Origin of the sequence: Phytohabitans sp. LJ34 (genome assembly GCF_052068095.1) — a bacterium.
Taxonomy (GTDB): Bacteria; Actinomycetota; Actinomycetes; order Mycobacteriales; family Micromonosporaceae; genus Phytohabitans.
In genome coordinates this window covers 1-455,406 of record NZ_JBQHDG010000001.1, presented here as the reverse complement: position 1 = coordinate 455,406, position 455,406 = coordinate 1, and the positions used below count along the sequence as shown (strand labels likewise).

Annotated in this window: 416 protein-coding genes, 6 tRNA genes, 5 pseudogenes and 2 riboswitches (1 of these 429 only partly in view); of the genes and pseudogenes, 145 read left to right on the top strand and 282 right to left on the bottom strand. The window is 70.8% G+C overall.

The window, feature by feature from the left end:
• Positions 1-3,345, bottom strand: partial view of a transcription-repair coupling factor gene (mfd, locus tag ACTMTJ_RS02135; protein WP_441214284.1) — the 5' portion only. Its footprint begins 285 nt before the window's first position; 3,345 of the gene's 3,630 nt are visible here — the first part of the coding sequence; its start codon is at positions 3,343-3,345; the stop codon falls past the left edge of the window.
• A 225-nt stretch (positions 3,346-3,570) separates the two neighbouring features.
• On the opposite strand from mfd, the gene ACTMTJ_RS02130 reads away from it, so the two are divergent.
• Positions 3,571-4,533 (top strand): hypothetical protein, encoded by a 963-nt coding sequence (locus ACTMTJ_RS02130; RefSeq protein WP_441214283.1) that lies wholly within the window; start codon positions 3,571-3,573, stop codon positions 4,531-4,533.
• Positions 4,534-4,609: 76 nt separating this feature from the next.
• Positions 4,610-7,396, top strand: coding sequence for a phosphoenolpyruvate carboxylase (gene ppc / locus ACTMTJ_RS02125; protein ID WP_441214282.1), 2,787 nt, complete (start codon positions 4,610-4,612; stop codon positions 7,394-7,396).
• A gap of 12 nt (positions 7,397-7,408) precedes the next feature.
• On the opposite strand, the gene ACTMTJ_RS02120 is transcribed toward ppc, so the two are convergent.
• From ACTMTJ_RS02120 to ACTMTJ_RS02105, 4 genes are read right to left on the bottom strand one after another with little or no spacing between them, the layout of a single operon-like run.
• Entirely contained in the window at positions 7,409-7,612 is a 204-nt protein-coding gene (locus ACTMTJ_RS02120; protein ID WP_441214487.1) for a helix-turn-helix domain-containing protein, read from the bottom strand.
• A 22-nt stretch (positions 7,613-7,634) separates the two neighbouring features.
• Entirely contained in the window at positions 7,635-9,140 is a 1,506-nt protein-coding gene (locus ACTMTJ_RS02115) for a tripartite tricarboxylate transporter permease (RefSeq protein WP_441214281.1), read from the bottom strand.
• 7 nt (positions 9,141-9,147) lie between these two features.
• Entirely contained in the window at positions 9,148-9,609 is a 462-nt protein-coding gene (locus tag ACTMTJ_RS02110) for a tripartite tricarboxylate transporter TctB family protein (RefSeq protein ID WP_441214280.1), read from the bottom strand.
• Position 9,610: 1 nt separating this feature from the next.
• Complete coding sequence (locus ACTMTJ_RS02105) at positions 9,611-10,615, bottom strand: tripartite tricarboxylate transporter substrate-binding protein (RefSeq protein ID WP_441214279.1); 1,005 nt, start codon at positions 10,613-10,615, stop codon at positions 9,611-9,613.
• A 161-nt stretch (positions 10,616-10,776) separates the two neighbouring features.
• Here ACTMTJ_RS02105 and ACTMTJ_RS02100 point away from each other — a divergent pair, with 161 nt between their 5' ends.
• The gene (locus ACTMTJ_RS02100; protein ID WP_441214278.1) at positions 10,777-11,460 is read left to right on the top strand and encodes a response regulator transcription factor; all 684 of its coding nucleotides are present in this window, start codon (positions 10,777-10,779) and stop codon (positions 11,458-11,460) included.
• Between the two features lie 6 nt (positions 11,461-11,466).
• Positions 11,467-12,876, top strand: a complete 1,410-nt coding sequence (locus ACTMTJ_RS02095) for an ATP-binding protein (protein WP_441214277.1) — start codon at positions 11,467-11,469, stop codon at positions 12,874-12,876.
• Between the two features lie 615 nt (positions 12,877-13,491).
• On the opposite strand, the gene ACTMTJ_RS02090 is transcribed toward ACTMTJ_RS02095, so the two are convergent.
• The 7 genes from ACTMTJ_RS02090 to ACTMTJ_RS02060 all read right to left on the bottom strand — a co-directional run bounded on the left by ACTMTJ_RS02090 (position 13,492) and on the right by ACTMTJ_RS02060 (position 20,011).
• Positions 13,492-14,451 carry a TAXI family TRAP transporter solute-binding subunit gene (locus tag ACTMTJ_RS02090; protein ID WP_441214276.1) on the bottom strand — a complete coding sequence of 320 codons (960 nt, stop codon included), beginning with the start codon at positions 14,449-14,451 and terminating at the stop codon, positions 13,492-13,494.
• Positions 14,452-14,473: 22 nt separating this feature from the next.
• Positions 14,474-15,754: a pectate lyase family protein gene (locus ACTMTJ_RS02085; protein ID WP_441214275.1), complete on the bottom strand. Its 1,281-nt coding sequence runs from the start codon at positions 15,752-15,754 to the stop codon at positions 14,474-14,476.
• A gap of 87 nt (positions 15,755-15,841) precedes the next feature.
• Positions 15,842-16,558 carry an ABC transporter permease subunit gene (locus tag ACTMTJ_RS02080; protein ID WP_441214274.1) on the bottom strand — a complete coding sequence of 239 codons (717 nt, stop codon included), beginning with the start codon at positions 16,556-16,558 and terminating at the stop codon, positions 15,842-15,844.
• Positions 16,559-17,470 carry an ABC transporter ATP-binding protein gene (locus tag ACTMTJ_RS02075; protein ID WP_441214273.1) on the bottom strand — a complete coding sequence of 304 codons (912 nt, stop codon included), beginning with the start codon at positions 17,468-17,470 and terminating at the stop codon, positions 16,559-16,561.
• Positions 17,467-18,330, bottom strand: coding sequence for an ABC transporter permease subunit (locus tag ACTMTJ_RS02070; RefSeq protein ID WP_441214272.1), 864 nt, complete (start codon positions 18,328-18,330; stop codon positions 17,467-17,469). The genes ACTMTJ_RS02075 and ACTMTJ_RS02070 overlap by 4 nt, the downstream gene beginning before the upstream one ends.
• Positions 18,323-19,237, bottom strand: a complete 915-nt coding sequence (locus ACTMTJ_RS02065) for an ABC transporter ATP-binding protein (RefSeq protein WP_441214271.1) — start codon at positions 19,235-19,237, stop codon at positions 18,323-18,325. Before ACTMTJ_RS02065 ends, ACTMTJ_RS02070 begins: the two co-directional genes overlap by 8 nt.
• Positions 19,238-19,318: 81 nt before the next feature.
• Positions 19,319-20,011: a B3/B4 domain-containing protein gene (locus ACTMTJ_RS02060; protein WP_441214270.1), complete on the bottom strand. Its 693-nt coding sequence runs from the start codon at positions 20,009-20,011 to the stop codon at positions 19,319-19,321.
• 75 nt (positions 20,012-20,086) lie between these two features.
• Between ACTMTJ_RS02060 and ACTMTJ_RS02055 the strand changes: the two genes are divergently transcribed.
• Positions 20,087-20,623, top strand: coding sequence for a DM13 domain-containing protein (locus tag ACTMTJ_RS02055; RefSeq protein ID WP_441214269.1), 537 nt, complete (start codon positions 20,087-20,089; stop codon positions 20,621-20,623).
• 1 nt (position 20,624) lies between these two features.
• On the opposite strand, the gene ACTMTJ_RS02050 is transcribed toward ACTMTJ_RS02055, so the two are convergent.
• On the bottom strand, positions 20,625-21,836 hold the full coding sequence (locus ACTMTJ_RS02050) for a choice-of-anchor tandem repeat GloVer-containing protein (RefSeq protein WP_441214268.1): 1,212 nt from the start codon (positions 21,834-21,836) through the stop codon (positions 20,625-20,627).
• 279 nt (positions 21,837-22,115) lie between these two features.
• On the opposite strand from ACTMTJ_RS02050, the gene cysC reads away from it, so the two are divergent.
• Entirely contained in the window at positions 22,116-23,645 is a 1,530-nt protein-coding gene (gene cysC / locus ACTMTJ_RS02045) for an adenylyl-sulfate kinase (RefSeq protein WP_441214267.1), read from the top strand.
• Here cysC and ACTMTJ_RS02040 read toward each other — a convergent pair.
• Positions 23,602-25,575, bottom strand: coding sequence for a CBM96 family carbohydrate-binding protein (locus tag ACTMTJ_RS02040; RefSeq protein WP_441214266.1), 1,974 nt, complete (start codon positions 25,573-25,575; stop codon positions 23,602-23,604). The two genes, cysC and ACTMTJ_RS02040, sit on opposite strands and share 44 nt — an antisense overlap.
• A 200-nt stretch (positions 25,576-25,775) precedes the next feature.
• On the opposite strand from ACTMTJ_RS02040, the gene ACTMTJ_RS02035 reads away from it, so the two are divergent.
• The 9 genes from ACTMTJ_RS02035 (at position 25,776) to ACTMTJ_RS01995 (ending at position 37,897) form a co-directional block, all read left to right on the top strand.
• A complete protein-coding gene (locus ACTMTJ_RS02035) occupies positions 25,776-27,455 on the top strand; it encodes a Wzz/FepE/Etk N-terminal domain-containing protein (RefSeq protein WP_441214265.1) in 1,680 nt (559 codons plus the stop codon).
• Positions 27,452-28,801 (top strand): O-antigen ligase family protein, encoded by a 1,350-nt coding sequence (locus ACTMTJ_RS02030; protein ID WP_441214264.1) that lies wholly within the window; start codon positions 27,452-27,454, stop codon positions 28,799-28,801. The genes ACTMTJ_RS02035 and ACTMTJ_RS02030 overlap by 4 nt, the downstream gene beginning before the upstream one ends.
• The gene (locus ACTMTJ_RS02025) at positions 28,791-30,017 is read left to right on the top strand and encodes a hypothetical protein (RefSeq protein ID WP_441214263.1); all 1,227 of its coding nucleotides are present in this window, start codon (positions 28,791-28,793) and stop codon (positions 30,015-30,017) included. The genes ACTMTJ_RS02030 and ACTMTJ_RS02025 overlap by 11 nt, the downstream gene beginning before the upstream one ends.
• A 38-nt stretch (positions 30,018-30,055) precedes the next feature.
• Complete coding sequence (locus ACTMTJ_RS02020; protein WP_441214486.1) at positions 30,056-30,892, top strand: sulfotransferase domain-containing protein; 837 nt, start codon at positions 30,056-30,058, stop codon at positions 30,890-30,892.
• Positions 30,880-32,349 carry a lipopolysaccharide biosynthesis protein gene (locus tag ACTMTJ_RS02015; RefSeq protein ID WP_441214262.1) on the top strand — a complete coding sequence of 490 codons (1,470 nt, stop codon included), beginning with the start codon at positions 30,880-30,882 and terminating at the stop codon, positions 32,347-32,349. The genes ACTMTJ_RS02020 and ACTMTJ_RS02015 overlap by 13 nt, the downstream gene beginning before the upstream one ends.
• A complete protein-coding gene (locus ACTMTJ_RS02010; RefSeq protein ID WP_441214261.1) occupies positions 32,346-33,308 on the top strand; it encodes a glycoside hydrolase family 26 protein in 963 nt (320 codons plus the stop codon). Before ACTMTJ_RS02015 ends, ACTMTJ_RS02010 begins: the two co-directional genes overlap by 4 nt.
• Positions 33,309-33,459: 151 nt before the next feature.
• On the top strand, positions 33,460-34,056 hold the full coding sequence (gene hisB / locus ACTMTJ_RS02005; RefSeq protein WP_441214260.1) for an imidazoleglycerol-phosphate dehydratase HisB: 597 nt from the start codon (positions 33,460-33,462) through the stop codon (positions 34,054-34,056).
• Complete coding sequence (gene hisD, locus ACTMTJ_RS02000; protein ID WP_441214259.1) at positions 34,053-35,390, top strand: histidinol dehydrogenase; 1,338 nt, start codon at positions 34,053-34,055, stop codon at positions 35,388-35,390. Before hisB ends, hisD begins: the two co-directional genes overlap by 4 nt.
• A 32-nt stretch (positions 35,391-35,422) precedes the next feature.
• Positions 35,423-37,897 (top strand): ATP-binding protein, encoded by a 2,475-nt coding sequence (locus tag ACTMTJ_RS01995; RefSeq protein ID WP_441214258.1) that lies wholly within the window; start codon positions 35,423-35,425, stop codon positions 37,895-37,897.
• Between the two features lie 5 nt (positions 37,898-37,902).
• Here ACTMTJ_RS01995 and ACTMTJ_RS01990 read toward each other — a convergent pair whose 3' ends face one another.
• Complete coding sequence (locus ACTMTJ_RS01990) at positions 37,903-39,141, bottom strand: hypothetical protein (RefSeq protein ID WP_441214257.1); 1,239 nt, start codon at positions 39,139-39,141, stop codon at positions 37,903-37,905.
• Positions 39,142-39,348: 207 nt separating this feature from the next.
• Positions 39,349-40,119, bottom strand: a complete 771-nt coding sequence (locus ACTMTJ_RS01985) for a WecB/TagA/CpsF family glycosyltransferase (protein ID WP_441214256.1) — start codon at positions 40,117-40,119, stop codon at positions 39,349-39,351.
• Positions 40,120-40,176: 57 nt separating this feature from the next.
• On the opposite strand from ACTMTJ_RS01985, the gene ACTMTJ_RS01980 reads away from it, so the two are divergent.
• Positions 40,177-41,118: a sulfotransferase gene (locus tag ACTMTJ_RS01980; RefSeq protein ID WP_441214255.1), complete on the top strand. Its 942-nt coding sequence runs from the start codon at positions 40,177-40,179 to the stop codon at positions 41,116-41,118.
• Positions 41,115-42,020 carry a glycosyltransferase family 2 protein gene (locus ACTMTJ_RS01975; protein WP_441214254.1) on the top strand — a complete coding sequence of 302 codons (906 nt, stop codon included), beginning with the start codon at positions 41,115-41,117 and terminating at the stop codon, positions 42,018-42,020. Before ACTMTJ_RS01980 ends, ACTMTJ_RS01975 begins: the two co-directional genes overlap by 4 nt.
• A 4-nt stretch (positions 42,021-42,024) precedes the next feature.
• Here the strand turns inward: ACTMTJ_RS01975 and ACTMTJ_RS01970 are convergent, their stop codons facing one another.
• The 6 genes from ACTMTJ_RS01970 to ACTMTJ_RS01945 are packed head-to-tail and all read right to left on the bottom strand — an operon-like array spanning position 42,025 to position 46,859.
• A complete protein-coding gene (locus ACTMTJ_RS01970; RefSeq protein WP_441214253.1) occupies positions 42,025-42,930 on the bottom strand; it encodes a CU044_5270 family protein in 906 nt (301 codons plus the stop codon).
• A 1-nt stretch (position 42,931) separates the two neighbouring features.
• Positions 42,932-43,534, bottom strand: coding sequence for an RNA polymerase sigma factor (locus ACTMTJ_RS01965; RefSeq protein WP_441214252.1), 603 nt, complete (start codon positions 43,532-43,534; stop codon positions 42,932-42,934).
• Between the two features lie 40 nt (positions 43,535-43,574).
• The gene (locus tag ACTMTJ_RS01960) at positions 43,575-44,390 is read right to left on the bottom strand and encodes an ABC transporter permease (protein ID WP_441214251.1); all 816 of its coding nucleotides are present in this window, start codon (positions 44,388-44,390) and stop codon (positions 43,575-43,577) included.
• Complete coding sequence (locus ACTMTJ_RS01955; protein ID WP_441214250.1) at positions 44,387-45,106, bottom strand: ABC transporter ATP-binding protein; 720 nt, start codon at positions 45,104-45,106, stop codon at positions 44,387-44,389. The genes ACTMTJ_RS01960 and ACTMTJ_RS01955 overlap by 4 nt, the downstream gene beginning before the upstream one ends.
• A 41-nt stretch (positions 45,107-45,147) precedes the next feature.
• A complete protein-coding gene (locus tag ACTMTJ_RS01950; RefSeq protein ID WP_441214249.1) occupies positions 45,148-46,170 on the bottom strand; it encodes an S-adenosylmethionine:tRNA ribosyltransferase-isomerase in 1,023 nt (340 codons plus the stop codon).
• Positions 46,167-46,859 (bottom strand): SDR family NAD(P)-dependent oxidoreductase, encoded by a 693-nt coding sequence (locus tag ACTMTJ_RS01945; protein WP_441214248.1) that lies wholly within the window; start codon positions 46,857-46,859, stop codon positions 46,167-46,169. The genes ACTMTJ_RS01950 and ACTMTJ_RS01945 overlap by 4 nt, the downstream gene beginning before the upstream one ends.
• Positions 46,860-47,008: 149 nt before the next feature.
• On the opposite strand from ACTMTJ_RS01945, the gene ACTMTJ_RS01940 reads away from it, so the two are divergent.
• Positions 47,009-48,109 carry a GAF domain-containing sensor histidine kinase gene (locus ACTMTJ_RS01940; protein ID WP_441214247.1) on the top strand — a complete coding sequence of 367 codons (1,101 nt, stop codon included), beginning with the start codon at positions 47,009-47,011 and terminating at the stop codon, positions 48,107-48,109.
• Positions 48,102-48,728, top strand: coding sequence for a response regulator (locus tag ACTMTJ_RS01935; RefSeq protein WP_441214246.1), 627 nt, complete (start codon positions 48,102-48,104; stop codon positions 48,726-48,728). Before ACTMTJ_RS01940 ends, ACTMTJ_RS01935 begins: the two co-directional genes overlap by 8 nt.
• A 722-nt stretch (positions 48,729-49,450) precedes the next feature.
• Here the strand turns inward: ACTMTJ_RS01935 and ACTMTJ_RS01930 are convergent.
• From ACTMTJ_RS01930 to ACTMTJ_RS01910, 5 genes are read right to left on the bottom strand one after another with little or no spacing between them, the layout of a single operon-like run.
• Complete coding sequence (locus ACTMTJ_RS01930; protein WP_441214245.1) at positions 49,451-50,683, bottom strand: Type 1 glutamine amidotransferase-like domain-containing protein; 1,233 nt, start codon at positions 50,681-50,683, stop codon at positions 49,451-49,453.
• A complete protein-coding gene (locus ACTMTJ_RS01925; protein WP_441214244.1) occupies positions 50,680-51,510 on the bottom strand; it encodes an alpha/beta fold hydrolase in 831 nt (276 codons plus the stop codon). The genes ACTMTJ_RS01930 and ACTMTJ_RS01925 overlap by 4 nt, the downstream gene beginning before the upstream one ends.
• A 39-nt stretch (positions 51,511-51,549) precedes the next feature.
• Positions 51,550-52,596 (bottom strand): galactose-1-phosphate uridylyltransferase, encoded by a 1,047-nt coding sequence (galT, locus tag ACTMTJ_RS01920; RefSeq protein ID WP_441214243.1) that lies wholly within the window; start codon positions 52,594-52,596, stop codon positions 51,550-51,552.
• Positions 52,593-53,363: a DeoR/GlpR family DNA-binding transcription regulator gene (locus ACTMTJ_RS01915; RefSeq protein WP_441214242.1), complete on the bottom strand. Its 771-nt coding sequence runs from the start codon at positions 53,361-53,363 to the stop codon at positions 52,593-52,595. Before ACTMTJ_RS01915 ends, galT begins: the two co-directional genes overlap by 4 nt.
• Positions 53,363-55,324, bottom strand: a complete 1,962-nt coding sequence (locus tag ACTMTJ_RS01910) for a beta-galactosidase (protein ID WP_441214241.1) — start codon at positions 55,322-55,324, stop codon at positions 53,363-53,365. Before ACTMTJ_RS01910 ends, ACTMTJ_RS01915 begins: the two co-directional genes overlap by 1 nt.
• A gap of 77 nt (positions 55,325-55,401) precedes the next feature.
• On the opposite strand from ACTMTJ_RS01910, the gene ACTMTJ_RS01905 reads away from it, so the two are divergent.
• A complete protein-coding gene (locus ACTMTJ_RS01905; protein WP_441214240.1) occupies positions 55,402-56,730 on the top strand; it encodes a glycoside hydrolase family 36 protein in 1,329 nt (442 codons plus the stop codon).
• Positions 56,731-57,017: 287 nt separating this feature from the next.
• Here ACTMTJ_RS01905 and ACTMTJ_RS01900 read toward each other — a convergent pair whose 3' ends face one another.
• The gene (locus ACTMTJ_RS01900; protein WP_441214239.1) at positions 57,018-58,232 is read right to left on the bottom strand and encodes an NADP-dependent isocitrate dehydrogenase; all 1,215 of its coding nucleotides are present in this window, start codon (positions 58,230-58,232) and stop codon (positions 57,018-57,020) included.
• A 70-nt stretch (positions 58,233-58,302) separates the two neighbouring features.
• On the opposite strand from ACTMTJ_RS01900, the gene ACTMTJ_RS01895 reads away from it, so the two are divergent.
• Both ACTMTJ_RS01895 and ACTMTJ_RS01890 read left to right on the top strand, forming a co-directional pair.
• Positions 58,303-59,070 carry an MBL fold metallo-hydrolase gene (locus tag ACTMTJ_RS01895; protein WP_441214238.1) on the top strand — a complete coding sequence of 256 codons (768 nt, stop codon included), beginning with the start codon at positions 58,303-58,305 and terminating at the stop codon, positions 59,068-59,070.
• A gap of 103 nt (positions 59,071-59,173) precedes the next feature.
• The gene (locus ACTMTJ_RS01890) at positions 59,174-60,673 is read left to right on the top strand and encodes an alkaline phosphatase D family protein (protein WP_441214237.1); all 1,500 of its coding nucleotides are present in this window, start codon (positions 59,174-59,176) and stop codon (positions 60,671-60,673) included.
• A 55-nt stretch (positions 60,674-60,728) separates the two neighbouring features.
• Here the strand turns inward: ACTMTJ_RS01890 and mdh are convergent, their stop codons facing one another.
• Positions 60,729-61,679, bottom strand: coding sequence for a malate dehydrogenase (mdh, locus tag ACTMTJ_RS01885; RefSeq protein ID WP_441214236.1), 951 nt, complete (start codon positions 61,677-61,679; stop codon positions 60,729-60,731).
• Positions 61,680-61,734: 55 nt separating this feature from the next.
• Positions 61,735-62,847 carry a peptidoglycan DD-metalloendopeptidase family protein gene (locus tag ACTMTJ_RS01880; protein ID WP_441214235.1) on the bottom strand — a complete coding sequence of 371 codons (1,113 nt, stop codon included), beginning with the start codon at positions 62,845-62,847 and terminating at the stop codon, positions 61,735-61,737.
• Between the two features lie 389 nt (positions 62,848-63,236).
• On the opposite strand from ACTMTJ_RS01880, the gene ACTMTJ_RS01875 reads away from it, so the two are divergent.
• Positions 63,237-64,205, top strand: a complete 969-nt coding sequence (locus ACTMTJ_RS01875) for an alpha/beta fold hydrolase (RefSeq protein WP_441214234.1) — start codon at positions 63,237-63,239, stop codon at positions 64,203-64,205.
• Here the strand turns inward: ACTMTJ_RS01875 and fxsT are convergent.
• The 5 genes from fxsT to ACTMTJ_RS01850 form a co-directional block, all read right to left on the bottom strand.
• Positions 64,185-68,096 carry an FxSxx-COOH system tetratricopeptide repeat protein gene (gene fxsT / locus ACTMTJ_RS01870; RefSeq protein WP_441214233.1) on the bottom strand — a complete coding sequence of 1,304 codons (3,912 nt, stop codon included), beginning with the start codon at positions 68,094-68,096 and terminating at the stop codon, positions 64,185-64,187. The two genes, ACTMTJ_RS01875 and fxsT, sit on opposite strands and share 21 nt — an antisense overlap.
• Positions 68,093-69,292, bottom strand: coding sequence for a TIR-like protein FxsC (locus tag ACTMTJ_RS01865; protein WP_441214232.1), 1,200 nt, complete (start codon positions 69,290-69,292; stop codon positions 68,093-68,095). The genes fxsT and ACTMTJ_RS01865 overlap by 4 nt, the downstream gene beginning before the upstream one ends.
• Positions 69,289-69,933, bottom strand: coding sequence for a TIR-like protein FxsC (locus tag ACTMTJ_RS01860; RefSeq protein ID WP_441214231.1), 645 nt, complete (start codon positions 69,931-69,933; stop codon positions 69,289-69,291). The genes ACTMTJ_RS01865 and ACTMTJ_RS01860 overlap by 4 nt, the downstream gene beginning before the upstream one ends.
• 122 nt (positions 69,934-70,055) lie before the next feature.
• Entirely contained in the window at positions 70,056-72,332 is a 2,277-nt protein-coding gene (locus ACTMTJ_RS01855) for an FxsB family cyclophane-forming radical SAM/SPASM peptide maturase (RefSeq protein WP_441214230.1), read from the bottom strand.
• Between the two features lie 368 nt (positions 72,333-72,700).
• Entirely contained in the window at positions 72,701-73,567 is an 867-nt protein-coding gene (locus ACTMTJ_RS01850) for a bifunctional methylenetetrahydrofolate dehydrogenase/methenyltetrahydrofolate cyclohydrolase (protein WP_441214229.1), read from the bottom strand.
• Positions 73,568-73,616: 49 nt separating this feature from the next.
• Between ACTMTJ_RS01850 and ACTMTJ_RS01845 the strand changes: the two genes are divergently transcribed.
• Positions 73,617-75,248 carry a peptide ABC transporter substrate-binding protein gene (locus ACTMTJ_RS01845; protein ID WP_441214485.1) on the top strand — a complete coding sequence of 544 codons (1,632 nt, stop codon included), beginning with the start codon at positions 73,617-73,619 and terminating at the stop codon, positions 75,246-75,248.
• 96 nt (positions 75,249-75,344) lie between these two features.
• On the opposite strand, the gene purH is transcribed toward ACTMTJ_RS01845, so the two are convergent.
• The gene (gene purH / locus ACTMTJ_RS01840) at positions 75,345-76,874 is read right to left on the bottom strand and encodes a bifunctional phosphoribosylaminoimidazolecarboxamide formyltransferase/IMP cyclohydrolase (RefSeq protein WP_441214484.1); all 1,530 of its coding nucleotides are present in this window, start codon (positions 76,872-76,874) and stop codon (positions 75,345-75,347) included.
• Positions 76,875-76,972: 98 nt separating this feature from the next.
• Entirely contained in the window at positions 76,973-77,584 is a 612-nt protein-coding gene (gene purN / locus ACTMTJ_RS01835) for a phosphoribosylglycinamide formyltransferase (RefSeq protein WP_441214228.1), read from the bottom strand.
• Positions 77,585-77,692: 108 nt separating this feature from the next.
• Here purN and ACTMTJ_RS01830 point away from each other — a divergent pair, with 108 nt between their 5' ends.
• Entirely contained in the window at positions 77,693-78,268 is a 576-nt protein-coding gene (locus ACTMTJ_RS01830; protein ID WP_441214227.1) for a DUF4190 domain-containing protein, read from the top strand.
• Positions 78,269-78,369: 101 nt separating this feature from the next.
• Positions 78,370-78,600, top strand: coding sequence for a hypothetical protein (locus ACTMTJ_RS01825; RefSeq protein ID WP_441214226.1), 231 nt, complete (start codon positions 78,370-78,372; stop codon positions 78,598-78,600).
• A 53-nt stretch (positions 78,601-78,653) separates the two neighbouring features.
• Here ACTMTJ_RS01825 and ACTMTJ_RS01820 read toward each other — a convergent pair whose 3' ends face one another.
• Positions 78,654-79,955 carry a cell division protein PerM gene (locus ACTMTJ_RS01820; RefSeq protein WP_441214225.1) on the bottom strand — a complete coding sequence of 434 codons (1,302 nt, stop codon included), beginning with the start codon at positions 79,953-79,955 and terminating at the stop codon, positions 78,654-78,656.
• Positions 79,956-80,117: 162 nt separating this feature from the next.
• Here ACTMTJ_RS01820 and ACTMTJ_RS01815 point away from each other — a divergent pair, with 162 nt between their 5' ends.
• Positions 80,118-80,354: a hypothetical protein gene (locus ACTMTJ_RS01815; RefSeq protein ID WP_441214224.1), complete on the top strand. Its 237-nt coding sequence runs from the start codon at positions 80,118-80,120 to the stop codon at positions 80,352-80,354.
• A 312-nt stretch (positions 80,355-80,666) separates the two neighbouring features.
• Here the strand turns inward: ACTMTJ_RS01815 and sucD are convergent, their stop codons facing one another.
• From sucD to ACTMTJ_RS01795, 4 genes are all read right to left on the bottom strand, one after another.
• Positions 80,667-81,548 (bottom strand): succinate--CoA ligase subunit alpha, encoded by an 882-nt coding sequence (gene sucD, locus ACTMTJ_RS01810; protein WP_441214223.1) that lies wholly within the window; start codon positions 81,546-81,548, stop codon positions 80,667-80,669.
• A 2-nt stretch (positions 81,549-81,550) separates the two neighbouring features.
• On the bottom strand, positions 81,551-82,729 hold the full coding sequence (sucC, locus tag ACTMTJ_RS01805; RefSeq protein WP_441214222.1) for an ADP-forming succinate--CoA ligase subunit beta: 1,179 nt from the start codon (positions 82,727-82,729) through the stop codon (positions 81,551-81,553).
• Positions 82,730-82,865: 136 nt separating this feature from the next.
• Positions 82,866-83,606, bottom strand: coding sequence for a hypothetical protein (locus ACTMTJ_RS01800; protein WP_441214221.1), 741 nt, complete (start codon positions 83,604-83,606; stop codon positions 82,866-82,868).
• Between the two features lie 210 nt (positions 83,607-83,816).
• On the bottom strand, positions 83,817-84,221 hold the full coding sequence (locus tag ACTMTJ_RS01795) for a cobalamin B12-binding domain-containing protein (RefSeq protein WP_441214220.1): 405 nt from the start codon (positions 84,219-84,221) through the stop codon (positions 83,817-83,819).
• A gap of 413 nt (positions 84,222-84,634) precedes the next feature.
• Here ACTMTJ_RS01795 and ACTMTJ_RS01790 point away from each other — a divergent pair, with 413 nt between their 5' ends.
• Positions 84,635-85,348 (top strand): M23 family metallopeptidase, encoded by a 714-nt coding sequence (locus ACTMTJ_RS01790; protein WP_441214219.1) that lies wholly within the window; start codon positions 84,635-84,637, stop codon positions 85,346-85,348.
• A 269-nt stretch (positions 85,349-85,617) separates the two neighbouring features.
• A complete protein-coding gene (locus ACTMTJ_RS01785; protein WP_441214218.1) occupies positions 85,618-86,397 on the top strand; it encodes a M23 family metallopeptidase in 780 nt (259 codons plus the stop codon).
• An 829-nt stretch (positions 86,398-87,226) separates the two neighbouring features.
• On the opposite strand, the gene pcrA is transcribed toward ACTMTJ_RS01785, so the two are convergent.
• Positions 87,227-89,650 carry a DNA helicase PcrA gene (gene pcrA, locus ACTMTJ_RS01780; protein ID WP_441214217.1) on the bottom strand — a complete coding sequence of 808 codons (2,424 nt, stop codon included), beginning with the start codon at positions 89,648-89,650 and terminating at the stop codon, positions 87,227-87,229.
• Positions 89,651-89,874: 224 nt separating this feature from the next.
• Between pcrA and ACTMTJ_RS01775 the strand changes: the two genes are divergently transcribed.
• Both ACTMTJ_RS01775 and ACTMTJ_RS01770 read left to right on the top strand, forming a co-directional pair.
• Positions 89,875-91,743: a bifunctional metallophosphatase/5'-nucleotidase gene (locus tag ACTMTJ_RS01775; RefSeq protein ID WP_441214216.1), complete on the top strand. Its 1,869-nt coding sequence runs from the start codon at positions 89,875-89,877 to the stop codon at positions 91,741-91,743.
• A gap of 238 nt (positions 91,744-91,981) precedes the next feature.
• Positions 91,982-92,296, top strand: a complete 315-nt coding sequence (locus ACTMTJ_RS01770; protein WP_441214215.1) for a chorismate mutase — start codon at positions 91,982-91,984, stop codon at positions 92,294-92,296.
• A gap of 235 nt (positions 92,297-92,531) precedes the next feature.
• Here ACTMTJ_RS01770 and ACTMTJ_RS01765 read toward each other — a convergent pair whose 3' ends face one another.
• The 5 genes from ACTMTJ_RS01765 to ACTMTJ_RS01745 form a co-directional block, all read right to left on the bottom strand.
• Positions 92,532-93,578, bottom strand: coding sequence for an ABC transporter ATP-binding protein (locus tag ACTMTJ_RS01765; RefSeq protein ID WP_441214214.1), 1,047 nt, complete (start codon positions 93,576-93,578; stop codon positions 92,532-92,534).
• Positions 93,571-94,608 (bottom strand): ABC transporter ATP-binding protein, encoded by a 1,038-nt coding sequence (locus ACTMTJ_RS01760; RefSeq protein ID WP_441214213.1) that lies wholly within the window; start codon positions 94,606-94,608, stop codon positions 93,571-93,573. The genes ACTMTJ_RS01765 and ACTMTJ_RS01760 overlap by 8 nt, the downstream gene beginning before the upstream one ends.
• Before the next feature lie 9 nt (positions 94,609-94,617).
• Positions 94,618-95,595 carry an ABC transporter permease gene (locus ACTMTJ_RS01755; protein WP_441214212.1) on the bottom strand — a complete coding sequence of 326 codons (978 nt, stop codon included), beginning with the start codon at positions 95,593-95,595 and terminating at the stop codon, positions 94,618-94,620.
• Entirely contained in the window at positions 95,588-96,514 is a 927-nt protein-coding gene (locus tag ACTMTJ_RS01750; protein ID WP_441214211.1) for an ABC transporter permease, read from the bottom strand. The genes ACTMTJ_RS01755 and ACTMTJ_RS01750 overlap by 8 nt, the downstream gene beginning before the upstream one ends.
• Positions 96,515-96,656: 142 nt before the next feature.
• The gene (locus ACTMTJ_RS01745) at positions 96,657-98,144 is read right to left on the bottom strand and encodes a peptide ABC transporter substrate-binding protein (protein ID WP_441214210.1); all 1,488 of its coding nucleotides are present in this window, start codon (positions 98,142-98,144) and stop codon (positions 96,657-96,659) included.
• A gap of 608 nt (positions 98,145-98,752) precedes the next feature.
• Here ACTMTJ_RS01745 and ACTMTJ_RS01740 point away from each other — a divergent pair.
• The gene (locus ACTMTJ_RS01740; protein WP_441214209.1) at positions 98,753-99,490 is read left to right on the top strand and encodes a PIG-L deacetylase family protein; all 738 of its coding nucleotides are present in this window, start codon (positions 98,753-98,755) and stop codon (positions 99,488-99,490) included.
• Between the two features lie 439 nt (positions 99,491-99,929).
• Here the strand turns inward: ACTMTJ_RS01740 and ACTMTJ_RS01735 are convergent, their stop codons facing one another.
• A complete protein-coding gene (locus ACTMTJ_RS01735) occupies positions 99,930-100,592 on the bottom strand; it encodes a response regulator (protein ID WP_441214208.1) in 663 nt (220 codons plus the stop codon).
• Positions 100,589-101,851, bottom strand: coding sequence for a PspC domain-containing protein (locus ACTMTJ_RS01730; RefSeq protein ID WP_441214483.1), 1,263 nt, complete (start codon positions 101,849-101,851; stop codon positions 100,589-100,591). The genes ACTMTJ_RS01735 and ACTMTJ_RS01730 overlap by 4 nt, the downstream gene beginning before the upstream one ends.
• Positions 101,852-102,013: 162 nt before the next feature.
• Between ACTMTJ_RS01730 and ACTMTJ_RS01725 the strand changes: the two genes are divergently transcribed.
• From ACTMTJ_RS01725 to ACTMTJ_RS01715, 3 genes are all read left to right on the top strand, one after another.
• Complete coding sequence (locus ACTMTJ_RS01725; protein WP_441214207.1) at positions 102,014-103,828, top strand: PspC domain-containing protein; 1,815 nt, start codon at positions 102,014-102,016, stop codon at positions 103,826-103,828.
• Positions 103,825-104,208 carry a hypothetical protein gene (locus ACTMTJ_RS01720; protein WP_441214206.1) on the top strand — a complete coding sequence of 128 codons (384 nt, stop codon included), beginning with the start codon at positions 103,825-103,827 and terminating at the stop codon, positions 104,206-104,208. Before ACTMTJ_RS01725 ends, ACTMTJ_RS01720 begins: the two co-directional genes overlap by 4 nt.
• 79 nt (positions 104,209-104,287) lie before the next feature.
• Complete coding sequence (locus tag ACTMTJ_RS01715; RefSeq protein ID WP_441214205.1) at positions 104,288-105,493, top strand: phosphatidylserine decarboxylase; 1,206 nt, start codon at positions 104,288-104,290, stop codon at positions 105,491-105,493.
• Between the two features lie 122 nt (positions 105,494-105,615).
• Here the strand turns inward: ACTMTJ_RS01715 and ACTMTJ_RS01710 are convergent, their stop codons facing one another.
• The 3 genes from ACTMTJ_RS01710 to ACTMTJ_RS01700 all read right to left on the bottom strand — a co-directional run bounded on the left by ACTMTJ_RS01710 (position 105,616) and on the right by ACTMTJ_RS01700 (position 108,553).
• Complete coding sequence (locus tag ACTMTJ_RS01710; protein ID WP_441214204.1) at positions 105,616-106,491, bottom strand: CDP-alcohol phosphatidyltransferase family protein; 876 nt, start codon at positions 106,489-106,491, stop codon at positions 105,616-105,618.
• A 224-nt stretch (positions 106,492-106,715) separates the two neighbouring features.
• Positions 106,716-107,612 (bottom strand): NUDIX hydrolase, encoded by an 897-nt coding sequence (locus tag ACTMTJ_RS01705; protein WP_441214203.1) that lies wholly within the window; start codon positions 107,610-107,612, stop codon positions 106,716-106,718.
• Positions 107,609-108,553: an NUDIX domain-containing protein gene (locus tag ACTMTJ_RS01700; RefSeq protein WP_441214202.1), complete on the bottom strand. Its 945-nt coding sequence runs from the start codon at positions 108,551-108,553 to the stop codon at positions 107,609-107,611. The genes ACTMTJ_RS01705 and ACTMTJ_RS01700 overlap by 4 nt, the downstream gene beginning before the upstream one ends.
• A 213-nt stretch (positions 108,554-108,766) precedes the next feature.
• Between ACTMTJ_RS01700 and ACTMTJ_RS01695 the strand changes: the two are divergent.
• Positions 108,767-109,098 (top strand): annotated as a pseudogene (locus ACTMTJ_RS01695) (PspC domain-containing protein).
• Here ACTMTJ_RS01695 and guaA read toward each other — a convergent pair.
• Together guaA and ACTMTJ_RS01685 are read right to left on the bottom strand one after the other, a co-directional pair.
• Entirely contained in the window at positions 109,019-110,572 is a 1,554-nt protein-coding gene (gene guaA / locus ACTMTJ_RS01690; RefSeq protein ID WP_441214201.1) for a glutamine-hydrolyzing GMP synthase, read from the bottom strand. The pseudogene ACTMTJ_RS01695 and the gene guaA overlap by 80 nt on opposite strands.
• A gap of 91 nt (positions 110,573-110,663) precedes the next feature.
• On the bottom strand, positions 110,664-112,346 hold the full coding sequence (locus tag ACTMTJ_RS01685) for an FAD-dependent oxidoreductase (RefSeq protein ID WP_441214482.1): 1,683 nt from the start codon (positions 112,344-112,346) through the stop codon (positions 110,664-110,666).
• Positions 112,347-112,410: 64 nt separating this feature from the next.
• On the opposite strand from ACTMTJ_RS01685, the gene ACTMTJ_RS01680 reads away from it, so the two are divergent.
• Positions 112,411-113,511, top strand: a complete 1,101-nt coding sequence (locus ACTMTJ_RS01680; RefSeq protein ID WP_441214200.1) for an LCP family protein — start codon at positions 112,411-112,413, stop codon at positions 113,509-113,511.
• A 6-nt stretch (positions 113,512-113,517) separates the two neighbouring features.
• Here the strand turns inward: ACTMTJ_RS01680 and ACTMTJ_RS01675 are convergent, their stop codons facing one another.
• The 3 genes from ACTMTJ_RS01675 to guaB form a co-directional block, all read right to left on the bottom strand.
• A complete protein-coding gene (locus ACTMTJ_RS01675) occupies positions 113,518-114,939 on the bottom strand; it encodes a M1 family metallopeptidase (protein ID WP_441214199.1) in 1,422 nt (473 codons plus the stop codon).
• 79 nt (positions 114,940-115,018) lie between these two features.
• Positions 115,019-116,137, bottom strand: a complete 1,119-nt coding sequence (locus ACTMTJ_RS01670) for a GuaB3 family IMP dehydrogenase-related protein (protein WP_441214198.1) — start codon at positions 116,135-116,137, stop codon at positions 115,019-115,021.
• A gap of 9 nt (positions 116,138-116,146) precedes the next feature.
• On the bottom strand, positions 116,147-117,640 hold the full coding sequence (gene guaB, locus ACTMTJ_RS01665; RefSeq protein ID WP_441214197.1) for an IMP dehydrogenase: 1,494 nt from the start codon (positions 117,638-117,640) through the stop codon (positions 116,147-116,149).
• A gap of 166 nt (positions 117,641-117,806) precedes the next feature.
• Here guaB and ACTMTJ_RS01660 point away from each other — a divergent pair, with 166 nt between their 5' ends.
• On the top strand, positions 117,807-118,250 hold the full coding sequence (locus tag ACTMTJ_RS01660) for a DUF5319 domain-containing protein (protein WP_441214196.1): 444 nt from the start codon (positions 117,807-117,809) through the stop codon (positions 118,248-118,250).
• A 3-nt stretch (positions 118,251-118,253) separates the two neighbouring features.
• On the opposite strand, the gene ACTMTJ_RS01655 is transcribed toward ACTMTJ_RS01660, so the two are convergent.
• The gene (locus ACTMTJ_RS01655; protein WP_441214195.1) at positions 118,254-119,117 is read right to left on the bottom strand and encodes a response regulator transcription factor; all 864 of its coding nucleotides are present in this window, start codon (positions 119,115-119,117) and stop codon (positions 118,254-118,256) included.
• A 170-nt stretch (positions 119,118-119,287) separates the two neighbouring features.
• On the opposite strand from ACTMTJ_RS01655, the gene ACTMTJ_RS01650 reads away from it, so the two are divergent.
• Complete coding sequence (locus tag ACTMTJ_RS01650) at positions 119,288-119,689, top strand: WhiB family transcriptional regulator (RefSeq protein ID WP_441214194.1); 402 nt, start codon at positions 119,288-119,290, stop codon at positions 119,687-119,689.
• Here ACTMTJ_RS01650 and ACTMTJ_RS01645 read toward each other — a convergent pair.
• The 3 genes from ACTMTJ_RS01645 to groES form a co-directional block, all read right to left on the bottom strand.
• The gene (locus ACTMTJ_RS01645) at positions 119,652-121,166 is read right to left on the bottom strand and encodes a molybdopterin-dependent oxidoreductase (protein WP_441214193.1); all 1,515 of its coding nucleotides are present in this window, start codon (positions 121,164-121,166) and stop codon (positions 119,652-119,654) included. The two genes, ACTMTJ_RS01650 and ACTMTJ_RS01645, sit on opposite strands and share 38 nt — an antisense overlap.
• A 100-nt stretch (positions 121,167-121,266) precedes the next feature.
• A complete protein-coding gene (groL, locus tag ACTMTJ_RS01640) occupies positions 121,267-122,907 on the bottom strand; it encodes a chaperonin GroEL (protein ID WP_441214192.1) in 1,641 nt (546 codons plus the stop codon).
• 67 nt (positions 122,908-122,974) lie between these two features.
• Complete coding sequence (gene groES / locus ACTMTJ_RS01635; RefSeq protein ID WP_089012574.1) at positions 122,975-123,289, bottom strand: co-chaperone GroES; 315 nt, start codon at positions 123,287-123,289, stop codon at positions 122,975-122,977.
• A gap of 273 nt (positions 123,290-123,562) precedes the next feature.
• On the opposite strand from groES, the gene ACTMTJ_RS01630 reads away from it, so the two are divergent.
• The 9 genes from ACTMTJ_RS01630 (at position 123,563) to ACTMTJ_RS01590 (ending at position 130,635) form a co-directional block, all read left to right on the top strand.
• Positions 123,563-123,751, top strand: a complete 189-nt coding sequence (locus tag ACTMTJ_RS01630) for a DUF1918 domain-containing protein (RefSeq protein WP_441214191.1) — start codon at positions 123,563-123,565, stop codon at positions 123,749-123,751.
• A gap of 56 nt (positions 123,752-123,807) precedes the next feature.
• A complete protein-coding gene (locus ACTMTJ_RS01625) occupies positions 123,808-125,028 on the top strand; it encodes a THUMP-like domain-containing protein (RefSeq protein ID WP_441214190.1) in 1,221 nt (406 codons plus the stop codon).
• Between the two features lie 92 nt (positions 125,029-125,120).
• Positions 125,121-125,219, top strand: a complete 99-nt coding sequence (locus tag ACTMTJ_RS01620) for a hypothetical protein (RefSeq protein WP_441214189.1) — start codon at positions 125,121-125,123, stop codon at positions 125,217-125,219.
• Positions 125,220-125,230: 11 nt separating this feature from the next.
• Entirely contained in the window at positions 125,231-125,707 is a 477-nt protein-coding gene (gene ybaK, locus ACTMTJ_RS01615; RefSeq protein WP_441214188.1) for a Cys-tRNA(Pro) deacylase, read from the top strand.
• Between the two features lie 260 nt (positions 125,708-125,967).
• Entirely contained in the window at positions 125,968-127,074 is a 1,107-nt protein-coding gene (locus ACTMTJ_RS01610; protein ID WP_441214187.1) for a sugar ABC transporter substrate-binding protein, read from the top strand.
• Between the two features lie 87 nt (positions 127,075-127,161).
• Positions 127,162-127,965: an ATP-binding cassette domain-containing protein gene (locus ACTMTJ_RS01605; protein ID WP_441214186.1), complete on the top strand. Its 804-nt coding sequence runs from the start codon at positions 127,162-127,164 to the stop codon at positions 127,963-127,965.
• A complete protein-coding gene (locus ACTMTJ_RS01600; protein WP_441214185.1) occupies positions 127,962-129,107 on the top strand; it encodes a sugar ABC transporter permease in 1,146 nt (381 codons plus the stop codon). The genes ACTMTJ_RS01605 and ACTMTJ_RS01600 overlap by 4 nt, the downstream gene beginning before the upstream one ends.
• A 32-nt stretch (positions 129,108-129,139) precedes the next feature.
• Positions 129,140-130,324, top strand: a complete 1,185-nt coding sequence (locus ACTMTJ_RS01595) for an ROK family transcriptional regulator (RefSeq protein WP_441214184.1) — start codon at positions 129,140-129,142, stop codon at positions 130,322-130,324.
• A gap of 20 nt (positions 130,325-130,344) precedes the next feature.
• Complete coding sequence (locus ACTMTJ_RS01590; protein ID WP_441214183.1) at positions 130,345-130,635, top strand: DUF1707 SHOCT-like domain-containing protein; 291 nt, start codon at positions 130,345-130,347, stop codon at positions 130,633-130,635.
• A 15-nt stretch (positions 130,636-130,650) separates the two neighbouring features.
• Here the strand turns inward: ACTMTJ_RS01590 and ACTMTJ_RS01585 are convergent.
• The 5 genes and pseudogenes from ACTMTJ_RS01585 to ACTMTJ_RS01565 all read right to left on the bottom strand — a co-directional run.
• Positions 130,651-131,823: pseudogene (locus ACTMTJ_RS01585) on the bottom strand (MFS transporter); the annotation flags it as partial.
• Positions 131,820-132,395, bottom strand: coding sequence for an ArsR/SmtB family transcription factor (locus tag ACTMTJ_RS01580; protein ID WP_441214182.1), 576 nt, complete (start codon positions 132,393-132,395; stop codon positions 131,820-131,822). The pseudogene ACTMTJ_RS01585 and the gene ACTMTJ_RS01580, both read right to left, overlap by 4 nt.
• 45 nt (positions 132,396-132,440) lie before the next feature.
• Positions 132,441-134,180: an ABC transporter ATP-binding protein gene (locus ACTMTJ_RS01575; protein ID WP_441214181.1), complete on the bottom strand. Its 1,740-nt coding sequence runs from the start codon at positions 134,178-134,180 to the stop codon at positions 132,441-132,443.
• Complete coding sequence (locus tag ACTMTJ_RS01570) at positions 134,177-135,871, bottom strand: ABC transporter ATP-binding protein (protein WP_441214180.1); 1,695 nt, start codon at positions 135,869-135,871, stop codon at positions 134,177-134,179. The genes ACTMTJ_RS01575 and ACTMTJ_RS01570 overlap by 4 nt, the downstream gene beginning before the upstream one ends.
• A gap of 66 nt (positions 135,872-135,937) precedes the next feature.
• Positions 135,938-137,335 carry a DUF6318 family protein gene (locus tag ACTMTJ_RS01565; RefSeq protein WP_441214179.1) on the bottom strand — a complete coding sequence of 466 codons (1,398 nt, stop codon included), beginning with the start codon at positions 137,333-137,335 and terminating at the stop codon, positions 135,938-135,940.
• A gap of 221 nt (positions 137,336-137,556) precedes the next feature.
• On the opposite strand from ACTMTJ_RS01565, the gene ACTMTJ_RS01560 reads away from it, so the two are divergent.
• On the top strand, positions 137,557-139,326 hold the full coding sequence (locus tag ACTMTJ_RS01560) for a substrate-binding and VWA domain-containing protein (protein WP_441214178.1): 1,770 nt from the start codon (positions 137,557-137,559) through the stop codon (positions 139,324-139,326).
• A gap of 220 nt (positions 139,327-139,546) precedes the next feature.
• Here ACTMTJ_RS01560 and ACTMTJ_RS01555 read toward each other — a convergent pair whose 3' ends face one another.
• Genes ACTMTJ_RS01555 through alr form a run of 8 tightly spaced genes read right to left on the bottom strand, consistent with a single transcriptional unit; the run spans position 139,547 to position 145,433 of the window.
• Entirely contained in the window at positions 139,547-139,804 is a 258-nt protein-coding gene (locus tag ACTMTJ_RS01555; RefSeq protein WP_441214177.1) for a hypothetical protein, read from the bottom strand.
• A gap of 11 nt (positions 139,805-139,815) precedes the next feature.
• The gene (tsaD, locus tag ACTMTJ_RS01550; RefSeq protein WP_441214176.1) at positions 139,816-140,859 is read right to left on the bottom strand and encodes a tRNA (adenosine(37)-N6)-threonylcarbamoyltransferase complex transferase subunit TsaD; all 1,044 of its coding nucleotides are present in this window, start codon (positions 140,857-140,859) and stop codon (positions 139,816-139,818) included.
• Positions 140,852-141,295: a ribosomal protein S18-alanine N-acetyltransferase gene (rimI, locus tag ACTMTJ_RS01545; RefSeq protein ID WP_441214175.1), complete on the bottom strand. Its 444-nt coding sequence runs from the start codon at positions 141,293-141,295 to the stop codon at positions 140,852-140,854. Before rimI ends, tsaD begins: the two co-directional genes overlap by 8 nt.
• Positions 141,292-142,020 (bottom strand): tRNA (adenosine(37)-N6)-threonylcarbamoyltransferase complex dimerization subunit type 1 TsaB, encoded by a 729-nt coding sequence (tsaB, locus tag ACTMTJ_RS01540; protein WP_441214174.1) that lies wholly within the window; start codon positions 142,018-142,020, stop codon positions 141,292-141,294. Before tsaB ends, rimI begins: the two co-directional genes overlap by 4 nt.
• A gap of 29 nt (positions 142,021-142,049) precedes the next feature.
• Entirely contained in the window at positions 142,050-142,715 is a 666-nt protein-coding gene (ung, locus tag ACTMTJ_RS01535; RefSeq protein ID WP_441214481.1) for a uracil-DNA glycosylase, read from the bottom strand.
• An 11-nt stretch (positions 142,716-142,726) separates the two neighbouring features.
• A complete protein-coding gene (tsaE, locus tag ACTMTJ_RS01530; RefSeq protein ID WP_441214173.1) occupies positions 142,727-143,197 on the bottom strand; it encodes a tRNA (adenosine(37)-N6)-threonylcarbamoyltransferase complex ATPase subunit type 1 TsaE in 471 nt (156 codons plus the stop codon).
• Positions 143,194-144,318, bottom strand: a complete 1,125-nt coding sequence (locus ACTMTJ_RS01525; RefSeq protein WP_441214172.1) for an alpha/beta fold hydrolase — start codon at positions 144,316-144,318, stop codon at positions 143,194-143,196. The genes tsaE and ACTMTJ_RS01525 overlap by 4 nt, the downstream gene beginning before the upstream one ends.
• Positions 144,315-145,433, bottom strand: coding sequence for an alanine racemase (alr, locus tag ACTMTJ_RS01520; protein ID WP_441214171.1), 1,119 nt, complete (start codon positions 145,431-145,433; stop codon positions 144,315-144,317). The genes ACTMTJ_RS01525 and alr overlap by 4 nt, the downstream gene beginning before the upstream one ends.
• 42 nt (positions 145,434-145,475) lie before the next feature.
• On the opposite strand from alr, the gene ACTMTJ_RS01515 reads away from it, so the two are divergent.
• The 3 genes from ACTMTJ_RS01515 to ACTMTJ_RS01505 all read left to right on the top strand — a co-directional run bounded on the left by ACTMTJ_RS01515 (position 145,476) and on the right by ACTMTJ_RS01505 (position 147,390).
• The gene (locus tag ACTMTJ_RS01515; RefSeq protein WP_441214170.1) at positions 145,476-146,447 is read left to right on the top strand and encodes a glycosyltransferase family 2 protein; all 972 of its coding nucleotides are present in this window, start codon (positions 145,476-145,478) and stop codon (positions 146,445-146,447) included.
• Between the two features lie 99 nt (positions 146,448-146,546).
• Entirely contained in the window at positions 146,547-146,972 is a 426-nt protein-coding gene (locus ACTMTJ_RS01510; protein ID WP_441214169.1) for an ester cyclase, read from the top strand.
• A 55-nt stretch (positions 146,973-147,027) separates the two neighbouring features.
• The gene (locus ACTMTJ_RS01505; RefSeq protein WP_441214168.1) at positions 147,028-147,390 is read left to right on the top strand and encodes a cupin domain-containing protein; all 363 of its coding nucleotides are present in this window, start codon (positions 147,028-147,030) and stop codon (positions 147,388-147,390) included.
• Positions 147,391-147,395: 5 nt separating this feature from the next.
• On the opposite strand, the gene ACTMTJ_RS01500 is transcribed toward ACTMTJ_RS01505, so the two are convergent.
• The 3 genes from ACTMTJ_RS01500 to glmS are packed head-to-tail and all read right to left on the bottom strand — an operon-like array spanning position 147,396 to position 151,114.
• On the bottom strand, positions 147,396-148,829 hold the full coding sequence (locus tag ACTMTJ_RS01500; RefSeq protein ID WP_441214167.1) for an NAD(P)H-hydrate dehydratase: 1,434 nt from the start codon (positions 148,827-148,829) through the stop codon (positions 147,396-147,398).
• Positions 148,826-149,218 (bottom strand): holo-ACP synthase, encoded by a 393-nt coding sequence (locus tag ACTMTJ_RS01495; RefSeq protein WP_441214166.1) that lies wholly within the window; start codon positions 149,216-149,218, stop codon positions 148,826-148,828. The genes ACTMTJ_RS01500 and ACTMTJ_RS01495 overlap by 4 nt, the downstream gene beginning before the upstream one ends.
• Before the next feature lie 24 nt (positions 149,219-149,242).
• The gene (glmS, locus tag ACTMTJ_RS01490; protein WP_441214165.1) at positions 149,243-151,114 is read right to left on the bottom strand and encodes a glutamine--fructose-6-phosphate transaminase (isomerizing); all 1,872 of its coding nucleotides are present in this window, start codon (positions 151,112-151,114) and stop codon (positions 149,243-149,245) included.
• Positions 151,115-151,289: 175 nt separating this feature from the next.
• Here glmS and ACTMTJ_RS01485 point away from each other — a divergent pair, with 175 nt between their 5' ends.
• Together ACTMTJ_RS01485 and ACTMTJ_RS01480 are read left to right on the top strand one after the other, a co-directional pair.
• Positions 151,290-151,910 (top strand): MmpS family transport accessory protein, encoded by a 621-nt coding sequence (locus ACTMTJ_RS01485; RefSeq protein ID WP_441214164.1) that lies wholly within the window; start codon positions 151,290-151,292, stop codon positions 151,908-151,910.
• 237 nt (positions 151,911-152,147) lie between these two features.
• Positions 152,148-153,326: a pyridoxal phosphate-dependent aminotransferase gene (locus tag ACTMTJ_RS01480; protein WP_441214163.1), complete on the top strand. Its 1,179-nt coding sequence runs from the start codon at positions 152,148-152,150 to the stop codon at positions 153,324-153,326.
• A 33-nt stretch (positions 153,327-153,359) separates the two neighbouring features.
• Here ACTMTJ_RS01480 and glmM read toward each other — a convergent pair whose 3' ends face one another.
• The 3 genes from glmM to rplM form a co-directional block, all read right to left on the bottom strand.
• Positions 153,360-154,706, bottom strand: coding sequence for a phosphoglucosamine mutase (gene glmM, locus ACTMTJ_RS01475; RefSeq protein WP_441214162.1), 1,347 nt, complete (start codon positions 154,704-154,706; stop codon positions 153,360-153,362).
• A 96-nt stretch (positions 154,707-154,802) separates the two neighbouring features.
• Positions 154,803-155,273, bottom strand: coding sequence for a 30S ribosomal protein S9 (gene rpsI, locus ACTMTJ_RS01470; RefSeq protein WP_441214161.1), 471 nt, complete (start codon positions 155,271-155,273; stop codon positions 154,803-154,805).
• A gap of 20 nt (positions 155,274-155,293) precedes the next feature.
• A complete protein-coding gene (rplM, locus tag ACTMTJ_RS01465) occupies positions 155,294-155,737 on the bottom strand; it encodes a 50S ribosomal protein L13 (RefSeq protein WP_441214160.1) in 444 nt (147 codons plus the stop codon).
• 231 nt (positions 155,738-155,968) lie between these two features.
• Here rplM and ACTMTJ_RS01460 point away from each other — a divergent pair, with 231 nt between their 5' ends.
• Entirely contained in the window at positions 155,969-157,333 is a 1,365-nt protein-coding gene (locus ACTMTJ_RS01460; protein ID WP_441214159.1) for an MFS transporter, read from the top strand.
• Positions 157,334-157,434: 101 nt separating this feature from the next.
• On the opposite strand, the gene ACTMTJ_RS01455 is transcribed toward ACTMTJ_RS01460, so the two are convergent.
• Complete coding sequence (locus tag ACTMTJ_RS01455) at positions 157,435-157,728, bottom strand: type II toxin-antitoxin system PemK/MazF family toxin (RefSeq protein WP_441214158.1); 294 nt, start codon at positions 157,726-157,728, stop codon at positions 157,435-157,437.
• Positions 157,718-157,963 carry a hypothetical protein gene (locus ACTMTJ_RS01450; RefSeq protein WP_308710614.1) on the bottom strand — a complete coding sequence of 82 codons (246 nt, stop codon included), beginning with the start codon at positions 157,961-157,963 and terminating at the stop codon, positions 157,718-157,720. Before ACTMTJ_RS01450 ends, ACTMTJ_RS01455 begins: the two co-directional genes overlap by 11 nt.
• A gap of 190 nt (positions 157,964-158,153) precedes the next feature.
• On the opposite strand from ACTMTJ_RS01450, the gene ACTMTJ_RS01445 reads away from it, so the two are divergent.
• The 5 genes from ACTMTJ_RS01445 to ACTMTJ_RS01425 are packed head-to-tail and all read left to right on the top strand — an operon-like array spanning position 158,154 to position 165,604.
• Positions 158,154-160,235, top strand: a complete 2,082-nt coding sequence (locus tag ACTMTJ_RS01445; RefSeq protein ID WP_441214157.1) for a molybdopterin oxidoreductase family protein — start codon at positions 158,154-158,156, stop codon at positions 160,233-160,235.
• Positions 160,232-161,665: an FAD-dependent oxidoreductase gene (locus ACTMTJ_RS01440; RefSeq protein WP_441214156.1), complete on the top strand. Its 1,434-nt coding sequence runs from the start codon at positions 160,232-160,234 to the stop codon at positions 161,663-161,665. Before ACTMTJ_RS01445 ends, ACTMTJ_RS01440 begins: the two co-directional genes overlap by 4 nt.
• Positions 161,662-164,178 (top strand): nitrite reductase large subunit NirB, encoded by a 2,517-nt coding sequence (nirB, locus tag ACTMTJ_RS01435; protein WP_441214155.1) that lies wholly within the window; start codon positions 161,662-161,664, stop codon positions 164,176-164,178. The genes ACTMTJ_RS01440 and nirB overlap by 4 nt, the downstream gene beginning before the upstream one ends.
• Positions 164,175-164,516: a nitrite reductase small subunit NirD gene (gene nirD, locus ACTMTJ_RS01430; RefSeq protein ID WP_441214154.1), complete on the top strand. Its 342-nt coding sequence runs from the start codon at positions 164,175-164,177 to the stop codon at positions 164,514-164,516. Before nirB ends, nirD begins: the two co-directional genes overlap by 4 nt.
• On the top strand, positions 164,516-165,604 hold the full coding sequence (locus tag ACTMTJ_RS01425) for a uroporphyrinogen-III synthase (protein ID WP_441214153.1): 1,089 nt from the start codon (positions 164,516-164,518) through the stop codon (positions 165,602-165,604). The genes nirD and ACTMTJ_RS01425 overlap by 1 nt, the downstream gene beginning before the upstream one ends.
• 192 nt (positions 165,605-165,796) lie before the next feature.
• Here the strand turns inward: ACTMTJ_RS01425 and ACTMTJ_RS01420 are convergent, their stop codons facing one another.
• Genes ACTMTJ_RS01420 through ACTMTJ_RS01405 form a run of 4 tightly spaced genes read right to left on the bottom strand, consistent with a single transcriptional unit; the run spans position 165,797 to position 170,398 of the window.
• Positions 165,797-166,423, bottom strand: coding sequence for a GTP-binding protein (locus ACTMTJ_RS01420; RefSeq protein WP_441214152.1), 627 nt, complete (start codon positions 166,421-166,423; stop codon positions 165,797-165,799).
• The gene (locus ACTMTJ_RS01415) at positions 166,404-166,772 is read right to left on the bottom strand and encodes a DUF742 domain-containing protein (RefSeq protein WP_377307454.1); all 369 of its coding nucleotides are present in this window, start codon (positions 166,770-166,772) and stop codon (positions 166,404-166,406) included. Before ACTMTJ_RS01415 ends, ACTMTJ_RS01420 begins: the two co-directional genes overlap by 20 nt.
• 57 nt (positions 166,773-166,829) lie before the next feature.
• On the bottom strand, positions 166,830-167,237 hold the full coding sequence (locus ACTMTJ_RS01410) for a roadblock/LC7 domain-containing protein (RefSeq protein ID WP_441214151.1): 408 nt from the start codon (positions 167,235-167,237) through the stop codon (positions 166,830-166,832).
• Positions 167,237-170,398, bottom strand: a complete 3,162-nt coding sequence (locus ACTMTJ_RS01405) for a nitrate- and nitrite sensing domain-containing protein (protein ID WP_441214150.1) — start codon at positions 170,396-170,398, stop codon at positions 167,237-167,239. The genes ACTMTJ_RS01410 and ACTMTJ_RS01405 overlap by 1 nt, the downstream gene beginning before the upstream one ends.
• A gap of 470 nt (positions 170,399-170,868) precedes the next feature.
• On the opposite strand from ACTMTJ_RS01405, the gene ACTMTJ_RS01400 reads away from it, so the two are divergent.
• Positions 170,869-172,050 carry an ABC transporter substrate-binding protein gene (locus ACTMTJ_RS01400; protein ID WP_441214149.1) on the top strand — a complete coding sequence of 394 codons (1,182 nt, stop codon included), beginning with the start codon at positions 170,869-170,871 and terminating at the stop codon, positions 172,048-172,050.
• A 359-nt stretch (positions 172,051-172,409) separates the two neighbouring features.
• Here ACTMTJ_RS01400 and ACTMTJ_RS01395 read toward each other — a convergent pair whose 3' ends face one another.
• A complete protein-coding gene (locus tag ACTMTJ_RS01395; protein ID WP_441214148.1) occupies positions 172,410-173,234 on the bottom strand; it encodes an ABC transporter permease in 825 nt (274 codons plus the stop codon).
• 71 nt (positions 173,235-173,305) lie between these two features.
• Complete coding sequence (locus ACTMTJ_RS01390) at positions 173,306-174,334, bottom strand: ABC transporter substrate-binding protein (protein ID WP_441214147.1); 1,029 nt, start codon at positions 174,332-174,334, stop codon at positions 173,306-173,308.
• A 229-nt stretch (positions 174,335-174,563) separates the two neighbouring features.
• On the opposite strand from ACTMTJ_RS01390, the gene ACTMTJ_RS01385 reads away from it, so the two are divergent.
• From ACTMTJ_RS01385 to ACTMTJ_RS01375, 3 genes are all read left to right on the top strand, one after another.
• Positions 174,564-175,511, top strand: coding sequence for an LLM class F420-dependent oxidoreductase (locus tag ACTMTJ_RS01385; RefSeq protein WP_441214146.1), 948 nt, complete (start codon positions 174,564-174,566; stop codon positions 175,509-175,511).
• A gap of 123 nt (positions 175,512-175,634) precedes the next feature.
• On the top strand, positions 175,635-176,456 hold the full coding sequence (locus tag ACTMTJ_RS01380) for an ABC transporter ATP-binding protein (RefSeq protein WP_441214145.1): 822 nt from the start codon (positions 175,635-175,637) through the stop codon (positions 176,454-176,456).
• 93 nt (positions 176,457-176,549) lie between these two features.
• Positions 176,550-178,244: a hypothetical protein gene (locus tag ACTMTJ_RS01375; RefSeq protein ID WP_441214144.1), complete on the top strand. Its 1,695-nt coding sequence runs from the start codon at positions 176,550-176,552 to the stop codon at positions 178,242-178,244.
• Positions 178,245-178,250: 6 nt separating this feature from the next.
• On the opposite strand, the gene ACTMTJ_RS01370 is transcribed toward ACTMTJ_RS01375, so the two are convergent.
• The 11 genes from ACTMTJ_RS01370 to ACTMTJ_RS01320 all read right to left on the bottom strand — a co-directional run bounded on the left by ACTMTJ_RS01370 (position 178,251) and on the right by ACTMTJ_RS01320 (position 189,448).
• Entirely contained in the window at positions 178,251-179,267 is a 1,017-nt protein-coding gene (locus ACTMTJ_RS01370; RefSeq protein ID WP_441214143.1) for a methyltransferase, read from the bottom strand.
• Positions 179,268-179,330: 63 nt separating this feature from the next.
• Positions 179,331-180,914, bottom strand: a complete 1,584-nt coding sequence (thiC, locus tag ACTMTJ_RS01365; RefSeq protein ID WP_441214142.1) for a phosphomethylpyrimidine synthase ThiC — start codon at positions 180,912-180,914, stop codon at positions 179,331-179,333.
• 9 nt (positions 180,915-180,923) lie between these two features.
• Positions 180,924-181,715, bottom strand: coding sequence for a bifunctional hydroxymethylpyrimidine kinase/phosphomethylpyrimidine kinase (gene thiD, locus ACTMTJ_RS01360; protein WP_441214141.1), 792 nt, complete (start codon positions 181,713-181,715; stop codon positions 180,924-180,926).
• Positions 181,712-182,314, bottom strand: coding sequence for a thiamine phosphate synthase (locus ACTMTJ_RS01355; protein WP_441214480.1), 603 nt, complete (start codon positions 182,312-182,314; stop codon positions 181,712-181,714). Before ACTMTJ_RS01355 ends, thiD begins: the two co-directional genes overlap by 4 nt.
• Positions 182,314-183,078: a thiazole synthase gene (locus ACTMTJ_RS01350; RefSeq protein WP_441214140.1), complete on the bottom strand. Its 765-nt coding sequence runs from the start codon at positions 183,076-183,078 to the stop codon at positions 182,314-182,316. The genes ACTMTJ_RS01355 and ACTMTJ_RS01350 overlap by 1 nt, the downstream gene beginning before the upstream one ends.
• Positions 183,079-183,080: 2 nt before the next feature.
• Positions 183,081-183,281, bottom strand: coding sequence for a sulfur carrier protein ThiS (thiS, locus tag ACTMTJ_RS01345; RefSeq protein ID WP_441214139.1), 201 nt, complete (start codon positions 183,279-183,281; stop codon positions 183,081-183,083).
• Positions 183,278-184,303: a glycine oxidase ThiO gene (gene thiO / locus ACTMTJ_RS01340; RefSeq protein WP_441214138.1), complete on the bottom strand. Its 1,026-nt coding sequence runs from the start codon at positions 184,301-184,303 to the stop codon at positions 183,278-183,280. The genes thiS and thiO overlap by 4 nt, the downstream gene beginning before the upstream one ends.
• Positions 184,300-184,923, bottom strand: coding sequence for a thiamine phosphate synthase (gene thiE / locus ACTMTJ_RS01335; RefSeq protein WP_441214137.1), 624 nt, complete (start codon positions 184,921-184,923; stop codon positions 184,300-184,302). The genes thiO and thiE overlap by 4 nt, the downstream gene beginning before the upstream one ends.
• Positions 184,917-185,025, bottom strand: a riboswitch (TPP riboswitch). It overlaps the preceding gene by 7 nt.
• Positions 185,026-185,433: 408 nt before the next feature.
• Positions 185,434-187,143: a copper resistance CopC/CopD family protein gene (locus ACTMTJ_RS01330; protein ID WP_441214136.1), complete on the bottom strand. Its 1,710-nt coding sequence runs from the start codon at positions 187,141-187,143 to the stop codon at positions 185,434-185,436.
• Between the two features lie 32 nt (positions 187,144-187,175).
• Complete coding sequence (locus ACTMTJ_RS01325) at positions 187,176-188,816, bottom strand: ABC-F family ATP-binding cassette domain-containing protein (protein ID WP_441214135.1); 1,641 nt, start codon at positions 188,814-188,816, stop codon at positions 187,176-187,178.
• 32 nt (positions 188,817-188,848) lie between these two features.
• The gene (locus ACTMTJ_RS01320; RefSeq protein WP_441214134.1) at positions 188,849-189,448 is read right to left on the bottom strand and encodes a class I SAM-dependent methyltransferase; all 600 of its coding nucleotides are present in this window, start codon (positions 189,446-189,448) and stop codon (positions 188,849-188,851) included.
• A gap of 108 nt (positions 189,449-189,556) precedes the next feature.
• Between ACTMTJ_RS01320 and ACTMTJ_RS01315 the strand changes: the two genes are divergently transcribed.
• Positions 189,557-190,357, top strand: a complete 801-nt coding sequence (locus tag ACTMTJ_RS01315; protein WP_441214133.1) for a hypothetical protein — start codon at positions 189,557-189,559, stop codon at positions 190,355-190,357.
• Here the strand turns inward: ACTMTJ_RS01315 and truA are convergent.
• The 56 genes from truA to ACTMTJ_RS01035 form a co-directional block, all read right to left on the bottom strand.
• Positions 190,346-191,155 carry a tRNA pseudouridine(38-40) synthase TruA gene (truA, locus tag ACTMTJ_RS01310; RefSeq protein ID WP_441214132.1) on the bottom strand — a complete coding sequence of 270 codons (810 nt, stop codon included), beginning with the start codon at positions 191,153-191,155 and terminating at the stop codon, positions 190,346-190,348. The genes ACTMTJ_RS01315 and truA overlap by 12 nt on opposite strands.
• Before the next feature lie 67 nt (positions 191,156-191,222).
• Positions 191,223-191,783, bottom strand: a complete 561-nt coding sequence (gene rplQ, locus ACTMTJ_RS01305) for a 50S ribosomal protein L17 (protein ID WP_441214131.1) — start codon at positions 191,781-191,783, stop codon at positions 191,223-191,225.
• A gap of 32 nt (positions 191,784-191,815) precedes the next feature.
• Complete coding sequence (locus ACTMTJ_RS01300; RefSeq protein WP_173056640.1) at positions 191,816-192,838, bottom strand: DNA-directed RNA polymerase subunit alpha; 1,023 nt, start codon at positions 192,836-192,838, stop codon at positions 191,816-191,818.
• 90 nt (positions 192,839-192,928) lie between these two features.
• Complete coding sequence (rpsD, locus tag ACTMTJ_RS01295; protein WP_441214130.1) at positions 192,929-193,555, bottom strand: 30S ribosomal protein S4; 627 nt, start codon at positions 193,553-193,555, stop codon at positions 192,929-192,931.
• A gap of 16 nt (positions 193,556-193,571) precedes the next feature.
• The gene (rpsK, locus tag ACTMTJ_RS01290) at positions 193,572-193,979 is read right to left on the bottom strand and encodes a 30S ribosomal protein S11 (RefSeq protein WP_030329919.1); all 408 of its coding nucleotides are present in this window, start codon (positions 193,977-193,979) and stop codon (positions 193,572-193,574) included.
• Positions 193,980-193,997: 18 nt separating this feature from the next.
• A complete protein-coding gene (gene rpsM / locus ACTMTJ_RS01285) occupies positions 193,998-194,378 on the bottom strand; it encodes a 30S ribosomal protein S13 (RefSeq protein ID WP_173056641.1) in 381 nt (126 codons plus the stop codon).
• 158 nt (positions 194,379-194,536) lie between these two features.
• Complete coding sequence (rpmJ, locus tag ACTMTJ_RS01280; RefSeq protein ID WP_043965539.1) at positions 194,537-194,650, bottom strand: 50S ribosomal protein L36; 114 nt, start codon at positions 194,648-194,650, stop codon at positions 194,537-194,539.
• A gap of 28 nt (positions 194,651-194,678) precedes the next feature.
• Positions 194,679-194,900, bottom strand: a complete 222-nt coding sequence (gene infA / locus ACTMTJ_RS01275) for a translation initiation factor IF-1 (RefSeq protein WP_007073013.1) — start codon at positions 194,898-194,900, stop codon at positions 194,679-194,681.
• Between the two features lie 185 nt (positions 194,901-195,085).
• Positions 195,086-195,595 carry a DUF1707 SHOCT-like domain-containing protein gene (locus ACTMTJ_RS01270; protein ID WP_441214129.1) on the bottom strand — a complete coding sequence of 170 codons (510 nt, stop codon included), beginning with the start codon at positions 195,593-195,595 and terminating at the stop codon, positions 195,086-195,088.
• A gap of 86 nt (positions 195,596-195,681) precedes the next feature.
• The gene (gene map / locus ACTMTJ_RS01265; protein WP_441214128.1) at positions 195,682-196,524 is read right to left on the bottom strand and encodes a type I methionyl aminopeptidase; all 843 of its coding nucleotides are present in this window, start codon (positions 196,522-196,524) and stop codon (positions 195,682-195,684) included.
• Positions 196,525-196,569: 45 nt separating this feature from the next.
• The gene (locus ACTMTJ_RS01260) at positions 196,570-197,223 is read right to left on the bottom strand and encodes an adenylate kinase (protein ID WP_308710657.1); all 654 of its coding nucleotides are present in this window, start codon (positions 197,221-197,223) and stop codon (positions 196,570-196,572) included.
• A complete protein-coding gene (secY, locus tag ACTMTJ_RS01255; RefSeq protein WP_441214127.1) occupies positions 197,224-198,552 on the bottom strand; it encodes a preprotein translocase subunit SecY in 1,329 nt (442 codons plus the stop codon).
• A gap of 248 nt (positions 198,553-198,800) precedes the next feature.
• Positions 198,801-199,244: a 50S ribosomal protein L15 gene (gene rplO, locus ACTMTJ_RS01250; RefSeq protein WP_441214126.1), complete on the bottom strand. Its 444-nt coding sequence runs from the start codon at positions 199,242-199,244 to the stop codon at positions 198,801-198,803.
• Positions 199,244-199,426, bottom strand: a complete 183-nt coding sequence (rpmD, locus tag ACTMTJ_RS01245) for a 50S ribosomal protein L30 (protein ID WP_173158455.1) — start codon at positions 199,424-199,426, stop codon at positions 199,244-199,246. Before rpmD ends, rplO begins: the two co-directional genes overlap by 1 nt.
• Positions 199,426-200,046 (bottom strand): 30S ribosomal protein S5, encoded by a 621-nt coding sequence (gene rpsE / locus ACTMTJ_RS01240; protein WP_441214125.1) that lies wholly within the window; start codon positions 200,044-200,046, stop codon positions 199,426-199,428. The genes rpmD and rpsE overlap by 1 nt, the downstream gene beginning before the upstream one ends.
• 13 nt (positions 200,047-200,059) lie before the next feature.
• The gene (rplR, locus tag ACTMTJ_RS01235) at positions 200,060-200,449 is read right to left on the bottom strand and encodes a 50S ribosomal protein L18 (protein WP_441214124.1); all 390 of its coding nucleotides are present in this window, start codon (positions 200,447-200,449) and stop codon (positions 200,060-200,062) included.
• Positions 200,446-200,988: a 50S ribosomal protein L6 gene (gene rplF, locus ACTMTJ_RS01230; protein ID WP_441214123.1), complete on the bottom strand. Its 543-nt coding sequence runs from the start codon at positions 200,986-200,988 to the stop codon at positions 200,446-200,448. Before rplF ends, rplR begins: the two co-directional genes overlap by 4 nt.
• A gap of 16 nt (positions 200,989-201,004) precedes the next feature.
• A complete protein-coding gene (gene rpsH / locus ACTMTJ_RS01225) occupies positions 201,005-201,412 on the bottom strand; it encodes a 30S ribosomal protein S8 (RefSeq protein WP_441214122.1) in 408 nt (135 codons plus the stop codon).
• 70 nt (positions 201,413-201,482) lie between these two features.
• The gene (locus ACTMTJ_RS01220) at positions 201,483-201,668 is read right to left on the bottom strand and encodes a type Z 30S ribosomal protein S14 (RefSeq protein ID WP_173041252.1); all 186 of its coding nucleotides are present in this window, start codon (positions 201,666-201,668) and stop codon (positions 201,483-201,485) included.
• A gap of 4 nt (positions 201,669-201,672) precedes the next feature.
• Positions 201,673-202,242 (bottom strand): 50S ribosomal protein L5, encoded by a 570-nt coding sequence (rplE, locus tag ACTMTJ_RS01215; protein ID WP_441214121.1) that lies wholly within the window; start codon positions 202,240-202,242, stop codon positions 201,673-201,675.
• On the bottom strand, positions 202,242-202,556 hold the full coding sequence (gene rplX, locus ACTMTJ_RS01210; RefSeq protein ID WP_441214120.1) for a 50S ribosomal protein L24: 315 nt from the start codon (positions 202,554-202,556) through the stop codon (positions 202,242-202,244). Before rplX ends, rplE begins: the two co-directional genes overlap by 1 nt.
• A gap of 2 nt (positions 202,557-202,558) precedes the next feature.
• Positions 202,559-202,927 carry a 50S ribosomal protein L14 gene (rplN, locus tag ACTMTJ_RS01205; protein WP_441214119.1) on the bottom strand — a complete coding sequence of 123 codons (369 nt, stop codon included), beginning with the start codon at positions 202,925-202,927 and terminating at the stop codon, positions 202,559-202,561.
• 68 nt (positions 202,928-202,995) lie between these two features.
• On the bottom strand, positions 202,996-203,277 hold the full coding sequence (gene rpsQ / locus ACTMTJ_RS01200; RefSeq protein WP_441214118.1) for a 30S ribosomal protein S17: 282 nt from the start codon (positions 203,275-203,277) through the stop codon (positions 202,996-202,998).
• On the bottom strand, positions 203,274-203,510 hold the full coding sequence (gene rpmC / locus ACTMTJ_RS01195; RefSeq protein WP_441214117.1) for a 50S ribosomal protein L29: 237 nt from the start codon (positions 203,508-203,510) through the stop codon (positions 203,274-203,276). Before rpmC ends, rpsQ begins: the two co-directional genes overlap by 4 nt.
• Positions 203,510-203,935, bottom strand: coding sequence for a 50S ribosomal protein L16 (gene rplP / locus ACTMTJ_RS01190; protein ID WP_441214116.1), 426 nt, complete (start codon positions 203,933-203,935; stop codon positions 203,510-203,512). Before rplP ends, rpmC begins: the two co-directional genes overlap by 1 nt.
• Before the next feature lie 3 nt (positions 203,936-203,938).
• Positions 203,939-204,805 (bottom strand): 30S ribosomal protein S3, encoded by an 867-nt coding sequence (gene rpsC / locus ACTMTJ_RS01185; RefSeq protein WP_441214115.1) that lies wholly within the window; start codon positions 204,803-204,805, stop codon positions 203,939-203,941.
• Positions 204,805-205,290 (bottom strand): 50S ribosomal protein L22, encoded by a 486-nt coding sequence (gene rplV, locus ACTMTJ_RS01180; RefSeq protein WP_441214114.1) that lies wholly within the window; start codon positions 205,288-205,290, stop codon positions 204,805-204,807. The genes rpsC and rplV overlap by 1 nt, the downstream gene beginning before the upstream one ends.
• A 40-nt stretch (positions 205,291-205,330) precedes the next feature.
• Positions 205,331-205,612, bottom strand: coding sequence for a 30S ribosomal protein S19 (gene rpsS, locus ACTMTJ_RS01175; protein ID WP_173041244.1), 282 nt, complete (start codon positions 205,610-205,612; stop codon positions 205,331-205,333).
• Positions 205,613-205,618: 6 nt separating this feature from the next.
• A complete protein-coding gene (rplB, locus tag ACTMTJ_RS01170; RefSeq protein ID WP_377244461.1) occupies positions 205,619-206,458 on the bottom strand; it encodes a 50S ribosomal protein L2 in 840 nt (279 codons plus the stop codon).
• Positions 206,459-206,472: 14 nt separating this feature from the next.
• A complete protein-coding gene (gene rplW, locus ACTMTJ_RS01165) occupies positions 206,473-206,775 on the bottom strand; it encodes a 50S ribosomal protein L23 (protein WP_173056658.1) in 303 nt (100 codons plus the stop codon).
• Positions 206,772-207,428, bottom strand: a complete 657-nt coding sequence (gene rplD, locus ACTMTJ_RS01160; RefSeq protein ID WP_441214113.1) for a 50S ribosomal protein L4 — start codon at positions 207,426-207,428, stop codon at positions 206,772-206,774. Before rplD ends, rplW begins: the two co-directional genes overlap by 4 nt.
• Complete coding sequence (gene rplC, locus ACTMTJ_RS01155; protein WP_441214112.1) at positions 207,425-208,087, bottom strand: 50S ribosomal protein L3; 663 nt, start codon at positions 208,085-208,087, stop codon at positions 207,425-207,427. Before rplC ends, rplD begins: the two co-directional genes overlap by 4 nt.
• Positions 208,088-208,100: 13 nt before the next feature.
• A complete protein-coding gene (gene rpsJ / locus ACTMTJ_RS01150; protein WP_018347762.1) occupies positions 208,101-208,409 on the bottom strand; it encodes a 30S ribosomal protein S10 in 309 nt (102 codons plus the stop codon).
• A gap of 285 nt (positions 208,410-208,694) precedes the next feature.
• Positions 208,695-209,888: an elongation factor Tu gene (gene tuf / locus ACTMTJ_RS01145; RefSeq protein WP_173056661.1), complete on the bottom strand. Its 1,194-nt coding sequence runs from the start codon at positions 209,886-209,888 to the stop codon at positions 208,695-208,697.
• Between the two features lie 82 nt (positions 209,889-209,970).
• Positions 209,971-212,076: an elongation factor G gene (gene fusA / locus ACTMTJ_RS01140; RefSeq protein ID WP_441214479.1), complete on the bottom strand. Its 2,106-nt coding sequence runs from the start codon at positions 212,074-212,076 to the stop codon at positions 209,971-209,973.
• Between the two features lie 38 nt (positions 212,077-212,114).
• The gene (rpsG, locus tag ACTMTJ_RS01135; protein ID WP_173158438.1) at positions 212,115-212,585 is read right to left on the bottom strand and encodes a 30S ribosomal protein S7; all 471 of its coding nucleotides are present in this window, start codon (positions 212,583-212,585) and stop codon (positions 212,115-212,117) included.
• Position 212,586: 1 nt separating this feature from the next.
• The gene (gene rpsL / locus ACTMTJ_RS01130; protein ID WP_014440718.1) at positions 212,587-212,961 is read right to left on the bottom strand and encodes a 30S ribosomal protein S12; all 375 of its coding nucleotides are present in this window, start codon (positions 212,959-212,961) and stop codon (positions 212,587-212,589) included.
• Positions 212,962-213,333: 372 nt separating this feature from the next.
• Entirely contained in the window at positions 213,334-214,410 is a 1,077-nt protein-coding gene (locus ACTMTJ_RS01125) for a hypothetical protein (RefSeq protein WP_441214111.1), read from the bottom strand.
• A 90-nt stretch (positions 214,411-214,500) separates the two neighbouring features.
• A complete protein-coding gene (locus tag ACTMTJ_RS01120) occupies positions 214,501-214,848 on the bottom strand; it encodes a hypothetical protein (protein ID WP_441214110.1) in 348 nt (115 codons plus the stop codon).
• A 148-nt stretch (positions 214,849-214,996) separates the two neighbouring features.
• Positions 214,997-218,884, bottom strand: coding sequence for a DNA-directed RNA polymerase subunit beta' (locus ACTMTJ_RS01115; RefSeq protein ID WP_441214109.1), 3,888 nt, complete (start codon positions 218,882-218,884; stop codon positions 214,997-214,999).
• Between the two features lie 80 nt (positions 218,885-218,964).
• Positions 218,965-222,396 carry a DNA-directed RNA polymerase subunit beta gene (rpoB, locus tag ACTMTJ_RS01110; protein ID WP_441214108.1) on the bottom strand — a complete coding sequence of 1,144 codons (3,432 nt, stop codon included), beginning with the start codon at positions 222,394-222,396 and terminating at the stop codon, positions 218,965-218,967.
• Positions 222,397-222,895: 499 nt separating this feature from the next.
• Positions 222,896-223,279 (bottom strand): 50S ribosomal protein L7/L12, encoded by a 384-nt coding sequence (gene rplL / locus ACTMTJ_RS01105; protein ID WP_441214107.1) that lies wholly within the window; start codon positions 223,277-223,279, stop codon positions 222,896-222,898.
• A gap of 44 nt (positions 223,280-223,323) precedes the next feature.
• Positions 223,324-223,863 (bottom strand): 50S ribosomal protein L10, encoded by a 540-nt coding sequence (rplJ, locus tag ACTMTJ_RS01100; RefSeq protein WP_441214106.1) that lies wholly within the window; start codon positions 223,861-223,863, stop codon positions 223,324-223,326.
• Between the two features lie 275 nt (positions 223,864-224,138).
• Complete coding sequence (rplA, locus tag ACTMTJ_RS01095; protein WP_441214105.1) at positions 224,139-224,855, bottom strand: 50S ribosomal protein L1; 717 nt, start codon at positions 224,853-224,855, stop codon at positions 224,139-224,141.
• A gap of 79 nt (positions 224,856-224,934) precedes the next feature.
• Positions 224,935-225,366 (bottom strand): 50S ribosomal protein L11, encoded by a 432-nt coding sequence (rplK, locus tag ACTMTJ_RS01090; RefSeq protein WP_441214104.1) that lies wholly within the window; start codon positions 225,364-225,366, stop codon positions 224,935-224,937.
• A 143-nt stretch (positions 225,367-225,509) separates the two neighbouring features.
• Positions 225,510-226,229: a transcription termination/antitermination protein NusG gene (gene nusG, locus ACTMTJ_RS01085; RefSeq protein ID WP_441214103.1), complete on the bottom strand. Its 720-nt coding sequence runs from the start codon at positions 226,227-226,229 to the stop codon at positions 225,510-225,512.
• 22 nt (positions 226,230-226,251) lie between these two features.
• Positions 226,252-226,656: a preprotein translocase subunit SecE gene (gene secE, locus ACTMTJ_RS01080; RefSeq protein WP_441214102.1), complete on the bottom strand. Its 405-nt coding sequence runs from the start codon at positions 226,654-226,656 to the stop codon at positions 226,252-226,254.
• Positions 226,657-226,766: 110 nt separating this feature from the next.
• A tRNA-Trp gene (locus ACTMTJ_RS01075) sits at positions 226,767-226,839 on the bottom strand.
• Positions 226,840-226,943: 104 nt separating this feature from the next.
• Positions 226,944-227,342, bottom strand: a complete 399-nt coding sequence (locus ACTMTJ_RS01070) for a MaoC family dehydratase (RefSeq protein ID WP_441214101.1) — start codon at positions 227,340-227,342, stop codon at positions 226,944-226,946.
• 1 nt (position 227,343) lies between these two features.
• Entirely contained in the window at positions 227,344-227,790 is a 447-nt protein-coding gene (locus tag ACTMTJ_RS01065; RefSeq protein WP_441214100.1) for a MaoC family dehydratase N-terminal domain-containing protein, read from the bottom strand.
• A gap of 41 nt (positions 227,791-227,831) precedes the next feature.
• Positions 227,832-227,999 carry a 50S ribosomal protein L33 gene (gene rpmG / locus ACTMTJ_RS01060; RefSeq protein ID WP_167925014.1) on the bottom strand — a complete coding sequence of 56 codons (168 nt, stop codon included), beginning with the start codon at positions 227,997-227,999 and terminating at the stop codon, positions 227,832-227,834.
• A 98-nt stretch (positions 228,000-228,097) separates the two neighbouring features.
• A tRNA-Met gene (locus ACTMTJ_RS01055) sits at positions 228,098-228,170 on the bottom strand.
• Positions 228,171-228,195: 25 nt separating this feature from the next.
• Positions 228,196-228,268 (bottom strand) — tRNA-Thr (locus ACTMTJ_RS01050).
• Between the two features lie 64 nt (positions 228,269-228,332).
• A complete protein-coding gene (locus tag ACTMTJ_RS01045; RefSeq protein WP_441214099.1) occupies positions 228,333-230,870 on the bottom strand; it encodes a putative bifunctional diguanylate cyclase/phosphodiesterase in 2,538 nt (845 codons plus the stop codon).
• 44 nt (positions 230,871-230,914) lie between these two features.
• Positions 230,915-231,085 carry a hypothetical protein gene (locus ACTMTJ_RS01040; RefSeq protein WP_441214098.1) on the bottom strand — a complete coding sequence of 57 codons (171 nt, stop codon included), beginning with the start codon at positions 231,083-231,085 and terminating at the stop codon, positions 230,915-230,917.
• A gap of 1,436 nt (positions 231,086-232,521) precedes the next feature.
• Positions 232,522-232,602, bottom strand: a tRNA-Tyr gene (locus tag ACTMTJ_RS01035).
• A 137-nt stretch (positions 232,603-232,739) separates the two neighbouring features.
• On the opposite strand from ACTMTJ_RS01035, the gene ACTMTJ_RS01030 reads away from it, so the two are divergent.
• A complete protein-coding gene (locus tag ACTMTJ_RS01030; protein WP_441214097.1) occupies positions 232,740-233,234 on the top strand; it encodes a YajQ family cyclic di-GMP-binding protein in 495 nt (164 codons plus the stop codon).
• Here the strand turns inward: ACTMTJ_RS01030 and ACTMTJ_RS01025 are convergent.
• From ACTMTJ_RS01025 to ACTMTJ_RS00975, 11 genes and pseudogenes are all read right to left on the bottom strand, one after another.
• Positions 233,218-234,489: an MFS transporter gene (locus tag ACTMTJ_RS01025; protein WP_441214096.1), complete on the bottom strand. Its 1,272-nt coding sequence runs from the start codon at positions 234,487-234,489 to the stop codon at positions 233,218-233,220. The two genes, ACTMTJ_RS01030 and ACTMTJ_RS01025, sit on opposite strands and share 17 nt — an antisense overlap.
• A 118-nt stretch (positions 234,490-234,607) precedes the next feature.
• The gene (gene htpX, locus ACTMTJ_RS01020; RefSeq protein ID WP_441214095.1) at positions 234,608-235,489 is read right to left on the bottom strand and encodes a zinc metalloprotease HtpX; all 882 of its coding nucleotides are present in this window, start codon (positions 235,487-235,489) and stop codon (positions 234,608-234,610) included.
• Positions 235,490-235,606: 117 nt separating this feature from the next.
• The gene (locus tag ACTMTJ_RS01015) at positions 235,607-237,040 is read right to left on the bottom strand and encodes an NADH-quinone oxidoreductase subunit N (protein WP_441214094.1); all 1,434 of its coding nucleotides are present in this window, start codon (positions 237,038-237,040) and stop codon (positions 235,607-235,609) included.
• Positions 237,037-238,515: a complex I subunit 4 family protein gene (locus ACTMTJ_RS01010; RefSeq protein ID WP_441214093.1), complete on the bottom strand. Its 1,479-nt coding sequence runs from the start codon at positions 238,513-238,515 to the stop codon at positions 237,037-237,039. Before ACTMTJ_RS01010 ends, ACTMTJ_RS01015 begins: the two co-directional genes overlap by 4 nt.
• Positions 238,512-240,257 (bottom strand): NADH-quinone oxidoreductase subunit 5 family protein, encoded by a 1,746-nt coding sequence (locus ACTMTJ_RS01005; protein WP_441214092.1) that lies wholly within the window; start codon positions 240,255-240,257, stop codon positions 238,512-238,514. Before ACTMTJ_RS01005 ends, ACTMTJ_RS01010 begins: the two co-directional genes overlap by 4 nt.
• Positions 240,254-240,568, bottom strand: coding sequence for an NADH-quinone oxidoreductase subunit NuoK (gene nuoK, locus ACTMTJ_RS01000; RefSeq protein WP_441214091.1), 315 nt, complete (start codon positions 240,566-240,568; stop codon positions 240,254-240,256). Before nuoK ends, ACTMTJ_RS01005 begins: the two co-directional genes overlap by 4 nt.
• A complete protein-coding gene (locus ACTMTJ_RS00995; RefSeq protein ID WP_441214090.1) occupies positions 240,565-241,068 on the bottom strand; it encodes an NADH-quinone oxidoreductase subunit J family protein in 504 nt (167 codons plus the stop codon). Before ACTMTJ_RS00995 ends, nuoK begins: the two co-directional genes overlap by 4 nt.
• Before the next feature lie 5 nt (positions 241,069-241,073).
• Positions 241,074-241,571 (bottom strand): annotated as a pseudogene (locus ACTMTJ_RS00990) (NuoI/complex I 23 kDa subunit family protein); the annotation flags it as partial.
• A 251-nt stretch (positions 241,572-241,822) separates the two neighbouring features.
• On the bottom strand, positions 241,823-242,242 hold the full coding sequence (locus ACTMTJ_RS00985; RefSeq protein ID WP_441214089.1) for an ester cyclase: 420 nt from the start codon (positions 242,240-242,242) through the stop codon (positions 241,823-241,825).
• Between the two features lie 20 nt (positions 242,243-242,262).
• Positions 242,263-243,225 carry an NADH-quinone oxidoreductase subunit NuoH gene (gene nuoH, locus ACTMTJ_RS00980; RefSeq protein ID WP_441214088.1) on the bottom strand — a complete coding sequence of 321 codons (963 nt, stop codon included), beginning with the start codon at positions 243,223-243,225 and terminating at the stop codon, positions 242,263-242,265.
• Entirely contained in the window at positions 243,225-243,851 is a 627-nt protein-coding gene (locus ACTMTJ_RS00975) for an NADH-quinone oxidoreductase subunit C (RefSeq protein ID WP_441214087.1), read from the bottom strand. Before ACTMTJ_RS00975 ends, nuoH begins: the two co-directional genes overlap by 1 nt.
• A gap of 155 nt (positions 243,852-244,006) precedes the next feature.
• Between ACTMTJ_RS00975 and ACTMTJ_RS00970 the strand changes: the two genes are divergently transcribed.
• Positions 244,007-244,432: an ester cyclase gene (locus ACTMTJ_RS00970; protein WP_441214086.1), complete on the top strand. Its 426-nt coding sequence runs from the start codon at positions 244,007-244,009 to the stop codon at positions 244,430-244,432.
• Between the two features lie 112 nt (positions 244,433-244,544).
• Here ACTMTJ_RS00970 and ACTMTJ_RS00965 read toward each other — a convergent pair whose 3' ends face one another.
• Positions 244,545-245,453: a carbohydrate kinase family protein gene (locus tag ACTMTJ_RS00965; RefSeq protein ID WP_441214085.1), complete on the bottom strand. Its 909-nt coding sequence runs from the start codon at positions 245,451-245,453 to the stop codon at positions 244,545-244,547.
• 17 nt (positions 245,454-245,470) lie between these two features.
• Between ACTMTJ_RS00965 and ACTMTJ_RS00960 the strand changes: the two genes are divergently transcribed.
• On the top strand, positions 245,471-246,442 hold the full coding sequence (locus ACTMTJ_RS00960) for an isopenicillin N synthase family dioxygenase (RefSeq protein WP_441214084.1): 972 nt from the start codon (positions 245,471-245,473) through the stop codon (positions 246,440-246,442).
• A gap of 114 nt (positions 246,443-246,556) precedes the next feature.
• Here the strand turns inward: ACTMTJ_RS00960 and ACTMTJ_RS00955 are convergent, their stop codons facing one another.
• Positions 246,557-247,468, bottom strand: a complete 912-nt coding sequence (locus tag ACTMTJ_RS00955) for a bifunctional helix-turn-helix transcriptional regulator/GNAT family N-acetyltransferase (RefSeq protein WP_441214083.1) — start codon at positions 247,466-247,468, stop codon at positions 246,557-246,559.
• An 82-nt stretch (positions 247,469-247,550) separates the two neighbouring features.
• Here ACTMTJ_RS00955 and ACTMTJ_RS00950 point away from each other — a divergent pair, with 82 nt between their 5' ends.
• Positions 247,551-248,591: a glucose 1-dehydrogenase gene (locus tag ACTMTJ_RS00950; protein ID WP_441214082.1), complete on the top strand. Its 1,041-nt coding sequence runs from the start codon at positions 247,551-247,553 to the stop codon at positions 248,589-248,591.
• Here ACTMTJ_RS00950 and ACTMTJ_RS00945 read toward each other — a convergent pair.
• The gene (locus tag ACTMTJ_RS00945) at positions 248,580-249,569 is read right to left on the bottom strand and encodes a medium chain dehydrogenase/reductase family protein (RefSeq protein WP_441214081.1); all 990 of its coding nucleotides are present in this window, start codon (positions 249,567-249,569) and stop codon (positions 248,580-248,582) included. The genes ACTMTJ_RS00950 and ACTMTJ_RS00945 overlap by 12 nt on opposite strands.
• 54 nt (positions 249,570-249,623) lie before the next feature.
• Here ACTMTJ_RS00945 and ACTMTJ_RS00940 point away from each other — a divergent pair, with 54 nt between their 5' ends.
• Positions 249,624-250,301: a TetR/AcrR family transcriptional regulator gene (locus ACTMTJ_RS00940; RefSeq protein WP_441214080.1), complete on the top strand. Its 678-nt coding sequence runs from the start codon at positions 249,624-249,626 to the stop codon at positions 250,299-250,301.
• Here the strand turns inward: ACTMTJ_RS00940 and ACTMTJ_RS00935 are convergent.
• Genes ACTMTJ_RS00935 through proB form a run of 3 tightly spaced genes read right to left on the bottom strand, consistent with a single transcriptional unit; the run spans position 250,287 to position 253,998 of the window.
• Positions 250,287-251,597, bottom strand: coding sequence for a DUF2252 domain-containing protein (locus ACTMTJ_RS00935; RefSeq protein ID WP_441214079.1), 1,311 nt, complete (start codon positions 251,595-251,597; stop codon positions 250,287-250,289). The two genes, ACTMTJ_RS00940 and ACTMTJ_RS00935, sit on opposite strands and share 15 nt — an antisense overlap.
• 32 nt (positions 251,598-251,629) lie before the next feature.
• The gene (locus ACTMTJ_RS00930; RefSeq protein WP_441214077.1) at positions 251,630-252,874 is read right to left on the bottom strand and encodes a glutamate-5-semialdehyde dehydrogenase; all 1,245 of its coding nucleotides are present in this window, start codon (positions 252,872-252,874) and stop codon (positions 251,630-251,632) included.
• 14 nt (positions 252,875-252,888) lie between these two features.
• A complete protein-coding gene (proB, locus tag ACTMTJ_RS00925; RefSeq protein ID WP_441214075.1) occupies positions 252,889-253,998 on the bottom strand; it encodes a glutamate 5-kinase in 1,110 nt (369 codons plus the stop codon).
• Between the two features lie 28 nt (positions 253,999-254,026).
• On the opposite strand from proB, the gene ACTMTJ_RS00920 reads away from it, so the two are divergent.
• Positions 254,027-254,332: an MGMT family protein gene (locus ACTMTJ_RS00920; RefSeq protein ID WP_441214073.1), complete on the top strand. Its 306-nt coding sequence runs from the start codon at positions 254,027-254,029 to the stop codon at positions 254,330-254,332.
• A gap of 84 nt (positions 254,333-254,416) precedes the next feature.
• Here ACTMTJ_RS00920 and ACTMTJ_RS00915 read toward each other — a convergent pair whose 3' ends face one another.
• A complete protein-coding gene (locus ACTMTJ_RS00915) occupies positions 254,417-255,871 on the bottom strand; it encodes a gamma-glutamyltransferase (protein ID WP_441214071.1) in 1,455 nt (484 codons plus the stop codon).
• Positions 255,872-255,930: 59 nt separating this feature from the next.
• Between ACTMTJ_RS00915 and ACTMTJ_RS00910 the strand changes: the two genes are divergently transcribed.
• Together ACTMTJ_RS00910 and ACTMTJ_RS00905 are read left to right on the top strand one after the other, a co-directional pair.
• A complete protein-coding gene (locus ACTMTJ_RS00910; RefSeq protein WP_441214070.1) occupies positions 255,931-257,277 on the top strand; it encodes an MFS transporter in 1,347 nt (448 codons plus the stop codon).
• Positions 257,246-258,649, top strand: coding sequence for a pyridoxal phosphate-dependent decarboxylase family protein (locus tag ACTMTJ_RS00905; protein ID WP_441214068.1), 1,404 nt, complete (start codon positions 257,246-257,248; stop codon positions 258,647-258,649). The genes ACTMTJ_RS00910 and ACTMTJ_RS00905 overlap by 32 nt, the downstream gene beginning before the upstream one ends.
• Here the strand turns inward: ACTMTJ_RS00905 and ACTMTJ_RS00900 are convergent.
• The gene (locus tag ACTMTJ_RS00900; protein WP_441214066.1) at positions 258,646-259,833 is read right to left on the bottom strand and encodes a hypothetical protein; all 1,188 of its coding nucleotides are present in this window, start codon (positions 259,831-259,833) and stop codon (positions 258,646-258,648) included. The two genes, ACTMTJ_RS00905 and ACTMTJ_RS00900, sit on opposite strands and share 4 nt — an antisense overlap.
• Positions 259,826-260,374 carry a SigE family RNA polymerase sigma factor gene (locus tag ACTMTJ_RS00895; RefSeq protein ID WP_441214064.1) on the bottom strand — a complete coding sequence of 183 codons (549 nt, stop codon included), beginning with the start codon at positions 260,372-260,374 and terminating at the stop codon, positions 259,826-259,828. The genes ACTMTJ_RS00900 and ACTMTJ_RS00895 overlap by 8 nt, the downstream gene beginning before the upstream one ends.
• A gap of 107 nt (positions 260,375-260,481) precedes the next feature.
• Here ACTMTJ_RS00895 and ACTMTJ_RS00890 point away from each other — a divergent pair.
• Both ACTMTJ_RS00890 and ACTMTJ_RS00885 read left to right on the top strand, forming a co-directional pair.
• A pseudogene (locus tag ACTMTJ_RS00890) lies at positions 260,482-261,018 on the top strand (NADH-quinone oxidoreductase subunit B); the annotation flags it as partial.
• A 402-nt stretch (positions 261,019-261,420) separates the two neighbouring features.
• The gene (locus ACTMTJ_RS00885; RefSeq protein WP_441214062.1) at positions 261,421-261,696 is read left to right on the top strand and encodes a hypothetical protein; all 276 of its coding nucleotides are present in this window, start codon (positions 261,421-261,423) and stop codon (positions 261,694-261,696) included.
• Between the two features lie 154 nt (positions 261,697-261,850).
• Here the strand turns inward: ACTMTJ_RS00885 and ACTMTJ_RS00880 are convergent, their stop codons facing one another.
• From ACTMTJ_RS00880 to ACTMTJ_RS00855, 6 genes are all read right to left on the bottom strand, one after another.
• Positions 261,851-262,597 carry a squalene--hopene cyclase gene (locus tag ACTMTJ_RS00880; RefSeq protein ID WP_441214060.1) on the bottom strand — a complete coding sequence of 249 codons (747 nt, stop codon included), beginning with the start codon at positions 262,595-262,597 and terminating at the stop codon, positions 261,851-261,853.
• 111 nt (positions 262,598-262,708) lie between these two features.
• Entirely contained in the window at positions 262,709-263,890 is a 1,182-nt protein-coding gene (gene moeZ, locus ACTMTJ_RS00875) for an adenylyltransferase/sulfurtransferase MoeZ (protein ID WP_441214058.1), read from the bottom strand.
• A 101-nt stretch (positions 263,891-263,991) separates the two neighbouring features.
• Positions 263,992-264,909: a DUF3152 domain-containing protein gene (locus ACTMTJ_RS00870; RefSeq protein WP_441214057.1), complete on the bottom strand. Its 918-nt coding sequence runs from the start codon at positions 264,907-264,909 to the stop codon at positions 263,992-263,994.
• Positions 264,910-265,013: 104 nt separating this feature from the next.
• Entirely contained in the window at positions 265,014-265,817 is an 804-nt protein-coding gene (locus ACTMTJ_RS00865; RefSeq protein ID WP_441214056.1) for a DUF3152 domain-containing protein, read from the bottom strand.
• Positions 265,814-266,824: an alpha/beta fold hydrolase gene (locus ACTMTJ_RS00860; RefSeq protein ID WP_441214054.1), complete on the bottom strand. Its 1,011-nt coding sequence runs from the start codon at positions 266,822-266,824 to the stop codon at positions 265,814-265,816. The genes ACTMTJ_RS00865 and ACTMTJ_RS00860 overlap by 4 nt, the downstream gene beginning before the upstream one ends.
• 40 nt (positions 266,825-266,864) lie before the next feature.
• Entirely contained in the window at positions 266,865-268,913 is a 2,049-nt protein-coding gene (locus tag ACTMTJ_RS00855) for a hypothetical protein (protein WP_441214053.1), read from the bottom strand.
• A 153-nt stretch (positions 268,914-269,066) separates the two neighbouring features.
• Here ACTMTJ_RS00855 and ACTMTJ_RS00850 point away from each other — a divergent pair, with 153 nt between their 5' ends.
• Positions 269,067-269,705, top strand: a complete 639-nt coding sequence (locus tag ACTMTJ_RS00850; RefSeq protein WP_441214051.1) for a TetR/AcrR family transcriptional regulator — start codon at positions 269,067-269,069, stop codon at positions 269,703-269,705.
• A 112-nt stretch (positions 269,706-269,817) separates the two neighbouring features.
• A complete protein-coding gene (locus tag ACTMTJ_RS00845) occupies positions 269,818-270,045 on the top strand; it encodes a DUF3107 domain-containing protein (protein WP_441214050.1) in 228 nt (75 codons plus the stop codon).
• A gap of 4 nt (positions 270,046-270,049) precedes the next feature.
• On the opposite strand, the gene ACTMTJ_RS00840 is transcribed toward ACTMTJ_RS00845, so the two are convergent.
• Positions 270,050-270,727 (bottom strand): ferritin-like fold-containing protein, encoded by a 678-nt coding sequence (locus ACTMTJ_RS00840; protein WP_441214049.1) that lies wholly within the window; start codon positions 270,725-270,727, stop codon positions 270,050-270,052.
• Positions 270,728-270,993: 266 nt separating this feature from the next.
• Between ACTMTJ_RS00840 and ACTMTJ_RS00835 the strand changes: the two genes are divergently transcribed.
• Complete coding sequence (locus ACTMTJ_RS00835) at positions 270,994-272,580, top strand: DEAD/DEAH box helicase (protein WP_441214047.1); 1,587 nt, start codon at positions 270,994-270,996, stop codon at positions 272,578-272,580.
• Between the two features lie 118 nt (positions 272,581-272,698).
• Here the strand turns inward: ACTMTJ_RS00835 and ACTMTJ_RS00830 are convergent, their stop codons facing one another.
• Complete coding sequence (locus ACTMTJ_RS00830) at positions 272,699-273,517, bottom strand: hypothetical protein (RefSeq protein ID WP_441214046.1); 819 nt, start codon at positions 273,515-273,517, stop codon at positions 272,699-272,701.
• Between the two features lie 132 nt (positions 273,518-273,649).
• Between ACTMTJ_RS00830 and ACTMTJ_RS00825 the strand changes: the two genes are divergently transcribed.
• On the top strand, positions 273,650-274,792 hold the full coding sequence (locus tag ACTMTJ_RS00825) for a class I SAM-dependent methyltransferase (RefSeq protein WP_441214045.1): 1,143 nt from the start codon (positions 273,650-273,652) through the stop codon (positions 274,790-274,792).
• On the opposite strand, the gene ACTMTJ_RS00820 is transcribed toward ACTMTJ_RS00825, so the two are convergent.
• Entirely contained in the window at positions 274,776-275,627 is an 852-nt protein-coding gene (locus ACTMTJ_RS00820) for a hypothetical protein (RefSeq protein ID WP_441214044.1), read from the bottom strand. The two genes, ACTMTJ_RS00825 and ACTMTJ_RS00820, sit on opposite strands and share 17 nt — an antisense overlap.
• A gap of 83 nt (positions 275,628-275,710) precedes the next feature.
• Between ACTMTJ_RS00820 and ACTMTJ_RS00815 the strand changes: the two genes are divergently transcribed.
• Entirely contained in the window at positions 275,711-276,652 is a 942-nt protein-coding gene (locus tag ACTMTJ_RS00815) for a C40 family peptidase (protein ID WP_441214043.1), read from the top strand.
• A 504-nt stretch (positions 276,653-277,156) separates the two neighbouring features.
• Here the strand turns inward: ACTMTJ_RS00815 and ACTMTJ_RS00810 are convergent.
• A complete protein-coding gene (locus tag ACTMTJ_RS00810; RefSeq protein ID WP_441214042.1) occupies positions 277,157-279,238 on the bottom strand; it encodes a RecQ family ATP-dependent DNA helicase in 2,082 nt (693 codons plus the stop codon).
• Between the two features lie 160 nt (positions 279,239-279,398).
• Here ACTMTJ_RS00810 and ACTMTJ_RS00805 point away from each other — a divergent pair, with 160 nt between their 5' ends.
• Entirely contained in the window at positions 279,399-280,343 is a 945-nt protein-coding gene (locus ACTMTJ_RS00805; protein ID WP_441214041.1) for a hypothetical protein, read from the top strand.
• Between the two features lie 10 nt (positions 280,344-280,353).
• Here ACTMTJ_RS00805 and ACTMTJ_RS00800 read toward each other — a convergent pair whose 3' ends face one another.
• Positions 280,354-281,406: a glycerophosphodiester phosphodiesterase gene (locus ACTMTJ_RS00800; RefSeq protein ID WP_441214478.1), complete on the bottom strand. Its 1,053-nt coding sequence runs from the start codon at positions 281,404-281,406 to the stop codon at positions 280,354-280,356.
• 107 nt (positions 281,407-281,513) lie between these two features.
• On the opposite strand from ACTMTJ_RS00800, the gene ACTMTJ_RS00795 reads away from it, so the two are divergent.
• Both ACTMTJ_RS00795 and ACTMTJ_RS00790 read left to right on the top strand, forming a co-directional pair.
• Positions 281,514-282,851: a TrkH family potassium uptake protein gene (locus tag ACTMTJ_RS00795; RefSeq protein ID WP_441214040.1), complete on the top strand. Its 1,338-nt coding sequence runs from the start codon at positions 281,514-281,516 to the stop codon at positions 282,849-282,851.
• The gene (locus ACTMTJ_RS00790) at positions 282,844-283,521 is read left to right on the top strand and encodes a potassium channel family protein (RefSeq protein WP_441214039.1); all 678 of its coding nucleotides are present in this window, start codon (positions 282,844-282,846) and stop codon (positions 283,519-283,521) included. The genes ACTMTJ_RS00795 and ACTMTJ_RS00790 overlap by 8 nt, the downstream gene beginning before the upstream one ends.
• Here ACTMTJ_RS00790 and ACTMTJ_RS00785 read toward each other — a convergent pair.
• Entirely contained in the window at positions 283,518-284,369 is an 852-nt protein-coding gene (locus ACTMTJ_RS00785; protein ID WP_441214038.1) for a helix-turn-helix transcriptional regulator, read from the bottom strand. The genes ACTMTJ_RS00790 and ACTMTJ_RS00785 overlap by 4 nt on opposite strands.
• A 103-nt stretch (positions 284,370-284,472) precedes the next feature.
• Between ACTMTJ_RS00785 and ACTMTJ_RS00780 the strand changes: the two genes are divergently transcribed.
• The 5 genes from ACTMTJ_RS00780 to ACTMTJ_RS00760 all read left to right on the top strand — a co-directional run bounded on the left by ACTMTJ_RS00780 (position 284,473) and on the right by ACTMTJ_RS00760 (position 290,212).
• Positions 284,473-285,204: an SDR family oxidoreductase gene (locus ACTMTJ_RS00780; RefSeq protein ID WP_441214037.1), complete on the top strand. Its 732-nt coding sequence runs from the start codon at positions 284,473-284,475 to the stop codon at positions 285,202-285,204.
• Between the two features lie 22 nt (positions 285,205-285,226).
• Positions 285,227-286,000 (top strand): SDR family NAD(P)-dependent oxidoreductase, encoded by a 774-nt coding sequence (locus ACTMTJ_RS00775; protein ID WP_441214036.1) that lies wholly within the window; start codon positions 285,227-285,229, stop codon positions 285,998-286,000.
• A gap of 127 nt (positions 286,001-286,127) precedes the next feature.
• A complete protein-coding gene (locus tag ACTMTJ_RS00770) occupies positions 286,128-287,090 on the top strand; it encodes a coiled-coil domain-containing protein (protein WP_441214477.1) in 963 nt (320 codons plus the stop codon).
• Positions 287,091-287,105: 15 nt separating this feature from the next.
• Complete coding sequence (locus tag ACTMTJ_RS00765; RefSeq protein WP_441214035.1) at positions 287,106-288,605, top strand: fused MFS/spermidine synthase; 1,500 nt, start codon at positions 287,106-287,108, stop codon at positions 288,603-288,605.
• Positions 288,606-288,640: 35 nt separating this feature from the next.
• A complete protein-coding gene (locus tag ACTMTJ_RS00760; protein ID WP_441214034.1) occupies positions 288,641-290,212 on the top strand; it encodes a serine/threonine-protein kinase in 1,572 nt (523 codons plus the stop codon).
• 737 nt (positions 290,213-290,949) lie between these two features.
• On the opposite strand, the gene ACTMTJ_RS00755 is transcribed toward ACTMTJ_RS00760, so the two are convergent.
• The 5 genes from ACTMTJ_RS00755 to ACTMTJ_RS00735 all read right to left on the bottom strand — a co-directional run bounded on the left by ACTMTJ_RS00755 (position 290,950) and on the right by ACTMTJ_RS00735 (position 295,787).
• Positions 290,950-291,504, bottom strand: coding sequence for a hypothetical protein (locus ACTMTJ_RS00755; RefSeq protein WP_441214033.1), 555 nt, complete (start codon positions 291,502-291,504; stop codon positions 290,950-290,952).
• Positions 291,505-291,741: 237 nt separating this feature from the next.
• Entirely contained in the window at positions 291,742-292,539 is a 798-nt protein-coding gene (locus ACTMTJ_RS00750; protein WP_441214032.1) for an inositol monophosphatase family protein, read from the bottom strand.
• The gene (locus tag ACTMTJ_RS00745; RefSeq protein ID WP_441214031.1) at positions 292,532-292,984 is read right to left on the bottom strand and encodes a response regulator; all 453 of its coding nucleotides are present in this window, start codon (positions 292,982-292,984) and stop codon (positions 292,532-292,534) included. The genes ACTMTJ_RS00750 and ACTMTJ_RS00745 overlap by 8 nt, the downstream gene beginning before the upstream one ends.
• On the bottom strand, positions 292,981-294,573 hold the full coding sequence (locus ACTMTJ_RS00740) for a sensor histidine kinase (protein WP_441214476.1): 1,593 nt from the start codon (positions 294,571-294,573) through the stop codon (positions 292,981-292,983). The genes ACTMTJ_RS00745 and ACTMTJ_RS00740 overlap by 4 nt, the downstream gene beginning before the upstream one ends.
• A complete protein-coding gene (locus tag ACTMTJ_RS00735) occupies positions 294,573-295,787 on the bottom strand; it encodes a PP2C family protein-serine/threonine phosphatase (RefSeq protein ID WP_441214030.1) in 1,215 nt (404 codons plus the stop codon). Before ACTMTJ_RS00735 ends, ACTMTJ_RS00740 begins: the two co-directional genes overlap by 1 nt.
• 136 nt (positions 295,788-295,923) lie before the next feature.
• On the opposite strand from ACTMTJ_RS00735, the gene ACTMTJ_RS00730 reads away from it, so the two are divergent.
• Positions 295,924-298,302 carry a M28 family peptidase gene (locus ACTMTJ_RS00730; protein WP_441214029.1) on the top strand — a complete coding sequence of 793 codons (2,379 nt, stop codon included), beginning with the start codon at positions 295,924-295,926 and terminating at the stop codon, positions 298,300-298,302.
• A gap of 240 nt (positions 298,303-298,542) precedes the next feature.
• Here ACTMTJ_RS00730 and ACTMTJ_RS00725 read toward each other — a convergent pair whose 3' ends face one another.
• Genes ACTMTJ_RS00725 through ACTMTJ_RS00710 form a run of 4 tightly spaced genes read right to left on the bottom strand, consistent with a single transcriptional unit; the run spans position 298,543 to position 302,596 of the window.
• The gene (locus tag ACTMTJ_RS00725; RefSeq protein WP_441214028.1) at positions 298,543-300,798 is read right to left on the bottom strand and encodes a glycoside hydrolase family 9 protein; all 2,256 of its coding nucleotides are present in this window, start codon (positions 300,796-300,798) and stop codon (positions 298,543-298,545) included.
• A gap of 57 nt (positions 300,799-300,855) precedes the next feature.
• Positions 300,856-301,596, bottom strand: a complete 741-nt coding sequence (locus ACTMTJ_RS00720) for a ZIP family metal transporter (RefSeq protein ID WP_441214027.1) — start codon at positions 301,594-301,596, stop codon at positions 300,856-300,858.
• Between the two features lie 41 nt (positions 301,597-301,637).
• Positions 301,638-301,892 carry a Smr/MutS family protein gene (locus ACTMTJ_RS00715; protein WP_441214026.1) on the bottom strand — a complete coding sequence of 85 codons (255 nt, stop codon included), beginning with the start codon at positions 301,890-301,892 and terminating at the stop codon, positions 301,638-301,640.
• 11 nt (positions 301,893-301,903) lie between these two features.
• Positions 301,904-302,596 carry an ArsR/SmtB family transcription factor gene (locus ACTMTJ_RS00710; RefSeq protein WP_441214025.1) on the bottom strand — a complete coding sequence of 231 codons (693 nt, stop codon included), beginning with the start codon at positions 302,594-302,596 and terminating at the stop codon, positions 301,904-301,906.
• Between the two features lie 83 nt (positions 302,597-302,679).
• Here ACTMTJ_RS00710 and ACTMTJ_RS00705 point away from each other — a divergent pair, with 83 nt between their 5' ends.
• Positions 302,680-303,312, top strand: a complete 633-nt coding sequence (locus ACTMTJ_RS00705; protein ID WP_441214023.1) for a DedA family protein — start codon at positions 302,680-302,682, stop codon at positions 303,310-303,312.
• Here ACTMTJ_RS00705 and ACTMTJ_RS00700 read toward each other — a convergent pair.
• From ACTMTJ_RS00700 to ACTMTJ_RS00680, 5 genes are read right to left on the bottom strand one after another with little or no spacing between them, the layout of a single operon-like run.
• The gene (locus ACTMTJ_RS00700; RefSeq protein ID WP_441214022.1) at positions 303,293-303,937 is read right to left on the bottom strand and encodes a response regulator; all 645 of its coding nucleotides are present in this window, start codon (positions 303,935-303,937) and stop codon (positions 303,293-303,295) included. The two genes, ACTMTJ_RS00705 and ACTMTJ_RS00700, sit on opposite strands and share 20 nt — an antisense overlap.
• Positions 303,928-305,043, bottom strand: a complete 1,116-nt coding sequence (locus tag ACTMTJ_RS00695) for a sensor histidine kinase (RefSeq protein ID WP_441214021.1) — start codon at positions 305,041-305,043, stop codon at positions 303,928-303,930. Before ACTMTJ_RS00695 ends, ACTMTJ_RS00700 begins: the two co-directional genes overlap by 10 nt.
• Before the next feature lie 58 nt (positions 305,044-305,101).
• The gene (locus ACTMTJ_RS00690; RefSeq protein WP_441214020.1) at positions 305,102-306,013 is read right to left on the bottom strand and encodes a GlxA family transcriptional regulator; all 912 of its coding nucleotides are present in this window, start codon (positions 306,011-306,013) and stop codon (positions 305,102-305,104) included.
• On the bottom strand, positions 306,010-306,555 hold the full coding sequence (locus tag ACTMTJ_RS00685; RefSeq protein WP_441214019.1) for a cysteine hydrolase family protein: 546 nt from the start codon (positions 306,553-306,555) through the stop codon (positions 306,010-306,012). The genes ACTMTJ_RS00690 and ACTMTJ_RS00685 overlap by 4 nt, the downstream gene beginning before the upstream one ends.
• 43 nt (positions 306,556-306,598) lie before the next feature.
• Positions 306,599-307,699: a LysR family transcriptional regulator gene (locus ACTMTJ_RS00680; RefSeq protein ID WP_441214018.1), complete on the bottom strand. Its 1,101-nt coding sequence runs from the start codon at positions 307,697-307,699 to the stop codon at positions 306,599-306,601.
• Between the two features lie 75 nt (positions 307,700-307,774).
• Here ACTMTJ_RS00680 and ACTMTJ_RS00675 point away from each other — a divergent pair, with 75 nt between their 5' ends.
• The gene (locus ACTMTJ_RS00675) at positions 307,775-308,473 is read left to right on the top strand and encodes a CTP synthase C-terminal region-related (seleno)protein (RefSeq protein WP_441214017.1); all 699 of its coding nucleotides are present in this window, start codon (positions 307,775-307,777) and stop codon (positions 308,471-308,473) included.
• 16 nt (positions 308,474-308,489) lie between these two features.
• Here the strand turns inward: ACTMTJ_RS00675 and ACTMTJ_RS00670 are convergent, their stop codons facing one another.
• Positions 308,490-308,936: a macro domain-containing protein gene (locus tag ACTMTJ_RS00670; protein ID WP_441214016.1), complete on the bottom strand. Its 447-nt coding sequence runs from the start codon at positions 308,934-308,936 to the stop codon at positions 308,490-308,492.
• A gap of 153 nt (positions 308,937-309,089) precedes the next feature.
• Between ACTMTJ_RS00670 and ACTMTJ_RS00665 the strand changes: the two genes are divergently transcribed.
• Both ACTMTJ_RS00665 and ACTMTJ_RS00660 read left to right on the top strand, forming a co-directional pair.
• Complete coding sequence (locus tag ACTMTJ_RS00665) at positions 309,090-310,499, top strand: plasmid pRiA4b ORF-3 family protein (RefSeq protein WP_441214015.1); 1,410 nt, start codon at positions 309,090-309,092, stop codon at positions 310,497-310,499.
• Positions 310,500-310,652: 153 nt separating this feature from the next.
• On the top strand, positions 310,653-310,979 hold the full coding sequence (locus ACTMTJ_RS00660) for a UPF0158 family protein (protein ID WP_441214475.1): 327 nt from the start codon (positions 310,653-310,655) through the stop codon (positions 310,977-310,979).
• Here ACTMTJ_RS00660 and ACTMTJ_RS00655 read toward each other — a convergent pair.
• A tRNA-Arg gene (locus ACTMTJ_RS00655) sits at positions 310,941-311,013 on the bottom strand. The two genes, ACTMTJ_RS00660 and ACTMTJ_RS00655, sit on opposite strands and share 39 nt — an antisense overlap.
• Positions 311,014-311,338: 325 nt before the next feature.
• Between ACTMTJ_RS00655 and ACTMTJ_RS00650 the strand changes: the two genes are divergently transcribed.
• Positions 311,339-312,286, top strand: coding sequence for an HNH endonuclease (locus ACTMTJ_RS00650; protein WP_441214014.1), 948 nt, complete (start codon positions 311,339-311,341; stop codon positions 312,284-312,286).
• A 139-nt stretch (positions 312,287-312,425) separates the two neighbouring features.
• Here the strand turns inward: ACTMTJ_RS00650 and ACTMTJ_RS00645 are convergent, their stop codons facing one another.
• Entirely contained in the window at positions 312,426-313,676 is a 1,251-nt protein-coding gene (locus ACTMTJ_RS00645; RefSeq protein WP_441214013.1) for a 5'-methylthioadenosine/S-adenosylhomocysteine nucleosidase family protein, read from the bottom strand.
• Positions 313,677-313,901: 225 nt separating this feature from the next.
• Between ACTMTJ_RS00645 and ACTMTJ_RS00640 the strand changes: the two genes are divergently transcribed.
• From ACTMTJ_RS00640 to ACTMTJ_RS00625, 4 genes are read left to right on the top strand one after another with little or no spacing between them, the layout of a single operon-like run.
• Complete coding sequence (locus ACTMTJ_RS00640) at positions 313,902-316,064, top strand: hypothetical protein (protein WP_441214012.1); 2,163 nt, start codon at positions 313,902-313,904, stop codon at positions 316,062-316,064.
• Positions 316,064-317,119 (top strand): DUF559 domain-containing protein, encoded by a 1,056-nt coding sequence (locus tag ACTMTJ_RS00635; protein WP_441214011.1) that lies wholly within the window; start codon positions 316,064-316,066, stop codon positions 317,117-317,119. Before ACTMTJ_RS00640 ends, ACTMTJ_RS00635 begins: the two co-directional genes overlap by 1 nt.
• Positions 317,112-317,762, top strand: a complete 651-nt coding sequence (locus tag ACTMTJ_RS00630) for a hypothetical protein (protein WP_441214010.1) — start codon at positions 317,112-317,114, stop codon at positions 317,760-317,762. The genes ACTMTJ_RS00635 and ACTMTJ_RS00630 overlap by 8 nt, the downstream gene beginning before the upstream one ends.
• Positions 317,759-320,917 carry a helicase HerA domain-containing protein gene (locus ACTMTJ_RS00625; protein ID WP_441214009.1) on the top strand — a complete coding sequence of 1,053 codons (3,159 nt, stop codon included), beginning with the start codon at positions 317,759-317,761 and terminating at the stop codon, positions 320,915-320,917. Before ACTMTJ_RS00630 ends, ACTMTJ_RS00625 begins: the two co-directional genes overlap by 4 nt.
• 68 nt (positions 320,918-320,985) lie before the next feature.
• Here the strand turns inward: ACTMTJ_RS00625 and ACTMTJ_RS00620 are convergent, their stop codons facing one another.
• From ACTMTJ_RS00620 to ACTMTJ_RS00610, 3 genes are all read right to left on the bottom strand, one after another.
• A complete protein-coding gene (locus ACTMTJ_RS00620; protein WP_441214007.1) occupies positions 320,986-323,307 on the bottom strand; it encodes a PKD domain-containing protein in 2,322 nt (773 codons plus the stop codon).
• Positions 323,308-323,379: 72 nt separating this feature from the next.
• Complete coding sequence (locus ACTMTJ_RS00615; protein ID WP_441214005.1) at positions 323,380-324,051, bottom strand: response regulator; 672 nt, start codon at positions 324,049-324,051, stop codon at positions 323,380-323,382.
• Complete coding sequence (locus ACTMTJ_RS00610) at positions 324,051-325,676, bottom strand: ATP-binding protein (protein ID WP_441214003.1); 1,626 nt, start codon at positions 325,674-325,676, stop codon at positions 324,051-324,053. Before ACTMTJ_RS00610 ends, ACTMTJ_RS00615 begins: the two co-directional genes overlap by 1 nt.
• Before the next feature lie 106 nt (positions 325,677-325,782).
• Between ACTMTJ_RS00610 and ACTMTJ_RS00605 the strand changes: the two genes are divergently transcribed.
• Genes ACTMTJ_RS00605 through ACTMTJ_RS00595 form a run of 3 tightly spaced genes read left to right on the top strand, consistent with a single transcriptional unit; the run spans position 325,783 to position 328,840 of the window.
• A complete protein-coding gene (locus ACTMTJ_RS00605; protein WP_441214001.1) occupies positions 325,783-326,790 on the top strand; it encodes a Bug family tripartite tricarboxylate transporter substrate binding protein in 1,008 nt (335 codons plus the stop codon).
• Positions 326,787-327,317: a tripartite tricarboxylate transporter TctB family protein gene (locus ACTMTJ_RS00600; RefSeq protein ID WP_441213999.1), complete on the top strand. Its 531-nt coding sequence runs from the start codon at positions 326,787-326,789 to the stop codon at positions 327,315-327,317. Before ACTMTJ_RS00605 ends, ACTMTJ_RS00600 begins: the two co-directional genes overlap by 4 nt.
• Complete coding sequence (locus ACTMTJ_RS00595) at positions 327,314-328,840, top strand: tripartite tricarboxylate transporter permease (protein WP_441213998.1); 1,527 nt, start codon at positions 327,314-327,316, stop codon at positions 328,838-328,840. Before ACTMTJ_RS00600 ends, ACTMTJ_RS00595 begins: the two co-directional genes overlap by 4 nt.
• Positions 328,841-328,928: 88 nt before the next feature.
• On the opposite strand, the gene rraA is transcribed toward ACTMTJ_RS00595, so the two are convergent.
• Together rraA and ctaD are read right to left on the bottom strand one after the other, a co-directional pair.
• Positions 328,929-329,396 carry a ribonuclease E activity regulator RraA gene (gene rraA, locus ACTMTJ_RS00590; protein WP_441213997.1) on the bottom strand — a complete coding sequence of 156 codons (468 nt, stop codon included), beginning with the start codon at positions 329,394-329,396 and terminating at the stop codon, positions 328,929-328,931.
• 29 nt (positions 329,397-329,425) lie between these two features.
• Positions 329,426-331,153 carry an aa3-type cytochrome oxidase subunit I gene (ctaD, locus tag ACTMTJ_RS00585; RefSeq protein WP_441214474.1) on the bottom strand — a complete coding sequence of 576 codons (1,728 nt, stop codon included), beginning with the start codon at positions 331,151-331,153 and terminating at the stop codon, positions 329,426-329,428.
• A 129-nt stretch (positions 331,154-331,282) separates the two neighbouring features.
• Here ctaD and ACTMTJ_RS00580 point away from each other — a divergent pair, with 129 nt between their 5' ends.
• Positions 331,283-332,887 (top strand): FAD-dependent monooxygenase, encoded by a 1,605-nt coding sequence (locus ACTMTJ_RS00580; RefSeq protein ID WP_441213995.1) that lies wholly within the window; start codon positions 331,283-331,285, stop codon positions 332,885-332,887.
• Here the strand turns inward: ACTMTJ_RS00580 and ACTMTJ_RS00575 are convergent.
• Positions 332,884-333,726 carry an LLM class flavin-dependent oxidoreductase gene (locus ACTMTJ_RS00575; RefSeq protein ID WP_441213993.1) on the bottom strand — a complete coding sequence of 281 codons (843 nt, stop codon included), beginning with the start codon at positions 333,724-333,726 and terminating at the stop codon, positions 332,884-332,886. The two genes, ACTMTJ_RS00580 and ACTMTJ_RS00575, sit on opposite strands and share 4 nt — an antisense overlap.
• Before the next feature lie 126 nt (positions 333,727-333,852).
• On the opposite strand from ACTMTJ_RS00575, the gene ACTMTJ_RS00570 reads away from it, so the two are divergent.
• The 3 genes from ACTMTJ_RS00570 to ACTMTJ_RS00560 are packed head-to-tail and all read left to right on the top strand — an operon-like array spanning position 333,853 to position 335,875.
• Positions 333,853-334,503, top strand: a complete 651-nt coding sequence (locus ACTMTJ_RS00570; protein WP_441213992.1) for a hypothetical protein — start codon at positions 333,853-333,855, stop codon at positions 334,501-334,503.
• 2 nt (positions 334,504-334,505) lie between these two features.
• Positions 334,506-334,895 (top strand): DUF1801 domain-containing protein, encoded by a 390-nt coding sequence (locus ACTMTJ_RS00565; protein WP_441213990.1) that lies wholly within the window; start codon positions 334,506-334,508, stop codon positions 334,893-334,895.
• Positions 334,892-335,875 (top strand): nucleotidyltransferase domain-containing protein, encoded by a 984-nt coding sequence (locus ACTMTJ_RS00560; protein ID WP_441213988.1) that lies wholly within the window; start codon positions 334,892-334,894, stop codon positions 335,873-335,875. The genes ACTMTJ_RS00565 and ACTMTJ_RS00560 overlap by 4 nt, the downstream gene beginning before the upstream one ends.
• On the opposite strand, the gene ACTMTJ_RS00555 is transcribed toward ACTMTJ_RS00560, so the two are convergent.
• Positions 335,859-336,278 (bottom strand): helix-turn-helix transcriptional regulator, encoded by a 420-nt coding sequence (locus tag ACTMTJ_RS00555; RefSeq protein WP_441213986.1) that lies wholly within the window; start codon positions 336,276-336,278, stop codon positions 335,859-335,861. The two genes, ACTMTJ_RS00560 and ACTMTJ_RS00555, sit on opposite strands and share 17 nt — an antisense overlap.
• Positions 336,279-336,469: 191 nt before the next feature.
• On the opposite strand from ACTMTJ_RS00555, the gene ACTMTJ_RS00550 reads away from it, so the two are divergent.
• Together ACTMTJ_RS00550 and ACTMTJ_RS00545 are read left to right on the top strand one after the other, a co-directional pair.
• Positions 336,470-337,573, top strand: a complete 1,104-nt coding sequence (locus ACTMTJ_RS00550; RefSeq protein ID WP_441213984.1) for a trypsin-like serine peptidase — start codon at positions 336,470-336,472, stop codon at positions 337,571-337,573.
• A 24-nt stretch (positions 337,574-337,597) separates the two neighbouring features.
• Complete coding sequence (locus ACTMTJ_RS00545) at positions 337,598-339,268, top strand: phospholipase D-like domain-containing protein (protein WP_441213983.1); 1,671 nt, start codon at positions 337,598-337,600, stop codon at positions 339,266-339,268.
• Positions 339,269-339,271: 3 nt separating this feature from the next.
• Here the strand turns inward: ACTMTJ_RS00545 and ACTMTJ_RS00540 are convergent, their stop codons facing one another.
• The gene (locus ACTMTJ_RS00540; RefSeq protein ID WP_441213982.1) at positions 339,272-340,561 is read right to left on the bottom strand and encodes a serine hydrolase domain-containing protein; all 1,290 of its coding nucleotides are present in this window, start codon (positions 340,559-340,561) and stop codon (positions 339,272-339,274) included.
• A gap of 65 nt (positions 340,562-340,626) precedes the next feature.
• Positions 340,627-343,914 (bottom strand): S8 family peptidase, encoded by a 3,288-nt coding sequence (locus ACTMTJ_RS00535; protein WP_441213981.1) that lies wholly within the window; start codon positions 343,912-343,914, stop codon positions 340,627-340,629.
• Positions 343,915-344,018: 104 nt separating this feature from the next.
• Here ACTMTJ_RS00535 and ACTMTJ_RS00530 point away from each other — a divergent pair, with 104 nt between their 5' ends.
• Positions 344,019-345,551, top strand: a complete 1,533-nt coding sequence (locus ACTMTJ_RS00530) for a glycoside hydrolase family 10 protein (RefSeq protein WP_441213979.1) — start codon at positions 344,019-344,021, stop codon at positions 345,549-345,551.
• Positions 345,552-345,662: 111 nt separating this feature from the next.
• A riboswitch (cyclic di-AMP (ydaO/yuaA leader) is annotated at positions 345,663-345,797 on the top strand.
• Between the two features lie 4 nt (positions 345,798-345,801).
• The gene (locus tag ACTMTJ_RS00525) at positions 345,802-346,836 is read left to right on the top strand and encodes a coiled-coil domain-containing protein (RefSeq protein WP_441213978.1); all 1,035 of its coding nucleotides are present in this window, start codon (positions 345,802-345,804) and stop codon (positions 346,834-346,836) included.
• Positions 346,837-346,896: 60 nt separating this feature from the next.
• On the opposite strand, the gene ACTMTJ_RS00520 is transcribed toward ACTMTJ_RS00525, so the two are convergent.
• From ACTMTJ_RS00520 to ACTMTJ_RS00510, 3 genes are read right to left on the bottom strand one after another with little or no spacing between them, the layout of a single operon-like run.
• The gene (locus ACTMTJ_RS00520) at positions 346,897-349,266 is read right to left on the bottom strand and encodes a glycoside hydrolase family 65 protein (protein ID WP_441213976.1); all 2,370 of its coding nucleotides are present in this window, start codon (positions 349,264-349,266) and stop codon (positions 346,897-346,899) included.
• Positions 349,263-350,006: a beta-phosphoglucomutase family hydrolase gene (locus ACTMTJ_RS00515; protein ID WP_441213974.1), complete on the bottom strand. Its 744-nt coding sequence runs from the start codon at positions 350,004-350,006 to the stop codon at positions 349,263-349,265. Before ACTMTJ_RS00515 ends, ACTMTJ_RS00520 begins: the two co-directional genes overlap by 4 nt.
• A gap of 41 nt (positions 350,007-350,047) precedes the next feature.
• Entirely contained in the window at positions 350,048-351,532 is a 1,485-nt protein-coding gene (locus ACTMTJ_RS00510) for a multicopper oxidase family protein (RefSeq protein WP_441213972.1), read from the bottom strand.
• Positions 351,533-351,645: 113 nt separating this feature from the next.
• On the opposite strand from ACTMTJ_RS00510, the gene ACTMTJ_RS00505 reads away from it, so the two are divergent.
• Both ACTMTJ_RS00505 and ACTMTJ_RS00500 read left to right on the top strand, forming a co-directional pair.
• A complete protein-coding gene (locus ACTMTJ_RS00505; RefSeq protein ID WP_441213970.1) occupies positions 351,646-352,113 on the top strand; it encodes a DUF4442 domain-containing protein in 468 nt (155 codons plus the stop codon).
• Between the two features lie 13 nt (positions 352,114-352,126).
• Positions 352,127-353,107: an acyl-CoA dehydrogenase family protein gene (locus tag ACTMTJ_RS00500; RefSeq protein ID WP_441213968.1), complete on the top strand. Its 981-nt coding sequence runs from the start codon at positions 352,127-352,129 to the stop codon at positions 353,105-353,107.
• 594 nt (positions 353,108-353,701) lie between these two features.
• Here ACTMTJ_RS00500 and ACTMTJ_RS00495 read toward each other — a convergent pair.
• The 3 genes from ACTMTJ_RS00495 to ACTMTJ_RS00485 form a co-directional block, all read right to left on the bottom strand.
• Entirely contained in the window at positions 353,702-354,658 is a 957-nt protein-coding gene (locus ACTMTJ_RS00495) for a hypothetical protein (protein ID WP_441213966.1), read from the bottom strand.
• A 53-nt stretch (positions 354,659-354,711) separates the two neighbouring features.
• Entirely contained in the window at positions 354,712-356,025 is a 1,314-nt protein-coding gene (locus ACTMTJ_RS00490; RefSeq protein WP_441213965.1) for an ABC transporter ATP-binding protein, read from the bottom strand.
• A gap of 179 nt (positions 356,026-356,204) precedes the next feature.
• Entirely contained in the window at positions 356,205-358,004 is a 1,800-nt protein-coding gene (locus tag ACTMTJ_RS00485) for a CDP-alcohol phosphatidyltransferase family protein (protein ID WP_441213963.1), read from the bottom strand.
• A gap of 143 nt (positions 358,005-358,147) precedes the next feature.
• Here ACTMTJ_RS00485 and ACTMTJ_RS00480 point away from each other — a divergent pair, with 143 nt between their 5' ends.
• Positions 358,148-358,351: a PspC domain-containing protein gene (locus tag ACTMTJ_RS00480; protein ID WP_441213961.1), complete on the top strand. Its 204-nt coding sequence runs from the start codon at positions 358,148-358,150 to the stop codon at positions 358,349-358,351.
• Between the two features lie 142 nt (positions 358,352-358,493).
• On the opposite strand, the gene ACTMTJ_RS00475 is transcribed toward ACTMTJ_RS00480, so the two are convergent.
• The 10 genes from ACTMTJ_RS00475 to pdxH form a co-directional block, all read right to left on the bottom strand.
• Positions 358,494-359,414, bottom strand: a complete 921-nt coding sequence (locus tag ACTMTJ_RS00475) for a nucleotidyl transferase AbiEii/AbiGii toxin family protein (RefSeq protein ID WP_441213960.1) — start codon at positions 359,412-359,414, stop codon at positions 358,494-358,496.
• Entirely contained in the window at positions 359,411-360,061 is a 651-nt protein-coding gene (locus tag ACTMTJ_RS00470) for a type IV toxin-antitoxin system AbiEi family antitoxin domain-containing protein (RefSeq protein WP_441213959.1), read from the bottom strand. Before ACTMTJ_RS00470 ends, ACTMTJ_RS00475 begins: the two co-directional genes overlap by 4 nt.
• Before the next feature lie 63 nt (positions 360,062-360,124).
• Complete coding sequence (locus ACTMTJ_RS00465; protein ID WP_441213958.1) at positions 360,125-361,354, bottom strand: glycosyltransferase family 2 protein; 1,230 nt, start codon at positions 361,352-361,354, stop codon at positions 360,125-360,127.
• A 145-nt stretch (positions 361,355-361,499) separates the two neighbouring features.
• Complete coding sequence (locus tag ACTMTJ_RS00460; RefSeq protein WP_441213956.1) at positions 361,500-362,258, bottom strand: DUF4230 domain-containing protein; 759 nt, start codon at positions 362,256-362,258, stop codon at positions 361,500-361,502.
• Positions 362,259-362,338: 80 nt separating this feature from the next.
• Positions 362,339-363,505 (bottom strand): acyl-CoA dehydrogenase family protein, encoded by a 1,167-nt coding sequence (locus tag ACTMTJ_RS00455; RefSeq protein WP_441213955.1) that lies wholly within the window; start codon positions 363,503-363,505, stop codon positions 362,339-362,341.
• Positions 363,505-363,798 (bottom strand): type II toxin-antitoxin system VapB family antitoxin, encoded by a 294-nt coding sequence (locus ACTMTJ_RS00450; protein ID WP_441213953.1) that lies wholly within the window; start codon positions 363,796-363,798, stop codon positions 363,505-363,507. Before ACTMTJ_RS00450 ends, ACTMTJ_RS00455 begins: the two co-directional genes overlap by 1 nt.
• A 120-nt stretch (positions 363,799-363,918) precedes the next feature.
• On the bottom strand, positions 363,919-364,536 hold the full coding sequence (locus tag ACTMTJ_RS00445) for a nitroreductase family protein (RefSeq protein ID WP_441213952.1): 618 nt from the start codon (positions 364,534-364,536) through the stop codon (positions 363,919-363,921).
• Positions 364,537-364,542: 6 nt separating this feature from the next.
• Positions 364,543-365,475: an aldose 1-epimerase family protein gene (locus ACTMTJ_RS00440; protein ID WP_441213951.1), complete on the bottom strand. Its 933-nt coding sequence runs from the start codon at positions 365,473-365,475 to the stop codon at positions 364,543-364,545.
• Positions 365,462-366,691, bottom strand: a complete 1,230-nt coding sequence (locus ACTMTJ_RS00435; protein ID WP_441214473.1) for an MFS transporter — start codon at positions 366,689-366,691, stop codon at positions 365,462-365,464. The genes ACTMTJ_RS00440 and ACTMTJ_RS00435 overlap by 14 nt, the downstream gene beginning before the upstream one ends.
• Before the next feature lie 128 nt (positions 366,692-366,819).
• Positions 366,820-367,443 carry a pyridoxamine 5'-phosphate oxidase gene (gene pdxH, locus ACTMTJ_RS00430; protein ID WP_441214472.1) on the bottom strand — a complete coding sequence of 208 codons (624 nt, stop codon included), beginning with the start codon at positions 367,441-367,443 and terminating at the stop codon, positions 366,820-366,822.
• A gap of 204 nt (positions 367,444-367,647) precedes the next feature.
• On the opposite strand from pdxH, the gene ACTMTJ_RS00425 reads away from it, so the two are divergent.
• The 4 genes from ACTMTJ_RS00425 (at position 367,648) to ACTMTJ_RS00410 (ending at position 372,187) form a co-directional block, all read left to right on the top strand.
• Positions 367,648-368,754, top strand: coding sequence for a citrate synthase 2 (locus tag ACTMTJ_RS00425; RefSeq protein ID WP_441213950.1), 1,107 nt, complete (start codon positions 367,648-367,650; stop codon positions 368,752-368,754).
• A gap of 82 nt (positions 368,755-368,836) precedes the next feature.
• Positions 368,837-369,964 carry a phosphoserine transaminase gene (gene serC, locus ACTMTJ_RS00420; RefSeq protein ID WP_441213949.1) on the top strand — a complete coding sequence of 376 codons (1,128 nt, stop codon included), beginning with the start codon at positions 368,837-368,839 and terminating at the stop codon, positions 369,962-369,964.
• Between the two features lie 137 nt (positions 369,965-370,101).
• On the top strand, positions 370,102-371,169 hold the full coding sequence (sepH, locus tag ACTMTJ_RS00415; RefSeq protein WP_441213948.1) for a septation protein SepH: 1,068 nt from the start codon (positions 370,102-370,104) through the stop codon (positions 371,167-371,169).
• Positions 371,170-371,200: 31 nt separating this feature from the next.
• A complete protein-coding gene (locus tag ACTMTJ_RS00410) occupies positions 371,201-372,187 on the top strand; it encodes an aldo/keto reductase (protein WP_441213947.1) in 987 nt (328 codons plus the stop codon).
• Positions 372,188-372,782: 595 nt separating this feature from the next.
• On the opposite strand, the gene thpR is transcribed toward ACTMTJ_RS00410, so the two are convergent.
• The 6 genes from thpR to ACTMTJ_RS00380 all read right to left on the bottom strand — a co-directional run bounded on the left by thpR (position 372,783) and on the right by ACTMTJ_RS00380 (position 377,948).
• Positions 372,783-373,346 carry an RNA 2',3'-cyclic phosphodiesterase gene (gene thpR / locus ACTMTJ_RS00405; RefSeq protein WP_441213946.1) on the bottom strand — a complete coding sequence of 188 codons (564 nt, stop codon included), beginning with the start codon at positions 373,344-373,346 and terminating at the stop codon, positions 372,783-372,785.
• A 4-nt stretch (positions 373,347-373,350) separates the two neighbouring features.
• Positions 373,351-373,818, bottom strand: a complete 468-nt coding sequence (locus ACTMTJ_RS00400) for a hypothetical protein (protein ID WP_441214471.1) — start codon at positions 373,816-373,818, stop codon at positions 373,351-373,353.
• A 72-nt stretch (positions 373,819-373,890) separates the two neighbouring features.
• Positions 373,891-374,637, bottom strand: coding sequence for a maleylpyruvate isomerase family mycothiol-dependent enzyme (locus ACTMTJ_RS00395; protein ID WP_441213945.1), 747 nt, complete (start codon positions 374,635-374,637; stop codon positions 373,891-373,893).
• Positions 374,638-374,658: 21 nt separating this feature from the next.
• Positions 374,659-375,945 (bottom strand): MFS transporter, encoded by a 1,287-nt coding sequence (locus tag ACTMTJ_RS00390; RefSeq protein WP_441213944.1) that lies wholly within the window; start codon positions 375,943-375,945, stop codon positions 374,659-374,661.
• Positions 375,946-376,015: 70 nt separating this feature from the next.
• Positions 376,016-376,465 carry a MarR family transcriptional regulator gene (locus tag ACTMTJ_RS00385; protein WP_441213943.1) on the bottom strand — a complete coding sequence of 150 codons (450 nt, stop codon included), beginning with the start codon at positions 376,463-376,465 and terminating at the stop codon, positions 376,016-376,018.
• 70 nt (positions 376,466-376,535) lie between these two features.
• Positions 376,536-377,948, bottom strand: a complete 1,413-nt coding sequence (locus ACTMTJ_RS00380) for an NCS2 family permease (protein ID WP_441213942.1) — start codon at positions 377,946-377,948, stop codon at positions 376,536-376,538.
• Between the two features lie 150 nt (positions 377,949-378,098).
• On the opposite strand from ACTMTJ_RS00380, the gene ACTMTJ_RS00375 reads away from it, so the two are divergent.
• On the top strand, positions 378,099-378,299 hold the full coding sequence (locus ACTMTJ_RS00375; protein WP_441214470.1) for a DUF2530 domain-containing protein: 201 nt from the start codon (positions 378,099-378,101) through the stop codon (positions 378,297-378,299).
• A gap of 3 nt (positions 378,300-378,302) precedes the next feature.
• On the opposite strand, the gene ACTMTJ_RS00370 is transcribed toward ACTMTJ_RS00375, so the two are convergent.
• A complete protein-coding gene (locus ACTMTJ_RS00370) occupies positions 378,303-379,145 on the bottom strand; it encodes a DUF3027 domain-containing protein (RefSeq protein ID WP_441213941.1) in 843 nt (280 codons plus the stop codon).
• 9 nt (positions 379,146-379,154) lie between these two features.
• Here ACTMTJ_RS00370 and ACTMTJ_RS00365 point away from each other — a divergent pair, with 9 nt between their 5' ends.
• Together ACTMTJ_RS00365 and ACTMTJ_RS00360 are read left to right on the top strand one after the other, a co-directional pair.
• Positions 379,155-380,723, top strand: a complete 1,569-nt coding sequence (locus ACTMTJ_RS00365) for an MFS transporter (protein ID WP_441213940.1) — start codon at positions 379,155-379,157, stop codon at positions 380,721-380,723.
• Positions 380,720-381,346, top strand: a complete 627-nt coding sequence (locus ACTMTJ_RS00360; RefSeq protein ID WP_441213939.1) for a futalosine hydrolase — start codon at positions 380,720-380,722, stop codon at positions 381,344-381,346. The genes ACTMTJ_RS00365 and ACTMTJ_RS00360 overlap by 4 nt, the downstream gene beginning before the upstream one ends.
• 52 nt (positions 381,347-381,398) lie before the next feature.
• Here the strand turns inward: ACTMTJ_RS00360 and ACTMTJ_RS00355 are convergent, their stop codons facing one another.
• Positions 381,399-382,259: a GNAT family N-acetyltransferase gene (locus ACTMTJ_RS00355; protein ID WP_441213938.1), complete on the bottom strand. Its 861-nt coding sequence runs from the start codon at positions 382,257-382,259 to the stop codon at positions 381,399-381,401.
• A 377-nt stretch (positions 382,260-382,636) separates the two neighbouring features.
• Between ACTMTJ_RS00355 and ACTMTJ_RS00350 the strand changes: the two are divergent.
• Positions 382,637-383,398 (top strand): annotated as a pseudogene (locus tag ACTMTJ_RS00350) (1,4-dihydroxy-6-naphthoate synthase); the annotation flags it as partial.
• Here ACTMTJ_RS00350 and ACTMTJ_RS00345 read toward each other — a convergent pair.
• Both ACTMTJ_RS00345 and ACTMTJ_RS00340 read right to left on the bottom strand, forming a co-directional pair.
• Complete coding sequence (locus tag ACTMTJ_RS00345; protein ID WP_441213937.1) at positions 383,397-383,783, bottom strand: cold-shock protein; 387 nt, start codon at positions 383,781-383,783, stop codon at positions 383,397-383,399. The pseudogene ACTMTJ_RS00350 and the gene ACTMTJ_RS00345 overlap by 2 nt on opposite strands.
• A gap of 36 nt (positions 383,784-383,819) precedes the next feature.
• Entirely contained in the window at positions 383,820-384,404 is a 585-nt protein-coding gene (locus tag ACTMTJ_RS00340) for an HAD family hydrolase (RefSeq protein ID WP_441214469.1), read from the bottom strand.
• 172 nt (positions 384,405-384,576) lie between these two features.
• On the opposite strand from ACTMTJ_RS00340, the gene ACTMTJ_RS00335 reads away from it, so the two are divergent.
• On the top strand, positions 384,577-386,937 hold the full coding sequence (locus ACTMTJ_RS00335; RefSeq protein ID WP_441213936.1) for a helicase-associated domain-containing protein: 2,361 nt from the start codon (positions 384,577-384,579) through the stop codon (positions 386,935-386,937).
• A 163-nt stretch (positions 386,938-387,100) separates the two neighbouring features.
• Positions 387,101-388,141: a S1 family peptidase gene (locus ACTMTJ_RS00330; RefSeq protein ID WP_441213934.1), complete on the top strand. Its 1,041-nt coding sequence runs from the start codon at positions 387,101-387,103 to the stop codon at positions 388,139-388,141.
• A 35-nt stretch (positions 388,142-388,176) separates the two neighbouring features.
• Here ACTMTJ_RS00330 and ACTMTJ_RS00325 read toward each other — a convergent pair whose 3' ends face one another.
• Entirely contained in the window at positions 388,177-389,031 is an 855-nt protein-coding gene (locus ACTMTJ_RS00325) for a L,D-transpeptidase family protein (RefSeq protein WP_441213933.1), read from the bottom strand.
• A gap of 152 nt (positions 389,032-389,183) precedes the next feature.
• Here ACTMTJ_RS00325 and ACTMTJ_RS00320 point away from each other — a divergent pair, with 152 nt between their 5' ends.
• Entirely contained in the window at positions 389,184-390,824 is a 1,641-nt protein-coding gene (locus ACTMTJ_RS00320) for a DNA repair helicase XPB (protein WP_441213932.1), read from the top strand.
• Here the strand turns inward: ACTMTJ_RS00320 and ACTMTJ_RS00315 are convergent.
• From ACTMTJ_RS00315 to ligD (ACTMTJ_RS00300), 4 genes are read right to left on the bottom strand one after another with little or no spacing between them, the layout of a single operon-like run.
• Positions 390,788-392,239 carry a DHA2 family efflux MFS transporter permease subunit gene (locus tag ACTMTJ_RS00315; RefSeq protein ID WP_441213931.1) on the bottom strand — a complete coding sequence of 484 codons (1,452 nt, stop codon included), beginning with the start codon at positions 392,237-392,239 and terminating at the stop codon, positions 390,788-390,790. The two genes, ACTMTJ_RS00320 and ACTMTJ_RS00315, sit on opposite strands and share 37 nt — an antisense overlap.
• A 33-nt stretch (positions 392,240-392,272) precedes the next feature.
• Positions 392,273-392,806: a TetR/AcrR family transcriptional regulator gene (locus tag ACTMTJ_RS00310; protein ID WP_441213930.1), complete on the bottom strand. Its 534-nt coding sequence runs from the start codon at positions 392,804-392,806 to the stop codon at positions 392,273-392,275.
• A gap of 25 nt (positions 392,807-392,831) precedes the next feature.
• Entirely contained in the window at positions 392,832-393,731 is a 900-nt protein-coding gene (ligD, locus tag ACTMTJ_RS00305; RefSeq protein ID WP_441213929.1) for a non-homologous end-joining DNA ligase, read from the bottom strand.
• Positions 393,721-394,665: a non-homologous end-joining DNA ligase gene (gene ligD / locus ACTMTJ_RS00300; protein ID WP_441213928.1), complete on the bottom strand. Its 945-nt coding sequence runs from the start codon at positions 394,663-394,665 to the stop codon at positions 393,721-393,723. The genes ligD (ACTMTJ_RS00305) and ligD (ACTMTJ_RS00300) overlap by 11 nt, the downstream gene beginning before the upstream one ends.
• A 130-nt stretch (positions 394,666-394,795) precedes the next feature.
• On the opposite strand from ligD (ACTMTJ_RS00300), the gene ku reads away from it, so the two are divergent.
• A complete protein-coding gene (gene ku / locus ACTMTJ_RS00295; protein ID WP_441213927.1) occupies positions 394,796-395,764 on the top strand; it encodes a non-homologous end joining protein Ku in 969 nt (322 codons plus the stop codon).
• A 39-nt stretch (positions 395,765-395,803) separates the two neighbouring features.
• On the opposite strand, the gene ACTMTJ_RS00290 is transcribed toward ku, so the two are convergent.
• A complete protein-coding gene (locus ACTMTJ_RS00290) occupies positions 395,804-397,435 on the bottom strand; it encodes a fatty acid--CoA ligase (protein ID WP_441213926.1) in 1,632 nt (543 codons plus the stop codon).
• Positions 397,436-397,502: 67 nt separating this feature from the next.
• On the opposite strand from ACTMTJ_RS00290, the gene ACTMTJ_RS00285 reads away from it, so the two are divergent.
• Complete coding sequence (locus tag ACTMTJ_RS00285; RefSeq protein ID WP_441213925.1) at positions 397,503-397,997, top strand: NUDIX domain-containing protein; 495 nt, start codon at positions 397,503-397,505, stop codon at positions 397,995-397,997.
• Here the strand turns inward: ACTMTJ_RS00285 and ACTMTJ_RS00280 are convergent.
• The 4 genes from ACTMTJ_RS00280 to ACTMTJ_RS00265 all read right to left on the bottom strand — a co-directional run bounded on the left by ACTMTJ_RS00280 (position 397,990) and on the right by ACTMTJ_RS00265 (position 400,955).
• Positions 397,990-398,313, bottom strand: a complete 324-nt coding sequence (locus ACTMTJ_RS00280; RefSeq protein WP_441213924.1) for a type II toxin-antitoxin system PemK/MazF family toxin — start codon at positions 398,311-398,313, stop codon at positions 397,990-397,992. The two genes, ACTMTJ_RS00285 and ACTMTJ_RS00280, sit on opposite strands and share 8 nt — an antisense overlap.
• Complete coding sequence (locus ACTMTJ_RS00275) at positions 398,310-398,663, bottom strand: hypothetical protein (RefSeq protein ID WP_441213923.1); 354 nt, start codon at positions 398,661-398,663, stop codon at positions 398,310-398,312. Before ACTMTJ_RS00275 ends, ACTMTJ_RS00280 begins: the two co-directional genes overlap by 4 nt.
• A 57-nt stretch (positions 398,664-398,720) precedes the next feature.
• The gene (locus tag ACTMTJ_RS00270; protein WP_441213922.1) at positions 398,721-400,328 is read right to left on the bottom strand and encodes an MDR family MFS transporter; all 1,608 of its coding nucleotides are present in this window, start codon (positions 400,326-400,328) and stop codon (positions 398,721-398,723) included.
• 78 nt (positions 400,329-400,406) lie between these two features.
• Positions 400,407-400,955 carry a type 1 glutamine amidotransferase domain-containing protein gene (locus ACTMTJ_RS00265; protein WP_441213921.1) on the bottom strand — a complete coding sequence of 183 codons (549 nt, stop codon included), beginning with the start codon at positions 400,953-400,955 and terminating at the stop codon, positions 400,407-400,409.
• A gap of 69 nt (positions 400,956-401,024) precedes the next feature.
• Here ACTMTJ_RS00265 and ACTMTJ_RS00260 point away from each other — a divergent pair, with 69 nt between their 5' ends.
• A complete protein-coding gene (locus ACTMTJ_RS00260) occupies positions 401,025-401,363 on the top strand; it encodes a PadR family transcriptional regulator (protein WP_441213920.1) in 339 nt (112 codons plus the stop codon).
• On the top strand, positions 401,360-402,340 hold the full coding sequence (locus tag ACTMTJ_RS00255; RefSeq protein WP_441213918.1) for a hypothetical protein: 981 nt from the start codon (positions 401,360-401,362) through the stop codon (positions 402,338-402,340). The genes ACTMTJ_RS00260 and ACTMTJ_RS00255 overlap by 4 nt, the downstream gene beginning before the upstream one ends.
• Positions 402,341-402,633: 293 nt before the next feature.
• Here ACTMTJ_RS00255 and ACTMTJ_RS00250 read toward each other — a convergent pair whose 3' ends face one another.
• Positions 402,634-403,149, bottom strand: a complete 516-nt coding sequence (locus ACTMTJ_RS00250) for a DUF2231 domain-containing protein (RefSeq protein ID WP_441213917.1) — start codon at positions 403,147-403,149, stop codon at positions 402,634-402,636.
• A 141-nt stretch (positions 403,150-403,290) separates the two neighbouring features.
• Entirely contained in the window at positions 403,291-405,000 is a 1,710-nt protein-coding gene (locus tag ACTMTJ_RS00245; RefSeq protein ID WP_441214468.1) for a metallophosphoesterase, read from the bottom strand.
• A 97-nt stretch (positions 405,001-405,097) separates the two neighbouring features.
• Here ACTMTJ_RS00245 and ACTMTJ_RS00240 point away from each other — a divergent pair.
• Positions 405,098-405,170, top strand: a tRNA-Thr gene (locus tag ACTMTJ_RS00240).
• 41 nt (positions 405,171-405,211) lie between these two features.
• Here the strand turns inward: ACTMTJ_RS00240 and ACTMTJ_RS00235 are convergent.
• Positions 405,212-406,054: a PSP1 domain-containing protein gene (locus ACTMTJ_RS00235; RefSeq protein WP_441213916.1), complete on the bottom strand. Its 843-nt coding sequence runs from the start codon at positions 406,052-406,054 to the stop codon at positions 405,212-405,214.
• 158 nt (positions 406,055-406,212) lie between these two features.
• Between ACTMTJ_RS00235 and ACTMTJ_RS00230 the strand changes: the two genes are divergently transcribed.
• On the top strand, positions 406,213-407,499 hold the full coding sequence (locus tag ACTMTJ_RS00230) for an LPXTG cell wall anchor domain-containing protein (protein WP_441213914.1): 1,287 nt from the start codon (positions 406,213-406,215) through the stop codon (positions 407,497-407,499).
• A gap of 164 nt (positions 407,500-407,663) precedes the next feature.
• On the opposite strand, the gene ACTMTJ_RS00225 is transcribed toward ACTMTJ_RS00230, so the two are convergent.
• From ACTMTJ_RS00225 to tmk, 5 genes are all read right to left on the bottom strand, one after another.
• Positions 407,664-408,302 carry a hypothetical protein gene (locus tag ACTMTJ_RS00225; protein ID WP_441213913.1) on the bottom strand — a complete coding sequence of 213 codons (639 nt, stop codon included), beginning with the start codon at positions 408,300-408,302 and terminating at the stop codon, positions 407,664-407,666.
• A complete protein-coding gene (locus ACTMTJ_RS00220; protein ID WP_441213911.1) occupies positions 408,302-408,604 on the bottom strand; it encodes a hypothetical protein in 303 nt (100 codons plus the stop codon). Before ACTMTJ_RS00220 ends, ACTMTJ_RS00225 begins: the two co-directional genes overlap by 1 nt.
• A gap of 1 nt (position 408,605) precedes the next feature.
• Positions 408,606-408,932, bottom strand: coding sequence for a YbaB/EbfC family nucleoid-associated protein (locus ACTMTJ_RS00215; protein ID WP_441213910.1), 327 nt, complete (start codon positions 408,930-408,932; stop codon positions 408,606-408,608).
• Between the two features lie 106 nt (positions 408,933-409,038).
• A complete protein-coding gene (locus ACTMTJ_RS00210; RefSeq protein ID WP_441213908.1) occupies positions 409,039-410,223 on the bottom strand; it encodes a DNA polymerase III subunit delta' in 1,185 nt (394 codons plus the stop codon).
• Positions 410,220-412,232, bottom strand: coding sequence for a dTMP kinase (gene tmk / locus ACTMTJ_RS00205; protein ID WP_441214467.1), 2,013 nt, complete (start codon positions 412,230-412,232; stop codon positions 410,220-410,222). The genes ACTMTJ_RS00210 and tmk overlap by 4 nt, the downstream gene beginning before the upstream one ends.
• 283 nt (positions 412,233-412,515) lie before the next feature.
• Here tmk and ACTMTJ_RS00200 point away from each other — a divergent pair, with 283 nt between their 5' ends.
• Positions 412,516-413,721 (top strand): amino acid deaminase/aldolase, encoded by a 1,206-nt coding sequence (locus ACTMTJ_RS00200; RefSeq protein WP_441213907.1) that lies wholly within the window; start codon positions 412,516-412,518, stop codon positions 413,719-413,721.
• A gap of 8 nt (positions 413,722-413,729) precedes the next feature.
• Here ACTMTJ_RS00200 and ACTMTJ_RS00195 read toward each other — a convergent pair whose 3' ends face one another.
• Positions 413,730-414,281 carry a TetR/AcrR family transcriptional regulator gene (locus tag ACTMTJ_RS00195; protein ID WP_441214466.1) on the bottom strand — a complete coding sequence of 184 codons (552 nt, stop codon included), beginning with the start codon at positions 414,279-414,281 and terminating at the stop codon, positions 413,730-413,732.
• A gap of 225 nt (positions 414,282-414,506) precedes the next feature.
• On the opposite strand from ACTMTJ_RS00195, the gene ACTMTJ_RS00190 reads away from it, so the two are divergent.
• Positions 414,507-415,814: a D-arabinono-1,4-lactone oxidase gene (locus ACTMTJ_RS00190; protein ID WP_441213905.1), complete on the top strand. Its 1,308-nt coding sequence runs from the start codon at positions 414,507-414,509 to the stop codon at positions 415,812-415,814.
• A gap of 131 nt (positions 415,815-415,945) precedes the next feature.
• Here ACTMTJ_RS00190 and ACTMTJ_RS00185 read toward each other — a convergent pair whose 3' ends face one another.
• The 7 genes from ACTMTJ_RS00185 to ACTMTJ_RS00155 form a co-directional block, all read right to left on the bottom strand.
• On the bottom strand, positions 415,946-416,254 hold the full coding sequence (locus tag ACTMTJ_RS00185) for a hypothetical protein (protein ID WP_441213904.1): 309 nt from the start codon (positions 416,252-416,254) through the stop codon (positions 415,946-415,948).
• A 25-nt stretch (positions 416,255-416,279) separates the two neighbouring features.
• Positions 416,280-419,090 carry a type I DNA topoisomerase gene (gene topA / locus ACTMTJ_RS00180; protein ID WP_441213902.1) on the bottom strand — a complete coding sequence of 937 codons (2,811 nt, stop codon included), beginning with the start codon at positions 419,088-419,090 and terminating at the stop codon, positions 416,280-416,282.
• Between the two features lie 175 nt (positions 419,091-419,265).
• Positions 419,266-419,874, bottom strand: coding sequence for a hypothetical protein (locus ACTMTJ_RS00175; RefSeq protein ID WP_441213901.1), 609 nt, complete (start codon positions 419,872-419,874; stop codon positions 419,266-419,268).
• Positions 419,865-420,395: a hypothetical protein gene (locus tag ACTMTJ_RS00170; RefSeq protein WP_441213900.1), complete on the bottom strand. Its 531-nt coding sequence runs from the start codon at positions 420,393-420,395 to the stop codon at positions 419,865-419,867. Before ACTMTJ_RS00170 ends, ACTMTJ_RS00175 begins: the two co-directional genes overlap by 10 nt.
• A gap of 76 nt (positions 420,396-420,471) precedes the next feature.
• Positions 420,472-422,832 carry a sodium-translocating pyrophosphatase gene (locus ACTMTJ_RS00165; RefSeq protein WP_441213898.1) on the bottom strand — a complete coding sequence of 787 codons (2,361 nt, stop codon included), beginning with the start codon at positions 422,830-422,832 and terminating at the stop codon, positions 420,472-420,474.
• Between the two features lie 203 nt (positions 422,833-423,035).
• A complete protein-coding gene (locus ACTMTJ_RS00160; RefSeq protein ID WP_441213896.1) occupies positions 423,036-423,473 on the bottom strand; it encodes an ATP-binding protein in 438 nt (145 codons plus the stop codon).
• On the bottom strand, positions 423,470-423,820 hold the full coding sequence (locus ACTMTJ_RS00155; RefSeq protein WP_441213894.1) for an STAS domain-containing protein: 351 nt from the start codon (positions 423,818-423,820) through the stop codon (positions 423,470-423,472). The genes ACTMTJ_RS00160 and ACTMTJ_RS00155 overlap by 4 nt, the downstream gene beginning before the upstream one ends.
• A gap of 136 nt (positions 423,821-423,956) precedes the next feature.
• Here ACTMTJ_RS00155 and ACTMTJ_RS00150 point away from each other — a divergent pair, with 136 nt between their 5' ends.
• Together ACTMTJ_RS00150 and ACTMTJ_RS00145 are read left to right on the top strand one after the other, a co-directional pair.
• Positions 423,957-426,236 (top strand): DEAD/DEAH box helicase, encoded by a 2,280-nt coding sequence (locus ACTMTJ_RS00150; RefSeq protein WP_441213893.1) that lies wholly within the window; start codon positions 423,957-423,959, stop codon positions 426,234-426,236.
• Between the two features lie 50 nt (positions 426,237-426,286).
• On the top strand, positions 426,287-426,484 hold the full coding sequence (locus ACTMTJ_RS00145) for a hypothetical protein (RefSeq protein ID WP_441213891.1): 198 nt from the start codon (positions 426,287-426,289) through the stop codon (positions 426,482-426,484).
• Positions 426,485-426,584: 100 nt separating this feature from the next.
• Here ACTMTJ_RS00145 and ACTMTJ_RS00140 read toward each other — a convergent pair whose 3' ends face one another.
• The 7 genes from ACTMTJ_RS00140 to ssd form a co-directional block, all read right to left on the bottom strand.
• On the bottom strand, positions 426,585-426,998 hold the full coding sequence (locus ACTMTJ_RS00140; RefSeq protein WP_441213890.1) for an Rv3654c family TadE-like protein: 414 nt from the start codon (positions 426,996-426,998) through the stop codon (positions 426,585-426,587).
• Positions 426,995-427,399: a TadE family type IV pilus minor pilin gene (locus ACTMTJ_RS00135; RefSeq protein ID WP_441213888.1), complete on the bottom strand. Its 405-nt coding sequence runs from the start codon at positions 427,397-427,399 to the stop codon at positions 426,995-426,997. Before ACTMTJ_RS00135 ends, ACTMTJ_RS00140 begins: the two co-directional genes overlap by 4 nt.
• Entirely contained in the window at positions 427,396-427,614 is a 219-nt protein-coding gene (locus ACTMTJ_RS00130; protein WP_441214465.1) for a DUF4244 domain-containing protein, read from the bottom strand. Before ACTMTJ_RS00130 ends, ACTMTJ_RS00135 begins: the two co-directional genes overlap by 4 nt.
• Before the next feature lie 415 nt (positions 427,615-428,029).
• Positions 428,030-428,740, bottom strand: coding sequence for a type II secretion system F family protein (locus ACTMTJ_RS00125; RefSeq protein ID WP_441213886.1), 711 nt, complete (start codon positions 428,738-428,740; stop codon positions 428,030-428,032).
• Positions 428,741-428,914: 174 nt separating this feature from the next.
• The gene (locus ACTMTJ_RS00120) at positions 428,915-429,529 is read right to left on the bottom strand and encodes a hypothetical protein (protein ID WP_441213884.1); all 615 of its coding nucleotides are present in this window, start codon (positions 429,527-429,529) and stop codon (positions 428,915-428,917) included.
• 679 nt (positions 429,530-430,208) lie between these two features.
• Complete coding sequence (locus ACTMTJ_RS00115) at positions 430,209-431,399, bottom strand: TadA family conjugal transfer-associated ATPase (protein WP_441213883.1); 1,191 nt, start codon at positions 431,397-431,399, stop codon at positions 430,209-430,211.
• The gene (gene ssd / locus ACTMTJ_RS00110) at positions 431,396-432,490 is read right to left on the bottom strand and encodes a septum site-determining protein Ssd (RefSeq protein ID WP_441213881.1); all 1,095 of its coding nucleotides are present in this window, start codon (positions 432,488-432,490) and stop codon (positions 431,396-431,398) included. The genes ACTMTJ_RS00115 and ssd overlap by 4 nt, the downstream gene beginning before the upstream one ends.
• A gap of 144 nt (positions 432,491-432,634) precedes the next feature.
• Between ssd and ACTMTJ_RS00105 the strand changes: the two genes are divergently transcribed.
• Together ACTMTJ_RS00105 and ACTMTJ_RS00100 are read left to right on the top strand one after the other, a co-directional pair.
• A complete protein-coding gene (locus ACTMTJ_RS00105; protein ID WP_441213880.1) occupies positions 432,635-433,513 on the top strand; it encodes a 1-aminocyclopropane-1-carboxylate deaminase/D-cysteine desulfhydrase in 879 nt (292 codons plus the stop codon).
• Positions 433,514-434,545: 1,032 nt separating this feature from the next.
• Positions 434,546-435,142, top strand: a complete 597-nt coding sequence (locus ACTMTJ_RS00100; protein ID WP_441213878.1) for a hypothetical protein — start codon at positions 434,546-434,548, stop codon at positions 435,140-435,142.
• A gap of 1,206 nt (positions 435,143-436,348) precedes the next feature.
• Here ACTMTJ_RS00100 and ACTMTJ_RS00095 read toward each other — a convergent pair.
• The gene (locus tag ACTMTJ_RS00095) at positions 436,349-436,570 is read right to left on the bottom strand and encodes a hypothetical protein (RefSeq protein ID WP_441213876.1); all 222 of its coding nucleotides are present in this window, start codon (positions 436,568-436,570) and stop codon (positions 436,349-436,351) included.
• Between ACTMTJ_RS00095 and ACTMTJ_RS00090 the strand changes: the two genes are divergently transcribed.
• Positions 436,538-437,281, top strand: coding sequence for a tyrosine-type recombinase/integrase (locus ACTMTJ_RS00090; RefSeq protein WP_441213875.1), 744 nt, complete (start codon positions 436,538-436,540; stop codon positions 437,279-437,281). The two genes, ACTMTJ_RS00095 and ACTMTJ_RS00090, sit on opposite strands and share 33 nt — an antisense overlap.
• 211 nt (positions 437,282-437,492) lie before the next feature.
• Positions 437,493-438,302: an HAD family hydrolase gene (locus tag ACTMTJ_RS00085; RefSeq protein WP_441213873.1), complete on the top strand. Its 810-nt coding sequence runs from the start codon at positions 437,493-437,495 to the stop codon at positions 438,300-438,302.
• A gap of 372 nt (positions 438,303-438,674) precedes the next feature.
• Here ACTMTJ_RS00085 and ACTMTJ_RS00080 read toward each other — a convergent pair whose 3' ends face one another.
• Positions 438,675-439,160 (bottom strand): PH domain-containing protein, encoded by a 486-nt coding sequence (locus ACTMTJ_RS00080; RefSeq protein WP_441213871.1) that lies wholly within the window; start codon positions 439,158-439,160, stop codon positions 438,675-438,677.
• Positions 439,161-439,182: 22 nt separating this feature from the next.
• On the opposite strand from ACTMTJ_RS00080, the gene ACTMTJ_RS00075 reads away from it, so the two are divergent.
• The gene (locus ACTMTJ_RS00075; protein WP_441213869.1) at positions 439,183-440,025 is read left to right on the top strand and encodes a DUF1932 domain-containing protein; all 843 of its coding nucleotides are present in this window, start codon (positions 439,183-439,185) and stop codon (positions 440,023-440,025) included.
• On the opposite strand, the gene ACTMTJ_RS00070 is transcribed toward ACTMTJ_RS00075, so the two are convergent.
• Positions 440,015-440,752 carry an oxidoreductase gene (locus ACTMTJ_RS00070; protein ID WP_441213868.1) on the bottom strand — a complete coding sequence of 246 codons (738 nt, stop codon included), beginning with the start codon at positions 440,750-440,752 and terminating at the stop codon, positions 440,015-440,017. The genes ACTMTJ_RS00075 and ACTMTJ_RS00070 overlap by 11 nt on opposite strands.
• Positions 440,753-440,975: 223 nt before the next feature.
• On the opposite strand from ACTMTJ_RS00070, the gene acs reads away from it, so the two are divergent.
• The 3 genes from acs to ACTMTJ_RS00055 all read left to right on the top strand — a co-directional run bounded on the left by acs (position 440,976) and on the right by ACTMTJ_RS00055 (position 446,035).
• A complete protein-coding gene (gene acs, locus ACTMTJ_RS00065; RefSeq protein ID WP_441213867.1) occupies positions 440,976-442,937 on the top strand; it encodes an acetate--CoA ligase in 1,962 nt (653 codons plus the stop codon).
• Positions 442,938-443,169: 232 nt separating this feature from the next.
• Positions 443,170-445,551, top strand: a complete 2,382-nt coding sequence (locus tag ACTMTJ_RS00060) for an immune inhibitor A domain-containing protein (protein WP_441214464.1) — start codon at positions 443,170-443,172, stop codon at positions 445,549-445,551.
• A 94-nt stretch (positions 445,552-445,645) separates the two neighbouring features.
• Entirely contained in the window at positions 445,646-446,035 is a 390-nt protein-coding gene (locus tag ACTMTJ_RS00055; protein WP_441213865.1) for a hypothetical protein, read from the top strand.
• Here the strand turns inward: ACTMTJ_RS00055 and ACTMTJ_RS00050 are convergent.
• Entirely contained in the window at positions 446,013-447,131 is a 1,119-nt protein-coding gene (locus ACTMTJ_RS00050; protein WP_441213864.1) for a C45 family autoproteolytic acyltransferase/hydolase, read from the bottom strand. The two genes, ACTMTJ_RS00055 and ACTMTJ_RS00050, sit on opposite strands and share 23 nt — an antisense overlap.
• A 254-nt stretch (positions 447,132-447,385) precedes the next feature.
• Between ACTMTJ_RS00050 and ACTMTJ_RS00045 the strand changes: the two genes are divergently transcribed.
• Complete coding sequence (locus ACTMTJ_RS00045) at positions 447,386-448,294, top strand: alpha/beta fold hydrolase (RefSeq protein ID WP_441213862.1); 909 nt, start codon at positions 447,386-447,388, stop codon at positions 448,292-448,294.
• On the opposite strand, the gene ACTMTJ_RS00040 is transcribed toward ACTMTJ_RS00045, so the two are convergent.
• The 5 genes from ACTMTJ_RS00040 to eccB form a co-directional block, all read right to left on the bottom strand.
• A complete protein-coding gene (locus ACTMTJ_RS00040) occupies positions 448,291-448,656 on the bottom strand; it encodes a hypothetical protein (protein WP_441213861.1) in 366 nt (121 codons plus the stop codon). The genes ACTMTJ_RS00045 and ACTMTJ_RS00040 overlap by 4 nt on opposite strands.
• Positions 448,653-451,244: an SseB family protein gene (locus ACTMTJ_RS00035; protein WP_441213860.1), complete on the bottom strand. Its 2,592-nt coding sequence runs from the start codon at positions 451,242-451,244 to the stop codon at positions 448,653-448,655. Before ACTMTJ_RS00035 ends, ACTMTJ_RS00040 begins: the two co-directional genes overlap by 4 nt.
• A 201-nt stretch (positions 451,245-451,445) precedes the next feature.
• Entirely contained in the window at positions 451,446-451,736 is a 291-nt protein-coding gene (locus ACTMTJ_RS00030) for a WXG100 family type VII secretion target (protein ID WP_441213858.1), read from the bottom strand.
• Between the two features lie 14 nt (positions 451,737-451,750).
• A complete protein-coding gene (locus ACTMTJ_RS00025) occupies positions 451,751-452,068 on the bottom strand; it encodes a WXG100 family type VII secretion target (protein ID WP_441213856.1) in 318 nt (105 codons plus the stop codon).
• A 78-nt stretch (positions 452,069-452,146) separates the two neighbouring features.
• Entirely contained in the window at positions 452,147-453,451 is a 1,305-nt protein-coding gene (gene eccB / locus ACTMTJ_RS00020; protein WP_441213855.1) for a type VII secretion protein EccB, read from the bottom strand.
• Positions 453,452-453,500: 49 nt separating this feature from the next.
• On the opposite strand from eccB, the gene ACTMTJ_RS00015 reads away from it, so the two are divergent.
• The 3 genes from ACTMTJ_RS00015 to rarD are packed head-to-tail and all read left to right on the top strand — an operon-like array spanning position 453,501 to position 455,294.
• Complete coding sequence (locus ACTMTJ_RS00015; RefSeq protein ID WP_441213854.1) at positions 453,501-453,878, top strand: phage holin family protein; 378 nt, start codon at positions 453,501-453,503, stop codon at positions 453,876-453,878.
• Between the two features lie 57 nt (positions 453,879-453,935).
• Positions 453,936-454,364: a GNAT family N-acetyltransferase gene (locus ACTMTJ_RS00010; RefSeq protein ID WP_441213852.1), complete on the top strand. Its 429-nt coding sequence runs from the start codon at positions 453,936-453,938 to the stop codon at positions 454,362-454,364.
• A 21-nt stretch (positions 454,365-454,385) separates the two neighbouring features.
• Entirely contained in the window at positions 454,386-455,294 is a 909-nt protein-coding gene (gene rarD, locus ACTMTJ_RS00005; protein ID WP_441213850.1) for an EamA family transporter RarD, read from the top strand.
• Positions 455,295-455,406: the final 112 nt, after the last annotated feature.

Genomic DNA, 455,406 nt, shown 5'->3' with positions numbered 1-455,406 from the left:
CCTGGCCACCGCGACCAGGTTGGCCACCGCCGCGGGCGGCTCGCCGTAGCGGTCGCGCATCTCCACGACCGCCTCGTCCAGCTCCGCGGCGGTGCGGGCGGAGGCGAGCTTGCGGTACATCTCCAGGCGCAGCCGCTCCACGCCGATGTAGTCGTGCGGCAGGTGCGCGTCGACCGGCAGGTCGATCTTGACGTCGACCTCCTCCTCGGCCGGCCGCTCCCCCTTGAACTGCTGCACCGCCTCGCCGACCATCCGCACGTACAGGTCGAAGCCCACACCCTCGATGTGCCCGGACTGCTCGCCGCCGAGCAGGTTGCCGGCACCGCGGATCTCCAGGTCCTTCATCGCCACGTACATGCCGGCGCCCAGCTCGGTGTGCTGCGCGATCGTGGCCAGCCGCTCGTGCGCGTGCTCGGTGAGCGGCTTGTCGCGGGGGTAGAGGAAGTAGGCGTACGCCCGCTCGCGGCCACGCCCCACCCGACCCCGGATCTGGTGCAGCTGGGCGAGGCCGAGCAGGTCGGCCCGCTCCACGATCAGCGTGTTGGCGTTCGGGATGTCGATGCCCGACTCGACGATCGTGGTGCAGACCAGGACGTCGTACTCCTTCTCCCAGAAGCCGACCATGACCTTCTCCAGCGCGTCTTCGCCCATCTGGCCGTGGGCGACCGCCACCCGCGCCTCGGGTACCAGCTCGCGGATGCGGCGCGCCGCCCGGTCGATCGACTCGACCCTGTTGTGCAGGTAGAAGACCTGGCCGTCGCGGAGCAGCTCGCGGTGGATGGCGGCGGCGACCTGCTTGTCGTCGTGCGCCCCCACGAACGTCAGCACCGGGTGCCGCTCCTCCGGCGGCGTGGCGATCGTCGACATCTCCCGGATGCCGGTGATCGCCATCTCCAGCGTGCGCGGGATCGGGGTGGCCGACATCGTGAGCACGTCGACGGCGGTGCGGAGCTGCTTCAGGTACTCCTTGTGCTCCACCCCGAAGCGCTGCTCCTCGTCGACGACCACCATGCCGAGGTTCTTGAACCGGGTGGAGGTCTGTAGCAGCCGGTGGGTGCCGATCACGATGTCGGCGGTGCCGTCGGCGGCCTTGGCCAGCGTCTGCTCGGACTCCTTGGGCGTCTGGAAGCGGGACAGCTGCCGAATCTCCAGCGGAAACTGGCCCATCCGCTCGGTGAACGTGTTGTAGTGCTGCTGCGCGAGCAGCGTGGTGGGCACGAGCACGGCCACCTGCTTGCCGTCCTGCACCGCTTTGAAGGCCGCGCGTACCGCGATCTCGGTCTTGCCGTAGCCGACGTCGCCACAGATCAGCCGGTCCATCGGGATCGGCTGCTCCATGTCCTGCTTGACCTCTTCGATGGCGGCCAGCTGGTCGGGCGTCTCGGTGTACGGGAACGCGTCCTCCAGCTCCCGCTGCCACGGCGTGTCCGGCCCGAACGCGTGCCCCTTCGACGCCTTGCGCGCGGCGTAGAGCTGGATCAGCTGGGCGGCGATCTCGCGCACCGCCTTGCGCGCCCGCGCCTTCGCCTTCTGCCATTCGGCGCCGCCCATCTTGTGCAGCGCCGGATTTTCCCCGCCCACGTAGCGGGAGAGCTGGTCGAGCTGGTCGGTCGGCACGAAGAGGCGGTCGCCGGGCTGGCCGCGCTTGCTCGGCGCGTACTCGATGACCAGGTACTCCCGCGAGGCGCCGTTGACCGTGCGCTGCACGAGCTCGACGTACTTGCCGATGCCGTGCTGCTCGTGCACGACGAAGTCGCCGGCCCGCAGCTCCAGCGGGTCGATGGTGTTGCGCCGCCGGCTGGGCATCTTGCGCATGTCGCGGGTGGAGGCGCCACGGCCGCCGGTGATGTCGTTGCCGGTGATCACCGCGAGCCGGGACGCCTGGTCGAGGAAGCCGTGGTTGAGCGCACCGCAACTCACCAGCAGCTGCCCCGGCTGCGGCGGCGCGTCGATCGACTCGACCATCGTGGCGCCGACACCCGCGTCGTGCAGCACCTCGACCGCGCGCTGGGCCGGTCCGTGCCCCTCGAAGACGAGCGCCACCGCCCAGCCGTCGCCAGACCACCGCTTGAGGTCGTCGACCACCCGCGCGGTCTCACCGTGGTAGAGCGGCACCGCCTGGGCGGTCACCGTGACCGCGTCGCCGCTGTCCGGGGTCACCGTCACCTCGGGCAGCGGGTCTTCCCACGGCTGTGCCTCCGGTGCGTGTGCCTCGGGTGCGTCCGCCTCGGCCAGGCCGAAGGGCGACACACTCCACCAGGGCAGCCCGAGGTCGCCGGCGACCGCGCGTACCTCGGCAAGGGTCTTGAACGCGGCGGCGCCGAGGTCGACCGGCGCCTGGCCCCCGACGGCGGCCGCGGCCCAGCTGGCCTCCAGAAACTCCGCCGAGGTACGCACCAGGTCGTGTGCCCGCGTGCGGATCCGTTCCGGGTCGCAGAGCAGCACGTGCGTGCCGGCCGGCATGGTGTTGACCAGCAGCTCCATGCTGTCGGTGCCGTCGAGCAGCGCCGGCGCGAGCGACTCCATCCCCTCGACCGGGATGCCCTCGGCCAGCTTTTCGAGGATCTCCTCCAGCTCCGGATGCTTCTGTGCCAGCTCACTGGCCCGTTCCCGGACGTCGGGGGTGAGTAGCAGCTCACGGCACGGCGGCGCCCACAGCTGCTGGACCGCCTCGATCGTGCGCTGGTCGGCGACCGCAAAGGTGCGGATCTCCTCGACCTCGTCGCCCCAGAACTCCACCCGCGACGGATGCTCGTCCGTCGGCGGGAAGACGTCGAGGATGCCACCGCGGACCGCGAACTCGCCGCGCTTGGTCACCAGGTCGACCCGGGCGTACGCCATGTCGGTGAGCCGCCGCGCCACGCCTTCCAGGGCCGCCTCGCCACCCGGCCGCAGCTCGACCGGCTCCAGGTCGCCGAGCCCCTTGAGCATCGGCTGAAGCACCGACCGCACCGGCGCCACGACCACCCGCAGCGGACTCCCCTCCGGGTGCGCCAGCCGCCGCAACACCGCCAGCCGCCGCCCGACCGTGTCGGAACGCGGCGAGAGCCGCTCGTGCGGCAGCGTCTCCCAGGCGTGGAAGACGGCCACCTCGTCGCCCGGGATCAGGCTGCCCAGTGCCAGCGCGAGGTCGTCGGCCTCCCGGCTGGTAGCGGTGACCGCGAGGACCGGCTTGTGCGCACCTTGCGCTTTCGCGTCCGCCGCCATCGCCGCCACGACGAACGGCCGCAACGCGGCGGGCGCGGTCAGGTCGAGCCCGTCGGACCCGGTGCCCCGAGCCCGGTCGCGGACGCGGGCCAGCGCCGGATCGCCGAGGGCGGCAGGCAGCAGACCGGCGAGCTTCATGGGAGGCCTCCCCTTAACGGGCACGCGCGAAAGCCCCGCGCCCGAACCGGACGGGGGGTGTCGCTTTCCACCCTAGCTCTCCCACAGCCCCTCCATGACGAGCGTCATCGTCTACATCGACGGGCTCGACCTCTACCACGGGCTGAAGGCCAAGCACGGCGATCCGCCACTTCGGCGCTCGTGATCTGGTATGAGTCATGCGTGGGCAAATGGAGCAAAACGGGCGTGCTGTTGCTTGGCACGCTGGCGCTGGCCGTGGCGTTCGTGTGGGCGTACGCCGGGGCGTTGCACCAGCCCGCGCCGCGGGACGTGCCGGTCGGTGTGGTGCGGGGTGACAGCGCCGCCGCCACGTTGCTCTCCGCGCTGCGCCCGCAGCTCAAGTCCATCGAGTACGCCGACGGCGGTGCCGCCGCCGACGCGCTGACCCGCCGCACGGTGTACGCGGTGCTGGCCGCCACCGACGCGGGCGGCGCGACAGGTCTCACGCTCACCACCGCCGGCGCCTCCTCGCCGATGGCCACCGACCTGATCACGCAGGCCACGACCGGCGCGGCGGCTACCGCCGAGGTGCCGATCACGGTGGCGGACGCGGTACCCACGTCTGACGGCGACCCGCGCGGCCTCGTCCCCTTCTATCTGGTCGTGGGGTGCGTGCTGGGCGGCTACCTGGTCGCCACCGTGCTGGGCCTCGCCTCCGGCACCACACCGGCCGACCTCGACGACGCGGCGCTGCGGATCGGGATCCTCGCGGTGTTCGCGGCGCTGCAAGGCACGGCTGCCGCGATCATCACCGGACCCGTGCTGGACGTCTTCACCGCGCACCGGCCGGGCATCGCGATCGCCGGTGCACTGATCACGTTCGCGTCAGGGCTGGTGGCCTCCGCGGTGCAAGGGTGGCTCGGCCTGTTCGGGACCGGGTTGGTGATCTTTCTCTTCGTCGTGCTCGGCAACCCGGGCTCGGGTGGCATCTACCCGCCGGAGTTCCTCCCGGCGTTCTTCCGCGGCATGCACCGGTGGAACCTGCCCGGACTCGGCACCGACCTCGTCAAGTCCGTGGTGTACTTCGACCGCAAGGCCGCGGGCTGGCCGGTCACCGCGCTGGCCATCTGGGCCGCGGCGGGCGTGGGAGTGTTGCTCGCGGCGGCCGCGATACGTGGTCGCACTCTGAGACATGACTCACCAGTTTGAGCAGGTGGCAACGTGGCGTCGGTAACATCCTGTTGTCGGACAGCGCCGTCCTTCGTACTCACGTAAGGAGCGCACGGTGAGCGAGCAGGCCGACCGCGACGACCCCAACCTGGCGCTGCGGGCGGATATCCGCCGCCTCGGCACCCTTCTCGGCCAGACCCTCGCCCGGCAGGAGGGTCCGCCGCTGCTCGACCTCGTCGAGGAGATCCGCGCCCTGGTCCGCACCGACGCCGAGCGGGCGGCGACCCGGCTGGGCGCGATGGACGTCACCACGGGCACCCAGCTGGCCCGCGCCTTCTCCACCTACTTCCACCTAGCCAACATCACCGAGCAGGTGCACCGCGCCCGCGACCTGCGCCGCCAGCGGGCCACCCAGGGAGGGTGGCTCGACCAGGCGGCCAAGCTGATCGCCGAGCGGGGCGTGCCGACCGACGAGATCGCGGCCGCGGCGCGGCGGCTGGCGGTGCGGCCGGTGTTCACCGCGCACCCCACCGAGGCGGCGCGCCGCTCGATCCTCTCCAAGCTCCGCGCGGTCGCCGACGAGCTCGACGCCGAGGCGGCCGCCGCGATCCTGTACGGCGCGACCGAGTCCCCGCAGACGGAGCGCCGGCTGGCCGAGCTGATCGACATGCTGTGGCAGACCGACGAGCTGCGTCTGGACCGGCCCGACCCGACCGACGAGGCGCGCAACGCGGTCTACTACCTGCGCGACCTGTACTCGGACGCGGCGCCCCAGGTGCTCGACCACCTCACCGACACGCTCCGCACGCTGGGCGTGGAGACGGCACCCACGTCGCGGCCGCTCACGTTCGGCACGTGGATCGGCGGCGACCGCGACGGCAACCCGTTCGTCACGCCGAGGGTGACCCGCGACGTGCTGATGATCCAGCACGAGCACGGCATCCAGGCCACCGAGGCGGCCATGGACTCGCTGATCAACGAGATCTCGGTGTCCCGCCGCCTGCGCGGCGTCTCGCTCGACCTCTCCGCCAGCCTGGCCAAGGATCTCGACGCGCTGCCCGAGGTGCCACAGCGCTTCCGGCGTACCAACGCGGAGGAGCCCTACCGCCTCAAGGCCCGCTGCATCAAGGCAAAGCTGGCCAACACGCGGCGACGGCTCGGTCAGGGCACGGCACACGTGCCGGGCCGCGACTACCGCGGCTCCGACGAGCTGCTGGCCGACCTCGAGCTGCTGCGCGCGTCGCTGGCCCGCAACTCCGGCCAGCTGACGGCGGTGGGCCGCCTCGCCTCGGTGATCCGCACGGTGGCCTCGTTCGGCCTCCATCTGGCCACGATGGACGTTCGCGAGCACGCCGAGGCGCACCACGTGGTGCTCGCCCAGATGTACGCGCGGATCGGCGAGGTGGCCGACTACAACACCCTTTCCCGCGCCGAGCGCACCAAGCTCCTCTCCGACGAGCTGACCGGCCGCCGTCCACTGTCCAGCCTGGACACTCCGCTCACCGAGTCGGCGAAGCGCACGTTCGAGGTCTTCACCACCATCCGCGAGGCGCAGCAGCGCTTCGGCCCGGACGTCATCGAGTCGTACATCATCTCGATGACCCTCGGCGTCGACGACGTGCTGGCGGCGGCGGTGCTGGCCCGCGAGGCCGGCCTGATCGACGTGCACAGCCACAAGGCCCGCATCGGCTTCGTGCCGCTGCTGGAGACGCCCGCCGAGCTCGACGCGGGTGGCGAGCTGCTCGACGAGATGCTGTCGCTGCCCGCCTACCGGGCGCTGGTCGCGGCTCGCGGCGACGTGCAGGAGGTCATGCTCGGCTACTCCGACTCCAACAAGGAAGCCGGCATCACCACCTCACAGTGGTCGATCCACCGCGCCCAGCGCGCGCTCCGCGACGTCGCCGCCCGCCACGGCGTGCGGCTGCGCCTCTTCCACGGCCGCGGCGGCACCGTGGGTCGCGGTGGCGGCCCCACGCACGAGGCGATCCTGGCCCAGCCGTACAACACGCTCGACGGCGCCATCAAGGTCACCGAGCAGGGCGAGGTCATCTCCGACAAGTACACGATCCCGGCGCTCGCCCGCGAAAACCTGGAGCTGACGGTCGCCGCCGTCCTCCAGGCCACGCTGCTGCACACCACCTCGCGGGTATCCACCGACGCGCTGGCGCGGTGGGACTCGGCGATGGACACCACGTCGGCGGCCGCCTTCACGGCATACCGCGAGCTTGTCGAAGACCCGGACCTGCCCTCGTACTTCTGGGCTTCCACACCCACCGAGCTGCTCGGCGCGCTCAACATCGGCTCCCGCCCGGCCAAACGCCCCAACACGGGTGCCGGCTTGAGTGGGCTGCGCGCGATCCCGTGGGTGTTCGGCTGGACTCAGTCGCGCCAGATCGTGCCGGGTTGGTACGGCGTGGGCACCGGCTTGGCCGCCGCCCGCGAGGCCGGCCTGTCGGAGGTGCTGGCCGAGATGCACGGCAGCTGGCAGTTCTTCCGCACGTTCCTGTCCAATGTGGAGATGATGCTCTACAAGACCGACCTGTCGATCGCGCGACGCTACGTCGAGACGCTCGTGCCCGAAGAGCTGCGGCCGATCTTCACGAAGATCGAGGAGGAGTACGCCCGCACCGTCCGCGAGGTCATGGCCATCACCGGCGAGTCGGAGCTGCTGGACCGGCAGCCGGTGCTGGAGCGCACGCTGGCGGTCCGCGATACCTACCTGGAGCCGCTGCACCACCTCCAGGTCGCCCTGCTTCGGCAGTACCGGGACTCGGGCGCGGCGGCCCGCGCGGTGGCGACAGCCCCCGGCGCACGGCGGGCGCCCGGCGACGGGACGGCGCTGGAGCGCGCCCTGCTGACGACGGTCAACGGCATCGCGGCAGGGATGCGCAACACGGGCTGAAGCCCGTCGCCGCTACACGGCGGCGGGCTTGGGCATAAACCGCACTGCCAGATCGACGTCGAGCGCTCGGGCCAGTCGTTCTAGGACGGTAAGGGTGGGCACGGTCCCGCCCGCCTCGAACCGGGCGACGGCGGACTGCGTCATGCCGGCTATCTCGGCAAGCTGGGACTGGCTCCAGCCGTGCTGCTCCCGCAGCTCCCGCACCGCACGGCCCAGCTCGAACGCCAGGCGCGCCGCCTTAGTCGTCTTCGGCGAATACCTGCTCCCTGCGTTTGCGGATCGTGGGCAGGACGGCGATGACGAGCGCGGCCACCGCCAACGCCAAAAACGCCGCGGAGATCGGTCGGGTGAGGAAGACCGACGCGTCGCCGCGGGAGATGATGAGGGCGCGGCGGAGGTTCTCTTCGAGCAGGGGGCCGAGGACGAAGCCGAGCAGCAGTGGTGCGGGCTCGCAGCCGCATTTGATGAGGATGTAGCCCAGGACGCCGAAGAACACGATCGCGTATACGTCGTAGGCGTTGAAGCCCAGGGAGTACGTACCGATCGCCGCGAACAGCATGATCATCGGAAACAGCACCTCGTACGGGATGCGCAGCATGCGCACCCAGATGCCGATCAGCGGCAGGTTGAGCAGCAGGAGCAGCGCGTTGCCGATCCACATCGAGGCGATCAGGCCCCAGAAGAGCTCGGGTTCGTCGTTGATGACGTTCGGCCCTGGGGTGATGCCGTGCACGATGAACGCGCCGATCATCAGCGCCATCACCGGGTGGGCGGGCAGGCCCAGGGTGAGCAGCGGGATGAAGCTCGTCTGCGCGGCGGCGTTGTTCGCCGACTCGGGGCCGGCGACGCCCTCGATCGCGCCGTGCCCGAACTCCCGCTGCCGCCGGGAGATCCGCTTCTCGACGGCGTACGAGGTGAACGACGCCAGCACGTGACCGCCGCCGGGCAGTACGCCGAGCGCGGAGCCGAGACCTGTGCCGCGGGCGATCGGGCCGACCATCCGGCGCCGGTCCTCGCGGGTCGGCCAGAGGTTTCTCACCTTGCTGACGATGGCGGTGCGGCCGTGCTCGTTCTCCAGGTTGCGCAGGATTTCCGCCACGCCGAACATGCCGACGGCGACCGACACGAAGTCGATGCCGCCGTACAGTTCGCGCTGGTCGAACACGAACCTGGGCGTGCCGGTGTAGATGTCCTGGCCCACGGTGCCGAACGCGACGCCGAGCGCGATCATCGCCAGCGCCTTGAGCGCGGTGCCGCGGGCCAGCGCGATCGACACGATCAGGCCGAAGAGAACCAGCGAGAAGTACTCGGCCGGACCGAACTCAAGCGCGATGCTGGCCAGCGGTGGAGCCGCGACGGCCAGGACGACGGTGGCCACGGTGCCGGCGATGAAGGACCCGATCGCGGCAGTGGCCAGGGCGGGGCCGGCGCGGCCCTGGCGGGCCATCTCGTGACCGTCGAGCGCGGTGACCGCGGCCGACGACTCGCCCGGCAGGTTGATCAGGATGGCCGTCGTCGAGCCGCCGTACTGCGCGCCGTAGTAGATGCCGGCCAGCATGATCAACGCTGTCACGGGCTCGAAGCTGAAGGTGATCGGCAGCAGCATCGCCACCGTCGCCGTCGGCCCGATGCCGGGCAGCACGCCGACCGCGGTCCCGAGCAGCACACCCACGAAGCAGTACAGGATGTTCTGGATCAGGAGGGCGGTCGAGAAGCCCAGCGCGAGGTTGTCGAAGAGTTCCATGTGCGCGTCAGAACTCCAGCCACGGGCCGAGCAGCGGGATCCTCAGTTGGAGTGCGACGACGAAGATCAGCGTGCTGGCCAGGGTCAGCCCGGCGGCGACCGCCAGCGCCGTGAGGAGCCGCACGCGCGAGCTGGCCAGGGTGGTCAGCAGGGCGGTCACCGCCGACGTCGGCACGAAACCGAGGCGCCGGACGGTGAACCCGAAGAACAGGACCGCGAGCGTGATCGCGGCGACCGCGCGCCACGGTATCGATCCGAACGTGAGCACCTCGCCGGCGACGAGTCCTTTGAGGACGATCGCCAGGCCGAGAGCGGCCAGGATCCCGCCGACCAGCAGCGGAAAGTAGCCCGGCCCCATTCGTAGTGGGGTGCCCAGCTCGTAGCTGAGCGACCCCACCACGAATGCCCCCCCGATCAGGACGAAGACTCCGCCCGCGAGGACGTCCGGAAAGGACCGTCGGCGTTCCACCTCAGGAGGCCTCGACCCCGGCGTCGGCGATGATCTTCGCCCAGGTCTTGAGCTGCTCGTCGAGGTGCGCCCGGTGCGCCTGCGGGGTCGCGTCCTCCGCCGGGACCGGCGCGGTGCCGAGCTTGGCCATCTGGTCGATCACGCCCTGGTCGGTCAGTGCCTTCTGGAGCGCGCCGGTGAGCTTCTGGACAGCCGCCTGCGGGGTACCGGCCGGGACGTAGAGCCCGTGCCACACGCTGACCTGGAGTTGGGGCAGCCCGGCCTCGGTCGTGGTGGGCAGATCGGGCAGGCTCTTCACCCGCTCCGGCGTGGTGACCGCGTACGCCTTCACCTTGCCCGCGGAGATCTGGCCGCTGGTGTTCGTCGTCTGGTCGCACATGAAGTCCACCTGGCCGCCGACGAGGTCGGTCAGCGCCGGGCCGGTGCCTTCGTACGGCACCTCCTGGACCTTGACGCCGGCCGCGGTCTGGAACAGCAGGCCGCACAGGTGGGACGCGGCCCCGATGCCCGCGTTGGCTAGCGTGACCTTGCTGGCGTTCGCCTTCACGTGGGCCACGAGCTCTTGGAGCGTGGTGGGCGCGAAGTCCTTGCGGGCCACGATCGTCATCGGCACCTCGGTGACGAGCCCGACCATCTCGAAGTCTTCGAGCGGCTTGTAGCCCAGGCTCTTGTACAGGGCCGGCGCCGTGGACATGCCGATGTGGTGCATGAGCACGGTGTAGCCGTCGGGCTGGGCCCGCGCGACCTCGCCGGCGCCGACCGTGCCGCCCGCGCCCTCCACGTTCTGGACGACGATCTTGGTGCCGAGTTCCTTGGACATCGGATCGGCGATCATGCGGGTGACGGTGTCCGTCGGGCCGCCCGCGCTGAAGGGCACGACGATCGTGATGTTCTGGTCCGGGTAGCCCTCGGCCGTACCGCCGCTGCCGCCGCCACTGTCGGAACACGCGGCGACGAGCGACAAGGCGGCGATCGCGGCTACCCGGTGCCTGCCGGTGGTTCTCATATCGCGGCCTCCTCGTCATTCGAGTGCGTGCACGGCCCAGTCTCGGCTGGCCGGGACGCCGCTGGTGTCAGAGAAATCCCAAGGAATGCCGGCGATGTCAGAGGAATCCCAAGAAGACGAGGACTACATGAGCGTCGATCCGAGCCGTACAATCCGCCGGTATGCGGATCACCGTCATCGAGGATGACGACCGCGTAGCGCGAGGTCTGGTGACCGTCCTGGCCCAGGCGGGCTTCGAGGTGCACCGCATCGCCACCGCCGCGGAGGCGGTGCGCGCCGCCCCGTCCGACGTGGTCCTCGTCGACCTGGGCCTGCCCGACGGTGACGGGCTCGACGTGATCCGCAGGCTGCGCGACCGGCCGGAGACCGCGGTCATCGCGGTGACGGCGCGGTCCGAGGAGCACGAGCGGGTACGCGGCCTGCGCGCCGGCGCGGACGACTACATCGTGAAGCCGTTCGGCATCCCCGAGCTGCTGGCCCGGATCGACGCAGTGCTGCGGCGCACGCGGGCGGTTCGTGGCCTGAGCCGCCCGGACGAGCCGCTCGTCCTCGGCCCGATGCGGATCGCGGTCGGCACCCGCGAGGTCAGCGTCGACGGCGTGCCGGTGACGCTGACCCGCAAGGAGTTCGAGCTGCTGCTGCTCCTGGCCCGCCGGGCGCCAAACGTGGTCAGCCGCGACGTCATCCTCGACCAGATCTGGGGCGCGACCTGGGAGTCGTCGAGTCGCACCCTGGACACCCACATCGCGGCACTGCGGCACAAGCTCGGTGAGGATGTCGTCATCCGCACGATCCACGGGGTCGGCTATCGGCTCCTGGCCGACCAGCCGGAGCTGATCGGCTAGCCTGCCGTGCACCGCCGCCTGCTCGTCGTCCTGGTGCCCCTCGCGGTGTTGTTCGCGGCGGCGCTCGGTGTGCCGCTCGGCATCACCGTGGCCGAGCGGGAGATGCAGGAGACGTACGTCGACCGGCTCAACGACGTCGGCCGGTTCGCGTCGCTGGCCGAGACGGCGCTGTCGACCGGGCGGACCGAGGCGCTCGGCCAGGAGCTGGCCCGCTACCACGCGCTGTACGGCATCCCGATCGCGGTGATCGACGCGTCGGGGACGGTGCTGCTCGAACCCGCCGGCGCGTACCAGCGGGCGGCGCGCGAGGAGCCGGCGTTGCCCCGGATCGTGGCCGCGGCGCTGGCCGGGGCGAGGTCCGAGCCGTCCGGGAAGTGGGCGCCGTGGGACGACTCGGCACTCGTCGTCGCGGAACCGGTGGGCCGGGACAGCGAGGTCGTCGGCGCCGTCGTCACGATCTCCGACCTCTCGAAGACGCGCGACCGCATCCTCGTCCGCTGGGCTCAGCTCGCCGGGATCGGGCTGCTGCCGTTGATCGCGCTGGTGGCCGTCGCGTGGCCGGTGTCGGCGTGGGTGCTGCGGCCGGTGCGAAAGCTCGACGCGGCGACGTCGCGGATCTCCGAGGGCGACCTCACGATCCGCGCCGACGCCGAGGCCGGCCCGGTGGAGCTGCGGCGGCTGGCGGCGTCGTTCAACATCATGATGGAGTCGGTCGAAAACGCCGTGCAGCGGCAGCGCGCGTTCGTGTCCGACGCGTCGCACCAGCTGCGCAACCCGCTGACCAGCCTCCGGCTCGCGGTGGAAAGCCTCGCACCGCACCTGTCACCGGCCGGTGGCGGGCGGCAGGTGTACGACATCGCCGTCGATGAGCTGAAGGCGATGCAGCGGCTGCTGAACGCCCTACAGGCGAGCGCACGGATGGAGAGCATGCGCACGACGTCACCGGTGGATCTGGACGCGGTGCTGGCCACCCGCCTGGACCGGTGGCGGGCGCTGACCGCGACGGCGGGGCAGACGCTCGCGGTCGACGTGCCGCCGGGGCTGCGCCTGCTGGAGCCGCCGGGCGGGCTGGGCAGCATCCTGGACGAGCTGATGAGCAACGCGTTGCGGCTCTCGGACGCCCGTCTCGTGGAAGTGACCGGCTCCACTGTGGACGGCGTGGTCAGGATCGCCGTCCGCGACGACGGCCAGGGCATCGACGCGTCCGACCGGGCCCAGGCGCTGCGGCGGTTCTGGCGCTCGCCCCGCCACCAGAACGTGCCTGGCACCGGCCTGGGCCTCGCCATCTGCGCCGACCTCGTCGGGGCGGCCGGCGGCGAGCTGCGGCTCGAGGAGGGCCTGCCGCGTCCGGACGGTTCGGGGCACGGGTTTGCCGCGGTGGTCGTGCTGCCCGTCGTCGATCCGTCGCGGACCTAGACCCTCCGGGGTCTGGGTGGCTCTGGCCTCCGCGTCTCGAACCCTGGATTTCCAGACAAAGATATGAGCTGCCGCGATGTCCGTCGTGGTCCAGACCGTTGCTCCCGCGGCCTCACCCGTCCGCTGCTGGTCGCACTCACCCCACCGGCTGCGCCGGCCCTGCGGGCCGCGCAAGGTGGTACGCGCGCGGTGCATTTGCTCTGCTTCCCCGGGGTGGGCACCCCGGGGAGGGGCCTTTGCCCACTGCCCTGCACCCGACGGTGTGGCCCGTTGATGCGAGCAGCTCGACAGCCTTCCCGACAGACCAGCCGCACCGGGGTCGCGGAGGTCTCCAACCTGTGCCCTTGGACCGCGGACCCGGCCGCGGAGCGTCGGGTTTCGGCGAGCGCCAGCGACGCCGACCCCGACCGGAGCGGTGCCCGCGGGAGCAAACGGTCCACAGCTTCTGGTGGTCGCGGTCGCTTCGAGGCCGCACGGCGGCTGCCTCGCCGCCTCCTGCCGGAGGCAACGAAGTAGCCGTGACCAACAGCGGACGGGTGAGGCCGCGGGAGCAACGGTCTGGACCACGACGGAGATCGCGGTAGCCCAAAATCTCCATTTCTTGGAATAGATCGTCTAGCGCTTGCGGTCGCGAAACCAGTCGACCGCGCCCGGATGCAGCGGGATCGACGACGTGGAGATCCCGGTACGCACGTTGATCCGCCACGCTTCGGGAACGTCTTCGGCGTCGTCGCGGCCGGCCGAGGCGATCGTGCCGGTGTAGGTGAAGACCGTGTCGGTGATGGCGTAGACGAGGTCGTCGGGAAGGTCGTTGCGCACGAGAAGCACGTTTGGCACGGCGACGGTCCGGGTGCCCGCGATGCCGGCGTACGCGGTCGCCGGGATCATGGCCGGCGCGTACGGGGCGGGGTATGCGGTGACCAGCGCGTCGGCCTGAGCGTCCAGCGGCACGAGGCGGATCGGATACCGCTGCGCCAGTTCGGTGATGGCCGGCGTCGGGACGCCGGTCAGGGAGAACATCGCGTCGATCTCGCCATCGCGCAGCGCGTCCGCCGACTCGGCCTGGCTGGAGTACCGGCCGTCGACCTTCGTCGAGGCGAGCCGGAGCACCCGCAGCGACGTGAACTCCGTGCCCGAGTCGCGGGCACCGAGGGAGACGCGCTTTCCCGCCAGGTCTCGAAACTCCTCGATCGGCGAGCCCGCCATGACCACCAGGTGCAGGTGGCTGTCGTAGAGCCGGCATATCGCCGAGATCCCGGCCGGCACGCTGCCGTCGGCCGTGATCAGCGCGTCGAGGCTGGACAGCCCGAGCTGCACCTCGCCACCCCGCAGCATCCGGATGTTGTCGCTGGACGCCCGGCTCGCCACGGTGGTCACCGTGGCGCCCGGCACCTGCTCGGTGATGTGCTCGGCCAGCGCACCGCCGATGCGCCGGTATACCGCCCCGGCCGGGCCGGTGGCCAGTCGGAGGTGGACCGCGTCGACCTCGGCCCGCCGGGAGCAGCCGGCGAGCAGCCCTCCCGCGGCCAGGAGGACGGCCCGCCGGCTGGGCCGGAGCTCCCGGCGCACCACCATGCCGCGATGATACGGACGCCGGTCAGCGCGCCAAGCTGTTCAGGTACCGCTCGACGTTGGTGTAGCCGTCGGAGCCGTAGTCGTCGCCGTCGGCGGCGTTCGCCGGGTTGAGCCCGTTGGCCCGCTCCCAGGTGTCCGGCATGCCGTCGCGGTCGCCGTCGGCCGGCGCCGTGCCCCCGTTGAGCGTGCCGAAGCCACCGACGACCGCCGGGTCGGTGATGATCGCGCCGCGCTGGCCGGTTAGCTCGCCGATCAGCCGGCGGTCGACCGGGTCACGCCGCAGGGAGGCACCGGCCTGTTCGACGACCGTCTGGTACGCGGCCGCGGCCGACAGCGCCGACAGCGTCGGGAAGGCGAACGGAGTCGGCTCGACGACCACGGTGCCCAGGTCGGCCGTTGTCGTGGCCCGCCCGTCCAGGACGCCGTCCTTGTCCGGGTCGTAGTAGTTGCCGGCGGCGTAGATGTGGAAGTTGAGGTTGCCCCGGGTGAACGGGCCGGCGGAGCCGGTCGACGGGCCCTTGACGAAGTAGTTGCCGATCACGTTGGCGTCGCTGCGTCCGGCGGAGTCGCCCTCGATGTAGGCGTCAGAACCCCAGTTGTAGACCACGTTGTTGACGAACTCGTTGCGCCCCTTGACCTTGGGGTTGCGGGTCTTGTTGTGGGCGTACAGGTTGCGCAGGAGGGACACGCCGTCGCTCTGCACCAGGCCACCGCAGGAGTGCGGGTCGAGGCCTTCGGAAATGATCGAGTTCTGCACCGTGATGTTGGTGCTGCTGTTGATCGAGAAGTTTTCGTCCCGGCCCCAGGACACCGACACGTGGTCGAAGATCTGGTTGCTGCCCTCGTTGATGGTGATGCCGTCGCGGTTCTGGTTGGGCGTCAGCCCGTGCCGAAAGCGCATGTACCGCACGATCACGTTGGTGGCGTTGGAGAGCGAGACCTGGTATCCCCGGGTGGCGACGCCGTCGCCCGGCGCGGTCTGCCCGGCGACGGTGATGTTGCTCTTGATGCTGAGCGGCGAGGCGAGGTTGATGTATCCGCCTACGTCGAACACCACGATCCGGGGTCCTTGGCTGACCGCGTCGCGGAAGGATCCGGCACCGGAATCGTTGAGGTTCGTCACGTGGTACACGGCACCGCCGCGCCCGCCGGTGGCCGCGGCGCCGAAGCCGGCCGCGCCGGGAAACGCCGGTGCGGCGGCCAGCTGGACCGCCGGCTCGTCCGACCCGGCGGTGGCCGGCGCGGCGAGCGGGACGAGGGAGGCGGCTGCGGCGAGGGCGACCAGGGCGGGCAACGGGCGCATCAGCCAACCATAGACCACTGTCACTGTCTCGGGAAAGCCCTTACCTCAGGGCTGGGCGCGCCGACCCAGCCCTGAGGACGGTCGGAGCTACGAGGTCTCCCCCGCGACCGAGAAGGAGCGCAGCCGGTCGATCGCGAGCACCGTGAAGCCGACCGCGAAGATCGCGGACATGATGATCGCGACCGGCAAGGACACCTTCGACTGGAGCAGGCCCGTCGGGGCGACCTTGTCGGCGATCGTCAGCACGTACTGCTGGACCGACAGCACCCGGGTGCCGGAGACGAAGTTGCCCAGCAGGCCTTCCCACACCAGCACGTACACCAGGCCCAGCAGGACCGGCCGCCGGGTGAACAGGCTCATCGCCAGGAACAGCGCCGAATACACCACCGAACCCACCAGGCCGGCCAGCGCGAGGCCAAGGCCCAGCCGCACCGAGTCGGCGAGCACGCCGGCCACGTACAGCGAGACGGAGACGGTGACCGTCGTGACCGCGGCCGCCACGACGAGCTTGGGCAGCACGATCTGCCAGCGGGGCAGCGGCTTGGTCAGGATGTGCACGATGGTGCCGTCGTCGATCTCCGAGCCCAGCACGCCCGTGCCCACGATGAGCGCGATGACCGGCAGCACCACGGCCAGGCCGAGGCCGACCAGGACCGGCTGGGCCCAGTTTTCCGGTGCCACGCCAAAGCCGCGGCTGAGGATGGCGAGCCCGACCACCAGCAGCGGCAGCGGGATGAGCAGGAGGAACCGGCGGCGGCCGAAGAGGCCACGAGCGGTGATCCACGCGATCGTCTGGGGTACCACCTAAGCCTCCACCAGGTAGGAGAAGACGCTCTCCAGGGACTCGTCCGAAGGGAGCAGCCGGCGTACCCGGATGCCCTCGGCGAGCGCGATTTTGGGCAGTGCGCGGGTGAAGCTGCCGTAGTCGCCGGCGCGCACGGTCAGGCCCGCGCGGTCGATCTCGACGCCGGTCACCGACGCCTGCCCCATCAGGGCCACCGCGAGCCGGCGGTCGTCCGTGGAGTGGACGGCGAAGACGTGTGGCCGGTTGGACATGAGGCGGCGGATCGCGCGGTAGTCGCCGGAGGCGGCGAGCCGGCCGGCCACGATCACCTGCACGGTGCCGGAGACCTGCTCGACCTCTTCGAGGATGTGCGAGCTGAAGAGGATCGTGCGGCCGGTCGAGCCGAGGCGGTGCAGCAGCTCCATCATGTGCAGCCGCTGGCGCGGGTCCATGCCGTTGAACGGCTCGTCCAGCAGCAGCACCTGCGGGTCGTGCACCAGCGCGGCGGCCACGCGGGTGCGCTGGCGCATGCCCTTGGAGTACGTCCCGATGCGGCGGTCCTGCGCGTCGGTCATCTCGACCAGCTCGAGGGCCCGCTGCGCGGCCGCCTCCGGGTCGGGCAGGCGGTGCAGCCGGGCGCTGACGAGCAGGAACTCGCGGGCGGTCAGGAAGTCGTGCACCGCCTCGCGCTCGCTGACCAACCCGAGTCGCTTGTAGACGGACGGGTTGCGCCAGGTGGGTTCGCCGTCGATCGTGACCGTGCCCCGCGAGGGGGCGAGGAAGCCGGCCATCATGTGGAGCACGGTGGTCTTGCCGGCTCCGTTCGGCCCGAGCAGGCCGGTCACCCCGGGGCCGAGCGTCATGGTGACGTCGTTGACGGCCACCACGTTGCCGTACCAGCGGGAGACGCCGGCGAGCGTGACGTCACTCATGTCGAGGCGACCTTCCGGTAGCGGGCCTGGAGGAGGGCGACGCAGCCGGCCACGAGGCCGATCATCACCGCCAGGTAGAGCGGGCCGAACGGGCCGATGTCGTCGTTGCCGTCGGGCGAGCCGAACATCCACACGCCGACGCCGAAGACCAGGCTGGCCGGGCTGAAGAGCAGCGCCAGGTCGTTCATGGTCTCCGACGGCATGACCGACACCACCCCGACGATCGGCGTGGTCATCAGGAACACCCCGACGATCCCGCCGGCCGCGAACGCCCGCTTGCCGGTCAGCGACGCGACCAGCAGGCCGATCCCGGCGAAGACGGACGCCCACATCGCCGCGTAGAGCAGCCCGGGGCCGACGTCGCCGACCTCGGTCCAGAACTGGCTCATGCTGTCGACCGAGAACGCGGCGATCAGGAACATCACGATCTGCGGCGCGCCGAGCAGCAGCCACACCGCGGTGGCCAGGGCGGCCAGCTTCGCGTACGCGTAGTCGCTGCGGCGCAGCGGCCGGGAGAAGTACAGCGGCAGCACGCCCGCCCGCAGGTCGCGGGAGACGAGCTCGGGCGCGACGACGGCCACGAAGAAGACCACCAGCCAGGCCATCATGTCGGCGAACGCCGTGTAGGTGACCCCCGCGTCCGGGATCTGGGTGCGGACCGCGGCGAGGATGACGCCGGTCAGGAAAACCACGCCGAGCACGAACCACGGGAAGATCTTGGCCTTCGCGCTCCGGCCGAGGCCGAACGCGGTGCGCAGCCCGTGCACGTACAGCGAGGTGAACACGTACCCCCGGCCGAGGCGTGGGCCGGCGTAGCGCTGGTAACCGATGTCGTGGATGACACCCGCGGCCTCAGACATGGGTCACCTCCCGGGTCGCGAAGAGCTCGGCGACGCGGTGGCGCCGCTGGTCGAGACGGTGCAGCGGCAGGTCGAGCTCGGCCACCGCGGCCAGGATGCGGTCGTACGTGGCGTCGTCCTCAAGCGGCACGAGCAGCAGCCGGCCGTCGCGCCGGACGCTGAGGCCGAGCAGGTCGAGCCGGGCGGCGAGCAGGTCGGTGCCCTCGCTCACCTCCACCGCCAGGACGTCGGTGACCGTGGTCATCGCGGAGATGTTGTCCGAGCGCAGCAGCCGCCCGCCGTCGATCGCGATCAGCGAGTCGCAGATCCGCTCGACCTCGCCGAGCAGGTGCGAGCAGACCACCACCGAGATGCCGAACTCGTTGCCGATCCGGTGGATCAGCGCGAGCATGGCGTCGCGGCCGGCCGGGTCGAGGCCGTTTGTCGGCTCGTCGAGCAGCAGCAGGTCGGGGTCGTGCACGAGCGCCTGGGCGAGCTTCACACGCTGCTTCATGCCGGTCGAGTAGCCACCGATCTGGCGGTAGCGCTCCTCGTACAGGCCGACGTGGCGCAGCGCCTCCGAGGCCCGCTCGCGCGCCGCGGTACGCGGTAGGCCGCTCATCCGCCCCAGATGGGTGACGAACTCGGCGGCGGACAGGTCGGGCGAGAGCGACTCGTGCTCCGGCATGTAGCCGACCCGGGCCCGCACCGCGGCCGCGTCGACGGTGGGATCGAGATCGAGCACGCGCACCCGACCGCTGGTGGGGGCGAGCAAGCCCAGGAGGATCTTTATCAGCGTGGACTTGCCCGCGCCGTTGGCTCCGACCAGCCCGACGATGCCGGGTTCGACGCTGACCGTCAGGTCAGACAGCGCCGTCACCCGGCCCCCGTAGGTCTTGGTGAGCGATTCGGTCGCTATGAGGGTCACGCGGTCAGCGTAGGTAACGGGGAGTGTTCGGAGGTATCAGGCGTAACCCTGGACCTGCCCTCAGGGTCTCCCCCGGCGGGCCTATGTCGCCGGTTGTAGGGTACGGCTCTCGATCTGTACCCCCGGGCTGGTGGCGCGGAGCGCGTCGACGAGCGCCGATCCGGCCTGGGCCAGCGCCTCGTCGCTCATCGGCCCGAGCGCGTCGAGGATGAACACCGCCTTCGTCGTGGTGGGGCCGAGCCGGGTGCGCACGCACTGGCGCCAGTTCCACCGCCGGCAGGTGACACCCTCGTCGTCGCGCCAGACCACCTCGCCGGGGCTGGGGTGCTCGACGGCCGACGCACCGTCCACGATGGTGTCGAACGGCTCGTCGCCGGTGGCCCGCACCAGCCGCAGCGGCCCGCGGTACCGGTCCACGTCCTCGCCGCCGATCGGCACCGCGTGCAGCACGGACACCGCGTTGTACGCGTCCGTGAGGCGGTCGACCCGCGGCAGGCCCTGCGGCGCGCGGCGCACCAGCGCGTCGACGCTCGGCCGGGTGCGCTGCGGCTTGGCGCCGAACGCCCGGAACGCCTCCCGCCACGCCTCCACGTGCGGGTGGTCGACCGGTGCCCCGTCCTCGGCCGCGCGGAGCAGCTTCTCCGTGACGCCGTCGCTCGGGCCGGGCACCAGCCCGTCGGCCAGGATCAGGAAGGCGCGGTAGTCCGGGCGGAGCGCGAACACCGATGGGTCGACGTACGCCTCCGCGAACCACTGGTCACCGTGATGCACCATGCGGTCATGATACTGACCGCAGCGGTAACCGTTTCATAAGGGTCACCGGGCCTGCGCGGGCGGTCTACTGAGGGGGTGTTGCGCAGGCCGGTGATCTGGATCGTCGTCGTGGCCGTCTTCGCCGTGGGCGGGGTATTCGGCCTCTACTGGTTTCAGCCGTGGAAGCTCGTCACCGACAAGGAGGTGAGCGAGACCCTCGCCGCCGTCGAGACGACGCCGCCCGCGGCGGCTCCGGCGGCGACCGGGAGCGCCGCGCCCAAGGCCCCGACCGTCGTCCGGCAGGGCACGTTCATCACCCACGAGCACGAGACCACCGGCACCGCCCGGATCATCCGGAACGCCGACGGCTCGCACCGCCTCGAGCTCGTCGACCTCGACACCTCGAACGGACCCGACCTGCGGGTGTGGCTGACTGATCAGCCGGTCAAGAAGGGCACCGCGGGCTGGCGCGTCTTCGACGATGGCACCTGGCTGGAGCTTGGCCGCCTCAAGGGCAACAAGGGTGACCAGGCGTACGCGATTCCCGCGGATACCGACCTCGACCGGCTGCACAGCGTTTCTATTTGGTGCAAGCGCTTCTCGGTCTCGTTCGGCGCCGCCGCGCTGAGCTAGGTCAGGGCGTCACTTTGAACACCTGTCCGGCGGAGCTGGGGCCGCCGCTCGCGTTGGTGCCGTACAGGTTGCCGCCCGAGTCGCGGACCAGGCCGCCGTAGGAGCCGGTGCCGGCGCCGCTGAAGGTGTAGAGCACGCTCTGCGTCCAGCTCGCGCCCGAGGGCGCCAGCTTGTACACGACGCCGCCCGCGCCGAAGACGCCGCCGACGGTCGTGCCGTAGAGGTCGCCCGCGGGATCGGCGATCACGCCGGCGAACGGCGAGTGACCGCTGGCACCGCCGGGGAAGTTGAAGATGACGCTCTTGGTCCACGTGGACCCGGAGCCGGTCAGCTTGTACACGGTCCCGTTGCTACTGGTGCCACCCTCCGACGTGGTGCCGTAGATGTTGCCGGAGGCGTCCAGCAGGACGCTGCCAAGCGGGTTGGCGCCGTCGGTGCCGCCGGCGAAGTGGTGCAGCACCGTCTCGGTCCACGTCGACCCGCTCGGCGACAGCCGGAAGACGGTGCCGGCGTTGGCGGACCCGCCGTCGACCGTGGCGCCGTACAGGTTGCCGGACTGGTCGAAGACCAGCGCTCCCCGGCCACCCGGGTGCCTGCCGTCCGTGCCGGAGCCGAAGTGGTGCAGCACGGTCTGGGTCCAGCCACCGCCGCCGTTGGGCGACAGCTTGTAGGCGATGCCCTGGCCCCACACTCCGCCGCCGCCCGTCGTGCCGTAGATGTTGCCGCTCGCGTCCAGCGTCACGCCGCCGGTGGGCAGCTGGCCGCCGTTGCCGCCGGGAAAGCTGAACAGCACGCTCTGCGTCCAGGTGCCGCCCGCGCCCGGCGACAGCCGGAACACGGCGCCGATACCGCTCGCGCCGCCCTGGTAGGTGGTGCCGTAGAGGTTGCCGGCGGAGTCGAGGGTCAGCGGACCCTGCGGGAGCCGGCCGTTCGAGGGCTGGAAGGTGTGGATCGTGGTCTTGGTCCAGCCCGACCCGCTGGACGTCAGCTTGTAGGCCGTGCCGTCGCCGGACCCCCCGAAGGTGGTCGTGCCGTACAGGTTGCCGGCGGAGTCGAAGACGACCGGGCCTTGCGGGCTTTCACCGTCGCTGCCGCCGGCGAAGTTGTACAGCACCGTCCCCGTCGCCGCCCAGGCCGGGGCCGCCGACACCGTCACCGCCGCGAGCGCCACCGCTACCGCTGCGGAGATGACCACTGGATACCGGACTCTCACAGAGAACTCCCCTCTTACTGTGAGTGAAAAGCTCGTCTCCGAACGTGAGCGAGCCGCCGCCAACCTAACACGATCAATCGACGCCCATGCATTGATCGGACCGTCGCCTGGGTCACAACGACGACGCTTCTTGTCGATGCGCGCCGCCGGTGCGGGCGAACCGGGTCACGTACCGGTATCGTCGCTGCGTTCCGGTAGCAGACACCGGGGAGCCGTGGCACTCTCGACCGATGAGCGGACGGCTGCGAAACTGTGAGCCGATTCGCCGTTGGGGGTGGGATGAGCAACGGGTGGGTGATGCCCGACGAGGTGCTGCGCGACGCGCCGGCCTACACGCCGCGCTCCTTTGAGCTGGCCGACCTCGAGCTGCTGCTCTCTGGGGCATACACGCCACTGACCGGCTTCCTGGGCAGGGCGGATCTGGCCGGTCTGGCCCGCCGCGGGCGGCTGGCCGACGGCACGCCCTGGCCCGTGCCGGTGACGCTCGAGATCCCCGGCGACCTCGTCTCCGACCTCGACCTGGAAAACCCGCTCCAGCGCGCACTCGTGCTCACCGACTTCGAGGGCGCCCCGGTGGCCGCCGTCGACGTCACCGACGTGTGGCCGACCCGCGAGGGGCGCTACGGCGTGGGCGGTGCCGTGCGGCGGCTGGGCGACGGCGGGCACGGCCCGTTCCAGCGGCTGCGGCGCACGCCCGAGGAGGTCAAGTCGCTGCTGCCGCCGGGCCGCGTGCTCGGCGTGATCGCCGACCGGCCGCTGCACCGTCCACAGTTGGCGCAGATCGCGCACGCCGCCCGTACCCTCGCGGCCCACCTGCTGATCCTCATCCCGGTCGCCGGGCCGAGCCTCGACGGGCTGCCGCCCGAGGTGCTGGTCCGGGCCGTGTTCGCTGCCCGCGACCGGATGCCGCCGGCCACGCTCGTGGCGGTGCCGCTGGCCCGGCGCGGCGACGAGATCCGCGACGCGCTGCTACGCGCCCGGGTCGCCGCGGCGTACGGGGTGACTCACCTGCTCTCCACCGGCGAAATGCTCTCCGGCGGTGGCCCGCGCGTGCTGGTGCCCCGCGAGCTGGCGTACGACAACCGCGACGGCCAGTGGCGCTGGCGCGACGACATCCCTCCGCGCAACAGGCGGTTGGCCCTGCGTCCGGAAGAGATCGAAGACCTGCTCGACCGCGGCTTCCCGCTGCCCGAGTGGCACACGCCGCCGGCGGTCGCCAAAGAGCTGGCCCGGGCCCGCCCGCCCCGCCGCCACCGCGGGCTCGTCGTCTTCTTCACCGGGCTCTCCGGCTCCGGCAAGTCGACCATCGCGCGCGGCGTCGCCGACGCGCTCCGGGAGAGCGGCGACCGCAGCATCACCCTCCTCGACGGCGACGTGGTGCGGCGCGAGCTGACCAAGGGCCTCGGCTTCACCAAGGAAGACCGCGACACCAACGTGCGCCGCATCGGCTGGGTCGCCGCCGAGGTGGCCCGCCACCGCGGGATGGCCCTGTGCTGCCCGATCGCCCCCTACGCCAAGGCCCGAGCCACCGCCCGTGCCCTGGCCCAGGAGGCGGGCGCGGGCTTCCTCCTCGTGTACGTGTCGACGCCGCTGGCCGTCTGCGAGCGGCGCGACCGCAAGGGCCTGTACGCCAAGGCCCGCGCCGGCCAGCTTCGGGGGATGACCGGGATCGACGACCCGTACGAGGTGCCCACCGACGCCGACCTGGTCGTCGACACCAGCGAGATGCCGGTCGACGAGGCGGTGCAGGTGGTGCTTCAGCACCTCACGGAGACGGGGTGGGTCGAGTCGCGCCTCCAGCCGGCCTGACCCGCACCTGGAAGGTGCGCTCCAGCCCGAGCTCGCGGTAGGCGGCCAGCCCGTCCCGCGTGCGGTCCACCCGCGAGTCGCGGCCCCGCTGGTCGCTGGGCGTGTCGAAGTACACCATCGCCTTGACCCGCGGGAAGAGCGGCATCTGGCGGCTGACCGAGCCGTAGAAGCCGGCCCGGTGGCCGGGGTTGCCGTCGTCGTGCCACACGCCCCACTCGCCGAGCATCAGCGGCTTGTCCGGGTGCCGCTCGGCGGCCCAGTTGTAGAACCCGGGCCAGGACGGCTTGCTACTGGACCGGCGGTTCATCATCTCGGCGAAGTCGCCGAAGCCGTACCCGCCGCGCTCGCTGTAGGCGTAGGCGTCCCAGGCGATCCAGTCGATCACGTCGTCGCCCGGGTAGAGGCTCTCGAACCAGGGCTGGGTGTTCAGCGGCACGTACGCCATGTAGTTCATCACCGAGACCAGGTTGGACACTCCCCGCTCGCGGAGCCCCACGAGCACGTGGCGCACCATGGCCGCGTAGTCGGTCGCGGTGCGGCCGGAGCCGGGGCGCGGGTCGACGTCGTTTTCCGGCTCGTGGTGCACGGTGAAGAAGAACGGCTCGGTGAGCGAGCTCTTCAGGCGGGCGGCGAGCTTGTCCAGGTACGCCTCCGTGGCCCGGTCACCCTTGGCGATCTGCGCCCAGGTGGCGCCCAGCGGCTTCCAGTTGAGGAAGAGCACCCGCTCGCGGGCGATCTCGATCTCGTCCGCGGTCGGGAAGTTTTCCTGGCCACGGTGGTACGCGTGGTAGATCGCCTGCTGGCGCCCGGTCTTCTGCTCGAAGTCGCGCAGCGCCCGCGCCCGCGGCGTTTCGGTGTGCGCGCCCGGCGCCACGCCCCACAGCACTCCGCAGCTCGGCACGAGCTTGCTGTCGGTGGTGCAGTTGGGGTCGGGGTTGGTGGGCGGCGGCGTGGGGCTGGGCGGCATCGTCGGCGGCGTGGTCGGCGGCAGCGTCGGCGTGGGCGGGAGGGTCGGCGTGGGCGGGAGGGTCGGCGTGGGCGGCAGGGTCGGCAGTGTCGGGAGATCCGGCATGCCCGGCAGGGTCGGCAGGGTCGGCATGCCCGGCATCGACGGGAGGGTCGGCAGGGTCGGCATCCCCGGTAGGGATGGCAGGGCCGGCAGGTCGTCCGGGTCGGTCTCGTCCGCCGGCAGCCCGGCGGCCGGCGGGGAGCCCGCCGTTGGGGCGCCGCTGGGCGGCAGCCCGCCGGGCAGCCCGGGGATGGCCGGCGTGGAGATGGTCGGCACCGGCACCGACGGCGGGCTCGGCGGCGTGACCGTGCCCCAGGGCAGCACCTTGCCAAACCAGGAGAGCCACAGGGTGGGCTTGACCAGCGAATCGATCGGCGGCACGCCCTCGTTGGCCCAGAAGGTCGCGTAGCCGTCGCCGGCCGGCGCGGTGACCGCGAACGCGTACGTGCCCTCGCGCTGGATCACCCGGCTCACGTCGAAGACCACGCTCTCGTCGTGCGGCCGGGGCGCGGCGCTCGCCACGACGGTGCCGAGCTGGGGCGCGGAACGGGCGTTGAGCGCGCGCTCCCGCCAGTCGGTCGCCGGCACCCGGGTCAGCTCCATGCGGCCGGGCAGCTCGCCTGAGCGGCGGCTCAGCCGCACCTCGGCCCGGACCGGCGCCTTGCCGCCGCGCAGTCCCTTCACGGCGAACTTCAGGTAGGTCACCGCCGCTCCGCCGCCCATCCCGCCGGCGACGAGCTCGGCACCGCCGCCGCTCTCGCGGTGCGGGTCGCTGGTGCTGGCGAACGTGTCCTCAGCAGCCGCGATGCGCTGGTCGGGGGCCCGGCCCAGCTGCCCGCCGGCATAGCCGAGCAGGACGGCCAGGGCAGTCGCGCCGACCGCGATGCCTGCGGTAGCGCCGACGATCTTCGCTTTCGCCATGGGAATACCTCCCGTGCCGCGTGGCGGGTGTGCGGGGTGGTGCCGTCGTGACGGCTGGTGCCCACAGATACGCTATATGGCTTTAGCCCGTTTCACACCTTTTATTTGGATACACGGACCGACACGCCGGGAGTTACGAACTCGGCCGGCCGGCCGTTGAGCCCTGAGACCGAAACCTGCCGAAAGGTCCCTCCCCACCCATGGACTCCTCGACCGACGTCTCCGACTACCTCGGCATGCTCCGGCGGCACTGGTGGGTGGTACTCCTTCTCGCGCTCGCCGGCCTCGGTGGCGCGGTCCTCGTCACCCACGTCCAGCCCAAGGTCTACGAGTCGGCCACCTCGGTGCTCGTCCAGCCGGCCGGCCAGGACACGAACGTCGTCGGCGGGCGGACCAAGGGCGACATCAACCTGGACACCGAGGCCCAGCTGGTCCGCTCGACGGCGGTGGCCGTGGGCGCCGCCGAGCTGCTGCGGTCGGACACCCCGCCGGACGAGCTGGCGCACCAGGTGGCCGTGGAGGTGCCGGCGAACACCGCCGTCCTCGTGGTCGCCTTCACCGCCGGCGACCCGGAGTCGGCGCGGGCCGGCTCGCACGCGTTCGCGGAGGCGTACCTGCGCAATCGGGAGGAGAGCGCGAAGGCCGACCTGAACGCGCAGATCTCCGCCCTCAACGCCAAGGTCAAGCAGCTCAGCAAGACCCTTTCCCAGGTGAACGGCCGCCTCGCGCCCCTGCCCGACGGCAGCCCGCTGCGCCCCAACCTGGAGAGCCAGCGGACTACCACGCAAAACCAGCTCAACAACCTCAGCGGCAAGCTGAACGACCTGACCACCGCCACCGTGACCGGCGGAAAGATCATCAGCGACGCCCGGTTGCCCGAGACGCCGATCAAGCCGGACCCGATGCTCAACCTGGCCACCGGCGCGATGGTCGGCCTCCTGCTCGGTCTCGGCGTGGCCCTGCTGCGCGAGCGGCTGGACCGCCGGGTGCGCACCGCCGCCGACGTGTCCCGGCGCACCCGGGTGCCGGTGCTGGCCGAGCTCACCGCCCCCGCCCACCTCGACGGGGTGCTGCCGCCGCACGAGCCCGGCGGCCGCACGTTCAACCGGCTGCGCAACGAAGTGGTGGCCAGCCTGGGGCCGGACGACAAGGTCGTCGTGGTGGCCGGCGCAAGCCGGGGCGTCGCCTCCACGCTCGTCGCGGCGAACCTGGCCGCCGCCCTCGCCCGCACCGGCAGCGACGTCACCCTGGTCGGGGCCCACCTGCCGGACAGCGTCGCGGACGCCGCGCCGCTCGCCACGATCTTCGGCGTCGCCGCCACGCCCGGCCTCTCGGACGTGCTCGCCGGGCGGGTGGGGCTCGCGGCCGCCGTACAGCACGCGCCGCGCATCCCGTCGCTGCGCGTGATCACCACCGGCAGCACCGCCAGCGCCGCCGGGCTCATGCAGTCGCAGGGCCTGAGCGACGCGCTGGACCTGCTCAGCGCGCGTCCCGGGTACGTGGTGATCGAGGCGCCCGCCACCTCCAGCAGCGCCGACGCGCAGAGCCTCGCCAGCCTCGCCGACGCCGCGATCATCGTGGTCGAGCTGCGCCGCACCCGCCGGCCGGAGGTGACCGACGCGGCTGAGCAGCTGCGCCGGGTCGGTACACCGGTGCTGGGCACGGTGGTGGTGCCCCGGATGGCCGGCGGCTCGACCCCTGGCCCGCGCCCGGCCGCACCGGCCCGCGCCCTGCCGGCGGCGCCCGCGCCCCTTCCCGCGCCCCTTCCCGCTCCCCTGCCCACGGACGAGCCCGCCGACCTCAGCTCCGCCGGGCTCGCCGAGGTGGACCTGACCACGTCTACCGCCGTGATCCGCCTGCCTCCGGGCAACCTCAGATGACCGTCACACTCGCCGCCCCGGAGGTGCCGCGCGCCGCCACGGGACGGCCCCTGCCCGCCTGGCCGGTCGCCGGCGTGCTCCTGCTCTACCCACTGTGGTGGGCGCTCGGCCTCGGCGTACTGATCTTCCCGCTCGTCGCCGTACCGATGGCCGCCCTGCTGCTCCGGGCGCACGTGGCCGGCCGGCCGGTGCGCCTGCCGCCCGGCTTCGCGCTGTGGGCGGTGTTTCTGGCGGCGGTGCTCGTCGGCGTCGCCGTGCTCGGCGCCGAACCGGCCGGCGCGGTCGACGAGCACGCCAGCGGCCGGCTGATCGGCGCCGGCTATCGCGTGATCCAGTACGCGGCGCTGACCGTCCTGCTGATCTACGCGGGAAACCTCACCGAGGCCGAGCTCTCCCGCCGCCGCCTGGTCGGCCTCCTCGCCTGGCTCTTCGCGATCACGGTGGCCGGCGGGCTGCTCGGCATCTTCGCCGGCCACTTCGAGTTCACCTCCCCGGTCGAGCTGCTCCTCCCCTCGCACGTGCGCGACAAGGGTTTCGTCCAGTCGCTGGTGCACCCGTACGCGGCGCAGATCATGGACGTGGTCCGCGACGCGCATCCGCGGCCGGCCGCGCCCTGGGGGTACACGAACACCTGGGGCAACAACTTCTGCCTGCTCGTGGTCTGGTTCGCCGCCTGGGCGTGGGGGTACCCGGCCCGCCGCCGCACCCGGTTGCTCGCGCTGGCCTGCCTCGCCGTCTCCGTGGTGCCGGTCGTCCACTCCCTCAACCGCGGCCTGTGGATCGGGCTCGGTGTCTCGGCCGTGTACGTGGCCGTCCGCCTGGCCCTCGCCGGCCGCACCTGGGCGATCGGCGGCCTGGCCGCCGCCGCGGCCGCGCTGGCCGCCGCGCTCGCGCTCACCCCGCTGGGTGGCGTGGTCGGCGCGCGGCTGGACGACGGCCACTCCAACGGCGTGCGCTCGTTCCTGACGGAACGGGCGGTCACCGGGATGGCCGAGTCGCCGGTGGTCGGCTTCGGGTCGACGCGCACCACGATGGGTGGGCGCAACTCGATCACCGTGGGCGAGAGCGCGGCCTGCGAACGCTGCGGCAACTTCACCGTCGGCGGCAACGGCCAGCTCTGGCAGCTCCTCTTCGCGCACGGCCTGGTCGGCACCGCCGCCTACCTGGGCTTCTTCGGCTACGGGCTGTGGCGCTTCCGGCGCGACCGCGGCCCGATCGGCATCGCCGGCGGCTGCGCCATCTTCGGCGGCTTCGCCGCGATGCTCTGGTACAACGCGCTCGTCACGCCCCTGGCCTTCATGTTTCTCGCGTACACCCTGCTGTGGAGGAACTCCCTTGCCCGTTAAGACCGCACCCGCGCGGCTGACCGCGGGTGACGCGGACCTGCGCGCCCAGTTCCTGGAAGAAGTGCTCCGGCTGCTCTATCCCGAGCCGTGCACCACTCGCGGGAAGTCGCCGGTGGTCACCGAGTACGTCGTCGTGCCGGACGCCCGCCGCCCGCGGCTGCTCGTGCCCACGCGCTCGCGCCGGGTCGCCGCCGCGGCCGTGCGCCGCTACGCCGAGCCGCAGTCGCGGGTCGCCCGCCTCAAGCGCGACGCGGTGGTCGCCGCCCTGCGCACGCCCGGCGCCGCGTCGGTGCTGCTCCGCCATCGGGTACGCATCTGCGGGCCGGCCGGCGAGACCATCGACGGCTACCTGCGCGCGGCACTCGGCACCGACCTGGCCCTCAGCGTCCACATCGGACCGGCACGGGCCAACCGCAAGCCCGTGCTCCAGCTGATCGCGCCGGACGGCGAGACGCTCGGGTTCGCCAAGCTCGGCACCGGCCCGCTGACCCGCCGCCTGGTGCGGGCCGAGACGACCGCGCTCAGCGCCCTCTCCCACGTGGGCATCCGCGACGTGACGGTGCCGCGGGTGCTGCACACCGGCGAGTGGCGGGGGCACCAGGTGCTGGTCCAGTCGCCGCTGCCGGTGTGGCGCCCGCGCGCCCCGCTGGCAGCGGATCGGCTCGCGGCCGCCATGCGCGAGGTCGCCGGCTGCTGCGGCACCTCCCGGAGCTGGCTCGCCACCAGCCCGTACTGGGCGGAGCTGCGGGACCGGCTGGACGCGGTCGCCGACCGGCCGGAGGGCGCCGCGCTGGGCACCGCCGCGCGAACGCTGGTCGAGCGGGGTGGGGACGTCGACCTGCGGTACGGCGCGTGGCACGGCGACTGGTCGCCCTGGAACATGGCAACGCTCGCCGACACGCTGCTGGTCTGGGACTGGGAGCGGTTCACCACCGGCGTGCCGCTCGGCTTCGACGCGGTCCACTACGACCTCCAGCGCCGGATCCAGTCCACATCGGACGCGGAGGCGGCGGTGGAGGCCACGCTCGGTGTCGCGGCGGCGCTGCTCCGGCCGTTCGAGGTGACCGGCGCCGCGGCCCGGCTGACCGCCCTGCTCTACCTCGTCGACCTCGCCGCCCGCTACCTGGCCGATCGCCAGGCCGAGGCCGGCGCCCGGCTCGGCGTGCTCGGCACCTGGCTGCTGCCCGTGCTCGTCCGGCGGGTGGCGGCACTGTGACCGGGCGTGGCGCGCGGGTGCCCGCGCCGGTCAAGCGAATGGTCCACTTCGGATCGAGGTCGTACGGCCGGGTCACCGCGCCGGCCCGGATGCTGCCGTCGTTTCTCATCTGCGGCGGCCAGCGCTGCGGCACCACGTCGCTCTACCGGGCGCTGGCCGCCCATCCGGCGGTGCTGAAAGCGGTGCTGCACAAGGGCGTGCACTACTTCGACACCTCGTACCACCGGGGCATGGCCTGGTATCGCGGCCACTTCCCGCTGCGGCGGACGGCGGTCAAGGTGGAGCAGCGCTTCGGCGTGCCGGCGCAGACGTTCGAGTCCAGCCCGTACTACCTCTACCACCCGCAGGCGCCGGCCCGGATCGCCCGCGACCTGCCCGGCGTGCGGCTCGTCGCACTGGTCCGCGACCCGGTCGAGCGGGCGTACTCCCAGCACGCGCACGAGTTCGCCCGCGGCTTCGAGCCGGAGGCGTCGTTCGCCAAGGCGCTGGCGCTGGAGCCGGCCCGGCTCGCCGGCGAGGAGGAGCGGCTCGCCGCCAACCCGCGCGCGTACAGCTTCGCCCACCAGCACCACGCGTACCGGGCCCGCGGCGAGTACGCCACGTACCTCTCCCGGATGGCGGCCCGCGTCGGGCGCGGCTGGATCCACGTGGTGGAGAGCGAGCGGTTCTTCACCGAACCGTCCACCGTCTACCGCGAGGTCCTGGACTTCCTCGGGCTGCCGCATCTCGGCGACCCACCGTTCGAGCGGCACAACGCGCGGCCCCGTCCGTCCGAAATGGATCCAGGCCTCCGCCGGGAGCTCGCCGCGTACTACGAGCCGCACGACACCGCCCTGACCACGTGGCTCGGCGCCGTCCCGGGATGGCGACGGTGACCGCCGTCCTCGCCCCGGCCAAGCGGCGGGCGACCGGGGGGATGGCCCGCCGCGGGCTCGCCGGGATGGCCGGCGCCGGGTTCAGCGGAGTGGCCGGCGTCGCGGTCACCTGGCTCGTCGCCCGTTCGCTCGGCGCCGAACAGGCCGGCGCGTTCTTCGCCGCCACCGCCGGCTTCGTGCTCGCCGGCGGCGTGGCCCGGCTCGGCACCCAGACCGGCCTCGTGTACTGGGTCGCGCGGCTGCGCATGCAGGAGCGCACCCGCCTGCTCGGCGCGTGCCTGCGGATCGGCCTGGTCCCGGTCGCCGCCGCGTCAGTGGCGCTGGCCGCGGTGCTGTGGTTCGCCGCGCCGGCACCGCTCGACTCGCTCGCGCTCTTCCTGCCGCTCGCCGCGCTCTCCGACGCCGCGCTCGCCGGCACCCGCGGCTACCGCCAGCTCCGCCCCACGCTCCTGCTGGAACGGGTGGCGCGGCCGGCCATGCAGGTGCTGACCATCGGCGCGCTGGCGGTCGCCGCCGTCTCGACGCCCGGCGCGTACGCGGCCGCCTGGGTCGGGCCGTACCTGCCGGTCGCGCTCCTCGCCGGGTACGCGCTGCGCCGCGCCTACCTCTCCGTGCCGACGCCGGTGCGGCGGCCGGGGCACAAGACATATCTGGCGCTGCGCGCGCAGTTCTGGCGGTACACCGGGCCAAGATCGGTCGCCAGCGTCGCCCAGCTGGCCCTCCAGCGGGTCGACGTGCTGCTCGTCGCCACGCTGGGCGGTCTGGCGGCGGCCGCCGTGTACGCGGTCGCCAGCCGCTTCGTCGTGCTGGGTCAACTCGCCAACCAGGGCATCTCGCAGAGCGTCCAGCCCCGACTCGCCGAAGCACTGTCCATAGGGGACAGGCTCGCGGCCAACCACCTGTACCAGACGGCTACCGGCTGGCTCGTGCTGGTCACCTGGCCGCTCTACCTGATGGTCATCACGTACGCGCCGGTCTACCTGGGGCTCTTCGGCGACGGTTACCGCGCCGGCGGCCCCGTGGTGGTCATCCTCGCGAGCGCGATGCTCGTCGCGACCGGCTGCGGCATGGTCGACGTGGTCCTGTCGATGGCCGGCCGCACCCGCTGGAACCTCGCCAACGTCACCGCCGCACTCGCCCTCATGGTCGCGCTCGACCTCGCGCTCATCCCCGCCTTCGGCGCGGTCGGCGCCGCGGTCGGCCTGGCCGCCGCCGTGCTGGTCAACAACATCGTGCCGCTGGTCCAGGTGGGCCGGGCGCTGGGCGTACACCCCTTCGGCCCCGGCACGGTGGCCGCGGGTGGCCTGGCGGTCGCCTGCTTCGGTGTACTCCCGCAGGTGCTCGCGGCCACGGCCGGGACGGGCCCGGTAGCCGTGCTCACCGCCGCGGCCCTGGCCTTCGCCGCCTATGGCGGGGGTGTGTGGCGGATGCGCCGCCGGCTGGGCATCCTCCGGTGAGGCGCGCGCTCCTGGCGGCGGTGCTCGCCCTGGCGGCCTGCGGCGGTCCGCCGCCGCCCGCCGAGCCTCCACTCCCGACGGTCGCGGCGACCCATGCCGGCCCGTACGACGCCGGCCCGGTCGACCCACCGGCCCGCGGCGCGCTGCTGGGCGCGTGGGTGAAGCCGAAGAGCTACAGCCAGTCCGGCAGGCTGGCCGCGATCGAGAGCCTCCAGCACGACCTGGGGCGCCGGCTGGACATCGTGAACACGTACCGGCGCTTCGACGAGGATTTCGGCACCGAGTCGGACGAGGAGTTCATCCGGCAGGGCCTGACCATCATGCTGAGCTGGGCCTCCGGCGACACGCGGTCGATCACGTCCGGGCGCCACGACGACCTGATCCGGGCGCAGGCGAGACGCGTGCGCAAGGCCCGCGTGCCGGTGCTGCTCCGCTTCCGGTGGGAGATGGACCGCCCCAACCTGCGGGCCACGATGTGGTCGGGCGAGGACTTCGTCGCCGCCTGGCGGTACGTCCGCGAAATCTTCGACGAGGAACGCGTCCGCAACGCCTCCTGGGTGTGGTGCCCGACGGCCGAGGGCTTCGCCCGCGGCGAGGCCCCCGCCTTCTACCCCGGCGACGACGCGGTGGACTGGACCTGCGTCGACGTGTACGCGAGCAGCGAGCTGAGGCCGATCGGCGAGCTGATGGCACCGTTTCTGCGCTGGGCCGCCGGCCACGACAAGCCCATCATCGTGGGCGAGTTCGGCGTGGCGGGAGCGTGGGGGTCGGCGGCGCGGGCTTCCTGGCTGCGGGACGCCGCCCGCACTTTTAAGGCCAACCCGCAGATCAAGGCCGTCAGCTACTTCGAGTCGGACGACGACAAGGGCCCGACCGGCCACTTCACCCTGACGAACGACTTGCCGGCTTTCGCGGCCTTCGTCGAGCTGGGCAGAGATCGTTGGTTCAACGCACGGTAGTCGTATCACGGACACCAATTGCTTTCGCGAGATCGCCAACGTGTGGCTGAACTGGGATGCAAGAAAATCAGCACACCCAATGATCAAATGCGTCGAAGCATTGATCTCTCGTGTCCACTACACTAGCCGCCAACCGAATAAGGAGAGCGAAGTGAATCCCTCCCGGGTAGCTCGAGTCGAGCGGAAGACGAAGGAAACCAGCGTTCTTGTCGAGGTCGACATCGACGGGCGCGGCCGGGTTGATGTCAACACCGGCGTCGGTTTTTTCGATCACATGCTGAGCCAGTTGGGCAAGCATGGGTTGTTCGACCTGACGGTCAAGACCGAAGGCGATCTCCACATTGACGCCCACCACACCGTCGAAGACACCGCTTTGGCTCTTGGCGAGGCGTATCGGCAGGCCCTCGGCACAAAGGAAGGGATTCGCCGCTTCGGTCACGCGTGGGTTCCGCTCGACGAGGCTCTCGCGCAGGCGACAGTGGATCTTTCGGGGCGCCCCTACGTCATCCACAACGAGCCGGCGGGGATGGCTCCGATGATCGGCGAGTACGACACGACGTTGACCCGACACATCGTCGAGTCATTCTCGGCCCAAGCGCAGATTTGCATTCACCTGCACGTTCCTTACGGACGCAACGCGCATCACATCGTCGAGGCCCAGTTCAAGGCGCTGGCCCAGGCGATGCGCGACGCGTGTGCCTTCGACCCGCGAATCGTCGGGGTCCCGAGCACAAAGGGTGTCTTGTGACCGAGGGTTTTGCGGTGGAGATCAATCGATACGACTTGACGAAGTTGTCTCCAGAGGATCGGCTACGCCTGCTGCGGCGCGCACAGACAAATGTGGAAGCCGCACAAGAGGACGCCCGGCGCATTATCGAGGACGTTCGACACCGGGGAGACGACGCGCTTGTCGAGTACGCTCAGCAGTTCGACGGCGCACGACTCAGCCCCACGGCCCTCGCGGTGACCGAAGACGAGTTCACGCGGGCGGAAGAGGAGCTGAGCCCGATCCTCCTGGAGACCATGCGGCAGGCCGTCACAAACGTGCGTCGGCATCACCAGGCCCAACTCCCACAACCGACCTGGATGATCGAGCCGACCCCTGGGGTGATCACGGGCGAACGCATCACGCCCATCGAATCCGTGGGGCTTTATGTGCCGCGGGGCAAGGGATCATTTCCCTCGGTAATGATGATGCTTTCCGTCCCGGCGGTCCTCGCCGGAGTCCAGACGATCGTGATCTGCACGCCGCCGGGTCCGGACGGCACCGTCGACTCGGCCAGCCTCGTGATGGCAAAGCTGTGCGGAGTTTCGACCGTATTGAAGGTCGGCGGCGCTCAGGCCGTCGCGGCGTTGGCATACGGCACCAAGACAGTTCCCCGAGTCAGCAAAATCATTGGTCCCGGCAATCCGTACGTTGCCGCTGCGAAGCAACTCGTCTACGGCGTCGTGGATCCGGGCCTGCCGGCGGGTCCCAGCGAGTCCTTGGTCCTCTGCGACGATCGCGCCAACCCGGCTGTCGCGGCTCGTGAGCTCATCGTCGAGGCCGAACACGGACCGGATTCCGCGGCGGTGCTGGTCACCACATCACAGACGCTTGCCGACGAAGTGGCGACACTGGTCGGCGAACTGGTCCAGCGGCTGCCGTCGCCACGACGGGAGTTCTGCGAGAAGGTCTTTTCGGGATACGGCGGCATCGTCGTCGCTCCAGACCTTTCCGATGCCATCGACTTCGTCAACGAGTACGCACCCGAGCACCTACGGGTCCTGGTTGAGGACCCCTTCTCGGTGCTCAATAGGATCAGAAACGCCGGCGAGGTGCTGCTCGGCGAATACGCATCCATTCCGTATGGAAACTTCGCCCTCGGAGTCAACGCCATCCTGCCCACCGGAGGAAACGCGCGCTCCTACTCCTGCGTGAGCGTCTACGACTTCCTCAAGAGGTCGTCGTTCAGCTATGTCTCGCCCGCCGGTGCTCGGGCGGTAGGGCCGATCGCGGTGGCCTTGGCCGATTACGAAGGCTTTCCCGCGCACTCGGAAGCCGCACGGTTCGTGCTCGACCGTGCGACCGAAGAGCCTTAGGAGCTCGCGCTGTCGACGAGGGGAGGACGGCCGTGCGAAAGCGCCCGACGATCGCAATCGCGCTGCCGCCGATCGTCCTCTTCCTGCTCCTGCCGGTAGCGACAAATGTCGCCACCACCGGCATTCCGGAGGGGCTCGCACCATACCTGTGGCTTGCCTGGCCGATCGCCCTGCTGCTGGCGACACCGGTCGTGGTGAGTGAGGTTCGCAACCGGCGACTCAGGACTCTCTGGGGAGGTGCCGCGGCGGGTGGCGGGCCTGCGCCGGAAGCGGAGGGAGTCACGCCCCGCAACCTCCCCCGCGACATCCCAGACTTCACCGGACGCGGTCAGCACGTCGATATGATCGCGCGGCACATCGGGGCGTCGGTGATGTCTCCGACCGTCACGATCGCGGCGATCCACGGCATGCCGGGGGTTGGCAAGACGTCACTTGCCGTGCACGTCGGTCACCGCATCCAGGGCCGCTTCCCCGACGGGCAACTGTTCATCGATCTACGCGGGTTCGCGCCCGGCGTCGTCGCGGCCGAGCCGACAGATGCCCTGGAAAGCCTGCTCCACCAGCTAGGGGTCCCAGCCGGCAAGATTCCACCGACCCTCGACGAGCGGGTGAGCCATTTTCGGACCCGGATCGCCGGCCGGCGCCTGCTCATCCTCCTGGACAACGCCAAGAGTGAGCACCAGGTCCGGCAGCTGCTGCCCGGGTCACCTGGCACGGCCGTGATCGTCACGAGCCGGTCACGCCTGGGAGGCCTCGAGGGAGCGCAGCAAATCAGCCTGGAAACGATGCGGGACAACGAGGCCATCGCGCTCCTCACCAAAATCGTCGGGACGGGGCGTCTCGCGGATCGGACCACCCAAGCGTCGGAGATCGCTGGTCTCTGTGGCCATCTGCCTCTGGCCATCCGCCTCGCCGGCGCTCGTATGGCGAGCCGACCCAACTGGTCGGCTTCCACCCTCGCCGACCGGCTCAGATCGCAGCGTCGCCGGATCGAGCAGTTGCGAGCAGGCGACATGAGTGTGGTGGCCGCGTTCGCCGTCTCCTACGAAAATCTCGACCTGCGAGGACGGCTTGTCTTCCGGGCGCTGGGGCTGAGCACGGGCGGCGACATCGACGTCACAGCCGTCGCGGCGTTGGCCGGCATCGACGCCACGGAGGCCGCGGAGTCGCTCGACGAGCTTGTCGACGGGCATCTGGTCGACGAGTCGCCCGACGCCCGCTACCGGATGCACGACTTGTTGCGCCAGCATGCCCGCGACGTAGCTGTCCGGATCGACCCGCCCGAGCTACGCCGGCAAGCGCAGATCCGGATGCTGACGCACTACCTCGCCAAGGCGAGCAAGGCCTGTGCGACTTTGGACCCTACGTGCCGCAGGATCGAGATACCCGGATCCCCGTCCGAGCCTGACCAGGCTTCGATTTCCTACGCGGAGGCCCTGAGATGGTTCGAGGTCGAACGGTCGAATCTTGTCGCCGCGATAAGCCTGGCTGTCGAGATGAGGGCGGACGAATACGTCTGGCGTTTGGCCCTTGCGTTACATCCGTACTTCCTCCTACGTGGTGGCATGGACGACTGGGTCAGCACCAAAAAGCTGGCCGTAGACGCTGCTCGCCGGTTGGACGACGCGGTTGCCGAGGCTGACGCGCTCCTGTCCCTGGGCATCGCTTCGCGCCGGCTCGGCCGCTGTCAGGACGGCGTAAAGTACCAGCTGCTCGCCTTGGAGCGTTACCGGTCGGTCGACGACAAGGTCGGCGAAATGAACTCGCTCGTCAATCTCGGGATCGTCTATCGCCGGCTTGGCCGATATCGAGACGCGGTCGAAGTGCAGGAAGCAGCCATCGAGCTACACGAAGCCCTGCGGGATCAGGTCGGCGAAGCCTCCGCACTGACCAACCTCGGCCTCGTGTATCAACGCCTGGGGCAGTATCCCGAGTCGTTGGCATGCCATCAGAAAGCCTACGAGATGGCGCGCCGCATCAAGGAGCACCACTGCGTCGCCATGGCCGCCACCAACATCGGCATCGTCTACGAGCGGATGAGCCGCCTCGACGAGGCGTTCGCCCAGCACGAGCTGGCCCTGGGCATAGCTCAGGAGATCGGCGACCAGCACGTCGAGGGACACACGCTCAACAACCTCGGCGTCGTACTGTCGCGGTCCGGCAAGCACGACGACGCCATCAAATACCATCGCAGCGGGTTGGAGCTCCTACGGCAGACCGGCAGTCGTGGAGACGAGTGTGAGGCCCTGAACGACATTGGCTACGCGCTGTACGGACGCGGTGACTATCGTGGAGCGAAGACGAACTTCGATGACGCCTTGAAAATGGCGCAACAGATCGGAGACAGATATCTCGAGGCGCGAGCGTTGTACGGCCGCGCACTCGTCCTGCGCCGCAAAGACAGGTCGGGGGCGAGCCGGTCCTACCGGGAGGCCATCGCAATCTTCTCCGAACTCGGTGTGCCAGAGGCGGCCGAGCTGCGCGAGCCGTCCTTCGAGCTGCACTGAACGCGTCAGGCTACTTGCCGCTCGATGTCGTCGAGGCACCGGTCTATCAGGCTCCGCCTCGCCCCGCTCTCCGCACCCATCTCCACGGCCATCGCGAACCCGAGCGCTCTGATCTCCGGCGGAAAAGCCGATCCGTCCGCGAGGTTTTTCGTAAGCAATGGGCAGCAGAACAATGCGGCTTTGAACCGCGCCCGCCAATCCTTCGGGAGCCATCCTCGGCCGCGCAGCTCTGTCAAGATGGGGGTCAGGGTGTGCTGAAGCTTGCTGTGGAGAAACATGTGGCGGATCGGTGGCAGCTCAAAGTCATGGGTGACCACGATGGCCTCGTCGGTGATGTCCAAGGTCAACGTCAGGTCGGCGTTCTTGAGCTCTGGATAATACATCCACATCGCGAAGGTGTTGTGGAAGATCGGCTTCGCAAGATCGAGAAATGGGTCGTGTCGACCACCGAAAGCCGGGTCGAAATAGACGAGCTGCCGCTCGTGCTCGACGAAGAAGATATTGCCGTTATGCGCGTCCCCATGCCCGATCACGGATGCTCCCGGGCGGGACGGCTGGAGCAGTCGATCCGCGTCGGCGATCAAGGATCCTAGACTGCATTTGTATCGCTGGCCATTAACCGACCAGCTCTTGCGGAAGACCTCGGCTATCGGGAGCTTCGCCCCGGGGAGCGACAGCATCTGGCCGGAGCCGTAGTAAGACCTGAAACGGGTGCCGGCGAGGCGGTGATGAAAGAGCTGGTGCACCGGGGCGACAGCCGCAGAATCCGGATCTTGCCACTCGAGACTGCGGACGTAGATCTCGAAGAGCTGGCGGTCGCTGCGGATCTGTGCCTCGGTCAGCGCGCCCAGGCTTCCCACCGGCGCGCTGTCGATCTCGATCTGCCACGCGATGTCGAAAACGGACGGCTCGTCGACAACCTCGTAAATGAGCAGCTGTCGACCGGCCGTGACGGAGCTATGCACCGGCTCAAGCGTCGGGTAGCCCACCTTCGCGAGGAGGGCGGAGTTGTAGAACTCACTTATGACGGCGTGCGGCTCGGTATGGGTCTTGAAGAAGAGCCGGTGACCGTCAGCGAGCGTCAGGAACCCGTTGAACGAGTTGAGCGAAACGGCCAAGGGACGCAGCTCGACGGCCGAAACGTTGAGCGGAAATGTGTCTTGGATGAAGTCGCGAAGTAGCTGCTCGGCACCCGACCTGTCGGTGTGCTGCCGCCGCTGTATTTCGATCAGCACCTCAGTCATGCAACCCCCTGGGTCCTGTCCCCGATGTCAGGATCGCAGAGTCTCGAAGTGAGATCACGGGAAGCCCAAGACGTGGAACGCGGCCCGGATCGGTAGTCTCGATATCGTCGTCGATCTTTGTATTGGTACTCGCACACCACATGAGTTGACTTTCGTACCACCGCTCTCTTGCGCGATGCCATAAACCTTCACGGTGAGGCCTCCGCGCTAGCGGCGTACGGCGTTGCTGGCGAGCAGGCGCAGGGCGTACGGGGCGTCGTGGCGCAAGTAGCGGCTCGCCAGCCGCCGCGGTTCGTTGCCTAGCCGGTGGGCCCACTCCAGGCCCGACTTCTGCATCCACTCCGGGGCCCGCTCGCGATCCCCCGCCACGAAGTTGATCGCCGCGCCGCAGCCGAGGAACCAGCTGAACGGCAGCTCCGGCCTTAGCAGCGACACGAGCCACTCCTGCTTGGGAAAGCCCACGCCGACGTACACCAGGTCGGGCTTCGCCTCCACGACCTCGCGGAGTACCGACGCGAGCAGGTGCGGGTCGTGCTCGAAGCCGTACTCCGGGCTGCGCCAGCCGGCGATGCGCAGGCCGGCGCATTCGGCGGCCAGGCGGGCGGCGGCCCGGCCGGCACCGTCCACCCAGCCCGGGTCCTCGGGCTCGCCGCCGAGCAGGTACACCGAGCGGCCGTCCAGCCCGAGGCCCGCGGAGAGCGACCAGATCAGGTCCGAACCGGTGACCCGCTCCGGCAGCGGCGTGCCGGCCAGGCGGCTGGCCCACACCAGCGGTGTGCCGTCCGCGACGACGAGCGTGGCGTCCTCGAGGTAGGCGCGGATTTCGGGGGCGAGGCGGGCCCGGCGCAGGATGTCGACGTTGGGTGTGACGATCCGCCCACCTTCGCCCCGGTCGAGCGCGGCGCGGACCGTGGCCACCACCTCCGCCTCGGTGATGGCGTCCACGGAGACGCCGTCAAGCAGTATTCGTTCCGACATTGCGGTCCTATGGCTTGATCGTTCGTTATTAGGACAGAACGAGCGAAGGTGGGGAAAGTGGCACAGGTCCTGTTTCTTGGCGGTCTGGGGCGCAGCGGGACCACGCTGGTCGAACGCCTCCTGGGCGAGCTGCCCGGGGTGTGTGCGCTGGGCGAGATCGTGCACCTGTGGCAGCGCGACGTACGCGACGACGAGCGCTGCGGCTGCGGCGCGCGCTTCTCGTCGTGCGACTTCTGGGACGCGGTCGGCGAGCGGGCCTTCGGCGGCTGGCACCAGGTGGACGTGTACCGCGTGCTGGCGCTCCAGAACGCGGTCGAGCGCACCCGCTACATCCCCCGCCTCGCCGCGTCCCGGCTGCCCGAGGAGCACGTGGCACTGATCGAGGAGTACGCCGGCTACTACGCGGCGATCTACGAGGCGGCCGCCGTCGTCTCCGGCGCCCAGGTGGTGGTCGACTCCTCCAAGCACAGTGCGCTCGCCCACTGCCTGCGCTGGTGGCCCGGCCTCGACCTGCGGGTGGTGCACGTCGTCCGGGACGCGCGCGGCGTCGCGTACTCGTGGACCAAGACCGTGGTGCGCCCGGAGGCCGAGGTGCCGTCGGAGATGACGCGCTACTCGCCGGCGCGGTCCGCTCTTCTCTGGAATGCCCACAACGCCGCCTTCGCCCTCCTCGGGCGCCGCGGCATACCGGTGCGGCGGATCCGGTACGAGGAGTTCGTGGCGGACCCGCGGACCGGGCTGCTCGACCTCGCCGCGTTCGCCGGGCTGGACGTCACGGTGGCGGACCTGACGTTCATCGACGGCGAGGAGGCCGAGCTGCGCCCCGGGCACAGCGCGGCGGGCAACCCGATGCGCTTCACCGTCGGCCGGATGCCGCTGCGCCGCGACGACGACTGGCGCGACGCCCTGCCGCCGGTGCAGCGCCGCCTGGTCGGCACGGTCTGCGCGCCGCTGCTGCGCGCCTACGGGTACCCGCTGCGCAGCCGGAGCCTGCCGTGACGCCCTCGGTCGGCGTCGTGATCCCCACCCGGGACCGTCCCGAGCTGCTGCGGCGGGCCATCCAGAGCGTGCGCGAGCAGGACTACCCCGGGCCGGTGCGGATCGTCGTCGTCTTCGACCGCAGCGAGCCGGACCTGCTGCTGGCCACCACCGAGGGCGTACCCGTGATGGTGGTGGCCAACTGGCGCACACCCGGCCTGGCCGGCGCGCGCAACACCGGGATCCTGGCGCTGGACAGCGACCTTGTGGCGTTCTGCGACGACGACGACCGGTGGGCGCCACAAAAGCTGAGCCGGCAGGTTGCGGCGCTCGACAAGGGCGACTTCGCCACGTGCGCGATCGAGGTGGAGTTTCGCGACCGGTGTACGCCGCGCCTCGCCGGCTGCGACAAGGTCACGGTGGAGCAGCTGGCGCGTTCCCGGATGGCGATGCTGCACTCGTCGAGCTTCCTCATCCGGCGCACCGCGCTCGTCGACTCGGGCCGGTTGGGGCTCGTCGCCGAGGACGCGCCTGGCAGCCAGAACGAGGACTGGGACCTGCTCTTCCGCGCCGCCCGCCGCTCACCGATCGTCCACGTCGACGAGCCGCTGGTGCGCGTGCTGTGGGGCCGCACCTCCCACTACGCGTACGAGTACGACACGAAGATCTCCTCACTGCGCTGGATGATGTCCCGCCACCCGGAGATCCACGGCTGCGCGCCCGGCGCCGCCCGCGTGTACGGGCAGCTCGCCTGCTGGTCCGCGGCGACCGGCAACCGGGGCGACGCGTGGCGGTGGACCCGCGAGGCGGTACGCGCCAACTGGAAGGAGCCGCGCGCCGCGATCGCACTGGCCGCGATGAGCGGCGCCGTCAAGGTGGAGAACGTGCTGGCCGCCCTCCACCGCCGCGGCCGCGGGATCTGAGCCGCTAGGGCAGCTGCCCGGGGCGGTCCACGATCGCCACCCGGAGCTGGGCGGACTCGCGCACCACCTGCTCACCGCGGACCACTCGCTCGCCGAGGTACTTGTACGTGGTCGCGTCGAAGACCAGCTCGGTGCGGACGCCGTCGCGCGAGACGCCGACTGACACGCCTCGGCGGCCGGCTGCGTCCGTGACGCCGTCGTCCGCGGTGACGCCTGGCTGCCGGCCCAAAACCTGGAAGAGCGCCACCTGCGACTCGGGGCGCAGGTAGCTGTCCCGGAGCAGGTCGCGGGCGGCCGTGAAGACGTCGCCGCCACGGTCGCGCAGGTACCCCTCCATCGCCGTGGCGTCCGCGGGTGCGGCGGAGCGGTCGGCGCCCCCGGTGGCCGAACGCTCGCAGGCGATCGGGGTGCCCTGCCGGGCGGTGCGCCACACGCCGCCGGGGCAGTCCTCGAGGCTCGTCTGCCACCACCCGCTCTTCGACCCGCGCGGCTGGACGTGCAGCAGCCCGGCCCGCCGGCCGTCCGCGGAGAGCCAGATCCGCCGGCTCATGCCCGCCGTCCCCGGCGTGTCCACCTGGATCGACTCGACGAAGATGAACTGGTCGGGACGGACCGCCATGCCCTGCTGGGCGGCGAGTGCGGCGCCCGCCAGCACCTCGGCGGCGGATCGCGGCGGTGCCGCCACCGGCTCGTCGCGGCTAGCGGTCCACGGTGCGGCGGCCAGCACCAGCACGGTGGCGACGGCCGCGGCGGCCAGGCTCGGCACCGCCGCGAAACGCCACAGCCGGCGAGTCCGGTGGGCCGGCCGGTGTGCCTCGCGCACCAGCCCCGAACGGATCCGCTCCAGCGTGGCGTCGTCCGCCAGTGGGAGGTCGCGGCGCAGGTCACGCACGTAGTCGAGGTCGTTCACGTCAGTACTCCTCATGTGGGTCGAGGTCGGCGAGCGCGCGGCGCAGGCGCTGGCGCGCGCTGTGCAGGCGGGACCGCACGGTGCCGGCGGGGATGTCGAGGGCGCGTGCGACGTCGACGAGGCTGAGCTCCTCGCGGGCGACCAGCAGCAGCACGTCCCGCTCCTTGGCGGGCAGCTTCGCCAGCACCGCGGCCAGCCGGCGGCTCGCCGAAGTCGCCACCACCCGGTCCACCACCTCGGCGTGCGGCTCGGCGACCGGGTCGACGCCGGTACGCGCGAACGCCCGGTACTGGCGCACCTCGGTCCGCCGGTGCCGGTGCACAAGGTTGGTGGCGAGACCGAAGAGCCACGGCCGGGCGTCACGCTGGCTGGTGTCGTAGCGCCCGCGCAGCCGGAAGGCCAGCAGGAACGTCTCGCTGGTCAGGTCGTCGGCCAGTGAGCGGCCGACCCGGCGGGCGAGGTAGCGGTGCACCGCACGCCCGTGCCGATCGAAGACAGCGGCGAAGTCTTCCCCGGCGGCCAGCGACCGCCGGATCAGCTCGCCGTCGCTCGGCTCCGGCGGCGCCACCGTCTCGGGTGCCGCCGCCGTGGTCGCGTCGCTCATACCCGCTATTGCCCGGACCCCCGCTGAGCGTTCGGAAAAGCTACGAGCCGAACCTCGACAGCTTGCCCTTCAGGCGGGCGTAGCGCAGCGAGTAGAGCAGGAAGCCGAGCGCGGCCGCGACGTACACGAGGTCGAGCAGCGCGGCCACGGCAAGGCCACCCCACGACACGCCGCCGCCGGTGAGCACCGCGCGCATCCCTTCGAAGACGTGGCTGGCGGGCACGAGTGCGGCGACCGCCTCCGCCGGAGCGGGCAGCACCGACAGCGGGTAGAAGACCGCCGCGAACGGCTGGAACACGAACACCAGGATGAACGCGACGATCTGAGCGCTCTGCCCGAACCGGATCACGGCACCGATCGCCACCACGCCGAGGGCCCAGCCCATGACCATCAGCACCGCCATGAACGGCACGAGCGCCGGACCGATCGTGAGCACGCCGAAGCCGTAGAAGATGAACGCGAGCACCGACATCACGCCGATCGTCACCGTCACCTTGACCACGCTGGCGAGCAGCAGGCCCGCGACGTACTCGATGGTGGACAGCGGTGAGACGAAGACGTTGAGCAGGTTGCTGCTCCACACGTCGAAGAGGAAGCCGAAGGTCACCTCGCCCTGCGCCCGGTGTAGCACCTGCCACAGCAGCACGGCGCCAAGCAGCATCGCCACCGCGATGTGCACGCGGTTTTGCTGAAGGTAGAGCGAGACGAGGCCCCACAGCACCAGCTCCGCGGTAGGCCAGAACGCCATGTCGATCATGCGGGGCGGGTCGCGGCGCAGCGAGAAGAAGTCGCGGCGGATCACGCTCACTATCCGCCGGCGCCGCGCCGCGGGCCCGTCGAGAAGTAGGGAAGTCATCCTCGTGCCACCCTCAGAAACACCGCTTCCAGATCGTCTACCCCGTACGCCCCGGCCAGCTCCACCGCGCTGCCGGTCGCGACGATCTGGCCGCCCGAGACGAAGTGGATGCGGCTGCACATCCGCTCGACCTCCGGCATGTTGTGCGACGTGATCAGCATCGCCCGCCCGGTGCGGTGGGCCTCGCGAAGCAGCAGCTCGCGGATCCGGTCGCCGACGTCCGGGTCGAGGTTGGCCGTCGGCTCGTCGAGCACCAGCAGCCCCGGCTCGTTGAGCAACGCCTTGGCCAGCTGCACCCGGGTCTGCTGCCCGGACGAGAGCCGCCCGTAGCGCCGGTCGCGCAGCTCACCGAGGTCGAGCAGCTCTATCAGCTGGGCCACCCGGCGGCGCGGCTCGCGCAGCCCGTACATGTGGGCGAAGACGTCGAGGATCTCGCCGACGCGCAGCACCCAGGGCAGGCTCACGTAGCTGGCCGCGAAGTTGACCCGGGACAGCGCCCAGGTGCGGTGCTTGGCCAGGTCGCGCCCGAACATCCGGACCGTGCCGGTATCCGGCGTGGTCAGGCCGAGCACCATGTGCAGTGTGGTGGTCTTGCCGGCGCCGTTGGGCCCCAGCAGCCCCACGATCTCTCCCTCGCCGACGCTGAAGCTCACCCCGTCGACGGCCGTCACGGGGCCGAACCGCTTGGTCAGCGAAACAGCCTCGAGCACGGTCATGACATCGATGCTCCGAGCAATGCCCCGGCCGGGCAACGCATTTACGGGAGGATCAGGTTGACGTCGCCGAACTCGTGCCACAGGTAGCGGGCCTCGATCGCCTCGGCGTAGACGCGGTCCAGCAGCGGGCGTCCGGCGATCGTCTCCAGCAGGTCGAGGTGCGACGCGCGCGGCTCGTGAAAGCCGGTGAGCAGGCCGTCCACGACGCGTACGCCGCGCTCGGGCGTCACCACCAGCTCGGTCCAGCCGCTCGCCGCGGCCACCACGCCGTCCCCGGTCGCCGCGGTCTCCAGCGCGCGCACCGCGGTCGTGCCGACCGCGATCACTCGACCGCCGCCGGCCCTGGCCTGGGTGACGAGCCGCGCGGTGGTCTCCGGCACCACAAACCTCTCCGGGTACGGGCGCTCGTGCGCTTCCGGCGACGCCACACCCGTGTGCAGGACTATCGGCGCGATCAGCACGCCGGCGGCGACGAGCCGGGTCACCACCCGTTCGCTGAACGGGCGGGCCGCGCTCGGCATCTCCGCGCTGCCCGGCTCGGTGGCGAAGACCGTCTGGTAGTAGGACAGCGGCCACGGGCGGGGCACGTAGGAGTACCGGATCGGCTGCCCGTAGGCCCGCAGGTAACCCTCGACCGGCCCGCCGGCGTCCACTGTGGCCGTCCACAGTCGACCCCTCGAGTACTCCTCGCGCAGGCGCACCGACCCGCCGCCGGGCAACGGATACCGCTGCCCGGCGACGCCCCCGTCGTACGGCCGGGTCGCCTTGCCCGCCGCCGCGCGCAGCTCGACGAGCCACTCCCCGCGTTGGAGCTCCGTGCTGAAGTGGACAGTCAGGGCCGCACCCACCACGGGCACCGCCGCGGGGAGCGTGCCCGAGGTGTTCACCACGAGCACGTCCCCGGCGCGGAGCAGGCGCGGCAGGTCCGTGAAGCGACGGTGGGCGATCACGCCGGTGGACACCTCACCGGCGAGCAGCCGCACACCGTCCCGGGCCAGGCCGCGCGCTTCCGGCGGCTCGTGCGCCTCCAGCTCGGCGGGAAGTGTGAACGTCGGCACGGTCATGCCGGCGCCCCGGCCAGCAGGTCGGCGAGGCGGATCCGCCCGGACGGCGGCCGGCTCTCGACCAGCCGCCGGAACGCCGGCACGACGGTGTGCGGCTCGGGGCGGTCGCTGATGTCCTCGCCCGGAAACGCCTCCTGGTGCATGCGGGTGCGCAGGTCGCCCGGGTCCACCCACCACACGCGTACCCCCGGCTCCTCGGCGGCGAGGATGCGGCTGGCCTGCTCGACCGCCGCCTTGGCCGAGCCGTAGCCACCCCATCCCTCGTACGCCTCGACGGCCGCGTCGGAGGTGACGTTGACCAGCGCGCCGCCGCGGGCCCGCAGGCCGGGCAGGGCGAGCTGGGCCAGCGCGAGCGGGGCGACGACGTTCACCTCGTACACCTCGCGGAGCGCGTCCAGCGGGTAGTCGGCGAGCGCCGGCTGCGGGCTGGGACCGAGGATGCCCGCGTTGTTGACCAGCAGGTCGGCGCCGCCCAGCCGGTCCGCGGCGGCGACCAGCGCCAGCCGGTGCGCCGGGTCGGTGACGTCGCCGGCCAGCGCGGTGACGTCCCGCGGCACGGCGGCGGCTGCTTCGGCGAGCGCGGCGGCGTCCCGGCCGTCGACCACGAGGTCCCAGCCGGCTCCGGCGAGTCCGTGCGTGAGCGCCAGCCCGAGCCCCCGGGAGGCGCCGGTGATGATTGCGACAGGCATGGCATTGACGCTAGGTAGCGGCGGGCGGCCTGCCATCGGGCCGCAGCCGGTCCGGTCCTCGGTCTTTGGACCTAGGACCACGGCCCGATCCGGATCGGCGTCACCGTGGGTAGCCTGAGAGTGTGTGCGATCGTGGTGAGCTGCGCGACGTGAGCGCTGCGGTCCTGGCCGTCACCGCGCACCTGTCCGTGCGCGAGGTGCTCCAGACGATCCTCACGTCGGCCCGCCGCCTGCTCGGCGCCAGGTACGCGGCGCTCGGCGTGCCGGACAGCGACGGCGGCTTCGCCGAGTTTCTCGCCGACGGCGTCAGCGACGAGCAGTGGCGGGCGATCGGCCCGCTCCCGCGCCAGCACGGCGTACTCGGCGAGATGCTCCGCTCCCCGCACGCGGTGCGGATGGACGACATCCGCGAGCATCCCCGCTTCGGCTGGTGGCCGAAGGCGCACCCGGTGCTCAAGGACTTCCTCGGCATGCCGATCATCGACGGCGACGAGATCCTCGGCGAGCTCTACCTGGCCAACAAGATCGAGCCGGGCGGCTTCACCGCCGACGACGAGGAGCTGCTCCGGCTGCTCGCCGCGCACGCCGCCATCGCGTTGGTCAACGCCCGCCTGTACGAGCGCAGCCGCGAGCTGTCCATCGTGGAGGAACGCAACCGGATCGCCCGCGAGCTGCACGACGCGGTGACGCAAAAGCTCTTCAGCCTGCGGCTGACGGCGGACGCCGCGGCGACCCTCGTCGACCGCGACCCGGCCGCGGCCGCCGCGCAGCTGGAGACGGTACGCCACCTGGCCGCCGACGCGGCCGGCGAGCTGCGCTCCATTGTGGACGGCCTCCGCCCGGTGGACCTGTCCGGCGACGGCCTCGACGTGGCGCTGCGCAAGCAGGCGGAGCTGCTCGACCGGGTGCACGCCGCGACCGTCCGCTTCACCGGCTCGGCGGTGCCCCGGCTCACCGCCGCACGGGAGGAGGCGGTCTACCGCACCGCGCAGGAGGCGCTGCACAACGCGCTCCGGCACGGCCAGCCGAAGTCGGTGACCGTGGAGCTGCGCGCCGAGGGCGGCAAGGTGGTGCTGCGGGTCGACGACGACGGCAGGGGCTTCGACGCCGCCGCACCGGCGCTCGCGGCCCGCAAGCTGGGCCTCGCCTCGATGCGCGAGCGCGCCTCGGCCGTCGGCGGCACGCTCAAGGTCACGTCGGCGCCGGGCGCCGGCACGAGCGTACGGCTGGAGGTGCCCACCGGTGGCTGAGCCGATCCGCGTGCTGGTCGTCGACGACCACCCGGTCGTGCGGCAGGGCCTGCGCACATTTCTGGACGTGCAAGAGGGCATCGCCGTTGTGGGCGAGGCCGAAGACGGCGCCGCCTGCGTCACCGAGGCCCAACGCCTCCGCCCCGACGTGGTCCTGCTCGACCTGCGCATGCCCGGCGCCGACGGCATCGTGGCTCTGCACGGCCTGCGCGAGCTGGACGACCCGCCGCGCGTCCTGGTGATCACCAGCTTCACCGAGCCGACCGCGGTCCTCCCGGCCGTACGCGCCGGCGCCGCCGGCTACGTCTACAAGGACGTCGACCCGCCCGCGCTGGCCGCCGCCATCCGCGCCGTACACGCCGGCCACGTGCTCCTCCACCCGGACGTGGCGCGCCTGCTCGCGGCCGGCGACACCCCATCGACCGCCCCGCCACTGACCGCGCGGGAACGCGAGGTGCTGATCGAGGTAGCCCGCGGCCGCTCCAACCGCGAGATCGCGAAGGCGCTGGCCGTGTCGGAGAAGACCGTCAAGACCCACGTCAGCGCCATCCTCGGCAAGCTCGCCGTGCAAGACCGCACCCAAGCCGCCCTCTACGCCGTCCGCGCCGGCCTGGTCTAGAAATGGCTTCTTAGAGGCCTTTCGGAGTCGAGGTGGCTTGCCTCTAGTCCCTTTAGGACGGGGATTTTGAGCTACCGCGACGTCCGTCGTGGTCCAGACCGCTGCTCCCGCGGCCTCACCCGTCCGCCGCTGGTCGCGCTCACCCCCTTGCGCGCAACCGGCGGGGCGGATTGAGCTCACGCCAGGCGGTGGTCGACGTTTGTCCACAATGCCCGTTCCCGGATCGGCGATCCGGGAAAGCAACAGGGTTCTCGGCGCCGCGAGTAACCGCCGCGGCGGTGTGAGCGGCGCGAGATTCCAGATCTAGGAGAGTTAGGGCTGAAATAGCGCGCCCTAACTCTCCTAGATCTGGACGTCCCGACCCAGGGCTGGTGACGCTGCGTCAGGATGGCGCAGGTAGCGCCCGCGCGAAGACCCCCGCCGGGGGCTTGTCCCGCGGACCTGCGGTGGACAACCGGAGATTTCGGCCGAGCTGAGCGCACCGATGCGTTCACGCCATCGTGCGTACGGCGGTGGGCCGACCGGGGGTGGCCACTCTAGGGAACGCATCCCGCGCGCACCTACCTCCCGGCCGAGGCCGTAAGGCCCGGCGCAGCCGCCGGGGTGAGCGCGACCAGCGGCGGACGGGCGAGGCCGCGGGAGCAACGGCACGGACCACGACGGGCATCGCGGTAGCTCACATCTAAATAGGGGTCGAAGGCTACCCCGACTCCGAAAGGTCGCTAGATCGTCCACTCCGGACCCGCCGGGGTGTCGCGGACCTCTACGCCCGCGGCGGTGAGGCGGTCGCGGATCTCGTCGGAGGTGGCGAAGTCGCGGGCGGCGCGGGCCTTGGTGCGCAGGTCGAGCAGCAGTGAGACGTAGGGGCCGAGCACTTCGCGGGGGTCGCGGGCGCCGCCGTGGGCCAGCTCGCCGAGGCGCACGACCATCGAGCGGAGCACCGCGCGGGCCTGCTCGCCCTCGTCGGAGATGTTGGTGTCGGCGGACCAGTCGACGATGATCTGCTCGAGGTCGAGGATGGCGGCCACGCAGGCGTCGACGTCTCGGGCGGCCAGCGCGATGTCGAAGCGGGCCTCGAGCGCGTCGGCGGCGGCCTTGAGCGACGACTCGGGCAGCGGCTGGGCCGGCGCTTTGTCGGGTGGCGCGCCGGCTGGCACCGGGACCACCGCGGAACCGCCGGAGGCAAGTGTCGCGATGGCGACCACCGAGCCGGGCGGGTGGATCGTGCTCTGGCCGCCGTGGCGGATCGTGAACTGCCCATTGCCCAGCACCGCGGCCGTGCCCGCGGTGAGGTCGAAGAGCACCGCCGTGTGCTCGTCGACGCCGAGGATCAGCGTCTCCTCCGGCAGCTCGGCCTCCATCGCGCACAGCCGGCCCTCGCCGAGGTAGCAGTAGCGGGTGTCGTGGTGGCCGCCCTCGGCGTTGTCGTAGTGCGGGATGATCACGGCGGGAAAGCCGAGCAGTGGCGAGACAAGGTCGAGGCCGGGCACCCAGTGTGGCTCGACGCCGGCCTTGTAGATCTCGTAGACCGGGATGGCGTGGCTGCCGAGCGTCAGCGCCGCGGCGCTCGCGAAGCAGACCACGCCGCCGTCGCGCAGCTTGCCCGCGATCAGGTCGGGCACGGGGGTGTCTCGCCACTGGCGCAGCGCGTAGGTGGGGCTGCCCGGACCGGCGAACACCCAGCCGGCCTCGCGGAGCGTGGTCAGTGCCCGCTCCCGCTCCAGCGTGTCGGTGGGTGGGCGGCGCCAGGAGAGCACGTCGATCTGCCGCCCCACGCTGGCCGCGAAGTAGCCGACGGCGCGCGCCGAGATGTCGTCGGCGTTGGACTGAAAACCATACGGCGTGTCGAGCAGCACCGCGCGCCGCTCGCCGACCTGCTCCAGGATCGCCCGGTGCGGCTTGACCATCGTCGGCGCGGTCTCGCCCGAGCCCATGATGACCAGGACGCCACTCATGCCAGCCTCAGTAGGTCGGCCGCCAACTCGCGCGGGTGCTGCGCGTGCAGGTCGTGGTCGCCTCCCGGGTACTCCCGGATGGTGGCGTCGGCCAGCGCCCGCGCCGCGGCCTCGACCCGCGCCCGGCTCCGCGCGGCCCGCTCCTGGTCGTCGGGGAGCGCCGGCACGAGCAGCACCGGCATGGCCAGCGCGGGGTAGAAACGCCGCGGCGGGTCGTCCCACATGTCGCGGACGATCTCCATGTGTCGCGGGATGGGCAGCCGCCGCTCAAGCGTGCCGTCGGGCCGGACCCGCAGGTTGGCCACCGTGGCCTCGACCGCCGCGGGCGACCAGTCGGGGTGGGCCCGCCGCAGAAACCCGCGCATCTGGTCGACCCGCAGCCCGTCGAGGTCGGGCGGGCGCAGCGCCTTCGCACATTCCTCCCAGGTGTCGAACTGGGAGGACAGGTCGATCCACCCGCCATCGACGAGCGCGAGGGCCTTGACCAGCGCGGGGTGCTCGGCGGCGAGCCGGACCACGACATTGCCACCCCACGACTGCCCGGCCACCACGACATCGTGCAGCTCCAGCGCGGTGGCCACGGCCGCCAGATCGGCGGCGGCGGTGCCCGCGTCGTAGCCGGTGTCGGGCAGGTCGGACTCGCCGTGACCACGCAGGTCGACGGCATACGACCCGTGGCCGGCTTCCGCCAGCGCGGCGGCCACCTCGTCCCAGAGGAGCGCATTGGACGCGAGGCCGTGCACCAGCAGGAACGACGGCTCGCGCTCGCCGTCGTGCCGGCGCACGCGCAGATGAACGCCCTCACCCACCGCTACGCGCAGATCCACGCCCTGAATCTAGGCGCAGGGTGGGACAAGATTCCAGCGTTACCCGGCTTCGCGCAGGAGGTGGGCGGCTTCTTCGGGGACCACGTCGTTGATGAATACGCCCATCGCGGACTCGGAGCCGGCCAGGTACTTCAGCTTGTTGGCGGCCCGGCGGATGCTGAAGAGCTGGAGGTGCAGGTGGCTCTCCTCGCGGCCGCTGTGCACCGGGGCCTGGTGCCACGCGGAGATGTACGGCATCGGCACGCCGAAGAGGGCGTCGAAGCGGCGCAGCACATCCAGGTAGAGCGGGCCGAAGGCGTCGCGCTCGGCGTCGTCGAGGGCGGGCATGTCGGGTACCCGGCGGTGCGGCGCGACGTGCACCTCGAACGGCCACCGCGCGGCCACCGGCACGAAGGCGGTCCAGTGCTCGTTGGAGGCCACGACGCGTACGCCGGCCGCGCGCTCGCTGGCCAGCAGCTCCGAGTACACCGGACGGCCGCGGGAGGCCGCCAGCATCGCGCGGGTGCGTGGGGTGACGAAGGGGTAAGCGTAGATCTGGCCGTGCGGGTGGTGCAGGGTGACACCGATCTCGACGCCCCGGTTTTCGAAGCAGAACACCTGCTCGACCCCGTCCATCGCGGACAGTGCCAGGGTGCGGTCGATCTGCGCCTCCAGCACCGTGCGCACGCGGGACGGCGGCAGCGTGGCGAACGAGGCGTTGTGGTCGGACGTGAAGCAGACCACCTCGCACCGGCCGTGCGCCGGGCGGGCCACGACGCCCTCGGGGAGCTCGACCGGGCGGTCGCTGAAGGACGGGAAGCGGTTTTCGAAGACCACCACGTCGTAGTCGGACGCGGGGATCTCGGTCTCCTTCCCGTCGCGCGACGGGTCGAGCGGGCACTCGTCGGCCGGTGGCAGAAACGTGCGGGTCTGCCGGTGCGCGGCGATCGCCACCCACTCGTCGACGAGCGCGTCGTACCGCAGCTGGGACGCCGGCGGTGGCGGTGGCAGGTCACGCTTGTCGACCGCGTCGCGTTCGACGTCGTCGCGCTCGTCGAAGTAGATCAGTTCGCGGCCATCGGCCAGTGTGGTGGATGTCTTCCTCACGGGACGATCACCAGCTCCTCGACGTGCTCGGTCAGGGTGGCCTGGGCGGCCTCGGGCAGGGCGGCGTCGCTCACCACGACGTGCGCTTCGGACAGCTCGGCGATGGAGGAGATGCCGACCGTGCCCCACTTGGTGTGGTCGGCGAGCACCACGAGGCGTTCGGCGGCGGCGACCAGCGCCCGGTTGGTGTCCGCCTCCATCAGGTTGGGCGTGGTGAAGCCGGCCCGCTCGCTCATCCCGTGTACCCCCAGGAAGAGCACGTCCAGGTGGAGCGAGCGGATCGCGGTCAGCGCGACCGGGCCGACCAGCGCGTCGGAAGGGGTACGCACCCCGCCGGTCAGCACCACCGTCTGGTCGGGCCGGCCGGCGCGGTAGAAGACGTCGGCGACCGGGATCGAGTTGGTCACCACGGTCAGCTCCGGCACGTCGACGAGCCGCTGGGCCAGCTCGGCCGTCGTGGTGCCCGCGGACAGGGCCACCGCCGTGCCGGGGCTGACCAGCTGCGCGGCCCGGATCGCGATGGCGGCCTTCTCCGCCCGCTGGCGGATCGACTTGGCCGCGAAGCCCGGCTCGTCGGTGGAGCCGGGATGCATGGACGTGGCGCCACCGTGCACCTTGGACAGCAGGCCGCGATCGGCGAGCGCCTCCAGGTCGCGGCGGATCGTCATGTCGGACACGCCGAACTCGGCGGCCAGCTCGGTGACCCGTACCCCGCCGGCGGCTCTGACTCTGTCCAGGATCGCGGCCTGGCGCTGTGGTGCGAGCATCAGTCCTCCCGCAGGACGGCGACGCCACCCGGGTCGAGCCGGCCGGTCCAGGCCGCGCCGGTCAGCAGGTCGGTGCCGGCGGCCTCGACCGCGGCGGGGGTGTCGGTGTGGTTCATCAGGAAGAGGTACGTGCGGCCGTCGGCGTGCCGGCGCCGGACCGCCTCGACGCCGGCCGGCACCGGATGAGTGGGCGCCACGCCGGCCGTCTCCGCCACCGCGCCGAGCCAGCGGGCCAGGTCGGGGTCGGCGAGGCGGGTGCTGGTGTACCAGGCGGTGCCGTGGCGGGTCAGTGCCGGGGCACCGGCGAGCGGACCGGCCGCGTACCGCGCGACGACGTCGGCGCCGTCGCTCTCCAGCGCCTCCGTCCACAGTGTCCCGGTCGAGCCGTCGTCGAGCGGCACGGGCTCGGCCGTCGGGTAGAACTCATCGACGCGGACGCCGAGCAGGCCGGCGAGCGCGCCGGGCAGCGGCGCCGGGTGCACGCGGTCGTGCTCGTCGACGAGCCCGCTGTAGGGCCCGACGGCGAGCGTGCCACCGCCCTCCACATAGGAGCGCAGGTTGTCCGCGGCCTCGGTCGAGAGCAGATACAGTGCGGGTGCGAGCACCAGCCGGTACCCGGAAATGTCGGCACCGGGGTGGGCGAGGTCGGCGGTGACGCCGGCCCGCCACAACGCCGCGTGCCACCGCATGATCTCGGTGAATGCGGTCATGTCGACGCTCGGCTGGTTACGCGCCTCCTGCGCCCACGCACTCGGGTAGTCGAGCAGCAGGGCGACGTCGGCGACCGTGCGCGCACCCTCCACTTCGGACAGCTGCCGCAGATGCGAGCCGAGCCGCACCACCTCGCGCCAGATCTTCGAGTCGGTGCCGGCGTGGGGCAGCATCGCCGAGTGCCACTTTTCCGAGCCGGCGCGGCTGGCCCGCCATTGGAAGAACATCGCGCCCTCGGAGCCGCGCGCCACGTTGCCCAGGCTCTCCCGGATCAGCTGGCCGGGGCGCTTGGCGAAGTTACGTGGCTGCCAGTTGACCGCGCTGGTGGAGTGCTCCATCAGCAGCCACGGCGCGCCGCCACCGAGCGAGCGGGACAGGTCGGCCGCGTACGCGGACTGGGCCGGCGCCTCGCGCGGGTCGTCGCCGACGAGGTAGTGGTCGTTGGAGACGAGCCGGTCGGGGCCGGTCATCTCCCGCCCCCAGGCCCAGTAGTCGAGGTCGAAGCAGGCGGCGGTCATGAGGTTGGTGGTGACCGGCACGCCCGGCGAGAGCTTGTGCAGCAGGTCGCGCTCGGCGGTGAAGTTGGCCAGGTGCTCGTCCGAGCTGAACCGCTTGAAGTCGAGCACCTGCCCTGGGTTGGACGAGGTGACCGTCGCGCGGGGCGGCTGCACCTGGGCCCAGTCGGTGTAGGTCTGCGACCAGAAGGTGGTGCCCCACGCCTCGTTGAGCGCGTCGAGGTCGCCGTACCGCACGCGGAGCCAGTCGCGGAACGCCTCCGCGGAGACCTCGCAGTAGCAGTGGGCGTTGTGGCAGCCGTACTCGTTGTGGACGTGCCACATGGCAAGCGCGGGGTGGCCGTGGTAGCGGCGGGCGATCTGCTCGGCCAGCCGCGCCGCCGCCTGGCGGTAGCGGGGTGAGCTGGGGCAGAACGCCTGGCGGCTGCCGTAGGTCAGGCGCCGGCCGCCGGCGTCGACCGGGAGGATCTCCGGGTACGCGTGGGAGAACCAGGCCGGCGGCGAGGCGGTGGCGGTGGCGAGGTCGACAGATATGCCGCCGGCGTGCAGGCCGTCGAGGATACGGTCGAGGCGGTCGAAGGTGTAGACGCCCTCGGCCGGCTCCAGCCAGGCCCAGGCGAAGACGCCGACCGTGGCCAGGTTGACGCCGGCCTCGCGCATCAGCCGCACGTCTTCCGGCCACACGCTCTCCGGCCACTGCTCGGGGTTGTAGTCGCCGCCGTACCAGAGCGCCACTCGCCGCACCTCCTCCTAACTTAAGTCAACAGAATCGAACACTACCGCACGCCCACCTCGTGTGACATCCTGTGCCCGTGCTCTTCGAGATCGTCGACGAGATCCGGATCGCCGCGGGGACGGCCCGGGTCTACGAGGAGGGCTGGCAGTCCTGGTCACCCACCTCCTGGTACCCCGTCGACGCGCCGCCACCCCGCCCGGCGGCGGAGTGGCGGCGGCGGGGCAACTACCGGCCGGAGATCGCCGCGCCGGACGACGGCTTTCAGGGCGAGGGGCTGCTGGCGGTCGACCCCGGCGACGGCGGGCCGCTGCGCCTGTACACCGCGCCCGACCCGCTGACCGTCCCCTCGATCCGCGCCACGCTCGTCGACGGCCGGCTCGTGGTCACGGCGGACGGGCCGGTCACCGCGCACACCGGCGTGCCGCTGGGCGACTGGGCGTCGGGCTTCGCCCGCACGGCGGGAGCGGACCTGCCCCGGGAGGCACCGACCGCCTGGTGCTCCTGGTACCACTACTTCGACCGGGTCACCGAGGCCGACATCGCCGAGAACATCGCCGTCATCCGCGAGCGCGACCTGCCGGTCGACGTGGTCCAGGTGGACGCCGGCTGGCAGCGCGCGGTGGGCGACTGGCTGCGGCTCTCCGACCGGTTCGACTCGCTGGCGGGCGTGGCCGCACGGATCCGGGACGCGGGACTGCGGGCCGGGATCTGGGTGGCCCCGTTTTGGGTCGAGGAGGGCAGCTGGCTCGCCACCGAGCACCCGGAGTGGCTGATCGCCGGCCCCGACGGCCTGCCGGTCTCGGCCGGCGAGCACTGGGCCGGCCCGTCGTACGGCCTGGACACCACCAACCCGGACGCCGCCGACTACCTGCGCGAGGTCTTCTCGTGGCTGGCCGGACTCGGCTTCGACTACTTCAAGATCGATTTTGCGTACGCCGCCGCCCTCTCCGGCTCGCGCCACACCGGTGTCGAGCCGCTGGCCGCGTACCGCAGCGGCGTCGCCCTGCTCCGCGAGATGATCGGCCCGGACGCGTACCTGCTCGGCTGCGGCGCGCCGATCCTGCCGAGCGTCGGCCTCTACGACGCGATGCGGGTATCGGCCGACACCAGCCCCACGTACGAGCCGCCGGACGGTGACCTCTCCCAGCCGTCCCAGCGCGGCGCCGCGCTCTCCACGGCGGCGCGGGCCTGGCAGCACGGCCGCTTCTGGGTGAACGACCCGGACTGCCTCATCGCCCGCCCGGACGTGGAGCGCCGCGAGGAGTGGGCGTCGGTGGTCGAGCGGTACGGCGGCCTGCGGGTCAGCTCCGACCGCATCTCGGCGCTCGACGAGTGGGGCCTGGAGACCACCCGCCGCCTCCTCGGCGACCCACCGCCACCGACTCCTTTCCCTGAACGAGCGTGACCGTCACCGGCGATCGAGGAGGTCGTTAGCACTAGTGGACGTGGTGCCAGTCACGTCCAGTGAGATCGCCGGTCATGGCCGCCCACCGCGCCGGCCGTCGGTCTTACGGCTATGGCGAACAGCCTGCCGTCCCTTCCCTGCGGGGGGCCCTGTCCCGGGCCCCCCGCGCCCCATATCTCGCGAGATGCGCGATGCCCCTCCCCAGCCGCGCTAAACGGCCGAAGAGGGGCATTTCCAAAGCTCTTTGAGTCCGGGTGGGCGGCGCGAGCGCCACCCACCCGGCCCGGTCAGGCGAGCTTCTTGGACAGGTTCTGGTCCAGCGCGTTCATGAACTCGTCGGTGGTCAGCCACGGCGCCTCGCGCGAGATGAGCAGCGCCAGGTCCTTGGTCATCTGGCCGCCCTCGACGGTCTCGACGCAGACCTGCTCCAGCTTGTCGGCGAACTCGCTCACCGCCGGCGTGCCGTCGAGCTTGCCCCGGTGGGCCAGGCCGCGGGTCCAGGCGAAGATCGAGGCGATCGGGTTGGTCGAGGTCTTCTCGCCCTTCTGCCACTGCCGGTAGTGCCGGGTGACCGTGCCGTGCGCCGCCTCAGCCTCGACGGTCTTGCCGTCGGGCGTCATGAGCACCGAGGTCATCAGGCCCAGCGAGCCGAAGCCCTGCGCCACCGTGTCGGACTGCACGTCGCCGTCGTAGTTCTTGGCGGCCCACACGAAGCCGCCCTCCCACTTCAGGGCGGCGGCCACCATGTCGTCGATCAGCCGGTGCTCGTAGGTGAGCCCGGCCGCGGCGAACTGGTCCTTGAACTCCGCCTCGAACACCTCGGCGAACAGGTCCTTGAAGCGGCCGTCGTACGCCTTGAGGATCGTGTTCTTGGTGGACAGGTAGACCGGGTAGCCGCGGTCCAGGCCGTACCGGAACGACGCGCGGGCGAAGTCACGGATCGAGTCGTCGAAGTTGTACATGCCCATCGCGATGCCGCCGCCGGGAAACTTCGCCACCTCGAGCTCGATCGGCGCGCTGCCGTCCGTGGGCGTGTACGTGATGGTCACCGTGCCAGGGCCGGGCACCACGAAGTCGGTCGCCTTGTACTGGTCGCCGTGGGCGTGACGGCCGATGATGATGGGCTTGGTCCAGCCGGGCACGAGCCGCGGCACGTTGGACATGATGATCGGCTCGCGGAAGACGACACCGCCGAGGATGTTGCGGATCGTGCCGTTGGGCGAGCGCCACATCTTCTTCAGGCCGAACTCCTCCACCCGCGCCTCGTCGGGCGTGATGGTGGCGCACTTGACGCCCACGCCGTGGCGCTTGATGGCGTTGGCCGCGTCGACGGTGACCTGGTCGTCGGTCTCGTCGCGGTACTGGATCGAGAGGTCGTAGTACTCGAGCTCGACATCGAGGTAGGGCAGGATCAGCTGCTCCCGGATCTGCTTCCAGATGATCCGGGTCATCTCGTCGCCGTCGAGCTCGACAACGGGTTTCGCTACTTTGATCTTCGCCATCGAGCCGGCGCTCCTCTCCGGGACTTCTAATTAGCAGTACGAGCGTACTGCACAGCCTAGACTGCCCAGCATGCCACTCACCCGCACCCTCGGCCCAACGACGGTCGTCGCTCTGCACGACGGCGAAGGCACCTTCTTCGAGCCGCGCGAAGAGGCGTTTCCGCAGGTCAGCGCCGAGTTGTGGGCGCGGGCCGACGAGCGGGACCCGGGCGCGGTGACAGCTGACGGACAGTGGCTGCTGCGCTTCCGGTGCTTCGCGGTCCGCCACGGCGACCACATCACGCTCGTCGACACCGGCATCGGGCCGGCCGACTCGCTCGCGGCGAGCTGGGCGCCCGTGCCCGGCCGCCTGCCGGACGAGCTCGCCGCCGCCGGCATCGACCCCGCCGACGTCGACACGGTCGTGCTCAGCCACCTGCACACCGACCACATCGGCTGGGCGGTCGTGGGCACGCCGTACTTCTCCAACGCCACGTACCTCGTCCAGCGGGCCGACGCCGAGGCCTTCCGCGCGGATCGGGAGAGCGTCCTGGGTCCGCTTCGCGAGGCCGGCCAGCTCAGGCTCGTCGAGGGCGATGTCCCGATCGCCGCCGGGGTCACCGCGATCGCGACGCCCGGCCACACGCCGGGCCACCAGTCGGTGCTCGTCGAGTACGGGCAGGAGCAGCTCCTCGTCACCGGCGACCTCCTGGTGCACGCGGTACAACTCGTCGCCCCGGAGACGGCGTACTCGCACGAGGCGGACCCGTCGGCGGCGAGGGAGTCCCGGACGAAGCTGTTGAAAGCCGGCATCACCCTCGCCACACCTCACCTGACCGAGCCGTTCGTTCGGGCGTAAGGGGCGATTCACCGCCATCCACGAGTGTCAGTGCATGGCTAACCCGTACCCCCTAAGCCGGCGACGCTTCGTCGCCGCAGGCGCTGGCCTCGTGGTCGGACCCATGTTGCTCTCCCCCGACGGCCGAACCGAGGCGCACATCCCCTCGACCGCCGGTGGCTCTCTCCCGTCCGGCCTCTTCACCCTCGGCGTGGCCTCCGGCGATCCGCTGCCCGAGGCGGTCGTCATCTGGACCCGCCTCGCCCCGCGGCCGCTCGACGGCGGCGGCATGCCCGACCGCCCCGTGCGCGTGCGGTGGGAGGTCGCCGAGGACGAGCGCTTCCACCGCGTGGTCCGGCGCGGCGTGGCGCTCGCCCATCCCCTGGTCGGGCACTCGGTACACGTGGACGTGCAAGGTCTGCGCCCGGACAGCGTGTACCACTACCGCTTCCGCGCCGGCGACGAGATCTCGCCGGTCGGCCGCACCCGTACCGCCCCCACGCCACACTCGCGTCCGCGGCTGCTGCGCTTCGCGTTCGCCAGCTGCCAGGACTACCAGGCGGGCTTCTACACGGCCCACCGCCACCTCGCCGCGGAAGACCTGGCGTTCGTGGCGTTCCTCGGCGACTACATCTACGAGGGCCCGGCCAACCCGGCCGCCCTCCGGCAGCACGAGGGCACCGGCGAGCCGATGACGCTGGCGCAGTACCGCAACCGGCACGCGCAGTACCGGAGCGACCCCGACCTGCAAAGCTCGCACGCGGCGTTTCCGTGGATCGTCACGTTCGACGACCACGAGGTCGACAACAACTGGGCCGACGAGATCCCGCAGGACCCCGCCCTACAGACGCCGGAGGCGTTTCGGGAGCGGCGCAAGGCGGCGTTCCAGGCGTACTACGAGCACATGCCGCTGCGCCGCGAATCCACACCACGCGGGCTGGACATGCGCCTGTACCGGCGGCTGCGCTTCGGCCGGCTGGCCAGCGTGCACGTGCTGGACACCCGGCAGTACCGCAGCGACCAGCCGGCCACGATCGAGGCGGCCAACGACCCCGCGCTCAGCATGACCGGCGCCGAGCAGGAGCAGTGGCTGGTGCACGGCATGCGCACCTCGGGCAGCCGCTGGAACGTGCTGGCCAACCAGGTCATGTGGGCGTCCAACGACCGCCGGGCCGGGCCGGAGAAGGTCTACGACCTGGACAACTGGGACGGGTACCGGGTACAGCGGCGGCGGCTGCTGGAGTTCTTCGGCTCGGGGCAGGTGGACAACCCCGTCGTGCTCACGGGCGACCGCCACTGCACGTGGGTGTGCGACCTCAAGCCAGACTTCGACGACCCGGCGTCGCCGGTGGTGGCCGCCGAGATCACCGGCACGTCGATCACGTCGGGCGGCAACGCGGACCCGGTGGCGTTCCACAACACGTACGACCCGATCATGGCGGAGAGCCCGCACTGGAAGTACATCGACAACCAGCGCGGCTACGTGGTCTGCGACGTCACCCGCGAGCGCATGCTCAGCTCGCTCCGCCTGGTCAGCACGGTCCGGGCCCAGGAGTCGACCGTCCGGACAGCAGCCCAGTTTCTCGTGGAATCCGGCCGCCCCGGCATCTCGGTCGCCGGGTAACGACCGTGACTCCGGGCCCGCCCGTGCGCGCGGGTGGACCCGGAGTCCTTCACGGCTACAGGGTCGCTACGTCGGCCTGCTTGGCGCGGACCGCCTCGGCGGCCTCCTTGAGACCGGCCAGCTCCGACTCCGTCAGGTCGGTCTCGACGACCCGGTTGACGCCGTTGGCGCCGATCGCGGCCTCGACACCGAGGTAGACGCCGGAGATGCCGTACTCGCCGTCGACCCACGCGCAGACGGGCAGCACGGCGCCGGAGTCTTCGGCGACGGCGCGGGCCATACGGGCGGCGGCCGCGGACGGCGCGTAGTAGGCCGAGCCGGTCTTCAGCAGCGCCACGACCTCGGCACCGCCGTTGCGGGTGCGGACGACCAGCTCCTCGATCTTGTCGGCGGGCAGCAGCTCGGCGAGCGGCTTGCCGTTGACCGTGCACTTCGAGGGCACCGGCACCATCGTGTCGCCGTGCGAGCCGAGCGTCAGCGTCTTCACCGAGCCGACCGGCACGGCCAGCGCCTCGGCGACGAAGTGGGTGAAGCGGGCGGTGTCGAGCATGCCGGCCTGGCCGAGCACCCTGTTCTTCGGGAAGCCGGTGGCGAGCTGGGCGAGCGCGGTCATCTCGTCGAGCGGGTTGGAGACGACGATGACGACGGCGTTGGGCGCGTACTTCGCGACGTTTTCCGCGACCTGCCGCACGATCTTGGCGTTGACGCCGAGCAGGTCCATCCGGCTCATGCCGGGCTTGCGGGGCAGGCCGGCGGTGACCACGACGACGTCCGAGCCCTCGATCACCTCGTAGCCCTCGCCGTTGGGGCCGGTCGTCTGCCCGACGACCTTGGTCTCGAAGCCCTCGATCGGCCGCGACTGGTTGAGGTCGAGCGCGAGACCCTCGGGCTTGCCCTCCACGATGTCGGTGAGCACAACCGTGTCGAAGATGTCGTATTCGGCTAGCCGCTGCGCCGTCGTCGAGCCGTAGAAGCCGGCGCCGACGACGGTGACCTTCTTGCCCATGGTCGTCTCACTCCCTGATACGGACGGCACTCTTTTCCGGACCGTATCAGCCGGCTCAGGTGCAGAGTCCGTTGACCGGGGCGCCTGTGCCGGTCCACACGTACGCGTCGCTCACCCAGCTCCCGTCGGCCAGCTTGTTCCACAGGTCCGTGACGTAGCTGTTGCGGCCGGCGTGCTTGGTACCCCGGGCCGAGCAGGTGATCGTCACCGTGTCGCCGTCGGTCAGCTTGCCCACCACCGGGTTGGCCGTGCCGGGGCCGGAGCGGCGGTTGAGCGTGGTGCCGCCGTCGGTGTCGACCACGCCCTGGGTGAGGCCGAGCGCCCCGTAGTTGTAGAGGCCGCCGCCGACCGCGACCCGCTTCGAGCCGTGCAGCGCGGCGCCGTCGTACGCGCCGCCGGTCGCGACGATCACCCACTTGCCGAACGAGTACTTGTCGATCGGCGTGTACGCCCCGTCGCGCCGCAGCGAGAAGTGCACGTGCTTGCCGGTGGAGCGGCCGCCGCAGGAGACGTCGTTGCCGATGTTGCCAAGGAACGCACCCTCGGCCACCCGCTTGCCGTCCACTTTGATGTTGCCTTCGAGGTGGTAGTAGTCGGTGGCGAAGCCGCGGTCGTGTACCACGCGCACCCAGCCCCGACCGGATTTGCACATCGTGTACGCCAGCCCGGCCCGCGCCGCGAGCACCTTGCCGTCGCCGCCGGCCAGGTCGACCGAGCTGCGCGCGCCGCCGCTCATCGGGTGCGGCCCGCCGGTGTACCGCCAGGTCTGCCCGACCGCGAACGGCAGTCGCATCCCGGTGCGCCGGTCGGTGGTGGACTCGGGCCCGCGCGTGCGCGCCCTCGTCGCACCGAGGGCGCGGCGCTCGTCGCCGGTCAGGATCACGGACGCGGCGCTGAGCGTGGCGAACTCCGCCTCGCCCTCCAGCGCGACCCGCCAGACGCCGGTCTCCCGCCGCGCGACGAAGAGCCACCCCTCCGGGTACGCGGCGGTCGGCCGCACGGCGGTGCCGAAGCCCCACCGGTCGGTGGTGCGGGGAGCGATGTTCACCTGCACGGTCGGGCCGAGCCGCGCGACAACAGCCGCCTCAAGACCCCCGACGGACGCCGCGGCCGCCGGCGTGCCAGCACCTACGAGGGAAAGGGCCAGAAGCGCAATGGGTAGTCGCATAACTCGATCTTGAACAAAAGATACAATTTGGTCACGGTGCCGCGCCGACGCCAGCACCAGCGAACCAACATCGAGCGGGTCTCGAACGGTGGGCCGGATTCGGGCAGGACGCGGTCGAACCGCCCGAGGCATCGGCGCCCACCGATTTACACCTCATCGACCGGTACGCCGGGCACTCCCTGAGGGTCAGGCTACTGGGTTGGCACTTTCAACTGGCATATGTGGCCGAAATGGATCTCCCCGTGGCGCTTCCGTGCCAACAATTTGCCTGACAGGGCTACCGAACGCAACGATGACTGAACGGGCCTTGGCGCCTTAACCTGGTAGATTGAGAGGGGCATCTGCCGTTCGAGGCGGTCCCCCCTTTCTGTCCCCGAAAGGAAGCGCGAGTGGCCTCGGCGCAGTTGTCCCCACCGCTGGTGGTGGTCACGACCCGTGACGGCCGGCGACTTGCCGTCGAAGTCACGGGCGCACCGGATGGTTTGCCGGTCTTCCTCCTGCACGGCACGCCCGGGAGCCGGAGCGGTCCCAAACCGCGGGGCATCGTTCTGTACCGGATGGGCATTCGCCTCATCTCATACGACCGCCCGGGATATGGCGACTCCGATCGCCACGAGGGCCGCAGCGTGGCCGACGTGGCTGGCGACATCGAGGCGATCGCCGACCACTTGAATCTCGACCGTTTCGCGGTCGTCGGCCGCTCCGGCGGTGGCCCTCATGCCCTGGCCTGTGCCGCGCTCCTGTCTGACCGGGTCACGCGGGCCGCGGCGCTGGTCAGCATCGCACCCGCCGACGCGCCGGACCTCGACTGGCACCATGGCATGACCCACCTCAACGTCAACGAGTATCGGTCGGTCGACGCCTCCGGTACGGCATACGCCGCCGAGCTGGCCGCGCGTACGGAGGAAACACACAACAAGCCGGAGAGTCTCGTCGACCACCTGCGTCCGGCGTTGTGCGAAAGAGACCACCGCGTGGTCGACGACATCGCGATGAGAAAGCTCCTCACCGCCAGCTACAGGGAGGCGACCCGATCCGGCCCCGGGGGCTGGATCGACGATGTCACGGCGTTTCGCAAGAGCTGGGGCTTCGAACTCTCGACGATCAGGCCCCCGGTCCTGCTCTGGCACGGCGACGCCGACACATTTTCACCGCTCCAGCACACCAGATGGCTGGCGAAGCAGATTCCCAGTGCCAAGCTGCTGGTCAAAGAAGGCGCGGGTCATTTCGCCGCGGTCGAGATCCTGCCACTGACGTTGATGTGGCTCAGCGGCGTCCGGCAGGCCGCCGCGGACGACGTCCTGCCGGGGCCAGATTGGATGGCTGAGGCGTTTCCGTCAGAATGGGTGCGGATCTAGCACCCGATGCACAAGCCTCTCCGCCTGAAGCGTCTTGACCACCGGATGGTGGCGGCCGATCGCGTCGATCAGACGCCGCACTGATCCCGTCGGGTCGGCGCCCTGATCGGTCCGGCCGAGCCACCTGCCGGTGATCGCCACATGCGACTGACAGCAAAGGGTGTCCGGATGCTCCGGGCCGAGCGCCTCCGCCATCCGCGCCGCCACCTCCTGCATGCGGACGTGTGCCTCCTCGACCTCACCCTGCTCGGCCCGGCAGCTCGCCAGGTTCATCGCCGCCGCCAGGCTGTACGGGTGGTCGGGTCCGAGCGTGTGCTCGAACTCCTCGCTGGCCCGCTGTGCCAGCTCCACGGCCCGCTCAACCTGACGCGCCGCGCTGGCGGCCGCCGAGAGGTTGGTGAAACACACGAGCGTGTGGGGATGGCTAGGGCCGAGGAACTTTTCGTAGGCCTCGGTCACCTCCTCCATCTCCGCCATGGCCTGCGCCAGCGATCCGGTCGCCAGCAGGTTGGCCGACCGGCTCAGCCGGCAGGCGAGCGTGTCCGGGTTGCCGGGACCAAACCGTTGCTGGAGCCGGTCGTAGGCCTCGTCCAGGAGGGGCGCGGCGTCGGCCGCCTTGCCGGCGCTGCGCATCGAAACGGCGAGGTTTGCCTGCGTTTTCAGCGAGTCTGCCGCCTCCTTCCCCAGCACCGAGTGCAGGCTGCTCAACACGTTTTGGAGAAGCAGCACCGATTCCTCGTATTCACCGGCCTCGCGGAGATCACGGCCCAGGCAGGACGCCGATGCCAAGGTGCTGGGGTGGTCGGTGCCACGCACGATCTGAAGCCGGGCATAGACCTTCTCGTCGCGGCTGCGGGCGTCGCGGAAGTTGCCCACCGCGCGGAACGAGACAGCGAGGTTGTTGGCGGTGACCAGGGTTTGCGGGTGCAACTCGCCGAACACCTCCGCCCACACGCGATAGGCGTTCTCGTCCATTTCCAGCGCCTCCGCGTACATGCCGAGCCCGCGGAGGTCGGCGGCCAGGCCGCGGGCGGTCATCAGCGTGTGCGGATGCTCCGCGCCGAGCAGCGCTTGCTGCGCCGCGTGGACCTCCTCGTTGATCTGCCTCGCTTCCTCGAAACGACCCTGCGAGCGCAGGATGTTGGCGAGGTTGAACCGGAGGTGGAGCAGGTGCCGGCGCAGCGCGTCGGCCTCGTCCTCGTCCGACATGGAGTTCAGCTGCTCGAGCCAGGCTGCCTCGACCTGACGGCCGAACTTCTCGCCCTCGCTGAAGTCGCCGCCGAGCCAGAGATATCGCAGGCGGCTGACGATCAGCTGCCACATCTTCTCGTCGGTGCTGTGCAGGGCATGTGAGACCTCGAGGTGGGGCCAGAGCGTCCGGTAGCGGGCCCAGGTGGCCGGACTGTCGACCTCGCCGTCCGGCCGAGACCCGCAGAGCACTCGGTGGACCTGCTGGCGCACCTCCGCCAGCTCCTCGTCCGTCATCCGCGCGCGGACGACGGCCTGCAACAGGCGGTGGATGGCAACCTGCTGGTTGTGGGGGTCGAGCTTGACCAAGGCGAGCCGATTGGTGCGCTGGATCAGCGCGGACCGCACCATGGGCTCGATGACGGTCGCGTCGTACGGCTTGAGTGCGGCGGCCATCTCGTCGCTGTAGACCAGGCTCAGCGCGATTTCGGGGGCCAGCACCGAGCAGAGTTGGAGCAGGCGGTACGCGGCCTCGGACTGGCTCCGCAGGCGGGTGAGCGAAAGGTCCCACGTCGCCTCCACCGCGGCGCCGCTTCCCTTGTCGTCCGAGCCGGACAGCGCGCGTGGACCGTGGCGTTCGATCTCGCGCAGGTACTCGGGCACCGAGGTGAGGGTCTCCGCGAGCCACGCACCGGCCGCGGCGATCGCGATCGGCAGGTCACCGAGGATCTCCGCCACCTGGTCGGCCTCTTGCGCCGTCATCTCGGTCACGCGCTGGCGAAGGTGCGCGACGCTTTCCGCCCGCCGGAACACATCGACGGACATCCCCTTGGCATAGTCAGCCCACGCCTGGTTTCGGGACGTGATGATGATGTGGCCGTTTCCCTCCGGCATGAACCGCATGACCTGCTCCAAGTCCTCGGCGTTGTCGAGGACCACAAGCCAGCGACCGAACGGCTCGCCTCGGCGCAACGCCTGTAGCGCCCAGCGCGCCTTGTCGATGGTCTTGGACTCGGGTGGCACGGCGAGGCGGTCGGCCAGGTCGGCCAGCGCCGTGTCGATGAACTGGGGCAGTTCGGCGTTGACCCACCAAACGATGTCGTACGCGTTTCGGAACCGGTGGACATACTCCAAAGCGACCTGGGTCTTGCCCACGCCGCCCATCCCTTGCAGCGCCACCGGGAGTGCGGATGTCTTGGGCAGCACGATCGCCGTGCGATCCGACTGTAGGTGGGCACGGAGGCGCACGAGCTCCTCTTCCCGTCCCGTGAACATCGCGTTGCGGGTCGGCGCGGAGAAGATCCTCGGCTCCGCGCCCGGGAAGCGGGCCAGGTGGGGAGGTCGCTCCTTTATGGCCGAACCTTGGCGCCCGAGCAGCCGGAGGACGCGTTCCTCGGCGCTCTGCTCCGAAAGCCCGACGATGGTGGCTGACGTATCGCTCGGAAACGCGGGCAGCGGACGCAGCTCGCCGACATAGATCGCCAGCGGCGGTCGTGTGCTGACCTCCTCCCGCGGAGAGGTCGCCAGGGCGTCCGCCGCCACGTACGCACCGGAAACGACGGCCAGCCGGCGCGGCTTGACCCGGCGCCCCTCCGCGGTGAGGTGGACACCTCCGCTCGCGTGGACGCGTATGTCCGCGCTTTGCAGGACCGCCCCGATCCACTCCGCCCACAGCTGATCGGCCGGTGCGTACTCGAGGACGACGTCCTTTTCGATGTACTCGGGCACCTTGCGGATGAAGCGTGCCTTCTGGTGCAGGCGGGTGGCTTCGTCCATCGGCGGCAGCGCCCGGACCTCGCCGCCGGTGATGTAGTGGGTCAACGTCTCGAACGCGGCCAGCAACGAGGTGCGCGACCCCGGCTCGTCGCCGAATGTGGCGAGCGTCTCCTCGTAGGCGTAGTACGGCTTGTACGGCACCTCCACGGCGGCCCAGTACGCGTCGCGCTCCTCGTCGCTCATCCGCGCCGGCAGCGAGCCGAAACTCCGCTTGGCGAAGGCGCGGCCGGCGTCGACCTTCTCCTTTTCCGCGGCGTCGACGCGCATCGGCACGGGCAGGATCTGGATCTCGCGTTTGATGTAGTTGCGGACCCGGCGAGCGACCCATGCCGCCCCCTCGATGCCCTGGTCGCTGAGTGTGAAGCAGTCGACCAGGAGATCGGGAAGGTGCATCGTGCAGATGTCCGCGACGTCGCTCAGCCCGGTACGGCTGTCGATCAGCGTGTAGTCGTACCGGCGTTTCATGTCGTCGCGCAGTGCGTCGAAGAACGCGGCGCCGTCGAGCCGGTCGTAGAAATTGTCCCAGTCGAGGCCGCTGAGGGTGGCGGCGTAGTGGTCACTCTGGCGTCCGGCGGAGAGAAAGGCGAGCGAGCCGCCACTGGGAAATTGCCAGCCCACCGTGAAGGCACCGCCGACCTTGACGTACTCCTTCTGCCAGCCGTCGTCGCGATGCCGGTTTTTGATCGCCTCGTCCTCGTAGGCCCGGACAAGGTCGATGATCCCTTCGGTGCCGCCGATCACATCGGGATCGAGAAACGGCTTGTAGAACCGATGCAGGCCGGGCGACTCGAGATCCCAGTCGGTGACCAGCACGCGCTTGCCGCTGGCCGCCAGGATCCACGCGACATTCGCGACCGCCATCGTACGCCCGGTGCCACCCTTGTATGAGTAGAACGTGACGATCTGACCCACACGTGTGTCTGTCATGGTCTTTCCTCAACCGGCAGAGTTTCGGCATCCGGATCGATCAGCTTCGGACGCTTGACCGACTTGGTCGACGTGGGAACGGGCACATTCTTCAGGTACTGACGGCGTGCCTTGGCGATGAGACTGGGCATGATGCGAACGAACTCGCTCAGCTGACCCACCCGCTCCGGACGCCGACCGCCTTCCGCATAGAGGATATCCGCCGCTGTGCCTGCGAGTTTCGCGCCCCGCGCCAGATACTCGGGATCTTCTTCGTCCGCCACGATGAGCGGAATCACCCACTCGGGGAGCTCCCGCGCGAGGTCGCTCAACACCCGCGCGCCGTCTCGCGCGGCAATCACCCATGGATCGATGAGCAGCACGGCCGGACGCCCCGGCATCGGCCCGCCCGCGTCGGCGTAGTCGCTGACCTTGGTGGACAGCCCGAGCCGCTGCGCCGTGTTCGCGGCGTCGTCCGCGACCGGCAACGCCTGGCGGTTGCCAAACGGCCGCCACAGCACACTCGTCTCGCCGTAGCCGTCCGTGGCACGCTCCGGTGGCAGGTCCACAGTGGCGGGTGCGAGGACGGCCACCTCGAAAGCCGCGTCGACTCCGACACCCTGGTACGGGTCGGGTGTTGGCGACGGCCGCAGTGGGGCCCGTTCGGCCAGGTCCACGATGCCGCCGGCGATACGCCCCAGGACCGCTCGGTACTGGTCCTCGAAGTAGCTCAGCATTCGCAGCCCGCGCATGCCGTTCTCCAGGTACTCCGGAACGTCGTGCGCCAGCTTTCGGGCACGGCGAATCTGCGCCACGTGCGCCTCTCCGGGGTCCTCCCAGGACATGAACGGCACCCAGAGCACCGGAAGGAGCCGATCCGAAGGCGATCGTTGCTCGGCCACCCGCGCCCCGAACGCCTCCTGCTCCCTCGCCGACCAGGAGTTGCGGATGTAGCCCGGCGAGTACAGCGCCACGAACACCTGTGCCGAGCCGAGCGCCCGGAGGAGCGCGGTCCGAGCGTCGGCCGCGGGAGAGACCTCCAGGTCCAGAAAGCCGACCTCGGCGCCCACGTCGTGGCGGGCCCGCCGTCGTACCTCGAGGGACAGGTCCCGGAAGAACTCACGGACCCATGAGTCGGCGTCCGTACGCGCGCTGTCTGTCGGCGGTGCCACACGCGCATGGCTGAGGAAGAAGTACGTTTCCGGCGTCGGACTCATGGCACCCCCCGGTCACGGAAGACGTTGCGTAGCTCCTCCGGGCCTTCGGGAATCAACGAAGTCACCCAGTGGGACCGGAAAATCGACATCACGTGCTGCGCGAGCCGCCAGACGACCGCGCGATATTCCTTTTCCATGCCGAGCCGGAGCAGCCCCAGGAGACCCTCCCGCTCGTACGCCTCGACGATCTTCTGATCGGGTAGGCGTGCCGGAGTGAACCATTGGATCCCGCGGACGACATCGGGAAGATCGCCTGGCTCGATCGGCGACCACCGGACCGGCACGATCCCGGTCGCGTTGTCGGGCCGGCCGTCCGCACGCCGCACCCTCGTCCTGCGAGCGAAGGCGTGCCACTCCATGCCGCACCAGTCGCTCGTGATCAGCGAGGCGGAGAGCAACGGCACGAAGACCTGGCAGGTGCCGGCGGCCCTCAACAGCTCCGGACTCCACCGCTCGCCGCCGCCCATGACGGTGTCCATGAATCCGGGATACGCGCCCACCACACGGCCGAGGAGCTCGCTGATATCCGTCGAGAAGTCTTCGAAGAAGCGGGCGACCTCGTCGCGCGTCGCGGTGATATGCGCGTAGCTCATGAAGAACAGCGGCTCCCCCGGCTCGAGCTCGAACACGGGGCCGTCCATGGCGCTGCTCTCCCTGCCGACCGGGCGTGCCGTCCGCCACCATGGTAGGTATCCCTCCAAACCTCGGCGCGAAACGTGCTTTCTGATCGACTGTCAGCTATCCGACCACGTATTGAAGATCGCTACCAGCCATCCGCGCGCTGAAGCATTCGGCCGACGAATCGTTCGCCTTCGACCGTAAGCGCACCGGTGCCGACGAGCTGATCGATCGCCGCGTGCACCCAGTCTCGGTAGCGTCGAAAGGTCGCGCTCGCCCGGTCGCGGGTGCGCCAGATCTCGGCGACCGCCAGGTGCGCATAGGTCCCTTGCAGCACGGCTTCGAGCGGCCGCGGGTCCGAACGCCATCCCACCCGAAGGCGCAGATCGCGGGTGGTGTCGACAAGATCGCACAGATCCAGCACGGCGCCGAGCTTGAGATGCTGGATCTCATGCACCAGCAGGACGGCCAGCGCGTCGCCGTCCGGGACTTCCGCCACTCCCACGGCGCCGAACGCCAGTCTGCTGGTCGCGCTGCGCTGGAGACCACCTTCGCCGGGCAGCAGCGGGGTCAGCGCACGCAACCCGACACGCAGGGCGGGCATGTGCCCAGGCGCGTACTCCCGGATGCTCTTCCAGGCGACGTCCTGCAACCGCTGCCAGGAGTCCACCGCGGTGCCGTCCAGTCGGGTGGCCACCGGCGCGCCGTAGCAGTCGCGGTAGGGATCGGTGTCTTCGAGCTCGACCACCAGCCCATCCCCATCGAGCCGCCGGACCGGATGCCAGTTCGTGAGGCGCGGAGCCGCACCCACGACGGGTGCCGTGTGGACGGTGCCGCCCGCCCGAACCTCGAACCCGCCGGTGACGGACCGGAGCGTCGCTACCTCACCGACGCCGGGGCCGAGCACCAACCGGCCGAGCGTCGGCAGATACACCATCTCGTCGTGCACCGGCAACGCGATCTCGACAAGCTCGCCGGCCCGCACCGCGGCGGCCGCGGCCAGACAAGCCAGGTAGGCCGGATCCGCCTCTCGTCTCAGGCACCGCACCGCCCATGCCTTCACGTACGGATGGGCCAGCACCTGCTCGACTGCCCGTGGACGCTCGCCGTCGAGCCGGCCGAGCAGATCCCATCCGTCGACCGCCACCTGGTTGTCCGTCGTCGCGCCGAGCACCGCCAGCAGCGCTCGGGTGATGGAGAGTTGGGAAGCGGCCAGATACCTCATGGTGGCCGCGTCGCCGTAACCAGAGCCCAACTCGTCCAGGACGGTCTCGGGCACCGAAGTGCTTGCCCGCGCAGGTGTGCTGTCCATACGGGAGATGAACTCCTTGAGGTCGGAGCAGTAGACCGAGGGATTGTCGTACCCGTTGGCGGACCGGAACCGGTGGGCGTACAACCCACCGCCGCACCGGTGCACCACCTCGCAGTCGCGGCACGTCTCGCACACGCCCCTGATCCCCGACTGGCGGACGGCGATACCCGGGTGCCGGGCCGTGTCGTCGACCGTGTGCCGAAACACGTCGAGGCCGGTCGCCGCCGCTCCGTCGTAGGCCGTCTTCAGCGAGTCCGCCTGCTCCCAGGTCCCGTCAGTCTCGATGACGGCGACGTCGGCCGGGTCGAGGCCGACCGCTTCGGTAAAGCTGGGGCCGCCGCCGGCCGTCGACAGCAAAGAGTCGAAGAGGCGAATCGGAACCGGCCGCCCGTCGCGTATCCAGCGTTCGTAGATCCTGCCGAGCCAGGTCGCGTACGGCGTAGGATCGGCGTGCGGCCGTGGCGGAGGGTGATCCCACGTGGCATGCGGCAGCAGCAGGTCGATGCGGGGCGGATCCTCGGCCAGCAACGCCTCGTACACCTGGATCGGATCGCTTTCGGCGTCGACGGTGCAGAGAATGCCGCCATAGATCTGTCGGTGCTTTCGCAGCAACGCGAGCGCGCGGAGTGTCTGTCGATGACTGCTCGCGCCGTTGGCGAATCGGCGGTGCCGGTCATTGGCCACGCGATCGCCGTCCAATGAGACTCCCACGTGGACGCGGAAGTCGGCGAGGATCGCACAGAATCGTTGCGAGAGCAGCACGCCATTGGTCTGAAGGTGCAGCCGCAGGTCGGTGACGGGCGCAATCGTGGCGTGGAGCACCGTGAGTACGTCACGTAATCTGGCCGGCCCCAGGAGGAGCGGCTCGCCGCCGTGGAGCACGACATGCACCTGGCCGAGCCGGTGGGAGCGCACGTGTTCGGCGATCCGCCTCGCCGCAGCCTTTACCGTGCGGAGGTCGATCGCGTGGGGACGTTTGCGCCAGCTGTGGTCGCCGTGCTCGTAGACGTAGCAATGGTCACAGGCAAGATCGCAACGGCTGTGGACCTTGAGTACGTAGTTGGTCAGGGCAGGGGTCGGCGACGGCTGGACAGCGTCCGCGATCGACACGACGGAGACTAGATGGCGGACTGGAACCGCGTGGGATCATGATCCGGTAAGACCCGACGACAGACCGCCGCCACCAATCCAGGGTGCTGGTCGAATATCGCGTCCAACCGGGTGAGCTGAAGGTCCTTCAACTCAGTGGGATCGAGACCTGGTGGGCCGGTGTCCGGCAAACGCGCTCCGACTTGGTTCACGACGGTTTCCCCTTAGTTCAAGCAACATCGATCCCCCTGGTTAGGATAGGCAATACTCGCCGTGATGTCACGGTTGCGGGAGAGTCAACTTCGACATCCGCCGATGCGAGAAAAATCGAGTATTCGGCCGATTCCCAGAGTTCCGGAGGCCAGGCGGCGTGCGGGCGGCGCGTGAGCTTAGCCGGCGTCCCGCTCCGCGCGTTCGACCACATTGGTCAGCAGCATCGCGCGGGTCATCGGGCCGATCCCGCCCGGCACCGGGGCGAGCGCGCCGGCCACCTCGGCCACGTCTGGGGCCACGTCGCCGGTGTAGACACCCTTGCCGTCCTCGCCGACCACGCGGGTGATGCCGACGTCGATTACGACCGCGCCGGGGCGCACCATGTCGGCGGTGACCAGCCCGGGCACGCCAGCCGCGGCGATCACGATGTCGGCGCTGCGGGTGTGCGTGCCCAGGTCGCGTGTGCCCGTGTGGCACAGGGTCACGGTCGCGTTTTCGCTCCGGCGGGTGAGCAGCAGCCCGAGCGGGCGCCCGACCGTCGTGCCGCGGCCGACCACGGTGACCTCGGCGCCGCGCAGCTCCACCCCGTATCGCCGGAGGATCTCCACGATCCCGCGGGGCGTGCAGGGCAGCGGCGCCGGGTAGCCGAGCACGAGCCGGCCCAGGTTGACCGGGTGCAGGCCGTCGGCGTCCTTGTCCGGATCGATCAGCTCCAGCACCCGCTGGGTGTCGATCTGCGGCGGCAGCGGCAGCTGCACGATGTAGCCGTGGCAGGCCGGGTCGGCGTTGAGCTCCGCGACGACGGCCTCGACCTGCTCCTGCGTGGCGTCGGCGGGCAGCTCGCGCTGGATCGAGGCGATGCCCACCTCGGCGCTGTCGCGGTGCTTGCCCCGCACGTACGCATGTGACCCCGGGTCGTCGCCCACCAGCACGGTGCCGAGCCCTGGAATGATGCCTCTTTCGGCGAGAGCCTTGACCCGCGCCCGCAGGTCGTCCTTGATTGCGGACGCTGTTGCCTTACCGTCCAGGAGTGTCGCGGTCACGCCGCAAATGGTCTCATAAGGAGCCGACGAGAAACTGATGAGGGATGTCATGCAGCTACGCGCGATCGCCGTCTGTGCGATCCTCCCGGCGCTGGCCCTGACGGCGTGCGACCCGCTCGGCGGCGAGTCGGCCAGCGGCACCGGCCCGCGCTCGGTGAGCGTGCAGATCGCCCAGCCGCGACACCTGCTGCCGACGAACACGAACGACCCGGACGGCGCCCAGGTGCTCTCCGCGCTGTTCGCCCCGCTGGTCACCTACGACGGCGACCACCGCCCGCGCGAGCTGGCCGCCGAGTCGATCAAGTCGACCGACCGCCGGGTCTGGACCATCACGCTCAAGGACGGCTACACGTTCCACAATGGCGAGAAGGTGACCGCCGACAGCTACATCAACGCGTGGAACTACGGCGCCTACGCGCCCAACAGGCAGAGCAACGGCTACTTCTTCGCCAAGATCGGTGGGTACGCGGACACCCAGCCCACCGACCCCGACGGTGCCGGCCCGCAGCCGGTCGCCGAGCCGAAAGCCAAGACCCTCTCCGGCCTCAAGAAGCTTGACGACCGCACCTTCCAGGTCACGCTCTCCACGCCGTTCACCGAGTTCAAGGCGATGCTCGGCGACACCGCTTTCTACCCGCTCCCCACCTCCGCGTGGAAGGAGCCGGGCGTGCTGGCCGACGGCTTCGAGGACGCGATCGTGGGGCAGGGGCCGTTCAAGCTCAAGGGCGGCTGGCGAGACAAGTCGGCGATCGAGGTCGAGCGCTTCGACGCGTACCCGGGCGACAAGCCCAGCGTCGAGAGCGCCGCATTCCGGGTCTACGACAACCTCGCCAAGGCGTACGAAGACGTCCGCGACGGCGACCTCGACGTGATCCGCACGATCCCCGCCGAGCAGGTGACCAGCGCGGCCAAAGACCTCGACGGCCGGGCCGGCAGCAGCCCCGACTCGACGATCCAGTTCCTCGCGTTCCCGGCGTACCGGCCCGAGTTCTTCAAGGGAAGCGTGCGGCGCGCGGTCTCGATGGCGATCGACCGGGACGCGATCGTCACGTCGGTGTTCCACGGCGCGCAGCGGCCCGCCCGCTCGTTCGTCGCGCCCGTCGTGACCGGCTACCGCGAAAACAGCTGCGGCGCCGCCTGCGAGTTCGACCCCGCCGAGGCCAAGCGCCTCTACACCGAGGCGGAAGGCCCCGCCACGCTCCAGATCAGCTACAACGACGACGGCGGCCACAGGGCCTGGGTAGAGGCGACCTGCGCGCAACTCCAGGCCAACCTGGGCGTCCAGTGCACGGCGGTGGCCGAGCCACGCTTCGGCGACCTGCTCGCCAAGGTCGAGCAGCACAAGGCGGTCGGCCTGTTTCGGATGGGGTGGCCGATGGACTACCCCTCGATGGAGAGCTACCTCGCCCCGCTCTACTCCACCGCCGGCTCGTCCAACTACGCCGGCTACCGCAACGCCCGCTTCGACACCCTCGTCAACGACGCGATGCAGGCGCCCGACGAGGCGGCGACGATCAAGAAGTACCAGGAGGCCGAGGACATCCTCGCCCGGGACATGCCGGTGGTCCCGCTCCGCTTCGGCCAGAACAACTACGGCTACTCAGCCCGCGTCGGGGGTGTCGAGCTCGACATCTTCGGCCGGGTGAGCCTCACGAAGATCACCGTCAGCGCCGCCGCTTGATCGAAGAAGATTCGAGCTACCGCGACGTCCTCGCCTGCGGCCTCCGCGGACGTGGCGGTAGCTCGAATATCGATGTCGCGGTAGCTCGGATATCGATCAGTGGAAGAAGTGGCGTGTCCCGGTCAGGTACATGCTTATGCCGGCCGCGTTGGCGGCGGCGATGACCTCTTCGTCGCGGACCGAGCCGCCCGGCTGCACGACCGCGCGGACGCCCGCCTCGGCCAGCACCTCCAGCCCGTCGGGAAACGGGAAGAACGCGTCCGAGGCGGCCACCGCGCCGGCCGCCCGGCCGCTGGAGCGGGTCACCGCCAGGCGTGCGGAGTCGACGCGGTTGACCTGGCCCATGCCGACGCCCACGGCGGCGCCGTCGGCGGCGATCAGGATCGCGTTGGACTTCACGGAGCGCACCGCGCGCCAGGCGAACGCGAGGTCACGCAGGTCGTCGACCGGCTCGCCGGCCACGAGGCGCCAGGTGGCGGGGTCGTCGCCGGGCGCGCCGATGCGGTCGCTGATCTGGACCAGGACGCCGCCGCCGACGGGGCGCCACTCCGCGGGCAGCGGCTGCCACGGCGGGGCGACGAGGATGCGCAGGCTTTTCTTGGCGGACAGCAACTGCACCGCACCGTCCTCGTAGGACGGTGCCACGATCACCTCGGTGAAGACGTCGGCCACCTGCTTGGCCATCTCGACCGACACCGGGCGGTTGACCGCGATCACGCCGCCGAACGCCGACACCGGGTCGCACGCGTGCGCCTTGCGGTGGGCCTCCGCGACGTCGGCCGCGATCGCGATCCCGCACGGGTTGGCGTGCTTGATGATCGCCACGGCCGGGTCGCCGAAGTCGTTGGCGGCGCGCCAGGCCGCCTCGGCGTCGACGTAGTTGTTGTACGACATTTCCTTGCCGTGCAGCTGCTCGGCCTGCGCCAGCCCGGGCGGCGAGTCCGGGTTGAGGTAGAGCGCGGCCTCCTGGTGCGGGTTTTCGCCGTAGCGCAGCACGTCCGCCCGGCGCAGCGCCAGCCCGGCGAAGGCCGGCCAGCCGCGCGGGTCGGGGTCGAGCACGGCCGCCGTCCACTGGGCCACCGCGATGTCGTATTCCGCGATGTCCGCGAACGCGCGAGCCGCGAGCGACTTGCGCTGCGCCAGCGTGAAGCCGCCGCCGTCGAGGGCCTCCAGGAGCATTGGGTACAGGGAAACGGAGGTCACCACGGCGACCGAGGCGTGGTTTTTCGCGGCGGCGCGCACCATCGCCGGCCCGCCGATGTCGATCTGCTCGACGCAATCGTCTTCGCTCGCGCCCGAGTCGACCGTCTCGCGAAACGGGTAGAGGCTGGAGACCAGCAGGTCGAACGGGCGCACGCCCAGCTCCGCCAGCTGCGCCTCGTGGGCCGGGAGTCGCAGGTCGGCCAGCAGGCCCGCGTGGATCGCCGGGTGCAGCGTCTTCACCCGGCCGTCGAGGGTCTCCGGAAAGCCGGTCACGTCTTCGACCCGGGTCACCGGCGCACCGGCCGCCTCGATCGCCGCGGCGGTGGAGCCTGTGGACACCAGCTCGACGCCGGCCTCGTGCAGCGCCTTGGCCAGCTCCGGCAGGCCGGTCTTGTCGTACACGCTGATGAGGGCGCGCCGGATCGGACGCCGCCCCTCCGCGGAGCGCTGTGCCTGCCGCGCTCCGTCGCTCGGCGCTCGTCCTCCGTCGTGCCCAAGGCCCGTAGCCTCGCGACTCCCGCTCATGGGATCGTGACCTTTCTTCCCGTGATGGTCCAGCCCTCGCGGACCAGGCGGCCGACCGACTCGACGAGCTGGCGCCGCTCGGCCTCCTTGATCCGCTCGGTGAGCGTCTCCTCCGTGTCTTCGGGCAGCACGGGCACCGCGACCTGGGCGATGATCGGCCCGGTGTCGACGCCGGCGTCCACGAAGAACAGCGTCGCGCCGGTCACCCGCACCCCGTAGGCGAGCGCGTCGCGCGGGCCGTGCATGCCGGGAAACGCGGGGAGCAGCGAGTTGTGCGTGTTGATGTAGCGGTCGCCGAAAGCCTCGAGGAACGCGGCGCCGACGAGCTTGAGGAAGCCCGCGGAGATGACCAGGTCGGGCTTGTACTCGGCGACGTGCGCGGTGAGCGCGGCGTCCCACTGCTCGCGCGTGGGGTAGGCGCGGACGGAGTCGACGAAGGTGGGCACACCCGCCGCGGCCGCCCGGTCGAGGCCGGCGATGGCGTCACGGTCGGCACCCACGGCCACCACCCGGGCCCCGTACGCCGGGTCGCCGGCGGCGTCGAGCAGGGCCTGGAGATTGCTGCCCGAGCCGGATACCAGGACCACGAGACGAGCGGGATCACGCACGTCGAAACCCTACCGGGACCTCGCGGAGTGGCGATGACCAGGTACGCTGCCGGTCGCCGTGGGTCACCCGGCAGGAGGACCCAGCACCCTCGTCATCAAGGAGCTCCGATGCAGCCCGGCTATCCAGGCCAGGACCCGTACGGCCAGCAGCCTCAGGACCCTAACGCGCAGCCACCCTACGGCCAGCCCCAGTACGGTCAGCCGCCCACCTCTGGCCAGCCTTACGGTCAGCCGACCTCTGGCCAGCCGAGCTCCGGGCAGCCGTACCAGGACCCTTACTCCGCGCCGCAGCAGCCCTACCAGGACCCGTACGCCGCTCAGCAGCCGTACCAGGATCCGTACGGGCAGCAGCCCACCTCGGGCCAGCCGTACCCGCAGGCGCCGATCTACCCGGGCACGGGCTACGGCCCGCCGGCGCCCACGGGGCAGAACAACACGCAGGGCCTGCTCGCCATGATCTTCGGCATCGCGTCGATCCCGCTGGCCCTCTGCTGCGCCCTCCTCGGCCTGGGCCTCGGCATCGCCGGCGCGGTGCTCGGCCACCTGGGCCGCAACAAGGCCGACCAGGGCCTGGCGAGCAACCGCGGGCAGGCGCAGGCCGGTTTCATCACCGGCATCATCGGCGCCGTCATCGGCGTGGCCAACGGCATCCTCGGGCTGGTGCTCAACATCAGCTACTACTAGCGACTCGCCCAGGCGGCGGGGCTTGACGAGCATGTGATCAAACGCGAGCATCGTCCAGCCACGTCTATCCATCGGAGAAAGAAATTGGGGAGGAACAGAAAGTGACATACCCGCCACCCGCCGCGCAGCCGGCCAACGACAAGACGACCCTCTGGGGCGTTCTGGGCATCGTCCTCGGCCTCATCTGCTGCTGGCCCGCCGGCGTCGTTTTCGGCATCCTGGCTCTCCAGGAGGCGAAGAAGGCCGGCAAGCCGCCGACGCTGGCCTACCTCGCGTTCGCCGCGAGCGCGCTCAACCTGATCGTCGGCATCATCTACATCGCCGGTCGCTGACCTCAGGCGACCGCGTCGGGGCGTTCCGGGTGCACCGGGGCGCCCCGAGCTGTTTATGGCCCGGTGAACGCCCTCGTGCCGGCCGCGCCGATCACCGCGCCGACCGCCACGACCACCGCGGACATGACCACCACCTGCCACGCGACCGGCCCGATCTCCGCCATCCGCCCGCCGCCGAGCGAGCCGCCGGAGACGAGTGCACCCGCGCCTAGCACCAGGCCGGCGACCGGCCCGGACAGCAGCGCCGCGCCGAGGACCGCCCGCCAGCGGGCCGACCGGTCCGCCCGCAGCATGCGACGGGCGAGCAGCCAGCCGGCGGCCATCCCGGCCACGACCGGCACCGCGAGCAGGGCCGCGCCGGCACCGCCCAACGGGCCCTCCGGCAGCCCGGCCAGCAGCGGCACGGCGGGCAGCGCGCCGATCGACACCTCGGTGGTCCGCACGACCGTGTCGGTGCCGACCGCGAACCCGGGGCCGAGCAGGTAGGCGGCGGACCAGACCGCGGCGTTCGGCGCGTAGGCGACGCAGACGAGCGTGATGCCGGCCTGGCCGGTGACCCCGGTGCGGTACGCGCCGAGCATCTCGCTCGCGTCGCCCCCGCCCAGCGCCACGGCGAGCCCGGCCGCGCCCGCGCCCGCGCCGAACACCAGGAACGCGGCCACCACACCGGTGCGCAGCCCGTCGCGCAGCACGCCCGGCATCCGGCGGGCCACCAGCCGGAGCGCGCCGGTCGTGCGGAGCGCGCCGACCAGCGCGGCGGCGGCCCCGAACGCGGCGAGCGTCAGCCCGGCCCGGAGTGGCGAGGCGGAGACGTTTCCGGTGTTGAGGATGACGGCGGCGAGCAGGCCGATCACCCCGTACGCGAGGCCGACCGCGCCCGCGACGGAGAGCGCCTGAACCGGCGTGCCGCGGTGACGCGCGCCGATGGCCCGGCTGACGTGCACCCCCGCGCGGGATACCCGCCACGCCGCGAGCGCGGCCAGCGCCAGCGGGGCGAGGCCGATCGGCCCGGTGGGGGTGTCCAGCGGTACGCCGTGCCCGAGCAGCCAGCCGGCCAGGCCGAGGCGGGCCGCGCCGGGCGGTGAGCCGGCGTCCTCGGCGAACTGGGCCATGCCCAGCACGACGGCCACCGGCAGGTACGAGATGAGGGCGGCCCAGAGCGTCGCCACGGCGACGGCCACCGGGAGCGGGGCACGGCGGGCTCGCCGGACGGGGCGGCCAGGGTGGGCGCCGCGGCCCGGGCCAGAGCGCTGGCTAGGCAGCCGGACGGTTTCCTGCTCCCGGACCGTGATGCGCACAGTCTCCCTGTTGGCCGGGTTTTCCGGCTCGGGCTGGTCAGGGGTGGTGGCGGACATCAGGCCCTACTCTGACACGCGGCGGGCCCCGCTCGATGGCGACACCACCGTCGATCATGGTGTTCTCGGGGCAATATGCGGGCATATCAGGACGTTTTCGCGCTAGCCTCTGCCCAGGACCGCGATCATCGGGGGTCGCGGACGTGACCCGCGGAGATCAGCATGAGCGAACCATATCCGCCACCCGCGGCGGCTCCGTCCAACGACCGCACGACGCTCTGGGGCGTGCTCGGCATCGTCATCGGCCTGATCTGCTGCTGGCCGGCCGGTCTCGTCTTCGCGTTCCTCTCCTTCCGCGAGGCACGGAAGGTGGGCAAGCCGCCGACGCTGGCCTACATCGCGTTCGCCTGCTGCGCGATAGGCATCATCTGGAACATCATCTACGCCGCCACCCGCTAGCCGGCCACGAGAAAGTCCAAACCCAAGAAGCTTTGGGCTACCGCGATATCCGTCGTGGTCCAGACCGTTGCTCCCGCGGCCTCACCCGTCCGCTGTTGGTCGAGGTGTCGTTTTCGCGACGCCTGGCGGGTTGGGCTTGTCGCGCGGACCCGGCAGCGGAGGTCGGGGGTTTCGGCTCGCCCCGCGAGCCGCCGACCTCCGCGGTCTCCGGCGGGAGCGGCGGTCCGCAGCTGACGCGGCCCGGGACATGGGTTCTCGCAAACGATCAGGCCCGGACCGCTGTCGCGGGCCGGGCCTGAGGCGGTTCTGAGATCAGCTCATCAGCTCGCGCATGAGGCGGGCTGTCTCGCTCGGGGTCTTGCCGACCTTGACGCCGGCGGCCTCGAGCGCGACCTTCTTGGCGTCGGCCGTGCCGGACGAGCCGGAGATGATCGCGCCCGCGTGGCCCATGGTCTTGCCGGGCGGCGCGGTGAAGCCGGCGATGTAGCCGACCACCGGCTTGGTCACGTTGGCCTTGATGAACTCGGCGGCCCGCTCCTCCGCGTCGCCACCGATCTCACCGATCATCACGATCGCGTCGGTGTCGGGGTCGTCCTGGAACGCGGCCAGCGCGTCGATGTGCGTCGTGCCGATCACCGGGTCGCCACCGATGCCCACGCAGGTGGAGAAGCCGATGTCGTTCAGCTCGTACATCATCTGGTAGGTGAGCGTGCCGCTCTTGCTCACCAGGCCGATGCGGCCGGCCCCGGTGATGTCGGCCGGGATGATGCCGGCGTTGGAGGCGCCCGGCGAGGCGATGCCGGGGCAGTTGGGCCCGACGATGCGGGTCTTCTTGCCCTTCGAGACGTTGTACGCCCAGAAGGCCGCCGTGTCGTGCACCGGGATGCCCTCGGTGATCACCACGGCGAGCGGGATCTCGGCGTCGATCGCCTCGATGACCGCCGACTTGGCGAACGCCGGTGGCACGAAGATGACCGTGACGTCGGCGCCGGTCTCCTTCATCGCGTCGGACACGGTCGCGAAGACCGGCAGCGCGGTGCCGTCGAAGTCGACCGTCTGCCCGGCCTTGCGCGGGTTGGTGCCGCCGACCACGTGGGTGCCCGCGGCGAGCATCCGCCGGGTGTGCTTGGAGCCCTCGGAACCGGTGATGCCCTGGACGATGACCTTCGAGTCCTTGGTCAGCCAGATTGCCATGATCAGACTCCTGCCGCGGCGAGCTCGGCGGCGCGCTTGGCCGCCCCATCCATAGTGTCCACCCGCTCGACCAGCGGGTTGTCCGCGCCGTCGAGGATGGCTCGACCCGCCTCCGCGTTGTTGCCGTCGAGGCGGACGACAAGCGGCTTGGTGACCCGCTCGCCGCGCTGCTCGAGCAGGGCGAGCGCCTGCACGATGCCGTTGGCCACCTCGTCGCAGGCGGTGATGCCGCCGAAGACGTTGACGAACACGCTCTTGACGGCCGGGTCGGAGAGCACGATCTCCAAGCCGTTGGCCATGACGGACGCGCTCGCGCCGCCGCCGATGTCGAGGAAGTTGGCCGGCTTGGCGCCGCCGTACGCCTCACCCGCGTAGGCGACCACGTCGAGAGTGGACATGACCAGGCCCGCGCCGTTGCCGATGATGCCGACCTCGCCGTCGAGCTTGACGTAGTTGAGGTCCTTCTCCTTGGCGCGCTGCTCCAGCGGGTCGACCGACGCCTGGTCGACCAGCGCCTCGTGCTCCGGGTGGCGGAAGTCCGCGTTGCCGTCGAGCGTCACCTTGGCGTCGAGGCACAGCACCTGCCCGCTGTCGGTCTTCGCCAACGGGTTGACCTCGACCAGCGTCGCGTCTTCGGAGACGAACGTCTGCCAGAGCCTCACCGCGATGTCGACGACCTGGTCGGCCACGTCGGCCGGGAAGCCCGCCTGCGCGACGATCTCGCGCGCCTTGGCCTCGGTGACGCCTTCGACCGCGTCGATGGCGACCTTGGCCACCTTCTCCGGCGACTCTTCGGCCACCTGCTCGATCTCCATGCCGCCGGCGACGCTGGCGATGCAGAGGAAGGTGCGGTTGGCGCGGTCGAGCAGGTAGGAGAAGTAGTACTCCTCGGCGATGTCCGCGGTCACCGTCAGCATGACCTTGTGGACCGTGTGACCCTTGATGTCCATGCCGAGGATGTTCGTGGCGTGGGCCACCGCCTCCTCGGCGCCATCGGCGAGCTTGACCCCGCCGGCCTTGCCCCGGCCCCCGACCTTCACCTGGGCCTTGACGACTACGCGTCCGCCAAGGCGCTCGGCGATCGCGCGGGCCTCCTCCGGGGTCGTGGCGACGCCACCGGCCAGCACGGGCAGCCCGTGCCGGTCGAACAGCTCGCGCCCCTGGTACTCGTACAGGTCCACGTAGCACCCTCAGCGTGAGAAAACGGTTTGACGCCTGTCATCGGAAAGAAACAGGCCATTGGGCGCAGCCTAGCGACAGCCGAACAGCTGGCAACCGAACGGGTGACCGGTGTGCGGTACTGCACAGCAGCGGGGTTCAGGTGACGTGCATCCGGCCGCCGGAGAAGTGCGCGACCGCCGCGATGATCTCGGCTTCGGGGCGGTCGGCGAAGTTGAGCGGCGCGGTGAAGCCGGTGCCGAAGACCATCTGCTGCATGCCCGAGTCGAGCGCGGTGAAGGCGCCGAGGTTGGCGCCGGTACGCGGGTCGCGCGGCTTGACGCAGAGGTTCTTGTCGAACGCCCACCGCCGCTGGTAGACCCGCTCGATCGCCTCCCACGGCAGCCAGATCGCCTGCCCGCGAGTGGGACGCGTCTTTATCCAGAGGCCGGCCGGGCCGATCGCGAGCACCGGGCCGCCGGAGGCGAGCAGCCAGATCTGTAGGCCGAAGACGAGCCCGAAGAAGGCCGCGAAGCAGCCGAACGTGGCGAGCGCGACGAGCGCCTCTCCGGACGAGACGCCGATGCACGCGGCGAGGACGAAGGCGATGCCGCCGAAGATGCCGCCGACCAGGAGCACCCGCTTTTTGACGCTGTGCCGGGCGACGAAGGGCTGGTCCTCGGGGATCCGCTTGGTCACCGGCGGCGGTGGGGGCTGCTGGTGCCACGCCTGCGGCTGTTGGGGGTAGCCCTGCGGTGGCTGCTGTGGATACGGCTGCTGGTGCGGGTGGCCCTGCGGCTGTTGTGGGTAAGGCTGCTGCGGGTATGGCTGCTGAGGCGGGTATCCGCCTGGCTGCGGCGGCTGCCAGCCGCCGGGAGGGGGCTGCGGAGGGACGGTCACGAGCGCACACGTTACGCGGGAATCTTTTTGCGACGGCCGCGTAACCCCCTGTGAAGGGCGTCGTTGATTCAAGTGTCTGAGCGATACAGCGACGACGAAGACGGCCGATGCCCTGTCGGTCGAGGGGTGGCGGCGGGGCATCGTGCATAGAGAGGCCGGACGTGTGAGGGGTGCGTCCGGCCTCTCCCTTTTCGTCTACAGCGTGTGATGCTATCCCACTGGCTGAGTAACGTTCGCCCGTACCCATTCGACGATGGACTGTGTCGTGGCACCGGGCGTAAATATCTTCGCTACACCGAGTCGCTCAAGTTCTGGAATGTCGGCGTCAGGAATGATGCCGCCACCGAAGACGACGATGTCGCTCGCATCCCGCTCGGCCAGCAGCTCCAGCACCCGCCGGAAGAGCGTCATGTGCGCCCCGGAGAGCACCGAGAGGCCGACGGCGTCGGCGTCCTCCTGGATGGCGGTCTCCACGATCTGCTCCGGCGTCTGGTGCAGCCCGGTGTAGACGACCTCCATGCCCGCGTCGCGCAGTGCTCGCGCGACAACCTTCGCACCGCGGTCGTGCCCGTCAAGACCCGGCTTGGCGACGACGACCCGTATCCGAGAACTCATCAGCACTGCACCTTCCCCGACCGCATGCTCGGCCCTGACCGCATTGCTCACCTGAACGAACGGTAACCCCTCGGACGCGCAGCGAAGCAGCAGGGGCCGCGAACGTCCTATGAGGAGGGCAAGCATTTACGACTGTTGAATGGGTCACATAACTATCAGTATTATTCGATGTGACGGAACGCTACTAACGAGCCGGCTCGCAAATAGTAACGAATTCCGGCATTCCACAACGGACAGTACGCAGTTCTGTAGCGAATTTGCCTGTTCGGGTTGTGACACGCCCACTCGCTTAGTTACGGTGTCCCACGGCTGTCATCCCGGCCCCCACGAGATGACAGCGCGGCGACCGAGCGTTCACCCCCCTCATTTGAGACGCTCGTCAGCCGCCAGCCTATGGATCACGGAGGATGTGCGTGCGCCAGCGCTTGTCGTCTGAGCCCGACCGCTACCGCGGTCGACGGCGCGTCCCCACACCCCCGCGCAGCCGCTACGCGGCAGTTGTCACGACCGCGTTTGTCGGCGCTGGGATCGTGGCGCTCGGTGCGGGCGCCATGCCGGACGCGAAGACCGTCGACCCGTCGGCGATCGCCGACCTCGACCAGGCATCGACCCAGCAGGATCTCGCCGAGCGCGCCGAGGACGCCAATCGCGCGTCCCGCGACGGGCGGTCCGACACAGCCGCCCAGCCGGCCTCTGACGACGTGTGGCGGCTTCCGCTGCACGGCTACGAGTTCACCTCGGCCTACGGCATGCGCTGGGGCCAGCTGCACGCTGGCGTCGACCTGGCCGCCCCGGAGGGCACGCCGTACGTCGCGGTGCACGCCGGCACGGTCAAGCTCGCCGGTTACTACGGCGGCTACGGCTACGCGGTGATCGTCGACCACGGCAATGGCATCGAGACCATCTACGGCCACTCGTCGCAGGTCGCGGTGCAGGCCGGCGAGCAGGTGAAGGCGGGCGACACGCTCGGATACGTGGGCAGCACGGGCCACGCCTACGGCAACCACCTCCACCTCGAGGTGCATGTCAACGGCCAGCCGCGCGACCCGATCCCGTGGTTCCGCGACCGCGGAGCGGACATCAAGCTAGAAGTCGAGGCAATTTCCACCGACGTAGCGGCCTCCTGACCCTGCGTATTGTGCCTCCAACCGCCCACGCCTGCCGGTGTGGGCGGTTTTTTCATGCCCTCGACCACGCAAAGTTTCCCTGGTCACAGCCTTGATTGTGACCGACGCCACCGCTGAGCCCAAGGGAATTACCGGGTAGTAACCCGCAAATCCGGGCAAAGTGGCGTACCCTCCGGCGAACTCCTGTCGATGGCTCCTCCCACCCCTTCCCGTGGTGAACGGCCGGCAAACAAACATTTCCCGGTCCGACAAACCACGGAGGTCCCCCCGTGCAAAGCACGTCCCCCCATGTACCAACCCACGCCCGCCCCCGCGGTCGTGAGGTCATCCGGCACCGGGTACGCACCCGGCTCAGCGGTCGCGGCCGCTTCGTCGTGCCCGCCGCGATCCTGCTCCTCGGCCTGCCCGTCGCCGCCGTCTCCGCGGCCGTGAGCGGCGGCGAGCCCGAACCGGCCAGCACGCTCGCGGTCGCCGCCGGCCAGCAGGCCCGCGCCGAAGCAGCCGACCGCGCGGACCGCGCCGAACGCCCCCCGGCGTCCGCGTCGCCCTCGGCCTCCACCCAGGCTCCGGCCAAGGCAGCACCCCCGAAGGCCGCCGCCCCCGCCGCGCCCGCCCCGAAGGCGACGACGGCCAAGCCGAAGGCCGCCATCCCCGCCTGGGTCACCCCGATGCCCGGAGCCGAGATCACGTCGTGCTTCGGGCAGCGGTGGGGCGTACTGCACGCGGGCATCGACCTCGCCGCCGACGAAGGCACTCCGATCCACGCGGCCGCCGCCGGCACGGTACTCGCGGCCGGCTGGGTCTACGCCGGGTACGGCATCTCGGTGATGATCGACCACGGCGGCGGTGTACAGACCCACTACGCCCACCAGTCGCGCACCGTCGTGCAGCCCGGCCAGAAGGTCAAGGCCGGCCAGGTCATCGGCTACGAGGGCTCCACCGGCGACTCGACCGGCCCGCACCTGCACTTCGAGGTGCACCAGGGCCTCTGGAACCAGATCAACCCCGCACCGTTCCTGCGCTCCCAAGGGGTCAATCTGGGCTGCTGAGCAAAAGCGGATCTGCCCGCGTCCGCGTCACCTGCGGACCGCATGCTCCCGCGGGCCGCCGGGTCCGCGGGTCAAGCCCAGGCCGGAGCTGGTCCGGCCTCGCCCGATTGGCGAAGATGCGCGTTGCTGTCGCCCGCGACGTGTCAATCGCCCTTCCATCAACGGATCGTGGTACCGAACTGCCCCTGGAGGGGCAGGAAAGTACCACGATCCGTTCGCGCGACGCCCTTTCTCCCGCCGATCAAGGAATCCTGCCGCAGCGTCGTCCTGGTCAGGACTCGACGTGGCATTCACTCGCGGCGACCACGCCTCCATGGCTACCCTCGCCGCGTATCCGCCAGGAACATTGTGGACAAAACGTCTACCGCCCACCGGGAGCCGCGAGTCAAGCCTTCAGGCCCTACGGTCACCAACCCCGGGCCGCCCGCGGCTGCCTCTCGCCGTGGCCTGAGGCCGGCCTCGCCGGCCACCGTTCGTGACGCGGCGTCAGCAGGCTAAGGCAAGAAACTTCGAGATCTAGGAGGGTTAGGGTTGATATGGCGCCCGAACTCTCCTAGATCTCGAGTCTCGGACCGCACGCACAGCGACGATGGTTACTCAGGGCGACGAAGTCCTCGTTTGCGATCTCGCCGCATGTTCGGCGACGGGCATTGTGGACAAACACCGCCGCACCGCAGGCCGCGCATCCGCCGGGCCAAAGGGGTGACCGCGACCACACGCGAGGGTGAGGCCGCGGGAGCAGCGGTCTGGGCCACGACGGACGTCGGCGCAATTCGGGTCAGGGTCTGTGGCCGCCGCCCACCGAAGCCACCGCGACCCCGGAAGCGCTCTAGATCTTTTCGATCGGAGCGTGCCGGAGCACGATCCACATGATCTGGTCGCCGAAGTCGACCTTTGCCTGGGCCCTGGCGCCGTAGCCCTCGACCTCGACGACGCGGCCCATGCCATAGCGCTGGTGGTTGATGCGGTCGCCGGCGGCGACGCTGGGCACCTGGGGCAGGTCGCTGGCGGTGGCGAGCTTGGCGCCGTCGACGCCCAGGCGCTCGGCCAGGCGGGCGGCCTTGGCGGTGCCGCCGGTGAAGGTGCCACGGCTCGCCCCGGCGCCGGACGACCGGCCGCCGATGCCGCCGCCGGTGCCGGACCACGACGTGTACGCCGCGTCGGTGCGCTCCCACCGCACCAGGTCGCCGGGCAGCTCGGCGAGGAAGCGGGAGGCCGGGTTGTATTGCGGCTGGCCCCACGCGCCCCGGGTCATCGCGCGGGAGATGTAGAGGCGCTGGCGGGCGCGGGTGATGCCGACGTACGCGAGGCGGCGCTCCTCCTCCAGCTCGCGGGTGTCGCCCAGCGAGCGCAGGTGTGGGAAGACGCCGTCTTCGAGCCCGGTCAGGAACACCACCGGAAACTCCAGGCCCTTGGCGGTGTGCAGCGTCATCAGCGTGACCACGCCCTGGTGGTCGGGGTCGTCGGAGGGCACCTGGTCGGCGTCGGCGACGAGCGCCACCTGCTCCAGGAAGCCAGCCAACGTGGCCCCCTCGCCGCCCTCTTCGGCCTGGGCCTCGGCACGCTCGGTGTACTCCCGGGCGACGCTCACGAGCTCCTGGAGGTTTTCCACCCGGCCGGCGTCTTGCGGGTCGAGGCTCTCCTCCAGCTCGGCGAGGTATCCCGAACGCTGGAGCACCGCCTCCAGCACCTCCTCGGGCGGCGCGGTCTCGGCCAGCTCGCGCACGGTGTCGAGGAGGGCCACGAAGTCGGCGATGCCGTTGGCCGCGCGGGTGGAGATGCCGGGCGCCTCGGCGGCGCGGCGCAGCGCGGCACCGAACGAGACGCGGTCGCGGCTGGAAAGGGCCTCGACGCACGCCTCGGCGCGGTCGCCGATGCCCCGGCGCGGGGTGTTGAGGATGCGCCGGATGCTCACCGTGTCGTCGTCGTTGACTACCGCGCGCAGGTAGGCCAGCGCGTCGCGGACCTCTTTGCGCTCGTAGAAGCGCACGCCGCCGACCACCTTGTAGGGCAGGCCGACCCGGATGAAGACCTCTTCGAACACACGCGACTGGGCGTTGGTCCGGTAGAACACCGCGACGTCGCCGGGGCGGGCCTCGCTCGCGTCGCAGAGGCGGTCGATCTCGCGGGCCACCCAGTCGGCCTCGGCGTGCTCGGTGTCCGCGACGTATCCGACGATCTGCTCGCCCTGCCCCTGCTCGCTCCAGAGACGCTTGGGCTTGCGTGAGCTATTGCGGTCGATGACGGCGTTGGCCGCGTTGAGGATGGTCTGGGTGGAGCGGTAATTCTGCTCCAGCAGGATCGTGCGCGCGTCGGTGAAGTCGCGCTCGAACTCCAGGATGTTGCGGATCGTGGCGCCGCGAAACGCGTAGATCGACTGGTCGGCGTCGCCGACGACACATAGCTCCGCCGGCTCCAACCCCGGCGTGCCCGAGACCAGCTCTTTGATCAGCACGTACTGCGCGTGGTTGGTGTCCTGGTACTCGTCGACGAGCACGTGCCGGAAGCGCCGCCGGTAGGTCTCGGCCACGTGCGGGTGTGACTGGAGCAAGTGGACGGTGGTCATGATGAGGTCGTCGAAGTCGAGCGCGTGGGCCTCCTTGAGGCGCCGCTGGTAGAGCGTGTATGCCTCGGAGATCGCCCGCTCGGCCGGACCCTTGGCGCGCTCGGCGAAGCTCTCCGGGTCGATCAGCTCGTTTTTCAGGTTGGAGATCTGGTGGGCCAGGCCACGCGCCGGGTAGCGCTTGGGGTCGAGGTCGAGCTCACGGGCCACCATCTGCATCAGCCGGCGGGAGTCGTCGGCGTCGTAGATCGAGAACGTCGACTTGAGCCCGGCGTGCTCGTGCTCGGCCCGCAGGATGCGCACACAGGCGGAGTGGAAGGTCGACACCCACATGAGCCGCGCCCGGCCGCCGACCAGCGCGGCCACCCGCTCCTTCATCTCACCGGCGGCCTTGTTGGTAAACGTGATCGCGATGATCTGGCCCGGGTGCACGTCACGGGCGGCCAGCAGATAGGCGATCCGGTTGGTGAGCACGCGGGTCTTGCCCGAGCCGGCACCCGCCACGATCAGGAGGGGCGAGCCGGCGTGGACCACCGCGTCCCGCTGCGGCCCATTGAGCCCCTCCAGCAGCTTTTCCGGCTCGAGCCGAGGCCGCCTGGGCCGCTTGGGCTGCGCCTCCGGCTCCTGAGCGGCGGAATCGCCGCCCTCCGCCTGGGCGTCCGTCTGGGGGGTGTCGAAGAGAGCATGCATCGCTCAGCGAGTCTATGCCGCCCCTCCGTCAGTTTCGGGCGCTGGTTGTCGCGTCGCGGGTCCGCGACGCGACAACCAGCGCCAAGTAGCAAGGTCACATCCCGTTCGCGCGCCGTATGGCTACTAAACCGTCACCCGGGGGCCCTGGTGCGATCATGCCGCGACGAGAAATATGGCCTCTGTTGTTCTCGCACATGCACATATGCACATTAGGGAGAGACACCATGACCCCATCGCGCTCGCGCGGCTGGGGGGTGCTGCGTAACCTCGCCGTACCCGCCCTCGCGCTGGCCGTTGTCGCAACAGTGCCGTTCAGTTCTCCCGACTCCGCCGAGTCCGACCAGGCGGCCGCCGCCTGGACCCCGATGTCCCCGGTCTCCGTGTCGTACGAGCTGGCCGGCCACGGCAAGGGCGACCGGACCGCCAAGGGCAACCTGCTGGGCTTCAACGACTTCCACGGCGCGATCGACCCGCCCACCGGCAGCGGCGGCCTGGTCAACGGCACCCCGGCCGGCGGCGTGGAGTACCTGACCACCTGGATCAAAAAGCTGCGCGCCGAGGCCACGGCCGAGCGGCGCACCTCGCTGACCGTCGGCGCGGGTGACCTGGTCGGCGCGACGCCGCTGGTCAGCGCGGCGTTCCACGACGAGCCCGCGGTCGAGCTGCTCAACAACGCGGGCCTCCAGATCAGCTCGGTGGGTAACCACGAGTTCGACGAGGGCACCACCGAGCTGCGCCGCCTCCAGCGCGGGGGCTGTCACCCGGTCGACGGGTGCCAGGACGGCGACGGCTTCAAGGGCGCGAAGTACAACTACCTCGCCGCCAACGTGGTGAAAAAGGACTCCGGCCTTCCACTGCTGCTGCCGGTCGACATCCGCATCGTCGACGGCGTCCCGGTCGGCTTCGTGGGCATGACGCTCAAGGGCACGCCCTCGATCGTCAACCCGGCGGGCATCACGTCCGTCGAGTTCCGCGACGAGATCGAGACCGCCAACAAGTGGGCCACCCTGCTCCGCTTCGTCGGCGTGAAGTCGATGGTGCTGCTGATCCACGAGGGTGGCGCCCAGTCGGCCCCGCCTACTCCCCAGCCCGTCGACGGGTGCGCCAACTTCGCCGGCCCGATCACCAACATCGTGGCGGGGCTGCGTCCCGAGTTCGGCATCGTGGTCTCCGGCCACACGCACCGCTTCTACTCGTGCCAGCTGCCGAACTCGTCGGGTGCCCCGACGGTGGTGACGAGTGCCGGCAGCAACGGCGTGCTGGTGACCGACATCGACTTCACGCTCGACAGGCGCAGCGGCAAGTTCGCCGAGATCGCCGCCCGCAACGTCATCGTGGAAAACGGCGTCCGCAACCCGGACGGCAGCTGGCAGACCGACGCGGGCGGCGCGTTCGTGCGCAACCCCGCCCTCGTCGACGCGAGCGCGAAGAAGATCGCCGACAAGTACCGCACGGCGGTCGCGCCCATCGCCAACCGTGTGGTGGGCAAGATCACGGCAGACATCACCAACACCGCCAACGCGGCCGGCGAGAGCGCGCTCGGTGACGTGATCGCCGACGCCCAGCTCGGTTACACCGCCGCGGCCGGCGCCCAGATCGCCCTGATGAACCCGGGCGGCATCCGCGCGTCGATGACGTTCGCCAACTCGCCCGGCGGCGAGGCACCCGGCGACGTCACGTACGGCGAATGCTTCACGGTGCAGCCGTTCAACAACCTGGTGGTCACCCAGACACTCACGGGTGCCCAGCTCAAGGAGGTGCTGGAGCAGCAGTTCGTCGGGTTCGGCGGGCAGACGGTGCAGCGCATCCTCCAGGTTTCGGCCGGCTTCACGTACTCGTACAACTCCACACAGGCGCCCGGCTCCAAGGTGAGCAACCTGGCGCTCAACGGCACGCCGATCGACCCGGCGGCCACCTACCGCGTCACGACGAACGACTTCCTGGCCAACGGCGGCGACGGGTTCTCCCGGCTCACCGCGGGCACGGATCGGGCCACCGCGCCCGGGTTCGACATCGACGCGCTGGTGGCACACCTCGGCGCCGGCGCTCCGGTGGCGCCCGGCCCGCAAAACCGGATCACGAAGACCGCCTGAAAACGGGTAGGAGCGGCCTCGCCCACGCGGGGCCGTTCCTTGCACCCGGCCAGAGCCGCTGGCATACTTCAGCGCGTGATCCAGCAGGTGCGGCGTTACTTTAGCTACGGCTCCGGGAGTCCGGCAGCCGTAGGTCGCGCCTGATCACAAGACCTACCAAAAGCCCCGGGCTCCTGGAGCCCGGGGCTTTTGGCGCTCTGGGCACCAGCTGACCGGACAAACACCCAGGGAGTACCCGATGGCCACCGACGTGGCGGAACAGCCCGGCACCCCGGCGAGCAACGGCGATACGGGCACGAACGCCCCAGACGCGGCGGAGAGCATCCTCGCCATGCGTGAACGCATCGACGAGATCGACAGCCAGCTCATCGCCCTCTGGCAGGAGCGCGCGCGCCTCTCCCAACGCGTGGGCGCCACCCGCCTGGCCTCCGGCGGCACGCGGCTCGTCCTCTCCCGCGAACGCGAGATCGTCGACCGCTTCCGCTCCGCCCTGGGCGCCGACGGCACCCAGCTCGCCCTCCTCATCCTCCGCGCTGGCCGAGGGCCTCTGTAGGCCTGATCGGGGGCTCAGGCGACACAACCCCGATGGTCTCGGTGGCGGGCCGGATCCTCGCCGCCGTAGGGGCGGGGTGGGTTGTGAACCGCGGAGGGTGAGGCCGCGGGAGCAGCGGTCCGGACCACGACGGACATCGCGGTAGCTCAAATCTTCTGGATCGGGCTTTGCGGCCGCTCGACTGGCGCGGTTCGAGACTGCTGGGGCCGTGGGGTAACCCCGCGGCCCCAGAACCTCACAGCGTGCGAGTCGGAAGCTCCGTCAGGTCGCTCGCCTCGTGCGACACCACGATCTCGCGCTTTTCGGCGAAGTGGCAGGCGCTCGGGTGGTCGGAGCCGGGGCGGGCCACGAGCTGCGGCACCTCGACGGCGCAGATCTCCTGGGCCTTCCAGCAGCGCGTGCGGAAACGGCAGCCGGACGGCGGGTTGGTGGGGCTCGGCACGTCGCCGGTAAGCCGGATGATCGCCTTGCTCTTTCGGCTGTTGGGGTCGGGCACCGGCACCGCCGAGAGCAGGGCCTGGGTGTACGGGTGGGTCGGGCGCTCGTAGATCTCGTCTTCGGTGCCGAGCTCGACGATCTTGCCGAGGTACATCACCGCGACGCGGTCGGCGAGGTGGCGGACCACGGACAGGTCGTGCGCGATGAAGATGTACGACAGGCCGAACTCGTTCTGGAGCTTCTCCAGCAGGTTCATCACCTGGGCCTGGATCGACACGTCCAGGGCGCTCACCGGCTCGTCACAGACGATGATCTCGGGCCGCAGCGCCAGCGCGCGGGCGATGCCGATGCGCTGCCGCTGGCCGCCGGAGAACTGGTGCGGGTAGCGGTTGATGTGCTCGGGGTTGAGCCCGACCACCTCCAGCAGCTCCTGCACCTTCTGGCGCCGGCTGCCCTTGGGCGCCACCTCAGGGTGGATCTCGTAGGGCTCGCCGACCAGGTCGCCGACCGTCATGCGCGGGTTGAGCGAGGTGTACGGGTCCTGCATCACCAGCTGGATGTTGCGGCGCAGCCGGCGCAGGCCGCCGGCGCCCAGTTTGTAGATGTCCTGGCCGTTGAAGGTGACGCCGCCGCTCGTCGGCTTTTCCAGGTGCATCAGCACCTTGGCCAGGGTCGACTTGCCACAGCCGGACTCGCCCACGATGCCGAGCGTCTCGCCCTTGTGCAGGTCGAACGAGACGCCGTCGACCGCCTGCACGTGGCCGACCGTCTTCTTGAACACCACGCCGCGGGTGACCGGGTAGTACTTGACCAGGTCGCGGGCCTCGAGGATGGTCTCAGTCACGTTTCACAAGCTCCTCGGCGAAGTGGCAGGCGCTGGCCCGGGTCGGGCCGAGCTGGAGCAGCGGCGGCACCTTCTCCTGGCAGACCGGCTGCGCCATCGGGCAGCGCGGGTGGAAGGGGCAGCCGGGCGGGATCTTCAGCAGGCTCGGTGGGAGCCCGCGGATGGTCCGGAGCTGCTGCCCCTTTTCGTCGATGCGCGGGATCGACTCCAGCAGGCCCAGTGTGTAGGGATGCGCCGGCTTCGCGTACAGCTCGTGGACGTTGGCCTCTTCGACGATGCGGCCCGCGTACATCACCGCGATGCGGTCGGCCACGTCGGCCACGACACCGAGGTCGTGCGTGATCAGGATCAGGCCCATGTGGCGCTCGCGCTGGAGGTCGGCGAGCAGGTCCATGATCTGGGCCTGCACGGTGACGTCGAGCGCGGTGGTGGGCTCGTCGGCGATCAGCACCTCGGGGTCGAGGGCCAGCGACATCGCGATCATGACGCGCTGCCGCATGCCGCCCGAGAACTGGTGTGGGTACTCGTTGACCCGCTGCTTCGCGTTGGGGATCTTGACCTGGTCGAGCATCTCGGCCGCGCGCTTTTTGGCGTCCTTGCGGCTCATGCCGCGCCGGATCCGGAACTGCTCGGCGATCTGGAACCCGACGCTGAAGACCGGGTTGAGCGCGGACAAGGCATCCTGGAACACCATCGCGATGCCCTCGCCCCGGATGCGGCGCCGCTCCTCGGTCGACATCTTGAGCATGTCTTTGCCGTGGAAGCGGATCTCGCCGCCGGTGACGAACCCGGGCGGCGTGTCCAGGATGCCCATGATCGTCTGGGCGGTCACGCTCTTTCCGGAGCCGGACTCGCCCAGCACGGCGAGCGTCTCACCCGCGTCGACGTGGTAGGTGACACCGTTGATGACCTTGGCAACGCCGTCGCGCGTGCGGAACTCGACGCGCAGATCCTCGACCTCGAGCAGGCGCCCGGTCGGGTGCCCCACGGTCGCGGCTTCGGGCTGGTCGGCCACGTACAAATCGGACAACTGGGTCTCCTACCGCATCTTCGGGTCGAGAGCCTCGCGCACCGCTTCGCCCAGCATGACGAAGCTGAGCACGGCGAGGACGAGGGCCGCGGCCGGGAACAGCAGCATGTACGGCGAGACCCGGATGAGGTTCTGCGCGTCACTGATCATGACGCCCCAGGACACCACCGGTGTCTGTAGCCCGACGCCGAGATACGACAGCGCGGCCTCGGCGCTGATGAACGCCCCGACCAGGATCGTCGCGTACACCAGCACGGGTGCCAGGCAGTTGGGGATCAGGTGCCGGAAGATGATCCGGGTGTTGCTGGCCCCGAGCGCCCGCGCCGCGATGATGTAGTCCGCGTTTTTCGTGGCGAGCACCGTCGACCGCATGATCCGCATGGACACCGGCCACGCCAGCACGATCAGCGCGAGGATCACCATGCCCATGATCGACCACTCACCACGGTGGGCACCCGGCCCGTTGAACGTGCTGAGGATGACGATCGCGCCGAGGATGAACGGAAGGCCGAAGAACACGTCGGCGATCCGGGACAGGAGCTGGTCGATCCAGCCGCCGCGGAACCCGGCGATGACTCCGACGGTCGCCCCGATCAGGACCGTGCCGAGCGTCGCGGTGAGCGCGACGATGATCGACGCGCGGCTGCCGTAGATCACCCGGGCGTAGATGTCTCGCCCCTGGATGTCGGTGCCGAACCAGGCGTCGCCGGATGGCCCCTGGCGGCTGCGCGACAACGTGCCGAAGTCGGGATCGGTCTGGGTGAACAGCCACGGGAAGGCGGCCATCACCACGAAGAACAAGATGAACCCGGCCGAGATCCAGAAGAGCGGCTTGTGCCGCAGGTCGTACCAGGCGTCACCGAGCAGGCCGCGAGGCTTTTCCTTGCGGTCGCCGGGCTTGCCGGCGTCGGGTGGGGTGGTCTCGCTGACCGGACCGGGTAGCTCGGCCTGCGGTGCCGTGACCATCGCAGCAGTGGGGTCACTCATAGCGGATCCTCGGGTCCAGGGCGGCGTAGAGGAGGTCGACCAGCAGGTTCATCAGCAAGTAAACCATCACCAGGACCACCACGATGCCGACCACGGTAGCGCTTTCCTTGGTGACGATCGCCCGGTAGACCGCGCCGCCGATGCCGTTGATCCGGAAGATGCCCTCGGTGATGATCGCGCCGCCCATGAGCGAGCCGAGGTCGGTGCCGAGGAACGTGACTACGGGGATCAGCGAGTTGCGCAGCAGGTGCACACCGACCACGCGGCGCATCGGCAGCCCCTTGGCGATGGCCGTGCGCACGTAATCGGCCCGCCGGTTTTCCGCGATGCTCGTGCGGGTGAGCCGGGCGACGTACGCCATGGAGCCGCTGCCGAGCACGAAGCCGGGGACGATGAGGTCTACCCAGGGCGCCCCGTCGCGGACCGTCGGCTCGATGATGCCCAGCTCGACGCCGAGCAGGAACTGGAGCACGAAGCCGAGGACGAAAACCGGGATCGCGAGCAGGAAGAGCGTGGAGACCAGGACCAGGTTGTCCAGGAAGCCGTTGCGCCGCAGCCCGGTGAGCACGCCCGCGGTGAGCCCGATCACGGCCTCGATGGTGAGCGCCATGGCCGCGAGCTTCAGCGTATTCGGATACGCCTGAATGATGATGTCCGAGATGGGCCGCTGACCGAACGTTTCGCCGAAATCGCCGGTGAGCAGGTTGCCCATGTAGTGCAGGTACTGCAACGGCAACGGGTCGTCTAGGTGGTACTTCTCAGTCATGCTCGCGATGAATCCGGGCGAGCACGGTCGTTCGCCGCATTTGCCGGCAAACGGGTCACCGGGTACGGACCACACAAGCCAGTAGATGAGCAGCGTTGTTCCGAAGAACACGGGGATGAGTTGGAGCAGCCGCCTCAACACGTAACGGCCCATGGGTTCCTCCAGGACGGGGGCGCCGCGCCGGCGCCCGACACGGTGTGGGTCACACGCCGGGGGTGATGACGCGCTTCCACGTGTGAACTACCCCAGGTCCGGCCCGCAAACGCGGCGAGCCGGACCCGGGGCTGAGCCGCCGTTACGCGATTTCGACCTTGGAGAGGTCGAGCTCGCCCACGTTGGTGGTCTCAACGTTCTTGAGCTTGGTGGAGTAGCCGGACTGCTCCTCGACCGTCACGATCGGCATGGACGGGGCGTCCGCGTCGATCAACTTCGTGGCCTCGGCGAACTTGGCGTGCGCCGCGTCCACGTTCGCCGCGCCGACACCCTCCTTGAAGAGCGCGTCGACCTGCGGGTTGCTGTAGCCACCGTCGTTGGAGGAACCACCGGTGACGTACAGCGGGCCGACCCAGTTCTCCACGTCCGGGTAGTCCTGCTGCCAGGCCGCACGGTACGGGCCGTCCATCTTCTTCGCGTTGATCCGCTCACGGAGCGCGGCGAAGGTCGGGATGCCCGTGGCGACCGCGTCGATGCCAAGAACGTTCTTCACGCTGTTGGCGACGGCCTCCATCCAGGCCTTGTGGCTGGCGTCGGCGTTGTAGTAGAAGGTCATCTTGCCCTGGAAGCCACCGGCCTTCTGGTAGAGCTCCTTGGCCTGCGCCTCGTTGAACGTGCAGATCGTGCAGTCGTTCGCGCCGTTGCCCGGAGCGAGGGGGTTCGACCACGTCGTCGCCGGCTTGCGCGAGTTGAAGAAGATCTTCTCCGCGATCTCCTGCCGGTTGATCGCGAGCGATACCGCCTTGCGCAGGTCGGGGTTCTGGAAACGCTTGTCGTACAGGGGGAAGGAGATGATCTGGGTCACCGGGGTGGCCTTGCTGATCGCCCGCTCGCCCAGGTCGGTCTTCCACTGGTCACCGGCCAGCGCCGTGACCGGGACCTGCTGCATGAAGTCCAGGTTGTTGGCAAGCAGGTCGTTGTAGGCCGCGTCGTCCGACTGGTACAGCTTGACCTTGACGTCCTTGATCTTGACCTTGTCCGACAGGTTGTAGTCGTCGAAGCGGGTCAGGTTGATCTCGACGTCGTTGGTCCAGCTGACGAACTTCACGGCGCCGTTGCCGATCGGCTTCTTGCCCCACTCGGCCTTGTCCGCCGCGGCGAAGAAGGCGTCCGGCATCGGCACGAACGCGCTGTAGCCCAGCTTGACCGGCCAGATCGAGAACGGCTCGGAGAGCGTCACGGTGAACGTGTGGTCGTCCACGACCGCCAGGCCGGACATCGTCTTGGCCTTGGGCTCCGGCGCCTTCTGCGGGCCGTCGTCGTCCGGGTCGGCACTCGTGACGTCCTGGTAGCCCTGGATCTCAGCGAAGAAGCTGGCACCCTGCGCGCCGTTCGGCGTGTATGCCGCCCAGTTCCACGCGTCGACGAAGTTCTTCGCCTTCACCTCGGTGCCGTCGTGGAACTTGGTGCCCTTCTTGATCTTGATCGTGTAGACCTTGGAGTCGGTCGTGTCGATCGACTCGGCAAGCAGGTTGCTCGACTCACCAGTGGTGTTGTCGTACTGAGTCAGACCGCTCCACAGGTAGTCGACGACCTTGCCGCCACCGGTCTCAGTGGTGTTCGCCGGCACCAGCGGAACCTCTGGCTCGGTGCCATTGATCGTGATAGCGGCGTTGGCGTTCTTGTCGCTGCCTGTGTCCTCGCCGCTATCGTCTCCGCCACTGCAACCTGCCGCGACGAGCGCGAGGGCAGCCACTGCCGCGGCCGCACTCGCACGCCTCGAGACTCTCATTTCTCAGGGCCTCCCTTGTGTCATTGCTGTTGTTCCTCGGTATTCGCACAGCTACGGGTCGGTGCCGGCCGATGGTCCGCGGCAAATCGTGCTGCCAGCACGCTACCGCCGGGGATCGGCGGGGCCCTGACAGGTCGATGATCCGCCGAGATCGGCCGCCACCACCGCTGACGCGCGGAACGCCGCGGAGGCTCCTGAGTCGCGGACAGCCTTGGGTGCGGCGTCTGCGTGCATGACCTTGCCTCCTGGGCGCGGTGCTGGGCGGGTGAGGTGCTGACACTGTGACACCACGCGCCCACGAACGTGAAGGAGCGTTATCAACCCGATATTCGGCCGGGACGCTGCCGATACGGTGTAGAGATCGTTTTGGGGCCCGAAAAGTGGCCTCTGACCTGCCCTTTTTCCGACGAACGGCCAGACTTGTCGCCGACGTACCATGGGTTGTCGTGACGTTTCCACCCTCCGCTCCCGCACTCTCCGACGTTCGACGCGCACTTGCCGTGTTCGCTCATCCCGACGATGTCGACTTCGGTGCGGCGGGCACCGTGGCCGGATGGGTCGACAGCGGGATCGAGGTCGCCTACCTGATCGTCACCCGCGGCGACGCCGGTGGCTTCGACGACACCCCGAGGGGACAGATCCCCATAATTCGACAAAAGGAGCAGGAAGCAGCGGCGGCCGCCGTCGGAGTCGGGCAGGTCGACTTCCTCGACGGGTATGCCGACGGCGCCGTCACGCCCAGCCTGGCGCTCCGGCGGGACATCACGGCGGCGATCCGCCGGTGGCGGCCGGACCGGATCCTCACCAGCGCGCCGCTCCGTCGCTGGGAGCGGCTGGCTGGCCCGAGCCACCCGGACCACCTCGCGGTGGGGGAGGCCACGACGTGCGCCATCTACCCGGACGCACGCAACCCGTTCGCCTACCCGGAGCTGCTCCGGGACGAAGGGTTGGAGCCGTGGGTGGTGCGGGAGGTGTGGTTCTCGGGCGGACCGGACCCTGACCATGCCGTCGACGTCACGGAGGCGTACCCGAAGAAGATCGCGGCGCTGCACGCACACGCATCGCAAACCTCCCATCTGGACCTTGACGCCCTGCTGCGCGATCGACTGGCCGCCGTCGCGAAGGCCGCCGGGCTGCCCGCCGGCCGGCTCGCCGAAGCGTTCACGGTCCTACGTACGGAATAGAACGCCGACCCAGGCACAGATGGTTGTCGTTGAAATGAGGCTCTGTTTCCCAAAAGGTTCGTCGAGGCGAGCCGGTCTCCGGCGGTGAGTCACGCGGGAGGGGTCGGGGTCCGTTCGAGACAGGTTTCCCGGATCCGCGTCAGCTGCGGACCGCCGCTCCCGCCGGAGACCGCTACGGCCGGCGGCTCGCCAGGGCTCGCCGAAACCCCGGCCTCCGCTGCCACGCCCGCGCGGCAAGCCCTGGCGAGGAGATCGTTGTCCTTGAGACCCCAGCCGGGGCCGTAAGGGCCCGGCGCAGCCGCCGGGTTGAGCGCGACCAGCGGCGGACGGGTGAGGCCGCGGGAGCAACGGCACGGACCACAACGGGCATCGCGGTAGCTCACATCTTTTGTCCAAGCAGGGATCCAGAGGCCGAAGCCACCCCGACCCCGAAAGGTCTCTAGACGAGGCGGCGGTCGGCGGCCCAGCGCGAGAGCTCGTAGCGGTTGGACATCTGGAGCTTGCGCAGCACGTTCGAGACGTGGGTCTCCACCGTCTTGATGGAGATGAAGAGCTCCTTGGCGATCTCCTTGTAGGCGTAGCCCCGGGCGAGCAGGCGCAGCACCTCGCGCTCGCGGTTGGTGAGCTGGTCGAGCTCGGGGTCGGCCACCGGAGCGTCCGGCCGCGCGGCGAACGCGTCCAGCACGAACCCGGCCAGCCGGGGGCTGAACACCGCGTCGCCATCCGCCACCCGGCGGATCGCCGCGGCGAGCTCGTCGGGCGAGATGGTCTTGGTGACGTAGCCGCGCGCGCCGGCCCGGATCAGGCCGATGACGTCTTCGGCCGCGTCGGAGACGGAGAGGGCGAGGAAGCGGACCTGCGGGTGGGTGCGGCGCATCGCCTCGAGCACGGCGCGGCCACCGCCCTCGGGCATGTGCACGTCGAGCAGCACCACGTCGGGCTCGAGCGCGGCGATCCGGGAGACCGCCTCGGTCACGGTGCTCGCCTCGCCGATCACCTCTACGTGCACGCCGAGCTCGGCGCGGACGCCGGCCCGAAACATCGCGTGGTCGTCGACGAGGAACACCCGCAGCCGCCGCTGCTGCTCGGTCTGGTCGGTCATGATCCGTCCTTCCCAGTGGTGACGGTCTCTCGGCTCGTCGGCATGAACAAGCGCACCTCGGTGCCGTCGCCGGGCTCGCTAATGATCTTCGCGCGCCCGCCGTGCCGCTGCATCCGCCCGATGATGGAGCCGCGGACGCCATGCCGATGATCCTCCACCGTGGACGGGTCGAAGCCGGCGCCCCGGTCGCGCACGAACACGCTCACCTGGTCGGGCTCCACCTCCGCGTAGAGGGAAACGGTCTGCACCTTGGCGTGACGGGCCGCGTTGACCAGGGCCTCGCGGGCGGCGGCGACCAGCGCGCCGACCTTCTCGTCGGTCTCCCGGTCGCCCACCACGACGGTCTCCACCGTGATCGCGTACGTATCTTCGACCTCGGCCGCCACCTGCTCCAGCGCGGCGGAGAAGCGCTCGTTGGGCGAGGCGATCGGCTTGTACAGCCAGTTGCGCAAGCTCCGCTCCTGCCCGCGGGCCAGCCGCTGCACCGCCTTGACGTCGCCGGCGTTGCGCTGGATGAGGGCGAGCGTGTGCAGCACCTGGTCGTGCACCATCGCGGCCAGCTCGGCCCGCTCCATCTCCCGGATGCGCCCCTCGCGCTCGGTGCGCAGCTGGTTGTACGTACGCCACAGCACCGGACCGGCCACCACCGCCACGCCGGCGAGGCCCACCAGCGCGAAGATGATGCCGTTGATCACGGCGCCGAAGTTTTCGGTCGGCGAGTAGACCGCGATGACCCCGATGATGCCCACCGAGACGAGCACGCCGCCGCCGATGAAGCGGAGCAGGAACGCCCGCCGGTCGCTCTCGTCGACCACCGCGCCCAGCCACGGCACGCGCGGCAGCGTCTCGCTCCACTGGCGGCGCCGCTCCGGGTCGGACTCGTGCCAGATCACGCCGGCGCCGACCGCGATGATCGCGACGAGCCAGCCGGCCAGGCCGGTGACGCCGAGCGCGCCGAAGCCGAACACGAGCGTCTGCACCAGGATGAGGCCAAGCCCGATCGCGACGAACGGCAGCAGGTGCATGAAGTTACGCCGCGGCGGGGCCTCGGCCGTGCGCACCTGGAGGGGCAGCACCGCCCAGAACGCCGCATATAGAAGCAGCCCCAGGCCGCTGAGCGGGAGGAGGACCACGAAGGCGATGCGCACCCGCACCGGGGGGATGCCCAGGTGGCGCGCGATGCCCGAAGCCACACCCGCGACCACCCGCTGGTCGCGGGAGCGGGTGAGGCGGGGCTGCTGGGTCCCGACGGTGACGATCGCTCTGCTCCCTCGCTGCTCGATGCCTGTTCACCGATCGTCACACGCCGGACAGGCCCCTGGCCACGGGGACGCCCCGGACATTGGCCACGAAGATCTCAGGGTGGCGTCAGGGTTGCCGCCTGAGGCTGTTCGGGTGGGGTAGCGGCGAGGATCGAACACATGACGGATGAAGGTGCCCAGGCCCGCCGACCGGAGGGCGACGACACGACCAAGCCCTCGCCCGGGACGCCCGCGCCTTCGGAGGCCGGAGCCTCGGCGGGTGCCGCCTCCACGGCGGGCGACGAGCCCACAGCCGAGGTGCGGCCGGACGAGCCGACAGCCGAAGTGCGGCCGGACGAGCCCACAGCCGAGGTGCCGGCGGGCGACCGCTGGGCGGCTGACCCGACGCTCAAGGACACGCCCGTCGGGGCCGAGCCGCCGGGCGCGGGCCGGCAGGCGCCGCCACCTCCCGGCGCGGCCACTCCGCCGCCGCCACCACCGCCACCGCCGGGCGCGGGCCGGCAGGCACCGCCACCTCCCGGCGCTGCCACTCCGCCGCCGCCACCGCCGGGCGCCGCCTTCACTTCGCGGTACGGGCTGGTCCGGCCACGCCAGGGCCGCTACGTGGCCGGTGTGTGCGCGGCGATCGCCCGGGCCACCAACACCGACCCGGTGCTGTGGCGGGTGCTCCTCGCCGTGCTGGGCTTCTTCGGCGGCATCGGCATCCTCGTCTACCTCGCCGCGTGGCTCATCATCCCGGCCGAGGGCGACACGGCCTCGCCGGTGGAGTCGATGCTGGGCCGCGGCCGGTCGAGCATGTCACCGATCATGGTGATCATCCTCGGCATCCTGGTCGTGGTGATGTTCGGCCTGATCGTGACGGACGGCTTCCGGGCGGTGGTGCTGGGCGCCGCGGCGCTCATCGGTGGGGCACTGCTGCTCAACCGGAAGCCCGGCCGCTCCGCCCCGGCGGCACCCGGCGGGGGTGGGGTGCCGTTCGGGGCGGGGCGGCCATGGCAGCCGACCCCTCCGCCGTACCCGCCGCCGCACGGTCCCGGCGCTCCCGCGCCGGCCGCCGCCGGGCCGTACCCGTCGACGGCCACCTTCCCTCCCCCGCCCTCGGCGCCGTATCCGCCGGTGCCTCCGAACCCTCCGGTGCCGCCAATGCAGCCTCCAAGCCCGCCGCCGATGTCGCCGCCCCCGCCGCACCGGTCGGGCCCGTATCCGCCGGCACCGCCCCGCCCGCCCGGACCGCCCGGGCCCCCGCCGGGTGGCTACCGCCCGCCGTTCGCCCCGCACGGGCCGTACGGCGGACCCGGTCCCTACCCGCCCAGCTACAGCGGGCCGCCGGCGCCACCGCCCAAGCCGCCCAAGCCACCGAAGGAGCGCTCGCCGCTCGGCGCCGCGACATTCTCGATGATCTTCGTGGCGCTCGGCGTGGTGGCCGCGTTCGATCTGGCCAACGTCATGCCCATCAAGCCCTCGACGTACTTCTTCGGCGTGCTCCTGACGATCGCGCTCGGCCTGCTGGTCGGGGTCTGGTTCGGCCGGGCCCGCTGGCTGATCGCGCTCGGCTTCATCGCCGCGGCCGCGCTCGGCATATCCACGATCGCGGAGTCACAGGTCGGCCAGTACCAGGCCACCGGTGGCGACCAGTACTGGCAGCCGGTCAGCGCGCAGGACATGCCCACGCGGTACGAGCACAACTTCGGCAACGCGGTGCTCGACCTGTCCAAGGTGGACTTCACCGACCAGGACAAGGTGCTGAGCGTGCACCTGAGCTTCGGCGACCTCGAGGTCATCCTGCCGCCCGACGTGGACGCCACCGTGCGCGCCGAGGTCAACGCGGGTGACGCGGACATCTTCGACAGCAAGACGAGCGGCTTCCAGAACTCGCCCACCGACATCGTCGACCTCGGTGCCGACGGCGAGGGCGGCGGCAAGCTCAACATCACCCTCAAGGTCAACGCGGGCTCGGCGGAGGTGCACCGATGAAGCCGCACCGTACCGATGGCGTCTCCCTGACGTTCGCTCTGGTATTCCTCTTCATCGCCGGCTGGTGGTTCATCGCCCAGCTTTTCCACCTGCCGCTGCCGGCCGTGGGGTGGTTCGTGGCCACCGCGCTCATCCTCCTCGGGGCGCTGGGGCTGATGGGCGCGCTCCGCTCCGGCAAGGGTGAGCCACCGCCGCCGGCCGAGCCGCCCGCGCCGGAGCCGGCGCTCGTCCCGGTCAGCGGCCTACCCGCCGAGCTGCACGCCGACATCGTGCGGGAGCTGCTGGCCGGCCCGCAGGTGCCCTACCTGCCGCCGGTCAGCGCGGCCCCGGCTCCGGAATCGGCTCCCGAGGCACCGAAGCGCGACAAAAACCCGGGCTGACGGACCATCACGATCATCAGGGCGTCTCACACATGTGGGACGCCCTGATGGCGTAAGGAATGCCGCCTATGCTGGGCGCGTGACTCAGACCCGCACCGCCGCCCGCGCCGCCCGCACCCTCGCCTCCGAGCTGGCCCGGCACAACGGTCCGAAGACCGGCCTCGTGGTCGGCGCGCACGGCCGCTCCGCCGTGCTGACCGCCGCCATCGAGGGCATGTTGCCCGGCGACACGCTCACCGTCGTGCCGGCGGAGGCATCCGGGGTGGGCGCCCTCCGCGACCACGTCGCGGCGCAGAGCCGGTGGGTGACCGAGCGGGTACGCGTCGCGGACTCGCTCGCCGAGGCCGACCCGGCCCACGTCGTGATCGTCGCCGAGCCGCTGGAGGGCTCCGCCGAGGAGGCGCGGGCGTCCATCGAGGGCCTCACCAAGTACCTCGTGGAGGGCGGTGTGCTGGCGGTGGCCACCGGGCTCACCGGGAGCGCCGCCGCCGAGCTGGGCCGGCAGGCCGCGCTCTTCGGCGTCGGTTCCGACCTCGTGGTGCGCAACAACCCGCCGCTGCGCGTCCACCGCCTGCGCTTCACCACCGCGGAGACGGCACTGGCCAGCCACCTCGCGCCCGCGTACCGGCCGTCGAGCGTGCCGATGAGCCGCGCCATGCACATCGACTCCAACGGCGTGGCCGCCGCCGGCATCGCGCTCGGCCTGGCCGCGCTGACCCGGGTCGCCCGCCCCAAGTCACGGCTGTGGCTGGTGCCGGCCCTGGCCGCCGCGCCGGTGGCCGCGTTCTTCCGCGACCCGCAGCGCGACGTGCCCGAAGACCTGTCGGCGGTCGTGGCGGCCAGCGACGGCAAGGTGCTCTCCGTCGAGCGGATGCGCGACGACCGGTTCGGGCCGGACGAGTTCCTGCGGGTGGCGGTCTTCCTGTCGGTGTTCGACGTGCACGTCAACCGCGCCCCGGTGGCCGGCCGGGTGGTCGACTACTTCGTCACTGACGGCGGCTTCGCCGCGGCCATGCGGCCGGAGGCCGAGCACAACGTCGCGGCGTACACGGTGCTGGACACCGCCCGCGGCACCGTGGTGGTGGCCCAGCGCACCGGGCTGGTGGCACGCCGGATCGTGCAGCGCGCGCCGGTGGGCGCACTACTGGCGAAGGGCGAGCGGTTCGGCCTGATCCGCTTTGGCTCCCGGACCGACGTCTACCTGCCCGCCGAAGCCGCCGAGCCGCTGGTTGCACCCGGCGACCGCGTACTGGGCGGCGCCTCGGTGATCGCCCGCTGGCTCTGACCCTTCGCCGCCACGGGGGATGAGCAGCACGGCAGGTCTCCGCGCTGCCGACCACTCGCGGGGCGAATCATCGGCAAAGCCGGCTGGTGCGGGGGCCAGCCGGCCTCGACGAGCTTGTGGCGCTACGCGGCGTGGCGGTGGCGGAGCCAGAGCACGGGGCCGCTGAGCAGGTAGCCGACCACGATCGCGGCGAAGGTCAGGCGTGGGTCGACGAGCGCGCCGACCACCGGCAGCAGCCAGAGCCACGGTGGCAGCCGGAACAGGCGGCCGATCTTGGCGTACGGGAAGCTGGACACCATCGCGAACGCCAGCAGTGCCACGCCGGCCAGCTGGGCCGGACCGGACAGGGGCAGCTCGATGAGCACCCCGACGGCGAGCACCGCCGCGACCATCGTGGTGGGCACGCCGCAGAAGAAGCGGCCGTCCTTGGGTGAGACGTTGAAGCGGGCCAGCCGGATCGCGGCGCATCCGGCGACGAGCGTGCAGCCGGCGGCGGCGGCCGCGGTGGGCACCGTGCCGGCCAGTGACGCGTACACCACCACGGGCGCGGCCAGGCCGAACGAGCACATGTCGGCGAGCGAGTCCATCTGCGCGCCGAACGGGCTGACCACGCCGAAGCGGCGGGCGAGCGCGCCGTCGAGGCCGTCGAACGCCACGCAGGCGACGAGGCACACGGCGCCGGCCCGCACGTCGCCGCGCATGGCCAGGAAGATGGCGAGCAGGCCGAGCGTGAGGCTGCTAAGGGTGCAGGCGTTGACCAGCGCGAACATGGCCCGCCGGGCCGGCGTGTGCTCGCCAGGGAGGAGCGGGATCGGGCCGCCGCTGACGGCCGCACCCGCGGGAGCCGGGCTCACCGGCAGAAGCGACTCGATCTCGTCGTCGGTCACCGACTCGTAGTGGGCCGGCACGACAACCGTGGAGCCTGCGCTCGACTGCGGCCGGCGCCGGCCGACGCGGACCAGCAGGACCTGCCGGGCGAACGAGCCGCTGCGGCGCAAACGCCCTGCCCAGCGGCGCCCTCCAGGGCGTGGACTGTCCGTCGCACGACGCCGGCGCCAAGGGGCTCTCGGCACGTATCCCTCCATGACCGGATCGGTCTCTCCGCCGCCTCGGCGGCCGTCCGGTCGCATGCGGCCTACACCATCGCACAGTCCGGATGGGCTTGGCGATAGCCTCGCCAGCGTGCCTGGCGGGCCGCTGACTACGAACGCAGCCACATATTCTAGCCGGTGCCGCCCAAACCGGCCGTCAGGTGCGATAACCCGGCAGCCGCGACGTCGGTCAACGGCAGCCGCGCCGCCTCGGCCACGCTCCACCAGGCCGCCCGCGCGGTCGACCCGCCGGCCGCCTCGGTCACACGGGGCTCGGTGGGCGTGTCGACCCGTACCCGATAGGTGGCCCGCACGGCGTGCCAGTCGATCGGGTAGCCCTCGGGGCCCAGCGCACGCGGATTGCGGTGGTGGGTCACGTCGAGCAGGTCGGTTACCCGACCGACCTGGTCGGTCTCCTCGGCGAGCTCACGCAGCAGCGCGGCGGCCGGCTGCTCGCCGTGGTCGGTCCCGCCGCCGGGCAGGTGCCACTTTCCGGCGCCCGGGTACCCGTCGGCGATCAGCGTGAGCAGCAGGCGGCCGGCCGGGTCGGTGGCGACCCCGTACGCCGCGAACCGCTGACCCTGTGACGGTCGCGGGTCCACCGGCGGCGGGGTGGCACGCGCGGGGGCCGTGACCGGCTCCGGGGGCTGGCCGAGCAGCTCGGCCGAGAACGGCAGCAGGGGCAGGCCGGGCAGCTCCGCCGGAGCGATCCAGGCCGCCAGGTCGGTGGTGCCGTCCGGCTCGTCGCGCAGTGTGCCGCCACGCACGGCCACGTCGTAGACCACGCGGTCGGTGTGCTTGTCCCACAGCACGTCGGAGACGACGGCGCGCAGCCCGGTGACGGTCACGGTGAGGCCGGTCTCCTCGGCGAACTCGCGTACCACCGCGTCGGCCGGGTGCTCGCCGTGGTCGATGCCGCCGCCCGGAATCTGCCAGACCCCCGGCAGGTCGGCGGCCGACGAACCGCGGACCAGCAGCACTCGCCCCTCGCCGTCCCGGCAGACGCCGTAGGCGGCGATCCGTCTCAAAGGCGCGCCGCGCGCATGGCTTCGGCCGTGACCTCGGTCAGCTCGTGTGCGGCCAGCGCGTACAGCTCGTCGGGGCGGAACCAGCGGGCCTCGGACGTGGAGCCGCCGACGTCGCCCACGCTCGGCGGGGCCGGCGCCTCGACCTCCACGCGGTAGAACGCGCGCACGCCGTGCCAGTCGATCGGGTAGCCCTCCGGGCCGAGCGAGGCGGCGTCGCGGTGGCTCGCCACGCCCAGCAGCTCGACGAGCCGCCCGCGCTGCCCGGTCTCTTCCAGCAGCTCGCGGATGAGCGCCGCGCCGGGCTGCTCTCCGTAGTCGGTGCCGCCGCCGGGCAGGTGCCAGCAGCCCGCGCCCGGGTAGCCGTCGGCGACCTTGGTGAGCAGCACACGGCCGGCGGGGTCGGTGGCCACCGCGTACGCCGCGAAGCGCTGCGCCCGGTGCAGCCCGTCGGGCCCGGGCACGGCGTAGAACGAGGGGAAGTCGGGTGCCTCGTCGGGGCGCACGTCGACCGCGGCGGCGGGGAGCCCCAGCGCGCTTGCCGTGAACGGCCGCAGCGGCAGCCTCCCCGCGGCGTCGATCGTGTGCCAGCGGGCCAGGTCGGTGGGCTGGCCGACGCGGTCGCAGAGCGTGCCGCCACGCACCGCCACGTTGTAGATCAGCCGGTCGGTGTGGATCGTGATGCCGCGGTGCGGCAGCGCCCGCATGTCGGCCAGCACGTCGCGCAGCCCGGTGACGCTCACCGAGAGGCCGGTCTCGGCCGCGGTCTCGCGGACCACCGTGTGGTTGGGGTCTTCACCGTGGTCGACCGCCCCGCCCGGCAGCGACCAGACGCCCGGCGTGCCGGAGCGCGGGGAGGCGCGCACGAGCAGCACCTGACCGTCGGAATCGGACACGACGGCATAGGCCGCGATCCTGCGGAGCGGCTCGAGCGCGGGGGTCACAGGGGGGCATTCTTCCCGAATGAGGTGACAAGTCTATGACCACAGTCAGATTCCTGACAGAAGGCTAAACCGGAATTCGGGTCCAGCACCGTCGTGCTCACCCGCGGCCCCCATCCCTTTCGATAGGTAACGTCAGCCCGTCGGGGACGTTTCAGGGTAGTCATCCGGGCGCTCACCGAGGTCGCCGAGCGGCCCGGCGCGGACCGTTGAGACATGACCGAAAACCCTCCCTACAAGCAGCTCAGGCGGCCCACCACCGACCGCATCATCGCGGGCGTGGCGAGCGGCCTCGGCCGTTACTTCAACGTCGATCCGGTGCTCGTTCGCGTCATCTTCGCGGTGGCCGCGCTGCTCACCGCCGGGGTGGCCGCGCTCGCGTACCCGGTGATGTGGTTTCTGATGCCGGAAGAGCCCGCGGACGCGCCCGCCTGGCCGGTGCACCCGCCGACCGGCCCGAGCGCCTAGCTACTCCCACTCGATCGTGCCCGGGGGCTTGCTGGTCACGTCCAGCACCACGCGGTTTACCTCGGGCACCTCGTTGGTGACGCGGGTGGAGATCTTGGCGATCACCTCGTACGGCAGGCGCGACCAGTCGGCCGTCATGGCGTCTTCGCTGGAGACCGGGCGCAGGACGATCGGATGGCCGTACGTACGGCCGTCGCCCTGCACGCCCACCGACCGCACGTCGGCGAGCAGCACGACCGGAAACTGCCAGACGTCGCGGTCGAGCCCCGCGGCGGTGAGCTCCTCGCGGGCGATCAGATCGGCGGCGCGCAGCACGGCAAGCCGGTCGGCGGAGACGGCGCCGATGATGCGGATGGCCAGCCCCGGCCCCGGGAATGGGTGGCGCCACACCATCGCCTCGGGCAGGCCGAGCGAGAGGCCCAGCTGGCGCACCTCGTCTTTGAAGAGCGTGCGCAGCGGCTCGACCAGCGAAAACTTGAGGTCGTCGGGCAGACCGCCGACGTTGTGATGTGACTTGATGTTGGCGGTGCCGGTGCCGCCGCCGGACTCCACCACGTCGGGGTAGAGCGTCCCCTGCACCAGGAACTCCACGTCGCCCGCCGCCGCGACCTCCCGCGCGGCGGCCTCGAACACCCGGATGAACTCACGCCCGATGATCTTGCGCTTGTCTTCCGGGTCGGTGACCCCGTCGAGCGCCGTGAGGAAACGGTCGGCCGCGTCGACCACCTTGAGCTTGATGCCGGTCGCCGCGACGTAATCCTGCTCGACCTGCTCGGCCTCGCCCGCGCGCAGCAGCCCGTGGTCGACGAAGACGCAGGTGAGCTGGTCGCCGACGGCCTTGTGGACGAGCGCGGCGGCCACCGCGCTGTCGACGCCGCCGGAGAGCGCGCAGATGACCTCCTTGTCGCCCACCTTCTCGCGGATCGCGGCCACCTGGTCGTCGATGATGTTGCCCATCGTCCAGGTCGGCTCGATGCCGGCGATGTCGTACAGGAAACGGGTGAGCATCGCCTGCCCGTGCGCCGTGTGCGCCACCTCCGGGTGGAACTGCACGCCGGCACGCCGGCCGGCCACGTCTTCGAAGGCGGCCACCGGCGCGCCCGGCGACCCGGCGGTGACCGTGAACCCGGTGGGTGCCTCGGTCACGCAGTCGCCGTGGCTCATCCACACCGACAGCTCGGCGGGCAGGTCACGCAGCAGCACGCCGGCCTCGGGACGGGCGGCGAGCGCCGTGCCGCCGAACTCACGCCGGCCGGTGTGCGCCACCGTGCCGCCGAGCGCCTGCGCCATCGCCTGGAACCCGTAGCAGATGCCGAAGACCGGCACGCCCGCGTCGAAAAGCTTGGCGTCGATCTGCGGCGCGCCCGGCTCGTACACGCTGGAGGGCCCGCCGGACAGGATGATCGCGGCGGGGTCTTTGGCCAGCATCTCGGCGACCGGCATCGAGTGCGGCACGATCTCGGAGTAGACCTTCGCCTCGCGCACCCGGCGGGCGATCAGCTGGGCGTACTGGGCCCCGAAGTCGACGACCAGGACCGGGCGCGGTGTGCTCATGCCCGTCCTCGCTTCGCTGCGGGCGGGCACGAGACTCCCCACGCGCTGAGTTTGATGATTCGCTCGCTCCGCTCGCTCATGTGCGTGAAGCCTACCGGCGCAGTGCCGCCGGGGCGTGTGGCGGCACGGCTGGTGTCGCGGGCGCCACTGGGGCGATCCGCGCGTAGGGCGAGCCGAGCGGTGGTCGGGGATCGATGCCGCCGCGGTTGGGCCAGAAGGACATGGCGCGCTCGGCCTGGGCCGTGATCGTGAGCGACGGGTTGACGCCGAGGTTGGCCGTCACCGCCGCGCCGTCGACCACGTGCAGGCCGGCATGGCCGTAGACCCGGTGGTACGCGTCCACGACGCCGTCCTCCGGGGTGGCGCCGATCGCCGCGCCGCCGAGGATGTGTGCGGTCATGGGCACGTTGAACGCGTCGGTCACCGCGCCGCCGGGCAGGCCGCCGATCTCCTCGGCGAGCAGTCGCACCGCCTCGTTGCCGGCCGGGATCCAGGTCGGGTTGGGCGCGCCGTGGCCCTGGGTCGTGCGCAGCCTGCCGCGCTTGTACAGCGTGGTCAGCGAGTTGTCGACCGACTGCATGACGAGCGCGATCACCGTGCGCCTGGACCAGTCGCGCACCGAAAGCAGCCGCAGGTAGGTGAGCGGGCGGCCGGCGATCGTGCCCAGCCAGCGCAGCGGGCGGCGCGGCCCGCCGTCGACGAGGGCGGACTGGAGCAGCCCCATCACGTTCGAGCCGCGGCCGTAGCGCACGGGCTCGATGTGCGTGTGCTCGTCGGGGTGGAAGGAGCTGGTGATGGCCACGCCCTCGGTGAAGTCGAGCCCGCGCCGGCGCGCGTCCGGGCGCAGCACGCCGGCGCCGAGGATCGCCTCGGAGTTGGTGCGGGTGAGCGCGCCGACCCGGTCGGAGAGGTGGGGCAGCGTGCCGGACGCCTTCATCGCGTGCAGCAGTCGCTGGGTGCCGAGCGCGCCGGCGGCGAACACCACCTGGTCGGCCTCGAAGACCCGCCGGGAACGGCGGAACCACGCACCGGTGCGGGCCGTCTCCACGCTATAGCCCGATCCCGCCGGGCGCACCGCGACCGCCGTGGTCAGCGGGTGCACCTCGACGCCGAGCCGCTCGGCGAGCCAGAGGTAGTTCTTCACCAGCGTGTTCTTGGCGCCGTGGCGGCAGCCGGTCATGCACGACCCGCAGTGCAGGCAGCCGGTGCGCTCCGGCCCGGCACCGCCGAAGTACGGGTCGGCGACCCGCTCACCCGGCCGCCCGATGTGGACACCGACGGGCGTGGAGTGGAACGTGTGCCCGACACCCATCCGCTCGGCCACCGCGCGCATCGCCCGGTCCGCGGCGGTGTCATGGGGGTACGTGGTGACGCCGAGCATCCGCTTGGCCTGGTCGTAGTGCGGGGCCAGCTCCGCGCGCCAGTCGGTGATGTCGCGCCACTGCGGGTCGGCGTAGAACGGTGGCATCGGCTCGTAGAGCGTGTTGGCGTAGTTGAGCGAGCCGCCGCCCACCCCGGCGCCGGAGAGCACGAGCACACCCGCGCCGGCCTCGCCGCGCGCCGAGCGGAGCAGCGTGATCCGCTGGATGCCGAAGCAGCCCAGCTTGGGTGCCCAGAGAAAACGCCGGGTGCGCCACGAGGTCTCTGGAAACTCGCTGTCCGCGAAGCGCCGCCCCGCCTCCAGCACAGCGACCGAGTAGCCCTTTTCGGCCAGCCGCAGCGCGGCCACGCTCCCACCGAAGCCAGACCCGATCACCACGACGTCGTAGCGCATATCAGCCATCATTACTCACCAGTAGCTAGCACACCAGAGCACCGACCGGGCACGATGCCACTCTATGACTCGGCGACGATGGATCATCTTGGGCGCGGCGGCGCTGGCCGCGATCGTGCTGCTGGGTGGCGGCGCGGTGGCGGTGGGGTACGCGCTGCGCGACCGGTACGAGATCGGCACCGCCGACCTCTTCGGCACCGCCAGCCCGTCTCCATCGGCAACCCCCAGCCCCACGCCACCGCCCGGCGCCGACATCACCGGCCCGCTCAACATGCTCATCGTCGGCGTGGACACGCGCGAGGACGATCCGACCTGGGAGCCGCACGCCGACGCGGTGACGATCCTGCACGTGGAGCGCGGGCTGAAGACCGGGTACATGGTCTCGCTCCCCCGCGACCTGCTCGTCGACGTCCCGGCCTTTCCCAAGTCGAGGTACCGGGGCGGGCGCACGAAGCTCACCGAGGCGATGAGCAACGGCAGCCGGCGGGGCGACGCCAGGCCCGACGTGGCGCAGGGGTTCCAGCTGTTGGCCCAGACGATCAGCCGGTACACCGGGATCAAGCGGTTCGACGCGGGTGCGGTGCTGACGTTCACCGGCTTCCGCAAGCTCGTCGACGCGCTGGGCGGGGTGGACATCTACGTCGACCAGCGCACCCCGTCCCAACACCTGCGCCCGGACGGGCGCGGCCGCTCGGCCGGCGGCGGGCCGGCCGGCTACGGCGGCCCGCAGATGGTGTACGAGGTGGGCATGCGCCATCTGGTCGGCTGGCAGGCGCTGGACTTCTCGCGGCAGCGCTACCTGCCCGGCGGCGACTACACCCGGCAGCGGCACCACCAGCAGCTCGTCCGTGCGGTCCTGGCCAAGGCGCTCAGCCTCGACGTCGCCCGCAACCCGCTGGAGTTCGACCGGGTGCTGCGCGCGCTCGGCAAGACCCTGACCTTCGACGGGCGGGGTCGGCCGGCACTCGACTACGCGTCCGCGCTCAGCGGCCTGCGCCCGGAAGGGCTGAAGCTTGTGGTGCTGCCCGGCGCCGGCGTGGGGCGCGGCTCGGGCTACCGGGGCGAGCAGCTCACCGCGGAGGGCCGAAAGTTCTTCCCCGCGCTGGTGGCCGGCCGAGCGGACGCGTACCTGCGCACCCACCCGGCCGTGGTAACCAAGAAATAGCGCGCCCTACCCGGGGATCTCCGGGGGTGACTGGCCGATCAGCCATGCGTCGAAGAGGCGGTCCAGCGACTCGCCGGAGACCCGCTCGGCGACCGTGATGAAGTCGGCGGTGGTGACGTTGCCGTTGCGCTTTTCCGCCGTCCACGTCTTGAGGATGCGGAAGAAGTCGGTGTCGCCGACCTCCAGCCGCAGCGCGTGCACGGCCAGCGCGCCGCGCTTGTACACCGCCCGGCCGAAGAGGCCCGCCCGGCCCGGGTCGGCGGTGGGGTTCTTCCAGTCGGTGTCGGCGTACTCGCGCTGGAAGCTCTCCTGCACCGAGAGGCCGCCCTCCTCCTCGGTCCACAGCCACTCGGCGTAGCTGGCGAAGCCCTCGTTGAGCCAGATGTCCCGCCACTGCGCGACCGAGACGCTGTCGCCGAACCACTGGTGGGCCAGCTCGTGCGCGACCACCTCGGTGAACGGGCCCTGCTTGAAGAACAGGCCCCCGTAGACCGGCCGCGACTGGGTCTCCAGCGCGTACCGGATGCGGTCGTCGTCGACCACCACGCCGCCGTACGCCTGGAACGGGTACGGGCCGAACTGGGTCTCCAGGAAGTCGGCGATCTCGGTGGTCTGTGCCATCGCCTGGTCGGCCGGGCTGCCCGGTCTCAGCTTCGAGTCGATGGCGGTGAACACCGGCTTGCCCTTGTGCTCGCCGGTCTCCACCCGAAACTTGCCGATCACCAGGAACGCCAGGTAGCTGGCCATCGGCACCTTCTCCGACCACTTCCAGGTGGTCCAGCCGCCGCTGTCGGCGTCGCCGCCCGGCACGCCGTTGCTGAGCGCGGCCAGCCCTTCCGGCACGGTCGCCTCGACGTCGTACGTGGCCTTGTCGATCGGGTGGTCGTTGACCGGAAACCAGGTGCTGGCCGACTCGGGCTGGCCGAGCGCGATCGCACCGTCGTCGGTGTGCAGGAACCCGCCTTCGCCGAAGTCAGGGCTCTTGATCGGCACCGGCTTGCCCGAGTATCCGATCTCGACGGTGAACTCGGCGTCCTTGGCGATCCCGCCGGACGGCGTGACGACGAGCTCGGCGTCTTCGCGCTTGTCCTCGGCGTCCGCGCCGTCGACCTTCACCGAGCTGACCGACATGCCGACGAAGTCGAGGTTGAACCTGGACAGGTCTTCCGTCGCGGCCGCCGTGATCGTGGCGGTGCCGGTGAGCTCGTCGGTGCTCGGGTCGTACTTGACGACGAGCTTGTAGTGGCGCACGTCGTAGCCGCCGTTGCCGTACGTCGGGAAGTACGGGTCGCCGACGCCGTCCTCGCCCGGCTTGAAGTCGCGCTTGGCCGCCTGAGGCGAACTCGGCGGCGATTCGGGAGCGGAGTCGGTGCAGCCGCCGGCGGCCAGCGCTACGACGGCCGCGGCGGCCAGGATCCTGCGATTCACGTAGGGAGCGTCCTCTCTCGCGCCGAAAGCGACAAGAAAGTCCATCGTCTCGTCGCGGGCAGGCGCCGCGACGATATCGCTACCTGTCGAGGACCAGGCCGACCCGCTGGAACTCCTTGACGTCGCGGTAGCCGCACTTGGCCATCGCCCGCTTGAGGCCGCCGAAGAGGTTGAGCTGCCCGTCCGGCGCGTCGGCCGGCCCGTACAGCACCTTTTCCAGGCTGCCGAGCGGCTCGTCGGCCACCCCGAACGCCCCGCGCGGCAGGTTGGGGTGGCTGGCGGCCGAGTGCCACCACGCGCCCATCCCCGGCGCCTCCTCGCTGAGCGAGAGCGGCTCGCCGAGCATCACCGCGTCGGCGCCGCAGCCGAGCGCCTTGGCGATGTCGCCCGATGTCTGGATGTCGCCGTCGGCGATCAGGTGCACGTAGCGGCCACCGGTCTCGTCGAGGTAGTCGCGGCGGGCGGCCGCCGCGTCGGCGATCGCGGTGGCCATCGGCACCCGGATGCCCAGCACGGTGTCGGTCGTGGACCACTCGTCGGCGCCCACGCCCACGATCACGCCGGCCGCGCCGGTGCGCATGAGGTGCAGCGCCGTCTTGTAGTCGGTGCAGCCACCCGCGATCACCGGCAGGTCGAGGTCGGCGATGAACTCCTTGAGGTTGAGCGGCTCGTCCGTGGTGGAGACGTGCTCGGCGGAGACGAGCGTGCCCTGGATGACCAGGATGTCGACTCCGGCATCGAGGATCACCGGGGCGAGCGCGAGCGTGTGCTGCGGCGAGACCCGCACGGCGACGGTCACCCCACCCTCGCGGATCGCACGCACGCGCTCGGCGATCAGCTCGGGGCGGATCGGCTCGGCGTACGCCTCCTGGAGGCGCCGCGTCGCGGGTGCGTCCTCGTCGAGCGAGGCGAGCTCTTCGAGGACCTTCGTCGGGTCTTCGTAGCGGGTCCACAGGCCCTCGACATTGAGCACGCCGAGGCCGCCGAGGCGCCCGAGGGCCACGGCCGTCGCCGGGCTCATGGTGGCGTCGGAGGGGTGGGCCACGCACGGGATGTCAAACGGGTACGCGTCGAGCTGCCAGCCCGTGGACACGTCGTCGACGTCCCGCGTGCGGCGGCTCGGCACGATCGCAATATCGTCGAGGTGGTATCCGCGCTGCGCGGTCTTACCCAACCCGATCTCCACCACGTCACGCACGGGTCGCTCCTATCGCGTGTGGTAGTTGGGCGCCTCGACGGTCATCTGGATGTCGTGCGGGTGGCTCTCCTTGAGCCCGGCCGCGGTGATCCGGATGAGCTGACCGCGACTGTGTAGCTCGGGGATGCTCTCCGCGCCGACGTATCCCATGGCCAGCCGGAGGCCGCCGATCAGCTGGTGGGCGACCTGCGACAGCGGCCCGCGGTAGGGCACCTGGCCCTCGACGCCCTCGGGCACCAGCTTTTCCTCGCTGAGCACGTCGTCCTGGAAGTAGCGGTCCTTGGAGTAGGACCGGGCCTGCCCGCGCGACTGCATCGCGCCGAGCGACCCCATCCCCCGGTATGCCTTGAACTGCTTGCCGTTGATGAACAGCAGCTCGCCCGGGCTCTCCTCGCAGCCGGCGAGGAGGCTGCCGAGCATTACCGTGTCGGCGCCGGCCACCAGGGCCTTGGCGATGTCCCCGGAGTACTGGATGCCGCCGTCCGCGATCACCGGAACGCCGGACGGACGGCAGGCCCGGGTGGCCTCCATCACCGCGGTGATCTGCGGCACGCCGACACCGGCCACCACCCGCGTGGTGCAGATCGCGCCCGGCCCCACGCCGACCTTGACCGCGTCGGCACCGGCGTCGACCAGCGCCTTCGCACCCGCGAACGTCGCCACGTTGCCACCGACCACGTCGACCGTGGTGTCCTTCTTCAGCCGGGCGACCATCTCCAGCACCGCGCGCTGGTGACCGTGTGCCGTGTCGACGATCAGCACGTCGACGGCGGCCTCGACGAGAGTCCGGGCCCGCTTGTACGCGTCTTCGCCCACGCCGACCGCGGCGGCCACGCGCAGCCGGCCGGCCGGGTCCTTGGTGGCGTCCGGGTACTGCTCGCTCTTGGTGAAGTCCTTTACCGTGATCAGCCCGCGCAGCCGGCCGCCGTCGTCGACGATCGGCAGCTTTTCCACCTTGTGCTGGCGCAGCAGGGCGAGTGCCTCGTCCTTGGAGACCCCGACCCGCGCGGTGACCAGCGGCATCCGGGTCATGATCTCGTGGACCGGCGTGCCGCCGTCGGTCACGAAACGCATGTCGCGGTTGGTGACGATGCCGAGCAACGTGCCGTTGGCGTCGGTGACCGGCACGCCGGAGATCCGGTATCGGCCGCAAAGGGCGTCGACGTCGCGGAGCGTGTCGTCCGGGCTGCACGTGATCGGGTTGGTCACCATGCCCGCCTCGGAGCGCTTGACCTGGTCGACCTGGAGCGCCTGGTCTTCGATCGAGAGGTTGCGGTGGAGCACGCCCAGACCGCCCTGACGCGCCATCGCGATCGCCATCCGCGCTTCGGTCACCGTGTCCATGGGACTCGACATCAGCGGGATTGCCACGCTGACGTTGCGACTCACCTGGGTAGCGGTGTGCACCCGGCTCGGGATGATCTCGGATTCGGCGGGCTGGAGCAGCACGTCGTCGAACGTCAGCCCGATCGGCACAGCCTCGGCGGAAGGCAGGTTATCCACAATTGGGTCCTCTCGGTGGCACGATGGTTCATCGTACCCATCGCCCGGTCCGCCCCTCCGCGCCTACCTGCGGCTCGTCGGGTTACGACGCCGTCTGATCGTGCGGCCAGCGCCGCGTGTCATCACTGAGCCTGATGGTTGTGCTCGCAAGCTCGCACAACTCAGCATGCGCGGCACACGCGGAGAGCTGGGTTGCGACTACGGTGGAGGGGTGCAGCACGACGAGCCGATCGACCCGTTCAACGGCGATCCCGCTGACCCGTCCGCGGGCCTGGAGGACCTCGGTGAGGACCCCCAGCTCGACCCGCTGTCCGACGCGGAGCGGCAGGACGTGCTGGAGGACCTGGCCGACCTCGAGATCTACCAGGCTCTGCTGAGCCCCATCGGCATCCGCGGGCTCGTGATCGAGTGCGAAGACTGCCACGAGCCGCACTACTTCGACTGGGACCTGCTCCGGGGCAACCTGCGCCATCTGCTCAACTCGGGCCGCCCGAGGGTGCACGAGCCGGCGTACGACCCGGATCCAGACCACTACGTGACCTGGGAGTACGCCCGGGGGTACGCCGACGGCGTGCACGACACCCTCTCCGAGGGCACCGACGAAGACTAGGGGCTAGGCGACCAGGCCGGCGCGAAACCCGGCCGCCACGGCGTGGGCGCGGTCGCGCGCGCCCAGCTTGCGAAACAACCGCCGGGCGTGGGTCTTGACCGTGTCTTCGGAGACGAAGAGCTCGCGCCCGATCTCGGCGTTGCTCTTGCCGTCGGCCATGCCGCGCAGCACCTGGAGCTCGCGCTCGGTGAGCGTCATGCGCCGAGCCACCACCTCGGGCCGGTCGCCGGCGCGCGGGCCGACCCGCCAGCTCGGGCCGGTGTTGGGGCTGCCACCGGGCGGCCGGCCGGGGCCGCCGGGGCCTACGTCGAGCTGGTCACCGCGCTGCACCGGCACCATCGAGGGCGGTGGCTGGGTGCGCGAGAGCGGGCCGTTGGTGGGGCGGGCGGCGGGGGCGCCCGCGGCGGGTATCGCCTGGTCGGCAGGGGGTTCGCCAGCCACGGCCACCGCTTCGCCGGACCGTGACACGGCGGGACGGGTGGCGGCTGGTCGGGCCGGCTCGGGCAGGCAGAGCAGCAGCGCCTTGGCGACGATGCTCACCAGGTCGTGGTCACCACCGCCGCGGAGCACGCCACGGGCGCCGGCGGCGATCGTGGCTGCCGCCACGCGGGGATCTTCGGCGCCAAAGAGGATGATCACCGCCCCGGGCGCCCGTACTAAGGCCCGCCGGGTGAAGCCGACGCTGTCCCGCCGGGTCAGCGCGGTATCCGCGAGGATTATGTCGGCGGGGCGCTCGGCCAACCGCATTAAGGCTTCGGTCTCCGACACGGCCGTTCGCACGGCGCCGCTCATCCCGAGACGGGCGGCGGCGGACGCGACGGTCTGGGCCGCGAGCGGTGTCCGGACACACACGAGGACGGTACGCACTGTGATCCTCCTCTTCCTCTGAGGAGGAGACCACGGAAGCAACTGATCATTACGGGCTTTCGGACGAAAGAAGTTGAAAGTTCCCGACAGTAGACACGCCGGTTTCCCTACGCGCGCGGGCGGGTAATCCGTGATTCGCGTGGCCGGAGCGCCTCGTGGGAGGAGTGTCGATGTCCAACGTGAGCAGATTGCCCGGTCCCATCTCTGACATCTGGGACTGGCAGCGGCTTGGCGCCTGCCGGGGTAGAGACAGCGCGCAGTTTTTCCACCCCGACGGTGAGCGCGGTTCCTCGCGCAACCGTCGTGAGGCGAAGGCGAAGTCGTTCTGCCACTCCTGCCCGGTACGCCCGGAGTGTGCCGCGCACGCGCTGTCGGTACGGGAGCCGTACGGCGTGTGGGGCGGCTTCAGCGAGTCCGAGCGGCTGCGGCTGCTCGCGGTGGGCTGGGAAGACCTGGCCGACCGCCACCAGAGCCGCGTCGACGTGACCCGGCTCGAAGCGCGGCTGGGCAAGCCGCACAAGTCCGTGCCGTCGGTTATCCCACCTCAACGTCAACCGAGTGCCACCCGGTAGCACCGTCCGGGTCCGGCGGCCGCTCCTCCTCCGGCTGCACCGCTCCGGTCGCGTCGGTGGCGCGTACCTGTAGGCGGTGCATGCCCCGTGTCGCGTCCCATCGCCACGACCACTGCACCCACGTGTCGATCGACACCGTGCGGGCCAGCGTGGCCTCCTGCCACGGCCCGCCGTCGACGCGTACCTCCACCTTGCGGATGCCGCGGTGTTGCGCCCACGCGACCCCGGCCACCGTGACGGCGCCGGCGGTGAGGTTGTTGCGTGAGCGGGGCGCGTCGATCCGGGACTGGGTCTTGATCGGCGCCTGCTGCGACCAGCCGCGCGGAATCCAGTACGCGTCGAAGTCGGCGAAGCTGGTCAGCTCCATCTCCACGATCCACTTGCACGCGGACACGTACCCGTAGAGCCCCGGCACCACCATCCGCGCCGGGAAGCCGTGCTGGATGGGGAGCGGCTCGCCGTTCATGCCGACGGCCAGCAGCGCGTCGCGGCCGTCGCGGAGCACGGCGGTGGGTGTACCGCAGGTCCAGCCGTCGGCCGAGCGGCCCACGACCTGGTCCGCGCCGTCGAGCGGGCCGGCCTCGTCGAGCAGGTCCTTCAGCGGTACGCCGAGCCAGCGCGCGTTGCCGATCAGGTCGCCGCCCACCTCGTTGGAAACGCAGGCGAGCGTGACGTACCGCTCGACCATGGGCCGGGCCAGCAACTGCTCGAAGGTGAGCGTGATCGGGTTGCGCACCCGGCCGTGGATCTTCAGCGTCCACGAGTCCGGGTCGACCTGCGGCAGCACGAGCGCGGTGTCGATGCGGTAGAAGGCCCGGTTCGAGGTGACGTACGGCGCGAGCTGGGTGATCTCGAGATCCGACCCGGCGGGCACGGCCGGCGCGGGACTGGCCGGCGCGGGCAGCCGCACCGCCCTGCGCGCCTCCGAGACGGTGCGGCGGGTGGCCAGCCAGCGCCCAGCGAGCCCGCTCGCGGCGGCCGCGCCGGCCACGACGGCGGCCTGGGTGAGAAAGCGCCGGCGGTCGGCGGAGTCCATCTCGGCGGGCTCGGCGGATGAGCGCGGTGGGACCAGCCGCCACAGCACGACACCGGCCACCGCCGCGCCGAGCACGGACGGCACCGCCGCCTCCGCACCGGCGTCCGGCCTGGTCAGCGCCGCCGCGACACCGATCACGCCGAAGAGGGCGATGCCGGCCACGCCGTACCAGATATTGCGGAGGCTGAGCCAGCCGATAAGCGCGGCGAACGCGGCGAGCAGCACCACCGTGCCGGTCAGGAGGGCGGTCTTGTCGTGGGTGCCGAAGGTGTCGATCGCGAACTGCTTGAGCGGTTCGGGCACGTGATCTACGACAAACCCGCCGACCGCCACGAGCGGGGCCGAGCGGGCGCCGGTGAACACCGCGACGAACTCCGCCAGCCCGAGGGCCACCGCGGCGGCGGCGATCCCCGCCAACGCACCGCGCACGCCATTTCGCATGGGCCCAAGTGTGCCGCGCCGGATGCCCCGGCGAGCAGCGCCGTAAGGCGCCTGTAATGAGAAGGGGCGCTCCCGAAGGAGCGCCCCCGTCAAACGCGAGCTAGAACCCGGGTCCGTGCTGGTGACCGTGGCCGTGGCCGTGGCCACCGGCGGGTGCCGGCTCGGGCTTCTCCGGCTTTTCCACGATCAGGCTCTCCGTGGTGAGCAGGAGACCGGCGATCGACGCCGCGTTGGTGACCGCGTTGCGGGTCACCTTGACCGGGTCGATGATGCCGGATCCGGCCAGGTCGACGTAGTCGCCGATGGCCGCGTCGAGGCCGAAGCCCCAGTCGTTGGCGCGCACCTTGTTCACCACGACGTAGCCGTCGTGGCCGGCGTTCTGCGCGATCCAGCGCAGCGGCTCGTCGAGCGCCTTGCGGACGATCGACACGCCGGTCGCCTCGTCGCCGGTGTGGCCCAGCCCGCCGTCGAGGGTCGCGGCCACCTGCACCAGCGCGGCGCCGCCGCCCGGCACGGTGCCCTCCTCGACCGCGGCCTTGGTCGCCGAGATGGCGTCCTCGATGCGGTGCTTGCGCTCCTTGAGCTCGACCTCGGTCGCGCCGCCGGCCTTGATCACCGCGATGCCGCCGGAGAGCTTGGCCAGCCGCTCGGCGAGCTTCTCCCGGTCCCAGTCGGAGTCCGAGGCCTCGATCTCCTTGCGGATCTGCGAGACCCGGTCGGCGACCTCGACGTCGTTGCCGCCGCCCTCGATGATCGTGGTGTTGTCCTTGTCGACGACGATGCGCCGGGCCGAGCCGAGCACCTCCAGGCCGACCGAGTCGAGCTTGTAGCCGAGCTCGGGCGCGACCACCTCACCGCCGGTGAGGATGGCCATGTCCTGGAGCATCGCCTTGCGGCGGTCGCCGAAGCCGGGCGCCTTGACCGCGCAGACCTTGAACGTCTTGCGGATCGCGTTGACCACCAGCGTGGCCAGCGCCTGCCCCTCGACGTCTTCCGCGATGATCAGGAGCGGCTTGCTGGCCTGGAGCACCTTCTCCAGCAGCGGCAGCAGCTCCTCGACCGCGGAGATCTTCTGCGTGGTGATCAGCACGTAGGCGTCTTCGAGCACCGCCTCCTGCGCGTCCGGGTCGGTCACGAAGTGCGGTGACACGAAGCCCTTGTCGAACTGGAGGCCCTCGGTGACCTCGAGCTCGGTCGCGAGGGTGGAGCCTTCCTCGACGGTGATGACGCCGTCGCGGCCGACCTTCTCCATCGCCTCGGCGATCAGGTCACCGATGGTGGCGTCCTGGGCCGAGATCGTGGCGACGTGCGCGATCGACTTCTTGTCGGCGACCTCGACCGCCTTCTCCAGCAGCGCCTTCGACACGGCCTCGGCCGCGGCGTCGATGCCCCGCTTGAGGCCGGCCGGGTTGGCGCCGGCGGCAACGTTGCGCAGGCCCTCGCGCACCATGGCCTGGGCGAGCACGGTGGCGGTGGTGGTGCCGTCGCCGGCGACGTCGTTGGTCTTGGTCGCCACCTCCTTGACCAGCTGCGCGCCGAGGTTTTCGTAGGGGTTGGCGAGCTCGATCTCCTTGGCGATCGTCACGCCGTCGTTTGTGATCGTCGGGGCGCCGAACTTCTTGTCCAGCACGACGTTGCGCCCGCGCGGACCGAGAGTGACCTTGACCGCGTCCGCCAGCGCGTTGACGCCGTGCTCGAGCTGGTGCCGGGCGTCATCCGAGAAACTCAGGATCTTCGCCATGTAAGTCCCTTCAGGCAGTACGCCCCGGACCGTGGTTCCGGCCCGGGGCGTATCAGCGTTCAGTCAGTCACTTCTCGATGACGGCGAGGACGTCGCGGGCGGAGAGCACCAGGTACTCCTCACCGGCGTACTTGACCTCGGTGCCACCGTACTTCGAGTAGATGACCGTGTCGCCGACCTTCACGTCAACCGGGATCCGGTTGCCCTTGTCGTCGACGCGGCCGGGGCCGACAGCGAGGACGGTGCCCTCCTGCGGCTTCTCCTTGGCGGTGTCGGGAATCACGATGCCCGACGCCGTGGTGGTCTCAGCCTCATTTGCCTGGACCAGAATCCGGTCCTCGAGCGGCTTGATCGCAACCTTGGTCGCGGTAGTCACGGGCATACCCTCCTGGGGTACTGGTCTGGTAGCCACCCGGATCGCTCCGGACGGCGGTCATACTGCTGCCTCATGCCACCGGGCGATGCCGTCGTCGCGGGTGCCGGCGTGCCCGAGAGCTAGCACCCTCGGTTTGAGAGTGCTAACCCGCAGGTTATGCCGGCCGCTAGCACTCCGTCAAGGAGAGTGCCAGCGTGCCCCGAACCGATGGCGCGCCGGAAGGTTTTGCGGGATCGTCAGAGGGAGTACCCCGCAGCCCATTCGCGCGGAGGCGATGACATGCAGGCCACAGTTGGTGACCGCTTGCACGTGCACAGCAATACGGTCGGCGCCCGCGATCGGATCGCCGAGATCGTCGAGGTCCGCGGGGCCGACGGCCATCCGCCCTACCTCGTCCGCTTCCCAGACGGCCACGAAAGCCTGGTCTTCCCCGGCCCCGACTGCGTGGTCGAGCCCACCGCACACTGATCCGGCGAGCACGGCCCGCTGACGACCGGCGGCCGGGCGGGGCCGACAATCGGGCGGTGCATCCCGACCAGCTCGCCGCGCTGCGTACCCCGGAAGGGGTGAAAGCCCTCGCGGCGGCGGCCGAGCTGGCCGGCGGTGACCCGCTGGCCGCGGCGGCCGCGCTCCGTGGTGCCGGCGTGCCCGCCGACCTGGCCGCCGCCGCGCTCACGCAGGCCGAGCTGCGGCGGCGCGCGGTGGCCAAGTTCGGTGTCGACGCTGGCCGCATGTTCTTCACGCGCGCGGGGTTGGAGCAGGCGACGCGGTCCGCGGTGGCCGAGCGCCGCGCCGCGCGGTTGCGCGCCGCCGGGGTGCGCACACTCGCCGACCTGGGCTGCGGCATCGGCGCGGACGCGATCGCCGCCGCCCGTGCCGGCATCGTCGTGTACGCGCTGGAAGCCGACCCGAGCACCGCGGCGATAGCCGCCGCCAACGCGGAAGTCCTGGGGCTCGACGGGATCCGCGTGAGACACGGTGACGCCACCGCGGCCGACCTGTCCGATGTGGACGCGGTCTTCTGCGACCCGGCCCGGCGGCGGGACGGGCGGCGGGTCTTCGATCCGAAGGCCTACTCGCCGCCGTGGGACTTCGTCACCTCCCTCCCCGAGCGGGTCCCGCGCACCGTGCTCAAGCTCGCGCCCGGGATAGACCACGCCCTGATACCTCGGGGCGCGGAGGCGGAGTGGGTGAGCGTGCGGGGCGAGGTGGTGGAGGCCGCCTTCTGGTGCGGCCCGCTCGCGGAGGTGCCCCGCCGCGCGGCGCTGCTGGGCGCCGCGGAGCTGCCCCGCCCCGCAGAGTTGGCCGGCGCGGCGGAGCTGACCGGCTCTGGCCTGGCGAGGGCGCCGGTGGGCGGCGTGCGGCCTTACCTCTACGACCCCGACGGCGCGGTGGTCCGGGCGCACCTCGTCGCGGAGTTCGCCGCCACGGTGGGCGGTCATCTGGCCGACCCGGAAATCGCCTACGTCTACGCGGACTCGGCGGTCGCGACTCCGTACGCCCGCCGCTTCGCGGTCGAAGAGGTGCTGCCCTTTTCGCTGAAGCGACTGAGGGCACTCCTTCGTGAGCGGGGCGTCGGCCGCCTGGAAATCATGAAGCGCGGCTCGGCGCTGGAGCCGGAGCGACTCCGCCGCGACTTGCGCCTGTCCGGCCCGGCGGCGGCCACGCTCGTGCTGACCCGGGTGGCCGGCGCACCCACCGCCCTGATCTGCTCCACGCTCAGCGGTACCACGAGTACCTCATAGCGCCGCCATAACGTACTTGTGGTACCGCTGAGCAAGGGGGCAGCATCCTTGGCCATGGCGGGCCACCGCATGTGCCTCCGCAGCTACGCGCCGTGGGCTGGCGGGTCCTGCGGTTCACCGCGGACGACGTGCTGCGCCATCCGGACCGGACCGTGCGGCAGATCGCGGGCGCTGTCGAGGAGCGGCGGTAGTCTTCGCAGTCGTGGCAGGCCAAGGCACCCCGGCGACGTCGCTCCTCACGAAGCAGAAGGTCGCCCACACCACGCATCCGTACTCGGTGTCGCCCGACTCGCCCAACTACGGCGCCGAGGTCGCGGCCGTGCTGGGGGTGCCGGCGGAGCGGGTCTTCAAGACCTTGGTCACCGAGGTCGACGGCGCCCTGACCGTGGCGGTCGTGCCGGTCACCGGCGACCTTGACCTCAAGGCGCTCGCAGCGGCCGCCGGCGGCAAGCGGGCGGTGCTGGCCGACCGGGCGTTGGCCGAGCGGACCACCGGGTACGTGCGCGGCGGGATCAGCCCGCTCGGGCAGCGCAAGCGCCTGCCGACCGTCGTCGACGCGACCGCCGCCGATCACGACACGATCTACGTATCGGCAGGTCGTCGAGGACTCCAGGTAGAGCTGTCGCCGCGCGACCTGGTGCGCCTCACCGCCGCGACACTCGCCGCCATCGGCAGCTGAGCGATTCGCCCTTTTTGCCCCGATACCGGGGTTAAAGTGGCTGATGATCGAGTCGGACATGATCCACGAACGGGCACATGTCGATCGCGTTGCTGAATTGTTATCGCCGCCAACAAACTCGTGGCGTCGGTGGTCTTGTGCGATCGCTCCGTGCCGCAATACGTTGCCGGGCACAACAAAAGTACGTGCCCACGACGCTCATCGCGCCTCGACGCGCGAAACACCCACCAAACCCACATTTCGATGAAAGGGCCCATGCAATGCGCAAAGGGATCCTCTCCATCGCTGCCGCCAGCCTGTTGGCAGTAGGGTCGCTCGCCGCGTGTGGCGACGACTCCGGCAGTGACACCGGCTCTGGCAACAACGGCGGCGGCAAGACCCCCAAGATCGGTGTGATCCTGCCGGACAGCAAGTCTTCCGTCCGCTGGGAGACGGCCGACCGCAAGTACCTCGAAGAGGCCTTCAAGGCCGCGGGGGTTCAGTACGACATCCAGAACGCCCAGGGTGACAAGAACACCTTCCAGACCCTGGCCGACCAGATGATCACCAATGGGGCCACCGTCCTGATGATCGTCAACCTCGACTCCGGCACCGGCAAGGCGGTCCTCGACAAGGCCAAGTCGCAGGGTGTCGCCACGATCGACTACGACCGGCTGACGCTCGGCGGCTCCGCCTCCTACTACGTCAGCTTCGACAACGTGGCCGTCGGCAAGCTCCAGGGCGAGGGCCTCGTCAAGTGCCTCACCGACATGAAGGTGCAGAAGCCGGTCGTGGCCGAGCTCAACGGCTCGCAGACCGACAACAACGCCACCCTCTTCAAGGAGGGCTACGACTCGGTCCTCAAGCCGAAGTATGACTCCGGCGAATACCAGAAGGGCCCGGACCAGTGGGTGCCCGACTGGGACAACACCCAGGCCGGCACGATCTTCGAGCAGATGGTGACCCAGACCGGCGGCAAGATCAACGGTGTGCTGGCCGCCAACGACGGCCTCGGCAACGCGGTGATCTCCGTCCTCAAGAAGGACAAGCTGAACGGCAAGGTCCCGGTGACCGGCCAGGACGCCACCGTGCAGGGCCTCCAGAACATCCTCGCGGGCGACCAGTGCATGACCGTCTACAAGGCGATCAAGCAGGAGGCCGACGCGGCCGCCGAGCTGGCGATCGGCCTGGCCAAGGGCGAGCAGAAGACCACCTCGCAGACGGTCAAGGACCCCGAGGGCGGCCGGGACGTGCCGTCGGTGCTGCTGACTCCGGTAGCGATCACCAAGGAAAACGTGAAGGACGTCGTCGCGGACGGCTTCGTCACCAAGGAAGAGCTGTGCACGGGCAGCTTCGCCGCCGCATGCACAGCGGCCGGCATCAGCTGACCTGAGATACGGTCGATCTAGGGCATATCGGCGCCAACCGATTTGGTTGCGCGCCGGTGTGCCCTAGATCAACGCTAAGGAGATGGCGTGACACCGCTGCTGGAAGCGCGCGGGATCGTGAAGCGGTTCGGCCCCGTACAGGTCCTGCAAGACGTGGATTTTTCCGTACCGCCCGGCGAGGTCACCGCGCTCGTCGGTGACAACGGCGCCGGCAAGTCGACGCTGATCAAGTGCATCAGCGGGATTTATACGAGCGACGAGGGCGAGTTCCTCTTCGAGGGCAACCCGGTCACCATCCATGGCCCGCGGGACGCCGCCGCGCTCGGCATCGAGGTCGTTTACCAGGACCTGGCGCTCTGCGACAACCTCGACATCGTGCAGAACATGTTCCTTGGGCGGGAAAAGCGCTCCGGCCTGGTGCTGGACGAGCCGACCATGGAGCAGATGGCCGCACAGACCCTGGCCGGTCTCTCGGTGCGCACGGTGAAGTCACTCCGCCAGCTCGTCGCCAGCCTCTCCGGTGGCCAGCGGCAGACGGTGGCGATCGCCAAGGCCGTGCTGTGGAACAGCAAGCTGGTCATCCTGGACGAGCCGACCGCCGCGCTCGGCGTGGCGCAGACCGCCCAGGTGCTCGAGCTGGTCCGCCGCCTGGCCGACAACGGACTCGCCGTCGTGCTGATCTCGCACAACATGAACGACGTCTTCGCGGTCTCGGACAACATCGCGGCCCTTTTCCTCGGCCGCATGGTCGCGCAGCTGCGCACGACCGACGTGACCCATGCCCAGGTGGTCGAGCTGATCACCGCCGGCCGCAGCGGCAACCTCGGCCTGCCCCCGGCGGACAACGGTGCCGAGCTCATGGACCCGACCATCCCGGGAGCTAAGGAATGACCATCACGGCGCAACACATCGAACCGGCGGCCGTGACGCCGAAGCCCACGGTGACGAGCATCGTCCGGGACTACATCGCCCGCATCCGCGGCGGTGACCTGGGCGCGCTGCCGGCCGTGCTCGGCTTGGTCGTGCTCTGCGTGTTCTTCGGCCTCATGCGTCCGGCGTTCTTCTCGGAGCGCAACTTCGCCAACCTGTTCACCCAGGGCGCCGGGGTCGCGGTGATCGCGATGGGGTTGGTGTTCGTCCTGCTGCTGGGCGAGATCGATCTTTCGGCCGGCTTCGCCGCCGGCGTCTGCGCCGCGGTGCTGGCGCAGGTCGTCGCCGTGCACGGTTACCCGTGGTACGTCGCGGTCCTCGCGGCCCTCGCGACCGGCGTTGTGATCGGTCTGGTACTCGGATTCCTGGTCGCGAAAGTCGGCATACCGTCGTTCGTGGTGACACTGGCCGCGTTCCTCGCGTTCCAGGGCACCGTGCTGCTGCTGATCAAGGGCGGCACCAACATCTCGATCGGCGACGACGTGATCGTCGCCATCGAAAACAACAACATGCCACCGTGGCTGGGCTGGGCTCTCGTGGCGCTGGCCGGCGGCGGCTACGCGGCGGTACAGCTGCTGAGCCACAGCCGGCGGCAGGCACGCGGGCTGGTCGTCGAGCCGATCGCGATCCCACTCGCCCGGATCGCCGGGCTCGTGCTGATCCTCGGTGGCTCGGTGTACTTCCTCAACCTCGAGCGCAGCATCAACCCCGTGATCAACTCGCTCAAGGGCGTGCCGATTGTCGTGCCGATCATCGGGATCCTGCTGATCGTCTGGACGTTCGTGCTGCGGCGCACCGCGTACGGCCGGCACATCTACGCGGTCGGCGGCAACCGGGAGGCCGCCCGCCGGGCCGGCATCAACGTGGACCGGATTCGCATCTCGGTCTTCGTGATCTGCTCGTTCATGGCGGCGATCGGCGGCAAGGGCCGCGTGATGGACGCCGTCCTCGGCGGCGCGGTGATCGCCGTGATCGACAATGGCATGGGCCTCATGGAGCTCAGCTCCGGGCAAAAGTTCGTCTTCACCGGCTCCGTGCTGCTGCTGGCGGCCGGCGTGGACGCTCTTTCCCGGCGGCGGGCGGCGGCCACCGGCATCAGGTAACGCCGTTCATCATCGGGGAGGCTGGGCAACGGATGCGCACGGGACCAAGCCAGGAGGAGGTGCGCCGGCAGAACCTCGGTGCGCTCCTTCGGTACGTGCACATCCACGGTCCGACCTCGCGCGCCGAGCTCACCTCCGAGCTGGGTCTCAACCGCAGCACCATCGGGGCGCTCACCGCCGACCTGGCCGGCGTCGGCCTGGTGACGGAGGCGGCGCCCCGGGAGACGGGCCGGGCCGGGCGACCATCGCTGGTCGTCCGGCCGGAGTCCGAGCGGGTGTACGCGTACGCGTTCAGCATCGAGGTCGACCAGCTGCGCGTGGCACGGGTGGGGCTGGGCGGCGAAGTGCTCGACCACCGGGCCGACGACCGCCCCTCCGGCCAGCCGGCCGCCGAGGCGGTGCCGCTGCTCGCCGAGTTCGTCAAAGACCTTCAGCAGGCGGTGCCGGACGGCGCCGTCTACGTCGGCGGCGGCGTATCCGTGTCGCGGGTGATGCGCCGGGCGGACGGCAAGGCGGGGCTGAGCGGTGGCGCCGACAACGCCGCTGTGGCCGAGCCGCTCAGTGCCGTGCTCGCCGCCGAGCTGGACGCCGATCGACCACTGGTCGTCGGCAACGCGGCCGACGTGGCGGCGCTGGCCGAGCACGCCAGAGGCGCCGCGGTCGGTTGCGACAACGTTATCTACCTGCACCGCGATGCCGGCGTCGACGCCGGCATCATCGTCGGCGGCCGCCGGCTCACCGGCCACGCCGGGCAGGGCGGGCAGGTCGGCCACATGGTGGTACTTCCCGGCGGGCGGCCGTGCAGCTGCGGCTCGCGCGGCTGCTGGGAGACCGAGATCGGCGACCGCGCGCTGCTCAACGCCGCGGGGCGCGACAGCGAAGGCGGCCGGGGCGCGGCGCTGGCCGTGGTCGACGCGGCCTCTCGGGGCGACGCGAGCGCGCAGGCGGCGGTGCGGCAGGTCGGTGACTGGCTCGGCTTCGGCCTGGCCAACCTCGTCAACATCTTCGATCCCGAGATGGTCATCTTCGGTGGCACCCTCCGCGACGTCTATCTCGTCGCCGCCGCGCAGGTGCGCAGCCGCCTCAACTCCATGGCCCTGATCGCCGCGCGGGAACACGTACGCCTGCGTACCCCGCAGCTGGGCGAGGACGCCGCGCTGATCGGCGCGGCCGAGCTGGCCTTCGAACGACTTCTAGCCGATCCCCTGTCCAGCTGAGCCGGCGCTACCCTGAGCCGGTGGGTAGCGAGCTGCGGGCGTCGGATGAGGATCGGCACCGCGTGGTGGACGCTTTGCAGCGCCACACGGAGGCCGGGCGGCTGAGCCTCGACGAGTTCACCGAGCGGGTCGACAGCGCCTACGCGGCCCGCACGCTGGCCGAGCTCGCCGCGGTGACCCGCGACCTACCCGCCGAGCCCGTCACCGCCCCGGCGGCCGCGGACACCGGACGGCGAGACCTGCTCGTCATCTTCGCCGTCGCCGGTGTCGCGCTCGTGTTGCTCCTCGTCTTCATGGCCCTGACCCGCTGAGCGGTCCATCTCGCGCCAGGCCGGCGAGACGAGCGGCACCAGCGTGACCGCGAGGTAGAGGGCGCCGAAGAGCAGCCACGCCGTGGTCAGCCCGAGCAGCTCCACCGACCACCCGCCGAGCAGCGCGCCGAGCGGGATGCCGCCCCACGCGATCGCCAGCGTGATACCCAGCACCCGGGCCCGCATCGCGTCGGGCACCCGCTGGTACTGCACCGCGCTCAGCACCGGGTTGACGCCCCCGATCGAGAAGCCGGCGACCAGCGCGACCGCGTAGACCAACCACGTGTCGCCGGCGAGCCCCAGTACGACGAAGCGGGGCGCGCCGCCGATCAGCATGCCGACAACGAACGTGCCATAGCGCGGCAGCCGCGGCGCGAGCACGGCGAAGACCGCGCTGCCCGCCACCGCACCCACGCCGAAGACGCCGAAGAGCAGCCCGAGCGCGGTGGCGGAGCCGGCCACGTCGCGGGCCCAGACCGGCGCGAGCACCGCGGAGTACGCCTGGTCGAGCAGGTTGGTCGCGAAGATCATGAGGGCCAGGCCGATGATCAGGCGGTCGCGCGCGATAAACCGCCAGCCGGCGCGCAGCGCCCGCAGGTACGGCTCGCGCCGCTGCTCCGCCTCGCCGCCCGGCACCAGGAGCGCGACGAGGACACCGGCGATCGCGAACGACGCGGCGTCGAGCAGCAGCACCACCGTCGCGTCGAACGCGGTGACGAGGACGCCGGCGATCGGCGGGCCGAGCAGGGTGGAGAGTCGGTACATGCCGTCGTGCAGGCCGGTCGCGCGGGTCACGTCGATGCCGGCGGTGGCGATGGTCCGCGGGAGCAGCACGCGCTTGGCCGAGTCGCCGAAGCCGCGCAGTGTGCCGACCATCGTCACGAGCGCGACGAGCCCGGCGTAGCCGAGCCCGGGACCGTGGTGCAGCAGCGGGATTGCCGCCACCGTCGCCGCGCTGCCGATGTCGCCGAGCACGGACACCCGGCGGTGGCCGAGCCGGTCGAGGAGCGGGCCGCCGAACGCGCACACCAGCACGTACGGCAGCATCTCGGCGAACACCACGATGCCGGTGCGGGCGGCGCTGCCGGAGGTGGCGAGCACAAACCAGGGCAGCGCCACGAACGACATCCGGGTGCCCACAAAGGACACTCCCTCGGCGGCGAGCAGGCCGGCGAACCCCCGCCTCATCCGTCGTCCGCCCTTCGCACGAAGGGCATCAGCTGCACCTGGTAGACGACGAGCTCGGCGTCCTCCGGCGGCTCGGGCTCGGCGTGCTGCCGGTAGCGCTGGATCACCGCGTCGAGCTCGTCGCGCAGCCGCGCCGCCTCAGCCGGGGTCAGCCGCAGCATGGCGTTGCTGAGGGTGCTGCCGGGGCGCCACTCCTCCGGCAGCACCTGGCTCTCCCCCAGCCACCGCTCCGTGGTGTCCGCGTAGCTGGCGGCCACCGCCCGCATGTAGGTCTCCGCGTCGGCCGGCGCCTCCAGGACCGTCTTCTCGTCGAGCAGCGTGCGCTCGTGGGCGGCCCGCCACCAGCGCTCGCGGCCCACGCCGCGGCCGGTCTCCTCCACCACGAACCCGTATGTCGCAAGCTGCCGCAGGTGGTAGCTGGTCGCGCCGCTGGAGAGCCCGAGGCGCTCGGCCAGCGTGGTGGAAGTGGCCGGCCCGTCCTGCCGCAGCAGCCCGAGGATGCGCACCCGCAGTGGGTGTGCGACCCCGCGCAGCGACGTCGGATCCAGCCGTACGCGGCTTTCTTCAGACATGTTTGCAAAGGTAGCCTTGCAAAGACTTCTTTGCAAGACGTGTGTCTATGAGCCGTGCCAGCTCCGCCACAGCGCGGCGTACGAGCCGCCCGCCGCCACCAGCTCGGCGTGCGAGCCGAGCTCGGTGATCCGGCCGTCTTCGACCACCGCCACCCGGTCGGCGTCGTGCGCGGAGAAGAGCCGGTGCGCGATCGCGATGACCGTGCGCCCCTCCAGCACCGCCGCGAGCGAACGCTCCAGGTGGCGGGCCGCCCGCGGGTCGATCAGCGAGGTGGCCTCGTCGAGCACCAGCGTGTGCGGGTCGGCCAGGACCAGCCGGGCGAGCGCCAGCTGCTGCGCCTGCGCCGGCGACAGCGGATGGCCGCCCGCGCCCACGACCGTGTCAAGCCCGTCCGGCAGGGCCCGCGCCCACTCCAACGCGTCGACCGCGGCCAGCGCGGCACGGACCCCGTCGTCGGTGACCGAGGGGCGGGCCAGCACCAGATTTTCGCGGAGCGTGCCGATGAACACGTGGTGCTCCTGGGTGACCAGCGCGACGTGCGAACGCAGCTCGTCGAGCGGCAGCTCCACCAGCGGCGCGCCGCCAACGGTGACCGAACCCGCCCGCGGCCCGTGTATGCCGGCGAGCAGCCGGCCGAGCGTGGACTTGCCCGCGCCGGACGGACCCACCATGGCCAGCCGCTCACCCGGCGCCACCGCGAGCGAGACACCGTGCAGCACGTCGCGTCCCTCCACATAGGAGTACCGCACGTCGCGCGCGGCCACGCCCTCGCCATCCGGCCGCGCGTCCGACGGGATCCTGTCGTCCGGCACCTCCGAGACGCCGAGGATCCGGGCCAGCGAGGCGCCGCCCACCTGGAGCTCGTCGAGCCAGGACAGGAAGCGGTCGAGCGGGTCGACGAGCAGCTGCACGTACAGCGTCGCGGCGGTCACTTCGCCGAGCGTCACCCACCCCTCCAGGTAGAACCAGCCGCCCACGACGAGCGTGGCGACGACCGGCAGCACGTACGCCACCTCGGTCAGCGGCCACCACACGGTACGCAGCTTGAGCGTGTACAGCTCGGCCGAGTACTGCCGGCGGATGTCGTCGTCGGTGCGCCGCCGGCGGCTCTCCTGCCGGCGCAGCGCCTCCGTCGTCCGCGAGCCCTCCACGGTCTCGGTGATGCCGTCGGTGATATCCGAGTACGCCGCGTTCTCCCGCAGGTAGCCCTCGGGCGCGCGGCGCAGGTACCACCGGGTGCCCACCCACAGGATCGGCACCGCGATCAGGCAGGGCAGGCCCAGCAGCGGGTCGACGAGCAGCAGCGCGCCGATGGCGAAGACGCCGGTGGCGAACGCGATCAGCGTCTCCGGCACCGCGAAGCGCACCGACTGGGAGAGCGCCGCCACGTCGCGGGAGGTGCGGGTCACCAGGTCGCCGGTGCCCGCACGCTCCACCGTGGACAGGGGGATGGCGAGGATGCGGTCGACGAAGTCTTCGCGCAGCTCGGCCAGCACCCGCTCGCCCAGCCGGGCCGACGCGATGTGTGCGAAACGCGTGACCACGGACTGCACTACCACGAACCCGGCGATGGCCAGCGCGATCCGGTCGACCGTCACGGTCGTGGTGCCCCGCTCGATCGCCTCGACGAGGTCGCCGATGAGGCGGGGCGCGGCCAGGCCGGCGACCGCGGCGAACACGTGCAGGCCGATCGCCCCGGCCAGCGCACCGGGGTGGCGGCGCATCAGCGCGCGGGCGTACCGCCGCACCTGCCGCGCGTCCGCCACCGGCAGTGCCGCGCTCACGTCTCCTCCCCTCGGGTCACCACCGCGGCGTACCGCGGCTCGTTTTCCAGCAGCTCGCGGTGGCCGCCCTCGGCGGCCACCTTCCCGTCTTCGACGAAGACCACGTGGTCGGCCCGATCCAGCACCAGCGGGCTCGTCGTGCAGACCACGGTGGTGCGGCCGGCCCGCGCGCCACCCAGCCGGGCGGCGATCCGCGCCTCGGTGTGCGCGTCGACCGCGCTCGTCGGCTCGACGAGCACCAGCACCCGCGGGTCGGCCAGCAGCGCCCGGACCAGCCGCAGCCGCTGCTGCTGCCCGCCGGAGAACTCCCGGCCGCGCTCCGCGACCACGGTGTCCAGCCCCTCGGGCAGGGCGTCCACGATGTCCGTCGCGCTCGCGGCCTCGAGGGCGGCCGGGATCCGCCCGTCGTCACCGCCCAGCTCGCCTCGGAGCGGGCCCGAGAACAAGCGCCCGTCGTTGTCGGCCACCATCACCCGCTCGCGCACGGTCGCCAGCGGCAGGTCCCGCAGGGGTACACCGGAAAGCGTCACGTCGCCGTCCACGTACCGCCCGAGGCGGTCGGCGATCTCCGCCGCGTCTTCGGGCGCCGTGGCCGCGATCGCGGTGAGCCGCCCGGGGCGCACGACCACGCCGGACTCCTCGTCGACGAGGTCGCCGTCGCCGTCTGGCAGCGACGCCGGGCGGGCCGGCTCGGCGAGGTCGCGGCGCAGGTCCAGCATCGCCACCACGCGCCGGGCGGCCACGTGCCCGCGGGTCAGCTTGTCGATCGTCTCGGTGATCGTCCTCAGTGGAGATATCAGGAACGACGCGTACCCGTAGAACGACACGAGCTGGCCCGGCGTGATCTCGCCGCGCAGCGCAAACCGGGCGCCCAGCCACACGACCAGCACCACGAACGCGCCCGGCACGAACACCTGGGCCGCCTCGAGCACCGACTCGACCCGCGCCACGCGTACCCCCGCGGATCGCAGCGACTGCGACTCGGCGCGGTAGCGCGCCGAGAAGGTCGCCTCGCCGCCCACGCCGCGCAGCACCCGCAGCCCGGTCACGATGTCGCCGGACCGGGTGGTGAGCTGACCCTGCTGGTCGCGGTATGCCTGCTGGCGGTGGTGCAGCGGCCGGATCAGCCCGCCCACGAGCGCCATCAGCAGCGGCACGCCGATGATGACGACGAGGCCGAGCGGCACCGAGGCGCTGAAAAGGATCGCGGCGATCGTGACGATGGCGGCGACCGCGCCGGCGCCGCGCGCGGTCACGTCGAGCGCGTTGCCGATGTGGCTGATGTCGGCGGTGCCGATGCTCACCACCTCGCCGGTGGCCAGCCGCTTGGTCAGCGTGGCGCCGAGGCGGTTGGCCTGCGCGATGGTGAGCTGGATGGTCCGGTAGGCCGCCGCGAGCCAGTTGAAGACCGCGAAGCGGTGCCGGAGGATGCCGGCTGCTGCCTGGATGAGGCCGAGTCCAAGAAGGACAGTGCCCCAGGTCAGCAGCGCACCGTGGTCGCGGTCGGCGAGGCCGGCATCGACCGCCTTGCCGATCACCGCCGGCATCAGCGCCTGGCTGACCATCCAGACGACGCCCCAGGCGAGGCCGGCCACCATGGACGGCCACGTACGCACGGCCAGCCACCACAGGAAACGGGTGGCTGACCGGTGATCGGGCGCGCCGGGATCGGCGACCGGTAAGGAGCGCATAGTATCCGCGAAATTACAAGATCAACACACCGCAACGCCACCGATTTTCGCTGCTCCGGGGCCTCCCTATGCGACGCAGCCCGCCGTCGGCACGCCCGCCACCCGCCAGCGGTTGTTGGTCCAGTCGAGGCTCACCATGCAGTTGGCGACGGTCAGTCCGGCCAGGCTCCCCCGCTCCACGCCGGTGCGGTCGAGGGTCGCGCGCGGGCTGCGGTCGAGGGTCGCCTCGTAGATCGGGCTGTCGAGGGTGAAGAGCCCGTTGGTGGCCACGTTGCGCACCACGTAGACGCCGCCGCGCATCGAGCCGCCGTCGCCGTACGCGTCGCCGATGGTCTCCACCACCGTCTCGCACTCCCGGCAGCCCGGCCCGGTGGCCTCCCGCAGCGGCGCGGTCTCGCCCGTGCCCTGCGCGTGGTTGAGCAGTGTGAACCAGTACCTGACGAACGCCGCACCGCCCTCCCGGGTGTGCGCGCCGGCGGCGGACGGCAGGGGTGGCGCCTTCGAGGTGCCGGTCGCGGACGCGGCGCCGCCGGTCGAGCCGGCGGGCGGGCGGGTGCCGCCGCCACCACCCTGCTCACTCGCCGGCTCCCACGGCCTCGTCACCGCGAAAGCGGCCAGCACCAGCGCCAGCGCCACACCGAAGGCGACGGCCAACCGAGTCGGGCTGCCGAAGAGCCAGGCCGGGCCGCGCGCGCCCGGCCGGCTCTGGCCGCGCGTACGCGCCGGGCCGGCACCGATCGCCGCGCGGGACGCGGGTGCCACCGCCGCCGGCGCCGTCGCCAGCCGCGTCGCCAGCGTGCCCAGCTCGTGACCGATCTCGGCCGCCGAAGGACGGGCGCCGGGATCGGGGCGCACGCACTCTTCCGCGATCATGCGCAGCCGCGCCGGCGAGTTGCCGGGCAGCATCTCGCCGAGCATCGCGCCGAGCGCGTAGACGTCGCTGGACGGCACCGGGACCGCCCCGTCGGTCACCTCCGGTGCGCGGTACTTGAGCCGCTCGAACGGCTCCGGGTAGCGGCGCCCGGCCCGTACCAGGAGCATCACCGAGAAGTCGGTGACGCACGCCGGCCCCTGCCCCTGGACCGGCACCACCACATTGGACGGTTTGATGTCTCCATGCACGACGCCGATCTGGTGCGCGGCGCTCAGCGCGTCGGCCACGGCGGCCCCCACCGCCGAGGCGCTGCCGGCGTCGAGCGGCCCCTCACGGGCGAGCCGCCGCCCGAGGTCGACGCCGGGCACGAGGTCGGTCACCAGCGCCAGCGTCCCCTCCTCCACCACGATGTCGAGCAGCCGGGCGATGCTCGGGTGCCACAGCATCGTGAGCTGCCCGCGGGCGCGCACGAACCGGTCCACCAGCCGCGGGTCCGCGGCGAGGTCGGGATACATCAATTTGACGGCGACGGCACGGTCGGTCCCGAGATCGACCGCTTGCCACACCTCGCCGGTATCCCCACCCGCCATGAACTCATACAGCCGGTAACGGCCTCCCACCGTTCGAGTCACGTACCTCGTCCCCCAATATGACCATTGGCCTGCTGGATTGTGACCGTGATGGCCACCAACCCAACCCCCCGGGACCGTATGTTCGTATCACTGTGCAACCAACGCGGCGATAAGTCATCCTCGTGTACTGAGCGCGATCATGACATCGCTGGGCGTCATGCGATGTGGGGTGAATAGCCTTGGCGGAATCCGTCCTCCGACACCGGCGTTCCAGCCGCAACGGCCGGCTGGCCGTGACCGCGGGCGCCGTCGCGCTCGCCGTCGGCGGCGGCACCGTGGGCTACTTCCAGCTGACCGGCGAGGAAGAGGTCTGCACCGGCGCGCCCGTGCAGATCAGCGTCGTGGCCTCACCCGACCACTACCCCATCGTCAACGAGCTCACCGACCAGTGGAACGACGCCGGCCCGGTCGTCGACGGCCACTGCGTCTCCGCCACCGTGCGCGCGATGCCGTCGAGCGCGGTGGCCGCCTCGATCGGCCCAGGTTGGGACGAGGCGCGTGACGGACCCCGGCCCGACGTGTGGGCACCCGACTTCAGCGCCTGGCTCTCACTCGCCGCCGGCCGCCCCGACGCCGCGGCCGTGCTGCCGCAGGAAAAGTCGCCGAGCCTGGCGAGCTCGCCGACGGTCATCGGCATGCAGCGGCCGATGGCGGAGGCGCTGGGCTGGCCCAAGCGCGCGCTCGGGTGGACCGACCTGGTCGGCGCCTTCCAGGGCGGCAAGACCTGGGCCAACTACGGCCACCGCGAGTGGGGCGCGATGCGGCTGGGCATGGCCGACCCGACCCGTTCCGGTGCGGGGTTGGCCTCCGCGATGACCATCATGGATCCGGACAACAACCAGACGCAGACCAACGAAGAGCTGTACATCGCCCTCTCCGCCTCGCAGCTCACCACGACGACCGCGGAAGACCCGGCGGCGCTGCTGCGCAAGTACTCCGACGCGGGCGCGGCCGGCGTCGCCACGCTGCCCGCGGCGATTCCCGTGCTGGAGCGCGAGCTGGCGGAGTACGCGGCCGGCTCGCCGAAGGTGCCGCTGGTGCCCGTCTACCCCAAGGAGGGCGCGGCGTACGCCGACTACCCCTTCGCCGTGCTGCGCGCCCCGTGGGTCGACGAGGTACGCCGGCAGGCGGCCGCGGGGCTGCTCGCCCACCTGCAAAAGCCGGAGAGCCGCCAGGCGTACGAGCGCGCCGGCTTCCGCGACACCGGCCACGCCACCCGCGACACCGGCCTGCTCAACGCCGAGCGCGGCTTCCAGACCACGGTCACCTCGCCGGAACGCACGCCGACCGCGCAGGCCCTCAGCCAGATGCTCGCCGTGTGGGGCGTGCTCCAGCGCTCCAACAACGCGCTGCTGCTCCTCGACGTCTCCGGCTCGATGAACGACCCGGTGCCGGGCACCAACCAGACCCGCCTACAGCTCATCCAGAAGGCCGCGATCGCCGGCGCCGGGCTGCTCAACAACGGCACTGTCATCGGCCTGTGGGCGTTCGCCACGCAGCTGACCCCGACCACCGACTACCGCGAGCTCGTCGCGCCCGGCCCGGCCGGCGGCATCGTCGGCGGCGTCCCACGCCGCCAAGCGGTGGCCGGCGCCGTGCAGACCCTGAAAGCCTCGGGTGGCACTGGCCTCTACGACTCCATCGGCGCGGCCTACGACCGCATGCAGAAGGCGTGGAAGCCCAACGCCCAGAACATGGTCGTGGTCATGACCGACGGCAAGAACGAGGACGAGTCCGGCCTGTCGCTCCAGCAACTGCTCGCCAAACTGAAGACCTCGGCGCGCGCCGACCGCCCCCTGCCGATCCTGGCCATCGCGGTAGGCCCCAAGGCCGACGCGTCGGCGCTGGAGCAGATCACCAAGGTCACCGGCGGCCGCACCTTCGTCGAACGCAACGACGTCAGCGCCATCCAGCAGATCATCCTGGCCTTCGCCGGCAGGGTTTCCTGACGATCTCGAGAGCTTGCCGGGTGTGGCTTGGGGATCGTGGAGGATTCGGGTCGCTATGACGACCTGAATCCTTCACCTAGAACCGTGCCGATCAAGGTCTCGTGGTGTGGTGCCGAGAGCGCTGCCAGCGAGGGGGTAGATCTTGGTATGAAGGTGCCCCTCTGAGGGCCAATTCGTACCAAGATCTGCTCAGCGCCGGCCGGGAGCGGCCGGCGTGGTTTCAGCGGTCGACTTGGGTGAAGTCCCAGGCGTGGGGCTTGCGAGCAACCAGGTCGGCCGGCGGGTCGGGCAGCTGCACCGGGGTGCTGCCCCGCCACTTCGAGACGACCACGACGCGGTGGTCGGTGGAGGAGAAGACCTCGCTGGAGATGTGGAGCGGCTCGACCTCGATCCGTGGCACCGCCGTGTCGCATACCCACGAGATCAGGTCGGCGAACCTGGCCGGCTCGCCGCGTACCTCCCACATCCGGACGATCACGTCGCCGGACACTACACGCTCACGATCGTCAGCGGCATGGCCGAGTCGGCGGGAAGGTCGAGCCGGCTCGGGGCGACGCCGCGCGCGACGAGGTGGGAGCCGAGTGCGGCCACCATGGCGCCGTTGTCGGTGCAGAGCTTGGGGCGTGGTGTGCGCACGGTGATGCCGTGCTTGGCGCAGCGTTCCTCGGCCATCGCGCGCAGCCGCGAGTTTGCCGCCACGCCACCGCCGATCACCAGCGTCTCGATGCCCCGGTCGCGGCAGGCGTCGACGGCCTTGGCGACCAGGACGTCGCAGACCGCTTCCTGGAACGAGGCCGCCACGTCTGCCACCGGCACCGGCTCGCCGAGCCGCTCGCGTGCCTCGACCCACCTCGCCACCGCGGTCTTCAGGCCGGAGAACGAGAAGTCGAACCGGTGCGCGGCCAGGTCCTTCGGCGCGGTGAGCCCGCGCGGGAAGGGGATCGCGCCCGGGTCACCCTCGCGCGCCGCCCGGTCGATCGGCGGTCCGCCCGGGAACGGCATGCCCAGCAGCCGGGCCACCTTGTCGAACGCCTCGCCGGCCGCGTCGTCGATCGTCGCGCCGAGCGGCGTCACGCCGGTGGCCAGGTCGTCGACCTCCAGCAGCGACGAGTGACCGCCGGAGACCAGCAGCGCGATCGCCGGCTCGGGCAGCGGCCCGTGTTCCAGCGTGTCCACCGCCACGTGCGCGGCCAGGTGGTTGACGCCGTAGATGGGCTTCTCGGCCGCCACCGCATACCCCTTGGCGGCGGCGACCCCGACGAGCAGCGCGCCGGCGAGACCGGGGCCGGCGGTCACGGCGATCGCGTCGACGTCGGCGAGCGTGACGCCGGCCTCCTTCAGCGCACGCTCCATTGTGGGCACGATGGCCTCCAGGTGCGCGCGGCTGGCCACCTCGGGCACCACACCGCCGAAGCGCGCATGCTCGTCCACACTGGACGCCAGCGCGTCGGCGAGGAGCGTGTGCCCGCGGACGATCCCCACACCGGTCTCGTCGCAGGAGGTCTCGATTCCCAGTACCAGCGGCTCAGTCATCGTGTCTCATCATCACCAGGGCGTCGGTGTTGCTCGGTTGGTAGTACCCGCGGCGGAGGCCCACCGCCTCGAATCCGTAGTCGCCGTAGAGCTTCTGCGCCGGTCCATTGTCGACGGCGACCTCCAGCAGCACCTTGCGTACGCCGCGCCGCGCCGCCTCGGCCAGCAGCGCCTCCAGCAGCGTGCGCCCGATGCCACGGCGCTGCGCGTCCCGCCGCACAGCGATGTTCTGCACCCAAGCCTCGTCGGGCGGCTGCACGGCGAGCCCGGCGTATCCGAGGACCTCACCCTCGTCGCCGGTCGCGGCGAGGTAGTGGTGGCCGTTGGCCAGCTCGTTCCAGAACATGGCCGCCGACCACTGCTCGGCGCCGAAGAGGTCGGCCTCGATGGCGATCACCTCGTCGATGTGCCACCAGCGGAGCGGCAGGATCTTCATCGCAGGACCGGTTTGCGCCCTGCCGCCGCCACCGCGTCCGGGCGCCGCAGGTAGAGCGGGGTGAGCCGCTCGCCCGGCCCTTTCGCCCGGATCCGCTCGGCCGCCAGCTCGACGAGCGCGGCCGCCGGCGGGTATCGCGGCTCGTCGCGCACCGGGAGGCCGAGCACGTCCGCGTACTTGAGCGCGCCCTCGCCCACCGCGCCGGTCACCCCGAGGCCGGCGACCCGCTCGGCCACGGCGGCCGGCAGGTCGACGTCGGGCTCGGTGACCCGGGCGCCGCGATCGTAGACGGCCCAGTAGATCTCCTTGCGCCGCGCGTCGGTGGCGGCGAGGACGCGGCCGCCGCGGTCCACGCGGCCGAGCGCGTCGAGCGAGCGGCCGGCCTGATCCGCGCGGCCGGCCTGATCCACGCGGCCGAGGGCGTCGAGTGAGCAGACGCCGTACGTGGGGATGTCGAGTGTCTGCCCCATGCTGGCGGCGGTGACGAGCCCGACCCGTAGGCCGGTGAACGGCCCCGGTCCGACGCCGGCCACGATCGCGTCGAGGTCACGGGGGGCGGCGCCGGCCTCGCCGAGCACGGCCTCGACGGCGGGGGCGAGCAGCTCGCCGTGTGCCTTGGCGTCGACGGCCTGCCGCTGCGCGCGCATGACGACGCCGTGGTCGGTCACCTCCGCGAGGGCGGCCGTGACCGCCGGGGTCGACGAGTCCACCACGAGTACAAGCACGATATGCACCCTATCCGGGCCGCCAGGGGCTAGAGGCGGGACCAGTCGATGGGGTCGAGGCCGGCGTCGGCGAGGGCCTTGTTTGTCGCGCTGAAGGGCCGGGTGCCAAGGAAGCCACGCGGGTTCATCGGGCTCGGGTGGCCGGCCTCCAGCACCACGTGCGCCGGGTTGGTCACCAGCTCGGCCTTCTTGCGCGCGTATCCGCCCCAGAGCAGGAACACCACCCGCTCCGCGCGGTCGTTCAGCGCACGGATCGTGGCGTCCGTGAAGTCTTCCCAGCCGCGGTTGGCGTGCGAGCCGGGCTTGCCCTCGCGGACGGTGAGCACCGCGTTGAGCAGCAGCACGCCCTGGGCCGCCCAGCCGGTGAGGTCGCCGGAGCGGGACGGCGGCACGTCGAGGTCGGCGGCGAGCTCCTTGTACACGTTGCGCAGGGAAGGCGGCACCGCGATGCCGGGGCGCACGCTGAAGCTGAGCCCGTGCGCCTGGCCGGGCTTGTGGTACGGGTCCTGGCCCAGGATCAGCACGCGGCAGGCCTCGGGCGCGCAGAGCCGGTACGCCGAGAAGAGGTCCTCCAGCGGCGGGAAGCACGGCCCGGCCTGGAACTCGGCCTCGACGAACGCGGCCAGCTCCGCCATGCGCGCGTCGTCGAGATACGGCTTGACCACCGCCTGCCACGACGACGGCAGCAGGGTCATCAGGTCGAGAGTCACAAGTCCTCCACGCGTGCCGTCCAGTCCCCACCGTGGGGCTCGAGTCGGACCTCGCGGGAGTCGTCGTCGCGGCGGTCGATGCGGACCTGGAGGTGCGCGTCGGACAGCTGCTCCACCACGCCCTCGCCCCACTCCACCACGGTGACCGAGTCGTCCACCGAGGCGTCCAGGTCGAGGTCGTCGATCTCCGCCCGCGGGTCGATCGCAGAGCCTAGCCGGTACGCGTCCGCGTGTACGAGAGCGACGCGGCCGCCCTTGGCCGGATCCGGCCGGTGTACGCGGGCGATGACGAACGTGGGCGAGGTGATGTCGCCGCGCACGCCGAGGCCGGCGCCGATCCCGCGGACCAGCGCGGTCTTGCCGGCGCCGAGCGGGCCGGTGAGCACGACAAGGTCACCGGCGCGGAGCACGGCGCCGAGGCGGCGCCCGAATTCTTCGGTATCGGAGACAGTGGACAGAGTGGTCACGCGGTCAGTTTCTCCAGAAACGCGATGAGCACGGCGTTGACCTCGTCGGCGTGTTCCAGCATCACCACGTGGCCGCTGTCGGGCACCTTCACGAACTCGGCGTCCGGCACGTGTCGCAGGATCTCCTCCGAATGGGTGACCGGCGTGATCATGTCTTTGTCGCCGACGATGACCAGCGCGAGCGCCGACCGCAGCGCCTTGAGCGCCGGGTAGCGGGCGTGCGTGTAGAGGGTGCGCAGGTAGCGCGCGACGGTCTCGGTGGAGGTGCGGGAGTTCATTTCCTCCACATAGGACACCAGGGCGGGGCTGGGCTTGGTGTCGCCGAACCCGTACCTGCGGGTGAGCAGCCAGGCCAGGTCGGACGACGCGTGCCGGGCCCGGTCGATCACGCCGCCGCTGAGCCGGGTGGCGCTGTTGACCAGCGGCATCAGCGGCGAGCCGGCCTTGGCGATCAGCGCGGGCAGCCCGAACTTGGTCTCCTCCAGCCGCCCGCCCGAGGTGGACATCAGCACGGTGGCCACGACCCGGTCGCCGAAGTACTCCGGGTGCTGCTCGGCGAAGGCCATGATGGTCATGCCGCCCATGGAGTGTCCGATCAGCACGATCGGGCCCTCCGGCACGGTCTCGTCGAGCACGGCCTTGAGGGCCTCGCCGAGCGCGGGCAGCTCGTACTCGCCGGACTCCAGCTTGCCGGAGTGGCCGTGTCCGGGCTGGTCGTAGAAGACCATCCGGTAGTCGCCGCGGCGGGTCAGCTCCTTGCGCTGGAAGTGGAACGTGCCCATGTCGAGGCAGAAGCCGTGCACGAAGACGAGGGTCGGCTCCAGCGAGGTCATCGCGCCGGTCACGTCCGCGACGAAGTCGGCGTCGAGCTCGACGCCGTCGGTGGGCTCGACGATCTCCACGTAGAGGTCGGTGCCGTCCGCGGTGGTGACGGTGAGTGCCTCGTCGTATGCGAGGCGACCGAAGTCCTCGTTGGCGTACGGGTCGTCGGGCGCGCGCTTGGAGCGGCGTACCAGGGCGCGCTCGGCCACCACACCGGCCGCCACGCCGACGGCCGCGATACCCACGACGGCGCCGAGCAGCCCAGCCCGTTTGCGCATCGACCGACTGGCAAGACTCATGCGCCCGCTCCGTCGTAGATCCGCGGCACCCGCACCCCGCCGAAACGCGTCACGATCTCGTAGTTGATCGTGCCGACGGCCTCGGCCCAGTCGTCGGCGGTGGGCTCGCCGTTCGCGCCGCTGCCGAATAGCGTCGCCACGTCGCCGGCGGCGACCGGGTCGTCGCCGCAGTCGAGCACCACCTGGTCCATGCAGACCCGCCCGGCGATCCGCCGCACCTTGCCGCCCAGCTCGATGGGGCCCGAGTTGGAGGCGTGGCGGGGGATGCCGTCCGCGTATCCGAGGGGCACGACGGCGAGGGTGGTCTCCCGCTCGGTGAAGTACGTGTGGCCGTACGACACGCCCTGCCCCGCCGGCACCCGCTTGGTGAGCATGACCCGGGCTCGCGCCGTCATCGCCGGCCGCAGACCGTAGCGCTCTCCGATCACCGGCGAGAGGCCGTAGACGGCGATGCCTGGCCGCACCAGGTCGAAGTGGGCGTCGGGGCGGGTAAGGGTGGCGGCCGAGTTGGCGATGTGCTTGTAGGGGGCGTCGACGCCGAGGCGCTCGGCGGTCGCCACGCCCTCCCGGAAGACGTCGAGCTGGCGGTCGATGGTCTCGTGGCCGGGCGCGTCCGCGTACACGAAGTGGCTCCAGATCCCGACGATCTCGATCGATCCGTCGGCCTCGGCCTTCGCGGCGGCTTCGACCAGCGCCGGCCAGTCGGACGGTGTCGCGCCGCCGCGCGCCAGGCCCGTGTCGATTTTCAGGTGTACCCGTGCGGGGCGGCCGGCCGTGCGTGCCGCGTCGATCATCTCGCCGAGCTGGGCGAGGCCGCCGACGCCGAGGTCGACTCCGGCGGTGACCCCTTCGTGCAGGGGCAACCCGGGCGCGAACAGCCAGGCGAGCACCGGTGCGGTGATGCCGGCGCGCCGTAAGGTGAGCGCCTCGTCGAGCGTGCACACGCCGAGCCAGCTCGCGCCCGACTCGAGGGCCGCTCGAGCCACCGGCAGCATGCCGTGCCCGTACGCGTCGGCCTTGACCACCACCATGACCTCGGCGGTCGTGCCGGCACGCAACAGGGCCACGTTGTCGCGGATCGCGTCCAGGTCGACGCGCACTTCGGCCTGCCACATGCGGATCAGCCTACTGGCCCGTCAGCACGTAACATCCTGTACATGCGCCTGTCCGTTGTGGTGCCGTGCTTCAACGAGGAGGCGTCCGTCGAGCGGCTGCACGCCGCGGTCAAGGCCGCCACCGAAGCGCTGCCCGCCGAGATCGAAATCGTCTTCGTCGATGACGGCAGCGACGACGGCACGCTCGTGGCGCTCCGCGGGCTGGCCACGCGGGACGAAACGGTCAAGTACACGTCCTTGAGCCGAAACTTCGGCAAGGAGTCGGCCATGTTGGCCGGTCTCGAGCGGGCCAGTGGCGACGCCATCGTGATCATGGATGCCGATCTCCAGCATCCGCCGCACCTGCTGCCCCGCATGGTCGAGCTCTTCGAGCAGGGTTACGACCAGGTGATCGCCACCCGCGACCGGCGGGGTGACCACTTCTTCCGCTCGTTCGCCTCGCGTGCCTTCTACCGGATGGTCAACCGCCTGGTCGACGTGCAGCTGACCGACGGCGCGGGCGACTTCCGGCTGCTCTCCCGGCGGGCGGTCGACGCGATCCTGTCGCTGCCCGAGTACAACCGCTTCTCCAAGGGCCTCTACTCGTGGATCGGCTTCAACACTGTCGCGTTCGCGTACACGAACGAGGCGCGTCAGGGCGGCCAGAGCAAGTGGACCATCGGCAAGCTGTTCAACTACGCGCTCGACGGGCTGCTGTCGTTCAACAACCGGCCGCTGCGCCTGGCGATCTACGCCGGCATGGCGCTGACGGTGCTGGCCGTGGCGTACATGACATGGGTCGTGATCAGTGCGGTCGCGCGCGGCATCGACATGCCCGGTTACACCACGATCATCGTCAGCGTCATCGGGCTGGGCGGCATCCAGATGACGATCCTCGGGATCATCGGCGAGTACATCGGCCGCCTCTACTACGAGGCCAAGCGGCGGCCGCACTATCTGGCCAAGGAGACCGAGGCCTCGACCATCCGACCACCCAGCGCCCGCCGTCCGTCCTCGGAGTCCACCCGTCCGTAGTCACCCGGTCACTGAGCCTTGACATGCGCGCTTGACCAGGGGCTACGTTCGAGCAATGTGACGTGGACCACACGCGTCGCAGGCACGAAGGGGGGCGCTATGGGAAGCAATGTCGAAACCCACCGCGCGACGATGGAGGCCTTCAACAACCGGGACTGGGCGGCCGCGGCCGGGCCGATGCGGGAGGACGCGATCTACACCGACCATCCGCGCGGCGAGTCGGTGAAGGGCCCGGTCGAGTTGGTCGACTGGATGAAAGAGTGGGCCGCCGGGTTTTCCGACGGGCGGAGCGTCGACCACCGGTTCATCGACGGTGGCGACTACACGGTCTGCCTCTTCCGCGCGCAGGGCACCAACGACGGGCCGATGGGGCCGCTGCCGGCCACCGGGCGCCGGATCGACGTGCCGTTCTGCGAAGTGTTCCACTACGACAGCGACGGCAAGATCGTCTCGGGCGAGATGTTCTACGACGTCATGACGATGATGGTGCAACTGGGCCACGCCGAGCCCATGCCGACCAGCTGACGGACTTTTCGAGGGGGGATACCGGGCTGGGGAGGCTTCGGGGTTAGGGGGAGTCATGAGCAACATCGAGATCAAGACCTTCGACAAGGCGGACGAGACCCGCACATTCGAAGGCCAGGGCTGGGCCGACTTCGTAACCGTCGGCGGCCGGACGGTAGCCAGAGGCCACTTCGAGCCGGGCTGGCGGTGGTCCCGCAACGTCAAGCCGATCGTGGGCGGTGACCTGTGTCAGGTGTCGCACCTCGGCTACTGCCTCGAGGGCCGCATGCGGGTCACCATGGGCGACGGCACCGAGCGGGAGCTGACGCCGGGTGAGGTCGCGGCGATCCCGCCCGGACACGACGCCGAGGTGGTGGGCAGCGAGACCTGCGTGTTCCTCGACTTCGGGGAGATCGCCGAGTACGCACTGCCCAAGTAGCGCTTTCAGAACGAGGCGGGCACCACGTCGCGGAGCGCGGTGGCCACGTCCGGCGCGGTCACCGGGCCGCGCCGGGCGGCCTCCCGTCCGGCCAACCCGTGCAGGTAGGAGGCTGCGACCGCCGCCCGCTCCGGTGACACCCGGGCGGCCAGCAGCGAGCCGAGCAGCCCGGCCAGCACATCGCCGGTGCCGCCGGTGGCCAGTGCCGGCGTGCCGGTCGGGTTGGCCCACGCGTGGCCGGCCGGCGTGGCGACGACCGTGCGGTCGCCCTTGAGCAGCACGACCGCGTTCATCCACGAGGCCAGGCGGAGCGCGGCGCCCACGCGGTCGTCGCCGGGCTCTCCCCCGGCCAGCCGGGCGAACTCACGGTCGTGCGGGGTGACCACGATCGGCGCGTCGCGGCCGCGCAGCTGGTCGGCCATCGAGCCGTCGACGAGCAGCGTCAGCGCGTCGGCGTCGAGCACGACCGGCAGCGAGGTCGCCAGCACGGTACGTAGCTCGGTGGCAGCCGACTCGTCGGTGCCGAGGCCCGAGCCGCACACCCACGCCTGCACCCGCCCGGCGTCGGCCACCCGCTTGGTGGCGATCACGGAAGGGTGGTGGCGAAGCACGTGGCCCGCGGCGCCGCCGGCGTACCGGACCATGCCCGCCGGGCCGGCCAGCGCGCCGCCGACGGAGAGGACAGCCGCGCCCGGATATGTCGCCGAGCCGGTCGCGATGCCCACGACGCCCCGCGTGTACTTCTCCGAGGCGGCGTCCAGGCGCGGCCACCACTCCTCGATGTCCGGCCACTCGGCCACGGCCAGCGCCGCGTCCGCCCGCAGCCAGGGCCCGAGGCCGATGTCGACGAGCTCGACCTCGCCGGCGCACGGCGCGGCCGGCCCCACCACCAGCGCCGGCTTGAGGCAGCCGAACGTGACGGTCACGTCGGCCCGCACCGCCGGCCCGCTCAGCCCGCCGCTGTCGACGTCGACGCCGCTGGGGATGTCGACCGCCACGATCGTCGTACGCCGCGCGGTGAGCAGGCGCACCGCGGCCTCGGCGGCCGGGCGCAGGCCACCCGACCCGCCCAGCCCCACGATGCCGTCGACGGCGAGGTCGACCTCGCGCGGCACCGCGTCGACCACCTGGCCGCCGGCGGCCCGGAGCGCGGCGAGGCCGCCCTCGTGCACCCGCTCGGGCGCCAGCAGCAGCACCGAGACCGCCACTCCGCGGCGGGCCAGGAAGGCGCCGGCGTAGAGGGCGTCGCCGCCGTTGTTGCCGGCGCCGACGAGCAGCAGGACGCGGGAGCCGTACACGCCGCCCCGCTCGGCGAGCAGGAGCGCGCACCGGCGGGCCAGGCCGGCGGCGGCGCGCTGCATGAGCGAGCCCTCCGGCACGGTGCGCATCAGCGCTTCCTCGGCCGCGCGCACGTCGCTGACCCGCCAGGCACGCCTCATGGGGTCGCCACCTCTTCCGCCAACCGCTCCGCTACCACCATGGCGGATGCGATGCCCCCGTCGTGCGACAACGACAGATGCCAGCGGGTGATCCCCCGGTCGGTGGCCACGGCCTTGACCGTGCCGGAGACGGTCAGCCACGGCCGGCCGTCGGGGTCGGTGACGATCTCGCAGTCGTGCCAGCGCAGCCCCACCGGCGCGCCCAGCGCCTTCGCCACCGCCTCCTTGGCCGCGAAGCGGGCGGCGAGCGACTCGGGCGAGCGCGGGTTGCCCGACGCCGTGAACCGCTCGGACTCGGTGAAGAGCCGGTCGGACAGCAGCGGTGTGCGGGCGAGCGCCCTGGTGAACCGTTCTACGAGGACGACGTCGATGCCGACAGCCACGATCACGGGTTAGACCCTATCGGCGGCGGCTCACTCCACAGTGACGGACTTGGCCAGGTTGCGCGGCTGGTCGACATCGTGGCCGCGGGCGGCGGCGATCTCGCAGGCGAGCACCTGGAGCGGCACGGTGGTCACCAGCGGAGCGAGGAGCGTCGGCGTGCGGGGCACCCGGACGAGGTGGTCGGCATAGGGCACGACGGCCTCGTCGCCCTCCTCGGCGATCACGATCGTGCGGGCGCCGCGGGCGCGCACCTCCTGGATGTTGGAGACGATCTTGTCGTGCAGCACGCCGCGGCCGGCCGGCGAGGGCACCACGCACACCACCGGGCAGCCCTCGTCGATCAGCGCGATCGGACCGTGCTTGAGCTCGCCGGCCGCGAAGCCCTCGGCGTGCATGTACGCCAGCTCCTTGAGCTTGAGCGCGCCCTCCAGCGCCACCGGGTAGCCCACGTGGCGGCCGATGAACAGCACGCTCTTGGCCTCGGCGAGCGAACGGGCCAGCTCGCGCACCGGCTCCATCGTGGCGAGGACCTCCTGCACCTTGCCCGGCATCTCCTGTAGCTGGGCGACGACCGCGGCGACCTCGTCGGCGTACTTGATGCCGCGCACCTGGGCCAGGTGGAGCCCGACGAGGTAGCAGGCGACGAGCTGGGTGAGGAACGCCTTCGTCGAGGCGACCGCGATCTCCGGCCCGGCGTGCGTGTAGAGCACGGCGTCGGACTCGCGCGGGATCGTGGAGCCGTTGGTATTGCAGATCGCGAGCACGCGCGCCTTTTGCTCCTTGGCGTGCCGCAGCGCCATCAGCGTGTCCATGGTCTCGCCGGACTGGCTGATCGCCACCACCAGCGTCGACCGGTCGAGCACGGGGTCGCGGTAGCGGAACTCGCTGGCCAGCTCGACCTCGCAGGGGATGCGGGTCCAGTGCTCGATCGCGTACTTGGCGACGAGGCCGGCGTGGTACGACGTGCCGCAGGAGACGATGAAGATCTTGTCGACGTCGCGCAGATCCTGGTCGGTGAGGCGCACCTCGTCGAGGATGATCTCGCCGTTTTCGCGCAGCCGGCCGATGAGCGTGTCGGCGACCGCCTGCGGCTGCTCGGCGATCTCCTTGAGCATGAAGTAGTCGTAGCCGCCCTTTTCCGCGGCAGAGGCATCCCAGTCGATGTGGAAGTCCTTGCCGGTGGCGGGCTGGCCGTCGAAGCTGGTGATCTCGATGCCCTCGGGGGTGATGAGCACGACCTGGTCTTGCCCCAGCTCGACCGCGTCACGGGTGTGCTCGATAAACGCGGACACGTCGCTGGCCAGGTAATTTTCCCCCGCACCGCGGCCCACCACCAGCGGCGAATTGCGCCGGGCGCCGACCACCGCGCCGGGCACGGCCGAGTCGACCGCGAGCAGCGTGAACGCGCCCTCCAGCCGCTGGCACACCCGGCGCATCGCGGCCGCCAGCCCCTCGGCGCTCGGCACGCCCTGGTCGGCCAGCTCGGCGGCGAGCAGGTGGGCGGCGCACTCGGTGTCGGTGTCGCTGGCGAACTCGACGCCGTCTGCCTCCAGCTCGGCGCGGAGCTTGGCGAAGTTTTCGATGATGCCGTTGTGGATCACGGCCACCCGGCCGTCGCGGGACATGTGTGGGTGAGCATTGCGGTCGGTCGGGCCGCCATGGGTGGCCCAGCGGGTGTGGCCGATCGCCGTTGCGCCGTCGCTCATGCCGGCGGTGGGCGCGTCGACCAGGATCTTTTCCAGATTGGCCAGCTTGCCGGCGCGCTTTTCGGTCAGCAGGCGGTCACCGACCACCACGGCGACGCCCGCCGAGTCATACCCGCGGTATTCCAACCGGCGCAGACCGTCCAGCACGATGCCCAGCGCCGGCCGCGCGCCGACGTAGCCCACGATTCCACACATGGCCCGCAGCGTAACCCACTTTCGCTCACGACGCTTGCTCGAAAGGCCCCCTATCGCTCATCCGACATGAGCGTTTGCGGCAATCCGGGGAAGAATCGGACACCGGACTTGCCCCGCGGGGCGATCGTGGAACACCGTGACTCGCCGCAGTCTCTATCCGGGGGGATAACGCTCGATGACCTACCCGCCGCCGCCCTACGAGCAGCAGCCGGGCGCCTACCCGACGCAGCCGGTGCCGCCCCCGCCGACCTCGTCCCCGCCCACCTCGCCCTACCCGACGTACCTCGGCCCACCCACCCCACCGCGCCGGTCCAACCGGCCACTGCTCGCGGTGGTGATCGTGCTGGCCGTGCTGCTGGCCGGCGGCACCGTGACGACGTGTGCGCTGCTGGGAAGGACCCCCGACCCCGGCACCACCGCGGGAGACAACACCCGCGACCCGCAGACGCCACGGGCGGAGCAGACGACGCCGGAAGCCGAGCCCTCGCCGAGCAAAGACGGCGGCTACGGCAGCGGCGCCAAGGTGGTGTACGAGGTCACCGGCGACGGCCCGGTGAGCATCGTCTTTCTCAAGGACGACGGCGTCACACCCGAGCGGGCCAGCGACACCGACCTGCCCTGGCGCAAGGAGCTGACGCTGTCGGAGGACGCCGCGCTGGTCACGGTGACCGCCATCCGCAGCGGCGGCGGCAAGGGCGCCATCGAGTGCCGCATCACGATCGACGGTGAAGAGGTCGCCAAGAAGAAGGCCAGCGGCACCTTCGCCACCGCCACGTGCACCAAGCTGATCCTCTGACAACCTTGAGCTGCCGCGACGTCCGCCGTGGTCCAGACCGCTGCTCCCGCAGCCTCACCCGTCCGCCGCTGGTCACGGTTCCACCTTTGCCTCCGGCGGTAGCTCAAATCTTTGATAGGGGCTTTCCGCGTGCGGGCCGAGGTCACGCCGCCCCGATGGTCGCGGGTCGCACGCGGCGTGGCGGACGGCCCGCCGGACCGCGGCCGGCATCGGCCCGCGCCGGATTAGGCTGGCCGCGTGACCACCATCGACAGCGATCCCGGCGTGCGGCGGATGCGGCCGTTCGGCACCACGATCTTCGCGGAGATGTCGGCGCTGGCGGTGCGCACCGGCGCGGTCAACCTGGGCCAGGGCTTCCCGGACACCGACGGGCCGGCCGAGATGCTGGAGGCGGCCGCCGAGGCGCTGCGCACCGGGCACAACCAGTACCCGCCCGGCCCCGGCGTCCCCGCGCTCCGCGCGGCCGTGGCTCAGCACCAGCGGCGGTTCTGGGGTCTGGAGTACAACCCGGACGGCGAGGTGCTGGTCACCGCCGGCGCGACCGAGGCGGTAGCGGCGGCGATCCTGGGGCTCTGCGAGCCGGGCGACGAGGTGGTGTGCTTCGAGCCCTACTACGACTCGTACGCGGCCTCGATCGCGCTCGCCGGCGCGGTGCGGCGGCCGGTCACGCTCCGCCCGTCGGCCGGCGGGCGGTACGCGTTCGACCCCGACGAGCTGCGCGCGGCGTTCGGCCCGCGTACCCGGCTGGTGCTGCTCAACTCCCCGCACAACCCGACCGGCAAGGTCTTCACGCGCGGCGAGCTCGCCCAGATCGCCGAGCTGTGCCAAGAGCACGGGGCGTACGCGGTGACCGACGAGGTGTACGAGCACCTGGTCTTCTCCGACGCCGCCGAGGCGCACATCCCGCTCGCCACGCTGCCCGGCATGCGTGAGCGCACCCTGCGCATCTCCTCGGCCGGCAAGACGTTCTCCTGCACCGGCTGGAAGATCGGCTGGGCGAGCGGCCCGGCCGAGCTGGTCACCGCCGTCATGCGGGTAAAGCAGTTCCTGACGTACGTCAACGGCGCGCCCTTCCAGCCCGCCGTGGCGGTGGCGCTCGGCCTGCCGGACAGCTACTACGAAGGGTTCCGCGCCGGGCTGGAGGCGCGGCGCGACCAGCTCGTGGCCGGGCTGACCGACGCCGGCTTCGGTGTGCTGCCGTCGGAGGGCACCTACTTCGTGACCGCCGACATCACCCCGCTGGGCGGCACCGACGGCATGGACTTCTGCCGCTCACTGCCCGAGCGCTGCGGCGTGGTGGCGGTGCCGACCCAGGTCTTCTACGACGACCCGGAGGCGGGCAAGCGGCTGGTCCGCTTCGCGTTCTGCAAGCGCCCGGAAGTCATCGACGAGGCCGCCCGGCGCCTGCGGGCGTGAGGCCGGGGCGGGCAGACCGCGGGGCGTAGCGACTCAGGCCGGGCTGACCGACCGCACGACCGCCGCGATGCGCTCGGCGACCGAGCGGGCCGTCTCCACCGTGGCCGCCTCGACCATGACCCGCACCAGCGGCTCGGTGCCGGAGGGGCGCAGCAGCACCCGCCCGGTCTCGCCCAGCTCCGCCTCCGCGTCGGCCGTCGCGGCCAGCACGGGCGCGGCGGTGGCACCGGCCGCGCGGTCGCCGACCGGCACGTTGACGAGCACCTGGGGCAGCTTGGTGACCACCGAGGCGAGGTCGGCGAGCGACCGGCCGGTGGCGGCCATCCGGGACATGAGGTGCAGGCCGGTGAGGACGCCGTCGCCGGTGGTGGCGTAGGCCGGCATCACGATGTGCCCGCTCTGCTCGCCGCCGAGCGCAAGGGCCGCGCCGCGCAGCTCCTCCAGCACGTACCGGTCGCCGACCTTGGTCTCGATCAGGCGGATGCCCTCGCGCGACATCGCCAGGCGCAGGCCGAGGTTGCTCATCACGGTGGCGACGAGCGTGTCCGCGGTCAGCGCGCCGCCCTCCCGCATGGCCAGGGCGAGGATCGCCATGATCTCGTCGCCGTCGACCTCGGTGCCGTCGGCGGTGACGGCCAGGCAGCGGTCGGCGTCGCCGTCGTGCGCGATGCCCAGGTGCGCGCCGTGCTCGAGCACCGCGGCCTTGACCGGCTCGAGATGGGTGGAGCCGCAGCCCTCGTTGATGTTGAGGCCGTCGGGCTCGGCGTGGATGGCGATCACCTCGGCGCCGGCCTCGCGGTAGGCCAGGGGTGCGACGTCGGAGGCCGCGCCGTTGGCGCAGTCGACCACGACCCGCAGCCCGTCGAGCCGGTGCGGCACGGTGCCGACGAGGTGCTGCACGTAGTGCTCGGCACCGTCGAGCAGGTCGTGCACCCGGCCGACGCCGCCGCCGGTGGGGCGGACGAACGACGCACCCGCCTCGATCGCCGCCTCGATCTTGTGCTCGACCTCGTCGGGAAGCTTGTGCCCGCCGGCCGCGAAGAGCTTGATGCCGTTGTCGGGCATCGGGTTGTGCGAGGCGGAGAGCATCACGCCGAGGTCGGCCTTTGCCTCGCCCACCAGGAAGGCCACGCCGGGCGTCGGCAGCACACCCACCCGCACCACGTTGGCGCCGGCGCTGGCCAGGCCGGCCACGACCGCCGCTTCGAGCATCTCGCCGCTCGCCCGCGGGTCGCGGCCGACGACCGCGAGCGGCGGGTGGCTGCGGTCGGACTCGGCGAGCGTGCGGGCCGCGGCGACCGCCACCGCCATCGCGAGCTCGGGCGTGAGGTCGGCGTTGGCCCGGCCCCGTACGCCATCAGTGCCGAAGAGACGAGCCATGACCCCTACTTCCTCGCAGCCGAGCAACAGAAGCGGCCGGCGCCGCCCCACTGTGTCACAGGGCGGCCCGGCCGTCTTTCAGCAGTACAAAACGCGTCAGCGCTTGGAGTACTGAGGAGCCTTGCGGGCCTTCTTCAGACCGTACTTCTTGCTCTCCTTGACGCGGGCGTCACGGGTGAGGAAGCCGGCCTTCTTCAGCGCCGGGCGGTCGTCGAGGTCGTTGGCGCAGAGCGCGCGGGCGATGCCCAGCCGCAGCGCGCCGGCCTGGCCGGTGATGCCGCCACCGCGCAGGTTGGCGATCACGTCGAAGGCCTCGAGCTTTTCGGCGGTCACCAGCGGCTCCTTGATGAGCTGCTGGTGCACCTTGCTGGGGAAGTAGTCTTCGAGCTCGCGACCGTTGCAAGTGATCTTGCCGGTGCCGGGCACGATGCGCACCCGGACGATGGCCTCCTTGCGGCGACCCACGGTCTGGATGGGACGGTCACCACGGGGCACGCGAACGACCGCGGGCGCCGGGGCGGTCTCGACGACCGGCGGCGCCGGAGTCGGGACGATGGTGTCGGTCATGCTGCTTCCTTCGTCCGCGCTCACTGCGCGATCTGCTTGATCTCGAACGGCACCGGCTTCTGGGCGGCGTGCGGGTGCTCGGCGCCGGCGTAGACCTTGAGCTTCTTGATCAGCTTTCGGCCCAGACGATTGTGCGGGAGCATGCCCCTGACGGCCAGCTCGATCGCCCGGTCGGGCCGCTTGCTCAGCAGCTCTTCGTAGTTGACCTGCTTGAGACCGCCCGGGTAACCGGAGTGCCGGTAGGCGATCTTGGTCTGCCGCTTGTTACCGGTAAGCGCGACCTTGCCGGCGTTGACGATCACCACGAAGTCACCGGTGTCGACGTGCGGCGCGAAGGTCGGCTTGTGCTTGCCGCGCAGCAGCGTGGCGGCGTGGGTCGCCAGACGGCCCAGCACGACGTCAGAGGCGTCGATGACGTGCCACTGACGCTCGATCTCACCCGGCTTCGGGCTGTACGTACGCACAGGTTTACCTTGTCTCGTCGTCGGTCTGGGGGCGCACGCCGAGGACGCCGCTCTTCGGCAGCGCGTCCGGCATTAGCACAACAGCAGGCAACGATACCCGGTCGCCACCCCGGGACGCAAAACGGGTCCGGCTCCTCACAACCTCCGGCGCCGTCGTGGTGCGGCTCGGTTTACCGCCCGGGTACGTCGAACGGAATCACGCGGCAAAGTCTCCTCCGTAACTTGCCCGCCATGAGTACGACACTGACCCCCACCGTGGCCGCCGCCGCGGCCGCCCCCGCCGGTAAGGGCCGGTGGCTCACCCACTGGGAGCCGGAGAACGAGGAGTTCTGGGCCACCACGGGCCGCCGGGTAGCCCGGCGCAACCTGGTGTTCTCGATCTTCGCGGAGCACCTCGGCTTCTCCGTCTGGACCATCTGGAGCGTCGTGGTCGTAGCGCTCCCGCAGGCCCAGTTCCCCTACTCCGTGGACCAGCGCTTCTGGCTGGTCGCGCTGCCCAACCTCATCGGCGCGCTGATGCGCATCCCCTACACGTTCGCGGTCACCCGGTTCGGCGGGCGCACCTGGACCATCATCAGCGCGCTGCTGCTGCTCATCCCGCTGGCCGGCCTCACCTACGCGGTGACCGCCAAGCCGTCGTACTGGGTGGTGCTGGCCTGCGCCGCCGCGGCCGGCTTCGGCGGCGGCAACTTCGCCTCCTCCATGACGAACATCTCGTTCTTCTACCCCGAGCGGAAGAAGGGTGCCGCGCTTGGCCTCAACGCCGCCGGCGGCAACATCGGCATCAGCACGATGCAGCTGTTCGTCCCCGTGGTGATCGCGGCCGGCCTCGTCTACGGCGGCCTGATGTGGGTGCCGCTGGTGCTGGCGGCGGCCGTCGGCGCCTACTTCTTCATGAACAACCTGGCGGTGGCCAAAACGCCCTTCCGGGCCCAGTTCGCCACCGTCAAGCGGCCGCACACCTGGGTCATGTCCTTCCTCTACATCGGCACGTTCGGCTCGTTCCTCGGCTACTCGGCGGCGTTCCCGCTGGTGCTCAAGCTCCAGTTTCCGGACGCGCCGACCGCACGCTGGGGCGCGGCGACAATCACGCTGGCCTTCACCGGCCCGCTGATCGGCTCGCTGGCCCGGCCGTTCGGCGGCTGGCTCTCCGACCGGGTCGGCGGGGCCCGGGTCACCGCGGCCTGCTTCACGCTCATGGCTCTGGGTTCGTACGGCGTGGTCAGCGCGGCCGGCGCCAAGAACATGGGGCTGTTCCTCGCCTCGTTCTGGCTGCTCTTCACGGCCGCCGGCGCCGGCAACGGCTCGACGTACCGGATGATCCCGGCGATCTTCGCGGCGAAGTCACCCGATCTCGCGACCGCCAAGCGCGAGTCGGCCGCGACGCTCGGCATCGCCGGCGCGATCGGCGCGATCGGCGGCTTCTACCTGCCCCGGGCGATAGCCGACTCGTACAACGCGACCGGCGGCGTCTCGACCGCCTTCACCTGGTTCGGCGTGATGTACGGCACCTGCCTCGCCGTCACCTGGTGGTGCTACCTGCGCCGCCGCGTCCTGATCACCCAGGTGCCGAGCCTGGCCCACGCCTCCATCTGACCGCACGCGAGTCTCGGGCCGCTCCCGCACCGGGGGCGGCCCGAACTTCTTATTTCCCCCACCACCGCGGACGTCGCGGTAGCTCGGATTGTCTCGATCTTCTACAGGTCTTGGATGATGCGGAGCGCTCTCGACACCCGCTGCATGGTGTCGGTGTCGGCGTAGTCGACGCACTCGGTAAACCACTTCTTCATGGGCGAGGAGAGCCGGTCGGGCATCACCACGTACTGGCCCATGGAGACGGCGAGTGGGGAGTCGCGCAGCAGCTCCTCTTCGACCACCTCGGCGACGAGGACGATCGGCACGTCCGTGCTGTTGTAGACGTCTGAGCTGATCACCAGGCCCAGCCGCTCGCGGGCGCCCTCGACGCGCCAGACCTCGCCCCTACGCAGCACGGAAGATCGCTGCGTCCACCATCGCCACCTCGCGCTCGTCGGCCAGCGCCGCGGCCTCCAGGTCGAAGCCGGCGCGCTGCACCGCGGCGGCGTGCGCGGCGAACACCTCGCGCAGCGCCTTTTCCCTCGCGGCCTGGTCCATCCAGGCGGACAGCGTCAGGCCGTCGCGCTCGGCGAACCGCCGTGCCTCTTCGATCGTGTCGTCGGGGAACGACAGGGTCACCTTTTTGGTCATGCGCCAGAGCTTACTCCCGGTATGACCGGCCGCCATCCGGACCGGCCACCTCGTCATATGCTGGGCAAACAGGCCGCGCGCTCACTCTCCGCGACCTGTCCCTCTTCCAAGGGTTGCGGTGAACGCCTCTTAGCAGGCCCGAAACAATCGGGACCCGGCCGCGAAACCGCCCCTGGGCACGCTTTGCGGCATGGCAGGCGCGGTGGAGAGTCTCGTGGCGACCCGGGAGGTCGCCACCCACTGTCCCTACTGCGCGCTCCAGTGCGGCATGACCCTCCGGGCGGCGCCGGAGGGTCCGGTCGAGGTCGTGGCCCGCGAGTTTCCCACCAACCGGGGCGGTCTGTGCCAGAAGGGTTGGACCGCGGCCGAGCTGCTCGACCACCCCGACCGGCTCACCACGCCGCTGGTCCGCGACGGCGGCGAGCTGCGCCCGGCCACCTGGGCCGAGGCGCTCGACCGGATCACCGCCGGCATCCGGCGGATCCAGGCGGCGCACGGGCGGGACGCGGTGGCGGTCTTCGGCGGCGGCGGCCTCACCAACGAGAAGGCGTACGCGCTGGGCAAGTTCGCCCGGGTGGCGCTCCGCACGAAAAACATCGACTACAACGGCCGGTTCTGCATGTCGTCGGCGGCCGCCGCGGGCATGCGGGCGTTCGGCGTCGACCGGGGGCTGCCCTTTCCGCTCGCCGACATCGGGCAGGCCGACACGCTGCTGCTCGTCGGTGCCAACGTCGCGGAGACGATGCCGCCGTTCGCGCGCTACCTCACCGAGCAGAAGGCGCGCGGCGGCACGCTGATCGTGGTCGACCCGCGGGCCACGGCCACCGCCCGGCAGGCCACGCTCCACATCCAGCCAACGCCCGGCACCGACCTGGCGCTGGCCAACGCGCTGCTGCACATCGCGCTGGGCGAGGGCTGGGTCGACGAGGCGTACATCGAGGACCGCACCAGCGGCTTCGACGAGGTGCGGCGCACGGTGGCGAGCTACTGGCCGGCCCGGGTCGAGCGGATGACCGGCGTGCCCGTGTCCGACCTGGAGGCGGCGGCCCGCGCGCTGGCCACCGCGCAGACGGCGATCATCCTGACCGCGCGCGGCGCCGAGCAGCATGCCAAGGGCGTCGACACGGTCACCGCGTTCATCAATCTGGCGCTCGCGCTCGGCCTGCCCGGACGGCCGGGGTCCGGCTACGGCTGCCTCACCGGCCAGGGCAACGGGCAGGGCGGGCGCGAGCACGGCCAGAAGGCCGACCAGCTTCCCGGCTACCGCAAGCTCGACGACCCGGCGGCACGCGCGCACGTGGCAGGAGTGTGGGGCGTCGACCCCGACGACCTGCCCGGCCCCGGCCCGTCGGCGTACGAGCTGCTGACCGGCGACGAGATGCGTGCCCTGCTGGTCTTCGGCTCCAACCCGGTGGTCTCCGCGCCCCGCGCCGGCCGCGTCGAAGCGCGCCTCAAGAGCCTCGACATGCTCGTCGTCGCCGACTTCGTGCTCTCCGAGACCGCGGCGATCGCCGACGTGGTGCTGCCGACCGCACAGTGGGCCGAGGAGGACGGCACGATGACCAACCTGGAGGGCCGGGTGCTGCGGCGCCACGCCCTCCGCGAGCCGCCGCCAGATGTGAGGACGGATCTGGCGGTGATCGCCGAGCTGGCCTCCCGGCTCGGCGCCGGCGCGCGGTTCACCACCGAGCCGCGAGCCGTGTTCGAGGAGCTGCGGCGTGCTTCTGCCGGGGGCACGGCCGACTACGCAGGCGTGACGTGGGAGCGGGTCGACGCCGAGGACGGCGTGTTCTGGCCGTGCCCATCGGTGGACCGGCCGGGTACGCCGCGGCTTTTCCTCGACGCCTTCGCGACGCCGGACGGGCAGGCCCGCTTTCTGCCGGTCGAGCACCGGCCGGTCGCCGAGGAGGTCGACGCGGAGTTTCCGCTCTACCTCACTACCGGCCGGGTCCTCGCGCAGTACCAGTCAGGCGCGCAGACCCGGCGGATCGAGCCGTTGCGCCGCAGCGCGCCCAACGCGTTCGTGGAGCTACACCCCGACCTGGCCGCCCGCCTCGGCATCGAGGCCGGCGACGAGGTCGTGGTCACCAGCCGGCGCGGTGAGATGCGGGCACCCGCCCGCCTCACCGAGACGATCCGGCCGGACACCGTTTTCGCGCCGTTCCACTGGGGCGGCGCTGCCCGGGCCAACTCACTGACGAGCGACGCCCTCGACCCGACGTCTCGAATGCCGGAGTTCAAGGTGTGCGCAGTCAAGGTACGAGCAGCATGAACGTCGTCATCATCGGATACGGCATGGCCGGCTCCCGGCTCGCGGCGGAGCTGCGTGACCGCGGCCCCCACATCAAGGTCACGGTGCTCGGTGCCGAGCCGCACCGCGCGTACAACCGGATCATGCTGTCGAGCGTGCTCGCCGGCAAGGTTCGCGAGCGCGACGTGGAGATCACCGAGGCCGCCGGGCACGGCATCGACCTGCGGCCGGGCGTGACCGTCACCGCGATCGACCGCGGCGCGCGCATGATCACGACGGATGCCGGCGACCGCATCGAGTACGACCACCTCGTGCTCGCCACCGGCAGCCGCGCGCTCATCCCGCCGCTGTCCGGCCTCGACCGCGAGCACCTGCCCGAGCGGGTCGCGGTGTTCCGCACGCTCGACGACTGCCGGCGCATCCTCGCCACCGCCTCCGGAGCGCGCACCGCGCTCGTACTCGGTGGGGGTCTGCTCGGCCTGGAGGCCGCGCGCGGGCTCGCCGCCCGGGGCATCGCCACCGAGGTCGTGCACGCGGTCGGCCACCTCATGGAGCGCCAGCTCGACCCCGGCGCCAGCGCGGTGCTCGTGCGCACGCTGGCCGGCATCGGCATCACCGCACACCTCGACGCGATGGCCGCCTCGGTGGCCGCCGACGCCGACGGCGTGACGCTCGGCCTGGCCGACGGGCGCGAGCTCCGCGCCGACCTGCTCGTGGTGGCCTGTGGCGTGCGGCCCGAGACGGCGCTGGCCGCCGAGACCGGCCTCGCCGTCGAGCGGGGCGTCGTGGTCGACGACCACATGCGCACCAGCGACCCGCACATCTCCGCGATCGGCGACTGCGCGCAGCACGAGGGCGTGGTGAGCGGTCTTGTCGCGCCGGCGTGGGAGCAAGCCCGGATCGTCGCCCGGGTGCTCGGCGGCGAAGACCCGCTCGCGAGGTACCGGCCGCTTCCGGTGGTGACCCGGCTCAAGGCCGCGGGCATCGACCTCGCCGCGATGGGCACGTCGATGCCGGCCGAAGGCGCCGAGGAGCTGAGCTTCGCCGACCCGGCCCGCGGCACCTACGCGAAGCTGACGATCGTCGACGAGCGGCTCACCGGTGCCATCCTGCTCGGTGACAACCCGTCGGTCGGCGCGGTGATCCAGCTCTTCGACCGCGGGGCGCCGGTCCCCGTCGACCGGCGGGCGCTGCTCCTCGGCCGCGCAATCGGGGTGCCGGCCGCGACGCAGGCGGAGTCGCCGGCACTGATGCCCGACGCCGCCACGGTCTGCCAGTGCAACACCGTCAGCAAGGGGGCACTCGTGCGCTGCTGGCGCGCGGGTGCCCGGTCCGTCGACGACGTGGTCGCCGCGACCAGGGCCACGACCGGCTGCGGCACCTGCCGCGACGCGGTCGAAGGCATCGTCGACTGGCTCTCCACTGTGGACTCGTCGGAGGTCGCCGCATGAAACAGCTCGTGGTCGTCGGCAACGGCATGGTGGGCCAGCGCTTCGTCGAGGCGCTGCGCTCCCGGGACACGGCGGGCGAGTGGCGGGTCACCGTACTGGCCGAAGAGGGCCGCGCGGCATACGACCGGGTGCGGCTCTCCGCGTTCTTCGACGGGGTATCGGCCGAGGAGCTGAGCCTGCACACCGCCGACGACGGCGTCGACCTGCGGCTCGGCGAGCCGGTCACGCGGATCGACCGCGCGCGGCGGGTGGCGTTCACCGGCGGCGGGGAGTACCCGTACGACGCGCTCGTCTTCGCCACCGGCTCGTACCCGTTCGTGCCGCCGGTCGACGGCACCGACCTGCGTGGGGTCTTCGTCTACCGCACGCTGGACGACCTCGAGGCGATCCGCGACCACGCCAAGGGCCGCCGCACCGGCGCCGTGATCGGCGGTGGCCTGCTCGGGCTGGAGGCGGCCAACGCGCTGCGGCTGCTCGGGCTCTCCACCCACGTGGTGGAGTTCGCGCCGCGGCTGATGCCGGTGCAGGTCGACGAGGCCGGCGGCGCGATGCTGCGGCGCTACGTCGAGGAGCTCGACGTCAAGGTGCACACCGGCACCGGGACGACCGCGATCCGCCCGCGCACCGACGGCGACGGCGTGCACGGCCTCACGCTCTCCGACGGTTCCTGGATCCAGGCCGACATCGTGGTGGTCGCCGCCGGCATCCGGCCGCGCGACGACGTCGCCCGTGCCGCCGGGCTCGACGTGGGCGAGCGCGGCGGCATCCTGGTCGACCCCGCCTGCCGCACCTCCGACGAGCGCATCTGGGCGGTCGGCGAGTGCGCGGCCGTCGAGGGGCGCTGCTACGGGCTCGTCGCACCCGGATACGCCATGGCCGAGGTGGTGGCCGACCGGCTGCTCGGCGGCGAGGCGACGTTCCCCGGCGCGGACCTGTCCACCAAGCTCAAGCTGCTCGGCGTCGACGTGGCCTCGTTCGGCGACGCGCACGGCACGACCGAGGGCTGCCTCGACGTCACGTTCACCGACCCGGCCACCCGCGTGTACGCGAAGCTGGTGCTCTCCGACGACGCGAAGACGCTGCTCGGCGGCGTGCTCGTCGGTGACGCGACGGCATACCCGACGCTCCGGGCAAGCGTCGGGGGGCCGTTGCCCGGTCCGCCGCTGGCGCTGCTGGCCCCCGAGTCCGACGGCGCCGGCACCGGTGCGGGCATCGCCGCGCTGCCGGGCGGGGCGCAGGTCTGCTCGTGCAACGCGGTGACCAAGGACCAGATCGTCGGCGTGATCCACGAGGGCTGCACCGACGTGCCGGCCATCAAGGCGTGCACCCGCGCCGGCACCAGCTGCGGCTCCTGCGTGCCGATGCTCAAGCAGCTGCTGGCCGTCTCCGGGGTGCAGCTGTCCAAGGCGCTGTGCGAGCACTTCGAACACAGCCGGCAAGAGCTCTTCGAGATCGTCCGAGTGCGCGGCATCCGCACGTTCTCGCAGCTCGTGACCGAGCACGGGCGCGGGCGCGGTTGCGACATCTGCAAGCCGGCGGTGGCCTCGATCCTCGCCTCGCTCGGCAACGGGTACGTGCTGGACGGCGAGCAGGCCGCGCTCCAGGACACCAACGACCACTTCCTGGCCAACATCCAGCGCGACGGCACGTACTCGGTGGTGCCACGCATACCCGGCGGCGAGATCACCCCGGAAAAGCTCATCGTGATCGGCGAGGTGGCCCGCGACTTCAACCTGTACACGAAGATCACCGGTGGCCAGCGGATCGACCTGTTCGGCGCGCGCGTGGAGCAGCTGCCGCAGATCTGGCGCCGGCTCGTCGACGCCGGTTTCGAGTCCGGCCACGCGTACGGCAAGGCACTGCGCACGGTCAAGTCCTGCGTCGGCTCCACCTGGTGCCGCTACGGGGTGCAGGACTCGGTCGGGCTCGCAGTCGCGCTGGAGCTGCGCTACCGCGGGCTGCGCGCGCCACACAAAATCAAGTCGGCGGTCTCCGGGTGTGCCCGCGAGTGCGCCGAGGCGCGGAGCAAAGACTTCGGCATCATCGCCACCGACAACGGGTGGAACCTCTACGTCGGCGGCAACGGCGGCTTCCGCCCGCGCCACGCCGACCTCTTCGCCAGCGATCTGTCCACCGAGGACCTCGTGCGGTACGTCGACAGGTTCCTCATGTTCTACATCCGCACGGCCGACCGGCTCCAACGCACCGCCGCGTGGATCGAGGCGATGGAAGGCGGCCTCGACCACCTGCGCGCGGTCATCGTCGACGACTCGCTCGGCATCTGCGCCGACCTCGACGAGGCGATGGCGCGCCACGTCGACAAGTACGAGGACGAGTGGCGGGCCACCGTCGACGACCCGGAGCGCGTGCGCCGGTTCACCTCCTTCGTAAACGCGCCGGACACCCCCGACCCCACCATCACGTTCGAGGTGGAGCGGGGCCAGCCGGTACCGGCACTGGGCGAGCGCCGACCTGTGGTGCTCGGTCTACCGACGATGGGAGTACGCCAATGACGGACACTCTGACGGCGCGCTGGGAAGTGATCTGCCCGCAGCAGCGGGTAGAACCAGAGCGGGGTGTGGCCGCGCTGGTCGGGGGTGAGCAGGTCGCCATCTTCCGCACGTTCGACGGCGAGCTCTTCGCCATCGAAAACCGCGACCCGATCGCCGGCGCGAACGTGATGTCGCGGGGCATCGTCGGCAGCCGCGGCGACGCGCCGACGGTCGCGTCCCCGCTCCACAAAGAGGTGTACGACCTGCGCACCGGCGAATGCCTGGACGTGGCCGGCGTGGCGGTACGCACCTTTGCGGTGCGGGTGCGGGACGGCATGGTCGAAGTGAGCGGCGGCTGATGTCCGAGGAGCTCTCCGGCTTCACGGTCGGGGTGACCGCGGACCGGCGCCGCGACGAGTTGGCCGCCCTGCTGGAACGGCGCGGCGCGCGCGTCGTGCTCGCCCCCGCGCTGCGGATCGTGCCGCTGGCCGACGACACCGAGCTGCGCGCGGCCACGAGGGCGTGCCTGGAGCGCCCGCCGGACGTGGTGATGGCCAACACCGGCATCGGCATGCGCGGCTGGCTGGAGGCCGCTGAGGGCTGGGGCCTGGCCGAGCCGCTCCGCTCGGTGCTGGGCCACGCGTACATCGTTGCCCGCGGCCCCAAGGCCCGCGGCGCCATCCGGGCGGCCGGGCTGCACGACGAGTGGTCACCCGCCTCGGAAAGCTGCGACGAGGTCATCGACCATCTGCGACACCGAGGCGTCGACGGCCAGGTCGTCGCGATGCAACTCCACGGCGAACGCCAACCCGAGTGCACCGCCGCCCTGGAGGCCGCCGGCGCCACGGTCATCGAGGTGCCCGTCTACCGCTGGGCACCGCCCACCGACCCCGCTCCGCTGCACCGCCTGGTAGACCTGATCACCGGCCGTCTGGTCGACGCGGTCACGTTCACCTCGGCACCGGCAGCCGGCGCACTCCTGCGGGCGGCCGGCGCCAGCGGCGACGCGGTCCTGGACGCGCTCCGCTCCGACGTGCTGGCGGCCTGCGTAGGCCCGGTGACCGCCGCCCCCCTGCGCCGCCACGGCGTGCCGGTGATAGCACCCGCCCGCGCACGGCTCGGCGCGCTGGTCCGCACGATCGTGGACGAGCTCCCCCAACGCGCGGTAAACCTCAAGGTGGCCGGCCACGTCCTCACCCTCCGCGGCCACGCGGCGGTGGTCGACGGCGAGCTCCGCCCACTGGCACCGGCACCGATGTCGGTGCTCCGCGCCCTAGCGGCAACCCCTGGCCGCGTGCTGTCCCGGGCCGCGCTACTACGCACCCTCCCGCGCGGCGCCGACGAACACGCCGTGGAGATGGCCGTGGCCCGCCTCCGCGCCGGCCTGGGCGCCCCCGGGGTGGTCCAGACCGTCGTAAAGCGCGGCTACCGCCTACCCGTCGACTGAATCCGCTCCGTGGCCTTCGACTGAACCGAGACCCGAGCTACCACGACGCCCGTCACCGCAGGTCGAAGGTGGTCTGGTCCGCTGCTCCCGCGGCTCACTCTCGCGTTGGGTCGCGGCCGCCCTCTTGCCCCGGCGGATGCGCGGTTTGTCCACAATGGCTGTTGCCGACCAGGCGGTAGCTCGTCGCCTGGGTCAGCCGACCGGGGTGGGGCGGCGGCCGCCGCCGCGTTCGGCGCGGAGGGTCATCATCGCGTGCTCGACGACGTTGACCAGCACCTGCTTGACCGAGTCGCGGTGGCGGGCGTCGCACATCACGAGCGGCACGTGGGGTGCGATGGCGAGCGCCTCGCGTACCTCCTCGATCTCGTACTGCGGGGAGCCGTCGAAGACGTTGAGTGCCACCACGTACGGCAGGTGCCGGTTTTCGAAGTAGTCGAGCGGGGCGAAGGCGTCCGCGATCCGGCGGGTGTCGACCAGCACGGCCGCGCCTACGGCGCCTCGGATGATCTCGTCCCACATGAACCAGAAGCGGGTCTGGCCAGGGGTGCCGAAGAGGTAGAGGATCAGGTCTTCGGCCATGGTGATGCGGCCGAAGTCCATCGCGACGGTGGTGGTTTCCTTGCCGGGCACGTTGGAGGGGTCGTCGATGCCGACGCCGGCCGCGGTCATGACCGCCTCGGTGGTCAGCGGGGTGATCTCGGAGACGGCACCGACGAGCGTCGTCTTGCCGACGCCGAAGCCTCCCGCGATCACGATTTTGGCGGACGTGATCCCTCGGTTACGGCGCGCTCCTGCGGCGTTATAGCCTGCGAAGTCCACTCAGCACCCTCTCAAGCAGTTCCATCCGCTCCTCATAGGCTTCGACCGGAGCGGCACTGTGCAGCGTCAGCAAGCCTTCCGCCACCATGTCGGCGACGAGCACCCGGGCGACGCCCAACGGGAGCCGGGTGTAGGCCGCTATCTCCGCCAGCGACTGCGCGCGGTTTTCGCAGACGGTGGCGATGCGGTGCTTGTCGTGGCCCGCGAACCGCGACTCTTGCACGGCGGCCGGGTCCGCCACGAGCACCGCTTCGAGGGCGATGTCCTGGCGGGGTTCGGTGCGCCCACGGGTGACAGCGTATGGCCGGACCAGCGCACCTCTCGGATCTTCTCGCGGTTGGTCCACCATGACGCGGTCACCTCCTTCCGTGTTCGTCGTGGCGTCACCGTCATTATCTACTTAGGACTAGCGCGCGACGGCCTCTCGGGTCGCCGGCGACAGGGCCGCGCCGACCCGCTCGACGAGCAGCGCCATCTCGTACCCCACTTGACCGACGTCGCAGCTGCGCGCGGCCAGCACGGCCATCGAGGAGCCGTCGCTGATCGACATGAGGAAGAGGTAGCCACTGTCCATCTCGATGACCGTCTGGAGCACTCCACCGGCGCTGAACATCCGCGACGCGCCGTCGGTGAGGCTGACCACACCGGACGTGATCGCGGCCAGCTGGTCGGCCCGGTCGGCCGGCAGGTCACGCGACGACGCGAGGAGCAGGCCGTCGGCCGACACCGCGACGACGTGGGCGATCCCGGCCACGCTGTCGGCGAAGTTGCTGAGCAGCCAACCCATGTCCTGCATCGCTGCTGGCCTCGTCATCAACTGGTCTCCTTGGTAGAGGTGCTCCCGTTTTCCTGGCTGCCGGCCGAACGGCCGCGCTGCACGCCCCGGTGGTACGCGGATAGCAGGCCGCGGACCTCGTCGGGCGTACGCCTGGCGCGCTGCTGGGCGGCCGAGTTGTCCACGCCGCCGGGCACGAGCTGGGCCTGCGGCACGCGCTTGGGCAGGCCGGAGCGCGTCGTGCCCCCGTTTACCGGCTCGGCGGCCCGCTCGGCGCGCCGCCAGCCCTCGTCGGCGGCGGTGCGCCAGCTCTCGTCGGCGCCGCTCCTCGGGCGGGGCACGGCGCCGGCACCGGCGTCGCCGGCGCCCTGGGTCGCGGCGGGCGGCACCACCGGCGGCGCGTACGCGGCCGGCGGCGGCGCGGCGGCCGGCGGCGGGGTGGGTGTGCGGCTCGGCAGCGAACCGCCGAAGCCGGAGCCGCTGTTGAGCCCGCCGTTGCCGAGGCCGGACCCTGCGCCAGGGCCGCCGTTGCCGAGGCTGGAGCCGCCGGAGAGCCCCGAAGACCCGCCGGACAGGCCGGAAGACCCGGAGTAGCCCGTGGAGGCGCTGGAGAGGCCTGAGGCGGCCGGTGCGGCGCTCGCCGAGGTGTAGCTGCCGCTCGGGCTGGCCGCGGTGCCGCCCGGGCTCACCGCGGAGAAGATCTGCGTGGAGGCCTGGCCGTGTGAACGGAACCAGACCGCTTCCATCTCCCGGTAGATCGGCACCTCGCCGCCGTCGTCAGGACGCGGGACGACACCGGGCGAACCGGCCACCGGGCCAGCCGGCAGGCCGGAGGGTGGCAGCACGGCGGGTGTCATCGGGTGGGCCGTCGCGGGGATCGCGCCACCCCGCTGCGGCAGCGGTGAAGGCTGCACGGTCGGGTACGCCACCGTTGGCGAGCCGAACCCACCCTGCGGCTGGCCGACCGTGGCGCCGGCCGGCTGGTTGATCGTCGGGAACGCGCTGGTCGCCGCCGTCGCGTTGACCGGCACGGCGGAGGTGTCCCAGGAGGGCTGGGTCTGCCCCGGCCGCGGGTCGGAGATCGTGGCGGCGGACGAACGCATCGGCGCGGCCGGCTGCGACCAGCCGCCGGACACCGGGGCCGCGGCGGCCGGGCTGGTCTCGACCGCGAGCGGCGAGCGTGGGCGGGTGAGCACCTGCTCGCGGGTACGCGGCGCGGGCAGCACGACGATGCCGCTCGGCAAGGTCACCTGCGCGACCGTGCCGCCCTCGACGTTGGGCCGCAGCTCGACCCGGATGCCGTATCGGGAGGCGAGGCGGCCCACGACCGCCAGGCCCATCAGCCGGAACGCGGCCACGTCGACCGCGGGCGGCTGGCTGAGCCGGTGGTTGAGCGCGTCCAGCTGGTCTTCGGTGAGGCCGAGGCCGCGGTCTTCGATCTGGATCAACACGTAGTCGCGGATGCGCCGGGCGTCGGCGACGACCACCGTGTTGGGCGGCGAGAACCGGGTGGCGTTGTCGAGCAGCTCGGCGACGAGCCGGACGACGTCGTTGACCGCGTGCGCGGCGATCGAGATGTCGGTGTCGACGGTGCCGAACTCGATGCGGTTGTAGAGCTCCACTTCGGACTGGGCGGCGCGGAGCGCGTCGACCAGCAGCGCGTCGTCGCGCCGCGGCGCGGTGGAGTCGGCGCCGGCGAGCACGAGCAGGTTTTCGTCGTTGCGGCGCATCCGGGTGGCGAGGTGGTCGAGCTGGAAGAGCTGTGCCAGCCGCTTCGGGTCTTCCTCGCCGCGCTCGATCATGTCGAGCTCGCCGATCATGCGGTCGACCAGCGCCTGGCTTCGGCGGGCCAGGTTGAGGAACATCGCCGAGACGCTCGTGCGCAGTGCGGCCTGCTCGGCCGCGATCCGGACGGCTTCGCGGTGTACGACGTTGAACGCCTGTGCCACCTGCCCGACCTCGTCGCGGTTGGGCAGTCGGATCGCGTCGCGCACTTGGCGCACGATCTCGTCGGGCCCGCCGTCACCGATGCTGCGCACGTCGCGCAGCTGGGCGACCGCGTCGGGCAGGTCGCGGTTGGCCACGGCGAGCGCACCTTCGCGGAGGCGGCGCAGCGAACGGTTGAGCGACCGGGCCAGGACCACGGCGAGGGCGACGGCGATGAACAGCGTGATGAGTACGAGGATCGACTCGACGACGGCCTGGCGGACCACGGCCGCGCGGACGTCGTCGGCCTCGGCCAGCGCGCGCTCTTCGAGCTTGACCTCGGCGTAGCGCATGAGGTCGACCACCGAGCCGACGGCCTGCTGGGCCGCGTCCGCGCCGACCAGTGCGGTGCCGCCGACCGACCGGTTGATCAGGGCCTCGACGCTCTGTGCCAGGTTGACCGCGTCGCCGGTGACGGTCGCGTCGGCGATCGACTGCTGCGCGCCGCTCGCGGCCAGTTCGAAGCTCGCCTGCGCGGCCTCCTGGCTCTTCAGCGCGCCGAGGAACGAGTTGAGCTCCTCTTCGGCCAGGCCACCGCCGCCGGCGAGGGAGGAGTAGATGACCGCTTCCTCGTCGGCCTTGGCCGCCTTGGCCTTGGCAAAGGCGGCCGCCGCGCGCAGCTCGTCGGCCAGGTCGCCCTCGCCGGCGAGCTGGCCGACCACGTCGCCGTACGCCACGAGGTCGGTGAGGATGTTGCCGTAGCGGAGCACCGCCTCGGCGACCGGACGCTGGCCGGCGAGCATGTCCCGGCGGGTGCCGTCGAGCGTGGCGATGTGCCCATCGATCTTGACGAGCCGGGTCTCTACGGAGTTGGGAACGTCGCCGACGTCCTGCCGCTCGCTCGTGTATCCGGCGACGGTCTGGTCGGTGCGGCTGACCGCCTGGTTGTAGGCCTGCTTGGCCTTGTCCTTGTCCCGGTTGTTCGCGGCCAGGTACTTCGCCGCGGCCATGCGCTCCTTGTGCAGGTCCTGGTTGAGGGACGAGACGTTGGTGGAGAGGGCGGTGAGGTCGCGGATGAGGCTGGCGTCGAGGGCGCCGCGGCCGACGTCGACGAGCCGGACCGTGGCGAGCGCGAGCACCGCCGCGACCGGCACGACCAGGATGAGCGCGAGCTTCGACCTGATCCGAGCGTCGCGCAGACGCGGAAACCAGCGGCGCGCAGCACGGCGGGCCTGCACACCTTTTTCGGGCAGGGTCGTAGGTCCCGTGCTCACGACATCGCCTCCGTCGTCGTCTCCACGCGCGACTCGCTCGACCGACGCCTGGGTGCACCGGTCAGCGCCGCACGCGGCACGGCCGCGATTTCACCAGAAACGGCACCCACTTGGGAAGCCTCAGTCAGGCAGGAAACGGTCGCACCATCCCCAATACAAACTCCGCCCACTCCGCCCCTTCCCAAGAATGTGGCCGTGACCTGCGCAAACAGTAACCCGCAAGGCATTGATGTCGATAAAGTTAACGAGTGCAAACTTCTTCGCAAACCACTATGTGGGATAGCCGTCCCGTGGAACAGGTACCCCGTCAGCTTGACCCCGGCGTCCGCCGTTGGCATGGTTTCCACGTTCGAATGACTGCGCGCTCACACCGTACGGCAGGCCCGTCCGCGTCGCTCCACAGGGGACGGACAGCGGTAGCCAGCCCCTAAAACACCAGCTCTGCTGGGTCGTCCACCTGGAGGACCACCTTGAGGCCCATACGCTCCGTGACGCTGTCTGCGCTCACCGCAGCCGCGCTGGTCCTGTCCGCGTCCGCCTGCCAATCCAGCGATGACGCCGGCGACGACGTCGAGGAAATCATCATCGGTGCCGACCTGGAGCTGTCCGGCCCGACGGCGGCCATCGGGCAGGCCTACCAGCGCGCGCTCGACCTGAAAATCAGCCAAGTCAACGACTCCGGTGTGCTCGGCAACCGAAAGCTCAAGCTCGAACCCAAGGACAACCGCTCCGACTCCAGCCTGTCCCTGACCAACGTGGGCGCGTTCGCCAACAACTCCAACGTGGCGGCCATCGTGATGGGCACCTGCGCGGCGTGCGTCGACGAGGTGGTGCCAACCGTCGAGCAACGCGGGATCCCCACCATCGCGCTCGCTCCGGCCAGCGCTGTGGCGGCGCCGGTCAGCGAGCGGCGGTGGGTGTTCAAAATCGGCCCCAACGCGACCGACAACGCCGCCGCCCTCACCGCGGAGCTCGGCAACGCGAAGAAGAAGCGGGTCGCCGTCCTGTACACCGACGACGCCTACGGCGTCGAGGGATACGAGGCCCTCAGGGACGCGCTGGCGAGCGCGAAGATCACGAAGACCGGCGAAGCCAAGATCCGCCCGACGGACACCGACGTGAGCCAGGCCGTGCAGTCGCTGCTCGACACCGAGCCGGGCCAGGAGCCGCAGGCGATCGTGGTGTGGACGTTCGCGGAGCAGGCGGCGCTGGCGGCCACCAGCGCGAAGCAGGCGGGCTTCACCGGCTCGCTGTTCTTCGACGGCGCGGCGGCCGGCGACCTCTTCCTGTCCGGGCAGGGGGCCTCCAACGGCGCGACGATGGTGTTCACCCAGACGATGGTGATCGACGACGTCATCGCCACCACGCCCGCGACGGCGGCCCGCAAGCAGTGGTTCCGTGACTACACCGCCAAGTACGGCAGCTACAACGGCTTCTCGTCGTTCGCCGCCGACGCCATCCAGATGATTACCAACGCCCTACAGCAGAGCACCTCGCTGAGCCGCGACAGCATCCGGTCCATTGTGGAGACGTCGCAGTTCGACGGGTTGTCCGGGCCGATCCGGATCACCCCGGACAACCACTCCGGCCTGATGCCGCAGGCGCTCACCGTGCTCGTGGCCCGCAACGGCCGCTGGCGGCTGGCCAGCTAGGAGCCTGTCGAAACCCTTTCCAGGCAAGAGATTTGGGCTACCGCGACGTCCGTCGTGGTCCGGACCGTTGCTCCCGCGGCCTCACCCGTCAGTCATCCCGGGAGGTTTGACCGTGACCAACGGCGGACGGGTAAGGCCGCGGGAGCAGCGCCGCGCCCAGGGTGGGCTTGGCGCGCGGAGCTGGCAGCGGGGGCCGGGGATTTCGGCTCGCCCCGCGAGCCGCCGGCCACCGCGGTCTCCGGCGGGAGCAGCGGCCCGCAGCTGACACGGACCCGGGAAACCTCTTGAAACTCAAGGGTCAACTCAAGCCGAGCGGAATCGGGTCTAGACCACGACGGACAGTGCGGATGTAAGGGCGGTCAGCGGTCGGTGGTGGCGCGCACCCAGGGCAGCAGCAGCCGCTCGAGCCCGAGCAGCGCGGAGTAGAGGAGGATCGTGGTGGCCGCGATCAGCACGAACGCGGCGAACGCGGTCGCCGACTCGCCCTGACCGAGCGTCTGCACGATGATCGAGCCGAGACCCGGCCGTTCGGCGTCACCGGCCTGAAACTCGCCGATGATCGCGCCCACCGAGGCGAGCGGCAGCGCCAGCTTGAGGCCGACGAGGAGTTGCGGCATCGCGGCGGGAAGCCGGACCTTGAGAAACATCTTCAGCCGGGACGCGTCCAGCGCGCGGGCCATCTCCGCAAGGTCGCCGGGCGTCCTGGTCAGCCCGGTCACCGTGGAGAGCACGACCGGGAAGAAGCACATGATGAAGATCATGAACTGGATCGAGGGCTGACCCCAGCCCAGCCAGATGACCAGCATCGGCCCGAAGGCGATCTTGGGCACGGCGTTGACCGCCACCAGCAGCGGCGAGAACATCCGCTCCAGCACGGCGGAGCTGGCCAGCACGATGCCCATCAGGAAGCCGACGAACGACGAGATCACGAAGCCGAACAGCGTTTCCAGCCCGGTCGTCAGCGTGCCTTCGAGGATGAAGCTCCGGTTGGCGTTGAAGCCGCGCAGCACGTCTTCCGGCGGGGGCAGCACGACCGGGTGGGCCAGGCCGAGCACGCTTGTCGCCAGCCACCACACGAAGACCGTGACAACCAAGCCGGCGATGGGATAGACGAAACTGGGTACCCGTATCCCGGACCGGTCGGCCGCCGCGATGGGCGGCGCGGCGACTGACGTCTCGCTCATCTCACGCTCCTTGCGGGTCTACCTCGGGTGTGGCGGCCGGGTCAGCCGCCACACCCGCTTGGTTCGATGGGTCAGACCTTCGGCACCAGGTCGACGGAGATGATCTGCTCGGGCGTGATGCCGGCCGGGATCTGACCGGCGCCCTGGAGGATCGCGATGCTCCGGGCCACGCGCTGGGTGTCGATCAGACCGATCTTCTCACCGGAGCCGGCGGAGCGGACGAAGGAGCCCATCAGCTCCAGCTCGGCCTGCGCCGCCTTGTCGTTCGCGGCCTGGTCCTTGGCCTTGAGGATCTTGGCCGCCTCGGCGGGGTTGGCCAGCGAGTACTCCAGGCCCTTGAGCAGGGCGGCGGTGAACTTCTTGACCTCCTCCGGCTTGTCCGTCGCGTTCTTCGTCGACGTGATCAGCACGTTGCCGTACAGGTCGATGAGGTAGTCGCTGTACGGGAGGAAGAACGGCTCCTTCTTCGTCACCGCGGCGATGGTCGGCCGGCCCACCACGAACTGGCCGATGCCGTCGACGTTCTTGTTGTTGAGCTGGCCGATCAGCGTGGCGGGCTCACCGTTGTTCCAGGTGACCTTGTTGTAGTCGATCTTCGCCAGCTGGGCGTACACCGGGAAGAGGTTGCGCACGACGGACCCCGGCGCGTCGACGAGGGTCTTGCCCTCCAGGTCCTTCGGCGTCTTGATGCCCTTGTCGGTCGTGGTCGCGATGGCCGCCATGGTGCGCTGCTGGATCGCCGCGACGGCGGTGAAGCCCTTCGTGCCTTTACCGAAGTTGAGCAGGCCGCCGGTCAGGTCGATCGGCGTGTAGTCGGCGGCGCCGGCGACGATCTTCTGGATGTTGCCGCCGGTGCCCTCGCCCTTCTGGATCTCGACGTCAAATCCGGCTTCTCGGAAAAATCCTTTTTCGAGCGCGACCCACCCGTACGCGTCACGCCCGAAGTTGCCGAAGGACGTGAGGTACCTCACCTTCACCAGCTCACCACCGGTGCCGGCGTTGTTTGTCGCTTCCGGTTCGTCGTCGGAGCTGCAACCGGCCACGACGGCCAGAGCCGTGGCCAGAGCGGCTACCGCGAAAGAACGGGTAACCCTTCTCATGAACAGATTCCTTCCAACTGGAGGGGGCGTTGGAGCGACGGCGCCGAGACCGAGGGGAGGCCGCGAGGCCGTTCATGAATGTCGCGCCACAGCGTAGGCGAAAGGCTGGTTTGCGACGCAAGGCGTATCGGGTTACGAACCGATCCCGGCCGGGGTATCGCGCCGTAACGGGATGCCGATAGCCTGACCGCGACCAATCACCCGGATCCGATCGACTCAGGCGGTTACCGTGCGCGTCTGCGTGTTCACAGAGCCACACCGTGGAGCCACGTACGACGACCAGCTTCGCCTCGCCCGGCTCGCCGAAGACGCCGGGTTCGAGGGCTACCTGCGGGCCGACCACTACCAGGCAATGGGCCTCGAGGCCGGGCTGCCCGGGCCGACCGACGCCTGGATCACGCTGGCCGGCCTGGCCCGCGAGACCTCCCGCATCCGGCTCGGCACGCTCGTCACGTCGGTGACGTTCCGGCAGCCCGCGCCGCTGGCGATCGCGGTGGCGCAGGTCGACCAGATGAGCGGCGGCCGGGTCGAGCTCGGCATGGGCACGGGGTGGTACCAGCGCGAGCACGTCTCGTACGGCATACCGTTCCCGTCCACCGGCGAGCGCTTCGACATCCTCGCCGAGCAGCTCGCGGTCATCACCGGCCTGTGGGGCAGCCCGGTCGGCGAGCCGTTCAGCTTCAAGGGCGAGCACTACCAGCTCGTCGACGCGCCCGGCCTGCCCAAGCCGGTGCAGGTGCCCGGTCCGCCGATCATCGTGGGCGGGCGCGGCCCCAAGCGCACGCCCGAGATCGCGGCGCGATACGCGGACGAGTTCAACATGCCGTTCAAGACCGTCGCCGAGTCGAAGGCGGCGTTCGACCGGGTGCTGGCGGTCTCCGACCGGGTGGGGCGGGCCGAGTCCGGCAAGGCGCCGCTGGTGATGTCGGTGGGCATCGTGGTCGCCATCGGCCGCACCGACGCGGAGGCACACCGGCGCGCGGCACCCCTGCACGCACCGAGTGCCCTGCCGCCGGAAGACCCGGTGGTCGGCTCGCCGGCGCAGCTCGTCGACCGGATCGGCGAGTTCGCGGCGATCGGGGTCACCCGGGTGCACCTGCGGTTCATCGAGATCACTGACATCGACCACCTCGAGCTGGTGGCTTCCGACGTACTTCCGCAGGTTGTCGCCCTGTGATCACAGAGCGCGAAAATGACCATGGCACCGTGGGCCGCGGCCGGCCTTCCCGATAGCCTGGCACCTGCGGTGCGCGCGAGCGAAGCGAGCACCAACCAAGGCGGCCCCGGTAGGGAGCACACGATGATTCGACTGGCCGGAGTTTCCCAGACGTTCCAGGCGCGATCGGGCGCCGTGGAGGCCCTGCGAAACATCAACCTGACCGTCAGCGAGGGCGAGTTCATCGCCATCATCGGCCGCTCCGGCTGCGGAAAGTCCACTTTGCTCCGGCTGATCGCCGGGCTCATCGCGCCGAGCGCCGGCGAGGTGTCGGTCGGCGACACGCGGGTCACCAAGCCGCGCAAGGACATCGCGATGATGTTCCAAAAGCCGGCGCTGCTGCCGTGGCGCTCGGTCCTCGACAACGTGCTGCTGCCGATCGAGATGTTCGGCTGGAAGCGCGCCGAGCACCGCAGGCGGGCCGAGGAGCTGCTCGACATGGTCGGCTTGGCCGGCTTCCACCGCAAGCAGCCGCACGAGCTCTCCGGCGGCATGCAGCAGCGCGTGGCGCTGTGCCGGGCGCTGATCCAGCGGCCCAAGGTGATGCTGATGGACGAGCCGTTCTCCGCGTTGGACGCGCTCACCCGCGAAGAGCTCTCGACGGAGCTCCAGCGGGTCCACATGGACCTCGGCGCCACCACCGTCTTCGTCACGCACTCCATCAACGAGGCCGTGCTGCTCGCCGACCGGGTCGTGGTGCTGAGCCCGCGCCCGGGTCGGCTCCGGCGGGTCGTCGAGGTCAAGATCCCCCGGCCCCGCTCGCTCGGTCACAACGCCTACCTGGACGAAGTCGCCCGGTGCAGCGCCGAGCTGCACGAGCTGCTGCTCGCGCCGGATGGCCCGCCCGCCGCGCCGACCGCCCACCCGGTGCAGCCCCAGTCGCAGCGCACTCGCCAGCGGGTCTGATTTCTTAAGGGACCTTCAGCGGGTTCTGGGAAGTGCGTCAAGCCACGACCGGCCGGGTAGCGAGGCGGGTCACGGAGCCGTAACGTGCCTGCCATGGCCATCCGTACGTGGAGCAGGGTGCTCCTCGCCGCGCTCGGCGTCGCCATGCTCGCCGCCGCCAGCCAGCTCGGTGTGGCCTTCGGCCTCGGCGTCGTCCGGCTCAGCCGCACCTTCCCGGTCGACCAGGAAAACCAGTGGACCGCGCAGATGGCGTGGGTGGCCTGGTTCGCCATGGTGGCCGCGGTGGCCGGCGCGATCGCGGCCGACCGGATGGCGCGGCGCCGCGGATACGAGGGCGGCACCGGCTCACGGATCGCCTACGCCCTGTGCGGCGGCATCGGCGCGGCCGTGCTGGTGCCGCTGTGCATGCAGCCCGCCCGCTTCGCCATCGTGCGCGCCACCGACCCGGTACTGGTCATCGGCCTCTCCGCGACGCTCGGGGCGGTGGCCGGGGTGTTCGTCGCGATCGCCGCGCTGAGCTACAAGCCTCTTTTGTGGAACGTCGCGGCCGTCACGGGCGCCACCTGGGCGCTCGCGCTGATCTCGGTGATCCCCTCGCTCGGCCCCGACGACCCGCTGCCCAACCTGCGCCTGGGCGTGCTCGACCTGGCCTCGTTCAGCACGGGCGCCGCGCAGAGCTCGGCGGTGGTGACGATGCCGCTGCTAGCGCTGGCTCTCGGCGCCGCCACCGCGGGGCTGGGCCGCTGGCTCGGCCGCCCGCCGGTGACGATCGCGGCCTCCGGCATCATCGGGCCGGCGATGCTGTGCCTGGCCTACCTGGTGGCCGGCCCCGGCAGCGACACCGACAAGTTCCAGGCCGCGCCTTACTGGGGCGCGCTGGTCGCGGTCGGCGCCGGCACGCTGGGCTCGGTCCTGGCCACGGTCGCCCGGCGCCCCACCTTCGGCACGGCCACGCCCGCCGAGGAGGCACCGGCGGCCACGCCCGAGGAGCAGCGCCCGGCCCGCGACACCACCATCGAGCCGGTCTTCCGCGAGCCACCGACCGGCGAGTGGACCGTCCCGATGCCCCGGCACGGCGAGAAGGCGTCCACATCGGCCTCGGCGGCCGACGAGACCACCGCTTCCCTGCCGACGGTCGACACGTCCGCCGGCCGAGGCGGCGGGTTCTTCGACGAGCCGACCTCCGCCCGCGAGCCGGCGCGCGGCCGCTTCGACGAGCCGACGGCCGACCTCTCGCCGCAGTCGCCCCCGCCACCCGCCGCACGCCCGGCCCCGCCGCCGCCGGTGGTGCCACCACCGCCCCCGCTGGTGCCGCCGCCCCCTCCGCAGGCGGCGCCGCCGAAGACACCCACCGCTCGCCCGCCGCGCCGCTCTCCGGCCGGTCGTGACCCGGGCGCCGCCGGAGCCGCCACCGCCTTCTCGGCCGGCCGCCGGGCGGCCGAGTACTCCACCGGCGAGATCCCGATCTACTCCGGGCCGGAAGACGAGCCCGCGGGCGGCCGGGCCGACGATGCCGGCGACGAGCCGCGCGGCCGCAAGGCCCGCAGGCGCGCCAAGGAGACGCCACCCGCCGCTGAGGAAGCGGTCCCACGCCAGCGCCGGGGCCTCTTCGGCCGCCGTCGCTCCGCGCCCGAGCCCACGGAGCCGACCGCCGCGCTGGACGTACCGGTCCAGCGCGGCGGCCAGGACCGGCCTGAGCCACCCCTGAAGCCACGCGACGAGGAGTATGTCGACTGGGTCAGCGGCCTCTCCGGCCGTGACACCGACCCTCGCGACCCGGCCCGCTGACGACCGTTACGGCTTGCGGGCCACCACCACGCCGTTGGCGCCGGGAGCGTCGAAGTGGACCACGTGCGCGTCCACGAAGCCGGCGCCGCTGAGCCAGTCCGCGTACTCGGTCTCCGAGTAGTTACGGCCGCCGACGGTCTCGACCAGCATGTTCATGCCCATCAGCGCGGCCGAGGCCGGGCCGGTGCGGTCGGCGTTGAGCAGCAGCTCGGAGATCACCACCGCGCCGCCGGCGGGCAGGGCGGCGAAGCATTTGGCGAGCAGCTCGCGGTTTGTCGGCTCGTCCCAGTCATGCAGGATCATGCTGAGCAGCATCACGTCGTACCCGGACGGCAGCCCCTCGTCGTGCAGGAAGTTGCCCGCCACCGTGTCGATCCGGTCGGCGAGCCCGGCCGCCGCTGCCTTCTCCGCCGCGATGGGCACGACGTGCGGCAGGTCGAAGACCGTGGCCCGCAACGACGGGTACCGGCGGCAGAGTTCGATCGGGTACGCGCCGGACCCGCCGCCGACGTCGAGCAGCCGCGAGTGCGCGCCGAAGTCGTACGCCTCGCCGAGCGCGCGGGCGGTGAAGATGGACGTCGAGTACATCGCCTCCCAGAAGAGCGCGAGCAGCTGCGGGTCCTCGGTCTCGAACATCGACTCCTGCGTGTCCGGGTCCCAGGTCAGCGGGCGGTCGGTGCGCAGCGCGTCGCCGACCCGGTGCCAGGCCAGGTAGGTGCGCCGGTCGCAGTAGCGCACCTGCCCGCCGAAGTAGTACTGCTTGCCGGCCACCAGGAACTCCTCGGCCAGCGCGGAGTTGCGGTAGCCGTCGCCGTCGCGCTCCAGCAGGCCGAGCGAGGCGCAGGCGGCGAAGAGAAGGTCCGCGGGGCGTTCGGCGAGGCCCAGTTCGGCCACGGCCTTCTCGACGGTGATGCTCTTGCCGCCGGCAAGCCGGGTGAAGAGATCCAGCTCGACGGCGGCGGCAAGCGTCTTGAAGCTCCAGAAACCGGACACGAGGCCCATGAGTGGCGTTGGCGTCAGCATTCGGGCATGCTACAAAGCTCAACTAACGCCAGTCACGCCTACGGATGTGAATTCTTGAAAGTCTCAGGTCAGCGGCAGGTACACCCGCCCGCCGGCCTCGACGAACTCCTCGGACTTCTCCTTCATGCCCTTCTCGGCGTACGCCTTGAGCTCCTGGGTGATCTTCATGGAGCAGAACTTGGGGCCGCACATCGAGCAGAAGTGCGCGGTCTTGGCGGGCTGGGCGGGCAGCGTCTGGTCGTGGTACGCCCGCGCGGTCTCCGGGTCGAGCGCCAGGTTGAACTGGTCCTCCCAGCGAAACTCGAAGCGCGCCTTGGAGAGCGCGTCGTCCCAGGCCTGCGCACCCGGGTGGCCCTTGGCGAGGTCGGCCGCGTGCGCCGCGATCTTGTACGCGATCACGCCCGCCTTCACGTCGTCGCGGTCCGGCAGGCCCAGGTGCTCCTTGGGCGTCACGTAGCACAGCATCGCGGTGCCGTACATGCCGATCATCGCGGCGCCGATCGCCGAGGTGATGTGGTCGTACGCGGGCGCGATGTCCGTGGTCAGCGGCCCGAGCGTGTAGAACGGCGCCTCGTGGCACACCTCCTGCTGGAGGTCGACGTTTTCCTTGATCTTGTGCATCGGCACGTGGCCGGGCCCCTCGATCATGACCTGCACGTCATGCTGCCAGGCGACCTTCGTCAGCTCGCCCAGCGTCCGCAGCTCGCTGAACTGGGCCTCGTCGTTGGCGTCCGCGATCGAGCCGGGCCGCAGCCCGTCGCCCAGCGAGAACGTCACGTCGTAGCGCGCCAGGATCTCGCACAGCTCGGCGAAGTTCGTGTACAGGAAGTTCTCCTCGTGGTGCGCGAGGCACCAGGCCGCCATGATCGAGCCGCCGCGGGAGACGATGCCGGTGACCCGCTCGACGGCCAGCGGCACGTACCGCATGAGCACGCCCGCGTGCACGGTCATGTAGTCGACGCCCTGCTCGCACTGCTCGACCACCGTGTCGCGGAAGACCTCCCAGGAGAGCTTCACCGGGTCGCCGCCGACCTTCTCCAGGGCCTGGTAGATCGGGACGGTGCCGATCGGCACGGCCGCGTTGCGAATGATCGCCTCGCGGGTCTCGTGGATCCGCTTGCCGGTGGACAGGTCCATCACCGTGTCCGCGCCCCACCGGGTCGCCCAGGTCAGCTTCTCCACCTCCTCCGCGACCGACGAGGTGACCGCGGACGTGCCGATGTTGGCGTTGACCTTCACCAGGAAGCGCCGCCCGATGATCATCGGCTCGGACTCGGGGTGGTTGACGTTGGCCGGCAGCACCGCCCGGCCGGCCGCGATCTCGTCGCGCACGAGCTCGGCCGGCACGCCCTCGCGGATCGCCACGAACTCCATCTCCGGCGTGACCGTGCCGGCGCGCGCGTAGGCCAGCTGGGTCGGCCGTGCGCCCGCCAGCGGGGTACCGCCGCCCCGCACCGGGGCCACGTCTCCGCGCTCCGCGATCCACGGTCCCCGCAACGGCGGCAGCCCGACGGCGGGATCCGAACCCGGGCCCGAGGTGTCGTACAGCCTGACGGGCGGCTCGCCACCGGTCAGGTCCACCTCCGCGAACGGCACCCGGACATCCGGCCGGGACCCCTCGACGTACACCTTCCGACGTGCTGACATCGAGCCTCCTTAGATCGCTTTCCAATCGAGGTGGTCGAGCGGACCCGTGCCGCCGCCCAGCTTCCAGTCGCGGGCGCCCGACAGCGCCCGCGCGACGTACTGCTTCGCGAACGCCAGCGCGTCGAGCACCGAGTCGCCCAGCGCCAGCCGCGCGGCGACCGCCGCGGAGAACGTGCAGCCGGTGCCGTGCGTATTGCGGGTGACGATGCGCGGGTAGCGCAGGAAGCGAGTGCCCGCGTCCGTCCACACCGCGTCGACCGCCTCGTCGCCAGCCACCATGTCGCCGCCGGTGACCACGACGAACTTGGGCCCGCCGGCGGCGAGCTGCCCGGCCGCGCCCGCCATGTCGGCCGGTGTGGTGACCGGCCAGCCGACCAGCGCGGACGCCTCCTCGCGGTTGGGCGTGGCGACCAGCGCGTACGGCAGCAGCCGCTCGATCGCGCCGACCACGCCCAGCCGGCGACCGCTGGACGAGGCGAGCACCGGGTCGACGACGAGGTTGGGCAGCAGCCCCGCGCGCGCCTTGGCCAGCACGGCCGCGCCGACCTCGGCGGTGGCGAGCATGCCGGTCTTGGCCGCGGCCGCGGGCAGGTCGTCGAGGAGGGAGTTGAGCTGGGTGCTCACGACGTTGCCCGGCATGGGGTAGACGTCCTGCACGCCCCGCGTGTTCTGGGCGGTCACCGCGGTGACGACCGACGTGCCGTACACCCGCAGCGCCGCGAAGACCTTGAGGTCGGCCTGGATGCCAGCACCGCCGCCCGAGTCTGAGCCGGCGATGGTGAGCGCGATCGGAGGTGTCATGACCACACCCCACCCCGGCCGGCTGGGGTTTTGACGGACAGCGTCGCACCGCGAAGGTCATGAACCACCGCCGCGGGGTCGTCCGCTCGCATGACCGCGCCCATCACGGCCACTCCGGCGGCGCCGGCGGCCAGGCAGCCGGCCGCGTTGGCGGGCGTGACGCCGCCGAGCGCGAGCACCGGAACGGGCGAGCGGGCGACCAGCCGGGCCAGGCCGTCGAGCCCGAGCGGCGGACCGTATCCGGGCTTGGACGGCGTCGGGAAGACCGGCGACACCATCGCGTAGTGCTCGCGCGTCAGCCGCGCCAGCTCACCCTCGTCGTGGCACGAGCGCCCGACGAGCGCGAGGTCGGGCGGCGGGTACGGGCCGGCCGCGGCGAGGTGCACCGCGCTGCCGCCGAGCGGGTCCGGCCCGGCCACGATCAGCTGACCGTCGACCTGCGCGAGCACCGCGCGCAGGGCCTCCGCCAGCGCCACGCGCTCGTCGCGGGGGAGATCCTTTTCCCGCAGTACCACCTGGCGCAGCCCGCCGTCGACCGCCGCCTCGACCACCTCGACGAGGGGGCGCCGCGCCTGCCTGCGGTCGGTGAGCAGCACTATCAAAGGTGCGGCCTGCCCTCGTCCGGTGTGGACGCGAGCGCGTGGAAGCGCCGCGGGATCCGCCCCGCCTCGGCGGCGAGCCGTCCGGCCTGGATCGCGTGGCGGATCGCCGCGGCCATGCGCACCGGGTCGGCCGCCCGGGTGATCGCGCTGGCCACCATCACCGCGTCGCAGCCGAGCTCCATGGCGAGGGCGGCGTCCGAGGCGGTGCCGATGCCCGCGTCGAGGATCACCGGCAGGTCCACCGACTGGCGGATCAGCTGGATGTGGTGCGGGTTGGAGACCCCGAGCCCGGAGCCGATCGGCGAGCCCGCCGGCATCACGCCCGCGCACCCCGCGTCGACGAGGCGGCGGGCCAGGATGGGGTCGTCGGTGGTGTACGGCAGGACCTGGAACCCGTCCGTCACCAGCTCTTCGGCTGCCCGCAGCAGCTCCACCCCGTCGGGCAGCAGAGTCCGCTCGTCGCCGATCACCTCGAGCTTCACCCACGGCGTCTCGAACGCCTCGCGGGCCAGGTGGGCGACCTTCACCGCTTCGCGGGCCGTGTAGCAGCCGGCGGTGTTGGGCAGCACGCGAACGCCGCAGCGGTCGAGCATGTCCAGCAGGCCGCCGTTCATGGTGGCGGCGGTGTCGACCCGGCGCAGCGAGACGGTGACGAGCTCGGTGCCGCTCTCCTTGACCGCCCGCTCCAGGATGTCCAAATTGGACGCCCCGCCGGTGCCGAGGATCAGCCTCGACCGCAGCTCCACGCCAGCAATCTGCACGGCTAACCCCCCTGCGCCGCGGTCAGCACCTCGACCTGGTCACCGTCGCGCAGCGCCGTGCCCGGCCAGCCGGCGCGCGGCACCACCTCGCCGTTGACCGCGACCGCCACCCCGCGCGCGACCGACGTCACGACCCGTACGACGTCGGCGACGGTCGCGCCGTCGGGCACGGCCTGCGGGTTGCCGTTGACGACCACCTTCATGCGAACCTCCCAGGTGCGAACGGCCCCAAAATCGGATCCGGCACCCCGGTCTCCACCAGGTCGGCGACCAGGTCGGCGGTGAGCGGGGTGAGCACGATGCCATGGCGGTGGTGGCCGGTCGCCACGATCACGCCGTCGCCGAGCGGGCCGATCAGCGGCGCGTTGTCGGGCGTGCCGGGGCGGTGGCCGGCGATCGCCTCGGCCAGCTCGTACTCGTAGATCTCCGGCACCAGGTCGGCGGCGGCGCGCAGCAGCTCCACCACCCCGCCGGCGGTGACGTGCGCGTCAGCGCGCTCCTCGACGGTGGCCCCGACGACCACCTCGCCGTCCAGTCGCGGTACGAGATAGATGTGCCTACCGTCCGCGTACCCGCGAATGACGTGGGAGAAGCCCGGCGGTTGGTGGCCGGGCGCGCGGAGGCGGAGGATCTGGCCCTTGACCGGACGGACCGGAAGGCCGGTGAGCGCGGCCGAGCCGGTGCCGGCGGCGACGACGGTGACCCGCGCGGGCCCGGGCTCGCGGACGGTGGTCACGCCCGCGGCGGCCGCGGCCCGGCGCAGCGCCGGCACCAGCCGGCGCGGGTCGACCTGGTGATCGCCGGGCGCGTGCGCGCCGCCACGCACCCGCGGCGACAGGAGCGGCTCGCGGTCGCGCAGCTCCGTGGGGCGCAGCGGCGTGATCGGGAGTCCAAGACCCGCCTGGTACTCGCGCAGCCGCTCCGCCTCGGCCATGTCGTCTCCGGTCAGCGCGACGACGAGCGTGCCCTCGGCGCGGTAGCCGATCTCCTCGGTGCCCAGCTCGGCCGCGAACGCGGGCCACCGCTTCGCGGACTCGACGAGGAGGGCGGTGAGTGCGGCCTCGCCGAAGTACGCCTCGGCGACCGGCCCGAGCATGCCGGCCGACGCGTGCCACGCGCCCGGCCGCCCGTCGTCGACCACCTGCACCGCCATGCCACGCGCCGCGCACCGCCAGGCGATCGCCAGCCCGATGGGGCCGGCACCGACGACGGTGACGTCGTTCATTTCAGGGCGTCCCAGAGCGCCCTGGCGGCCTCGGCCGGATCCGGGGCCCGGGACAGCGCGCCGATCACGGCAACTCCGTGCGCGCCCGCCGCCCGCAGCTCGGGTATCCGCTCGGCCGTCACCCCCGCGATCGCGATCACGGGCACGTCCACCGCGCTGGCCACGGCGGCGACCCCGTCGACCCCGATCGGCGGGGGGAGGCCGTCTTTCGTGGTGGTCGCGTAGGCCGGCCCGACGCCCAGGTAGCTGGCCCCGGCGTCGACGGCCGCCTTGGCGGTCGCCGGCTCGCGCGCGGTCGCGCCGAGGATCGCCCGCGGCCCGAGCACCCGCCGCGCCGCCGCGACCGGCAGGTCGAGCGCGCCCACGTGCCCGCCGTCGGCACCCACCGCCAGGGCGATGTGCAGGCGGTCGTTGACCAGGCAGGTCGCCCCGGCTTCGGCACAGAGCGCCCTTACCCGCGCGGCCAGCTCGTAAGCGTCGCGGTCGGTCGCGTCGTCTTCCACCCGCACCTGCACGGCGAGCTGGTCGCCGGCGGTCTCGAGGGCGGCGGCCACCACAGCGAGCGGCTCACGCCCGGGGCGGGTGTCGGTGATGAGGTGAAGCCGGGGAAACGGCCGCATGCAGCACTCCTCCCTGCGCCGGCATTACCCGGATCAGGTTCGACGGTCGAGGGCTGCATGCCCTCCTCTCAGCCCGGTGCACCGGGCTCCCGTGGGTCACTCCTTCGGCGAGAGTACGACGCCGTTAACGCCGCCGTAAAGAGGACGGCGAGTGAGACGCGCGTTACGCCATGATGCCTGGGTGCCCCGCCGCGCCCGCGTACCGAGGTCGATGGGCTTCGTGCCGTTCAGGGCCAGCACCGCGATCGCCGAGGGCCGCCTCACCCGCGCGATGCTGCGCGGACCGGCGTGGCGACGGCTTCTCCCGGACGTGTTCGTCAGTGCCGAAACGCCGCTCGACCATCGCCTGTGGTGTGACGCGGTAGCCCTGCTGCTGCCCGAGGGCGCGGCCATCGCTGGTTTGAGCGCCGCCTATCTGTGGGGCGTCAACCTGCTGCCGCCCGATGCGCCGGTGGAGGTGGCGATGCCACCGGATCAGCGGATACGCACCCATCCGCGGTGTTCCAGTCGTCAGCTGGCGGGCACTTCCACCGTGGTGCGGACGGTCGCTTGGTTGAGGTCGTCCAGGCGGATGGTCAGGGTCAGGTCCCACTTGCCGGGGTAGGGGAAGGTGATCGCGCCGATGCCCTGGTTGCCGCGGAGCGAGACCACGGCGTTGGGGATCGGCGGGATGCCTTTGTCCGGGAGGGCGGTCGTCACCTTCCACTCGGCGACCTCGACCGGCTTGCCCGCGGGCGTGTAGACGAACGCGTGCAGCGTGTTGTTTTCACCGATCTGCACGGGAAAGATCTCGAACTGCACCGAGTAGATCGGGCTGTTGAGCGTCGTGGAAAAGCCGACGGCCTCGGCGGCGGCCTGTGCCTCGATGTCGGCCGAGCGGCCCGGCGTGGTCTGCACGAGCATCGAGCTCGCCGCCAGCACGACCGCCGCCAGCCCCAACTCGGCCGCGACAAGGCGGCCCAGGCGGGCCGGCGAGCGGCGCATCACCAGCCGGCGGGAGAAGAACGCGACCGACAGCACCGCGCCCAGCAGGCCGGCCTTGAGCAGGATGAGCTGGCCGTAGCGGGTGTCGAAGAGCGCGCCCAGCCCGCCGATCTCGATGACCGCCTGCACGACGCCGCCGAGTACGAGCCAGCACACCGCGACGGCCGCCCAGCGTGACCAGACGGGCAGGATCACGCCGAGCACGCGCTGGTCGGCCCAGCCCTTGCGCAGCACGAAGCCGACCAGCGTGACGAGGCCGCCCAGCCACACCGCCATGCTGGCCAGGTGCACGGTGTCCGCGACCGCCGACACGGGTGGCAGCGGGGATGCCGCCGCGTGCCCTGCGAGCGGCCAGGTGAGCAGCCCGAGCGCGCCGAGCAGTGCCAGCGGAAACGGTGACCGCCGCACCCTGGCCGGGGCTTGCGTCGCGCTCTGCACGGGCGGACCGCCGGCGCCGACGAGCGTGCGGGCGCGCACCGTCACCGGGAACGGCGCGCGCACCGGCGAGTGGACACGCAGCAGCGCCACCACCGCGACGAGCACGGCAAGCCGCACCGCGGTCCAGAGGCCGAACGAGCTCAGCGCCACGTCGCGCAGCTCGCCCAGCGACACGTCGAACGGGCCGGCGCCCGAGGTGTACGGCGCCTGGAGCCAGAACGTGCCCACCGTGCTCACGCCCACGAGCCCCAGCCCGGCCAGCACGAGCCGCATGGGGCGGCGGGTGGGGGTGCGGCGCGGCCACAGCACCGCCAGGAAGAGCAGCGGCCCGACGGCGAGCGTGAGCCCGACGTAGCCGGCGTACTTGGTGATCGCCAGCAGCACGCCCACCGACGGGTCGTCCTCCAGCGCGGACGGCGCGGTCTGCGAAGGTGCGCCGACGGAGAACATGAAGCCGCCCGAGAGCGGGTGCCCGTCGGCGGAGATGATGCGGTAGCTGACCAGGTAGGTGCCGAGCGGGCGGTCGGCGACCCGCACGTCCAGCGTGAGTGTGCCGCCCGACGCGACCGGGTCGCCGGTGTTGATCCGCTTGCCGTCCGGTGCGATGACCTGCGTCCGGCCGGGGATCACGCCGACCGGCTCGTTGAACGTGAGCGTGACCTTGGTCGGTGACGAGCCGATCACCGAGCCCTGCTCGGGCGTGGTCGACACGAGGGCGGCGTGCGCGCTGGCCGGGGCGGCCGGCACGAGAAGGGCCAGGCACAGCCCAGCCAGCAGCGCCGCCGCCCAGCGTCTCATGCAGTGTGGTTCGGATTTGGCCGCCGGATGGTTCAATCCCAGACCGGCTCGGGCGTCTCCTTGACCTCACCGTCGTCACCGAAGACCACAAACCGGTCGAACGACCGCGTGAACCACCTGTCGTGCGTCACCGCCACCACCGTGCCCGCGAAGGCGGCGAGCCCTTCTTCGAGGGCCTCCGCCGAAGCCAGGTCGAGGTTGTCCGTGGGCTCGTCGAGCAGCAGCAGCGTCGCTCCCGACAGCTCCAGCAGCAGTACCAGGAAGCGTGCCTGCTGCCCGCCGGAGAGCGTGCCGAACCGCTGGTCGCCCTGCCCGGCCAGGTCGTACCGGTTGAGCGCCTTCATGGCCGCGTGGCGGTCCATCCCGTCGCGGTGGTCGTCGCCGCGCCACAGGATCTCGACGGGCGTCTTCTCCTGAAGCTCCGGACGGTCGTGCGTCTGCGAGAAGTGTCCCGGCCGCACCCGCGCGCCGAGCCGAGCGGTGCCCGAGTGGTCGACGGCGGCGTGCAGCGCACCGTCCACCGAGGACGGCTTGCCGTCGGAGCCGCCACGCGCCAGGAGCCGCAGGAAGTGTGACTTGCCGGTGCCGTTGGCGCCGAGCACGGCGACCCGGTCGCCGTACCAGATCTCCAGGTCGAAGGGGTAGGTGAGGCCGTCGAGCTCCAGCTGCTCGCACATCACGGCGCGCTTGCCGGTGCGCCCGCCGCTGAGCCGGATGCGGATGTCCTGGTCGCGCGGTGGCAGCGGCGGCGGCCCGGCCTCCTCGAACTTGCGCAGCCGGGTCTGCGCGGCCTGGTAGCGCGAGGCCATGCCGTCGTTGTACGCGGCCTTCTGCTTGTACATCAGCATCAGCTCGCGCAGCTTCTGGTGCTCCTCGTCCCAGCGCCGGCGCTGCTCCTCCAGCCGGTCGTGCCGGGCCGCCCGCGCCTCGTGCCAGGAGGCGAAGCTGCCCGGGTGCACCCACGCGCTGCCGCCCTCGACCGCGACGACCCGGTCGGCGGTGTTGGCCAGCAGCTCGCGGTCGTGCGACACGTACAGCACCGACTTGGCCGACTCGCGCAGCCGCTCCTCCAGCCACCGCTTGCCGGGCACGTCGAGGAAGTTGTCGGGCTCGTCGAGCAGCAGCACCTCGTCGGTGCCGCGCAGCAGCAGCTCCAGGGCGAAGCGCTTTTGCTGCCCGCCGGAGAGCGTGCGCACCGGGCGGTCGCGGACCTCGTCCCAGGGCTTGTCGAGCACCAGGGTGGCCACAGTGTCGAAGAGCACCTCGGCGTCGTACCCACCGGCCTCACCCCAGGCGGCCAGGGCGTTCGCGTACGCGATCTGCTTGCGCTCGGTGGGGTCGGCGTGGACCGCGGCCTCGGCGGCGGCCAGCCGCTCGCCCGCGGCACGCAGCGGCGGCGGGGCGAGCGAGAGAGCGAGGTCATGCAGGGCGGTCTGGTCGCCGATCATGCCGATGAACTGCCGCATCACGCCGAGCCCGCCGGCCCGCGCGACCGCGCCACTGGTAACGGGCAGGTCGCCGGCCACCATCCGCAGGAGCGTGGTCTTGCCGGCGCCGTTGGGGCCGACCAGCGCCACCTTCGCGCCCTCACCGACCCGAAACGAGACGTCGTGAAACAGCTCCCGGCCGTCCGGGAGTGTGTGCCCGACTCCGGCGACGTCTACGTAACCCACGCGGGCATCTTCCCTGATCGGTGGCCCGCCGGTCACCCGACTTTCAGGACGCGGTATCCCTTCTGGCTGGCGTGCCGGGCGACCCGGTGGCCGCGCTCTTCCAGCCACTTCTGGAGCGAGTCGCCGCCCAGGTGTCGGGCGACCACGAGCCACGCCACGCCGTCCGGCGCCCGGCGGGGCAGCCACCGGTCGAGCATCGCGTGCAGCTCGGGCTTGCCGATCCGGATGGGTGGGTTGGACCAGATCTCCGCGAACCGGACGTCCTCCGGCACCTCGTCGGGCGCGGCGACCCGCAGGTTGGCGGCGCCGAGCCGGGTCGCGTTTTCGGCGGCGAGCGCGCGGGCCCGTTCGTTGACGTCGACGGCGTACACGGTGGCGCTGGGCGCGGACGTCGCGAGCACGCAGGCGATGGGGCCGTAGCCGCAGCCGAGGTCGAGGAGCGGACCGGTGGCGCCTGCGCCGGGCAGCGCGGCCTTTCGCAGCAGGACGGCCGTGCCCGGGTCGAGGCGGTCGGCGGAGAACACACCGCCGGCGGCGACCAGCGCATACTCCCGGCCGCCGGCGGTGAACTCGACGTCGCGGCGGCGCACGCCCACGCTGGGTTGCGCGCTGAAGTAGTGCTCTTCGGTCACGCCGAGCATTCTCACACGTGGGTTTGCGTGTCCTGAAAGTTCCCTCTTCCGGGGATGTGTCCTGCTATTGCCATATCTGGCGAAACATGTTCTATTAACCTGTCCGGCATGGTTCACGGGCATCGGGGTGGATTCGCCGGTCGACACGCGCACACCGGCCCCCGCCACGCCCGTCCCAGCTCGATCTCGGAGCTGCTCGCCCGCCCGCAAAAGCACACGTGGCAGGCGTTCACCACCGCGCTCACGGTCTTCGCGATGCTCGGGGTGTGCGGGCTGAGCTCGTTCTTCATCGTGGCCGACGAGCGGCAGGGCCGGGACGCCCAGGCGTCCGGGGCGGCGCCGCCGGTCACCGTGTTTCGCGACATCAGCTCCCGGGCGGCCGACCCGGCACCGCTCACGCCCGCCGAGGTCTTCCCCGGCGGTGAGGTGGTGGTCGACCCGGCGCGGCCGTCGTACCGGGTGCTCAAGACCCGCGTGGAACGCCGCTGCGCCGCGGCCGCGAGCGGCGAGATCGGCGAGTTGCTCACCGACCTGGGGTGCGATCAGGTGGTACGCGGGACGCTGCGCGCGCCCGCCGGCGGATACCTGGTGACCGCCGGCATCTTCAACCTGGACGACGTCGAGGGCGCCAACTGGGCGCGCCTGAAAATCAAGTCGATGGTCGACGGCGGCCGCGGCCGCTTCCAGGGCATGGTGGCCGGCCGGGGCACCGAGGCGATCGCGCTCTCGTCGGCCCACGTCGGGTGGCACGTCCGCGGCCACTACCTGGTCTACTGCGTGGCCGCACGGGTCGACGGCCGGCCGATCCCGGCGGGCGACGCCCAGGCCGGGCAGATCCTCGCCGACATGCTGGAGCTGTACCTGCGCGGGACGGTGCTGGAAAGGCGGGCCGTCCAGTCAGCCTCGTAGCCGCCGGGTCAGCTCGGCGCGGCTAGCGTACTCCTCCGGATCTTCCGGATAGCCCACGGCGACGAGGGTCAGCCCGTGCGCCGGCGCGACGGTCACCTCGCTGGAACGCTCGCGGCGGCTGAGCAGGCCGGCCGGCCAGTCGGCGGGGCGGCGGCCGTCTCCGGCGACGAGCATCGCCCCGACCAGGCTGCGCACCATCGCCTGGCAGAACGCGTCCGCCTGCACCGTCGCCACCACCGTGCCGTCCGGGTCGCGGCGCCAGTCGAGGCGGGTGATCGCGCGGATCGTGGTGGCGTGCTCCTTGTGCTTGCAGTACGCCGCGAAGTCGTGCTCGCCCAGGAAGCCCTTCGCGGCGGCGTTGAGCGTGTCCACGTCGAGCGGGCGGGGCCAGGCGAGGGTGTCGTGGCGGCGCAGCGGCTCAGCGCCGTACGGCGCGTCGGTGACCCGGTACTCGTACCGCCGGAAGGTCGCCGAGAAGCGGGCGTCGAAGTCGGCCGGCACCTGGCGGGCCGCCCGCACCCGCGCGTCGGGCGGCATCAGCGCGGCCAGCCGCCGCACCAGCGTCGACGCCAGCCGGGTCCACTCCTCGTCGGGCAGGTCGACGTGGCACACCTGTCCCGTCGCGTGTACGCCCGCGTCGGTGCGCCCCGCGACCGTGAGGCCGGTGGCCGCCTGCGGGCCGAGCAGCCGCTCCAACGCCTCGGTGAGGACCCCGGCCACGGTGCGGCGCTCCGGCTGGGCGGCCCAGCCGGAGAAGCTCGTGCCGTCGTACGACACGTCCAGCCGTACCCGGGTCATCCGTCCTCCTACGCATCAGGGCGTCCCTCACCTGGTGAGGGACGCCCTGATCAACGTGCTTTCGCGGTCAGTCCTTGACCTCGTCCTTGGCGCCCGGCGCGTCCGCGTCGGAGGCCTCGGCCGTGGTGTCGGTCTCCTCGTCCACCTTGGACGACGGGACCTGCTCGTCGTCGTCCGGTGCGAGCGCCTCGACCTTGTCCCGCTGTGCCGTGGCCTTGCGGGCGGTCTTCTTCGCGGCCTTGGCGGCCTTGGCCGGCGGCTCGGCGACCACCAGCTCCTCGACCAGCTCGATGATCGCCATCGGCGCGTTGTCACCCTTGCGCGGACCGGTCTTCACGATCCGGGTGTAACCGCCGGGGCGGTTGGCGTACCGCGGGGCGATGCTGTCGAACAGCTCGAAGACCACGTCCTTGTCCTTGACCACGGTCAGCACGCGGCGCCGCGAGTGCAGGTCACCGCGCTTGGCCTTGGTGATCAGCTGCTCGGCGAGCGGCCGCAGCCGCCGCGCCTTGGTCTCGGTGGTGGTGATCTTCTTGTGCCGGAACAGCGAGGTGGCCAGGTTGGCCAGCATCAGCCGCTCGTGGGCGGGGCTGCCGCCGAGGCGGGCGCCCTTCGTGGGCGTGGGCATCGTCAGGTGCTCCTCGTTGTGGCGGCAGCCGGTTACAGCTGCTCGGTCTCGCGGTAGTCGTCGGAGTCGTAGTCAACCTCGCCGAAGGAGTCCACGACGTGCGCCGGGTCGAAGTTGGGAGCCGAGTCCTTCAGCCCCAGACCCATCCCGGCGAGCTTCATCTTGACCTCGTCGATGGACTTCTGACCGAAGTTCCTTATATCGAGAAGGTCTGCCTCCGTGCGGCCGATCAGCTCGCCGACGGTGTTGATGCCCTCGCGCTTGAGGCAGTTGTACGACCGGACGGTCAGGTCGAGCTCCTCGATCGGCAGCGCCAGGTCGGCAGCGAGCTGCGCGTCCTGCGGCGACGGGCCGATGTCGATGCCCTCGGCGGTCTCGTCCAGCTCGCGGGCCAGGCCGAACAGCTCGACCAGGGTGGAGCCGGCGGAGGCCAGCGCGGTGCGCGGGCCGATCGAGGCCTTGGTCTCGACGTCGATGATCAGCCGGTCGAAGTCGGTGCGCTGCTCGACACGGGTCGCCTCGACGCGGTAGGTCACCTTGAGCACCGGCGAGTAGATCGAGTCGACCGGGATACGGCCGATCTCGGCACCGGCCTGCTTGTTTTGCGCGGCGGTGACGTAGCCGCGACCCCGCTCGACGGTCAGCTCCATGTCGAGCCGGCCCTTGCCGTTGAGGGTGGCGAGCTTGAGGTCGGCGTTGTGCACGGACACGCCGGCCGGGGGCTGGATGTCACCGGCGGTGACGTCGCCCGGGCCCTGCTTGCGCAGGTACATGCTGACCGGCTCGTCATGCTCGGAGCTGACGCACAGCTCCTTGACGTTCATGACCAGCTCGACCACGTCTTCCTTGACACCGGGGATCGTGGTGAACTCGTGCAGCACGCCGTCGACCTTGATCGACGTCACGGCCGCGCCCGGGATGGACGACAGCAGCGTGCGGCGCAGGGAGTTGCCGAGCGTGTAGCCGAAGCCGGGCTCGAGCGGCTCGATGGTGAACCGCGAACGGGTCTCGCTGATCGACTCCTCGGAGAGAGTCGGCCGCTGAGTGATGAGCACTTGCGTTTTCTCCTTGTGTCGGGGCGCCCGCTATTTGACGCCGCCCACTGGGCGGCCGGCGCGCCACGAGGACGCGCCGGCCACGAGCTCTTACTTGGAGTAGAGCTCGACGATCAGCTGCTCCTGGACCTGGGTGTCGATGACCTGCCGGGCCGGGAGGGTGTGCACGAGGATCTTCATCTGGCTGGGGATCGCCTCCAGCCAGGCCGGCACCGTCTTCGAGCCGGCCTCGGCCTGCGCGACGATGAACGGCGTCATCTCCTTGGACTTCGGACGCACGTCGATGATGTCGTGCTCCTTGACCCGGTAGGAGGGGATGTCGACCTTCTTGCCGTTGACCAGGAAGTGGCCGTGCTTGACGAGCTGGCGGGCCATGTCGCGGGACTTGGCGTAGCCGGCCCGGTAGACCACGTTGTCGAGCCGCGACTCCAGGATCTGGAGCAGCACCTCACCGGTCTTGCCCGGCTTGTGCACGGCCTCGTCGTAGTAGCCACGGAACTGCTTCTCCAGCACGCCGTAGACGCGGCGGGCCTTCTGCTTTTCGCGGAGCTGGAGCAGGTACTCCCCCTCCTTGGTGCGGCCGCGGCCGTGCTGCCCGGGCGGGAACGGCCGGGACTCGAACGGGCACTTCGGACCGTCGCACTTGCTGCCCTTGAGGAACAGCTTCATCTTCTCCCGCCGGCAACGGCGGCAGTCAGCACCGGTGTAACGAGCCATCTCTCTTCGATCTCCCTCAGACCCGGCGACGCTTCGGCGGACGGCATCCGTTGTGCGGCTGCGGCGTGACGTCGGCGATCTGGCCGACCTCGAGGCCGACGGCCTGAAGCGAACGGATGGCGGTCTCCCGGCCGGAGCCCGGGCCCTTCACGAACACATCGACCTTGCGCATGCCGTGCTCCATGGCACGGCGGGCGGCCGCCTCGGCGGCCAGCTGCGCGGCGAACGGGGTCGACTTGCGGGAGCCCTTGAAGCCCACCTGACCGGCGGACGCCCAGGAGATCACCGCACCGGTCGGGTCCGTGATCGAGACGATGGTGTTGTTGAAGGTGCTCTTGATGTGCGCCTGCCCGTGGGCGACGTTCTTGCGTTCCTTGCGCCGGACCTTCTTGACGGCGGCCCCGGCGCGAGCCTTCGGTGGCATATGTGTGTGCGCTCCTAGTTACTTCTTGCCGGGCTTCTTCTTGCCGGCGACGGTCCGCTTCGGACCCTTGCGGGTGCGTGCGTTGGTGCGGGTCCGCTGCCCACGGACCGGAAGGCCGCGGCGGTGGCGGATGCCGGCGTAGCAGCCGATCTCGACCTTGCGGCGGATGTCTGCGGCAACCTCGCGGCGCAGGTCACCTTCGACCTTGAAATTGGCCTCGATGTAGTCACGGAGCTGAACGAGCTCTTCGTCCGTGAGGTCCTTGGCGCGCTTGTCGGGGCTGATGCCGGTCGCGGACAGCGCCTCGATGGCGCGGGTCCGACCGACCCCGAAGATGTAGGTGAGCGCGATCTCCATCCGCTTTTCGCGGGGGAGGTCGACGCCGACTAGACGAGCCATGTGCGGGCGTACTCCTCGTGGTGTGTTCGCGGAGGTCTGTGCCCGCCCCACCCCGCCTGCCCGGGCGGGCCCCGGCCTCCGACCGGGGGTCAGCCACGAATCGCGCCGATGATCGGCGATTTCCGCGGCTGGGACGAGCGTCTTCTGTTGGAGTGGCGTCAGCCTTGGCGCTGCTTGTGGCGCGGGTCACTGCAAATGACCATGACCCGGCCGTGCCGGCGGATGACCCGGCACTTGTTGCAGATCCTCTTGACGCTCGGCTTGACCTTCACGGTTGGCCTTTACCTCGATCGGCGACGGTCACTTGTAGCGGTAGACGATGCGCCCGCGGGTGAGGTCGTACGGCGAGAGCTCGACGACGACCCTGTCCTCGGGCAGGATGCGGATGTAGTGCTGCCGCATCTTGCCACTGATGTGGGCCAACACCTTGTGGCCGTTGGCGAGCTCCACCCGAAACATCGCATTCGGGAGTGGCTCGATGACCCGGCCCTCGATCTCGATGGCCCCGTCCTTCTTGGGCATGTCCTCCGCTGTCCTGACGTCGGGTTCTTCGGACAGGCTCGCACCGTCTTACACGAGTGAGGGATCACCCGCGCCAGCCGCGGCTCCGGGCTCCCACAGAAGCGCGTGGTGGGCATGCCGGAGTGGACGCTGCGCGCCAGCTAGTCAGTGTACGCCGGCTCATGTATTGACGGCAAACCGAGCGGTCAGCGCTCCCGGCGGCGCCGTCGCTCCTGCTTGCGGGCCTGTTTGTCGGCCCAGCGCTGCGGCTCGCCCCGGCTCAGCCCGCCGATGGTGGCGACCACGAGCACGGCGCCCCACGGACCGGCCACCCAGATCGGCCAGAAGTACACAAGCTCGGCGTTGGAGATGCTCACCAGGAGCCAGATCACGACGTTGATGCCGACGGCGGCCGCCCAGGTGCCCCAGAGCGCGGCGAGCCAGCGGGGCACGGTGCCGGGCGGTGCGGCGGGGACGGGCGTGGGCATCGCGGGAGCTGACGCTGGTGCGAGCTGCGAGCGGCTCACCGGCGCGACACCCGGCAGGTCGGTGAGGAGGCGGTCGAGATCGGCGTAGGTCTTCGCCCGGTAGGCCTCGACCACCCGCTCGTCGAACTCGTGGAGCTCCAGCCGCCCCTCGTTGAGCGCGGTGCGCAGCCGCTCCACGACAGCCTCCCGGTCGGAGTCGGCGGCGCGCATCCGGTCCCGCTGGTCCATGGATACGAGGATCGCACTCTCCACCACGTCGCGGCTACGCCGTCTCGGCGACCCCGAGACCCGAAACGGTCCCGGGCCGCCGGCCGCTACGCGGGGGCGGGCTCGCGGGCGGTCACGAGCTCGCCGAGGCGCTCGCGGCCGCCGTCTGGTGCCGTGAGCACCCACACGCCGTCGTCCAGCAGCGCCATCGAGTGCTCCACGTGGACGGCGACCGAGCCGTCGCGGGTCACCACGGTCCAGCCGTCGTCGAGCTCCTCCGTCTTGGGCGAGCCGATCGTGATCATCGGCTCGATCGCGAGCGCCAGGCCCGGCACCAGCCGTGGCCCGCGGCCCGGACGGCCGTGGTTGAGCACGTGCGGGTCCTGGTGCATCTCGGTGCCGATGCCGTGGCCGCCGTAGCCGTCGACGATGCCGTACCGCCCGCCGGACCGCCGGACCGCGACCTCGATGGCGAACGAGATGTCGGTGAGCCGTCCGCGCCCGGAGGCGGCGCCCCGCGCGGCGGCGGCGATGCCGGCCCACATCGCGTCTTCGGCGACCTCGGCCATGCGGATCAGCGCCGGGTCGACCTCGCCGACCGGCACGGTGATCGCCGCGTCGCCGTGCCACCCGTCGAGGACCGCGCCGCAGTCGATCGAGATCAGGTCGCCTTCGCGCAGCACCTGCTTGGGCGACGGGATGGCGTGCACGACCTGCTCGTTGACCGAGGAGCAGATCGACGCCGGGTATCCGTGGTAGCCCTTGAACGACGGCACCGCGCCCGCGTCTCGGATCACCGACTCGGCCAGCGCGTCGAGGTCCGCGGTGGAGACCCCGGGCGCGACCGCCTCCCGCATCCGGGCGAGCGCGGCGGCCACGACGAGGCCGGCCGCCCGCATCTTCTCGATCTGCGCGGGGGTCTTGAGTTGGATCAGTTGGTGGCGCGGCATCCTTCGAGGCTAACTGTCCATCCGGCAGCGGTCCGCCGGGGCCGCTCAGCCGCCGTAGGAGCGAAGCGCGTCGATCGCGCGGACGGTCACGTCTTCGACCGGGCCGGTGGCGTCGATGCCGACCAGCTTGTTTTGCGCGCCGTAGTAGTCGACCAGCGGTGCGGTCTTCTCCGCGTACTCCTCGAGACGCTTGGCGATCGTCTCGGCCTTGTCGTCGTCGCGCTGGAACAGCTGCCCGCCGCAGCGGTCGCAGACGCCCTCGCGGGAGGTCGGGTCGAACTCGACGTGCCAGATCTTGCCGCAGCCGCGGCAGGTGCGCCGGCCGGAGAGCCGCCGGATCACCTCGTCGTCGTCGACCACGAGCTCCATGACGAGGTCGAGCGCCGTGCCCAGGTCGGCCAGCAGCTTGTCGAGCGCGTTGGCCTGCGGCACCGTGCGCGGGAAGCCGTCGAGCAGGAAGCCGTCGGCCGCGTCGGGCTCGGCCAGCCGCTCGCGCACCATGTTGATGGTCACCTCGTCGGGCACGAGCTGACCCGCGTCCATGTACCGCCGGGCCTCCACTCCCAGGGGCGTGCCCTGGGAGACGTTGGCCCGGAAGATGTCCCCCGTCGAAATCTTGGGCACGGCCAGGTGGGCGGCGATGAACTCGGCCTGGGTCCCCTTACCCGCCCCTGGAGGACCGACCAGTACGAGGCGCATCTACCGCAGGAACCCTTCGTAGTTCCGCTGCATCAGCTGGCTCTCGATCTGCTTCACGGTCTCCAGGCCGACGCCGACCATGATGAGCACGGCGGTGCCACCGAACGGGAAGTTAACGTAAGCGCTGCTGTCCAGCCAGATGAAGAAGAAGTTCGGCAGGACCGAGATCAGGCCCAGGTACATGGCGCCGGGAAGGGTGATCCGGCTGAGGATGAAGTCCAGGTACTCGGCGGTGGGCTTGCCCGGGCGGATACCGGGGACGAAGCCGCCGTACTTCTTCATGTTCTCCGCGACCTCGGTCGGGTTGAACGTGATCGACACGTAGAAGTACGTGAAGAAGATGATCAGGAAGAAGTAGACGACGATGTACACCCAGTCGGCCGGGTTGGCCAGGTGGTTTTGCACCCACGCCTCGAACGAGTTGAGGTCGTTGGGGTCGCCGAACTGGAGCGCCAGCTGCGGCAGGTAGAGCAGCGACGAGGCGAAGATGACCGGGATGACACCCGCCTGGTTGACCTTGAGCGGGATGTACGTCGACGTCCCGCCGTACATACGGCGGCCGATCATGCGCTTGGCGTACTGCACCGGGATGCGGCGCTGTGCCTGCTCGATGAAGACGACCGCGGTGATGACCACCGCCACCAGCGCGATGACGAGGAAGAACTTGCCCCAGCCCTGGCTCTCCTTGATCTGCCAGCCCTCGGAGGGGAGCCGGGCGGCGATCGAAGTGAAGATCAGGACGGACATGCCGTTGCCGACGCCGCGGTCGGTGATCAGCTCGCCGAGCCACATCACCACGCCGGTGCCGGCGGTCATCGTGACCACGAGCGCGACCAGGGTGATCCACATGGGCAGCCCCGTGCCCTCGGGGATCAGCGGCCACTGGTCGCACTGGTTGTTGAACAGCTGTCCGGATCGGGCCAGCGCCACGAACGCCGACGCCTGGAGCACCGCCAGACCGAGGGTCAGGTAGCGGGTGTACTGCGTGATCTTCGCCTGGCCGGCCTGACCCTCCTTGCGCAGCTGCTCGAGCCGTGGGATGACCACGGTGAGCAGCTGGAGGATGATCGACGCCGTGATGTACGGCATGATGCCGAGGGCGAAGACGGACAGCGAGAGCAGCGCGCCGCCGGAGAAGAGGTTGAGCAGCGTGAAGACGCCGGGCGTGCCCTCTTCCATCGCCTCGATACACCGCTGGGCGTTGCCATACGACACGCCGGGGCTGGGCAGTGTCGCGCCCAGCCGGTAGATCGCCACGATAAATATCGTGAACAGCAGCTTCTTGCGCAGATCAGGCGTGCGGAACGCACTGAGAAACGCGGAGAGCAACGTCTTCCTCCTGCGCGAGGCGGCCGCCGGATCGTGGCGGACGGGTCGGGCGTCGGGCGGTCACCCGACATCCATACTGGCAACGGACTCTAACAGTACGGTGTGAGTTCGGGCAGATGCGCCCGGGGACATACACGCTTCACTATATTTACGGGGCGAACCGATTGTACAACTGGGACGAACCGGCAGATAGTAGACGTGGCGCCCGTCAGTCGCGAGAAGCAACTGGCGGGCGCCACGACACTGTCCTACAGCTCGGTGACCGTGCCACCGGCAGCCGTGATCTTCTCCTTGGCCGACGCGCTGAACGCGTGCGCCGACACCTGGAGCTTCACGCCGCCTAGATCGCCAGTGCCGAGCACCTTCACCAGCTGGCCCTTGCGGACCGCGCCGGCGTTGGCCAGCTCGATGGGACCGACCTCGCCCCCATTAGGGAAGAGCTCGGCCAGCCGCTCCAGGTTGACGACCTGGAAGACAACCTTGAACCGGTTTTTGAAGCCCTTGAGCTTCGGCAGGCGCATGTGGATGGGCATCTGCCCACCCTCGAACGCCGGCGAGATGTTCTTACGGGCCTTCGAGCCCTTGGTGCCACGACCGGCGGTCTTGCCCTTGGAGCCCTCACCGCGACCCACCCGGGTCTTCTCGGTCTTGGCGCCGGGAGCCGGCCGGAGGTGGTGGACCTTGATCGTCATTACTCGACCTCCTCGACCTTCACCAGGTGGTTGACGGCGAAGATCATGCCCCTGATCTCGGGACGGTCCTCCTTGACCACCACGTCGTTGATCCGCTTCAGCCCGAGCGAGCGCAGCGAGTCGCGCTGGTTGCTCTTCGCGCCGATCTCGGACCGGACCTGGGTGACCTTCAGGCGTGCCACTACGCGGTCACCCCCGCACGGGCCGCCAGCATGGCGGCGGGAGCGACGTCCTCGACCGGCAGACCGCGACGCGCCGCGACGGCCTCGGGAGCCTCGAGGCTCTTCAGGGCCGCGACGGTGGCGTGCACGATGTTGATCGGGTTGGAGGAGCCGAGGCTCTTGGAGAGCACGTCGTGGATGCCCGCGCACTCCAGCACCGCGCGCACCGGGCCGCCGGCGATGACGCCGGTACCGGCCGAGGCCGGCTTGAGCAGCACGACGCCCGCGGCGTCCTCACCCGTCACCGGGTGCGGGATGGTGGCGGCGATGCGCGGCACCTTGAAGAAGTGCTTCTTGGCCTCCTCGACGCCCTTGGCGATCGCCGCGGGCACCTCCTTGGCCTTGCCGTAGCCGACGCCGACGGTGCCGTCGCCATCGCCCACCACGACGAGCGCGGTGAAGCTGAAGCGACGGCCGCCCTTGACGACCTTGGCGACACGGTTGATCGTGACTACCCGCTCGAGGTGGGGGGTCTTCTCGACCGGCGCGTTGCCCTCGCCGCGGCCGCGACCGCGGCCTTCGCGACGGCCGCCACCTTCGCTGCCGCCGGACCCGCCGCCTCGGCGCTGCTGACCTGGCATTGGTGTTTCCTTCCTAGAACTCGAGTCCGGCTTCGCGGGCGGCCGTCGCCAGAGCCGCGAGGCGCCCGGCGTACTTGTTGCCACCGCGGTCGAAGACGACCTTGGAGATACCCGCGGCCTTGGCGCGGTCGGCGAGCAGGGCGCCCACCTTGCCGGCGAGCGCGCTCTTGTCGCCCTCGCCTCCCCGGATCGACGCGTCCAGCGTCGACGCCGACACCAGGGTGTGGCCCTTCGCGTCGTCGACGATCTGGGCGGTGATGTGCCGCAGCGAGCGGGTGACCACCAGGCGCGGACGCTCGGCGGTGCCGAAGACGTTCCTGCGGACCCGGAAGTGCCGGCGCGCCCGCCCGATGGCGCGCTTCGCGGCAACGCCGCGGCGACGCTTGAGCAGAGTCGCGCTCACTTCTTACCTGCCTTTCCTGCCTTGCGGCGGATGACCTCGCCCTGGTACTTGATGCCCTTGCCCTTGTACGGCTCCGGCGGGCGGATCTTCCGGATGTTGGCGGCGATCTCGCCGACCTGCTGCTTGTCGATCCCGGCGATGTGGAACAGCGTCGGGCGCTCCACCGTGAAGGTGATGCCCTCCGGGGCCGGCACCAGCACCGGGTGCGAGAACCCGAGCGCGAACTCCAGGTCCTTGCCCTTGGCGGTGACGCGGTAACCGGTGCCGTTGATCTCCAGGCTCTTCCGGTACCCCTCGGTGACGCCGACGATCATGTTGGCGACCAGGGTGCGGGAGAGGCCGTGCAGCTCCTTGGCGCGGCGCTCGTCGTTGGGCCGGTTGACGTGCAGCTCGCCATCGTCGCCCCGCTCGGCCGTGATCGGCTCGGCGAGGGTGTGCGACAGCTCGCCCTTCGGGCCCTTGACCCGCACGGTGCGGCCGCTGATGTTGACGTCGACGCCCGCCGGAACGGGGATCGACTTACGTCCGATTCGCGACATGTCTACCTATCTCCCGTCACCAGACGTAGGCGAGGACTTCCCCGCCCACCCCTCGCTTGCGGGCCTGCCGGTCGGTGAGCAGCCCCTGAGACGTCGAGATGATCGCGACGCCCAGGCCGCCGAGCACGCGCGGCAGCTCCGGCGACTTGGCGTACACCCGGAGGCCGGGCTTCGACACGCGGCGGATGCCGGCGAGGCTGCGCTCGCGGCTGGTGCCGTACTTGAGCTCGACGATCAGTCGCTTGCCGACGGCGCCCTCCTCGGGCTCCTCGACGGCCCAGGACGCGATGTAGCCCTCGCCCTTGAGGACCTCGGCGATGTTCGCCTTGATCTTCGAGTAAGGCATCGACACCCGGTCGTGGTACGCCTGGTTGGCGTTGCGCAGACGCGTCAGCATGTCTGCGATCGGGTCGGTCATCGTCATCGGTTCAGATCAGCCTTTCTCGCCGGGGTTCCCGGGGCACCGCCCACGGGCCTACGGCGAAGAGAGTTGGTTACCAAGAAGCCTTGGACACGCCGGGCAGCTCACCGCGGTGAGCCATCTCCCGGATGCAGACGCGGCAGAGACCGAACTTGCGGTACACCGCCTTCGGCCGCCCGCACCGCTGGCAGCGGGTGTACGCGCGCACCGAGAACTTTGGCTTCTTGGCGGCCTTGAGGATCAGGGCCTTCTTCGCCATGTTGTCAGTTCTCCTTGAACGGGAAGCCCAGGAGCTTCAGCAGCGCCCGGCCCTCGTCATCGGTCGTCGCGGTGGTGACCACCGTGATGTCCATGCCCCGGACCCGGTCGATCCGGTCCTGGTCGATCTCGTGGAACACCGACTGCTCGGTGAGACCGAAGGTGTAGTTGCCGTTGCCGTCGAGCTTGCGCGCGTCGAGGCCGCGGAAGTCACGGATACGCGGCAGCGCGATCGACAGCAGCCGGTCCAGGAACTCCCACATGCGGTCGCCGCGGAGCGTGACCTTGGCGCCGATCGGCATACCCTCGCGGAGCTTGAACTGCGCGATCGACTTGGTCGCGCGGCGCACCTGCGGCTTCTGCCCGGTGATCGTGGCGAGGTCGCGGACCGCGCCGTCGATCAGCTTGGCGTCCCGGGCGGCGTCGCCGACACCCATGTTGACCACGATCTTGACGAGGCCCGGCACCTGCATCGGGTTGGCGTAGTTGAACTGTTCCTTCAGCTTCGCCACGATCTCGCTGCGGTACCGCTCCTTGAGGCGCGGCGCGATCTTGGTTTCGGTCGGGGCAGTCATCACAGGTCCTTACCGGTGCGGCGCGAGATGCGGACCTTCTGGCCGTTGTCGTCGAAGCGGTAGCCGACGCGCGTCGGCTTGCCGTCCCCGTCGACGACCATCACGTTGGAGACGTGGATCGCCGCCTCCTGGGTGACGATGCCGCCGGTCTTGGCACCACGCTGGGTCGTGCGGATGCGGGTGTGCTTCTTGACGCGGTTGACGCCCTCGACGATGACCTTGTTCTCCCGCGGCAGGGCCTGAATGACCTTGCCCCGGGCGCCCTTGTCCTTGCCGGCGATGACCTCGACCGTGTCGCCCTTCTTAACCTTCACGGTTAGAGCACCTCCGGTGCGAGCGAAATGATCTTCATGAACCGCTTGTTCCGCAGCTCGCGGCCCACCGGACCGAAGATGCGGGTGCCACGCGGGTCACCGCCGTCCTTGATGATCACAGCGGCGTTCTCGTCGAAGCGGATGTACGACCCGTCCGGGCGCCGCTTCTCCTTCGCGGTGCGGACGATGACCGCCTTGACGACATCGCCCTTCTTGACACCCGCGCCCGGGATCGCGTCCTTGACCGTGGCCACGATGACGTCGCCGATACCGGCGTAGCGCCGACCCGAGCCGCCGAGCACGCGGATGCACAGGATTTCCCGGGCACCCGTGTTGTCGGCGACGCGCAGTCGCGACTCCTGCTGAATCACGTCTATCTCCTATGTCTGCCAGTTCTCCGCGGGACCAGCCGGCGGAGCTTGGCGGAACGGTCGGCTTACTACTTGGCCTTCTCGAGGATCTCCACGACCCGCCAGCGCTTGGTGGCGGACAGCGGGCGGGTCTCCATCAGCAGCACCCGGTCGCCGACGCCGCACGAGTTCTGCTCGTCGTGCGCCTTCAGCTTGCTGGTGCGCCGCAGCACCTTGCCGTACAGCGGGTGCTTGACCCGGTCTTCGACCTCGACGACGACGGTCTTGTCCATCTTGTCGCTGACGACCAGGCCCTCGCGGACCTTGCGCCGGGCACGAGGCGCGGCGTTCGCACTAGCGGTTTCACTCATGACGCAATCACCTCAGTCGGCGCGGCCGAGAGCCCCAGCTCGCGCTCGCGCATGATCGTGTAAATCCGGGCGATCTCCTTGCGGATGACCTGGAGACGCTTGTTGTTGTCAAGCTGCCCGGTCGCGCTCTGCACGCGGAGGTTGAACAGCTCCGCCTTGGCCTCCCGCAGCTTCGCGATCAGCTCCTCGTCGGAGTTTTCGCGCAGCTCGGCAGCCTTGGTGCCCGCTGCCATCAGACCTCACCCACTTCGCGCGTCACAATGCGGCACTTCATCGGGAGCTTGTGAATCGCGCGGCGCATTGCCTCCCGCGCGATCCCCTCGTTCGGGAACGACATCTCGAACAGGACCCGACCCGGCTTGATGTTGGCCACCCACCACTCGGGCGAACCCTTACCGGAACCCATCCGGGTTTCCGCCGGTTTCTTGGTCAGGGCCTGGTCCGGGAAGACCGTGATCCAGACCTTGCCGCCACGCTTGATGTGGCGGGTCATCGCGATACGCGCGGCCTCGATCTGCCGGTTGGTCACGTAGGCGGGCTCCAGTGCCTGGATACCGAACTCGCCGAAGACGACCCGGTTGCCGCCCTTGCTCGCCCCGGAACGGGACGGGTGGTGCGGCTTGCGGAAGCCCTTCGGGGGCTTACGCGGCATCAGCATGTGTCAGCCCTCCTGCTGCTCACTTGGGGCGGCGGTCGCCACGGGCGCGGCCTCCACGGGCGCGGCGGCCGGCGCCGGCGGAGCCGACTGCTCGGCAGCGGCCGCAGCCGCGGCGCGACCCGCCTCGGTGCCACCAGCGGTCGTACCGGACGAACCGGAACGGCCACGGCGCGGACGCTCGGGGCGGTCGCCCCGCTCACGGCGCGGGCGCGCGGGACCGGCGTCGGCCGGGGTCTCGCGACCCGGCACGGCGTCACCCTTGTAGATCCACACCTTCACGCCGATGCGGCCGAAGGTGGTACGCGCCTCGAAGAAGCCGTACTCGATGTTGGCCCGCAGCGTGTGCAGCGGCACCCGACCCTCGCGGTAGAACTCGGTGCGGCTCATCTCGGCGCCGCCCAGGCGGCCGGAGACCTGCACCCGGATGCCCCGCACGATCGGGTTCTTCATCGCGGACTGCATCGCCTTGCGCATGGCCCGGCGGAAGCTGACCCGGCTGGACAGCTGCTCGGCCACGCCCTGCGCGACGAGCTGAGCGTCCGACTCGGGGCTCTTCACCTCGAGGATGTTGAGCTGCACCTGCTTGCCGGTGAGCTTCTCCAGCTCGCCGCGGATGCGGTCGGCCTCCGCGCCCTTGCGGCCGATGACGATGCCCGGCCGGGCGGTGTGGATGTCGACCCGCACCCGGTCGCGGGTGCGCTCGATGTCCACCTTGGAGATGCCGGCGCGCTCCAGGCCCTTGGACATCATCCGCCGGATCTTCACGTCTTCGGCGATGTAGTCCTTGTAGAGCTTGTCCGCGTACCAGCGGGACTTCCAGTCGGTGGAGATGCCGAGCCGGAACCCGTGCGGGTGAACCTTCTGACCCATTACTCGGTCCCTTCCTCGGCGGTGGTCTCCGCCTTCGTCTCGGCCGGCTTGTCCGCCTCGGCCGGGGCCGCCTTCTTCGCCGGCGCCGCCTTCTTGGCGGCCGCCTTGCGCGGCGCCGCCGCGGCGACGGCCTCCACCACGACCGTGATGTGGCAGGTGCGCTTGCGGATCCGGTACGCCCGGCCCTGCGCCCGCGGCTGGAACCGCTTGAGCGTCGGACCCTCGTCGACGTACGCCTCGGCGACGAGCAGCGCGTCGGGGTCCAGCCGCTCGTTGTTCTCGGCGTTCGCGATCGCGCTGGCCAGCACCTTGTAAACCTGCTCGCTGGCCGACTGCGGCGCGAACTTCAGCACCGTGAGCGCCTCCTGCGCGGGCAGACCGCGGACGAGGTTGACCACCCGGCGCGCCTTGGTCGGCGAGATGCGCACGTGACGCGCAACCGCCCGCGCGCCCGGAAGCGCCGGAGCGTCGCCCTTAACTGGCATCGCTGTAACCCCTTGATCCTTTATCCGTAGTCCTGCGCGTTTACCGGCGCCGGCTCTTGCGGTCGTCCTTCTCGTGACCCTTGAACGTGCGGGTCAGCGCGAACTCGCCGAGCTTGTGCCCGACCATCGCCTCGGTGATGAACACCGGGACGTGCTTGCGACCGTCGTGCACCGCGATCGTGTGCCCGAGCATCTCGGGGATGATCGTCGAACGCCGCGACCAGGTCTTGATGACGTTCTTGGAGCCCTTGTCGTTCTGTGTCTCCACCTTCTTGACCAGGTGGTCGTCGACGAAGGGGCCCTTCTTGAGACTGCGTGGCATGTGGGATTAACCCCGCTTCCGGTTGGCGTAACGACGGCGAACGATCAGCCGGTCGCTCGGCAGACCCTTGCGGCGGGTGCGACCCTCCGGCTTGCCCTGGGGGTTGACCGGGTGGCGACCACCGGAGGTCTTACCCTCACCACCACCGTGCGGGTGGTCGACCGGGTTCATCGCGACACCACGGACGGTCGGGCGCTTGCCCTTCCACCGCATCCGGCCGGCCTTACCCCAGTTGATGTTGGACTGGTCGGCGTTGCCGATCTCGCCGACGGTCGCGCGGCAGCGCACGTCGACGCGGCGGATCTCGCCCGAGGGCATCCGGAGCGTCGCGTAGGCGCCCTCACGGCCGAGCAGCTGGATGCCGACGCCGGCCGAGCGGGCCAGCTTGGCGCCGCCGCCCGGGCGCAGCTCCACGCAGTGGATCTGGGTACCCACCGGGATGTTGCGCAGCGGGAGGTTGTTGCCGGGCTTGATGTCGGCACCCGGGCCGGACTCGACCCGGTCGCCCTGCTTGAGGTCCTTCGGCGCGACGATGTAGCGCTTTTCGCCGTCGGCGTAGTGCAGCAGCGCGATGCGGGCGGTGCGGTTGGGGTCGTACTCGATGTGCGCGACCTTCGCCGGCACGCCGTCCTTGTCGACCCGCTTGAAGTCGATCAGCCGGTACTGGCGCTTGTGCCCACCGCCCTGGTGACGCGCGGTCACCTTGCCGTGCGCGTTGCGACCGCCCTTCTTGGGCAGCGGCACCAGCAGCGACTTCTCCGGCGTCGACCGGGTGATCTCGGCGAAGTCGGCGACGCTGGAGCCACGGCGGCCCGGCGACGTCGGCTTGTACTTACGAATCGGCATGATTTAACAACCCCTCAGCTGACCGGGCCGCCGAAGGCCTCGATGCGGTCACCGTCAGCCAGCTTCACCAGCGCCCGCTTGGTGGCCTTGCGCTGCCCCCAGCCGGTGCGGGTGCGCTTGCGCTTGCCCTCGCGGTTGGCGGTGTTGACCGTCAGCACGCGGACGTTGAAGATCTGCTGGATAGCGATCTTGATCTGGGTCTTGTTGGCGTCCGGCCGGACCAGGAACGTGTACCAGTTCTGGTCCAGAACGCTGTAGCTCTTCTCGGACACGACCGGCGCGATGATGATGTCGCGCGGATCCGGGATGGTGGTCACTTGTCGGCCTCCGTCTCGTCCGCCGGCTTCTCGCCCAGGAACTCGGCGAGCGCGTCCTTGGTGAACACGACGTCGTCGGCGACCAGCACGTCGTACGTGTTGAGCTGGCCGGCCTCGATCAGGTGCACGCCCTCGCCGGCGAGGTTGCGCAGCGAGAGCCAGTTGATCTGGTCCTCGGCCGCGAGCACCACCAGCACGCGCTTGCGCTCGGTCGCGGCACGCAGCGTCTTGAGCGCGGCCTTGGTCGACGGCGTTTCGCCGGTGACAAACGCCTCGACGACGTGCAGGCGACCCTCGCGGGCCCGGTCGGAGAGGGCACCGCGCAGCGCGGCGACCTTCATCTTCTTCGGGGTGCGCTGGCTGTAGTCGCGCGGGACCGGGCCGTGCACCACGCCACCGCCGGTGAACTGCGGAGCGCGGATCGAGCCCTGGCGGGCGCGGCCGGTGCCCTTCTGCTTGTACGGCTTCTTGCCGCCGCCAGCGACCTCGCCGCGGGTCTTGGCCTTGTGCGTGCCCTGGCGGGCGGCCGCGAGCTGGGCCACCACGACCTGGTGCATCAGCGGGATGTTCGCCTGTACGTCGAACACCTCGGTGGGCAGGTCGACGGTGCCGGCCGTCGTGCCCTCGGGGGTCAGAACGCCAACCGTGGTCACTTCGCTGCACCACCCTTCGACTTCGCCTTGGCCGCGCTGCGGACCAGCACGAGCGCGCCAGCCGGGCCCGGGATCGCACCCCTGACCAGCAGCAGGTTGTTGTCGGTGTCGATCGCCTGCACCGTCAGGTTTTGCACCGTGTACCGCACGCTGCCCATGCGACCGGCCATCTTCACGCCCTTGAAGACGCGACCTGGGGTCGCGCAGGCGCCGATGGAGCCGGGCGAGCGGTGCTTGCGCTCGACACCGTGGCTGGCGCGCAGGCCGTGGAAGCCGTGCCGCTTCATGACGCCGGCGAAGCCCTTGCCCTTGGTCTTGCCGGTGACGTCGATGGCGGTGCCCGCCTCGAACGCCTCGACGGTGACCTCCTGGCCGAGCTCGTACTCACTCGCGTCGGTCGTGCGCAGCTCGACGATGTGGCGGCGGGGCGCGGTGCCAGCCTTCTCGAAGTGGCCGGCGCGCGGCTTCTTGACCTTGCGCGGGTCGACGGCGCCGTACGCGAGCTGCACCGCGGTGTAACCGTCCTTGTCGGCGGTCCGCACCTGGGTCACGACGCACGGGCCGGCCTGCACCACGGTCACCGGGACAACCTTGTTGTTGTCCCAGACCTGGGTCATGCCGAGCTTGGCGCCCAGGATGCCCTTCACTTGCCTGTCCATGAGTTCGCAGTCCCTACAGCTTGATCTCGATGTCGACGCCAGCCGGCAGGTCGAGGCGCATGAGCGAGTCGACCGTCTTGGGGGTCGGGTCGATGATGTCGATCAGACGCTTGTGCGTGCGCATCTCGAAGTGCTCGCGCGAGTCCTTGTACTTGTGCGGCGACCGGATCACGCAGTAACGGTTGATCTCGGTCGGCAGCGGCACCGGGCCCGCGACCTGAGCACCGGTACGGGTCACCGTCTCCACGATCTTCCGAGCCGAGGAGTCGACGACCTCGTGGTCATAGGCCTTGAGCCGGATGCGGATCTTCTGTCCCGCCATGGTGGCTTCGTTTCCTTCTCTCGCGATGCCGCTGTGTTGCGGATGGCTGTCCATCCCCTTGGCCGACCCCCGCGGTCGGGCGTGTCGCGCCCCTGGGCCAGACTCCGCCCCGAAACCTGGGGCCGATCCTGGTTGGTTGCGGGGATCAAGGCACCGGGCGTGTCAACACACCCCCGGCCACCGCACGGAAGTGGCTGGCTACCTGGGCAGCCAGCCACCCCGCAAAGCGCAACCTGACTAGTATGCCGTATTACCACACGGCAGGTCTAATCGGGGTTACTCAGTTCACTTGATGATCTTGGTGACCTGGCCCGCACCGACGGTGCGGCCACCCTCGCGGATGGCGAAGCGCAGGCCCTGCTCCATGGCGATCGGCTGGATCAGCTTGACCGACATGGCGGTGTTGTCGCCGGGCATGACCATCTCGGTGCCCTCGGGCAGCGTGACGACGCCGGTGACGTCCGTGGTGCGGAAGTAGAACTGCGGCCGGTAGTTCTGGAAGAACGGGGTGTGCCGGCCACCCTCCTCCTTGGAGAGGATGTAGACCTGGCCCTCGAACTCCGTGTGCGGAGTCGTGGTGCCCGGCTTCACGACGACCATGCCGCGCTCGACGTCCTCGCGCTTGATGCCGCGCAGCAGCAGGCCGACGTTCTCGCCCGCGCGAGCCTCGTCGAGCAGCTTGCGGAACATCTCGATGCCGGTGCAGACCGTCTTGGTCGACTTCTCCCGGATGCCGACGATCTCGACTTCCTCGTTCGGCTTGAGCACGCCACGCTCGGCGCGACCGGTCACCACGGTGCCGCGGCCGGTGATCGTGAAGACGTCCTCGATGGGCATGAGGAACGGCTTCTCGATCTCACGCTCGGGCTGCGGGATCGCGGTGTCGACCGCGTTCATCAGCTCCATGAGCTTGTCGGTCCACTCCGGGTCGCCCTCCAGCGCGCGGAGCGCCGAGACGCGCACGACCGGCAGGTCGTCGCCCGGGTACTCCTGCGCCGAGAGCAGCTCGCGAACCTCGAGCTCGACGAGCTCGAGCAGCTCCTCGTCATCGACCATGTCGCTCTTGTTGAGCGCCACGACGATGTAGGGCACGCCGACCTGGCGGGCCAGGAGCACGTGCTCACGGGTCTGCGGCATCGGACCGTCGGTCGCCGCGACCACCAGGATCGCGCCATCCATCTGGGCGGCACCGGTGATCATGTTCTTGATGTAGTCGGCGTGACCAGGACAGTCGACGTGGGCGTAGTGCCGCGCCTCGGTCTGGTACTCGACGTGCGCGATCGAGATGGTGATACCGCGGGCCTTCTCCTCCGGCGCCTTGTCGATCTCGTCGAACGGCGTGTAGGGGTTCAGGTCGGGCATCTTGTCGTGCAGGACCTTGGTGATGGCCGCGGTCAGCGTCGTCTTACCGTGGTCGATGTGACCAATGGTGCCGATGTTGACGTGCGGCTTAGTCCGCTCGAACTTCGCCTTCGCCACTGGTGTCCTCCTGTGGACTTCTTGGTTCGTACGCTTGGTCTTGCAACTGTGCGGCCATCAGGCCCGGTCTTGTGCGGTCCGACTACTCGCCCGTCGCCTTGGCGATGATCTCCTTGGCGACGTTGGCGGGTACCTCGGCGTAAGAGTCGAACTGCATGCTGTAGCTCGCCCGGCCCTGGGTCTTCGACCGCAGGTCGCCGACATAGCCGAACATCTCCGACAAGGGGACCAGGGCGCGGACGACGCGGGCACCCCCGCGCTCCTCCATCGCCTGGATGATGCCCCGGCGGGAGTTGAGGTCGCCGATGACGTCACCCATGTTCTCCTCGGGAGTGGTGACCTCAACGGCCATCATCGGCTCGAGCAGCGCCGGGTCGGCCTTGCGGGCGGCCTCCTTGAGCACCATCGAACCGGCGATCTTGAACGCCATCTCGGACGAGTCGACCTCGTGGTACTTCCCGTCCAGCAGCGTCAGCTTGACGCCGACCAGCGGGTAGCCGGCGAGGATGCCGTACTGCATGGCGTCCTGGGCACCGGCGTCGACCGAGGGGATGAACTCCTTCGGGATGCGACCGCCGGTGACCGAGTTCTGGAACTCGTACGTCGGGGAGTCGTTGTCGAGCGGCAGCGGTTCGAGGCTGACGATGACGCTCGCGTACTGCCCAGAGCCACCGGTCTGCTTCTTGTGCGTGTACTCGACCTTGTCCACCTTGCGGCGGATGGTCTCGCGGTAGGCCACCTGCGGCTTGCCGATGTTGGCCTCGACGTTGAACTCCCGGCGCATGCGGTCGACCAGGATGTCGAGGTGCAGCTCGCCCATGCCCGAGATGACCGTCTGACCGGTCTCCTGGTCGTTGGCGACCCGGAAGGTCGGGTCTTCCTCGGCGAGGCGCTGGATCGCGGTGCCCAGCTTCTCCTGGTCGGCCTTGGTCTTCGGCTCGATGGCGACCTGGATGACCGGCTCCGGGAACGTCATCGACTCCAGGATCACCGGGTTGGCCGGGTCGCACAGCGTGTCGCCGGTGGTGGTCTGCTTGAGACCCTGCACCGCGATGATGTCGCCGGCCTGCGCGGTCGCACGCTCTTCGCGCTTGTTGGCGTGCATCTGGTAGATCTTGCCGATGCGCTCCTTGCGGTCCTTGGTGGAGTTGATCACCTGAGAACCGGACTCGAGCTTGCCGGAGTAGATCCGCACGTAGGTCAGCTTGCCCAGGTGCTTGTCCGTCTGGATCTTGAAGGCCAGCGCGGAGAAGGGCTCGGACATCGACGGCTTACGCAGCAGCGGGGTCTCGCCGTCGGTCGCCGTGCCCTCGATCGCCGGGATGTCCAGCGGCGAGGGCAGGAAGTCGATGACGGCGTCCAGCATCGGCTGGATGCCCTTGTTCTTGAACGCCGAGCCGCACAGCACCGGGTTGGCCTTGGAGGCGACGGTGGCGCGACGGATGCCGGCCTTGATCTCGTCTGCCGAGATCTCCTCGCCCTCCAGGTACTTCTCCATCACGGTGTCGTCGACGTCGGCGAGCGTCTCGATGAGCTTCTCGCGCCACTCGGCGGCCTGGTCGGCGAGGTCGGCCGGGATCTCCTCGACCGTGTAGTCCTCGCCCTTCTGGGTCTCGCCGCGCCAGGTCAACGCGCGCATGCCGATCAGGTCGACGACGCCGATGTGGTTGCCCTCGAGCCCGATCGGGATCTGGAGCACCAGCGGGGTGGCGTTGAGCCGGTCGATCATCATCTGCACACAGCGGAAGAAGTCGGCACCCGTGCGGTCGAGCTTGTTGACGAAGCACATCCGCGGAACGTTGTACTTGTCGGCCTGACGCCACACGTTTTCGGTCTGCGGCTCGACACCGGCCACACCGTCGTACACCGCGATCGCGCCGTCGAGCACCCGCAGGTTGCGCTCCACCTCGACGGTGAAGTCGACGTGCCCGGGGGTGTCGATGATGTTGATGGGGTGGCCCTTCCACTCGACCTTGGTGGCGGCCGAGGTGATGGTGATGCCCCGCTCCTGCTCCTGCTCCATCCAGTCCATGACGGCGGCGCCCTCGTGGACCTCACCGATCTTGTACGTGATGCCGGTGTAGAACAGGATTCGTTCGGTCGTGGTCGTCTTACCGGCATCGATGTGCGCCATGATGCCGATGTTGCGTAGCTTGGCGAGCGCGTTGTCGGCGGCAGCCACGGTAATCCCTACTTCGTCGTCTCGTCGGGTGCTGGTAGGTGTCGCTACCAGCGGTAGTGGGCGAAGGCCTTGTTGGACTCCGCCATCTTGTGCGTGTCCTCGCGCCGCTTCACCGAGGCGCCGAGGCCGTTGCTGGCGTCGAGCAGCTCGTTCTGGAGCCGCTCGATCATGGTCTTCTCACGCCGGGCCTTCGAGTACTGCACCAGCCACCGCAGACCGAGGGTCGTCGCCCGGGACGGGCGCACCTCGACCGGCACCTGGTAGGTCGCGCCACCGACACGGCGGCTGCGGACCTCGAGGGTCGGCTTGACGTTGTCCATCGCGCGCTTGAGGGTGACGACCGGGTCGGTGCCGGTCTTCTCCCGGCAGCCCTCGAGGGCGCCGTACACCACGCGCTCGGCGAGCTGGCGCTTGCCGCGCATCAGGATCTTGTTGACCAGCTGAGTGACCAGCGGGGAGTTGTACACCGGGTCGGCGATCAGCGGCCGGCGCGGCGCGGGGCCCTTACGCGGCATGTCAGCTCTTCTCCTTCTTCGCGCCGTAGCGGCTGCGCGCCTGCTTGCGGTTGCGGACGCCCTGGGTGTCCAGCGAACCGCGGACGATCTTGTACCGGACGCCGGGGAGGTCCTTCACACGGCCGCCACGCACGAGCACGATCGAGTGCTCCTGGAGGTTGTGGCCGACGCCGGGGATGTACGCGGTCACCTCGATCTGGCTGCTCAGCTTCACACGAGCGACCTTGCGCAGCGCCGAGTTCGGCTTCTTGGGGGTGGTGGTGTACACACGCGTGCACACTCCGCGCCGCTGGGGGCTCCCCTTCAGCGCCGGGGTCTTGGTCTTGCTCGTCTTGGCCTGCCGGCCCTTGCGGACCAGCTGCTGGATCGTGGGCACCGGGTTTCTCCGCTCCCTTGCTTCCTCTGTGCGTGCCTGTGTCTGTGTGCCGTACCTTTCGCCGGGCGACCCTGGGGCCGGCCTGGCGTTGTCGCCGGGCGGCCCTAGTCCTCCCGGCACCCGCGGTCGGGCGTGTCGTCCGGCACACGGTTGCGGTGCGCGCTCGCACGTGCACCACGGCTGTCTCGTTGGCCCGTGTCGCGGCCCACCATGATGGCGCACGCACGGATTGCCCGGGCACGCCCGGGCACGAGGGGAAAGAGTACCCACCGTGAGCGCACAGGTCAAAACGGGGGACCCGTCTTTGCCTTCTCGCCCGCGGCGAACAACTCCAGTAGTCCAGTGTACCCGCTTCCTCGCGGGCCTACCCGCCTACTGGAGACTCACCTGTAGCAGCAGCGACAGACCGAAGCCGAGCAGCGTGAGCCCCAGCCCGACCGCGCCGCAGACCAGGCCGGCGATGGCCACCCCACGGCCGGCGACCCGGACGCCGGCGGCCGCCCGCCGGATCTGCCGCAGGCCGAGCACTCCCAGCACGACGGCGGCGGCGCCGGCCAGGCCGGCGATCATGGCGAACGCGCCCGCGACCCACGCGCCCCAGCCGCTCGAGGCGCCGGCCAGGCCGAAGCACCACACCACGAACGAAACGACGATCGAACCTATCCCCGCCACCAGCGAACCGACGGCCAGGCCGGATGTCGCCGGCGGCACATCGAGGTGTACGACCGCGAAGTTGGTGCCCGGGATCGCCTGCACCCGCCGCGGCGCCAACCACGCCTCGCGCGGCGGCGGGGCGACGGCGGGCGCGGGGCGACCCCACTGCGGTGGCGCCGCCCCCACGGGCTGCGGCACCGGCGCGGACCAGCCCGCCGCCGGTGGGACCGCGAACGGCGGCCCCGGGTGCGGCGGCGGCGCCACAGGCGGCTGGGATGGCACGGGCTGTTGGGCCGTCACGGGCTGTGGGGCCCGCACGGGCGACGTGGGTGCCAGCGGCGGCTGGGGTGCCGGTTGGGGGGCCTCCGCGGCCGGCCGCCAGTCAGGCGTGTCCTTCGGCTCCTCGGGCCGCTCGGGACCGCCGACCTCAGGCCACCCGGCGGTCCGGTCGCTCGACGGGCTCCCGGCATGGTCGGCCGGCCGGCTCGCCGGCGTCTCGTCCCCCGGGCCGCTCGCGGGCGTCTCGTCCTCCGGGCCGCTTGGGGGCGTCTCGGGCGCTGGGCCGCTCGCGGGCGTCTGGGGTGCCGGGCTGCTCGCGGGCGCCTCGGGCGCCGGGTCGCTCGCTGGCGTCTCGTCCCCGGGCCGGCTCGCCGGGGGCTCGGGCCGCCAGAGATCGGCCGCGCCGATGGACCGGCCCGCCTCCCCCATCGGCCGCCCGGCCTCGCCGAAGCGCGATCCCGCGGGCTTGCCCGCTGTCGAGGGCGGATCCGCGGGCCGCGGCGCCTCGTCCGTCACTCCGCCCCCTCGCCATCAACGCCGCCCGCCTCGACAGGCAGCGTCACGCGGGCCTGCCGCATGGCCACGGCCGCCGAAAACACCGCCACGCTAGTCGACCCCGGGCGCGAAGTCTTGCCCCGCCGGGTCGCCGGCGAAGTCGACCACGCCGATCACGATCGCGACCACCAGCGAGGTGGCGGCCAGCGCGACGCCCAGCCAGGCCAGCTTTTCACCGCGGCGCAGCCACGCCGAGCCGGTCAGATAACCCCCCGAGTGGTACGCCTCGCGGCGCGCCTGCCCGGCCAGCGCGATCGCGATGCTGGCGGGCACCAGCCCACCCACGAACGGGCCGGTGAACAGGGCGACAAGACCGAGGGCGAACACCGTGCCGGCCTTGGTGGAGCGCACCGGCTCGGGATCGAGCGGATGGCGCAGGGCCGCCGGCGATGTGGTCACCCGACAAGCCTACTAAGGCCGTCCCGCGGTGCGGGCCAGCGCTGCGATCATCCCTGAACCCTATGGCTCGCTCGCAAGCTCGCTCACATCCAGAAGCGCCCCGCACGTGACGTGCGGGGCGCTTCCAGAACGAACCAGTACTACCTGACTACCGGTACGACCCGAAGTCGAAGTCGTCCAGCGGCACAGCCTGGCCGCTGGCCGGCCCGAAGCCGTAGTCGGTCTCGGGGTAGCCGGTCATCGAGTACACCTTGGCCTTCGCCTCCTCGGTGGGCTCGACCCGGATGTTCCGGTACTTGCTGATACCGGTACCGGCCGGGATGAGCTTTCCGATGATGACGTTCTCCTTGAGACCGATCAGCGAGTCGCTGCGGGCGTTGATCGCCGCGTCGGTCAGCACCCGGGTGGTCTCCTGGAAGGAGGCCGCCGAGAGCCAGGAGTCGGTCGCCAGCGAGGCCTTGGTGATGCCCATGAGCACCGGACGACCGGCGGCGGGCTCGCCGCCCTCGGCCACGAGCCGGCGGTTTTCCGACTCGAAGACCGCGCGGTCGACCAGCACGCCGGGCAGGAACTCGGTGGCGCCCGAGTCGATCACCGTGACCCGCTTCAGCATCTGCCGAATGATGATCTCGATGTGCTTGTCGTGGATGAGCACACCCTGCGAGCGGTAGACCTCCTGGACCTCCTGGGTCAGGTGGACCTGGACCGCGCGCGGGCCGAGGATCCGCAGCAGCTCGTGCGGGTCGATCGTGCCCTCGGTGAGCTTCTCGCCGACCTCGACGTGGTCTCCGTCGTGTGCCCGCAGGCGCACCCGCTTGGAGATCTTGTCGTGGACGATCTCGTCGCTCCCGTCGTCGGGAACGATGATGATCTTCCGCGAACGCTCGCCGTCTTCGATCCGGACGCGGCCCGGGGTGTCGGCGATCGGCGCCTTGCCCTTGGGCACGCGCGCCTCGAAGATCTCCTGCACACGCGGCAGACCCTGCGTGATGTCCTCACCGGCGACACCACCGGTGTGGAACGTACGCATCGTCAGCTGGGTGCCGGGCTCACCGATCGACTGGGCGGCGATGATGCCGACCGCCTCGCCGACGTCCACGGTCTTGCCGGTCGGCAGCGAACGGCCGTAGCAGGCCGCGCAGACGCCCAGCTTGGACTCGCAGGTGAGCACGCTGCGGACGCGCACCGTCTCGACGCCGGCCGCGACCAGCTTGTCGACGATGATCGAGTTGAGGTCGACCCCACGGTGCGCGACCACGGTGCCGTCGGCGCCCTTGACGTCGTCGGCCAGGGTGCGTGCGTGCACCCCGGTCTCCGCGTGCTCGTGCACCATGAGCTGGCCGTTGATGGTCTCGCCAACCTGCATCGGGATGGCCCGATCGGTGCCGCAGTCTTCCTCACGGATGATCACGTCCTGCGACACGTCGACGAGACGCCGGGTCAGGTAACCCGAGTCCGCCGTACGCAGCGCGGTGTCGGCCAGACCCTTGCGGGCACCGTGGGTGGAGATGAAGTACTCCACCACGGACAGGCCCTCGCGGTAGCTGGACTTGATCGGCCGCGGGATGATCTCGCCCTTGGGGTTGGCCACCAGGCCACGGATCGCCGCGATCTGGCGGAGCTGGAGCAGGTTACCGCGGGCACCCGAGTTGATCATGACCCACAACGGGTTTTCCTGCGGCAGCGAAGTCTCCATCTCCTTGGAAACCTCGTTGGTCGCCTTGGTCCAGATCTCGATCAGCTCGCCGCGACGCTCCTCGGCCGTCATCAGACCACGCTGGTACTGCTTGTCGATCCGGTCGGCTTCCTTCTCGTACCGCTCCATGATCTCGGGCTTGCGTGCCGGCGGGATGACGTCTTCCATACCGATCGTCACGCCAGACCAGGTGGCCCAGTGGAAGCCGGCCTCCTTGAGCGCGTCGAGCGTCGCCGCCAGGGCGACCTTCGGGAAGCGCTCGGCGAGGTCGTTGACGATCGCCGACAGCTGGCTCTTCCGGATCTCGTAGTTCACGTACCGGTAGCCCTGCGGGAGGGTCTCGTTGAAGAGCACCCGGCCCAGCGTGGTGTCGACAATCAGCGGCTCGCCGGGCGTCCACCCCTCGGGGGCGGTCCACTTCGGCTGGCCGGCTCCGTTGTCGACCTCGGACACACCCCGCAGCCGGATCCTGATCGGCACGCCCAGCGCGAGCTCGCCGTTGTCGAAGGCCATCCGTGCCTCGGCGTCCGAGCTGAACTCCCGGCCCACACCCTTGGCGTCCGCCGTGAGGTGGGTCAGGTGGTACAGCCCGATCACCATGTCCTGCGTGGGCATGGTGACCGGCTTGCCGTCGGCCGGCTTGAGGATGTTGTTGGACGACAGCATCAGGATCCGCGCCTCGGCCTGAGCCTCGGCGGACAGCGGCACGTGCACCGCCATCTGGTCACCGTCGAAGTCCGCGTTGAACGCGGTGCAGACGAGCGGGTGGATCTGGATCGCCTTGCCCTCGACCAGCTGCGGCTCGAAGGCCTGGATGCCCAGGCGGTGCAGGGTGGGCGCGCGGTTGAGCAGCACCGGGTGCTCCCCGATGACCTCTTCCAGGACGTCCCACACGACCGGCCGCTGCCGCTCGACCATCCGCTTGGCGGACTTGATGTTTTGCGCGTGGTTGAGATCGACCAGGCGCTTCATCACGAACGGCTTGAAGAGCTCCAGCGCCATCTGCTTGGGCAGGCCGCACTGGTGCAGCTTCAGCTGCGGGCCGACGACGATCACGGAACGGCCGGAGTAGTCGACGCGCTTTCCGAGCAGGTTTTGCCGGAAGCGGCCCTGCTTGCCCTTGAGCATGTCGGACAGCGACTTCAGCGGCCGGTTGCCCGGGCCGGTGACCGGACGGCCGCGGCGGCCGTTGTCGAACAGCGCGTCGACGGCCTCCTGGAGCATCCGCTTTTCGTTGTTGACGATGATCTCGGGCGCGCCCAGGTCGATCAGGCGCTTGAGCCGGTTGTTCCGGTTGATCACGCGGCGGTACAGGTCGTTGAGGTCGGAGGTCGCGAAGCGGCCACCGTCGAGCTGCACCATCGGACGCAGGTCCGGCGGGATAACCGGCACGCAGTCGAGCACCATGCCGAGCGGCGAGTTGCGGGTGTTGAGGAACGCCGCCACGACCTTGAGCCGCTTGAGCGCCCGGATCTTCCGCTGGCCCTTGCCGGACCGGATGATCTCGCGGAGGTTTTCCGCCTCGGCGTCCAGGTCCATGTTTTCCAGCAGGGCCTTGATCGCCTCGGCACCCATGCCGCCCTGGAAGTACTCGCCGAACCGGTCGCGCAGCTCCCGGTAGAGCAGCTCGTCGGTGACCAGCTGCTTTGGCTCCAGCTTGCGGAACGTGTCGAGCACCTCGTCGAGCCGGTCGATCTCGCGCTGCGCCCGGTCGCGGATCTGGCGCATCTCGCGCTCGCCAGACTCCTTGACCTTGCGCCGCACGTCGGCCTTGGCACCCTCCGCCTCAAGCTCGGCCAGGTCGGCCTCGAGCTTGGCGGCGCGCTTTTCGATCTCCGAGTCGCGGCTGTTTTCCGACTGCCGCTTCTCGGCGAGGATCTCGTTTTCGATCGTCGACATGTCGCGGTGGCGGGCCTCGGTGTCCACCCCGGTCACCACGTACGACGCGAAGTAGATGATCTTCTCGAGGTCCTTGGGTGCCAGGTCGAGCAGGTAGCCGAGGCGGCTCGGCACACCCTTGAAGTACCAGATGTGGGTGACCGACGCGGCCAGCTCGATGTGGCCCATCCGCTCACGGCGGACCTTCGAGCGGGTCACCTCGACGCCACAGCGCTCACAGATGATGCCCTTGAAGCGCACCCGCTTGTACTTGCCGCAGTAGCACTCCCAGTCCCGCTGCGGACCGAAGATCTTCTCGCAGAAGAGCCCGTCCTTTTCCGGCTTGAGCGTGCGGTAGTTGATCGTCTCTGGCTTCTTCACCTCGCCGTGCGACCACTGGCGGATATCGTCAGCTGTCGCCAGGCCGATGCGCAACTCGTCGAAGAAGTTGACGTCGAGCAATTTATGTCCCTCGAGTCGTGTCTCGTATCTCTTGCCGGCTCATGGATGGGTCAGGAGCGGGTAGCCCCTGACCCACCACCTCAGACTTCCTCGACGCTGCTTGGCTCACGCCGAGACAGGTCGATGCCCAACTCCTCCGCGGCCCGGAAGACCTCGTCGTCGGTCTCCCGCATCTCCAGCGCCACGCCGTCGCTGCTCAGCACCTCGACGTTGAGGCACAGCGACTGGAGCTCCTTGAGGAGCACCTTGAAGGACTCCGGGATGCCGGGCTCGGGGATGTTTTCGCCCTTGACGATGGCCTCGTAGACCTTCACGCGGCCGAGCACGTCGTCGGACTTGATCGTGAGCAGCTCCTGGAGGGCGTAGGCAGCGCCGTACGCCTGCATCGCCCAGCACTCCATCTCACCGAAGCGCTGACCACCGAACTGCGCCTTACCACCCAGCGGCTGCTGCGTGATCATCGAGTACGGACCGGTCGAACGCGCGTGGATCTTGTCGTCGACCAGGTGGTTGAGCTTCAGGATGTAGATGTAGCCGACCGCGATCGGGTCCGGCAGCGGCTCACCCGAGCGGCCGTCGAACAGCTGGGCCTTGCCCGAGCCGCCGACGAGCTGGGTGCCGTCGCGGTTGGGCAGCGAGCTGGCCAGCAGGCCGCTGATCTCCGCCTCCTTGGCGCCGTCGAAGACCGGCGTCGCCACGTTGGTGTCCGGCTCCGACGTGTCGGCACCGATCGACTTGAGCGCCCGCTTCCAATCGGCGTCTTCGCCGTCGATCTTCCAGCCGGTCTTGGCCACCCACCCGAGGTGGGTCTCCAGGACCTGGCCGATGTTCATCCGGCTCGGCACACCCAGCGGGTTGAGCACGATGTCGACCGGCGTGCCGTCCTCCAGGAACGGCATGTCCTCGACCGGCAGGATCTTGGAGATGACGCCCTTGTTGCCGTGGCGGCCCGCGAGCTTGTCACCGTCCTGGATCTTGCGCTTCTGGGCCACGTAGACGCGGACCAGCTCGTTGACGCCCGGGGGCAGCTCGTCGCCGTCCTCGCGGGAGAAGGTGCGAACGCCGATGACCGTGCCGGTCTCGCCGTGCGGCACCTTCAGCGAGGTGTCCCGGACCTCGCGCGCCTTCTCGCCGAAGATCGCGCGGAGCAGCCGCTCCTCGGGGGTCAGCTCGGTCTCGCCCTTGGGCGTGACCTTGCCGACCAGGATGTCGCCGGGCACGACCTCCGCGCCGATCCGGATGATGCCGCGCTCGTCGAGGTCGGCGAGCATTTCCTCGCTGACGTTCGGGATGTCGCGGGTGATCTCTTCCGGACCCAGCTTGGTGTCGCGGGCGTCGACCTCGTGCTCCTCGATGTGGATCGAGGTGAGCACGTCCTGCTGCACGAGGCGCTGCGACAGGATGATCGCGTCCTCGTAGTTGTGACCCTCCCAGGGCATGAACGCGACGAGCAGGTTGCGCCCGAGCGCCATCTCGCCCTCGTCGGTGCACGGACCGTCGGCGATGACCTGGCCGGCCTCGACGCGGTCGCCCTCGAAGACGACCGGCTTCTGGTTGACGCAGGAGCCGGCGTTGGAGCGGCGGAACTTGTGCAGCAGGTAGGTGCGGCGGTGGCCGTCGTCCTGGTGGACCGTCACGTAGTCGGCACACAGGTCCTCGACCACGCCACCGACCTCGGCGACGACGACGTCACCGGCGTCGACGGCGGCCCGGTACTCCATGCCCGTGCCGACCAGCGGCGACTCGGCCTTGACCAGCGGCACGGCCTGGCGCTGCATGTTGGCGCCCATCAGTGCCCGGTTGGCGTCGTCGTGCTCGAGGAACGGGATCATGGCGGTCGCGACCGACACCATCTGGCGCGGCGAGACGTCCATGTAGTCCACCGCGGCCGGCGTGACGTAGTCGACCTCGCCGCCCTTCCGGCGGACCAGCACCCGGTCTTCGGCGAAGGTGCCGTCGGACTTGAGCGGGGCGTTGGCCTGGGCCTTGACGAACCGGTCCTCTTCGTCCGCCGTCAGGTAGTCGATCTGGTCGGTGACCCGGCCGTTGTCGACCTTCCGGTAGGGCGTCTCGATGAACCCGAACGGGTTGACCCGCCCGAACGTGGAGAGCGCGCCGATCAGGCCGATGTTGGGCCCTTCCGGCGTCTCGATCGGGCACATCCGGCCGTAGTGGGACGGGTGCACGTCACGGACCTCGAAGCCGGCCCGCTCACGGGACAGACCACCGGGGCCCAGCGCCGAGAGGCGCCGGCGGTGGGTCAGACCCGCCAGGGGGTTGGTCTGGTCCATGAACTGGGACAGCTGCGACGTGCCGAAGAACTCCTTGATCGCCGCCACGACCGGACGGATGTTGATCAGGGTCTGCGGCGTGATCGCCTCGACGTCCTGCGTGGTCATCCGCTCGCGGACGACCCGCTCCATCCGGGACAGGCCGACCCGGACCTGGTTTTGGATCAGCTCGCCCACCGTGCGCAGGCGCCGGTTGCCGAAGTGGTCGATGTCGTCGGCCTCGTACCCCTCCTCGCCGGCGTGCAGGCGGCAGAGGTACTCGACCGTGGCGACGATGTCTTCGACGGTCAGCGTGCCCGTGGTGATCGGGATGCCGATCTCGAGCTTCTTGTTGAACTTGTATCGCCCGACCTTGGCCACGTCATACCGCTTCGAGTTGAAGAAGAGGTTGTCGAGCAAGGTCTGGGCGTTTTCCCGCGTCGGCGGCTCACCAGGCCGCAGCTTGCGGTAGATGTCCAACAACGCCTCGTCCTGGCCGGCGATGTGGTCCTTTTCCAAGGTCGTCATCATCAGCTCGGACCAGCCGAACCGCTCGCGGATCTGCTCATTGGTCCAACCGATGGCCTTGAGCAGGACCGTGACGGCCTGGCGGCGCTTGCGGTCGATGCGGACACCCACGGTGTCGCGCTTGTCGATGTCGAACTCCAGCCAGGCACCCCGGCTCGGGATCACCTTGACGCTGGATAGATCGCGGTCGGACGTCTTGTCCGGCTGCTTGTCGAAGTAGACGCCCGGGGAACGGACGAGCTGACTGACGACCACGCGCTCGGTGCCGTTGATGATGAAGGTGCCCTTGGGGGTCATCATCGGGAAGTCGCCCATGAACACCGTCTGGCTCTTGATCTCGCCAGTGGTGTTGTTGGTGAACTCCGCGGTCACGAAGAGCGGTGCGCAGTACGTCAGGTCCTTCTCCTTGCACTCTTCGATCGAGGCCTTGACCTCGTCGAAGCGGGGGGCGGAGAAGGAAAGGGACATGGTGCCCGAGAAGTCCTCAATTGGACTAATCTCGTCGAGAATTTCCGCGAGACCTGAGCGGGCGTGCGGGTCATCAGCCGACCGGCCCTGCCAGGCCTCGTTGCCAACCAGCCAGTCGAACGACTCGGTCTGGATAGCGAGGAGGTTGGGGACCTCAAGATGTTCGGTGATCCTGCCGAATGAAATCCGGCGGGGAGCGAAAGCGCTCGACGTACGACTGGTCTTCGCAGGGCGGGAAGCTGCCAAGATGCGTCCTTCCGAGGACCGGTGCTGCAAAACGGCCGTTGCGCGCGCACCCCGACTGGACCCGATCCGGACGGCCAGTTTCGGACAATCCGGGCAGGGCTGAAGTCGGAAGGCAGCGCAAACTAGCAGTGTAGCCGAACGGCTAACCGCTGTCCAGCCCACCATGGCAGCGCGACGCGGAACGCACCTCGTGGCACCTCAAGGCGCCTCCAGGCCGCTCAGAACGCGGCACGCGTGCCCGGTGCCGACTGGTCAACTGCGCTGGTGATCACGCCATTGGCGGACCATCGTCGCCTTACCCAGCCGGTGGCCGTTGCAAGCGCGGAAAGACTTGCTGATGTCAGCGTGCCTGCCAGCAAACGCTGCGTCAAGGGTTCTGGCGCGGGTCGGACTGGCGTGATCGGCGCCACGCCCGAATTTCTACTCCGGATGCATGAAGAAGGCTCCCCGTCACCACCTTTTCGGGTAACGGGGAGCCCACTGGAGAGCTTGCGCGAGATTACTTGAGGGTTACCTTCGCGCCCTCGGCCTCGAGCTTGGCCTTGGCCTTGTCGGCGGTCTCCTTGTTGGCCTTCTCCAGGATCGCCTTCGGCGCGGCCTCGACCACGTCCTTGGCCTCCTTCAGGCCCAGGCCGGTCAGCTCGCGCACGACCTTGATGACCTGGATCTTCTTGCCACCGTCGGCCTCGAGGATGACGTCGAACTCGTCCTTCTCCTCCTCGACCGGGGCGGCAGCGGCGGCCGGGCCGGCCGCGGCGACGGCCACGGGTGCGGCGGCCTTGACGTCGAACACGTCCTCGAACTGCTTAACGAAGTCCGACAGCTCGATCAGCGTCATCTCCTTGAACGCGTCGAGCAGCTCGTCGGTGCTGAGCTTCGCCATGGTGTCTGGCGTCCTTCCTTGGGTTTGTTTGCGTCGGGCCGCGGTTAGGCGGCCTGTTCCTTCTCGCGCTTGTCCTGTAGAGCGGCCGCCAGACGGGCGGTCTTGGTCAGCGGGGCCTGGAGCACGGCCGCGGCCTTGCTCAGGTTCGCCTTCATGGCGCCGGCCAGCTTGGCCAGCAGCACCTCACGGGACTCGAGGTCGGCGAGCTTCTTGACCTCGTCGGCCGAGATCGCCCTGCCCTCGAACACGCCGCCCTTGATGATCAGAGCCGGGTTGGCCTTCGCGAACTCGCGCAGGCCCTTCGCCGCCTCCACCACATCGCCGGAGACGAAAGTGAGCGCGGTAGGACCGGAGAACAGCTCGTCGAGGCCGCTGATGCCCGCGTCCGTCGCAGCACGCTTGGCCAGGGTGTTCTTCGCGACCGAGTACGTCGCGGTCTGGCCCAGCGAGCGCCGCAGCTGGGTGAGCTGCGCGACCGTGAGGCCGCGGTACTCGGTCAGCACGGTCGCCTCCGCCTTGCGGAAGTGCTCGGTGAGCTCGGCGACGGCCGTGGCCTTGTCGGCCCGAACCGGCTTGTCCGCCATGTCCCTCCTCTCGTTGCGCCTGGCTGGTACGCCCGGGTCCGGACAACAAAAACGCCCCGGCGCAGGGCGCACGGGGCGGGACATGAGTCACGCTTGCTCGCACATCGCCCTGCGCGGGTCGCCCGTCGAACGGGACCTTCGACCGCGCCGGAGCGCGGTGACCAGCGGTCTTCGGGTGGTACTTCGCCGGCAAGAATACGCGGTGGTGCCACTCCCGCCAAATCGGGAACGGCGCGCTCCCCGACCGGGAAGCGCGCCGCCTTGGTGCTTGGAGGTCAGGCGTCGGCCGTGGCCTCGGTGAGGCCGCGGGTCACGTTGGGGTCGATCGGCACGCCGGGACCCATCGTGGTGGTGACGGTGACCTTCTTCAGGTACTTGCCCTTGGCCGCCGACGGCTTGGCCCGGAGGATCTCGTCGAGCACGGCGGCGTAGTTTTCCACCAGCTTCTGCTCGGTGAACGAGGCCTTCCCGATGATCAGGTGCAGGTTGGAGTGCTTGTCCACCCGGAAGGTGATCTTCCCGCCCTTGATGTCGGTGACGGCCTTGGTGACATCCATGGTCACGGTGCCCGTCTTGGGGTTGGGCATCAGACCGCGCGGGCCCAGGATCCGCGCGATCCGACCGATCTTGGCCATCTGGTCCGGCGTGGCGATCGCCGCGTCGAAGTCCAGCCAACCTTCCTGAATGCGGGCGACCAGCTCGTCGGTGCCCACCTCGTCGGCGCCGGCGGCCGCGGCCTCCTCCGCCTTGGCACCCGCGGCGAAGACGATCACGCGAACCGTCTTGCCGGTGCCGTGCGGCAGGTTGACCGTGCCACGCACCATCTGGTCGGCCTTGCGGGGGTCGACGCCGAGGCGCATCGCGACCTCGACCGTGGCGTCGAACTTGACCGTGCTGCCCTCCTTGGCGAGCTTGATCGCCTCGGCGGGTGTGTACAGCTTCGACCGGTCGATGAGGTCGAGAGCCTTGCGGTAGCTCTTGCTGTGCGGCATGTCTGCTGATTTCTCCTGTGGTCTCGGCGGGCCCACGCGGACCCTCCCACGAATGCTGTGCTTGCCCCTTACGGGTGCATTACTCCTTGACGGTGATGCCCATGGAGCGGGCGGTGCCGGCGATGATCCGCTCGGCGTGGTCGAGGTCGTTGGCGTTGAGGTCGGCCATCTTCTTCTCGGCGATCTCGCGCAGCTGGGCGCGGGTGACCGAGCCGACCTTCTCGGTGTGTGGCGTGCCGGAACCCTTCGGCACACCGGCCGCCTTGATCAGCAGGCGCGCGGCGGGCGGGGTCTTCAGCACGAACGTGAAGCTGCGGTCCTCGTACACGCTGATCTCAGCCGGGACGATGTCGCCCCGCTGCGACTCGGTCTGCGCGTTGTACGACTTGCAGAACTCCATGATGTTGACGCCGTGCTGGCCCAGCGCCGGACCGACCGGCGGCGCCGGCGTGGCCTGGCCCGCCGGCAACTGGAGCGTGAACGTCTTGACGAGCTTTTTCTTCGGAGGCATGGCTCTTTCCTGGGCGTGGTGATGACGTGGATGACGGCCGGTGGGCGCGCACGGTCAAGCGCAGCCGACAGGCCGACGTTCAAGAATAGCGCGCGGGCCAGGGCGGGGCGCGCGGGGCATGGCGGCCCCGCGCAGCGACCGAGTTAGATCTTCGCGACCTGGTTGAAGTTGAGCTCCACCGGAGTCTCCCGGCCGAAGATCGACACCAGCACCTTGAGCTTTTGCTGGTCGGCGTTGATCTCGCTGATCGTCGCCGGCAGCGAAGCGAAGGCGCCGTCGGTGACGGTCACGGAGTCGCCAACCTCGAAGTCAAGCACCTTGACCTCCGGCTTGGCCTTCTTCTGCTCGGTCTCGACCGCCGGCGCCAGCCACTTGAGCACCTCGTCGAGCGACAGCGGCGCGGGCCGGTCGGCCCGGTCGGTGGCGCCGACGAAGCCGGTCACGCCCGGCGTGTTGCGCACACAGGAGTAGGACTCCGGGGTCAGCTCCATCCGCACCAGGATGTAGCCGGGGAAGACCTTGTTTTGCACCTGGAGGCGCTTGCCGTTTTTGACCTCGACCTCTTCGCGGGTCGGCACCTCGACCTGGAAGATGTAGTCCTCCATGTCGAGGCTCGTGATCCGGGTCTCGAGGTTGGTCTTGACCTTGTTTTCGTAGCCGGCGTAGGAGTGCACCACGTACCAGTCGCCGGGTGCGTAGCGCAGCTTCTGCCGCAGCTCGGCCACCGGGTCGTAGTCGCCGTCCGGTTCGGCGACCGGTGTGTACTCCGGCTCGCTGTCGGCCTCGACCGCCTCCGGCTCGGCGGCGGTCGCCACCGCGGACTGCTCGTCGGCCGCCGCAGCGGTCTCGTCGTACTCAGGCACGCTCGCTCACTTCCGTCTTTGTCTATTCCTGGTTGCCGAAGACGAACAACACGCCCTTGGCGAACCCGTAGTCGAGCCCGGCCACGATCGCCAGCATGAACGCGACGAACACAACCACGACCGCGGTGTACGTCAACAGCTCCTTGCGGGTCGGCCAGATGACCTTGCGCAGCTCGGCGACGACCTCGCGGAAGAACCCGATGAGCCGGCCGAAGATCCCCGCCCGGGCGACCTTCTTCGCCTTCGGCTTGTCGGCGGCGGACTCGGTCTTGCGGCGCTCGCGAGTGGCCGTGCCGCCGCGCGAGACCGGCTGGTCTTCGTCGTCCTCAGCGTCAGCGTCATCGTCGACAGCGTCGTCGAACGACTCGTCGAGGTCATCGAGGTCGTCGTCTTCCGGCTCTTCGCCGCGGCGCTTGCTCTCGGCCACTTCGCCCTCCGTGGGGGGTGGGTTTGACACTTTGCCCCACCGATCCCGGCGACGGGCCGTGGCCAGCAGAGCCGGCGGGACCCGTCCCGGGGCCGGTCAGGCCTTAGGCGCAGGGGCGACAGGACTCGAACCTGCAACCTGCGGTTTTGGAGACCGCTGCGCTGCCAATTGCGCCACACCCCTGTGTAGGCAGCGATCCCACCCTAGGCACGCCCAAGGTAGGGGTAGCTACCCCACGGCGCACCAGTGTACGGGTACGCCCCTGAGATTCCCAACCTGGGACCCGTCTACGCGCGCTGACGCCTGACGATCGCCCGAGCCTGGGAAAGCACCTTCTCGCCGTGGCAGGTCGCGGTGACGTCGATCTGGGTGAGCCCGTCTTCGGTCTCGCCCTTGACCACGCCCCGAAACTCGATCTCCGTGCCCTCGTCGTCGTCGGGCACCGGCACCGGCCGGCTGAAGCGCACGCTGAAGTCGACCACGGCGTCGGCCGCGCCGGCCCAGGTGGTGACCGCCCGGCCGGCCAGCGCCATCGTGAGCATGCCGTGGGCGATCACGCCGGGCAGGCCCACCTTGGTGGCGAGGCGGTCGCTCCAGTGGATCACGTTGAAGTCGCCCGAGGCGCCCGCGTACCGCACGAGGTCGGCGCGGGTCACCCGGTAGGTCTGGACAGGCAGCTCTTCCATGTCAGCCCTCCCCACGCACGACGAGCTTGGACCAGACGCTCACCACCGGCTCGCCGGCCGAGGTGCTCACGTCGGTGCGTGTCGTCATGAAGTCGTGGCCACCGCGGGACATGATCTCCTCGACGGTGTTGACACAGACCAGCTCGTCGCCGGCGACGACCGGCCGCTTGTACGCGAAACGCTGGTCACCGTGCACGACCCGGCTGTAGTCGACGCCAAGCTCCGGGTCGTCGACGATCTGGCGGCTGGCCGCCATGGTGAGGACGATCGGAAACGTGGCAGGCGCGACGACATCCGCGTATCCGGAGGCACGTGCGGCCTCCGGATCGAGGTGCAGCGGGTCGGTCGCGCCGATAGCCTTCGCGAACTCGCGGATCTTTTCCCGGCCAACCTGGTAGGGAGCGGTCGGCGGATATGTCCGGCCGACGAAGGACTGGTCCAGAGGCATGCAGCGAACCTACCGCCCGTGCGACCTCTGGCGGCAGTGCGTCAGCGGGTCTCGCGGTGCGCGGTGTGCTTGCCGCAACGGGGGCAGAACTTCTTCAGCTCGATGCGGTCCGGGTCGTTGCGGCGGTTCTTACGCGTGATGTAGTTGCGCTCCTTGCACTCCACACACGCCATAGTGATCTTGGGACGGACGTCGGTCGCCTTGGCCACGGCGGAGTGCCTTCCTCGTCAACTGGTTCTTCGCGGATTACCGGCGCACAGACTACCCGGACACGCGAAGCGGACGCCAGTGGCGTCCGTTACGTGCGTAGCGGTGGCCGGACTTGAACCGGCGACACAGCGATTATGAGCCGCTTGCTCTGCCATCTGAGCTACACCGCCGAGGTGGGTCCAGGATGACCCGCTGAGCCCCCTTACGGAATCGAACCGTAGACCTTCTCCTTACCATGGAGACGCTCTGCCGACTGAGCTAAGGGGGCGCGTGCGCCTGGGTAAGAGTACACGTCACGCTTCCCCAGACGAAATCGGGATAGCCGTGTCGGCTCAGGTCACAGCGCGCAGGCGGCGCACCTCGCCGAGGGGCGTCGGCTCGGTCTCGGTGCGGGCGCCAAACCAGGCTTCCAGCCGCTCGTACGGCAGTGGGCGACTGAAAAGGAAGCCCTGGCCGATCTCGCAGCCCATCTCCTTGAGCAGGTCGAGCGTCAGCTCGCTCTCCACGCCCTCGGCCACCACCGTCAGCCCGAACTGGAGCGACAGCGCCACCACCGCGCGCACGATCGCAAGGTCGCCGGCATCGGTCGCCATGCCCTGCACGAACGAGCGGTCGATCTTTACCTCGTGGACGGGCAGCCGGCGCAGGTAGGACAGCGACGAGTAGCCGGTGCCGAAGTCGTCGACCGACAGCCGCACCCCGAGCTCGCGCAGCCGCCGCAGCGTCGGCAGCGGCCGGTCGGTCGGCCCGATGACGCCGTCTTCCTTGATCTCGAAGGTGACCTGCCCGGGCGCCACACCGTACTCCCGGAGCAGCGCCTCCACGCGGTTGGGGAAAGCGGGGTCGACGAGCGTACGCGGGGAGAGGTTGACCGCCACGGACAGCGGACGGTCGGCGTCGGCCCACTCGCGGCAGCGCCGCAGCCCTTCCTTCAGCACGGCCTCGGTGAGCCGGCCGAGCTGGCCGGTGTGCTCTGCCACCGCCACGAAGTCTTCCGGCGTGACCGCGCCGTGCGCCGGGTGCTCCCACCGGGCGAGGCACTCCACGCCGACCAGCCGCCGGTCGGTCAGTGTCACCTTGGGCTGGAAGTAGACCTCCAGCTCGTCGTTGTCGAGGGCGCGGCGCAGGTCGCCGGCAAGCTCGAGGCGGCGCACCGACCGCGACTCGAGGCCCGCGCTGAAAAGCTGCGCCCCACCCGGCACCGACTTCGCGACGGTGGCGGCGACGTCGGCCCGTTGCAGCAGTGTCGCGGGGTCGGTCCCATGATCCGGATGTACGACCACGCCGACCGCCGTGTCGACGTCGAGCGTGATCGTGCCGAACATGATCGGGTCGCGGATCTGCTCGCGCAGGTCGAGCGCGAGCTGGGCGGCCGCCTCGATGCTCTCCGACCGGAACGTCACCACGAACTCGTCACCGCCGACCCGCCCCACCAGCGCCGCGGGCGGTGCGAACGCGCGCAGCCGGCGGGCCACCTCGGCGAGCAGCTTGTCGCCGGCGGCGTGGCCGAGCGACTCGTTGACGTCGCGCAGCCGGTCGACGTCGAAGAGCAGCACCGCGACCACCTCGCCGGGCGCCCGGACGATGACCGACTCCTCCAGCGCCTCGGTGATCCGCCGCCGGTTGGCCAGCGCGGTGAGGCCGTCGTGGTACGCGTCGTAGCGCAGCCGGTCGACAAGCCGCGAGTTTTCCACCGCGACCGAGACGTGCACGGCGACGGCCTCCAGCAGCCGCACGTCGCCGTCGTCGAAGGTCGCCGAGTCGGCGAGGCGCCCGGTGACCTCCAGGCAGCCGACCGTCGCCTGCCCGGAACGGAGCGGCACGGCGATCGCGTCTTTTCGCATGCCGGACGCCAACAGGCGCCGGCGCAGCTCCGGGTCGCCGAGCTTTCGGCTGACAGCCACGGTCTCACCCGATTCGACCGCCTTTTTCCGCAGGTCGTCTGGTGTGCCCACGACGTCGAGCAGGCCGGAGTCGTCGACCCGGGCGCTGAGCAGCACCTCCGGGTGTCGCCCCTGCGCCGGCAGCCACAGCGTCGCGCACTCCGCCTCGAGCAGCTCGCGCACCCGGCCGAGCAGGACATCGGGCAGGGCACCGTCGTCGACGATGCCGCGCAGTGCCGCGGTCAGCTCGTACATGCTGGTGAGCGTGCGGTGCTGGCGGACGAACTGCTGGTAGGACCGGTAGCCGAGGACGAAGACGACGAAGACGGCGGCGATGAGGAGCATGCCCCACGGGCTTTGCTGGAGCACCAGCAGGACGACAAGGCCGAGAGTGATGTTGATGCTGGCGACGACAAGGCCGGGCACTGCGGTGCGCACCAGGTCGCGGGGCGAGGTGCGGCCCTGCACGAGAGTGATGACGCCGGCCACCGCGGCGAGCGTGACCAGCACGCTGGTGGCGACGGCCGCGATCAGGACGAGCCACGTCAGCGGGTCGGGCTCAGGCCCCACCGGCCCCCAGCCACGTACGACGACGCTGGCGAAGGCGGTGGCCGCCGCGATGGTCGCCACGTTGAACCAGAGCTTTACCGGCGACTGCTGCCGGCGCACCGCCACGATCAGGGTCGCGGCCGCCCGCACGAGCACGACGGTGACCGGTGACAGATAGAACAGCGCCAGGACCAGCGGCACCTCGCTCAACGACACCTGAAATACGTGTCGCCGGAGGTCAAAGCGGAGGATCGTCCAGTCGGTCGCGATGAACAGGCCCAGGTAGAGCAGCGCCAAGAGCCAACCCGACGGGGGAACCTTCTGCCCGGCCTGCGCCGCCATGGTCAACACGGCCGCGATCAGGAACAGCGGCACTGTGATGACCCAGGCAAGCTGGGATGAACGCGGAAGAGCGACAGACGGCCGGGGCACAGGCACTCCTTGTGACTAGTGGTGCCTGCTCATGGCCGGCACCAGCATCGTCAGCCCCAGGTGAAATCCCGCTGCAACTGCACAGCGGTAGGCGAGGACACATCGCTGGCCGTCCCTGGGCGGGCGACCCCCCAGGTGAAGTCCGTCTCGGTGCGGGCCATCCCCCACGTGAAGTCCTGCGTGGAGAAGCCCTCGTCTCCCGACGAGACTGCCGCGAACACGCCCGTAACCCCAGCGATGGCGAAGGCGGCGCCGAACAGCGCAACCAGGACGCATCGCCTGAGTCGGCGACCGAACCTGCCTTCAGGCATCAGGGCTCCTTTGCCGGTACACAAGCATCTTTCAGGGGTTACCGCTGATCGTGCCACACGGACCGCCCCTGACACATCCTGATCGGCGGCTTAGAACCACAGTGCGCGAAAAAGATGTCTGAACGGCTGACCGGAAGCTTAGCGGAGCTTTAGGAGCCCTCGTCTCCGTGCAAGATTTCACCAGCCGGCCGGCCCTCATCGCCCCCACAGATGGCTGAGAAAGGGGCGATTTTCCCGACTTGGTCGCGGACTCGCCGATCGCTTTGTGTGGGATTTGTGGGCTATGACACTCCGCCGCCTTTGTCCGTACTTGCCAGACCCTTCCCCTTCGCGTCACCTCGCCCTACCTTGCACGCCACCCCCGCACGTCACACGCGCGGCCCCCTGGCTGATCTTGCGTATGAGCGGGACCCAGCCGGTCCGGGCTTCCCACACCGGCGCTTGCATATGCGCACTCGCTCGGCTTTATCAAACCCTATGTGGTGACTCATGAGTAAGCAACGACAATCGTCAACATATTCTGTGGCGGCACAGTTCTGGCGCGACGACATACGCGGGTGTAACGCGAATCCACTTCCTAATTCGCCAGTCAACGGCGCCAGTCACGACGCAATCCCAAACTCGCCCGCCGCTTCGCGGACGCGATTTTGCCCCAATCAACCCGAATGGCCGATGACCTCATCCACCCAACGCACGACACCTCCTCCACCAAACCGCCGACAATCGATCAACACCGGCCACAGCCCATGCCGGGAAGCCATACCACCAGTCAGAGCCTGACCCAGGCGAGCGCACGTGGCCATCTCCGCACGCCCAAGCACGTCGCGGACGATCTGGCCCGCGTGACCCGTCGCTAACGACTCCGGACCCTGGTTTGTCCGATCAGGGACTTGGCGACTGAGCGATCGCACTTGCATCGGGCAGAGGTGCTTGCATCTTCAAACCGGACGATGCAAGGTTCGTCGAGTTTTTTTTACATCGAGGGTCAGACCCACCGTCGTCAGCACCGCCGTCAGGGCCCCGGTGACGCACAGCATCAAGATCTGAAACGGCGTCGGTGTCCCATCGAGCCCAGCCGAGCCCGCGGCCACGGCGTTCGAGGAGGCGAGGGCGATAACCGTCGCCCTCGCCCCAACGTGACGCCGAGATGACATAGAGCCATGCTTCCATGCCGTGTCCACAGTGGCTGTCATCCGAGTGCGCCTCCGATCCAGTCGTTGGCGCCGCCAAGTGCTCGCCCACGACACGCCATGGGGCGCATAGGAGGAGCTGGATCTATTTGGCTCCCGACAAAGATCGGCCCCGGCCAGCGTTCAGGCTGGTCCGGGGCCGATTTTCCCTAGGTGTGGCGGGTAGAGGATTCGAACCTCTGTAGCTTTCGCGACGGATTTACAGTCCGCTCCCATTGGCCGCTCGGGCAACCCGCCTAGGGCGCGCCGCCACGGTCTCCGCGGCAGCGGAAGCAAGGATAGCTGTTGCGGTGGGCGGTCTCGCAACCGGGTACGGTCGGGGGGTCACTGGCCCCGGAACATCTTCATATCGCAACAAAGCAGGAGCATGACCTATGGCAGCCAACCCGTCGTTCGACATCGTCAGCAAGGTCGACCGGCAGGAGGTCGACAACGCCCTCCGGCAGGCGGAGAAGGAGCTCACCACGCGCTTCGACTTCCGCGGCACGGGCGCACAGATCTCCTGGTCGGGCGAGGAAGCGGTCAGTCTCCAGGCGGAGACGGAGGATCGGGTCCGGGCGGCGCTCGAGGTGTTCAAGGACAAGCTGGTCAAGCGCAACATCTCGCTCAAGGCGCTGGACGCCGGTGAGCCGCGGACGTCGGGGAAGACGTCGAGGATCGACTGCAAGATCGTCCAGGGCATCGACCAGGAGAAGGCCAAGGCGATCGGCAAGAAGATCCGCGACGAGGGGCCCAAGGGCGTGCAGGCGCAGATCCAGGGTGACCAGCTGCGGGTCACGGGCAAGAAGAAGGACGACCTTCAGGCCGTGATCAGCCTGCTCAAGTCCGAGGACTTCGGGATCGCCCTCCAGTTCACGAACTACCGCTGACCGTCGCGGCCGCGAGCGTCTGGTTGATCCGGGCTGTCGCGCGGGCGTCGGCACGGGCGATCGAGCCGGATGGCAGGCCGGCCACCACGGCCGCCACACCCACCGCCGCGCCGGCGAAGAGGAACGCCCACGGTACGCCGCCGGGCTGGTCGACGATCAGCCCGGACACCGAGCCACCGACGGCGGTGAACGCCACGGCGACGGTGATGACCCAGGTGTAGGCCTCGTTCAGCATGGTCACCGGGGCGATGCGGCCCACCATGTTGTTTTCGACGGTGAGGGCCGGCGCGATCGTGGCGCCGCCGGCGAACAGGGCGACGCCGAGCGCGATCGGGTGGGGCATGACGGCGTACAGCGCGAACGTCGCCGCCAGCGCCGCCAGCAGCAGCGCGAACTGCCTCGCCGGGTTGCGCGCCGCCGGTCGGGTGCCGAACCAGAAGCCGCCGGCGGCGCTGCCCAGCGCCCAGACCGCTAGCAGCAGTCCGCCCAGGCTGTCGCCGTCGCTGTGGCGGCTGGCATACGCGGGCACGATCACGCCGGCCGCGCCGAACGCCGTGCCCAGGCCGGCCACGCACACCAGCAGCGCCGGAAAGCCGCTGATCCGCAGCGGTCCAAGGCCGCGGGTGTGCTGCTCGGCGGGGTGCGGGCGCCAGCCGCGCATGACGGCGCCGCGGGCGACGACGACCGTGCCGCCCAGTGTGAGGACGGCCGCGCCGACGATGGCCGCCGACGGGTTGGCGAAGAGCACGAAGCCGGCGACCAGCAACGGCCCGATCACGAAGACGAGCTCGAAGAGGGTGGTCTCGGCGGCCAGCGCCGCGCCACGGATGTGGTGGCGGCCGCCGCCGGGCTCGGTGAGATCGTTCCAGGCGCCGCGGATGGCGGCGGTCAGCGGCGGGTACGTGGCGCCGGCCACCGCCGAGGCCACGAAGATCACCGGCAGCGCGTCGATCCGGCTGGCCAGCAGCAGCGCGCCGAGCGCGACGGGGTGTGCGATGCCGGTCAGCAGCAGCACTGGCGAGGGGCCGATCCGGTCGGCGACGCGGCCCGCCACGGGGCTCAGCGCGGCGCCGGCCACCGCGTAGATGCCGCCGGCGATGGCGGCCGGTGTGTACCGGTCGGTGGCCTGCTGCACGAGGAGCAGCAGCGCCAGCGGGGTCATGCCGATGCCCAGCCGGGCGATGATGCCGACCACCAGGAGGACGGGAGCGCCGGGGAGCCGCCAAACCGCCGAGTACTGGCGCAGCGCGGCCACGACGCACCTCCCCGTGTAATGACCGACAGACCCCTCCGACCCTAACCAAGGTCCCCCTGGGTGGCCACATGAATACGGGCCCGGGGTGTGCCCCCGGGCCCGTGAACCGCGTTACCTGTTATCGCTGGAACTGGACCGGACCGGAGTTGGCGGCCATCTGCTCCAGGCGGCGCACCCGCTCGGCCATCGGCGGGTGGGTGGAGAACAGCGACGCGATGCCGCCGCCCTTGAACGGGTTGTCGATCATGAGGTGCGCGGTGCTGGTGAGCTGGCCCTCCGGCGGGAGAGGCAGCTTCTGCGCACCGTAGTGGATCTTGCGGAGCGCCGAGGCGAGCGCCAGCGGGTCGTTGGTCAGCCGGGCGCCGGAGGCGTCGGCCTGGTATTCGCGGCTGCGGCTGATCGCCAGCTGGATGACCGAGGCCGCGATCGGGCCGAGGATCACCATCAGCAGCAGGACCGCCGGGTTGACACCATCGTCGTCGTCCCCGCCGCCCAGCGGCAGGAACAGCGCGATGTTGGCGACGAACGTGATGATGGTCGCGAGCGCGCCGGCCACGCTGGAGATCAGGATGTCCCGGTTGTACACGTGGGACAGCTCGTGGCCGATGACGCCGCGCAGCTCGCGGTAGTCGAGGATCTGGGTGATGCCCTGCGTCACGGCGACCGCCGCGTGGCGGGGGTTACGGCCGGTGGCGAAGGCGTTGGGCTGCATCGTGGGGCTCACGTAGAGCCGGGGCATCGGCTGACCCGCCTGGGTCGAGAGCTCGCGCACCATCTGGTACAGCGCGGGGAACTCCGCCTCGCTCACCGGCTTGGCCCGCATCGACCGCAGCGCGATCTTGTCGGACAAGAAGTAGCTGACGGCGTTGATGCCCAGCGCGATGATCACCGCGATGACCAGGCCGCCGCTGCCGCCGAACCAGTAGCCGAGAGCCAGGACGATGCCGGATAGCAGGCCGAGCAGAGCGGCCGTCTTGAGACCGTTCCATTGCCTGTGCACGATCACTCACTCCTTTAGGACCCGGGACCGCGTACGGGGCCCGGCACCAGGCATAACAACCTGATGCCCCTCCCATCATCCGCGCATTCCTGTGACCTTGCTGAGTGTCTGCCCAGCTCACGCCAGGTCAAGCACCACCTGGGGAGCGAAACCGACCACCACGATGGCGAGCGTCACAACGCCCAGTGCGGCCGCCACCGCCCACGGGATCCGCGCCCGGGTGCCCTCGGCCGGCACCGGCCCGTAGAGGACCGCCGCGACGCGGACGTAGTAGGCGAGGCCGATCACCGCGTTGAGCGCGACCACGACCGCCAGCCAGCCGGCCCCGCCGTCGAGCAGCGACCGCACCACCACGACCTTGGCGAAGAGCCCGGCCAGGCCCGGGGGCAGGCCGGCGAGGCCGACCAGCGCGAGCACCAGGGCCGCACCCACCCACGGATGGGTACGCGCCGCGCCGCGGTAGTCGGCGATCTGGCCGCCGTCGTCGCCCGGTCGCAGCGCCACCACCGCGCCGAAGGCGGCGAGTTCGAGGAGTACGTAGAAGACGGTGTACGCCACGGTGGCCGCGACCGCCACCGACAACGCCTCGTCGGTGCGGCCGTCCGCCAGCATGAACGCGCCCAGCGGCGCCAGGATGTAACCCGCCTGGGCCACGGACGACCAGGCGAGCAGGCGCACCATCCGGGTCTGCCGGAGCGCGACGAGGTTGCCGACCGTCATGGTGAGGACGGCCAGTACGGCGAGTGCCGGCCCGGCCAGGTCGAGGGCGGGGCGCAGGCCGTCGACGACCGCGTACAGGATCGCGACCACCCCGCCAAGCTTGGAGGCGGTGGAGAGGTAGGCGGCGATCGGGACGGGAGCGCCGTCGTAGGCCGCCGGCGCCCACGCGTGGAACGGCACCGCGGCAACCTTGAACGCCAGCCCGGCCAGCACCAGCACCACCGCCGCGCCGGTGAGCGGGAGGTCGGGCAGGCCGGTGGCGAGCGTGGCGAGGTGGACCCGGCCGCTCACCGCGTACAGCAGGGCGGCGCCGAGCAGGGTCACCGCGGTGGCGACCACGCTGACCACGAAGAACGTGACCGCGCCCTCGGCGCTCTCCACGGTGCGGCGGCGGAGGCCGACCAGCACGTACAGGGGAAGGGTCAGCGTCTCCAGCGCCACGATCAGCGTGATCAGGTCGCCGGCCGAGCCGAGCGCGACGCCGCCGGTCATCGAGCAGGCGAGCAGGAAGGCGTACTCCCCCGGCGGCACGTCCCTGGTGGCCGCGGACAGGGCGATCACGCCGAGCGTCAGCAGCGCGAAGAGGGCGGCGACCAGGGCGGAACGGTCGTTCGCGACGAACGAGCAGGCATCGGGCACGCAGAAGGTCTGCCGGTCGTCGCCCAGCCCCACGCCGATCGCGGCCGCCGCGGTGGCGAGCGCACCGAGCGCGGCCACCGCGAGCACCGCGGCGCGGCGGGCCAGGATCAGGTCGGTCAGCAGCACGAGTACCGCGGTGCCGGCGGCGAGGTAGGCCGGCAGCAGGGCGACGTGGTCGACGGACTGGGTCACGACCGCACCGCCTCGACGAGCGCGCCGACCGGGTCGCCGGCCATGCCGAGCACCAGCGCGGGCAGCAGGCCGACGACGAGCGCGAGCAGCACGAGCGGCGCCCAGGCGGCCACCTCGGCGCGGGCCAGGCCGGGCGGATCGAGCGCGCCGACCGCCGGTCCGTGGGTGACCCGGCGCAGCAGGCGCAGGAAGTACGCGGCGGTGAGCGCGCCGCCCACGGCGGCTACCGCGGCCAGCGTGGTCCAGAGTGGACCGCCCTTGTCCAGCGACGCCACGACCGCGAACGCCTCGCCCCAGAAACCGGCCAGGCCGGGCAGCCCGAGCGAGGCGATGGCGGCGAAGGCCAGGATGCCGGCCAGCCACGGTGACTGCTCGCGCAGCCCGCCGAGCTGGGCAAGCTCGCCGGTGTGCGCCCGCTCCTTGATCGCCCCGGCGAGGAAGAAGAGCAGGCCGGTGATCACGCCGTGCGCGACGTTGCCGATCAGCGCGGCCTGGATGCCGGTGGTGGTGAGCGTGGCGATGCCGAGCAGCACGAAGCCCATGTGGCCGACGCTGGAGTACGCGATCAGCCGCTTGATCTCGGTCTGTGCCAGACACACCAGTGAACCCACCACGATCGCGGCCACCGCCAGGATGCCCAACGCCGGTGCGGCCCACCGCGCGCCCTCCGGCGCCACGCCGACCGCGACCCGGATGAGGCCGTAGGTGCCCATCTTCAGCAGCACGCCGGCCAGGATCACGCTGCCGACCGTGGGCGCCTGGGTATGCGCGTCGGGCAGCCAGGTGTGCAGCGGCCACAGTGGACTCTTCACGGCGAACGCGATCGCCAGCAGGACGAACGCCGCGATCTGGGTGCCCCGTGACAGCTCGCCTCCGCCGGTGAGCGCCACGATGTCCGCGGTGCCCGCCGACACCACGACGGTGAAGACGCCGACCAGCAGCAGGACCGAGCCGAAGAGGGTGTACAGCACGAACTTGCGCGCGGCATGCGCCCGGTCGTCGCCGCCCCAGACGGCGATCACCGCGTACATCGGCAGGAGCACGACCTCGAAGAAGACGAAGAAGAGCACAAGGTCGAGCGCCAGGAACGTGCCGAGGATGCCTACCTCGATCACGAGCAGCAGTGCCACCAGCGTGTGCCCCCGCCCGGGTGCCGGCGCCCGCCACAGTGTGAACGCGCAGCAGAGCAGCGTGAGCAGGGCGGTGAGCACCACCAGGGGGTACGAGACGCCGTCGACGCCCAGGTGGAAGCGCAGGTCGAGGCCGGGCACCCAGCTGAGGTCGACCTCGTGCCAGGGGCGGACGGCCGCCGGGCCGTAGGAGAACCAGGAGTCGCGGTAGAGCGGGACGCTCAGCACCAGCGCCACGGCGGCCGCGACCGTGCCCGCCGCCTGCCCGGCCCGGCTCGGCAGGAACGCGGCCAGCAGCGCGCCGGCGGCCGGTATCGCCAACACCGCGACAAGCAGCCACCTCACAGGATCACCCCCAGGGCGGCGAGCAGTACGGCGGCGGCGAGCACCGCGGTGGCCGCGCGGGGCAGGCCGGTGCGGTGTGCCATGGCCAGGCGCCGGCCGAGACTCACGGCACCGCGGCCGGTGCCTTCCACGGCACCGTCGACCCCTGCCTCGTCGGCGAGTCGAAGTCCGCGAGCGGCGAACCGCACCGGGCGTACCAGAAGGAAATGCTGGACCTCGTCGAGCCAGAAGGCGCGGGCGAAGGCCGGGACGGTCGGCAGGCCGCGCCAACCCAGGATGGCGCCGGCGGCGAGCAGCGCTACGGGGAGCAGGATCCAGGCGTCGAAATGGGCCTCTTCGAGGCCGAGCGCCGCGCGGAAAGCCGGCCAGAAGATCGCCAGGCCGAGGAGGGCGCTGGGGATGGCGAGGAGGGCGACCGGCCAGCGCATGAGCGGCGGCGCCTCGTGGCCGTGCGTGGTGGCGGCGCCGAAGAAGACGCCGCGCAGCAGGCGGGCGGCGTAGAGCGCGGTGATCGCCACGCCGGCCAGCGCGGCCAGCCACACCAGCCAGCCCACCCACTCCGGGGCGGCGCCGTGCGGGTGGTGGGCGGCGTTGATGATGCCTTCCTTGCTCCAGAAGCCGGCGAGCGGCGGCAGGCCGGCCAGCGCGCCCAGCCCGATCGCGAAGGACCAGAACGTCACCGGCATCTCCCGGCGCAGGCCGCCCATCCGGGACATCAGGTTGCTGCCGACGGCGTGGATCACGCAGCCGGCGGCGAGGAAGAGCAGTGCCTTGAACGCGGCGTGGGTGAGCAGGTGGAACAGCGCGGCGGAGGTCGAGCCGACCGCGAGCGCGCCGGCCATGTAGCCGATCTGGGAGACGGTGGACCAGGCGAGCACGCGTTTGATGTCGTCTTGCGCGGTGGCGGTGAGCGCGCCGAGCAGCAGCGTGATGGCCGCCATCACGCCCAGGACGGCCAGGGCGGCGCCGGTGAACAGCGGATAGAGCCTTGTCACGACGTAGATGCCGGCCGCCACCATGGTCGCGGCATGGATGAGCGCGGAGATCGGCGTGGGGCCGGCCATCGCGTCGGGCAGCCAGGTGTGCAGCGGGAACTGCGCGCTCTTGCCCGCCACGCCGGCGAGCAGCAGCAGGCCGGCGACGGTCAGTGTGGTGGCGCTGTAGTCGTGGGCGAGCACGCCTTCTATGCGGAACGTGCCGGCGCCGATGCCGAGCACCGCGATGCCGAGCAAGAAGCCGACGTCGCCGACGCGCGTGACGATGAAGGCTTTCACCGCGGCGGCGGGCGCCTCGGGGAGGCGGCGGTCGTGGCCGATGAGGAGGTAGGAGCAGATGCCCATCACCTCCCAGCCGACCAGCAACATGATCAGGTCGCCGGCCACGACGACCAGCAGCATGGCGGCGGTGAAGAGGCTGACCTGGGCGGCGTAGGGCGGGTAGCGGTCGTCGTCGGCGAGGTAGGTGATCGAGTAGACCTGGACGGCGAGGGCGACGACGCCGACCGCGATGGCGACGAGGATGGCCGGCTGGTCGACGCGCGCGCCGAAGGTGACGGTGAGGTCGCCGATCTCGAGCCACGTCGCGCTTTTGTCCGATTTGTCGAGCAGTGCCGCGATGACCAGCGCGCCAGCCGCGCCGACGACGGCGACCGTGGCGGCCGCCTTGCGGGCTCTCAACGGCAGCAGGAGGCCGATGAGCGCGGCGGCGAAGGGTACGGCCGGGAGGAGCACCCCCGGGATCACGCGTCGACCCTTTCCAGCGGCACCTCGTCGACGGCCACGCTCGCACGCAGCCGGTAGAGCTGGAGCACGATCGCCAGCCCCACCCCCACCTCGGCGGCGGCGATCACGATGACGAAGAGGGCGAAGACCTGCCCGGTCTGCGGCAGCGCGGCCCGCACGGTGGTGTCGGCGGTGACGAGGATCAGGTTGACCGCGTTGAGCATGATCTCGACGGACATCAGCAGCAGGACCGCGTTGCGGCGGCGCAGGACGCCGTAGACACCGATGCCGAACAGGAGAGCCGCGGTGACGTAGGGGATCACAGGCCTCATCGATCAGCCCCAATGTCTGGCCGCGACACCACGATCGCTCCCACCAGCGCCGCCAGCAGCAGCACCGACAGCACCTCGAAGGGAAGCACCCACGAGCCGAAGATCTCGCTGCCGAGCCGCTCGGCCGTGCCCGCCTCGGGCAGGTCCACAGTGGTCCACCGGAACGCGTCGATCAGCAGCGCGGCGAGGCCCAGCCCCGCGCCGCCGCCCACCAGCACGGCCGGCCAGCCGGGGCGGTCGAGGTCGTCGGAGGCGCCGATCGGCGCGCGGGTCAGCATCACCGCGAAGAGCAGCAACACCACGACCGCGCCCACGTAGATCAGCACCTGCACCCAGGCCACCAGCTCGGCGGTGAGCACCAGGTAGAGGCCGGCCATCGCACCGAGGCAGACGACGAGGTAGAGGCCGGCGCGCACGAGGTGCTTGGTGGTGACGACGAGCAAGGCCGAGCCCACCGCCACGGCCCCCAGCCCCAGCAGCAGCACGTCGGCCGCCGTCACGTCTGTGCCTTCTTGGCCGCGGCGCTCTCTTCCTTGCTCGGCTCGCCGTTGGGGTCGTGGACGGCCGGCGGCGGCACCGTGGCCATCCACTCACCCAGCCGCTCCTTGTCGTGCAGGAGGTCACGGATGTCGTACTCGGCGTACTCGAACTCGGGCGTCCAGTAGAGCGCGTCGAAGGGGCAGGCTTCGATGCAGATCCCGCAGTACATGCACAGCGAGAAGTCAATGTCGAAGCGGTCGAGCACGTTGCGCTGGCGGGCCCTGGCCGCGCCGGGCACGACCACCTCTTCCTTGTGCGAGTCGATGTAGATGCACCAGTCGGGGCACTCGCGGGCGCACAGCATGCAGACCGTGCAGTTTTCCTCCAGCAGCGCGATCACCCCGCGCGAGCGCGGTGGGAGATCGGGCGCCACATCCGGGTACTGCTGCGTGTGCGACCGGCGGGTCATCGTCTTGAGGGTGACGGCCAGCCCCTTCGCCAGCCCCTCGCCAGGCACGCCCATGCCGCATATCCTGCCCCGTCAGCCGCTGGGGCGCGAGCACCACGCTTCTTCTGCTTTTCTGGCTCCACCGGCGGGGCCGCAGCTGACCACCAAGCTCACGCGCGGGGGGCTTGCCCCGCGGACGTGGCAGCGGAGGTCGGGGATCTCGGCGAGCGCGAGCGAGCCGCCGACCTCCGCGGTCTCCGGCGGGAGCAGCGGTCTCCAGCTGACGCGGACCCGGGACATCGAATTAGGCGGAGCAGCGCGGGAGATCAGGCCTCCGGTGAGGTGGCGCTGCCGGGTGGGGTGAACTCGACGCCGAGCTGCTGGAGCACCTGGAAGAGCTCGTTGACGCTCCAGACGTCGCTGATCTTGCCCTCGCCGTCGAACCGGAGGAACGTGGCGCCCGAGTAGCTGACCACCTGGCCGGTGGGTGGCACCGGGCCGAACTGGCCGATCTGGGTGCCGGCCGCGCGCCAGTGGATGGCCGCGCGCTCGCCGTCCACGAGCAGATCGACGATCTTGTAGCGCAGGTCGGGGAATGCCGCCCGGCGGTCGCGGTGCCAGGCCAGCACGCCATCCGGGCCGCTCTCGCCGAGCCCGGGGCAGTCAGAGGCAATCAGGTCGTACGCCGTTTCCTCACGGCTGCCATTCCACACATCGGTCACGAAGCTGCGTGTCGCGGTGTCCACATTGACCACGGTCGCGCAGCTTACATCACTACCTTCACCGCCGCGGTCAACACCAGCTGCGCCAGCGCCAGCGGCACGAGCACCAGCCAGCACAGGCGCTGGAGCTGGTCTTCGCGCAGGCGGGGGTACGACACGCGGAGCCAGATGATCACAAAGGACACCGCGAAGACCTTGACGAGCGTCCACAGCCAGCCGAGGTATTCGTCGCCGAACGGGCCCTGCCAGCCGCCCAGGAACAGCACGGTCGTGAGCGCGGCGATGACCACGATGCCCACGTACTCGGCGAGGAGGAAGAACGCGAAGCGGAGGCCGGTGTACTCGGTCATGTATCCGAAGACGAGCTCGGAGTCGGCGATCGGCATGTCGAACGGCGGCCGCCGGATCTCGGCCACCCCTGCGACGAAGAAGACCACCATCGCGGGCGCCTGCCACAGCAGCCACCACGGCTGCCACGCGGAGACGATGCCGGGCAGCGAGAGCGTGCCCGCGGCCATCGCCACGCTGGCGGCGGCGAGCACCAGCGGCAGCTCGTAGCCCAGCAGCTGCGCGGCCGCGCGGAGGCCGCCGAGCAGGCTGTACTTGTTGGCCGACGCCCAGCCGGACATCAGCACCGCCACCACGCCGACGCCGACCACCGCGAGCACGAAGAACAGCCCGATGTCGAGCGGCTCGCCGACCAGGTCGTTGGGGCCGAGCGGGATGACCAGGAGCGCTAGGAGGTACGGCACCAGGGCGACGATCGGCGCGAGGCGGAAGACCTGCCGGTCGGCGGCGCTGGGAGTGACGTCTTCCTTCTGCACGAACTTGACGCCGTCGGCGATCAGCTGGGCCCAGCCGTGGAAGCCGCCAGCGTACATCGGGCCGAGCCGCCCCTGCATGTGCGCCATCACCTTGTGCTCGGCCTGGCCGACGAGCAGCGGCAGCGTGAGGAACGCGATCACCACGCCAGCTACCCGGATGATCAGCTCCAGCCAGAGCGGCATCAGCGTTCACCTTCGCTTGCGACGGCCGGATCGCTCCGCGCGCTCGCACCCGGCCCCCATTCGCCTGGTGCGGGCACGCCCGGCGGGCGCATCGGGGCGCGCTTGCCGCCGCCGTGCCCGGACTCGCCCGGCTCTTTCGCGCCCGGCCACGGCTTGGCGACCCGGGAGGCGAGCACGAACTCCTTGCGCAGCGGGTGGCCCTCGAACTCCGGCGCCAGCAGCAGCGGCCGCAGCTCGCCGTGCCCCGGGAAGTCGATGCCGAACATCTCGTGCGTCTCCCGCTCGTGCCACGCGGCGCCGGGGTAGACGGCCACGATCGACTCGACGGCCGGGGTGTCGCGGGGCACGCGGGTGCGTACCAGCAGGCCGTGCCGGAGGCTGGTGGACCAGACGTGTGTCACGACCGAGAAGCCCTCGTCGAGCTCGTCGACCGCGGAGAGCCAGTCGAAGAAGTCGAAGGCCAGCGCCGCGTCGTCGCGCGCCGCGAGCAGCGCCGCGCCCCAGGATCCCGGGGGTACGTCGACGGTGGCGCGCGCATACGACTGGCCACCTGAGACCGAGGCGACGATGTCGGGCGCGGGCCCGAGCACCTCGACCAGCCGCGCACCGACCTCGTCCGGCGTCATGCAGGGAATCTTAGGGCCAGGTGCTGGCCCGCGGCGCGTGCCGAACCCGTGGCGAAGGCGGGCAATCCTGCGCGCACGGCCCTGACCTGGGCTGATACTGGCCAAGGGAGGGCAGAGGGCGCCGCTGGCGGCGCCCCGGACGGTTGGGGGCAACGATGACCGTTGACGAGCTCAAGAAGATCAACGAGCACTTCTACGACGAGGTCTTCCGGCGGCGCAACATCGACGCGATCGACGATCTACTCACCGACGACTTCGTCGAGCACGCTCCCGCGCCCGGCCAGTCGCCGGGTCGCGAGGGCGTCAAAGAGTTCATAGGCCAGGTGCTGGCCGCGTTCCCGGATCTCGACCTGGAGATCGAGCGGGTGATCGCCGAAGGTGACACCGTCGCCGCGACGCTGCGGTTCACCGGCACGCATCAGGGCGAGTTCGCTGGCTTGCCGGCGACGGGCCGGCGCGCGACCGTGACCATGACCGAGATGACCCGCTTCCGCGACGGTAGGTGCGCCGAGCACTGGGGCGTGGCCGACATGGCCGGCCTCATGGCCCAGCTCGGGGCGCCCCCGGGTGGCGGGTTCTGATCTAGAGAGCGACCGTCGCGGCGGCCCAACGGGGTGAGCGCGACCAGCAGCGGACGGGCGAGGCCGCGGGAGCAACGGAGAGCGACCACGACGAACATCGCGGTAGCCCACCTCAGGCGGTCGTCGTGGAGACCACGGCGGCCGGTAGCAGCGAATCGACCTCGCCGCGCGGCGGTGGCAGTGCGCCGGGGCGGGCGCAGACGGCGGCGGCGGTCGCGCTCGCGTAGCGCATGGCGCGGGTGACCGACTCCGTCGACAGGTCGCCGCCGAGGTGGGAGAGCAGCCCGGTGGTGAACGCGTCGCCCGCGCCCACCGTGTCGGCCACGGTGACGGGTGGGGCCGCGCAGACCGTGACGAGCCCCTCGTGTACGGCCACCGCGCCCTGCCCGCCGCGGGTCACCACCACCAGGCGCGGGCCGAGCGAGGCCCAGCGGCGGGCCACGGCGACGTCCGGCTCGCCGGGGCAGAGCCAGCGCAGGTCTTCGTCGCTCACCTTGACCACGTCGGACGCGCGCACCATCTCCTCGACCCGGGCCAGCGCGCCGGCCCGCTCGCCGACGAGCGCGGGGCGGATGTTCGGGTCGTAGGACACCAGCGTGCCGGCCCGCTTCGCGGCCTCGACCACTGCCAGGACCGCCGTGTCGCCCGGAGCGACCGCGCTGGCCAGCGAGCCGGTGTGTACGCAGTCGACGCCGGTGAGGTCGGGCTTGCCGCCGTACGCCCAGGTGAAGCGGAAGTCGTAGGTCGCCGCGCCGGTCTCGTCGACCCGGGCGAACGCCACGCTGGTGGCCGGCGTGTCGACCAGCTCGTCCGGCGCGACACCGTACGCCTCCAGGTGTCCGCGCAGCAGCCCGCCGAACAGGTCGGTGCCCACCTCGCTGGCGAACCGCACCTCGTGGCCCTCGGCCGCCAGCCCGACCGCGACGTTGAGCGGGCTCCCGCCCGGCGTCGCCGCGAAATCCCACGAGCCGCCACGACTGATCAGGTCGACAAGGCTCTCGCCCACCACCAGGTACGCCACGGCGTAAGGATAGGCATATGACCTCCACGTCTTCGCTGCCCGTCATCGACATTTCCCGGCCCGATGACCGCCCGGCCCGGGAGATCGAGGCGGCCTGCCGCGAGACCGGGTTCTTCTACGTGACCGGGCACGGGGTGCCGCCGCGGCTGCTGGCGGAGCTGGACGCGGCGAGCCGGGCCTTCTTCGCGCTGCCCGAGGCGGAGAAGATGCGGATCTCGATGGACGTCGGCGGGCGGGCGTGGCGCGGGTACTTCCCGGTGGGCGGCGAGCTGACCTCGGGGCGGCCCGACCTCAAGGAGGGCGTCTACTTCGGCAGCGAGCTGCCCGACGACCATCCACGGGTACGCGCCGGGCTGCCGCTGCACGGTCGCAACCTCTTCCCGGAACGGGTGCCGGAGCTGCGCGGCGCGGTGCTGGCCTACCTCGACGCGCTCACCGGCGTGGCGCAGGCGGTGCTGCGGCATGTGGCGCGGAGCCTCGACCTGCCCGCCGACTACTTCGCGTCCGGCTACACGGCCGAGCCGACGATCCTCTTCCGGATCTTCCACTACCCGCCCTCGCCGCCGCGGAGCGAGGACTGGGGCGTCGGCCAGCACACCGACTACGGCCTGCTCACGCTGCTGGCCCAGGACGACAACGGCGGCCTTCAGGTGCGTACGCCGGGCGGGTGGATCGACGCGCCACCGTTGCCCGGCACATTTGTGTGCAACATCGGCGACATGCTGGAACGGCTGACCGGCGGCTGGTATCGCTCGACGCTGCACCGGGTGCGCAACGTGAGCGGGCGCGACCGCCTCTCCTACCCGTTCTTCTTCGATCCGGACTTCACCGCCGAGGTGCCGGCGCTCCCGGCGCGGGCCCGGACCACCGCGGCGGGCGAGCCGCGCTGGGACGGTGCGGATCCCCGGGCTTTCGAGGGAACGTACGGCGACTATCTGCTGGGGAAGGTGTCGAAGGTGTTTCCGCAGCTCTCGGGCGACGTGCTCTGAAGCCGCCGCTCGTCGGTGCCCAGTCGGCGCCGTCGCGGCTGTCGACCGTCCACCCGAGCCCCGACGCCACGGCCAGCGCGACGAAGAACGCGACGAGGATCAGCAGGTCCATGGCTACAGCTCCCGGGACCAGATCTCTTCGACCATGTCGTGGCCGAAGGCGCGTGCCTTGGTCTCCTCGTCGAGGGTGAAGCCCAGCCGCCGGTAGATGCGGTGCGCGTCGACGGTGCGGTCGTAGGTCCACAGCCTGATGCGCTGGTATCCGGCGCGGCGGGCAAAGCGCAGGCACTCCTCGACCAGCCGGCTGCCCACGCCGAGGCCGCGGGCGCTCGGCTCGACGAGCAGCAGGCGCAGCTGTGCGGTGGTGTCGTCGCGGCGCACGCAGATCACGCAGCCGACCGGCGCACCGTCGACCTCGGCGATCCAGGCCGCCTCGCGCCGGGGGTCGTGCTCGGTCGCGTAGTCGGCGACGACCTTGGCGACCAGCGCCTCGAACGTCTCGTCCCAGCCGAACTCGCGCGCGTAGATCGCGCCGTGCCGCTGCACCACCCAGCCGAGGTCGCCGGGCGCCGGCGGGCGGAGCACCACCATGCCGGCCGGCGGGTGCTCGCCGAGCAGCTCGCGGATCGTGCCCATCGCGCCGAGCAGCCGCCGCTGGTCGGCGTCGCCGAGGCCGCCGATCAGCTCGGCGATCTGGGCGTTGGTGCGGGTCTCCAGGTCGGCGTCGACCGCGCGGCCGGCGTCGGTCAGCTCGATCACCTGCCGCCGGGCGTCGACCGCCGACCGTGAGCGCCGTATCAGGCCGTCGGATTCGAAGCGGGCCAGGATGCGGCTCAGGTAGCCGGCGTCGAGGCCGAGGGCGCGGCGCAGGTCGACCACCTCGGCCGCGTCGCCGTGCGCCAGCTCGTAGAGCACGCGCGCCTCGCTCAACGTGTACGGCGTGCTGAGCAATCCCTCCTGAAGCACGCCGATCACCCCCGTGTAGAAGCGGTTGAACGCCCGCACCTCCGCGACTCGCTCATTCATTGCCCACCTCAAGCATTCCTTTGACTCCGTCAACTATCTCGCTCTCCTGCGCCGCGCGCAAGAGGGGCAGAGAATGAGCCGCATGCGGGCACTCACCATCACGCCGGGTACCAAAGACTCGCTGCGCCTCGTCGACGACGCGCCCGAACCGCCCGAGGAGGAAGGCCCGGTGCTCGTCGAAGCCGTAGCCGTGGGCGTGTGCGGCACTGACCGCGAGATCATCGCCGCGGACTACGGCGAGGCACCGCCCGGCGAGCAGCACCTGGTCATCGGCCACGAGTCGCTGGGGCGGGTGCTGGAGGACCCCACCGGCACCTTCACGGCGGGCGACCTCGTCGCCGGCATCGTGCGCCACCCCGACCCGGTGCCCTGCCCCAACTGCGCGGTCGGCGAGTGGGACATGTGCCGCAACGGCCAGTACACCGAGTGCGGCATCAAGGCGCGGCACGGGTTCGCCCGCGAGCGGTGGCGGGTGGAGCCGGGGTTCGCCGTGCCGCTCGACCCGGCGCTCGCCGAGGTCGGCGTGCTCCTCGAACCGACCAGCGTCGTGGCCAAGGCGTGGGAGCACATCGCCGCGGTGGGCGCCCGGGCGCACTGGGAGCCGCGGACCGTGCTGGTCACCGGCGCCGGACCGATCGGCCTGCTCGCCGCCCTGCTCGGCCACCAGCGCGGGCTGACACTGCACATCCTCGACCGGGCCAAGGACGGGCCCAAGCCGGCGCTGGCCGACCGGCTCGGCGCGACGTACCACAGCGGGCAGGTCGCCGACCTGGACTTCGAGCCGGACATCGTCGTGGAGTGCACCGGCGCGCCACCCGTGGTGGTGCAGGTGATCGACAAGGTCGGGCGGGACGGTGTGGTGTGCCTGACCGGCGTGTCGGCGGCCGGCGAGCATGTGGGCGTCGACGCCGGCGCGCTCAACCGGGCGGTCGTGCTGGAAAACAACGTGGTCTTCGGCACGGTCAACGCCAACCGCCGCCACTGGAACGCCGCCGCCGAGGCGCTGGGCAAGGCCGACCAGGCGTGGCTGGCCGACCTGATCACGCGCAGCGTCCCGGTGGACGGTTACGCCGACGCGTACGCCCCCCGGGACGGGGATATCAAGGTCGTCCTAGGGTTCTAGAACGATCTTGCCGACCACGGCGCGGTCGTCGAGCATGCGCAGCGCCTCGGGTGCCTGAGCCAGCGGCAGCCGCGTGGCCACCTGCGGCCGCAGCTCGCCGGCGCGCAGCAGGCCGATGACGGTGGCGAGATCCTCGTCGAAGTGGTTTTTGTGGTTGATCGAGTAGAACCGGCACCGCCGGCCGCCGTTGGGCGGGATCGACCACCAGGCGAACTTGCCGAACGTGCTCACGAACGGCGCGAGCCGCCAGCCCTTGTCGTCGACGGTGGCCGCGCTGCCGTACACGATCAGGGTGCCGCCGCGGCCGAGCATCCGCCACGACTGCTTGAGGCCGGGGCCCGCGGCGTGGTCGAAGACCGCGGCGACCCCACCCGGCGCGATCTCGCGCACGCGCTCGACAAGCAGCGGGTCGCGGTAGTCGACCGGGGTGGCGCCCATCGCCCGAACCTTGTCGTGCTTGCCCGGCGACGCCGTGCCGATCACCCGCGCGCCGGCCCGCAGCGCCAGCCGCACCAGCAGCGTGCCAACCCCGCCGGCCGCGCCGTGCACCAGCACCGTCTGGCCGGCGGCCACCTTCGCCACGCGATGGATCATCTGGTACGCGGTGACGCCGTTGGTGATCAGCGCGACCACCTCGCCGGCATCCAGGTCGTCGGGAACGGGGACCAGGTGCTCGGCGGGGATCACCACCCGCTCCGACCAGGCCCCGGTGCGGGTCATGGCGGCCACGCGGCCGCGGACCGAAACGCCCGGCCCCGCCGCCTCGACCCGGCCCACCAGGTCGTAGCCGGGGACGAACGGAAACTTCGGCTGCGCGTAGTAGCGCCCGCGCAGCATCTGCACCTCGGCGAACGCGACGCCGGCCGCCTCCACCGCGAGTCGCACCTGCCCCGGGCCGGGCTCGGCCAGCTCGCGCTCCTCGAACCGCAGCACGTCCGGACCGCCGGCGTGGGGCATGACCACCTGGGTCGTCTTCATGGTTAGATCCTCTCTCGTTAGTTAGAAGCTCTAACTCAAGTTAGACTGTCACGCATGGAAAGCGCAACCCGTCGCGAGAGACTTCGCGCACAGACCCGCGAAGAGGCCAAAGCGGCGGCCCTCCGGCAGATCGCCGCCGCCGGGCCGCAGTCGCTCTCGCTCAACGCGATCGGCAAGGAGCTCGGGATGACCGGCCCGGCCCTCTACCGGTACTTCGCGGGGCGCGACGAACTGCTCACCGAGCTGATCAGCGACGGATACCACGATCTGGCGGACGCGGTAGAGGCGGCGAGCGAGGCGGTGGCGGGTGCGGAGCCGGCCGACCGGATCCGGGCGCTCGCCCGCGCGTTTCGGCAGTGGGCGCTCGCGCAGCCGCACCGATACCTGCTGCTGTTCGGCACTCCGGTCCCCGGGTACGCGGCACCGTCGCACACGATCGGCGCGGCGACCCGCACGCTGGGCGCGTTCCTGGAGCCGATCGCGGCGCTCTCACCCGCTCCGCGGGCGGCCACTCTCGAAGGTCAGCTGGCCGCCGGCCTGGCCGACCGCAACCCGGACCATCCCTGGTCGGGGCCGGCGCTGCGGCTCGGCGTGAGCGGCTGGACCCGCATGCACGGCGTGGTCAGCCTCGAGGTGGAGGGGCACTTCGGCCCCATGGGATTCGACGCCGGCCTGCTGTTCGAGGCCGAGATCGAGTCGTTGATCGCCGAGGCGATGTCAGAGGCCGGGTAGCTTCCCGTTGCGGAACAGGTCGACGAAGATCTGGTGGTCCGCGCGGGCCCGGATGCCGTACTCGTGGGCGAAGTCGACAAGGTGTGCGACGAACCCTTCGGTGTCCCGGTCGACGACCGCCACGATCGCCTCCTCGGTGGAGAAGTCGACGAGGTCGTGGCTGGACTCGTCGTCGGCGACCGAGTGCATCCGGGCCACCGCCCGGCCCAGGTCGGTGACGACGCCGGCCAGCTCGTCCGGCTCGTTCACGTCGGCCCAGTCGAGGTCGGCGGCGTAGGGCGACACCTCCGCGACAAGCTGGCCCACCCCCTCCAGCTCGGTGAAGCCGAGCCACGGGTCGGCGTGCGCCTGTAGCGCCCGCTGCGACTCGGCGGTGCGGTGCCCCTGGTGCGTGAAGTAGCCCCGCACCTTCTCGTCGGTGATGTGCCGCGCGACGGCGGGCACCTGGGCCTGCTTCATGTAGATGACGACGTCGTTCTCCAGCGCCTGGGTGTGCCCCTCCAGCAGCAGGTTGTACGACGGCAGGCCGGCCGAGCCGATGCCCACGCCCTTGCGCAGCACCACGTCCTTGATGTGCGTGGCCACCGGCCGCTGCGCCGCGGTCGCCTCGGGGAGCGTGGCGAGGTACCGCTCGAAGGCGGCCACCACGGTCGCCCGCGTCTCCGCGTCGATCTCGTACACGCCGTCGCCCAGCGAGAAGCGCCGCTCGTAGTTGTCGATCGTGGTCTGCTCCTTGAGCAGGTCGACCCGGGTGTTGAGGCGCGCCTGCTGGAGCACGGTGCGCAGCACGCCGTCGGCGTTCTCCAGCGTGATCGAGCCGATGGCGTCGTCACCCCCGGCGGCGATCGCCCGCAGCTCGGTGAGGTACGCGGTCGCGAACCGCGTCACGAGGTCGCTGATCACCGCGTCGGAGAGCGCCTTGGCGTACCCGATGAGCGCCACGCTGGCCGAGAAGCGCTTGAGGTCCCAGGAGTACGGGCCGACGTACGCCTCGTCGAAGTCGTTGACGTTGAAGACGAGCTGGCCGGACGAGTTCATGTACGTGCCGAAGTTTTCCGCGTGCAGGTCACCGTGAATCCACACCCGGCTGGTCAACTCGTCGAGAAACCGCTGGTCGGCGAAGTCGCCGGTCATGTCGGCGTAGAAGAGCGCGGCGCTGCCCCGGTAGAACGCGAAGGGCGAGGCGGCCATCTTGCGAAACTTGCGGCGAAACGCGGCCGGGTCGAGCGCCATCAGCTCCCCGAACTCCGCCAGCAACACGTCGACGATCTTGGCCGGACGCTGATCATTGCTCATAAGTCCGCAGGCTAGACCCCGTCCGCCAGGTGTCAGATGCGCAGGTGGGCGTCGCCGGTGACCACGTACTTCGTGGAGGTGAGCTCGGGCAGGCCCATCGGGCCTCGGGCGTGGAGCTTCTGGGTCGAGATGCCGATCTCGGCGCCGAAGCCGAACTCTCCCCCGTCCGTGAACCGCGTCGAGGCGTTCACCATCACGGCCGCCGCGTCCACGTGCGCGACGAACTCGCGGGCCGCGGCCACCGACTCGGTGATGATGGCTTCGGTGTGCTGGGTGCCGTAGCGGCGGATGTGCCGCACCGCGTCCTGGAGCGAGTCGACGACGGCGGCCGAGATGTCAGCGGACAGGTACTCGGCCGCGAAGTCCTCCTCGGTCGCGGGGACCACCGCCTCCGAGAAACCCGCCACCCGAGCGTCACCGTGGACCGTTACGCCAGCCTCCGCGAAGGCCGTCAGCATGCGCGGCAGGAACGCGTCCGCCACGTCCGCGTGCACCAGCAGCGACTCGGCGGTGTTGCATGTGGACAGTCGCTGGGTCTTGCTGTTCATGACCACGGCGAGCGCCTTGTCGAGGTCGGCGGCCGCGTCGACGAACACGTGGCAGTTGCCCACGCCGGTCTCGATCACCGGGACCGTCGACTCCTCGACCACCGCCTTGATCAGGGACGCGCCGCCGCGCGGGATGAGGACGTCGACCAGCCCTCGCGCGCGCATCAGCTCCTTGACCGAGTCGCGGGTGGTGGAGTCGAGCAGCTGGACGGCGTCAGCGGGCAGGCCGGCGGCCTCGACGGCGTCGCGCAGGACGGCGGTGAGCGCGGCGTTGGAGCGGGCGGCCGACGACGAGCCGCGGAGCAGCGCGGCGTTGCCCGACTTGAGGCAGATGCCGGCCGCGTCGACGGTCACGTTGGGGCGACCCTCGTAGACGATGCCGACCACGCCGAACGGCACGCGGATCTGCCGCAGCTCCAGCCCGTTGGGGAGGGTCGAGCCGCGCACGACCTCGCCGACCGGGTCGGGCAGCGCGGCCATCTGGCGCAACGCGTCGGCCATCGCGGCCACCCGCCCCTCGGTGAGGGAAAGACGATCGATCATCGCCGCGGTCAGGCCACCGTCGCGCGCCGCCGCCACGTCCGCGGCGTTTCCGCTCAGGATCTCCGGGGTACGGGCGAGCAGCGCGTCGGCCATCGCCAGCAGCGCGGCGTCCTTGGTGGCGCGGGTGGCGGTGCCCAGCGCGGTGGCCGCCTCGCGGGCCCGCAGTGCCTGCTCGTTGACGCTCATCGACATCTCACTCTCTACAGCAGGACGAGGTCGTCGCGGTGCACGACTTCGCGTTCGTATCCGGGGCCGAGGGCCGCGGCTAGCTCCACAGTGGACCGGCCGAGCAGCGAAGGGAGCTCGACCGCGTCGTAGTTGACGAGCCCGCGGGCGACCGGCGCGCCCGAGGAGTCGACGAGGTCGACCGGGTCGCCGGCGGTGAACGCGCCGTCCACCGCGGTGATGCCGGCCGGCAGCAGCGACTTGCGGCGGGCCACGACCGCCTGCACCGCACCCGGGTCGAGGTGCAGCCGCCCGCGCGGCGAGGTGGCGTGGGCCAGCCAGAAGAGGCGGGCGGTCGGCCGCTGGCGTACCGGATGGAAGAGCGTGCCCACCTCCTCGCCGGCGAGGGCCTCGGGGGCGAGCGGGGCGGCGGTCAGCACGACCGGGATGCCGAAGCCGGTGGCGATACGCGCCGCCTCGACCTTGGTGACCATCCCGCCGGTGCCCACGCCGGCCTTGCCCGCCCGGCCCAGCGCGATGCCCGCCAGATCGGCCTCGCCGTGCACGTCGCCGACCTTGCGGGTGTCCGGCCGCGCCGGGTCGCCGGTGTAGAGCGCGTCGACGTCGGACAGCAGCACGAGCAGGTCGGCGTGCACCAGGGCGGCGACGAGCGCGGCCAGCCGGTCGTTGTCGCCGAACCGGATCTCCTCGGTGGCGACCGTGTCGTTTTCGTTGACGATCGGGACGGCCCGCATGTCCAGGAGCTTGCGCAGCGTGCGATACGCGTTGCGGTAGTGCGCGCGGCGGGTCACGTCGTCGACGGTCAGCAGCACCTGGCCGACGATCAGGCCGTGGCGGTCGAAGCTGGCCGCGTATCGCCCGATCAGCAGCCCCTGCCCCACGCTGGCCGCCGCCTGCTGGGTGGCCAGGTCACGCGGTCGCCGCGGGATGGCCAGCGGCGAGAGGCCGGCCGCGATCGCGCCCGACGACACGAGCACGACCTCGCGACCCTCGGCACAGAGCCCGGCGAGCACGTCGGCGAGGGCGTCGACGCGCCCGGTGTCGAGGCCTCCCGTGGCCGTGGTCAGCGACGACGAGCCGATCTTGACGACGACCCGCCGCGCTGAGGTGACTGCTTCGCGCACCCAACCATTCTGCATAGGCTGTCTGGCTGTGACCCCGGAGGAGTACGTCGAGGAGGTGCTGGCCCTCGTCGAGCGCATACCAGCGGGGCGGGTGATGTCGTACGGCGCGATCGCCGACTACCTGGCCGACCGCTCCGGCCGCTCCTCAGCCCGCCTGGTCGGCTCGATCATGGCCCGCTACGGCGGCCCGGTCCCCTGGCACCGCGTCGTCAACAACTCCGGCCGCGTGGTGCCCGGCCACGAGCTGGAAGCGATGGCGAGGCTGATCGGCGAGGCCACCCCGATGCGCAACGGCCGCGTCGACATGAAGAAAGCCGCCTGGTCCCCCGACTAGAGCCGCTTCGTGTTCAGGGTCGCCGCGGCCTCGCCCGGCTCTCAAGAGGGCTGCCCTCTTGGGGCGGGGGCAGGGGTGGGGGGTCTAGGCTGTCGCGCCTACGCCGCCGCGTCTGGGGTCGCCTGCGGCGCCGGCTACGCCGACCGCGCTGACGCCGCCGAAGTAGTGGTTCATGTCGGGCCAGCGGTTGACCTCGTAGCCGGACGCCTCCAGGGCCGCCAGCTCGTCTTCGGGGTAGCCGAGCTCGGCGTGCACCGTGTTGTCGACCACGTGGAAGCGCGGCCGGTGGATCGCCGACGGCATGTCGAGGCCGTCGACGAGCACGCCGAGCAGGGTGTCGACGAGTGCGGTGCGGATGCGCGAGGCGCCCGCGGAGCCGGCGGCGGCCACCAGGTCGCCCTTGTCGTCGACCACGACGAGCGGGCACATCATCGACTGCATGCGGCGGCCGGGCTCCAGGTCGGGCGTGATCAGTTCGCCTTCGCCGAGCATGGAGTTGAGGTTGATGCCCAGGCCGGGCAGCCAGACGCCGGCGCCGATGCCGAGCGTCGTGGTGATCACGCAGGCGTCGCCCTCGTGGTCGACGACCGAGATGTTCGTGGTGTCGCCGAGCCGCTGGGGGCCCCGGGTGCGCAGCGCGTCGGCCACCGCCACCGCGCGGGACGGGCGCGACATGGCGCTCAGCTCGGCGGGGAGCGCGGCGAGCGTGTCGATGGTGCCGTTGAGGTCGTGCCGGGCGTACACGTGGGAGCCGCCGATCAGCGCGTGCCCCACCTCCAGCTCCAGCACCCGGTAGGCGGCGAGGTCGGCCGGTCCGAGCGCGCCTCCGGCGGCCCGCACGGTGTCGACCATCACGCGCCCGAGCCGGCCGGTGTAGAACGTCGCCGGCCCCTCCTCGGCGAGGATCGTGAGCGCGCGGTCGAGGCCGGGGTGGTGCAGCAGCTCGCCGCCTTGGAGCAGCTCGCCCTTCGGTGCGTAGATGGCGGCGCCCTCGCCGGGCAGCAGCGCGGGCGCGACCGAGACGAGCGTGCGGGCCTGCGCGGCGGGCAGCACGACGCCGCTGCTGGCCAGGGTGATCGCCGGCTCCACCACCCGCTGCCAGGGCAGCCGGCCCCAGCGGCGGTGCACCTCGCCGCAGCCGGCCGGCACGCCGGGGACGCCGACGCTGGCACCCCCGATGGAGTAGGTCTGGGGTACGCCGCCGAAGAACACCTCGATCGGCACCATCGGCCCGGCGACGATGTCCCCGTCCAGCCCCGGCACCGAGCAGAAGAAGTCCAGGCATGTCACGGTCTGTGTCGCCGCGTCGTAGTACGTGGCGAAGCCGCCCCCGCCGATCCCGGTCAGGATGCTCTCGCTGGTGGTAGTGGCGAGCACCGCGGCCACAGCCGCGTCGGCCGCCGAGCCGCCCGCGGCGAGGATGCGCAGCCCGACCTCGGCCGTGGCCGGGTGACCTGCGGCTACGCCGGCGGGCACGCGCATCGCCTCCTCTCGGAGCGGTGCGGCGACGCGAGTCGCCGCGGGGACACCAATAGTCACGCGCCGCAGCGTAGAGCCATCTACCGCCGCGTGCGGGCAGATGGTTAACATCCCCGGCCATGAGTGACGCGTTGCCACGCAGGGTGCACGTCGGCTACGCGTTGGGTTCGGTGGCCACCGGCACCTTCGGCACGGTGCCGGGGCTGCTGTTACTTCCGTACCTCACGGACACGATGGGGGTCGCGGCGGGGGTGGCCGGGCTGCTCGTGCTGGTACCCAAGGCGTGGGACGTGCTCGTCAACCCCGTCGCCGGACGGATATCCGACAGGTGGGGCGGCCGGCGCCCGTACCTGCTGGGCGGGGGTTTTGCCCTTGCCGTGCTTTTCGCGGCGATCTTCGCCGCACCCGCCGGGACCGGTGCGGGCGCCACGGCATATGTGGCGGTGGCCTTCCTGGCGACCGCGACGGCGTACGCGTTCTTCCAGGTGCCGTACGTGGCGATGCCCGCGGAGATCACCGACGGGTACGCCGAGCGGACCCGCCTGATGACGTGGCGGGTCGCGTTCCTGGCGCTGGCGATCCTGATCTCCGGCGCGGTGGCGCCACTGGTGGTGAGCGCGGGCGGCGACGGCATACCTGGGCACCGGTGGATGGGGCTGTTCTGCGCCGCGCTGATCGTGGTCGGTGCGGTGGGCGTCTACGCCGGCACCCGCGGCGTGCCCACCGGCGAGGCACGGGAGAGCGAGCCGACCCTGCGCGCCCAGCTCGCCGTGGCGCGCGCCAACCGCCCGTTTCGGCTGCTGCTGGCCTGCTTCGTGGTCCAGGCCGCCGGGATCGGCACGATGCTCGCCGGCGTGAAGTACTTCGCCGACCACGTGATCGAGCGGCCGGACGACGGGCCGACCGTGCTCTTCGTGTGCTTCGTCGGGCCGGCGCTGCTGGTGATGCCGCTGTGGCGGCGGGTGGGTGCGTGGGCCGGCAAGGTGCGCGCGTTCGTCTTGGCTTCGCTGATCTTCGCGGGCGGTGCGCTCGCGCTGGTCGCCGCGCCCGCGCTGCCGCCCGTCGTGGTGTACCTGCTGGTGGCCGCGATCGGCTGCGGGTACGCCGGCGAGCAGGTGTTCGCGATGTCGATGCTGCCGGACTGCATCGCGTACGACACGACGCGCACCGGCCGCCGGCAGGCCGGCGTCTTCACCGGGCTGTGGACGGCCGGGGAGACGCTCGGCCTCGCGCTCGGACCCGGCATCTACGCGGTGGTCCTTCAGCTGTTCGGGTACGTGTCGTCGGACAGCGGCGCGGCGGCCGCGCAGGACAGCACCGCGCGGCTGGGCGTGCTGCTCGGCTTCACCGTGCTGCCCGCGGTGGTGGTCGGCGTCGGCACCGTGCTCATGCGCGGCTACGACCTGGACGAGCGGCGTCTGTACGGTGATCGGCATGTCGTTGTCGAAGGACGGCCTGCCGGCTGAGCAGGTGCTCGACGAGATCCGGGCGCTTCGCGCGGCCGACCGCCCCACCCATGGCGGGCGCCTGTTCGCGTATGTCTACGACTCGGGCCTGGACGGGCTCGACGACCTGGCCATGGCGGCGTACGGCCTGTCCGCGCACGTCAACGGGCTCGATCCCACCGCGTTCCCGTCCCTGCTGGCGATGGAGAACACGCTGGTCGGCGCGGCGGCCGCGCTGCTGGGCGGCGGCTCGGAGACGGTCGGAAACGTCACGAGCGGCGGCACCGAGTCGCTGATGCTCGCGGTGAAGGCGGCCCGGGACGGGGCACCCGGCGTCGAGCGGCCGCGCATGGTCGTGCCGCAGACCGGGCACGCCGCGTTCGCGAAGGCGGCGCAGTACCTGGGCGTGGCGCTCGACCTCGTACCCGTGTCGCCGTCCACCTTGCGCCCGGCGGCCGAGGACGTCGCGGCGGCGGTCGGCCCGGATACGGTGCTGGTCGCCTGTTCCGCGCCCTCGTACGCGCACGGCGTGGTGGATCCGGTGGAGGAGATCGCGGCCGTCGCCGCGGCGGCCGGTGTGCGGTGCCACGTGGACGCCTGCTTCGGCGGCTGGACGCTTCCCTACCTGCGGCGGCTCGGCGCGGATGTGCCGCCGTTCGACTTCGCGGTGCCCGGAGTCACGTCGATCTCGGTGGACCTGCACAAGTACGCGTACACGCCGAAGGGTGTCTCCGTGCTGCTGCACCGGGACGCGCGGCTGCGGCGGCCGCAGTACTTCGCGTACGCGGGGTGGCCCGGCTACTCGATGGTCAATCCGGTGATCTCGTCGACGCGGTCGGGCGGACCGATCGCCGCGGCGTACGCGGTGCTGCGCCACATCGGCGACAGCGGCTACCTCGCGCTCGCCGCACGCACGCTGGCGGCGGTGCGGGAGCTGGCCGCCGCGGTGTCCGCTGTGGACGGACTGCGCCTCGTCGCGCCGGCTTCGTCCACAGTGGTCTGCTTCACCGCCGACGGCTTCGACGTCTTCGTCCTCGCGGACGAGCTCACCGCGCGCGGGTGGCACACCCAGCCCCAGTTCGCGTACGGCGAGCTGCCGCCCAGCATCCACCTGAGCGTGACCGCCTCGGTGGCGCCGCGGGTGGCCGAGTTCGGCCCGGATCTCGCGGCGGCCGCCTGGGCGGCGCGGGCGGCCGGTCCCGTGGTGCTGCCGGAGATCTCGCTGGACCGCCCACTGCCCGAGCTGCTGGGCGCGCTCGGCTTCGGCAGTGGCCTACCGGAGCGGATGGCGCCGGTCAACGCGCTGCTCAATGCCGCACCGCCACACATGCGCGAGGCGCTGCTGGTGGACTTTTTAGGCCACCTACAGCGCCCCGCGCACTTCACTGACTAGCGGATCTTGAACGTGGCCTGGTTGTCTTCCTGGTTGAGGTCACCCATGACACCCGCGTCGAAGGCGGTCACGTCCACGGTGCCGGTCAGGCCGGTCGGCACGCTCGTGGTGTAGACGTGGAACCGGAACGTCCGCGTTTCGCCGGCCTCCAGCGGGTCCTTGAGGACGCAGTTCGGCGAGGCGTTGCGCTCGTTCGGGCCCGGCTGCACGATCTCGCAGGCGTCCCAGCCCGGTCCCTCGCGGCCCACCTGGAGCCCGGAGAGGTCGAGTGAGAGTGACATGTTGATGGTGTCGCGCGGGCCCGCGTTGCGCACGGTCAGGGTGATCAAGCCGTGTGGGTTGCCGTCCTTGTCGTTCGTGAAGACCAGGTCGGACGCGGTTATCTTCAGGTCGGTGCGGAAGTCCGGCCGCTCAGGGAAGCTGGTGGGGCCACTCGACTGCGCGAAGCCCGTGCCGTCCCAGGAGTAGGTCCGGTCCTGCTTCTGCACCTGCTTCTCGCTCATGTCGCAGCAGGGCTGGAGGTCGCCCACCCGCACCTTCACCGTGCCCTTACCGGCGGGCGTGACCTTGATGATCCACCCCAGGACGCCTTGCTCCGTGCGGACGACCTGGGCTCGGGTGACGATCTTCCCGGCCTGGTCGCGGTCGAAGACCACGACCTGCTGCATGTCCGCCTCGCCCGGGGCGCAGCCGACCGTGGCGATGGTCTCCTGGGCGCTGTCGGCGTCGACGTCGCCGTAGACGAGGTTCATCAGCCAGGGCTTGCTGAACGACGACTCACCGGCCAGGCGCACGTTGTCGCGGGTGCACGAGGACGGGGCGTTCGACTGCCACGGCGGCAGGTCGACCGCGGCGGCCAGCAGCTCGCCGCGGCTGATCCGGCCGTTCGGCGGCGGCGGGGTGGTGGTTGGGGCGGACGGAGACGGGGTGGGCGTGGCCGTGGTCTGCTCGGGCGTCGGCGTGCTCGACGTGCCGGGTGCCGGTGCGGGCCCGGCACCGTTGAACGCGGCGTACCCGGCGACCGGCGCGGCGACGAGCACGATGGCCGTTGCCACCACCGCGGTGACCGCCACCCGGCGGCGCCGCCGCACAGTGGTACGCACCGCTGCCGGCCCCGCGGGCACGATCTCCGGCGTCAGGCCGGCGCGGTAGTCCGCGAAGAAGTCGTCAAGGTGGTCAGTCACGGCTCTCCTCCGGCTGCTCGTTGCTCTCCGTCAGCAGGGCCGCCAGCGTGTTGCGTCCCCGGTGCAGCCAGGACTTGACGGTCCCCTCGGCCACACCTTCCTGACGGGCTATCTCGGCCACGGTCATGTCGGCCAGGTGGTGCAGCACCACCGCGCGCCGCTGGTTTTCCGGCAACTTCGCCAGCGCGGCCGTCAGCATCACGCGGTCGGGGCCGGGACCCGCCACGTGCTCCTCGCGCTGGCGCCGCAGGTATGCCCGCGCGGTGCGGATCCGGCGCCACCGGCTGGCCGCGAGGTTCCACGCGACCCGGCGCACCCAGGCCACCGGATCGTCGTACTGGACCACCTTGGCCCACCGCGCGTACGCCCGGCAGAACGCCTCCTGGGCCAGGTCCTGTGCTTGGGCGAGATCACCGGTGTAGGCGCAAAGCTGCACCGTGAGCGCCCGGAAGTGGGCGTGGTAGAAGTCGTCGAAGTCGGTCTCGCTCACGGCCCGTCCCACATCCGGCGGTGCCCCGTCGAGGCGTGGTGGCGTCGACACCTGCACATTCCCTCCCCGCGTGAATCCCGGCTTGGACCGGGAGCGCGCTTAACACGCCCCACCGTTCGGGCCGGTTGCAGGCGAGCGGCCTGTGGTTGACTTGTGTCGTGCAGTTGCCAGGAGTGCTCGGCGAGCCGATCCGGTTCGTGCTCAACTGGGGCCGGCGCTATTCGCTGTGGGTCTTCAACTTCGGCCTGGCCTGCTGTGCCATCGAGTTCATCGCCACCAGCATGGGCCGGCACGACTTCATCCGGCTCGGCGTGATCCCGTTCGCGCACGGCCCTCGCCAGGCAGACCTCATGGTTGTCTCCGGCACCGTAACCGACAAGATGGCGCCCGCGATCAAGCGCCTCTACGACCAGATGCCCGAGCCGAAGTACGTCATCTCCTTCGGCGCCTGCTCCAACTGCGGCGGCCCGTACTGGGACTCGTACTCGGTCACCAAGGGCGTCGACCAGATCATCCCCGTCGACGTGTACGTGCCCGGCTGCCCGCCCCGCCCCGAGGCCCTGCTGCACGGCATCCTCCGCCTCCAGGAAATGATCGCCGGCGAGCAGTCCGGCATCGGCGGCGTGGCCCGCCCTGACCCGCTGGCCCTCAACGGCGCCGAGGCCCTGACCGCGCCGCTGGTGACCGTGCCGGAGTCACACCGCCGGGTGGTGCTGCCCGACAACATCGACTGGCACCGGTCGGTGCCACCGCCGCAGGCGCCCCCGCTCGGCCCCGACGGCCGCCTCCCGGTCCGCGAGATCACCGGCGACCGCGCCGGTGCCGGCGCACCCTTCGGCGACGACCGCGAGCTGCCGCTGCCTCCCGACAAGCTCGACTACCAGCACCCCCACCCCGAAGACCGCGACTGAGCCGGAGCGCCGGCGGCAAGGTTTGAGATACCGCGACGCCCGTCGTGGTCCATACCGCCGTTTTCAGCGTCGCGTTAGGGCGGTTTCAGGACTCCGTCTCAGACTGGGGCCGCTAATCAATTTGTCGACGGTGACTGCGTGGCACCGCTGGTAAAGCGCGCGACGCGACCGAAGAACGGAGCACTAATGATTGTCCAAAGACGCGGCCTCATCTCACGCGCCGCACGTCGCCTGGCGGTTGCCGGGGCGCTGACCCTGGCACTCGGCGCGGGCGGGGTCCTCGTCAGCGCGGCGCCCGCCAGTGCGGCCAGAAACGAGGCGCAGTGCACCTACCACGAGACTATGTACGGCTACTGGTACAACGTTGCGACGATCGCCTGGAACAACAACTACATGCAGACGTATTACACGGCGGTGTACAACATGGATACCCACTTCGCCGGGATGAGCTATTACTGCTAGATAAGGCCGCACAGGTGGACGCACTCGCGGAAATCATCCGCGGGTGCGTCTATGCCGTACCGGCACCGCTTCACGCGGACTCGTCGGATTCGCGGACCCGAAAGCGCCGGTCCTCGACCAGGTGGCGGCCGCGGGCCGAGGTGCTCGATCGGGGTCAGCGGGTGGCGCGGATGGCGGCCAGTGTGGTGTGGACGTCGAAGGCCGCGCCGTCGTCGCTGGGCCAGCCGCCGTCGCTGCGTTGCGTCTCGGCCAGCCGCCGCCGGGCCGCGGTCAGCAGCCAGTCGTCCACCGCCACCCCCACGCGGCGCAGTGCGGACGCCATCCAGGCCACGTCGGCCGGGCTCATCTGGGCCAGGCGGTCGCCCAGCATGATCTGGATGCGGGCGGACTCGTAGAACATGTCCTGCCGGTGCAGCACCGCGGCGCTCAGCCAGGCGCTCACCAGGAACGTGCGCCACGAGCCGTCGTGGCCGATGTGTGCCGCGATCGCCTGGCCGGCGGGGCGCAGCAGCGCGCCGTACTGCCCGCCGCCCCAGCCCGCGTCCAGGTCGGAGACGCTGAGCCAGAAGGCGGCGTTCGCGGTCAGGAAGAGCCGGGCCTCCGGGTCGCCGGGCTTGGCCCACGGCGGTGCCTCGGCGGCCAGCGAGTCGTCTTCCTCCCACATGCTGTTCTGCTGGCGGCTGGCCAGCCAGTCGAGGCCGCGGCGGGCGGCCGGGCGGCCCAGCGCGCCGAGGTCGTCCAGCTCGGCCAGCCGGAAGCAGGTGGCGTCGATCGATGCGACCTCGGCGCCCCACGTGGCCGGCCAGCCGCCGTCGGGCGCCTGGCCGATCTCGGCAGTGGTGAGGATGTCTTCGCTCGGGGTCGCACCGGTGCGTAGGTATGACAGACGAGCACGATCCACGGCGTCTCCGTGGGCCACCACGAACCCGATCGCACCGTCCATGTCGACCACTCGCGAAACCCTACCGCCGCGCTCTTCGTTACGCCTCGGTAGGTCAGACCAAAGACCAGGTCAGTAGGCCGGTAGCGAGGGGTCCACCTGCTTGATCCAGGAGAGCACGCCGCCCTGCACGTGGACCGCGTCCTTGAAGCCCGCCGCCTTGAGCGCGGCCAGCGCCTCGGCGGAGCGGACGCCCGACTTGCAGTGCAGCACGATCTGCCGATCCTGCGGGAAGCGGGCCAGCGCCTCGCCGGACAGGATGTCGCCCTTGGGGATCAGAGTGGCGCCGGGAATGCGCACGATCTCGTACTCGGCGGCCTCGCGCACGTCGACGAGGAAGAGGTCCTTGCCGGAGTCCTGCCAGTCTTTGAGCTCGCGGGCTGTGATCGTGGAGTCGATCGTCGCCTCCTGGGCCTCGACCGACACCGCGCCGCAGAAGTCTTCGTAGTCTTCGAGCAGGTCGGTGACCGTCGGGTTTTCGCCGCAGAGCGCGCAGTTGGGGTCCTTGCGGACCTTGATCTTGCGGTAGGACATCTCCAGCGCGTCGTAGACCATCAGGCCGCCCACGAGCGGCTCGCCGATGCCGGTCAGCACCTTGATCGCCTCGGTGACCTGGATGGAGCCGATCGACGCGCAGAGCACGCCGAGCACGCCGCCCTCGGCGCAGGAGGGGACCATGCCGGGCGGCGGGGGCTCCGGGTAGAGGCAGCGGTAGCAGGGGCCGTGCTCGGACCAGAAGACCGACGCCTGCCCGTCGAAGCGGTAGATCGAGCCCCACACGTACGGCTTGCCGAGCAGCACGGCCGCGTCGTTGACCATGTAGCGGGTGGCGAAGTTGTCGGTGCCGTCGACGATCAGGTCGTACTGGGAGAAGATCTCCCGCACGTTGTCGCGGTCGAGCGACGTGTTGTGGATGACCACGTCGACGTACGGGTTGATCTCGCGCACCGACGCGGCCGCCGACTCCGCCTTGGGGCGGCCGATGTCGGACTGGCCGTGGATGATCTGCCGCTGGAGGTTGGACTCGTCGACGGTGTCGAAGTCGACGATGCCGAGCGTGCCGACGCCGGCCGCCGCCAGGTACATCAGCGCGGGCGAGCCGAGGCCACCGGCGCCCACACAGAGCACCTTCGCGTTCTTCAGCCGCTTTTGCCCGTCCATCGCGACGTCCGGGATGATCAGGTGGCGTGAGTAGCGGCGGATCTCGTCGACGGACAGCTCGGCGGCGGGCTCGACGAGCGGGGGCAGCGACACGATTGACTCCCCGGAAGGTAAGAGAGAGCGCTAACCGCACCATTGTTGCTCGCCGATGACGCGGCGGAGCAATGACGTGGCCCACGGCCCAGAAGGCGGGATCAGGGAATAGCCGGACCGACGTACCGGCGACCGGCCAGGTACGGCCACGCGTACGCCAGGCAGCCCTTGAGCCCGAGCGTCTGCTGCTGCATGACGGGGGCGGGCGAGCCGGATGCTGGGCAGGCCTCGTGGCCCTGGCCGAGCTGGTGTCCCACCTCGTGGTTGATCGCGTACGCCCGGTAGGTGGCGACCGGTGCGCCGTAGTCGGGCACGGCGGTCAGCCAGCGGGCGAGGTTGATGATGACCTGGCCGGGGAGGCGGCACGAGGTGTACCCCTCGGTGTCCAGCCCGCCGAGCGCGCACATCCGCTCGGAGGTGGCGGGCGTGGCCAGGTAGACGGTGAACTCGGCGGGCGCGCCGGTCGGCACCCGCTGGAGGCGGAAGCGCTTGGCCGCTACCCAGCTGCGCGGGTCGCCGAGGATCGCGTCCACCTCGGCGGCGAACGTGTGGGGGTCCTGCTTGGTGCCGTCTTCGACGGCGACCCGGAAGCGGCGCAGCGCGCCGGCCGTGCCGAGTACCCGCCCGGGCCTGGTGACCTCGGTGAACGAGCCCAGCCCGCGCTCCGGGAAGGCGACCGCCGCCACCGGCCGCGAGGCCACCGGCGACGGGGATCGGGTGGCCGACGGCCGGACACTCGGCGACCTCGAAACCGAGGGCCAGGGGGACGGCGACGGTGTCGGGGCCGCGGATGTCGGCGCGGGCGTGGGCGCCGCGGGCGTGGTGGGGGCCGCGGATGGCGCCGCCGCCGCGGGCACCGGGGCCGGCACGGGCCGGTGGCGGGCCGCGTCGATCACCACGAGACCGGTGCCGGCGAGAAAGAGCACCACGAGGGCGGTACGCCGCCGCCGGTGCCACATCCGCTCCTCGGACGCCCGCCGCGTGACGGGCCCGGACTCCGTGCGCCGGCTCCGGGGCACGGGAGTAGGTGGAGCGGGGGCACGAGGTGCGCGCGTCGTCATGGTCCACTCAGCGTGCCAGCCGATTTACACTGAGTTGTCCTCAGACACGCCGAATTGCCCGATCATTTCAGCGGGCCGGCGTACCGGCGCCCGTTCAGGAACGGCCACGGGTTGGCCGTGCATCCCTTGAGGTCGAGGGTCTGCTGCATCATCACCGGCGCCGGCCGGCCGCGCCGCGGGCACAGCTCGTGCCGGTGCCCCAGCTGGTGCCCGACCTCGTGGTTGATCACGTAGTCGCGGTACCGGGCGAGCGGCACCTTCGCCGCCACGAAGTGGTCGACCGACAGCCGCCACCGGTCGAGGTTGATGATCACGCTGCCGCCGATCCGGCAGGAGGTGTACGGCCGCCCGCGCACCGTGATGTCGACCCCGCCGGCCCCGCACAACCGCCCGGCGGTCTCCCGGGTGGCCAGGTGCACGGTGAAGTCGTACGGCGTGCCGCGCGGCACCCACTGCATGCGCAGGCCGCCGGCGGTCCAGCTCTGCGCGTGGCCGAGCGCCCCGTCCACCGCCGCACCGAACGCCGCCGCGTCTTCGCCCGCGCCGCGCTCGACCGCCACCTGGTACCGCAGCAGGGTGCCGGAGCGCCCGCGGACCGGGCCGCCCGTCGCGGCGTACTCGAAACTGCCAGATCCCTTGGTCGGCACCGGCCCGGAAAGCCGGAGTACCGGCGGCGCCGGCCTGGGCGACTCGGACGGCGAGGGAGACGCCTGCGGGGACGGCGGCAGCGACACGGCCAGCGTCTCCGGGACGGGCGACGGCACCGGCGCGGCGGGCGAAAGGTCGACCGGAAAGACCCCCAGCCCGACCAGGACGAGCCCCGCCAGTACCGCTGCCCCCGCGATCACGCCGAGGGCGCGACTCACGCCGGCGCCACCCGCGCCGGGCGCACGGCCCGGCTCAGCCTCGGTGTGCTGCTGGATGCGGGCTGGCGTATCTCGTCGAGCAGCGCGACCGCCGCCCGGGCCACCATCCGCGGCACCTCCATCTGGGCCACGTGCCCCACCTGGTCGAGGATCAGCAGCCGGCTGTCCGGGATCGTGCGGGCCACCTGCGGCGGCACCCGGATGTCGACGAGCTGGTCCTGGCGGCCGCCGATCACCAGCGTGGGCGCGGTGATCCGGGACGCGATGCGCCACAGCGAGCCTTCACCCGGCAGGTACGCCCGCAGGAAGCTGGAGACGAGCCCGCGCAGCGAGCCGAGGTAGGCCGGGACGTAGTGGGCGAGCTCGTACCGGATGCGGATCTCCTCGATCGCCTCCAGGCGGCGCTGCTCGCTGACCCGCTCGGGGTCGGCGAAGCAGGTGGCGATGATCTGGCGGGCCATCTCCTCGGGGGTGATACGGCCGAGGAAGCGCAAGGCGAGCCGGTCACCGCGCGGGATGGCGAGCAGCGGCAGCACGCGGCTCTGGCTCGAGCGGCGCGGGTCGAGAAACGGCATGGCCGGCGAGACCAGCGTCAACGAGCGCACCAGGTCGGGACGGGTGCCGGCCACGCGCACGGAGATCGCCCCGCCCAGCGAGTTGCCGAACAGGTGTACGGGGCCACGGTCGGAGTGCTCGATCCAGCGGATCACGCGGTCGGCGAAGGCGGCGATCGTGTAGCGGCGGGCCGGGTCGCTGCGCCCGAAGCCGGGCAGGTCGATCGCCTGGCCCTCCAGCCGGCTGGCGAGCAGGCCGGAGAGGTCGGTCCAGTTTGTCGAGGAGCCGCCGAGGCCGTGGACGTAGAGCGCGGGCTCGGCGGCGGGCGAGGTTGCCGGCGTGTCGCGCACGAACACACGGGAGCCGTCGAGCATTTCGGTGCGTCCTGGCCAGCGCGGCGTCTCCCGGTCGGCGGGGAAAATGTCATCCGCTCCGAGCAGCGCACGCTTCATCGATCAATGATGCCCCGCGCGGGGCGAAAGATGCCGCGCGTTACGCGAGCAATGCCTCCAAACGGCGGTTAACGGCGTTGAGTGTCGCACGTACGACAGCCTGGCGCGGATCGCCGGCCACCAGCGCGGAGCCGGCGAGCTGCTCGACCCACCCGCCGCAGACCAGCAGCACCACGACGACCGCGACCTCGCAGCTGCCGAACGGCACCACGGCCGCGTGCTCGACGAAGCACTTGCCCCGGTCACCGACCTGCTCGGCGGTGCTGAGCAGGTCGTCCACCGCGGACGCACCCGCCTCGGCGCAGAGGCGCAGCACGTACGCGTCGACGGCCGGACCGTTGGCCCGCCCGGTGGCCCGCCGCTCGTCGGCGGCGAGCCGCACCTCGACGGTGGCGTCCAGCCCGAACGTGCTGACCTGCACCTCGTCGATCACGATGCGCGGCCCCGGCTTGCCAGCCGGCAGCGGTCGCGGTGGCGCGGCCTCGACCGGAGCGCTCTGACCCAACGGGCCCTCCTCCCGCGCCCGGCGAGCCCGGCGGCGCGGTGTCTCGGGGGCCGGCCGTCGCTGCTCAGCGACCGGGCCGCCCGGCTGGGCGGGAAGGTAGGAACCGGCCGGAGCCGGGTAGGAGCCGGAAGCCGTGGGCTCGGAGCGGGGCCGGGCCGCGACCGGCTCGCCGGGACCGGGCGGCTCCTTGGGCGCGGCGGCCAGGCCCATCCGATCCTGGAGGAGGCGGGCGACGATGCGGCTGACCTCGGCCGGGTCGGCGCCGTCGGCCAGATCGAGGCGCAGGCTGTGTGCCCCGCCCTGCGTGGTGCGCAGCGAGGCGTCCCGCACGCCCTCCACGCCGCGCACGGCCGCCAGGATCGCCTGCACGTCGAAGCCCTCCGGGCGCTCCCGCGGCTGCACGTCGTCGCGTTGTAGATGGCTCCAGATGCGGGTGAGGTCGGGTCCGTCGGCGGGCGGCTCGGCGGGCGGCTCCGGCGCGGTGGGCACGTCGGGCTCGGACGGCACCCGCTGCGGAAGCGCCTCCGGCTCCGGTGCCCGCGCGGGTGGCGGCGGCGCGACCTGGCTGGTGGTGGCCTGGCTCGGTGGCGGCTGCGGCGCCGGCGGTGGCGGCGCGACGGCGGGCGCGGGGCCGGTCAGCGGGTCGCTGGCCAGGTCGGTGGGGCGCGCCGGCGGGCGCGGCGGGGCGGGCCTCGGCTCGGGTGCGCGCTCGGGCTGCGGCCACTCCTGCGCCCAGGTCGCCGTCGCGTGGGTCGGCGCCGGGGACACGGAACGGGCCTGCGGCACCGCCGGGGTCGGCGCGGGCGGCGACACCGGCCGCTCGTACAGCGTGGTGTCATAGCCGGGCCGCTCATACTGCGGCTGGGGCCGGAAGCCCGGGGGGACGTCGGCGGTCTTGCCCGCCTCGCGGGCCTCCCGCCACTGCTGCGGGGTCATCGAGCCGGCTTGCGACCGGGGCACGGCGGGACCCTGCGCGGGCCTGGCCGTCTCCGCCGGGGCGGACGCCCCGCGGCGGGACGGGAGTGGCTCCTCGGCGCCGTGGCGGGCGACCTCCGTGCCGTGGCGGGGCGCCTCGGGCTGGGGCGACAGCGCGGCCTGCACCGGCGGGGCCGAGCGGTCGACCGCGATCGGCGGGATCGGGGTGACCTCGGAGAGCCCGGAGACCCGGGCGGCGTCCTCGAGATCTCCCTCGTACGGGTACGGCGGGGCGCTCGCCGGCACCCGCAGCGCGACCGGGGCGGAGTCGGCGCCGTTGATCGGCGGCTGGGCCTGCTGCCGTGGCTGCTGCGGCGGGGCGGGGCTGAGCGGGGCGAGCAGGTCGGCGTAGCGCGGGGCGTCGGCCCAACCGTGCCCCACCCCACCGTCGGCTGGCGCGGTGCGCCAGGTCGGCTGCACCGGCTCGGGGGCGGGCTCCAGCGCGGCGCCGGCGTTCGACCAGACCGCGTCGGCCGCTGCCCAGCCATTTAGCCGGGCCTGACCAGCGCCGTCAGCCTTACCGCCGCGGTCGGCACGCTCTCCGTGCGGACCTGCGCCGTTGCTGCTACCTCCCGGCGTGACGCCACCGGGTTGCCCTGTTTCGTCCACCGTGCGCTCCTCGGTTGCCCCCGCTGAGGCTACCGTGTGCTGACAGTGGCGATAAGCCGCAACGTCAGGCTAGTTCGTCGGTAGGTCGATGTTTACCGATCCGTCGGATTAGCCGAAAGTATTAGGGCTATACGTGAAAGTCGAGGTGACGGCATGGCCGTAGGGTCGGGAAGCGCGCCGGCGACGGGCCGGCCCACGCGCCTGCCGCGTTCCGCGCGCCGCAAGCAGCTGCTGGAGGCGGCCCAGGACGTCTTCGTGGCGCAGGGGTACCACGCGGCCGCGATGGACGACATCGCCGAGCGGGCGGGCGTCTCCAAGCCGGTGCTCTACCAGCATTTCCCCGGCAAGCTGGAGCTCTACCTGGCGCTGCTCGACACCCACTGCGACGCGATCGTGGCGAAGGTGCAGAGCGCGATGTCCGCCACGAATGACAATAAGGAGCGCGTGCGCGGCGCCGTGCAGGCGTACTTCGACTTCGTCGACCATGAGAGCGAGGCGTTCCGGCTGGTCTTCGAGTCCGACCTGCGCAACGAGCCGGCGGTGCGGGAGCGGGTCGAGCGGGTGGAGAGCGGCTGCATCGCCGCGATCACCGACACGATCATCTCGGACACCGGCGTGAGCCGGGCCCGCGCCGAGCTGCTGGCCTCCGGCCTGGTGGGTGCGGCGGAGACGGCGGCGCAGTTCTGGCTCGCCGCCGGCCGGCAGGTGCCCAAGGCGGAGGCGGAGGCGCTCGTGGCGGCGCTCAACTGGCGGGGCATCGGCAGCTTCCCGCTACAGGGCGACCCGACCTGAGCCGACGCTCCGCGCAGGGCTTAATCCGAGCCGCGAGGCGAGGTGAGATTCCCACCCGGGGGTCGGATACCGTTGCACCGGCGGAGCTTCCGCCGGGACAGAGGAGGGTCACGTGGAGGTCAAGATCGGCGTGCAGTACGCCGCGCGCGAGCTCGTCATCGAGAGCGCGCAGACGCCGACCGACGTGGAAAAGATCGTGACCGAGGCGATCGAGTCCGACAGCGGAGTGCTGGCGCTACAGGACGAAAAAGGCCGGCGGATCATCGTGCCGGTGTCCAAGGTGGCGTATGTCGAGATCGCCGAAGCGTCGCCGCGCGCGGTCGGGTTCACCGCCCGCTGACGCGCTAGTTGTTGAGGCCGACCGCGGCCATACGCGCGGTATGCGCCGCGGTCAGCCGCTTCAGGAGTGCCTGCACGCCGGCCTGGTCCCCGGAGCCCTCCACGATCAGGATGGTGAGCGCGATCCGTTCCCCGGCCATCCGCTGCGCCTGGGTGAGCCCCTCCCCGACCAGGCGGCGGGCCCACATCGAGAGCCTGTTGGCCACCTTGGGGTCGGCGGCGATGGCGGCCCTGATCTCCCCCGCGGCGAAGTCGGTGTACTGCGAGTCGTGCAGCACATCCAGCACCAGGTCACGGTCTTCCGGCGTGAGAAACGCGGCCACCTCGCGGAAGAAGTCGTCGGCGATGCCGTCCCACACGTACGCCTTGGTGAGCGCCTCCAGCCAGTCCTTCGGCTCGGTCAGCTCGTGGTACTCCTGAAGCGCCGCGACATACGGCGTCATCGCCGCGTCCGGGTCGGCGCCGTGCTCGGTGAGGCGCGTGGCGAGGCGGCGGTAGTTGACGATCTCCACGGCGGCCATCTGGCTGAGCACCGCGCGGCGGCGCAGGTCAGGAGCCAGCCGGGCGTCGGCCGCCATCCGGTCGAAGGCCAGCAGCTCGGCGTAGGCCACCATGCCGAGCAGCTCGACGACGGCGGTGGCCGGCTGAGACACCTCGGACACGCCTTTGGAGACTTCTGTCACGTCCGCAGGTTACCCGCACAGGCCCGCCCCCGCGCCGGGAGCGGTCACCCCTACGCGGCCTTCGCGGCCACAATCTGAGCACGGTTCGCCCACGTCAGGTAGCATTGCGCAAGTTGCCGCTGGCCAGAGATCGTTTGACCCTGCCAGCGACGCGCGTGCGGCCCGCGATCGCATCGACCACCGCGATCGCGCGTGGCCCGCGCCAGACCGATTGAGCGCCCTAGGACAAAACGGGGCGCACCACGAGAGGGCACCCCTAAAACTCCATGAGCGAGATCGAAGAAGAAACAATCACCCGAGCCCCGGTCCGCCCCGACAGCCCCACCTTCGCCGATCTGGGCGTCCGCCCGGAGACGGTCGAGGCGCTGTCAAATGTGGGCATCACCAGGGCGTTCGCCATCCAGGAGTACACGCTGCCGATCGCGCTGCGTGGCTCCGACCTGATCGGCCAGGCACCGACCGGCACCGGTAAGACGCTGGGCTTCGGCGTGCCGCTGCTGGAGCGGGTCTTCGCGCCCGGCGAGGGCAGCGACGGCCTGCCGCAGGCACTTGTCGTCGTGCCCACCCGCGAGCTGGGCCTCCAGGTGGCCAAGGACATCGCCGCCGCCGGGCGCACCCGGGGCGTGCGGGTGCTGCCGATCTACGGCGGCGTGGCGTACGAGCCGCAGGTCGAGGCGCTCCGCGCGGGCGTGGAGATCCTGGTCGGCACGCCCGGCCGCCTGCTCGACCTGACCAAGCAAAAAAAGCTCCGCCTCGACCGCGTGCACGCGCTCGTGCTCGACGAGGCCGACCGCATGCTCGACCTGGGCTTCCTCGACGACGTCGAGAAGATCCTGGCGATGCTGCCCGAAGACCGCCAGACCATGCTCTTCTCGGCCACGATGCCCGATCCGATCGTCACGCTGTCCCGGCGCTTCCTGCGCCACCCGGTGGCGATCCACGCTGGTCACAGCGTCGAGACGGGCGCGTCGCCGCTGACCAAGCAGGTGGCCTACCGCACCCACCCGATGAACAAGATCGAGGTGCTCTCCCGCATCCTCCAGTCGGAGGGGCGAGGGCTCACCATGATCTTCACGCGCACCAAGCGGGCCGCCGACCGGGTCGCCGAAGACCTCGACTTCCGCGGCTTCGCGGCCGCCGCCGTACACGGCGACCTCGGCCAGGGCGCGCGTGAGCGGGCGCTGCGGGCCTTCCGCGCCGGCAAGATCGACGCCCTCGTCGCCACCGACGTCGCCGCCCGGGGCCTGGACGTCTCCGGCGTCACCCACGTGATCAACTATGACTGTCCGGAAGACCAGGACGCGTACACCCACCGCATCGGGCGCACCGGCCGGGCCGGCGCGAGCGGCGTGGCCGTGACGTTCGTCGACTGGGAAGACATGCCCCGGTGGCGGCTGATCGACAAGTCGCTGGGGCTGGAGATGCCCGAGCCGCCGGAGACCTACCACACCTCGTCGTGGCTCTACACCGATCTCGGCATCTCCACCGATATCTCGGGCACCCTGCCCACCGCCGAGCGCACCCGGGCCGGCCTGTCGGCCGAGGTCGAGGAAGACCTGGGCGGACGCGGACGCAGCACCCGCCGCCGCGGCCAGGCCCCCGTCCGCGGCCGGTCCCGCTCCCGCTCGGGTACCAGTGAGGGGCGCGAGCCGGCCGCCGAGCCCACCGAGTCGGCTGAGCCGAGCGGCCCCCGCCGCCAGCGCCGGCGCCGCCGGGCTGGCGAGGTCGTCGCCGGCACGGAGCAGGAGGCCGCGGCCACCGCCACCGAGGCGGCCGGAGAGTCTCCGACCGCTACCAAGCCGCGCCGCCGTCGCCGTCGCCGCAGCGGTGGCTCAGGCGACGCCGAGGCGTAGGCTTCGCCGGCGCCCGTGCAGGTGCGGCACCGCACTAGTGACCACATAAGAGGGCCCCTTCGCCGGAGCGAAGGGGCCCGACCCCGGTGAGCTGCGGGTCACACCGGGGAGCCGTGGGTCAGCTGACCGTGCAGGGAGCCAGCGCGTCGAGACCCACGGGACGCGCGTTGATCCGGCCGATGGCGGTGGCGATCCGGTTGATCGCGGCCACCCGCTTGTCCTCCAGCGGTCCGATGATCGCGTTCTGCACGAAGTTCGGGCCGCCCTGGCCCACCGTGCTCTCCAGGCGCGCCTGCGCCTCGGCGATCTGGTTGTCCAGCTGCGCGAGGTTGCGGTCCACCTCGGCCTTCGCGCCGGCCGGTACGGCCGGGAGCTGGCTTGCCACGTCCGGGCAGGTGATCGTGCCGACGTCACCGGCCGGCGGCTCCTCCGCGGGCGGCTCTTCGGCCGGCGGCTGCTCCGCGGGCGGCTCTTCGGCCGGTGGCTCCTCGCCGGGCGCGTTCGGGTCCTCAGCCGCGCCACCGCCGCCGCCCGTGGCGAGCGTGCAGGTGGCCAGCGACTCCAGGCCCTGCGGCCGGGTGCCCTTGCGGCCGATCGAGATCGCGATGCGGTCGATCGTGGCGGCACGCTTGTCCTTGAGCGGACCGAGGATCGCGTTCTGGATGAAGTTGGGGCCGCCCTCGCCCTGGCTGGTGACCAGCCGGCGGTTGGCCTCTTCGATCTGTGTGTTGAGCAGGGCGAGGTTTCGCGACACCTCGGCCTGCGCTGACGCCGGGACGCCGGACAGCTTGTCGCCCACGGTGGGGCAGTCGACGGTCGGGGCGGCGGACTCGCCGCCGGCCGCCGCGACGCCGATACCCGTGCCGAAGAGGGCGGCCGCCACACCGGCGGTGATGGCGATCTTCCAGCGACGGCTGATCTCTCTGCTCCTGGACATGCGCGTGACTCTCCTGCTGGTGCCGTAGTGGAGAAGCGCCGTCCGACGGCTGGTGCCATCCGCTTCGACCGTGATTACGGTGGGAGTGCTCCCAAGGGTTCAATCGAAGATCAACAGATAGGCTTGTTAACCATGGTGCGCCCGCTCGACGACGCGCTCGCCGAGGTGCGGGCGCTGCTGCTGGACCCGGGGCTCACCCGGGCCGTCGCCGCTGGCCGGCGGCGGGGGCAGGCGCCCTCGGTCGTTCGCGCGGAGGTGCGCCCGGTCACCCTCAAGGGCGGCACCCGGCTCCAGATCGTGACCAACGACGGCGCCCGCCCGCACACCCGCAACGTCGCACCCGGCCCGGAGGCCGGGGCGGCGGTCGACGCGCTGCTGGCCGAGCCGTTCGGCAACTGGCACGTGGAGACCGCCGACGCCACCGTGCAGCTGCGGGTGACCAAGAAGGGCGAGGCCCAGGTGCACCGGGCCGCGGCCGAGCGCTCCGCCGAGCCGGCCGCGCACGACCGCGAGAAGGAGTACCTGCTCGACCCGGGCGACCCCCTCTTCGACGCGATCGGCGGCAACGCGGCCAAGCGGCGCCAGGTCGACGCGTTTCTGCGCGCGCTCGCCGCGTCCGTCACGCCCCTGCCCGAGCGGCTGCGGGTGGTCGATCTGGGCTGTGGCAACGCCTACCTCACCTTCGCCGCCTACCGCTACCTGGCCGGTCGGGGCGTCGACGTGGAGGTGGTCGGTGTCGACGTGCGCGAAGACCAGCGCCGCCGCAACACCGAGCTGGCCGAGCGGCTGGGCTGCGCCGACCGGGTGCGGTTCGTGGCCGGCACGATCGCCGACGCGCCGGTCGCCACGCGGCCCGACCTGGTGCTGGCGCTGCACGCCTGCGACACCGCGACCGACGAGGCGCTGGCCCGCGCGGTCCGGTGGGAGGCGCGGTGGGTGCTCGCCGCGCCGTGCTGCCACCACGACATCGCCGCCCAGTTGCGCGGTCGGGCCGCTGCCGAGCCGTTCCCGCTGCTCACCCGGCAGGGCATCCTGCGTGAGCGCTTCGCGGACGTCCTCACCGACGCGCTGCGGGCGGGCCTGCTGCGCCTGCACGGCTACAAGGTCGAGGTGGTGGAGTTCGTCGACTCCCGCCACACGCCGCGCAACCTGCTGCTGCGCGCGCGGCGCACGGACGCGCCGCCGACCGAGGCGCAGCGGGAGGAGTACACGCGGATGGCGGCCGGGTGGGGCGTGACGCCGGCGTTGCAGCGCCTGCTCACACCACCATCGTGAGCTCGGCGGTGTGCACCTTCCCGGCGACCTGGAAGTCGAAGTACATCCGGTAGCGGCCCGGGCTCGGCACCGCCAGCCAGAACTTCACCGCCCCGCCGACCAGCTCGGGCTCGGGGTGGACGTGCACGTAGCCGAGGTCGCCCTCGCGCAGCACCACGAGATGGCCGAACGCGCCGAGGTACCGCTCCAGCCGCGCGCCCGGCGCGACGGTGAAGAGCATCGGCTGGGTGGAGCCGGTGCGCGGGGTGCCCTGGTAGCTGACGGTGAAGCCGTCGACGGTCGTCGTGCTGGCGGCGGGTGGCAGCGCCCGAGGGGCGTAGTCTCCGCGCACCACAAGGTCGGTGCCGAGGGTGGCGGCCGTGCCGTTGGCGGTGAAGTCCGCGTACGCCCGCCAGACACCCGGCTCGCCCAGGGTGAGCGGCACGCTCCAGCGGCCGTCCGGCGCCATCGTGGGGTGCACGTGCTGGTAGCCGGTGAGGTCGCGGCGCACCACGATCATGTGCAGCGGCTTTTCGTGCACGATCGCGAAGTTGGTGACCGGGCGCCGCCCGCTGTCGACGATCTGGAAGGCGAGCTCGGCGCGCTTGCCGGCGGTGAAGGTGGTGGCCTCGGGCACCAGCGAGAACCCACTCGCGCTGATCTCCAGGCCGCCCGCGGCGGCACCGCTCCCGCCGCCGCCAGTCGAATGCGTGTGCGCGCTGGTGGTGGTGGTCGGCGCCGCGACAGCCGCCGTCGGGCGGGCCGTGTCGCCGCCGGTCAGCCGCCCCAGACCGAAGCCGCCGATCAGCGCGATCACCAGCCCGGCGACGATGAACGGGATGCGGCTGTTCCTCACCGACCCAGTATGGCGGTTCGATGTGATCCAATGCCTCTGGCGTGTTCCGTCGCTTTTGCCAGATATAGCTCGTTGATGACTTCGTGTTCCGATCTCTCGTCCTGTTCGCGGTCCTCGTCCCGGCGATCTTCGTGGCCCAGCCGGCGGCCGCCGATCCACGGGGTGACCAGCTGGACGGCAAGCTGTACGCCGCCGCCGAACGCCTCGAGCAGGTGATCGAGGACTACAACGAGGCCCGCGACGACCTGCGCCTCACCCGCAGCAAGCAGGCCGCGCTCGCCGCGCGCACCCGCCCGTTGGAACGCGCACTGGCTGCCCAGCAGACAAGGATCGGCATGATCGCGGCGATCGAGTACCGCAACAGCGGCGCCGGCCCCGCGCTCGCCGTGATCACCTCGACCTCGCCCGAAGACTTCGCCGACCGCCTGCTCGTGCTCGACCGGCTGGCGGCACAGCAGCGCGCCGCGGTCGGCAAGCTGAACACCGCACGGGCCCGGTTCGCCGACAGCCGCCGCGCGCTCGACACGCTCGCCGCCCAGCAGGAGGCGCAGCAGCACCAGCTGGCCAACCGCCGCAAGCAGATCGAGCAGGACATCGCCCAGCTGGAACGGCTGCGCGAGCACAGCGGCTACCGCCCGTCGACCGGCATCCGCGGCTTCAAGCCGGTGTTTTCGGCCGGGCAGGCCGGCGCGGCGGTGCGGTTCGCGTACGCCCAGCTGGGCAAGCGCTACCGGTACGGCGCCGAGGGCCCGGACGCCTACGACTGCTCCGGCCTCACCTCGGCCGCCTGGGGCCGCGCCGGCGTCGCCCTGCCACACAACGCGCGGCGGCAGCAGGGATCGGTGCACCGGGTGAGCCGCTCCGAGCTACGCCCCGGCGACCTCGTCTTCTACTACCGCAACGTGCGGCACGTCGGCATGTACGTGGGCGGCGGCAAGATAATCCACGCCCCGCAACACGGCGAGCCGGTCCGCGTCGACAACGTCGACTACCAGCCCGTGCACAGCTTCGGCCGCCCCGGCTAGGACGGCTTCGGCCCTGAACCCCTATTTAGACAGAGATTCGAGCTACCGCGATGTCCGTCGTGGTCCGGACCGCTGCTCCCGCGGCCTCACCCGTCCGCTGTTGGTCGCGATCACACCGGCGATCCAGGGCAACGGGGGTTTCGTCGCCGCGAGTAACCGCCGCGGCGGTGTGAGCGGCGCGAGATTCGAGATCCAGGAGAGTTAGAGCGCCATATCGACCGTAAATCTTCTAGATCTCGAAGTCCCGAACCCGGCGCTGGTCACGCTGCGTCAGGAGGGCGGAGGTAGACGCTTGGGGGCTTGTCCCGCGGAGCCGGCAGTGGACGGCCGGGGATCTCGGCGAGCGCTGCGAGCCGCCGGCCGGGAACGGTGCCCGCGGGAGCATACGGTCCGCCGCTGACACGGACGTGGGAAACCTGCCTTGAAGCAACACCACGACGATGGAGCGCGCACGCCTTTGCCGGTGCCAGCGCGCCACCGCGTCAGCCCGAGTCTCTAGAGGCCCTAGCCGCTTGCCGCCAGGGCCAGGGGAAGGACGAGTGGGGCGCCGGCGAGGCGGAGCTGGCGGGCGGCCATCGTCATCGTCCAGCCGGAGTCGACCAGGTCGTCGACGAGCAGCACGGGACCGTCCAGGGTGGACAGATCGTCCGGTGGGGTGAACTCGCCGTAGAGGGTGCGCACCCGCTGGGCGCTGTTGCCCCGGGCACCGCCGCTGTCGCCGGCGGGTGGCAGCACGCCAAGCAGCGGCAGGCGGCCGACGGTCGCGATGTGGTCGGCGAGGCCGCGGACGAGCTGGGGATGGCGGCGCGAGCCGATGGCGATGATGCCGACCGGGCGTGCCGGCCACGGGTCGTCGCCGCGCGCCCAGGTCTTGAGCACCTCCACGACCGCGCCCGCGACGTCGGCCGGTAGCGGGGCGTCGGGCGCGTCCGGGCCGGCGACGGTGCGCAGCCGGGAGCCCCAGCCGAGGTCGGAGAGGCGGCCGACCGCGCGGCCGCTCGCCGCCTGCTCGGCCGGTGGGATCTTGCCGCGTAGGGGCACGCCGACCTGCTCCAGGCCGGTCGGCCACAGCTTTTTGGGCGTGATCTCGATGCCGGCCCGCCCGAGAAACGCCTGTGCCGCCTTCATCGCGGCGTCGGAGACCGCCGCCTGGTATCGCGGACCGGTGCAGTTGTCACACCGTCCACAGGGGACGGCGCCGGGGTCGTCGAGGCACTTGCGCAGGAACTCCATCCGGCAGTCGCCGGTCGCCGTGTACTCGCGCATCGAGCTCTGCTCGGCGGTGCGCGCGTCGGCCACGCGGCGCAGCCGGGCCGCGTCGTACGTCCACGGGTCGCCGGTCGCCAGCCAGCCGCCGCGCACCCGGCGGACCGCGCCGTCGACGTCGAGCACCTTGAGCATCAGCTCCAGCCGGGTGCGCCGCAGGTCGACGATCGGCTCCAGCGCGGGCGTCGACAGTGGACGGTCGGTGGAGAGGGCGGCCAGCACGGTGCGCACCTGGTCTTCGGGTGGGAACGCGAGCGAGGCGAAGTAGCGCCAGATGGCCGCGTCTTCGGGCCCGGGCAGCAGCAACACCTCGGCCTGCTCGACCGCCCGGCCGGCGCGGCCCACCTGCTGGTAGTACGCGATCGGCGAGGGTGGCGCGCCGAGGTGGACCACGAAGCCCAGGTCGGGCTTGTCGAAGCCCATGCCCAGCGCGGACGTGGCGACCAGCGCCTTCACCTTGTTGTCCAGCAGGTCTTGCTCGGCCGAGCGGCGGTCGGCGTCGTCGGACTGCCCGGTGTACGAGGCGACGGGGTAACCGCGCGAGCGGAGGAACTCGGCCGTCTCCCCCGCCGCGGCCACCGTGAGCGTGTAGATGATGCCGGAGCCGGGGAGCTGGTCGAGGTGGTCGGCGAGCCAGGCGAGCCGGTGTGCCGGCGTGGCGAGGTCGAGCACGGCCAGGCGAAGCGAGTCGCGGTCGAGCGGCCCGCGCAGCACGAGCGCGTCGCCGAGCTGGTCGGCGACGTCGGCGGTGACCCGGGCGTTGGCGGTCGCGGTGGTGGCCAGCACCGGCGTGCGCTCGGGCAGGCCGGCCAGGAACGTGCGCAGCCGCCGGTAGTCGGGCCGGAAGTCGTGCCCCCAGTCGGAGACGCAGTGGGCCTCGTCGACGACGAGCAGGCCGGTGGTGGCCGCCAGCCGGGGCAGCACGGTGTCGCGGAAGTCGGGGTTGTTGAGCCGCTCGGGGCTGATCAGCAGCACGTCGACCGCGCCGGCCTGGATCTCGTCGGTGATCTGATCCCACTCGTCGAGGTTGGCCGAGTTGATCGTGCGGGCGTGGATGCCGGCGCGGGCGGCGGCCTCGACCTGGTTACGCATGAGCGCCAGCAGCGGCGAGACGATGACCGTCGGCCCGGCGGTGGCGTCCTGTCTGAGCAGCGCGGTGGCCACGAAGTACACTGCGGACTTGCCCCACCCGGTGCGCTGCACGCACAGCACCCGCCGCCGCCCCGCGACCAGCGCCTCGATCGCCCGCCACTGGTCGTCGCGGAGCTTGGCGTGGTCGCCGGCCAGGCGCCGGAGGACGGCTTCGGCTCTTTCGCGCATCGCCCCTTCCTATCAGCAACGCCCGACAACGTCCGCCCGGCGCACGCCGATCAAGGAGTTATCGGTTCACTACTCTGCGCAAGATCGCCGACTTTGATCAGCAGAAGACGCGAATATGCGTCCTTTCCGGACACGCCGGGTGGCGCCTAGCGTGGGCGTGGTGAAGGCCGGACGACGTCTTGCGATACAGGCCGCCGTGGTGGGTCTCGGGCTTGCCGGGCTGGCGCTGACCGTGCCCACCTTCGCCGCCACCAAGGAGAAACCCGCCGCCACCACGGCGAAGAACGTGCCGGCGGCCAAGCAGAAGTGCTGCCTGGTCGAGCTGCGCGGGCCGGCCCGCACGGTCACCGCCGGTGGCGCGCCCGCCCGGTTCGACCTCGTGGTGAGCCGCTCCGAAAAGGGCTGCACGCAGACCCGGCGCACGATCACCGTGCGGCTCGGTGGCCTGGCCGCCGAGCACGTGCGGGTGGAGCGGGTGGTGTCCGGTCAGGCGCTGGCGCTCCGCGACACCTCCGCGGTCGCCGGCACGGTCGAGGCGGTCGACCCGCTCATCGACTCGAAGCTGATCTGCGGCGCGGAAACCGAGGCGGCGGCCAGCTACCGGATCGCGTTCCTGGACGGGACGCCGCTGGGGCGGGCCGAGCTCGTCGTCTCGGCGCACGCGGTCAACGGAAAGCTGCTCGACAGCGCACGCGCGACGACCGTGGTGGTCGACGCCGTGCGCACGTCGCAGCCGCCGCCGCGGACCACACCGCCGCCGCCCGTCACCGAAAGCCCGGCCGCCGACGAGACGACCGGCGCCCCGCCGGCCCAGGAGCAGGCGCCGCCACCGATCGACGGCGCCGGCGCGCCGCCCGTGGCCCGGCCGCCGCTCAAGCCCGCCGCCGAGACGCACCCGCTCTCCACGACCCTGCTCACCGCGAGCATCGTCTTCGCCCTCTCGGCGATGCTGTTGATGGGCGTGCTGTGGCGGCTGCGCCGGGCGCCGGTGCCGACCGCGGACGAGGCGCCGACCGCCACGCTCCCGCCGGGCGTGGGCGCGGAGCTGGCCATGCTCACCGAGGACAGAGATGCCGCCGGCCCGACGCGGCCGGCGGCACCCTAGAAGAAGATCTCTACTTCGTGAAACCCACCCGGGCGGCAACGGCCGTGTCCGGGTGGTCGCTGAACACGCCGTCCAGGCCGAGCCCGTAGAAGAGCGCGAACTCGGCGAAGATGTCACCGCGCGCGTTCGGGTCGGTGCCGATCCGGAAGTCGGCCGGCAGGAACTGGTTTTCCGCCCGGAACGTCCACGCGTGCACGATCAGGCCGTGGCGGTGCGCGTCGCGGATCAGCGTGGTCGGGGCCAGGAGCTTGCCGGTGGCGTCGCGCGGCACGATGAGGTTCTTCTCCACGCCCACGCCGTCGGCGTACCGGCTGATCCACTTCAGGCCGTCGGCCTTGGCCAGGTCGGCGTACGTGCGCGGGTCGCCCGCCACCATGAAGTCATAGGGCTTGCCGGACGAGCTGAGCAGCTGGGCCAGCTTGACGTCGATCAGCTTGTCGAGCTTGCGGAGGTTGGCGGTCTCGAAGGACTGGATGATGACCGCGTCCTTCTTCTCCGTGAGCCGGTTGCGCTGGAGGACCTTGACCAGCGGCTCCTCCAGCGGCAGCCCGATGTTCTGGAAGTAGGTCGGGTGCTTGGTCTCCGGGTACACGCCGATCGTGCGGCCGAGCTTGCGGCTCTGCGTACGGGCCAGGTCGATGACCTCCTGGAACGTCGGCACCTCGAACTTGCCGTCGAACGCGGTGTTGGTGGGGCGCACCTGCGGCAGCCGCTCCTTGGCGCGCAGCGTCTTGAGCTCGGCGAGCGTGAAGTCTTCGGTGAACCACCCGGTCACCGACACGCCGTCGATCGTCTTGGTCGCCCTGCGACCGGCGAACTCCGGCCTGACGGACACGTCGGTGGTACCCGAGATCTCGTTTTCGTGGCGGGCCACGAGCACACCGTCCTTGGTGGAGACAAGGTCGGGCTCGATGTAGTCGGCTCCGGTCGCGATCGCCAGCCGGTAGGCCTCGAGCGTGTGCTCGGGGCGGTAACCGCTGGCCCCGCGGTGTCCGATGACGGTCGGCTCCTCGTCGCGGTGCGCGACGGCGCCGGAAGGTACGGCAATGATGGCCGCCAGCATAGCGCCGGCCAGGACCACTACTGGAAGTTTGGTTCGCACGGCGTGAGTCAAGCCGCCCCGGACGAAGAGAGACTGTCCACTGATCAGCCGTGATATGAACATGCCTGATGCGCCGGACCCTTCAGCACCCCGCTCGGATCGTGCCCCTCGCGTTCCTGTGCGTGATCACGATCGGCACCGTCCTGCTGATGCTCCCCGTGTCACGCGCGGGGAGCGGCGGGGCGCCTTTCATGACCGCCTTCTTCAACGCCACCTCCGCGATCACCACGTCCGGGATGTCGACGGTGGACACCGCGACGTACTGGTCGGACTTCGGGCACGTGATGCTGATGGTGCTCACCCAGGTCGGCGGCTACGGCATCGCCACCATGGCCACGCTGCTGGGCCTGCTGGTCTCGCAGCGGCTGGGCCTGCGCAGCCGGCTGATGGCGCGGGCGGAGACCAGCGCCGGCCTGGCCCTGGGCGAGGTACGCACGGTGCTCGTGCTCGCCGCCGTCGTCATGTTCGCCAGCGAGGCGGTGATCGCCGCGATCCTCACCGCCCGGCTGTGGCTGGCCTACGACGTGCCGCTGGGCTCGGCCCTGTGGGAGGGCGTGTTCAACGCGATCCAGGCGTTCAACAACTCCGGCTTCTCGCTGCGCAGCGACGGCCTGTTCGGCTTCGCCGGCGACTGGTGGATCTGCGTACCGCTGACGCTGGGCGTGATCGTCGGCGGCCTCGGCGTGCCCGTGCTGTACGAGTTCGCCCGCGAGTTGCGCCGCCCGGCCGCCTGGTCGACGCACACCCGGATCACCGTGTGGGGTTCGCTGGTGTTGCTGGTGGTCGGCTTCGCCACCGTGCTTGTCTTCGAGTGGGGCAACCCCGGCACGCTCGGGCCGCTCGGCGTGGCCGAGAAGATCCTCGCCGCCTTCGTGCAGGGCACGATCCCCCGCTCGGGCGGCTACAACACCGTCGACTACAGCGCGATGGACGCCGACACCACGACGATCGTCACCGGCCTGATGTTCATCGGCGGCGGCAGCGCGAGCACCGCCGGCGGCATCAAAGTCACCACGTTCTTCCTGCTCGCGTACGTGATCTGGACCGAGGTCCGCGGCGAACGCGACGTCGTGGTCGGCCGCCGCCGCATCGCCGAGTCGACCCAGCGGCAGGCCACGACGGTCGCCCTCCTCGGCGTGGCCACGGTCGCCAGCGGTACCTTGGCGCTGCTCGCCCTCACCTCGGGCGTGCCGCTGGACCGGGCGCTCTTCGAGGTCATGTCGGCGTTCAGCACCGCGGGCATCACCGTCGGCCTGACCGCGCAGCTGTCCGGCTCGGGCCAGCTCGTGCTGATCCTGATGATGTTCATCGGCCGGGTGGGCCCGATCGCGGTCGCCTCGGCGCTCGCGCTCAACACCCGCCACCGGCAATACCGATACCCGGAGGAGCGACCCATCGTTGGCTGAGAAGACAAAAGCGCCGACCGCGGACGAAAACGTGGTGGTGATCGGACTGGGCCGCTTCGGTGGCCAGGTGGCCGAGTCGCTGACCCGGCTGGGCCACGAGGTGCTCGGCGTCGACGAGGACACCAAGCTGGTGCAGCAGTGGTCCGACCGCCTCACCCACGTGGTGCAGGCCGACGCCACCGACGAAGACGTGCTGCGGCAGATCGGCATCAGCGAGTTCGGCCGGGCGGTGGTCGGCATCGGCACCGACATCGAGGCGAGCGTGCTGACCGTGCTGGCGCTGACCGAGGTCGGTGTCCACGACATCTGGGCGAAGGCGATCTCGGCCAAGCACGGCAAGATCCTGCGTTCGGTCGGCGCCCACCACGTCATCTACCCCGAGGCCACGATGGGCGAGCGGGTGGCCCACCTGATCACCAGCCGCATGCTCGACTTCATCGAGCTCGACGACGACTTCGCGATTGCCAAGACCCGGGCGCCGCGTGACGCCGTGGGCCGCACGCTGGCCGACGTCGGCCTGCGGACCAGGTACGGCGTGACGGTGGTCGGCGTGAAGGCCCAAGGCGCCGACCTCGTGTACGCCACCCCGGAGACGGTCGTGCCACGCAACGCGGTGCTGATCGTGGCCGGCACGACCGAGCAGGTGCAGCGCTTCGCCGCCGCCACCTAGCCGACCGAGTCGGCCGGCCACTGGGTGCCGACGACGGCGAGCAGCTTCAGCGCTTCGGCCGTGCGGCTGCCCGGCGCGGCGCTGTAGATGATCAGGCGCTGCCCGTGGCCGGCGACCTCCAGCGTCTCGCACTCCAGCTCGAGCTCCCCCACCACCGCATGCTTCACCCGCTTGAGCGTCGTACCGCGCCGCACGCAGACCTGCAAGAGTTCCCACCGGCGCACGAACTCGGGGCTCGCGGCCCGCAGCCGGGCGATCAGGCCGTGGATGCCGGCGTCGTCCGGGTACTGCGCGGCCGCCGCGCGTAGCTCGGCCACGCACTCGTCGGCGAAGGCGGAGGTCTCCGGGTCGTTGAGCGCGATCTGCGAGATGTCGCCGCCGAACATGTTCCAGATCATGTTGCGGCGGCCCGGCGGCCAGGTGTCGGGGTCGCCGAGCAGGGCGGCGGCCATCGGGTTCCAGGCGAGGATCTCGTACTTGACGTCGATGACGTAGGCGGGTGTGTCGTCGAGGCGGCTGAGCAGATGCAGCACGCCGGCCGGCACGTCCGCGCTCGGGCCGGACGGGGATGCGGGCTGCTCGCCGACCAGGTGGTAGAGGTGGGCGCGCTCGGCGTCGTACAGCCGCAGCGCGCGGGCCAGCGCGGAGAGCACCTGCCGCGACGGGCGCGGGCCGCGGGCCTGCTCCAGCCTGGCGTAGTAGTCGACCGAGATGCCGGCCAGCCGGGCCACCTCCTCGCGCCGCAGGCCGGGCGTGCGGCGGCGTGGGCCGGCGGGCAGGCCGACGTCCGCGGGCTGGACACCGGCGCGACGGCTGCGCAGGAAGGCGGCGAGCTGTCGGCGGTCCATGCGCCCCATCATGTCCGCTGGTCGCGACCGCAACCAGGGACCGGCAGTCCGTGGTTGAAGCGTGCTCTCCTCACCGGAGCCCGGGCGCCGCAGGGTCGAGCCCATGAGTGAAACAGGGAAGGTCGCCCTCGTGACGGGGGCGAACAAGGGCATCGGGTACGAGATCGCCCGCGGCCTGGGTGAGACCGGCGTCACGGTGCTGGTCGGCGCGCGGGACACCGAGCGGGGTGTGGCCGCCGCGGAGAAGCTGGCCGCCGAGGGGGTGACGGCCGTGCCGATCCAGCTCGACGTGACCGACCCGCTGTCGGTCACGGCGGCCGCGGCACGTGTCGAGCGGGAGTACGGCCGGCTGGACATCCTGGTCAACAACGCCGGCGTCCTCGTCGAGCGGGGACAGCGGCCGAGCCGGACGCCGCTTCAGATGCTGGAGCGCACGTACGCCACCAACGTGTACGGCGTCGTCGCGGTGACCAACGCCCTGCTGCCGCTGCTGCGCCAGGCGCCGGCCGGCCGCATCGTCAACCTCTCCAGTGGGCTCGGCTCGATGGCGCTGACCAGCGACCCGGACGGGCCGTTTCCCGGGGCGTGGCTGCTGGCGTACAACTCCTCCAAGAGCGCGCTCAACTCGATCACCGTGACCTACGCGAACGAGCTGCGGGACACACCGATCAAGGTGAACGCGGCCGATCCGGGCTACTGCGCGACCGACCTCAACGGCCACGCCGGGCCGCGCACGCCGGCGCAGGGTGCGGTCGCCGCGGTGCGCCTGGCCACACTCCCGCAGGACGGTCCGACCGGGGGCTTCTTCGACGACGCGGGCACGGTGCCCTGGTAGCGGTTCAACTTAAGATCGCTGAGTGTCCACGTACCTGGAGAGTCTGTTCTCGCTGGATGGGCGCGTGGCGCTCGTGACGGGTGGCAGCTCGGGGATCGGCCGGGCCATCGCGGAGGCGTTGGGCCGCGCGGGCGCCAAGGTGGTGGTGGTCGCGCGGCGCGAGGCGCCGCTGGCGGCGGCCGTCGCCGAGCTGGCCGCCGTCGGGGTGGAGGCGGCGGCGGTGCCCGCGGACCTCGCCGACCGCGGCGCGCTGCGGCAGGCGGCGCGGGCGGCCGTCGACTGCTTCGGCGAGCCGGACATCCTGGTCAACTCGGCCGGGATCAACCGGCGCCCGCACCTGTCGGAGCTGACCGAGGACGACTGGGACGCCACTATCTCCGCCAATCTCGACGCGCCGTTCCTGCTCGGGCAGCGCTTCGGCCCGGCGATGGCGGCGCGGGGCTGGGGCCGGATCATCAACATCGCCTCGCAGCAGTCGGTGCGCGCGTACGGCAACAGCGGTGCGTACGGCGCGGCCAAGGCGGGCCTGGCCGGGCTCACCCGCTCGCAGGCCGAGGCGTGGTCGCGGCACGGCGTCACCGCCAACGCGATCGCGCCGGGCATCGTGCGGACGCCGCTGACCGCCGAGCTGTTCGCCGACCCGGCGCGGGTGGCGTCGGCGGCCGCCCGCAGCATGGTGGGGCGCAACGGCGAGCTGGCGGACTTCGCCGGGGCGGCGGTGTTTCTGGCCAGTGAGTCGAGCGTGTACGTGACCGGCCAGACGCTCTTCGTAGACGGCGGCTTCTCCGTGGCCTGATCAAAATGCCAAACCGTGTGATCAAGATGCCCTATACCACAGGTGCGGCTTAATTCTGAGGCTCGTGTGGCTTAAGGGACTTGTGAGTCCGGTAGGCTCTCGCACCGTGCTCCGTCGTCCCGTAGTGATGTTGCTCGGTCTCGTGCTGGCGTTGACCGCCGCCGGGCCCGCCAGCGCGGCACCCAACACCGACGACGAAGGTGCCTCCAAGACGTTGCGGGCCCAGCTGTCGGCGGCCAACAAGGGCCACATCGAGGCCAAGGCCAAGCTGGCCAACTCCAAAAAGCGCCAGCTCGAGCTCAGCCTCCAGCTGAAGAAGGTCGAGGGAGACCTGGCCGCGATCACGGCCGAGGTGGCCGTGCTCGCCGCCCAGTCCTACCGGGTCGGCCGGCTCACGCCGATCAACCTGATGCTCAATAGCGCCTCGCCCAACGAGTTCCTCCAGAAGGCGGCCGGCCTCGAGCTGCTCGCCCAGCGCGACGGCACCGCGATGCGGCGGCTGGCCGAGGCGCGCGAAGAGGTAGCCCGCACCAAGGCGGCGATCGACAACGAGGTCCGCGAGCAGACCAAGCAGGTCGCCATCATGGCGTCGAAGAAGAAGGAGCTGGAGAAGGCGCTGGGCATCGGCACGGCCGGCGGTTTCGTCACCGCCAACTCGCCGCTGGCCAAGCCCGCGCCGCGTAACTCCGACGGCTCCTGGCCGAGCGAAAAGTGCATCGTCGACGACCCGACCACCAGCGGCTGCATCACCGCTCGCACGCTGCACGCGTACAACGAGGCGCGGGCGGCCGGCTTCAAGCGGTACACCTCGTGCAAGCGCAGCGGAGGCGGTGGCGAGCACCCGCTGGGCCGGGCCTGTGACTTCTCGTCGGCGACCAGCACGTTCAAAAACAGCGACGCCACCGGCGGCGACCGCACGTACGGCAACAACCTGGCCGCGTTCCTCGTCAAGAACGCCGACCGCCTGGGTGTGCTCTACGTGATCTGGTACAAGCAGATCTGGTCGCCCAGCTCGGGGTGGCGGGCCTACAGCGGCAGTGGCAGCGCGGCGGCCAGGCACACCAACCACGTGCACCTCTCGATGGTCTGACTACCCTTCTCCTTGATGGAGCCCTCCCCACTGCCCCCCAAGCTCGCGGCCGCCCTCGTCTTCCTCGCCAGCGGCGCCGTCCTCGTGCTCGAGACCGTCGCGTTGCGCCTCGTCGGGCCCTATGTCGGGGTGACGCTCCAAGTCACCAGCGCGGTGATCGGCGTGGCGCTCGGCGCGATCGCGTACGGCGCGTGGCTGGGTGGCTTCCTGGCCGACCGGCAGGACCCGCGCCGCCTGCTCGCCCCGGCGCTGGTGCTCGCCGCGATCGCGACCGCCGTGACGCTGCCGGTCGTGCGGTGGGCCGGCGAAGGGCTGCGGGGCAACGCCGACACCGGCATCATCCTGCTCACCGCGCTGGCCGTCTTCGTGCCCGCGGCGCTGCTGTCCGGCATCACCCCGCTGGTGGTCAAGCTCCAGCTCGGTGACCTCAAGCGCACCGGCCAGGTGGTCGGCAAGCTCTCTAGCATCGGCACGCTCGGCGGCATCACCGCCACGCTCGTCACCGGCTTCGTGCTGGTCGCCGCGCTGCCCACCAGCGTGATCATCCTGGGCCTGGCCGGGCTGCTCGCCACGACCGGCGTCGGCCTGGGCGTGTACCTGCACCGCCGCGACCCGGTGCCGGCCCCTCCCCGGGCCCGCGCGCTGCTGGCCGCCGTCGGGCTGGCCGGCGCGGGACTGTCCACTGTGGCACCCAACCCGTGCGACATCGAGACCGCGTACCACTGCGCCACCGTCGTGGAAGATCCGGCCAACCCGTTCGGCCGGGTGCTGATGCTCAACTCCGCCCGCCACTCGTACGTCGACCTGGGCAACCCGGAGCACCTGGAGTTCGCGTACACCCAGTGGCTCGGTGCGGTCGCCGACACCGTCGCGCCGGAGGGGCGGCGGATCGACGCGCTGCACCTGGGCGGTGGCGGGTTCACCATGCCCCGCTACCTCAACGCCACCCGGCCGGGCAGCACCAACGAGGTGTACGAGATCGACGGCGGCCTGGTCGACCTGGCCCGCCGCGAGCTCGACCTGACCACCGGTCCCGACCTGACGCCGGTGGTCGGCGACGCGCGGGTGCTGGTCACCGCCCGGCCGGCGGCCAGCGTCGACTTCGTGGTGGGCGACGCCTTCGGCCACCTGGTGGTGCCCTGGCACCTGGCCACCCGCGAGATGGCCGAGCAGATCCACCGCACACTGCGCCCCACCGGCGTGTACGCGCAAAACGTCATCGACTACCCGCCGCTGCGCTTCATCCGGGCCGAGATGGCGACGGTGGCCGACGTCTTCCCGCACGTGGCGCTGATCGGTCCGCCCGAGGCGCTGGCCGGCGAGGAGGGCGCCAACTTCGTGATCGTCGCCTCCGACTCGCCCCTGCCGCTGGACACGATCCGCGCCCACCTGACAAGCACCGCGCGGGAGCCGGTCACCCTCCTGGCCGGGGCGGATCTGGATGCCTTTGTACGGGATGCCCCGGTGCTCACCGACGACTTCGCACCAGTCGACCAACTACTGGCCGGTCCATAGGTTTTCTGCCTCGTCGCCTGGGCAAATGACCACCTATGACGGTGCTGGGTGGGCGGTACCGCCTCGTTGAACGGCTCGGCGCGGGCGGCATGGCGGTGGTCTGGCGGGCGTACGACGAGGTGCTCGACCGACCGGTCGCCATCAAGGTGCTCGCCCCGCGGCTGGCCGCCGACCCCAACTTCCGCTGGCAGCTGCGCGCCGAGGCGCAGGCCGCCGGCAAGCTCTGCCACCCGCACATCACCAACGTGTACGACTACGGGGAGCAGGGCCTCGACCCAGAGCCGGCGAGGTCCGAGCCGAGCAGCGAAGCGACGAGGACGGACCCTTCCGGCGCCTGGGGAGAAGCGGAGGCGGAGCCGGAGCCGGTCAGCAGGGCACCGTACGTCGTCATGGAGCTGATCGACGGCCAGTCGATGGCGGCTCGACTCGACCACGACGGGCCGATGCCGTGGCCGGAGGCGGTCAAGGCCTGCGCCGAGGTCGCGTCCGCGCTTGCCGTCGCGCACGCCAACGGCGTCGTGCACCGTGACGTGAAACCGTCCAACGTCATGCTCACCGCCAGCGGTGCCAAGGTCGTCGACTTCGGTATCTCCGCCCTGATCGGCGCCAACGACGTCACACCCGAAGGCGAACTGTTGGGTACGCCGGCGTACCTGGCCCCGGAGCGGCTGGAGGGCGGGCAGGTCTCGCCGGCCACCGACGTGTACGCGCTGGGCCTGCTGCTCTACCGCGCGCTGACCGGGCACCTGCCGTGGGAGGTGGCCACCACCACGCAGATGCTGCGCGCGCACCGGTACTCCGACCCCGGCCCGCTACCGCCGGTCGAGGGGCTGCCCGAGGCGGTCGCGCTGCTGTGCCGCCGCTGCCTGTCCAAGCGGCCGGAGGCAAGGCCCAGCAGCGCGGAGGCGGCGGGCCTGCTCGCGTCGTACTCCACGCCGTCGTGGGTGGCGGTCCCGACCTCGTCCACCCCGTCGCGCAGCCGCCAGTGGGCAAGCGCCGTCCTGGCGGCGACCGCGCTGCTGGCCGTCACCGGAGGGCTGTGGATCAACGGCAACCGGAGCCCGTCCGGCACCGCCGGCTCGGGCGCCGCCGCGGCGGTCACGCTCCCGGAGTCCACGGCCACACCCTCGGCGGCCTGCTCGGTCACGTACGCCCTCAAGCGCGACTCCGGCCGCGACTTCCACGCCGACGTGACCCTGACGAACGCCGGCGGCCAGCGGGTCGAGGGCTGGCGCCTGACGTTCGCGTTCCCCGGCGACCAACGCCTCGTCAACGCAAGCCCGGTGAGCTTCGCGCAGACCGGCCGCGAGGTGGTGATCCAGCCGGCGGGCAAGCAGCCGATCGCCGCGGGCGACTCGGTCGCGATGCGGATGACCGGCCGATACCAGAAGGGCAACCCGCTGCCGACCACCTTCGCGGTCGACGGCACCAAGTGCGAGGCGCTGGTCTCCGGCGCGCCACCGCCACCGCCGTCGCCGTCGGCCCGCCCGGCCAACCCGCCCGGTACCGGCGCCGGCGCTTCTGACGACGACAACTCCGGCAAGGGCAAGGGCAGCGGCAAGGGCAAGTCCGGCAAAGGCAGCGACGACGACGAGGACGACGACTAGAGACCTTCCGGGTCAAGGTGACGCCGGCGCGGTGTGCCGCAAGCTTGACTTGCCCGGGTCCGTGTCAGCTGCGGACCGTTGCTCCCGCCGGAGACCGCGCGGGTCGGCGGCGAGCTGGCGCTCGCCGAGATCCCCGACCCGCGCTGCCAGGTCCGCGCCGCAAGCCCGCGGGGCGAACCTTTGTCGGACCGGTCGAGGAAGTGGATCTGGGCCGCACCGTGATCGTTAGCCCTACAGCTGTGCGACACGCCCAGGAGAGTGCGGGTGACGGGCTAACGATCATCGCGGGTGGCGTGTCGAGAGCAGATGGTGGGTGGCCTCGGGCAGGCCCACCCGCTCACGTGGCTAGGGCGACTGGCACCAGACCGAACAGACGCGCCGTCACCGCCAGTAACCGCCACAGCGGGTGTAAACCGCGTCCGATGCCAGATCTTGGAGAGTTAGGGCGGCATAAGAACCCTAACTCTCCAAGATCTGAAAGCCCCACCCCGACACTGGTAACGCTACGTCAAGATGTCGGGGAGTAGAGGCATACGGCTGTCCGCGAACTCACCCGGGGGCTTGTCCCGCGGACCCGGCAGTGGACGGCCGGGGAATTCGGCTCGCCCTGGCGAGCCGCCGGCCGGGAACGGTGCCCGCGGGAGCATACGGTCTACAACTGACACGAACCTGGGAAATCTGCCTCGAATTTGACCGCGCATTGTGGGCAGGCTCGCGAACCCCGACCGCAAAGCTCTCTAGAACAGCGGATCCAGATATACACCCCAGTAGTACCAGCCCGCGTCCTCGACGAACCAGTCCCACGATTTCACCCAAGGCTGCCAGTCCGGGTTGTCGGGCCAGAGACCCACGGTCCAGGTATATCGCTGGCCGCCGCGTGGGTCCACGCAGACCGACATCCCGTACCAACCTCCGCCTACGTATTTGTTTTGGTAGTCCGTAAACTTGGACCCTCGGCTGTCCCAGATGGCACCCCAGTCGTACTGTCCGCTGCGCAACTGGAGCCGTCCGCCCATACATAGGGTTTCCATGTTTTCCGTTGCCTCGTTGGTGAAGAAATTGTAGCCGCGAATTTCCCAGCAGGGGAAAGCTTGGTCTCGACATTTCGGCCAACAAGGCTGAGTGCAATCGGGAGGTGGCGGCGGAGCGGCGTCCGACATGCCGGGCGCAAGATGCCCTTTAGCGGCGACGGTCACACTCGCGGAGTCCGCCGTATTGGCCTGAGCTGGGCTGGCCGTCACCGGGACGACGGTCAGGATCGCGAGCAGGGGTAACAGGATTCTCCTCAGCATAATTGGGCTCCAAATGTCGTCCGGGATCCTCGTCGACATCGTCGCAAATTGCGCATTCAAAGCAACTTCAAGGCGGCTTCACGATCTTGATAGGACAGCACGGTGACTTTACCCATTCCGGTGGTCCTGACCAGAAAGGGCTAACCGAATGGGGAGGCCGCGGGAGCAACGGAGAGCAACCACGACGGCCGCCTATCCAGCAGCCGACCAGCCGCACATGCCCAGAAAGATCGACGCCTAGCTGAGCAGCGTGGCGTGGACGCGTTGCCAGGTGGCTTCGTTGGCGGCGGCCAGCAGGCCGTAGCCGTCCGCGGTCGGGTCGTACTGGCCGCCGTCCAGGCGGCGGACCGCGCCGCCGGCCTCGTGGACCAGCAGCGCGCCGGGCACGTGGTCCCACGGCAGGGTGCGCCAAAAGAGCACGAAGTCTTGCGCGCCGGTGACGATGTCGACGTACTCGCGGCCGGCACAGTGCAGGCCCGGAAGTACCTCGTCGATGGCGGTCAGGCCGCGTCGGACGCGGGCCCGCAGGTCGGCGGGGAGGAAGCGGTTCATCGCGGCCCCGCGCAGTGGCCTGGACGCGTCGTCGGGGAGGGCGGCGCGGACGCCGTCGACGTAGGCGCCGGAGCCTGACTCCGCCACCGCGAGGGTGCCGGCCAGTGGGTCGAGGATCCAGGCGGCCACGGGCGCGCCGCCGCGGACCAGCGCGGCCATGATGGCGAAGGGGCCGTGGCCGGCGGCGAAGTTGCCGGTGCCGTCGATCGGGTCGACGATCCAGACCGGGCCGGGCTCGCGGAGCAGGTCGAGCACGGACGGGTCGGCGGCGACGCCCTCCTCGCCGACCACCACGGATTCGGGCAGCAGGGCGCGCAGGCCGTCGGCGATCAGGGTCTCGGCGCGCCGGTCGGCCACCGTGACGACCTCGCCGGGCACCTTTTCCTCGATGTCGCCCTCGGCCAGGTGTCGAAACGATGGCAGCACCACGGTGGCGGCCGCCTCGCGCAGCAGCTGCCCGACCGAGTCGATCAGATCAGCCACGAGGCGGCAGCTTGACCACGCTGACGAAGAACTCGTCGATCTGGCGGACGACGGCGATGAACCGGTCGAAGTCGACGGGCTTGGTGACGTACGCGTTGGCGTGGAGCTCGTAGCTGCGCAGGATGTCTTCGTCGGCCTGCGAGGTGGTGAGCACGACCACCGGGATGCGGCCCAGCCGCTCGTCCTTCTTTATCTCGGCGAGCACCTCGCGGCCGTCGCGGCGGGGCAGGTTGAGGTCGAGCAGGATGAGGTCTGGTGGGACGGCGTCCTTGTACTCGCCCTCGCGGCGCAGGTAGGAAAGCGCGGCGTCGCCGTCGGTGACCACGGTGAGCTTGTTGCGCAGCTTGTGCTCCTCGAACGCCTCCTGGGTCATCAGGACGTCGCCCGGGTCGTCTTCGACCAGCAGGACCTCGATGGGGCTCCTCCCGTCCGGTGGCACGGTCACGCGTTCACCTCGCTGTCTCGCACCGGCTCAGTTTCGCCCGCCGGCTCCTCCTCGCGCCCGACAAGCACCGGGAGCGTGAACCTGATCACCGTACCCTCGTCGACGTCCGGGGCGACCCAGATCCGGCCGCCGTGGTATTCGACGATCTTCTTTGCGATGGCCAGCCCAATGCCGGTGCCCGGGTAGGAATCTTTGGCGTGCAGCCGCTGGAAGATCACGAAGATCTTGTCGGCGAACTCCTGCTCGACGCCGATGCCGTTGTCGCGGCAGCTGATCTCCCACTCGTCGCCGACCCGCTCGGCGGAGACGTGCACCCTGGGTGGTCGGTCGGGGTGGCGGAACTTGATCGAGTTGCTCACCAGGTTGGCCAGCAGGGTGGTCAGCAGCGCCTGCTCGCCCAGCACCGTGGGCAGGTCGTCCCAGGTCAGCTCGCCCTTGGCGTAGTTGCGGGCGTTTTCGGTCTGGCTGGCGACTTCGACCATCAGGGCGTTGAGGTCGACGTCGGTGAAGCCCGCGGTCATCCGCCCGATCCGGGAGAACGCGAGCAGGTCGTTGATCAGCCGCTGCATCCGCTGGGCTCCGTCGACCGCGAACGCGATGTACTGGTCGGCGCGCTCGTCGAGCTGGCCGGCGTATCGCCGCTGGAGCAGCTGGCAGAAGCTGGCCACCTTGCGCAGCGGCTCCTGGAGGTCGTGCGAGGCCACGTACGCGAACTGCTCCAGGTCGCGGTTGGAGCGGATCAGCTCCTCGGCCTGGGTTTGCAGCTGGCCGTTGACCCACTCGATCCGCTCGCGGGCCTCGCGCACCTCGGCCAGGTCGGATGCGATCTTGCGGCGCATGCCGTCGACGTCGGCGGCGAGCGTGGCCAGCTCGGGCGGCCCGTTGGTGGAGATGGGGTGGTCGTACTCGCCGCCGGCCACCGAGCGGACCTGCTTGGCGAGCTCGGTGAGCGGCTCGATCACCATCCGGCGCAGCGAGATCAGCAGGGCGACGCCGGCCAGCAGCACGATCACCGTGGCCGCGATGAGCAGCACGACGAGGACGTTGCTGCTGCTCTTGGCGTCGTCGGAGGTCTTGTCGCGGAATGTCCGGATCTCGTCCTGCAAGGCCGCCGCGGCAGCCCGGACCTCTTCGAACCGTTGCCGCGACGTGTCGTTGATCAGCGCCTGGCCGGCGGCCGGGCCTTGCGCGCGGACCATCGAGATCACCGGTTCGGCGACATCACGCCGCCAGGTGGCCGCCTCGGCGTTCAAGCGTTCCAGGCTCGCCCGAATGGCCTGCTCGTCTTCGATCAGGCCACTCATCTCGTCGGTCAGCCGGCGCTCTTCGACGATGCCATCCGTGTACGGCGTGAGGTCCGCGTCCTTGCCGCTGAGCGCGAAGCCGCGGACCGCCGTCTCCTGGTCGACGAGCGCGGTGAGCAGCGCCTCCGAGCCGGTGCGGAGCGGGGTGGCGCGGTTGGCCAGCGTGTCGACCTGCGAGCGGGTGGCCGTGGCGGTGACCGAGGCGCCGATCGCCAACAGCGCGAGCAGCCCACCGACCACCGCGCAGAGCGCGGTGACCCGCTGGCGCAGGCTCCAGGACCGCATCACCGGCCCGCGCCCCTCGAGATCACCAGCATGGCGACATCGTCGACGAGGGGCCCGCCATTGGCGTCTTCGGCCCGGCGCAGCAGCCACCGGGGCAGGGCGGGCAGGGGCGTCTGGCGTGCCTCCGGCTCGGTGAGCAGCTGGCACAGGCCGGTCACGTCGAGCCGCTCGTTGCCGCCGCCGACCCGCCCCTCGATGAGGCCGTCCGTGTACATCAGCAGGGACCAATCCTCACCGTCGAACTCCAGGTCGTACGGCCGGGGCGGTCGGGGCTGCACGCCCAGCAGCAGCCCGTGCGGCGCCGGCACCGGCACCACCTTGCCGCCGGACAGCAGCAGCGGTGGCGGGTGCCCGGCCAGCCGCACGGTGGCCCGGTTTCCGGGCAGGTCGAGCGTTATGGCGGCGACGGTGGCGAAGATCTCCCGCGCCTTTCGCTCGCTCATCAGCACCTGCTCCAGCGCCGGCAGCACCGCGTCTTCCGGCACGCCGGCGAGGATCAGGGCCCGCCAGGCCACCCGGAGCTCGACGCCGAGGGCCGCCTCGTCGGCGCCGTGTCCGCACACGTCGCCCACGATCAGATGCAGGCGTTCGCCCGCCTGCACCACGTCGTAGAAGTCGCCGCCGATCACGGCGGCGTGCCGTCCCGGCTGGTAGAAGGGGTGGGTTTGCACCACTTCGGTGGTCATGATCGGCTGCGGGAGCAGGCCGCGTTCCAGCCGGGCCGACTCCTCCTGGCGCAGCTCGACCTCGCGCAGCCGCCGGGCGTTTTCGTCGGCCCGCTTGCGCTCGACGGCGTAACGCAGCGCCCGGGTCAGCAGGATCCCGTCGACCTGGCCCTTGAGCAGATAGTCCTGCGCGCCCTCGGCGACGGCGCCGACGCCGAGGTGCTCGTCCTGGCGGCCGGTCAGCACGACGACGGCCGCGTGCACGGCCATCGCGAGCACCTGGCGCAGCCCGTCGAGCCCCTGCGCGTCGGGCAGGCCGAGATCGAGCAGGATGCAGTCGACGCTGGCGAGCCGCTCACGCGCCTCGGTGAGGCTCGCGGCGACGGCGAGGTCGACCTTGGCGTCGGCCTCGGCCAGCAGCTCACCGACGAGAAACGCGTCCGCGTCGTCGTCTTCGACGAGAAGCACGCGCAGGCGGTCGCCGCTGGGCATGCTCGCGCCCGGATCAGCCCCTCCGTACGGATATGCCCGCGGAGGCACGACGGTCATCGCTCGGCTCCTCGGGAGCGCGGCGACGACACACGCGCGACAGACATGCCAACACGCTAGGCCACGCGTGGCGGTAGCGGCGACCCGCCGTACCCCATGGGTGCCGGCGCGTCGCCCCGGACGCATGATGTCTGCCATGGTCGTGGATCTGGAAGCCCCCGCGGATCGCGCACTGACCCGTCCGCGCCGCCGTGCGCTGGCCGCCGTGGCGGCCGTCGCCGCGCTGGTCGCGGTGGGTTTGGTCACGCTGCTCGACCTGCGGCCACCGGCCCCGCGCGGCACCGGCACGCCGGCCGGGCAGTTCAGCGCCGCGCGTGCCTACACCCAGGTGGAGGCGCTGGGCGCGCAGACCCACGTGGCCGGCAGCGCCGCCAACGACCGCAATCGCAACCGGATCGAGACCGCGCTGCGCGAGGCCGGCCTGTCGCCGGCCGTGCAGGACACCGTGGGTACCGAGGCGGGGCAGCTGTCCGGCGGCGCCGGCGGCGCGACTTTCGCCCGGGTACGCAACGTGGTGGCCACGCTGCCCGGCACCGCCTCCACCGGCCGCGTCTTCCTGGTCGCCCACTACGACTCGGTTCAGGTGGGTCCGGGCGGAAACGACGACGGCGCGGGCGTGGCCACGATCCTGGAAGTGGCGCGGGCCATGGCCGGCGGGCCGCGGCCGCGCAACGACGTGGTGTTCGTGCTGACCGACGCCGAGGAGGCGTGCCTGTGCGGCGCCTCCGCGTTCGTCTCCGCCCACCCGCTGGCCGCCGACGGTGGCGTGGTGCTCAACCTCGAAGCGCGCGGCAGCAGCGGCCCGGTCATCACGTTCGAGACGTCCCGCCGCAACGCCGCGCTGGTGGACGTCTTCGGGCGGGCCGCGCCGCATCCGGTGGGCACGTCGTTCGCGGTCGAGGTCTACCGGCTGCTGCCCAACGACACCGACTTCACCCCCTTTCTGGACAAGGGTTTCGCCGGGCTCAACTCCGCGTACATCGACGGTGCGGCGATCTACCACACGCCGCTGGACACACCGGCCACAATGGACCGGGCCAGCCTCCAGCAGCACGGCGACAACGCGCTGGCGCTGGCTCGCGAGTTCGGGCGGCTCGACCTGTCCACGATGGAGTCGGACGGCGACGCCACCTACTTTCCGGTCCCCGGCGGCCTGGTCCACTACCCGGGCTGGCTGACCTGGCCGCTGGCGGTCGCCGCGCTCGTCGCGACCGCCGCGCTGGCCTGGCTCGCCCGCCGCCGCGGCCGCACCACGTGGCCGCGGGTGGCGGCCGGGTTCGGCCTGGGCCTGGTCCCGGTGGTGCTCGCGCCCGTGCTGGCGCAGGTGCTGTGGGCGATCCTGGCCGCGCTGCGGCCGGGCTACACCGAGATGGTCGACCCGTACCGTCCACTGTGGTTTCGGCTCGCGGTCGTCGCGCTCTCCGCGTCGGTCCTTTTCACCTGGTACGCGCTGCTGCGCCGCCGCCTCGGCCCGGCTTCCCTGGCGATCGGGGGTCTGGGCTGGCTGGTCGTGTTCGGATTCGCGCTGGCCGCTCTCGCGCCCGGCGGGTCGTACCTGACGAGCCTGCCGGGCTTGGCCGGCGCGCTCGCTGGCCTTCTCGCGCTGGCGATGCCCCGGATCGGGGTGGTGGCGGTGACCGCCGCCGCGGCCGTCGCCACAGTGATCCTGCTGCCCACGGTGACCCTGCTGTTTCCCGCGCTGGGGCTGGCGATGGGCGCGGTGGGCGCGCTGTTCTGCGTGCTGCTCGGGCTCGCCGCGCTGCCTGTGGTCGACCTGCTCTTCGCGGAGGCCGGCGGGCAGCGGGCGATGGTGGCGATGCTGGCCCGCCGCCACGCCATGTACCCCGGGCTCGCCGGCGTGCTGGCCGCGGTGGTGTTTACGGTCGTGGGGCTGTCGGTGGACGGCTTCGACGCGAAGCACCCGTCGCCGACCCACCTGATGTACGCGCTGGACGCGGGTGCCGGCAAGGCGGTGTGGCTCAGCCAGGAGAGCACCGAGCAGCAGTGGACCTCGCGGTACGTCTCCGGGGATCCCGCGCCGCTGGCCGACTTTCCCGGCCTGGGCGACCACGACGTGCGTAGCGGGCCGGCCGAGGTGGCGCCGCTGCAAGCGCCCACTGTGGACGTCCAGCAGCTGCCCAGTGCCTCCGGCGAGCGGCACGTACGCCTGCGGGTGCGGCCGCAACGCCCGGTGCGGCTGCTGTCGTTGCACGTGGACGCCGCGACCGCCGCGGTCGTCTCGGCCCGGGTGGCCGGGCAGCCGGCGCCGGTGGGCCGCGAGGGCGAACAGTGGTCGTTCGGCATGGTCTTCCACGCCCCGCCACCCGAAGGCGTTGAGGTGGAGCTGGTGCTACGGCCGGCCAACGGCCCGGCGGGCCGGGTCAGCTTGCGGGTGATGGACGGCAGCGACGGGCTGTCCGGCCTGCCCGGCTACCGCCCCCGCCCGCCGGACGTGGGCATCGCCGGATCCCACTCCAGCGAACTTGTCGCGGTAGCCACGACGGTGCCCATCTAAGGGGGGTCAGGGCCGCCACCCGTCGCGGCGTTTTCTTGGGGTGAGCGCGACCAACGGCGGACGGGTGAGGCCGCGGGAGCAGCGGTCTGGACCACGACGGACGTCGCGGTAGCTCAAATCTTTGTGCGCGTGTGCGGCGACGGCTGGAACACCAGTGCTGTTAAACCGCCGCTATAACAGCACTGGTGTTCCAGTCGCGCCACAGGCGGGGAGCGGCTGGCGCCGCTCCCCGCCCTGGCTTTATCCCTTGCCCTGGTCGGCGATGAACGCCGAGATCCAGGCCAACGGGGCGTTCCAGTTGATGGTCAGCTCGTTGGTCGACCACGACTCGATGTCGTCGAGGTAGCAGAACTGCGCGACGCAGCCTTGCAGCTTCTGCTGCGCGACCGGGTCCTGGATCGAGGAGTTCGGCCCGCCGGAGAGCGTGCCGACCGGTGGGTTGGGCAGGTCGGGGTTGAGCTGGCGGGCGTACCAGCGGCTGTGCTGGTTCTTCGAGGCGACCTCGCCGTAACCGGTCACATAGGACTGGTTGAGCGCGTTGCGGCCGAAGATGTAGTCCATCCCCTGCACCACGCCGTCGAGGTAGCGATCCCGGCCGGTCAGGTCGTACGCGGCGGCGACCACGACCAGGTTGTTGATGATGAGGTTGTTGGAGCCCCAGTCGTACACGTTGTCGCTGGGCGCGTACGCGATGCCGTACGGGTGTGCCTTCTGGGTCGCCAGGTACTTGTCGGCGCCCTGCACCACCGAGGCCCGCACGCGGTGCAGGTTGGGCAGGTGGTTGGGGCGGGTGGCGAGGTCGATGCGGCCGAGCTGGGCGGTGTTGCCCCAGTCGAAGCCGCGCTCGCGCCAGATGTCGGCGGTGTGGTGCGGCGAGGCGAGCACGAAGTCCTTGAACTCGCGCGCGCCCGTGGTGATGTACAGCTCGGCCGCGGCCCAGTAGAACTCGTCGCTCACGTCCGGGTCGCTGTACGTGCCACCGCCGTTGCCGTCGGCCGGGTCGGCGATGATGTCCGGGTGCGCCTTGGCCGCGGCCCACGCGCTCTTCGCCGCGGCGAGGTTGCGCAGGGCGAACGCCTTGTCGTACCGCCAGAACACGCGTGCGGTCTGCGCCGCGGTGGCCGCCAGGTTGAGCGTCGCCGCGGTCGACGGCGGGTGCAGCTCGCGCAGCCGGTCGTCGAGGTGAGGCATCAGCGGCAGCCCGGTCCAGGTCTGGTCGTGGATCTTGTGGTGGGCCATGCCGGCGAGCGGCTTTCCGGCCGGCACCTGCATGCTCAGCAGGAACTCCTGCTCCCAGCGCGCCTCGTCGAGGATGTCCGGCACCCGGTTGCTGCTCTCCGGGATGTTCAGCGTGCCGTCGCGCAGCTTCCACGGCTCGCGCGACCGCTCGTACTCGCTCAGCAGCTGCCACACCGAGATGCCGCCATTGACCACGTACTTGCCGTGGTCGCCGGCGTCGTACCAGCCGCCGGAGACGTCGAGGGTGTAGTCGCAGACGCCGGGCTGGCAGGGCACGTTGGTGTCGCCCTGGTTGGGTGCGACGCCCACGTGGCCGGCCGGGCGGCCGTAGCCGGGGCGCAGGCTGTCCAGGATCTCGATGCCGCTGCGCTGGGTGTAGTAGAACTTCAGCGCGTCGGTGCGCAGCTTCTCCCAGAAGCCTTCACCGATGTCGAACGGGTGGCTGGTTTCCCCGTCCGCCACGATCGTGTAGCCGGTGCCGGCCTTGGTGTAGCGGCTGAAGTCGAGGCTGTGCACGTTCTGCCCCGAGGAGGCGTCCACGCCGCGCGGGGTGGTGCGTCCGCCGGCGACGACCTTGCCGGCCGCGTTCTTCAGCTGCCACGGCAGGGCCGCGGTCGCCTCGGTGACGAGCGTGGCGTTCTTGGGGCCGTTGGGCAGGTAGCCGACCTGGTTGACGCGCACGCGCGGCCCGGTGTCCGGCTCGTACGGCTCCTGCACCGCGCCGCCGGTCAGCGAGATGTTGTCGACGCAGAAGCGCCACGGGTCGGTGCTGCCGCCGATCTGGAACGCGACCTGCGCGTTGGGCAGGTCGACCGGCGAGGTGAACGTGTAGGTGTACTGGTTACCGGAGACGCTCAGCTCCGGATTGGCGCTCAGAAACTGTGTCCACGGGTCCACCGGGAGCTGGATGAGCGCCTTGCCGACCTTGGCCGGGGTGGCGGTGGCGAAGAAGGTGTACGCGTAGGTCTCCCCGCTGACCAGGGGCACGTTGTCCTGCCCGATGATCACGTCCCACGGCTGGGTGGTGCCGCCGGGGACGTCGGCGCAGAGCTGGCCGCTACTGGAGTCTAGGGTGATGTTGGCAGTCCCCCACCAGGGGGCGTGCCCGTTGTCGAAGGTGCCGTTGACGATCTGCTCGGGCCCCTCTGCCTGGGCGGAGGAGGCGGTCAGGCCGGTGGCGAGCAGGACGCCCGCGGCGACTATGGCGAGCCGTCCAATGGGTCTGGTCACATTGATCCTTCCCGATGGGTGGGGCATCGGTAGATGGGAGCGCTCCCAACCATCGCTCCATGTTGTCAACGTGTTTCAGACGTGTCAATGGACCGATGACTCGGAAAGCCACGTGGTGGCATAGGCAGCGCCGAAGCCGAGGGTCGTGGTCAGCCCGGCCAGGCGGCCGGCCGACTCGTACGCCTCGGGGATCATCGTGGTGGAGAGCATGGCCAGGACCGCCCCGCCGGCGAACGCGAACGTGAAGGCCAGCTGCCGTGGCGAGGCGCCGTCCAGCATCGTGTAGCCGGCCGCGGACGCCAGCGCGCAGACCAGCGCGGTGGCCGACCACATCAGGTAGAGCCGCGACCAGGGCCAGCCCTGCTGGCGCAGCCCGCTGGTGGCCGCGACGGATTCGGGGACGTTGGAGATGAAGACGGCCACGAGTATCGACACGCCGACCGTGCCGGCCTGGAGCAGCGTCAGGCCGATCACCGCCGACTCGGGCACGCCGTCGAGCACGATGCCCAGCACGATGCCCAGGGCGCCCGTGGGTGCGGCGCCACCGCGTCCACGGTCACGGTGGCCCAGCCGGCTGATCATGAGATCGCCGCCGAGGAACACCGCCGCGCCGGTGAAGAACCCCAGCGCCACGCCGCCCTCACCGCCGGCTACCTGCACCGCCTCGTCGACCAGCTCGAAGGAGACGGCGCTGAGCAGGACGCCGGCGCCGAAACCCATGACCAGCCCGACCGTGCGGCGTTGCGGCCGCAACAGCGACACGATCGCCGCGCCCAGCACGAGGGAACTACCGGCCAGCAGCCCCCAGACAAACGCTCCGACCATCGCGGGTTGATGCCCGCCGCAGGCAGCCGTAAGCGGCGGCCCTACTTCCAGCGGAAGTGGATGAACAGGCGGCCGAAGTTCTTGGAGTCCTTCTCCACCCGGTGGTACAGCTGCTTGATCTCTTTCTGGTCCAGGAAGCGCAGCACGCGTTTCTTGAGCTGGCCGGAGCCCTTGCCCGGGATGATCTCCACGAGCGTGGCCTTCTTCGCCACGGCCTCGTCGATGATGCCGCGCAACGCGCGGTCGATGTCGTGGCCGCGGTTGAAGATGTCGTGCAGGTCCAGCTTCAGCTTCATCGCGTCCGATATTAGGCGAGGTCGGCCGGGGACAGGCCGAGCAGTTCACGCAGGCCGACCTCGCCCGCCGGCGTCACCCGCACCGCCCGCTGGCTGCCGATCCGCACCACCCAGCCGCGTTCGTGCAGCCGCCGGCACAGCGCCGCGCCGGCGGCGCCGGCCAGGTGGGGGCGGCGTTCGGTCCAGTCCAGGCAGGCCCGCACCACCGGCCGCCGGCTCCCGCCGAGGGTGGCGCCGACCTCGGACTCCAGCCATCCGCGACCCCGCGCGGTCAGCACGAAGCCGTCCGCGGTGCCCAGCAGGCCCCGCGCGGCCATCGCCTCCGTGACCCGCACGCCCAGGCGGCCGGCCAGGTGGTCGTAGCAGGTGCGGGCCCTGGCCATCGCCGCGCTGGCGACCGCGCCGCGCAGGGACGTCGGTGGCGCGGGCGAGCCGGCGTCCGCGTACACCGACATCTCCTCGATCAGCTCGGCCACCCGCGGCGTGGCCAGCCGCACGTAGCGGTGGCGGCCCTGGTGTTCCTCGGCCAGCAGGCCGCCGGCGACCAGGAGGGTGAGGTGTTCGCTGGCGGTCGACGCGGCGACGCCCGCGTAGCGGGCCAGCTCGCCCGCGGTCCAGGCCCGGCCGTCGAGCAGGGCCATGCAGAACGTGGCCCGCGTGCCGTCCGCGAGCAGCCCCGCGAACCGGGCCAGGGGTGGCGTCATGCCACCCATCATGCGCGCGGCATACTTCGGCGCCCGCCGAAACAAGGCATGAAACGGCCGGCATGGGTAATAACTGCAAGACGATGATCGAGCAAAGTGAACCCGGTGGCCTCGCCGGCTGGGCGATCGGGCTGATGGAGGCGCTGGGTGCTCCCGGCGCCGGCCTGGCCGTGGCGCTGGAAAACCTCTTCCCGCCCCTGCCCAGCGAGCTGATCCTGCCGCTGGCCGGCTTCACCGCCAGCCAGGGTGAGATCAGTCTCGTGGCGGCGGTCGTGTGGACCACGATCGGTTCGCTCACCGGCGCGCTGGTGCTCTACGGGCTGGGCGCGTGGCTCGGCCGCGACCGGATGCGGGCGATCGCCGCGCGCGTGCCGCTGGTGGAGGTTTCGGACGTCGACCGCAGCGAGGAGTGGTTTGCCCGGCATGGCGCCAAGGCGGTGTTCTTCGGGCGGATGCTCCCGGTCTTCCGGAGTTTCATCTCCATCCCGGCCGGCATCGAACGGATGCCGCTGCTCTCGTTTGCGCTGCTCACCACGCTGGGCAGCCTGATCTGGAACACCGCCTTCATCGTCGCCGGCTACATGCTCGGCGAAAACTGGCGGGTGGTCGAGGGCTACGCCGGCTGGCTCCAGTGGGTGGTGATCGGCGCCGTCGTGGTCGCGGTGGGCTGGTTCGTCACCGCCCGCCTGCGCAAGATCAAGAGCCGAGATACCTGAGTACCGCCAGCACCCGCCGGCTGTATCCGGTGACGTGCGACAGGTCCAGCTTGTCGAAGATCGCGTTGACGTGCTTCTCGACCGCGCTCTGCGACACGTGCAGCTGCTCGGCGATCGTGGCGTTGGTGTGGCCCTGCGCCATGTGGTCCAGCACGGTGCGTTCGCGCTCGGTGAGGCGGCTGATCGGGTCGGTGTGCGTGGTGCGGGCCAGCAGCTGCCGCACCACCTCCGGGTCGAACGCGGCGCCCCCGCCGGCCACCCGCACCAGCGCGTCCAGGAACTCCCCCACCTGGGCCACCCGGTCCTTGAGCAGGTACCCGACCCCCTCCGGCTGGCCGGTGAGCAGGTCGACGGCGTACCGCTTCTCCACGTACTGGGACAGCACCAGCACGCCCACCCCTGGCCACCGCTCGCGGATCTGGAGCGCGGCGCGCAGGCCCTCGTCGGTGTGGGTGGGTGGCATGCGCACGTCGACCACCACCACGTCCGGCTGCTCGGCGGCCACGGCGGCCAGCAGCGCGTCACCGTCGCCGACCGCGGCCACCACCTCGTGCCCCTCCTCGGCCAGCAGCCGCACAAGGCCCTCGCGCAGCAGCGTGGAGTCTTCGGCGAGCGTCACGCGCATGGCAGCTCCGCCACGATCACCGTCGGCCCGCCGGCCGGGCTGTCCACAGTGAACTTCCCATCCAGCGCCGCCACCCGCCGCGCCAGGCCGGAAAGGCCGCTCCCGCCGGGGTCGGCGCCGCCGACGCCGTCGTCGCGGACCCGGATGGTCAGCGTGCCGGCCTGCGCGATGTCCACGGTGACCTCCTGGGCGTGTGCGTGCTTGGCGGCGTTGGTGACGGCTTCGGAGACCACGAAGTACGCGGCGGTCTCGACCGCGGTCGGTGGGCGCTCGGCCAGCTCGTAGCGCAGCCGCACCGCGATGCCGGCCCGCTCGGCCACCCGCAGCAGCGCCTCGTGCAGGCCGAGGTTGTCCAGCGCCGCCGGGTACGCGCGCCAGGCCACGTCGCGCAGCTCGTCGAGGATGTGCTGGGTCTCCTCGTGCGCCTGGGCGATCAGCAGGCTGTTGTCCGGCGCGCGGCGGGCCCGCCCGAGCAGCATGCCGAGCGCGACGAGCCGCTGCTGTACCCCGTCGTGCAGGTCGCGTTCAATGCGCCGGCGCTCGGCGTCGACGGCCGCGACGACACCGGCGCGGCTGGTGGAAAGCTCGGTGATCCGCCGCTCCAGCACCTCGCGGGTGCTCGGCCCGAGAAAGCGCCGGGCCAGCCGCCGCTCGATCGCCGCGATGCCGGCGAAACCCTGCACGCTCAAAAAGAGCCCGATGACGCCCAGCCCGACCTGCGCCATCGCCAGGAGCGCGGTGCTGCGGCCGACGAGCAGGTCGCGGGTCCAGAAAACGCCCACCGCCACGCCGTAGAGGAAAAGCAGCAGGATCACACCGCCGAGCAGACCCACCGCCCACCGCAGCACCAGGTACTCCACGGCGCGGCCGCCGGTGTAGTCGCTGGCGTTCTCCGCGCGCAGGAACGCGGCCAGCCGCCACCGCTCCACCTCGGCCAGGTTGCGGGCGCCGGCCTGGATCCGCTGCACGGCCGCCCGCCGGGTACGCGGCTGCGGCCACGCCGGGATCAGGATGATGCCGGCCCAGATCAGGTAGACGAGCTCGACGAGGCCGGTGACGGCGCCGAGCAGCACCCCGATGCCCACCCGAAACCACGTCGCCACCACAAGGCGAGGCTAGCGTTGCGGTTTTCCACAGGGCGGGTCGTGGGGTTTTCCTGCCCCGTCATCGGGTTTCCCTGCCGCGGAGCCGGCGCAGCATGCGGGCGTCCTGGAAGCCCACCGCCCGCGCCGCCGACTCCACCGTCGAGCCGTGACCGATCAGGTGCTCGGCCCGCTCCACCCGCAGCAGCTGCTGGTAGCGCAGCGGCGTCGTGCCGGTCGCCCGCCCGAAGACGCGGGTCAGCGTGCGCTCGCTGACCCCCGACGCGGCGGCCAGGTCGGCCAGCGACAGCCGGTCGGCGAACCGGGCGTCGATCAGGTCCTGCACCCGGTGCGCCACCTCGCTCACATGCGCCCGGTGCCGCAGCATCGCGCTGGACTGCTGCTCGTCGCCGTTGCGTCGGGCGTACACGACCATCTCGCGGGCCACCCGCGCCGCGACACCCGGCCCGTGCCGCACCGCGATCAGGTGCAGGGCCAGGTCGATGCCGCTGGCGATACCGGCCGAGGTGACCACCCGGTCGTCGACCACGTACAGCACGTCGCGCACCACGGCCGCCCGCGGGTACCGGCGGGCCAGCTCGTCCTGGAGCTGGTGGTGGGTGGTGCAGCGCCGGCCGTCCAGCAGCCCCACCCGCCCCAACGCGTCGGCGCCCGCGCACACGCTCGCCACCGTGCCACCCGCGCGGTGATGCGCGACAAGGCGTTCGAGCGTCGCGGCCGCCAGCCGCCCGGTGCCCTCCAGCGCCATCGCCCGCCACCCCGGCACCACGATCAGGTCGTCCGGGCCCAGCTCGGGCCACTGCACGCTCGCCCGCAGCGGCACGCCCTGCGCGGTCGGCACCTCTTCCCGCTCGGCCACGTAGGTGAGGCGGTAGTCGTACCCGACGCCGGCCGCGGTGTGGAAGACCTGCGCCGGGCCGGCCAGGTCGAGCAGGTGCACGTCCGGGACGAGCAGGAAGACGACGCGGGTCACGATCTGGTCAGTTCGTCCACCGTCTTGACCGTGGCGAAGCGGCCGGCGAGCACGTACTCGGTGCGTTCCAGGATCTCCTCGACACCCAGCGTGCGCCCGGACGGGTGCTCGATCGGGGTGGTCGCGGTCGCGTCGATCGCGAACGTCACCTCGTACCCGAAGTCGGACGCCACCCGCGCGGTGGTCTCGCAGCACTGCTCGGTGCGGATGCCGCAGATGGTCACCGCGCCGACCCCGCGGGAAGTGAGCAGCTGCTGGAGGTTGGTCGTGGTGAACGCGTTGTGCGACGTCTTGGTCAGCGTCGGCTCGCCGGGCTCGGGCTTGAGCCCGTCCATCAGCCGCACGAAGCCCAACGCCGGGTCGAACACGTCACCGGTGTCCGGCTCGGCGTGCAGCACCCAGACCACCAGCTCGCCCCGGCCACGCGCGGCCGCGACAAGCCGACCGACCTGGTCGGCGATATCGGGCCGGCTGGCGTGCCGCCAGTTGGGCCGCTGCCGAAACGATTCCTGGACGTCGATGACGACGAGTGCGCTCCGCATGCTCCGATCCTGACCCGGCGGCAGGGCCCGCCAGAAGACACCATCATGCCCGGATGCGGAACGATCCGGTCAAGGCGGCGGCCGCCTGAGTGAGGTGCCCGTGGACGATCTCCGTGCGGTAGACGAGCCGCGGGCTCGTGAGCGGCACGGCCACGATGCCGTCGCTCCCCGTGGAAGCGTGCTGTCCACCGAGTGCGGCCTGTTCTCCGGATGCCGGCTGCGGCGCGGCGGCCTGCTGCGCGGGGACGGCCTGCGCCCCGGAGGCGGGCCGCGCCGCCGACGCGGATTCCGGCGCGGGGGCCGCGGCCTGCCGCGCGGGGACGACCTGCGTCCCGGAGGCGACCTGCGCCCCGGAGGCGGGCCGCGCCTCGGGCGGGGGCGTGGCCTGCGGCGCGGCCCGCTTTGGCAAGATCGCAAGCCCATGATCGGCGGCGACGAGCGCGACCAGCGTCCGGACGTCGCAGCCCTCGTAGCGGACCGTGCCCCGGATGCCGTCGCTACCCACCGCCGCCCGCAGGTCGGCCAGCGGCGCGCCCACGTCAGGCGCGTCGATCCACCGCGCGTCGACGAGGTCGTCGAGCCGCAGGCCGGCCCGCCCCGCGAGCGGATGGCCGGCAGGCAGCAGCACCACGCATGGCTCCTCCGCGGCCGCCACCGTGGTCAGCCCGGCCAGGTCGCCCAGCCGCAGCGGATCGGTCGGCGCGGCCACCCCGTCGACGAAGCCCACGTCGAGGTCACCCGCCGCGACCCCCGCCACCACCGCGTCCCGCCCGGCCACGCACAGCACAAGGCCGAGACCGGGCCGCACCCGCCGCGCCTCCGCAAAGGCAACCCCGACATGGAACCCCGCGAGCGCGCAAGCCCCCACCCTCAGCACCCCGGCCGGCTCCATCGCGGAACGGCGCACGTCTGCCCGCGCCGCGTCCAGGTGCAGCAGGATCGGGATCGCGTGCTCCAGCAGCCGCGCCCCCGCCTCGGTCGGCGCGACAGGACGGCGATGCAGCAGCGTCACGCCGAGGTCGTCTTCCAGCGTGGCGATGTGCTGCGACACCGCCGACTGCGTGTAGCCGAGGTGCCGCGCCGCCGCCGAAAACGACGCCCGCTGCGCCACCGCCACGAACGTGCGTAGCAGATGCGGATCCACCCCATCAGTGTTGCTTATCGACCGGTCACGAATCATCGTTGGCGCTTAACGCGGTACCCGATGAAGGATGCTGGCATGACCACCCGCCTCGCGCTTGTCGGCGACCGCTCGCCGCACGTCCGCTCGCATGTCCGCATCCCCACGCTGCTCGCGGCGCTGCACGGCCGCGACCACCTCGACCTCGACGCGTATTGGCTTTCCACCGACGAGGTGGACGAGCCGACGATCGCAGGCTTCGACGGGGTGTGGCTGCTGCCCGGCAGCCCGTACCGCAGCGAGGACGGCGCGGTCACCGCCGTGCGCACCGCCCGCGAGCGGGACATCCCGTTTCTGGGCACCTGCGGCGGCTTCCAGCACGCGCTGCTGGAGTACGCACGCGACGTGTGCGGCATGGCCACCGCCCAGCACGGCGAAAACAACCCCGCGTCGGAGGACCTGTTGATCGTTCCACTGGCCTGCTCGCTGGCCGGCCACGACGCGGCGGTACGCGTGGAACCCGACTCACTGGCCGGCCGTGTGCTCGGCACGACGCGGACCGTGGAACGGTACTTCTGCGCTTACGGCCTCGACCCCGGCCGGCTGGACGCGCTGCGCGCCGGCGGGATGCGCTTCACCGGCTTCGACGAGGAGGGCGAGGTGCGGGTGGCCGAGCTGCCCGAGCACCCGTTCTTCCTGGCGACGCTGTTTCAACCCGAGCTGGCCGGCGACGGCACCCGCGCCCACCCGATCGTGCGCGCCTTCGCCGAGGCGGCGAGCTCACGGGTTCGGCAGTGAGGCTGTTTTCAGGTTTTCAGGGTGTCGGAAGTGACACCGCGACAAGCTCGACCGGGCTGTCCTCTCCTGCGTTAGCCAGCACCTCGGCGACGTCCACCCACTTGAGGCCGCCCAGCCCGGCCCCGATCCGCGGCACGCCAAGGCGCGGCAACCCGCGGCCGGCGGCGTCGGCGAGCGCCGCCCGGATGCTTGTGTCTATCGCTTCCAGGGTGGCCGAGGGCCGCGGGATCGGCTGCGTCGCCAGGTTGTAGACCACCACGTCGGGCGCCTCCCAGACGAAGATGTCGCCGAGCTGAAACTCACCCTTCTGGCACAGCTCGCGGTACTCCTCGTACATCTGCGGAAACCGCCGCCGAAACTCGACCGCGATGCCCGCCCCCATCGCACCGGTGCAGTTACACCCGTGCCCGAGCGCGGGCAGGCCGAGCTGGAAAAGGTCGCCCGTCACCATGGTGAACGTCATGCCGGAGAGTCTGCCCGGCCCCATCGATCTTCATGCGTCCTCCCCCAGGGTGACCCGGGCACGCGGGACCGGCGCGCCAGGAGCAAACTGTGCTCCGTGACGAACGCGTGCGACTGCCCAGTGTGCTCAGGCGAAGACGTCGACCTCTCGCAAATGCTCAGCGAAATGCTCGACGGCGTGGCCGCCATGACCGACACCGACGACGCGCTCGAGGCGGAACTGGCCGGCGCGACGGTGCTGACCGTGGTTTCCGAATCCGAGGATGACCTGGTGCCCTTGTTGGTCGACGAGCTCATCCCTCAGGTCGAGGCCAAGCCAGGCCCTGGCGCGCTCGCGCTGCTGCTCTCGGTCGGCGCGCTCGCATCCGGCACGCACGACCAGATCACCAAGGCCGCCGCGGCCGCGGCCGACCGGCTGGCGTCCACAGGCATCCCGAAACCGGCATGGGCCGCTAATCTGGCCGCGCCGCTTCAGCTCACCGACTGCACGCGGATGCGCGGCCACGCCAACACAATGTCGGTGCTAGTCGCCACGTTCCGCCGGGCCGACCAGGCGCACGCGTTCATCGTGATCGTCGACCACCTGGACTGCGGCATCGCCGCTGAGATTTTCTTCGTGGACGCCGACGACCTGCCCGAGGTGCTGGAGGAGCTGCGCGAGGACAGCCAGGTCGTCACGACCGAGGCACTCGACCCGGCCGAGTTCCGCTGGTACGTCGAAGACGCGCTGGCCGCACGGGCCGTACACGAACAGGAAGGTCCCGCCGACACCGCGCCGTTCGAGGACGAGGACGAGGAGGACGCGGCAGGGCCGCCGTTCCCGGTCTCCGCGACAGTGGTGCGGTCCAGGCTGGCCGTCCTGCCAATGCCCCGCAAGCCGGCCGACGCGCGTCCACACCACCAAGACGGCAGGCACGCCGGCCTGGTGGCCGACATGGCCTATCTAGCCGCCCAATCGGCAGGAGGACGGACGCCGACCAAACTGCCGGCCAAGCGCCAGACGTCGGACGGCACCGCACCGATCTACCAGATCAAGATCGGACTGCGCGACACCAAGCCGCCGATCTGGCGACGCCTCCTCGTGCCCGCCGACATCAGCCTGGCCAAACTTCACCGGACCATCCAGGTCGCATTCGGCTGGGACGACAGTCACCTACACGTATTCGAGACACCGTACGGCGACTTCGGCACCGCGGACCGCGAGCTAGGGCACAGGGCCGAAAAGCCCGTCACCCTGGAGCAGGTCGCCCCGCAAGCCAAAGACAAGCTCCGGTACACCTACGACTTCGGTGACAACTGGTCACACGAAATCCTGGTGGAAGAGGTGCTCGACCCCGACCCGACACAGACCTACCCCCGCTGCGTCGGCGGCCGCCGCGCCGCGCCACCCGACGACTGCGGCGGCGTCTGGGGATACGAACACCTAGTGGAAATCCTTACCAACCCAGCGCACCCCGACCACCAGGACCGGCTGGAGTGGATGGGCTGGGACGACGCCACCCACTTCGACCCGGCCGCCTTCGACCCCGACGAGGTAAACAAGGCGCTCGCCAAACTACGGTGACATTTTGCTCGACTTGGCCAGGCTCGACCTCGACCAGATCGCGGCAGCGCTGGCGCACCGGTGGCCGGTCAACGCGAAGACCGGCGAGATCGTGTACTGGACCTCCGACGCCGGCATCGATGGTCAACCCCGTCACGCGTCTGGTACACCGACATGGCCGACTTCGCCGACGGGATCAGCAACGAGCAGGCCCAGCGAAGGCTGGAGCGCGCCATCCGAGGACGTGGCGCGTTCCGGCGCTTCAGGGAGGAGCTGTACGAGGAGTACCCGGATCTGGTGGCGGTGTGGAACGCCTACCGGGAGAGCCGAGCCCAGCGCCGGGCCGTAGCGTGGCTGGTCGACAACGGCTCGTCGCCGAGGCGGACGGTGAGCGCTTCCTGGCCGAGCGCGCGGAGCCGCCGCTGCCCTAACCAACTCCAGTTATGGGAAGTCGTCTGGGTGTGCCCCCGGCAAGATTCGAACTTGCGACACACGGTTTAGGAAACCGTTGCTCTATCCCCTGAGCTACGAGGGCGCGGCTCCCTAGGCTACCTGCCAGCGGTTGCTGACGAGCGCCGGGGAGCGCCGACGGCCGCCGAGCGTCCCAACGTCGACCGGCGGAGCACGAACCGATCGCACAGCCCGGCATGATCTTGGTTCGTGCCGGACGTCGCTGATCGTCACCAACGGCCGCCGGCCGGCGCCGATCTCCATTGCTGCCACATCCGAGCACACATGGAAACCCGCTGCTCTTTCGACGGCGGATGGCTCTGGCATGAACCGCTGGGCAATGACGGCGGGCGGTTCCGATTCCAGCCGGGCCTCGCCGAAGCCACCGGTCGCCCGCCCATAACAGCCGTGTGTCCGACTCCCCGTCCCACCGAGCGGTGGACTATAAAGGCCGTGTGGGCGGCAGCGGGGATCTGGACGCGCAACTGCGCGCGGCGATGTTCGCCCATCTGAGCCGAGTCAGTGCCGCTCACCCGGACGGCGCTCCCTCCGAGGTGATCAACTCGTTTGTGTTCGCGGACGCCCCGATGCGGCTGATCGTCCAGCCCGGCATTCGCAAGCCGGCGCAGCTCGACGCGGCGTTGACCATCCGCACCACCTGGACCCCACCGGGAGCTGAGGCACCCTACGCCGACGAGGTCAGCCAGGACGGCAGCCTGCGCTACAAATGGCGCGGCACCGACCCGAACCACCCGGACAACCGAGCCTTGCGCGAGGCGATGCGACGCCAAGCCCCGCTGGCCTACTTCTATCCCGTCGCCCGCGGCGTCTACCAAGCCATCTACCCGGTGTACCTAGTGGACGAAGACCAGACGGCACACGAGTTCGGGGTGGGCCTCGGCCAGTACCCCGACGACGAGGATTCCGGTGCGGACACGCCGCTGGACCGCCGCTACACCCGCCGCCTGACCCTCCAGCGACTGCACCAGGTGCTGTTCCGTCCCAAAGTCCTACGCGCCTACGAATCCCGCTGCGCGCTGTGCCGGTTGCGGCACGCGCCCCTGCTGGACGCCGCGCACATACTGCCCGACCACCACCCGCACGGTGAGCCGGTCGTCCCCAACGGGTTGGCCATGTGCAAAATCCACCACGCTGCCTACGACGCCGACATCATCGGTATCCGACCCGACCGTGTCGTGGAGGTCCGCCAGGACATCCTTGCCGAGATCGATGGGCCGATGCTGCGCCACGGCCTGCAAGAAATGCACGGCGCCACAATGTTTCTACCCCGCTCCCGCCGCGACCACCCCGACCCCGAACGGCTGGAAGAACGCTACACACAGTTCCGCGCCGCCTGACCCACGACCTCGACGAGCCACCGTCGCGCGCCAGCGACGCGACGGCCGACATGGGGATCACCACCCGGCAGAGGAACGGCCTCATCCTCCGTGCCAGCCGAGTGGCGACCACCCATGGACGTCCGACTTTCCCGCAAGGTCAAGTCGTCGCCCGCTGGGGCATCGGCGCACGGTAACCGCCTACGGGTCCGCGACCAGACGCACTGGAGGTCCCGGCCGTTCGAGCCAACTCGGTCATGCGCTGTGTGGCCGTTTTTGTCTTTACCGCGAGGCGTTCCAGCAAGGCGAACACGACTTGCGCTGAGGCGCGGGCGGCGAATTGCCGGTAGCGGTCGTCTTTCCTGGTGTCTGCGTGGTCGATGACACCCTTGGCGACGAACCAGTCAAGTCCCCGATCATGGGCGATGGTCGCGATGGTAGCGGCCTCCATCTCGACGGCGGTGACGTTCCGCATGCCCATCGCCCTCAGCCGACCCCATACGTCGGGATCGGCGACGACCGCGTTGCCGCTGGCCATTGGCGCGGCGAGCACGCGAAACGGAAGCCGCTGCGGCCCGTCGACGTCGTCGTAGAGCCGTCGCTGTACGAGGCCGGACCCCTTGCCGGTCAGAGCCGCCTCGCCGGTCGGCTCGCGCCGGATCAGACCTTCTCCCTCCAGCCGTGCTAGGCGCCCCTGCCAGGTGCCGCTTGGGAAGTAGGCGTCGCGCGCGGGGTGGCTGCGTGGCTGCTGCCCGCGGTGTAACAGTTCGAGAAACCAGAGCAATGACTCGTCTTCGCTGGCGTCGCCGTAGCTGTCCAACCGGCTGGGGTCGAAGTCCTGCGCGGCACGCAGCCAGCGGGGCTCCAGCCGGAATTGCCGGTGATCGCCCTCGAACCCGGAGGCCAACACCCTGCCCTCGTCCCACTCATAGACGGGCTCGCCGACCACGACGTCACCCAGCGCCGTGTCTGCGGGGTTGCCGGCGCAGACGCCACACATGGCCAGCAACGACGGGCACAACCGATCGACCAATGACGCAGCGAATGGTCCTGTAGCGCGACCGCCCATCTGCGTCGGTCGGGCCAACGCCACCGTGAATCGAGCCCTCCCATCGACACGGTACTCGCCCCGAAGGAACGGTGGGACACCGTCCAGGTCGCGCTCCTCCCACCGAAGCACTCCCGGACCCGCCGGAGCGCTCGCCAGGCCAGCGGCCTTGGCCGCGTCGAACTCCTCCGGCAATGCCGCAACCACCAGCACATCGACGCGGTCAGTGCTTCCCCCGTAGTGATTCACTGCACTGTCGCGAGCGGCGTGTAGAGCCACGGCTCGCTGCTCGTCCAGCACCCAATCCTTGGGGCGAAGTTGCCAGTACTCGACTGTGCGCATGAATGTGAGCCAGTTGTCCATTGGACCCCCTGATGTTTCGTGGACCGTTCGCGGATGGAGCCCATGTGAGCAGCGCAAACGTGAGTCGGTCGAGGGTTTGGAACGATCCCGCACGATCTCGAAGGGGTCCGTTCGGATGATCCTGGCGCTCAACTCTGACGATGGCTTTCCGGAGAGGCGGTTCGTAGGCTGTTCGCGAACGTTCGACGCCCTCCGTCGAACAGCGTCAAGGCGTGCGCAAGGGGGTTGAGCTACCTGGCAATCGTCAGTGCTGCCGATCTTGCGGACGTCCAGGACTGGGTGGCGTTCGGGAAGCTCCTCAATCGGCTGAAAGCTGATCGAGATATGTCGTTCGCCGCCATTCAGTTGCGGGCCAAGCGCCTCAAACTTCCGCGTGACCTGCCGCCGGCGACGTTGAGCCCGGTGATGAAAGGCAAGCGCCCGGCGAAGGAGGTGCTGTCGTGCCTGCTCAAGGTCTTTGACGTGGCTCAGGCCGATCAGGCGACTTGGCAGGAGGCCTGGAATCGGCTCGCCGAGACGCAGCCGGCCAGCCCGATACCGCGCTTCGACGAGGTATCACCCCGTCAGCTGGGGATCCACGCGGCGATCTCCGCCGAGGAAAGCATTGGAGACTTGCCCGAGTACGTTAGCCGTGACTTCGACGATGACTTGCGGAAGCTCATTTCCGCGGGGATCGAGCGGGGTTGCTTCGTCGTGCTGGTCGGCCGATCATCCTCGGGCAAGACAAGATCGCTGTACGAGGCTGTCCATGTAGTCGCTCCGAACTGGCCAATTGTTCAGCCGGCCGGCACCGGCGAGATCGTCGAACTGCTGGATGGTCCACGGCAAAGGATCATTATCTGGCTCGATGAAATGCACCGCTTCTTCGGTGCCGACCTTCGGCTGACCAAAGAACACGTCATTCGGCTGCTCCAGTTTCCCGCGATCGTGGTCGCGACCCTGTGGCCCGACGACTACCTGAAGAGGAAGACGCCACGCGGCCTCGGCGCTCCCGCGGAACACGAGAACGATCGCCGCCTCCTCGAACTCGCCGAGGTCGTGAGCGTGCCGGACGTACTGTCGGGGCCGGAGCAGGCGGAGGCCGAGCGCATCGCGGAGACCGACACTCGAATCCGGCTCGCGCTCGATGTCAAGGACGCCGGGCTCACTCAGGTGCTCGCTGCCGGACCCGACCTGCTGCACCGGTGGGAACAGGCGCCGGATCCCTACGCCAAAGCCGTCATCAGTTTCGCCGCCGACGCGCGGCGGCTCGGAGTCCTGTCACCGGTCGCCGAGAACGCCTTCGAGTCGGCGATCAGCGGGTATCTGACCTCGTCGCAGCGCGTCAACCGGCCGCGGCGATGGCTGGCGGATGCCCTGGCTTTCGGCGGGCAGGAGCTCCACGGTGCGGTGTCCGCCCTGACACCGGTCGACGACGGCCAGGCCGGGTTGCTGGCCGGCTACGTCGTTGCCGACTACGTGGCCCAGCACATCCGGCGTACCGAGTGCCCTCCGCGCAGTGCGTGGGAGACACTGATCTCCGCCGCCGAGGATGCGGAGGACCTCCGTCGCCTCGCCGCCGCGGCGAACGCGCGGATGCGCTATTGCCACGAGGAAGAGGCGTTGCGCCGGCTTTTCGACCGGCATGGCACGGGAGCTGCCGAACTCGCGGGTGTGCTTTTCCGGAGTGGCCGCGAGCGGGAGGCAGTCGACCTGCTGCAACGACACTTGCGGGACGCCCCGGACGATCGACCAGCCGCCGACCGGCTTGAACAGATCCTCACGCTTGCCCCGCGTATCGACGAAATGCGGGCGGCCTCGGCGGATGGCGATTTCGAGGCTGGCCGGCGCCTGGCCGAGGTGTTTGTCGACGCCGGCGAAGCCGACGCGTTGCGGGCGCGAGCCGACGCCGGCAGCCTCCTCGCCGCGGAGGACCTCGCCGCCCTGCTAGCAGACCGTGGAGCGGTCGATGAACTGCGTGAGCGCGCGGATGGGGGCAACCAACCGGCCGCCAATTCTTTGGCCGAGCTGCTGGCGACGCACGGCCGGGTAGACGACCTTCAGCAGCGAGCGGATGCCGGTGACGAGGCCGCCTCTCGTCAGCTGGCCAAGCTCCTCGCCTCCGGCACGACCATCGACGGAGCCGCGATCCAGGCGCAGCTCGCCTATCTGCGGCGCCGGATCGGCAGCGGAGACGAGGCGGCGGCCCGGCAGCTCACCGCACTGTTGTTCGAGCTGCGAAACGAGGCCGAACTCAGACGCGAAGTCGATGCGGGCACGTTCCAGGCCGCCGATCGGCTCGTGGCGTTGCTCAACGCCACGGAGACCGTCGATCGCCCGCTCGTCGACCGTCTCCGTGCGTACGGTCTCGACGCGGACGGCGTTCCATATAGGCCGCGTGAGGCGTGATGGGAGACGCGATCACGATGCTGCGCGATGGCGAGGCCGCCTGGCACCGCCAACTGGCCAGGGTTCCCTTCGATCGAGTGGTGCACATCTCGGGTGCCTCGGCTGGAGACGTCGCCGCGGCTGTCGCTCGATTCGGCGATCTCCCGGCGACCGTCGTGATGGCGCCGTCGGCGACCGGCTCGGTGGCTGCCTTTGTGGCCGAGGTGCTTGATGCCCTTGACGCGGTCGCCCGACAGCTCCTCCCCGGATGGCTTCCTGAGGTGGATGAGCTCGACGGTCCGCAGGGCGCCGCGCTGACCGCGATCCGGGCCGTGGCGACCGAGCGGGCGCGCGTCGCGGGCTATTCCAGTGCTTTCCTGGCCGATCTGGCGGAACGCGCGCTGACCGGCCGACCCTCGCGCGCGCGACTGCGGCCCGAGGTGCGGGTCGCCGGCCTTGCCCGCATCGTCGCGAGGGGGTACGAGCGCGACCGGCTGGTGCTGGCCATACCTACCGAGACGAAGCCCGGACCGACGTCCGCCAACAACGTCGTGGTAGCGGCTGTGGAGTGGCTCGCCGGTCGCGGCCGCCTAGGCGTATGGCTCACCGGCACCGAATCACCCAACCCTGAGCGCGTCGGCAGCGTCCACCTGCTGCCGGTGCCGCATAAAACCGACGTGGCGTCGACGCGGGCACCACTGGCCGTCCTTGGGCGACCGCATCCACGCAGCAGCGTCGAGGCCGCGCTTGAGGCGGTACTGGCGCGCCAGGAGTGGGCATACGGTCGGATCTGGAACGCCGCGTATCAGCCGACGTTGGTACGGAGCCCGATTCGGCCCGACCTACTGTGGCCCACCGAGCGTGTGGTGGTGGAGTTGGACGGGGTCGAGCATTGCCGGCCCGAGCAGTACGACGCCGATCGGGTCCGCGACGTGCAGTTGCAGCTGGACGGCTACGCCGTTCTCCGGTTCACCAACGCGCGAGTGATGCACGATGTTCAGGCGGTAGCGGCGCAAATCGAACATCTCATTCGGGCACGAAGGCATGACATGGCGAAAGGACCGCATAGTGGCTGACAATCTCACTCCGTCCGAGAGTGCGCTGCTCATCGTGTTGATGGCGGAGGCACGAGAAGTTTCCAACCCTGATCTGGAAAAGCTCTACCAGATAACCTTGACTGGCGAAAGCCGCAGAAAGCTCAACGACGCAGGCTACGTCAGGAGCGAGAAGAAGGGCCGATCCTTCGTCCACGTGCTGGACGACAAGGGCTGGGACCGCGTGCACCAAGAGCTCAACTTCGACAGTCCACGGGCCAGGACGCTGGGAGCGGCGCTGAGCGCGCTGCACGACAACCTCCGGGAACGGGTGCTGAAGGGTGGCGCGTATCGCAGATTCGGAGAGATGTTCTCCCGCACCGCCCCGGTAACCGATGACGATGTCGCGGTGCCCGATGATGACGACCTCGACGTGCGGATTCGCAAGGTCTACGGCTCGCTAGTCCCACATCCCGGTGCCTGGCTTAAGCACACATACCTTCGCCAGAAACTCGCTGACGTGCCCGGTGAGGTGCTCGACGAGGCTTTCCGGCTGCTCAGCCGGGCGGAGGACGTGGAAATGATGCCTGAATCCAACCAGAAGACGCTCACCGCCGAGGATCGCCGCAACGCGGTTCGGGTTGGCGGGCAGGACACCCACCTGATTGCCATCGGAACGCGATGAACGAAGACGAACGCAAAGCACTGGCAGCGCTCAGGTTCGACTGGGCGCCGGTACCCGACGACGTCTGGCGCCCGTCGCCGTTCCATGTCGAAGGGCTGCACCAAGGCGTGGTCAACGACGTCCTCGCGGGCATGGCCGACGCGAAAGCGAGTAAGGACGCCAGCCCGCTCGGCCTGATATTGAAGGGCCGACGTGGCTCGGGAAAGACCCACCTGCTCGGATGGGTTCGCCAACAGATCCAGGACCAGGGTGGCTACTTCTTCCTGGTTAGCCTGCTCGATGCCAAGGGATTCTGGGACAGCGTCCTGGCCTCGATGCTGGAAGGCCTCTTTCGAGGCGTTCCGGGTAGTGATACCCAGCTGCGACTGTTCCTACGGCGGCTTTCGTCGGTGGTTGGCGCGCCCCGGTCGGCACGGCGTGCCGTCATGGGGGAAACCGAACTGACTCCGGCGGCGCTGGACGCCTTCGTCCTCGGCTTGGGCGACTACGACCGGCTGGTCGCACGCGAGTGTGACGACACCGCCCGCGCGCTCGCACTGTCGGCCTCGGATAACGTCGCGCATCGCGACCTCGCGGAAAACTACTTCAGCTCGGAGCCGGAGGCCGAACCCGGGGAGCGCGCACCGTGGCGCATGAAACGGAAGCCGCGCACCGCGCAGGAGATCGTCCGCGAGCTGTCCAAGCTCCTCGCACTGACTGGCCCCACCGTTATGGCCGTCGACCAGATCGACACGTTGATCTCACAGTCGTCGGTGGCATCACACGAGGGGCACCAGCCCGAACCGGCAAACGCCGACGACTGGGCACAGCTGCTCGTCATCGAACAGATCGCGCACGGGCTCATGGCGTTGCGCCAGGACACCCGCCGGACGCTGACCCTTGTGGCTTGCATCCCACCATCGTGGATGCTCATCAAGAGCAAAGCCACCGACACCGTGCGGGACCGCTTCCGCGAACCCGAGGAGATGTTGACGATCCGGGACGCCGCCATCGCCCGGAGCCTCATCGAGAAGCGGTTTGCCCACAGCTTCCGGCAGGTCCGGTTCACACCGCCCTACCCATCGTGGCCGATCCGTCCCGAGGCGTTCGACACCGCCGCCAAGTTCACTCCGCGGCAGTTGCTTATCGAGATCGACGCCCACGTCCGCGACTGTGTGCTGAACGACCAGGTCCGAGAGCTCAAGCGCCTAGGCGAACCACCAAGCAGCGAGCCGAGTGCGGCGGCGCTCGTCCCTACAAGCATCACCGACGACGTAGCCAAGCAATTTGACGCGCGCTTCAGCGAACTGAAGGACGAAGCCGACGTCGTGACACCGCTCGACCCCGATCGTGAAGACACCGTCGTGCCGGGCCTGCTTTCGGCTGGGCTGACGGCATGGATCATCGAACAAGGGGGGACCGACGAGACTTTTCACCAGGACGGTCCGCCGAGCGCCAAACCCGCACTCCACGCAAGGCTTCGCCGCACTCTGAACGAACGCACCGAGGACCAGGCGCACTGGTCCTTCCGGGCGATCAGCGCCAAGCATCACGGCGTGGCGGCGCTGCATCGCATCAAGCGAGCGGTCACGGCGGCGGGTGTCGAATACCAGGTGCCGAAGCGCCGACTCTACTTCCTGCGCAAAGGCGCGTGGACCGGTCCGAAGACGCTGAACATCATCGAGGGACTCAAGTCCAAGAACACGATGACGCTGGCCTTCGAAGAGTCTGACCTCCGTGCCCTGGCCGCGCTCAAGGTCATGCTCGACGAAGCAGCCGTCGACCTGCCCGCATGGCTGATACAACGACGACCAGCCAGCGAAATCCAGATCTTCCGTCAGGCCATGGCGGCTGTGTCGGAGTCGCCGACGCCGTCGAAAGAACCGGCAGCCGCCACCGCTGAGCCGACTCCGTTGACGCAGATGTCCGGCGAGTCACAGCAAGCGGCGCCGACGCTGACGGTGGGCCACGACCACACCACCGGTGAACCCGTCAACCTGGCCCTCGAGTCGTTGCGCAAGCACGTCGCGATCTTCGCCGGCTCGGGATCGGGCAAGACGGTGCTGATCCGGCGCCTGGTCGAGGAATGCGCCCTCCAAGGCGTGTCCGCCATCGTGCTTGATCCAAACAACGACCTTGCCCGGCTCGGCGATCCGTGGCCCTCGGCGCCGAAAGCATGGGGCGGCGGCGACGCGGAGAAGGCCGCCAACTACATCGCCGGCACCGAGGTCGTCGTGTGGACGCCAAGGCGGGAAACCGGACGACCGCTGAGCTTCCAACCATTGCCAGACTTCACGAGCGTGCTCGATGACCCAGACGAGTTCAACGAGGCTGTCGACTCGGCGGTGGCCGCGCTGACCCCGCGGGCGCGGCTGGACAGTCGGGCCGCAAAGGCGCACCTCGGCCTTGCTGTCCTGCGACGCGCGGTGGATCACTACGGCCGGCGCGGCGGCAGCACCTTGCGCGGCCTGATCGAGACGCTTGCCGACCTGCCGGACGGGGTCAGCGGGCTCGAAGAAGCCGACAAGATAGCCAGCGGCCTGGCTCAGACACTCACTGCGTCGATAGACAACGACCCGATGTTCGGCGGCGACGGTACACCGTTGGACCCGGCCATCCTGCTGACACCGTCTGCTGGAAAGCGTGCGCGTATCTCGGTGATCAGCCTGGTCGGCCTCCCCTCCGACGACATGCGCCAGAGCTTCGTCAACCAACTGGAGATGGCTCTCTTCGCACACATCAAGAAGCACCCGGCCGGAGATCGGCCATTGCTCGGCCTGTTCGTGATGGACGAGGCCCAGACCCTCGCACCATCGGGGACCATGACGGCGTGCACACAGAGCACCCTTGCCCTGGCCTCACAGGCGCGCAAGTACGGTCTCGGGCTGGTATTCGCCACCCAGGCGCCGAAGGGACTGCACAACCGCATTCCGGGCAACGCGGCCACCCAGTTCTACGGCCTACTGAACAGCCCGATCCAGATCGAAGCCGCACGTGAGATGGCGAAGGCGAAGGGCGGAGACGTCCCAGACGTCTCACGGCTGAGCACCGGCGAGTTCTACGTCGCGGCCGAGGGCGAGGCCCCGCAAAAGGTGCGAACGCCGCTGTGCCTCAGCCACCACCCGAAGAGCCCGCTGACGACCGAGGAGGTCCTCGACCGCGCCCGTGCGCGCTAGTCATCCGAAACCTGCGCGCGGGGTTGATCCGCTACGCCGATGTGACGCCGTGGCTCGATCCCACTCCGTCAGCTCATTGTGTACTTCTCCCAGGTGTTGATGGCGGGTCGGCTGGCGATCAGTGGCTGGGCGCCGGCCTGCTCGGCCGACACATAGAGGTTGTTGGCGGCGGCCTTGAAACTCACCGTGCCGTCACTGTTGCGGATGAGGGTGAACGTTTCCCAGGAGCTGACCGCGACCCGGCCCGCGAGCAGGGGCTTCGTCCCACCGGACTCGGCGGCGACGAACTTGTTGTTGACCCGGGCGAACAGCGCGACCTTCCCGCTGCCCAGGTCGACGATGTCGAACTTTTCCCAGAGGTTGGCCGCGGGTCGGCTGGCGATCAGGGGCTTGGTGCCGGCCTGTTCGGCGGAGACGAACTTGCCGTTGGCGCTGGCCTTGAAAGAGCGCGCCGCGTCGACGATCTTAACTTGGTAGAACTTCTCCCACGCGCCGATGGCGGTGCGGCTGGCGATCAAGAACGGGTTGTCGAGCGCCACGATGCTGAGGTAGCGGCCGCTGGCCACTGATTTGAGGCTGATGCTGCCGTCGGCGTTGCGGATGAGCGTGAACTTTTCGGTGTTGCCGACCGCGACGCGTCCGAGTCGGAGTGTCTGGGTGCCGGCGGTGTCGGCGGAGGCGTATTTTCCGGTCGCTCGGTGCAGGATCGCGACGTGTCCGGAGCCGGCGTCGGCGAGATCGAGCTGCGCGTCGGTGGTCAGGGAGTCCCGGTTGACGTCGAGCGATGTGCCCGACTGGCTGCCGCCGACGTACCGCAGCAGGGGCAGGGAGATCAGCCCGGCGGTGGCGGTGGCCCGCAGTACGGAGATCTGGTCCGTGCGGGACGCTGACAGGCCGTCGGTCCCGATGGCTGTGGTCTTGACGTTGAACGTGCCCGGGTTGGCGTAGCGGTGGCTGACGACCGGCGATGTCTGCTTGACGATGGTGCCGTCGCCGAAGTCGACCTCGTAGGAGGCGATCGGGACAGTGCCGGGCAGCGAGGTGGAGGCGTCCACTTTCACCGTGGCGGCGGCGAGGTCCAGGGCGAAGGTGGCGCGAGGCTCTGGGAGGTGGCTCGCCTCGACGGCGCCGCGGTCGGCGTAGCCGCCGTCCACGCCGACGCCGGTGTTCGGCACGTCCGGGTCGTCGATGCGGGCCCTGCCGAGCCGGTCGGTTTGGGGGTATCCGAACGCGGCTTCGTAGGCCGAGTCGATGTCCTCGGTGGCGTCCAGCGTTTCCCTGTCGCCGGCTCCCTCGCCCGACGTCAGGAAGAACGTGTGCGCGTTCATCCGGGTGCCGTCCCACGCGTAGTTCAGCTTTCCGTCCCGCTTACGCGTGTTGTTCCAGCCCACGCGGGTATGCCCGACCGCGTCCTCGTAGATCCCGATGTCGACGCCGTCAGCTGGCGCCTCGCCGCAGAGATTGGCGTCGAAGGTGCCGTTGTCGATCAGGACGTTGTTTTCGATGGACGTGCTGCTCGTGAAAGCGTCTGCGCGGATGCCGTCGGCGCAGCGGTTCTTCACCGTGTTGTTGACGATGTACGTGCGGAGAGGGCCGCGGCTGTGGATGCCGTGGCCGGGTCCGCCGTTGACTTGGTTGTTGACCACGAGGGTGTCGGCGGCGGTGTGCCAGACCAGGATGGCGGCGCCGGTCCAGCCGTCGACGGTGCTGTTGATGACCTGATTGTCACGCCCACCGACCTCGATGCCGTCGGCGAGCCTGCCGTCGTCACTGACCGGGCCACTCACCGAGACGGTGTCGACGACGACACCTGAGCTGTAGGTGTCGATGTGGATGCCGTCTGGCACCCGGCCGGCGACGCTGATGTTCTTCAAGGTCGACGCGTGAACCTCGGCCAGCCGGATCGCGGGCACGGTCGCTGGGGTCCCGGACATCGTGTAGCTGCCGCCGTCGACGGCGATGGCCGACGAGCGGCTGACGTCGAGGGCGGGCGCGTCCGTGCCTCCGTTGACGCGGATTCCCCGCAGCACGATGTCGTGCTGGCCGTCGATGACGATGCCGGCGGTGGGCCCGGACAGCTGCACCACCGCGTCCGTCGCGGCCCGGAACACGATCGGCCGCTCCGGGGTTCCGGATCGGGCGATGGTGACGCGCTCGCCGTACTGCCCGTTGGCGATTTCCACGCTCTGCCCCGCGCCGGCGACCGCTGCCGCGGCCCCGATGGTGCAGAAGGGCTGCTGCTGCGTGCCGGCACCGGTGTCCGCGCAGACGGCGGCGTCCTGCTTGACGTAGAGGACCGGGGCGGCGGCGTGAGCCGGGGTGACGACACCCACCACGGTGCCGCCGGTCAACGCGATCGCGGTGATGCCGGCGCGGAACGTCCTGCGCACGCTTGGCCCCCATGTGTGCGGAGAGAGAAAGTCACCGCGATGAGATCATGAGCGACCGGTAGCGGCTATCGGCTAACCAGTCCAGCGGTATCGACGTTCGGGGCGTCCCGGTACGGCGTATCGCAGTGTGACTGTTGCTTTGGCGGTGTCGTGGAGGTGTTCGAGGTAGCGGCGGGCGCTGACGCGGGAGATGCCGATCTGGTCGGCGCATTCGGCCGCGGAAAGGGTTTCGGTGGCGGCGCGGAGCGCGTTTTCGACGAGTTGGGCGGTTTCGGCGCTGAGTCCTTTGGGGAGTGCGGTCGAGGTGCGTCCGGAGGCGCGGGCGAGGACCCGGTCGACATCGGCTTGGTTGTGTACCTCCGCGATGTACATGCCGCTGCGTTGGGCGGCGTACTGCTCCAGGCGTTGGCGTAGGTCGTCGAAGCCGAAGGGTTTGAGCAGGTAGTTGATGACACCGTGACGGACGGCGCCGCGGACCGCTTCGGCTTCTTTGGCGGCGGAAATCACCAGGACGTCGCATTCGTGGCCGGCGGTGCGTAGCTTGGCCACGACGTCGAGGCCGAACATGTCGGGCAGGTAGAGGTCGAGCAGCAGCAGGTCGGGGCGCAGGTCGCGGGTGGCGTCGAGGGCCTGCTGGCCGGTGTGTGCGGTGCCGACGACGTGAAAGCCGGGGATGCGGTCGACGAATCCACAGTGGATCCGGGAGACCATGAAGTCGTCGTCGACCACGAGCACGCCGATCATCAGGCACCCTTCGAAGAACTCATCGCCGGCTCTCCGACGGTCAGCCGCGCGGTGAACACCGCACCAGGCGACGTGTTCGACACCGCGACCTCACCGCCGTGGCGTTTGCAGACGAGCCGGGTCAGCGCAAGACCGATCCCCCGCTCCCCGCCCTTGGCCGCCTTGGTCGTGAAGCCGTGCGAAAAAACCTCCTGAGCCAGCTCCGCCGCCACCCCAGGACCAGAGTCACGGACCACGATCTCCACTGTGGACGCGTCCTGGCGCAGCTCGACCTCGACCCACCCAGGGTCGCCCGCCGTGGCGGCGTCTATCGCGTTGTCCACGAGGTTTCCGACGACGGTGGCCACGTCGGCGGAGTCGGCGGGATCGAGCCGGTCCAGTGACGTGCGTTCGGAGATGCGCAGCTGCACGCGGCTTTCGGCGGCCTGGGCGGACTTGGCCATCAGCAGCGCGGCGACGGCGGTGTCGTGGATCCGGCTGGTCAGCGCCAGGTCGAGCGATTCGCGGTGCCGTGCGAGCGCGTCGACGTATCGCACGACCTCGTCGTGTTCGCCGATCTGGATCAGGCCGGAGATGGTGTGCAGCTGGTTGGCGAACTCGTGTGCCTGCGCCCGCAACAGCTCGGTGCTGCTGCGGAACGACCCGAGCTCGCGTTCGAGCTGGGCCAGCTCGGTGCGGTCGCGCAGGGTGGTGACCGAGCCGAGCCGGTGGCCGTCCTTGGTGACGTCCATCTGGTTCATCACCAGGACCCGCCCGCGGCGCAGCACGACCTCGTCGCGGGCCTGGCCGTCGCGGTCCGAGCCGGTCAGCACGTCGCGCAGCCGGCCCTCGATCCGCAGCTCGGTCAGGCTTTTGCCGACGCAGTCTTCGGGCAGGTCCAGCAGCGTGCGGCCGACCGCGTTGACGAGCGTGACGCGGTGGTGCGGGTCGAGCGCGATGACGCCTTCGGCGATGCCGTACAGCATCGCCTCCCGGTGCTCGGCGAGGCCGGCGATCTCACGCGGCTCGAGCCCGAGCGTCTGGCGCTTGATCCGCCGGGCCAGCAGCCACGAGCCGATCAGCCCGACGAGGCTGGCCAGGCCGAGGTAGATGACCAGATTGGAGGTGGCGTTGCGGGCCCGCTGCCAGATCGTCGGTGACGCCTCGCCGATCATCACGAAGCCGAGCTGCTGGCCGAGGTTGTGCCGTTCCGCGCCGAGGACCGGCACCTGGGCGACCAGCTCCCGGGAGCCGTCCACGCGTAGCTCGCCGGACCAGCCACGGCCCTCGGCCACGCGCGGATCGCCGAACGGCAGCTGGCCGCGGATCAGGATGGGGTTGGTCGAGCTGACCACGATCCCGCGGGCGTTGGCGATGGTCACCGACGTGACGCCGGACTGGGTCTGGCTGGTCTGCACCAGCGGGGCCAGCGCTTCGCGCGGGGCCGGCTCGTCGAGCTGGGCGCGCACCAGCGGGTTGTCGGCCAGCTGCTCGGCCAGGGCGGCCACCCGGCGGCCCTCGACCCGGTCGAACGTGGCGGTCGACTGGGCCAGCGACAGCGCGGCGACCGCGACCAGCACGATCACGATGATCGCGAGCTGGAGCGCGAAAAGCTGACCGGCCAGCGTCGGTCGCCGGGAGATCACGACCACAATGTTCTTAACCTTCGCTGTTAACGCAAGGCAGACGTACCGCCTGCCGCGGGGCCACCATCATCGCGCCAGCCTCTCTCGAAACGAAAGAGAAACCGCGATGAAAACTTCGACGAAGGCGCTCGTCGGTGCGGCCGCAGCCGTGTCGATGCTCGCGCTGAGCGCGTGCGGCGCCACCGCGGACGATAACGAAGCCAGTGGGACGTCCGGGGACAAACCAGTCACCAACCTGCGGCTCATGGTGCCCAACAGCCCGGGCGGCGGGTACGACACCACCGCGCGAACCATCGCCAAGGTGATGGAGGACGGCAAGATCGCTTCCGGTGTCGAGGTGTTCAACCTGTCCGGCGCCGGCGGGACCGTCGGGCTCCAGCGCACGGTCAACGAGAAGGGCAACGGCAAGCTCGCCATGCAGATGGGGCTGGGCGTGGTCGGCGCCTCGTACACCCAGAAGTCGCCGGCGAAGTTGACCCAGACCACACCGCTGGCGAAGGTGATCGAGGAGCCCGGGGCGATCGTGGTGCCCAAGAACTCGCCGTACCAGACGATCAACGACCTTGTCGCGGCGTGGAAGGCGGACCCGAAGAAGGTCGCCGTCGGCGGCGGCTCGTCGCCCGGCGGACCCGACCACCTGCTGCCGATGCAGCTGGCCAAGACCGTCGGCATCGACCCCAAGCAGGTCAACTTCGTCTCCTACGACGGCGGCGGCGAGCTGCTGCCGGCGGTACTCGGCGGCAAGATCGCCTTTGGGGCCAGCGGTGTGGGTGAGTTTCTCGACCAGGTCGAGGCCGGCCAGGTCCGGGTGTTGGCGGTGACCGGCGAGCAGCGCCTGGACGCGGTCAAGGACACCCCGACCCTCAAGGAGTCCGGCATCGACCTGATCTTCACCAACTGGCGCGGGATCGTCGCGCCGCCGGAGATCTCCGCCGCCGACAAGCAGACCTGGATCGACGTGCTGACCAAGATGCACGACACCGAGGCGTGGAAGACGGAGCTGACCAAGCACGGCTGGAGCGACGCGTTCGTCACCGGCGACCAGTTCGCCACGTTCCTCACCGAGCAGGACAAAGCCGTCGCCGACATCCTGACCGGGCTGGGGCTGACGTGAGCCAGGCGACCGCCCCGGTCCAGTCCGAGACGGGCCGGACCGGGGCCCGGGATCGCGCGCAGTACGGCATCTGCGCCTTCCTCGCCCTGGTCGGCGTCCTAGTGATCGTCGACGCCAGCCGCACCGGCCAGGCCACCAGCAGCAACGACCCGATCGGCCCCCGCCCGGTGCCGATCATCCTCGGTGTCCTGCTGCTCGTCGTCGCCGTGGTGTACGCGATCGATGTGACCCGCGGCGGCACCGGCGCACCCGAGCAGGGCGAAGACATCGACCTCGGATCGAAGGTCGACTGGCGCACCGTGCTGCTGCTGATCGCCGCGTTCGCCCTCAACGCGGTGCTGATCGAGCCGCTGGGTTGGGTGATCAGCGGGACGCTGCTGTTCTGGGGCGCGGCGTTCGCGCTCGGCTCCCGCCGCTACCTGCTCACCGCGGCGATCGCCGTAGCGCTATCGCTGCTCACCTTCTACGGGTTCGCGATCGGGCTCGGCGTCAACCTGCCCGCCGGCATATTGCAGGGAATACTGTGATCGACAACCTGAGCAGCCTGCTCGACGGGTTCGGCCACATCCTGACGCCGATGTCCCTGCTCATCGCGCTCATCGGCGTCACCGTGGGCACCGCCGTCGGGGTCCTGCCCGGCATCGGCCCGGCGATGACCGTCGCGCTGCTGCTGCCCCTGACCTACGGGATGGAGCCGGCGCACGCGTTCATCATGTTCGCCGGCATCTTCTACGGCGGCATGTACGGCGGCTCCACCACCTCGATCCTGCTCAACACCCCCGGCGAATCCTCCTCCGTGGTCACCGCCATCGAAGGCAACAAGATGGCCAGAACCGGCCGCGCCGCCCAAGCCCTGGCCACCGCCGCGATCGGATCGTTCGTCGCCGGCACCATCGGCACCCTGCTGCTGGTGCTGGTCACCCCGGTCATGGTGACATTCGCGATCAGCCTCGGCGCGCCGGACTACCTGGCCATCATGCTGCTCGGCTTCATCGCGGTCAGCGCGGTGCTCGGCGCCTCCCGGATACGAGGCTTCGCCGCCCTGCTGCTCGGCCTCGTCATCGGGCTGATCGGCATCGACCGGGTCACCGGCCAGCAGCGCCTGACCCTGGACATCCCCCAACTGGCCGACGGCATCGACGTCGTCGTGGTCGCGGTCGGCATCTTCGCCATCGGCGAAGCCCTCTGGGTCGCCGCGCACCTGCGCCGCAAGGCCGACGAGGTCATCCCCGTCGGGCAGCCCTGGCTCGGCCGCGAAGACTGGCGCCGATCCTGGCGCCCCTGGCTACGCGGCACCGCCCTCGGCTTCCCGTTCGGCGTCATGCCGGCCGGCGGCGCCGAGCTACCCACTTTCCTGTCGTACACGGCCGAAAAGAAGCTCAGCAAACACCCGGAAGAGTTCGGCAAAGGCGCCATAGAGGGCGTCGCCGGCCCGGAAGCCGCGAACAACGCCTCGGCCGCCGGCACCCTGGTGCCGATGCTCGCCCTGGGCCTGCCCACCAACGCGACCGCCGCCGTCATGCTCGCCGCGTTCCAGTCCTACGGCATCCAGCCCGGGCCACTGCTCCTGGAACGCGAGTCCACTCTGGTGTGGACACTGATCGCCAGCCTGTTCGTCGGCAACCTGCTACTGCTCGTGCTCAACCTCCCGCTCGCACCGGCCTGGGCGAAGCTGCTCCAGATCCCCCGCCCCTACCTCTACGCGGGCATCGTCTTCTTCGCCTCGATGGGCGCCTACGCCGTCAACGCCCAGCCGTTCGACCTGTTTCTGCTGCTGACCCTCGGCCTGCTCGGCTTCGCCATGCGCCGCTTCGGCCTGCCCGTCCTACCCCTGATCGTCGGCGTCATCCTCGGCCCCATCGCCGAACGGCAAGGCCGCATGGCACTCCAGCTGTCCGGCGGCGACCTGTCCGGCCTGATCGGCGGCCCGGTGTCCTACCTGATCTACACGGCGATCGCGGTGATCCTGCTCTGGCCGCTGCTGCGCCGTTTCGTCCCCCCCGCCAAAACCACCACAAGCCCAAAGAGCCAAACAATGACCAAAATCTGAGCTACCGCGATGTCCGCGGTGGTCCGGACCGCTGCTCCCGCGGCCTCACCCTCCGCGCTTCACCACCAATGGACAGCGACCACAGTGTCTATTTGACGACGATGCCGTCTTCGTCGCTGTAGAGGTCGGCGCCGGGGCGGAAGGTGCAGCCGCCGAAGGTGACCTCGACGTCGCGCTCGCCGGCGCCGGTTTTCGTGCTCTTGCGGGGGTTGGAGCCGAGCGCCTTGATGCCCATGTCGATGGTGCGCAGCGCCGCCACGTCGCGCACGGCGCCGTTGACGACGACGCCGGCCCAGCCGTTGCCCTGGGCTAGCGCGGCGATGACGTCGCCCATGAGGGCCCGGTGAACCGATCCACCGCCGTCGACGACGAGCACCTGGCCCTCACCCGGCTCGGATACCACAGACTTCAAGAGCGCATTGTCTTCGTGGCAGCGGACCGTGACGATGCGGCCGTGGAAGTGGGTTCGCGCGCCGAACTGCTTGAGCTGTAGGTCGCAGGAGTCCAGCGCGTCGCCGAGTTCGTCGTACAGGTCCGCGGTCGCGAAGTCAGGCATTCGATCATGGTAGTCGGCTGGCGGGCGGCTCAGTGCTCGTCCGAGGTGTCCTCCTGGTAGGTGGCGCCGCCGCGGGATTCGCGTGTCAACGGCTTGGCGCCGCCCTCGGGCGGGCCGGCCTCGGACTGGCCGCCGGCGGCCAGGTGGGGAAACTTCAGGTCGAAGGCGGGCCGTTCCGAGCGGATGCGCGGCATGCGGTCGAAGTTTCGCAGCGGTGGCGGTGAGGACGTGGCCCACTCCAGCGAGTTGCCGTGGCCCCACGGGTCGTCGACGGTCGCCTCCTGCCCGGCCCTGTACGACTTCCACACGTTGTAGAGGAACGGCAGCGTGGACGCGCCCAGCACGAACGAACCGATCGTGGAGACCGTGTTGAGCGTGGTGAACCCGTCGGTGGGCAGGTAGTCGGCGTACCGCCGGGGAAAGCCCTCGCTGCCCAGCCAGTGCTGCACCAGGAACGTGGTGTGGAAGCCGATGAACGTCAGCCAGAAATGCACCCGGCCGAGCCGCTCGTCGAGCATGCGGCCGGTCACCTTGGGAAACCAGAAGTAGATGCCGGCGTACACGGCGAACACGATGGTGCCGAAGAGCACGTAGTGGAAGTGGGCGACCACGAAGTACGAGTCGGTGACGTGGAAGTCGACCGGCGGGGAGGCGAGCAGCACGCCGGAGAGGCCGCCGAGCAGGAAGGTGACGAGGAACCCGATCGAGAAGAGCATCGGGGTTTCGAAGGTGAGCTGGCCGCGCCACATGGTGCCGATCCAGTTGAAGAACTTCAGGCCGGTCGGGACGGCGATCAGAAAGCTCAGGAACGAGAAGAAGGGCAGCAGTACCTGGCCGGTGGCGAACATGTGGTGCGCCCACACGCTCATCGACAACAGTGTGATCGCGATGGTCGCCCCGACCAGGCCCTTGTAGCCGAAGATCGGCTTGCGGGCGAAGACCGGGATCACTTCGCTGACGATGCCGAAGAACGGCAGCGCGACCACGTACACCTCGGGATGGCCGAAGAACCAGAACAGGTGCTGCCACAGCAGCGGCCCGCCGGTGGCCGGGTCGTACACGTGCGCGCCCAGCAGCCGGTCCGCGGCGAGGGCGAGCAGGGTCGCGGCCAGCAGCGGAAACACCAGGACCACCAGCACGCTGGTGAGCAGGATGTTCCACGTGAAGATCGACATCCGGAACATGGTCATGCCGGGTGCCCGCAGCGTCAGGATCGTGGTGATCATGTTGACCGCGCCGAGGATCGTGCCGAGGCCGGAGAGCACCAGGCCGACGAGCCACAGGTTGGCCCCCACGCCCGGCGAATGCCTGGCGGTCGACAGGGGTGTGTAGGCGGTCCAGCCGTAGTCGGCGGCGCCGCCCGGGGTGAGAAACCCGGCGACGACGAGCGCGCCACCGAACGCGAACAGCCAGTAGGCGAGCGCGTTGAGCCGCGGGAAGGCCACGTCCGGGGCGCCGATCTGGAGCGGGACCACGTAGTTGGCGAAGGCGAACACGATCGGCGTCGCGAACAGCAGCAGCATGATCGTGCCGTGCATGGTGAACAGCTGGTTGTACTGCTCGGGCGAGAGAAACTGCATGCCCGGGCGGGCCAGCTCACCGCGCATCAGCAGTGCCATCAGGCCGCCGATCACGAAGAACGCGAACGCGGTGACGCCGTACATGATCCCGATCTGCTTGGCGTCCGTCGAGCGCAGCGTGCGGCTCAGGAACGACCCGCGGACCTGCTCGCGCACCGGCCACGGCCGTGCCACCATCGGGCTCGGACGCGGTTCTATCCTGGTCACGGCGCTCACCCCCGGCGCGCGGCATTCCCCGGCCCTCCCGCACCAAACATCGACGTTCATGCCTTCCCGCGCCGATCGCCGCGGAGTAGCTTGCTGCGTATGCGGCACGTGGAGACTCCGGTGCTGATCGTGGGCGGCAGCCTTGTCGGCCTGTCGATGTCTGTCTTCCTGGCCCACCACGGTGTGCAGCACCTTGTGGTCGAGCGCCACCCCGGCACCGCCATCCACCCCCGCGCGGCGTTCCTGATGCAGCGGACCGTGGAGCTGTTTCGCGGCGTGGGACTCCAGGAAGAGGTGATCGCGGCCGCCGAGCGGGAGTTCGAGCAGAACGGCGCGATCGTGGCGGTGGAGTCGCTGAGCGGCCGCGAGTTGCAGTGGTTCTTCGAAAACATCAACGAGGGCGTCGAGCACCTGAGCCCGTCGCCGCGGATCTTCGTGACCCAGATCGGGTTGGAGCCGGTGCTGCGCGCGCGGGCCGCCGCGCTGGGTGGGCAGCTGCGCTACTCCTGCGAGCTCGTTTCACTCCAGGTCGAAGAGGACGGGGTGACCGCGCTGGTGCGCGACCGCGGCACCGGCGAGGAGTCGACGGTGCGGGCCGCCTACGCCGTGGCCGCCGACGGTGTGCGCAGCGCGGTCCGCCAGCAGCTCGGCATCCAGATGGCCGGGCACGGCAGTTTTTCCGACAGCATCACGATCTACTTCCGCGGCGACGTGCGGCCGCTGCTGCGCGGGCGCAACCTCAGCGTCGTCTACGTGGTAAACCCGCGCCTGCAAGGTTTCTTCCGCTTCTCCTTCGACGGCCGGTCCGGCTTCCTGGTGGTCAACTCGGCGCTGGACGGCGACGGCAACCGCACCACCGCGATCGGGGCGACCGCGACCGAGGCGGACTGCGTGCGGTACGTGCGTGACGCCCTCGGCGCGCCCGACCTGCCTGTGGAGATCGAGGACGTGCAGCGGTGGAACGCCGCGGCCGAGTGGGCCGGGCGTTTCCGCGCCGGCCGGGTCTTCCTGGCCGGCGACTCGGCGCACGTCATGCCGCCGACCGGTGGCTACGGCGGCAACACCGGCGTGCACGACGCCCACAACCTCGCCTGGAAGCTCGCCCACGTGCTCGACGGGCGGGCCGGCGCCGACCTGCTCGACACGTACCAGGCGGAGCGCCTGCCGGTCGCCCGGATGACGGTCGAGCAGGCGTATACCCGTTACGTCACCCGGCTGGATCCGGGGCTGGGCACGGACGGTCTCGAGCCGGTGATCGACGACGCCCTGATCGACCTCGGCTACCGCTACCGTTCGAGGTCCATTGTGGATGATGACGTGGACGTCGACGCGGAGTGGGAGGACCCGCGGGCGCCGACCGGCCGGCCCGGCGTGCGTGCCCCACACGTGACCCTGCGGCGCGGCGACACCGAACTGTCCACACTGGACGTCATCGGCTGCGACGCGGTGCTGTTCACCGGCCCGGACGGCACCGCGTGGGTGCGGGCCGTCCAGCGGCTGGGTGCCCCGCTGGCCGTGTGCCGCGTCGGTGCGGGCGGCGACGTCGACGATCCGCGGGGCGAGTTCGCCAAGGCGTACGGCATCGGCCCGAGCGGCGCCTCGCTCGTCCGCCCCGACGGCGTGGTCGCGTGGCGCGCCCGCGAGGCGGTCGACGACGCCGGCGAGGCGGTAGGCGCGGCGCTGGCGCGGGTCTTCTGCCGCTAGGCGGGGCCGTCCTGGATCACACCGCGCAGCTGGTCAACGGAGATCGCGTCCCACGCGGGCCCCACCAGCCACCATGTCGCACCGGCCTTGGCGTAGGGCGCCGGATCCGTACCCGGTGGCAGGTCGACCACGACGTCGAAGGGCGACTCCGGATCGTGGCCGCGCAGCCGCGCGAGGTCGGCGACGATCTCGGCGAGCTGGTCGGGATTCTCGACGTTGATCGGGACGAAGCCCTGATAGCGGGCCGCGCGGCGCATCGGCTTCGGCTTTCCGGGAAAGCCCGCCACCCACACGGGCACGCCCGGCCGCTGCACCGGCCGGGGCAGAAACCGCATGCCGTCGACCACGTAGTGCTCGCCCCGGTGCCGCACGGTCTCGCCGGACCAGGCGGCGGCGAGGATTTCGAGTGACTCGTCGAGCATGCCCGCACGGCGCCGGTCGTCCAGCTCTTCGCCGGTGAGGGAGAACTCGTTTCCGAACCTGTCGCTGCCCAGACCGACACCGAGGTTGAGACGGCCACCGCTGAGGCGGTCGAGGGTCGCGGTCTCCCGGGCGAGCTTGACCGGCCTGCGCCGCGCGAGCGGGGTGACCATCGGGCCGAGCCGGATCCGCTCGGTCGACGTGGCGATGGCCGCCAGCGTGATCCATGCGTCAGCCAGCTCGGTCACCGGCTCTCGCCAGTGCACGTGGTCCCAGACGAAGACGCCGTGCCAGCCCGCCTCTTCCGCCTCGGCGGCGAGTCGGGCGACGAGCACCGGGTCGGCGAGCTCGTCGAAGAGCGGCAGGAACAGTCCGGAGCGCAAGGCTGGGCGCGCGGGCGCGACGTTCGATTCGATCATTTCCCGATGGTAGGGGCACCGCGGCGCATCGAAGGTCCCGCACGGCCCCACACCCCAGTGACCTGCGTAAATACGCACTGCCGGCGGTCTGGTCCGGGCCCGGATCGACCCTTACCATCGATCGACATGGGCCAATTTAATGGGCGCTTCGTGGCGATGGGCCTCGGGCTCGTCGTTGCCGCGTTCGCCGCCACTCCCGCGCACGCCGCTCCCTGCCGACCGCTGGACGTCACCCCGCCAACCACGCCGATCGGTGGTTTCCGCGTCGACGGCACCGCGTGGTCACTGACCTGGAGTCCGTCCACAGACGACACCCGCGTCGTGGGATACGAGATTTTCGGCAACGACGGCGTGAGCGCGACCACCACGAGCACGAGCATCCCGCTGGGCAACACGCCGCCATCGACCGGCGCCACCCACGCGATCCGGGCCGTCGACGCCGCCGGCAACGCCTCTCCCGCGATGATCGCCACGTTCAGGTTCGACATCAGTGCGCCGAGCGCGCCGACCAACCTGCGCATATCCGGCCCGGCACGCGGATTCCTCCAGGTCGGCTGGGACGCCTCCCGCGACGACATCGCCGTCAAGGGCTACGAGGTCTACCTCAACGACACCCTGGTCCGAAACGTCGGCAACACCAAGGCGTACGTGCCCTACAGCGGATACGGGATCTACCGGGTGAGCGTGCGCGCCTACGACATGATGAACCGGTTCTCACCGGCCACCGAGCTGAGCCTCGCGATCGACCCACCTCCCACGGGGCGCAGTAACGTGTGACCGTGAGTTACGTCAAGGATCCCCGCGTCGACGCCTACATCGACGCGCTCCCCGATTGGCAGCAGGCCATCTGCGGCGAGCTGCGCGACATCATCCACGCCGCGGAGCCGGAGATCGAAGAGACCATCAAGCGCACCGTCCAGCCGTACTTCGTGCTCAACGGCAACGTGTGCGCCCTGCTGGCCACCAAAGACCACATCAATCTGTTTCTCTATGACGGCGCGATCGTCCCCGATCCCGAAGGCATCATCACCAGCGGCCACGACAACAAGACCGCCCGGTGTATCGCCGTCTACCGCGACCAGAAAATCAACGTGCCCGCGCTGAAGACGATGCTGCGCCACATCGCGGACAACAACCGCGCCGGTGGGTGGCGCAAGCTCAAGGGGTGAAGCCCACCGACCGGTGGCGGCAGCTGATCGACGACCGCCTCGACGAAGCCATTACGGTGCTCGGACAAACGCCTGGCCTGCACGGCCTCATCGTCGCCGGCAGCCTCGGGCGGGGCGAGCCCTGGCCGATGTCCGACATCGACCTGCTACCCATCTACGACGACCGCGCCGATCCCGCCGAGTCCGCGGCCCAGCTCGACCAGCGCCGGGCCACGCTCGTCGACTGGTGGGCCGCGTCCGGCCGCGCACAGACCCTCGACGTCGGCTGGCTCGCGTTCACCACGGCCGAGATCCGCGAGGCGGTCGCCGCCGGGCCGGACCACGCCGCCGCGCGCGTCGGCGACCCGCGCTGGTTTCACGGCCTGGACAAGGCGTACGGCGGGCGCACCGCCGACCCCGACGACGCGCTCGGCGACGCGTTCGCCACCTGGATACGCACCGTCCGGTTCGACCCCGCGGTCGTCGCCGCCCGCATCGACACCTGGCGCCGGCAGGCCACCGACGCCCTCGCCGAGGCGACCCAGGCCCAGTTCGAGGACCCGGCCAAGGCCACCCACCTGCTGCGTGTCTCGGCCCGCGCGCTGCGGCTGGTCCTCATCGAGCGGTGGGGTGAACGGCTCGGCTCCATGGGCCGGGAGTGGACCCGCTTCGAACGCATGGCCGAACGTCACGGCCAACGCCCACTCGCCGCCCGCGTCGCGGTCCTGGCCGCCGCCGACCCGGCCACCGCCGGGCGCCGCGCCGACCTCGCTCCAGCGTGGCTGCGCGAACGTATCGACCTGTGCTACGCCGCCCGCACCGCGGTCGGCGAAGACGTCACCTGGGCCGAAAACGCCCGTGACCAGATCGCCGCCTTCACCGTGCACGTCACGCGGCACCGCCCCGACCTCGACGGACCCTGGACCGAAACCCCCGACCCCGCCCTCGACGCACACCTGGCCGAGCTGCGCGAGCTCGTCGCCGCTACGACGCGGGACTGACCTGCGCCTCTCGTAGCCGGCTCGGCCGGGTGACAAGCTTTGACCAGCAGCCCGGGATAGGTGCCAGGTCGGCGTGGTTGCGCGCCCGGTAGGCGCTCGGGCTCTCCCCGACGAGCTCGGTGAAGCGGGTGCTGAACGAGCCGAGCGAGGTACACCCGACGGCCATGCACACGTCGGTGACGCTCAGGTCGCCGCGGCGCAGGAGGGTCTTGGCGCGCTCGATCCGCCGGGTCATCAGGTAGCTGTACGGCGTCTCGCCGAACGCGGCGCGGAACTGCCGGGAGAAGTGCGCCGGAGACATGTAGGCGGCCCGCGCCAGCGCCCGCACGTCCAGCGGCCGGGCATACTCCCGGTCGATCAGGTCGCGTGCGCGCCGCAGGTGCCGGAGCTCCTCAAGCCTCACCCAGCCAGGATAGCCCCGCAGGTGATCAAGTCGCGCGCCGTGGGAGCGAGCGCGGTCGTTGATCCGACAGCGGCGCCGACGAAATCGCGCCCCGGCCACGACGCCGCGGGCTAACCTGAGCTAAATAGCGCTATTCGCCAGCGACAACACGATCGAATTCGAAAGCCCGAAACCCATCGAAGGTGATTGAAATGGCAGATCGGCGCGTCGTCGTGGAGGCGGTCCGGAGCGTATTTGGCGATCGACTGTCCGATCTGGAAGGCCGGCTGTCCACGACCAATGAAAATGAGCTGCCCGAGCCGGCAGACCCGGCGGAGCCCGATATCGATTCCGCTCCGTCCGGCGAGCTGCCCGACCGCGCCGGCGTGTCCGGCGTGGCCCGGGCCGCGGCGGCCGAGCGGCAGCAGCTCCTCCTTGAGGGCACCGCTGGCCTGCGCAAAGTGATCGAAGGCAGGGACGACGAGCTGACCCCGCGCGAGCAGGTCGGGCTCGAGGCGATCATCGTGCTGGAGGGCCGGCCCCCGCTGTTCATCCAAGGTGGGGATTTCGTTCGCACCCCGGTCGAATGGCAGTTTCTCGACGGCCATCGCGAAGAGATCAAAGCCTCGATCGCCCGGGTGGGTCGGGTCGAGGTGGTCGGCCATCCCGATTACGAGTGGATCGGCACCGGCTTTCTCGCCGGCCCCGACGCGATCATTACAAATCGCCACGTGGCTCGGGAGTTCGCCCGCGCCGAGGGCGACGAGTGGCGGTTCGAGGCGGGCATGTCCGCGTCGCTCGACTTCAACGAAGAGCACGGCGCGCTCGAACCGCTCGCATTCGACATCACCGGCATCGTCGGCATCCACGACCACTTCGACCTCGCGGTCCTGCGGATCGCACCGACCGGCGGCGCGGCGCGGCCACTGCCCGATCCGGTGCTGGTCGCCGCGAGCCGGCCCGGCGAGGTCACCGAGCGGCCGGTCTACGTCATCGGCTACCCAGCCTGGGACGGACGCCGCAACGACCCGACCTACATGCGGCAGATCTTCAGCAACATCTACGACGTCAAGCGGCTCCAACCGGGCCTGATCACCGCGTGGACCGACGGCAGCGACCGGTTCGTCCACGACTGCTCGACGCTGGGCGGCAACTCCGGCTCACCCGTGTTCGACCTGGAGACACACCAGGTGGTGGGGCTTCACTTCGGCGGTCGATACCTGTCGGGCAACAACGCCGTCCCGCTGTGGCGGCTGACCGACGACCGCCTCCTGCGCGCCGCCGGCGTCAACTTCGTCGGGCCGGCACTCGTCTGACGACCTCACCAGCGGGGAGCCATCATGACCACCAAGGATCTCGCGGCCGCCATCGCTTCCGCCCAGGCCCACCGGGCCGAGCTGATGCGGCTGCCCGGCGTGATCGCGGTACGCGGCGGCTACAAGTTCGTCGACGGCCGCATCACCAGCACGCCCGCGGTCGTCGTGGCGGTCGACCGCAAGCAAGACAAGGTCGAGGCCGACGCCGCCGTCCCGGCGGTCCTGCCCGACGGGATGCCGACGGACGTGACCGTCGCGGACCCGTTCGAGCGCATCGAGGCGGCCGGGTTGGAGGCGCCGGCGGTCGCGGCACCACCGCTGCTCATCGAGCAGCTCCAGGCGCCCGGACGCCCGCCGGGCGGCGACGAGGCGGAGGCCGAGGCGATCGTGGCGATCACCTACCAGCCGCCGCCCGGCGTATCCCTGGCGCCGGTCACCGGGCCGATGGTGTTGACCTGCCACGTCTCGCCCGACGCCGGCTGGCGGGTGCTGCGCGAGTTCCTCCGCGAGACCGAAGGCGACATCACTCTCGGCATGTACGACTTCACCGCGCCGCACATCTACCGGGCCGTCCGCCGCCTGCTTCAAGGCAAGCCCGTCACGTGGCGGCAGACCCTGGGCCTGCGTGAGTCACTGCCGGCACCCGACGACATCGACTCCAACAAGGCCGACGACAAGACCGAGGCGTCGATCATCAAAGGGCTGGGGCGGGTCGCGCCGGACCGGTTCGAAAACGCCTTCGCCAAGACCGGCCGCGGTCGCACCTTCGCCTCGGCGTACCACATCAAGGTGGCCGTCCGCGACGAGCAGGCTTTCTGGTTGTCGAGCGGAAACTGGCAGTCTTCCAACCAGCCGGTCACCGACTTCCTCGACGACGACGCCGACCGCCACCTGATCCGCGATTTCAACCGCGAGTGGCACATCGTGGTCGAACACCCGGGGCTGGCGGCCACGTTCGGCAAGTTTCTCCAGCACGACTTCCGCACCGCCCAGACCGAGCAGGAGGCGGTAGAGCCACCCGAGCCGGACATGCCCGACCTGCTCGTGCCGCTGGACGGCGACCTCGAAGCCGCCGCCCGGCGGGCGCCGGACGTCTTCGCCCCGGCCCGGTTCTCCTTCGACGAGGCCGACCCGCTGACGATCGAGCCGATCCTCACGCCGGACAACTACGCCGAGGTCGTGCTCGGCCTGCTGCGCGAGCGGCCACAGCAAAAGCTGTACTTCCAGAACCAGTCGCTCAACCCGGTGCTCCAGCCATCGCCGGCGTGGGCCGAGATGCTGCGCCTGCTCGCCGAGTACTCGCAGGACCCGGCGCTCGACGTCCGGATCATCCTGCGCGACATCGGGTCGATCCGGAAGAAGCTGGAATCCCTTCAGGCCGCGGGCTTCGACATGACCAAGGTTCGGGTGCAGGAGGGCTGCCACACCAAGGGGATCGTCATCGACTCCGAGACCGTCCTGCTCGGCAGCCACAACTGGACCGACCAGGGCGTGCAGGTCAACCGCGACGCGAGCCTGCTGATCCGCCGCCCCGAGATCGCGCAGTACTACGAGCGGGTCTTCCTGCACGACTGGGAGCGGATGGCCCGCTCGAAGATCCGCGAAGAGGCGATGCCGATCCCGGTCGTCTCCCAGGACGAGGCGGTCGATCCGGGTCTGCGGCGCGTGCCCTGGTCGGCCTGGGAAGAGGAGTAGCCGCTACCGGACCAGGTCGGCGACGGCGTTGGCGATCGCCACGCGCATCGGGTCGGGGTTGGCCCAGCTCCAGTTGGGGTGCGCGCGGTTGGTCAGCAGCGCCAGCACCAGCCGCCGCTCGGGTGCGACCAGCAGCGACGTCCCGGTGAAACCGGTGTGCCCGAAGGTCGCGGGCGTGGAGAGCCGCCCCATAAACCAGGGCTGCCGCAGCACCACGCCCAGCCCGTGGTCCGAGGGGCGCCCCGGCCGCTCGGGGTCGACCGCGGGCAGGCCGCGGTTGGCGTTGGTCAGCATCGCCTTCACGGTCGCGGTGGACAGCACGTCACCGCCGCCGTCCAGCAGCATCTGCCCGACCGCGGCCACGTCGCGGGCGGTGGCGAAGATGCCGGCGCTGCCGGCCACGCCGCCCAACTGGTTGGCCACGTCGTCGTGTACCACGCCGCGGAGCAGGCCGCGTGACGAGCGCGCGTCGGTCGCGACGAGCCGCTGCTTGGAGGAGACCCAGCCCAGCGGCTTGAACCCGGTGTCACGCAGGCCGAGCGGGCCGGTCAGCTCCGCCTTGAGCGCGCGGTCGAGCGTCATGCCGGTGACCTTCTCGACCAGCTGCTGGGCGACCAGCAGGCCGGTGCTGGAGTAGCGGAAGACCTTGCCCGGCACGGCACCCTTGAGCAGGGGCGTGGCCAGCACCGCCTTGCGCTTGGCGGCAAGGTCGGGCAGGCCGGCGACGGTGGCGCCGACCGGCAGGCCACTGGTGTGGGTCAGCAGCATCCGGACCGTCACCGCGTCTTTGCCGGTGAAGTCCGGCAGGTAGCTCACGACCGGCGCGGACAGGTCAAGCTTGCCCTTGTCGACCTGCCGCAGCAGCAGGATCGCCGTGTACACCTTGGTGAGCGAGGCCAGGTCGAAGACGGAGTCGGCGCGCATAGGCACGCGCTTGTCGGCCGGCAGCTCGACCGGGCCTGCCGTGTACCGCAGCGCGTGGCCCACCGCGGCCTGAGCCTGGACCTTTCCGTCGACCAGGACCAGCGCGACCGCGCCGGCGTAGGTGGGGTGCTTCGGGTTCTCCTTGGTCGGCTTGAGAAAGCGTTCCAGCGCGGCGGTGAGCTTGCTCTTGGCCGCCGCCGCCGCGGATGCCGACGGTGACGGCGAGGCGGACGGTGCCGTCGACCGGGGCGCGGCGGAGGCGGGCGCGGAGGCCGGCGAGGCCCACAAGGCCTCGGGCCGCGGTCCGCAGCCGGCCAGCCCGGCGCCAGCAGCCGCCAGGCCGGCCCCGAGGACGGATCGCCGAGTCATGGACACGGCCAGGATCATCGCACGCCGAGTCGCGGACCCACGTCGGTTGATCAGGGAGTCTCTGGTCAACCGCCGGGGGTGCGGTACGCGCGGATGATCGTCTGGTCGAATCCGCTGCCGCCGCTGGCCGCCACCGAGACTCGCAGCGAGACCGCCGAGCCGGCCGGGAGGGTTGCCCGGTAGCGGTCGCCGCCGAACGGGCGCACCGATACCCACCGCCACGTGGCACCGTCGTCCAGCGAAGCCCACAGCCGGAACGACGTGATCTTCTGCCGGGCCACCCCGTGGGCCTGGTGCACCGTGAACTCCGCCGGCCCGCCGCGCGGGTGGTTGAGCGCGTCCAGCGGCAACGCGTAGTCCACCGACAGCAGCGGCAGCGGCGCGCTCGCCGTTCCCGCGGGCGCCGCCGAGCGGAAGGTCCACGCGGTGTTCACCCGCGTCGACACGGGCAGCAGCGCGCTCGTGTCCAGGTCGTAGGTCAACCGGTAGGTGGCCGCGGGCGCGGGTACGGCGAAGTCGGCGATGGTGCTCGCGGTGGAGCCGAGCAGCGTGCCGTTGCGGTACAGGGCCAGCCGCCGCTGTACGTCAGCGCCCCAGTCGAAGCAGGCGAAGCGCTGATGCTGGTCGGTCAGCTCGACGAGCTGGATGTGCAGGTTGCCGCGGGTGCGGCTGGGCGGCGTGGGCACGCAGTCGCTGGGCGAGGGGTCGACCGCGTCGTACCAGTCGGGGCGCAGCGGCTGCCGCACCCAGACCTTCTCGTGCCGGCTGCCCGGCGCGTACGTGCGGGTCGGCTCCTGGGTCACCACCCCGTCCGCGTAGAAGGCCTCGTCGATCCAGGCGTACCCGGGCGAGAGGTAGTCCACTCGATCACCGCTGACGTCGGTGGCGAAGTCTTCCAGCACGATGAGGCCGGAGGGCGCCAGGCCGTACCGCTTGTGGCCGGTCACGGCGTCCGGTGTGTCGAGCCGGTGGAAACGCTGGTCGATCCGGATCAGCGAGGCCGTACCGACCACGGGCAGGAAGTCGGACAGGCCGGACGGGTGCGTGTGGATCACGTCGTACAGCACGGGTCCGGCGGCGTTGAGCCCGGCCGCCGTGTACGCGCGGAACTCGCCGACGCCTGGCTGCTCCATGGGGACCGCGAACACGCTCTGCCGGCGGGCACCCTCGCCCCAGGCGTAGGCGAAGTCGTCCCAGCCGCTGCCGCGGCGGCCGCGCTGCTCGTAGAGGATGCCCAGCGCGCTGGCCTCGGTCTGCACGCCCTCGATCGCCATGCCGACCGGGCGGGCCGAGGCGGCGTCGAGCACCACCGCGGTGTCGCGGTCGACCGTGACGTCGGGGTCGCCGGTGAGCGCCATGCGCTCCCGTTCGCCGAACTCCCACACCGATCCGACCACGCTGTACCGCCCCGCCGGTACCCGGATCCGGATGGTGCCTCCGGGCGAGAGGTCGAAGCGGACCGCGTAGGCCGCGGGGTCGTCGAGGTTGACGATGGTGCCGAAGGCCGAAATATCCGAAGCGTCCGGCGGGTCGGGCAGCGTGGTCATCGTGAGCGTCAGCTCGTGACTCGGCGGCTCGACGGAGAAGGTGACCAGCGTGCCGCCGACCCTGGCCGCGTAGAAGCCGGGTGCCAGCCGCGACCTGTCGATGCTCAGGTGCGCCGAGCCGGTGGCGCCGGCCGGGATGGTCAGCACCCGCGGCGAGACCGTCGCGGCCCGGAAGGATCCGCCCCGCCGGTCCACCACGCGCACGTCCAGCGCGAGCGCGACCATCGCCTTGCCGGTGTTGGTCCAGGTCAGCGTTGTGGATGGCGATGACGCGCCGAGGTTGACCACGGACTGGCCGCCGACCACGTCGTCGAAGGCACCGACCACGTCGAGCCGGCCGGCGCCCACCTCGTACGGGTCGGCGCCGGGCAGCGGGTCGGCCGCGCCCACCAGCGCCGCCTTGAGCCGCCCGGCATCCCAGTCGGGGTGCCGCTGCACGAGCAGCGCCGCCGCGCCGGCCACATGGGGTGCGGCCATCGAGGTGCCGGAGGTGGCGGTGTACCGGTCGTCGATCACGCGGCCCATCGCGGTGCCGGCCGCGCGGGCGGCGACGATGTCGACGCCGGGCGCGACGATCTCCGGCTTGGCGGCGTTGGTGTTGATCACCGGGCCGCGGCTGGAGAAGGCGGCGAGGCGGTCGCCGCCGTCGACCGCGCCGACGGTGAGCGCGCTGGTCGCCGCGGCCGGTGCGGTGATGAGGCGGTCGGCGTACCCGTCGTTGCCCGCGGCCGCCACGAACAGCGTCCCGTGCTGCTTGGTCAACGTGTCCACGGCCTGCGACATCGGGTCGGTGCCGTCGCTCGGCTCCCAGCCGCCCAGGCTCATGTTGACCACGTCGGCGCGCGCGGCGGCCCACTCCATGCCGGCGATGACCTGGGAGTCGAAGCCGCCGCCGTCGTCGCCGAGCACCTTGCCCACGAGCAGGGTGGCGCCGGGCGCGATGCCGCTGCGCTCGCCGCGCGCACCCGCGCCGGAGCCGGCCGCGATGGACGCCACGTGGGTGCCGTGGCCGTGCCGGTCGACCGCGTCGCCGCCCTCGACCGTGAAGTCGACCTTTTCCGCGATCCGCCCGGCCAGGTCGGGGTGGTTCGGATCCACACCGGTGTCGAGCACCGCGATCTTCGCGCCCACTCCGGTGTACCCGCTGGCCCAGGCGCGCGGCGCGCCGACCTGGGTGATGTTGCGGTCGAGGGTCGCGGTGGTGGTGGCCGTGGCGCGCACCCGGCGGTCGAGGGTCGTGGTGGTGGCCGTGGCGCGCACCCGGCGGTCCAGCCACACCCGCGCGCCCGCCGCTGGCAGCGCGCTCACCAGCGCGGCACCGGACGCCTTGGGCTGCCGTCCGGCCACCGCGGCCACGCTGGGCAGGTCACGCTTGGCACGCAGGCTCGTCGCCAGCGGCGCCCGCGAGGCGGCCGCCTGCGTGCCGGGTCGCACGATCAACGGCAGTTCCTTGGTACGGGCGTCGTCGTACCCCTGGAGGATCAGCGTCGTCACGTCGAACAGGGCCTCGTCGAGCACCCCGCCGACCAGCGAGGCGACCCGGCCGGGGATCACCCGCACGTGCCCGTCGGGGCCGCAGGAGCGCTGGAGCACGCCGTCCGGTGTCGCTGGTCGCACGCTCACCACCGGGCACCCGGTCTCGCGGGTGTGCACGGTCACCACGTCACCGCTCAGCAGCGTGACCGTGTAGGTCTGACCGGCCGGCAACGGCCCAGGCTCCACAGTGGACGCGGCGGCCGGTTGCGGGACGATCGGCAGGAGCAGCGCCGCGATCGCGATCGCGATGCGTGATTTGTACCCAAACACGCCGTGCCTCCTTCGCCGCGACCAATCACCCCGTAGACGCATGGACATCCGTTGCCGGTTGCACGACATTTCGCCATCCCGGGATGTCACGGCATAGTGGTGCGGTGGACCATCGCCCCCGGGTCCAGCTAGCCGTGCTGCTGGCGGTCGCCGTGCTCGTCACTGTCGGTATCGCTCGCTGGCAGACCCGGCCAGGTGCCGCCCCCGAGCCCGCCGCCGTGACCAGCACCTGCGCCGGCCACGCGCTCACCGCCGACCGCCAACTGCGGGGCATGTGGCTGACCACCGTCAACAACACCGACTGGCCCAGCCGCCCCGGCCTACCCGAGGATCAGGTCAAGGCGGAGTACCGGGGCTGGCTCGACCTGGCACAGCGGCGCGGCCACAACGCGGTCTTCGTGCACGTGCGGCCGGCCGGCGACGCGTTCTGGCAGTCCGACTACGCACCGTGGTCGTACTACCTGACCGGGCGAAGCGACGGGCAAGGTCCGGGGTGGGACCCGATGGCCTTCATGATCGCCGAAACGCACGCCCGCAACATGGAGTTCCACGCCTGGTTCAACCCGTACAAGGCGAGCCGCTCCGGCGTCTTCGCGGAGCTGCCGCCCAACCATCCGCTGCGCGCGCACCCCGACTGGGCGGTGCCCTACCCGGCCAAGGGCAAGGGCAGCCGGCTGCACTACAACCCCGGCATCCCGGAGGCGCGCAAGTTTGTGGAGGACTCGATCCTCGACGCGGTCAACCGGTACGACATCGACGGTGTGCACTTCGACGACTTCTTCTACCCCTACCCGAAGGGGCGCGAGGACTTCAACGACGCGGCCGCGTTCAAGGCACACAGCCGGGGCATCAACAACAAGGCCGACTGGCGCCGCGACAACGTCAACCTGCTCGTCAAGGAGACCAACGAACGGATCAAAGCGGCCAAGCCGTGGGTGAAGTTCGGCATCAGCCCCTTCGGCATCTGGCGCAACGCCTCGACCGACCCGCTCGGCTCGCCCACCCGAGGACTGCAAAGCTACGACGCGATCTACGCGGACACGCGACGCTGGGTGCAGGAGCGGTGGGTCGACTACATCGTGCCGCAGCTGTACTGGCACATCGGCTTCGCGATCGCCGACTACGCCAAGCTGCTGCCCTGGTGGTCCGACCTGGTGGCCGACAGCCCGGTGCAGCTCTACGTCGGCCAGGCCGACTACCGCATCGGGCAGAAAGGCGCGTGGCGCGACCCGGGCCAGCTCGACAAGCAGCTCGCCCTCAACCGCAAGTACCGGGTCACCGGCAGCGTGCACTTCAGCGCGCGCCAGGTGAAGGCGGACCGGCTCGGGGCGGTGTCCCGGTACGCGGCCGCCCACTACGCCGAGCCGGCGCTGGTGCCGGCGATGGCACACCTGCCCGGCAAACGCCCGCCGGCCCCGGAGCTGGAGGTCGACGGTGCCCGCCTGCGTTGGGATGGCGACGCGGCAAGCTACGCGGTCTACCGGGTCGACGGTGAAGCGGCCCGACTGGTGGCCACGACCCGCGACACCACATGGACCGACACCACGAAGAGCGAGGCGCCACGCACCTACTGTGTGACCGGCCTCGATCGACTGTGGAATGAAGGAAACGCGAGTGAACCACGCGTCATCGATTAACCACACGCGGCTACCGAATCTTTTCCCTGGTCAGAGCGCTGCCTGAGTCCACTGTCGATCAGGTAAGCTCTTCGGCGGTCTGCCGCGCGGCGGCGCCCCCACGGCGTCGGCGGCACACCGCCGCCTAATCGCCCGCCCAGGGCGAGTCGGGGAACCAGGTTACTGGGGTGAATCCGCGGTCCGCGGTAGGGATCCTTCCGTCCCGAATCCGTCAGCTAACCCGGCCGGCGGCCGATGGGAGGAATCGCGTATGACGCCACCCGTACGTCGCCGGCGCTGGTCGCTGGCCGTAGCCCTGGTCGCCTCGGCGGCCGCGTTGCTTTCCGGGGTGACGCTAGGACCGCTCGGCGCGTCGGCCGCCCCGAAACCCAACCCCGGTGACGAGGGCAGCTCGCCGCTGCTGCGGGACGTGCTGTCCGAAACGAGCAAGGGATACATCGAAGCCCGCAACGCCGTCAACAAGTCGCGCGGCCGGCAGCTACAGCTCCAACTCCAGCTGAACCAGGCCCAGGAGAAGGTCAAGGCGATGGAGCCCGAGATCCAGCTCCTGGTCGCCGCCTCCTACCGCAACGGCCGCATCGGCCCGATGAGCGTGCTGCTCAACAGCTCCTCCCCCGACGAGTTCCTCCAGCGGGCGGCCACCCTCGACCTGTTCGCCGCCCGCGACAACGCACGCCTGGCCCGGCTCAACGCCGCCCTCGACCAGGCCGATCGCGCCAAGGCGGCGATTGACGCCGAGCTCAAGGAAGAGCAGAAGCAGCTCGCCATCATGGCCAAGCAGAAGTCCGAAGCGGAAAAGGCGCTCCAACTGGTCGGCGGCAAGGCGACCGGCGGCTTCGTCAGCGCCACCTCCCCGGTGGCCCGGCCCGCGCCCCGCAACAGCAACGGCGGCTTCTCCCCGCAGGGCTGCACCGCCGGCGACCCCACGACCGGCCGCTGCATCACGCCGCGCACGCTGCACATGCTCAAGGAAACCCAGCGGCTGGGCTTCGACCGCTTCGTCAGCTGCTACCGCCCCGGCGGGCCGTACGAGCATCCGAAGGGCCGCGCCTGCGACTGGTCCTCGGAAAGGAACAGCTTCGGCGGCGACGCCACCGGTGCCGCCAGGCTCTACGGCAACAACCTCGCCGCCTATTTCGTGCGCAACGCCGACCGTCTCGGCGTGATGTACGTGATCTGGTACCGCCAGTTCTGGTCCCCGGCCACCGGCTGGCGGGCCTACGGCGGCGCCGGCGGCGATCCCTCCAGCGACCATACGAACCACGTACACATCTCGATGCTCTGACCCAGGATTCGAGCTACGAAAAAGCCCCGCGCGGTGGCGCGGGGCTTCGTTTCGGTCTGCCTACTGGTCTGGCATGCGGCGGGCGGGGGCCCGGCCGAAGGGCTGGCGCGGCGGGGGGCCCACCGGTGCCAGCGCGGGGATCGCCAGGGTCAGCGGGGTGTCGCTGGTGACCGTGACGTGCTCCCCGTGGTGCAGGAGGTCGAGCTTGGCGCCGTCGCCGCCGTTGCGCAGCGAGTAGGTCACCTCGTGCGGCTGGACGGCGACCCGGAGTCGAAGGCCCCGCCACAGCAGCGAGAACTCCATGTGGTTGATCCGGCTGGGCAGCCGTGGCGCGAAGGACAGGTTGCCGCCGTGGTCGCGCATGCCGCCCAGGCCCGCCACGACGGCCAGCCAGGCGCCGGCGAGCGCGGCGATGTGCAGGCCCTCGCGGGTGTTGTTGTGGATGTCGTGCAGGTCCATGAGCGCGGCCTCGCCCAGGTAGTCGTGGGCCAGCTCCAGATGGCCCACCTCGGCCGCCATGACCGCCTGGGTGCACGTCGACAGCGACGAGTCGCGGACGGTGCGCTGCTCGTAGTAGGCGAAGTTGCGTGCCTTCTGCTCCGGGGTGAACGCGTCGCCCCGCCAGTGCATGGCGAGCACCAGGTCGGCCTGCTTGAGAACCTGCTTGCGGTACAGGTCGAAGTACGGGTAGTTGAGCAGCAGCGGGTAGCCACTGGGCGGGGTGGCCGCGAAGTCCCACTCCTGGAGCCGGGTGAACTCTTCGCACTGCTGGTGTACGCCCAGCTCCTTGTCGTACGGGACGTGCATGGCGGTGGCCGCGTCGCGCCAGGACGCTGCCTCCTCCTCGTCGACGCCGAGCCGGCGGGCCTGCTCCGGGTGGCGCAGGGCCGCGTCGGCGGCACCGACGAGGTTTTTTTGCGCCATCAGGTTGGTGTAGATGTTGTCGTTAACCACCGCGGTGTACTCGTCGGGGCCGGTGACCCCGTCGATGTGGAAGACGCCGTGCCGGTCGTGGTGACCCAGCGAGCGCCACAGCCGCGCGGTGTCGACGAGCAGCTCCAGGCCGACCTCGCGTTCGAAGTCGTGGTCGCCTGTCGCTACGACGTAGCGCTGCACGGCGTCGGCGATGTCGGCGCCGATGTGGAAGGCCGCGGTGCCGGCCGGCCAGTAGCCGGAGCACTCGTGCCCGCGCACCGTGCGCCACGGGAACGCCGCGCCCTTGAGCCCCAGCGTCTGCGCGCGCTCCCGGGCCAGGTCGAGCGTCGCGTGCCGCCATCGCAGGCCGTGGGTGACCGCCTCCGGCTGGGTGTACGTGAGCACCGGCAGCACGAACGTCTCGGTGTCCCAGAAGACGTGCCCGTCGTAGCCCGGACCGGTGAGGCCCTTGGCGGCGATCGGCCGCATCTCCGCGCGTGCGCCGGCCTGGAGCACGTGGAAGAGCGCGAAGCGCACCGCCTGCTGCACCTCGGGGTCGCCCTCGAGCCGGACGTCGGCCGCGTCCCAGAACTGGTCGAGGTACTTGCGCTGCTCGCGGACGAGCCCATCCCAGCCGGAGAACTTGGCCGAGGCGATCGCCGCGCCGACCTGGTCGCGCAGCGCCGGGAACGAGCGGCGGCTCGACCAGCCGTACGCGAGGATCTTGACGACGCGCAGCTTTTCGCCGGGCTTGAGCACGGTCGCCACCGTGGTGCGCGCGAAGTCCGGGTAGGCCTCGGTGCTGATCACCGTGCGCTCCGGCCCCTCGATCTCGTGCTCCATCGCGGCGGCCATCCGCAGCCCACTTTTCTTGGTGCGGTGGATCAGCTGCCCGCCGGCGGCGGTCGCCAGGTGCTCCTCGGCCTTGAGCGGGGCCTTGAGCACGGCGGCGACCCGGGGGTCCTTGCGGGTGGCCGGCAGCTCCTCGTTGGCGACGAGCTCGGACTGCACGATCAGGCGCAGCGGGCGGTCGTCGGCCACCTCCACCTCGTAGCAGATCGCGGCGACCGCGCGCTGCGTGAAGGAGACCAGGCGGGTGCTGTGCACGCGCACCGCCCGCCCGGCCGGCGAGACCCACTCGACCGTGCGGTCGAGCGTGCCCGCCTGGAGGTCGAGGACGCGCTGGTGGGTGCGCACCTCGCCGTATCGGACGTCGAAGGGCTCGTCGTCGACCAGCAGCCGGATGAGCTTGCCATTGGTGACGTTGACAACTGTCTGCCCGGACTCCGGGAAGCCGTAGCCGGCCTCCGCATAGGGTAGGGGGCGCAGCTCGTAGAACGAGTTGAGATAGGTGCCCGGCAACCCGTGTGGTTCACCCTCGTCAAGGTTACCGCGGAGTCCAATGTGGCCATTGGACAACGCGAAGACCGACTCAGACTGAGCCAGCACATCGAGGTCGAGCCGGGTCTCCCGGACGTGCCAGGGCTCGACCGGGTAAGCCCGCTCACGGATCATGGATTCTCCAGCAACTCACTGAGGTCGCGCACGACGACGTGGGCGCCGTGCTTGTAAAGCGCGTCGGTTTGCCCGACCCGGTCGACCCCGACGACCAAGCCGAAGTCGCCGGCGCTGCCGGCCTCCACACCGGCCAGGGCGTCCTCGAAAACGGCCGCAGCCGACGGCGCGACGCCGAGCAGCTTAGCTGCGTCGAGGAACGTATCGGGGTGCGGCTTGCCGCGCAGATTGTCGCGTCGGGCGACGATGCCGTCGACGACCACTTCGACCTCGTCGATGAGGCCCGTGACGGTCAGGATATCGCGGCAATTGGCGCTTGCAGAGACCACAGCGCGACGCAATCCTGACTCGCGGACCGCCTTCAGATAGGCGACCGAGCCCGGATAGACCTCCACCCCGTCGTCGCGGATGTGGCGCAGCAGCAACTCATTCTTACGGTTGCCGATGCCGTTGATCGTCTCGGCGGCCGGCGGGTCGTCTGGTGTGCCCTCGGGCAGGGTGATCCCCCGCGAGCCGAGGAAGGTGCGCACGCCGTCCGCCCGCGGGCGGCCGTCGACGTACTTGTTGTAGTCGTCGCCGGCGTCATACGGGCGGAACGGCTCACCGGTGCGCTCGGCACGGGCGCGCAGGTAGGCGTCGAAGGTCTCCTTCCACGCGGCGTTGTGCACCTTGGCGGTCTGCGTGAGCACACCGTCCAGATCGAACAAACAGGCGGTAACGCCATCGGGGAGTCCCAACACTCGGACAGAGTAACCGCTGAACGTCTGATGAAACTGCCGGCTCACCCGTGGCTTTTGTGGTGACCGTGAGTGTCCGGACGGCCCGGCTTTTGTCCCGGCTCGACCACCACGAACTGGCCCATCATCCCGGCGTCCTCGTGTTTCAGCACGTGGCAGTGGTACATGTAGGGGACGTCCGGGTCGGCGTAGTCGGCGAATCGCGCGATGACCCGCACGGTCTGGTCGGGTGCCAGCAGCACGGTGTCCTTCCAGCCGCTCAGCTCGGCCGGCGGCGGCTCGCCACCCACCGAGAGCACCTGAAACTGCACGTCGTGGACGTGGAAGCTGTGCGGCGTGCCATCTTCCTTGGTGATCTCCCAGATTTCTGTGGTGTCCTTCGTGACCACCGCGTCGATCCGGCCCATGTCCATCTTCCGGCCGTTGATCTGCCGTCCGGAGAGCGTGAACTCGCGTGTGGTCACGGCGTCGGCGGGGTCGAGCCGCTCGATCGGCGCGAGTGTGGCCGGGACCTCGGCCGACCGGGCCAGATCACTTTCCGTGCGCAGCTGGAGTACGTCCAGGGTGTCCCGCCCGCCGGCGAACCGGTCGGAGACGGGGTTGTCGAGACTGGCCGGAAAACTACGTAGGGTGACGCGCTTGTCCGGCTTCATCGCGACCACGATCTCGGCCCGCTCGCCCGGGGAGAGCCGGATCCGGCCCATGTCGTGCGGTGCCGGGAGCAGCCCGCCGTCGGTGCCGACGAGGGTGAAGCTCCGCCCGTCGGACAGCCCGAAGGAGTACGTGCGCGCGGCCGAGGCGTTGAGCAGCCGGAGCCGCACCCGCTCGGTGCGCACGTCCAGGTAGGGCGCCACGGTCCCGTTGACGAGCACCGTGTCGCCGGTGTCGCCGCTGTCCTTGATCTGCCCGCCGCCGTCGAACTCGTGGTCCTGGACGATCACCGGGATGTCGTCGATGCCGTACTCGTGTGGCAGTTTGGCGGAGTTTTCGTCGTCGAGGATGAACATGCCGGCCAGGCCGCGCTGGACGTGCCGGGCGGTCTGGCCGTGCGGGTGCGGGTGATACCAGAGCGTCGCGGCCGGCTGGTCCACCGTCCAGGTGGGTGACCAGGTGGCGCCGGGCCGTACCTCCTGGTGTGGGCCGCCGTCCATGCGGGCCGGCAGGTGCATGCCGTGCCAGTGCACGCTGGTCGGCTCGGGCAGGCCGTTGGCGACGTTCACCAGCACCTGCTCGCCGCGCTTGGCGCGCAGGGTGGGTCCGAGGTGGTCGCCGTTGAAGCCCCAGGTGCGGGTGGGCTGGCCCGGCCCGAGATCGGTACGCCCCTGCTGGGCGCGCAGGTCGAACACGCGGCGCCCCTGCCCGTCGATCCGCGACTGGGCCAGCGGCGGCACCTTGAGCGGGTTTCGGAAGTCGACCTGGCCCGCGGTGTCGAGGCCCGCGCGGCTCCATGCCACGGCGGCGGCCACCGCCCCGCCGCCGCAGCACAGTGCGAGGGCGGTAGCCACGCTCACGAGCAACACTCGTTTCATCACCACTCCTTATCTCTCTACATGTAGCTTGACTACTTATCTGGGCGCGCGTCCACGTTCTCGGGGCCAATTGGGGGTCCCTTCCAGGGTTACTTGCGGGTAACATCTGGTGCATGTCCATCGACGCGCAGGCCGTTGGAGCCGGGATGCTCCAGGCGGTGCCGTTCGCCCGCACGCTCGGCTTCGAGTTCGTCGACGCCGCACCCGACGGCGACGGCGGCGTCCGCACGGTCGTCCGCCTGCCCGACTCACCCGCGACGCACAACCACGTCGGTGGCCCGCACGCCGGCGCCATCTTCACGCTCGGCGAGACCGCGTCCGGCGCGGTGGTGCTGGCCGCGTTCGCCGACCTGCTCGACCGGGCGGTGCCGCTGGCCGTCCGCGCCGACATCGCGTACAAGCGGCTGGCGCTCGGCGCCATCCGCGCCACCGCCCGCCTGGGCCGCCCGGCCGCCGAGGTGGCCGCCGAGCTGGAGGCCGGCACCCGCCCGCAGTTTCCGGTGCTGGTCGAGATCGCCACCGAAGACGGCGAAACCACGGCCGAGATGACGGTGATCTGGACGCTGCGACCACAGCGCTGAGTACCGTGCAGGCGTGACCGACCCGCTCGAGAAGGCGCGGCAGATCGCCGACGACGTGCTCTTCCCCGCCGCGCTGGAGGTCGACGCCACGGGCGTCATCCCGGCCGGCCACCTCGACCTGCTGGCATCCGCGGGCCTCTACGGCATGGCCGGCCCGCCCGGCGTGCCGGACGCGCCGATGATCGTGGAGTCACTGGCCAGCGGCTGCCTGGCCACCACGTTCGTGTGGATGCAACATCACGGTGCGGTGCGGGCCGTGGCCGACAGCGCACAGCCCGACCTGATCGAGGAGTGGCTCGACCCGCTGTGCCGCGGCGAGCGCCGGGCCGGCGTCGCGCTGGGCGCCCTCCGCCCCGGCCCACCCTCGGTGCGCGCGACGCCCGTCGACGGCGGCTACCGGCTCGACGGCACCTGCCCGTGGGTCACCGGCTGGGGCATGATCGACGTCTTGCTCACCGCCGCCCGCGACGACGCCGAGACGGCGATCTGGTCCCTCGTGGACGCCGTGCCCGGTCCGACGCTGGCCGCGCGGCCACTCGACCTCGTCGCCGCGAACGCCGCCACGACCGTCGAGGTCACCTTCGACGGCCACTTCGTGCCGGCCGAGCGGGTGACCACCACCCTCCCGTTCGCCGAGTGGGGCGCGCGTGACGCCGCCGGCCTGCGGATGAACGGCTCCTTCGCCCTCGGCGTGGCCGCCCGCGCCACCCGCCTGCTCGGCCCGACCTCGCTGGCCGCGGAGCTGGACGCGTGCCGCGCCGCGCTCGACGCCGCCACCCCCGAGACGCTGCCGGCCGCGCGTGCGGCGGCGTCCGCGTTCGCGATGCGCGCGGCGACCACGCTGACGGTGGCAAGCGGCGCGCGGTCTGTCCTTCGCGACCACCACGCCCAGCGCCTGGTCCGCGAGGCGATGTTCCTGCTGGTCTTCGGCTCCCGCCCACCGATCAAGTCCGCGCTGCTCGACCTGCTCTCCCCCGAGATCCACCCGTCCTGACGTCTCGTCGATCAGGGACTTGGGGGCCCTCCACCAAGTCCCTGGCCGACTCCAGGTCCAGCCCCGATTCATACATATTTGAGCTACCGCGATGTCCGCTGTGGCCCGGACCGCTGCTCCCGCGGCCTCACCCGTCCGCCGCTGGTCACGCTCACGCCTACGCTGTCGAGCTGCCTCGTCTGTGCGTCCGGGTCGACAGCTTCCCAGGCCGACGGGCCGCGGTCCGTGGGGTGTGCGGGATCCCTTTGCTCTGCACCCCGGGAGGAAACCGGTCGGGCGGTTCAGCCGCATGGGCGTGGGTGGCGACTATGGGGGTGCGGAGCAAAGGCGATCCGCGCGCACACCCGTCTCCTGCCCGGCCCCGGTGGCCGGGCAGGGCGTCCGGCGTGAGCGTGACCAACGGCGGACGGGTGAGGCAGCGGGAAATGCACCCCAAGAAAACGCTCCGCTGCGCTCCACGTTTCCCCGGGGGCCCCGCGCAGCGGTCTGGACCACGACGGGCGCCGCGGTAGCTCACATCTGTATGAATCGGGGCTGGACCAGAGTCGGCCAGGGACTTGGTGGAGGGCCCCCAAGTCCCTGATCGACGAGACGTCAGAAGAGGTTGGCGATGGTCTTCAGGATTTCGGCGTAGAAGTTGCCCTCGATGCTGCGGAAAAGCGCGAAACCCTCGTTCGGGCTGCCGAAGAACGGCCGCAGCGTCCAGGCGAGCTGGGTGCCCACGAAGCCGAACAGCATGATCCAGATGTACAGCAGGGTCATGCTCGCCGGACGCTGTCCGTCGCGCGGCGGCGGGTGGTGCGGGCGCGGGCCGGCGTTGGCGAAGATGGGGCGCGACGCGGGGTCCCATGCCGGCGTGGTCATCGGCGGCGGCGGTGGCAGCGGCGCGCTGACCACAGTGGACGCCGCACCGCCGTTGACGGCGCTGGTGGCAGGCACGGCTGTCGCGGGCACCGGCGTGGCGGGCACCGTGGTCGCGGGCACGGCGGAGATCGGCGTGGCCGGCACCACCTCCGCCGGCACCGGGGCCTGCGCGGGAGCCGCCGGCGCGGCCGCGAGGGTGGGGGTCGCGGGAGCGAGCAGGCCGTGCTCGTTGAGCACCTGCATCCCACCGGTCAGGAAGCGCAGACCGACCAGCGCCGACAGGGTCAGGATCGCCACGTTGAGCAGCTTGAAGAAGCCGTAGTCAGGCGCCGTGATGAGGAAGAAGAGGCTGATCGGCGCGAACGCCACGGCCAGCATCGCGGTGACCGTGATGGCCACCATCACCATCGCGAGCGCCTGCCGCACGGACAGCCGCGCACCGAAGACCAGGTTGAACAGGTAGAGCGTCGGCAGGCAGATCGCCAGCGTGACGAGGAAGAGCAGCGGCAGCTTGACCGCCGACGTGAGGGCCATCAGGACACTGTGGAAGGCGCCCAGCACCGCGCCGTAAAGCGCGAGCGCGATGGCGGAGCTGGCCAGCATATGGCGGGTCAACTGGCCGAGCTCCCGCTCATCGACGATCTGCTGCCAGATGCTCTGCCGGTCGCGCAGGATGCGCTCGATCACGAGCAATCCAGAACCGTAGCGGACATCCGCTGACGGTAGGGCAGCGGGTGTGACTACCGCCACCCCACATCGATCCGATCGCCACGCTCGTCGAAAAAGTGCAGGGCGTCCATCCGCACCGAAATGGCGAGCGGGTGCCCCGCCGACACCGCGGGGTAGGGCGCCAGCCGCACCGCCAGCTCCGCCGGGCGGCGATGGTGGCGGCCGGGGTCGCTCAGCACGCTGGTGCGGCTGCCCTGCCCGGTGGCCTCGGGTCGCGCCGCCTCGCTGGTCGCGCGGCCGGTAAGGCGCTGCATCACGTGGCCGAAGCGGCGCAGCCGGCTGCCACCGTTGGCGCCCTCGGTCTCGGTGACCGGGCCGCCCAGGTCGTCGACGAGGATCGCGGTGGCGCCGATGTCGAGGAACGCCAGCGACTCGTGCCCGTGGTGCTCCAGGTAGCGGATGCGTCCCTGAAGCACGTCGCCCGGCGTGCCCGGCGCCACCGGCGTGAGCGCCTCCGCCCGCATGCCGACCACGATGCGCTCACCGTGGTAGTGCGCGACCGCCCGCGCCCGGATGTCGTCCCACGGCAGGTAGAGGGCCTGCTCGCCGAGGTTGAGCGCGACGTACCGGTCGAGGTGCACGTAGACCGACGCCTCCAGCAGGTTCATCCGGGGGCTGCCCAGGAACGCGGCGACGTAGAGGGTGGCCGGCCGCCCGTACACCTGGGTGGGTGTGCCCACGTCCTGGAGCACGCCCTTGCGCATGATCGCGACGCGGTCGGCCATGGTCAGCGCCTCGGCCTGGTCGTGCGTGACGTAGATCGTGCTGACGCCCAGCTCGCGCACCAGCCCGGAGATCTCCGCCCGCAGCTCGGCGCGCAGGCCACTGTCTAGGTTGGACAGTGGCTCGTCCATCAGGAACAGGCCCGGCCGGCGCACGATCGCCCGGCCCATCGCCACCCGCTGGCGCTGGCCGCCGGAGAGCTGGCTGGGCTTGCGGGCGAGGACGTCGCCAATGCCGAGAGCGCTCGCCACGTCGGCCACCCGCTCGCCACGCGGCAGCTGGTCGACGCCGGAAAGACGTAGAGGAAAACCAATATTCTCCCCAACAGTCATGTGGGGATATAGCGCGAAATCCTGGAAAACCATCGCGATTCGCCGGTCGCGTGGAGGAAGATCATTGGCGAGCTCGCCGTCTAGCAAGATCGCTCCGGTGGTGGGGTCTTCCAGCCCGGCGACCATGCGGAGCACCGTCGACTTGCCACAGCCTGACGGGCCCAGGAGCACCATAAATTCGCCGTCGTTAACGTCAAGACTGACGTTGTCGACCGCGACTGTGCCATCTGGGAAAACCTTGGTGACGTCCTTGAGTGCGACGGTGGTCACCGTCACCTCCCCGCAGCTTCGTTGCCGGCCCCCGAATAGGTAACTGTGACGATCGTTACGGCTTCAGCCCATCGGGTAAACGTGCCATGTTCGTGGTGTGACAGGGTGATTACTGCCCAGTTCAGCCGAGTTTTTCCGTACCCCCGGCTATGGGACACCAAACCGGCAGGAATGACGCGTCAGCGCCCTGCCGCGCCGTAACTCCACGTACGCCACGCGTCGACCACCACGAGCGCCGCAAGGTACAGGCCGAGCATCGCGAACGCGGCGGAGGCCGCCCCGGCGACCGCGCCGACCACGAGCACCACCGCCCGGCCGTCCCAGCCGAGCCCCAGCTTGTGCAGCGGCGGCCCCTCCACGCGCTTTTCCAGCCGGGTCGTGAAGTCGCAGTGGTGCAGGGCGAGCGCGGCCAGCAACAGGTAGACGACGGGCAGCGGCACCTCGTACGCCACACCCGCCGCGACCACGAACAGCAGCTCCGCCGCGCGCAGCGCCGCCGGCACCAGCCAGTCCAGCGGGCCGTCGTGCGCGTGCCACGCACCCAGCGCGGCAGCCAACACCAGCGCCCCAAGCGCCACGACGGCCAGGTCACTCCCGCCGGACCGGGCCACCACCAGCGCCGCCGCCGCACCGGCCGCTCCGAGCACGGCCGCGGCCAGCGGCGGGACCGACCAGCGGCGCAACAGGTGGGCGGCGGCACCGTCGTCGCGGTACAGCGTCGGGTCGGCGGAGGCGAAGACCGGCACCCGCATCGACAGCGCGCGTGCGGTGCGCAGGACCAGCGTGTACGCGGCCGAGAGCACGGCGCAGACCAGCACCGCCACCAGCGCCACCCGCTGGTCGAAGAGCGCGACGCACACCGCGATCACGGCCCACCGGGCGCCGGTCGGAAACAGCGCGGTCTGCTTGAGCCAGTACGCCGGCGAGCCCTGGTCGGACTGCACCCGGTGGGAGAGCCGGCCCAGCCGCCCGGTCGAGGGTGTGGCACGCGCCGCCGCCTCGTCGTGCAGCGCCAGGTACCAGGTGTCGCTCTGCCGCCGCACGGTGATCAGCAGCAACACGCCGACGGCGAGCGCCCACCCGTCACCCTGCGCCCCGACCGCCAGGCCGGCGAAGACCACGGCCTCCTTGACCCGGTCGGCCATCGTGTCCAGCCACCCGCCGAAGGGGCTAAACCGCCGCGTGTACCGCGCGAGCTGGCCATCGACCCGGTCGAGCACGAAGCCGAGGTAGAGCATCGCCGCGCCGAGCAGCAACGCCGGCCGCCCACCCGCCCAGAACAGCAGCGCGGCGGCCGCCACGAACGCGACCGAGGCAGCGGTGACCGTGTTGGGCCCGAGGCCGACCCGCGCCGCCCACCCGGTCAGCCGCGGCGACCAGGAGCTGACCAGATAGGTGGCGACGAGGTCGTCGCGCTCCCGCACCGCCAGCCGCAGCTCCACCTCTTCCGGCTGGATCTCGGCGATCGTCGCCTGCGCGGCCGCGCGGGCCACGCCGTCCCGAGCGCGGGCCGCGACGAGCTGGCGCACCCGCTGGCTGAAGACGGTGACGCCCACGCCACGCAGGGACGCAGGCAGCGCGTCGAGGCCGACGCCGACCCCGCCGCGCGCGGCGGCCATCAGGTCGGGCAGGTCGGGCGGGTCCACCCGCAGGGCACCGCCGAAGGCCGCGTTGGGCTCGCCCGGCACCAGCCGGCCGCGCTCCTCGCGGACCCGCTCACCGCGCGACCCGGACCCGGCCTCGACCACCAGGGCCACCGTCGAACCAGCCGGGTTGGTGGCCAGGTGCCGCAGCACGGCGGTGTGCGCGACGAGGTCGTCGGCACAGATCAGCAGCGGCTCGTCGGACGTGCTCGCCATCCCGGCCAGACCGGCGAGGTCCGGCACCGCCACGACCTTGTTTACGCCAGCGGCGCGCAACTGCTCCGAGATGGGCCCGGCGGTCAGCTCCAGCCCGGAGGTGACGATGACACCCAACATCGATGAGCCGCCCTACCCCAGGAATTGACGCCGGCCAGGTTAGCAGCCACCAGCCAGGTCAGGGAAAGCCCTCAGCCGCTGTTCAGGGCGGGGTCCGCCGCGCTGCGGAGGCGGGTGGGCCGGGCCGCTCATACCGTGGATACATGAGGACGAAACTCGTACGACCCCGAGACAACCGGATGATCGCCGGCGTGTGCGCCGGCCTCGGCCGCCGCTTCGGCATCTCGCCGAACGCGATGCGCCTGATCTTCCTGATCTCCTGCCTGCTCCCCGGCCCGCAGTTCGTCATCTACATCGCGCTGTGGATCATCATGCCCAACGAGGAGCGGTACGCCACGACGTACTAGACGATCTTTTTCCAGATTTGAGCTACCGCGATGTCCGCGGTGGTCCGGACCGCTGCTCCCGCGGCCTCACCCTCCGCGCTTCACAACCCAACCCAGGCCCGCCGAACACACACCGACGAGCATGTGCGGCTCCCACCGCCCGTCATTGTGGGATCCACGCCTGTGTCGACGGGTCCCATGCGCCGGTCGCTGTCGCGTCGAGGATCGGGTCGAAGATCTGGCTGGCGAGGTGTACGGCCGTGTCGTAGTCCGGGATAGGGCCGGGTGCTTCTGCTGCGGCGCGTGGGTAGCGTGCGGCCCAGCCGGCCGGGTCAGGCAACGTGAATCGTTCGGGAAGATCGAGCCTGCGCAGTGCCGCGTTGGTGACGATGGCGATGCGCAGCGTTTTGGCCCCGGTGGTCTGCGTGGTGGCGATGATCGCGATGTCGACGAGGTCCTTCACCCGGCTACTGCTGGCTGGCTGTCCGTCCCGGGCGTACGTGCCGAAGATGGCGCAGAGCTTGTCTGCAAGGTGGTCGGCGACCGGGAAGACGCGGTAGTGCGGCCGGACGAGCCCTTCTATGTCGAGTGGTGTCAGTGGCGCGACGACGTCTGGTGTGCCGGTCATCGCGGTGCCCACGACAACGTCGATGTGGAAGGTCGCGGACGGCGTCGGGCCGAGTCGTGCGTTGAGGTACACCCGGGCTCCCTTGGCCTCCTCTTGGAGTGGCATGACTCGGGTGATGTCGAAGTCGAAGTGATCGCCGAGGTCGATGCGGAGCGCGGTCTGGAGCGCGTCGAGAGCGTCGTCGACATCGGCGTCCGCGGCGTTGAAGAAGACATCGACGTCCTTGCTGTGCCGGGCCGTGGCGAGCCGGGCCAGGAGCGCTCCTGCGCCCTTGAGTACCCACCGGTCGGCGTCAGCGGAGCTGAACAGTCGGGCGAGGGCGCGGTCATAGGCGAACTGGCGCTGGAGTTCGTCGACTGAGTAGCGTCGGTCCGTACGCGCGATCTGCCCGAAGCGGTCCTTGAGTGCTTTCCTGAACGCCGAGGGCGTCTCGTACTGGAACTTTGTCCCGGTCACGACGGATCCGTTGTGCCGACGAGTATCCGAAGAAACTCTGCTGGGTCCGAGTGACCGTAGGCCACCGCGTACGGCTCGATGGCTGCCTCGAGCGCATCTCCGCGGAGGAGGCCCCGTTCGAGCGCATCCCGTGCGACTTGAGCCACCGCCGATTCGTCCTCGTGGTCGCTGAGCAGATCGTCTATGAGCCCCGGCACGGTACGCACCGGCAGCCCGCCCCAGACCTCCCAACTCTTTGGGGCAATCTTCGAACGCACACGCAGTTTGATGTCGCTGCGCCGAGGACGCAGCCGGGTGGTGGCGTAGAACTCGTGCTCATGTGGAATCAGGTCGCCGAGTCGCCGCAGGTGTGCCGCGCTGCGATGGCTGATGACCACGTCCGGGATAGCGGTGCGTTCATGCCATGATTTGGCACCGCCGAGTTGCAGCCAGGCCGCTCGCAGCGGGTCGAGGTCGGGGTCTTCGGGCACGCCCGTGAGCCGGTACACGCGTGTGGCCTGATCAGCGACGGCAAGCGTCCCGTCATCGACCAGTCGGCTCAGATCCTGACGCGACACGCCAACACGCCGAGCCTGTCCAGCGGTGATCATGCCCCATTGCTCACCAGCAACCTGGCTGATCGAAGCCAGGGCAGTACGCCTAGACATGGAGCGATCGTATCAATAGTGCGACGAACGCTCCGACTTCACGTTCGTCCTCGCGCGACCTGGTCAGGCGTTGGTGGAGGCGAACTCGCCGGCCGGGCTCACCACGGGTGAGTTGACCCGGCGCAGGCTCAGCAGGCTGGAGAAGAGGCCGGCGAAGATCACGGTGACGCCGACGCCGATGCAGGTCGACGAGGGCAGCACCACGCGGAGCGCTTCGCCGAGGTCTTGGGCGCCGAAGCCGCGCGAGCCCCAGGCGGAGAACGCCAGGATGCTGCCGGCGAGGCCGATCAGCACGAGCAGCACGCCGACCGCCGTACAGGTCTCGAGCCGGATCAGGCGGATCCACCGGTCGGACTGGCGCTCGCTGGTGATGCCTTCGTTGTGCCCATAGATCAGGGCGAACGCGCCGAACATCAGCAGCTGGGTGCCGACGAGCATGGCCAGGCAGGTGTAGACGAGCGTGTTGATGTCGAAGCCGACGCCGGCCACTCGCAGGGGGCCGACGGTCAGGATCGACGTGCCGATCAGGCCGAGGACGAACATGATCGCGCCGGGCCAGATCAGCGTCTTGCGCGGCGCGAAGACCAGCAGGAACCGCAGGTGGCGCCACCCGTCACGCCAGGTGCGCAGGTGTGGCGGGCGGCTGCGGCCGTCGGGCTGGAGGGTGGTCGGCACCTCGACGATGTCGTAGTCGTTGAGCGCGGCGCGCACGACCAGCTCGGAGGCGAACTCCATGCCCGGCATGCACAGGCCCAGCTGGCGGATGCGGTCGCGGTTGAAGCCGCGGATGCCGCAGTGGAAGTCACCCACGTGGCTCAGGCTCTTGCCGAACAGGCGACGTCCGAGGAAGGAGAGCACCGGGTTGCCCAGGTAGCGGTGCAGCGGGGGCATGGCGCCGGGCGCGATGCCGCCGCGGAACCTGTTGCCCATCACCAGGTCGTGGCCGGCCCGGAGCTCACGGATGAACGGCTCAAGATTGGACAAGTCGTACGAATCGTCCGCATCACCCATGATGATGTACTTACCGCGCGCCTCGGCGATGCCGTTGAGCAGCGCGCCGCCGTATCCGCGGACCGGCGCGTGCGAGACCCGGGCGCCGGCCTTGATCGCGATGTCCTGCGAGCCGTCGGTCGAGCCGTTGTCGCTGACCAGCACCTCGCCGACCACGCCCAGGTCGTCGAGCGCGCGGCGCGCCTTGGTCACGCAGACCTCGAGCGTCTCCGCCTCGTTGAGGCAGGGCAACAGGACGGTGACCTCGATGTCGACGTCGTCCTTCGCCACGGTGCTGGCCACAGGCATACTCCCGGTCACAACGCTGATTGTCCTTGCCGGCGCACTCTACGCGCGATGTTTTGATCCTCGCCCGGCGCGTCGCCAAGCGCAAAGGCTCGCGCCACCCGCATGAGGATAGCGGGTGGCGCCGCGACCGCACCCGCCGCTATGCGGCGGTATAGGTGACCTTGACCTGTGTGTAACCGAGTGATCGCAGCAGGCCTTCAAGCATCTTGCGGGTGTTTTCCTCGGCCCGCTGCACGAGGCCGCTGTCTCGCGCGGCCCCGGTGATCCGCTCCTGGGCCAGCTGGTAGACCTCCTGCTGGCGGTTTGGATCACCGCCGAACACCTCACCGAGCCTGTTGAGCAGGCCGCGCTCCTCGGCGAAGACGTAGCTCTTTTCCAGGTCGAGCGAGGCCTCGGTGAGCTGCGGCCCGGGCAGCGTGACCTCGGCCGACGTGCGGTCGGCGGACTCGACGATCGCGCCGTCGCCGATCTTGCCGAAGTCGACGTAGGCCTCGACCCGGCCCGCACCGACGAAGAGCGTGCGCTGGTTGACCAGGAAGTCCGGCACGTACTTGCGGTCTTTTTCGAGGTCGATGACGACCTGGAAATTGCCCTCCGCGGCCACGTAGCGGCTCAGATCCTGGATGGACTGAAGCAGCGGCGGCTGGCTGCGGTCTTTGGTCTCCTGGGCGAACGGGTTACGCCAGCTCGGCCACAGCCCGACCGCCTGGACGCTGAGCACCAGGACCACGATCAGCCCGACCGCGCCGGCCAGCCAGAACAGGGCCCGGCCGCGGCGCGCGCGGGGTGTCTCGGGCGTGGTCTCCTCGTCGTCGTGAAACCGCGGGTCGGGCCGTGACTCCTCCGCCGTGGCCTGACCCTTTCGATACTCGGAAAACTCGCTGGTCGGGTGGTCCATGTCCCGATCACCGTCCTCTTGAGACTGGGCTTAAGAGACCCTTAAGAGAACGGTACGGCCCGGGTGCGACACTCGCACGTTCAGCCGAACGCCGACAGGCCGGTCAGCTTTTGCCCGATGACAAGTTGATGGATCTCGGAGGTGCCCTCGTAGGTCAGCACGCTCTCCAGGTTGTTGGCGTGGCGGAGCACCGGGTACTCACCGCTGATGCCGTTGGCGCCGAGGATCGTGCGGCACTGCCGGGCGATCGCGAGGGCCTCCCGCACGTTGTTGAGCTTGGCGACGCTGACCTGCTCGGGGCGGACCTTGCCGGCGTCGGCGAGGCGGCCGAGGTGCAGCGCCAACAGGTATCCCTTTTGCAGCTCGACCGCCATGTCGGCGAGCTTGGCCTGGGTCAGCTGGAAGGCGCCGATCGGCCGGCCGAACTGCTCCCGCGACACCGCGTAGTCGAGCGCCGTGTGCAGGCACTCCCGCGCCGCGCCCAGCGCGCCCCAGGAAATGCCCTGGCGGGCCTCGGTCAGGCAGGACAGCGGGCCTTTCAGCCCCTCGACCTCGGGGAGCACGGCGTCGGCGGGCAGCCGCACGTCGTCGAGCACCAGCTCACCGGTCGAGGAGGCGCGCAGCGACATCTTGTGCTGGATCTCGCGGGCAGTGACGCCGGGTGAGTCCATCGGCACGACGAAGCCGCGCACGGCCTCCTCGGCCCGCGCCCAGACCACCGCCACATCGGCGACCGGCGCGTTGGTGATCCACATCTTGGTGCCGCTGAGCAGCCAGTCATCGCCGGAGCGACGGGCCCGCGTCGTCATCGACGCCGGGTCGGAGCCGTGATCGGGCTCGGTGAGCCCGAAGCAGCCCAGCGCCTCGCCGGCGGCCATCCGGGGCAGCCACTGCGACTTTTGCTCGGCACTGCCGAAGCGCCAGATCGCGTACATGGCCAGCGAGCCCTGCACCGAGACCAGCGAACGCACGCCCGAGTCGCCCGCCTCGAGCTCCAGGCAGGCCATCCCGTACGCCACGGCGGAGGCGCCGGCGCAGCCGTATCCGGTCAGGTGCATGCCGAGCAGGCCGAGCTTGCCGAACTCCAGCGCGAGGTCGCGGGCCGGCACCTGCCCCCGCTCGTACCACTCGGCGACGTGCGGGCGCACCAGGCTGTCGACGACCTTGCGCACGACGGCGCGGATCTGCCGCTCCTCGTCGGTGTGCAGCGAGTCGACGTCGATCAGGTCGAGCGGCAGTGCGCGCATCAGGTCAGCACCAGCACTCGGGCGTGGATCTGGTTGCGCTGCTGAAGGGCCGCGCGCAGCGCCCGGTGCAGGCCGTCTTCGAGGTAGAGCCCGCCGTTCCACTGCACGACGTGCGGGAACAGGTCGCCGTAGAAGGTCGAGTCTTCGGCGAGGAGCTTGTCGAGGGCGAGCTCGCGCTTTGTCGTGATGAGCTGGTCGATCCGGATCGGCCGTGGCGGGATCTCCGCCCACTGCTTCAGCGTCAGACCGTGGTCGGGATACGGACGCCCGTCCCGAACCGCTTTGAAGATCACGACGGCACGCTCCCCTCCCATGTCGCCGTACCGTTCTTACCTGTGCCGGCTCTTACCGGTGTCGACCGCATGCCAGCCTAGCGACCGGCGCCGACACCTCGGTTTGTTCCCTGATGTCGGCTATATTGCACGCTGTCCAGTCCAGTGCCCACGGTGGATGACCTGGTCGGGTGGCCGCCGGCCGCGCTTGAGCGACGGCGAGCGGCGGTCCGGGGCCGGATAGCCGACCGTGATCGCCCCGATCGGGGAGAAGTCCGCCGGCACCCCGAACTGCTCCCGGTACGCCGCGATACGCGCCGGCGGGATGCCGAAAAAGCACGCGCCCAGGCCCTCGTCGACGGCCGTGAGCAGCATCAACATGCTCGCGAAGCCGGCGTCGATGTCCCAGTACGGCGCCGGCCAGCGGCCCGGGTCGCGGTCGGTCCAGCCCTTGTCCGGCTCCGCGTACCGGTCGAGGTACACCGACCGGTTGGAGTGCGCGACCACGAGCAGCGGGGCGCGGCGCATGCCGGCCAGCCAGCCGGTCATCGCCTGCCCCTCGGGTGTCGTGGTGGCCCAGAACCGCTCCCGGTCGGCGGGCTCCTCCAGGACCAGAAACCCCCAGCCCTGGGAGAATCCGGCGGACGGCGCCCGGGTGGCGTGGGCGAGCAGGCGGTCGACCACCTCGGGCGGCACCGGACGGTCGGGGTCGTAGTTGCGAACCATCCGCCGGCGCCGCACGACGTCGCGGAACTCCACCCCGGCTCAGCCGCCCGCGGACGGCGTGATGCCCCAGGTGCCGCTCCAGGTCTGGCCCGGCTCCAACACGACGAGCCCACGCCCGGAGCGGAACGCGTCGGGCACGCAGGTCATCGGCTCGATCGCCACCGCGCGGCGGAACCGGTCGCCGGTGAGCGTGTCGCTGCTGAACACCTGCCACCAGCCGAACGCGGCGTCGCCCCAGATCGTGACCGCGTGCTCTCCATCCGATGTGGACAGGGTGACGGCGGAGCCGCCGTCTTCGCGCCGGTCGACGTCGCCGAACGCGGTGTCCAACACCGTGGTGCCGATGCGGCGCGGCTCGGTGAAGTCGAACTCGGTGCCGGCCACCTTCTGCGCGCCGATCGGCAGCAGCCGGCCGTCGACCAGCACGCGGCTGCGGGCCGGCACGCGCAGCAGCAGGTCGTCGGCGCGGGCGCCGGGCAGGCGCAGGTAAGGGTGGACGGAGAAGCCGAACGGGCACGGCTCGTGGGCGGCGTTGGTGACCGAGTGGGTGACCCGCAGCCCGTCCCCGCCGACCCGCCACTCGGCGCGCAGCCGCAGCGGCCACGGGTAGCCCGGCTGGGCCGGCATCGCGCACTCGATCGTCACCGCGTCGGCCGAGCGCTCGGCCAACGTCCAGGGCTGCCAGTTGACCAGGCCGTGGATCGCGTTGTTGCGGATCGGCTCGGTGATCGAGAGCTGGAGCTGCCGCTCGCCGAAGGTGTACTGGCCGTCACGGATCCGGTTGGGCCAGGGCGCCAGGATCTGTCCGGCACAGCCCGGCGGCAGCTCGTCGTCGCCGTACCCGTCCACGTAGTCGACCCCGCGCCACCGGTAGTGCCGCAGCCCTCCGCCGACCTCGACCACGACGGCCTCGTGGCCTTCGGCCGCGATCGTCCACTGTGCCCCGGAGAGCGGGGTCCTACCGTTGTCCATCGGCTGACGATATCTGGTAGCGCAGGAGCGCGGGGAAGGCCAGCACCAGCACCAACGCCAGCACCGCGGCCGCGAACCCGCCGCCGGCCCAGGCGAGCGTGACGCCCCACGGCCCGGCCATCGCACCGGCCCGCAAATCGCCCAGCCGCGGACCACCGGCGACAACCGTGATGAACACCCCCTGAAGGCGCCCCTGGAAGCGGTCCGGCGCGTACGTCTGGAGGATCGACTGGCGGTAGACCGCGCTCACCAGGTCGGCCGCGCCAGCGAAGGCGAGCAGCAGCACCACCAGCCACAGGTGGCGGGCGAAGCCGGACACTCCGACCGCGATGCCCCAGGCGACCACCGCGGCGGTCAGCGCCACGCCCTGCTTGCGGACCCGGCCGATCCAGCCCGATGTCAGCCCGCCGATCACCGAGCCGATCGCGATCGCGCTGTAGAGCCAGCCGACCGCGGCGCCGCCGCCGAACCGGTCCTCGGCCACCTCGGGGAACAGCGCCCGCGGCATGGCCAGCACCATCGCGATCAGGTCGATGGCGAACGAGAGCAGCAGCACCGGCGTGGTCGCCAGGTAGCGGATGCCGTCCACGACGCTGCGCAGCCCCATCGTGGCCCGCTCGACGCCGGGCGGGATGGCTGGCAGGCGCAGGGTGGCCCAGAAGGAGATGGCGAAGAACAGGGCGTCCACGCCGTACGCGATGGGCAGCCCGGTGTCCGTGCCGAAGGTCCCGAAGATCAGGCCCGCGGCCAGCGGCCCGACCACCGCGCTGCCGCTGGTGGTGGTGAAGCTGAGCGTGTTGGCCGCCGGCACGAGCTCCGGCCCGACCAGCCGCGGGATGATCGCCTGCCGGGTCGGCGAGCTGATCGCGAACGCGATCGTCTGCACCGCCACCAAGCCGAGCAGCAGCAGCGGGCTGCCCACCTGAAGCAGCGCCTGCACCAGCAGGCCGCCGGTCGACGCCCACATCAGCGTGGAGCTGGCCAGCAGCAGCCGGCGGCGGTCGACCGCGTCGGCCACCGCGCCGCCCCAGAGGCCGAAGACCATCAGCGGTACGAGGCCGGCGACGCCGAGCAGGCCCACCCAGAACGAGTCTTCGGTGATCGCGAACATCTCGACCGGCACCGCGACGGCGGTGAGCTGGAAGCCGAAGAAGGAGACCGCGTTGCCGAGCCACATGCGCCGGTACGCGGGAACGCTGAGCGGTCGGACGTCGATCGCCCAGCGCCGGGGGTGGCGACCGCCGGTCCGAGGAGCGGAGCGACGAGGGCGGCGGAAGCCGGCCGCCCGGCGCGCCCAGCGAGCGAAGCGAGCGCGACCAGCAGAGCGCCGGGTGAGGCTATCCGTCAAGGGGCCAGCCGCTCGATGGTCCACACTCCCTCGTCGGTGCGGCGGTAGCGCAACCGATCATGCAACCGACCGGTGCGGCCCTGCCAGAACTCGACGGTGTGTGGCGCGACACGCAGCCCACCCCAGTGCTCGGGCGCCGGCACCCGCTCCGGAAACCTCCTCTCGGTCTGCTCGTACGCCCGGTCCAGCGCGGCCCGGTCGGGCACCACCTGGGACTGCGGGCTGGCCCAGGCGCCCAGTTGGGACTCGCGCGGGCGGGTGGCGAAGTACGCCTCGGTCTCCGCGCGGGTCACCCGGGTCACGGCGCCGCCGACCACGACCTGGCGGCGCATCGCGAACCACGGGAAGACCACGCTGGCGTACGGGTTGGCGGCCGCCTCGGTGCCCTTGCGCGACTCGTAGTTGGTGTAGAAGACCAGGCCTCGTTCGTCGTACCCCTTGAGCAGCACGGTGCGGGCGCTGGGCCGGCCGGCGGGGTCGGCGGTGGCGACGATCATCGCGTTCGGCTCGGGCAGGCCGGCGTCGACCGCGTCGGCGAACCATCGATCGAACTGGGTCCACCAGTCGGGGGCCAGGTCGTCGCGAGAAAGCGCCTTCCCGGTGCCGTAGTCGCGACGCATGTCAGCGGGCTCGGGTGTGTCTGCGATCACGGCCCCATCCTCTTGGCGCGAGGGGTAACCCCCCGTTAACTCGGCGGAAAAGGGATGATGTCGCATGTACCACAAGACCCAGCACTCGCAAACTTAGTTACCCACCAGGCAAGATGGCACGCAACCTGCCGCGGCCACCCCGTGGCTTGGCGATAGCAGATCCGGGAGAGCGAAATGTCCGACTTCAAGCCGGGACTGGAAGGCGTGATCGCCTTTGAGACCGAGATCGCCGAGCCCGACAAAGAGGGCGGCGCGCTACGTTACCGCGGTGTCGACATCGAAGATCTGATCGGTCAGGTCTCGTTCGGCAACGTCTGGGCGTTGCTGGTCGACGGTCGATTCGGGCCCGGGCTGCCGCCCGCCGAGCCGTTCCCGGTGCCGGTGCACTCCGGCGACATCCGGGTCGACGTGCAGTCGGCCGTGGCGATGCTCGCGCCGTACTGGGGGCTTTCCCAGCTGCTGGACATCTCCGACGTGCAGGCGCGCGAAGACCTCGCCCGCGTGTCGGTCACCGCTCTGTCGTTCGTCGCCCAGTCGGCCCGCGGGCTGGGCCTGCCGGCCGTGCCGCAGAAGGAGATCGACAAGGCCTCGACGATCGTCGAGCGGTTCATGAAGCGGTGGCGCGGCGAGCCCGACCCGCGGCACGTCAAGGCCGTCGACGCGTACTTCATCTCCGCCGCCGAGCACGGCATGAACGCCTCGACGTTCACCGCCCGGGTCGTCGCCTCCACCGGCGCCGACGCGGCCGCCTGCATCTCGTCCGGCATCGGCGCGCTCTCCGGCCCGCTGCACGGCGGCGCGCCCTCGCGCGTGCTGCACATGATCGAGGCCGTGGAGCGCAGCGGCGACGCCGAGGGGTACGTCAAGGGCGTGCTCGACCGCGGCGAGCGGCTGATGGGCTTCGGCCACCGCGTCTACCGCGCCGAAGACCCGCGGGCCCGCGTGCTGCGCCGCACCGCCAAGGAGCTCGGCGCCCCACGCTTCGAGATCGCCGAGGCGCTGGAGAAGGCCGCGCTGGAGGAGCTGCACAACCGCAAGCCCGACCGGGTGCTGGCCACCAACGTCGAGTTCTGGTCCGCGGTGGTGCTCGACTTCGCCGAGGTGCCCTCGCACATGTTCACGTCGATGTTCACCTGCGCGCGGATGGGCGGCTGGAGCGCGCACATCCTGGAGCAGAAGGGGCTCAACCGGCTGGTCCGCCCCTCCGCGACGTACGTCGGCCCGGCACCGCGCAAGCCCACCGACGTCGAAGGCTGGGACACCGTGCCGCACGGCCTGTAGAAGATCACGGGCGGCGTGCCCTTGCTTACACTCCGGCGGGCCGTATCCCGGCCCGCCGGAGTTCGGTGGAAAGATGTCCGCCGTGGCTGACACACCGAGCATCCGGATCCCCGACGACCTCAAGCCCGCCGACGGCCGCTTCGGCTGCGGGCCGTCCAAGGTGCGCCCCGAGTCCGTGTCGGCGCTGGCCGGCGTGGCGACCACCTACCTCGGCACCTCCCACCGGCAAAAGACGGTCCGCGACCAGGTCGCGCGGCTGCGCCGGGGCATCGCCGAGTTCTTCTCCCTGCCCGAGGGCTACGAGGTCGTCCTCGGCAACGGCGGCACCACCGCCTTCTGGGAGGTGGCGACGTTCGGGCTGATCCGCGACCGGGCCCAGTTCGCCAGCTTCGGCGAGTTCGGCGCCAAGTTCGCCGCCTCGGTCAAGGCCGCGCCGTTCCTCGGCGAGCCGACCGTGCGCAAGGCCGACCCGGGCTCGGCGCCCACGCTCGAGGCCGAGGCCGGTGTCGACGCCTACGGCACCCCGCACAACGAGACCTCCACCGGCGTGGCCGTGCCGATCAAGCGGGTGGCCGGCGCCGACGACGACGCGCTGCTGCTCGTCGACGCCACCTCCGGCGCCGGCGGCCTCGACGTCGACGTGCGCGAGAGCGACGTCTACTACTTCGCGCCGCAAAAGTGCTTCGGCAGCGACGGCGGTATCTGGATCGCCCTGATGTCCCCGGCCGCGCTCGCCCGGGCCACCGAGATCAAGCAGTCGGGCCGCTACATCCCGGGCTTCCTCGACCTGGTCACCGCGATCGACAACTCGCGGCTGGAGCAGACCTACAACACGCCCGCGTTGGCCACGATCTTCCTGGCCGCCGAGCAGACCGACTGGATGCTCGGGCAGGGCGGCCTGTCCTGGGCGGCCAAGCGCACAGCCGAGAGCGCGGCGATCGTGTACGGCTGGGCCGAGCGCTCCAGCGTCGCCACGCCGTTCGTGAGCGACCCGGCACTGCGCTCCAACGTGGTGGCCACTGTGGACTTCGCCGACGGCGTCGACGCCTCGGCCATCGCGAAGGTGCTGCGGGCCAACGGCATCGTCGACACCGAGCCCTACCGCAAGCTTGGCCGCAACCAGCTGCGCGTGGCGCTCTTCCCGGCCGTCGAGCCGAGCGACGTCGACGCGCTGACCGCCTGCATCGACTACGTGGTCGAGCGGCTCTGACGGGTGGCGGGCCGCGCGACATGCCGCGTGGCCTCCCCCCGCGGCAGGTAGATTGCGCGTACCGTGTGCCGAGGACATCTCTGGCCTGGCCTGGCTAGAGGTGGCGCAGGCCAGCGAAGCGGGACGGAGGCAACGCGATGCGGCCAGTACGCTTCGTCGCCCTCTCCGAGGACGGCCAAGCCTTGGTGCTCGCCGACGAGGTGGGCCGGCTCCTCGCGCTCCCGCTCGACGAGCGGATCTCCACCGCGCTGCACGCCGAGCCGGGCGCCGGGCCGATCACGTTCGCGGTCGCCAGCGGCAGCGAGCCCGCCCCGTCGCTGTCCCCGCGCGACATCCAGGCCCGCATCCGCTCCGGTGAGTCGGCCGACGACGTGGCCCGCATCGCCGGCGTGCCGGTCGACCGCGTGTTGCGCTACGCCGGCCCGGTCCTCCAGGAGCGGGCGATGCTCGCCCAGCACGCCCGCCGCACCCGCCTGAAGTCGTCCGAAAAGGGCGCGCCGCTCGCCGAGGTCGTCGACAGCCGCCTCGCCCAGCACGGCATCGACTCCGAAAAAATCTCCTGGGACGCCTACCGGCGCGACGACGGCACCTGGCGGATCGTGGCCACCTGGCCCTCCGGCAAGGCCACGGCGCAGGCGATCTGGGAGCTCGACAAGACCCGCCAGATGGTTTCCCCACACGACGACATGGCGCAATACCTGTGCGCCGAGCGCCCGACCCAGATCCTCGGGCAGGAGCCGCCGGTCGAGCGCAGTGGCCACGGCCTGCCCGGCCCGTCCCGCGCCGAGCCCAGCCGCGGCGGCCACGGCCTGCCCGCCGCCGGCGACAAGTCGCGCACCCGCGACCCGATCCGCGCCGGCCGCGATGCGCTCCTCGCTTCGCTCGACCGCCCGGTCAGCTCCCCCGGTCGCGGCCTCGACCCGGCCGCCGCCCCGAGCGAGCCGGCCCGGCAACGCCCGGCCGTCTCCGGTGGCGCGGCCGCACTGCTCGGCGGCGGTCAGGGTTCGGCCTTCGACGACGACAGCGACCTCCCCAAGGAGGTGCCGGCGGTGCCGTCGCTGGCCGTGCTGCGCCCCCGGCGCACCACCGGCGCCGCTGCCGCCGCGAGCGAGTCCACCGAGCCCGGAGCCAAGCCGCGCAAGCGCCTGCCCAGTTGGGATGACGTGCTCTTCGGCACCGGCCCGGCCGCCCGCGAGACCTCCTGATCTTCGCCTGCCGCGTGGCAGGGTTGGGCGCATGGAGTACACCAACCTGGGCCGCACCGGCCTGTCGGTCAGCCGCCTCTGCCTCGGCACGATGAACTTCGGCCCGCACACCAGCGAGCCGGACAGCTTCACCGTGATGGACCAGGCGCTCGAGCACGGCATCAACTTCTTCGACACCGCCAACGTCTACGGCTGGAAGCTCGGCGAGGGCGTCACCGAGCAGATCATCGGCCGCTGGATCGCCCAAGGTGGCGGCCGGCGGGAGAAGGTGGTCCTGGCCACGAAGGTGTACAGCCGGATGGGCGACTGGCCCAACGAGCGCGGCCTCTCCGCCCGCCACATCATCCGCTCCGCCGAAGACTCGCTGCGCCGCCTCCAGACCGACTGGATCGACCTTCTCCAGATGCACCACATCTCCCGGGAGACGCCGTGGGAGGAGATCTGGCAGGCGATGCAGACGCTGGTAGACCAGGGCAAGGTGCTCTACGTCGGCTCGTCCAACTTCGCCGGCTGGCACCTCGCGCAGGCGCAGGAGACCGCGTCGGCACGGCACTTCCTGGGGCTCGTGTCCGAGCAGTGCCTCTACAACTTGCTCACCCGCCACGTCGAGCTGGAGGTGGTACCGGCCGCCCAGCGGTACGGGATCGGGATCATCCCGTGGTCACCGCTGCACGGCGGCCTGCTCGGCGGAGCGGTCCGCAAGCTGGCCGAGGGCGGCGCGGCGCGGGCCAAGAGCGGACGTGCCGCCGACACGCTGGCCGAGCACCGGTCGACGATCGAGGCGTTCGAAAAGCTGGCCGCCGACCTCGGCTACGACCCGGCCAACGTGGCGCTGGCCTGGCTGCTGTCCCGCCCCGGCGTCACCGCCCCGATCATCGGACCACGCACGGCCGACCAGCTCGACGCCTCGCTCGGCGCCCTCGACGTGGTGCTCTCCGACGACGTGCTCGCCCAGCTCGACGAGCTCTTCCCACCCATAGGCAGCGGCGGCCCCGCCCCGGAAGCCTGGGCCTGGTAACCCCGCCAGACGCGATCTCGAGACGTTTCGAGTCGAGGTGGCCCGGGCGCTGAGTTCCTATTAGGACAAAAGATTTGAGCTACCGCGACGTCCGTCGTGGTCCAGACCGCTGCTCCCGCGGCCTCGCCCGTCCGCCGCTGGTCGCGCTCACCCCGTTGGGCCGCCGCGACGGTCGCTGTTTGTCCACAATGTCTGTTCCCGGATCGGCGCTCTGGGAAAGCTGCGGGTTTTCGTCGCCGCGGGTAACCGCCGCGGCGGCGTGAGCGGCGCGAGATTCGAGATCTAGGAGAGTTAAGGCGCTATTTCAACCCTAAGTCTCCTAGATCTTGAAGTCCTGACCTCTGGGCTGGTTACGTTGCGTCAGGATGGTGCAGGTGGGGCCGTGTAGACCCGCTCGGGCTTGTCTCGCGGAGCTGGCAGTGGACGGCCGGGGGTTTCGGCGAGCGCTGCGAGCCGCCGGCCGGGAGCGGTGCCCGCGGGAGCATACGGTCCGCAGCTGACGCGGACATGGGCAGATCTGCCTTGAAGCAACGCACGACGAGCGGCGACCCTGACCCCGAAAGGTCTCTAGAACGGTTAAGAGCTGAAATCGCGCTCAAAGCGGCCAGGCGCCAAGCTGGTCGTAGGTGGGTTTGGGGCCGGGGTGGCTGCGCATCAGCACCACCTCGGCCACCGTCCACCGTGGACTCTCGTAGGCGTCGAGGGCGGCCCGGTCGGCTTCCACCGCGGACCGGTCGACGCGGTCGCCGGGGCGGGCCACGGTCAGGTGCGGCCGGAGCGGCTTGGGGTCGTAGGCGAGGCGGGCCCGCTTGAGCTCGCGCCGCACGCCGCGGCTCAGCCCGGCAAGCGCCGGCACGTCGCCGCCGACACCGACCCACAGGATGGTGAAGCGGCCGCGCCCGAACCGGCCACCGCCGCCCAGCCGCACCTCGAAGGGCGCGGCGAGGGCGGCGGCCCGCTCGACGGCGTTGGCCGCGTCGGTCGACCGGTCGTCGGGGACGTCTGCGAGGAACGCGAGCGTCACGTGCCAGTTGGCGCGCGAAGCGACTCGGGTGTTGACGCCCTCACGGAGGGCCTGGCTGACCCGCAGCTGCTCGACGTGGGCGGCGAAGTCGTCGGCCACGTGCTCCGGCGGGTAGACCGCGACGAAGAGCCGCAACGCCTCAATGATCCTGGTGGCGTGGCGCTGTCGAGCGCAGGTGTAGGCCGGCCGCCTCGAGCTCGCCCTCGACCCGGACCCGCTCGATCTCCAGGTCGACGCCGTCGAGCTGGCCGAGGTGCTCGCAGACGCCGAGGCAGCGGCTGGCCAGACGGAGCCGGTCGTCGTAGGCCAGCAGCACGGCGGCGTGCCAGACCTTGGAACGGGTGGCGATGCCGAGGCGCTGGTGGTCGAGGCGGCGCAGGTCTGCCGCTATCTGCTGGATGCTCGGCTGGTGCTGGTCGAGCTCGGCGAGCGAGATGCTCTGCTGGCTCAGCGTGCGGTCGAGGCGGTGCAGGTCGCGACGGTCGCGCTGGTCACGCACCCGACGCCGGACACGGCCCGCCGTGCCCTCCGCACAGATGAAAAGGGCCACCAGGCACGGCAGGCACACCAGCGCTATCAGCGCTAGTGCCAGCACAACCGCGTGCATGATGGCCACGATCCTTCACGCTAAGCCGAATCTTCGACTATTGCTACCGGTTTCAATTGACGGAAGGCGGACTCACTGTGTGGTGTCACGGAGCAGGTCGCGCAGGCCGTCGATCCGCTCCCGGTCGCCCTCCAGCCGGACCGTGTCGCCGCCGGCCCGACCCCACAGCCACAGCAGGACACTCTGCGGGTCGCCGGTGACCGAGGCTGCCGACCGACCGTCCGCCGGCCCGACCAGCACGCCCTCGGGGGCCGGCGTGACCGACCAGCGCGCGTCGCCGGCGGCGACCAGCACCGCGTGGCCGTCGCTCTGCGACAGCGCGGCGCCGAAGGCCTCCGGGGCGCCTGCCGTCTCGTACGCCAAGAAGAGGTGGAGCACCTCGTCGATGCCGTCGACCGCGAGATCGTCGGGGATCGGCGTGACCTCCAGGCGGAGGGCCAGCTCGGCGTCGACCCGGTGGATCACCGTCTCCTGCGCCATGCGGCGCACCCAGAACCCGACCGTCTGATCCGGCTCGAACCACGTGAAGGCCGGCGCGGACGGATCGCGACCCAACTCGTCGACGAGCGCGGCGTAGGCGCGGTCGAGGAGTGGCAGCGGATCCTCCTTTTCCAGGCTGGGTGGCGGCCAGTGGGACGGGCGCAGGCCGGTGCGGATGCACTCCACCTTGTGCAGGTAGACCTCACCCACGTGGCGGACCAGGTCGGCCACCGTCCAACCAGGACAGCTGGGCACATCCGCGTCGAGATCGCGGGCCGCCACCTCGCGGAGCCGCGCCTCGTCGTCGGCCAGGCAGCGCAGGAATCGCAACCGCTCCATGCCCGCCAGTCAAGCACGCGCCTACGACACTCCCGCGTGGATCACGTACAGCCGGGGCAGCGGGCGCAGCCGCAGCCGCAGCCGCCCGCCGGTGCGGCGCAGCTGCCAGGCCAGCGCGAGGAGCGCCGCGGCGATGGAGATCAGGCCGCCGGCCCAGATGCTCACGCCGGCGCCGAACTTCTCCGCCACCAGGCCGATGAGCGGCGCGCCGACCGGGTTGGTGCCCAGGAAGACCAGCACCCACAGCGCCATCACGCGACCGCGGTAGGCCGGGTCGACGCTGAGCTGGACACGCTGGTTGGAGGCCTGCGCGAAGTACACCATGAAGAACCCGGTGGGCACGAGCAGCACGGTCACCAGCCAGTACGCCGGGGCGAGGCCGACCAATGTGCCGAGCACGCTGAATGCGAAGGCGGCGCCGATCACCACGTACGCCGAGGGCCGCTCACGCCGGCCGCTGCCGGCCAGCGCCCCACCCAGGGCGCCCACCGCGAGCGCGGTGGTGAAGAGGCCGAAGGAGGCGGCGCCGGTGTTGAAGACGGTCTTGGCCAGCGCGGCGAGCGTGAGCTGGAAGTTGAACAGCACCATGCCGATCACCATGATCAGCGCCATCGGCATGACGAGGTCGGGCCGGCGGGCCACGTACCGCAGGCCGTCGGTCACCTTCGCCGCGTCGCGCTCGTCGATCGGCGGCAACTCCGGGCGGTGCAGCTCGTCAGCGTGCATCCGGGCCACCATGAGCAGCGGGGCGAGCGAGCTGACCGCGCTGATCATGAAGACCGGACCCACGTCGAACGCCGCGATCGCCACACCGGCCACCGCCGGTCCCACGATCCGCGCGGTGTTGAACGTGGCCGCGGAGAGCGAAAGCGCGTTGGGCAGCAGCCGGGTGCCGACCAGCTCGGAGACGAACGCCTGCCGCACCGGCGTCTCCACCGCGTTGGCGGTGCCGAGCAGGCCGGCGAAGACGAACACATGCCACAGCTGCACCGCGCCGCTCACCACGAGGACGCTCATGCCGAGGGACAGCACGCTCCACGCGCCGTTTCCGATGAGCAGGAGCAGGCGCTTGTCGTAGCGGTCGGCGAGGCGGCCGGAGAAGAGCGTAAGCAGCAGCACGGGCGTGAACTGGAGCGCCGTCACCACGCCCAGGGCGGTGGCGGAGTCGTCCGACAGTTCGAGGACCAGCCAGTCCTGGGCGATGAACATCATCCAGACGCCGATCAGCTTGATCAGCTGACCGGTCGCGAAGAGCCGGTAGTTGCGGACCGTCAAGGACTGGAATGTGGTGCTCAGCTTTGCCCGCACTTGAGAGTGCGCCTCCCTCACCGATGATGCGCGTCATCCACAGTGGACGAAGCGGCACCGATGGGGGCCGTCAGGCGCTGGCGAGCTTTCGCAGGATCTCGGCGGCTCGCCGTAGCGTGTCGCGTTCCTCCGGGCGCAGCTCGGCCAGGCGGCTGGCCAGCCACTCGTCACGGGCCCGCTCGAACTGGGCGAGCACCGCACGACCGGCCTCTGTCGCCGCCAGGATGACCTGCCGCCCGTCGGTCGGGTGGGGCGAGCGCTGCACGAGGCCACGCTCTTCCAGCTTCGCGATGATCTTCGTCATCGTCGGGGGCTGGACCCGCTCGACGTCGGCGAGCTCCCTGGGTGTCAGCGCACCGGCCAGCTCGAGGCTGGTCAATGCGTTGAGCTGGGTCGCCGTGAGGTCACCGACGGGCCGGGTCTGCCGGACCCGCCGGTTGAGCCTGGTGATCGCATCGCGCACCATCGGCGCGAGCTGCACAGCGGTAACTGGCACCGCCATCACCGTCCGCTCCGTCACGGTCGTTAGCCTAACTAATAAGCTAGGCTAACGACCACCGAATATGACTGCGATCACGTTCAGGGAACGCTCAGAAGAGCAGCGTCTCGACCGGGCCGCGTAGGAAGTACAGCACGAAGAGCCCGGCGACGGCATACAGCAGCGGGTGTACCTCGCGCGCCTTCCCCTTGACCAGCTTGATCAGCACGTAGGTGATCACGCCGGCCCCGATCCCGTTCGAGATCGAGTAGGTGAACGGCATCAGCACGATCGTCAGGAACGCCGGGATCGCGATCTCGTAGTCGGTCCAGTCGATCGTGCGTACCGCGGTGAGCATCAGGAAGCCGACGATCACCAGCGCCGCCGACGCCGCCTCGAACGGCACGAGCTCCACCAGCGGCGCGAGGAAGACCGCGACCAGGAAAAGCGCACCCGTGACAAGGTTGGCCACACCGGTCCGGGCACCCTCGGCGACACCCGCGGCGCTTTCGATGTACGAGGTGTTGCTCGACACGCTCGCCGCGCCACCCGCGGCGGCGGCCACCGAGTCGACAAGCAGGATCTCCCGGGTACGCGGCGGCTGGCCGTTGTCGTCGAGCAGGTTGCCCTCCTGGCCGACCGCCACCATCGTGCCCATCGTGTCGAAGAAGTCGGTGAGCAGCAGCGTGAAGACGAACATCAGCGCCACGAGCACGCCGGCCCGGTCCCACGCGCCCAGCACGTTGAACTCGCCCAGCAGCGACAGGTCGGGCGTGGCGTCCCAGGTGGACGGCCACTCGGGCACGTTGAGCGACCAGCCGTGCGGGTTGCCCTGCGGGCCGCCGGCCGGGCCGACGTCGGCGATCGCCTCCACGATGACGGCCAGCACCGTGGTGCCGAGGATGCCGATCAGGATCGCGCCCTTGACCCGGCGCACCACCAGCAGCAGCGTCGCCAGCAGGCCGATCACGAAGACCAGCGCCGGCCAGGTGACGATCACGCCGCCGATGCCGAGCCCGACCGGCGGGGTGCCGGCGTTGCCCTTGACGAAGCCGGCGTCCACGAAGCCGATCAGCGCCAGGAACAGGCCGATGCCGACACCGATGGCCGTCTTGAGCTGGGTAGGCACCGAGCGGAAGACGGCGGTACGCAGGCCGGTGAGCACCAGGATCGCGATGATCACACCCTCGATCACCACAAGGCCCATCGCGTCGGCCCAGGTCATCTCGGGCGCGATCTCGTACGCCACCAGCGCGTTGACACCCAGCCCGGCGGCCAGAGCCAGCGGGAAGCGGGCCACGACACCCATGAGGATCGTCATCACACCGGCCACAAGGGCGGTGGCGGCGGCCACGGCGGGGATGGCCAGCTTCGCACCGTCGCCGTCGGTCGCGCCGAAGAGGATCAGCGGGTTGAGGACGACGATGTACGCCATCGTGAAGAACGTGGCGAACCCACCTCGGATCTCGCGACCCAACGTGGAACCACGGGCGGATATCTCAAAGAACCGGTCGAAACGGTCCATGGAACCTCACCTATGATCATGAATACGGTTCCGCGCATCGTCCCAGATCAGGGGATACCGAAGAAGCACCTGCGAGTTACAAAGCCGTACCCTTGCCTCGTGTCTGATCAACACGAGCCACCACCCCGGGTGGAGCCGCTCGATCCACCGATGGTGCCCTTCGCCGTCGCCGGGATCGTGGGCTGGGCGGTGGCCGGTTTGGTGCTCCTGGTCTTCTTCCGCGGTTGGCTGGAAGACAACGGGCACACCGACTGGCTCTGGACCTGCCTGGCCGGCTTCCTGCTCGGATTTCTCGGCCTGGCCGTCATGCTGCGCCACGACCGAAACCGGCGGCGGCGCCGCGGCTCGTAACGCCTAGCCGTGCCCGTACGGCTCCGCGGGCTCACCAACCTCGACGGAGCCGGGTGCGCGGCTCACCGCGACCGCCTCGACCTCGCTGTCGTCGTACACCGTGGGCAGCTCGTCGACCGGCGGCTCGGCCACGCGCGTCGCCTCCGAGTGCGCGCCGCAGCCGTGGTCGGCGCTGACCGCGCGGCCGTCGTCAGGCGCGTACAGGTTTCCGCACACACCGAACGCCTGCCGCAGCGACCCGGCCAGCGGGAGGTAGAAGCCGCACGAGCCGCACCGCGCGGTGCGGGGAGCGGCGGTCGAGATGGGCGCCTCGGGGCCGTGCTCGCCGTCGTACCACCGCTGGGCGGTCTCCATCCGCCCCTCCATCGACATCACCCGGGAACGGCCGAGGCCGAGCTCCCAGGAGACCTCCTCGACGGCCGGGTCGTCGGAAAGCATGTATCCGGGCGCGAGGCGGTCATCGTCGGGCGGCGTGGGCAGCAGGTCGCCGACGCCCAGATCGCCAGGCTTGAGCCGCTCCTCCCACGGCACCCAGCCAGGCGCGAGCAGCGCGTCCGGCCCGGGAAGCAGCACGGTCTCGCAGACCGTGACGTGCTTGGTGCGTGGCACCCGGGTGACCGTCACGGCCCACCGCCAGCCGCGGTAGCCGGCCAAGTGGCACTCGAAGAAGTGGGTGACCACGCGATCGGCCTCGGCCACCGCGTCGAGATGCTCGCCCACGTCTGCGGCGTCGACCTCGGTGATGGCGGAACGGGCCAGATCGACCGCGTCAGCGCAGACCTGGTCGAGACGAGCGGCACGAACGGCGGTGGTCCTGGTCACGCCGGCTATTGTGCCATGCGCCAAAATGGGGGGATGCCGCTGTTGCCATCGCTCGGCCGAGCCGTCGGCTCGATGATCCGGTGGACGCGGCTCTTCGGCCGTAGTTCCGTCCGCGGCGGCCGGTGGGCGGGTCGCAAGGTCGGCGCCGTCCGCACCAAGGGCGCCGGCGGCGAGGTTGGCATGACCCGCCTGCTCGACCTGCACGCCGCGTCGTACGCCGGCGACATCCTCATCGCGATCGGCCTGGCCGGCACCATCTTCTTCAGCGCGTCGATCGGCGAGGCACGCAGCGGCGTCGCCGTCTACCTGCTGGTCACGATGATCCCGTTCGCGGTGCTCGCCCCGGTGGCCGGCCCGCTGCTCGACCACTTCCGCCATGGCCGGCGATACGCGCTGGCCGCCACCATGCTCGGTCGCGCGTTCCTGGCCTGGATGATGTCCGACTACATCCACGGCCTCGCGCTCTACCCGGCGGCGTTCGGCGTGCTGGCGCTCTCCCGGGCATACGGCGTGGCCCGCTCGGCCGCCGTGCCCCGGCTGCTGCCCGAGGGCATGGGCCTGTCCCAGGCGGCCGCCCGGGCCGGCGTGTACGGCATGATCGCCGGCGCCGCCGTGACCCCGATCGGGCTCGCCGCCTTCAAGTTCGGCCCGCAGTGGCCGCTGCGCGTCGCCTCGATCATCTTCCTGGTGGGCATGGTCGTCGCCCTGCGCCTGCCACCCAAGGCCGACTCCGACCCACCGGAGACGCTCCCCCGCCCGTTCGCCGCGATGGGCCTGCGCCGCGGCGACCGCGCACTCACCGGCCGGCTGGTCATCGCCACGCTCGTCAGCAGCGCCGCGCTCCGCGGGCTCTACGGCTTCCTGTTGCTCTTCCTCGCGTTCGCCATCAAGTCCGGCAACCTCACGACCGAGTTCCTCGGCCGCGACCTGGGAGACGAGCTCGCGCTGGGCCTGGCCGGCGGCGCGCTCGGCGTGGGCGGCTTCCTCGCCACCGCCATCGGCACCCGCATGCGCATCCACCGTCCCGCCGCCCTCCAGTCCAGCGGGCTCGTGATCGTGGCCGGCGTGGCGGTGCTCACCACGCTGAAGTTCTCGCTCGCCATGGTGGCATTGCTGTGCCTGGTGACAGCGTTCATGAGCGGCATCTCCAAGCTCGCCGTCGACGCGTCCATACAGGAGCGGATCGGCGAACGCCTGCGGGCCAGCGCGTTCGCCCACTCCGAGACCGTGCTCATGCTCGCCTGGGTGGCCGGCGGCGCGCTGGGCCTCATCCCGTTCCACGGCCGCCTGGGCATCGGAGTGGCCGCCGTCGTCGCGGTCCTCGCCGCCGCCCGCGCGGTGGTGGTCGCCGGCACGCTCCGCAAGGACCGGCTCAACGGCCGGGCAGACCCGGACGCCGACTCGCCGCCGCCCTCCGCACCGCCGCCCACCAAGCCAACGTCACGCCGGCGCCGCAAGGCAGCGCCACCGCCGCCCGAGCCGGAGCCGGAGCCGACGCTAGATCGCGGACCGGCCGCGGAAACTGAGCAGGAGAAGGAAAAGGACACCGTCCCGCCGCCTGGCTTCCATGTGTACCGCCCGTCGTCCGGCCCGCCCACATGACGCTGCTGGTCGTGACCGCCGTCGAGGCGGAGGCCCAGGCGGTCCGTGCGGGAGCCAGCGAAGTGACCGTCGCCGCGGTAGGCGTGGGCGCCGCGGCGGCCGCCGCCGGCACCGCCCGCCTGCTCGCCCTGGCCGAGGCAGCCGGCAGCCCGTACACAGCCGTGGTCGTGGCCGGCATCGGCGGTGGCTTCGCCGGCCGCGCCCCGGTCGGCGCCACCGTCCTCGCTACCCGCAGCATCGCCGCCGACCTCGGCGCGGACTCCCCGGAAGGCTTCATCCCGCTGGACGACCTGGGCTTCGGCACCGCGATCGCGCCGGCCGACCCGATGCTGCTGGCCCGCCTGCACGCCGCGCTCCCCGACGCGATCACCGGCGACATCCTCACCGTCAACACCGTGACCGGCACAGCCGAGACCACCGAAACCCTCACCCGCCGCTTCCCGGCCGCGGTGGCCGAGGCCATGGAGGGGTACGGCGCCGCCCGCGCCGCCACCGACGCCGGCCTCCCCTTCGCCGAGCTACGCACCATCTCCAACCCGATCGGCCCCCGCGACCGCGGCGCCTGGCGCATCCCCGACGCCCTCGCCGCGCTGGCCAAAGCCGCCCACGCGCTGACCGCCTGACCACGCGGCGCTCCTGGGCGGTTGGGGCGGCCCTCGCCCCGTCGCGGCGCCGTCAGCTTTGTGCGCCGCCCTCGGCCCGTCCTGACGCCGTCGACCGGCGCGCGCCCAGGACAAGGGCGACCGGCCGCCAAGAGTCCTCGTGAAACCCACACCGCCGCAGGAACGCCGCCGGCAGCCCCGCCCCGACCACCGCCCGCGCGAGTTCAACGCCCGACCGCTCCACCTCCGCCGCGAACTCTCCGACCAGCCGCCGTCCGATCCCCAGACCGCGCACCCCTCGGGCCACCACCACGCCGTCGAGAAAGACCTCACGCCGCCCCGGCGTGTCCTCGGGATGCCCGGCCCGCACCAGGGCTCGCAACTCCCCGACCACGACGCCGTCGCCAGCCTCCGCGACCCAGCGCCAGACCTCGCCCACGCCGGCGCCGCCATCCCCCACTCGCCGCACGCGAAGGCTCCGCCGCACCCACTCCCGCCACCGCCGTCGCTCCCGCCGCCCACGGCTCAAGTCGTAGGTGTACTCCGGCGGCTGCAACGGCCAGGTCTCCCGCGGCAACCGGTGCCAGTGCGCCCACCACGCTCCCGCCCAGTCCGTCAGCTCCTCGACAGGCCGCACATCGAGGTGGGCTGGATAGTGCCGCTCCGCCCGATCACGCAGCTCCTCGCCCGGCACCGGCCCGCTCCCATCGCTGACGGCAAGCTCACCCCCGGCCGCCCGCAGGAGCCGTTCCACGGTCCGGAACCGCGGATCGAGGGCGGCTCCGGACTCGATGCGCCCCACTGTGCTTTTGGGCACGCCGGCCACCTCCGCCAGCTGCCGCTGACTGAGATCCGCCCGCCGCCGCAAGGCACGAAGAGTCTCACCCAGCTCGATGCCGCCCGTTTCCACCATGTCGGCAGCCTGCCTACTCACCACCCATGCTTCAATCCCTGCCTCATTCCTGTGGATAACTCGGCGCTGAAGCAACCTGGGGGCCTCCGCGTGCGGGGAGCTGTCGACCTGCCCCGCTTGTGCGCCCACGAGATACCTTCCGGGGTTGGGTACGCCGCGCCGCCTCCAGGCCGCGGACCCCCCACTGCCAGGCACACACCAGGGGGAACACCCCGAGTCCGACGGTCTCCAGACGCGGGCGCGCGTGCCCCGTCTGTGCGAGCAGCTCGACAGCTCTTCGCACAGCACCCCTGGCCTCGGCGGCTCTAGGATCCGTCGGGTGGTGCTGTCGGCGAGGTTGCAACTGACCAAGGCGGTGCACCGGGCCGGAGAGCTGCTGGCCGGGATAGCGTGAAGCTGTGGCGCTCTCACTTGCGATCTCGCCGTGTCCCAACGACACGTTCGTCTTCCATGCGCTCGTGCACGGGCTGGTGCCGGGGGCGCCAGCGTTCGACGTGACGTACGCGGACGTGGACGTGACCAACACCGCCGCCGAGAAGGGGGCGTTCGACCTGGTCAAGGTGAGCTATGCGGCGCTGCCCTGGCTGCTGGACGACTACCACCTGCTGCCCTGCGGCGGGGCGCTCGGGCGTGGGTGCGGGCCGCTCGTGCTCACCAAGGAGCCGCGGGAGGACCTGACCGGGGCGACCATCGCGGTGCCGGGCGAGCGGACCACCGCGTACCTGCTGATGCGCCAGTGGGCTGCCGAGCGGCCGCCGGCGAAGGTGGAGATCGTGCCGTTCGACCAGATCATGCCGGGCGTCGCGGCGGGTCGCTTCGACGCGGGGTTGGTCATCCACGAGGCGCGCTTCACGTACCAGCGCTACGGCCTCACCGCGCTCGCCGACCTGGGCGAGTGGTGGGAAGGGGAGACCGGGCTGCCGATCCCCCTCGGGGCGATCCTGGCCCGCCGCGGCGCGGTCGACCCGCAGGCCGCGGCGGACTGGGTGCGGGCGTCGGTCCGCTACGCGTGGGCGCATCCCGAGGCGAGCCGCGACTATGTGCTGGCGCACGCCCAGGAGATGGAGCCGGACGTGGTCGACCAGCACATCGCGCTCTACGTCAACGGGTTCACCGAGGACCTCGGCGGCGAGGGGCACAAGGCCGTCGAGGCCTTGCTCAGATCTCCAGCTCTTTAGCCACCGCGTGCACGACCTGGGCGACCATCTGGGACGTCTTCTTGTCCGGGAAGCGGCCGCGCCGCAGGTCGGGCATGACCTTCGCCTCGAGCACCTTGATCATGTCTTCGATGAGGCCGTGCAGCTCCTCGGCCGGGCGGCGGCGCAGCTCGGTGACCGACGGCGGCGCCTCCAGCAGCGTCACGCCCATCGCCTGCGCGCCCTTGCGGCTGTCGACGACCCCGAACTCGATCCGCTGGCCGCTCTTGAGGTCGGTGACGCCCCCCGGCAGCGCGTTTTTGGGCAGGAAGACATCGCCACCCTCGTCACTGGTGACGAACCCGTAGCCCTTCTGCGCGTCGTACCACTTCACTCGACCCGTAGGCACCGCTGACCTCAACTCCGTTTGCGGGATTGCTGGTTGTCACAAGGCTAACCGGAGCAACCCCGTCAGCGCGCCTCGGAATCCATTCAGGTCACCCAGGACCTCGCTGGCGCCAGCCGCCCGGAGCTCGTCGGCGGAGCAGGGGCCGGTGGTGACACCGACGCCGGGGATGGCGGCGGTGCGTGCGGCGACCATGTCGGCCACGTGGTCGCCCACGTACAGCAGCACGCCGTACTCGGTCAACGCGGTGGCCTTGCCCTCGGCGAACAGATCGCCGGCCACCTCGTCGACCGGCAGGCCGAGGTGGTCGAGGTGGAGCCGGGCCAGCCGGCCGAGCTTCGACGTGACGACCACCACCTTGCCGCCGAGCGCGCGCACGGTCTCGACCGCCTCCGCGGCGCCGGGCAGCAGCATCGACGGAGTGATCGCGTACTCCGGGTAGAGCGCGCGGTATCCGTCGACGGCCTCCTCCAACTGCTCGGGCGGAAACCAGCGCCGCAGCTCATGGCGAAGCGGCGGGCCGAGGCGGGCCACCGCGGCCTCGGCGTCCACGTAGACGCCGGTGCGGGCGGACAGCTCGCGGAAGGCGGCGGCGATGCCGGGGCGGGAGTCGACGAGGGTCATGTCAAGGTCGAACCCGACAACCAGCGATTCAGCCACGCCGGTGCTCCTCCCCCAGACCGTTTCCTCGATCATCCTGACACGTGAGCGAGCTTGCGAGCGAACCATCGGGCGCAGGGACTGACCCACAACGCTGGCGGCGCCAACAGACGGCCTCAGCTAGCTTTGGATGACGATGGCCACCACACTCGCCGAACAGCTGCGGTCGCTGCCGGACCGCGCGCTGGCCGCGCTGCTCCAGCTGCGGCCAGACCTGGTCATGCCCGTGCCGTCCGACCTCTCGGCGCTGGCGGTGCGGGCCCAGTCCCGGGTATCGGTGGCGCGCGCCCTCGACGGGCTCGACCAGTTCACGCTCCAGGTGCTCGACGCGGTGCGCCTGACCCGCGACCCGGACGACGGCACCACCTCGGTCGACGCGGTGCTCGCGATGGCCAAGGGTGAGACCGCCGGTGTGCGGGAGGCGCTCGGCCGGCTGCGGGCGCTGCTGCTCGTACCCGGTCCGGACGAGGCCCTGCATGTGGTCGGCGGCGTCGACGAGGTCTCCTCGCCGTACCCGGCCGGGCTGGGACGACCCGCCGCGGAGCTGGACCCGGCCGCGGCGGCCCTGTGCGCGGACCCGGCCCGGCTGCGGCGGACGCTGCTGGCCGCGCCGCCGCCGGCGCGCGCGGTACTCGACCGCCTGGCGGACGGTCCACCGGTGGGCACCTTGACCAACGGCACCGCGGCGGCGGACTCGCCGGTCCGGTGGCTGCTCGACAACGGGCTGCTGGTGCGGATCTCCGGCGAGGCGATGGAGCTTCCCCGCGAGATCGGCCTGCTGTTGCGCCGCGACGCCGGCCCGCTCGGCCCGTTGCGGGTGCGGCCGCCGGCCATCCAAAGCGCCGCCCGCGACCTCAAGAGCGTCGACTCCGCGGGGGCGGGGCAGGCCATGGAGGTGGTACGCCAGGCCGAAGCGCTGCTTGCCGCGCTCGACGCCGAGCCGGCCACGATGCTCCGCTCGGGCGGGCTGGGCGTGCGCGACCTGCGCCGGCTGGCCAAGGCGACCGCGCTGGACGAGCCGGTGGCCGCGCTGCTGCTGGAGGTGGCGTACGCGGCCGGGCTGGCCGGCGAGGCGGACGCGCCCGGTGCGCGGGTGGGCGCGGAGCTTGTCTTCCTGCCTACGGCGGCGTACGACACTTGGCGCGCCATCCCGCTGGCCCGGCGCTGGGAGCGGCTGGCCACGGCATGGCTGGCGATGACCCGGCAGGCCGGCCTGGTCGGGCAGCGCGACGAGCGGGACCGGCCGATCAACGCCCTCGCCGGCGAGGCGGAACGCGCCGGTGCGCCGGCCGCCCGCCGGGGCGTGCTCGAAGTGCTCGCCGGGCTCGAACCCGGCACCGCGCCGACCGCCGCGGAGGTGCTCGCGCTGCTGGCCTGGCGGGCGCCGCGCCGGGCGAAGGGGCGTGAGGCGATCCACCGCGAGGTGCTCAGCGACGCGGCGCTGCTCGGGGTGACCGGGATGGGCGCGCTCACGTCGTACGGGCGGATGCTCGCCACCCGCGACGAGGCCGAAGACGACGACCCGCTGGGCGTACGGGCGGACGACGAGCCGGATGTGGCGGGTGCGCTCGACGGCCTCCTGCCCGCCCCGGTCGACCACCTGCTCGTGCAGGCCGACCTGACCGTCGTCGTGCCCGGCCCGCCGGAGCCGGCGCTCGCCGCCGAGCTGGAGCTGCTGGCCGAGCAGGAGTCGGCCGGCGGGGCGAGCGTGCACCGGGTGACCGAGGCGAGCGTGCGGCGCGCGCTCGACGCCGGCTACACCGCCGACGACCTGCACTCGCTTTTTCGCCGCCGCTCCCGCACCCCGGTGCCGCAGGGGCTGACCTACCTCGTCGACGACGTGGCCCGCAAGCACGGTGGGCTGCGTGCGGGCGGCGCCGGGGCGTACGTGCGCAGCGACGACGAGGCGTTGCTGGTGCAGCTGCTGGCCGACAAGCGGCTGGCCGCGCTGACCCTGCGGCGGCTGGCCCCGACCGTGCTGGTCACGCCGTACCAGATTGGCCGCCTGCTCGCCGCGCTGCGCGAGGCCGGCTACCCGCCGGTGCACGAGGACGCCAGCGGTGCGGCGGTGCTCAGCCGCTCGAAGTCGCGCCGGGCGCCGGTGCGCACCGCGGTCGGGTTGCGCACCGACCCGATCGGGCCGCCACCGCTCACCCCGCCGCGGCTGGCCGGCATCGTCGAGCAGATCCGGCGGGGTGACGCGGCCGCCCGCGCCGCCCGCCGCGCGCCGGTCACCGTCCGCGCCGCCAACGGGCACGGCGTCGAGGGGCTCACCGCGGTACAGGCGCACAGCCAGGCGCTCGCCGTGCTACAGCAGGCGGTACGTGACAAGGTGCTGGTCTGGGTGGGGTACGTCGACGCGCACGGCGCCACCGCGTCCCGGCTGGTGCGGCCGGTGTCGATCGGGGGCGGCTACCTGCGGGCGGAGGACGAGCGCACGGAGATGCTGCACACCTTCGCGCTGCACCGGATCACCGCCGCGGTCCTCGACGACTGACCGTTGCCCAGCCGCCTTACGGCCATATCGCCGGATACATCCCCCACATATTAGTTCTTGTAAATTTCTAGATGTGATGGAAACGTTCTTCACATCTCGGCATCAAAACGGTCGAGATCATCCATCACGTCACCGACGTGTGCCAAAACCCCCGGAGGCTCACGTGAGACTCAACCGACCCGCCGCCATCCTCGCGGCACCGGTGCTCCTGCTCGGCGCGGTGCTCTGGCCGTCCGCCGCCCAGGCCGCCCCCGAACCCCTGCTCGCCGCCGACGCCCCCGCGGCCACCAGCCTCAGCACGAGCCTCGGCGCCCGCTCGGCCGGCGCGTACATCGACGCCAGCGGCCGGATGGTGGTCACCGTGACCGACGCCGCCGCGGCGAAGCAGGTGCGGCAGGCCGGCGCGACCGCCAAGACGGTCAAGTACAGCGCCGCCCAGCTCGACGCCGTCACGGCCACGGTCGCGAAGACGACCGACGTGCCCGGCACGGCTCGCTACACCGACGTGACGACCAACCAGGTCGTGGTCACCGTCGACAGCACCGTCACCGGCGCCCGCCTCGACTCGGTGAAGGCCGCTGTGGCCGCCGCCGGCGACGCGGCCCGCCTGGAGACCACGGCTGGCAAGTTCCAGCTGTTCATCGCCGGCGGCCAGGCCATATACACCGGCGGCTCGCGCTGCTCGCTCGGCTTCAACGTGCGTTCGGGCAACACGCTCTACTTCGTCACCGCCGGCCACTGCACCAACGCCGGCGCGAGCTGGAGCAACGGCTCGACCACGCTCGGCACCCGCGCCGGCTCGAGCTTCCCGGGCAACGACTACGGGATCGTCCGGTACACGAACACGAGCATCGCCCGGCCCAGCGCGGTCTACCTGTACTCCGGCAGCAGCACGCAGTCGATCACCTCGGTCGGCAACGCGGTCACCGGCCAGTCGGTCCGCCGCAGCGGCAGCACCACCGGCGTACGCAGCGGCTCGGTGACGGGCACCAACGCCACGGTGAACTACCCGCAGGGCCAGGTGCGCGGGCTCATCCGCACCAACGTCTGCGCCCAGCCCGGTGACAGCGGCGGCTCGCTCTTCGCCGGCTCCTCCGGCCTCGGCCTGACCTCCGGCGGCAGCGGCAACTGCTCCACCGGCGGCACGACCTTCTTCCAGCCGCTCAACGAGGTGATGTCGGTCTACGGCGTGAGCCTGGGCTGATCACCAGCGGTCCCAACGGCCGCCGGTCGGGTGCGTCAGGTGCCCGGCCGGCGGCCGAACACGTACACCCGGGTGCCCACCTTGCCGAGCTCGTAGAAGGCGACCGCGTCGGAGTGCAGCAGGTTGGCGCAACCGTGCGAGCCGATCGACTTCGTGTGGATGTACGTCGTGGTCTCGTGGAAGCCGATACCACCGTTGAAGCGCTGCCAGTACGGCAGCCACACCTCGTACGGGTTGGACCACTCCTTGAGCGCCTTGTTCTGCACCGAGTACGCACCGGTCGGCGTCGCGAAGCCGGGCATACCGGTACGCGTGACGGTCGGCTTGAGCACCACCTTGCCGCCGCGCATCGCCCACGCGGTCTGATGGGTCAGGTCGAGGCAGAACGTCGTACCCGATCCGGTCTTGCACTTGCTCGTGTCGGTCGCGGCCAGGCGCTGCGCGACGTCGGCCGTGGTGGGGCCGGCGCGGCCGGCGGCCGGGCTGATGCCGTATCGCTGCTGGAACTTCTTGATCGCCACGCAGTCGGCGTCGGACTGCTTGCCGTCGACGGTGACCTTGCCGAACGTGCCGAGCTTGGCCAGCGCCACCTCGACCTCGCGCTGGCTGTCGCCCTGCGGGCAGCCCGGCTTGGGCTGTTTCTTCGGCTTCGGAGCCTTTTTCGTCGTCGTGGTGGTCGGCGTCGGAGTCGGCTTCACCGTGGGTGACGGCTCGACCGTGGGGGACGCTGCCGGGTCGGGCGACGCACTCGCCCCCGTAGCGCCCTGCCCCGCACTCACCGACTGGGGATCTCCCCCGGCCTGGCCAGGTTGCGACTCGAGCGCGCACGCACCGACGCCGAACAGCGCGACGACTGCAACGGCGACGAAGCGCAAGCCTTTGCCTACCACGGCGCCCTCCCCAGAGCAGTTGTCGTCACGTAGACGCACGACAGTGCCAGTCCGGTTGCAGCAGATGAAGACTTTCTTCGCGACAGTCTGCACGCCGGGGGCAAGCCGGCGTCCGTGCAACACTGGAGGGTCTGCGTGGAGGAGGGGCAATCTTGAGCGGCGGACCATTGATCGTGCAGTCGGACAAAACCCTGCTGCTGGAGGTCGACCACCCGGACGCGCTCGCCTGTCGCATGGCGATCGCCCCCTTCGCCGAGCTGGAGCGCTCGCCCGAGCACGTGCACACCTACCGGCTGACCCCGCTCGGGCTGTGGAACGCGCGGGCGGCGGGCCACGATGCCGAGGGCGTGGTCGACGCGCTGCTGCGCTTCTCCCGCTACCCGGTGCCGCACGCGCTGCTGGTGGACGTGGCCGAGACCATGGACCGCTATGGGCGGCTCCAGATCGTCAACCATCCGACGCACGGGCTCGTGCTGCGCGGGCTCGACCGGGCGGTGCTCGTCGAGGTCGCCAAGTCGAAGAAGCTGGCCGGCATGCTCGGCGCCAAGATCGACGACGACACCATCGCGGTGCACCCGTCCGAGCGCGGGCGGCTCAAGCAGGCGCTGCTCAAGCTCGGCTGGCCGGCCGAAGACCTGGCCGGTTACGTCGACGGCGAGGCGCACGAGATCGCGCTTGACCAGGACGGCTGGCAGCTGCGGTCCTACCAGCAGGAGGCGGTCGACCACTTCTGGGCCGGCGGCTCCGGCGTCGTCGTGCTCCCCTGCGGCGCGGGCAAGACGCTCGTCGGCGCGGCGGCGATGGCGCAGGCGTCGGCCACCACGCTGATCCTGGTCACCAACACGGTCGCCGGCCGCCAGTGGAAGCGTGAGCTGCTCGCCCGCACCTCCCTGACCGAGGAGGAGATCGGCGAGTACTCCGGCGAGCGCAAAGAGATCCGCCCGGTGACGATCGCCACCTACCAGGTGCTCACCACCCGGCGCGGCGGCGCGTTCACCCACCTGGACCTGTTCAACGCGCGCGACTGGGGCCTGGTCATCTACGACGAGGTGCACCTGCTGCCCGCGCCGATCTTCCGTTTCACCGCGGACCTCCAGGCCCGCCGCCGGCTCGGCCTAACCGCGACGCTGGTCCGCGAGGACGGCCGCGAGGGCGACGTCTTCTCGCTGATCGGCCCCAAGCGGTACGACGCGCCGTGGAAGGACATCGAGGCGCAGGGCTGGATCGCGCCGGCCGACTGCACCGAGGTGCGGGTGACGCTCTCCGACGAAGAGCGGATGGCGTACGCCACCTCCGAGGCGGAGGAGCGCTACCGCTTCGCGGCGACCGCGCGTTCCAAGCTCCCGGTGGTGAAGGCGCTGGTCGAGCGCCACTCCGACGACCAGGTGCTGGTGATCGGGGCGTACATCGACCAGCTGCACCAGCTCGGCGAGGCGCTCGACGCGCCGATCATCCAGGGTTCGACCACCAACAAGGAGCGTGAGCGGCTCTTCGACGAGTTCCGCTCGGGCACGCTGCGCACGCTGGTGATCTCCCGGGTGGGCAACTTCTCGATCGACCTGCCCGAGGTGGCGGTGGCGGTGCAGGTGTCCGGCACGTTCGGCTCCCGCCAGGAAGAAGCGCAGCGGCTGGGTCGGGTGCTGCGCCCCAAGTCCGACGGCCGGCAGGCGCACTTCTACACGGTGGTCTCAAGGGACACGATCGACACCGAGTACGCGGCGCACCGCCAGCGGTTTTTGGCCGAGCAGGGCTACGCCTACACGATCGTCGACGCGGACGACGTGCTCGCCTGACGTTCCCGCGGGGCCGCCACGGTGGCCGGCGCGGCCCGGCGGGTTTGCGGGATGACCAGCGCGAGCAGCGCGGCGCCGGCGAGCGCCACCGCACCGACCATCTGTCCGGCGCGCATACCGTCGACGAAGTCCTGCCCGCTGGCGTAGCCGCCGGCGGCCGAGAAGACCGCGCCCAGCACCGCGATGCCCAGCACGGTGCCGAGCTGGCGCACCGCGTTGGACGCGCCGGAGGCGACGCCCTCCATGCCGCGCGGTGCGAAGTCGATCGCGGCCCGGGCCATCGGCGCGAAGAACAGGCCCATGCCGACGCCGCCGAGCACGAACGGGGGCACGAGCTCGCCGTACGGGACGTCCGGGTCGCTCACCAGGGCCAGCCAGGCCACGCCTGCGGCCTGGAGCGCGAGCGCGATGGCCAGCACCCGCCGTACGCCGATCCGGTCGGCGAGCGCGCCGGAGATGGGCGCGACGAGGGCCGGCGCCGCGGTCCACGGCAGCGTGCGCACGCCGGCTTCGAGCGGCGAGTACCCCTGCACGGTCTGGAGGAACTGCGCGCCCAGGAAGACCGCGCCGAACATGCCGAACGCCATCACGAACCCGACCGCGTTGGACACGCTGAAGCCTCGGCTGCGAAACAGCGGCAGGGGCAGCATCGGGTAGCGGGCGCGGGCCTGCCAGGCGACAAACGCGAGTACGAGGGCGCCGCCGCCGATCAGCCCGAGGAGTACGGGTGCGCTGGTCCAGCCGTGGCTGCCGCCGCGGACCAGGCCGAAGACCACACCGAACAGGCCCGCGGTGGCGAGGGCGACGCCGATCGGGTCGAGCCTGCCGGCACCGCCGCGGCTCTCCCGTACGGCGGCGACGAGCGGGAGCAGCACCAGGCCGATCGGCACGTTGATCCAGAAGATCCACTCCCAGGACGCGGAGTCGACCACCGCGCCGCCGATCACCGGGCCGAGCGCGACGCCGAGCCCGCTCATCGCACCCCAGATGCCGAAGGCGGTGCCGCGCCGGGCCGGCGGTACCGCGTCGGCGAGCAGCGTGAGGCTGAGCGGTGTGATGATCGCGCCGCCCAGGCCCTGTACCGCGCGGGCGGCGATCAGGGTGTCGATGTCCGGCGCGAGCGCGGCGGCGGCCGACGCCGCAGTGAAGATGACGAGCCCGATCGCGAAGACCTTCCGCCGGCCGAAACGGTCGCCGAGGGCCGCGCCGGTGAGCAGCAGGACGGCGAACGTGAGCGTGTACGCGTTGACGGTCCACTCCAGCCCTTCGAGGCCGGTGCCGAGGTCGACCCGGATGACGGGCAGCGCGTTGGTGACGATGAGGTTGTCCATCGCGACCATGAACGTGGCCGCGCCGGTGACGACGAAGGTCCACAGGAGCTTGCCTAGTGACTGATCACTAACTTCTTTTCCCATGGGAAGTTCCCTGTTCGCTCGGGTGTCCGGTACTCAGGCGGGTGGGTCGGAAAGGCCGGCGAGCGTGTCGCCGAGCTGCTCGCGGATCCGGGGGAGGTCCATCGCGGCCATGACGTTGAGCAGCATGCCCGCGGCCAGAAACTGCATGACCCGCTGGTCGTCGGCTCCGGACAGGTGCGCGACCTGGCGCCACAGCGCGCTCACCCGCTCGCGGGCCAGCTGGCGGATCTCCTCGTCGTGGCAGGCGGCGGCCCACATCTGGAGCTGCATCTGGAGCGTCGCCTTGTCGTCGAGCAGCGTCTTGTAGGCCCGGCCCATCTCTTGGAGCGCCGCCTCACCGGTGAGGCCCTCCGCGGCCTCGTCGAAGATGGCCCGCACGTGGTCGAAGCAGTTTTCGATGCTGGCGAGGAAGATCGCCTTCTTGGTCGGGAAGAGCCGGAACAGATATGGCTGGGAGACGCCGACCCGGCGGGCGATGGCCTCGGTGGAGGCGCCGTTGAGCCCGCTCGCGCCGAACTCTTCACGCGCGGCGCGGAGCACCGTGATCCGCCGTTCCTCCGCACTCATCCGCACGTCGGTAAGTTATCACTCACTAACCAGGCACGGAAGGACCCGGGGTCAGCAGGTCCTCGAGCAGGTCGCCGTACTCCTCGATCCGCTCCAGCACCTCGTCGGGGCTGAACGCCCGCGCGGCGCCATCCTCCACCTCGTCCCAGGTCAGCGGCGTGGAGACGGTGGGCTGGGCTTGGGCGCGCAGCGAGTACGGCGCGACGGTCGTCTTGGCCGCGCTGTTTTGACTCCAGTCGATGAAGACTTTGCCCGGCCGCAGCCGCTTGGCCATCTTCGACGTGATCGACTTGGGCGTGCCGCGCTCCAACTCCTCGGCGATCCGCTTGGCGTACGCGGAGACCTCCTCGGCCGACTGCGTGCCCGCGATCGGGCAGCTCAGCTGCATGCCCTTCTTGCCGGAAGTCTTCGGATAGGCGGCAAGCCCGTCTTCGGCGAGCCGGTCGCGCATCAGCACCGCCACCGCGCAGCACTCGCGCAGCCCCGCCGGCGCACCGGGGTCGAGGTCGACCACCATCAGGTCGGGCTGCTCGCCGACCCGCCACTGCGGGGTGTGCAGCTCCAGCGCGGCGAGGTTGGCCAGCCACACCAGCGTCGGCAGGTCGTCGGCGACGACGTAGTCGATCGTCTCCCGGTCCTTTGTCGACCCGGGCACCGGCAGCGTCTCGACCCGCACCCACTCCGGGGTACCGCCAGGCTTGTTCTTCTCGAAGAAGGACTGCCCGTCCACGCCGTTGGGAAAGCGGATCCGGGTCAACGCCCGGTCGCGCAGGTGCGGGAGCAGCACCGACGCGACCTGGGTGTAGTAGTTGATGATCTCGCCTTTGGTGAACCCGGCTGCCGGGTAGAGCACCTTGTCCAGGTTGGACAGCTCCAGCGACTGCCCGTCGACCTCGACCCGGATGCGCTGCTCTTTAGGTGGCATCTGCTACATCCTCCGGTCGCAGGTCCGGGCGCAGCCGCAGAAACCGCGGGAAGCGCAGTCTCCCGTCCGGCGTGCGCTGGCCGTACTTCACCTCCACTACGATCTCCGGTCTTACCCAGATCGCGCCACGGGCATCTTCACGCGGCACATCGCCGGCGAAGGGTGACGGTGCGTCGCGTCGCGGCTCCAGCACGTCGAGCAGCGCGCGCTCGGCCGCGGCGCCGATCCCGCCGCCGACCCGGCCACGGAACGCCAGCCGCCCGTCCGGCTGCGGCGCGCCGACGAGAAGCCCGCCGATCTTCCGTGCGCCCGGCCGCCACCCGCCCACCACGAACTCCGCGGTGAACTCGGCCTTCACCTTGACCCAGTCCGGGGAACGCAAGCCCGGCCGGTAGATCGAGTCGGCGCGCTTGGCGACCAGGCCCTCGAGCTGGTTCTCCTTCGCCGCCGCGTACGTGGCCGGGCCGTCGGAGAAAGTCGGCGGCACCGCCCAGCGCGGCCCGGCCAGCCCGAGTGCCTCCAGGGCCGCCCGGCGGTCGTGGTACGGCCACGCGGTGAGGTCGGCGCCGCGCAGCCGGAGCAGGTCGAAGATCATGTATGTGACGGGGATGCTCGCGGCCAGCCGCGCCGCCCGTGCCTTCTCGCGTACGTGCATCCGCTCGGCCAGCGCCGTGAAGCTGGGCCGCCCCGCCTCGTCGAGCAGCACCACCTCGCCGTCCAGCACCGCGTCGTCGAGGGTCTTGCCGAGGCGGGCCAGCTCGGGGTAGGCGGCGGTGATCTCGGCGCCGGAGCGGGCCCACATGCGCGAGGCGCCCTGGGTGATTTCGGTGATTGCGCGAACGCCGTCCCATTTGAACTCATACGCCCACCCGGAACCGGCTGGAAGCCGCTCCCCCGTGGTCGCGAGCATGGGTTTCAGCGGCATACCAGCCACGAAACCACCTTAGATCCACTGTGAAGGCCTCGCGTCCCGTTCATCGCAGTGCGATCCTGGTTGGGACCGGGCTGTGCCATCAGGATGCGCGGCGGGGGTTCCGGGCAGGTCAGCACGGATAGGAGCCAGGATGCGGGCAATCTGGAAAGGCGCGGTCTCGTTCGGCCTCGTATCGATCGCCGTAAAGCTTTATTCGGCAACCGAAGAGAAGGATATCCGTTTTCACCAGGTTCATCGGCAAGACGGCGGTCGCATCCGATACAAGCGCACCTGCTCGGTCGACGGCGAGGAGGTGACCTACGACGACATCGCCAAGGGCTACGACATCGGCGGTGGCGAGATGGTCATCCTCACTGACGACGACTTCGCCGACCTGCCGCTGAGCACCTCCCGCGCGATCGACGTGCTGGAGTTCGTGCCGGCCGATCAGGTCGACCCGATCATGTACAACAAGGCGTACTTCATGGAGCCCGAGGGCGCGGCCACCAAGCCGTACATCCTGCTCCGCGACGCGCTCGCCGATGCCGACCGGGTCGCGATCGTCAAGGTGGCGCTGCGCCAGCGCGAGCAGCTCGCCACGCTGCGGGTACGCGAGGGCGTCCTGATGCTCAACACGATGCTGTGGCCCGACGAGATCCGAAAGCCCGACTTCACCTTCCTCGACGAAAACATCGAGGTGCGCCCGCCGGAGCTGGCGATGGCCGGCTCGCTGATCGACTCGATGGCCGGCGACTTCGACCCGGACGACTTCAAGGACAACTACCGCGAGGCGCTCCAGGAGGTCATCGACGCCAAGGTCGAGGGCCGCGAGGTCGTGCAGCCGGAGGAGGTCGAGGAGGCCCCGGCCGCCGCGGTCGACCTGATGGCCGCGCTGAAGGCGTCGGTCGAGCGGGCCCGGGCGGCACGCGGCGAGGAGGGCGGCGAGCCGACCCCGATCTCGTCGGCGCGCTCGGCCAAGAAGGCCGAGCCGGCCAAGAAGGCACCCGCGAAGAAGGCCGCACCGGCCAAGAAGACCGCCGCGAAGAAGGCCGAGCCGGCCAAGAAGGCGGCGGCGAAGAAGACCACCGCCAAGAAGACCGCCTCACGCAAGTCGGCCTGACCGCCCAGCCGACCTCGGTGACCTCTAGGGAGCGCGGCGTCAGCCGACCTCGGTGACCTCGAGGGCGCCTTCGGCGTAGCTGGAGCGGACCCGCTTCTTGTCGAACTTGCCGACGCTCGTCTTCGGCACCGCCTCGATGAACGCCCACCGCTCGGGGAGCTGCCACTTGGCGACCCGCTCGCCGAGGAAGTCGCGCAGCTCCTCGGCGCTGGCCGTCGTGCCCTCCTTGAGCACGACGGTGGCCAGCGGGCGCTCGTCCCAGCGCTCGTCGGGCACGCCGACCACGCAGGCCTCCAGCACCGCGGGGTGGGCCATCAGCGCGTTTTCCAGCTCGACCGAGGAGATCCACTCGCCGCCGGACTTGATCACGTCTTTGGCGCGGTCGGTGAGCGTGATGAAGCCGTCGGCGGAGAGGGTGCCGACATCGCCCGTGCGCAGCCAGCCGTCGCGGAACTTGTCCGGGTCGGGCACGTCCTCGCCGATGTACCGCGACGTCGTCCACGGCCCGCGGACCTCCAACTCGCCCACGGACTTGCCGTCGGCGGGCATCTGCTCGCCCAGCGGGCCCACGATGCGGGCCGCGACGCCGGCCGGCACGCGGCCCTGGGTGATCCGGTACGCGAACGCGTCGTCGCCCGTCGCACCGGCCGGCGCGCGGGACACCGAGCCCAGCGGCGACATCTCGGTCATGCCCCAGGCGTGGATGATCTCGATGCCGTATCGCTCCTTGAACGCGGTCATCAGCGCGGGCGGGCAGGCCGACCCACCGACGATCACCTCCTTGAGCGAGGAGATGTCGACGTCGTGACCGTCTAGGTAGGACAGCACATCGGTCCAGATGGTCGGCACGGCGCCGGCCTTGGTGGGGCGCTCCGCCTCGATCATCTGCGCGATCGGTCCACCTTGGAGGAAACGGTCGGGCATCAGCAGCGAGGCTCCGGACATGAACGCGGCGAACGGGATCCCCCACGACATCGCGTGAAACATCGGCACGATCGCGAGTTCGCGGTCGGCCGGGCCGAGCCCGAAGCCCTCGGGTGCGCAGACCTGCATCGAGTGCAGCCAGATGGAGCGGTGCGAGTACGCCACGCCCTTCGGGTTGCCGGTCGTGCCCGAGGTGTAGCAGAGGGCGGCGGCGTCGCGCTCGTCGAGTGTGGGCCAGTCGAAGCGCTCCGGCTTGTCGCGCAGCAGGTCGTCCCACCGGTGTACCGACACGCGGTCGCCCAGCGGTGCCGGGTCTCCGCCGCCGACCACGACCACGTGCTCCACTGTGGACATCGTGGGCAGCACCTTGGCCAGCAACGGGATCAGCGTGCTGTCGACGATGACGACCCGGTCTTCGGCGTGGTTGGCGATGTACGTGATCTGGTCGGGAAACAGCCGCAGGTTGAGCGTGTGCAGCACGGCGCCCATGCTCGGCACGCCGAGGTAGACCACGAGGTGCTCCGCGTTGTTCCACATGAAGGTGGCCACCCGCTGGTCGCCGGTCACGCCCAGGTCGTCGCGGAGGGCGTGCGCGAGCTGTGCGGCCTTGGCGCCCACCTCGGCGTACGTCATGCGGCTGCTGCCGGCACCGGTCCAGGTGGCGACGTCCGCGGTGCCGTGCACGGTGCTGCCGTGCTCGAGGATCCGGGAGACGAGAAGCGGGGCGTCCATCATCGTGCTGCGCATGGTCTGAATGTAGTGTCCTGGATCACACCAGCGGAAGGGATCGGGGCGGCATCTAGGATCGTGCGTTGTGGCAAGCATTCCGTGGGCGGAGTCGTACCTTGGCCAACTGCGCGCGCTCGCCGGCGACCGCACCCTGCTATTTGTCGGCGCACGCGGCATCGTCTTCGACGAGCAGGGCCGTGTGCTGCTGATCAGGCGGCGCGACAACGGCATCTGGGCGGTCCCGGCGGGTGCCATGGAGCTGGGCGAGTCGATCGCCGACTGCGCCGTACGGGAGGTGTACGAGGAGACCGGCCTGCGGGCGGCCGAAGTCACCCCGTTCGCCTTCTACACCGGCCCGGCCTACACGTTCACCAACATGTACGAGGACACGTACCAGCTCTTCGTGACCGCGTTTCGGATCGACCGGTGGGCGGGCCAGCTGGCGCGGGTGACCGACGAGACCATCGACGCCGGCTTCTTCCACCCCGACGAGATGCCCGCGCCGCTGTCCCGCAGCGTGTACGAGTCGCTGGCCGACCTCGCCGCCTTCGAACGCACCGGCCAGATGGTGCTCAAGTAGAGATGGCCAAGGCGATCCGGAGTGCGCCGTTGACGGCGAGCATCGTGTGGCCCGACAACGCGCCCGCAGCCTCGACGATCTCGTCCCGGTAGATCGGGCCCAGGTCGTCGCAGACGACATAGCCCACCAGCGGGTCGTCATGCGTCAGGCGCACCACCGTCGGCATGGAGGCGTGCCGGTCCGTCGTGGTGATGCGCACGGCGAGCACACTTTCCAGGTTTCGGTTACGCCGGTTGTTTGACACCACCAACCATGGCTTTCTGCCGACGCCGGCGACCTCCGCCCAATAGACCTGCCCCCTCGCCGGCTCGATCACGAGCGAACCGGCTTTGCCGCGTCAGCGCCCTCTCCGGCGGCATCCTCCGCCGCCCAGCGGGGCGCCTCACGGCCCACCCACCGGTCGCGCGCGGCCCGGCGACCGCTGTCGGTCTCGACCCACCACTCCGCCATCCGGGCATAGCCGATGTCGAGCGCCCGCTCCTGCAACGCCTCACCGGCCACCTGGATGAGCGCGCGGATCCGGCCGCCCTCGCTGCGCAGCACGTCGGGGGACTCGCCGTGGTCAACAAGCCACTGCTCCAGTGCCTGCCGCAACGCCGTCTCGGCGCCACTGGCCTCGACCACCTGGGCGGCCTCGTCATCGAGCGTCACTGTCGTCCGCTTCATCTGCAACAGCATACGCTTCAGGCTACACATCACATTACGATGCATCAAGTGCATCACCTAGAGCAGCGTCTGGGTCTTCGCTTCCGCATCGTTGGCGCTGTCCTCGTCCGTGCCGGGCACGGCACCGCGCAGCTCATGGTCGGGCAGCGCGAGTGTCACCGCGATCGCCACGACCGCGACGAGCCCGGCGATCAGGAAGACCACGTGCAGCGCGTCGACGAAGGCGAACTGGATCGCCTCCCGCAGCGGCTCGGGCAGCGCCCGGATCACGGCGGGCTCGTTGATCGAGAAGTGCGAAGCGCCACCCGACGCTTGGAACCGCGCCGCCTGCTCGGGCGTGAGCTGGCTGATCGCGCCCGGCAGCCGGTCGGCGAGCTCCACGCTGAGCCGAGAGGAGAGCACGGCGCCGAGGATCGCCACGCCGAACGAGCCGCCCAGCGAGCGGAAGAACGTGGCGGCGGACGTACCGGCGCCGAGGTCCCGCACCTCGACCGCGTTCTGCACGGCCAGCACGAGCGACTGCATGCACAGGCCGAGGCCGACGCCGATCACGACCATGTAGACGAAGGCAAGCCACAGCGACGTGTCCACGTGCAGCTGGGTGAAAAGCAGCATGCCCGCGGTCAGCACGATCGAGCCGGCGACGGGAAACCACTTGTAGCGGCCGATCCGGCTCATCGCCCGCCCGGACAGCACCGAGGTCACGATCACGCCGGCCATCATCGGCAGCATCAGCAGGCCGCTGCGGGTCGGTGTGGCGCCCTTGACGATCTGAAGGTACAGCGGGATGAAGATGATCGAACCGAACATCACCAGGCCGAGTACGAAGCCGGCGCTGTTGGCCAGCGCGAACGTGCTGCGGCGGAAGAGCTTCAGCGGCAGGATCGGCTCGCGGGCCCGCGACTCCTGGAGGAGGAAGAGCACCGCGAGCACCCCGCCCGCGACGAAGAGGCCGATGATCGTGGGCGAGCCCCAGGCGTACTGGTTGCCGCCCCAGCTGAGCCCCAGCAGCAGGCTGCTCACGCCGGCGACCATGAGCGCCGCGCCGAGCCAGTCGATCGAGTGCGGGCGGCGGTGAAACGGGATCAGCCGCATCACGTGGTAGCAGACCACGATGGCGAGGATGGCGATCGGCACGTTGATATAGAAGATCCAGCGCCAGTCGTGCTCGGCGAAGTAGCCGCCGACCAGCGGGCCGGCGACCGAGGCAACGCCGAAGACCGCCCCGAACAGGCCTTGGTACCGGCCGCGTTCGCGGGGCGAGACAACGTCCGAGATGATCGTGAAGGCGAGCGTCATCAGCCCGCCCGCGCCCAGCCCTTGGATACCGCGCGTGATGATCAGCTGGGTCATGTCCTGCGACAGGCCAGCCAGCAGCGAGCCGAGCAGAAACGTGCCGATCGAGAACAGGAAGACCGGCCGGCGGCCGTACAGGTCGGAGATCTTGCCGTAGAGCGGCGTCGACGCGGTGGACGCCAGCAGGTACGCGGTCACCACCCACGAGTAGTGGTCGATACCGCCGAGTTCCCCGACGATCGTGGGCAACGCCGTACCCACGATCGTCTGATCCAGTGCGGCCAGCAGCATGCCGGTCATCAGACCGGCCATCAGAAGGAGGATCTGCTGGTGGCTGAGGCGTGGCCGGGTCTCGTCGGCAGTGGTCATGATCTTAGTTTTGACCCGTTCGCAGCCGCCGCAATCGGATTGGCGCGAAAGGTGACCGACGAGACCGGGCCACGGTCGTCAGTGCTTGCCCTCGGCGATCTCCTCGACCATCTTGTCGCAGAAGGCCGGCAGGTCGTCGGGCTTGCGGCTGGTCACCAGGCCGTTGTCGACGTGCACCTGCTCGTCGACCCAGTTGGCACCGGCGTTACGCAGGTCGGTGCGGAGGCTGGGCCAGGAGGTGACGGTGCGGCCGTCGAGCACGCCGGCCTCGATCAGGGTCCAGGGGGCGTGGCAGATCGCGGCGACCGGCTTGTGCGCGTCGAAGAACGACTTCACGAACCGGACCACGTCCGGGTCGGTGCGCAGCGCGTCCGGGTTGGCCACGCCGCCGGGCAGCACGAGCGCGTCGTACTCGTCCGGGTTGGCGTCGGCAACGGTGCGGTCGACCGGGTACGTGGCTGACTTGTCCAGGTGCTTGAACGCCTGGATCTGGCCCGGCTTGATGGAGATCAGCTCGGGCTGTCCGCCCGCCTGCTCGACCGCCTCGCGCGGCTTGGTGTACTCGACCTCCTCGACGCCGTCGGTCGCGAGGAAGGCGACCCGCTTGCCCTGCAATGTCGTAGTCATAACTCCCCCCTTCCCGGGTGAGAGCGAGGCAAACTTGCGATACTAAGATCAACTGAATACTCTACCCACATGAGCACGATGCGAGAGCCCACCTACTTCACGCTCGCCGCGTTGATGGACGGGCCCCTCCACGGCTACGCGGTGATCAAGCGGGCCGAGGAGCTCTCCGGCGGGCAGGTGCGGATGGCCGCCGGCACGCTGTACGCGGCACTTGACCGCCTCAGCGCCGAGGGCCTGGTCCAGGTCGTCGACGAGCAGGTGGTCAACGGCCGCGCCCGGCGCTACTACGAGCTGACCGCCGCCGGCGCGACGGCACTGGAGGCCGAGGCCGAGCGCATGACCCGGGCGGCACGTGTGGTGACCTCACGCCGCCCGGCGCTGGGCTTCGGGGAGGTGCGTCCGGCATGAGCGCGGTCCTGGAGGCTCGCTACCGCTGGCTGCTGCACGCATACCCGCCGGCCTACCGGCGCGAGCGTGGCGACGAAATGATCGGCACGCTGATGGAGGCGGCCACACCCGACCAGAGCCGCCCATCCCTCCGCGAGTCACTGTCACTGGCGGTGCGCGGCCTACAGACCCGCGCCGGCGTGCACCGCCCCCGCCCGGCGGGCGGCGTCATGGCCGGCGCCATCCGCATCGCGGTGCTCCTGCTGCTCGCCCACGCCACCGCGGTGAGCCTCGCCCGCAGCGGCGCCGTCGTCTCCCGGTGGGTCGTCGACCGCGAGCTGGGCCTGGCCACCAACCTGCTCCATCCACTGGAGACGGTCCTGGTCGCCGCCGCCCTCGTCCTCGTGGCGGCTGGCCGCTACCGGCTGGGGCTGCTGACGGCCCTCGCCGGCTGGGTCACGATGTACACGATCGAACTCTTCGCCTTCAACTCGTCCGTGTCGACCGACCCGGCCACCGGCACTTTCGTGTACACCTACCCGGACAATCTGTGGCAGTCGATCACCAGGACGTTCGACGTCATCGGGATCGACGTGACGATGTGGCCGCTGCCGCTCGCCGTGCTGCTGACCCTGCCGCTGCTGCGATGGCGCCCGACCGGCACGCCCCGGCCGTGGCTGTGGCTGCTGGCCGTGCCGGCGGCAATCATCCTGCTGCCGACCGATTTCGACGCGACGACCGAGCTCCACCCGTGGGGCAGCGTGATCGCGATGATCGCCCTGCTCCTCTGGGCGGTCGTGGACGCGCGGACCACGATCGCGGCCGCCACACTCCTGCTCCCGCCGGTCGCGGCACCGATCTTCTTCTACGCCCATCCCCACTGGGCCAAGGAAGGCACGCCAGCCAGCTACTGGACCTGGATGTGGATCTTCGCCGCCGGTGCCGTGGTGCTGCTGGCCGTCGGCACGCTCAGCGCCCGCCGCCAATCCCGGATCTAGTGCGGTGGCCACACTAGAGAGCTTTCGCGGTCGAGGTAGCGAGCCTGTCCACAATGCACGGTCAAATCCGGGACAGATTTCCCACGTCCGTGTCAGCGGCAGACCGGATGCTCCCGCGGGCACCGCTCCCGGCCGGCGGCTCGCGGGGCGAGCCGAAATCCCCGGCCGTCCACTGCCGGCTCCGCGGGACAAGCCCCCAGGCCCGTTCGCGGACAGCCACAGGCCCCTAACCCGCGACATCCTGACCCAGCGTCACCAGCCTCGGGGACCAGACTCTAGTGCGGCGGCCGCGCTTACGGGCGTGAGGACGGTCGCGCGGGCGCTGGGCGGGGACGGCGGGCGTCCGCGGGGAAGATGACGTCGGTGGGCAGGTCGTCGACCGGCTCGGCGCCGATCCGAAACTCACGGACCATCGAGGCGCCCAGCCAGGCCCCGTATCCGCCGATCGCGAGGGCGAGCAGCTCCACCAGGAAGATGCCCGCGGTCGGCGGGCCGGTCTGGTCTTCGACCCGCACCAGGCACACGATCGCGAAGAGCGCGACCATGCCGAGGTTGACCATTTCGTACGCCACGACGCGCCGCTTGCCCGCGCCTGCCGGCACGTCCCACAGGTCGATCAGCCCCGCCCCCACGGCGAGGATCGCGGCGAACAGCCCCGCCACCAGCGTCCAGTAGCCAACCTGCCCGAGGAAGTGCAGCCCGACCAGCGCGCCGAAGTCGAAGAGGACCGCACACACGATCAGCCCCAAGGGCAGCGTCATCATCAACGGGTGAACCGGATGACCGGAGATGTTGAGCCGTGTCTGCATGATGGCTGCACTTCCGAATGGGTAGGCGCTGTCAAAGACGTCGATGCGGTACCCGGATAGCTGTCCACCAAACATACGCCCCCACCAGCCGTCTGCCCGCGTCTCACCACGTGCGGTCGCCCCCGTGAGCGGGTCGCTGGCCTAGCGGATCACGATGGGGGCTTCGGCGAGGCGTACCGTCAGCGGCTCTTTGGGCTCGACCCACGGCGTGCCGGGGGTGCCGCCCGGGTTGGCCTCCCAGCCGTGGCAGACGCGGTCGATCGCGACCGGGTAGATCGTGAGGCTGCCGTCGGCCGCGATGTGCATGCGCAGGAAGCTCTTGGCGTCTTCGATGCCCTGGCCGGCGAACAGCTCGTTGAGGTTGACCCCGAACGCGCCGGCGACCAGCAGGTAAGCCGCCACCAGCAGGCTCGCCGCGTAACCGACGATCGGGCCGTAGACCACGACGGCGGCGACCGGCGGCAGGGGCCAGGGCCAGTCGACGAAGGGGAACTGTAGCCACGCCCAGGTGCCGGCGATGGCGAGCCCCACGTGGGCCAGCCCGTGGCCCAGGCCGAGCAGCCACTGCCGCACGTGGCCCTTGCCGCTCGCGCTGGGTGGTTTGGCGAAGAGCACCGCGCCGCCGATCGTGACCAGCAGCATGATGGCCAGCGGGATGCTGAAGATGCGGGTCTCGCTGGCGCCGTTGCGGTGCACCATGCCGACCATCGGCAGCATCAGCAGCGTGTGCAGCAGGCCGAGCATGATGGCGAAGCCCGGGTTGCGCAGCGGCAGCCGCCCGAAGATGCCCCAGCTGAAGCGGCGCGAGCGCTCGGGCTCGGGATAGGTGCCGGCCAGGTCGTACGACAGGCTGCGGCTGGCCCGGCGGGCGAGGGTGTCCGGCGGCGGCACCGAGATGCGCTGCGGCAGCTTGTGGGTCGGGTACAGGTAGGCGCCACCACCGCCGCAGGTGATGAGCTGGCGGTCACCGTTCGCGTAGCGGGCGTAGTGATGCAGGTCACCCGCGATGATCAGCGGGACGCGGGCGCCGGTCGGGGCGATCACCGTGCGGATGAAGTAGTCGACCGCGTCGTACGCCTCCGGGTTGTCCACCGCCTTCACCCACGTCGGCGCGGGCACCACCAGCACCACGCGGTCGTCCGGCCCCAGCTGGCGGGCGGCCTCCTCGAAGTAGATGAGCTGCGGGTCGTCGAGATACGCCCCGAACTGCTCGTCGATGCCGAAAAGCCACCAGTCCGCCGGCAGCTCGGTGGCGAAGTACGACCTGTTCTGCTCGGTGCGCCACCCGCCGATCGCGCCGTCCTTGCGCCGCGCGAACAGCCGCAGGAAAGCGGTCAGCCCGTCGTACCAGTCATGGTTGCCGGCGATCGCGAAGAGCGTGGGCCGCGGACCTGAGGCCGGCGGCCCAGGCAGCGCGGCCTGGTATGGGCCCTTGCACCGGTCTTCGTAGGCCGCCCCACTCGCGGTGGGATAGACCTGGTCACCACCCATAACCAGGACCTGGCCGCGCGGCAGTCGCCGCCCGTCGAGGTCGAGCTGCGGCTGCGCCAGCAGGTACGCCACCGAGTACGTGGCGTCGAAGCCGTCGCCGAGGTCGGCCACGTAGTCCAGCCACAGCTCGCCGTCGACGCCCTCCTGGCGGTAGATCCGTCCGGGCAACGCGTTTTGCAGCTCGCGCTTGTCGAGGTAGGCGCCGAAGAGGATGGCCAGCAGCGTGCGGAGGCCGGTGCTGAGCAGCAGGAGCGGCGCCAGCCAGGGCACCCGCTTGCGCGGGGTGAAGCCGAGCTCAAGGGGGTCGAGGGTGCGCGGGCGCGGGGGTGCCGTCTGCTGGGCTTCGCTCACCGCAGGCAGCCTAGTGGCGGCGAGCGTCTATGCGCTGCCCCCAGCCAGCCGATGGGGGGAACCCGTGCGACCTGGCCGCCGGTGTGCCGTACACTTGACCACCGTTGCCGCCTTAGCTCAGTCGGCAGAGCGATTCACTCGTAATGAATAGGTCGACGGTTCGATTCCGTCAGGCGGCTCGGCAACGAAGGGGCCCTGGGTCGACGACCTGGGGCCCTTTTCAGCTTCCGTAGGCCTCGTCGTGGGCCTTGCGTGGGCCGCAAACCGACGCCCGGCTGCACATGCACCGCGAGCCGTCCGCGTCCATGCGCACCACGACCGAGTCGCGGGGCACGCTGTGGGCGACCACCCGGCCGTCACCCTCCGGTGTGGACACCCGGCTGCCCACGGCCGGCGCGGACGCCTGAAACTTCTGGTAGAGCGGGTGCTCGTACTTCAGGCAGCACATCAGCCGCCCGCACGCGCCGGATATGCGCAGTGGGTTGAGCGGCAGGTCCTGGTCTTTGGCCATCCGGATGGTCACCGGCTCGAAGTCGGTCAGGAAGGTGGCGCAGCACAGGTCGCGGCCGCACGAGCCGATGCCACCCTGCACGCGCGCGGAGTCGCGGGCGGAGAGCTGGCGCAGCTCGACCCGGCACCGCAGGGTGGCGCCCAGGTCGCGGACCAGCGAGCGGAAGTCGACGCGGTGCGGGGCGGTGAAGTAGATCGTCGTGCGCGCGCCGTTGGTCCCGCCGCCGGACTCCTGCACGTGGTCGACGGCCACCACCTTCATCGGCAGGTCGTGCTCACGGATGAGCCGCTTGGCGGCCACCTTCGCCTCGGCCTTGCGCTTGCGCTGGGTTTCGTCGCGGCGCAGGTCTCGCTCGCTGGCCATGCCGGCCAGCTTGGGAAATCCGTCGGTGTCTTCGCTGACCCACTGCGGCGCCCACACGCACTCGGCGACCTCGGTGCCGTCGTCGGTGGGCACCAGCACGCGGTCGCCGACCTGCGGGCGGAACTCGCCCGGGTCGAGGTAGTAAAGCCGGCCGTAGCGGTTGAAGCTCACCGCGCAGAGCATCCCCATGCGCCCACCCTACGGCGACATCCGACTCGTGTTGAAGAGCAGCCATTCGGACGATTCACCCCTGTCCTTAGGAACCGGACCTATCGCGACGCCGCAACGCGCTCGGAAAGCCTTCGTTGGGCTCCCGCGTACGCCCCCGAATGCCGGAGGTCGCCGCCATGACGCTGTCCAGGATCGCCGCCATCGCCGTCGCCGGTGCGCTCACCGTCGGGCCGGCACCCGCCGTCGCCGCACCGGCCTGCCAGACCCCCACCGGGTACGCGGCGGGTGCGGGCGCCGAGGTGCTGGCGCTCAGTGCGCTGGACCTGCGCCCGCTCGGGCTGCCCGTCGGCCCGGTCACCGACCTCCGCCTCGGCTCGACCCGCTCGGCGATGGATCCCGAGGCCGGCCCGGTCAAGGCCGCCGCGGCGGCGCGCTATCTCGACGCGACGATGCTCGGCGTCGAGTTGCCCACCGGCCCGCTGTCCCGCTCGGCCTACCAGCAGGCACCGCCTCGCAACGCCAAGCCGGTGACCGTCCACGCCGACCGCCGGGACCTCGGGGTCGCGGCGGCCGGGTCGGGCGACCTGACCGCGTACGCGACCTGGCACGCCGGGCTGGCCTGCGGCACCAAGCGGGCGGAGGCGACGCGCACCAGCGCCACGGTCGCCGGCGCGGACGTGCTGGCCGGGCCGGGTGGAGTGGCGCTGGTGCGGATACCGGCCGCGCCGCGCGCCCGTACGGCCACCGGGCTGCGCGCGGGGGGCAGCCCGGTGGCCACGGCCTCGGCCGGGCTGGCCGAGGCGCTGCTGTTCGCCGGGACACCGGCGCAGGTGAGCGTGAAGGTGGTCCAGCCGGCGGAGCTCACGGTGGGGCGGGACGTGGCCTACAAGGCACCGATCGTCGAGGTGTCCGGGCCGGGCCTGGGCGCGCGCCGGCTGGACGCGCCCGGCCAGGTGCTCGACGTGCCCCTGGACGGCCTCGGCGGCACGATCGGCGCGCTGAAGCCCGAGCGGCTCAACGGCGTCACCGGCCGCGCCGGCGACGGCCCGCTGGCCCTGCCCGGCCTTCCAACGCTGCCCGGACTGCCGGAGGTCGGACTCCCGCTGGACGGCTCGCTCCTGCGGGTGACCGTCGGCACGCTCGCCAAGGACGTGACCGCCGACTCGGCGCGCGCCGAGGCCACGACTGTGCGCCTCCAGGTGACCACCCGGCCGCCGGACGAGGACACCGCCGCGGTGCTGGACGTGCACCTCGGGCGGCTCGACGCGATCGTGCTGGCGCCCCGCCCGCACTCCGCCGCCCCACCGCTCGGCAGCGCTGGCGGACTGCCCGTGACCGGCGCAAACGTCACCTGGGCCACAATTGCGGGCGCACTATTGATCATGGCGGGTATGGTGGCTGTGGTAGCCACTCGGCGCCGCCGCGCGACGGTTCGTCCCATTCACGATCGCACTTACGGATGATTCCGGGACGGTGCCCACGACAAAGGTCGGACATCGGCGTTGAGTGGAATGTCCACAGACCTGCGGGGGGTGCAGGAAAGGGCCACGGCGTCGCAGCCGGAGCGGTGGGAGAGCATCCGCCGCTTCAGAGCGCGACGCCGTTGCCATAGGCGAAGACGGATGGCTCAGGCTCGGGTCGTCGGCCCGAACGCCACCGGTCCGGTGTCTGGCGGCCGGTATGGCAGCTCGGCGAGGTCGGCCGCCCAGCGGTGCAGCAGCGCCTCGGCCCGCTCGTAGGCCACGTCGATCGCGCCGAGCACGCGCGCGCCGATCTCCGCCGCGGCGACGGCGGCCGGCACGCCCAGCGGCTCGACGGTGACGGTGACCGCCTCGCGCGAACCCAGCACCGCGGCCAGCTCACGGGCCAGCCCGGCGCGGCTCTGCTCGACCCACTCGGCCACTGCGGCCGAGTAGCCCTCGGTGGCGGCGAGCTTGCCGGCCATCGCACCGAGGTGTGCGGACAGGGCCGCCCGACGCGCACCGAAGACCTCCGCACCCGCCCCCTCCCAGGAGCCGGAATCCGCGATCGTCTCGCCCCGCTGCTGGTACACCTCGATGAGGCCGTGCAACGACGGGCCGGCGGCGGCCAGCGGCGCGGGACGGAGCCCGGCGATGGTGCTTGTCGCGGCGCCCGGCAGGGCGCCCAGCCGGCGCAGGAGCGGCCAGATGGGGTGACTACCGGGGGCGCCGCTGGTGGCGAGCGTGCTGTCGACGCGGTCGAGCAGCGCGGTGGCCGAGCCGGCGAGCTGGTCGAGCGCGTCCATCACACCTCCCCGGCACGGCCGCGGGCGGCATCGTCTACATCGGAGTAGTCGGCGGCGGTGACGCGCAACGCGCCGGCCACCTCGGCCAGCCGGTCGCTGGCCAGGGCCGCCTCGCGAGCGCGTGCGTCGAACGCGTCGAGCCACTGGCGGTGCAGCGCGCGCCCCAGCTCGCCGAGGCGCCCGGGCCCGCCCGCGCCGAAGGACGAGGCCGGCGGCTCGAGGTGGGCCAGGCGCCGGCCGGCGGCGGTGAGCGCTGTGGCCGCGTCGTCGAAACCGGCCGCGAGGTCGCGCAGGGTCTGCATCTCAGACCTCCCGCAGCGACCGGTAGCCGGCGAACATCTCGGCGTGCAGCTTTTCCCGGGCCCACCGGGCGGCATCGGCGGCGGCCGTCACCGCGGCCTGGATCGAACGGGACAGCTCGGTGCTGCTGCGGCCGTCGAGCGGGCCGGTGATGCGCACCTCGGTGACCGCACCGGCGGCGGTCACGACGAGCTCGACAAGCCCGTCGGGCGAGTGGACGGTCACCTTGAGGCCACGGGCCGCCTGGTCGAACTCGGCCTGAAGCGCTTCGATACGCCGATAGCGCTCGACAGCCTCCTCGATCCAGCCCTCGTCGATCTCACGCCCCATGTATGCAGGCCCTTTCACCCGACGTGGCAACCCGACCTCAGACCGTACCGGCCGAGGGCGGCAGCCCGCTGCCCCGTGAACGCGCTATTCGCACGCCTTCGTGGGTTTAGCCCCGCCAGAGGGCCAGCATCATCGACTCGACCGCGATGCGCGGCTTGACGTTGGCCTCGATCGCGTCGCGGCAGGCGAGGATCGCCTCCAGCCGGCGCAGCGTGCTCTCCGCGGTCCACCGCTCGGCGGCGGCCGAGGCGAGCGGCGCGGTGTCGGTGTGTACCGGCGAGACCGGCGCGCCCATCTTGACCGCCAGCACGTCGCGGTAGAAGCCGACCAGGTCGACCAGCGCGCGGTCGAGCGCGTCGCGCTGGGCCCGGGTGGCCCGCGACTTCTGGCGGCGTTCGAGGTCTTTGAGCTGGCCGGCGGCGCCCCGGATCGCACCGGCCGCGCCCCGCCCGGTGCCGCCCGCTCCAAGCGCGGTCTCCAGCGCGGACCGCTCGTTGGCGTCGGTCTCCGCGACCGCCGCCTCTGCCTCCGCCTCGGCCGCCTCGATCAGCGCGGACGCCGCGTCGAAGCAGGCGCCGACGCCGGTCAACCGCCGCGGCACGGCCAGCACGGCCTCACGCCGCTTGCGCGCCTCCGGATCGCGGGCCAGGCGCTTGGCCCGACCCACGTGGCCCTGCGCCGCCGCCGCGGCCCACCGCGCCACGTCTTCGGCGATGCCGTCGCGGGACGCCAGCACCGTCGCGACCGCGGTGGCCGAGGGCTGCCCCAGGGGTACGACCCGGCAGCGCGACCGGATCGTCACCGAGATGTCGTCGGGGTGGGTCGAGGGCGTGCAGAGCAGGAAGACGGTGCGCGGCGGCGGCTCCTCGATGGCCTTGAGCAGCGCGTTGCCGGCCTGCTCGGTGAGCCGGTCGGCGTCTTCGATCACCAGCACCTGCCACCGGCCGCCGGACGGGGTGCTCGCCGCCCGCAGCACCAGCGCGCGCATCTCGCCAACCCCGATCGAGAGCCCTTCCGGCACCACGAACCGCACGTCGGAATGCGTGCCGGCCAGCGTGGTGTGGCAGCCGTGGCACTCGCCGCAGCCCGTGCCGAACTCGCACTGGAGGGCGGCCGCGAACGCGCGCGCGGCCACCGAGCGGCCCGAGCCGGGCGGGCCGGTGAAGATCCAGGCGTGGGTCATGCCGCCGCCGGAGCCTCCACTCAGGACACTGGCACCGGCGGCCGCGGCCCGGCGCAGCGTCTCGACCGCCTCGTCCTGCCCGACCAGATCAGCGAACACGTCGGTCATGACGGCCTCCGCTCCAGGTCTATTTCCGCCACGGTGTTGAGCGCGTCGGCGACCTCGTGGGCCGGCGGCTCGTCCGGGAGGATCTGGCCGACCCGCTCGACGACCGCCTCGGCGATCTCCTCCGCCGGCCGGGTGGCGTCGAGCACAAGGTAACGCTTGGGATCCGCCGCGGCCAGGTCGAGGAACGCGAAGCGCACGCGCTCGTGGAACGCCACCGACTCGCTCTCCAGCCGGTCGGCGGCACCTCGCCGGGCCGCCCGCCCCAGCCCCACCTCGGGTGGCACGTCGAGCAGCACGACCAGGTCGGGCCGCAGCCCACCGGTGGCCCAGGAGGAGAGCCAGGAGACCTCGTCGACCGGGAGGGTGCGGCCGGCGCCCTGGTACGCGAGGGAGGAGTCGACGTATCGGTCGCTGATCACCACCGCGCCTCGGGACAGGGCCGGACGCACGACCGTGGCCACGTGGTCGGCGCGGTCGGCGGCGTAGAGCAACGCCTCGGCGCGGGGTGACAGGACGGACTGCTTGCCGAGCACCAGGCTGCGGATGCGCTGCCCGACCTCGGTCGCGCCCGGCTCACGGGTGACCACCACCTCGCGGTGGTCTGCCCGCAGCGCCTCGGCCAGCGCGGTGACCTGCGTCGACTTCCCGGCGCCCTCGCCGCCCTCGAACACCACGAACGTGCCCCGCCCGACCAGCCGCTCGCCGGCCGACAGCGGACGGCCGCGCATCGAGCCCCAGAGGTCGGGCAGCACCGGCACGCCCGGCTTGTCGTCCATCTGGCGAAACGCGCTGATGCCGGTGAAGATGCTGGCGAGCCCGGCGGCCAGCAGCAGCAGCCGGGTGGAGGAGATCGAGATGTCGCCGACGTGCCACGAGCCGCCGAAGCCGACCAGGCTCGAGGAGAGCGCGATGGCGAGCATCAGCACGACCCGCACGGCGGTCTGCACGAACGCGAAGACCCGCCCGCGCACGTCGTCGCCGACCTCGCCGCCGAGCAGGGTGACGCCGGAAAGGAACGCCATCCCGGCCCCGCTGCCGACCAGCAGCGCGCCCAGCACGGCCATGCTGAGGTGGATGGCGACCGCGAGAAACAGCACCGAGCCGCCGGCCAGCACGATGCTCATGCCGAACCAGCGCCGCCGGGACAGGTCGCGCACCACCGTGGGCCCCAGTCCGATGCCGAGCCCCAGCCCGACGAACAGCGTGCCGAACAGCAGGTAGAAGGCGGCGTCACCGGCGTTGAGCGAGCGGGCGAAGAACTGCGCGGTGCCGATCACGATGCCGCCGCCGGCGAACGCGCCGAGGATGCCGAAGACCAGGCCGCGGACCAGCGGGGTGCGGCCGACGTACTTCCACCCTTCGAGGAACTGCCGCAGCAGGCTCTGCCCGTGCTCCTTGGCGCCGTGTGCCCGGCCGCTGATCTCCTTGATGCCGAAGAACACCACCAGCGCCATGGCGAGGCGGGACAGCGAGTTGAAGTAGAGCGCCAGGTTGGACGCCTCGGCCCACTCCGGCGGCGTGGTGTTGCCCGAGCGCACGATGCGGTCGAGCGCGGCGATGCCGAGGCCGGCCAGGACGGGCGTGATCCCGTACGTGGTGATGAGCGTGAGCTGGTTGGCGATCTCCAGCCGCGAGCGCGGGATCAGGTTGGGGACCGCCGCCTCCTTGGCGGGAATCCACAGCAGCGTGATGGTCTCGATCAGGAAGGTGGCAATGGCCGCCCAGCCGACGGTTATGCCCGCGTTTTCGGAGAACAGGGCCACGATCGGGATCGACGCGAAGAGCACGAAGCGCAGCAGGTCGCAGATGACCATCGTGTAGCGGCGGTCGAAGCGGTCGGCCATGACGCCGGCGACCGGGCCGAGCACGAGGGCGGGCAGCAGCCGCACGGCGATGACCGAGCCGAACGCGAGACCTTTGGCCGCGTCGCCGCTGACCTGCGCGGACGCGAACGTGGCGGTGGCGAGCAGGCCGAGCCAGTCGCCGAGCGAGGCCACGCCGGTGACCATCCAGAGCCGGCGGAACGCGCGGATCCGCAGCACCGATCGCAGGGCCTTGAACCCGGACAGCTCGACCTGGGCCGACGACGAACCCTTCGCCGACCCGCTGGAGCGGCCGCCGCCGCTATCGCTCTCGTCGCGGGAAGTCGCGTCGATGGCCGTGGTCCCTCCGCGTGCGGGTATTCGCTGACACTCTAAACGCGCCGTCTGACTTCGCTGGTGGCGCGCTCGTCCGGATGATTGATACGCGAAGGAGTTTCGCTTTCCAGCGCGGAACCGCTAGCGTGCACCTGTGACGACGACCGCACGCGACGCGCTCCGCGAACGCCTCGACAAGGCGACCGCGGAGCTCGACCCGCCGTTCGCCGTCGTCGATCTCGCCGCCTTCGACGCGAACGCCCGCGACCTCGCCCGCCGCGCCGCCGGCAAGCCCCTGCGCGTGGCTAGCAAGTCGGTGCGCAGCCGCGCCCTCATCGAGCGCGCGCTGGCCACCCCCGGCTGGCACGGGGTGATGTCCTACACACTGGCCGAGGCTATCTGGCTGGTCCGCACCGGGATGACCCATGACGTCCTGCTCGCGTACCCGACCGCCGACCGCAGCGCGCTGTGCGAGCTTGCCGCGGATCCCGGCCTTGCCGCCGCGATCACGCTGATGGTCGACGGCCCCGCGCAGCTCGATCTCGTCGACTCGGTCGCCGCGCCCGGACACCGCGCCGAGATCCGGGTCTGCCTCGACCTCGACGGCTCGTGGCGCCCGCTGGGCCTGCACATCGGCGTGCGCCGCTCGCCGGTGCACACGGCCACCACCGCGGGCAAGGTGGCGCGGGAGATCGCATCCCGGCGCGGGTTTCGGCTGGTGGGGCTCATGGCGTACGACGCGCAGATCGCCGGCCTCGGCGACGCCCCGCCGCAGCAGGCACTGCGCGGCTTCGCCATCCGGCTGATGCAGGGCGGCTCCTACCGCGACCTGCTGCGCCGGCGTGGTGCCGCGCTGGCCGCCGTGCGCGAGCACGCCGACGTGGAGCTCTTCAACAGCGGCGGCACGGGCAGCGTGGCCGCCACCGCCGCCGACCCGGCCGTGACCGAGGTGACCGCCGGATCCGGCCTGTACGGGCCGGCGCTCTTCGACGGCTACCGGGCCTGGCGCCCCGAGCCGGCGGCGTTCTTCGCGCTCGCGGTGGTCCGCCGCCCGGCGCAGGGCTTCGTGACCGTATCCGGCGGCGGGTGGATCGCCTCCGGCCAGACGCACGCCAGCCGCCAGCCGGTGCCGTGGCTCCCGGCGGGGCTGCGACTGGTGGGCACGGAAGGGGCCGGTGAGGTGCAGACCCCGCTGCGCGGCCCGGCGACCGGGGGCCTGCGGGTGGGCGACCGCGTGTGGTTTCGCCACGCCAAGGCTGGTGAGCTCTGCGAACACGTCAACGAGCTGCATCTTGTCGACGGCGCGGAGGTGGTGGAGACGGTGCCCACCTACCGCGGCGAGGGCCGCGCCTTCCTTTGAGTCTGGGCTCAGGCGTCCACGTGGCGGTGGAGGTACTCACGGATCAGCGCCTTCGCTTCGCCCAGCACGGTGTCGTCGCCATCCGGGTCGCGGCGGAACGCGAGCTTGATCAGTGCGTCAGCGGCCTCGACCGCGATCTCCAGCGCGAACCGCAGCCGCTGCGTCTCGGCCACCCCGAACTGCTCGACCAGCACCCGGGCGACCCTGCCGGCGATCACCGCGTTGTTGTCGCGCTCTTCGTCGAGCAGGTGGACGTCGACGACGTCACCGAAGTGCAAGGTGCGGAAGCCGGGGACGGAGCGGTGCATCGCGATGTACTCGTCGATGGCCGCGTCGACGCCGTCCCACCAGCCGGCGAACGAGCCACCGGCCCAGCTGGCCGCCAGCCGCTCGAGGTAGGCCTCCATGTTGCGCAGGGTGAGCGCCTGGACGATCGCGCGCTTGTCCGGGAAGAACTGGTAGACCGAGCCGATGGCGACCTCGGCGCGCTCGGCCAGCAGGGTCGTGGTGAGCCCTTCGTAGCCCACCTCGTCGACGAGCTCGGCACAGGCGTCGAGCATCCGCTGGACACGCGCCACGCTGCGGCCCTGGACCGGGACGCGGCGCAGCGGCCCGGTGGTGACGGTCGCGGTAGATGTCGACACTCGTCGCCACTCCCTTTCGAGGTTTTCGACGGTGAGAACCTTACTCAAGTTAACGAGCGAGGCCGGCCCACGGATCGCGGCTGTTTACGCGGAGTGGTTGCCACTGATATGAATGTTACTCACGTTTAGCCGGAGGTTCGGATGGCCTCGACGACAGCCACCTGGCGTAACTGGGCCGGTAACCAGAGCGCTACACCGGTCACCGTAATACGCCCCACCAGCATCGATGAGGTGACGGCCGTCATACAAGACACCGCCGCCGGTGGGCGCCGGGTCAAGGCGGTCGGCAGCGGGCACTCCTTCACCGATATCGCCCTGGCGGAGGACATACGACTCGACCTCTCGGGCATCGGATCCACCCTTTCGGTCGACCTCGATTCGAGGGTGGTGACCGCACCCGCCGCCATGCCCCTGCGCGCGCTCAACGAGGCGCTCGCCGCGCGCGGGCTCGCCCTGCCCAATCTCGGCGACATCGACGCGCAGACCATCGCCGGCGCCATCTCCACCGGCACACACGGCACCGGCGCCGCGTACGGGTGCCTTTCCACGTTCGTGGTCGGCCTGACCCTGGTCACCGGCACCGGCGAAGTGATCACCTGCGGCCCGGACGAGCGCCCGGACGTCTTCGTGGCCGCCCAGGTGGGGCTCGGCGCACTCGGCGCCATCACCGAGGTCAAGCTGCGCTGCGTCGACGCATTCGTGCTGCACGCCGACGAGCGCGCCATGCCGCTCGACACCGTGCTGGCCGGCCTGCCCGAGCACGTCGGCGGCAACGACCACTTCGAGTTCTACTGGCTGCCCTACACCGAGAGCACCCTGACCAAGCGCAACAACCGCGTCGCCGCCGACGACCGTCCGCTGTCGAAGCTGCGCGCCTGGTGGGACGACGACTTCCTCCAGAACACCGTGCTCGGTGGCCTCTGCCGTGTCGGCCGCCGGATGCCCGCGCTGGTGCCGGCCATCTCCCGCGCCGAGGCCCGCGTGATCAGCCCACGCGTGTACACGGCCCGCTCCGACGAGGCTTTCGTCAGCCCGCGGCGGGTCCGCTTCACCGAGATGGAGTACGCGCTGCCCCGCGCCGCGCTGCCCGAGGCCTTCGCCGGGCTGCGTCGGGTGGTGGAGTCGTTGCCGTTCAAGGTGCTGATCCCGGTCGAGGTGCGCTTCAGCGCTCCGGACGACATCTGGCTCTCACACGGGCACGGCCGCCAGTCCGCGTACATCGCGATACACCAGTACGTGGGCGTCGAGTACGAGCCGTACTTCCGCGCGTTCGAGCGGGTCGCACAGGATCTGGGCGGCCGTCCACATTGGGGCAAGCTCCACTACCGCGACGCCGAGTCGCTGCGCCCCGCTTATCCCCACTTCGACGACTTCCTCGCCGTCCGCGACCAGCTCGACCCCTCCCGCGTCTTCGCCAACGCCTACACCGAGCGCGTGCTCGGCCCCTGACGCTCGTTGCGGCCGGCGGCTCCGCCCTTCCACCCCAGAAACGCTCCGCCGCGCTCCACGTTTCCCGGGTCCGCGCATATGCCCGCACTGGCGGACGGGCGAATTGTCCAAGAAAGGGCGATCCCGAAACGTCAAGCGGCCAGGCTTGGGTGGCGGCGCTCCCAGTCGCGGCGGACGGCTGGGGGCAGCGACAGGCTGTGCCACTCGCGGCGCAGGGTCGGCACGTCGAGCCAGGTGCGCAGCTCGTCATACGACAGGGCCTCGCGCAGCACGATCTCGTACATCCGGCGGAGCGCGGCCGGCTTGTCGAGGTCGAACACGCGGTCGGCGTGCCAGAACATGCGGTGCGGCAGCCTCACCCGGCCCCTGACCGGCCCATGGAAGCCGGACAGGCTGTGGATGACGACGGCACGCTTGTCAGGGACGTCGCGGTCATACACGCGCCTTATCGTACACGTGTTCGAACTACTCGGAAGCCTTCCGCGCGGCCGCCTTCCGTGGGGCGGCCTTCTTCGGCGCCGCCTTCTTCGCGGCGGTTGTCTTCTTGGCGGCCGTCTTCTTCGCCGCGGTCTTCTTCGCCGGCGTCGCACCGTCGCCCGAGGCCGCAGCCGTCGTCTTCTTCGCCGCGGCGGCCTTCTTGCGCGGCTTGGCCGGGCCGCGTGCCCTGCGGTCGGCCAGCATCTCCGAGGCCTGCTCGATCGTGAGCGACTCCGGCGTCTGGTCGCGCTTGAGCGAGGCGTTCGTCTCGCCGTCGGTGACGTACGGCCCGAAGCGGCCGTTCTTGATCGTCATCTGCTTTTCGGTGAGCGGGTCGACGCCCAGCTCGCGCAGCGGCTCGGCGGCCGCGCGGCGCTGGCGGGTCTTCGGGGCGGCCAGCAGCGCCAGCGCCTCGTCGAGCGTGACCGTGAAGATCTTGTCTTCGTTGTCGAGCGAGCGGTAGTCGTCGCCGCGCTTGACGTACGGGCCGTAACGCCCGGCGGCCGCGAGGATCTCGTTGCCCTCCGGGTCGGTGCCGACCAGGCGGGGCAGCGTGAGCAGCTTGAGCGCCTCTTCGAGCGTCACGGTCTCGGGTGACTGCGAGCGCAGCAGCGAGGCGTTGCGGTCGCCGGTGGACACGTACGGGCCGTAGCGGCCGGACTTGAGCACCACTGGCTCGCCCGTCTCCGGGTGCTCGCCGAGCTTGCGCTCGCCGCCGCCGCCGAGGAACAGCTCCTCGACCTTCTCCGGGGTGAGCTCGTCGGGCGCCAGCCCTTCGGGGATGGAGACCCGGTCGTCACCGTTGTCCGACCCCTCCGAAGGCGTGGCGTCGGGCAGGGTGCGCTGGAGGTAGGGCCCGTAGCGGCCGACCCGCACCACCACGTCGCGCCCGTCGTCGTCGCGGAACAGCGGGATCGAGTTGACGCTGCGGGCGTCGATGTCGCCGAGGTTTTCGGTGACCATCTTCTTCAGGCCACCGGAACGTGCGATCGACCCGTCGTCACCCACCGGCGAGCCGAAGTAGAACGAGGTCAGGAAGTCGATCGAGTGGGCGTCGCCGGAGGCGATCTCGTCCAACTCGTTTTCCATCGCCGCGGTGAAGTTGTAGTCGACGAGCCGCGGGTAGTGCCGCTCCAGCAGCCCCACCACCGCGAACGCGAGGAAGGACGGGATCAGCGCCTGGCCGCGTTTGAACACGTAACCGCGGTCCTGGATGGTCGCCATGATCGACGCGTACGTCGACGGGCGGCCGATCCCCAGCTCTTCCAGCTGCTTGACCAGCGACGCCTCGGTGTAGCGGGACGGCGGCTGGGTGGTGTGCCCGACCGCGGCCAGCTCCTCGGCGGTGAGCGGCTGGTCCTTGACCAGGGTGGGCAGGCGCCGCTCCTGGTCGTCGGCCTCGGCGTTTTCGTCGTCGGAAGACTCGACGTACGCGCGCAGGAAGCCCGGATCGGTGATCGTCTTGCCGGTAGCACCGAAGTCGGCCTCCTCCCCCGAGGTGGAGACGGCCCGGATGCGCACGGACACGGACGAACCGACCGCGTCGGTCATCTGGGACGCGATCGTGCGCCGCCAGATCAGCTCGTAGAGCTTGAACTCCTCGGTCGACAGCTCCTTGGCCACCTCGCCAGGTGTCCGGAAGTTGTCACCCGCGGGGCGGATCGCCTCGTGCGCCTCCTGGGCGTTTTTGACCTTGCCGGTGTAGCGGCGCGGCTCCGGCGGCACGTTGCGCTCGCCGTACAGCTCGGCGATCTGCCGGCGGGCAGCGGCGAGGGCGGTCTCCGACAGATTGACCGAGTCGGTACGCATATAGGTGATGTAGCCGTTTTCGTACAGCCGCTGCGCCACCCGCATCGTCTGCTGCGAGGACAGGCGCAGCTTGCGTGCGGCCTCCTGCTGGAGCGTGGAGGTGATGAACGGCGCGTACGGCTTGCGCCGGTACGGCTTTTCCTCCACGCGGGTGACAGTGAACGGCCGCCCGTCCAGGCGAGCGGCCAGCCCACGAGCGCCGTCGGCGTCCAGATGGACGACCCCGGCCCCCGGCCTCACCTGCCCGGTCGTCGGCTCGAAGTCTTTGCCGGTGGCGATGCGGTCGCCGTCGAGCGCGATCAGCGTCGCCCCGAACGTGCGAGGGCCCTCGACCTGGCCCTGCACCGCCAGGGTGGCGGCGATGTCCCAGTACTCGGCCGTGCGGAACGCCATCCGCTGCCGCTCGCGCTCCACGACGATGCGCGTGGCGACCGACTGCACCCGGCCGGCCGAGAGCCGCGGCATGACCTTCTTCCACAGCACGGGCGAGACTTCGTACCCGTAGAGGCGGTCGAGGATGCGGCGGGCCTCCTGCGCGTCGACGAGATCGCGGTCGATATCGCGCGGGTTCGCTATCGCGGCCTGGATCGCCGACCTGGTGATCTCGTGGAAGACCATCCGGCGGACCGGCACCTTGGGCTTGAGCGTCTCCACCAGGTGCCAGGCGATGGCCTCGCCCTCGCGGTCTTCATCGGTGGCGAGGAAGACCTCGTCGACCTCCTTGACCAGCGAGCGAAGCTTGCGTATCTGGTCCCTTCGATCGGGAGAGACGACGTAGAGGGCGGCGAACCCGTTGTCGACGTCGACGCCGAGCCGGGCCCAAGGCTCCTTCTTGTGCGAAGCCGGCACGTCGGCGGCGTTGCGCGGAAGGTCACGCACATGGCCCAGGCTCGCCTCCACGACGTATCCCGGGCCCAGATAACCCGAGATCGTCTTGGCCTTCGCCGGTGACTCGACGATGACCAGACGGCTGCTGGCGTTGCTCGGCACTTCTCTCCTGACCTTTACTACTTGGGCCCTCACGTCCGGTTACAGAATCGGACGCCAGATGTCCAACGTAACGCGCCGTCGGCCCGGCGGTTGCGCGGACCGGTCGGCGACACCGTACACCGAACTGCAACATGGACGTCGGCCACCGCCGTTCTACGAGCCTCTTTTCCCCCGATCAACCAGGCCATTCGGCCGGTGGCGCGGCAGCCGGGCGGTCGCCGACAAGCTCCGCCAGACGGCCCAGCCGGCGCCGTCCCGTTATCCGGTACGCGGGACCGCCGGCACGCGGCCCGAGCAGCACTCCGGGCAGCCCGATGGCCGCCAGCGCCGCACCCACCGGCTCCCAGCAGTGCTCGTCCGGGGCGCCCAGGCGCAGCACGTATCCGTGCTGGTCAGAGCCGCCCGCCGCGGCCGCCCACAGGCGCAGGCGGGGCCCGTTGAGGTGGAACCCGGCCGGCGGGCGCTTGACCGCCGTACGCAGCCAGGCGGCGCCGAGCGCGGCCAGGGTTGTCGCGTACGCGGTACGCACGACCAGCTGTCCCTCGACCGTGGCCAGTTCCCAGGTCGCCTGGAGGCCGCGCAGGGCGAACTCCGCGATCAGCACGTGTACCCGCCAGGCCCCGTCGACCTCGACCGAGACCCGAGCGGTGCCGCCCATCCGGACCACCTGCGCCGGGCCGGCGAGCAGGCCGGCCAGGTCGGCCGGGGTGGGGTCGTGTGCCTCCACCCCGAAAAGCGACAGCTGCCGCCGGGTCGGCTCGTGGGCGCCCGGGGTCAGCGACACTCCGGGACCTCGTCGAAGGCCGCCCGCAGCTCCTCCGAGTCGAGCGAGCTGGTGTCCAGGGCGCTCTGGTTGTACTCCGTGGTCAGCGTGCTCATGACCGACTCGACGCCGTCGTAGAAGGGGTCGGCGCGTCCCGCGTCAAGCCCTTCGATGCTCTGCCTGGCCCGCCCGTACGCGTCGCGCATCGCGGTCAGCGAGCTGACGAAGCCCTTGGCCACGCCCTCGCCGCCGTCGACATCGGGCACGCCGGCCTCTTCGACCTTGGCGCGAGCCGCCTCGCTGGCCGACTCGGCACCGCCCAGCAGGCGTACCAGGTTTTCCTTGGCCTGCGCGGGCGTGGTCTTCGCCGTCATCTGCTGCTGGGTGCGGCTGGTCAGCGTGCTGATCTCGGTGCGCCAGGGACTCAGCGCGGTGCACACGTTGGCCGCCCACGCCCGCGGCGCGGGCCCTCCCCCGCAGCCCCCGGCCAGGAGCGCGAACGCCGTCATGAGTGCGACGAGTATCGCGCGGGGCGTACGCATGCGTTGCAGCGTAGCGGTTTGCGAAAGGGCGCCCCGTACACGTACGGGGCGCCCTTTGTCGTGCACTACCGAGATATCAGGCGTTCACTCGCTCGGGCTCCTGGTCGGACGAGCCGTTACCGGCTTTTCCCGACTCCACACCGGACCCCTCGTCGCCCATCGCGACGGGCTTGCGCTTGCTGAACGCCACCGCCGCCACGATGATGAGCGCGGCCACGATCGCGATGGTGATACGGACCGGGTCGTTCTGGTCGTCGCCGATGCTGAACGACACGACGGCCGGGGCGATCAGCAGCGAGACCAGGTTCATCACCTTGATCAGCGGGTTGATGGCCGGACCGGCGGTGTCCTTGAACGGGTCACCCACCGTGTCGCCGATGACCGTGGCCGCGTGCTGCTCCGAGCCCTTGCCGCCGTGCGCGCCATCCTCGACAAGCTTCTTGGCGTTGTCCCAGGCACCGCCCGAGTTGGCCAGGAAGACCGCCATGAGAACACCCGTGCCGATGGCGCCGGCCAGGTACGCGGCGAGCGCACCCGCGCCGAGACCGAACCCGACCGCGATCGGGGCGAGCACGGCCAGCAGGCCGGGGGTCATCAGCTCGCGCTGCGCGTCCCGGGTGCAGATGTCGACGACCTTGCCGTACTCCGGACGCTGGGTGCCGTCCATGATCCCTGGGAAGTCGCGGAACTGGCGCCGCACCTCCATCACCACCGCGCCCGCCGAGCGGGACACCGCGTTGATAGCCAGACCGGAGAAGAGGAAGACCACCGCGGCACCGATGATCAGACCCACCAGGTTGCGCGGGTTGGCGACGTTGAGCAGTTCGTCGATCGACAGGTCGGAGCCGGCATCGGTGAGCGAGCCGACCACCGTGTCCTGGTACGAGCCGAAGAGCGCGGTCGCCGCGAGGACGGCCGTCGCGATCGCGATGCCCTTGGTGATCGCCTTGGTGGTGTTGCCGACCGCGTCGAGCTCGGTCAGTGTCCGAGCGCCCTGCTCGTCGATGTCGCCGGACATCTCGGCGATGCCCTGCGCGTTGTCCGAGATCGGGCCGAAGGTGTCCATCGCGACGATCACGCCGACTGTGGTGAGCAGGCCGGTGCCGGCCAACGCGACCGCGAAGAGCGAGAGCGTGATCGAGCCGCCACCGAGCAGGAAGGCGCCGAAGACGCCCGCGCCGATGAGCAGCGCGGAGTACACGGCCGACTCGAGGCCGACGCTGATGCCGGCGAGGATGACGGTGGCCGCGCCGGTCTCCGAGCTGTTGCCGATGTCGCGCACCGGCCGCCGGTTGGTCTCGGTGAAGTAGCCGGTCAGCGCCTGGATGGCGGCGGCCAGCACGATACCGATCACGACCGCGCCGATCGCGATGAGCTCCGGGCTGCCGTCGAGGTCCGGCACGCCGCCGCCGAAGTCGGCGAAGTCCGAGGGCAGGTACGCGAAGGAGGCGATGCCCACGAGCACGGCCGCGATGAGCGCGGAAATGTAGAAGGCGCGGTTGATCGCGGTCAGGCCGTTGCGGTCCGAGGCGCGTAGGCGGGTGATGAACACGCCGACGATCGCGATGACCACGCCGATGCCGGAGACAATCAGCGGGAAGATCAGGCCGTCCTCGCCGAACGCGGCCCGGCCGAGGATCAGCGCGGCGACCAACGTGACGGCATACGACTCGAAGAGGTCCGCCGCCATGCCGGCGCAGTCGCCGACGTTGTCGCCCACGTTGTCGGCGATGGTGGCGGCATTGCGCGGGTCATCCTCGGGGATGCCCTGCTCCACCTTGCCGACCAGGTCGGCGCCGACGTCCGCGGCCTTGGTGAAGATGCCGCCGCCGACCCGCATGAACATCGCGAGCAGAGCGGCACCGAAGCCGAAGCCCTCCAGCACGGTGGGCGCGTCGCCCTCGTACAGCAGCACCACGAGCGCGGCGCCGAACAGGCCGAGGCCGACGGTGAGGAAGCCGACTACGCCGCCGGTGCGGAAGGCGATCTTCATCGCCTCCTCGCGACCGCCCTCGCTGGCCCGCGCCGCGGCGGCCACCCGAAGGTTGGCGCGCGTCGCCAGGGCCATGCCCGCGCCACCGATGAACGCGCTGAACACCGCACCCACGATGAAGAACGCCGACCTGCCGATCTTGACCAGCGTCTCGTTGTCGCTGTCACCGTGCACCGGCAGCACGAACAGGACCACAACAGCGATAACGACGAAGATGCTGAGGGTCCTGAACTGGCGGAACAGGTAGGCCGAGGCGCCCTCCTGTACGGCGCCAGCGATCTCCTGCATTTTTTCGGTGCCCTTACCAGCCGCCAGCACGGCCCTGACCAGGGCTGCCGCGAAGCCGAGCGCCACCAGCGCGATCACTGCCGCGATGATGACGTACGTAAGGTTGCTACCGGTGATGGACAGCCCGCCGCTGTCGGCGGCCAAGCTTTCGGACATCTATGTCCTCCTGAGCCGTTGCGATTCCCGCCCAGCCGGCGGACGAACCGGCGGAGCGCCTGCACGCGATTGAGCAATCGAACCCCGGCGCCCGCGCACCCGGGTTCTTGCAGATAACCCGGGTACTGTAGCGGCACACCGTGTCGACGGTCACACCGCCCACCAGCTGTGTGACGGTGATATTCGCCGCTGTGTTAGCCGGTTTACTTCCCCACGGGCCAGACCATACGCACTTCTGTGCCGATGCCGACGTCCACGGGGCGCACCTGTAGATCATCGACGAAGCCGGCAAGGAGCGCAAATCCGACACCAACCGTGAGCGCCTCGTCGGTGAGCGCCTCGTTGGCCAACTCATCCGGCGGAAGGGTGCGCAGCCCCAGCCCGGTCTCGATCGGCGCGCGGTCGATCACCCGCACGGTGTAGCTCTCGTCGTCACTCATCTCCATCTGCACCAGGTCGGGCAGCTGGTACTGCCGGTGCAGCGCCACCGCCCGCGTGCACGCCTCACCGATCGCCAGCCGCACCTCGTCGAGCAACTCCTCGGCCACCCCGGCACGCCGGGCCACCGCCACGCCGACCAGCCGCGCCGTGCGGACGTGCACCGGTGCCGGCGAGAACGCGAGTTTGACCGTCGACATCACGCGGTGGGGCCGGATTGGTCCGTCGCCGCCTCCACCGAGGGGTACAGGGGAAACACCTGGTCCAGGGCGGTGATGCGGAAAATCTTGAGCAGCGGCTCCTTGTCACAGGCCAGCACGCACCGGCCACCGAGCGGACGCAGCCGCCGGTGGGCGCCGACGAGCACGCCAAGGCCGGTGGAGTCCAGGAAGTCCACCCTGTTGAGGTCGACCACGATGCTCCGCGCACCGCCGTCGATCAGCTCGTTGAGCCGCTCGCGCAGCCGCGGCGCCGTATACACGTCCACCTCGCCGCCGACCTCCAGCACCGCGTGCTCGGCGACGGCGCGGGTCGCAAGCGAGAGCTCCATCGGGCCTCCCTCTACTGCCTTCTTGGGCATCTAACCACCGACACGACGGCTGCGGTGAGCCGCCCGGCCAGCGCGTTCAGGTTTCGGCACACTCACCTGTTTGGGTTTTCCGCACACCAGTGCGAGAGTGCATGGCGTGACGACCGTCGCCGAGCCGGCTGAGCTGCTCCGCCGATTGGGCCCCGACTCCGTCACGCACATCGAGCGGGTGCCCACCCGCGAGGGCGAGACGGTGCCCTGGCCCAGCTGGGTGCCCGACCCGCTGCGCGAGGCCCTCGCCGAGCGCGGGGTCGCGGCGCCGTGGCGCCACCAGGCCGAGGCGGCGAGCCACGCCCACGCCGGGCGCCACGTCGTCGTCGCCACCGGCACCGCCTCCGGAAAGTCGCTGGCCTACCAGCTCCCGGCGCTGGCCGCCCTGCTCGAAGACCCGCGCGCCACGACCCTTTATCTCGCGCCGACCAAGGCGCTCGCCGCCGACCAGTTGCGCGCCGTCGCCGCTCTCGGCATCGATGGTGTACGGCCGGCGTGTTACGACGGCGACACACCGCGCGAGGAGCGGGAGTGGATCCGGCAGCACTCGCGTTTCGTGCTGACCAACCCGGACATGCTCCACCACGGCATCCTCCCCGGACACGCCGCGTGGCAGACCTTCCTGCGGCGCCTGCGATACGTGGTGGTCGACGAGTGCCACACCTACCGCGGCGTCTTCGGCTCACACGTCGCCCACGTGCTGCGGCGCCTGCGCCGGGCAGCCAACCGCTACGGCCGCACCCCCGTGTTCGTGCTGGCTTCCGCGACCTCCGGCGACCCCGCCACCTCCGCAAAGCGACTCACCGGCCTGGTCGTCGAGGCCGTCACCGAAGACGCATCGCCACGCGGCGGCGTGACCTTCGCGCTGTGGGAGCCGCCGCTCGTGCCCGGTTCCGGCGGCGAGGACGCCGCACCTGTCCGCCGATCGGCGCTACGCGAAAGCGCCGACCTGCTCACCGACGCCGTCATCAACGGTGTACGCACCCTGGCGTTCGTCCGCTCCCGGCGCGGCGCCGAAGCCATCGCGACCATGGCACGGCGGTCACTCGACGAGGCGGTGCCCGGCCTGGGCGCACGGGTCGCCGCCTACCGGGGTGGCTACCTACGTGAAGAACGGCGCGAGCTCGAAGCCGCCCTGCACTCCGGCGAGCTGCTCGGCCTCGCCTCCACCAACGCCCTCGAACTCGGCGTCGACCTGGTCGGTCTCGACGCGGTCGTGATCTGCGGCTGGCCCGGCACCCGCGCCTCGCTGTGGCAGCAGGCCGGCCGCGCCGGTCGCAACGGCCACGAGGCACTGGCCGTGCTCGTCGCCCGCGACGACCCACTCGACACCTACCTCGTCCACCACCCGGAGGCCCTCTTCGGCCGCCCCGTGGAGGCGACCGTGCTCGACCCCGCCAACCCGTACGTGCTGGCCCCACAGCTGTGCAGCGCCGCGTACGAGGCCCCGCTCACCCGAGCCGACCTCCCACTCTTCGGCCCCGACGCGCCCGCGGTGCTCGACGAACTAGTCGCCGAAGGCGTCCTGCGGCGCCGCCCCAGCGGCTGGTACTGGACCGGCGAGGGCCGACCCGAGGTCGACCTGCGCGGCACCGGCGGCCTGCCGGTCTGCGTGGTCGAGGCCGCCACAGGCCGCCTGCTCGGCACCGTCGACCCCGCCTCCTCGCACTTCATGGTCCACTCAGGAGCCGTCTACCTGCACCAGGGCGAGTCGTACGTCGTGGACACCCTCGACCTGGACGACGCGGTCGCGCTCGTACACCGCGAGGAACCCGAGTGGTCCACCCACGCCCGCGACGTCACCTCCCTCTCCGTCACCTCGGTACGCTCTTATGTGGATGCCGGCCCGGTCGGCCTCTTCTTCGGCGACGTCGACGTGACCAGCCAGGTCGTCTCGTACCAGCGCCGCCGCATCGGCTCGGGCGAGGTGCTCGGCACCTGGCCACTCGACCTGCCCACACGCGAGCTCCGCACGACGGCGGTGTGGTTCACGCTGTCGCCACGGTCACTTGAGGCCGCCGGCGTCGAAGACGTGCCCGGCGGCCTACACGCGGCCGAACACGCCGCGATCGGCCTACTCCCGCTGGTCGCCACCTGCGACCGCTGGGACATCGGCGGCCTCTCCACCGCGGCACACCCGGACACCGGCACACCCACCGTCTTCGTGTACGACGGCCACCCCGGCGGCGCCGGCTTCGCGGAGCGCGCGTACAGAATCGCCGCCGGGTGGCTACAGGCAACGCGAGACGCGATCGACGGCTGCGCCTGCGAGGCGGGTTGCCCGTCATGCGTGCAGTCACCCAAGTGCGGCAACGGCAACAACCCACTCTCCAAGCCCGACGCGGTACGTGTCCTGGATGTGGTGCTGGCGTCGCTACCCCGTTAAATCTTGCTCACGTACTTCGATGAGCATGGATGGGTAGGTAGCGTCAACCCGTGGCCAACACGATCGCCGAGACCATAGAGATCCTCTACGGAATCAACCAAGAAACCCTGACCACCGACCAGCAGATCGCCCTAGCCCAGGCCTACGCCGCTTTCGCCCAGGCCGAACGCCTAGAAATGATCAACCAACGCCTCTACAGCATCCACCAGATCCTCAACGGCCTGGCCGTACGCGTCGCGCAGCCCTAGCGGCGACGCGGCCCGACGCGGCCCGGCGTTGCGCGATGCGGTGCGACGCGGCCCGGCGTTGCGTTCGCGGCGTGGGCCGGTGCGGCGCGGCCGCGCGGCCCTACTCGGTGCGGATCGGGCCGGCGCGGGCCGCCGCACGTGCGGTGCGGGTGAGGCCGGGCAGCGGTGTCACGTCGACCTCAGCGGCGACAATGAGGTCCAGACCATCCACTGTGCACGCGGCTAGCCGTCCGCCATTTCTGGCCACCAGCTCGCCCGCGCGGGCGCAGGCGGTGTCCGGGCCTTCGAGCACCCGCATCGCGCCCGCGAGCGCGCCAAGGTCAGCCGCCGTGCGCGCCTCGTGCCGTGCCACACGCGCCGCGCCCACCGCGGCCCCGGCCACCGCGACGCCGATCAGCACCAGCCCGATCGCCAGGACCATGATGGTCGCGGCACCCCGATCCGCCGCTCGTCTCCCCCGCTCTTCACCGCGGCGACACCGCCCGCCGCGGACCGCGTGTCGTTGGCGGCTCATCCCGCCGGCTCCGGCGTGCCGGGCTCCACGGCGGCGACGGCCGTCGCCGTGACCGTCGTGCCGGGGACGCCGGCCCCGATCGCGCGCACCGGTGCCCTCACGGTCGCCACCACTGTGTCGCCCGCCATCGCGATCGAAACCGCTGCGCCGGGCGGCGCTATCCGCTGCCCCGCCGCCACTCCGCTCTCGCCGCGGGCGGCCGCAAGCGCGGCCTCACGGGCGGCGTCCACGCAGTGGGCCTTGGTCGTCACCGCGTTGACCGCCGTCAGCCCGGCGAACAGCAACAGCATCAGGGCCGGCAGCCCAGCCGCCAACTCGGCCGTGAACGACCCCCGGTCACGGCCCGCTCTCCGATCGCGGTCAGATCGCGGATCGCGGCCGGGCCGCCGGCCCCGGCTCACTTCAGCGCCCCCTCGATGATGCCGGTGAGCGCTCGGAAGATGCTGCCGCTGGTGACCACCTTCAGCAGCACGCCGGCGAACGCGACAGCCGCCATGGTGCCGACGGCGTACTCAGCGGTGTTCATCCCGGCGTCGGCCGCCACGCGGCGCCTCCGCGCCACGATCCCCCGCAACCCGGCTCCCCATAGCCGGGCGATCAGACTGCGCACACGAATCCCCTCTCTTCGTCGAATCCCCCACACCCGCCGGGCTGGCGGGCGAAGCTCCTCCACGCCCTCGTTTCCCCTCAGCAGCGGCCGGACATCGCCAGCCGCCTCAAAGCCGGCGGCTCGACACGGCATCCAGCCTCAAAGCCAGCCGCACGACACCGCCTGCGGCCTCAAAGCCAGCCGCACGACACGGCCTGCGGCCTCAAAGCCAGCCGCTCGGCATCGCCTGCGGCCTCGAAGCAGCCGCTCAACACGGCCTGCGGCCTCGAAGCCAGCGGCTCGGCATCTCCTCGAAGCGGGCGACGCCTCGAATTCGCCAGCGGTCTTGCCGCACGTGGGTCGCGGGCGGCTCTCGAGGCTGGCGGCGGCTCGATGCCGCCGGCCGCGTCGAAGCCGGCAGCGCCTCGGCCGGCTGGCGACCTCAGAGCACGTCACGCAGGACCGCGACCAGCACCGGCACCAGGCCGGCAAGGATGAACGCCGGCAGGAAGCACAGCCCCAGCGGCAGCACGATGAGCACCCCCGCACGCCGGGCGGCCGCCTCGCTCGCCACCGCGCGATCGGCACGCAGGTCGTCCGCGAGCCGGACCAGTGCACCGGCCAGGGCTGCTCCGCTGGCGCTGGACCTCGCGGCCGCCTGCGCCATCCGCCCAGCACCGGCCACCGGCGCGAGATGCCCCCACGCCTCGGCTGGCTCAGCGCCCAGCCGGAGGGAGCGGGCTACCCGAGCGAGGCGCTCGCCGAGCGGGCCACCGACCGCGTCCGCCACGGCCGCGGCGGCATGGTCCACCGGCGCGCCCGCGCGGAGGCCGGCCGCCATCAGGTCGGCCGCTAGCGGCAGGTCGGCGATCTCACGCAGCCGTCGCGCCCGCGCCTCGGGAGGCTCCAGCCGTCGCAGGAAGCGCTCCAGGACCACCGCCGCGACCGCGCCGACCACCAGTCCTGGCAGGCCGCCCACGAAGATCGCGAGGGCGAAGCCGCCCAGGCCCGCCGCGAGCCGCATCGGGTTGGGCCGCCATCGCCGGCGCGTGGATAGGCTGGCCAGTCGCCGCCGGGCCGGCCGGCCACGCACGCCGGCAACGACCGCGGCCGCCACCAGGCACGCGACGAGCAATGCCTCCGCCGGCGTCATGCTTCGCTCCTCGGCTCAGCCCGCTCAGCGGCGACCGCCGCACTGCGGCCGACCGCGGCACGCGGCAGCGGATGATGCGTCGGACGACCGGGGGTGCCTCCGGTGCCGTCCGCCCGCACCGGTCCGGCGGTCTCCGGCCATGGGCTGGTCAGTCCGACCGCTGTCCAAAGTGGATCAGACGAGGCTGGTGCCACCGCCGGCCGCGGTCTCCCGGTCTGTGCTGGCACCGCTCCGGATGCCCCGACGCGGGCCTGCGCCGTCTGCGGTGCCGCCTTCGCCCGTGGCGGCACTGTTGCCGGCGGTGCCGCTGCTGGCGCCGTAGGTGATGCGTTTGCCGCCGGCGATGTCACCCTCGGTCGTAGTGGCACTCTCGATGCCGGTGCTGCTCCTCCGGCCGCCGCCGTGCCTGCCTGTGGTCGTGGCGCCGCCGCTGCCGGCCGTGGCGGCATCGTCGGTGTCGCTGCCGCTCCGGATGCCGCCGCCGGTGCGGGCCACGCCGGCGGTGCCGCCTTCGCCCGTGGTGGCGCCGTCGGAGCTGGTACCACTGCTGGTCTTGGTGCGTCTGGCTGCGATGTGACCTTCGGCCGCGGTGGCAGCGCCGGCGACGGTCCTCTTGACGCCGTCCTGGATATAGGTAGCGCCGTCGATGACGCCGCCGCTCCAGATGTCGTCGTGGGTGGTTGTGCCGGTGTCCGCGGTGCGGACGCAGGTCGCGCGGTGCCCACCGAGGCGATGCGGTCGGCCCAGGCCAGCCCTGCCACCTGGAGCACGATCGCGCCCACGGCACAAGCGGCGCCGATCGAGGTGTGCAGCAATACGGCCAGTGGATCGGCCCCGATGCTGTATCCCAGCGCGATGCCACCCACCGGCAGGCCGGCGAGCAGCCACGCCGTGGCCCGCGCACCCGCGGCCTGGGCCGCCGCGGCCGCGCTCGCCCGGTCCATGGCACGGGCGTCGGCCTCGATCCGCTCGATCAGGTCGGCGATGGGCGCGCCGGTGCGTTCCGCCAGGCGCCAGGCCGCCCCCGCGAGCTCGGCCATCCGGCGGTCTTCGATCGCGCCCGGACCGGCCGCGGGATCGGTGGCGCCGGCCACCTGGGCGGCACCCGTGGCGGGGAGGCCGGCCCGGAGATCCGCCGCCAATCCGCACAGCGCGTCGAGCGACCGGGTCCGCATAGCCGCCGCTGCCCGGGTGGCCCGGCGGCGCAGCACCGTGTGCACCGCGATAGCGCCGTATCCGCCGGCCACCACACCGGCGACCGGTCCGGCGACCAGCGTGCCGGTGAGGGCGGCGAGGGCAACCGCCACCATCATCGCCCGGGGGCCGGAGAGCGACTCGACCCGAGCGTGCAGGCTCCGCTCTGCTGGACGCGACGCGGTCAGCAAGCGGGCAGGGCGACCGCGCCGCGGCCAGGCCAGCACGACGGCCGCGGCGACAAGGCAGGTGGCAGCGACCATCCAGTGTGCTGTCACGGCCGGCCCCCTTGTGGTGACAGCACCGGCGGCACCAGGACCGAGCGGTCGAGGAACATCCGGGCCAACGCTGGAGCCCCCGGCCCTGGCCCGTGTCCCCGCCGCCACGCCGGGAGCACCGCCACAAGCCGCTCGCTGCCGGAGGGCGTCAGCACGCTGATCGAGTCGAGGATGCGTCCGCCACGGGTGCGCCGCACGTGGAGCACCGTCTGGAGCGCGGCCGCCGCCTGGGCGTGCAGCGCGGCGCGGGGCAGGCCGCCCAACAGGCCCAGCGCCTCAAGCCGCGCGGGCACGTCGGCCGGCGAGTTGGCGTGAAGCGTGCCAGCGCCGCCCTCGTGGCCGGTGTTGAGCGCGGCAAGCAGATCGACGACCTCGCTCCCGCGGCACTCGCCCACCACCAGCCGGTCGGGTCGCATGCGCAGCGCCTGGCGCACGAGGTCGCTGAGCGTCACGGTGCCCGCGCCCTCCACATTGGACGTGCGTGCCTGGAGGCCGACGACGTGCGGGTGCACCGGTCGCAGCTCGGCGGCGTCTTCGACCAGCACGATCCGCTCGACCGGCGGCACCAGTCCGAGCAAGGTATTGAGCAGGGTGGTCTTGCCGGAGCCGGTGCCGCCGGTCACCAGGTATGCCAAACGGGCGCCCACGATCGCGGCCAGCAGCGTCGCGATCGGCTCAGGGACCGTGCCCTGCTCGATCAACTCATGCAGCGTGAACGGCCGCTGCCGGAACGTGCGCAGCGACAGGTACGGGCCCTCGGTGGCCACCGGCGGAAGCACGGCGTGCAGTCGGGTGCCGTCGGCCAGGCGCGCGTCGACGTACGGGCTGGCGTCGTCGAGTCGACGCCCGCAACCGGCCGCCAACCGCTGGGCGAGCCGCCGCACCTCGTCGACACCGCCGAGCACAGTGGACACCCGCTGGAGGCCGCAGCCCCGATCGACCCACACGTCCCGCCCGTTGACGAGCACGTCGGTGACCGCCGGGTCGGTCAGATACGGCGTCAGCGGCCCGGCTCCCACTAGATCGCTGTGCACCTGGCTGGCGAGGCGTAGCACGGCGCTGTCGCCTAAAACGGCGCCGGCGGGCTCGCTGCGCACCGCCGACACCACCGCTGACGGCGTCGCCTCCACGCCCTCGACAGCGAAGCGCCGGCGCACCCGGCCCGCGAGATCGATCTGCCCGCTCATGCCGCGGCCTCCATCGACGTGCTGGTCAGCTCGGAAATCAAGCGCTGGCACAGCGCCGCCAACGGGCCGCGCCCCTTCGACGTCGGCGCCACACCCTGCTCCAGGCTGCGGCACAGCGCCGGCTCGGGGCGCAGGGTGCCGGCGAGCGGCATGTGCAGTGAGTCGGCGATGTCGCGGGCACGGAGACGGCCTGGAGTGGGGCCGCGCACGATCAGCGCCACGTCGGCGCAATGCAGGCGGGTGAGCGCGGCGATCCGGCCAGCGGCCGCGGCAGCGCGGAGCTCGGCCGGCACCACCAGGTAGACCCGGTCGGCCGACTGCAACGCCACCACCGCCGCGTCGTCGAACTGCCGTGGCAGGTCGACCACCACCAGGTCGCAGGCGCGACGGCCGGCATCGATGGTCGCCGCCATCGCCTGCGCTGGAAGGCCGACCATCTCGCCCCGATCCCACGAGAGCACCACCAGCCCGCCGCGGTTGGGCAGTGCTCCCACCAGCGCGGTCGCGTCGATGCGGCCGTCGGCCTGGCTGAGCGCCGGCCACCGCAGCCCGTCGAGATCCTCCCAACCGAGGACCAGATCGAGCCCGCCCCCGAGCGGGTCGGCGTCGACCAGGAGCGTGCGGAGGCCGGCCCGCTTCGCGGTCATCGCCAGGCCGCTGGCCAGCACGCTCGCACCTGCGCCTCCCCGCCCGCCGACGACGCCCAGCACCCTGCCGTGCCCCCGGCTCGGCAACCGCTCGGCGAACCGCTCCACCAGCCATCCCTCGGCGGCCGGCAGTATCGCCACGTGCTCGGCACCCAACGCCTGGGCGAGCTGCCAAGGGTCGTCTCGGTACCCCGATGACCTGCCGACCAGGACGACGCGTGGGCGGCGCGGCAAGGCGGTGCGGAGAGCGGCGTTGGCCTGGTCCATCCCGATGAGGACCAGCGGCGCGCCCGGATATCGCGGACGGGCGGCGGCCGGGTCCGGCGCGACCTCGATCTCACAGCCGCCGGCGGCGGCCAGGCGGAGGAGGTCTTCGAGGAGGTCGTCATCGGTGGTGACCAGCAAGGGCAGGCGACGAGCGGCGGGCATGGACGGCATTGGCATTCGCTGCTCCTACGGCGGTGGCGGGACTGCGAATACCGTCCCGGCCGAGGCGCGGGAGGCCAATGGGTCCAAGATCGATCTGTGGACAAGCAGACCCGCTGTGGAAAACAGCCAAAGAGTGAGTCGATCTGCTAAGCAGGACGGGTGTCAGGCGGGTTTGAGCCGCGCGTGCCTTCGCCGGTCACAGAGCTGGCCGATGACCGGCTGGCGCGGTTCGGCGTCCGGCTCCACCTCAAGCGCGACGACCTGATCCACCCGGAGATCCCGGGCAACAAGTGGCGGAAGTTGAAGTACAACCTCGTGGCCGCGCGCGAGCGGGGCCACCGGACGTTGTTGACCTTCGGCGGCGCCTACTCCAACCACATAAGGGCCGTAGCCGCGGCCGGGCACTACTTCGGTTTCTCCACGATTGGCATCATCCGTGGCGAGGAGCACCGGCCGCTCAACCCGACGCTGGCGTACGCGGTCGACCGAGGAATGCGCCTGGCCTATATGGACCGCGGCACATACCGGGCGAAGACGGATCCCGAGGTCGTCGCCGGCCTACGGCGCGAGTTCGGCGACTTCTACCTGGTGCCGGAGGGCGGCAGCAACGCGTTGGCCCTCCGCGGCTGCGCCGAGCTGCCGGCGGAGATCCCGTTCGCGTACCACCACATCTGCTGCGCGACTGGCACCGGCGGCACCCTTGCCGGGCTGGCACTGGGGCTGACCGGCGGCGAGCGGGTGATCGGTTTCGCAGCGCTCAAGGGCGGCGACTTCCTGGTGGACGACGTCCGCCGGCTCCAGGCGGAGTACGGCCGGGTGACCGGCAACTGGTCGGTGCAGACGGGCCACCACTTCGGCGGGTTCGCCCGCCGCGACGCCGAGCTCGACCGCTTCATCCACGATTTCGCGGAACGCCACGACATCGTGCTGGAGTGGGTCTACGTGGCGAAGATGATGTACGGGGTCTTCGCGCTGGTGCGGGCAGGGCACTTCGCGCCGGGCAGCGTCGTGGTAGCAGTTGTGACAGGCAGCGGGTGACTTGAAGATCCACAACGGACAGAAACGGCCTCTGAGCTGGGACGAAAGCGCTTCCACAACGAGGACGACCGTTCGGCGTCCAACTGCTCGCGAAGGTCCATCAGCGCGGCGAACACGCTTACACCAGATGCCGTCCACGTCCGGTCAGCGGCGGACAGCGAAAGCATCAGCTCTCGATGAGGCCCCGTTGATGACGTGCAGAGGCCAGGATGACTGGATGCCATCGCGTACGACCGGGATGTCGTGCCGGTCAGCGGAATTGACGGTCACGGCGGCATCGTAGGGCTGGTGCGGCGTGCCGCGGGCGCCCGAGGACGGGCCGGAGGCCCGCCCGCAGGGCGATCGGCGAGCGCGCACGGTGCGCCGCGCTCGCGCGGCGCCTTGATCCAGAAGAGACGAAATCGGCAATACCGAGCCTGCGGCCACCGGCCAATGGGATCCACCTCCGGAGGGATGGACTGAACAACGCGCTGTACCTAGGCGTGGCCTGCGCAAACGATCGCGGCGTCACGGACCGATCGGGTGGTCTTGGGCACGTATTCGGCACGACGTCTGTGGCCTGGGCTTTCCTGTCTCCGCCGCGCTCGGGATAATCAAGGAGTTGGGTGGAGGGCTCCCACCTAGTTGCGTGTCATGCGGGCCTCCGGCGGCGGTCCCTCTAGACAGAAGGACCGCCGCACCCGTTGCAAACACCCAGCGCGGCAAGTGCCGAGATCAGCGCGGCGATCACCATCTATCGCGCATACCGGCGTTCCCATGCCGAACGGGGCGCGCCGGGGTCGCTTGTCACCAGGGTTTTCCCTCCTCCGGGCTGACAAGGGTCCCGTGGGTTGACGATAGGGCAACGCCAATGCTACTGCTCGATATCCTAGAGATTGTGAACGGGTATGGATCTGTAGATGGACCTCCGGTACATTGTGTGGCGGCAGCTCAACAAGAAACGTCCGCCGACACCAGTCGCAATCAGTGCCCTGGGGAGGGTCAGTGACGGCTTGGTCAAGCAGTTCCAGCAAGCGTATTTTGTGGTCGGTCATGGCAGTGGCGATCGGCCTCATGTTGAGTGCCGGGCCAGCAGCGAGCGCGTCAGCGTCGAGCGTGCCGGTCATCTCCGGCGAGCCGGAGGTCTCCATCCCGGTGTTGCCCGATGTGGTCCAGAGGATCGACTCGGATGGCACGAGTTTGATCCTCATGGATATTGTTCCCGGCACTCATGTTTGCGAAAACTTCGGCGAAGTCGTATCCGGATACCGTGCTGGCCAATGCGTCGATGTCGACTACTACGTCAACAGCGAAGGTTTCGGCCACTTCCGGGCACGAGGTCAGTCTTTCTGTCAGCGGGTGTCGGACGAGGTCATCGTGCAGTGTGCCGGTATCTCACAAAGCACGTGGATGTACGACGCACCACTTAACCATCTTAGCGAGGAACGGAATGTGCGGTGTGGGCGCTACACAAACCACGACCCGACGTGTCCGACGGATCGCTATCAAAGCTTCGGACACCTCGCATTCCCTTACTACTGTAATGTTAATTACGCGGTGGTCCGAAGCACGGTGATCCTCCCGGTTTCCGGGACCACGCAGCGAAGCGAAGACCTTTATTCCAACTACGCGGTCCCGCCGGGATGTTGAGGTCGCCGAGCAGCACCCGCAGCGACGACATGCTAGTGTCCCGCGCCAGAAATTCGTTGTAGATATCGGGCTCGCGCTTGCACTGCAAACCAGGATAGTACCGGCAATGCTGGTAATTGCGACTAGTCGGTAGTAACGGGTCCGAGCCATTCACGTGCGTTCCAAGCATCTTGCCGCATCTTGGTACGTAACAACTTTGACCGACCTTCGGGAAAATCCCAGAGGAGTCATCCCGCGCCAGGCTCTGCCCCGGTTCTCGGGTTCTCCCAGCCAGTCTAGGGTCTGCCGTAGGCCGGGCCCAGCGAGCGCTAGACCGGCTGAGAGGTTCCGCGTAGGCCTCGGTAGGTGGCGGGATGACTCCGGCAGTCGCATCCTGCTGTCTGCCCGTCCGGCGAGGACATAGCTCTTAACAGGAAGCCCCGGAAACTCCGCTTCGCACACGTAGGCGGCCCAGGGCTTTCCTCATCTGTGGGCCGTCGCGCCGTCCGGCGGGGCTGGTAACCGCCCGGCACCGGGAGCGAAGCGGCAGGCGCCGGGCGGCGGGCCTTGGCCCGGCCCCTGGTCGGCGGCGCGAAGGGCCAGCGGCAGCGGGCCTTGAACGACGTACAGAAAGTTCTCACGGCGACTGTGATGGACTGGTGACCCGTGAGCGGACCACCCGTCAATCTGATCGTGTGCGCCGCGCCTCTCGCGGCGCGGACTCCGTTGCTGGTTTCGGCGCTGAAGGGCGCGGGCTGGCGGCCAACGGTCATCTGCACGCCATCGGCCTCGCAATGGATTGACCACACTGCATTGACTGGGTAGACCGGAGAGGCGCCGGTCTCTGGCTTCCGGTCGCCGACGACGCCCAAGGAAGGTCCGTCTCCGGTCGCGCTAGTCGTATGCCCCGCGACGTTCAACACGGTCAACAAGGGCAGCAGCGGGAATCGCGGACACCTACGCAGCAGCCACGATCTGCGAGGCGCTTGCTACGCAGCTGCCACTCGTCGTGGTGCCTACAGTGAGCGCCCGGCTGTGGGGACACCCGGCCTGGGCAAGGAGCCTGAGCGTCCTGCGCGGGGCAGGGACCGTCCTAATCGACGTACAGACTGGAGGGTTCGACCTCGCGCCGACTCCATCCGGCTCCGGCGACGAGATTGCGGCGCGATTCGGCCCACAGTGGATCCTCGCGCAGCTTGATCGGCTCGTTCCTCGGTAGCTGACCTATTAGTCGGTCGGCTCGGTGCCGTGTTCGGCGTAGACGGCCTGCCCGCGGTTCTTTGCGGCGATGGCGGTGTGGATGCGGCGGGCCAGTCTCGCGATCGTGTACTGGTCGAGGTCCTCGCCTGCGACGAACCGCCATTCGGCCAACTCGCCGTCTGGGAAGGTGATGCCCGCCTGGGCGTCCTCGGCGAGTTGGCCGGCGTCGAAGATGAGGCGGAGACGCACGGCGGCATCGCGATCCGGCCGTACCCGAAGAGCCGCGCGGGCGTCCGCACCGTGCCCATCCCGGACTTCCGGGGCGAAGAGCTGGGCAAGCGCAAGCAAGACCACACGCTCGTCTTCACCGATCGGGCCGGCCACCCGATGCGCCGCTCCAACTTCCGGCGCCGGGTCTGGCTACCCTCGCTCGTCCGGGCTGGCCTGCTCGGCGACGTGAGCCAAACAGGACCGCACAAGTATCGGGCCACCTGGCCAGATGACGAGGGCATCGAGTGGTCGGCCGAGTTCACTACCAGGCGGGAGGCCATCGCTCACGTAGCCGGCAAGGCCGCGGGCGGGCTCCGCTTCCACGACCTACGCCACTCCTACGCGACCTGGCTGATCACCGACGGCGTGCCGGTCAACGTGGTCCAGCGGGTCATGGGACACGAGCAGGCGTCGACGACTCTCAACCGCTACACGCACGCGCCCCGCGACTACGCCGACTGGGTCCGGAAGAGCTTCGCTGACGATCCGCTGACTTTGCGGCCTCTTGAAGATCCACAAGCGACGGATCATGGCCTTGACCTGCACCGAAAGCGCTTCCACAACGAGGACGACCCCCGCCGGGGGGAGGCGGGGGTCGTCTGGGGTCCGGCTCCGGGGGGGTCGAGCCGAAACCCACTCAGCGGTCACGGGGGGTGCAACCGCCGAGAGCTTCGCGGACACGTCGCGTAGGGACGTGAAACCGCGTCGTAAACAAGCATGCCTGAGTGGACCGGCGCGCGTCGAGTGGCGTTTGCCGCAACTATCGCGACACGCCGACTCAATACGGTGATCCGGGTCGCCGTGTCGCTGATCGGCGGCTCAGAACCGCAGGTCGGCGTGCGCGACGGCCATGACCCCGGGCACCCGCTGACCTTACGTCATCCGGCTAGACTGGCGCGTCGTGGGCCGGAGTGCCGCCTTTTTTGACCTGGACAAGACGGTGATCGCTAAGTCGAGCGCTTTGGCGTTCGGCCGGCCCTTCTACCGCGATGGGCTGATCACGCGTCGCGACGTGGTGAAGTCGGCTTATGCGCAGCTGATGTTTCGGCTGGGTGGCACCGATGAGCAGAGCATGGCCCGCACGCGTGACTACCTCGCGGAGCTGTGCAAAGGCTGGCAGGTCGACCAGGTCCGGCAGATCGTCACCGAGACGCTGCATGAGCTGATCAACCCCTACGTGTACGCGGAGGCCGCCGCCCTGATCGAGGAGCACCAGGCGGCCGGGCGTGACATCGTGCTGGTCTCGGCGTCGGGTGAGGAGATCGTGCGGCCGATCGGCGAGTTGCTGGGGATCACCGATGTGATCGCCACGCGGATGACGATCGAGGACGGGCGGTACAACGGCAAGGTCGAGTTCTACGCCGCCGGCCCGAGCAAGGCCATCGCCGTGACCGAGATGGCCAAGGAGCGTGGATACGACCTCAGTGAGTCGTACGCGTATTCCGACTCCTCCAGTGACGCCCCGCTGCTGGAGGTGGTGGGGCACCCGACGGCGGTCAACCCGGACCGGGGGCTGCGCCGCCTCGCCACCGAAAACGCGTGGCCTGTGCTGGAGTTTCGCCACCCGATCCCGCTGGGGCGGCGGCTGCGGGAGCGACCGGCCGTGCCGGTGGCCGCGGCCGCGATCGGCGTGGGGGTGGGGGTCGCGATCGGCATCGCGTGGTACGGCCGCCACCGCCGCGCGCGCACGACCCGCACAGAAGCCAGGTAGGGCCCACACAAAGCCAGGTAGGGCCAGCACAAAGCCAGGTAAGGCCGCTCAGAAGCACAGAAGCCAGGTAAGACCCCGGCCAGCACACACGCCGGATGACCCAGTAATCACCCACCGTCACACAATCTTGCAGAGGGCTAGCGATCAAGGCCGGACCGGCGTAGAACAAGGGGTGCGGACCTCGCTCGATGCGGGCTCCGTGCACGGCCACCGGGCACCCACGCGCGACCAGCCGCGGCAGGCGCGTTGCGGCGGCACCGTTGAGGACCGCTGACAACGACTTTAGAGGTGCACGCTTGGTAACCCGGCCGGACGTGTGGTGACGGCGCCTCGTCCACGAGGCGCCGTCCACGTGTCTGAGGCCGGTGAGCCCTAGGCCGGGGCCGGGCGGAGCGCGGCGGCGTGGCGCTCGCGCAGGTCGTGGTAGACCGCGCGAAAGACGCCGGGCTGGTCGTGAAAGTCGACACCCTTGGCCCACAGCGAGGTCGGCACGTGCCCTCCGCCGGCCCGCTCGATCAGCACCGTCATGCCGCTGGGGATCTCCAGCCGTCCGATGCGGTGGGCGGCCTCGTGCAGGCGGATGTGCTCGACCTCGCGCCAGGCGATCGTGCGGGAGCGGACCAGGCCGCGCACCCGCACGCCGTATCCGCTGACGTAGACGCCCATCCGCGCGATCCGCCAGCAGCCCAGCAGCCACAGCGCGGTCAGCCCGAGGCCGAGCGCGACGACGCCGGGGCCGCGCAACTCGAACAGCTCGGCGGTGGTCCAGCCGAAGATCGCGAGTGCGGCGAACTCCCACACCATGATCAGGCGACGGCCCCGACCTGGGGCGTATGGCCGCAGCCATCGAAAACTCACCCGGCAAGGCTAGCCTCCCGTCATGGTGATCGGGATAGTCGGTCCGGGCTTCATGGGTGCCGGTCTGGGTGGCGCGTTGCGTGCCGGTGGGGCTCGCGTGGTGACCACACTCCAGGGCCGCTCGGCGCGCAGCCGCAGGCTCGCCGAGGCCGGCGGGCTAGAGGTGCTGGACACCCTCGACGAGGTGTGCGCCACCGCCGAGGTCATCCTCGTCGTGACGCCGCCGGGCGCGGCCACGAGCGCGGCGGAACAAATCGCAAAAGCCGCAGATCGCACCAAGAGCCGGCCGCTGGTCGCCGATCTCAACGCGATCGCGCCCACCACCGTGGCGGGTATCGAGGCCGTGCTGGCCAGGGTGGGCCTCGACCTCGTCGACGGCGCGATCTCCGGGCCGCCGCCGAGCGCCCGCCCGGGCGCCCGCGTCTACCTGTCCGGTCCGCGCGCGGCCGAGGTCGCCGACCTGCCGTGGCGCGATGTCCGCCCGATCGTGCTGCCCGGACCGACCGGCCGGGCCAGCGCGGTGAAGATGTGCACCGCGAGTGTCTACAAGGGAACGACAGCGATCGTCGCCCAGGCGATGCGGGCGGCGGACCACTTCGATGTACTCGATGTGGTCCTGGAAGATCTCGGTGACGAGGGCGACCCGGGCGCGGTGGCCGCGGCGGCCGCGAAGGCCGCCCGTTTCGTCCAGGAGATGCGGGAAATCGCGAGCGCCCAGCGGGCCGCCGGATTGACACCTGCCCTGTTCGAGGCCTTCGCCGACGTGTACGAGGACATCGCCGCTACCGACCTCGCCGGCAGCGACCCGGAGAACACCCGGCGGGACCTGCCGGCAAGCGAAGTCGCCCGCCGGCTCAGGAAGTGATGGAAGCGGTAGCCGAGGCGGCGTCCTCCAACTCGACCGCCGCCAGCTCCACCGCCGCCGCGTAGTGCCGCAGCCAGGCGCGCAGGCCGTCGGGCGTGCCGGTGGCGAAGGCGTTGGCCGCGCCCACGTACTCGGGCTCGCGGGCCAGGTGGCCAACGTCGAGAGCGAGCAGACCGCGCGGGTCGAAGCCGCTGGCGATCAGCGTGAGCCGCGCCGCCGCGCGGGCCACCACGCCGGACGGGCCGGCGAAGGGGCGCAGGGCGAGCAGCTCGCCGTGTACGACGGCGGCCACCACCAGCGGCGACGCGCTGGTGCCGCCGGTAACCAGGTCCATCAACGCGTCGAGGCGCGGGCCGGGGGCACTTGGACGGCCCAGCGCGGCCGGGTCCACCACGTCGCGCGCGGCGAGCACGTGCACCTTGGCCAGCACCTGCCGCGGGGCACCCGACCACCGCTCCGCGAGGCCGCCGAGCGCGCCGGCGACGCGCAGCGCACCCTGTACCACCGGATCGGTCACCGTGCCGGCACGGACCGCCTCGCGCTCGTACGCGTACCCCTCGAGTGCGGCGCTGGCCACCGCGGACCGCAGGCTGACCTCGGCGGCCACCTGCCCGCCCTGACGCCGCAGCGTGCGATGCCGCATGGCGGTGTCGGCCCGCTCGCGCGCGGAGGTCACCGCCTCGCGAACACCGGCGAGGTCGAGCAGCGGAGCGAGCGGGTCGGCCATGGTCGCCAACGGTAACCGGCGTGACCAGGAGTGCGCGAAGTGTGCTCGGGACTGTTCGTAACAGGCTCGAAACGGCAAGATATGCGCAGGCACACCCGGCCGTCGCAGCTTTCGCCACGCTCGGCGATCGATCCATCCCGCGTGGCGGCGGTCGGATCGTGCCCGCACTAACCTCACAAACGGAAACCGAGACTGACATCACATCCGCAGGAGGAGCCGACCCATGAGCGAGACCCTGGAGAACCTGCTGCAGGAGAACCGCCAATTCCCGCCACCGGACGCGCTCGCCGCCAGCGCCAACGTCACCGCGGCCGCGTACGACGAGGCGGCCGCCGATCGGCTCGGCTTCTGGGAGACTCAGGCACGCCGGCTGAGCTGGGCCACCCCCTGGGAGAGCGTGCTCGACTGGTCAAACCCGCCCTTCGCGAAGTGGTTCGTGGGCGGCAAGCTCAACGTGGCCTACAACTGCCTCGACCGGCACATCGAGGCGGGCCGGGGCAGCAAGGTCGCCATCCACTGGGAGGGCGAGCCGGGCGACACCCGCACGATCACGTACGCCGACCTGCACCGCTCGGTCTGCCAGGCCGCCAACACGCTCACCGAGCTCGGCGTCAGCGCGGGCGACCGGGTGGCGATCTACATGCCGATGATCCCGGAGGCGGCCGTCGCGATGCTCGCCTGCGCGCGCATCGGCGCGACACACAGCGTGGTGTTCGGTGGCTTCTCCGCGGACGCGCTCTCCGGCCGCATCCAGGACGCCAGCGCCAAGGTCGTGATCACGGCCGACGGTGGATACCGGCGGGGCAAGCCGTCCGGGCTCAAGGCGATCGTCGACGAGGCGGTCGCGCAGTGCCCGACGATCGAGCACGTGCTCGTCGTGCGCCGCACCGGGCAGGATGTCGCGTGGAGCGACAAGGACGTGTGGTGGCACGAGACCGTCGAGCAGGCCAGCCCCGAGCACGAGGCGCAGCCTTTCGACGCCGAGCACCCGCTGTTCATCCTCTACACCTCGGGCACCACAGCAAAGCCCAAGGGCATCCTGCACACCACCGGCGGATACCTCACCCAGGTCAGCTACACCCACCACGCGGTCTTCGACCTCAAGCCGGACACCGACGTCTTCTGGTGCACGGCCGACATCGGGTGGGTGACCGGCCACTCGTACATCGTGTACGGGCCGCTCTCCAACGGCGCCACCCAGATCATGTACGAGGGCACGCCGGACACGCCGCACAAGGGCCGCTTCTGGGAGATCGTGGAGAAGTACCGGGCGACGATCGTCTACACCGCGCCCACGCTCATCCGCACGATGATGAAGTGGGGCGAGGACATCCCGGCCAAGTTCGACCTGTCGTCGCTGCGGCTGCTCGGCAGCGTGGGTGAGCCGATCAACCCCGAGGCCTGGATGTGGTACCGCAAGTACATCGGCCGCGACGCCTGTCCCGTGGTCGACACGTGGTGGCAGACCGAGACCGGCGGCATCATGATCTCGCCGCTGCCGGGCGTGACCGCCACCAAGCCGGGCTCGGCGATGAGCCCGTTGCCGGGCATCAGCGCGGACGTGGTCGACGACCAGGCCCAGTCGGTGCCCAACGGCGGCGGCGGATACCTGGTGCTGCGCGAGCCGTGGCCCTCGATGCTGCGCACGATCTGGGGCGACGACCAGCGCTTCATCGACACGTACTGGTCGCGTTTCGACGGCATGTACTTCGCGGGCGACGGCGCCAAGCGCGACAACGACGGCCACCTGTGGCTGCTCGGCCGGGTCGACGACGTGATGCTGGTGTCCGGCCACAACATCTCGACCACCGAGGTGGAGTCGGCGCTGGTAAGCCACCCGAGCGTGGCCGAGGCCGCGGTCGTGGGCGCGACCGACCCGACGACCGGGCAGGCCATCGTGGCGTTCACGATCCCGCGCGGCCACGTCGACAGCGAGGGCGAGGCCGGCGAGGCGCTCATCACCGAGCTGCGCAATCACGTGGCCAAGACGCTCGGCCCGATCGCCAAGCCGCGCCAGATCATGCTGGTACCCGAGCTGCCCAAGACGCGTTCCGGGAAGATCATGCGGCGGCTGCTGCGCGATGTCGCGGAAAACCGTTCGCTGGGCGACGTGACGACGCTCCAGGATTCGACCGTCATGGACCTGATCGCGTCGGGGATGAAGAGCGGCAAGGACGAGGACTAACCGGCGATAGGACGAAAGAAATATGGGCGGGCCCTGTGCGGGCCCGCCCTTCTTTTTATGACATAACGGACACGGTAAACAAAGAGCCTCTTCCCACCCGTGTGCTCAACTGTTTAGGTTTCACTCTGGCCCCAAACGTTTGGGCCACCCCCATACGGACGTCGCACGCCACCAACCCTTGTGGCGGGCGCCGTTCTACAAACCGGAGGTACCACACGTGCGTAAAGTCATGGTGGGCCTGCTCACCGTGTCGCTCGCCTCGGGCATGGGCGTCTCGCTCGGCCCTTCGGCGCTCGCGGCACCGCCGGCAGATACGCCCGCTGCGGCCCCGTCGACGGCTGACAACCCTCGGCGAGACGAACTTCCCAACCCCCTCGAAGACAAGCGACGCGAGCTGCGCGAAGAAGGCCTCACCAGCGTCCTCAATGGACAGGCGAAGCCCGAGGTGCGCAACGGCAGCACAGTCGTCAAGGTGGGCCAGTCGGATGGCACCGGCCCGCTGGCCAAGAAGAGCGGCAAGAACACCAAGAAGGACCAGTACGTCGAGCTCGCCCGCGAGCAGACCGACAAAATCTTCGTGATCCTGACCGAGTTCGGCAACGAGCGGCACCCGGACTACCCGGACATCGACAGCGACCCGTCCGTGCCCGGCCCGCAGCGGTTCGACGGCCCGCTGCGCAACCAGATCCCGGAGCCCGACCGCACGGTCGACAACTCCACGGTGTGGCAGGCGGACTACAACCAGGAGTACTACGAGAAGCTGTACTTCGGCACCGGCAAGGGTGTGGAGTCGGTCAAGACCTACTACGAGGCGCAGTCCTCGGGCCGGTACAGCGTCGACGGTGAGGTCAGCGACTGGGTGAAGGTCCGCTACAACGAGGCCCGGTACGGCCGCGACACCTGCGAGGTGTGCGACGGCCGCAACCCGTGGAACCTCGTGCAGGACGCCGCCAACCAGTGGGTGGCTGATCGGAAGGCCGCCGGCCGCACCGACGCCGAGATCGCCGCGGAGATGCAGTCCTTCGACCAGTGGGACCGCTACGACCACGACGGCGACGGAAACTTCAACGAGCGCGACGGGTACATCGACCACTTCCAGATCGTCCACGCGGGCGGCGACGAGGCCGACGGCGACCCGTGGCAGGGCGAGGACGCCGTCTGGAGCCACCGCTGGTACGCGTTCGTCGACCAGGCCGGCATCACCGGTCCGGCCACGAACCCGCTCGGCGGCACCCAGATCGGCAACACCGGTGTCTGGATCGGTGACTACACCGTGCAGCCGGAAAACGGTGGCCTGAGCGTCTTCGTGCACGAGTACGGGCACGACCTGGGCCTGCCGGACGACTACAACGTCCTCAACGGCGGCGACAACAACAGCGAGCACTGGACGCTGATGGCGCAGAGCCGGCTGTCCGCCAAGGAAGACCCGGCGATCGGCACCCGTCCCGGTGACCTCGGCGCATGGAACAAGCTCCAGCTCGGCTGGCTCGACTACGAGCTCGTGGTGGCCGGGCAGAAGCGGACGCTCAATCTGGGTCCGCAGGAGTACAACACCGCCAAACCGCAGGCCGCGGTGGTGGTGCTACCCAAGCGGGCCCGGACCATCAACAACGGCGCACCGGCCGAGGGCGAGAAACAGTGGTTCTCCGGCAATGACGACGACCTGCGCAACACGCTCACCGCGCCGGTCAACCTCACCGGCAAGTCGGCGGCCGCGCTGACCGCCAAGGTGCGTTACGGCATCGAGGCCGGCTACGACTACCTCTACATCGAGGCGTCCGAAGACGGCAGCGCCTGGACGCCGCTCGGTGGCACGGTCGACGGCCACGGCTTCAGCAAGGACAGCGCGGGCCGGCCGGCGATCGACGGCCGCAGCACCGGCTTCGCCGAGCAGAAGTGGGTCGACCTGTCGGTGCCGCTCGACGCGTACGCGGGCAAGTCGATCCAGCTCCGCTTCCGGTACGTCACGGACGGCGGCACGGCGTGGGGCGGCTTCTACGGTGACGCGATCACGGTGACCGCCGACGGCGCCACCGTGGTGAGCGATGGTGCCGAGGGCAACGGCCCGTTCGTGCCGGCGGGCTTCACCGCCCTGCCCGGCTCGGAGGTCAAGTACTTCGACAACTACTACATCGCCGGTCACCGCTCGTACGTCTCGTACGACAAGTACCTGAAGACGGGTCCGTACTTCTTCGGGTACCTGCCCACGATGCCGGACAAGGTCGACCACTACGCGTACCAGCAGGGTCTGCTCGTCTCCTACTGGGACACGTTCTACAACGACAACGACACGTTCGAGCACCCCGGTGAGGGGCGCAACATGATCATCGATGCGCACCCGCGGCCGTTCTACCGCATCGACGGGCAGCCGTGGCGGGCCCGCGTCCAGGTGTACGACGCGCCGTTCAGCCTCACCAAGGCCGACTCGATGACGCTGCACGTCAACGGTCAGCCGTCGTACATCCGCGGCCAGGACGCGCAGCCGCTGTTCGACGACACCAAGCAGTACTGGTACGAGGAGCTGCCGAACCACGGGGTCAAGCTGCCCGCGATCGGCGTGAAGATCCGCGTGGTCGAGGTCGACGGCACGTCGATGAAGATCCGCATTTCCTAGTTTCGAATAGTGACGGGGCCCGGCTCATCGAGCCGGGCCCCGTTTCCATAGGCCGGAACCTCAGCGTGCCGCCCACCGTCTGAATAGAGTGGCTTTGCGGAAACTTGTACTGCTGGCAGCGCTTCTCCTGCTTGCCGCATGCGCCGAAACGCCAACGGGCGACGCGTCGTCCACCCCGCCGCCGACCGGTGGCGCCTCCTCCACGCCGCCGCCGACGATGAGCCCGCCGGCCTCCCCGCCCACGTCGGCGAGCGATCCGCGCCCAGCCAAAAACGTGCTGGTCGGGCGCATCACCCGGGGCGGCGAGGGTCCCTGCTACGGCCTGGAGACCGACGAGGGCAAGCAGTACGCGCTCTACAACGCCGACGGGATGTCGCTACCGGTCGGCACCACCGTCCGCGTGGAGACCGCCCCGCTGATGCTGAAGATCAACTGTGGTCCTGGCGAACACCTCAGCGCCGTCAAGATAGACCGAGTCGGATAAAGCCGTACTTGTGGCCGCACGGTGGCCCCTCCGCAAGCCCGAAGCGCCGCTCGTCGAGGTCGAGCAGCACCGAGAAGACGGTTTCGGCCCGTTCCAGCGGCTCGTCCCGCTCGTCCACGTGGCGGCAGATCGCCATCGGGTAGCCGCCGTGGTCGCGGAAGACCACCTTGAGGTCCTCCTCGTTCACCTTGCGGTCGGGCCGGTCATCCATGATCGCGGCAAGCAGCCGGCGGGCGCGGGCGCCGCGAAAGAGCGAGGCGCCGCCGAAGTCGCGCTGCCGATCGTGCACCGCCACCGCCGTCTCGATGTGGTTGGCGTGCGTGACGAACCCGTCCACCGGGTGCAGCCAGCCCAGGTCGCCGGGCACCACCTCGACGTCGATGACCTCCCCGCCGTACTCACCGGCCTTGCCGGCCTGGCCCAGCAGCAGGTTGAGCGACGCGCCGCGCGGCGTACGGGCGGCCACCCGGAGGGCGCCGCCGAGGTGGTCGGACTCCAGCACCGCGCGGAGCAGCACGTGGTACGGCACGACGCCGGCACGCGGGCCGTCGCGGTCGGAACCGAGCATGTTGAGGCACACGCCCAGCCCGGCCGAATTGAGCCCCGCCTTGGCGAGCATGCCCGCCTCGGCGAGCGTGACGACCTCGAACCCGTGCTCGTCGCGCGTCTGGAGCACGACCATGGCCTCGCGCTGCGCCGGGTGCCAGTCCCAGTTTTGCCCGAGCAGCGTGCCGCCGGTGGTGGTGTGCGTGTCCAGCACCCCGATCGAGGTACAGCCGCCGTCGCCGTCGTGCCGCGTGCCGTAGATCAGCTCGGTGCGGCCGTTGAGCGCGTACAGCTCCTCGGCGTTCGCCCCCGCGCCCTCGGCCACCGCGTCGAGCATCGCGGCCACCCGCGGGTGCACCTCGGCGGAGGCACGGCGGAAGGCGGCGCCCGCGGCCCGTACGGCGGCGGCGTCCAACCCCGCCTGGTCGCGGAAACGCTGAAGGTAGAGGCGCACGTTGGCGGCGATGAGCGGGGCGGCCGCGGCGCCGTAAGCCGCGCCGCACTCGGCCGGGGTGCCGGACACGGAAATCACTGAAATCGGCAGGGTCACCCCCTGAACGGTAATAGCGCGTCCCGGCCCCGGGGCTGGCGACCGCCGGCCCGAGGAGCGCAGCGACGAGGACGGTGGGAGCCGGCACCGGGGCCGAGCGAGCGGAGCGAGCCTGCAAGCAGGGCCCCGGGGCTGGCGACCGCCGGCCCGAGGAGCGCAGCGGCGAGGACGGTGGGAGCCGGCACCGGGGCCGAGCGAGCGGAGCGAGCCTGCACGCAGGGCCGCTCGCGCCGCGTGACCGTACGCTGGGCGGCATGGATGACTCTTGCGTCCTGGTGGACGGGCCCTGGACGCACCGTTTCGTGGGGGCCAACGGCACCCGCTTCCACGCTGTCGAGGCGGGCAGCGGGCCGCTGGTGCTCCTGCTGCACGGCTTTCCGGAGTTCTGGTGGGCCTGGCACGACCTGCTGCCGGGCATCGCCGACGCCGGCTTCCGCGCCGTCGCCGTCGACATGCGCGGCTACGGGGCGAGCGACAAGCCCCCGCGCGGGTACGACGGCTACACGATGGCGGCCGACGTCACGGGCCTGATCCGGGCGCTCGGCGAGCGGTCCGCGGTGATCGTCGGCACCGGCTTCGGCGGCATGCTCGGCTGGACGGCCGCCACGTTTCACCCCAAGATGGTGCGGCGCCTCGTCGTGCTCGGCGCCGCCCACCCGCTGCGGCTGCGCGCCGCGCTCTTCGCCGACCCGCGGGGGCAGTTCTCCGCGTCGGCGACCACCCTCAAGTTCCAGATCCCGCGGTACGAGCACACGCTCACCAAAGACGACGCCGAGCTCGTCGGCACGTTCCTGCGCCGGTGCGCCGGCCCGTCCTGGGTGGCCAGCGCCGGATACCCCGACTACGAGCGGCGCTGCCGTGACGCGATGCAGATCCCGCAGGCGGCGTTCTGCGCGCTGGAGGCATACCGGTGGGCGTTCCGGTCGGTGCTGCGGCTGCACGGCTACCGCTTCGTCAAAGCCCTCCAGCAGCCGCTCGTCACGCCCACGCTCCAGCTGCACGGCGCGCTGGACGCGGCGATCCTGCCGCGCACGGCACAGGGCTCCGGCCGCTACGTGATCGCGCAGTACGAGTGGCGGCTACTCGACGGGGTCGGCCACTTTCCGCACGTCGAAGCACCCGAGGTGGTGCTGGGCGAGGTGCTGAGGTGGGCGAAGTCCTAGATCCGGTGCTCGCGTAGGTCGGTCACTTCGTTGGCCGGGGCCCAGCCCTGGTAGACGCCGAAGTCGAACTCCTCCAGGCCGAGCGACTGCGCCATCGGCCAGCGGCCGCCGGTGTACTCCACCCGCAACCAGGTGTCGTGCTCGGCCAGCACGATGAACGGCTCGCCCTTCCAGGTGCAGGTCGTGCGCACGTACGCCACGTCTTCCAGCTCGGCGACCGGCAGCACGCGGACGAAGCGGCCGGGGCGCACCTGCTCGAAGTCGTCACCCGGCCCCGGCTGGTAGAGGCGCATGCTCTCGCCGTCGGGGCTCGCCTCGTACTCCCGCCCCCGCCAGCGGGCCACGTAGCCGTCGCGCATCATGGCTCGCCCACCTTTCGCCAGGTGGGTGCGTCGGCGTCGAGGAGCGCGACGAGCTTTTCGCCGCCATCCGCGGTGATCCGCCACAGCTGGGCGCCGTGCGGCAGGCGCGCACTGTCTACTTTGAACTCAGCGATGACGTCGCCGCTCTCGCTGGGCGCGAACCCGTTGCCGCGGAACGGAGAGCGCTCGATGACCCAGCCCTCCATGGCGCGCATGGCCGGCTCGTTCTGCCCGCCGTATGGAATCCGGTAGAGGCTGGGGCGGTAGGCCGGCCAGCGCAGCACGTAGATCTCCTCGGCGTCGCGCTTGAACGCCGAGCCCGCGTAGCCGAGCCCCAGCGCCGTGTACACCTTCGCGGGCGTGTTGAGGTGGGCGACCTCGTTGGCCCGGTGGACGAAGCCGGAGACACGGTCGTATCCACGCTCGATGTAGTAGTCGACCTGGCTCGGCGCGACCGCCTTCTGCATGAGCGTGGGCTGGTTGGGATCCGGGGTCACGCTCTTCTTGACCGGGCGGGAGGCCGGCTCGATCTCCTCGGTGTCGCCGCCGAGCCCGACGTCGGCCGCCCAGTTGGCCAGCGCGAGGATCTGCGCGCCCGGCAGCTTGGCACCGACGGGGGTGCTCGGGTTTACCGCGAACGACCACGCCGGGTCTGGCCACGCCTTGATGAGCTGCATGAACTTGACGTCGATCGTCTCGATCGACTCGCCGAGGTGGTCGCGGAGCCGGTCCATCGAGGTGAAGACCACCACGTATGGCTCGCTCTCGAGCGTCTCCGTCAGCCAGGCGAACCCGGGCTCACCCGGACGGGTGCCGTCGGCGGAGACCGGTGACACCGGCAGCAGCACCTTGGCCAGCAGCAGCGTCGAGAGGAAATTGTCGGTGCTGCCCTCGGACGCGGCCGCGAGCAGGCTCTTCTCCACGTCGTTTGCCGGCTTGAAGTCGATCGGCGGCGCCTGCGGCTTGTGCGCCGGCGGCTCGTGGCGCTCCCCCCACGGCTGGGTGGGCGCCGCTGACCCTGGCACGGCGGCGGCCGCCGCTCCCGGCGCCGCGGCCGCCTGCGCCTCCCATGGCTGCGTGGGTACTCCCGGCACGGCGGCGGCCGCCGGCGCCTGGGCAGCGGCGCCCGGCGCCTCCCACGACTGCGCGGCCACTCCGGCTGCCGGCGCCTCCCACGACTGCGCGGGCGCCCCGGATGCCGGCGCCTCCCACGGCTGGGTGGGCGTGCCGGTGGCGTTCGGGTCCCACCCCTGCGTCGGAGCGCCCGCGGCGTTGGAATCCCAGGCCTGGGTCGCCGGTGGCGTATCCCAGGGGCGGGGTCCGGTGGTGGCGTCGGTGCTCGTGCCGTTGGTCGGCGGTGCGCTCACCGGCGGGGCGCTGGTAGGTGCCGCGCTCGCCGCCGGGGTGGACTGTGGGCCGATCGGCGGGAGGTTGGCGCCGATGGGGCCGAGCGGGATCGCGGGCGCGCTGCCCGCCACCCGCCGCGGGAGGCCGGCATTGCCGCCGCCACCCAGGCCGCCGGGCGAGTCGGGCACCGGCGGCGGTGGCGGCGCCGCGAGCGGCGAGACCGCGCCGGCTGGCGGTCCGCTGGTGGGGGCGCCGCTCGACGCCAGCCCCCGGTATCCGCCTCCCTCCGGCTGGGAGGAGACGTAGCCGGGCCCGCTGGGTCCGACCACGGTGTCGCTCGGGGCTGCCGGCGACATGGCGCTTGCCGCGGCGCCGCTCTGACCAGGCCCGCCCGAACCGGCGCCACTCAGCCCACCCGGGCTACTCGCACTGCCCTGGCCGAAGCCGCCCGAACCGGTGCTGCTCACGTCGCCGGGGCTGCTCGCGCCCCGCTCGCCCGCGCTGAGACCGCTCTGGCCTGGGCCGCTCTGGCCCCTGAGGTCGCTGGGCCCGGCCGCGGCGAGGCTGCCTGGGCCTGCCGTCGCGAGGCCGCCGCTCTGTGCCAGGCCACCGGGCCCGCTGGCACCAGCACCGACCAGGCCGCCCGGCCCGGCCGCGCCGCCGTAGCCGGCGCCCGCGGGGCTGGTCGGGGCGGGGCTCGTCGGGGCGGGGCTCGTCGGGGCGGGGCCGGAGGCGGGGCTGGTGGGCTCGGTGCCGGGTGGCGTGATGCGGCCCGGCACGACGGCGGTGGCCCGCGCCCGCGCCGCCGACTCGGCCTTTTCCAGCCGCGCGCGGGCGGCCATCGAACGCCCGGGCAGCCGCACGTCACCCCGCGCGAGCTGGGTCACGAACCACGCCGGCAGGTAGCCCTCGATGGGCAGGCCCGGGTTGATCGCGAGCCACCACTCGAGGTTGGGCCACGCGGCGGCCAGCTCCTGGTAGGCCATGCGGCGCGCGGAGCCCGCATTTTCCGCCAGGCAGGCCTGGAGCGCGATGCCCGAGGTGAAGGCGAGCACGTGTGTGCGCCCGCTGGTGGTCCAGGTGCCCCAGCCGACCGGCGTCTGGCCGGTGATCGAGTCAGCGGAGACCGGCAGCAGCAACTCGGTGCGGGCTAGGATCCGGAAATACTCCTCCTGATCGCCGCCGCGCAGCGCGTCGCGCATGGCAGCCTCGGCCTCGGTGGCCGGCTCCCATTCGGTCACGGCCACCTCCTCTCCACCGAACAGGCCACATGCATCGCGTACAACCTACAAGGTAAGAGCAAGATCACAATGGCCGGCTTGTATCGGGAACCGCCTCCTGGTCACCGACATCGCCGACTCACACCCTCGCACGTGACGCGAGCAACCAACAGGCCCGTCTCACACCGGCCTCCACCTGCGCCGGCGCCCCCGGACGGACCGCTAGAAGCGACCGGCGGCGCGGCGCTCGGTGTCGTGGTAGTCGGCGGCGCTCTCGTCGACCGCGAGCTTGATCTCGCGCAGGATCGCCTGAAGATCGCGCGAGGCGCGGCGCCACGTAGCCTGCCGGGCGTCGTAGGCCTCGCGGGCGGCGCCCTCCCACGTCGCGACGAGTGGCGCCGCGTCGCCTTCGAGCTGGCTCAGGTGTGAGTCGAGCAGGCCGAGTGCGCGCTGGATGTCGGTGCTGGCCTGGTGCAGGGCGGCGAAGTTGACCACCAGCCGGCTATCGCCCATCGGACAAACTCCCCTCAGAGTGGCAGCTCGATGCCGCGGTGGGTGCTGGCGAGCCGGGCGGCCGCCTGGTCGTCGGCGGCGTCGTAGCCCCGGCCGGCGGCCCGGAGCGCGGCCGCGGTCTCGGCCAGCGTGCGCTGGATGGCCGCCTGGTCGTCAGCCCACTGGGTCTTTACCTGCTCGAACGAGCGCCCACCCGCGCCCTGCCAAGCGCCGCGCAACGCCTCGAGCTGGCTCATCAGCCCCTTGAGCATGGCCTCCAGATCGCGATTGACCTGGTCGAACTTTGCCGCGGTGCGCTCCAGCACCACGGCCTCGGCTTCGGTGCGCTCCACCGCGACCTCCATCAATACCCGACGACCCCACCGACCGTAGCGACCCGCTCACTAGATCGACAGGCCCTGTGGATAACCTCAGTCGCCCAGCGGGGCGCGGGCGAGCGCCGGGTCCAGCCGGACGCCCTCGGGGATCAGCGCGACCACCCGCTCGGGCAGCGGGACGGGACGCACGTCCGCGTACCCGAGGAGGGTCAAGGCCTCGCGGTCGGACATGGCGTGCCGGCGGCCGCGGTCGGTGACCAGATAGATGGTGCCGCCGGCCTCGACCAGGGCGGCGCCGCCCGACGGGACCACGACGCCGGTGCGCGGCACCGCCCCACCGGCCCGGACCTCGCTGGCACCCGCGGCGCTGGGCACCGTGGCGCACACCGTCGCGGCCGGCGGGACCAGCGGTGGCGTGGTCGGCGGCAGGCCCGCCGCGCTGGGCAGGGCGGTGTGCGGCAGGTCGGCGAAGTCGCCCTGCGCCAGCTTCACCGGCTCGCGCTGGTCGAGGTCGGTCAGCAACAGGTCAGCCTGGAGCTGGGTGATCGGGGCCAGGCCGCCGGCCAGCGCGACCGCGTACTGGCGGCCGCCGCCCTGCGACTCGACCACGAAGACGTCGCCGACCGCCGCGCCCGGCACCGCCGGCGCGTCCTCGCCCGCGTCTGGGATCGGGACGCGGGCGAGCTCGGGCCCCTCGGGAAGCGCGGCGAGCAGGCCCGGCGTGACGGCGGCGGGCCGCTCGGCGGTCCAGCCCAGGGCGGGTAGCACCAGGTCACGGTCGCGGAGCAGGTGGCGGCGCTGCTGCCAGAGCAGATGGAGATCGCCGCCCGCCCGCACGAGCAGGCCGCGCTCGGCCAGCGGCGCGCCACCCTCGGCGGCGGCGCCGACCAGCACAGCCGCACCGTCTGATGTGGAGCAGACACTCCACGCGCCGGTGGCCAGCCGCCGCGGGTCGGGCACGGCGTCGGGGGCGTGCTCAATCCCGAGGGGTACACCGCGCGGCAGCCCGTCGATCGACCGTTGTGACACGAGCACGGTCTCCACGCCGTGGCCCACGATCAGCAGTGCCGACACGTGGTTGGGCACCGGGTGCAGCGTGCCCTCGCGAAAGACGAGGCGGGCGCCGCTCTCCCGCTCGACCAGCACCGCCGGGCCGTCGCCCCAGCGCGGGGTGGCGGCGTCGACCACCGTGCCGTACACCGCGACGGCACCGATCGCGATGGCCGCGAGGAGCACGCTCGCCACCGTCGCGCCGGCCGCGCGGGGAAACGGCGAGCGGCCCGGATCGGCGTCGCGCAGCACCAGGGCGGCCACGACACGCTGAAGGAGAAACTGGTGCGAATGGAGCTGATCCTGACGGGACGACAAGGCGCACCCCCAAAGACCGCGAGCGTCCACACGCTAGCGCCCCCCACACGTTGATCGCTGTCCCTTAATATCGCCGGCCATGGGCATCCTCATCCGGCTCGCGGTCAGCGCTCTCTCGCTGTGGATCACGACCGTCATCGTTCCCGGGATCACGCTCTCCACCGACTCGATCGGTGAGGCGATCCTCACGCTGGTGGTGGTCGCGGTGATCTTCGGCGTGGTCAACGCCGTGCTCCGGCCGATCATCAAGACGGTGGGCTGCGCGTTCTACGTGCTCACGCTCGGCCTCGTCGCGATCGTCGTCAACGGCGCGCTCTTCCTCCTGACCAGCTGGATCGCGGGCGAGCTCGACCTGCCCTTCCACGTCGACGACTTCTGGCCCAGCGCCGTGGTGGGCGCCCTCCTGGTCGGCATCGTGAGCTGGGTGCTCAACGCGCTGGTCGGCGACAAGGACTGACCACGAGCTGGGAATTGGCCGGCGGCCAGGGCGTACCCCCGCGCTAGCGTCGGAGGCGTGCCGACGATCACGCACCCCGAGGGCTACGCCTTCTCGTCCGATCCGGCCCTGGTCGACGCCGACCTCGTCTACACCTGGCTCTCCACCGACGCCTACTGGGCGCTCGGCCGCCCCCGCGAGACAGTCGACAAGTCGTTCGCGGGCTCGCTGGTGTTCGGCCTCTACGAGCCGGGGGGTGGGCAGGTCGGATTCGCGCGGGCGGTGACCGACGGTGCCACGTTCGCGTGGCTGTGCGACGTGTACGTCGACCGCTCCGTCCGCGGCCGCGGCCTGGGCACGTGGATGGTCGAGCAGGCCCGCGACGAGCTCGAACGGATCGGCGTGCGGCGCATCCTCCTCGCCACCCTCGACGCCCACGCGGTCTACTCCAAGATCGGCTTCACCCCACTCGCCGAGCCTGACCGCTGGATGGAATACCGCACGTGAGCGAGCCAACCCGGAGGCACCGTGAGTGACCTCAAGCGGGGTTACCTCTTCGGCATCGCGGCGTACGGCCTGTGGGGCTTCTTCCCCCTCTACATCCGGGTGCTGCGACCGGCCGGGGCGGTCGAGATCCTGGCCCACCGGGTCGTGTGGTCGGTGGTGTTCGTGGCGCTGCTGCTCACCCTGGTGCGCCGGTGGCCGTTTCTGCGCGAGCTGGCCCGCCGCCCCGGCAAGCTGGCCGGCATCACCCTGGCCGCCGCGCTCATCGCGGTCAACTGGGGCATGTACATCTTCGGCGTCAACAGCGAACGCGTGGTGGAGACCGCCCTGGGCTACTTCATCGGCCCGCTCGTCATGGTGCTGCTCGGCGTCGTCGCCCTCCGCGAGCGGCTCAACCCGGCCCAGTGGACCGCGGTCGGCATCGGCACCGTAGCCGTGGCCGTGCTGACCGTCGACTACGGCCGGCTGCCCTACATCGCGCTGACGCTGGCCGCCAGCTTCGGGGCGTACAGCCTGGTCAAGAAGCGCCTCGGCCTCCCCGCCGCGGAAGGGCTCTTCGTGGAGTCGGCGGTGCTCGCGCTGCCCGCGCTGGCTTACCTGGGCTGGCTGACCGCGCGGCACGAGTCGACGTTCGGCGACTCGGCCGGGCACACCGCACTGCTCATCTTCGCCGGCGCCGCCACCGCCACCCCGCTGCTGCTCTTCGCCGGTGCCGCCAACCGCATCCCGATGACCGGCATCGGCATCCTCCAGTACATAGCGCCGATCCTCCAGCTCGGCTGCGGCGTGCTGATCTTCCACGAGCCGATGCCCCCGGCCCGCCTCGCCGGCTTCGCGCTGGTGTGGCTCGCCCTGATCGTCTTCACCGTCGACGGCCTGCGCACAAACCGCCGCCGCCGCAGTGCCGCCCGCGAGCCTGCCCTGGTCTCGTAGGGTTTACCTTTTTTGATGATTTGAGCTACCGCGACGATGCTCCTATGGTTGTCAAGCGGCGGGGTCAGGGTCGTTTGTTGTGATGATTTGGTAGAGCTCGCGGGCGATGTAC

What these genes read in the sequence shown, in the direction of transcription:
- pcrA (WP_441214217.1), bottom strand. Translation starts at nt 89,650, where the DNA reads ATGCATGCTCTCTTCGACACCCCCCAGACGGACGCCCAGGCGGAGGGC.
- ACTMTJ_RS00930 (WP_441214077.1), bottom strand. Translation starts at nt 252,874, where the DNA reads ATGAGCGTCAACGAGCAGGCACTGCGGGCCCGCGAGGCGGCCACCGCG.
- ACTMTJ_RS01755 (WP_441214212.1), bottom strand. Translation starts at nt 95,595, where the DNA reads ATGAGTGACCCCACTGCTGCGATGGTCACGGCACCGCAGGCCGAGCTA.
- ACTMTJ_RS00910 (WP_441214070.1), top strand. Translation starts at nt 255,931, where the DNA reads ATGAGTGACGCGTTGCCACGCAGGGTGCACGTCGGCTACGCGTTGGGT.
- rpsI (WP_441214161.1), bottom strand. Translation starts at nt 155,273, where the DNA reads ATGACCGACACCATCGTCCCGACTCCGGCGCCGCCGGTCGTCGAGACC.
- ssd (WP_441213881.1), bottom strand. Translation starts at nt 432,490, where the DNA reads ATGCCAATGCCGTCCATGCCCGCCGCTCGTCGCCTGCCCTTGCTGGTC.
- rimI (WP_441214175.1), bottom strand. Translation starts at nt 141,295, where the DNA reads ATGAAGATCCTGCCGCTCCGCTGGTGGCACATCGACGAGGTGATCGCC.
- ACTMTJ_RS00210 (WP_441213908.1), bottom strand. Translation starts at nt 410,223, where the DNA reads ATGACCGACGTGTTCGCTGATCTGGTCGGGCAGGACGAGGCGGTCGAG.
- tmk (WP_441214467.1), bottom strand. Translation starts at nt 412,232, where the DNA reads ATGGTCACCGGCGTGGCCTCGCTCGGCGACTGGCTCGGCCTGCTCGCC.
- ku (WP_441213927.1), top strand. Translation starts at nt 394,796, where the DNA reads ATGCGGGCAATCTGGAAAGGCGCGGTCTCGTTCGGCCTCGTATCGATC.
- nuoH (WP_441214088.1), bottom strand. Translation starts at nt 243,225, where the DNA reads ATGCCGCTCTGGCTGGAGCTGATCATCCGGGTAGCTGGCGTGGTGATC.
- ACTMTJ_RS01485 (WP_441214164.1), top strand. Translation starts at nt 151,290, where the DNA reads ATGACCTACCCGCCGCCGCCCTACGAGCAGCAGCCGGGCGCCTACCCG.
- tsaD (WP_441214176.1), bottom strand. Translation starts at nt 140,859, where the DNA reads ATGACTGAGCCGCTGGTACTGGGAATCGAGACCTCCTGCGACGAGACC.
- ACTMTJ_RS00155 (WP_441213894.1), bottom strand. Translation starts at nt 423,820, where the DNA reads ATGGAGCTCTCGCTTGCGACCCGCGCCGTCGCCGAGCACGCGGTGCTG.
- ACTMTJ_RS01260 (WP_308710657.1), bottom strand. Translation starts at nt 197,223, where the DNA reads ATGCGCCTCGTACTGGTCGGTCCTCCAGGGGCGGGTAAGGGGACCCAG.
- ACTMTJ_RS00230 (WP_441213914.1), top strand. Translation starts at nt 406,213, where the DNA reads ATGACGCTGTCCAGGATCGCCGCCATCGCCGTCGCCGGTGCGCTCACC.
- ACTMTJ_RS00645 (WP_441214013.1), bottom strand. Translation starts at nt 313,676, where the DNA reads ATGGACAACTGGCTCACATTCATGCGCACAGTCGAGTACTGGCAACTT.
- ACTMTJ_RS01505 (WP_441214168.1), top strand. Translation starts at nt 147,028, where the DNA reads ATGAGCAACATCGAGATCAAGACCTTCGACAAGGCGGACGAGACCCGC.
- rpsK (WP_030329919.1), bottom strand. Translation starts at nt 193,979, where the DNA reads ATGCCACCGAAGGCTCGCGCCGGGGCCGCCGTCAAGAAGGTCCGGCGC.
- ACTMTJ_RS00030 (WP_441213858.1), bottom strand. Translation starts at nt 451,736, where the DNA reads ATGGGCGATAGCCGGCTGGTGGTCAACTTCGCCGCCCTGCACCAGGCC.
- ACTMTJ_RS00740 (WP_441214476.1), bottom strand. Translation starts at nt 294,573, where the DNA reads ATGCGGTCCTGGAGCCTGCGCCAGCGGGTCACCGCGCTCTGCGCGGTG.
- ACTMTJ_RS02060 (WP_441214270.1), bottom strand. Translation starts at nt 20,011, where the DNA reads ATGGTGCATCACGGTGACCAGTGGTTCGCGGAGGCGTACGTCGACCCA.
- ACTMTJ_RS00675 (WP_441214017.1), top strand. Translation starts at nt 307,775, where the DNA reads ATGACCACCCGCCTCGCGCTTGTCGGCGACCGCTCGCCGCACGTCCGC.
- ACTMTJ_RS00380 (WP_441213942.1), bottom strand. Translation starts at nt 377,948, where the DNA reads ATGGACCGTTTCGACCGGTTCTTTGAGATATCCGCCCGTGGTTCCACG.
- rplB (WP_377244461.1), bottom strand. Translation starts at nt 206,458, where the DNA reads ATGCCGATTCGTAAGTACAAGCCGACGTCGCCGGGCCGCCGTGGCTCC.
- ACTMTJ_RS02085 (WP_441214275.1), bottom strand. Translation starts at nt 15,754, where the DNA reads ATGCGCCCGTTGCCCGCCCTGGTCGCCCTCGCCGCAGCCGCCTCCCTC.
- ACTMTJ_RS01415 (WP_377307454.1), bottom strand. Translation starts at nt 166,772, where the DNA reads ATGGTGGACCAACCGCGAGAAGATCCGAGAGGTGCGCTGGTCCGGCCA.
- ACTMTJ_RS01820 (WP_441214225.1), bottom strand. Translation starts at nt 79,955, where the DNA reads ATGTCCGCCACCACCCCTGACCAGCCCGAGCCGGAAAACCCGGCCAAC.
- ACTMTJ_RS01985 (WP_441214256.1), bottom strand. Translation starts at nt 40,119, where the DNA reads ATGTCGGAACGAATACTGCTTGACGGCGTCTCCGTGGACGCCATCACC.
- ACTMTJ_RS00070 (WP_441213868.1), bottom strand. Translation starts at nt 440,752, where the DNA reads ATGGCCGACCCGCTCGCTCCGCTGCTCGACCTCGCCGGTGTTCGCGAG.
- ACTMTJ_RS01950 (WP_441214249.1), bottom strand. Translation starts at nt 46,170, where the DNA reads ATGACCGTGCCGACGTTCACACTTCCCGCCGAGCTGGAGGCGCACGAG.
- ACTMTJ_RS01440 (WP_441214156.1), top strand. Translation starts at nt 160,232, where the DNA reads ATGAACGTCGTCATCATCGGATACGGCATGGCCGGCTCCCGGCTCGCG.
- rplF (WP_441214123.1), bottom strand. Translation starts at nt 200,988, where the DNA reads ATGTCGCGAATCGGACGTAAGTCGATCCCCGTTCCGGCGGGCGTCGAC.
- rpsQ (WP_441214118.1), bottom strand. Translation starts at nt 203,277, where the DNA reads ATGAGTGAAACCGCTAGTGCGAACGCCGCGCCTCGTGCCCGGCGCAAG.
- ACTMTJ_RS00115 (WP_441213883.1), bottom strand. Translation starts at nt 431,399, where the DNA reads ATGAGCGGGCAGATCGATCTCGCGGGCCGGGTGCGCCGGCGCTTCGCT.
- ACTMTJ_RS00885 (WP_441214062.1), top strand. Translation starts at nt 261,421, where the DNA reads ATGATTGTCCAAAGACGCGGCCTCATCTCACGCGCCGCACGTCGCCTG.
- ACTMTJ_RS00460 (WP_441213956.1), bottom strand. Translation starts at nt 362,258, where the DNA reads ATGGACCACCCGACCAGCGAGTTTTCCGAGTATCGAAAGGGTCAGGCC.
- ACTMTJ_RS01220 (WP_173041252.1), bottom strand. Translation starts at nt 201,668, where the DNA reads ATGGCGAAGAAGGCCCTGATCCTCAAGGCCGCCAAGAAGCCAAAGTTC.
- rpsJ (WP_018347762.1), bottom strand. Translation starts at nt 208,409, where the DNA reads ATGGCGGGACAGAAGATCCGCATCCGGCTCAAGGCCTATGACCACGAG.
- mdh (WP_441214236.1), bottom strand. Translation starts at nt 61,679, where the DNA reads ATGGGCAAGAAGGTCACCGTCGTCGGCGCCGGCTTCTACGGCTCGACG.
- ligD (WP_441213929.1), bottom strand. Translation starts at nt 393,731, where the DNA reads ATGCCACCTAAAGAGCAGCGCATCCGGGTCGAGGTCGACGGGCAGTCG.
- ACTMTJ_RS00400 (WP_441214471.1), bottom strand. Translation starts at nt 373,818, where the DNA reads ATGCACGCGGTTGTGCTGGCACTAGCGCTGATAGCGCTGGTGTGCCTG.
- rplV (WP_441214114.1), bottom strand. Translation starts at nt 205,290, where the DNA reads ATGCCAGTTAAGGGCGACGCTCCGGCGCTTCCGGGCGCGCGGGCGGTT.
- ACTMTJ_RS00410 (WP_441213947.1), top strand. Translation starts at nt 371,201, where the DNA reads ATGGAGTACACCAACCTGGGCCGCACCGGCCTGTCGGTCAGCCGCCTC.
- rpsH (WP_441214122.1), bottom strand. Translation starts at nt 201,412, where the DNA reads ATGACGATGACCGACCCGATCGCAGACATGCTGACGCGTCTGCGCAAC.
- ACTMTJ_RS00260 (WP_441213920.1), top strand. Translation starts at nt 401,025, where the DNA reads ATGAGCACGATGCGAGAGCCCACCTACTTCACGCTCGCCGCGTTGATG.
- ACTMTJ_RS00045 (WP_441213862.1), top strand. Translation starts at nt 447,386, where the DNA reads ATGGATGACTCTTGCGTCCTGGTGGACGGGCCCTGGACGCACCGTTTC.
- cysC (WP_441214267.1), top strand. Translation starts at nt 22,116, where the DNA reads ATGAGCAACGGGTGGGTGATGCCCGACGAGGTGCTGCGCGACGCGCCG.
- groES (WP_089012574.1), bottom strand. Translation starts at nt 123,289, where the DNA reads ATGCCCGTGACTACCGCGACCAAGGTTGCGATCAAGCCGCTCGAGGAC.
- ACTMTJ_RS01645 (WP_441214193.1), bottom strand. Translation starts at nt 121,166, where the DNA reads ATGCGAAATGGCGTGCGCGGTGCGTTGGCGGGGATCGCCGCCGCCGCG.
- ACTMTJ_RS01445 (WP_441214157.1), top strand. Translation starts at nt 158,154, where the DNA reads ATGGCAGGCGCGGTGGAGAGTCTCGTGGCGACCCGGGAGGTCGCCACC.
- ACTMTJ_RS00975 (WP_441214087.1), bottom strand. Translation starts at nt 243,851, where the DNA reads ATGACGCCGGACGAGGTCGGTGCGCGGCTGGTCGAGGTGCTCGGGCCC.
- ACTMTJ_RS00830 (WP_441214046.1), bottom strand. Translation starts at nt 273,517, where the DNA reads ATGTCCAGGAGCAGAGAGATCAGCCGTCGCTGGAAGATCGCCATCACC.
- ACTMTJ_RS00125 (WP_441213886.1), bottom strand. Translation starts at nt 428,740, where the DNA reads ATGACGCCGGCGGAGGCATTGCTCGTCGCGTGCCTGGTGGCGGCCGCG.
- ACTMTJ_RS00340 (WP_441214469.1), bottom strand. Translation starts at nt 384,404, where the DNA reads ATGACCCTCGTCGACTCCCGCCCCGGCATCGCCGCCGCCTTCCGCGAG.
- ACTMTJ_RS00950 (WP_441214082.1), top strand. Translation starts at nt 247,551, where the DNA reads ATGCGGGCACTCACCATCACGCCGGGTACCAAAGACTCGCTGCGCCTC.
- ACTMTJ_RS00170 (WP_441213900.1), bottom strand. Translation starts at nt 420,395, where the DNA reads ATGCGTACGCCCCGCGCGATACTCGTCGCACTCATGACGGCGTTCGCG.
- ACTMTJ_RS02115 (WP_441214281.1), bottom strand. Translation starts at nt 9,140, where the DNA reads ATGGAACTCTTCGACAACCTCGCGCTGGGCTTCTCGACCGCCCTCCTG.
- infA (WP_007073013.1), bottom strand. Translation starts at nt 194,900, where the DNA reads ATGCCCAAGAAGGACGGGGCCATCGAGATCGAGGGCCGGGTCATCGAG.
- ACTMTJ_RS00710 (WP_441214025.1), bottom strand. Translation starts at nt 302,596, where the DNA reads ATGACGCCACCCCTGGCCCGGTTCGCGGGGCTGCTCGCGGACGGCACG.
- ACTMTJ_RS00375 (WP_441214470.1), top strand. Translation starts at nt 378,099, where the DNA reads ATGGTGCCCTTCGCCGTCGCCGGGATCGTGGGCTGGGCGGTGGCCGGT.
- ACTMTJ_RS00635 (WP_441214011.1), top strand. Translation starts at nt 316,064, where the DNA reads ATGGGAGACGCGATCACGATGCTGCGCGATGGCGAGGCCGCCTGGCAC.
- ACTMTJ_RS00970 (WP_441214086.1), top strand. Translation starts at nt 244,007, where the DNA reads ATGACCGTTGACGAGCTCAAGAAGATCAACGAGCACTTCTACGACGAG.
- ACTMTJ_RS00785 (WP_441214038.1), bottom strand. Translation starts at nt 284,369, where the DNA reads ATGGACCGCCGACAGCTCGCCGCCTTCCTGCGCAGCCGTCGCGCCGGT.
- rpsD (WP_441214130.1), bottom strand. Translation starts at nt 193,555, where the DNA reads ATGGCTCGTTACACCGGTGCTGACTGCCGCCGTTGCCGGCGGGAGAAG.
- groL (WP_441214192.1), bottom strand. Translation starts at nt 122,907, where the DNA reads ATGGCGAAGATCCTGAGTTTCTCGGATGACGCCCGGCACCAGCTCGAG.
- ACTMTJ_RS01845 (WP_441214485.1), top strand. Translation starts at nt 73,617, where the DNA reads ATGCAGCTACGCGCGATCGCCGTCTGTGCGATCCTCCCGGCGCTGGCC.
- ACTMTJ_RS00525 (WP_441213978.1), top strand. Translation starts at nt 345,802, where the DNA reads ATGACGCCACCCGTACGTCGCCGGCGCTGGTCGCTGGCCGTAGCCCTG.
- ACTMTJ_RS00755 (WP_441214033.1), bottom strand. Translation starts at nt 291,504, where the DNA reads ATGCTGAGGAGAATCCTGTTACCCCTGCTCGCGATCCTGACCGTCGTC.
- ACTMTJ_RS00440 (WP_441213951.1), bottom strand. Translation starts at nt 365,475, where the DNA reads ATGGACAACGGTAGGACCCCGCTCTCCGGGGCACAGTGGACGATCGCG.
- ACTMTJ_RS00310 (WP_441213930.1), bottom strand. Translation starts at nt 392,806, where the DNA reads ATGAGTGCGGAGGAACGGCGGATCACGGTGCTCCGCGCCGCGCGTGAA.
- nirB (WP_441214155.1), top strand. Translation starts at nt 161,662, where the DNA reads ATGAAACAGCTCGTGGTCGTCGGCAACGGCATGGTGGGCCAGCGCTTC.
- thiO (WP_441214138.1), bottom strand. Translation starts at nt 184,303, where the DNA reads ATGAACGACGTCACCGTCGTCGGTGCCGGCCCCATCGGGCTGGCGATC.
- ACTMTJ_RS00795 (WP_441214040.1), top strand. Translation starts at nt 281,514, where the DNA reads ATGCGCCGGACCCTTCAGCACCCCGCTCGGATCGTGCCCCTCGCGTTC.
- ACTMTJ_RS01660 (WP_441214196.1), top strand. Translation starts at nt 117,807, where the DNA reads ATGCGCGGCACACGCGGAGAGCTGGGTTGCGACTACGGTGGAGGGGTG.
- ACTMTJ_RS01380 (WP_441214145.1), top strand. Translation starts at nt 175,635, where the DNA reads ATGATTCGACTGGCCGGAGTTTCCCAGACGTTCCAGGCGCGATCGGGC.
- ACTMTJ_RS00220 (WP_441213911.1), bottom strand. Translation starts at nt 408,604, where the DNA reads ATGCAGACCCTGCGCGACCTCGCGGCCGGTTTCGACGACGCGGCCACA.
- ACTMTJ_RS00360 (WP_441213939.1), top strand. Translation starts at nt 380,720, where the DNA reads ATGACGCTGCTGGTCGTGACCGCCGTCGAGGCGGAGGCCCAGGCGGTC.
- ung (WP_441214481.1), bottom strand. Translation starts at nt 142,715, where the DNA reads ATGACCCTGCTGCCGTCGTCGTGGCAGGCGGTGGTCAAGCCGTATCTC.
- ACTMTJ_RS01460 (WP_441214159.1), top strand. Translation starts at nt 155,969, where the DNA reads ATGAGTACGACACTGACCCCCACCGTGGCCGCCGCCGCGGCCGCCCCC.
- ACTMTJ_RS01720 (WP_441214206.1), top strand. Translation starts at nt 103,825, where the DNA reads ATGAAGCCGCACCGTACCGATGGCGTCTCCCTGACGTTCGCTCTGGTA.
- ACTMTJ_RS00315 (WP_441213931.1), bottom strand. Translation starts at nt 392,239, where the DNA reads ATGGGAAAAGAAGTTAGTGATCAGTCACTAGGCAAGCTCCTGTGGACC.
- ACTMTJ_RS01680 (WP_441214200.1), top strand. Translation starts at nt 112,411, where the DNA reads ATGACTCGGCGACGATGGATCATCTTGGGCGCGGCGGCGCTGGCCGCG.
- ACTMTJ_RS00395 (WP_441213945.1), bottom strand. Translation starts at nt 374,637, where the DNA reads ATGGAGCGGTTGCGATTCCTGCGCTGCCTGGCCGACGACGAGGCGCGG.
- ACTMTJ_RS00670 (WP_441214016.1), bottom strand. Translation starts at nt 308,936, where the DNA reads ATGACGTTCACCATGGTGACGGGCGACCTTTTCCAGCTCGGCCTGCCC.
- nirD (WP_441214154.1), top strand. Translation starts at nt 164,175, where the DNA reads ATGACGGACACTCTGACGGCGCGCTGGGAAGTGATCTGCCCGCAGCAG.
- ACTMTJ_RS01610 (WP_441214187.1), top strand. Translation starts at nt 125,968, where the DNA reads ATGCGCAAAGGGATCCTCTCCATCGCTGCCGCCAGCCTGTTGGCAGTA.
- ACTMTJ_RS00455 (WP_441213955.1), bottom strand. Translation starts at nt 363,505, where the DNA reads ATGCGCGCACTGCCGCTCGACCTGATCGACGTCGACTCGCTGCACACC.
- pdxH (WP_441214472.1), bottom strand. Translation starts at nt 367,443, where the DNA reads ATGCGTCGCGACTACGGCACCGGGAAGGCGCTTTCTCGCGACGACCTG.
- ACTMTJ_RS00825 (WP_441214045.1), top strand. Translation starts at nt 273,650, where the DNA reads ATGGTGCGCCCGCTCGACGACGCGCTCGCCGAGGTGCGGGCGCTGCTG.
- ACTMTJ_RS00575 (WP_441213993.1), bottom strand. Translation starts at nt 333,726, where the DNA reads ATGATCGAATCGAACGTCGCGCCCGCGCGCCCAGCCTTGCGCTCCGGA.
- ACTMTJ_RS01525 (WP_441214172.1), bottom strand. Translation starts at nt 144,318, where the DNA reads ATGAGTCTTGCCAGTCGGTCGATGCGCAAACGGGCTGGGCTGCTCGGC.
- ACTMTJ_RS00730 (WP_441214029.1), top strand. Translation starts at nt 295,924, where the DNA reads ATGGTCGTGGATCTGGAAGCCCCCGCGGATCGCGCACTGACCCGTCCG.
- ACTMTJ_RS00660 (WP_441214475.1), top strand. Translation starts at nt 310,653, where the DNA reads ATGGCCGACTTCGCCGACGGGATCAGCAACGAGCAGGCCCAGCGAAGG.
- rplQ (WP_441214131.1), bottom strand. Translation starts at nt 191,783, where the DNA reads ATGCCCACGCCCACGAAGGGCGCCCGCCTCGGCGGCAGCCCCGCCCAC.
- ACTMTJ_RS00510 (WP_441213972.1), bottom strand. Translation starts at nt 351,532, where the DNA reads ATGAAACGAGTGTTGCTCGTGAGCGTGGCTACCGCCCTCGCACTGTGC.
- ACTMTJ_RS01500 (WP_441214167.1), bottom strand. Translation starts at nt 148,829, where the DNA reads ATGAGGCGTGCCTGGCGGGTCAGCGACGTGCGCGCGGCCGAGGAAGCG.
- ACTMTJ_RS00265 (WP_441213921.1), bottom strand. Translation starts at nt 400,955, where the DNA reads ATGACTACGACATTGCAGGGCAAGCGGGTCGCCTTCCTCGCGACCGAC.
- ACTMTJ_RS01515 (WP_441214170.1), top strand. Translation starts at nt 145,476, where the DNA reads ATGCGCCTGTCCGTTGTGGTGCCGTGCTTCAACGAGGAGGCGTCCGTC.
- ACTMTJ_RS01330 (WP_441214136.1), bottom strand. Translation starts at nt 187,143, where the DNA reads ATGAGACGCTGGGCGGCGGCGCTGCTGGCTGGGCTGTGCCTGGCCCTT.
- thiD (WP_441214141.1), bottom strand. Translation starts at nt 181,715, where the DNA reads ATGACACCTCCGATCGCGCTCACCATCGCCGGCTCAGACTCGGGCGGC.
- ACTMTJ_RS00225 (WP_441213913.1), bottom strand. Translation starts at nt 408,302, where the DNA reads ATGGACGCGCTCGACCAGCTCGCCGGCTCGGCCACCGCGCTGCTCGAC.
- truA (WP_441214132.1), bottom strand. Translation starts at nt 191,155, where the DNA reads ATGACCCGGGTACGGCTGGACGTGTCGTACGACGGCACGAGCTTCTCC.
- ACTMTJ_RS01510 (WP_441214169.1), top strand. Translation starts at nt 146,547, where the DNA reads ATGGGAAGCAATGTCGAAACCCACCGCGCGACGATGGAGGCCTTCAAC.
- rpmC (WP_441214117.1), bottom strand. Translation starts at nt 203,510, where the DNA reads ATGGCAGCGGGCACCAAGGCTGCCGAGCTGCGCGAAAACTCCGACGAG.
- ACTMTJ_RS01915 (WP_441214242.1), bottom strand. Translation starts at nt 53,363, where the DNA reads ATGCTCGCACCACAGCGCCAGGCCGCGATCCTGGACAGAGTCAGAGCC.
- ACTMTJ_RS00705 (WP_441214023.1), top strand. Translation starts at nt 302,680, where the DNA reads ATGATCGAGCAAAGTGAACCCGGTGGCCTCGCCGGCTGGGCGATCGGG.
- ACTMTJ_RS01600 (WP_441214185.1), top strand. Translation starts at nt 127,962, where the DNA reads ATGACCATCACGGCGCAACACATCGAACCGGCGGCCGTGACGCCGAAG.
- ACTMTJ_RS00480 (WP_441213961.1), top strand. Translation starts at nt 358,148, where the DNA reads ATGAGGACGAAACTCGTACGACCCCGAGACAACCGGATGATCGCCGGC.
- ACTMTJ_RS00165 (WP_441213898.1), bottom strand. Translation starts at nt 422,832, where the DNA reads ATGTCCGAAAGCTTGGCCGCCGACAGCGGCGGGCTGTCCATCACCGGT.
- ACTMTJ_RS01990 (WP_441214257.1), bottom strand. Translation starts at nt 39,141, where the DNA reads ATGACTGAGGTGCTGATCGAAATACAGCGGCGGCAGCACACCGACAGG.
- rpsC (WP_441214115.1), bottom strand. Translation starts at nt 204,805, where the DNA reads ATGGGTCAGAAGGTTCACCCGCACGGGTTCCGGCTCGGCATCTCCACC.
- ACTMTJ_RS01065 (WP_441214100.1), bottom strand. Translation starts at nt 227,790, where the DNA reads ATGCCTCTGGACCAGTCCTTCGTCGGCCGGACATATCCGCCGACCGCT.
- ACTMTJ_RS00665 (WP_441214015.1), top strand. Translation starts at nt 309,090, where the DNA reads ATGCTCAGCGAAATGCTCGACGGCGTGGCCGCCATGACCGACACCGAC.
- ACTMTJ_RS00015 (WP_441213854.1), top strand. Translation starts at nt 453,501, where the DNA reads ATGGGCATCCTCATCCGGCTCGCGGTCAGCGCTCTCTCGCTGTGGATC.
- rplC (WP_441214112.1), bottom strand. Translation starts at nt 208,087, where the DNA reads ATGGACAGGCAAGTGAAGGGCATCCTGGGCGCCAAGCTCGGCATGACC.
- ACTMTJ_RS02030 (WP_441214264.1), top strand. Translation starts at nt 27,452, where the DNA reads ATGACCGTCACACTCGCCGCCCCGGAGGTGCCGCGCGCCGCCACGGGA.
- ACTMTJ_RS00540 (WP_441213982.1), bottom strand. Translation starts at nt 340,561, where the DNA reads ATGACTCGGCGATCCGTCCTCGGGGCCGGCCTGGCGGCTGCTGGCGCC.
- ACTMTJ_RS01725 (WP_441214207.1), top strand. Translation starts at nt 102,014, where the DNA reads ATGACGGATGAAGGTGCCCAGGCCCGCCGACCGGAGGGCGACGACACG.
- ACTMTJ_RS01685 (WP_441214482.1), bottom strand. Translation starts at nt 112,346, where the DNA reads ATGCGCTACGACGTCGTGGTGATCGGGTCTGGCTTCGGTGGGAGCGTG.
- ACTMTJ_RS01030 (WP_441214097.1), top strand. Translation starts at nt 232,740, where the DNA reads ATGGCAGCCAACCCGTCGTTCGACATCGTCAGCAAGGTCGACCGGCAG.
- ACTMTJ_RS00290 (WP_441213926.1), bottom strand. Translation starts at nt 397,435, where the DNA reads ATGCGCAGCACGATGATGGACGCCCCGCTTCTCGTCTCCCGGATCCTC.
- rpsM (WP_173056641.1), bottom strand. Translation starts at nt 194,378, where the DNA reads ATGGCTCGTCTAGTCGGCGTCGACCTCCCCCGCGAAAAGCGGATGGAG.
- ACTMTJ_RS00940 (WP_441214080.1), top strand. Translation starts at nt 249,624, where the DNA reads ATGGAAAGCGCAACCCGTCGCGAGAGACTTCGCGCACAGACCCGCGAA.
- ACTMTJ_RS00725 (WP_441214028.1), bottom strand. Translation starts at nt 300,798, where the DNA reads ATGCCCCACCCATCGGGAAGGATCAATGTGACCAGACCCATTGGACGG.
- ACTMTJ_RS01865 (WP_441214232.1), bottom strand. Translation starts at nt 69,292, where the DNA reads ATGAGTCCGACGCCGGAAACGTACTTCTTCCTCAGCCATGCGCGTGTG.
- ACTMTJ_RS01890 (WP_441214237.1), top strand. Translation starts at nt 59,174, where the DNA reads ATGTTGCTCTCCCCCGACGGCCGAACCGAGGCGCACATCCCCTCGACC.
- sepH (WP_441213948.1), top strand. Translation starts at nt 370,102, where the DNA reads ATGCGGCCAGTACGCTTCGTCGCCCTCTCCGAGGACGGCCAAGCCTTG.
- rplL (WP_441214107.1), bottom strand. Translation starts at nt 223,279, where the DNA reads ATGGCGAAGCTCAGCACCGACGAGCTGCTCGACGCGTTCAAGGAGATG.
- ACTMTJ_RS02020 (WP_441214486.1), top strand. Translation starts at nt 30,056, where the DNA reads ATGGTCCACTTCGGATCGAGGTCGTACGGCCGGGTCACCGCGCCGGCC.
- ACTMTJ_RS01960 (WP_441214251.1), bottom strand. Translation starts at nt 44,390, where the DNA reads ATGACTTCCCTACTTCTCGACGGGCCCGCGGCGCGGCGCCGGCGGATA.
- ACTMTJ_RS01945 (WP_441214248.1), bottom strand. Translation starts at nt 46,859, where the DNA reads ATGCCTGTCGCAATCATCACCGGCGCCTCCCGGGGGCTCGGGCTGGCG.
- rplO (WP_441214126.1), bottom strand. Translation starts at nt 199,244, where the DNA reads ATGACGATCAAGGTCCACCACCTCCGGCCGGCTCCCGGCGCCAAGACC.
- ACTMTJ_RS00075 (WP_441213869.1), top strand. Translation starts at nt 439,183, where the DNA reads ATGGTGATCGGGATAGTCGGTCCGGGCTTCATGGGTGCCGGTCTGGGT.
- ACTMTJ_RS01630 (WP_441214191.1), top strand. Translation starts at nt 123,563, where the DNA reads ATGCAGGCCACAGTTGGTGACCGCTTGCACGTGCACAGCAATACGGTC.
- ACTMTJ_RS00335 (WP_441213936.1), top strand. Translation starts at nt 384,577, where the DNA reads ATGGCCACCACACTCGCCGAACAGCTGCGGTCGCTGCCGGACCGCGCG.
- ACTMTJ_RS02040 (WP_441214266.1), bottom strand. Translation starts at nt 25,575, where the DNA reads ATGGCGAAAGCGAAGATCGTCGGCGCTACCGCAGGCATCGCGGTCGGC.
- ACTMTJ_RS01390 (WP_441214147.1), bottom strand. Translation starts at nt 174,334, where the DNA reads ATGAGAAGGGTTACCCGTTCTTTCGCGGTAGCCGCTCTGGCCACGGCT.
- rraA (WP_441213997.1), bottom strand. Translation starts at nt 329,396, where the DNA reads ATGCCTGACTTCGCGACCGCGGACCTGTACGACGAACTCGGCGACGCG.
- ACTMTJ_RS00735 (WP_441214030.1), bottom strand. Translation starts at nt 295,787, where the DNA reads ATGACCGTCGTGCCTCCGCGGGCATATCCGTACGGAGGGGCTGATCCG.
- ACTMTJ_RS01565 (WP_441214179.1), bottom strand. Translation starts at nt 137,335, where the DNA reads ATGGCGGGTGGGGATACCGGCGAGGTGTGGCAAGCGGTCGATCTCGGG.
- ACTMTJ_RS00800 (WP_441214478.1), bottom strand. Translation starts at nt 281,406, where the DNA reads ATGCTGGCGGCCATCATTGCCGTACCTTCCGGCGCCGTCGCGCACCGC.
- ACTMTJ_RS00485 (WP_441213963.1), bottom strand. Translation starts at nt 358,004, where the DNA reads ATGTTGGGTGTCATCGTCACCTCCGGGCTGGAGCTGACCGCCGGGCCC.
- ACTMTJ_RS01450 (WP_308710614.1), bottom strand. Translation starts at nt 157,963, where the DNA reads ATGACCAAAAAGGTGACCCTGTCGTTCCCCGACGACACGATCGAAGAG.
- ACTMTJ_RS00140 (WP_441213890.1), bottom strand. Translation starts at nt 426,998, where the DNA reads ATGAGCCGCCAACGACACGCGGTCCGCGGCGGGCGGTGTCGCCGCGGT.
- ACTMTJ_RS01930 (WP_441214245.1), bottom strand. Translation starts at nt 50,683, where the DNA reads ATGAGTGGCGTCCTGGTCATCATGGGCTCGGGCGAGACCGCGCCGACG.
- ACTMTJ_RS01370 (WP_441214143.1), bottom strand. Translation starts at nt 179,267, where the DNA reads ATGCTGACGCCAACGCCACTCATGGGCCTCGTGTCCGGTTTCTGGAGC.
- ACTMTJ_RS01070 (WP_441214101.1), bottom strand. Translation starts at nt 227,342, where the DNA reads ATGGAAGAGCTGCCTGTCCAGACCTACCGGGTGACCCGCGCCGACCTC.
- map (WP_441214128.1), bottom strand. Translation starts at nt 196,524, where the DNA reads ATGCCGCGCCACCAACTGATCCAACTCAAGACCCCCGCGCAGATCGAG.
- rplE (WP_441214121.1), bottom strand. Translation starts at nt 202,242, where the DNA reads ATGACTGCCCCGACCGAAACCAAGATCGCGCCGCGCCTCAAGGAGCGG.
- alr (WP_441214171.1), bottom strand. Translation starts at nt 145,433, where the DNA reads ATGTGGCAGGCCGAAGTGCGCGTCGACCTGGACGCGATCCGCGACAAC.
- ACTMTJ_RS00685 (WP_441214019.1), bottom strand. Translation starts at nt 306,555, where the DNA reads ATGCGGAGCGCACTCGTCGTCATCGACGTCCAGGAATCGTTTCGGCAG.
- ACTMTJ_RS00860 (WP_441214054.1), bottom strand. Translation starts at nt 266,824, where the DNA reads ATGAAGCGTGCGCTGCTCGGAGCGGATGACATTTTCCCCGCCGACCGG.
- ACTMTJ_RS00425 (WP_441213950.1), top strand. Translation starts at nt 367,648, where the DNA reads ATGTCCGACTTCAAGCCGGGACTGGAAGGCGTGATCGCCTTTGAGACC.
- ACTMTJ_RS02035 (WP_441214265.1), top strand. Translation starts at nt 25,776, where the DNA reads ATGGACTCCTCGACCGACGTCTCCGACTACCTCGGCATGCTCCGGCGG.
- ACTMTJ_RS00275 (WP_441213923.1), bottom strand. Translation starts at nt 398,663, where the DNA reads ATGAAGCGGACGACAGTGACGCTCGATGACGAGGCCGCCCAGGTGGTC.
- ACTMTJ_RS00715 (WP_441214026.1), bottom strand. Translation starts at nt 301,892, where the DNA reads ATGAAGCTGAAGCTGGACCTGCACGACATCTTCAACCGCGGCCACGAC.
- thiC (WP_441214142.1), bottom strand. Translation starts at nt 180,914, where the DNA reads ATGTCAGCACGTCGGAAGGTGTACGTCGAGGGGTCCCGGCCGGATGTC.
- ACTMTJ_RS01860 (WP_441214231.1), bottom strand. Translation starts at nt 69,933, where the DNA reads ATGGACGGCCCCGTGTTCGAGCTCGAGCCGGGGGAGCCGCTGTTCTTC.
- fxsT (WP_441214233.1), bottom strand. Translation starts at nt 68,096, where the DNA reads ATGACAGACACACGTGTGGGTCAGATCGTCACGTTCTACTCATACAAG.
- ACTMTJ_RS00470 (WP_441213959.1), bottom strand. Translation starts at nt 360,061, where the DNA reads ATGTCTAGGCGTACTGCCCTGGCTTCGATCAGCCAGGTTGCTGGTGAG.
- ACTMTJ_RS00550 (WP_441213984.1), top strand. Translation starts at nt 336,470, where the DNA reads ATGGCAGATCGGCGCGTCGTCGTGGAGGCGGTCCGGAGCGTATTTGGC.
- ACTMTJ_RS01580 (WP_441214182.1), bottom strand. Translation starts at nt 132,395, where the DNA reads ATGTCTGAAGAAAGCCGCGTACGGCTGGATCCGACGTCGCTGCGCGGG.
- ACTMTJ_RS00190 (WP_441213905.1), top strand. Translation starts at nt 414,507, where the DNA reads ATGGCCTCGACGACAGCCACCTGGCGTAACTGGGCCGGTAACCAGAGC.
- glmM (WP_441214162.1), bottom strand. Translation starts at nt 154,706, where the DNA reads ATGGCTCGTCTCTTCGGCACTGATGGCGTACGGGGCCGGGCCAACGCC.
- ACTMTJ_RS02015 (WP_441214262.1), top strand. Translation starts at nt 30,880, where the DNA reads ATGGCGACGGTGACCGCCGTCCTCGCCCCGGCCAAGCGGCGGGCGACC.
- ACTMTJ_RS01830 (WP_441214227.1), top strand. Translation starts at nt 77,693, where the DNA reads ATGCAGCCCGGCTATCCAGGCCAGGACCCGTACGGCCAGCAGCCTCAG.
- ACTMTJ_RS00760 (WP_441214034.1), top strand. Translation starts at nt 288,641, where the DNA reads ATGACGGTGCTGGGTGGGCGGTACCGCCTCGTTGAACGGCTCGGCGCG.
- ACTMTJ_RS00250 (WP_441213917.1), bottom strand. Translation starts at nt 403,149, where the DNA reads ATGCAGACACGGCTCAACATCTCCGGTCATCCGGTTCACCCGTTGATG.
- ACTMTJ_RS01425 (WP_441214153.1), top strand. Translation starts at nt 164,516, where the DNA reads ATGTCCGAGGAGCTCTCCGGCTTCACGGTCGGGGTGACCGCGGACCGG.
- ACTMTJ_RS01270 (WP_441214129.1), bottom strand. Translation starts at nt 195,595, where the DNA reads ATGGACCAGCGGGACCGGATGCGCGCCGCCGACTCCGACCGGGAGGCT.
- ACTMTJ_RS00520 (WP_441213976.1), bottom strand. Translation starts at nt 349,266, where the DNA reads ATGATCCGTGAGCGGGCTTACCCGGTCGAGCCCTGGCACGTCCGGGAG.
- ACTMTJ_RS01735 (WP_441214208.1), bottom strand. Translation starts at nt 100,592, where the DNA reads ATGACCGACCAGACCGAGCAGCAGCGGCGGCTGCGGGTGTTCCTCGTC.
- nuoK (WP_441214091.1), bottom strand. Translation starts at nt 240,568, where the DNA reads ATGAGGCCTGTGATCCCCTACGTCACCGCGGCTCTCCTGTTCGGCATC.
- ACTMTJ_RS00835 (WP_441214047.1), top strand. Translation starts at nt 270,994, where the DNA reads ATGAGCGAGATCGAAGAAGAAACAATCACCCGAGCCCCGGTCCGCCCC.
- ACTMTJ_RS01395 (WP_441214148.1), bottom strand. Translation starts at nt 173,234, where the DNA reads ATGAGCGAGACGTCAGTCGCCGCGCCGCCCATCGCGGCGGCCGACCGG.
- ACTMTJ_RS00960 (WP_441214084.1), top strand. Translation starts at nt 245,471, where the DNA reads ATGACCTCCACGTCTTCGCTGCCCGTCATCGACATTTCCCGGCCCGAT.
- ACTMTJ_RS01650 (WP_441214194.1), top strand. Translation starts at nt 119,288, where the DNA reads ATGTCCAACGTGAGCAGATTGCCCGGTCCCATCTCTGACATCTGGGAC.
- ACTMTJ_RS01795 (WP_441214220.1), bottom strand. Translation starts at nt 84,221, where the DNA reads ATGAGTTCTCGGATACGGGTCGTCGTCGCCAAGCCGGGTCTTGACGGG.
- ACTMTJ_RS01595 (WP_441214184.1), top strand. Translation starts at nt 129,140, where the DNA reads ATGCGCACGGGACCAAGCCAGGAGGAGGTGCGCCGGCAGAACCTCGGT.
- ACTMTJ_RS00780 (WP_441214037.1), top strand. Translation starts at nt 284,473, where the DNA reads ATGAGTGAAACAGGGAAGGTCGCCCTCGTGACGGGGGCGAACAAGGGC.
- ACTMTJ_RS01955 (WP_441214250.1), bottom strand. Translation starts at nt 45,106, where the DNA reads ATGACCGTGCTCGAGGCTGTTTCGCTGACCAAGCGGTTCGGCCCCGTG.
- rpsG (WP_173158438.1), bottom strand. Translation starts at nt 212,585, where the DNA reads ATGCCGCGTAAGGGCCCCGCGCCGCGCCGGCCGCTGATCGCCGACCCG.
- ACTMTJ_RS00505 (WP_441213970.1), top strand. Translation starts at nt 351,646, where the DNA reads ATGTCCATCGACGCGCAGGCCGTTGGAGCCGGGATGCTCCAGGCGGTG.
- ACTMTJ_RS00215 (WP_441213910.1), bottom strand. Translation starts at nt 408,932, where the DNA reads ATGGGGCGTGAGATCGACGAGGGCTGGATCGAGGAGGCTGTCGAGCGC.
- ACTMTJ_RS00720 (WP_441214027.1), bottom strand. Translation starts at nt 301,596, where the DNA reads ATGGTCGGAGCGTTTGTCTGGGGGCTGCTGGCCGGTAGTTCCCTCGTG.
- rplJ (WP_441214106.1), bottom strand. Translation starts at nt 223,863, where the DNA reads ATGGCGGACAAGCCGGTTCGGGCCGACAAGGCCACGGCCGTCGCCGAG.
- ACTMTJ_RS02075 (WP_441214273.1), bottom strand. Translation starts at nt 17,470, where the DNA reads ATGAGTGACGTCACGCTCGCCGGCGTCTCCCGCTGGTACGGCAACGTG.
- thiE (WP_441214137.1), bottom strand. Translation starts at nt 184,923, where the DNA reads ATGCGGCCGTTTCCCCGGCTTCACCTCATCACCGACACCCGCCCCGGG.
- acs (WP_441213867.1), top strand. Translation starts at nt 440,976, where the DNA reads ATGAGCGAGACCCTGGAGAACCTGCTGCAGGAGAACCGCCAATTCCCG.
- ACTMTJ_RS01570 (WP_441214180.1), bottom strand. Translation starts at nt 135,871, where the DNA reads ATGCGCTCCTTACCGGTCGCCGATCCCGGCGCGCCCGATCACCGGTCA.
- rplK (WP_441214104.1), bottom strand. Translation starts at nt 225,366, where the DNA reads ATGCCTCCGAAGAAAAAGCTCGTCAAGACGTTCACGCTCCAGTTGCCG.
- rpsS (WP_173041244.1), bottom strand. Translation starts at nt 205,612, where the DNA reads ATGCCACGCAGTCTCAAGAAGGGCCCCTTCGTCGACGACCACCTGGTC.
- rplP (WP_441214116.1), bottom strand. Translation starts at nt 203,935, where the DNA reads ATGCTGATGCCGCGTAAGCCCCCGAAGGGCTTCCGCAAGCCGCACCAC.
- ACTMTJ_RS01750 (WP_441214211.1), bottom strand. Translation starts at nt 96,514, where the DNA reads ATGGGCCGTTACGTGTTGAGGCGGCTGCTCCAACTCATCCCCGTGTTC.
- ACTMTJ_RS01880 (WP_441214235.1), bottom strand. Translation starts at nt 62,847, where the DNA reads ATGCGACTACCCATTGCGCTTCTGGCCCTTTCCCTCGTAGGTGCTGGC.
- ACTMTJ_RS01410 (WP_441214151.1), bottom strand. Translation starts at nt 167,237, where the DNA reads ATGACGAGGCCAGCAGCGATGCAGGACATGGGTTGGCTGCTCAGCAAC.
- ACTMTJ_RS00365 (WP_441213940.1), top strand. Translation starts at nt 379,155, where the DNA reads ATGCCGCTGTTGCCATCGCTCGGCCGAGCCGTCGGCTCGATGATCCGG.
- ACTMTJ_RS00625 (WP_441214009.1), top strand. Translation starts at nt 317,759, where the DNA reads ATGAACGAAGACGAACGCAAAGCACTGGCAGCGCTCAGGTTCGACTGG.
- ACTMTJ_RS00905 (WP_441214068.1), top strand. Translation starts at nt 257,246, where the DNA reads ATGTCGTTGTCGAAGGACGGCCTGCCGGCTGAGCAGGTGCTCGACGAG.
- ACTMTJ_RS01770 (WP_441214215.1), top strand. Translation starts at nt 91,982, where the DNA reads ATGGCCACCGACGTGGCGGAACAGCCCGGCACCCCGGCGAGCAACGGC.
- rpsE (WP_441214125.1), bottom strand. Translation starts at nt 200,046, where the DNA reads ATGCCAGGTCAGCAGCGCCGAGGCGGCGGGTCCGGCGGCAGCGAAGGT.
- ACTMTJ_RS00545 (WP_441213983.1), top strand. Translation starts at nt 337,598, where the DNA reads ATGACCACCAAGGATCTCGCGGCCGCCATCGCTTCCGCCCAGGCCCAC.
- ACTMTJ_RS00770 (WP_441214477.1), top strand. Translation starts at nt 286,128, where the DNA reads ATGTTGCTCGGTCTCGTGCTGGCGTTGACCGCCGCCGGGCCCGCCAGC.
- ACTMTJ_RS01900 (WP_441214239.1), bottom strand. Translation starts at nt 58,232, where the DNA reads ATGGCGAAGATCAAAGTAGCGAAACCCGTTGTCGAGCTCGACGGCGAC.
- sucD (WP_441214223.1), bottom strand. Translation starts at nt 81,548, where the DNA reads ATGGCAATCTGGCTGACCAAGGACTCGAAGGTCATCGTCCAGGGCATC.
- ACTMTJ_RS01375 (WP_441214144.1), top strand. Translation starts at nt 176,550, where the DNA reads ATGGCCATCCGTACGTGGAGCAGGGTGCTCCTCGCCGCGCTCGGCGTC.
- thiS (WP_441214139.1), bottom strand. Translation starts at nt 183,281, where the DNA reads ATGAAGGTGGTCGTCAACGGCAACCCGCAGGCCGTGCCCGACGGCGCG.
- ACTMTJ_RS00945 (WP_441214081.1), bottom strand. Translation starts at nt 249,569, where the DNA reads ATGAAGACGACCCAGGTGGTCATGCCCCACGCCGGCGGTCCGGACGTG.
- ACTMTJ_RS00040 (WP_441213861.1), bottom strand. Translation starts at nt 448,656, where the DNA reads ATGATGCGCGACGGCTACGTGGCCCGCTGGCGGGGGCGGGAGTACGAG.
- ACTMTJ_RS00615 (WP_441214005.1), bottom strand. Translation starts at nt 324,051, where the DNA reads ATGATCGGCGTGCTCGTGGTCGACGACGACTTCATGGTCTCCCGGATC.
- ACTMTJ_RS00235 (WP_441213916.1), bottom strand. Translation starts at nt 406,054, where the DNA reads ATGGGGATGCTCTGCGCGGTGAGCTTCAACCGCTACGGCCGGCTTTAC.
- ACTMTJ_RS01815 (WP_441214224.1), top strand. Translation starts at nt 80,118, where the DNA reads ATGAGCGAACCATATCCGCCACCCGCGGCGGCTCCGTCCAACGACCGC.
- rplA (WP_441214105.1), bottom strand. Translation starts at nt 224,855, where the DNA reads ATGCCGCACAGCAAGAGCTACCGCAAGGCTCTCGACCTCATCGACCGG.
- ACTMTJ_RS00935 (WP_441214079.1), bottom strand. Translation starts at nt 251,597, where the DNA reads ATGAGCAATGATCAGCGTCCGGCCAAGATCGTCGACGTGTTGCTGGCG.
- ACTMTJ_RS00850 (WP_441214051.1), top strand. Translation starts at nt 269,067, where the DNA reads ATGGCCGTAGGGTCGGGAAGCGCGCCGGCGACGGGCCGGCCCACGCGC.
- ACTMTJ_RS02090 (WP_441214276.1), bottom strand. Translation starts at nt 14,451, where the DNA reads ATGGTGGTGCGCCGGGAGCTCCGGCCCAGCCGGCGGGCCGTCCTCCTG.
- ACTMTJ_RS01965 (WP_441214252.1), bottom strand. Translation starts at nt 43,534, where the DNA reads ATGAGCGACGCGACCACGGCGGCGGCACCCGAGACGGTGGCGCCGCCG.
- glmS (WP_441214165.1), bottom strand. Translation starts at nt 151,114, where the DNA reads ATGTGTGGAATCGTGGGCTACGTCGGCGCGCGGCCGGCGCTGGGCATC.
- ACTMTJ_RS00605 (WP_441214001.1), top strand. Translation starts at nt 325,783, where the DNA reads ATGAAAACTTCGACGAAGGCGCTCGTCGGTGCGGCCGCAGCCGTGTCG.
- ACTMTJ_RS00580 (WP_441213995.1), top strand. Translation starts at nt 331,283, where the DNA reads ATGCGGCACGTGGAGACTCCGGTGCTGATCGTGGGCGGCAGCCTTGTC.
- ACTMTJ_RS00765 (WP_441214035.1), top strand. Translation starts at nt 287,106, where the DNA reads ATGGAGCCCTCCCCACTGCCCCCCAAGCTCGCGGCCGCCCTCGTCTTC.
- ACTMTJ_RS00255 (WP_441213918.1), top strand. Translation starts at nt 401,360, where the DNA reads ATGAGCGCGGTCCTGGAGGCTCGCTACCGCTGGCTGCTGCACGCATAC.
- ACTMTJ_RS00700 (WP_441214022.1), bottom strand. Translation starts at nt 303,937, where the DNA reads ATGCGCGTGACGCTCGCCGAAGACTCCACGCTGCTGCGCGAGGGCCTT.
- ACTMTJ_RS02070 (WP_441214272.1), bottom strand. Translation starts at nt 18,330, where the DNA reads ATGTCTGAGGCCGCGGGTGTCATCCACGACATCGGTTACCAGCGCTAC.
- ACTMTJ_RS00955 (WP_441214083.1), bottom strand. Translation starts at nt 247,468, where the DNA reads ATGAATGAGCGAGTCGCGGAGGTGCGGGCGTTCAACCGCTTCTACACG.
- ctaD (WP_441214474.1), bottom strand. Translation starts at nt 331,153, where the DNA reads ATGGTGGCACGGCCGTGGCCGGTGCGCGAGCAGGTCCGCGGGTCGTTC.
- ACTMTJ_RS02105 (WP_441214279.1), bottom strand. Translation starts at nt 10,615, where the DNA reads ATGAGAACCACCGGCAGGCACCGGGTAGCCGCGATCGCCGCCTTGTCG.
- guaA (WP_441214201.1), bottom strand. Translation starts at nt 110,572, where the DNA reads ATGAGCACACCGCGCCCGGTCCTGGTCGTCGACTTCGGGGCCCAGTAC.
- ACTMTJ_RS01895 (WP_441214238.1), top strand. Translation starts at nt 58,303, where the DNA reads ATGCCACTCACCCGCACCCTCGGCCCAACGACGGTCGTCGCTCTGCAC.
- ACTMTJ_RS00100 (WP_441213878.1), top strand. Translation starts at nt 434,546, where the DNA reads ATGGCAGTGGCGATCGGCCTCATGTTGAGTGCCGGGCCAGCAGCGAGC.
- ACTMTJ_RS01775 (WP_441214216.1), top strand. Translation starts at nt 89,875, where the DNA reads ATGACCCCATCGCGCTCGCGCGGCTGGGGGGTGCTGCGTAACCTCGCC.
- ACTMTJ_RS01315 (WP_441214133.1), top strand. Translation starts at nt 189,557, where the DNA reads ATGGTTCACGGGCATCGGGGTGGATTCGCCGGTCGACACGCGCACACC.
- ACTMTJ_RS00810 (WP_441214042.1), bottom strand. Translation starts at nt 279,238, where the DNA reads ATGCGCGAAAGAGCCGAAGCCGTCCTCCGGCGCCTGGCCGGCGACCAC.
- ACTMTJ_RS00570 (WP_441213992.1), top strand. Translation starts at nt 333,853, where the DNA reads ATGGGCCAATTTAATGGGCGCTTCGTGGCGATGGGCCTCGGGCTCGTC.
- ACTMTJ_RS00270 (WP_441213922.1), bottom strand. Translation starts at nt 400,328, where the DNA reads ATGACCACTGCCGACGAGACCCGGCCACGCCTCAGCCACCAGCAGATC.
- ACTMTJ_RS00195 (WP_441214466.1), bottom strand. Translation starts at nt 414,281, where the DNA reads ATGCTCGACGCCTGTGCCGAGCTCGTCGACGAGGTGGGCTACGAAGGG.
- ACTMTJ_RS02100 (WP_441214278.1), top strand. Translation starts at nt 10,777, where the DNA reads ATGCGGATCACCGTCATCGAGGATGACGACCGCGTAGCGCGAGGTCTG.